At 46.8% G+C, this 461,373-nt stretch carries 388 protein-coding genes, 3 tRNA genes and 4 pseudogenes (2 of these 395 only partly in view); 184 read left to right on the forward strand and 211 right to left on the reverse strand.

Annotated elements, in window-relative coordinates; genetic code table 11:
* On the reverse strand, positions 1-721 hold the 5' portion of the coding sequence (gene uvrA / locus DN599_RS01035; RefSeq protein WP_110455805.1) for an excinuclease ABC subunit UvrA. It extends 2,105 nt beyond the left edge of the window; only the first 721 of its 2,826 coding nucleotides appear in the window; the start codon lies at positions 719-721; its stop codon lies beyond the left edge, outside the window.
* Positions 722-948: 227 nt separating this feature from the next.
* Between uvrA and DN599_RS01040 the strand changes: the two genes are divergently transcribed.
* From DN599_RS01040 to DN599_RS01065, 6 genes are all read left to right on the forward strand, one after another.
* The gene (locus DN599_RS01040; RefSeq protein WP_110455806.1) at positions 949-2,316 is read left to right on the forward strand and encodes an MFS transporter; all 1,368 of its coding nucleotides are present in this window, start codon (positions 949-951) and stop codon (positions 2,314-2,316) included.
* A 77-nt stretch (positions 2,317-2,393) separates the two neighbouring features.
* A complete protein-coding gene (locus DN599_RS01045) occupies positions 2,394-3,074 on the forward strand; it encodes a single-stranded DNA-binding protein (protein ID WP_110455807.1) in 681 nt (226 codons plus the stop codon).
* Between the two features lie 309 nt (positions 3,075-3,383).
* Positions 3,384-3,782, forward strand: coding sequence for a curli production assembly/transport protein CsgE (locus DN599_RS01050; protein ID WP_162599159.1), 399 nt, complete (start codon positions 3,384-3,386; stop codon positions 3,780-3,782).
* A gap of 11 nt (positions 3,783-3,793) precedes the next feature.
* On the forward strand, positions 3,794-4,180 hold the full coding sequence (locus DN599_RS01055; RefSeq protein ID WP_110455809.1) for a curli assembly protein CsgF: 387 nt from the start codon (positions 3,794-3,796) through the stop codon (positions 4,178-4,180).
* On the forward strand, positions 4,181-4,981 hold the full coding sequence (locus DN599_RS01060; RefSeq protein ID WP_110455810.1) for a CsgG/HfaB family protein: 801 nt from the start codon (positions 4,181-4,183) through the stop codon (positions 4,979-4,981).
* Positions 4,982-5,269: 288 nt separating this feature from the next.
* The gene (locus DN599_RS01065; protein WP_110455811.1) at positions 5,270-5,935 is read left to right on the forward strand and encodes a response regulator transcription factor; all 666 of its coding nucleotides are present in this window, start codon (positions 5,270-5,272) and stop codon (positions 5,933-5,935) included.
* Between the two features lie 130 nt (positions 5,936-6,065).
* Here the strand turns inward: DN599_RS01065 and DN599_RS01070 are convergent, their stop codons facing one another.
* Both DN599_RS01070 and DN599_RS01075 read right to left on the reverse strand, forming a co-directional pair.
* Entirely contained in the window at positions 6,066-7,562 is a 1,497-nt protein-coding gene (locus tag DN599_RS01070; RefSeq protein WP_110455812.1) for a curlin, read from the reverse strand.
* 19 nt (positions 7,563-7,581) lie between these two features.
* Positions 7,582-7,989: a curlin gene (locus tag DN599_RS01075; protein ID WP_110455813.1), complete on the reverse strand. Its 408-nt coding sequence runs from the start codon at positions 7,987-7,989 to the stop codon at positions 7,582-7,584.
* A 483-nt stretch (positions 7,990-8,472) separates the two neighbouring features.
* Here DN599_RS01075 and DN599_RS01080 point away from each other — a divergent pair, with 483 nt between their 5' ends.
* The 3 genes from DN599_RS01080 to DN599_RS01090 all read left to right on the forward strand — a co-directional run bounded on the left by DN599_RS01080 (position 8,473) and on the right by DN599_RS01090 (position 13,204).
* On the forward strand, positions 8,473-10,992 hold the full coding sequence (locus tag DN599_RS01080) for a S8 family serine peptidase (protein WP_110455814.1): 2,520 nt from the start codon (positions 8,473-8,475) through the stop codon (positions 10,990-10,992).
* Positions 10,993-11,473: 481 nt separating this feature from the next.
* Complete coding sequence (locus DN599_RS01085) at positions 11,474-12,502, forward strand: NAD(P)H-quinone oxidoreductase (protein ID WP_110455815.1); 1,029 nt, start codon at positions 11,474-11,476, stop codon at positions 12,500-12,502.
* 285 nt (positions 12,503-12,787) lie between these two features.
* Entirely contained in the window at positions 12,788-13,204 is a 417-nt protein-coding gene (locus tag DN599_RS01090; RefSeq protein ID WP_110455816.1) for a hypothetical protein, read from the forward strand.
* 406 nt (positions 13,205-13,610) lie between these two features.
* Here the strand turns inward: DN599_RS01090 and galK are convergent, their stop codons facing one another.
* From galK to cutA, 4 genes are all read right to left on the reverse strand, one after another.
* Positions 13,611-14,792: a galactokinase gene (galK, locus tag DN599_RS01095; protein ID WP_110455817.1), complete on the reverse strand. Its 1,182-nt coding sequence runs from the start codon at positions 14,790-14,792 to the stop codon at positions 13,611-13,613.
* 628 nt (positions 14,793-15,420) lie between these two features.
* Positions 15,421-17,049 (reverse strand): cation:proton antiporter family protein, encoded by a 1,629-nt coding sequence (locus DN599_RS01100; RefSeq protein ID WP_110455818.1) that lies wholly within the window; start codon positions 17,047-17,049, stop codon positions 15,421-15,423.
* Positions 17,050-17,249: 200 nt separating this feature from the next.
* Entirely contained in the window at positions 17,250-19,076 is a 1,827-nt protein-coding gene (locus DN599_RS01105) for a protein-disulfide reductase DsbD (RefSeq protein ID WP_110455819.1), read from the reverse strand.
* Entirely contained in the window at positions 19,073-19,396 is a 324-nt protein-coding gene (gene cutA, locus DN599_RS01110; RefSeq protein ID WP_110455820.1) for a divalent-cation tolerance protein CutA, read from the reverse strand. The genes DN599_RS01105 and cutA overlap by 4 nt, the downstream gene beginning before the upstream one ends.
* Before the next feature lie 282 nt (positions 19,397-19,678).
* On the opposite strand from cutA, the gene DN599_RS01115 reads away from it, so the two are divergent.
* Complete coding sequence (locus DN599_RS01115) at positions 19,679-20,260, forward strand: FxsA family protein (RefSeq protein ID WP_110455821.1); 582 nt, start codon at positions 19,679-19,681, stop codon at positions 20,258-20,260.
* Here DN599_RS01115 and DN599_RS01120 read toward each other — a convergent pair.
* Positions 20,257-22,086, reverse strand: coding sequence for a protein kinase domain-containing protein (locus tag DN599_RS01120; RefSeq protein ID WP_110455822.1), 1,830 nt, complete (start codon positions 22,084-22,086; stop codon positions 20,257-20,259). The genes DN599_RS01115 and DN599_RS01120 overlap by 4 nt on opposite strands.
* A gap of 216 nt (positions 22,087-22,302) precedes the next feature.
* On the opposite strand from DN599_RS01120, the gene DN599_RS01125 reads away from it, so the two are divergent.
* Both DN599_RS01125 and DN599_RS01130 read left to right on the forward strand, forming a co-directional pair.
* The gene (locus DN599_RS01125; RefSeq protein ID WP_110455823.1) at positions 22,303-22,647 is read left to right on the forward strand and encodes a hypothetical protein; all 345 of its coding nucleotides are present in this window, start codon (positions 22,303-22,305) and stop codon (positions 22,645-22,647) included.
* 97 nt (positions 22,648-22,744) lie between these two features.
* Positions 22,745-23,404, forward strand: a complete 660-nt coding sequence (locus DN599_RS01130; RefSeq protein ID WP_110455824.1) for a thiopurine S-methyltransferase — start codon at positions 22,745-22,747, stop codon at positions 23,402-23,404.
* A gap of 80 nt (positions 23,405-23,484) precedes the next feature.
* Here DN599_RS01130 and DN599_RS01135 read toward each other — a convergent pair whose 3' ends face one another.
* Positions 23,485-24,525, reverse strand: a complete 1,041-nt coding sequence (locus DN599_RS01135) for a porin (RefSeq protein ID WP_110455825.1) — start codon at positions 24,523-24,525, stop codon at positions 23,485-23,487.
* Between the two features lie 652 nt (positions 24,526-25,177).
* On the opposite strand from DN599_RS01135, the gene tcdA reads away from it, so the two are divergent.
* Both tcdA and DN599_RS01150 read left to right on the forward strand, forming a co-directional pair.
* The gene (gene tcdA, locus DN599_RS01140; protein WP_110455826.1) at positions 25,178-25,999 is read left to right on the forward strand and encodes a tRNA cyclic N6-threonylcarbamoyladenosine(37) synthase TcdA; all 822 of its coding nucleotides are present in this window, start codon (positions 25,178-25,180) and stop codon (positions 25,997-25,999) included.
* A gap of 454 nt (positions 26,000-26,453) precedes the next feature.
* Positions 26,454-27,065 (forward strand): superinfection exclusion B family protein, encoded by a 612-nt coding sequence (locus tag DN599_RS01150; protein WP_110455828.1) that lies wholly within the window; start codon positions 26,454-26,456, stop codon positions 27,063-27,065.
* A gap of 85 nt (positions 27,066-27,150) precedes the next feature.
* On the opposite strand, the gene DN599_RS01155 is transcribed toward DN599_RS01150, so the two are convergent.
* Positions 27,151-27,279, reverse strand: a complete 129-nt coding sequence (locus DN599_RS01155) for a DUF3149 domain-containing protein (RefSeq protein ID WP_110455829.1) — start codon at positions 27,277-27,279, stop codon at positions 27,151-27,153.
* Between the two features lie 315 nt (positions 27,280-27,594).
* Here DN599_RS01155 and DN599_RS01160 point away from each other — a divergent pair.
* Both DN599_RS01160 and DN599_RS01165 read left to right on the forward strand, forming a co-directional pair.
* Positions 27,595-27,679 (forward strand) — tRNA-Leu (locus DN599_RS01160).
* A gap of 66 nt (positions 27,680-27,745) precedes the next feature.
* Positions 27,746-27,832, forward strand: a tRNA-Leu gene (locus DN599_RS01165).
* Positions 27,833-27,968: 136 nt separating this feature from the next.
* On the opposite strand, the gene DN599_RS01170 is transcribed toward DN599_RS01165, so the two are convergent.
* From DN599_RS01170 to DN599_RS01210, 9 genes are all read right to left on the reverse strand, one after another.
* Complete coding sequence (locus DN599_RS01170; protein ID WP_110455830.1) at positions 27,969-29,063, reverse strand: site-2 protease family protein; 1,095 nt, start codon at positions 29,061-29,063, stop codon at positions 27,969-27,971.
* 113 nt (positions 29,064-29,176) lie between these two features.
* Positions 29,177-30,844, reverse strand: a complete 1,668-nt coding sequence (locus DN599_RS01175; RefSeq protein WP_110456748.1) for a DUF342 domain-containing protein — start codon at positions 30,842-30,844, stop codon at positions 29,177-29,179.
* A 288-nt stretch (positions 30,845-31,132) separates the two neighbouring features.
* A complete protein-coding gene (locus tag DN599_RS01180; RefSeq protein ID WP_110455831.1) occupies positions 31,133-32,158 on the reverse strand; it encodes a methyltransferase in 1,026 nt (341 codons plus the stop codon).
* A gap of 392 nt (positions 32,159-32,550) precedes the next feature.
* Positions 32,551-33,984 (reverse strand): alkaline phosphatase, encoded by a 1,434-nt coding sequence (locus DN599_RS01185; RefSeq protein WP_110455832.1) that lies wholly within the window; start codon positions 33,982-33,984, stop codon positions 32,551-32,553.
* 12 nt (positions 33,985-33,996) lie between these two features.
* Entirely contained in the window at positions 33,997-34,944 is a 948-nt protein-coding gene (gene gshB, locus DN599_RS01190) for a glutathione synthase (protein WP_110455833.1), read from the reverse strand.
* Between the two features lie 46 nt (positions 34,945-34,990).
* Complete coding sequence (gene rsmE / locus DN599_RS01195) at positions 34,991-35,722, reverse strand: 16S rRNA (uracil(1498)-N(3))-methyltransferase (RefSeq protein ID WP_110455834.1); 732 nt, start codon at positions 35,720-35,722, stop codon at positions 34,991-34,993.
* Between the two features lie 3 nt (positions 35,723-35,725).
* On the reverse strand, positions 35,726-36,472 hold the full coding sequence (locus DN599_RS01200) for an endonuclease (protein ID WP_162599160.1): 747 nt from the start codon (positions 36,470-36,472) through the stop codon (positions 35,726-35,728).
* 214 nt (positions 36,473-36,686) lie between these two features.
* Entirely contained in the window at positions 36,687-37,250 is a 564-nt protein-coding gene (locus DN599_RS01205; RefSeq protein WP_110455836.1) for a SprT family zinc-dependent metalloprotease, read from the reverse strand.
* Positions 37,251-37,305: 55 nt separating this feature from the next.
* The gene (locus DN599_RS01210) at positions 37,306-38,466 is read right to left on the reverse strand and encodes a pyroglutamyl-peptidase I (protein ID WP_110455837.1); all 1,161 of its coding nucleotides are present in this window, start codon (positions 38,464-38,466) and stop codon (positions 37,306-37,308) included.
* 408 nt (positions 38,467-38,874) lie between these two features.
* Between DN599_RS01210 and DN599_RS01215 the strand changes: the two genes are divergently transcribed.
* The 6 genes from DN599_RS01215 (at position 38,875) to DN599_RS01240 (ending at position 44,972) form a co-directional block, all read left to right on the forward strand.
* Complete coding sequence (locus DN599_RS01215) at positions 38,875-40,206, forward strand: sigma-54-dependent transcriptional regulator (RefSeq protein ID WP_110455838.1); 1,332 nt, start codon at positions 38,875-38,877, stop codon at positions 40,204-40,206.
* A 193-nt stretch (positions 40,207-40,399) separates the two neighbouring features.
* Positions 40,400-41,068: a hypothetical protein gene (locus DN599_RS01220; RefSeq protein ID WP_162599130.1), complete on the forward strand. Its 669-nt coding sequence runs from the start codon at positions 40,400-40,402 to the stop codon at positions 41,066-41,068.
* A gap of 23 nt (positions 41,069-41,091) precedes the next feature.
* Positions 41,092-42,156 (forward strand): hypothetical protein, encoded by a 1,065-nt coding sequence (locus DN599_RS01225; protein WP_110455840.1) that lies wholly within the window; start codon positions 41,092-41,094, stop codon positions 42,154-42,156.
* Positions 42,157-42,227: 71 nt separating this feature from the next.
* Positions 42,228-42,911 carry a C39 family peptidase gene (locus tag DN599_RS01230; RefSeq protein WP_110455841.1) on the forward strand — a complete coding sequence of 228 codons (684 nt, stop codon included), beginning with the start codon at positions 42,228-42,230 and terminating at the stop codon, positions 42,909-42,911.
* 10 nt (positions 42,912-42,921) lie between these two features.
* Complete coding sequence (locus DN599_RS01235) at positions 42,922-43,632, forward strand: hypothetical protein (RefSeq protein ID WP_110455842.1); 711 nt, start codon at positions 42,922-42,924, stop codon at positions 43,630-43,632.
* Between the two features lie 41 nt (positions 43,633-43,673).
* Positions 43,674-44,972: a cell envelope integrity protein TolA gene (locus DN599_RS01240; protein WP_110455843.1), complete on the forward strand. Its 1,299-nt coding sequence runs from the start codon at positions 43,674-43,676 to the stop codon at positions 44,970-44,972.
* 268 nt (positions 44,973-45,240) lie between these two features.
* Here DN599_RS01240 and DN599_RS01245 read toward each other — a convergent pair whose 3' ends face one another.
* Positions 45,241-46,152: a LysR family transcriptional regulator gene (locus DN599_RS01245; RefSeq protein WP_110455844.1), complete on the reverse strand. Its 912-nt coding sequence runs from the start codon at positions 46,150-46,152 to the stop codon at positions 45,241-45,243.
* 121 nt (positions 46,153-46,273) lie between these two features.
* Here DN599_RS01245 and DN599_RS01250 point away from each other — a divergent pair, with 121 nt between their 5' ends.
* Together DN599_RS01250 and DN599_RS01255 are read left to right on the forward strand one after the other, a co-directional pair.
* A complete protein-coding gene (locus DN599_RS01250) occupies positions 46,274-50,827 on the forward strand; it encodes an ATP-binding protein (RefSeq protein WP_110455845.1) in 4,554 nt (1,517 codons plus the stop codon).
* A 400-nt stretch (positions 50,828-51,227) separates the two neighbouring features.
* Positions 51,228-52,106, forward strand: a complete 879-nt coding sequence (locus tag DN599_RS01255; RefSeq protein ID WP_110455846.1) for a universal stress protein — start codon at positions 51,228-51,230, stop codon at positions 52,104-52,106.
* Between the two features lie 312 nt (positions 52,107-52,418).
* Here DN599_RS01255 and DN599_RS01260 read toward each other — a convergent pair whose 3' ends face one another.
* Complete coding sequence (locus DN599_RS01260) at positions 52,419-52,679, reverse strand: DUF5062 family protein (RefSeq protein WP_110455847.1); 261 nt, start codon at positions 52,677-52,679, stop codon at positions 52,419-52,421.
* A gap of 177 nt (positions 52,680-52,856) precedes the next feature.
* On the opposite strand from DN599_RS01260, the gene DN599_RS01265 reads away from it, so the two are divergent.
* Positions 52,857-53,258, forward strand: a complete 402-nt coding sequence (locus DN599_RS01265; RefSeq protein ID WP_110455848.1) for a VOC family protein — start codon at positions 52,857-52,859, stop codon at positions 53,256-53,258.
* A 455-nt stretch (positions 53,259-53,713) separates the two neighbouring features.
* Here DN599_RS01265 and DN599_RS01270 read toward each other — a convergent pair whose 3' ends face one another.
* The 4 genes from DN599_RS01270 to DN599_RS01285 all read right to left on the reverse strand — a co-directional run bounded on the left by DN599_RS01270 (position 53,714) and on the right by DN599_RS01285 (position 58,372).
* A complete protein-coding gene (locus DN599_RS01270; RefSeq protein ID WP_110455849.1) occupies positions 53,714-54,730 on the reverse strand; it encodes an IS110 family RNA-guided transposase in 1,017 nt (338 codons plus the stop codon).
* 530 nt (positions 54,731-55,260) lie between these two features.
* The gene (locus DN599_RS01275) at positions 55,261-55,977 is read right to left on the reverse strand and encodes an RNA pseudouridine synthase (RefSeq protein ID WP_110455850.1); all 717 of its coding nucleotides are present in this window, start codon (positions 55,975-55,977) and stop codon (positions 55,261-55,263) included.
* A gap of 111 nt (positions 55,978-56,088) precedes the next feature.
* Positions 56,089-56,790: a DUF998 domain-containing protein gene (locus DN599_RS01280; RefSeq protein ID WP_110456749.1), complete on the reverse strand. Its 702-nt coding sequence runs from the start codon at positions 56,788-56,790 to the stop codon at positions 56,089-56,091.
* Positions 56,791-57,022: 232 nt separating this feature from the next.
* Complete coding sequence (locus tag DN599_RS01285; RefSeq protein ID WP_110456750.1) at positions 57,023-58,372, reverse strand: Na+/H+ antiporter NhaC family protein; 1,350 nt, start codon at positions 58,370-58,372, stop codon at positions 57,023-57,025.
* A gap of 358 nt (positions 58,373-58,730) precedes the next feature.
* Between DN599_RS01285 and DN599_RS01290 the strand changes: the two genes are divergently transcribed.
* The gene (locus tag DN599_RS01290) at positions 58,731-59,255 is read left to right on the forward strand and encodes a DUF3087 family protein (RefSeq protein ID WP_110455851.1); all 525 of its coding nucleotides are present in this window, start codon (positions 58,731-58,733) and stop codon (positions 59,253-59,255) included.
* 146 nt (positions 59,256-59,401) lie between these two features.
* On the opposite strand, the gene DN599_RS01295 is transcribed toward DN599_RS01290, so the two are convergent.
* Complete coding sequence (locus tag DN599_RS01295) at positions 59,402-60,337, reverse strand: LysR family transcriptional regulator (protein ID WP_110455852.1); 936 nt, start codon at positions 60,335-60,337, stop codon at positions 59,402-59,404.
* A gap of 117 nt (positions 60,338-60,454) precedes the next feature.
* Between DN599_RS01295 and DN599_RS01300 the strand changes: the two genes are divergently transcribed.
* The 4 genes from DN599_RS01300 to DN599_RS01315 all read left to right on the forward strand — a co-directional run bounded on the left by DN599_RS01300 (position 60,455) and on the right by DN599_RS01315 (position 65,633).
* Positions 60,455-61,912 carry an NAD-dependent succinate-semialdehyde dehydrogenase gene (locus tag DN599_RS01300; protein WP_110455853.1) on the forward strand — a complete coding sequence of 486 codons (1,458 nt, stop codon included), beginning with the start codon at positions 60,455-60,457 and terminating at the stop codon, positions 61,910-61,912.
* 25 nt (positions 61,913-61,937) lie between these two features.
* Positions 61,938-63,218: a 4-aminobutyrate--2-oxoglutarate transaminase gene (gabT, locus tag DN599_RS01305; protein ID WP_110455854.1), complete on the forward strand. Its 1,281-nt coding sequence runs from the start codon at positions 61,938-61,940 to the stop codon at positions 63,216-63,218.
* 310 nt (positions 63,219-63,528) lie between these two features.
* Positions 63,529-64,308, forward strand: coding sequence for a prolipoprotein diacylglyceryl transferase (lgt, locus tag DN599_RS01310; protein ID WP_110456751.1), 780 nt, complete (start codon positions 63,529-63,531; stop codon positions 64,306-64,308).
* 134 nt (positions 64,309-64,442) lie between these two features.
* Complete coding sequence (locus DN599_RS01315; RefSeq protein WP_110455855.1) at positions 64,443-65,633, forward strand: potassium/proton antiporter; 1,191 nt, start codon at positions 64,443-64,445, stop codon at positions 65,631-65,633.
* Positions 65,634-66,018: 385 nt separating this feature from the next.
* Here DN599_RS01315 and DN599_RS01330 read toward each other — a convergent pair whose 3' ends face one another.
* From DN599_RS01330 to DN599_RS01345, 4 genes are all read right to left on the reverse strand, one after another.
* Complete coding sequence (locus DN599_RS01330; protein WP_110455857.1) at positions 66,019-66,735, reverse strand: oxidative stress defense protein; 717 nt, start codon at positions 66,733-66,735, stop codon at positions 66,019-66,021.
* 286 nt (positions 66,736-67,021) lie between these two features.
* The gene (locus DN599_RS01335) at positions 67,022-68,644 is read right to left on the reverse strand and encodes a PepSY-associated TM helix domain-containing protein (RefSeq protein WP_110455858.1); all 1,623 of its coding nucleotides are present in this window, start codon (positions 68,642-68,644) and stop codon (positions 67,022-67,024) included.
* On the reverse strand, positions 68,641-68,940 hold the full coding sequence (locus DN599_RS01340) for a hypothetical protein (RefSeq protein WP_110455859.1): 300 nt from the start codon (positions 68,938-68,940) through the stop codon (positions 68,641-68,643). Before DN599_RS01340 ends, DN599_RS01335 begins: the two co-directional genes overlap by 4 nt.
* A complete protein-coding gene (locus DN599_RS01345) occupies positions 68,937-69,203 on the reverse strand; it encodes a hypothetical protein (protein WP_162599131.1) in 267 nt (88 codons plus the stop codon). The genes DN599_RS01340 and DN599_RS01345 overlap by 4 nt, the downstream gene beginning before the upstream one ends.
* Positions 69,204-69,355: 152 nt before the next feature.
* Here DN599_RS01345 and DN599_RS01350 point away from each other — a divergent pair, with 152 nt between their 5' ends.
* A complete protein-coding gene (locus tag DN599_RS01350) occupies positions 69,356-71,413 on the forward strand; it encodes a TonB-dependent receptor (RefSeq protein WP_110455861.1) in 2,058 nt (685 codons plus the stop codon).
* A gap of 65 nt (positions 71,414-71,478) precedes the next feature.
* On the opposite strand, the gene rluF is transcribed toward DN599_RS01350, so the two are convergent.
* Positions 71,479-72,372 carry a 23S rRNA pseudouridine(2604) synthase RluF gene (gene rluF, locus DN599_RS01355; protein WP_204165082.1) on the reverse strand — a complete coding sequence of 298 codons (894 nt, stop codon included), beginning with the start codon at positions 72,370-72,372 and terminating at the stop codon, positions 71,479-71,481.
* 277 nt (positions 72,373-72,649) lie between these two features.
* Here rluF and DN599_RS01360 point away from each other — a divergent pair, with 277 nt between their 5' ends.
* Genes DN599_RS01360 through DN599_RS01370 form a run of 3 tightly spaced genes read left to right on the forward strand, consistent with a single transcriptional unit; the run spans position 72,650 to position 74,790 of the window.
* On the forward strand, positions 72,650-73,384 hold the full coding sequence (locus tag DN599_RS01360) for a basic amino acid ABC transporter substrate-binding protein (RefSeq protein WP_110455862.1): 735 nt from the start codon (positions 72,650-72,652) through the stop codon (positions 73,382-73,384).
* A gap of 7 nt (positions 73,385-73,391) precedes the next feature.
* Positions 73,392-74,072 (forward strand): amino acid ABC transporter permease, encoded by a 681-nt coding sequence (locus DN599_RS01365; protein WP_110455863.1) that lies wholly within the window; start codon positions 73,392-73,394, stop codon positions 74,070-74,072.
* Positions 74,065-74,790: an amino acid ABC transporter ATP-binding protein gene (locus tag DN599_RS01370; RefSeq protein ID WP_110455864.1), complete on the forward strand. Its 726-nt coding sequence runs from the start codon at positions 74,065-74,067 to the stop codon at positions 74,788-74,790. The genes DN599_RS01365 and DN599_RS01370 overlap by 8 nt, the downstream gene beginning before the upstream one ends.
* A gap of 137 nt (positions 74,791-74,927) precedes the next feature.
* Here DN599_RS01370 and DN599_RS01375 read toward each other — a convergent pair whose 3' ends face one another.
* From DN599_RS01375 to DN599_RS01400, 6 genes are all read right to left on the reverse strand, one after another.
* Positions 74,928-75,983, reverse strand: a complete 1,056-nt coding sequence (locus tag DN599_RS01375) for a LysR family transcriptional regulator (protein ID WP_110455865.1) — start codon at positions 75,981-75,983, stop codon at positions 74,928-74,930.
* Between the two features lie 332 nt (positions 75,984-76,315).
* On the reverse strand, positions 76,316-77,341 hold the full coding sequence (locus tag DN599_RS01380) for a murein transglycosylase domain-containing protein (protein WP_110455866.1): 1,026 nt from the start codon (positions 77,339-77,341) through the stop codon (positions 76,316-76,318).
* Positions 77,342-77,497: 156 nt separating this feature from the next.
* Positions 77,498-78,439: a cytochrome c nitrite reductase subunit NrfD gene (gene nrfD, locus DN599_RS01385; RefSeq protein WP_110455867.1), complete on the reverse strand. Its 942-nt coding sequence runs from the start codon at positions 78,437-78,439 to the stop codon at positions 77,498-77,500.
* Positions 78,436-79,125, reverse strand: coding sequence for a 4Fe-4S dicluster domain-containing protein (locus DN599_RS01390; RefSeq protein ID WP_110455868.1), 690 nt, complete (start codon positions 79,123-79,125; stop codon positions 78,436-78,438). Before DN599_RS01390 ends, nrfD begins: the two co-directional genes overlap by 4 nt.
* Before the next feature lie 10 nt (positions 79,126-79,135).
* Positions 79,136-79,624 (reverse strand): nitrite reductase, encoded by a 489-nt coding sequence (locus DN599_RS01395; protein WP_110455869.1) that lies wholly within the window; start codon positions 79,622-79,624, stop codon positions 79,136-79,138.
* 108 nt (positions 79,625-79,732) lie between these two features.
* Positions 79,733-80,242: a DUF2726 domain-containing protein gene (locus tag DN599_RS01400; protein WP_110455870.1), complete on the reverse strand. Its 510-nt coding sequence runs from the start codon at positions 80,240-80,242 to the stop codon at positions 79,733-79,735.
* A gap of 379 nt (positions 80,243-80,621) precedes the next feature.
* On the opposite strand from DN599_RS01400, the gene DN599_RS01405 reads away from it, so the two are divergent.
* Positions 80,622-81,599, forward strand: a complete 978-nt coding sequence (locus DN599_RS01405; protein WP_110455871.1) for a LysR family transcriptional regulator — start codon at positions 80,622-80,624, stop codon at positions 81,597-81,599.
* A gap of 10 nt (positions 81,600-81,609) precedes the next feature.
* On the opposite strand, the gene DN599_RS01410 is transcribed toward DN599_RS01405, so the two are convergent.
* Positions 81,610-82,644 (reverse strand): sensor domain-containing diguanylate cyclase, encoded by a 1,035-nt coding sequence (locus DN599_RS01410; protein WP_110455872.1) that lies wholly within the window; start codon positions 82,642-82,644, stop codon positions 81,610-81,612.
* A gap of 333 nt (positions 82,645-82,977) precedes the next feature.
* Positions 82,978-85,134, reverse strand: a complete 2,157-nt coding sequence (gene katG / locus DN599_RS01415) for a catalase/peroxidase HPI (RefSeq protein ID WP_110455873.1) — start codon at positions 85,132-85,134, stop codon at positions 82,978-82,980.
* 1,165 nt (positions 85,135-86,299) lie between these two features.
* On the opposite strand from katG, the gene DN599_RS01420 reads away from it, so the two are divergent.
* The 6 genes from DN599_RS01420 to DN599_RS01445 all read left to right on the forward strand — a co-directional run bounded on the left by DN599_RS01420 (position 86,300) and on the right by DN599_RS01445 (position 93,668).
* A complete protein-coding gene (locus DN599_RS01420) occupies positions 86,300-88,615 on the forward strand; it encodes a P-loop ATPase, Sll1717 family (protein ID WP_110455874.1) in 2,316 nt (771 codons plus the stop codon).
* A gap of 540 nt (positions 88,616-89,155) precedes the next feature.
* A complete protein-coding gene (gene mpl / locus DN599_RS01425; RefSeq protein ID WP_110455875.1) occupies positions 89,156-90,526 on the forward strand; it encodes a UDP-N-acetylmuramate:L-alanyl-gamma-D-glutamyl-meso-diaminopimelate ligase in 1,371 nt (456 codons plus the stop codon).
* Between the two features lie 126 nt (positions 90,527-90,652).
* Positions 90,653-91,312, forward strand: coding sequence for a flavin prenyltransferase UbiX (locus tag DN599_RS01430; protein WP_110455876.1), 660 nt, complete (start codon positions 90,653-90,655; stop codon positions 91,310-91,312).
* 18 nt (positions 91,313-91,330) lie between these two features.
* Entirely contained in the window at positions 91,331-91,861 is a 531-nt protein-coding gene (hpt, locus tag DN599_RS01435) for a hypoxanthine phosphoribosyltransferase (protein WP_110455877.1), read from the forward strand.
* A gap of 83 nt (positions 91,862-91,944) precedes the next feature.
* The gene (locus DN599_RS01440) at positions 91,945-92,883 is read left to right on the forward strand and encodes an ABC transporter ATP-binding protein (protein WP_110455878.1); all 939 of its coding nucleotides are present in this window, start codon (positions 91,945-91,947) and stop codon (positions 92,881-92,883) included.
* Positions 92,884-92,897: 14 nt separating this feature from the next.
* Positions 92,898-93,668: an ABC transporter permease gene (locus DN599_RS01445; RefSeq protein ID WP_110456753.1), complete on the forward strand. Its 771-nt coding sequence runs from the start codon at positions 92,898-92,900 to the stop codon at positions 93,666-93,668.
* 38 nt (positions 93,669-93,706) lie between these two features.
* On the opposite strand, the gene DN599_RS01450 is transcribed toward DN599_RS01445, so the two are convergent.
* The 11 genes from DN599_RS01450 to sfsA all read right to left on the reverse strand — a co-directional run bounded on the left by DN599_RS01450 (position 93,707) and on the right by sfsA (position 106,402).
* The gene (locus tag DN599_RS01450) at positions 93,707-94,033 is read right to left on the reverse strand and encodes a DUF4144 family protein (RefSeq protein ID WP_110455879.1); all 327 of its coding nucleotides are present in this window, start codon (positions 94,031-94,033) and stop codon (positions 93,707-93,709) included.
* A gap of 130 nt (positions 94,034-94,163) precedes the next feature.
* Positions 94,164-94,700, reverse strand: coding sequence for a DUF4124 domain-containing protein (locus tag DN599_RS01455; protein ID WP_110455880.1), 537 nt, complete (start codon positions 94,698-94,700; stop codon positions 94,164-94,166).
* A gap of 355 nt (positions 94,701-95,055) precedes the next feature.
* The gene (locus tag DN599_RS01460) at positions 95,056-97,860 is read right to left on the reverse strand and encodes an FAD-binding and (Fe-S)-binding domain-containing protein (RefSeq protein WP_110455881.1); all 2,805 of its coding nucleotides are present in this window, start codon (positions 97,858-97,860) and stop codon (positions 95,056-95,058) included.
* Between the two features lie 62 nt (positions 97,861-97,922).
* Positions 97,923-99,566: an L-lactate permease gene (locus DN599_RS01465; protein ID WP_110455882.1), complete on the reverse strand. Its 1,644-nt coding sequence runs from the start codon at positions 99,564-99,566 to the stop codon at positions 97,923-97,925.
* Positions 99,567-100,368: 802 nt separating this feature from the next.
* Entirely contained in the window at positions 100,369-101,217 is an 849-nt protein-coding gene (panC, locus tag DN599_RS01470) for a pantoate--beta-alanine ligase (protein WP_110455883.1), read from the reverse strand.
* Between the two features lie 31 nt (positions 101,218-101,248).
* Complete coding sequence (gene panB / locus DN599_RS01475) at positions 101,249-102,043, reverse strand: 3-methyl-2-oxobutanoate hydroxymethyltransferase (RefSeq protein ID WP_110455884.1); 795 nt, start codon at positions 102,041-102,043, stop codon at positions 101,249-101,251.
* A gap of 79 nt (positions 102,044-102,122) precedes the next feature.
* Positions 102,123-102,611: a 2-amino-4-hydroxy-6-hydroxymethyldihydropteridine diphosphokinase gene (folK, locus tag DN599_RS01480; protein WP_110455885.1), complete on the reverse strand. Its 489-nt coding sequence runs from the start codon at positions 102,609-102,611 to the stop codon at positions 102,123-102,125.
* Positions 102,611-104,014 (reverse strand): polynucleotide adenylyltransferase PcnB, encoded by a 1,404-nt coding sequence (pcnB, locus tag DN599_RS01485; RefSeq protein WP_162599132.1) that lies wholly within the window; start codon positions 104,012-104,014, stop codon positions 102,611-102,613. Before pcnB ends, folK (DN599_RS01480) begins: the two co-directional genes overlap by 1 nt.
* Before the next feature lie 105 nt (positions 104,015-104,119).
* Positions 104,120-105,013, reverse strand: coding sequence for a tRNA glutamyl-Q(34) synthetase GluQRS (gene gluQRS, locus DN599_RS01490; RefSeq protein WP_162599161.1), 894 nt, complete (start codon positions 105,011-105,013; stop codon positions 104,120-104,122).
* A gap of 78 nt (positions 105,014-105,091) precedes the next feature.
* Positions 105,092-105,535: an RNA polymerase-binding protein DksA gene (gene dksA, locus DN599_RS01495; protein ID WP_110455887.1), complete on the reverse strand. Its 444-nt coding sequence runs from the start codon at positions 105,533-105,535 to the stop codon at positions 105,092-105,094.
* Positions 105,536-105,697: 162 nt separating this feature from the next.
* Positions 105,698-106,402, reverse strand: coding sequence for a DNA/RNA nuclease SfsA (gene sfsA, locus DN599_RS01500; RefSeq protein WP_110455888.1), 705 nt, complete (start codon positions 106,400-106,402; stop codon positions 105,698-105,700).
* Between the two features lie 237 nt (positions 106,403-106,639).
* Here sfsA and pepB point away from each other — a divergent pair, with 237 nt between their 5' ends.
* Positions 106,640-107,917, forward strand: coding sequence for an aminopeptidase PepB (gene pepB / locus DN599_RS01510; RefSeq protein WP_110455890.1), 1,278 nt, complete (start codon positions 106,640-106,642; stop codon positions 107,915-107,917).
* Positions 107,918-107,977: 60 nt separating this feature from the next.
* Here the strand turns inward: pepB and thpR are convergent, their stop codons facing one another.
* Positions 107,978-108,517, reverse strand: a complete 540-nt coding sequence (gene thpR / locus DN599_RS01515; RefSeq protein ID WP_162599133.1) for an RNA 2',3'-cyclic phosphodiesterase — start codon at positions 108,515-108,517, stop codon at positions 107,978-107,980.
* Between the two features lie 332 nt (positions 108,518-108,849).
* On the opposite strand from thpR, the gene DN599_RS01520 reads away from it, so the two are divergent.
* Positions 108,850-111,060 (forward strand): putative bifunctional diguanylate cyclase/phosphodiesterase, encoded by a 2,211-nt coding sequence (locus DN599_RS01520; protein ID WP_110455892.1) that lies wholly within the window; start codon positions 108,850-108,852, stop codon positions 111,058-111,060.
* Between the two features lie 79 nt (positions 111,061-111,139).
* Positions 111,140-113,644: an ATP-dependent helicase HrpB gene (hrpB, locus tag DN599_RS01525; protein WP_110455893.1), complete on the forward strand. Its 2,505-nt coding sequence runs from the start codon at positions 111,140-111,142 to the stop codon at positions 113,642-113,644.
* A 20-nt stretch (positions 113,645-113,664) separates the two neighbouring features.
* On the opposite strand, the gene DN599_RS18795 is transcribed toward hrpB, so the two are convergent.
* Positions 113,665-113,823: a hypothetical protein gene (locus DN599_RS18795; RefSeq protein WP_239473198.1), complete on the reverse strand. Its 159-nt coding sequence runs from the start codon at positions 113,821-113,823 to the stop codon at positions 113,665-113,667.
* A gap of 1 nt (position 113,824) precedes the next feature.
* On the opposite strand from DN599_RS18795, the gene mrcB reads away from it, so the two are divergent.
* Entirely contained in the window at positions 113,825-116,047 is a 2,223-nt protein-coding gene (gene mrcB, locus DN599_RS01530; protein WP_239473199.1) for a penicillin-binding protein 1B, read from the forward strand.
* A gap of 86 nt (positions 116,048-116,133) precedes the next feature.
* On the opposite strand, the gene DN599_RS01535 is transcribed toward mrcB, so the two are convergent.
* Entirely contained in the window at positions 116,134-117,315 is a 1,182-nt protein-coding gene (locus DN599_RS01535; protein WP_239473200.1) for a flavohemoglobin expression-modulating QEGLA motif protein, read from the reverse strand.
* 306 nt (positions 117,316-117,621) lie between these two features.
* On the opposite strand from DN599_RS01535, the gene DN599_RS01540 reads away from it, so the two are divergent.
* The 5 genes from DN599_RS01540 (at position 117,622) to DN599_RS01560 (ending at position 126,021) form a co-directional block, all read left to right on the forward strand.
* The gene (locus DN599_RS01540; RefSeq protein WP_110455895.1) at positions 117,622-118,332 is read left to right on the forward strand and encodes a DUF3581 domain-containing protein; all 711 of its coding nucleotides are present in this window, start codon (positions 117,622-117,624) and stop codon (positions 118,330-118,332) included.
* A gap of 289 nt (positions 118,333-118,621) precedes the next feature.
* The gene (locus DN599_RS01545; protein WP_110455896.1) at positions 118,622-122,293 is read left to right on the forward strand and encodes an ATP-binding protein; all 3,672 of its coding nucleotides are present in this window, start codon (positions 118,622-118,624) and stop codon (positions 122,291-122,293) included.
* Positions 122,294-122,947: a hypothetical protein gene (locus DN599_RS01550; RefSeq protein WP_110455897.1), complete on the forward strand. Its 654-nt coding sequence runs from the start codon at positions 122,294-122,296 to the stop codon at positions 122,945-122,947.
* Between the two features lies 1 nt (position 122,948).
* On the forward strand, positions 122,949-124,169 hold the full coding sequence (locus DN599_RS01555) for a phosphoenolpyruvate carboxylase (RefSeq protein WP_110455898.1): 1,221 nt from the start codon (positions 122,949-122,951) through the stop codon (positions 124,167-124,169).
* Positions 124,170-124,752: 583 nt separating this feature from the next.
* Complete coding sequence (locus tag DN599_RS01560) at positions 124,753-126,021, forward strand: dicarboxylate/amino acid:cation symporter (protein ID WP_110455899.1); 1,269 nt, start codon at positions 124,753-124,755, stop codon at positions 126,019-126,021.
* A 64-nt stretch (positions 126,022-126,085) separates the two neighbouring features.
* Here the strand turns inward: DN599_RS01560 and DN599_RS01565 are convergent, their stop codons facing one another.
* Together DN599_RS01565 and DN599_RS01570 are read right to left on the reverse strand one after the other, a co-directional pair.
* Positions 126,086-127,465 carry a sigma-54-dependent transcriptional regulator gene (locus DN599_RS01565; RefSeq protein ID WP_110455900.1) on the reverse strand — a complete coding sequence of 460 codons (1,380 nt, stop codon included), beginning with the start codon at positions 127,463-127,465 and terminating at the stop codon, positions 126,086-126,088.
* A 4-nt stretch (positions 127,466-127,469) separates the two neighbouring features.
* Complete coding sequence (locus DN599_RS01570) at positions 127,470-129,437, reverse strand: ATP-binding protein (RefSeq protein WP_110455901.1); 1,968 nt, start codon at positions 129,435-129,437, stop codon at positions 127,470-127,472.
* Positions 129,438-129,835: 398 nt separating this feature from the next.
* Between DN599_RS01570 and DN599_RS01580 the strand changes: the two genes are divergently transcribed.
* The gene (locus DN599_RS01580) at positions 129,836-131,632 is read left to right on the forward strand and encodes a flavocytochrome c (protein ID WP_110455903.1); all 1,797 of its coding nucleotides are present in this window, start codon (positions 129,836-129,838) and stop codon (positions 131,630-131,632) included.
* A 444-nt stretch (positions 131,633-132,076) separates the two neighbouring features.
* On the opposite strand, the pseudogene DN599_RS01585 reads toward DN599_RS01580, so the two are convergent.
* Positions 132,077-132,656: pseudogene (locus DN599_RS01585) on the reverse strand (IS4 family transposase); the annotation flags it as partial.
* Between the two features lie 230 nt (positions 132,657-132,886).
* On the reverse strand, positions 132,887-133,837 hold the full coding sequence (locus tag DN599_RS01590; protein ID WP_110455904.1) for an IS30 family transposase: 951 nt from the start codon (positions 133,835-133,837) through the stop codon (positions 132,887-132,889).
* 145 nt (positions 133,838-133,982) lie between these two features.
* Between DN599_RS01590 and DN599_RS01595 the strand changes: the two genes are divergently transcribed.
* Both DN599_RS01595 and DN599_RS01600 read left to right on the forward strand, forming a co-directional pair.
* Positions 133,983-135,215, forward strand: coding sequence for a hypothetical protein (locus tag DN599_RS01595; RefSeq protein ID WP_110455905.1), 1,233 nt, complete (start codon positions 133,983-133,985; stop codon positions 135,213-135,215).
* Between the two features lie 106 nt (positions 135,216-135,321).
* Positions 135,322-136,293 (forward strand): transposase, encoded by a 972-nt coding sequence (locus DN599_RS01600; RefSeq protein WP_110455906.1) that lies wholly within the window; start codon positions 135,322-135,324, stop codon positions 136,291-136,293.
* Here DN599_RS01600 and DN599_RS01605 read toward each other — a convergent pair.
* Positions 136,290-136,676, reverse strand: a pseudogene (locus DN599_RS01605) (transposase); the annotation flags it as partial. The gene DN599_RS01600 and the pseudogene DN599_RS01605 sit on opposite strands and share 4 nt — an antisense overlap.
* A gap of 371 nt (positions 136,677-137,047) precedes the next feature.
* Between DN599_RS01605 and DN599_RS01615 the strand changes: the two are divergent.
* Both DN599_RS01615 and DN599_RS01620 read left to right on the forward strand, forming a co-directional pair.
* Complete coding sequence (locus DN599_RS01615) at positions 137,048-137,677, forward strand: LysE family translocator (protein ID WP_110455907.1); 630 nt, start codon at positions 137,048-137,050, stop codon at positions 137,675-137,677.
* Between the two features lie 113 nt (positions 137,678-137,790).
* A complete protein-coding gene (locus DN599_RS01620) occupies positions 137,791-138,153 on the forward strand; it encodes an SH3 domain-containing protein (protein ID WP_110455908.1) in 363 nt (120 codons plus the stop codon).
* Between the two features lie 240 nt (positions 138,154-138,393).
* On the opposite strand, the gene DN599_RS01625 is transcribed toward DN599_RS01620, so the two are convergent.
* Positions 138,394-139,821 carry a DEAD/DEAH box helicase gene (locus DN599_RS01625; RefSeq protein ID WP_110455909.1) on the reverse strand — a complete coding sequence of 476 codons (1,428 nt, stop codon included), beginning with the start codon at positions 139,819-139,821 and terminating at the stop codon, positions 138,394-138,396.
* A 556-nt stretch (positions 139,822-140,377) separates the two neighbouring features.
* Here DN599_RS01625 and DN599_RS01630 point away from each other — a divergent pair.
* The 3 genes from DN599_RS01630 to cydC all read left to right on the forward strand — a co-directional run bounded on the left by DN599_RS01630 (position 140,378) and on the right by cydC (position 144,486).
* Entirely contained in the window at positions 140,378-140,704 is a 327-nt protein-coding gene (locus DN599_RS01630) for a DUF3622 domain-containing protein (RefSeq protein ID WP_110455910.1), read from the forward strand.
* 186 nt (positions 140,705-140,890) lie between these two features.
* Entirely contained in the window at positions 140,891-142,684 is a 1,794-nt protein-coding gene (cydD, locus tag DN599_RS01635) for a heme ABC transporter permease/ATP-binding protein CydD (protein ID WP_110455911.1), read from the forward strand.
* A gap of 11 nt (positions 142,685-142,695) precedes the next feature.
* Positions 142,696-144,486 carry a heme ABC transporter ATP-binding protein/permease CydC gene (gene cydC, locus DN599_RS01640; RefSeq protein ID WP_110456756.1) on the forward strand — a complete coding sequence of 597 codons (1,791 nt, stop codon included), beginning with the start codon at positions 142,696-142,698 and terminating at the stop codon, positions 144,484-144,486.
* 166 nt (positions 144,487-144,652) lie between these two features.
* Here the strand turns inward: cydC and putA are convergent, their stop codons facing one another.
* The 4 genes from putA to DN599_RS01660 all read right to left on the reverse strand — a co-directional run bounded on the left by putA (position 144,653) and on the right by DN599_RS01660 (position 151,136).
* A complete protein-coding gene (gene putA, locus DN599_RS01645) occupies positions 144,653-147,832 on the reverse strand; it encodes a bifunctional proline dehydrogenase/L-glutamate gamma-semialdehyde dehydrogenase PutA (protein WP_110455912.1) in 3,180 nt (1,059 codons plus the stop codon).
* Between the two features lie 540 nt (positions 147,833-148,372).
* Positions 148,373-148,948 (reverse strand): TIGR04211 family SH3 domain-containing protein, encoded by a 576-nt coding sequence (locus DN599_RS01650; protein ID WP_239473201.1) that lies wholly within the window; start codon positions 148,946-148,948, stop codon positions 148,373-148,375.
* A 214-nt stretch (positions 148,949-149,162) separates the two neighbouring features.
* Entirely contained in the window at positions 149,163-150,431 is a 1,269-nt protein-coding gene (locus DN599_RS01655) for an inorganic phosphate transporter (RefSeq protein WP_110455914.1), read from the reverse strand.
* Between the two features lie 24 nt (positions 150,432-150,455).
* Complete coding sequence (locus DN599_RS01660; RefSeq protein ID WP_110455915.1) at positions 150,456-151,136, reverse strand: TIGR00153 family protein; 681 nt, start codon at positions 151,134-151,136, stop codon at positions 150,456-150,458.
* A 253-nt stretch (positions 151,137-151,389) separates the two neighbouring features.
* On the opposite strand from DN599_RS01660, the gene DN599_RS01665 reads away from it, so the two are divergent.
* Positions 151,390-152,874 (forward strand): CYTH domain-containing protein, encoded by a 1,485-nt coding sequence (locus DN599_RS01665; RefSeq protein WP_110455916.1) that lies wholly within the window; start codon positions 151,390-151,392, stop codon positions 152,872-152,874.
* 175 nt (positions 152,875-153,049) lie between these two features.
* Here the strand turns inward: DN599_RS01665 and DN599_RS01670 are convergent, their stop codons facing one another.
* From DN599_RS01670 to DN599_RS01705, 8 genes are all read right to left on the reverse strand, one after another.
* A complete protein-coding gene (locus tag DN599_RS01670; RefSeq protein WP_110455917.1) occupies positions 153,050-153,862 on the reverse strand; it encodes an ion transporter in 813 nt (270 codons plus the stop codon).
* Positions 153,863-153,929: 67 nt separating this feature from the next.
* Positions 153,930-154,262, reverse strand: coding sequence for a hypothetical protein (locus DN599_RS01675; protein WP_110455918.1), 333 nt, complete (start codon positions 154,260-154,262; stop codon positions 153,930-153,932).
* A gap of 66 nt (positions 154,263-154,328) precedes the next feature.
* Positions 154,329-154,973 (reverse strand): DUF4178 domain-containing protein, encoded by a 645-nt coding sequence (locus tag DN599_RS01680; protein WP_110455919.1) that lies wholly within the window; start codon positions 154,971-154,973, stop codon positions 154,329-154,331.
* A gap of 81 nt (positions 154,974-155,054) precedes the next feature.
* Complete coding sequence (locus DN599_RS01685) at positions 155,055-155,741, reverse strand: PspA/IM30 family protein (protein WP_110455920.1); 687 nt, start codon at positions 155,739-155,741, stop codon at positions 155,055-155,057.
* A gap of 82 nt (positions 155,742-155,823) precedes the next feature.
* Positions 155,824-156,237 carry a YjfI family protein gene (locus DN599_RS01690; RefSeq protein WP_110455921.1) on the reverse strand — a complete coding sequence of 138 codons (414 nt, stop codon included), beginning with the start codon at positions 156,235-156,237 and terminating at the stop codon, positions 155,824-155,826.
* A 77-nt stretch (positions 156,238-156,314) separates the two neighbouring features.
* The gene (locus tag DN599_RS01695) at positions 156,315-158,042 is read right to left on the reverse strand and encodes a polyamine aminopropyltransferase (RefSeq protein ID WP_110455922.1); all 1,728 of its coding nucleotides are present in this window, start codon (positions 158,040-158,042) and stop codon (positions 156,315-156,317) included.
* Positions 158,043-158,066: 24 nt separating this feature from the next.
* Positions 158,067-158,966 (reverse strand): DUF350 domain-containing protein, encoded by a 900-nt coding sequence (locus DN599_RS01700; RefSeq protein WP_110455923.1) that lies wholly within the window; start codon positions 158,964-158,966, stop codon positions 158,067-158,069.
* Positions 158,967-158,977: 11 nt separating this feature from the next.
* Positions 158,978-159,931: a hypothetical protein gene (locus DN599_RS01705; RefSeq protein ID WP_110455924.1), complete on the reverse strand. Its 954-nt coding sequence runs from the start codon at positions 159,929-159,931 to the stop codon at positions 158,978-158,980.
* A gap of 240 nt (positions 159,932-160,171) precedes the next feature.
* On the opposite strand from DN599_RS01705, the gene glnE reads away from it, so the two are divergent.
* Positions 160,172-163,042 (forward strand): bifunctional [glutamate--ammonia ligase]-adenylyl-L-tyrosine phosphorylase/[glutamate--ammonia-ligase] adenylyltransferase, encoded by a 2,871-nt coding sequence (gene glnE / locus DN599_RS01710; protein ID WP_110455925.1) that lies wholly within the window; start codon positions 160,172-160,174, stop codon positions 163,040-163,042.
* 139 nt (positions 163,043-163,181) lie between these two features.
* Positions 163,182-163,877: a substrate-binding periplasmic protein gene (locus DN599_RS01715; protein ID WP_239473202.1), complete on the forward strand. Its 696-nt coding sequence runs from the start codon at positions 163,182-163,184 to the stop codon at positions 163,875-163,877.
* A 1-nt stretch (position 163,878) separates the two neighbouring features.
* On the opposite strand, the gene DN599_RS01720 is transcribed toward DN599_RS01715, so the two are convergent.
* The 3 genes from DN599_RS01720 to DN599_RS01730 all read right to left on the reverse strand — a co-directional run bounded on the left by DN599_RS01720 (position 163,879) and on the right by DN599_RS01730 (position 167,015).
* Complete coding sequence (locus tag DN599_RS01720) at positions 163,879-164,667, reverse strand: ABC transporter permease (protein ID WP_110455927.1); 789 nt, start codon at positions 164,665-164,667, stop codon at positions 163,879-163,881.
* Positions 164,668-164,676: 9 nt separating this feature from the next.
* Complete coding sequence (gene zapE / locus DN599_RS01725) at positions 164,677-165,813, reverse strand: cell division protein ZapE (protein WP_110455928.1); 1,137 nt, start codon at positions 165,811-165,813, stop codon at positions 164,677-164,679.
* Positions 165,814-166,088: 275 nt separating this feature from the next.
* Positions 166,089-167,015, reverse strand: coding sequence for an LpxL/LpxP family Kdo(2)-lipid IV(A) lauroyl/palmitoleoyl acyltransferase (locus DN599_RS01730; protein WP_110455929.1), 927 nt, complete (start codon positions 167,013-167,015; stop codon positions 166,089-166,091).
* Positions 167,016-167,117: 102 nt separating this feature from the next.
* On the opposite strand from DN599_RS01730, the gene hldE reads away from it, so the two are divergent.
* Positions 167,118-168,548, forward strand: coding sequence for a bifunctional D-glycero-beta-D-manno-heptose-7-phosphate kinase/D-glycero-beta-D-manno-heptose 1-phosphate adenylyltransferase HldE (gene hldE, locus DN599_RS01735; RefSeq protein WP_110455930.1), 1,431 nt, complete (start codon positions 167,118-167,120; stop codon positions 168,546-168,548).
* On the forward strand, positions 168,545-169,378 hold the full coding sequence (locus DN599_RS01740; RefSeq protein WP_110455931.1) for a hypothetical protein: 834 nt from the start codon (positions 168,545-168,547) through the stop codon (positions 169,376-169,378). Before hldE ends, DN599_RS01740 begins: the two co-directional genes overlap by 4 nt.
* 81 nt (positions 169,379-169,459) lie before the next feature.
* Here DN599_RS01740 and DN599_RS01745 read toward each other — a convergent pair whose 3' ends face one another.
* The 4 genes from DN599_RS01745 to DN599_RS01760 form a co-directional block, all read right to left on the reverse strand.
* The gene (locus DN599_RS01745) at positions 169,460-169,753 is read right to left on the reverse strand and encodes a hypothetical protein (RefSeq protein WP_239473203.1); all 294 of its coding nucleotides are present in this window, start codon (positions 169,751-169,753) and stop codon (positions 169,460-169,462) included.
* A gap of 334 nt (positions 169,754-170,087) precedes the next feature.
* Complete coding sequence (locus DN599_RS01750) at positions 170,088-171,470, reverse strand: NAD(P)(+) transhydrogenase (Re/Si-specific) subunit beta (protein ID WP_110455933.1); 1,383 nt, start codon at positions 171,468-171,470, stop codon at positions 170,088-170,090.
* 6 nt (positions 171,471-171,476) lie between these two features.
* A complete protein-coding gene (locus tag DN599_RS01755) occupies positions 171,477-171,752 on the reverse strand; it encodes an NAD(P) transhydrogenase subunit alpha part 2 (RefSeq protein WP_110455934.1) in 276 nt (91 codons plus the stop codon).
* Entirely contained in the window at positions 171,752-172,924 is a 1,173-nt protein-coding gene (locus DN599_RS01760) for a Re/Si-specific NAD(P)(+) transhydrogenase subunit alpha (RefSeq protein WP_110455935.1), read from the reverse strand. The genes DN599_RS01755 and DN599_RS01760 overlap by 1 nt, the downstream gene beginning before the upstream one ends.
* Before the next feature lie 331 nt (positions 172,925-173,255).
* On the opposite strand from DN599_RS01760, the gene DN599_RS01765 reads away from it, so the two are divergent.
* From DN599_RS01765 to DN599_RS01785, 5 genes are all read left to right on the forward strand, one after another.
* A complete protein-coding gene (locus DN599_RS01765) occupies positions 173,256-175,040 on the forward strand; it encodes an assimilatory sulfite reductase (NADPH) flavoprotein subunit (protein ID WP_110455936.1) in 1,785 nt (594 codons plus the stop codon).
* An 86-nt stretch (positions 175,041-175,126) separates the two neighbouring features.
* Positions 175,127-176,824 (forward strand): assimilatory sulfite reductase (NADPH) hemoprotein subunit, encoded by a 1,698-nt coding sequence (gene cysI / locus DN599_RS01770; RefSeq protein WP_110456757.1) that lies wholly within the window; start codon positions 175,127-175,129, stop codon positions 176,822-176,824.
* On the forward strand, positions 176,817-177,569 hold the full coding sequence (locus tag DN599_RS01775; RefSeq protein ID WP_204165084.1) for a phosphoadenylyl-sulfate reductase: 753 nt from the start codon (positions 176,817-176,819) through the stop codon (positions 177,567-177,569). The genes cysI and DN599_RS01775 overlap by 8 nt, the downstream gene beginning before the upstream one ends.
* 607 nt (positions 177,570-178,176) lie before the next feature.
* Positions 178,177-179,892: a hypothetical protein gene (locus DN599_RS01780; protein ID WP_110455938.1), complete on the forward strand. Its 1,716-nt coding sequence runs from the start codon at positions 178,177-178,179 to the stop codon at positions 179,890-179,892.
* A 79-nt stretch (positions 179,893-179,971) separates the two neighbouring features.
* A complete protein-coding gene (locus DN599_RS01785; RefSeq protein WP_110455939.1) occupies positions 179,972-180,385 on the forward strand; it encodes a DUF3010 family protein in 414 nt (137 codons plus the stop codon).
* Between the two features lie 3 nt (positions 180,386-180,388).
* Here DN599_RS01785 and DN599_RS01790 read toward each other — a convergent pair whose 3' ends face one another.
* From DN599_RS01790 to DN599_RS01800, 3 genes are read right to left on the reverse strand one after another with little or no spacing between them, the layout of a single operon-like run.
* Positions 180,389-180,955: a peroxiredoxin family protein gene (locus DN599_RS01790; protein WP_110455940.1), complete on the reverse strand. Its 567-nt coding sequence runs from the start codon at positions 180,953-180,955 to the stop codon at positions 180,389-180,391.
* Positions 180,956-181,006: 51 nt separating this feature from the next.
* On the reverse strand, positions 181,007-182,587 hold the full coding sequence (locus tag DN599_RS01795; protein WP_162599134.1) for a hypothetical protein: 1,581 nt from the start codon (positions 182,585-182,587) through the stop codon (positions 181,007-181,009).
* A 42-nt stretch (positions 182,588-182,629) separates the two neighbouring features.
* On the reverse strand, positions 182,630-183,499 hold the full coding sequence (locus tag DN599_RS01800) for a phospholipase A (RefSeq protein ID WP_239473231.1): 870 nt from the start codon (positions 183,497-183,499) through the stop codon (positions 182,630-182,632).
* Positions 183,500-183,808: 309 nt separating this feature from the next.
* On the opposite strand from DN599_RS01800, the gene cobA reads away from it, so the two are divergent.
* Positions 183,809-184,615 (forward strand): uroporphyrinogen-III C-methyltransferase, encoded by an 807-nt coding sequence (gene cobA / locus DN599_RS01805; RefSeq protein WP_110455943.1) that lies wholly within the window; start codon positions 183,809-183,811, stop codon positions 184,613-184,615.
* On the opposite strand, the gene DN599_RS01810 is transcribed toward cobA, so the two are convergent.
* Positions 184,609-185,442, reverse strand: a complete 834-nt coding sequence (locus DN599_RS01810; RefSeq protein ID WP_110455944.1) for a TIGR03899 family protein — start codon at positions 185,440-185,442, stop codon at positions 184,609-184,611. The two genes, cobA and DN599_RS01810, sit on opposite strands and share 7 nt — an antisense overlap.
* 345 nt (positions 185,443-185,787) lie before the next feature.
* Between DN599_RS01810 and hemG the strand changes: the two genes are divergently transcribed.
* The 3 genes from hemG to aroG all read left to right on the forward strand — a co-directional run bounded on the left by hemG (position 185,788) and on the right by aroG (position 188,686).
* Positions 185,788-186,309: a menaquinone-dependent protoporphyrinogen IX dehydrogenase gene (gene hemG / locus DN599_RS01815; protein ID WP_110455945.1), complete on the forward strand. Its 522-nt coding sequence runs from the start codon at positions 185,788-185,790 to the stop codon at positions 186,307-186,309.
* 20 nt (positions 186,310-186,329) lie between these two features.
* A complete protein-coding gene (locus DN599_RS01820) occupies positions 186,330-186,857 on the forward strand; it encodes a cytochrome b/b6 domain-containing protein (RefSeq protein WP_110455946.1) in 528 nt (175 codons plus the stop codon).
* Between the two features lie 770 nt (positions 186,858-187,627).
* Entirely contained in the window at positions 187,628-188,686 is a 1,059-nt protein-coding gene (aroG, locus tag DN599_RS01830) for a 3-deoxy-7-phosphoheptulonate synthase AroG (RefSeq protein ID WP_110455947.1), read from the forward strand.
* Positions 188,687-188,737: 51 nt separating this feature from the next.
* Here the strand turns inward: aroG and DN599_RS18705 are convergent, their stop codons facing one another.
* Positions 188,738-188,914 carry a hypothetical protein gene (locus DN599_RS18705; RefSeq protein ID WP_110455948.1) on the reverse strand — a complete coding sequence of 59 codons (177 nt, stop codon included), beginning with the start codon at positions 188,912-188,914 and terminating at the stop codon, positions 188,738-188,740.
* 433 nt (positions 188,915-189,347) lie between these two features.
* On the opposite strand from DN599_RS18705, the gene DN599_RS01840 reads away from it, so the two are divergent.
* The 3 genes from DN599_RS01840 to DN599_RS01855 all read left to right on the forward strand — a co-directional run bounded on the left by DN599_RS01840 (position 189,348) and on the right by DN599_RS01855 (position 193,625).
* A complete protein-coding gene (locus tag DN599_RS01840) occupies positions 189,348-191,123 on the forward strand; it encodes an ABCB family ABC transporter ATP-binding protein/permease (RefSeq protein ID WP_110455949.1) in 1,776 nt (591 codons plus the stop codon).
* Positions 191,124-192,164: 1,041 nt separating this feature from the next.
* A complete protein-coding gene (locus DN599_RS01850) occupies positions 192,165-192,746 on the forward strand; it encodes a DUF5610 domain-containing protein (protein ID WP_110455951.1) in 582 nt (193 codons plus the stop codon).
* 138 nt (positions 192,747-192,884) lie between these two features.
* A complete protein-coding gene (locus DN599_RS01855) occupies positions 192,885-193,625 on the forward strand; it encodes a ferredoxin--NADP reductase (protein WP_110455952.1) in 741 nt (246 codons plus the stop codon).
* Positions 193,626-193,930: 305 nt separating this feature from the next.
* Here the strand turns inward: DN599_RS01855 and DN599_RS01860 are convergent, their stop codons facing one another.
* Entirely contained in the window at positions 193,931-194,389 is a 459-nt protein-coding gene (locus DN599_RS01860) for a hypothetical protein (protein ID WP_110455953.1), read from the reverse strand.
* Positions 194,390-194,585: 196 nt separating this feature from the next.
* Here DN599_RS01860 and DN599_RS01865 point away from each other — a divergent pair, with 196 nt between their 5' ends.
* The 4 genes from DN599_RS01865 (at position 194,586) to DN599_RS01880 (ending at position 199,540) form a co-directional block, all read left to right on the forward strand.
* Positions 194,586-195,593, forward strand: a complete 1,008-nt coding sequence (locus tag DN599_RS01865; RefSeq protein ID WP_110455954.1) for a Fe(3+) ABC transporter substrate-binding protein — start codon at positions 194,586-194,588, stop codon at positions 195,591-195,593.
* A 170-nt stretch (positions 195,594-195,763) separates the two neighbouring features.
* Positions 195,764-197,395: an ABC transporter permease gene (locus tag DN599_RS01870; RefSeq protein WP_110455955.1), complete on the forward strand. Its 1,632-nt coding sequence runs from the start codon at positions 195,764-195,766 to the stop codon at positions 197,393-197,395.
* Positions 197,396-198,436, forward strand: coding sequence for an ABC transporter ATP-binding protein (locus tag DN599_RS01875; RefSeq protein ID WP_110455956.1), 1,041 nt, complete (start codon positions 197,396-197,398; stop codon positions 198,434-198,436).
* A 156-nt stretch (positions 198,437-198,592) separates the two neighbouring features.
* On the forward strand, positions 198,593-199,540 hold the full coding sequence (locus DN599_RS01880; protein ID WP_110455957.1) for a Dyp-type peroxidase: 948 nt from the start codon (positions 198,593-198,595) through the stop codon (positions 199,538-199,540).
* Between the two features lie 428 nt (positions 199,541-199,968).
* On the opposite strand, the gene argR is transcribed toward DN599_RS01880, so the two are convergent.
* On the reverse strand, positions 199,969-200,439 hold the full coding sequence (gene argR, locus DN599_RS01885) for a transcriptional regulator ArgR (protein ID WP_110455958.1): 471 nt from the start codon (positions 200,437-200,439) through the stop codon (positions 199,969-199,971).
* Positions 200,440-200,817: 378 nt separating this feature from the next.
* Between argR and mdh the strand changes: the two genes are divergently transcribed.
* On the forward strand, positions 200,818-201,753 hold the full coding sequence (mdh, locus tag DN599_RS01890) for a malate dehydrogenase (RefSeq protein WP_110455959.1): 936 nt from the start codon (positions 200,818-200,820) through the stop codon (positions 201,751-201,753).
* An 80-nt stretch (positions 201,754-201,833) separates the two neighbouring features.
* Here mdh and ispB read toward each other — a convergent pair whose 3' ends face one another.
* Positions 201,834-202,805 (reverse strand): octaprenyl diphosphate synthase, encoded by a 972-nt coding sequence (ispB, locus tag DN599_RS01895; RefSeq protein WP_110455960.1) that lies wholly within the window; start codon positions 202,803-202,805, stop codon positions 201,834-201,836.
* 275 nt (positions 202,806-203,080) lie between these two features.
* On the opposite strand from ispB, the gene rplU reads away from it, so the two are divergent.
* From rplU to DN599_RS01930, 7 genes are all read left to right on the forward strand, one after another.
* Entirely contained in the window at positions 203,081-203,392 is a 312-nt protein-coding gene (rplU, locus tag DN599_RS01900) for a 50S ribosomal protein L21 (protein WP_033537952.1), read from the forward strand.
* A gap of 14 nt (positions 203,393-203,406) precedes the next feature.
* Complete coding sequence (rpmA, locus tag DN599_RS01905) at positions 203,407-203,661, forward strand: 50S ribosomal protein L27 (RefSeq protein WP_007650346.1); 255 nt, start codon at positions 203,407-203,409, stop codon at positions 203,659-203,661.
* Positions 203,662-203,881: 220 nt separating this feature from the next.
* Positions 203,882-205,051 (forward strand): Obg family GTPase CgtA, encoded by a 1,170-nt coding sequence (cgtA, locus tag DN599_RS01910; protein WP_110455961.1) that lies wholly within the window; start codon positions 203,882-203,884, stop codon positions 205,049-205,051.
* A gap of 35 nt (positions 205,052-205,086) precedes the next feature.
* The gene (locus DN599_RS01915) at positions 205,087-205,848 is read left to right on the forward strand and encodes a threonine/serine exporter family protein (RefSeq protein WP_110455962.1); all 762 of its coding nucleotides are present in this window, start codon (positions 205,087-205,089) and stop codon (positions 205,846-205,848) included.
* Positions 205,845-206,315: a threonine/serine exporter family protein gene (locus DN599_RS01920; RefSeq protein WP_110455963.1), complete on the forward strand. Its 471-nt coding sequence runs from the start codon at positions 205,845-205,847 to the stop codon at positions 206,313-206,315. The genes DN599_RS01915 and DN599_RS01920 overlap by 4 nt, the downstream gene beginning before the upstream one ends.
* 53 nt (positions 206,316-206,368) lie before the next feature.
* The gene (gene folA / locus DN599_RS01925) at positions 206,369-206,851 is read left to right on the forward strand and encodes a type 3 dihydrofolate reductase (RefSeq protein ID WP_110455964.1); all 483 of its coding nucleotides are present in this window, start codon (positions 206,369-206,371) and stop codon (positions 206,849-206,851) included.
* An 86-nt stretch (positions 206,852-206,937) separates the two neighbouring features.
* Complete coding sequence (locus DN599_RS01930; protein ID WP_110455965.1) at positions 206,938-207,324, forward strand: DUF3718 domain-containing protein; 387 nt, start codon at positions 206,938-206,940, stop codon at positions 207,322-207,324.
* A 207-nt stretch (positions 207,325-207,531) separates the two neighbouring features.
* On the opposite strand, the gene DN599_RS01935 is transcribed toward DN599_RS01930, so the two are convergent.
* The 7 genes from DN599_RS01935 to lptD all read right to left on the reverse strand — a co-directional run bounded on the left by DN599_RS01935 (position 207,532) and on the right by lptD (position 216,524).
* On the reverse strand, positions 207,532-209,562 hold the full coding sequence (locus DN599_RS01935; RefSeq protein ID WP_110455966.1) for a methyl-accepting chemotaxis protein: 2,031 nt from the start codon (positions 209,560-209,562) through the stop codon (positions 207,532-207,534).
* Positions 209,563-209,658: 96 nt separating this feature from the next.
* The gene (locus DN599_RS01940) at positions 209,659-210,483 is read right to left on the reverse strand and encodes a symmetrical bis(5'-nucleosyl)-tetraphosphatase (RefSeq protein ID WP_110455967.1); all 825 of its coding nucleotides are present in this window, start codon (positions 210,481-210,483) and stop codon (positions 209,659-209,661) included.
* A 44-nt stretch (positions 210,484-210,527) separates the two neighbouring features.
* Entirely contained in the window at positions 210,528-210,908 is a 381-nt protein-coding gene (gene apaG / locus DN599_RS01945) for a Co2+/Mg2+ efflux protein ApaG (protein WP_110455968.1), read from the reverse strand.
* Between the two features lie 54 nt (positions 210,909-210,962).
* Positions 210,963-211,772: a 16S rRNA (adenine(1518)-N(6)/adenine(1519)-N(6))-dimethyltransferase RsmA gene (rsmA, locus tag DN599_RS01950; protein WP_110455969.1), complete on the reverse strand. Its 810-nt coding sequence runs from the start codon at positions 211,770-211,772 to the stop codon at positions 210,963-210,965.
* Positions 211,772-212,773 carry a 4-hydroxythreonine-4-phosphate dehydrogenase PdxA gene (gene pdxA, locus DN599_RS01955; protein WP_110455970.1) on the reverse strand — a complete coding sequence of 334 codons (1,002 nt, stop codon included), beginning with the start codon at positions 212,771-212,773 and terminating at the stop codon, positions 211,772-211,774. Before pdxA ends, rsmA begins: the two co-directional genes overlap by 1 nt.
* A 5-nt stretch (positions 212,774-212,778) precedes the next feature.
* Positions 212,779-214,080 carry a peptidylprolyl isomerase SurA gene (gene surA, locus DN599_RS01960; protein ID WP_110455971.1) on the reverse strand — a complete coding sequence of 434 codons (1,302 nt, stop codon included), beginning with the start codon at positions 214,078-214,080 and terminating at the stop codon, positions 212,779-212,781.
* A gap of 125 nt (positions 214,081-214,205) precedes the next feature.
* On the reverse strand, positions 214,206-216,524 hold the full coding sequence (gene lptD / locus DN599_RS01965; RefSeq protein WP_110455972.1) for an LPS assembly protein LptD: 2,319 nt from the start codon (positions 216,522-216,524) through the stop codon (positions 214,206-214,208).
* Positions 216,525-216,680: 156 nt separating this feature from the next.
* Here lptD and DN599_RS01970 point away from each other — a divergent pair, with 156 nt between their 5' ends.
* The 5 genes from DN599_RS01970 to DN599_RS01990 all read left to right on the forward strand — a co-directional run bounded on the left by DN599_RS01970 (position 216,681) and on the right by DN599_RS01990 (position 220,944).
* Entirely contained in the window at positions 216,681-217,685 is a 1,005-nt protein-coding gene (locus DN599_RS01970; protein ID WP_110455973.1) for an aminoglycoside phosphotransferase family protein, read from the forward strand.
* The gene (gene murU / locus DN599_RS01975) at positions 217,682-218,389 is read left to right on the forward strand and encodes an N-acetylmuramate alpha-1-phosphate uridylyltransferase MurU (protein ID WP_110455974.1); all 708 of its coding nucleotides are present in this window, start codon (positions 217,682-217,684) and stop codon (positions 218,387-218,389) included. The genes DN599_RS01970 and murU overlap by 4 nt, the downstream gene beginning before the upstream one ends.
* An 8-nt stretch (positions 218,390-218,397) precedes the next feature.
* Positions 218,398-219,177, forward strand: coding sequence for a co-chaperone DjlA (djlA, locus tag DN599_RS01980; protein ID WP_110455975.1), 780 nt, complete (start codon positions 218,398-218,400; stop codon positions 219,175-219,177).
* 99 nt (positions 219,178-219,276) lie between these two features.
* Complete coding sequence (locus DN599_RS01985) at positions 219,277-219,945, forward strand: outer membrane beta-barrel protein (protein ID WP_110455976.1); 669 nt, start codon at positions 219,277-219,279, stop codon at positions 219,943-219,945.
* Between the two features lie 48 nt (positions 219,946-219,993).
* Positions 219,994-220,944, forward strand: a complete 951-nt coding sequence (locus tag DN599_RS01990) for a D-2-hydroxyacid dehydrogenase (RefSeq protein WP_110455977.1) — start codon at positions 219,994-219,996, stop codon at positions 220,942-220,944.
* A gap of 94 nt (positions 220,945-221,038) precedes the next feature.
* On the opposite strand, the gene purT is transcribed toward DN599_RS01990, so the two are convergent.
* A complete protein-coding gene (gene purT / locus DN599_RS01995; protein WP_110455978.1) occupies positions 221,039-222,217 on the reverse strand; it encodes a formate-dependent phosphoribosylglycinamide formyltransferase in 1,179 nt (392 codons plus the stop codon).
* A gap of 269 nt (positions 222,218-222,486) precedes the next feature.
* On the opposite strand from purT, the gene DN599_RS02000 reads away from it, so the two are divergent.
* The 4 genes and pseudogenes from DN599_RS02000 to DN599_RS19085 all read left to right on the forward strand — a co-directional run.
* Positions 222,487-222,882, forward strand: coding sequence for a DUF3302 domain-containing protein (locus DN599_RS02000; RefSeq protein ID WP_110455979.1), 396 nt, complete (start codon positions 222,487-222,489; stop codon positions 222,880-222,882).
* A gap of 1 nt (position 222,883) precedes the next feature.
* On the forward strand, positions 222,884-224,020 hold the full coding sequence (locus tag DN599_RS02005; protein WP_110455980.1) for an HlyD family secretion protein: 1,137 nt from the start codon (positions 222,884-222,886) through the stop codon (positions 224,018-224,020).
* Positions 224,021-224,585: 565 nt separating this feature from the next.
* Positions 224,586-225,371 (forward strand): annotated as a pseudogene (locus DN599_RS19080) (PAS domain-containing protein); the annotation flags it as partial.
* Between the two features lie 144 nt (positions 225,372-225,515).
* Positions 225,516-225,902, forward strand: a pseudogene (locus tag DN599_RS19085) (methyl-accepting chemotaxis protein); the annotation flags it as partial.
* Between the two features lie 28 nt (positions 225,903-225,930).
* Here DN599_RS19085 and DN599_RS02015 read toward each other — a convergent pair.
* Positions 225,931-226,476: a DUF4136 domain-containing protein gene (locus DN599_RS02015; protein WP_110455982.1), complete on the reverse strand. Its 546-nt coding sequence runs from the start codon at positions 226,474-226,476 to the stop codon at positions 225,931-225,933.
* Positions 226,477-226,703: 227 nt separating this feature from the next.
* Here DN599_RS02015 and DN599_RS02020 point away from each other — a divergent pair, with 227 nt between their 5' ends.
* Positions 226,704-226,973 carry a DUF1289 domain-containing protein gene (locus DN599_RS02020; RefSeq protein WP_110455983.1) on the forward strand — a complete coding sequence of 90 codons (270 nt, stop codon included), beginning with the start codon at positions 226,704-226,706 and terminating at the stop codon, positions 226,971-226,973.
* Positions 226,974-226,977: 4 nt separating this feature from the next.
* Here the strand turns inward: DN599_RS02020 and DN599_RS02025 are convergent, their stop codons facing one another.
* From DN599_RS02025 to DN599_RS02040, 4 genes are read right to left on the reverse strand one after another with little or no spacing between them, the layout of a single operon-like run.
* Positions 226,978-228,231, reverse strand: coding sequence for an ATP-binding protein (locus tag DN599_RS02025; protein ID WP_110455984.1), 1,254 nt, complete (start codon positions 228,229-228,231; stop codon positions 226,978-226,980).
* Between the two features lie 12 nt (positions 228,232-228,243).
* Positions 228,244-228,957 carry a response regulator gene (locus DN599_RS02030; RefSeq protein ID WP_110455985.1) on the reverse strand — a complete coding sequence of 238 codons (714 nt, stop codon included), beginning with the start codon at positions 228,955-228,957 and terminating at the stop codon, positions 228,244-228,246.
* Positions 228,957-229,367, reverse strand: a complete 411-nt coding sequence (locus DN599_RS02035) for a DUF3019 domain-containing protein (RefSeq protein ID WP_239473204.1) — start codon at positions 229,365-229,367, stop codon at positions 228,957-228,959. Before DN599_RS02035 ends, DN599_RS02030 begins: the two co-directional genes overlap by 1 nt.
* 5 nt (positions 229,368-229,372) lie before the next feature.
* Entirely contained in the window at positions 229,373-230,248 is an 876-nt protein-coding gene (locus DN599_RS02040) for a MipA/OmpV family protein (RefSeq protein WP_110455986.1), read from the reverse strand.
* A gap of 856 nt (positions 230,249-231,104) precedes the next feature.
* On the opposite strand from DN599_RS02040, the gene DN599_RS02045 reads away from it, so the two are divergent.
* Positions 231,105-231,671, forward strand: a complete 567-nt coding sequence (locus DN599_RS02045; RefSeq protein ID WP_110455987.1) for an acetate uptake transporter — start codon at positions 231,105-231,107, stop codon at positions 231,669-231,671.
* Between the two features lie 95 nt (positions 231,672-231,766).
* Here the strand turns inward: DN599_RS02045 and DN599_RS02050 are convergent, their stop codons facing one another.
* On the reverse strand, positions 231,767-232,435 hold the full coding sequence (locus DN599_RS02050) for a YiaD family glycine zipper/OmpA-like lipoprotein (protein ID WP_110455988.1): 669 nt from the start codon (positions 232,433-232,435) through the stop codon (positions 231,767-231,769).
* A 204-nt stretch (positions 232,436-232,639) separates the two neighbouring features.
* Positions 232,640-233,110: a YcxB family protein gene (locus tag DN599_RS02055; protein ID WP_110455989.1), complete on the reverse strand. Its 471-nt coding sequence runs from the start codon at positions 233,108-233,110 to the stop codon at positions 232,640-232,642.
* 119 nt (positions 233,111-233,229) lie between these two features.
* Between DN599_RS02055 and DN599_RS02060 the strand changes: the two genes are divergently transcribed.
* The 3 genes from DN599_RS02060 to DN599_RS02070 all read left to right on the forward strand — a co-directional run bounded on the left by DN599_RS02060 (position 233,230) and on the right by DN599_RS02070 (position 234,255).
* A complete protein-coding gene (locus DN599_RS02060; protein WP_110455990.1) occupies positions 233,230-233,526 on the forward strand; it encodes a TehB-like domain-containing protein in 297 nt (98 codons plus the stop codon).
* A gap of 193 nt (positions 233,527-233,719) precedes the next feature.
* Entirely contained in the window at positions 233,720-233,932 is a 213-nt protein-coding gene (locus DN599_RS02065; protein WP_110455991.1) for a hypothetical protein, read from the forward strand.
* A gap of 74 nt (positions 233,933-234,006) precedes the next feature.
* On the forward strand, positions 234,007-234,255 hold the full coding sequence (locus DN599_RS02070) for a hypothetical protein (protein WP_110455992.1): 249 nt from the start codon (positions 234,007-234,009) through the stop codon (positions 234,253-234,255).
* Positions 234,256-234,342: 87 nt separating this feature from the next.
* Here the strand turns inward: DN599_RS02070 and DN599_RS02075 are convergent, their stop codons facing one another.
* Both DN599_RS02075 and DN599_RS02080 read right to left on the reverse strand, forming a co-directional pair.
* Complete coding sequence (locus DN599_RS02075; protein WP_110455993.1) at positions 234,343-234,771, reverse strand: VOC family protein; 429 nt, start codon at positions 234,769-234,771, stop codon at positions 234,343-234,345.
* A gap of 29 nt (positions 234,772-234,800) precedes the next feature.
* Entirely contained in the window at positions 234,801-235,406 is a 606-nt protein-coding gene (locus tag DN599_RS02080; RefSeq protein ID WP_110455994.1) for an NAD(P)H-dependent oxidoreductase, read from the reverse strand.
* Between the two features lie 155 nt (positions 235,407-235,561).
* Here DN599_RS02080 and DN599_RS02085 point away from each other — a divergent pair, with 155 nt between their 5' ends.
* From DN599_RS02085 to DN599_RS02100, 4 genes are all read left to right on the forward strand, one after another.
* Entirely contained in the window at positions 235,562-236,206 is a 645-nt protein-coding gene (locus tag DN599_RS02085) for a helix-turn-helix transcriptional regulator (protein WP_110455995.1), read from the forward strand.
* The gene (locus DN599_RS02090) at positions 236,206-236,919 is read left to right on the forward strand and encodes a pseudouridine synthase (RefSeq protein ID WP_110455996.1); all 714 of its coding nucleotides are present in this window, start codon (positions 236,206-236,208) and stop codon (positions 236,917-236,919) included. Before DN599_RS02085 ends, DN599_RS02090 begins: the two co-directional genes overlap by 1 nt.
* A gap of 164 nt (positions 236,920-237,083) precedes the next feature.
* Positions 237,084-238,055 carry a LysR family transcriptional regulator gene (locus tag DN599_RS02095; RefSeq protein ID WP_110455997.1) on the forward strand — a complete coding sequence of 324 codons (972 nt, stop codon included), beginning with the start codon at positions 237,084-237,086 and terminating at the stop codon, positions 238,053-238,055.
* Positions 238,056-238,222: 167 nt separating this feature from the next.
* The gene (locus DN599_RS02100; RefSeq protein WP_110455998.1) at positions 238,223-240,523 is read left to right on the forward strand and encodes an OmcA/MtrC family decaheme c-type cytochrome; all 2,301 of its coding nucleotides are present in this window, start codon (positions 238,223-238,225) and stop codon (positions 240,521-240,523) included.
* Positions 240,524-241,266: 743 nt separating this feature from the next.
* On the opposite strand, the gene DN599_RS02110 is transcribed toward DN599_RS02100, so the two are convergent.
* Positions 241,267-242,802, reverse strand: a complete 1,536-nt coding sequence (locus DN599_RS02110) for an MFS transporter (protein ID WP_110456000.1) — start codon at positions 242,800-242,802, stop codon at positions 241,267-241,269.
* Positions 242,803-243,429: 627 nt separating this feature from the next.
* Between DN599_RS02110 and DN599_RS02115 the strand changes: the two genes are divergently transcribed.
* Positions 243,430-245,151, forward strand: coding sequence for a methyl-accepting chemotaxis protein (locus DN599_RS02115; protein WP_110456001.1), 1,722 nt, complete (start codon positions 243,430-243,432; stop codon positions 245,149-245,151).
* Positions 245,152-245,343: 192 nt separating this feature from the next.
* On the opposite strand, the gene DN599_RS02120 is transcribed toward DN599_RS02115, so the two are convergent.
* The 10 genes from DN599_RS02120 to pepA form a co-directional block, all read right to left on the reverse strand.
* Positions 245,344-248,244, reverse strand: a complete 2,901-nt coding sequence (locus DN599_RS02120; protein ID WP_110456002.1) for a valine--tRNA ligase — start codon at positions 248,242-248,244, stop codon at positions 245,344-245,346.
* 20 nt (positions 248,245-248,264) lie between these two features.
* Complete coding sequence (locus tag DN599_RS02125) at positions 248,265-248,747, reverse strand: DNA polymerase III subunit chi (RefSeq protein ID WP_110456003.1); 483 nt, start codon at positions 248,745-248,747, stop codon at positions 248,265-248,267.
* Between the two features lie 655 nt (positions 248,748-249,402).
* Positions 249,403-249,807: a hypothetical protein gene (locus tag DN599_RS02135; RefSeq protein ID WP_110456005.1), complete on the reverse strand. Its 405-nt coding sequence runs from the start codon at positions 249,805-249,807 to the stop codon at positions 249,403-249,405.
* Between the two features lies 1 nt (position 249,808).
* Positions 249,809-250,741 carry a ParA family protein gene (locus DN599_RS02140; RefSeq protein ID WP_110456006.1) on the reverse strand — a complete coding sequence of 311 codons (933 nt, stop codon included), beginning with the start codon at positions 250,739-250,741 and terminating at the stop codon, positions 249,809-249,811.
* A gap of 99 nt (positions 250,742-250,840) precedes the next feature.
* Complete coding sequence (locus tag DN599_RS02145) at positions 250,841-251,644, reverse strand: HNH endonuclease signature motif containing protein (protein ID WP_110456007.1); 804 nt, start codon at positions 251,642-251,644, stop codon at positions 250,841-250,843.
* A 277-nt stretch (positions 251,645-251,921) separates the two neighbouring features.
* A complete protein-coding gene (locus tag DN599_RS19040) occupies positions 251,922-252,047 on the reverse strand; it encodes a hypothetical protein (protein ID WP_275425997.1) in 126 nt (41 codons plus the stop codon).
* A 758-nt stretch (positions 252,048-252,805) separates the two neighbouring features.
* Positions 252,806-252,937, reverse strand: coding sequence for a hypothetical protein (locus tag DN599_RS19045; RefSeq protein ID WP_275425998.1), 132 nt, complete (start codon positions 252,935-252,937; stop codon positions 252,806-252,808).
* A 267-nt stretch (positions 252,938-253,204) separates the two neighbouring features.
* Positions 253,205-254,098: a tetratricopeptide repeat protein gene (locus DN599_RS02150; RefSeq protein ID WP_110456008.1), complete on the reverse strand. Its 894-nt coding sequence runs from the start codon at positions 254,096-254,098 to the stop codon at positions 253,205-253,207.
* Between the two features lie 955 nt (positions 254,099-255,053).
* Positions 255,054-255,818 carry an EAL domain-containing protein gene (locus DN599_RS02160; protein ID WP_420820851.1) on the reverse strand — a complete coding sequence of 255 codons (765 nt, stop codon included), beginning with the start codon at positions 255,816-255,818 and terminating at the stop codon, positions 255,054-255,056.
* Between the two features lie 188 nt (positions 255,819-256,006).
* Positions 256,007-257,515 carry a leucyl aminopeptidase gene (gene pepA, locus DN599_RS02165; RefSeq protein ID WP_110456010.1) on the reverse strand — a complete coding sequence of 503 codons (1,509 nt, stop codon included), beginning with the start codon at positions 257,513-257,515 and terminating at the stop codon, positions 256,007-256,009.
* A gap of 221 nt (positions 257,516-257,736) precedes the next feature.
* On the opposite strand from pepA, the gene lptF reads away from it, so the two are divergent.
* Together lptF and lptG are read left to right on the forward strand one after the other, a co-directional pair.
* Entirely contained in the window at positions 257,737-258,849 is a 1,113-nt protein-coding gene (gene lptF, locus DN599_RS02170) for an LPS export ABC transporter permease LptF (protein WP_110456011.1), read from the forward strand.
* Entirely contained in the window at positions 258,846-259,904 is a 1,059-nt protein-coding gene (lptG, locus tag DN599_RS02175) for an LPS export ABC transporter permease LptG (RefSeq protein ID WP_110456012.1), read from the forward strand. Before lptF ends, lptG begins: the two co-directional genes overlap by 4 nt.
* A gap of 149 nt (positions 259,905-260,053) precedes the next feature.
* On the opposite strand, the gene DN599_RS02180 is transcribed toward lptG, so the two are convergent.
* The 7 genes from DN599_RS02180 to DN599_RS02210 form a co-directional block, all read right to left on the reverse strand.
* A complete protein-coding gene (locus tag DN599_RS02180; RefSeq protein ID WP_110456013.1) occupies positions 260,054-260,563 on the reverse strand; it encodes an RDD family protein in 510 nt (169 codons plus the stop codon).
* Positions 260,564-260,619: 56 nt separating this feature from the next.
* On the reverse strand, positions 260,620-260,868 hold the full coding sequence (locus tag DN599_RS02185) for a DUF2960 domain-containing protein (protein WP_110456014.1): 249 nt from the start codon (positions 260,866-260,868) through the stop codon (positions 260,620-260,622).
* A 54-nt stretch (positions 260,869-260,922) separates the two neighbouring features.
* A complete protein-coding gene (locus DN599_RS02190; RefSeq protein WP_110456015.1) occupies positions 260,923-261,405 on the reverse strand; it encodes a GNAT family N-acetyltransferase in 483 nt (160 codons plus the stop codon).
* Positions 261,406-261,618: 213 nt separating this feature from the next.
* Positions 261,619-263,097: a carboxypeptidase M32 gene (locus DN599_RS02195; protein ID WP_110456016.1), complete on the reverse strand. Its 1,479-nt coding sequence runs from the start codon at positions 263,095-263,097 to the stop codon at positions 261,619-261,621.
* Positions 263,098-263,134: 37 nt separating this feature from the next.
* Positions 263,135-263,767 carry a DUF2913 family protein gene (locus tag DN599_RS02200; RefSeq protein ID WP_110456017.1) on the reverse strand — a complete coding sequence of 211 codons (633 nt, stop codon included), beginning with the start codon at positions 263,765-263,767 and terminating at the stop codon, positions 263,135-263,137.
* A 253-nt stretch (positions 263,768-264,020) separates the two neighbouring features.
* On the reverse strand, positions 264,021-265,319 hold the full coding sequence (locus DN599_RS02205; protein WP_110456018.1) for a DEAD/DEAH box helicase: 1,299 nt from the start codon (positions 265,317-265,319) through the stop codon (positions 264,021-264,023).
* A gap of 313 nt (positions 265,320-265,632) precedes the next feature.
* Positions 265,633-267,420 carry an aminopeptidase P family protein gene (locus DN599_RS02210; RefSeq protein WP_110456019.1) on the reverse strand — a complete coding sequence of 596 codons (1,788 nt, stop codon included), beginning with the start codon at positions 267,418-267,420 and terminating at the stop codon, positions 265,633-265,635.
* Between the two features lie 177 nt (positions 267,421-267,597).
* On the opposite strand from DN599_RS02210, the gene DN599_RS02215 reads away from it, so the two are divergent.
* Complete coding sequence (locus DN599_RS02215) at positions 267,598-268,785, forward strand: MFS transporter (protein ID WP_110456020.1); 1,188 nt, start codon at positions 267,598-267,600, stop codon at positions 268,783-268,785.
* A 269-nt stretch (positions 268,786-269,054) separates the two neighbouring features.
* Positions 269,055-270,278: a M24 family metallopeptidase gene (locus DN599_RS02220; RefSeq protein ID WP_110456021.1), complete on the forward strand. Its 1,224-nt coding sequence runs from the start codon at positions 269,055-269,057 to the stop codon at positions 270,276-270,278.
* A 330-nt stretch (positions 270,279-270,608) separates the two neighbouring features.
* Here DN599_RS02220 and DN599_RS02230 read toward each other — a convergent pair whose 3' ends face one another.
* The 3 genes from DN599_RS02230 to DN599_RS02240 all read right to left on the reverse strand — a co-directional run bounded on the left by DN599_RS02230 (position 270,609) and on the right by DN599_RS02240 (position 272,606).
* Positions 270,609-271,082 carry a BamJ family beta-barrel-assembly machinery protein gene (locus tag DN599_RS02230; protein ID WP_110456023.1) on the reverse strand — a complete coding sequence of 158 codons (474 nt, stop codon included), beginning with the start codon at positions 271,080-271,082 and terminating at the stop codon, positions 270,609-270,611.
* Between the two features lie 91 nt (positions 271,083-271,173).
* A complete protein-coding gene (locus DN599_RS02235; RefSeq protein WP_110456024.1) occupies positions 271,174-271,836 on the reverse strand; it encodes a cold shock and DUF1294 domain-containing protein in 663 nt (220 codons plus the stop codon).
* Between the two features lie 287 nt (positions 271,837-272,123).
* Positions 272,124-272,606 carry a hotdog fold domain-containing protein gene (locus DN599_RS02240; RefSeq protein WP_110456025.1) on the reverse strand — a complete coding sequence of 161 codons (483 nt, stop codon included), beginning with the start codon at positions 272,604-272,606 and terminating at the stop codon, positions 272,124-272,126.
* 211 nt (positions 272,607-272,817) lie between these two features.
* On the opposite strand from DN599_RS02240, the gene DN599_RS02245 reads away from it, so the two are divergent.
* Together DN599_RS02245 and DN599_RS02250 are read left to right on the forward strand one after the other, a co-directional pair.
* Positions 272,818-273,735: a polyprenyl-phosphate transporter gene (locus DN599_RS02245; protein WP_110456026.1), complete on the forward strand. Its 918-nt coding sequence runs from the start codon at positions 272,818-272,820 to the stop codon at positions 273,733-273,735.
* Between the two features lie 58 nt (positions 273,736-273,793).
* Complete coding sequence (locus DN599_RS02250) at positions 273,794-273,937, forward strand: hypothetical protein (RefSeq protein ID WP_162599135.1); 144 nt, start codon at positions 273,794-273,796, stop codon at positions 273,935-273,937.
* 67 nt (positions 273,938-274,004) lie between these two features.
* Here the strand turns inward: DN599_RS02250 and DN599_RS02255 are convergent, their stop codons facing one another.
* Positions 274,005-274,349: a DUF3634 family protein gene (locus DN599_RS02255; protein WP_110456028.1), complete on the reverse strand. Its 345-nt coding sequence runs from the start codon at positions 274,347-274,349 to the stop codon at positions 274,005-274,007.
* A gap of 262 nt (positions 274,350-274,611) precedes the next feature.
* Here DN599_RS02255 and DN599_RS18715 point away from each other — a divergent pair, with 262 nt between their 5' ends.
* On the forward strand, positions 274,612-274,788 hold the full coding sequence (locus tag DN599_RS18715; RefSeq protein ID WP_204165086.1) for a hypothetical protein: 177 nt from the start codon (positions 274,612-274,614) through the stop codon (positions 274,786-274,788).
* A 116-nt stretch (positions 274,789-274,904) separates the two neighbouring features.
* Here the strand turns inward: DN599_RS18715 and DN599_RS02260 are convergent, their stop codons facing one another.
* The 4 genes from DN599_RS02260 to aptA all read right to left on the reverse strand — a co-directional run bounded on the left by DN599_RS02260 (position 274,905) and on the right by aptA (position 279,061).
* Positions 274,905-275,627: a TorF family putative porin gene (locus DN599_RS02260; protein ID WP_110456029.1), complete on the reverse strand. Its 723-nt coding sequence runs from the start codon at positions 275,625-275,627 to the stop codon at positions 274,905-274,907.
* 122 nt (positions 275,628-275,749) lie between these two features.
* Positions 275,750-276,115, reverse strand: a complete 366-nt coding sequence (locus DN599_RS02265) for a cupin domain-containing protein (RefSeq protein ID WP_110456030.1) — start codon at positions 276,113-276,115, stop codon at positions 275,750-275,752.
* 70 nt (positions 276,116-276,185) lie between these two features.
* Entirely contained in the window at positions 276,186-277,676 is a 1,491-nt protein-coding gene (locus DN599_RS02270) for a CoA-acylating methylmalonate-semialdehyde dehydrogenase (protein ID WP_110456031.1), read from the reverse strand.
* Between the two features lie 56 nt (positions 277,677-277,732).
* Positions 277,733-279,061 carry an omega-aminotransferase AptA gene (gene aptA, locus DN599_RS02275; protein ID WP_110456032.1) on the reverse strand — a complete coding sequence of 443 codons (1,329 nt, stop codon included), beginning with the start codon at positions 279,059-279,061 and terminating at the stop codon, positions 277,733-277,735.
* A 250-nt stretch (positions 279,062-279,311) separates the two neighbouring features.
* Between aptA and DN599_RS02280 the strand changes: the two genes are divergently transcribed.
* Positions 279,312-280,808: an aldehyde dehydrogenase gene (locus DN599_RS02280; protein ID WP_110456033.1), complete on the forward strand. Its 1,497-nt coding sequence runs from the start codon at positions 279,312-279,314 to the stop codon at positions 280,806-280,808.
* A 270-nt stretch (positions 280,809-281,078) separates the two neighbouring features.
* The gene (locus DN599_RS02285) at positions 281,079-281,942 is read left to right on the forward strand and encodes a sulfurtransferase (protein ID WP_110456034.1); all 864 of its coding nucleotides are present in this window, start codon (positions 281,079-281,081) and stop codon (positions 281,940-281,942) included.
* Between the two features lie 144 nt (positions 281,943-282,086).
* Here DN599_RS02285 and DN599_RS02290 read toward each other — a convergent pair whose 3' ends face one another.
* Positions 282,087-283,394, reverse strand: coding sequence for an NAD(P)/FAD-dependent oxidoreductase (locus DN599_RS02290; RefSeq protein WP_110456035.1), 1,308 nt, complete (start codon positions 283,392-283,394; stop codon positions 282,087-282,089).
* 184 nt (positions 283,395-283,578) lie between these two features.
* On the opposite strand from DN599_RS02290, the gene DN599_RS02295 reads away from it, so the two are divergent.
* The 9 genes from DN599_RS02295 (at position 283,579) to DN599_RS02335 (ending at position 293,681) form a co-directional block, all read left to right on the forward strand.
* Positions 283,579-284,127, forward strand: a complete 549-nt coding sequence (locus tag DN599_RS02295; RefSeq protein WP_110456036.1) for a cupin domain-containing protein — start codon at positions 283,579-283,581, stop codon at positions 284,125-284,127.
* A gap of 386 nt (positions 284,128-284,513) precedes the next feature.
* Positions 284,514-285,275: a gamma-glutamyl-gamma-aminobutyrate hydrolase family protein gene (locus DN599_RS02300; RefSeq protein ID WP_110456037.1), complete on the forward strand. Its 762-nt coding sequence runs from the start codon at positions 284,514-284,516 to the stop codon at positions 285,273-285,275.
* Between the two features lie 5 nt (positions 285,276-285,280).
* Positions 285,281-286,630 (forward strand): glutamine synthetase family protein, encoded by a 1,350-nt coding sequence (locus DN599_RS02305; RefSeq protein ID WP_110456038.1) that lies wholly within the window; start codon positions 285,281-285,283, stop codon positions 286,628-286,630.
* Positions 286,631-286,921: 291 nt separating this feature from the next.
* Positions 286,922-288,022 (forward strand): polyamine ABC transporter substrate-binding protein, encoded by a 1,101-nt coding sequence (locus tag DN599_RS02310; protein ID WP_110456039.1) that lies wholly within the window; start codon positions 286,922-286,924, stop codon positions 288,020-288,022.
* A gap of 180 nt (positions 288,023-288,202) precedes the next feature.
* Positions 288,203-289,303 (forward strand): polyamine ABC transporter substrate-binding protein, encoded by a 1,101-nt coding sequence (locus tag DN599_RS02315; RefSeq protein ID WP_110456040.1) that lies wholly within the window; start codon positions 288,203-288,205, stop codon positions 289,301-289,303.
* 101 nt (positions 289,304-289,404) lie between these two features.
* On the forward strand, positions 289,405-290,541 hold the full coding sequence (gene potA / locus DN599_RS02320; protein WP_110456041.1) for a polyamine ABC transporter ATP-binding protein: 1,137 nt from the start codon (positions 289,405-289,407) through the stop codon (positions 290,539-290,541).
* Positions 290,538-291,464 (forward strand): ABC transporter permease subunit, encoded by a 927-nt coding sequence (locus DN599_RS02325; protein ID WP_110456760.1) that lies wholly within the window; start codon positions 290,538-290,540, stop codon positions 291,462-291,464. Before potA ends, DN599_RS02325 begins: the two co-directional genes overlap by 4 nt.
* A complete protein-coding gene (locus tag DN599_RS02330; protein ID WP_110456042.1) occupies positions 291,461-292,288 on the forward strand; it encodes an ABC transporter permease subunit in 828 nt (275 codons plus the stop codon). Before DN599_RS02325 ends, DN599_RS02330 begins: the two co-directional genes overlap by 4 nt.
* A gap of 106 nt (positions 292,289-292,394) precedes the next feature.
* Positions 292,395-293,681 (forward strand): NAD(P)/FAD-dependent oxidoreductase, encoded by a 1,287-nt coding sequence (locus DN599_RS02335; protein ID WP_110456043.1) that lies wholly within the window; start codon positions 292,395-292,397, stop codon positions 293,679-293,681.
* Between the two features lie 93 nt (positions 293,682-293,774).
* Here the strand turns inward: DN599_RS02335 and DN599_RS02340 are convergent, their stop codons facing one another.
* The gene (locus tag DN599_RS02340; protein WP_110456044.1) at positions 293,775-294,713 is read right to left on the reverse strand and encodes an SPFH domain-containing protein; all 939 of its coding nucleotides are present in this window, start codon (positions 294,711-294,713) and stop codon (positions 293,775-293,777) included.
* A gap of 255 nt (positions 294,714-294,968) precedes the next feature.
* Entirely contained in the window at positions 294,969-297,464 is a 2,496-nt protein-coding gene (locus DN599_RS02345) for a two-component system response regulator (RefSeq protein WP_110456045.1), read from the reverse strand.
* Positions 297,465-297,737: 273 nt separating this feature from the next.
* On the opposite strand from DN599_RS02345, the gene DN599_RS02350 reads away from it, so the two are divergent.
* The 9 genes from DN599_RS02350 (at position 297,738) to DN599_RS02405 (ending at position 309,439) form a co-directional block, all read left to right on the forward strand.
* The gene (locus tag DN599_RS02350; RefSeq protein WP_110456046.1) at positions 297,738-301,256 is read left to right on the forward strand and encodes an ATP-binding protein; all 3,519 of its coding nucleotides are present in this window, start codon (positions 297,738-297,740) and stop codon (positions 301,254-301,256) included.
* Positions 301,257-302,140: 884 nt separating this feature from the next.
* Entirely contained in the window at positions 302,141-303,442 is a 1,302-nt protein-coding gene (locus DN599_RS02365; RefSeq protein WP_110456761.1) for a tyrosine-type recombinase/integrase, read from the forward strand.
* 3 nt (positions 303,443-303,445) lie between these two features.
* A complete protein-coding gene (locus DN599_RS02370; protein WP_110456047.1) occupies positions 303,446-304,348 on the forward strand; it encodes a hypothetical protein in 903 nt (300 codons plus the stop codon).
* A 20-nt stretch (positions 304,349-304,368) separates the two neighbouring features.
* On the forward strand, positions 304,369-305,073 hold the full coding sequence (locus DN599_RS02375; protein WP_162599136.1) for a hypothetical protein: 705 nt from the start codon (positions 304,369-304,371) through the stop codon (positions 305,071-305,073).
* A gap of 390 nt (positions 305,074-305,463) precedes the next feature.
* Positions 305,464-305,853, forward strand: coding sequence for a hypothetical protein (locus DN599_RS02385; protein WP_110456050.1), 390 nt, complete (start codon positions 305,464-305,466; stop codon positions 305,851-305,853).
* Positions 305,843-306,763, forward strand: a complete 921-nt coding sequence (locus DN599_RS02390) for a primase-helicase zinc-binding domain-containing protein (RefSeq protein ID WP_110456051.1) — start codon at positions 305,843-305,845, stop codon at positions 306,761-306,763. The genes DN599_RS02385 and DN599_RS02390 overlap by 11 nt, the downstream gene beginning before the upstream one ends.
* Positions 306,763-308,187 (forward strand): DUF3987 domain-containing protein, encoded by a 1,425-nt coding sequence (locus DN599_RS02395; protein ID WP_110456052.1) that lies wholly within the window; start codon positions 306,763-306,765, stop codon positions 308,185-308,187. Before DN599_RS02390 ends, DN599_RS02395 begins: the two co-directional genes overlap by 1 nt.
* Positions 308,188-308,582: 395 nt before the next feature.
* The gene (locus DN599_RS02400) at positions 308,583-308,837 is read left to right on the forward strand and encodes a hypothetical protein (RefSeq protein WP_110456053.1); all 255 of its coding nucleotides are present in this window, start codon (positions 308,583-308,585) and stop codon (positions 308,835-308,837) included.
* 140 nt (positions 308,838-308,977) lie between these two features.
* Positions 308,978-309,439: an ankyrin repeat domain-containing protein gene (locus DN599_RS02405; RefSeq protein ID WP_110456054.1), complete on the forward strand. Its 462-nt coding sequence runs from the start codon at positions 308,978-308,980 to the stop codon at positions 309,437-309,439.
* Here the strand turns inward: DN599_RS02405 and DN599_RS18605 are convergent.
* The 6 genes from DN599_RS18605 to rpsU form a co-directional block, all read right to left on the reverse strand.
* On the reverse strand, positions 309,398-309,772 hold the full coding sequence (locus DN599_RS18605) for a hypothetical protein (RefSeq protein ID WP_162599137.1): 375 nt from the start codon (positions 309,770-309,772) through the stop codon (positions 309,398-309,400). The genes DN599_RS02405 and DN599_RS18605 overlap by 42 nt on opposite strands.
* A 173-nt stretch (positions 309,773-309,945) precedes the next feature.
* A tRNA-Ile gene (locus DN599_RS02410) sits at positions 309,946-310,022 on the reverse strand.
* Between the two features lie 196 nt (positions 310,023-310,218).
* On the reverse strand, positions 310,219-312,057 hold the full coding sequence (gene rpoD / locus DN599_RS02415; RefSeq protein WP_204165087.1) for an RNA polymerase sigma factor RpoD: 1,839 nt from the start codon (positions 312,055-312,057) through the stop codon (positions 310,219-310,221).
* 126 nt (positions 312,058-312,183) lie between these two features.
* Entirely contained in the window at positions 312,184-313,911 is a 1,728-nt protein-coding gene (gene dnaG / locus DN599_RS02420) for a DNA primase (RefSeq protein ID WP_110456056.1), read from the reverse strand.
* A 97-nt stretch (positions 313,912-314,008) separates the two neighbouring features.
* A complete protein-coding gene (locus DN599_RS02425) occupies positions 314,009-314,452 on the reverse strand; it encodes a GatB/YqeY domain-containing protein (RefSeq protein WP_110456057.1) in 444 nt (147 codons plus the stop codon).
* 6 nt (positions 314,453-314,458) lie between these two features.
* The gene (gene rpsU / locus DN599_RS02430; RefSeq protein WP_006080725.1) at positions 314,459-314,674 is read right to left on the reverse strand and encodes a 30S ribosomal protein S21; all 216 of its coding nucleotides are present in this window, start codon (positions 314,672-314,674) and stop codon (positions 314,459-314,461) included.
* Positions 314,675-314,998: 324 nt separating this feature from the next.
* Here rpsU and tsaD point away from each other — a divergent pair, with 324 nt between their 5' ends.
* Positions 314,999-316,012: a tRNA (adenosine(37)-N6)-threonylcarbamoyltransferase complex transferase subunit TsaD gene (gene tsaD / locus DN599_RS02435; protein ID WP_110456058.1), complete on the forward strand. Its 1,014-nt coding sequence runs from the start codon at positions 314,999-315,001 to the stop codon at positions 316,010-316,012.
* 43 nt (positions 316,013-316,055) lie between these two features.
* On the opposite strand, the gene plsY is transcribed toward tsaD, so the two are convergent.
* Complete coding sequence (gene plsY, locus DN599_RS02440; protein WP_110456059.1) at positions 316,056-316,667, reverse strand: glycerol-3-phosphate 1-O-acyltransferase PlsY; 612 nt, start codon at positions 316,665-316,667, stop codon at positions 316,056-316,058.
* Between the two features lie 296 nt (positions 316,668-316,963).
* On the opposite strand from plsY, the gene folB reads away from it, so the two are divergent.
* The 6 genes from folB to DN599_RS02470 all read left to right on the forward strand — a co-directional run bounded on the left by folB (position 316,964) and on the right by DN599_RS02470 (position 320,852).
* Positions 316,964-317,317 (forward strand): dihydroneopterin aldolase, encoded by a 354-nt coding sequence (gene folB, locus DN599_RS02445; RefSeq protein WP_110456060.1) that lies wholly within the window; start codon positions 316,964-316,966, stop codon positions 317,315-317,317.
* A gap of 4 nt (positions 317,318-317,321) precedes the next feature.
* Positions 317,322-317,813, forward strand: a complete 492-nt coding sequence (gene folK / locus DN599_RS02450; RefSeq protein WP_110456061.1) for a 2-amino-4-hydroxy-6-hydroxymethyldihydropteridine diphosphokinase — start codon at positions 317,322-317,324, stop codon at positions 317,811-317,813.
* 22 nt (positions 317,814-317,835) lie between these two features.
* Complete coding sequence (locus DN599_RS02455) at positions 317,836-318,636, forward strand: undecaprenyl-diphosphate phosphatase (protein WP_110456062.1); 801 nt, start codon at positions 317,836-317,838, stop codon at positions 318,634-318,636.
* Positions 318,637-318,671: 35 nt separating this feature from the next.
* A complete protein-coding gene (locus tag DN599_RS02460; protein ID WP_110456063.1) occupies positions 318,672-319,526 on the forward strand; it encodes a methyltransferase domain-containing protein in 855 nt (284 codons plus the stop codon).
* A gap of 99 nt (positions 319,527-319,625) precedes the next feature.
* Positions 319,626-320,567 carry a L,D-transpeptidase family protein gene (locus DN599_RS02465; RefSeq protein ID WP_110456064.1) on the forward strand — a complete coding sequence of 314 codons (942 nt, stop codon included), beginning with the start codon at positions 319,626-319,628 and terminating at the stop codon, positions 320,565-320,567.
* Between the two features lie 45 nt (positions 320,568-320,612).
* Positions 320,613-320,852, forward strand: a complete 240-nt coding sequence (locus DN599_RS02470) for a hypothetical protein (RefSeq protein ID WP_110456065.1) — start codon at positions 320,613-320,615, stop codon at positions 320,850-320,852.
* A gap of 482 nt (positions 320,853-321,334) precedes the next feature.
* Here DN599_RS02470 and DN599_RS02475 read toward each other — a convergent pair whose 3' ends face one another.
* Both DN599_RS02475 and DN599_RS02480 read right to left on the reverse strand, forming a co-directional pair.
* Positions 321,335-321,601, reverse strand: a complete 267-nt coding sequence (locus tag DN599_RS02475) for an Lpp/OprI family alanine-zipper lipoprotein (RefSeq protein WP_110456066.1) — start codon at positions 321,599-321,601, stop codon at positions 321,335-321,337.
* Between the two features lie 188 nt (positions 321,602-321,789).
* On the reverse strand, positions 321,790-323,049 hold the full coding sequence (locus tag DN599_RS02480; RefSeq protein ID WP_110456067.1) for a multifunctional CCA addition/repair protein: 1,260 nt from the start codon (positions 323,047-323,049) through the stop codon (positions 321,790-321,792).
* 166 nt (positions 323,050-323,215) lie between these two features.
* Here DN599_RS02480 and DN599_RS02485 point away from each other — a divergent pair, with 166 nt between their 5' ends.
* The gene (locus tag DN599_RS02485) at positions 323,216-324,931 is read left to right on the forward strand and encodes an ExeA family protein (RefSeq protein ID WP_110456068.1); all 1,716 of its coding nucleotides are present in this window, start codon (positions 323,216-323,218) and stop codon (positions 324,929-324,931) included.
* Positions 324,931-325,920, forward strand: a complete 990-nt coding sequence (locus DN599_RS02490; RefSeq protein WP_110456069.1) for a general secretion pathway protein GspB — start codon at positions 324,931-324,933, stop codon at positions 325,918-325,920. Before DN599_RS02485 ends, DN599_RS02490 begins: the two co-directional genes overlap by 1 nt.
* Positions 325,921-326,593: 673 nt before the next feature.
* Here the strand turns inward: DN599_RS02490 and nhaD are convergent.
* The 7 genes from nhaD to DN599_RS02530 form a co-directional block, all read right to left on the reverse strand.
* On the reverse strand, positions 326,594-327,841 hold the full coding sequence (nhaD, locus tag DN599_RS02495) for a sodium:proton antiporter NhaD (protein WP_110456070.1): 1,248 nt from the start codon (positions 327,839-327,841) through the stop codon (positions 326,594-326,596).
* Positions 327,842-328,260: 419 nt separating this feature from the next.
* The gene (gene hemL, locus DN599_RS02500; protein WP_110456762.1) at positions 328,261-329,547 is read right to left on the reverse strand and encodes a glutamate-1-semialdehyde 2,1-aminomutase; all 1,287 of its coding nucleotides are present in this window, start codon (positions 329,545-329,547) and stop codon (positions 328,261-328,263) included.
* A gap of 536 nt (positions 329,548-330,083) precedes the next feature.
* Positions 330,084-330,482 (reverse strand): c-type cytochrome, encoded by a 399-nt coding sequence (locus DN599_RS02510; protein WP_110456072.1) that lies wholly within the window; start codon positions 330,480-330,482, stop codon positions 330,084-330,086.
* The gene (locus tag DN599_RS02515) at positions 330,482-330,871 is read right to left on the reverse strand and encodes a cytochrome C (RefSeq protein WP_110456073.1); all 390 of its coding nucleotides are present in this window, start codon (positions 330,869-330,871) and stop codon (positions 330,482-330,484) included. Before DN599_RS02515 ends, DN599_RS02510 begins: the two co-directional genes overlap by 1 nt.
* Positions 330,871-332,097: a sulfite oxidase gene (locus DN599_RS02520; RefSeq protein ID WP_110456074.1), complete on the reverse strand. Its 1,227-nt coding sequence runs from the start codon at positions 332,095-332,097 to the stop codon at positions 330,871-330,873. Before DN599_RS02520 ends, DN599_RS02515 begins: the two co-directional genes overlap by 1 nt.
* A 6-nt stretch (positions 332,098-332,103) precedes the next feature.
* Positions 332,104-332,418 carry a c-type cytochrome gene (locus tag DN599_RS02525; protein ID WP_110456075.1) on the reverse strand — a complete coding sequence of 105 codons (315 nt, stop codon included), beginning with the start codon at positions 332,416-332,418 and terminating at the stop codon, positions 332,104-332,106.
* Positions 332,419-332,755: 337 nt separating this feature from the next.
* Complete coding sequence (locus tag DN599_RS02530; protein WP_110456076.1) at positions 332,756-334,474, reverse strand: chloride channel protein; 1,719 nt, start codon at positions 334,472-334,474, stop codon at positions 332,756-332,758.
* Positions 334,475-334,538: 64 nt separating this feature from the next.
* On the opposite strand from DN599_RS02530, the gene DN599_RS02535 reads away from it, so the two are divergent.
* A complete protein-coding gene (locus DN599_RS02535; RefSeq protein ID WP_110456077.1) occupies positions 334,539-335,372 on the forward strand; it encodes a DUF6776 family protein in 834 nt (277 codons plus the stop codon).
* A 115-nt stretch (positions 335,373-335,487) separates the two neighbouring features.
* Positions 335,488-335,838, forward strand: a complete 351-nt coding sequence (gene erpA, locus DN599_RS02540; RefSeq protein WP_110456078.1) for an iron-sulfur cluster insertion protein ErpA — start codon at positions 335,488-335,490, stop codon at positions 335,836-335,838.
* A 257-nt stretch (positions 335,839-336,095) separates the two neighbouring features.
* Here erpA and DN599_RS02550 read toward each other — a convergent pair whose 3' ends face one another.
* The 5 genes from DN599_RS02550 to DN599_RS02570 all read right to left on the reverse strand — a co-directional run bounded on the left by DN599_RS02550 (position 336,096) and on the right by DN599_RS02570 (position 343,919).
* On the reverse strand, positions 336,096-336,557 hold the full coding sequence (locus tag DN599_RS02550) for a hypothetical protein (protein WP_110456763.1): 462 nt from the start codon (positions 336,555-336,557) through the stop codon (positions 336,096-336,098).
* A 104-nt stretch (positions 336,558-336,661) separates the two neighbouring features.
* Entirely contained in the window at positions 336,662-337,033 is a 372-nt protein-coding gene (locus DN599_RS02555; protein ID WP_110456079.1) for a DUF2750 domain-containing protein, read from the reverse strand.
* Positions 337,034-337,184: 151 nt separating this feature from the next.
* Complete coding sequence (locus DN599_RS02560; RefSeq protein WP_420820852.1) at positions 337,185-338,549, reverse strand: alkaline phosphatase; 1,365 nt, start codon at positions 338,547-338,549, stop codon at positions 337,185-337,187.
* Between the two features lie 76 nt (positions 338,550-338,625).
* Positions 338,626-341,082 carry a S9 family peptidase gene (locus tag DN599_RS02565; RefSeq protein ID WP_110456080.1) on the reverse strand — a complete coding sequence of 819 codons (2,457 nt, stop codon included), beginning with the start codon at positions 341,080-341,082 and terminating at the stop codon, positions 338,626-338,628.
* A gap of 74 nt (positions 341,083-341,156) precedes the next feature.
* The gene (locus DN599_RS02570; protein ID WP_110456081.1) at positions 341,157-343,919 is read right to left on the reverse strand and encodes a TonB-dependent receptor plug domain-containing protein; all 2,763 of its coding nucleotides are present in this window, start codon (positions 343,917-343,919) and stop codon (positions 341,157-341,159) included.
* 378 nt (positions 343,920-344,297) lie between these two features.
* On the opposite strand from DN599_RS02570, the gene DN599_RS02575 reads away from it, so the two are divergent.
* The gene (locus DN599_RS02575; RefSeq protein WP_110456082.1) at positions 344,298-346,484 is read left to right on the forward strand and encodes a winged helix-turn-helix domain-containing protein; all 2,187 of its coding nucleotides are present in this window, start codon (positions 344,298-344,300) and stop codon (positions 346,482-346,484) included.
* 134 nt (positions 346,485-346,618) lie between these two features.
* On the opposite strand, the gene DN599_RS02580 is transcribed toward DN599_RS02575, so the two are convergent.
* Complete coding sequence (locus tag DN599_RS02580) at positions 346,619-347,731, reverse strand: anhydro-N-acetylmuramic acid kinase (RefSeq protein WP_110456083.1); 1,113 nt, start codon at positions 347,729-347,731, stop codon at positions 346,619-346,621.
* A 9-nt stretch (positions 347,732-347,740) separates the two neighbouring features.
* Positions 347,741-349,162 carry a peptidoglycan DD-metalloendopeptidase family protein gene (locus DN599_RS02585; RefSeq protein WP_110456084.1) on the reverse strand — a complete coding sequence of 474 codons (1,422 nt, stop codon included), beginning with the start codon at positions 349,160-349,162 and terminating at the stop codon, positions 347,741-347,743.
* Between the two features lie 127 nt (positions 349,163-349,289).
* On the opposite strand from DN599_RS02585, the gene tyrS reads away from it, so the two are divergent.
* Complete coding sequence (gene tyrS, locus DN599_RS02590; protein WP_110456085.1) at positions 349,290-350,486, forward strand: tyrosine--tRNA ligase; 1,197 nt, start codon at positions 349,290-349,292, stop codon at positions 350,484-350,486.
* A 567-nt stretch (positions 350,487-351,053) separates the two neighbouring features.
* Here the strand turns inward: tyrS and DN599_RS02600 are convergent.
* From DN599_RS02600 to DN599_RS02635, 8 genes are all read right to left on the reverse strand, one after another.
* Positions 351,054-351,533, reverse strand: a complete 480-nt coding sequence (locus DN599_RS02600) for a nuclear transport factor 2 family protein (RefSeq protein ID WP_110456087.1) — start codon at positions 351,531-351,533, stop codon at positions 351,054-351,056.
* On the reverse strand, positions 351,530-352,162 hold the full coding sequence (locus DN599_RS02605) for a trimeric intracellular cation channel family protein (protein WP_110456088.1): 633 nt from the start codon (positions 352,160-352,162) through the stop codon (positions 351,530-351,532). Before DN599_RS02605 ends, DN599_RS02600 begins: the two co-directional genes overlap by 4 nt.
* A gap of 13 nt (positions 352,163-352,175) precedes the next feature.
* Positions 352,176-352,565: a DUF2721 domain-containing protein gene (locus tag DN599_RS02610; protein WP_110456765.1), complete on the reverse strand. Its 390-nt coding sequence runs from the start codon at positions 352,563-352,565 to the stop codon at positions 352,176-352,178.
* 166 nt (positions 352,566-352,731) lie between these two features.
* Entirely contained in the window at positions 352,732-353,709 is a 978-nt protein-coding gene (locus DN599_RS02615; protein WP_110456089.1) for a cobalamin biosynthesis protein CobD/CbiB, read from the reverse strand.
* Between the two features lie 100 nt (positions 353,710-353,809).
* Complete coding sequence (locus DN599_RS02620; protein ID WP_110456090.1) at positions 353,810-354,502, reverse strand: 5'-methylthioadenosine/adenosylhomocysteine nucleosidase; 693 nt, start codon at positions 354,500-354,502, stop codon at positions 353,810-353,812.
* Between the two features lie 389 nt (positions 354,503-354,891).
* Positions 354,892-356,042, reverse strand: a protein-coding gene (locus tag DN599_RS02625; RefSeq protein WP_110456091.1) for an IS3 family transposase whose coding sequence is annotated in 2 segments (ribosomal slippage) — positions 354,892-355,805 and positions 355,805-356,042 — 1,152 coding nt in all. Because the reading frame shifts where the segments join, the coding sequence is not laid out codon by codon here.
* Between the two features lie 774 nt (positions 356,043-356,816).
* Complete coding sequence (locus DN599_RS02630) at positions 356,817-357,752, reverse strand: class I SAM-dependent methyltransferase (RefSeq protein WP_110456092.1); 936 nt, start codon at positions 357,750-357,752, stop codon at positions 356,817-356,819.
* A gap of 20 nt (positions 357,753-357,772) precedes the next feature.
* The gene (locus DN599_RS02635) at positions 357,773-358,858 is read right to left on the reverse strand and encodes an AI-2E family transporter (protein ID WP_110456093.1); all 1,086 of its coding nucleotides are present in this window, start codon (positions 358,856-358,858) and stop codon (positions 357,773-357,775) included.
* A gap of 494 nt (positions 358,859-359,352) precedes the next feature.
* Between DN599_RS02635 and DN599_RS02640 the strand changes: the two genes are divergently transcribed.
* Positions 359,353-360,273: a TIGR01777 family oxidoreductase gene (locus DN599_RS02640; RefSeq protein WP_110456766.1), complete on the forward strand. Its 921-nt coding sequence runs from the start codon at positions 359,353-359,355 to the stop codon at positions 360,271-360,273.
* Between the two features lie 145 nt (positions 360,274-360,418).
* On the opposite strand, the gene DN599_RS02650 is transcribed toward DN599_RS02640, so the two are convergent.
* Together DN599_RS02650 and DN599_RS02655 are read right to left on the reverse strand one after the other, a co-directional pair.
* A complete protein-coding gene (locus DN599_RS02650) occupies positions 360,419-362,869 on the reverse strand; it encodes an ABC transporter permease (RefSeq protein WP_110456095.1) in 2,451 nt (816 codons plus the stop codon).
* Positions 362,869-363,606 carry an ABC transporter ATP-binding protein gene (locus DN599_RS02655; protein ID WP_110456096.1) on the reverse strand — a complete coding sequence of 246 codons (738 nt, stop codon included), beginning with the start codon at positions 363,604-363,606 and terminating at the stop codon, positions 362,869-362,871. The genes DN599_RS02650 and DN599_RS02655 overlap by 1 nt, the downstream gene beginning before the upstream one ends.
* Positions 363,607-363,664: 58 nt before the next feature.
* On the opposite strand from DN599_RS02655, the gene DN599_RS02660 reads away from it, so the two are divergent.
* Positions 363,665-364,234 (forward strand): arylesterase, encoded by a 570-nt coding sequence (locus DN599_RS02660; RefSeq protein WP_110456767.1) that lies wholly within the window; start codon positions 363,665-363,667, stop codon positions 364,232-364,234.
* A gap of 354 nt (positions 364,235-364,588) precedes the next feature.
* Here the strand turns inward: DN599_RS02660 and sohB are convergent, their stop codons facing one another.
* On the reverse strand, positions 364,589-365,620 hold the full coding sequence (gene sohB / locus DN599_RS02665; protein WP_110456097.1) for a protease SohB: 1,032 nt from the start codon (positions 365,618-365,620) through the stop codon (positions 364,589-364,591).
* Positions 365,621-365,750: 130 nt separating this feature from the next.
* Positions 365,751-368,249, reverse strand: a complete 2,499-nt coding sequence (locus DN599_RS02670) for a VolA/Pla-1 family phospholipase (protein ID WP_110456098.1) — start codon at positions 368,247-368,249, stop codon at positions 365,751-365,753.
* A gap of 260 nt (positions 368,250-368,509) precedes the next feature.
* Here DN599_RS02670 and DN599_RS02675 point away from each other — a divergent pair, with 260 nt between their 5' ends.
* Positions 368,510-369,247: a YciK family oxidoreductase gene (locus tag DN599_RS02675; protein WP_110456099.1), complete on the forward strand. Its 738-nt coding sequence runs from the start codon at positions 368,510-368,512 to the stop codon at positions 369,245-369,247.
* 68 nt (positions 369,248-369,315) lie between these two features.
* Here DN599_RS02675 and fabB read toward each other — a convergent pair whose 3' ends face one another.
* Positions 369,316-370,527 carry a beta-ketoacyl-ACP synthase I gene (gene fabB / locus DN599_RS02680; RefSeq protein ID WP_110456100.1) on the reverse strand — a complete coding sequence of 404 codons (1,212 nt, stop codon included), beginning with the start codon at positions 370,525-370,527 and terminating at the stop codon, positions 369,316-369,318.
* 103 nt (positions 370,528-370,630) lie between these two features.
* On the opposite strand from fabB, the gene mnmC1 reads away from it, so the two are divergent.
* Entirely contained in the window at positions 370,631-372,637 is a 2,007-nt protein-coding gene (gene mnmC1, locus DN599_RS02685) for an FAD-dependent 5-carboxymethylaminomethyl-2-thiouridine(34) oxidoreductase MnmC1 (RefSeq protein ID WP_110456101.1), read from the forward strand.
* Between the two features lie 315 nt (positions 372,638-372,952).
* On the opposite strand, the gene DN599_RS02690 is transcribed toward mnmC1, so the two are convergent.
* From DN599_RS02690 to prmB, 6 genes are all read right to left on the reverse strand, one after another.
* Entirely contained in the window at positions 372,953-373,489 is a 537-nt protein-coding gene (locus DN599_RS02690) for an RNA methyltransferase (RefSeq protein ID WP_110456102.1), read from the reverse strand.
* 2 nt (positions 373,490-373,491) lie between these two features.
* Positions 373,492-373,773, reverse strand: coding sequence for a YfcL family protein (locus DN599_RS02695; protein ID WP_110456103.1), 282 nt, complete (start codon positions 373,771-373,773; stop codon positions 373,492-373,494).
* Between the two features lie 38 nt (positions 373,774-373,811).
* On the reverse strand, positions 373,812-374,942 hold the full coding sequence (locus DN599_RS02700; RefSeq protein ID WP_110456104.1) for an ATP-NAD kinase family protein: 1,131 nt from the start codon (positions 374,940-374,942) through the stop codon (positions 373,812-373,814).
* A gap of 51 nt (positions 374,943-374,993) precedes the next feature.
* The gene (locus DN599_RS02705; protein WP_110456105.1) at positions 374,994-376,169 is read right to left on the reverse strand and encodes an MFS transporter; all 1,176 of its coding nucleotides are present in this window, start codon (positions 376,167-376,169) and stop codon (positions 374,994-374,996) included.
* A gap of 88 nt (positions 376,170-376,257) precedes the next feature.
* The gene (gene aroC / locus DN599_RS02710) at positions 376,258-377,352 is read right to left on the reverse strand and encodes a chorismate synthase (RefSeq protein WP_110456106.1); all 1,095 of its coding nucleotides are present in this window, start codon (positions 377,350-377,352) and stop codon (positions 376,258-376,260) included.
* Positions 377,353-377,449: 97 nt separating this feature from the next.
* The gene (gene prmB / locus DN599_RS02715) at positions 377,450-378,394 is read right to left on the reverse strand and encodes a 50S ribosomal protein L3 N(5)-glutamine methyltransferase (RefSeq protein WP_110456107.1); all 945 of its coding nucleotides are present in this window, start codon (positions 378,392-378,394) and stop codon (positions 377,450-377,452) included.
* A gap of 79 nt (positions 378,395-378,473) precedes the next feature.
* On the opposite strand from prmB, the gene smrB reads away from it, so the two are divergent.
* Complete coding sequence (gene smrB, locus DN599_RS02720) at positions 378,474-379,001, forward strand: endonuclease SmrB (protein WP_110456108.1); 528 nt, start codon at positions 378,474-378,476, stop codon at positions 378,999-379,001.
* A gap of 170 nt (positions 379,002-379,171) precedes the next feature.
* Here the strand turns inward: smrB and sixA are convergent, their stop codons facing one another.
* A complete protein-coding gene (gene sixA / locus DN599_RS02725) occupies positions 379,172-379,642 on the reverse strand; it encodes a phosphohistidine phosphatase SixA (RefSeq protein WP_110456109.1) in 471 nt (156 codons plus the stop codon).
* A gap of 276 nt (positions 379,643-379,918) precedes the next feature.
* Between sixA and DN599_RS02730 the strand changes: the two genes are divergently transcribed.
* Both DN599_RS02730 and DN599_RS02735 read left to right on the forward strand, forming a co-directional pair.
* Complete coding sequence (locus DN599_RS02730; protein ID WP_110456768.1) at positions 379,919-382,651, forward strand: insulinase family protein; 2,733 nt, start codon at positions 379,919-379,921, stop codon at positions 382,649-382,651.
* 602 nt (positions 382,652-383,253) lie between these two features.
* A complete protein-coding gene (locus DN599_RS02735) occupies positions 383,254-387,558 on the forward strand; it encodes an EAL domain-containing protein (protein WP_239473208.1) in 4,305 nt (1,434 codons plus the stop codon).
* Between the two features lie 897 nt (positions 387,559-388,455).
* Here DN599_RS02735 and DN599_RS02750 read toward each other — a convergent pair.
* From DN599_RS02750 to fadI, 3 genes are all read right to left on the reverse strand, one after another.
* Positions 388,456-388,656 (reverse strand): hypothetical protein, encoded by a 201-nt coding sequence (locus DN599_RS02750; protein ID WP_110456112.1) that lies wholly within the window; start codon positions 388,654-388,656, stop codon positions 388,456-388,458.
* Between the two features lie 268 nt (positions 388,657-388,924).
* Positions 388,925-391,042 (reverse strand): fatty acid oxidation complex subunit alpha FadJ, encoded by a 2,118-nt coding sequence (fadJ, locus tag DN599_RS02755; protein WP_110456113.1) that lies wholly within the window; start codon positions 391,040-391,042, stop codon positions 388,925-388,927.
* Between the two features lie 4 nt (positions 391,043-391,046).
* Complete coding sequence (gene fadI, locus DN599_RS02760) at positions 391,047-392,357, reverse strand: acetyl-CoA C-acyltransferase FadI (protein ID WP_110456114.1); 1,311 nt, start codon at positions 392,355-392,357, stop codon at positions 391,047-391,049.
* Positions 392,358-392,758: 401 nt separating this feature from the next.
* Here fadI and DN599_RS02765 point away from each other — a divergent pair, with 401 nt between their 5' ends.
* From DN599_RS02765 to DN599_RS02840, 16 genes are all read left to right on the forward strand, one after another.
* A complete protein-coding gene (locus DN599_RS02765) occupies positions 392,759-393,715 on the forward strand; it encodes an AAA family ATPase (protein WP_110456115.1) in 957 nt (318 codons plus the stop codon).
* Positions 393,715-394,644 carry a DUF58 domain-containing protein gene (locus DN599_RS02770; RefSeq protein WP_110456116.1) on the forward strand — a complete coding sequence of 310 codons (930 nt, stop codon included), beginning with the start codon at positions 393,715-393,717 and terminating at the stop codon, positions 394,642-394,644. The genes DN599_RS02765 and DN599_RS02770 overlap by 1 nt, the downstream gene beginning before the upstream one ends.
* On the forward strand, positions 394,645-395,148 hold the full coding sequence (locus DN599_RS02775; RefSeq protein WP_110456117.1) for a DUF4381 domain-containing protein: 504 nt from the start codon (positions 394,645-394,647) through the stop codon (positions 395,146-395,148).
* Entirely contained in the window at positions 395,136-396,140 is a 1,005-nt protein-coding gene (locus tag DN599_RS02780; RefSeq protein WP_110456118.1) for a vWA domain-containing protein, read from the forward strand. Before DN599_RS02775 ends, DN599_RS02780 begins: the two co-directional genes overlap by 13 nt.
* Positions 396,137-398,089, forward strand: coding sequence for a vWA domain-containing protein (locus DN599_RS02785; RefSeq protein ID WP_110456119.1), 1,953 nt, complete (start codon positions 396,137-396,139; stop codon positions 398,087-398,089). The genes DN599_RS02780 and DN599_RS02785 overlap by 4 nt, the downstream gene beginning before the upstream one ends.
* On the forward strand, positions 398,083-399,705 hold the full coding sequence (locus tag DN599_RS02790; protein ID WP_110456120.1) for a BatD family protein: 1,623 nt from the start codon (positions 398,083-398,085) through the stop codon (positions 399,703-399,705). Before DN599_RS02785 ends, DN599_RS02790 begins: the two co-directional genes overlap by 7 nt.
* Before the next feature lie 100 nt (positions 399,706-399,805).
* Positions 399,806-400,369 carry a sigma-70 family RNA polymerase sigma factor gene (locus DN599_RS02795; protein ID WP_110456121.1) on the forward strand — a complete coding sequence of 188 codons (564 nt, stop codon included), beginning with the start codon at positions 399,806-399,808 and terminating at the stop codon, positions 400,367-400,369.
* Positions 400,362-401,066 (forward strand): DUF3379 domain-containing protein, encoded by a 705-nt coding sequence (locus DN599_RS02800; RefSeq protein ID WP_110456122.1) that lies wholly within the window; start codon positions 400,362-400,364, stop codon positions 401,064-401,066. Before DN599_RS02795 ends, DN599_RS02800 begins: the two co-directional genes overlap by 8 nt.
* Before the next feature lie 137 nt (positions 401,067-401,203).
* Complete coding sequence (gene putP, locus DN599_RS02805; RefSeq protein ID WP_110456123.1) at positions 401,204-402,655, forward strand: sodium/proline symporter PutP; 1,452 nt, start codon at positions 401,204-401,206, stop codon at positions 402,653-402,655.
* Between the two features lie 440 nt (positions 402,656-403,095).
* Positions 403,096-404,412, forward strand: coding sequence for an OmpP1/FadL family transporter (locus tag DN599_RS02810; RefSeq protein ID WP_110456124.1), 1,317 nt, complete (start codon positions 403,096-403,098; stop codon positions 404,410-404,412).
* Between the two features lie 314 nt (positions 404,413-404,726).
* A complete protein-coding gene (locus tag DN599_RS02815) occupies positions 404,727-405,437 on the forward strand; it encodes an SIMPL domain-containing protein (RefSeq protein ID WP_110456125.1) in 711 nt (236 codons plus the stop codon).
* A 210-nt stretch (positions 405,438-405,647) separates the two neighbouring features.
* Complete coding sequence (locus tag DN599_RS02820) at positions 405,648-406,664, forward strand: efflux RND transporter periplasmic adaptor subunit (protein WP_110456126.1); 1,017 nt, start codon at positions 405,648-405,650, stop codon at positions 406,662-406,664.
* A gap of 48 nt (positions 406,665-406,712) precedes the next feature.
* Positions 406,713-409,970, forward strand: coding sequence for an efflux RND transporter permease subunit (locus DN599_RS02825; RefSeq protein ID WP_110456127.1), 3,258 nt, complete (start codon positions 406,713-406,715; stop codon positions 409,968-409,970).
* A gap of 14 nt (positions 409,971-409,984) precedes the next feature.
* Complete coding sequence (locus DN599_RS02830; protein ID WP_110456128.1) at positions 409,985-410,206, forward strand: YgaP family membrane protein; 222 nt, start codon at positions 409,985-409,987, stop codon at positions 410,204-410,206.
* 54 nt (positions 410,207-410,260) lie between these two features.
* The gene (locus DN599_RS02835) at positions 410,261-410,614 is read left to right on the forward strand and encodes a rhodanese-like domain-containing protein (protein WP_110456770.1); all 354 of its coding nucleotides are present in this window, start codon (positions 410,261-410,263) and stop codon (positions 410,612-410,614) included.
* A 278-nt stretch (positions 410,615-410,892) separates the two neighbouring features.
* Complete coding sequence (locus tag DN599_RS02840; protein WP_110456129.1) at positions 410,893-411,240, forward strand: VF530 family protein; 348 nt, start codon at positions 410,893-410,895, stop codon at positions 411,238-411,240.
* Positions 411,241-411,526: 286 nt separating this feature from the next.
* On the opposite strand, the gene ribA is transcribed toward DN599_RS02840, so the two are convergent.
* The 6 genes from ribA to rssA all read right to left on the reverse strand — a co-directional run bounded on the left by ribA (position 411,527) and on the right by rssA (position 417,591).
* A complete protein-coding gene (gene ribA / locus DN599_RS02845; protein ID WP_110456130.1) occupies positions 411,527-412,165 on the reverse strand; it encodes a GTP cyclohydrolase II in 639 nt (212 codons plus the stop codon).
* Between the two features lie 246 nt (positions 412,166-412,411).
* Complete coding sequence (locus DN599_RS02850; protein ID WP_110456131.1) at positions 412,412-412,768, reverse strand: YibL family ribosome-associated protein; 357 nt, start codon at positions 412,766-412,768, stop codon at positions 412,412-412,414.
* Positions 412,769-412,854: 86 nt separating this feature from the next.
* Positions 412,855-413,322 (reverse strand): anaerobic ribonucleoside-triphosphate reductase-activating protein, encoded by a 468-nt coding sequence (gene nrdG / locus DN599_RS02855; RefSeq protein ID WP_110456132.1) that lies wholly within the window; start codon positions 413,320-413,322, stop codon positions 412,855-412,857.
* A gap of 63 nt (positions 413,323-413,385) precedes the next feature.
* Complete coding sequence (gene nrdD, locus DN599_RS02860) at positions 413,386-415,503, reverse strand: anaerobic ribonucleoside-triphosphate reductase (protein WP_110456133.1); 2,118 nt, start codon at positions 415,501-415,503, stop codon at positions 413,386-413,388.
* A 260-nt stretch (positions 415,504-415,763) separates the two neighbouring features.
* Positions 415,764-416,462, reverse strand: coding sequence for a hypothetical protein (locus DN599_RS02865; protein WP_110456134.1), 699 nt, complete (start codon positions 416,460-416,462; stop codon positions 415,764-415,766).
* Positions 416,463-416,631: 169 nt separating this feature from the next.
* Entirely contained in the window at positions 416,632-417,591 is a 960-nt protein-coding gene (gene rssA, locus DN599_RS02870; RefSeq protein ID WP_110456135.1) for a patatin-like phospholipase RssA, read from the reverse strand.
* 201 nt (positions 417,592-417,792) lie between these two features.
* Between rssA and DN599_RS02875 the strand changes: the two genes are divergently transcribed.
* The 3 genes from DN599_RS02875 to DN599_RS02885 all read left to right on the forward strand — a co-directional run bounded on the left by DN599_RS02875 (position 417,793) and on the right by DN599_RS02885 (position 420,342).
* The gene (locus tag DN599_RS02875; RefSeq protein ID WP_110456771.1) at positions 417,793-419,136 is read left to right on the forward strand and encodes a DEAD/DEAH box helicase; all 1,344 of its coding nucleotides are present in this window, start codon (positions 417,793-417,795) and stop codon (positions 419,134-419,136) included.
* A 178-nt stretch (positions 419,137-419,314) separates the two neighbouring features.
* Positions 419,315-419,755, forward strand: a complete 441-nt coding sequence (locus DN599_RS02880; RefSeq protein WP_110456136.1) for a DUF3010 family protein — start codon at positions 419,315-419,317, stop codon at positions 419,753-419,755.
* 80 nt (positions 419,756-419,835) lie between these two features.
* On the forward strand, positions 419,836-420,342 hold the full coding sequence (locus tag DN599_RS02885) for a M48 metallopeptidase family protein (RefSeq protein WP_110456137.1): 507 nt from the start codon (positions 419,836-419,838) through the stop codon (positions 420,340-420,342).
* Between the two features lie 71 nt (positions 420,343-420,413).
* Here DN599_RS02885 and DN599_RS02890 read toward each other — a convergent pair whose 3' ends face one another.
* The 11 genes from DN599_RS02890 to yceD all read right to left on the reverse strand — a co-directional run bounded on the left by DN599_RS02890 (position 420,414) and on the right by yceD (position 429,244).
* On the reverse strand, positions 420,414-421,700 hold the full coding sequence (locus DN599_RS02890) for a peptidoglycan DD-metalloendopeptidase family protein (protein ID WP_204165088.1): 1,287 nt from the start codon (positions 421,698-421,700) through the stop codon (positions 420,414-420,416).
* A gap of 183 nt (positions 421,701-421,883) precedes the next feature.
* Complete coding sequence (locus DN599_RS02895) at positions 421,884-422,363, reverse strand: acyl-CoA thioesterase (RefSeq protein ID WP_110456772.1); 480 nt, start codon at positions 422,361-422,363, stop codon at positions 421,884-421,886.
* Between the two features lie 89 nt (positions 422,364-422,452).
* On the reverse strand, positions 422,453-422,812 hold the full coding sequence (locus tag DN599_RS02900) for a hypothetical protein (RefSeq protein WP_110456139.1): 360 nt from the start codon (positions 422,810-422,812) through the stop codon (positions 422,453-422,455).
* A gap of 159 nt (positions 422,813-422,971) precedes the next feature.
* Positions 422,972-424,213: a beta-ketoacyl-ACP synthase II gene (gene fabF, locus DN599_RS02905; RefSeq protein ID WP_110456140.1), complete on the reverse strand. Its 1,242-nt coding sequence runs from the start codon at positions 424,211-424,213 to the stop codon at positions 422,972-422,974.
* Between the two features lie 185 nt (positions 424,214-424,398).
* Positions 424,399-424,632 (reverse strand): acyl carrier protein, encoded by a 234-nt coding sequence (gene acpP, locus DN599_RS02910; protein WP_011865403.1) that lies wholly within the window; start codon positions 424,630-424,632, stop codon positions 424,399-424,401.
* A gap of 159 nt (positions 424,633-424,791) precedes the next feature.
* On the reverse strand, positions 424,792-425,538 hold the full coding sequence (gene fabG, locus DN599_RS02915) for a 3-oxoacyl-ACP reductase FabG (RefSeq protein WP_110456141.1): 747 nt from the start codon (positions 425,536-425,538) through the stop codon (positions 424,792-424,794).
* An 11-nt stretch (positions 425,539-425,549) separates the two neighbouring features.
* Positions 425,550-426,476: an ACP S-malonyltransferase gene (gene fabD / locus DN599_RS02920; protein ID WP_110456142.1), complete on the reverse strand. Its 927-nt coding sequence runs from the start codon at positions 426,474-426,476 to the stop codon at positions 425,550-425,552.
* 42 nt (positions 426,477-426,518) lie between these two features.
* A complete protein-coding gene (locus DN599_RS02925) occupies positions 426,519-427,478 on the reverse strand; it encodes a beta-ketoacyl-ACP synthase III (RefSeq protein ID WP_110456143.1) in 960 nt (319 codons plus the stop codon).
* Between the two features lie 9 nt (positions 427,479-427,487).
* Complete coding sequence (gene plsX, locus DN599_RS02930) at positions 427,488-428,516, reverse strand: phosphate acyltransferase PlsX (protein ID WP_110456144.1); 1,029 nt, start codon at positions 428,514-428,516, stop codon at positions 427,488-427,490.
* A 15-nt stretch (positions 428,517-428,531) separates the two neighbouring features.
* Positions 428,532-428,702: a 50S ribosomal protein L32 gene (gene rpmF, locus DN599_RS02935; RefSeq protein ID WP_020913118.1), complete on the reverse strand. Its 171-nt coding sequence runs from the start codon at positions 428,700-428,702 to the stop codon at positions 428,532-428,534.
* 17 nt (positions 428,703-428,719) lie between these two features.
* Positions 428,720-429,244 carry a 23S rRNA accumulation protein YceD gene (gene yceD / locus DN599_RS02940; protein ID WP_110456145.1) on the reverse strand — a complete coding sequence of 175 codons (525 nt, stop codon included), beginning with the start codon at positions 429,242-429,244 and terminating at the stop codon, positions 428,720-428,722.
* A gap of 324 nt (positions 429,245-429,568) precedes the next feature.
* Between yceD and DN599_RS02945 the strand changes: the two genes are divergently transcribed.
* On the forward strand, positions 429,569-430,183 hold the full coding sequence (locus DN599_RS02945) for a Maf family protein (RefSeq protein WP_110456146.1): 615 nt from the start codon (positions 429,569-429,571) through the stop codon (positions 430,181-430,183).
* A 274-nt stretch (positions 430,184-430,457) separates the two neighbouring features.
* Here DN599_RS02945 and DN599_RS02950 read toward each other — a convergent pair whose 3' ends face one another.
* Positions 430,458-431,114, reverse strand: coding sequence for an HAD-IA family hydrolase (locus tag DN599_RS02950; RefSeq protein ID WP_110456147.1), 657 nt, complete (start codon positions 431,112-431,114; stop codon positions 430,458-430,460).
* The gene (rluC, locus tag DN599_RS02955; RefSeq protein ID WP_110456148.1) at positions 431,111-432,070 is read right to left on the reverse strand and encodes a 23S rRNA pseudouridine(955/2504/2580) synthase RluC; all 960 of its coding nucleotides are present in this window, start codon (positions 432,068-432,070) and stop codon (positions 431,111-431,113) included. The genes DN599_RS02950 and rluC overlap by 4 nt, the downstream gene beginning before the upstream one ends.
* 598 nt (positions 432,071-432,668) lie before the next feature.
* On the opposite strand from rluC, the gene rne reads away from it, so the two are divergent.
* Entirely contained in the window at positions 432,669-436,136 is a 3,468-nt protein-coding gene (rne, locus tag DN599_RS02960) for a ribonuclease E (RefSeq protein WP_110456149.1), read from the forward strand.
* 127 nt (positions 436,137-436,263) lie between these two features.
* Complete coding sequence (locus DN599_RS02965) at positions 436,264-437,823, forward strand: SulP family inorganic anion transporter (RefSeq protein WP_110456150.1); 1,560 nt, start codon at positions 436,264-436,266, stop codon at positions 437,821-437,823.
* A 130-nt stretch (positions 437,824-437,953) separates the two neighbouring features.
* On the opposite strand, the gene DN599_RS02970 is transcribed toward DN599_RS02965, so the two are convergent.
* Positions 437,954-438,862, reverse strand: a complete 909-nt coding sequence (locus DN599_RS02970) for a bifunctional methionine sulfoxide reductase B/A protein (protein WP_110456151.1) — start codon at positions 438,860-438,862, stop codon at positions 437,954-437,956.
* Positions 438,863-439,157: 295 nt separating this feature from the next.
* On the opposite strand from DN599_RS02970, the gene DN599_RS02975 reads away from it, so the two are divergent.
* The 3 genes from DN599_RS02975 to DN599_RS02985 all read left to right on the forward strand — a co-directional run bounded on the left by DN599_RS02975 (position 439,158) and on the right by DN599_RS02985 (position 443,459).
* Positions 439,158-439,997 (forward strand): isopenicillin N synthase family dioxygenase, encoded by an 840-nt coding sequence (locus tag DN599_RS02975; protein ID WP_110456152.1) that lies wholly within the window; start codon positions 439,158-439,160, stop codon positions 439,995-439,997.
* A gap of 105 nt (positions 439,998-440,102) precedes the next feature.
* A complete protein-coding gene (gene ylqF / locus DN599_RS02980) occupies positions 440,103-441,041 on the forward strand; it encodes a ribosome biogenesis GTPase YlqF (RefSeq protein WP_110456153.1) in 939 nt (312 codons plus the stop codon).
* 468 nt (positions 441,042-441,509) lie between these two features.
* The gene (locus tag DN599_RS02985; RefSeq protein WP_110456154.1) at positions 441,510-443,459 is read left to right on the forward strand and encodes a methyl-accepting chemotaxis protein; all 1,950 of its coding nucleotides are present in this window, start codon (positions 441,510-441,512) and stop codon (positions 443,457-443,459) included.
* A 189-nt stretch (positions 443,460-443,648) separates the two neighbouring features.
* On the opposite strand, the gene DN599_RS02990 is transcribed toward DN599_RS02985, so the two are convergent.
* Positions 443,649-444,527 (reverse strand): DNA ligase, encoded by an 879-nt coding sequence (locus DN599_RS02990; protein ID WP_110456155.1) that lies wholly within the window; start codon positions 444,525-444,527, stop codon positions 443,649-443,651.
* Between the two features lie 339 nt (positions 444,528-444,866).
* Between DN599_RS02990 and DN599_RS02995 the strand changes: the two genes are divergently transcribed.
* Positions 444,867-445,238 (forward strand): diacylglycerol kinase, encoded by a 372-nt coding sequence (locus DN599_RS02995; protein ID WP_110456156.1) that lies wholly within the window; start codon positions 444,867-444,869, stop codon positions 445,236-445,238.
* Between the two features lie 296 nt (positions 445,239-445,534).
* Positions 445,535-446,437 carry a DUF481 domain-containing protein gene (locus DN599_RS03000; RefSeq protein ID WP_110456773.1) on the forward strand — a complete coding sequence of 301 codons (903 nt, stop codon included), beginning with the start codon at positions 445,535-445,537 and terminating at the stop codon, positions 446,435-446,437.
* 113 nt (positions 446,438-446,550) lie between these two features.
* On the opposite strand, the gene DN599_RS03005 is transcribed toward DN599_RS03000, so the two are convergent.
* Positions 446,551-447,777: a nucleoside recognition domain-containing protein gene (locus DN599_RS03005; RefSeq protein ID WP_110456157.1), complete on the reverse strand. Its 1,227-nt coding sequence runs from the start codon at positions 447,775-447,777 to the stop codon at positions 446,551-446,553.
* An 87-nt stretch (positions 447,778-447,864) separates the two neighbouring features.
* On the opposite strand from DN599_RS03005, the gene rsmF reads away from it, so the two are divergent.
* On the forward strand, positions 447,865-449,313 hold the full coding sequence (rsmF, locus tag DN599_RS03010) for a 16S rRNA (cytosine(1407)-C(5))-methyltransferase RsmF (protein ID WP_110456158.1): 1,449 nt from the start codon (positions 447,865-447,867) through the stop codon (positions 449,311-449,313).
* Between the two features lie 443 nt (positions 449,314-449,756).
* Here the strand turns inward: rsmF and DN599_RS03015 are convergent, their stop codons facing one another.
* The 9 genes from DN599_RS03015 to apbC are packed head-to-tail and all read right to left on the reverse strand — an operon-like array spanning position 449,757 to position 456,681.
* Positions 449,757-450,548 (reverse strand): TatD family hydrolase, encoded by a 792-nt coding sequence (locus DN599_RS03015; protein WP_110456159.1) that lies wholly within the window; start codon positions 450,546-450,548, stop codon positions 449,757-449,759.
* A gap of 46 nt (positions 450,549-450,594) precedes the next feature.
* Entirely contained in the window at positions 450,595-450,921 is a 327-nt protein-coding gene (locus tag DN599_RS03020; RefSeq protein WP_110456160.1) for a PilZ domain-containing protein, read from the reverse strand.
* Positions 450,922-450,923: 2 nt separating this feature from the next.
* The gene (holB, locus tag DN599_RS03025; protein WP_110456161.1) at positions 450,924-451,844 is read right to left on the reverse strand and encodes a DNA polymerase III subunit delta'; all 921 of its coding nucleotides are present in this window, start codon (positions 451,842-451,844) and stop codon (positions 450,924-450,926) included.
* 2 nt (positions 451,845-451,846) lie between these two features.
* A complete protein-coding gene (gene tmk / locus DN599_RS03030; RefSeq protein ID WP_110456162.1) occupies positions 451,847-452,476 on the reverse strand; it encodes a dTMP kinase in 630 nt (209 codons plus the stop codon).
* Complete coding sequence (gene mltG, locus DN599_RS03035; RefSeq protein WP_110456163.1) at positions 452,473-453,480, reverse strand: endolytic transglycosylase MltG; 1,008 nt, start codon at positions 453,478-453,480, stop codon at positions 452,473-452,475. Before mltG ends, tmk begins: the two co-directional genes overlap by 4 nt.
* Positions 453,477-454,310, reverse strand: coding sequence for an aminodeoxychorismate lyase (gene pabC, locus DN599_RS03040; RefSeq protein ID WP_110456164.1), 834 nt, complete (start codon positions 454,308-454,310; stop codon positions 453,477-453,479). The genes mltG and pabC overlap by 4 nt, the downstream gene beginning before the upstream one ends.
* Complete coding sequence (gene dcd / locus DN599_RS03045; protein ID WP_110456165.1) at positions 454,310-454,894, reverse strand: dCTP deaminase; 585 nt, start codon at positions 454,892-454,894, stop codon at positions 454,310-454,312. Before dcd ends, pabC begins: the two co-directional genes overlap by 1 nt.
* A 27-nt stretch (positions 454,895-454,921) precedes the next feature.
* A complete protein-coding gene (gene udk, locus DN599_RS03050; RefSeq protein ID WP_110456166.1) occupies positions 454,922-455,557 on the reverse strand; it encodes a uridine kinase in 636 nt (211 codons plus the stop codon).
* Positions 455,558-455,568: 11 nt separating this feature from the next.
* The gene (apbC, locus tag DN599_RS03055) at positions 455,569-456,681 is read right to left on the reverse strand and encodes an iron-sulfur cluster carrier protein ApbC (protein ID WP_110456167.1); all 1,113 of its coding nucleotides are present in this window, start codon (positions 456,679-456,681) and stop codon (positions 455,569-455,571) included.
* A gap of 158 nt (positions 456,682-456,839) precedes the next feature.
* Here apbC and metG point away from each other — a divergent pair, with 158 nt between their 5' ends.
* The gene (gene metG / locus DN599_RS03060; RefSeq protein ID WP_110456168.1) at positions 456,840-458,861 is read left to right on the forward strand and encodes a methionine--tRNA ligase; all 2,022 of its coding nucleotides are present in this window, start codon (positions 456,840-456,842) and stop codon (positions 458,859-458,861) included.
* A 110-nt stretch (positions 458,862-458,971) separates the two neighbouring features.
* Here metG and DN599_RS03065 read toward each other — a convergent pair whose 3' ends face one another.
* Positions 458,972-459,724, reverse strand: a complete 753-nt coding sequence (locus DN599_RS03065; RefSeq protein WP_110456169.1) for a Nif3-like dinuclear metal center hexameric protein — start codon at positions 459,722-459,724, stop codon at positions 458,972-458,974.
* A 228-nt stretch (positions 459,725-459,952) separates the two neighbouring features.
* Here DN599_RS03065 and DN599_RS03070 point away from each other — a divergent pair, with 228 nt between their 5' ends.
* Positions 459,953-460,294, forward strand: a complete 342-nt coding sequence (locus DN599_RS03070; RefSeq protein ID WP_110456170.1) for a hypothetical protein — start codon at positions 459,953-459,955, stop codon at positions 460,292-460,294.
* Between the two features lie 84 nt (positions 460,295-460,378).
* Here DN599_RS03070 and DN599_RS03075 read toward each other — a convergent pair whose 3' ends face one another.
* A complete protein-coding gene (locus DN599_RS03075) occupies positions 460,379-460,870 on the reverse strand; it encodes an outer membrane lipoprotein (RefSeq protein WP_110456171.1) in 492 nt (163 codons plus the stop codon).
* Positions 460,871-460,922: 52 nt separating this feature from the next.
* On the opposite strand from DN599_RS03075, the gene aat reads away from it, so the two are divergent.
* A protein-coding gene (gene aat / locus DN599_RS03080) for a leucyl/phenylalanyl-tRNA--protein transferase (RefSeq protein ID WP_110456172.1) crosses the window boundary here: on the forward strand, positions 460,923-461,373 show its 5' portion. 260 nt of this gene lie beyond the right edge of the window; 451 of the gene's 711 nt are visible here — the first part of the coding sequence; its start codon is at positions 460,923-460,925; its stop codon lies beyond the right edge, outside the window.

Raw genomic sequence — 461,373 nt, forward strand, 5'->3', positions numbered from 1 at the left:
GGTCACCGTCCATAGGGGCGACAGTGGCGATACCGCCAGAAAGCTCAAGGGCTGTTTCAAATGACTCGGCTAAGCGTTGACCTATGTCGTCACGTACCTTAAAGCGATCAACCACCACTTCAATGGTGTGCTTAACGTGCAATTCAAGCGTTGGCGGATCGGACAGATCGCACACTTCACCATCGATACGGGCGCGAATAAACCCTTGTGCCGCTAGACTCTCGAGTAACTTTACGTGCTCACCCTTGCGATCGTTAATCACAGGTGCGAGCAGCATCAAGCGGCTGCCCTCTGGCATTTCTAATACTTTATCGACCATCTGGCTAACGGTTTGCGCCGCCAATGGCTGATTGTGGGTGGGGCATCTTGGCTCACCGACACGGGCAAACAGTAATCTTAGGTAATCGTAGATTTCGGTAATAGTGCCCACGGTTGAACGCGGGTTATGAGAGGTGGATTTTTGCTCGATAGAGATGGCCGGGCTTAGGCCTTCAATATGATCAACATCGGGCTTTTCCATCAAGCTTAAAAACTGACGAGCATACGCAGAGAGGGATTCGACGTAACGACGTTGTCCTTCTGCATACAGGGTATCGAAGGCTAATGATGATTTACCCGAGCCCGATAGGCCGGTGATGACGATCAGCTTGTCCCTTGGGATTGTCAGGTTGATGTTTTTTAGATTGTGGGTGCGGGCGCCACGAACTTCAATCTTGTCCATCTGTCTCTCTGATTGGCCGAATAAAAAAGAGACTGATTATCGCATAAAAATTGTCTCAGGTCATAGCCAGCTCACACAAAAGCGCTAGGGGAAATGTTGACGAGCAATTATAGCTTTGTGATTGAATAGCTACATATACATCGCATCTTATATTTTTCTTTTTGAGCTAAATCCACGCTTCGTGATAACATGCGCGACTTATTTTTGTATTCATATCAGGGCGAAAAATGGCCAATAATGGACTGTCTAAGACTGAGAAAAAAGTCGCATTTTCGTTAGCCAGTGTATTTGGTTTGCGCATGATGGGCTTGTTTATGATCATGCCTGTGTTTGCGCTTTATGGACAACACTTACAGGGCTTTTCGCCATTATGGGTGGGGATAGCCATAGGGGCATATGGTTTAACTCAGGCCGTGTTGCAGATCCCTATGGGGATCTTGTCAGACAAATATGGGCGTAAGCCAATTATTTTAATAGGCTTGTTGGTATTTGCTATCGGCAGCGTGGTTGCAGCCATGGCGGACTCTATTTATGGGGTGGTTGCCGGGCGCGCTATGCAGGGGATGGGCGCAATTGCTGCGGCGGTATTAGCCTTAGCTGCCGATTTAACACGCGATGAACAGCGCACTAAAGTGATGGCGATTATTGGTATGTGTATCGGTTTCTCTTTTGCGCTCTCCTTGCTGGTTGGCCCGATTGTCGCGCAGCACCTTGGATTATCGGGGTTGTTTGCCATGACAGCAGGTTTGGCGTTACTGGGCATGGTGATAGTGCAGCTATTAGTGCCCAATCCCATTAGCCAAGCGCCGAAAGGTGATACGGTTGCCGCGCCGGCCAAGCTTAAAGCCATGCTCAAAGACCCACAGCTGTTTAGGCTTGACGCTGGTATTTTTATTTTGCATTTGGTGTTAACCGCGGTGTTTGTCGCCTTACCGCTGGATTTAGTCGATGCGGGGTTAGTCAAAGAAAAGCATTGGATGCTCTATTTTCCTGCTTTTATCGGCGCGTTTTTCCTTATGGTGCCGCTGATCATCATCGGCGTTAAGAAGAAAAACACCAAGGCTACCTTTCAAATTGCCCTGTTAATCATGATGGCAGCACTTGCTTCCATGGCATTATTTGCTAATAGCTTAGTGGTGCTAAGCGCTGCGATCGTGCTGTTTTTTACTGGGTTTAACTATCTTGAAGCCTCACTGCCGAGCTTGATTGCTAAATTTTGCCCGGTAGGGGATAAAGGCTCAGCCATGGGCGTGTATTCGACCAGCCAATTTTTAGGGGCATTTTGTGGTGGTTTACTCGGCGGCGGCGCTTACCAGTGGGTCGGCGCGGCGGGGGTGTTTGCCGTAGCATTCGGCTTGATGTTTATTTGGCTACTATTAACCTTAGGCATGGAGAATCCCGTGCTGTTAAAGAGCTATACATTAGAAGCCGAAGTTGAAGGTAAAGAGCAGGCTAGATCCATGGCGACCGAGCTGTCACAGCTTCCAGGTGTCGTTGAAGCTATCGTGGTACTTGAGGAGAAAGTCGCTTATTTGAAAGTTGATGAGCATTTCGATTTGAGACAAGCGCGAGCTGTGTTAGGCTCTGTCAATTAACTGTTTGGGACTTGAGTAGACCTCACCCGTTAAGCAGTATTTATATTAGATTTGTAAGAATATCGCAGGAGATTTCAATGGCCAGTCGTGGTGTCAATAAGGTAATTTTGGTCGGTAACTTAGGGAAAGACCCTGAAGTACGCTACATGCCAAATGGCAATGCCGTAGCCAACTTTACAGTGGCGACCAGTGAGTCTTGGAAAGACCAGCAGGGTCAAGTGCAAGAGCGTACAGAATGGCACAACATCGTCATGTATCGCCGCTTAGCGGAGATCGCGGGCGAGTACCTAAAGAAAGGCTCTAAAGTTTACCTCGAAGGCAAACTGCAAACCAGCAAGTGGCAAGATCAGCAAACTGGCCAAGATCGTTACAAAACTGAAATTAATGCCAGTGAAATGCAGATGTTAGACAGCCGTGGTCAAGGTGGTCAGCAAGGCGGTATGGGGCAAAGTGCAGGTGGTTATGCGCCACAGCAAAACCAATATGCGCCGCAAGCTCAAGGTGCCCCGGCTGCTCGTCCAGCACCTCAGCAAGCTGCGCCGCAGCAACAAGGTTATGGAGCACCGCAACAAGCCGCTCCTCAGCAAGGTTACGGTGCGCCACAGCAGCAAACGGCTCCAGCAGCACCCGCTTATGCTCCTAAGCCTCAAGTGGCTCCGCAGCAGCAAGAGGCGCCACAGCAGCGTCCTGCGCCGCAGCCACAGCAAAACTTTACTCCGGATTTGGATGATGGTTGGGATGACGATATCCCGTTCTAGATCCCAGTAATTACAGTAATGTAAGATGCATCTAAACCCAGCCATTAGGCTGGGTTTTTTATTGCTTAAATTTTACGGCAGTTAGCCACAACCCTAGTCATTATCGGCTTTCCTGCATTACCCGAAAGTATTACTCCTTTATGCTAGATTTTTATCAGGTAGCCCTTTGGTAAGGTTTTTGGCTGCCAAAAAATGATAATTGCTGCTAGCGTAAGCCCCTTAAAACGTATTTGGCGTAGGTGTTGGGCATGTGCGCTGCTGTAGCCCTTAGCCAATGTCAAGTTGCGATGTTACAGGGGCGGTATGATGATGCGAACCAAGTTTTCGGCGCTACTACTATTAATATTGTGCTGTGTTACACCTATTCAGGCGCAAGACAATGATATAGAGATTAGTGGTTTAGTGATTGACCGTACGGTAACTCGTTTCGGGAAGGACTTTGTATTTTACTACGCCAGTTATTGGCGTGATCTGCCTTTCACTCAAGGGTTCAATGTCACCTTGTATGAAACGGTATTCCCTCAGGCTGGGACCTTACTTACGCTGGAAGTTAATGGCGTTACCATCTACAAAACCCATTTTGGTCGTAGAGCTAGCCCAATTAAAGAGCGGGCTGAGCAGGCCATTTTGTTGACAATCGATTATCTTGCGCAGGCAAGAGCAAATGCTATCACCGGTGAACTGGCTGATAAAAATCAAGGATATTAGGAATAATCATAATGAATAACAGGATGTTAATAGCTTCTATACTACTTTTATCTAGTTCGGTTTCGGCGACTGAACTGGTCTATACCCCGATTAATCCGAGTTTTGGCGGCTCGGCATTGAATGGCTCTTACCTGCTTAATAAAGCCAATGCACAAAATGATAATACGGCTGGCAGTAACGAAAAGGATTTTATCACGCGCTTTAAAGAATCATTGGAGCGTAATATTCTCAATACCATTACCCGTGGGGTTGCTAATGGTGATATCACCGATGGTACATACGATACTGGTGAGTTTAGGATTGAGGTGGCCTCAATCGGTGGGGGGGTGATGTTGACCATCACCAACTTAACGACAGGTGAGGTTACCGTGATTGAAATGCCAGTTTACGGGGGATAGATGATGAGACAAGTTAGTATCTTACTCTTGAGCTTAAGTCTATCGGCATGCAGTTTACTGCCCAAACCTGAGCTGAATATTACTGAAGCTGAAATTAATCCCATTAGCAGCACTATGCAGGAGTTAATCGCCAAACCAGGCCCTAAATACACTATTCCGGTAGCGGTTTACTCGTTTCGAGATCAGACGGGACAATATAAGCCACAGCAAAATGTCAGCTCATTCTCTACGGCGGTGACTCAGGGGGCCACTTCAATGTTGGTACAGACCTTGTTAGACTCTAAGTGGTTTATGCCTGTCGAGCGAGAGGGGTTACAGAACCTGTTAACCGAACGCAAAATCACTAAGAATCAAGCGCCCAAAGTGAGTAATGATGATGTGCCGCAATTGACCAATGCCCGGTTACTGTTAGAGGGGGGGATCATCAGTTACGAGACTAACATTAGTACCGGTGGCGCAGGGGTCGAATATTACGGTATTGGTGCCTCTGAAATGTACCGTGAAGATCAAGTGACTATTTATCTTCGAGCCGTCGATGTGCATACAGGAAAAGTGATGATGTCGGTGTCGACCACTAAGCGAGTGTTTTCGCAGGAGATGCGTGCAGGCTTGATGCGTTTTACCAGCTTAAATCGTTTGGCAGAGGCTGAGGTGGGTTTTACGACCAATGAACCTGTGCAGTTTTGTGTCTTACAAGCCATTGAGTTGGCAGTGTCAGAATTAGTCGACAAAGGGATTAAAATGGGCTACTGGAGTCCGTCGGAAGCATCAATAGCGGGTGTTAATCCGTTATCTTCTTGATTTTTTTTATTAAAATGGTGTGGCAAATACATATTGTTTGCCACACCATTGTTTATCATTTCACTTCAACTTAACTTCTTCTTTTATCTCTAATCTTATCTAATTGGGGCTTAGTTGAGTATCGCTATATCGTGTCAGGCAAGGTTAGATGTATCTGTGTTGCATGATTGTTAACCGTTGGTGTTTTCTGTATCGTTATGTATCATCTGTGGCGGTAGCTAATGTTAACTAGGGCATCAGCGAGCCGATAAGCCTTGTTAGGCAGTGTTAATTCAGGGAGAGAATTTAATGAGCAATATCGATGAACTTGTTTTTATTCATCAAGTAGCTGCACCGTGTCATTTAGCCGTTTTAGCCGAGTCTATCGGTATCAATACCCAAGTGATCAAAAAGCCTGCCGAATTGGTTGTAGCTCAAGATCGTCGCCGCTTGTTTTTGGTGTCACAAAAAGGGGCTGCACTTGACAGTAAAGGTATCCCCTTAATGGCCGCTCGGTTAATTTCTCAAGGCCCTGTGGCGTTATATCAAGTTGATCGGCAAACCTTAGATGCCAGATCGGCGCTGTTATTAGGCATTAAAGGTTTGCTGTTTGATGATCAAGGCATGGATCTATTATTAACGGGTTTAAACAAGATGATCGATAATGAACTTTGGTATGACAGAGTATTAATTAGTGAGGCGTTTAATCATCTAGTTAAGAAGCTAGATTCTCGTGATGAAATGCCTGCTGATACAGTATCTATGTTGCAAATGCTAACGGCGCGCGAGCGTATGATCATTCAGTTGGTGGCTAGTGGAGCGCGGAATAAAGAGATTGCTCATCAACTTTGCATTAGCGAACATACCGTTAAGGCTCATATCTCTTCTATTTTTAGAAAAACCCAGTCGCGCAATCGCGTAGAACTCTTGCGTTGGGCACAGAGTCATCAAGCACATTTTGAGTTTAGAACTTAGTCATTTTAACCCACAATAAATAACCCATTTTGGTTGCTAGGTATCTCTATTTATTGAGGTATAAAAAAGTATTCAGCGATAATAAAAAGGAGCCTAAAGGCTCCTTTTTAGGTTAGCCGATACAACTACTTTAGTTTTGTACGATAGTGGCTACGTTAAAGTCACCAATTTGGGTTGCGTTGATAACGTTATTCATACCCGTTTGTGAGCCTTCTACTAAGTTGTCATTACCGGTTTGTGCAATGGTGAGACTGTTTGCATCACCCGATACCTTGAAAGAACTCACCCCCTCGTTACCCCCAACCCAGTTACCGTTACCTGTTTGAGTGATTGAGGCAAAGTTTTCATCACCTGTGATGATCAAATCAACTAAGTTAAGTTCACCATCTTGCGACACAGTAACATCGGTATTTTCAAAACCCGCAACTGAAACAATAGCTTCATTAAATCCAATACCATCTTGATTCACATCGACTTCGTTATCATCACCAATGGTTTCTACGAAGGCGAAGTTGTCGTCACCTTCTTGAGACACTTCAATGTCGTTATCTTCGCCAGCAGCAAACGCATGGATTTGGTTGTTATTGCCTGTAGAAGAGAGATCAAAGTCGTTATCATCGCCAGCATAAGCACCAAAAGCGGCATAGTTGTTATCCCCTTTTTGGTCTAAATCAACGTCGTTACTGTCTGTCGTGATTTCAAATTCAGCTAAGTTGTTATCACCTTCTTGAATGATATCAATGCGGTTGTCACTGCCATCGATAACCGCGACATAGGAATCACCCACTGAGTTAGCAAAGCCTTCTTGGCGGACAGATACATTATTATCATCACCCGTGCTGAACTGCAGTACCACGTTGTTGAAAGCCCCGTTTTGGTCAAACTCGATGTCGTTGTCAGACCCTTCTAAGGCATAGATAAAGCCAGTGTTGAAGATACCTTCTTGAGTCATTTCAATGGTGTTATCATCGCCGTTGATACCACGAACACCGGCTAGGTTTAAATCACCATTTTGGGTCAGGCTTACATCATTGTTATTGCCGATATTAGGGCTGAAGTCGAGCGCGATCATCCCTGCTTGGTTTGAGCTACCGTTCTGAATGATGGTGCCATCGTTATCGTTACCTTGAACGCGAAATACGCTGAAGTTTTCGTCACCGTTTTGGCTCACATCTGTGCTGTTATTATCACCAATGAGCTCAATATTCGATTCGTTTAATGAGCCAGTTTGAGAGACTGTGGTCTGGTTATCATTTCCGGTGATTTCAATGGTACTTTGGTTCCAAAAAACCGACTGAGTCACACTGGCGTCGTTGCCATCGCCCTCTATAGTGATATCCGATACGTGCCAGTCATCGGTTTGCTCTGTCGCCACTGTGTTGTCATTACCACGGCTATCAATATAAGACTCGTGCCAATCACCGTTTTGGGTGACGCTGGCCGCTTGTGCTGCCCCTTCTTGATTGACATCGGCGATATTAAGATCACCCGTTTGCAGTACAATTGCGTCTTGTTCTACACCGTTTTGCTTGACGGTAGCTTCATTGCTAGTGCTTGCAAAAGCCTGAGTACTTAAGCTTGCGGTGATAGCTAATGCGATTAACGATTTTTTGATTTGCGGTGTCATGATTTGACGCTCCCTGTATTTAATATTGCGTTATTGTGATTGCTGCACCATCGGCAATCTGTTCAATTGAAAAATTAGCGCTTCCTAGCTGGTTGAGCTGTACTACATTCTCGTTACCAATTTGGGTGATGTTGGCTTGGTTATCGAATCCGGCCTGCAGAAGCTCTACCTCATTATCTTGACCGTATTGCATCACCTGAGCCTGATTACCGCTCCCCATCTGGAGTAGGTTGGTGATATTGCCTTCACCCGACTGATTTAGGTATGCATGGTTTAATACACCTAATTGGGTTAGCTTGATGGCATTTTCTCGTCCAGAGCTTTCAAGTAAAGTTTGCAGTGTTATTGGAAGGGCGTTTAGCCCACTATCAAGCTCAGTTGCTTGGCTAGCGACTGAGATCAATATGAGGGCAATCGTGGCTCCCATTCGGTTAACTACTGACACGTAACACTCCTTAAGCTTTCGATATAAGTAAAGAAAAGCAGCTTCTTTATTTACGTTCACTGATGAAATACATAGCTAGCTGCTAGCTAGGTATCCTATTCAGCGTTAGATAGTCAAGGTACAGGGCTGCCAGAGCGCTGCAATCAGAAAAAGGTCTACTTATTGTGGCAGGCTACAACGTCGATACCTTACCGTTTAATGATTTTTAGTTGTTGATATTTAAGGCTTAAAGGCTTTGTCGGCGTTAGGTTTACTTGGTAAGGCCTAGCCCATGTTACTAGTAGTTAAGGATTAAAGCGTCGCAAGCCTCTTTTCTAATCTTGGCTTATGTGGCAACAATCTCCGCGTTAACTCTCGCCGGCGATTCGCTGAGGATTAGGGTGTCAATTGATGACAACCTAACGGCTTGGTCGATGTATGGAGTACCGGTTCGTAAAATATAAAGGACTAATAGGAAATGTGTTTATGATAAACAAACTGACACCTTTAACAGCGGCTATTGCCGGTATTATCGCTGTTTCAGCCGCCCCAGCGCTTGCCAAAACGTCCACTCAGCATGAGTATGTAAAAGACTCGCTGTTAGTGGTTTATAAAGACAATGCCACGCCAAGTGAGCGTGCCTCGGCTCAGCATCTCGTTAATGCGACAATTCGTGATGCAAATGCTGACGGAGTGGATGACCGCTTCGCTAAATTACTCAATGGTAAGCTGGCTCGATTGTCATTACGTAAAGGCACAGATATCGATCAAGCGATTAAGCTTATTAGTCGCCATCCTGCAGTAAAGTACGCTGAGCCAAACTATGTTATTAAGGTAAGCGGTACGCCTGATGATCCTAATTTCTCATCGTTATGGGGGTTAAATAATACTGGGCAAGATGGCGGTACAGCCGATGCCGATATAGACGCTCCTGAGGCGTGGGATACCACCACAGGTGATAGTCATATCGTCATCGGCGTGATTGATAGTGGCGTAGATTATAACCACCCTGATCTGCAAGCGAATATGTGGGTTAACCCAGGGGAGATCGCCGGCAATGGTATCGATGATGATGGCAATGGCGTGATCGATGATATTTATGGTTACAGTGCTATCAATGACAATGGTGACCCTATGGACGGCAATGGTCACGGCACTCACGTTTCTGGCACTATCGGTGCCACAGGTAATAATGGCGTTGGTGTGGTCGGAGTTAACTGGGATGTCAGTATTATTGGTTGTCAGTTCCTCGATGCTGGCGGCTCTGGCTCTACCGCAGGTGCCATTGCTTGTATCGATTACATGACTGATTTAAAAATTAATCATGGGGTAAACATCAAAGCCACTAACAACTCTTGGGGCGGTGGTGCATTTAGTCAGGCATTGAAAGATGCGATTGATGCGGGTGGTGAAGCCGGTATTTTGTTTGTTGCCGCCTCGGGTAATGATGGCACAGATAATGATGCCGTACCTAGCTACCCAGCAAGTTACGAGTCGGATGTCGTCTTTGCCGTTGCCAACACTAACCGCGATGACAATATGTCGGGTACTTCCCAGTATGGGCTAACCAGTGTGGATATGGGCGCACCCGGCAGCTCAATCTTATCGACGGTTCCTGGCGGTGGCTATGCCTCTTATTCTGGTACTTCGATGGCATCTCCTCATGTTGCGGGGGCCGCGGCTCTGGTTTGGTCAATCAATCCCGATTTAACTCCCGTTGAGATGAAAGAGTTACTCATGATCTCTGGCGACGCTAATGCGGCGCTTACTGGTAAAACGGTGGCTGGTACTCGTCTAAATGTGGCTAATGCACTCGAACAAGCTAATCCTGAGCCGGGTTATCGCTTTACGGTAACCCCGATGACACAAAGGGTTGAGGCTGGCAGCGCGGTCAGTTATGACTTTAGTGTGGGTAGCGTAGCAGGTTGGGATGGTGAGGTCGCGCTGACCGTTGAAACGACACCTGCACTCAATGGCGTGTCACTTTCATCATCGACAGTAGGCGCTGGTGATGACTTTACCCTAAATGTCGGCACTGAAGCTGAAGCGGCGTGGGGAGATTATCAGATCACAGTGACCGGTGATGATGGGGCAACGGTGAAGTCAAAAGTGGTTTCATTGTCTGTCTATCCACAAGGGTTGAATGATATTCCTTATGACAATGAGGAGGTTACTGCGATTCCTGATGATAATTCTGAGGGGATCACCAGCATTATTCATGTTGCCGATCCTGTTTTTATATTTGGTTTAACAGCCGATGTGAATATTACGCATACCTGGATTGGCGATCTCGTGGTTAAGCTAACGTCTCCTGCTGGCACCGAAGTGGTGTTACATAACCGAGATGGCGGCGGTGCTGATGATATTGTTAAGTCATGGGTGCTAAGTGACTTCGATGGTGAAATGGCGACAGGCGATTGGACCTTATCGATTACCGATAATGTTAGCGGAGACACGGGAACCCTTAATAATTGGGGATTAGTGATCACTGCATTAGGTGACGCTGCACCAGCTGCTCCTGTAGCAAGCTTTGAGTATGCTATTGAAGGGCTCGATGTTAACTTTAGCAATACCAGTAGCGATATTAATGATGATATTGTGAGCTATCAATGGGACTTTGGTGACGGTGCTGGCTTGTCTAGCGAAGTTAACCCTATGTACAGCTATGCGGGTGCTGGTGTGTATACCGTTACACTAATGGTCACTGATAGCGAAGGCAGAACCGACACTTATTCAAACGATATCGAGTTATTTGAGCGTGCTGTTAGCGCAAGTGTGGTTCGAACTAAGCTTTCGCGTCGAGGCAGCGCCATGGTTGATCTCAACTGGGACGGTGCAATAGGCGAGTCTGTTGTTATCTACCGCAATGGCGAAGCGATCGCCACAACGGCTAACGATGGTAATTACCGTGACCGTTTTAGCACTGTGGAAGGCGAGGCATTTGGCTATGTTATCTGTGAAACCGATAGCAACTTGTGCTCTGATATTATTACGGTGCAGTTCTAGTTTATTGGTAACGCTAGTTCATTCACGATTGCCACTTTAGCGTTGTAACACTGAGTGTTAAAACGCTCCTTAAAGCAATAATGCTTATGATCTAAAATGCGCTTATTTAAAGCGGCCTACGGGCCGCTTTTTTATTGCTTCAGTGAGGAACGTTAAATAAGATCCGCCAGATAAATAATTAAAATGTATTAAAAATAAGATGATATAAAATTATTTCTCCCAGAGAACAGGCTAAATAAGGCTTGATGGTGTCAATAGTGTTATGTTTTTGAATGTAGAGGGTTGAATTGCCCATTACTGAGACACATTTTATTATCGCGCCGGTATGAACAGGCTTAACCTTAGGTTAAGGCGAGCAGATTTGCCTTATCGTTATGCACCTATCTCTATGCTGACGCTGAGCGATAAACAGCATTAAGTGTCAACCATAGCCATTGGTGACTTAGTGCTTGTCACCCACATTAATCGAAGAGAGTCATCTATGAATAAACGTAAGCTATCTTGCCTGCAGGCGCATGTTAGTCACCCTGGCGAGGCTGAGGTGATCTCTTTGACTCAGGGGGAGGTGGCGTTACCTGCACCCGATCAGGTATTGATTCAGGTGCACTATGCTGGGGTTAATGGCCCCGATATCGCTCAGCGTAAAGGGCTTTATCCTGCACCAGAGGGCGCTAGCCCAGTATTAGGCCTTGAAGTGTCGGGTACCATTGTCGCCCTCGGGGAGTCGGTAACGCAGTGGCGTATTGGCGATAAGGTTTGTGCCTTGGTGCCTGGTGGTGGTTATGGCGAACTGGTGGTGACTTGGGCTGCTCATTGCTTACCTATCCCTAACGGGCTTAATTTGGCACAAGCGGCGGCGCTGCCCGAGACATTTTTTACCGTGTGGGGGCATCTATTTATGCGCGGTGGTTTGCAAGCTGGAGAGACTGTGCTAATTCACGGTGGCTCGGGCGGTATAGGTTCAGCTGCGATAGCCCTAGCTAAGCAATTGGGTGCTAAGGTTATCGCCACCTCTTCAAGCCAGCAAAAGTGTCAGTATTGCCTCGATTTAGGCGCTGATCACGCGCTTAATTACCGAGATGACACATTACTCGAGCAGATTTTAGCTATTGCTCCTGATGGTGTCGATGTTGTGCTCGACATGGCCTCGGGCGATATGATTAATCTTAATTTGAAAGCGCTAAGGCTCGAGGGGCGTTTAGTCACCATAGCACTGTTACGCGGCGTAACGGCGAATGTCGATGTGTTTCGCTTAATGGCTAAGCGTATTACCTGGACAGGCGCCACACTTAGACCGCAATCGGTGGCGGCGAAGGCAAAAATAGCTGATGCATTGCGTGAGCAAGTGTGGCCCTTATTTGCTACTTCCTCAGCCCAGCCTCTGGTGCCTCAGCTGTTTGCCGAGTTTGCTTTTAGTGAGGTAGTTGCGGCGCACCGTTTGATGGAGTCTGGTCAACACACAGGTAAAATAGTGCTTAAGATGGCTGCGGCAGGTGAATTATCGGGTTAGCAGCGAAGCGGCGGCACGATAGAACTTGATGGTGCTTAGGCTTAGAAAAAACTTGAATAACTGATTTGATCGGCTAAATTCGATATTAGTATCGATAGAATGCACAATTTGATAGCAATTAGATGAAATAGATCGATTTGGCTATTGATTTCTGCCGATATTTATTAAGAATGTGCGCAAGCATCGCTGCAGAATATTTCTGTGTGGTGACAATGACTAAGCTAACGAAATTGTCAGCTTAATAACTTTATATTGGTATGTGTTGATTTAAGGGTATTAGCATATATGTATGACACTTCTACAGAATCTGTCTGGTATGGTGAGCTTCGTACTGCACGAGGTAACACCATTCTCATTCATGATAAAGAGTTCCCTGAAGCCTCAGCGGGACGCGTTTATCTTTACAACACGGCAAGAGATGCCGTGATTGAATATGCAGTTGATATCGTTAAGGTAAATCTGCATGACCTTACGGATGAGGAGATCAAAGCCGCGAAAGCTGAATATGATGCTAAATGGCAGGTTACCCGAGAGCAGTTTATGCGCCAGCATTCTGCCTGGGTTGAAGCTATTCATGCTAAGCCAGCGCCGGCCCCTAAGAAAGTGAAAATTGATGTCGATTCTGATGACGACGATGACGTTGAGCTGGAAGTCGATAGTCTCGATGATGATGGCTTCGACGATTGGTCGGATGACGATTAAAATTAAGTGTTAACTTGTATCAACCCGCTTGTCAGTTAGGTATAAGGTTTGATGTTCGTGTTTGTCATTTGGGTATGAGGTTCTAGCGTAACTAGGGCCTCTGCCTAAGATGCTTAGCCTCAACCTTTACTCCATCGAATGTTTGAACGCTATAATGTTTTAAATCTATGTTATACCAATTGATGTAAATATATGATCTAATTGGTGCTCCCTGCTGTGTGAGCAACGGCATTTGTTCCCGTTTACACTGTGGCTCCCTCTTTTTTAGCGCCGTCATAAACTTGTTTCGATTAAATCATTCGCAGCCACGTAACGGCAACAGGCCTTTAGCCCATATCCTCGTGTTTGTTACCGAGGAGGTCAAAGGGCAAGCATCGCTTAACCGTTAAGCGTGACTCATTGACGGTTAATAGAGTTCGTCATCGAGCCAGCTTTCGTCAACTCGACTTGCTCCGCCACTGGCCGAACAAAGATAAACAGTCGGCTCTATCCCAGTTTTCATTTGATATTGGGCTTCAATCGCCGCCACTACAGCGTCGGTCAGTTCATGGTCAACCAGTGCGACGACGCAACCACCAAATCCTTTACCCGTCATACGCACGCCACCTTGTTGGCCTACCACTTGAGCTATGATCTCAACTAAGGTATCGATTTCCGGCAAGCTTATCTCAAAATCATCACGCATCGATGCATGAGATTGCGCCATTAACTCACTTAAGCGGCCAATGTTACCGTCTTGCAATGCATGGGCGGCATTTTGAGTGCGCCGGTTTTCGCTGAGAACGTGGCGTGCGCGGCGATAAATAAGCTCGGGCAGCTGTGTGCGAGCGGCTTCTAAGGTCGTTAAATCTAAGTGACGTAGGCTGTCGATAGCAAAGTGATCTGCCACCTGTTGACACTGTTGACGACGTATCGCTTCTTGGGCCTCGACTTCACCGCGCGGTAGATTCGAGTTAACGATAATCAGGCTTAGGCTTTCGGGGATTGGCACGGGTTCACTGTCGAGATCTTCACAATCAATTAGTAATGCATGATCTTGTTGACCCATGGCGCTGATGATTTGATCCATAATGCCACAGGCATAACCCACATATTGGTTTTCACCACGCTGCGCCATTTGGGCTACGGCTAATGGAGATAAGCGTAGCTGACTGCAATCGTTGACGGCTGTTCCGAAAGCAATTTCTAATGCGGCTGAAGAGGATAGCCCTGCGCCTAGTGGCACGTTACCTACCACAGCTATGTCCATCCCCTTTGCTGGCAGGCCTGAGGCAGCCATGGCGGCGGTAAAGCCTTTGAGGTAGTTTATCCACCCATCCTCAGGGTCCATCTTGCCTTCTTGGCCAAAGTGCCAACTGTTAATTTTGCCTGGATAGGCATCCGACACCGCTCTAAAGCGATCGTCTTCACGCTTTTTTACTGCGATGATAGTGTGAAAATTGATTGCAGCAGGCAATACAAAACCGTCGTTGTAATCGGTATGTTCACCGATCAAATTGACACGCCCAGGGGCACGATAGAGATCGTCAGCATTGGTGCCAAAGGTTTGCACAAATAATTTATTGGCGCGTTGCGCGGGATTTGCCATGCTATCAAGCTTCTCAGAAAAAGGTGAGCACTCTCTGCACCGAGTATCGGTGACAGTATTTTCACGCCATTGTTGGAGCGTGATTCGTTCCTTGTCATTTTTATATCATGAGTTTACCGATTGTGTAACGCAGTTTTTGCTTATCGGCGAATATGATATCAATCTTAGTGCCTGTTGAGCTTATAAGGTTATTTTTGCAGCGAATTGTTGGGTGTTTATACAAGGCAGAAGCTTTGTGGTGTAGTTATTCTTCTACATAAAAAGCTGATAACGAAGTAGAAATACCCAACAAACGCTGCCCGAAGGGTTCGGCTAAAAACGTTTTACTCTTTGTTAAGTGCATTTTGCTTAAATGACTAGGCTGCAATTCATTCGCCTCGATTAACACGTTTTGATCTCGAACAACATTCAACCAACAAAGATCAACCGGCCCTAGGGTCTATGGGGGCGCAGTTGACAGCAATACGAGGGGGAAAGGCGTTGGGAGCGTTGTTGCCATGTCGAGATTCTGCAGGTGAGATGAGTTTTCCGCTTGGTTACTTAGTCATAAGCGGTGCGAGCAAAGGGGAAGCCGCTACCTGCTATCAAGGACATAGCAGGTAGCCAATATCAATAGATGCTCAGATGATTAGCTGGCGTTCGCTTGGGGCTCGATAACAATATCGGCTTCGTGTTGTTGACCGGACTTAAGTTCATGTACCACATGCTCAACAAAACCCGCACCAGCGGCTTCGTAGAGGTTAAATACGCTGTGAACACCCGCTTCTTTAAGGGATATTGCATCTTCACTGTATTGCACAATAGCACTTAGCTTGCCTTGATAATCGAGACGTTTAAGTTGCTCTACGGCAAACTCATTACCTGTATGGTGAGGCATCGCCAGCAGCACTAATTCTAGATTTGGTGCGCGGTCGAGCTTTTCCCAAAAGTCGGTATCAGATGCATCCCCCTGCACCACGTTTCGACCTTCTGCTCGATGAAAATCGACTAATTCCTGTTTATGTTCAATTCCTAATATTTCGCCTTCAAACTTATTGGCCAGTTCATCGTAGGCTCCAGAACCAATTCGGCCCATCCCTAAAATTAAAAAGCGTGGATTACCGACTCTAATGGGCCTGTCTTCAGGGTGCAGTGGATGGCGCTCTAACTTCTGTAGCCGACTTTGATACTTTTGGTATAAACGGCTGGAAGCTGCATTTAACGGGGCAGCAAAGAGAAAACTGAGACTTAACGCCACCGCTAAGATGACCATCCAATGGGCTGGTAACCAGCCTTTGCTGGTGGCCACCGCTGCTACAATGAGGCCAAATTCGCTGTAGTTACCTAGGTTAAATGAGGTCATCAATGAGGTGCGCGAGCGCAGCTTGAAGTAGGTCAGTAGGTAGAGGAATAGCACTATCTTAATTGGCACCACCAAGACTAACACGGCGGCAAGGCCAATATCGCTAAAGCTAGGTAAGCCATTTAGGCCGACAGTTAAGAAGAAGGCAACCAAAAATAGTTCTTTAAAATAAAATAGTGATTTAGCCAGCTCCGATGATTTAGCGTGTCCCGCCAATAATATACCTATGACCAAGGCGCCTAAATCCGGTTTTAAGCCAACTAACTCAAATAGGCCTGCGCCGACAACTAACGCCATTACTAAGCCGAACAGGACCAGTAACTCACCGTGGCCAACACGGTCAAATGCTTTATAAATAAGCGGTTTAGCAAGGGGGAGTAACAACAAGCCCAGAGCCCATATAGAGGGCATATCACCTTTAGATATAGTTAAAAATGCGACCGCAAAGATATCTTGCATGATCAGAATACCGATAGCGATTCGGCCATACAGGGATTGCATATCGCCTTTATCTTCAAGCACTTTGACGGCAAAAATCGTGCTGGAAAAGCTCAAGGCGAAGGCGAGAAGGGCTAATTGATCGAGTGCTAACCCGCTAAGTTGTTCTAGTCCTAACAGACCCAGCAGTTTCAGCAGGGGGACTAAAAATAGCATAGAGCCAATTAAATGTAGGCTAGATCCTGCCCAAACCTCGACTTTAAATAAGCTGCGCAGATCCAACTTTAATCCAATAGCAAACAGCAGCAGGGTGACACCTAAGTTGGCGAGCTGCTCCAGCAGGGGCAAGCTGGTTTCATCTAGGCCAAACAAAAACAACATAAAGCCAGCCACTAAATAGCCTATCAAGGGGGGTAATCCGATACGACTGACTAAGATGCCGCAAGTTAAGGTGATTATGAGTATGGCTGGTTCCATGTTGCTCCTTGGGGGGATGAGGTGTGTTCCATGACACTAAACAGCGCTTATAATATAAGATTTAGATTAACAATAAATAAAAAAATCACCGTACAGAACCATTTTTTATCTGCGGCAGTATCCCATTGATTGCGGTGTTAATAATAAACAAGCCTCCCGAGGGAGGCTTGTTAAAGCTAAATTAAATGAGCGGGTTATTGCTATTTTTTCTCTATGACGAGATCGAGATGGCTGGCAAATGCCGCTGGCTTCATAAAGCCAGTGACACGCAGTTCATCACGTAACTGCCCTTGAGCGTCAAACATCAATAGGCTAGGGAGTCCCAACACATCGTAATGCTCTAACAGCTCTACATCGAGTTGATCCATTTTGGTCACATCGGCTTGCAAAAATACCATCTGGGCTAGACGCTGTTGCACAGCTGAGTCTTTAAAGGTGATGTTTTCAAACTCTTTACAAGCCACACACCAATCGGCGTAGAGATCTAGCATCACAGGTTGACCTTGTGCACTGGCGGCCTCAATTTCCATTTGCAGGTCAGCCAGTGACTTAATGGTTTTGTGGGTCACCATGTGATCACTCGTTTGATTGCCGTTATGGGCTTGGAAACCCAGGCTGCTCATGACCGCTTGGAAGCCGTAAGAGAAGCTAGCTAACAGCATTAATAATAGTAAAACTGAACGTACGGTTTGCTTCCAGGTAAATTCAGTCTGTTTATTTTGGTGCATCAGGTAACCGACTAAACTCACGCCCCATAGTGCCCATAACAGGTCTGAGATGAGCCCGATCCAAATGCGGCCTAGCATCACGATGGATACGGCAATCAGCAGGAAGCCAAAGATGGTTTTTATCACATCCATCCATGCGCCGGCTCTTGGCAGGAGTTTGCCACCTGAGGAGCCAATGATAAGTAGTGGTAAGCCCATGCCCATGCTCAACACATATAGTGCCAAAAAGCCTTGCAGTAGATCGCCAGTCTGCGCCACATAAACCAAGGCACCAGAGAGTGGCGCAGTGGTACAAGGTGAGGCGACTAAACCAGAAAGCACGCCCATCAAGAACACGCCTGCCACATTGCCGCCTTTTTGGTTGTTGGAGAGGCGGTTCATTTTTTCTTGCCAGCTTGAGGGCAGTTTTAAGTCGTATAGACCAAACATGGATAAGCTGAGTACGAAAAACAAAATAGCCAATACAATCAATACCGCAGGGTGTTGCAGGGCTGCTTGATATTTCATTCCCGCCGAGGCGACCACGAGCCCAAGTAAGGAATAGGTGATTGCCATACCTTGTACGTAAACCATCGACAAGCTAAATGCTTTGGCCGTTGATAGCTTTTCACCTTGACCGACAATAATGCCCGACAAAATGGGGTACATGGGGAATACGCAAGGAGTTAATGCTAGACCTATGCCTAAGCCAAAAAAGATCACTAAGGTCCACAGTAAATTATCGCCTGATAACATCTGGCTTAGTGAATCTTGCTCGGTAATCGGGGCGCTAGATTCTGGCGGGTTATTGGCCGCTGCGTCTTCAATCGCGGTGTTATCGCTGACTGGTAGCACGCCGTCGTTAGCGGCAACTTCTGTGAGCTGTACGTTACGTTTGGTTGGCGGATAACAGAGTTTGCCTTCGGCGCAGCCCATAAAGGTCACGCTGAGCGTGCTATTGTTAGCAGCCTGTTTGATGGCCAGCGGAATTTCAACGTAAGTGTAATAGACTTGTTGTTCGCCGAAATACTCATCAGTATGGGCTTTGCCTGAGGGCAATTGTATTTCGCCGAGTGTGGCGCCGTCCGCTTCAAACTTAAGTTTGTCGCGATACATATAGTAGCCATCGGCTATTACCCAGCTGAGCTCAAGGTGTTGGTCTTGTTGTTTGAAATCAAAAACGAATGCCTCATCCACAGGCATTAGTTTGGGTTCATCCTTTAGGAAATCGAATTTGTTGGCGCCGAAAATGCCTTCACTTTGTACACCGGGGGCAAGCAGCAGAAATGACGCAAGAACAATAAACAGTATTTTCTTCATATTTGTGTAGTTTCTTTTATCCAATCTAAGTAAGCAGCAGAGCCATAAGCTATCTCGGTAGCGATAAGTTCTGGCACATCATAGGGATGTAAAGTTAATATCAGCTCAGCAACCTCATCATAGGCTTGACTGGGGCATTTTATTTGTAATGAGATCTCTTGCTCTTCGTACAGATTGCCTTGCCATAGGTAAACCGAGGTCACCGGCGCTGACAATTGCACACAAGCCGCGAGCCTCGCATCGACTAAGGCGCGAGCGATGGCGATAGCACTGTCTTGGTTTGGGCAAGTCGTCATGACTAATAAACAGGTATCATGCATGTTAGTATCGTCTTCTTAGGTTGTGATTTTGCGCTGTAGCCGTGGATGCTTGGTGTTATACCTAAATATTGCGACACATCGCAGCGAGCATGGCGTTACTCTCAATGGCGGATACTTTACGACTTTTACCGTCTGGTTGCATTAAACGACGGTTAAAATAGTGAGATTATCCAAGGTAATATGCTTAGGCCGAATGGCTAGGTTTTATTGCCCAGCTTGAAAGTAGACCCCTTCAGCCCCATTTAGTTTTCAATGAATTAAAAATTATTTAGTGAGGTCAGTGTGTTTTTTATTCTATTAGTGATCTTTGTACTGGTACCAGTCATTGAGTTAAACGTACTGATCCGTGTCGGTGAAGCCTTAGGCAGTTGGACTACGGTGGGATTAGTCTTACTGACTGCCGTAGTTGGGGTCTCTTTGGTGCGTAGTCAGGGGATCCATACCCTAATGCAGGTACAGCAAAAGCTGGCAAGAGGTGAGGCGCCAGGACAAGAAATCGTCGAGGGCATGATGTTGGCCATCGCCGGGTTGTTGCTGCTGATCCCAGGGTTTGTGACTGACTTTATCGGCTTACTATTACTGACCCCAATAACCCGTATTCCACTGGCGGCGTTATTGTATAAACGTATGCAATTAAAAGTGCTGCGCCAAGGCGGTTTTCACGCCAATTTTGGTCAAGGGCCTTTTAATCCTCACGACTCAGCAAGTGGGCGTTCGCCTTTTGGTCAGGATCCGTTTAAAGGCGATCAAGGCAATACCTTCGATGGTGATTATGAACACAAGCATGATGAGTCTGATACTCAACGTCTGGACGACAAGCAAGATAATGCCAAGAGTGACGATAAACAGCCGCCCAAACACTAATCTTTTGTGGGCAGTGCCTTAGGATTTTTAGGATAAAAGTGCGCGGGTTTGCTGTCGATATGGTTAAAACGGCGAGTATTTTTATAAGGCAGTTTCATAAAACCTGAGACCCCTTTGCCCTGAATTTTATCCACATGGCTTAAGATCCTGTCCAAACTGGCGCGAAATGCTGCTTGTTTCCTTGGGTTCAGCAAGCGTAAGTAGCTGTGAATTTTCATGTGGTGGGGAAGCACCTCAAAAATAATACAGCCAGTATGATGAATCTGATTTATCCAGCCCAGCTCAGTCATAATCGCTTTAGGGAGTTCGAGATTTTCATCGGGATCGCGGCCATCTTCAAAATAAGAGTGTAGCCGCGACTTATCTTCTAATGACGGCACATCGCCCACTTCAAAGGGGAGTTGTTGATCTGGGCTGAGCTTAAAGGGCTGGCTGGTATCGCTGCGTTCGAGATGCAATGTATCCCGAGCATTAAAGAAACAAGCCTTAAACACCCCAATGCGACGTATCCCTCGCGCTAAGGTCACCATATTATTCACGGCTAGTACCAACGCTGCTTTTTCATCGCGGTTATAGGTCGCGAGGTTAGAGTCGATATAAACGCCAGACTCTTGCCAATGAATTGCCAGCCCACCGACAATTGAATATTGCCCGACTCTGCCAACGGCGGCGATAAAGCCTTTCTCGGTATCCCCCATACCCGCCATAAAGTTGCGATAATATTTCTCAAGCTGTAGATCGTCCATCTTAGCGATGGGGTCGTCACTATTGTGCTCTTTAAGAAACGATTTACGCGAGCTGTAACTGACGGTTTCGACCTCCTTGCTGCGGGGCAGTGACCACACAGGTATGTCAGGTTTAAGGGGGGGGCGGGGTAACTCGGGTAGATGCAGCCGATGGCTATGAGCCATGCTTTTGAGAAAGTAGTCACCAGCTTGATTGCGGGTTTTGGGATCGTCACTGAGCATGCCATCTAAAGTACGGGCGAGTTCAATAGGCAAGCCGATACTGGTGGCTGGGATCACCTTGCTGCCAAAGCGGCTCGCTTGTCCAGAAGCCAAGGCGTATAAGGTTGCCGCAACCCCTTGTTCGTCAAACCTTGGGCTCGACAGTGCGCCATTGAGTTGCTCTTCCCCAATAAAATAGACATCCCCCATGCGGGCATTAGTATGTTGTTGATCGCTTGAGAGCAGATCCATCACATTGCCATTCACCGGGTTGCCTTGGCCATCACGCTGGGCAAAGACTGCCGAGCCCCAATCAATTAATGACAGCTGCTGGCTGTCAACATCGTAAACTAAGTTAGAGGGTTTAATATCACCATGGACGAGGGGCCGGCCGTGGTGCAGATACTGCACAATATTAGCGAGCTGCCGAGCAATGCTCATGATCATTGCCACAGGTAGCGCTCCTTTACGCAGGCAAAGCTTATCGAGATCTTCTCCAGGGGCCCTTGCCATCACCAAAATGCCCTGCTTACCGACACGCTCAAATTTAATCATAGGTGGCACATTGGGGTGGACCACCTGCGACAGCATAAAGGCCTCCTCTTCGAGGCGGTCTTGAATGTGTTGCGGCAGGGTCATACGGGAAAATTTAAATACGTGGGCATTGTGCTGGGCATCGACGCCAGCAAAAACAAAGCCGTAAGCGCCTTTTCCAACCAATTCTATCTCTCGATACCCTAGTTTGAGCAATTGCTGCTTACACAGGCGGATCCAGGCCTTATGTTTACGCGCATCATCCGCCTTAAGCAGATAGATAGATTGCTCTTCAGAGATATAGAAATGCTGTAACTGTGGCGTCGCTGCGCTGAGATTGGCCATGGTCGCTGTCGTTAATAATGAATATGGTTTTTATAACAAGAACAAAGGCAACTGCACAATAGCTAGATTTTTCATACTTGGGACTCCTAACTGATTTTTTTGCTGCCGATGTTGACCTACATCAATTATGAACCACAGCCATAAAGGTAACCTAAAGCTAATATAAATATTAACCGCTTAAGTTAATAGCAGATATCCGAACAATAGGAGGGTGTGATGTCACAACCCGATAAGGCCCTGTTAATAGAGTTATTAGAATATCCTAGAAAACGTATTGTGCAGTCGATGGAGTTAAAGTTTTGCCCCCATGCCGGTTTTTTTAACAGCACAGATCTGCAATGTATTCATTGTCACCAAGGGATGGAATGCACTTGGATGAACCATAATGATGAGTTGGTGGCCGTTGAGCAAAAATCGGTGCAGGAGTTAAGGCAGCAGTTGTTGATTGCGGTTGATTTTATCGATTCGAGTTTAACGCCACACCATTTGTCGCGGCGCAACTGTGAGTGTGAAAACTGCGTCTGGCTCAGACGGGTACAAAAGGTATTGAATATTGCCTGATTTCCGTACATTTAATTAAGCTTAGTTTTGCACCCGCTTGCACTTGGCAGTAAAGTACCCCGCAGATTATTTGTCAGGAGTCGCAGCGGAGCTAGATATGCAACCAAGTTTTTGGCACGAAAAGTGGGCATCGAAACAGATAGGCTTTCATTTAGGTGAGGTCAACCCATTATTGATTGAGCACTGGCCGCAGTTAAATGTGGCATCGGGGGCAAGTGTATTTGTGCCCATGTGTGGTAAGAGTTTAGATCTGTGTTATTTGGCCGAACAAGGGCTGGAAGTGGTTGCTTGCGAGCTCAATCAAGCTGCTGTTGAACAGTTTTTCACCGACAATGAGTTAAGTGTCGAGGTTCAATCCCTCGGGGAGCATACGCGTTATTGCACCGAACAGATTACCCTTTATCAAGGTGACTTATTTACCTTACCGACTCATCTGACAGCCCAGTGCACTGCCTTTTATGATAGAGCCGCGTTAATCGCGTGGCCCGAAGCGATGCGCCAGCAATATGTTAAGCAGCTAGCCAAGCTTGTAGCCCCCCAAAGTATTGGTTTACTCATTACCTTAGATTATCCTCAGGCCGCCCTTAATGGCCCACCGTTTGCGGTATCTGACGGTTGGGTGATGACTAACATGAGCGAATACTTCGAGATTGAACGCTTGCGCTGTGATGATGTGTTGGCTCAAAACCCACGCTTTGTTAGCAAGCAGGTGTCTTGGTTAACTGAATCTGTGTATCGCTTAGTGAGAAAGGGCTAGGTTATTATGTCCAATGGTAAGTAGCAAAAAGGCGACCCAAGGTCGCCTTTTTATCGAACTAGAGTCAGAGACTCAGCCGATTAGAAGTCGTAACGTACACCAACAGTGAACACGTTGTCATCAGCTAGATCTACTTTAGCTGCACCAACTTTGTGATCACCTTCATACATAGCATAGTGGCCATATACTAGTGTTGATTTAGCTACGCGGTAATCAGCACCGACAGTGATGTTTTGTACATTAATGTCAGTACCACGACCTTGGTCACCCACAGCATTTTTGTAATATTTACCAAAGCCCGCTTCATCTTTACCGTATTGAGCTTTTAGGTTAACGCCGTTTAGGTTGTAAGCTACGTTGACGAAGTAGGTGTTACCATCTACAGAGCTATCTGATGTTAGCTCTGTTTGTTGAAATAGGCCGCCAATTTTGAAGTCGCCAAGTTTTACTTGGGCTACACCACGGTACGCGTCGATTGACTCACCACCTGACTGAATACCCTTGTTATAAGCCGCTGCTACATAGTAGTTTTGTGCTTTGAACTTCTTGTCACCTAAAGTGGCGCTGATTGCGTATTGGTCATCAGCATTATCAACATTTGCTTGATTATTGTCAGTCATCAAGTAAGTAGCATTGATAGTCACTAAGTCAGCAATTTTGGGTGAGTAGTACCAGACACCGTCTGCAGAACGAGTCTGACCGCCAACTAAACGGTCGATATCGGCGTTGCTGTTACCAAACTGGTCAATGCTACCTTCTGATTGCTTAAATACAGTATCGTTGCGACCAACTAGAGCTGTACCAGCAACGGTTTTAAGGCCTAAGAAAGTGTTACGCGCCTTAAATACGTCACCTTTAGAAGAAGTGTTTTCTACTTGGAATTCCATTTGGTAAACAACGTCGAATCCCTCTGCAATCTTCTCGCTACCTTTCACTCCTAGGTTTGAAAAGTTGTTTTCTAGAATCGTGCCTTTTTTACTTTCTTGCGTGGTATAACCTTCGTCAGAATTGGTCACAGACAAGTCTAAACGACCATAAAAGTTAGGACCATCGGCTAGCGCACCGAATGAAGCCAAAGTAAGTACAGAGGCGATTGATGCAGAGATTAAAGATTTTTTCATGTGTTGTGCTCCCAAGAACTGAGTTCTGTTCCATTTTGTAATGTTTGTTAACATCGTTTCCACATTTTGTTACGAGCATCCCTACCCGAAACAAGATGGTCAGCAGTGTACCTTTTTATAATTTTAAAATTGTGGCTCAGATCAAATTTTTACCCATTGAGATAGGTTTTTAGCCAAGTTTTGCAAACAATTTGCTCACCTTGTGTAAAAAGTAATCGTCAGGCGTAAGCCGCAATTATTCTCCTGTTAACACACTCAAGCGACTCATTAACAAGGTTAATTGGGTATTGCTCAATAAGCAGGAGCTAACATTGTAGTTTGTTTACCGAGTAATGGCGCCCTAAGGTGTGATAATCCTGTTGTTCAGTTGTGCTTTGATCAACAAAGCTCGCTATATTACGCCGTGTTGAGCCGTGTTGAGCCGTGTTGAGCCGTGTTGAGCCGTGTTGTTAGGTAAAGTGGGGTGCCGACATGGGCTACGCGCTACGGTCGATGTCGAACGGGACAATGTTAATCGGAATCGCCTCATACCGTGTTCAGGTTATGATTCACTCTGAGTGTATTACAGGGTTTTATTTTCGCTTTGTGGGTGTTTAGGATAAAATCGACATGTCTTTAATCTCTATTTTTAATCTCTATTTTGGAGTACAGCTTGAGCTTGCCAACACTTACAGATGCTTACTTAAATCGATTCGCTGGTATTGGCCGTCTTTATGGCACTAAGGCGTTAACCTTGTTTGCGCAGTCACATGTCGCAGTGGTGGGAATTGGTGGCGTTGGCACGTGGGCGGCAGAGTCATTAGCACGTAGCGGCATAGGCGAAATTACCTTAATCGATCTCGATGATATCTGTGTGACAAATACCAATAGGCAGCTACATGCGCTTAAAGAGACCATAGGCGAGTCTAAAGTGGCTGTGATGGCAGAGCGTATTCGGCAGATAAACCCTGAATGTCGTGTTAATGAGGTAGAAGATTTCATTACTCTTAATAATCTTGCTGAGTATTTTAATGGTAAAAAAGCCGGCGGCTCGCTCGATTATGTTATCGATTGTATCGATGCGGTAAAACCTAAGGCGGCGCTTATTGCCTGGTGCAAGCGTCAAAAGTTACCCATAGTCACTGTGGGTGGGGCGGGGGGCCAAACGGATCCTACCCAGGTACAGGTAACTGATTTAGCAAAGACCTACCAAGATCCCTTGCTGGCCAAAGTCAGAAATATACTGCGCCGCGAATACCATTTTTCAAAAAATGTGCAGCGCCGCTTTAGTATTGAAGCCGTGTTCTCGACCGAGCAACTGGTTTATCCTCAAGGTGATGGTAGCGTTTGTAATACCAAGGCGACGGCCGAAGGCAGCATGCGTATGGACTGCGCCTCAGGTTTTGGGGCAGTGACTGTCGTGACTGGTACCTTTGGTTTTGTTGCCGTCAGTCGAGTGCTGAGCAAGCTTGCGGCTAAAGCTTATAACAAGTAAAGCGTACCTACGGGGTGATGTTCAGCAAACTGCTTAGCCGGTGATAATATTGTCAGTGAACGGATGTTACTGATGCTATCAGTATATTGACTGAGTGGGTGTTATAAGCGCCATGTGAATGGTGAATATTAATCGTATTTCATGGCGTCGCACTCGCCTATGGCGGTGAAGTGATTGCCGCAAAGGTTAAGGAGCCTATCACTAAGGTTGCTGCCCGAGTGACTTAAGGCGAATAACTCAAGAGCCATTTCGGCCGTCATAATAGGCCACGTAGCATATAGATAGTACAAGCCTATAAAGTAAAACCACCTATGGGGTTGAGTCATCTCGTGACGCAGTGGGTCTATTTTTAAGTCATGCAACTTTATTTTATTTTGGGCGTTATTCTGCCTATTTCTGGTATCTAATTTGCATTGTCTAAGCGACTGCAGATTTTTTGACACTGGATACTAAAATGGAAAAGTTGAATTTGACTCTTTTTAAGCATGCAACGCCACAGCAAGTGATGTTTAACTTAATCCTATGGCTAACATTAGTCAGTGCGGCCTTGATGTTTGCCCCTCTGTCGGTGATTAGTGCACTTAAGTTAGAGGGCGTGGTCAATGATAATGCGCACATTATTGGGTTAGTGCTGCTTCTTGGCGTGGCTTATCTGTTGATGAAGGTTGCCAACTATTTTATTGACGAGGCGATTACTCATCTCAAGGGGAAACGTACTGTTGAGGTGATCGAAAAGAAAGTGTTATTACTCGATCCGACTGAGCGAGCATTATTACGAGAGTTTTTCTTACAAGGTGAGACTATCTTGACCTTGCCCGAAAATGAAGCGGCAGTGAAAAGCTTACTCGAGAGCAATATTTTAGAATACTTAGGTAACCAAAAGCATTATGCGATTCAAGGGCCCACTGCCGATTATAAAATATCAATGGCCGCCAGAAGCCACCTTAACCGCCAAGTACTACGCTTGCCGCAAGGTGAGCCAAATCAAGAGCAGATCCAGTTGTTGATGAAAGCGAGACCACACTTTATTCACAGCATGGTGCCAAGTCGTAAACACGCAGCTTAAGTTATTGCGGTATAAAAAAAAGAGGGGGCTTGAGCCCCCTTTGCATTAGAAATGTGTATTAACACTGAGCCTTAAAAAGCCCTATCTATTCTGGTTTTGACTTCGATATAAACAGCCACATGATGTATGACATTATTCCAATGGTGGTAAAGATAACCAACATAGACATTAAACCAATGGGGTTGCCGAACATTAAATCTAACCAAAATGCCATTTGAGAAGTCCTCTTTCGCAGATGTTTATAAAGATGTCATGGCTAAATTAGCGCTATTAGATGTGATTTATGCTGATCTTGATCAATTAATGATGTCAAAGCATTTCTAATCTGCAATGATTTGGTTAAATCTGTGCTGGCGATCGCCTTATTTTGCCTCCAATCCCCCATTTAAGTTTCTGTTCACAAGCCATGCGGCTGAAATTTATCCACTCGACCATTAATCGTGTTCAAAAGACTTGCCATTGGCTAAAGCGAAGGTATAATTTGCTTCACTTGCTCAGCAGAGATGTTTTAGCAAGGTCTATTTGATAAGCCGGAGTGGTGGAATTGGTAGACACGACGGATTCAAAATCCGTTTCCTTCGGGAGTGACGGTTCAAGTCCGTCCTTCGGTACCATTATCAAATACTCTCATAGAGAGATAAGAAACCTGCTCTGTGGCAGGTTTTTTTGTCAATGACATTGCAGATGTGGTGGAATTGGTAGACACGCTAGCTTCAGGTGCTAGTGGCCTAACGGTCGTGCGAGTTCAAGTCTCGCCATCTGTACCAAATTGATCGATGAGAGACATTAGCCTGCTTGGTAGCAGGTTTTTTTATGCCTGCAATTTGAGCATGTCGATGTGAAACATAAGAAAGCAGGCTAGGCCCACCTTCTTATGTTGTTTAAGTTAGTACAGTCTAGGTATTAGCTTTGTAGTATCTTCAGTGGCAGACTGAGCATCTCGTCGCCGCTACCGGCAAAATACCAGATGATAGCCACTAACGCGCCCACGGTTAATAGATACCAAATCGCCGAGAAGAGTTGCCCATATCTGTCTAACGGCAGTAGGTGGCTCTGATGGCGTGTTTTCCATTCAAATACTATCTCCATGCTGCCAATTAACAGCAAGAAACCTAGCAGTGCTAAACCTAATGTGTAGCTAATAAACACGCCAATTGCGGCGCCAGCGATACAGGCCATCAGTCCCAGCGTGCTGTTCATCGAAAAGCTGATGCTTTTAAGAATATGACCGCCATCTAAGGGCAAAATAGGTAACAGGTTAAATAGGTTTAGTAGTGCATTAAAGGCCGCTAGTCCGGCAAAAAAGATATTGCCGGTGACCCAGTAAACCAATAAGGATGCCAGCGACATCAATAGGCCGAAGGTGGGCCCCATGATAGAAATCACCACATCTTGCCAACGAGTATTGATTTTTTCGTCACTAAGCGCCAAGCCGCCCATAAAAGGAATAAGGTAAATCCCTTTAGTTTTCATGCCAAAATATTGCATGGCGCGGATATGGCCATATTCATGAAACACTAAGCAGGCGATAAGCGCCATGGCAAATTGGAACGAAAATAGCCAAGAGTAGGCGGCCACACTGGCGCCAGCGAGTACCACTTTGATCACCTTGGCACTCTTAAATAATTTAAACCCCAATGAGCCTAAGCCAACCCAGCTAAATTGTGGTTTGGCTTTTATCGGTTGTGCCGGCGTTTGTTGTTCTATGTCTTTGCTGTTACGGCTGCCTTGAATGATGAGGTCATCGTCTTTTAACAGACTGTATTCTAGATGAAAAGGTTGCCATGTTAAGTCGATAGAAAGCGTGATGGTGATGCTTGGCTGGTCATCATCCGATGGACTTTTTAGTTCAAACTGATGCTGTTTTAAGCCTTCATTGTTGGCTGATGCTGGTAGTGCCGACACTAATTGTCCACCCCAATACAGTTGTTGCCAGCCTGCCATTGAGCCTTCTAATCTTAGTTCTTTACCCAAACACTCTATCTTAAGGAGTTCCACATTATATCTCAGTTGATTGGCATCATATGGGGCAAATTATGCCTGTAAACGCCTTAAAAATGAAACAGGCATAACATTAAGTTATACCTGTGAATGATGGGGCGTTGGGGCGCTTAATGGCGGTTATAGTCGAAGCTTATCTCTTGATTATGATTCGTGACAATACAGAAGCCGTGTTCGCGCTGAGTTCGCTGGTGGGCAGGACCTATGTGTAGTTCGACATTAGCAAAAATATGTTTACCAGCCTCGACCCGATATTGCCGATAGTAATCTTCTACTTCTTGCTCTAGTAAGTTGTATTCAACCTCCTCACGGGCGCATTCGGCGGCAATGCGACGCTTCTCTTCCAGCATCCCTTTGACTTGTTCAACCATCAATTCATCATCTTGCCAAGTTGCTTTCGGTGGCAACTTGTTTAGCCTCGACTCAATGTTGAGCCTAGCGACCACCATCTGTTTAATGCCGTGATCCAACTGTTTTAATGTTTCTTTCAGGTCACCTAAGTGCATAGCGCAATAGATTTCTGTTTTGGTGCCCGCAGTAGCGCCGATAATTACCGCCTTAATGCCTTTATTGGCTTTGGCTATGCCGCCGACTAAGTCGCCTCGACGGCCATTGGCGTCACTGACAGTGAGCCTTGATTGGGTTTCCGTATGACTATGCAGCAGTTGTTTGGTGATCAGGATATCTTTGTCGGCCGTTAAATTAGAATATTGCACAAATTGCGCCGAGATCTGCCCCTTAGCTTCTAAGGTGGTCGACAGTTGCTCATCCTTAAGCTGACGGCCGATCACCCCTTTGCTGACGGTGATATCCCCTTGGGCATTGAGATAGGCGGAGTCGACAAAGCCCATGACGGTTATATCGCCACTGCTTTTTACGACCATACCTTCATGGACGTCACCTGTGATTAAGATGCTGCCTTTAAAATCGACATTACCATAGCCTATATCGACATCTTTTATTTGCAAAACATCATCGACCTGCATGCCGTTACTGGTTTCGACTGGCTGGCCAGCCACGCTAGCGATGAGGGTATTACTATCATGTTTCAAGAAGCTAGTACCATTACCGGCAACCATTTTGATATCTTTACCCGCCGCAGGCTGTAGCTTATCGCCATTGACTTTGTAACCGGCAGAGCCGTTAGTTGCAGGTGTTTTAACCATTAACACGTCATTCGGTTTGACCATGATGACGGCACCGAGATTACGCATATCGACGGTGCCATCTTCGCGTTTTTGCGGTTGCAGTAAGCGCTCTCGGGCCAGAGGCACTTTACGCTCAATGCTGGCGTGGGTACCGTTAATTGCCGGCTTACCATTGGCAATCACTTCGGTGCACTGCTCACCTGGGCGTAGCTGGGCTAATTGCTGCAGTGCTGATTGGATTTTTAGCTTGCTTAACCCCATGCAGATGGCGTGTTTTTTTAATGCATTAAGAATATCGGGCAAGGTGATCTCCTTACCACCCCATGCTGCGGTGAGTGTCATGGCGGCACTCATCTTGTCGTCGGCGATCTTGAATTCAAGTTTACCATAACGGCGCTCGGCAATATTAAACCGTTGTGGCTTGTGGCCATCATCTTGACCGATAAGTTGGTTGACTTGTATGACCGCTTTGTCGATAACAGGTTTAAGTGGATATAGCTTGGTGAATTCACCTAGCGAAAGTAGCTGGTTAATCATTTCTACGGAAATGGGGCCATGGATAGCCGGGGTCACTTTGAGTTGAGCTAATGTACCATCACTACTTAGTTCGATTAGTTCAGGGGACAGCATAAGTGTTTCCACAAGTTGACTCTTATAATTAGTCTCTTGAGTATAACAGCATAAAGTTTAGCCGATGAAGCCTTTATTTACTAAGTATTGAGCTGGGTCGCGCTACATTAATCAAATTAAATCATTGGATTATTTAGTAATGCGGCACGATGGCTTTGGTGGAGGATTATGCTTTTCGGCGGTTAGTCGGGTGTGCTTTACAGTAACAGACACTAGGTTGTAGTAAAAAAAACAGGCGACGGTTGTCGCCTGGCTTGTTTATGTATTTACATCATTGCCGACAAGGGGTTAGCTGCGCTGCGAGTACACCTTGTACTTGTTGTTTTCTGCGCTGACATTGACGCCCTTAAAAGTGCTAGCAATAGCCTCGCTATAGGGCAGGTGGCGATTGGCCACGATATGCCATTGACCACCGCGGGTGAGTTTTTGGGCGCTATCTTGTACAAATTGCGTCGCGATATTCGTAGTGTGATGTAAGCCATCATGAAACGGGGGATTAGAGATAATCGCGTCAAATTGCCCCTGGGTTTGTGCTAAACCATCTGATGGATAGACTTTAGCTGTCATATTATTAGCTGCGAGTGTGAGCTCACATGAGGCCAGCGCCATGGCGTTAATATCGACACATTCCATAGTGATAGCGGGATCTGCCTTGAGTAAGGCGGCGCTAATCACACCTGCACCGCAGCCGAAATCGAGCACTCTACCCGAGAGTCTCGGCAGATGTTCAAGCAATAATTTCGTGCCGTCATCTAAGCGTTTTTCGCTAAATACCCCCACCAAGTTACAGATGGTTAATGCGCCTTGCGGAGTCTCGAGTGTATAGCGACTGACCCAATCATTGAGGTTCATTTTTGGTGCAACTTCTATTAGCTCGGCGCTAAATAACAAACAGTGACGAGCATTATCAAGTTTACTCGCGGCATCAAAGTAGTTTGGCAGCTGTTTTGTTAGTGAGCGCACTCCGCCTTTGTTTTCACCCACCACGAGCAGTTGACCACCCTGTTTAAGATGCAGGCCGGCCAAATTCAGCAGGTAAGGGGCTAAGCTTTTAGACTTGGGATAAAACAGCACCACACAATCGAAACGTTCATCATTAGCCATTTGATGGCCAAAATGCAGTTGCAACTTCGCTGATTCATAGGGTAATAGTTGTAAATGGTGATTGAAATCCAGTGCTAAGGTGCTGACCGTGTTCGCGACGCTCTGTAGCTCTTTTGCTAATAGGTCACCTTCAATGTTGAGCAGTAAAACATCTTTTGATTTAAGTAGATCACTGTTTCTTTCGATCAGTTTTGATGGATTAGATAGCACGAATAACCAATATCATAGGGAAAATTTGCTTTGATTATATCCCATGGGTAGAGATTATAAGTAATCATTTTATTCTGCTTTCGAGCTGATTTTTGTCTAACCTATTAATTATATAGAGTTAAGTCTATTTTAGTCTGGAGTAGCGACTTGTTAATGCTTGGCATCTTGCTGCTTCACCATCATCTATACCTTGTGCTTGGAGTATAAATTGAAGGTGGTGATTAATCGTCACTTGCTGATATCTGGCACATATTGCGTACGCACTTAACCATGCTGCACGCCAGCATTAGGCTGCCAATGCCAAGTTCAGCACTTAAGCCCTTATGTATTTCGCCAACTTAAGCCGTAAAGTTAAGCACATTAAGGGCTAATTGCGTTGTGGTAAGTGCTTGTTACTGGGTGAGCGTGGCATTCATGGCGCTAGGCTTTTGTGTTAATGATTGGCCTTTGGGCTCTTGGCTTACCCCTGTTATCTTTGTCGCTTTTGGAGCGTCTTGATTTTGGGATTGTTGGGCTGGCATCACCTTGGGTAATAGGCTGATTATTTTGTTGGCGATATCGGTATTATCTTGATAGCCAGAAAATAGGCTTGCCGCAGGGCCTGTGGCAAAGACTTGCACGTCCATGCCTGTATGACCATCGGTTGTCCAGCCAGTGTTAGAGCGGGTATCGATAAGGCGTTTAATGGCGTTATCGAGTACCTTGTGGCCTTGCATCCGAGCATTTGCCAGTTGGCGAGTCTCGGATTCATTCAGTGATAAACCCAAGCGACTTTCAACTACGGTGCGCCAGTCATCGGCGGCTATGGCCTCGGTGGCAATCGTCGTAGGGCTGGCACTTATATTACGTAATACTTGGCTGTCCCAGCGATAGTCACCATTAGCACCTATCGATAACCCTCCCGTATTGTGATCGGCCGTCACCACTAACAAGGTGTCCTTGTGGTTACGAATGTATTGCTCAACCACCTCTATGGCTCTGGCAAATTCATGCATCTCCGCCATTGCGCTAGCAATATCCTTGTTATGGCCGGCCCAGTCGATAAGGCTGCCCTCGACTAATAAGACAAAACCTTGCTGATTAGTTGAGAGTAATTCAAGGGCTTTACTTGTCATCAGGCTAAGACGATTGGCCTCAGGCTCATCAATCGCCCAGGGTAATTGCACATCGGCAAAGAGCCCAATGACCTTAGGTTGCGTTACCTGTGAGAGTTGGCTGAAATCGGCAAGATAATGATAGCCCTTAGCTTCAAACTCTTTAATGAGGGCGGCTGGAAAATACTTTTGCCCACCGCCAAGGAGGACATCTGCATCGGTATTGAGGTAGCTTTTGGCTAATGCTTGGTAGTTGCGGCGACTCTCGTTGTGGCTCAAAAAGGCGGCGGGGGTGGCGTGGTTGATTTGCGAGGTGACCGCCACGCCAGTACTCATATGGCGTTTTTTCGCCAGCTCCATGATGGTATCAATGGGTTGCTTATCGGTATCGACCGATATAGCGCCATTATAACTTTTGACCCCAGTCGCCAATGCGGTGGCCGCGGCGGCGGAATCGGTTACCACGCCGCTCACCGCTGCCGGATAAGTACTGGCACTGCCGATGGCGAGGCGATCGAACACAGTCTGCTCAACCTCTTGAGTGTTAGGATTATCCTGATAATAACGGTAGGCGCTGGTATAAGCAGGCCCCATCCCATCACCGATCATGATCACGATATTTTTAGGACGGCTAGGGGCCGCCTCTGGCGATAATGGATTGGCACTTATCATGCTGCTGTGCAGCAGCGCCGTAGCAAGTGAGCAGGTGGCTATAAGCGTTGATAACTTCATCATGGCTCCAGGTTATGACTTAATACGAGCTTCGATAGCGTCCATCAACATGCCGGTAATATCGACGTCATAGGCTGCCTGGATCTCTTTGATACAGGTTGGGCTGGTGACATTAATTTCAGTCAGTTTGTCGCCAATCACATCTAAACCGACGAAAATCAGTCCACGTTTTTTCAACTCAGGGCCAATCGCATTGGCAATGGCCCAATCGCTTTCTGACAAAGGCTGCGCCACACCTTTACCGCCAGCGGCTAAGTTACCACGGGTCTCACCCTTTTGTGGGATCCGCGCCAAGCTATAAGGTACAGGTTGGCCATCGACCACTAAGATCCGTTTGTCACCTGAGGTGATATCTGGGATAAAGGCTTGCGCCATGGCATATTGCTGACCATGGTTGGTGAGGGTTTCGATGATCACCCCAAGGTTAGGATCGTTTTGCTTCACGCGGAAAATCGAGCTGCCGCCCATACCATCCAATGGCTTTAAGATGATATCGCCCTTTTGTTGATAAAAAGCACGAATACGCGCAGCATCGCGCGTCACTATGGTTTCGGGAGTAAACTCGCTAAACCAAGCGGTAAACAGTTTTTCGTTGGCATCACGCAAGCTTTGCGGCTTGTTGACGATTAGCACACCTTGCTCTTCGGCGCGCTCCAGCATATAAGTGGCGTAGATGAACTCGGTATCAAACGGCGGATCTTTGCGCATTAAGATAACATCGAGCTCAGCCATCGGGGTGTCGACGGCGTCACCTAACTGATACCAGTTTTGCTCATCCTGCTGCACAGTTAATGGGCGCATGGTCGCCATGGCGACGCCATTGACCATGGCAAGATCATGCATCTCCATATAGAACAGCTGATAACCCCGAGATTGGGCCGCCATCAGCATGGCGAAACTAGAGTCTTTCTTGATGTTGATGTCGCTGATGGGGTCCATCACGATGCCAAGCTTAATCATCTCTCTTTCCTTATTCAATTGTGGCGCATTCGTTGTGGCGATTGGGTTAGCCCAAGTCGCCGAAATTAAGTTGTAGTGCACTTATGGCAGTTAAGGCTGCCGTTTCGGTGCGCAGTACCCTTGGGCCTAAGAGCACATCGGTAAAGTTGTCTTGTTCTGTCAGCGCAATCTCTTGCTCCGATAATCCACCTTCTGGGCCAATCAGTAGGCGTACACGCGTGGTATTAAGTGCTAAGCCTTTGATACCGTGTGAGGCTCTTGGATGTAAATTGAGCTTAATGGCGGTGCTGCTCTCATGGCTCCAGTCTACTAATGCCATGGCGGGTCGCACGACAGGGACCACACTGCGACCCGATTGTTCGCAAGCGCTAATCACAATTTTTTGCCATTGCTGAATCTTTTTCTCTAAGCGTTCGCCCGATAATTTAACTCCGCAACGCTCTGAAAATAGAGGTGTTATTGTATTCACGCCCAGTTCAACTGACTTTTGAATGGTAAAGTCCATTCTATCGCCGCGGGAGATCACTTGCCCAAGATGCAGGTGCAGTGGTGATTCATTGTCGTTAACCGTTTTAGTTAAGACCTTCACTTCGACATTTTTCTTACTGGCACTGACGATCTCGGCTACATAATTGTGACCATCACCATTGAACAGTTCAAGCTGTTCACCTGGGCCCATTCGCAGTACGCGGCCTACATGTCCAGCCGCTTCAGCATCGAGCATAACGCTAGAGGCTAGGTCTAAGGAGCCTGCTTGGTAAATTCTGGGTATTCTCATCTGCTACTCCGCAGTTTGCTGTATCTTGGCTTGTTGCTGACACTGGCTTTGCACAAATGGGTTATGGTTGCCCTGACGTGTGGCGATGGCGTTATCGCGTCGGCACTCAATAGTATCAACTGGATAGGTTTTATCCCATGCTTTAAACAGGTTTAGCTGACTTTTGGCAATCTGTAAGCCGTAAGTCTGCTGCATATAAAGGTAGGTACGCGCGATCTGTCCACGGGTATGGGGTGGTGGTTCCACTTTACGAGACTTGAAATCGACGACCATGGCACATTGACCATACTGCTCCGGTGTTGCGTTCCACTGGCTAAAGCGGTAGTTGCTGCGATCGCCATTGACTTCGCCGATAGCAGGCACCAAATTATGCAGGTCACTTTCCATTTTTTTAAACAGATTATCGCTCTTGCCGCAATGTTTACGGCCACCTTGTTGCCAACATTGGCGTTGATGACCAAACTCCCACGCGGGCACTATGTGCTCCCATTCAATTCTGCTGGCGCGTTTTTGTTGCTTACGCACCTGGTAACCACAGCGATTAAAGTCCGGTTGCCACAGCTTCCCCTTAATGGTGATATCGCAGCCGCAATAAAAACTGGTGGTGGTAAGGTCTTGACTGTAAATCGTGCGCGCAATTTTTTTGGCTTGGTTAAAACTGCTAGGGTGCGAGGCAAGGGTATTGGCCGACACCAGTGATAATACCAGCAACGCCACAGCCCTCAGCACCAAATGGTGCCGAGCATAAATATTTCTTAACACATCTAATCCCTAAAAAGATAACAAAGCTTGCCAGGCACAGTGGCGAGTGACGCGACAGGGCCATGGCAAGCTTAATGACAGCACTTCGGCTGTTTGGTGCCGATTTTACGGGATGGGGCGCAGCTTAAGCAAGCGGCGAGGAGAACCGACGTCGCTCGATGTTGCGTTGCTTTGTCGATAATCTTGGTCATCTCGTGCTCGACTAAGCCGAGGTGAGGGTCTGTTTACAGCGCCGGCAGCGATAACGAGTTTGCTCTCGTACCACTTTATTGTGACGGCGAATGCTCAACGAAACCGGGCCACAATCACAGCGATAAGCGAAGGTTTTTCCTTGTACTGAACGGGTATCTAAGCTGTGAGTTGTGCTGGGTGTCAGTTTAAACAGAGTTGTCATTAGGGTTTGCCACTCAATGCCATGGGGCTTGACGCGGCCATAAAGCTGGTGGGCGAGCAGATGACAGATCTCGTGGGGGACGACCTGAGTTAAAAATATCTCTGGGTTTTCTTCGAGTAAGACGGCATTAAACCTCAACTTATTGAGTTGTAAATGCGCTGTACCAGCACTTTTACCTCTGAGTTTAAAGTTAACTTCTGGGCGAGGAAAACGGCGCTGTAATTGATGCTCAGCATGTTGGTAACAAAGGTCAACTTGGGCCAGTATTTGTGCTTGGTTGTCTGTCTGTGGCAATTGTGTTGTTGCAGCAGGTGATAAGCAAGCCTTAAGCGTCATATCTTTCTTAATTAGTGTGTTAATGCGTTGATACATCTTAAATCTTATGTTTGCGCCCCAGTGTGGTTAGGGGCGCTGTTGGTTCTGGGGATTATAACCGAGTTGCTGCGGCTTCGACCATAGTGGTTATCTGATCGACAATCGCCATCTCAGTGACGGGATCGTGGCGACTGACCCGCGGGGTGTGAATATGGCCTACCTTAATGGCACTATTAAATTGCTGCCCTAACAGCACGGCACGGTAGGAGATCTCATTGGAGAGATAACCGCCGCCAGAGCCTTCAACCGAGGTTGCATTTTGCAACTCGAGTAATGAGTCGGCGCTAAAAGTTCCTTTTGTTAATGTGGTCACAGTTCGATTGTCATTGATTGGCCAGCGTCCTTCGATGTTTTGCATTGCGTCTACTGGCAATGAAAACTCCACAAATTCAGGGCCGTTTAAGGTGTTGCCCTCTAGTAATGGTGCTTTAGGTGCGGCTGGGGTCGCCCCCGTCATGATGTTGAGGTTGTCGGGAGCATCGGCACTGCGGTTACGGCCTGGGAAGCGTTCTAAATCGAAGTTATCTCGACCCATACTGACGGTAAAAATAGCATCGACGCGGTTATCGCGATAGATGGGGGTGAGAAGTGACTCAATGATCCCTTGGTCAAAGTCGGCAAATCTAACTGGTACCATAACTGTTTCAATTTGAGCTTGCTTGCCATTAACCGTGAAGTGGTAACCATCTAGAGCTAAAGCAGCTAAGCCTGAGGGGTTACTTTGGTCAATATCGCGATCGAGAAAGAAGGGATCGAAGCCCGTTAAGAGTATGCGAATTTGGTTATTAGGTTTGAAATTGATGTCGCTAAAGCCACGGGAGGATTTCTCTACAGCGTTAAGCAATATGTTGCGTTGCCAGGGGGCAATGTTAAATGCAGGTTGATGCTGTTTTAGTTGAGTTTTCATCGCTAGACGACTCCAATAGAGCGGCCTATCATCCTGACCGCCAGATTGTACGTCCCTGACCGCTTGTTGCCACAATCGCTCACCCTGACGAGCAACCATCTGGGTCATCACTAGTTCGTCAGACTGACGTAAGTATTTTTGCCGTAAGTCATCAATCATCGCCTGATATCGATTGACTACGTTTGGCATGGCCGCACTGGCCTTAGGTAAACGCGCCTCTTCAACGTCTGTTTTAGCTAATGTAGGTAAGGCGATAAGGTTTGTTGCAAGCAAGGTGAATAGCAGTGCCGAGCGCAGGTGAATCATTGCCGTATCCTTTCAAGGGTTATTTGTGCGGTAAATACACGCAATATCAGTTGCCTAAACTGCTATGACATGGTGCTATTTTGACCTCAGTATGCATCAGAATAACGACGATGGAAAGTTACCTAAGCTCAATGATGATAATACTAGGATGTCATGGTAACCATCGGGTGACTAACGATGTTTAAGGATAGGATGTTATGTATTTTTCATTATATTGAGTTAATAAAATTTATTTTATCTAAATAGTATTTTATTACTATACTTTCTTATTCTAAGTCATCTGTAAAGTTGAGGTCCTAATTTTAAATTTATATTGATATTTTAATTGTTTTTTTCAATTTTGTTTTCAATGGGTTCGTTAAATTTAGGAGTTGTCATGGTGTTGAGAAACAAGAATGGGAGCTTGATATGAGGAGTCTTAACGTTATTGGGCATGTTTATGATGATGGGTTGTGTAAAGGGTTAAAGACTCATGGTATTTGTACCGAATTTCATGATGTTGAGAATATGCAAAGTTTTAATTTTAATATAGATATATTACTACTGGATTTAAGAGGTGTGGATCAAACCGATTGGGCAGAGTTGATACTTAACCAGCTAAATAAAAATGCCTTAGTATTAATGTTGGTTGAAAATAAACAGTTACAATTCAATAGTATTCAAATGCTTATTTCAAAATATGCTTGGGATTATCATACGGCACCATTTGATGCCGATAGGTTAACACGCATATTAGGGCACGCATTAGGCTTGATTAGAATGCGCTTAAGGTGTGCAGCCCAAGCTGATAACTCCCAACATTTTCCCTCAAAAACTATCATGTGCTCTCGGGTGATGCAGGCCTTGAGTAAACAAATTTATCGCGCGGCACCAACCGATATCCCTATTCTTATTCGTGGAGAAAGTGGCACGGGTAAAGAGCTGATAGCTCGCGAAATACATCAAAAATCTCAACGTACATCAGGTGAATTTGTGGCGGTAAATTGCGGGTCATTGATTTCAGGTGTAGTGCAATCTGAATTATTCGGCCATGAAAAAGGGGCTTTTACTGGAGCCATAAACCGGCATAAAGGCAAAATAAGCCAAGCTCATGGCGGTACGTTATTTTTGGATGAAGTAGGTGATTTACCACTGGATCAACAGGTTAATCTGCTGCGTTTTTTACAAGAAGGTACTTTTGATGCAGTCGGTGGAAGTCAGCCGACCTCTGTTGATGTGCGTATTGTTGCCGCGACACATATCGATTTAGATGCAGCGATTAAACGCGGTGAGTTCCGCTTAGATCTGTTTTATCGTTTAAATGGCCTCACGCTTGAGTTGCCACCACTGCGTGACCGTAAGGAGGATATCATCTCCCTTGCTGAGCACTTTTGTCAGAAATATGCCTCAGAGTATGCTTTAGGGGGTTGTCATTTTAGCGAACAAGCTAAAGTCGCTATGTTAGAGCACCAGTGGACAGGTAATGTGCGTGAATTAATTAATCGTATTCGTCGTGCGGTACTACTATGCGAAACTGGTATTATACAAGCCTCTGATCTAGAACTTGAAAATTCAATTAATCAATCCTGTTTTGCTAGAGGCTTAAAGAAAATTAAAGATGAAGTAGAAAAAAATACCCTTATCCAAGTCATGGAAAAACATAGCGGAAAAATGGATGTTGTGGCAAATGATTTGCAAATATCAAGAGCAACATTATATCGCCTAATTGATAAGCATGACATTTATGCAATCGACTCTTAATTCTCAGTAGTGAGACGCTGACGTTAATCTTTAAAAATAATAAGATCAAGGTCTTATTATTTTTTTTGTCTTAAATTTGAGACGTTTTTTTTCATTAATAATATAAGGTGTTGATCTTTAACGTTTCATTTTTTGGCCTGTTGTTTGCTTCATTCATTAGACGACTACCACCAATCTTAATGAAGAGGGCTAAATGAGACTAAGTTACGGACAACCGTGTATATGTTTATTATTTAGCGCGATGGCTTGTACTGTTGCTGCCGATAGTAATAGCCCAGATATGGGAGAGTCCAACGTAGATGGCTCAAGTGTGACAAACCCGAGTGTTGGTACCCAGAGTTATCGCCTTAATTCGCTTAGTAATACCGCCATTATCGCGCCGCAGGCTTTTTTAAATGCTCAGGGGCGAGTAGCAATTAATCAATCAGCTGGCGATCAAAACTTACAAACCAATAGTCATGCGATCGGTGGGCAAGTCGTCATCCTCTCTAATCAGAAAAACCCTTACATAGCCGACAGTACTTACGGTGATGCTATCAATCAAACGTCAATCGAAGAGTTAGCGTTTGAAAATAGCCAAGGGCTGATCAGTATCAATCAGGTCAGTGGTCAAGGAAACATTCAAGCCAATCTTGGGGCCATAGCGCTTCAATCTGTTGTTGGTTTTGGTCTCGATGACAAGTCACTTGAAAGTGTGACCAGTCCCAGTGCTTTGCCTATTGGTCATCTTGATAATAATCAGTCTTTTATCGCGCCTGATAGTTTTGAAAATGTGCAAGGTATAGTGCAAATCAACCAAATTTCTGGCGATGGTAACACCGCCATAAATCAGTTCTCGCTGCAGTTACCAAGTGGGAATTAAATCATCCTAATGGAGAAATGGAAATGAAGAAATTAACTTTAGTAATGTGTATTAGTGCAGCAATTAGTGCCAATGCGTTTGCCAATGGTGAAACAGATTCAGATAGTTCTGTTGAGCTCAAAAAGGAAGTGAGTGTTACCAAGGATCTTGAGTATAAAGGTAAAGTCAAAATTTCAGGTGATATCGGGGTTAATGGCCTAGGTATGGCTGTGGTTGAGAACAATCAAGAAGTGGGCGCTAATATTGTCGGTAACTCTTACGTTGATAATGCGGCTTCAATTTCCGATGAGGCTTTTAGTAATGCCAGCGGTAATATTGGGGTAAACCAAGCGGCGGGCGACAATAATGTGCAAGGAAATTCTGCAGCACTCGCATCGATAGACGCCTCGTTTGCGTTTGGCTCTGGTGATGCTGAAATTTTCAGTAGCCAACGTGGTACATTCAATGGTACCGGGAATTATGCCTCCACCAATAGTGCCAGCATTAGTAGCTCAGCATTCAATGGGGCTTCGGGTAATATAGGTGTGAACATCGCATCAGGTGCTAACAATGTTCAAGCCAATAATATGGCTGCTTCAGCACATACGGGTAGCTTAGGTGAAGCGACGGTCTCAAATAACCAAGTTTCAGGTCATAATATCACCTTAAATGAAAGCGTTGTGCAGAATACAGCTGAATCTGTTGATGTGACGTTAACATTAGGTGCATCGGGTACTTATGCGGGAAGTTCGACTCAGAATGGTGGTTTTTATCCAGAAATTTGGCAGGATAATGGGGCTCATGATGATGGTGACAATTCCGTATTATGGGGTCATATGGATATGGACGGTGAAAACCCAGGTGGTGATACTCTCGATTTTGATGAATCAGGTACACTTGAGCTAGCTGGCACTGTGACTGGTTCAATGCCTTTCTTTATTGAAACCGTCACTCAAAAAACCACTAATACCGTTGCTATAGCGGGTGGTGCTTTCCAAAATGCGTCAGGTAATATTGGCGTAAATATGGCGTCTGGTACTGGCAACCTGCAGTCAAACAACCTGTCTCTTACAAGCATGACTGGAGGAGCTATCGTATCTGAACAATAATTGCTCAGTATTCTTTTAGTATCGCAGTGGCTCAAGATGCTTTGAGCTGCTGCATCACTAAGGACACCCAGATGAAGTATTTATTGTTATGCCTGTGTTTAGGCATTTATCAATATGCCATTGCAGCTGAAATAATGTTGACTGGCATGATCCCCGGCATGGGGAACTACACTAAAAATATCCAAAGTATCAGAGAGCGTAAGTTTGAATTTGTGGTGCCGCAAAGAACAGACTTTTCATGTGGTGCCGCCAGTTTAGCTAGCATTCTTAAGTATGGATATGGTCAAGATGAGATAAGCGAAGAGCATGTATTATTGGGTATGCTCGAGATTGCAGATATTGAATTAGTGCAAGAGCAAGGTTTTTCCTTGTTAGATATGAAACGTTACTTAGCAACGCAGAATATGCGTGGCCGAGGATATAGGGTGGGAGTTAAAGAGCTTCTACTGTTAAAAATTCCGGCGATAGTGCTGTTAAATGATGGTGGGTACAGTCATTTTGTTGTGATGAGACGGTTTACTGAAAATCAGGTTTTTCTTGGCGACCCTGCACTTGGAAATCGTATTCTAGAGTATGAAGAGTTTGCCAACAAATGGAACGGAATTGTCTTTGTCGTTATAGGTAATCAATACATTAAAGATAATCCGCTTATAACGCCTAGAAACAGATTAACGTATAACGTGCTAAGCCCATTGCAACCATTAACCGATGCTGAACTATTAGAGTTTGGTTTCCAATATGCAGATATGCTTTAAAGGAGGCAAAATGAAATTTTGCTTAGTAACAGGGGTTTTATTGGCCAATTCAGCTTTAGCATCCAATCTGCCATTAGATGCTTTTGATGCACAAGCGCCATTATCAGATCAGGAGTTGGCTCAGCAGAGGGGGAAATACACCCAAAATGGCCAAGACTTTTACTTTGGTTTATTGATGCAAACCCAATATCTCAATGCTCAGGGGCTCGCTCAGCAGGTGAGCATGCAAATTGAGATGTCGGCATCAAATGATCGTCCCGAACTTGTCATTACCATTGCTGATAAAGGGGCGCTAACGGATAACTCGCTGGGACTGTCCACCTCTGGACAGGCGAGTGGCTTGCAGCAACAAATTCAAATCACAGGTGATTTTAATAACGTAAACAATCAACTCGATATCACCCAGGGAGCATTAGCTCCACTGGCTAATGGTGTCGAAATCATATTAGGACAAACCTTAGTTAACAGTAGTGGTAATGTGCTCTATTCTGCTAAAAGCGGTGAATTGGGTTATCGGGTCGACTTACAATCAGCATCGTTTGCACAAGGAGTATTGTCTCAAGAGGGTAATGGTCAGTTGATGCAATCAATCAATATTATTGGTGGGTTTAATCAAATTACTAACAGTTCATTAATACGCTATCAAGGAATTGATATTGGAATAAAAGAGCGACAATTAATGGGCTTACAAGTACGCGACATCATGGGAATTGGTCTATAGTTTTCAGGCGAGTATATAAAGTTAATTAAGGATAACTATCAATGGATGTCAAATGGACTAAGGTTGCCCTGCTAGTATCGATTGCGTGTGTTAATTCCCCCTGTTTCGCGGCTGATAACGATCAAAATCAAGCTTCAATGACAGAAGCTGACGAGCTTCAATTGCTAAAAAAACAGCTCATCTTCCTTAATAAACAAGCACAGATGCAGCAGCAAGCCATTAATCAAATGGCGCAAAAAATCTTAGCGAAAGAAGCAACGCTTAATCAGTCTCAACGTAATACCACCGATGCGCAGGAGCAAGCAGCTCAAACGATCGAACGGCAACCGCAACAACCGCGTGCTCAAGAACCAGCGTCTTCAGCCCCGGTAGCACAAGTGAAAAAGGAACCGGAACGCTCTCGCAGTACAGATGATGTGTTGCAAGAGGCGCATAATGTGTTTGATCGTAAGTTAACTGTCGAATCCTCTATGACCTACAGCTATTATGGGCGTAAGGATTTGGTTTTACGAGGTTTTCTTGCATTAGATGCCATATTTTTAGGTAATTTAAACCTCGATAGAATACGCTCTAATACGGTCCAGCTTGACTTAACTACGCGCTATACTCTCAATGACCAATGGCAGTTCGAAATGGGTTTTCCTTATGTGTATCGCCTTAATAAATATGAGTCTGTAGGGGAGGGGAATTCGAGCCAACTATATGAGTCTGCCAAGGTTGAAGGTGGACAAATTGGAGATATGAGTTTAGCCGCTTACTATCGGGTAATGACCGAGGGTAATGGTTGGCCCGATTGGGTTTGGAACGTCAGGGTACGTTTGCCCACGGGGACAGATCCTTTTGGTATTGAGCTAGAATCGTCTGAGTCGGGTAATTTAACTTATCCTGTGGATATTGCGACGGGGGCTGGCGTGTTAGGGCTCTCAACCGGTTTTAGTTTGGCTAAAACCTATGATCCCGCGATTGTATTTTTTAATCTCAACTACGGCACCTTTATCCCTGAAGAGTATGGCGATCTATCTGGGTTACCTGGATTATCGCCCGGCGAGATCGATTTGGGGGATTACATTGATTACAGTTTGGGGCTTGCATTTGCGGTGTCAGAAAGAATGAGTATTGGCATGAGCTTTAACCAGAGGTTTTACGCTAAAACTCAGCAGCGTCCTAAAGGCAGTGATTGGCAAGATATCACTAGGACAGATACCAATACCGCATCGCTTGGCCTTGGCGCGACATTGGCGCTAACTGAGAACCTGTCTATGGTCACAAGCATTGGTGCTGGTTTAACCGAGGATTCACCCGATTATCAATTAAGTTTACGTTTCCCGTATCGTTTCTAGCAGTTGACAGTTTACAGAGGGGATCTTGCTTAAGATATGACGATGATAGCGCTATGGTCATTAATTTATGTGAAATTGAGTCAAGCGGCGGGCTAATCTTAGATGGCTAATACTAAAAAGTGTTAGCCATTTTATTTTAATTATTGCCGATTTTTTATTTTTTTATCAAGGCATCATATAGCAAGTAATACCATGCCATTTAAGGATTCGCGGCGGTTGAGAGAGCTTGGTGGTTCAGCCTAGTCACTATTGTGAATGATGAGCGCTGTTACATCATTAATGACTGCAGCGATTCATGACTGCTGAAGCGTTTAGTAAAAAAATCTAAGAACACGCTAATGTTCGTCGCCAGCTGACGCCTGCTCGAATACACCCCATATACTTTGAAAGGCTCGATGGGCCAGTCTTGCAGAAGTGGTACAAGGCTGCCGCTAGCTAACTCGGTTTTACACACAGAATTAGATAGCATGGCAATGCCAAAATCATCTAATACTAGTTGTTTCACCATGATGGCACTGTTTACTCTCACTTTTCGTTTAAAATTGACCATGGTTTTACGTTGGCCTTTTCCTAGCGGCCAAATCGGGGCTGAGCGCGAAGTACCAAGTAAAATACCGTGATGTTCGCTCAGTTCCTGTGGTGTAGCAGGGGTGCCTTTGGCTTTTAAATATGCTGGACTGGCCACTAATATGGGTTGACGTTCTAACAATAAACGCGCCACCAAGTCAGAGGATTGTAGCGGGCCATATTTGATGGCGATGTCATAACCTTCACCCACTAAACCAACATCATTATCGGTAAATTGGACGTCGAGTGCCACGTTAGGATATAAGCGCATAAAGCTACTGCATAGGTTAGCGATGAGCTCTTGGCTAAAGGATACCGGAATAGCCACACGTAATGAACCAGATACATCATTATGTGTATTTTCAATGGTGGCCTTGGCAGCTTCAACTTCATCGTTAATACTACTGCAATGTTGATAAAATAATGCACCCACTTGAGTCAGGCTTAAATTACGGGTATTACGCTGCAATAAACGTACGCCTAGCTGCTCTTCGAGTTGGGCGACTTTACGACTTATGGTGGATTTTGGCATGCCGATATCGCGAGCCGCCTGAGAGAAGCTTTTAGCCCTCACTACCGCTGCGAATAGCATCATACCGTTCAAATCTGGCATTATTTTATCACTGTCTCAAAAATGGAACATAGCGTCTAAGCCAGTTTAATAGCATTTGACCCTATAACAAAGCTATATTTATGGGCTAAAAATTTTAGAGGCTAAAGCAGAGGATCAATTGATGACCAGCACCAATCAGCCCACAAACACGACTCAGGTTCAAACTGCCGATCCGCTTTTTCTTCAAGCAGAGCATTTGGCACAAGATTTTTCTCTGTTTCCAAAACACAGTAAGCAGAGTCTGTCAGAGCAGATTAACGGTTTATTAAGTGAAGAGACGATTCAGTCTAATCTTAAGGAATTGGAACAGTTAGACGTAGACGGTTACGTTGCTAGAGTGATTCAACCCACCTTAGATAAAAACCGCCTTGGCGCTAAGCGCGTTATTGCCGATCTCAAGGGCAAGTTGATCACCGATAAACACTTAGGCCCATTTTACAGTGCTGAGGTTGAGCTCAATTTTGGCACTCGCACTCGCCGTATCGGTTTTATTGCTCAAGAGCGCACCACTAGTAATGGTGCGTGGATGCCTGAGCATCATATAGCGGCTTGTGCGGCCATTCGTCACTTTGCCGAATTGTCTATGCCTATCGTTTACCTTATTGACACCCCTGGTGCCGATGCCGGTGAAGTGGCGAACAGTCAAAACCAAGCACATACGATTTCTAAAGCCATTGCCGAGAGTGCCAACGTCGATGTTCCGACGGTCGGTATCGTGATTGGTGCTGGCTATTCTGGTGGTGCAATCCCCTTGGCCGCGGCCAACATTTTGTTGTCACTGCGTGATGGTATTTTTAACACCATTCAGCCTCAAGGTTTGCAAAGCATTGCGCGTAAGTACAACTTGTCATGGCAAGAGTGTGCTAAGTCGGTGGGCGTATCGCCAGAAGAGCTTTACACCTCGGGTTGTATTGATGGCATTATCGATTTTTCACCGTCAGATAAAGATGAGCGTCAGCATAATCTTCGCCGTGCGATCATTAGCAGTATAGAAGCGGTTGAGAATGCCGCGGTGCAGTTTGTGCGCGAGTCGAAAGATTTACGTGAGCATTATGACCGCAGCTTAAATCGTTTCCTGAGTCCGTCGAAGAACCTGTCAGCCTTAGAAGAGCAGGCAGGATTATCGGTTGCTGATAACCCAACGATGCACCTCAATTTATTCGGTAGTTCATACCGTTACCTGCGTTACTTAACCTTACGTAGTCGTATTCATTCGATTTCTCAAGAGCAGTATGGCCGCTTATCTAAGGTGAGCGTACCAGAGGGCGATCTGCTGGCGCGTATTCAGCAAGAGCAAGATAAGGTGTTCCAGTCTTGGCTATCTAGCCCAGATAAACTGGTTTACGATGAAGATCTTAATAAGTTATGGAGCAACTTTACCGCCAAGCGCGATGATGTGTCTACTGAACGAAACATGCTGACGCGGTTTATTTTAGGTGAGCCTAAAGAGAATTATAAGAAGGCGCGTAAGGCACTGTTATTTAATATCGGTTGGTCGCTATACCACCGTTGGAAAGGCAACGCCGAAAACAACTTCAAAGGCTTAATCCAATATCTAGAAAGCTTGCCTGATGAAGTGACACAAGCCGATTGGCCAGAGCTTAATCAGCTGACCGTTCTGGATGTGATCGTCCATGACGAACTGCGCGAAGATTTTATTTGGCAATGTTATAACATCTTAATTTTCAATGCGCTGTATGACAACGTGGTGGGTAACTTAGCCTCAATCGCGAAAGAAGCCATGATGACGAAGAGTTTATCGCGCGCCTCTGTCGACAACCTGCTACATGACTCAATCGATCGCGCTATCTCTAAACAAGATACTGCTAACGATAAGAACAAGTTCTATAAGTGGCTGAAGTATTTCATGTCGCAGTCAAACCGTGCCGATCTGCTGACTAAAACAGAGCAGTGGAAGAGCGTCGGTTTCCCGCAACTTAACGACAGTCTATTCGTTATCTTGACCTATTTCTTCGAGCGTCTACTGCCTGAGTATTTTGCCAGCGAAGAGAAGAGCAGCGACTACACTGGTGCCATCAACCCTGTGCGCATTGGTCGTCGTAAAGACTTCTGGAACCGCTTGACCATGGGTTATCAAGATCTGCTTATCCAGAAAGTGCTTCGCGATGAGAAGCGCAAGGGTAAGATGACTTGGGAAAATGTCATTGCTAAATTCTTCAGTGATTTTGATGAGCTAAACGGCGACAAAATGTCGGCTAACCTGCTTAATTTCCCAGGTTTCCGTTTATCGATTGAAGATGCACTCGATAAAGGCATTCGTCCATGCGGTTTGATCACGGGGACCGCCAATGTTGAGTACAAGGGGCAAACTATTCGTGCGGGTATCGCCGTATCCAATACCGCATTCCAAGCGGGTGCGTTCGATATGGCCAGCGCCGAGAAATTCAGTGCCTTGTTGATCGAATGTGCTAAACGCAGACTGCCGGTTATCTGTTTCATCAGTTCAGGTGGTATGCAGACCAAAGAAGGGGCGGCGGCGCTGTTCTCTATGGCGGTGGTGAACGACCGTATTACTCGTTTCATTCGTGATAACGAACTGCCAGTCTTGATGTTTGGTTTCGGGGACTGTACCGGTGGTGCTCAGGCCAGTTTTGTGACCCATCCTTTGGTGCAAACATATTACCTGTCGGGCACTAATATGCCGTTTGCAGGTCAGATGGTAGTGCCAGCATACTTGCCGTCCACCTCGACGCTGTCGAATTATCTGTCTAAGGTTCCGGGCGCAATGAACGCCTTGGTCACCAATCCATTTAGCGACACCATAGATGAGCAACTTAGCGGTATCGATCCATTAATGCCTAAGCCAACGGCTAAGATTGAAGATGTTATTGGCAATGCCATTTCAACCTTAGTGCCTGAAATGCAAGTGGCCGAGGATGAGATAGTACAAGATGATCCTCGTCAGTTGATGAAGCCTATTGAGAAAGTATTGGTTCATGCTCGTGGTTGTACTGCGGTTAAGCTAATCCGTAAGGCTCATGACAACAACATTAGCGTGGTATTAGTGGCGTCAGATCCCGATATGACCTCGGTACCAGCCGATATGCTTGATGAAAACGATAAGCTGGTCTGTATCGGTGGTAACACTTCTGATGAAAGTTATCTAAACGCATACTCAGTGCTGAAAGTTGCTGAATATGAGAAAGTTGATGCGCTGCACCCAGGTATTGGCTTCCTGTCTGAAAGCCCGCAATTTGCCGCATTATGTGTTAATAACGGTGTCAACTTCATTGGCCCTAGTGTGCATAGCATGACGACCATGGGTAACAAGTCGAATGCGATTAAAACCTCGCAAGCGCAAAATGTACCTGTGGTTCCAGGTAGTCACGGTATCTTGACCAACGCAGAGCAAGCGGTCAACGTGGCCAGCGAAATTGGCTATCCTGTGCTGCTTAAAGCGGTACAAGGTGGTGGCGGTAAGGGTATTCAAGTTGTTGAGCGCCCAGAAGATATGATCTCTCTATTCCAAAAGACCTCTACCGAAGCGGCGGCGGCATTTGGTAATGGTGACCTTTACCTAGAGAAATATGTTACCTCTTTACGCCATATTGAAGTGCAGCTACTGCGTGATCAGTTTGGTAACACTAAGGTACTGGGGTTACGTGACTGTTCGGTACAACGTAACAACCAGAAAGTGATTGAAGAGTCTGGTTCGACTATGTTGCCAGATGAGCTTAAGCAGAAGGTGATGGAATACACGCGCGCATTAGGCGACGCCACCGATTACATGGGTGCAGGTACGGTAGAATTTATCTACAACCTCGATACCAATGAAGTGTACTTCATGGAGATGAATACTCGTCTGCAAGTTGAGCATCCGGTTACTGAAGCAACCTCGGGTATTGATATCGTCAGCGCCGGTTTCGACATTGCCGCGGGTCGCTCTATTGAGCACCTTGAGCCACAAGAGATTGGCTATGCTATCGAAGTGCGTGTCACTGCCGAGAAAGCAGCATTAGACAGCAATGGTATACTGCAGTTATTACCGCATCCAGGGGTGATCACCGAATATGCGATGCCTGAGCGCGATGATATCGAAATCATCTCTATCGCCGGTGAAGGTAAAGAGGTATCACCATACTATGATAGCTTGATCGCCCAGATCATCTGCCGTGGTGAGTCGCGCGAAGATGTGATCAACAAGCTGCATGACTATCTTGCCAACGAAGTGGTTATTAAAGGTATTGCAACCAATATTCCGTTGCTCACGCGTATCTTAAAAGATGGTACCTTCAACGAAGGGGTGTATGACACTAACTATCTGCCACGCTTCATGGCTGAGCTGGATATTCCTGAGCTGATTGCCGAAATGGAAGCTGCAGCGGAAACTGTGGGTGTCGATACCGAGTCGCTACGAGTCGGTGAGAGTAATGAGCTAAAAGTATTGGCACAAGGTGCGGGTATCTTCTATACCTCGCCAGCACCGGGTGAAGCGGACTTCGTCAAAGAGGGTGACATCGTTACTGTCGATCAGACGCTGGCGTTAACCGAAGCGATGAAAATGTTCTCACAGGTGACGCTTGCAGGCTTTAACCGCCAAGGCGCTGTGCTGTACCCTGAAGATAAGCAATATCGCATTGAGCGTATTCTTAACAGCAACGGTCAGCAGGTCTCACAAGGTGAACTACTGTTTGTGGTGTCACCCGTTAACTGATGCCACTGAGAGCCAGTTAAGCTAATAAAAATACCCATCGAATGATGGGTATTTTTTTATCTGTTGCTACCCATTTAGCGGGGGGAGTGCTAGAGACGCTTAGGTGTTCTTTTTAGGCAAGGTCACTGTGCCAGTTGAGCAAGCTCGGGCCGATTAAGCGTCCCGTTAGCATCTCGTCTATCACAGTGGATAGTGACCAGCGATGATGCCGTTTGCCCTTGCGTGCCATTACGGGGTATGCCTAAACAGAGTGCCAGAACAGAGTTATCTATGGCAATATTGGCCTCTTGCCACAATGGTGTATATGATAGTGAGCTTGGTTAATTTTATGACCAAGATCAAGGCGTAAGTCACAAACCGTGACTAAGCTCAACTTAAGGTTTAGCGGTAGGAGAAAACCATGGATAAGGTGTTTATCATTTCGCAAAAAAAGCAGCAACAAGCCGATGCAATTGCCACAGGAGTGGAGCTTGCTAGTGCCTTGGGTAAAACGGCCGAGGTGTTTGACTATAGTTATGAGTCTTTTAGTGGCAAAGAGTGTTATAGCCCTCGTCTTGCCGCTTCGGCGAAATTACAAATAATGAAGCAGCGTAACAGTGACATTGAAGCGCAGCTGCAATCACTTAAGATAGACGATGTTCCAGTCAACACTGTGTGGACTAAAGATCTATTCGAACATGCCTGTCATCATTCTATGCGCCATGGCTTTGATCTTATGATTAAAGCCGTTCAGGATGCCGACCACTACTTACCTGTGGACTGGCACCTGATCCGTAATGTAAAAATTCCGCTGATGCTATTGACCGATAATCCATTAAATCGCGCCAATAGCGTGCTGATGGCGGTGGATTTAGGCAGTGATAAACCGATAAAGCAGCAACTTAACCATAATGTGATTGCCTATGCTCGCCAACTTGCCAAGGCCACTGGGTGCGTATTACATCTGGCCTATGTGGTAAGAGTACCTAAGATCCTCAGGGATATGGATGTCATCAATCCCCGCACTCTGGTTAAAGAGGCTCATCAGCGTTATCAATCTCAGCTCGATGAGCTTGGCTTGCCGCAGGATAATATTCATATTTTAGCGGGTGAGCCGGATCTGTGTTTATATGAACTGGCCTGTCGTTTACGGGCTCGTTATGTGGTGCTTGGGGCTCGTCAGCGCCGTGGTTTGCTTGGCTGTGTTATTGGTAATACTGCCGAAGCCATGCTGAGCCGTATCCGTAGCAATGTGTTGGTGATCCCTGCCGACGATCAGCTAGTGACGCCATCGGTTTAACGCCTATCAGTGATAGTGTCTTCACGGTGGTTAATTATATTAGCCACCGCAATTAACAGACAAGGTTTCTTTCAAATGCTTAGCCGATGACTAATTATAGATTATAGGCGTCAATATGAATGCTGTTGGTCATCAGCATCCCTAATAATTATAAACAGTAAGCTATTTAATACAGTAAGTTACTTAATCAAGGCTGCAAGATCCCAATGGATCGCTAGCCAATACGTTGTCATGGTTGTAGCGTAATGAGTGGCGTGGCAAGGGGCAAAAGAGCATAGGCATCAGTCGAGTGACCAACGCCTATGGCTATGTTTAGTTAAGCAGCGGGTGATCTTCTGGCAGCTGTCGACTGATCCATAAGATCAATTTGTGCTTCATATTCGGCCCATCTTCTTTGTCTGTGGCCAAGGGCTGGATTAGTTTATCTTGCACTAACAGCCGGTAGATACATTCGACTTTATCTTTAGGAGAGATGCCTTTGCCGAAATCGGCAAATCCGCGTTTTTTTGCGTAACCTACACCAATATCCATGGCGAGTTTTAACAGTTGTGCGTCATGCTTACCTTGTTTCATAAAAGGCTCCATCAAAGCTGATAACCACAAGCTACCCTAAATCATATCAATAACAAAATAGCTAAGCCCCATTTTTGAATAACAGGGGCAATTTGTGTTTAAGTGGACAATCAACTGGTTACTCTTAGAGCAATCAGCGATAAATAACGGCACCATCATCATAGGAGGTCACAGCGTATGATAGAGGTTAAGGGAGTGGACCATGTGGTTTTTCGTACCACCAAGCTTGAGGCTATGCTGCATTTTTATACGCAGGTACTTGGCTGCCATCTGGAGCGGCAGCTAGCAGAAGAAGGCTTAACTCAACTGCGTGCAGGCACCGCCCTCATTGATATTGTCACTTGCGATAGTGAACTCGGCCGTCTCGGTGGCAAGGCACCGCAGCAAGATGGCCGTAATGTCGACCATGTATGCTTGCTCATCACCTCAATGGATGAGCAGGCATTACTGGGTTATCTCGCTGAGTTTGACATTACCACAGAGGGATTCGCCAAGCGTTATGGGGCCCAAGGTTTCGGGCGCTCGGTTTATATCAACGACCCAGAGGGGAATGTGATCGAGTTAAAGCTCTCGAATTAGTGCTATCCAAAGGGCAGCTTGTAGCATTTGATCTTCAATGGCCTGCCGCGGCTTTCCGGGCTGGCAATTCGGTGGGTCGCTGCAAGTATTTCCTTATACGCTCGACGGTGGCATCCATGCCACCAACCCCCACCGCCATACCTATACCGACTTATCACTCTCTTTGATTTAGCCGTAATTGGTATCCACAGAACCATTAAAAGCTAAATTATTTTTGGACAGAATGTATGGTACGCCCCGTTTTGCAAGTGATAAATCAAAAATAACGGAGTTGGTTTGCGCTAATGTATTCAGAGTCTGTTTGAGACTTGCATTAGTCCCAGCTCTACGATGAGATCCGCGCCAGATTGTCCTCAAAAGCGTGAAAGCATTCTATGTTGCTGTTCTGTCCATCAGGTCTTCAATCTGGTGGTCTAACCGTTTTGTCATCTTTATATATCATCTGCAAATCTGATTTAAACTCTTATTTCAAAAGCTTTATGAGTCACCATTACTGACCATGCTATCCGAGCCAATTTGTTTGCTAAAGCAACAAGGGCAACATTGAATGGTTTCCGTCGTTTCAGGTCAATAAGCCAAGAGCCAAAGTAACGTTCAGCCGTCCCATCTCTCCAGATAACAGCCCTAGCAGCATGGACGAATAGTTCTCTAAGCTCTTTGTTTCCTCGTTTCGATATTCCGAGCATTCTTGATTTGCCACCAGTAGAATATTGATATGGCGTTAAACCAATCCAAGCAGCAAAATTACGACCATTAGCAAAATCGGTAGGGTTCCCTACAGTTGACAAGCAACAAGAAGCTGTCATTGGCCCAATTCCTGGGACACTTTGTAAAAGAGTTAACAATTCATCGTCTTTCAGCAAGTTTTCTAATTTCTTTTCCTGCTCTTTAACCCATGTATTCAATTGATTGTAATGATCTAATTGTTCTCTAAGCTCCAAAATTAACATTGGTGGAACGGGTTCTTTATTATCGGCCAAATACTGAAATAGGTTCTTCATGTTGTGATGCCCTCTCGGAAAACTTATCCCAAACTCTAGAAGAATTGAACCAATCCTATTCATGCACGCTGTTCTTTCCTTGAGATAACCTGCTCTGATTTTTCGGACGACTGTACATACTTGAGCTAATTCACTTTTTGGAGAGACAAAACGCATATTTGGACGCATTGACGCTTCTGCAATTGCATCAGCGTCGATGAAGTCATTTTTGTTTGTTTTTACGTAAGGTTTAACATACTGAGCAGGAATCAATTTGACTTGATGTCCATAAGACTCACACCGCCTCGCCAGCCAATGAGCGCCACCACAAGCTTCCATCGCAACAATAACAGGTTCATGAACTGATAATAATTGAAGCAGCTTTTGTCTGTTAAGCTTCTTTCTGAAGACTTCTCTACCTGAGTAATCATGGCCGATAAGATGAAATGTGTTCTTTCCTAAATCGATACCGATAACGCGAATAGTAGTCATGATGGTCACCTTTATTTAACTGAACCTAACAATGTTAAGTTTAGCGTGTGGGTGGGGCGTACCATCTTATTAGTGTTCTGGCCTTCGAATGAAGGGGCTGGCATTTTTGGCTTGTAGCATTTAGTCGAGTTAGTTTTTATTTATTGATGGTAGCGTTAACCTTTATGGCAACCAATTGCCTGCAGCAGGCCTTTCGTGCAGGTATTTCGGTGGGTCGCTGCAAGTATATCCCTATACGCTCGACGGTGGCATCCATGCCACCAACCCCCACCGCCATACCTATACCGACTTATCTATCTCAGAGGAAATAACCCAGGGTAAGTGCGGTTTTAGCCTTTGAAATCATGGATGATTTCGCCGTTCCCACATGGATGTGCTGGAATAACGTCCATGTCTACAAGTCAGTTCGACAATCCCTGTTGCTCTTTAGTGAGCCCGAAGCTAGGCTTCACTCACTCCAACACCGAATACGCCAAACGCTACTCAAATAAAACTCAAAAATGCCAACTTTTTATTTCTAGGCCGAGCCCTTATGCAATACTGGCCTGCAATGCGGTTAGCTCATGATCTGTTAGTTGCCGCAATTGTCCAGGCGGTAAGTCACCAAGTGATAAAGACTCAATGGCCACACGCTCAAGGTCGACTACCCGATAACCCAATGCTTGACTCATACGGCGTATTTGGCGGTTTAACCCTTGGGTGAGCACTATTTCAAACTGACTGTCATCTAAACGCCGTACTTGGCAGGGCAAGGTGGTGAGGTTTTTATAGCTAACCCCAGCAGCCATCTGGGTAAGAAATAGCTCATCGAACGCTTTATTGAGTCGCACTCGATAACGTTTACGGTGGTGAAAATCGGGGTGCATTAAACGCTGTGTCAACTCCCCGTCGTTGGTCAAGAGTAATAAGCCGCGTGAGTCTTTATCCAGCCGCCCCACAGGGTAAAGGCGCGGCTGCTTGGGCAGTAGATGCCACAGGCTAGATGGGTCGTGGGGCAGCAGGCGGCAGTCGGTGCCGACCAGCTTGTTGAGCATCCAATATTGCTTGTGCTCCACAGCGGGCAAAGGTTTGCCTTGATAGCAAATGTGTTGCTGCGCCGCTTGGCCTTGCGGGGTGTCGATTAGGGTAACGCTGTCGATATGATTAGCTAGGCGGCCATCGATGCTGATTTGGCCATCACGGATAAGTCGGGTCGCACCGCGGCGAGAGCATAAACCGGTAAGGGCTATATATTGAGCTAAACGCATGACGGACTCTGATTAAATTAAAATAGGGATAGAAAAGCTTATTATAGTCAGATACTTCAATCGATTAACTGTTTAAATTATTTATCTAGTAACTTAATTGGTTGTGGGTGTTTACCAGGTGACAGCCAGCTTGGCCGATATCGAGTCGTAATAGCTTTTTCTCGCCAGCTTCTTGATACTGAGCGCCAGTATGATGCACCAGATGGTTACTAAATGGATTTGACACCACAGCAGATAGGTCAGTACACAGGGAACCTGTTCGCCATGGGGACAGGGATCAAAACTTAAACTATCCCAGTTGAGCATGAACGCGAGTACTGAGGCGCAGCATACGCCTAACAGGCTGACGATCATCAGTGGCGTTGGGCAGATATTTTTATGATTAATATGGCCTAACAAGCTAATACAATAGAGGCTTAGGGTGCTGATTAAAAAAGTGGTTGAAAATAATCTGTGCTCAAACAGGTAATTAATCGGGTAGATCCCCATGAGTATGATGCTAATGCCTACCGCGGATCCCACCAGGGCTATGGTGTGGCTAAATTGGTTCAAGTGCAACTGCTGTAAACCGTACATGGCCAGTAACATACAAATGCCGGTGAGGATCAGCCCCATGTTAAAAATGTATGCCAGTGGCGAGCGAATATAGTTGCCCAAATTGCTAGGGAGTTGGCTAAAAATCAAGTTGCCCATCAATTGGTATTGGGCGAGTAAGGTAATGGATATTCCTACAATGGCGACGACTGTGCCAGCTAAAATAGTAAAAATCACCATGCGGTGGAAATCGTAATTGATGGGGTTATATCTTGTCATAACATCGCCAGTTAGGATTGCGATAAATAAAAAGGAGTGCAGTAGTTGCACTCCCTTGATTCATTCGGCGATCAGTCATCACTGTCTCATATCGTTTATTTACAGATGCATCTAACGATAGGGTGAGTGGTCGCCTTATATTCCTAAGGTGGTAGTTTAAACCATAATTAACGCTTAATACACAACTGCAATTAATTCCTTAACAGTTGTTTCTCTATGTGTCTGCGCTGCATTAATGGCGCTTACGTAAAATCACAATTGCAATAGCAACCAGTGCTAATACCATGCAGTACCAAGCGTGGCTCACCGCTTCAATGGGGCTGATGGCAAAGATAGAGGCGATCAATAATGCCTGCGCGCCATATGGGAGCAGTCCCTGCACTATGCATGAAAAGATGTCTAAGATACTGGCCGCACGTTTAGGCGTAACTTGATGTTTCTCTGCTAAGTCTTTGGCGATATTACCCGTTACCACAATCGATACCGTGTTATTTGCCACACAGGTATTGGTCAGGGCAACCATGCCTGCAATACCCAGTTCAGAGGCACGCGTCGATGCTTCACCTTTATGTTTGGAAAAGCGGGCGATCAATTTTTCAATCTGTTTATTAACAAAAGCTAAGCCGCCTTGTTGCTGCATTAAGGCCGCGAGTCCACCGACTAACATAGATAGAATAAAGATCTCCTGCATGTTAGTGAAACCTGCGTAGATATCTTTACCAAAGATGATGAAGTCATAGTCACTGGTGAATAACCCGGTCGCACCAGCAAGCAATATGCCCACAGTCAGTACCACAAACACGTTAAGCCCTGAGACTGCCAAAACCAAAATGGTTAAATAGGGGATGACATTAATAAAATCAATTTCTTGTGGCGCAACATCCGCTTGACCTTGGCCTGCTAGGGTAAAGAAGATCATGGTGATGATGGCGGCCGGAATAGCAAAAATCAGGTTTTCTCTGAATTTGTCTTTCATGTGGCAGCCTTGGGTGCGAGTCGCCGCAATAGTGGTGTCAGAAATGATCGACAAGTTATCACCAAATAACGCGCCGGAGATCACCGACCCGGCCATCACCGCTAGCTCAATTTGGGCTTCGTTAGCCACGCCGAGCGCAATAGGTGCTACAGCGGCGATAGTGCCCATTGAGGTGCCCATGGCAGTAGCAATGAAGGCGGCGATGACAAAAAATCCCGGAAGCAACAGGTTAGAGGGGACTAACGACAGTCCTAAAGCGACGGTGGCATCAACGCCGCCTGTCGCTTTAGCGACCGAGGCAAATGCGCCAGCCAGTAAATAGATTAAGCACATGGCAATAATATTGGAATGGCCAATACCAGCGATAAAGGTTTCTATCCCTTGGTTGAGCTTCTGCTTAGAGATCAGTAGGGCCAAAATGATGGCGGGTAAAATGGCGATGACACTAGGAAGTTGATAAAAGGCAAAGTCTACTCCTTGGTTTTGAAAGTAGACGCCAGCGCCAATAAATAAGGCTAAAAATACCAGTAAGGGTATTAAGGCAATAAAAGAAGCCTGTGGCTCACTAGAAGCGGGGGCATGTTGCTCATGTGTCGGTGTTGTCAATGTGTTCTCTCTCACTGCTTAGCCTCGCTAGGCGAGTACGTGTCGTTAAAACAAGGTGCTGACCTAGGGTTCCCATGCCCTCCTTGCAGGAACCTATCGCCTCGATGCGATGTGGTCATCTCAATTAAGCAAGAGGATATGAGATTGAAAGACGTCTGTCAATTTAGACGTCTAGATGTTTTTACTGCTATTTGTTTTGTTTCTGTTAAATCTGTTATCACGTCATCGCATGCAATTCGACTCGACAAGGCAATGAGCGTAATTACACCTAGTTTAAATATAGTGGTGTAATGCCATTTTATGGGTAAGCCATGGTAATCTTACGCCTTATTTTTTGGGTTATTTACAGAGACGTCAGATGAAATTAATCGAAATAGACAAGATCACCTACCGTGAACATTTAAACCGCGTGATCATAGTGTTTATTGCTTGCCTTGCTTTCTTGTCGTTACTAATGGGCCAGCTGTTGATCAGGATATGGGGCCAAGTTGAAGTAGCGACTGGCGAATCGACGGGTAATTTTCATCTTAATTTTTTAGGCGTACTGTTAGCTTTTGCTTTATGTGGTGGGGTGTTATATCGACAGCGGCATCATGCCTATTTTAAAGAGATCTATTATGTGTCGCGTTTAAAAGCGCTGCATAATCGCATCTATCGAAAACTAAAAGCCATTAAACTTGCGGCACAGAACAACGATGTCAATGCGTTGATTATTTTGAGCTTCTATTACACTAGCTTAAAATTTGTTTACCTGTTAGATGACAACACCTTGACCCTAGGTGAGGTGGACGTTGAGCTAAACCGGATTAATCAGCAGATTGAGCGTTTAGGGCTAACGGTAGGCGCGCAAGATTTTAGCGCCGAGTTACTAACGCGCTTTTAGGGGGAACTCGTATAGCCCTATCTTGGGGGCAAGCTTTCAGTCTGCCGATGAGCCGGTGAATTTAGGGCCTAGGCATCCGAGCTGGTGATGAAAGGCAAACACTGGCGAGTGCTCTGCTGGCTGTTAAGTTAACGGCTTGATAGGACCTAACTGGGCATATCTAGGCCAAACACTTCATTAAACGCCGCCATCAACAGCTCGACTTTGGCGGTTTCTCGCGCCGAGTGCTTATACACCATCGACAAATTAAACGGATAACTGGCGGCATCGCCGTGAATTATCTTCATCTGACCCGCCTCTAGCTCTTGCTGGATATAGCTTAGCGGCAGGTATCCAATATAGCAGCCCGATAAAATTAAGGTTTTACGAGTATCAAACTGATACGCTTTTGCTGACAAATTTAAGCGTTTTAATTGCTCGCGCCCATCGGGATCGATATCGACGCCAGGGTGGATAGAGGCGGTTTTTGACAGCATTTCGGCGCTGATCTGGGCATCACTGAGCTCAAAGTAGGGGTGCTGAGCGCTGCAGCACAGATAGATAGGCTCGCTAAACAGTGTGCGGTAGTGCAATCCTTCAATCTGCTGATAGCTTGGCAGTAAGCCCACATGGGCCTTGTCTTGCAGTAACGATTTCTCGATATGGTGCAGCGCTTCACCGTCTAAAATCAGGTGTAGCTGGGGTTGGCGCGCATGGATGTAGGCCACCACCTGTGCCAGTTTCTGTTGCATGGTGTGATCTAACTGATCGGCACATAAGATCACCAACTCGCCGATCAGCTCCTCGCCTAGGTTATTCACAAACATAGAGAAATCATTGAGTGAGTCAAACAGTTCTATGCAGGCGTGATACACGGCTTGTCCCGCCTCGGTCAGGGCAAATCCGCCACGGCCTCGGCTGCACAATTTCAGTTTCATGCGGCTTTCAAGGTTGGACATATGCACGCTAATGGTCGAGCGGGTGACACCCAGTTCGGCTTCGGCTGCGGCAAAGCCGCCATTCTCCACTACGGTGCGAAAAATGCGCAGCAAGCGTAGGTCATATTCGGTGACAGCCTTAGGGATGATCGATTGCTTGCTCATAAGTTTTACCGTCATAAAACATTGTGTTGATTATTTTGTATTTAACCTGAGTTGCTTTTGCTATTCAATAGACAAATTTAGTGACTAAAAGCTCAGCCCTTTTGATTTGGAGTATTTATGCAGGGAATTAAAGATAGCCAGTTAATCAAGCTCGCCTCATATATCGACGGTAACTGGGTCGATAGCGCCGACCGTTTTGCGGTGGTCAATCCCGCCAATCAACAGGTGGTGGCCGAGGTGGCCAATGCTGGCTGTGATGAAACCCAAGCGGCGATAGTGGCCGCTAAAAAAGCCCTGCCAGCGTGGTCAAAAAAGAGCGCCAATGAGCGCGCCGCACTGATGCGTAAATGGTTTAACTTGATGATGCAACATCAAGATGATTTGGGCCGCATATTAACCCTAGAGCAGGGCAAGCCGCTGGCAGAAGCCAAGGGTGAAATTGCCTATGGCGCGGCCTTTATCGATTGGTTTGCCGAAGAGGGCAAGCGTGTCTATGGCGACACCATTCCGGCGCCAGCCAGTGACAAGCGTATTATTGTGATCAAGCAGCCAGTTGGTGTGGTGGCCTCGATTACCCCATGGAACTTCCCCAACGCGATGATCGCTCGTAAGGCCGCAGCGGCCTTAGCGGCAGGCTGTACTTTTGTGGCGCGCCCTTCGCCGTCGACTCCCTTGTCGGCACTCGCCATGGCTGAGCTGGCCGAGCGCGCCGGGATCCCAGCCGGGGTGTTTAATATTGTGGTGGGTGAAGACGCTGCGGGTATGGGCAAGGTGCTTACCCAGCATCCAGACGTGGCTAAGTTTACCTTTACCGGCTCCACTGCGGTGGGCAAAATTTTACTGGCCCAGTGCGCCACCAGTGTAAAAAAAGTGTCGATGGAGCTGGGTGGCAATGCGCCCTTTATCGTATTCGATGATGCCGATATCGACGCCGCAGTGCAGGGCGCTTTGGTGTCGAAATACCGCAACGCGGGTCAAACCTGTGTGTGTACCAACCGCATCTTAGTGCAAAGCAAGGTGGCCGCCGAGTTTACCGAGAAATTCAGCGCCGCCGTGGCGGGTTTGCAGGTTGGAGATGGCTTGAGCGAGGGGGTCACCGTTGGCCCGATGATCTCTAAAACCGCGGTCGACGATGTGCTAAAGCTGGTGGACGACACTGTGGCCAGTGGCGCGACAGTGATTGCTGGCGGTGGGCGCAGTGAGTTAGGCGAAAGCTTTCTTGCGCCTATGATAGTGACTGGCGTCACCAATGATATGGCGCTGGCACGTAATGAAATTTTTGGCCCTGTCACACCTATCATTAGTTTCGACGATGAAGCACAAGCCTTGGCGCTGGCTAACGATACCGAATATGGTTTAGCCGCTTATTTCTATGCCCGCGATATTGGCCGTATTTTCCGTGTTGCTGAGGGACTTGAATATGGCATGGTTGGCGTCAACGAAGGCATTATCTCTAATGCGGCTGCGCCTTTTGGCGGCGTAAAACAATCGGGTAATGGCCGTGAAGGGTCAAAATATGGACTCGATGATTATTTAGAAATTAAGTACCTGTGCCTTGGCGGACTGGATAAGTAACTCAATAAGATTAAAGGATTTCAAAATGAGCAACGCAGATTTACAAGCACGTAAAGTGAACGCCATCGCCCGAGGTCAGGGCAACGCCTATGCCGCCTATGTTGAACGTGCCAGCAATGCTGAGCTGTGGGATGTGGAAGGCAAACGTTATATCGATTTTGGCACAGGCATCGCGGTATGTAATACCGGCCACAGCCATCCAAAAATAGTCGAAGCCGTTAAGGCGCAGCTGGATAAATTTAGCCACACCTGCGTGATGGTTAATCCTTATGAATCGGCGGTTGAACTGGCCGAAAAGCTGACTGCTATCGCCCCGGGGCCGAGTGATAAGAAAGCGATTTTTGTGACCACTGGCGCCGAAGCCGTGGAAAACTGCGTCAAAATAGCCCGTGCGCACACGGGGCGTCGCGGCGTTATCGCCTTTAATGGTGGTTTTCATGGCCGTACCAATTTAACCATGGCGCTAACGGGTAAAATCAGCCCGTATAAGCATCAGTTTGGCCCCTTTGCCGGTGATATCTTCCACGCGCCTTATCCAATGGCGCTGCATGATGTGAGCGTGAAAGATTCACTTAAAGCGATTGAAAACCTGTTTAAGGTCGATATCGCCCCTTGCGATGTGGCAGCGATTATTGTTGAGCCAGTGCAGGGCGAAGGCGGCTTTTATATTGCGCCACCTGAATTTTTACAGGCATTGCGCGCGCTGTGTGATACACATGGCATTGTATTAATTGCCGATGAAATTCAAAGTGGTTTTGGCCGCACCGGTAAGATGTTTAGCTTCGAACATGCCCAGGTGGAGCCGGATCTTATCACCATGGCGAAAGGCATTGCCGGCGGTTTCCCACTGGCGGCCGTGGTGGGCAAGAGCGACATTATGGATGCGCCGCTTCCCGGTGGTCTTGGTGGTACTTATGGTGGCTCGCCCGTGGGCTGCGTGGCGGCGCTGGCTGTACTAGAGGTCATTGCCGAAGAAAACTTAGTTGAGCGTGCGGCGCAGATTGGCGCGACATTTAACGAGCATTTGACCGCGCTGCAACAGCGTTATCCGCAGCTGATTGGCGAGGTGCGCAATCAAGGCGCGATGATCGCCATGGAGCTGTTTGTCGATGGTGACAAAGACCAACCCAATACAGCACTTACCCAAGCCATTATCGCCAATGCCGCCGAACATGGCTTAGTGCTACTGGCCTGTGGTTTTTACGGTAACGTGATCCGTTTCTTGCCCGCATTAACCATTAGTGATGAGACGGTACAGGAAGGGCTGGAGAAATTTAATCAGCTGTTTGCTGCTGTGGCAAAATAATACCAGTCAAATAACCATGATTTTAATAGGCTTGTTTGCGGCGTAAATGGAGCATCATTAGCCAGTATTTTACCCTTCAAACGTTAGCCGAGAACGAATGCGATTGCGAGCACAGCAACGCATGGTATCAGGGGGTTAGTCGCACTCGTGACTAAGCCCTTTTTTATGCTGGTAAGACTCAGGTTATCTAGCTAATTTATCGCGATTAATCCATAGTATGAGCTTGAATAAGCGCGCCAAGCGCGTGAAAATGCCTACTGGCAGATTATTTAAGCGGGTCACTCGGCCTGCACCTTATGGAGTAAAGCGTTTGCAGCACATAGTTTGGAATATCGATCCTGTGATGATCTCGTTCATGGGACTTAAAATACATTGGTATGGCGTACTGTTTGCCTTGGCGATCGCCAGCGGTTTTCAGGTGATGAAGCGTATTTATGTACGTGAAAGTTTAGATGTAGAGTCGTTAGATAACCTACTGATTTATTGTGTGGTAGGCATCATTATCGGTGCGCGATTAGCCCATGTATTGTTTTATGATCCTGGCTATTATTTTGCCCATCCGTTGAAAATTTTAGCGATTTGGGAAGGTGGACTTGCCAGCCACGGCGGTGGAATAGGGGCCATATTAGCCCTGTATTATTATCATACTAAGACCAAATTACCCTTTCTGTTTTTACTCGATCGCTTGGCGATCGCCACCGCCATCTTTGGCTTTTTTGTGCGCATGGCCAATTTTGCCAATTCAGAGATCTTAGGTGTGGTGACAGATAAGCCTTGGGGGATCATTTTTGAGCGTATCGATCGCCTACCTCGCCATCCGGCTCAGTTATATGAGGCGTTGGCTTATTTAATTATCTTTATCAGCCTGTGGTTCATCTATCGCACTACGCAGATGAAGCAAAAACAAGGTGCGATTTTCGGTCTATTTTTAGTGTTGGTGTTCAGCGCGCGGTTTATCATCGAAGAGATCAAGGTAAAGCAGGCGGCCTACGCCCAAGATTGGGCCATTAGTGCTGGGCAGATGTTGAGCGTGCCTTTCTTAATCGTTGGGGTTGTCTTATTAGCGCGGCCTTATTTAACACGGCGTTAGGCTTAACCTATTAAGTCTGCATTACGTGTTTGGCTGGTGGAGGTTGGGCTCATCAGCCATATACAGTTATAGAATCGATGGCGCCCATGCGTCTTCTTAGGCTGAGTTCTTTAGCCGTCTAAAAAAGGATATCGATGTCTTACGAAATTATCTTACTGGGAATTGCGGCATTGATTGCCGTGGGTATTTTATTACATCATCCGTCTAAAACCTTTGGGCTGCCAAGCTTACTGATTTTTATGGGAGTAGGCTTAGCGCTGGGCAATGGCGAATTTAATTTTGTGTATGATAATTTGGCCGTCACTTCGATGGTGGGCGGGGTCGCCCTTAATGTGATCGTGTTTGTGGGCGGTATTAATACCTCCACCGAGAGCATTAAATTGGCTTACAAAGAGGGCGGTGTGTTGGCGACCTTTGGCGTGGTGCTGACAACACTCTTGTTGGCATTATTACTCTATCCGCTCACCAACTGGGGCCCGATTATTTGTCTGTTGTTTGCGGCGATGGTGTCATCTACCGACGCGGCCGCGGTGTTTTCAATTCTTGAGGCGAAAAAACTCAAATTAAAGCAGCAGACCGATCGTATTTTGGAGTTTGAATCGGCCACCAACGATCCTGTCGCGCTGGTGATGGTGATGATTTTAACCGGTATCGCCCTCGCGCCCAATGAAGCAATATCGGCATGGGAGATAGGCCAAACTTTAGTGCTGCAAATTCTGTTTGGTATCTTAATTGCTTTCGTGGTGGCTAAGCTGGGCGTATGGGCGCTTAATCATATTCAGTTGCAAGAGTATGGTCTGATCCCTGTGTTCGTATTAGCATGCTTTGTGCTTGCGGCCTACGGCAGTGAACTCGCGGGCGGCAATATTTTGATTGCTTCTTACGTTGCGGGGGTCGTGTTAGGCAATGGAATCAAGCGTGGCGGCGAGGTGACGCGCCACTTCTTTAATAGCATGTCGTGGTTAGCTCAGTCATTGATGTTTATTGTCTTGGGGCTGCAGATGTTTCCCCAAACCTTGATGTCGGTGTTTACCCTGTCACTGCTGCCGGCAGTATTGCTGATGTTTGTGGCGCGGCCGTTAGCGGTGCAGCTGTGTTACTTGCCCTTTAGGCAGGCCAGTTGGCAAAAGCGGCTGTTTATCTCATCAATAGGCTTAAAGGGGGCTACTCCAATTGTATTTGCGTTAATTCCGGCGGCTGCAGGAGTCGATGGCGCCATCGAATTAGTGCATATCGTGTTCTTTATGGTGCTATTTTCTATTGTCATTCAAGGGGCGGCTATTGAGCCGCTAGCCAAAAAGCTTCAATTGAATCAAGATGACTAAGTTGTTGAAATAGATTGTTAAAAGTCGATGTTGCTGAGTTTATCAATGAGATCTAGCTTGCCGCCCTATCTGATATGCAGTATCTATATCTGATGAGGCGGCCTATCTAAGGCCTGTTGATCTTTCAAGGTTATTTTTGCAGCGAATGATTGAGTATTGATACAAGGCAGAAGCTTTGTGGTGTAGTAATTCTATATAACAAGCTGAGAACGCAGTAGAAATACTCAACAAACGCTGCCCGAAGGGTTCGGCTAAAAACGTTTTACTCTTTGTTAAGTGCATTTTGCTTAGATGACTAGGCTGCAATCCACTCGCCTCAATTAACACGTTTTTGTCTCGAACAAGATTCAACCCGCAAAGATCAACAGGCCCTCGTTAACCGTACTTATTTCAAGCGATAGATCACTTCGACTCGGTCACTCACCGTGGTTTGCGCCTGCTGATAACTCTCGGCAACATTGCCTTTTGGTGCGGCGTCCATGCGATACATCACCGGCTGTACCTGACGCTGATCGTAATAACGGATCTGCCATACTCTATCTACCTCTGTACCAAATTCGGCGGCTAAGGCCTTGGCTTTTTGCTGGGCATCGGCGATCGCCTGTTTGCGTGCCTGTGCGATTAATTCGTCGGTTTTACTCGAGGTAAAGCTAATATTGTTAACTCGATTAATCCCCTGTTCAAGCGCCGTATCTAATATTTTATTTAGTTGTTTCAGCTCCACTACTGTGACGGTCACTTGACGACTGGCACGATAACCCACTTCGGTTGTGGTGCGAGTGTCACTGTTGTATTGCTGTTTGGCTTGCAGTGAAAGGTTGGCGCTGTGGATCTGGTCGCGTTCGACGCCTGCTTCGGCTAAACGGGCTAAAAAGTCTGCGACCGCCTTATCGGAATTAGCCTTAGCGTCTGCCGGAGTCTTAGCCTCGCTGACCACTTCGACATTAATTTCCGCCATATCGGCCTTAACCATCACCTGGCTGGTGCCGACGGTTTCAATATGGGGAAAATTGAGTTCATTGGCTTCAGCCTTTGTGGCTGCGATAGCCAGGGTGCTGCTCAACAAACTTGCCGTTAATGTTGCTAATATGGTTTTTTTCATTGTTTACTCCGAAATAAGGATGTTAGTCATTGATTGAGCCTAGAGATTGTCAATCCTATGCTTATAAACGGCCGAGTTTGCTAAAAGGGTTAAGTGTGGTGAATTTTTTATTTAACCTGAATATAGGTTGTTTAGTGTGCCGAACATATTGCCCCACTTAAATGAAGTTTAAAAGACTGAGCACAGGCAGTTGCGTTAGGGGAGCCAGCCGCAGTCACTTTGAGTGACTGCGCTGGTTTTATGTCAGCTATGAGTTTAATTTTAGCGGTTGTTATTGGCTTAAGGCTTAAGCCGTCTCGGCCTTTAAAGGCGATATACTTTGAACAGTTTCGGCTTTGGTGGCTATTGCCCAAATGCTATTTGGCTCCCCCCGATGTGCTCTTAAGTATGTTTTTCGGCTGGCAATATAAAACAGCAATGCAAATATTGTTGCCACAATTTCAACCGATGCCCCATAAAGTCCCCCTAGGGACCACGTCTCAAATAATTGCGGAGAAGCCAGTGCTAGGGATGTCAGCGGGATCAGTAAACAGGTGGCCGCTAAGCTCCGTAATAAGTGAATCGCCGCAATTGCCGCTCCGCGCCATAAAGCGTAGCCAATAGCGCCAAAGAAGCTAAGGTAATAGCAGTAGAGATAAGAGTAGTTGGTTTGAAGCTCAAATATATAGAGCCATTTCGTGGCGAGTATCGCGACGCAAACGCCTAATATCGAACCCAAGCAGACACCTACAGTTAACGCGGCCATCAGGTAACTTGAGCGAGTCTGTTGTCCCTGTTTTTGTCGGCGCTTTTCGAGCCACAATAAATTGCCGCTATAGAACAAAAAGGCACCTAGCAACCCCATAGCGAAATAAAGCCAACGGCCAAAGTAACCGGCATAGTTACCAAAGTGTAGACCGAAAAAGCTATTAACGATGGCGGTATAGATACCAGCCTCGTCGTTGGCAATGGTGTTGAAAGCGATTTTTTGGGTATAAGGATTCATATAGATGTAATCGCTATAGCCGCCGCGCATGATGGTATTATCGCTAACCAGTTTTACCGCAAGGCTTGGGTTGCTGCTGTCCAGCCTAGAGAACGCCATGGAGCTTATGCGGTAGCCCTCGCTCATGGCATTGATTCTCTCTAGATAACTGGTGACGGGTGGCAGATCGGCAACCGAGTAGCTGATATTGGACTGGGGTCTGGGGGAGAACATCGGCTTATCGCCATAGACCAGACTTAACCCGCCGTAGAGTACATCGTGAAAGGCAAATATGACGACACTCCAAGCAATAATGATGTGAAAGGGGAGGCTAAAGATCCCCACTAGGTTATGGCTATCGAGCCAAAAGCGATTAGCTCCTTTATTTTTACGCAGCGCAAACAGGGTCTTCATCATTGTGGGCAGTAAAAAAATCACCCCTGAGACGAGCGCCAAGAAATAGAGTAGCGATGCGATACCCAGTACTAATACCCCTAATCTTTCATGGCCGATCTTACCCGGTATCCCTGCGGTGCGGTGTAGTTGATCGATGAGCCTGCCCAGTTTATTGCTCGAACTGGCCACTGTGGTCAATTGATTATCGTCATTGAGGCTCGCCTGAGTCAGGCTATCGTCGAGTCTTAGGCCGCGTCCACCGCCCTTTTCGTACCAGGCCATGGGAGACTTATCTTGATCGAAACTAATGATAAAACCTTGTTTGGCTTTATCGTGGTTTGCCATCGCTTGTTTGACTAAATCATCAAGCTGTGAAGTGTCTACTTGGGGTAAATGATGGCTAGGTGGTGTTGCCCATTGAGTAATCTGGGGCTTAAACATGGTCAATGACCCGGCATAAAATCCGATGAACAGAAATAAGCCGGCGATGATGCCTGTCCACGTATGGATAGACTGATATGTGCGTAGGATATCGGAACGAATTTTCACAGCGACCACCTCAAAACGGCGAATAAAAGCAGGCTTGCTAGGTTTGCTACGCCTAAATAAAACAGCGCATTACGTGCAGTTTTGAACATAAAACTCAAGCTGAAAATGCACAGCCACAATAGGCAAACCAGCCACATATTAAATTGCACTTTGGTCGGCGCATCTATACCTCCGGGGCCAAACCAGGCGAATAAACCTATGATGCCGTAAGCCAAGCTGAATCCTAACAGGCTAGCGATCAGCGTTTTTTGCCACCATTGCGGTTGGATCTTATTGACAGGAGATAACACTTTCATGAAGAGCGCTCTTTTTTGCGGATTAAGGTGATAAATGGAATGCAGGCACATAGGCTAATGGCGGTAAATAACCAAGTGAATATAGCTGCGGTCGTGGTTAACAATTGTAACCAGCTGAGCAATGCTGCCAGCAGTAAACTCCATCCCATCAGGGCTGCCGGAGTTGGTAGAGGTTGACGCAGTACCCGCTGGTGTTTGCGGGTTAAGTAGATAAGGGCCGTACCTATAAAACTCAGTACTAGAGCCATCAACTGAAACATCACGGTATTCATTCCTTGTTACGTTAGTTATTCAAGCTGACAAATATAGTAATGTAAATGATATTGATTCTCAATTGTATTTAATCTTTGGTTAACGTAAATTATTGGCCTGTTAATTTACGTCTCACCTTTCTTGCCTTAACCAGAGGGTTTATATGAACAATAAGGCGCTTCAAAAAAAACTCCCCACCCTGACTTTGCTCTGTTCGCCGTTATTATTGACCACCTATGCGATAGCAGACGATGCTCCCGTGAAGCCGATGGAGGTGATCACTGTGCACGGGGAAAAAATGGAACGTAGTCTTAAAGACACGACGTCATCAGTATCTGTGATTGATAAAGAGATCTTAGATAGTGGCCAGTATCAATCGATTTCAAATTTGCTCGCCGAGGTCCCAAATGTGGTGGCCTTGAGTGGCTCAGTTCCCGATATTCGAGGTGTGACGGGTAATGGCGCCGCAGGAGGGTTTAACTCCTTTTCTGGTGGTGCTAATGCTAGGGTCTCAACCTTAATTGATGGAGTGGCCGAACCCTTTATCGCCGATTTAACTGGAGATACAGGCCTTTGGGATATTCAGCAAGTTGAAGTATTTAGAGGCCCTCAATCTACGTTAAATGGACGCAATAGCATTGGTGGTACCGTCTTTATTAAGACTTTAGATCCGACATTTGATTGGAATGGTGCGGCTCGCATTGGTTATCGTAATCAAGATAATTACCTCGACAGTGCGGTGATGCTATCTGGGCCGATTTTAGATGACCAACTGGCATTTCGCGTAAGTGGTCAAAATGTCACCGGCGATAGCTTTGTAGAAGAACATATCTATGCAAGTAATCCCGATAGCTTTGACCAAAATGAACTGACGACCAATCGTTGGCGAGCAAAATTACTCTGGCAACCTGCAGGGTTAACAGATTTAACAGTGCTTTACGGTTACTCCTACAATCATGAGAAGGGCAATACCGGGCGCAAATTTTTTTCCGGTGATGATCCATGGGCCTTTAAGTCGATCATGCACAGATATATGGATACCGAGTCCCATACTCATTCGGTTAAATTTGATTATCAACTTAGTGAGAGTCAAAGTGTCGATCTGTTATTGGCCTATATGGATTACCAATGGGGATTTAACTCCTACGAACCTAAAATCACCAGCCAGCAGTATGTTGCCATGGATGATACAAGCTACACCTTAGACGGAAAATACAGTTTTGGGTTAGATGACCCAAGCCTTAATGGCTTTGTTGGTTTGTCTCTTCATAAACGTAACCAAGATTTCGCTAGCGTTGGAAGCTATCCCTATCAAGGTGATGACACCAGTGAGTCTGAATCTGTGTACGCAGAGCTTTATTATCAGTTGAGCCAACATCTAGGGCTGACCCTCGGTGGCAGAGTCATGCATGAGGAGCAAACGCGTAATTTCGCCGTGTTATCAACTGGCGAAGAGTTCAATGAGCAGTTAAACAAGAATAATACCGTGACCTTACCTAAATTCGTCTTACAGTATTTTGTCGATGACTCGACCACCTTATCGATCAGTGCGCGTCAAGGTTACAACTCTGGTGGCGGTGCGCTCTCAGCCGATAATGAGTATTACTATTATGACGAAGAGTCGGTTAATACCTATGAGATCAGCTCACGCAGTCATTTCTTTAATGGCAATATCAACTTGAATGTCAATTTGTTCTATAACGATTTTGAGGGTTATCAAGCATCGAATAGCCAACGTAGGATCACCAATATTGATAAGGCGGAGACTATGGGGCTCGAGGTCGAATTGACCGCGATGTTAACTGATAATTTGCAGTTAACCAGTGGCTTTGGTTTGTTAGAAAGTGAGATTAAATCGGCCGATCAGGCCTATGGTGACATCATAGGTAATGAGCTTAATTCCGCGCCTAATGTTACCGCGAATGTAGGTTTAAAGTACTGGCTAAATGATGAGTTAACCTTAGGCGTATCTGGGCATTATGTCGGTGAATACTTTGGTGATATCAATAATAGCGAGGAACGAGTCGCGGGTGACTATGTGATCACACGTTTTAACCTCGATTATCAAAATGAAAACTGGCGTATTAGTGGTTTCGTCAACAACCTATTCGATGAGCAAGCCGTGACGGTCAGGCAACCTCCTAGACGCAATTATACTGATGGTTATGTGGCAATCGTTGATCCAAGAAACATTGGCGTATCGGTCGCGTATAACTTTTAGTGCAGGTAGGCTAATCGATAATGCAACGGGTTAATCGACTCGTTGCATTATTTTTATATTGAGCGCTAACGCTTAGGGCGTCTAGAGTGGGATGGCTTACCTTTATTCGCGCCAGCAGGTTTTTTCTTTTTACCATGATGTTGCATAAAGTGCTCGGGGCCTTCAATCTTATCCCGTAGCGATTTATTGGGTTTCTTGGCAGGCTTTTTTACCGCTTTTTTGGGGCTTTTCTTATCTTCAGATGAAGAGTGTTCGATAAGCTTAAACAGGGTTGAAAGTTCCTCCTCATCTAAGTCACGCCACTCTCCTAAAGGTAATCCTTTTAAGGAGACATTCATTATGCTTTGGCGTTCAAGCTTGGTCACTTCAAAATTGAAATACTCACACATTCTGCGGATTTGGCGGTTAAGGCCTTGTACCAGTACGATTTTAAACACGAAAGTAGAGAGCTGCTCTACCTTACACTTCTTGGTAATAACCCCAAGCATGGGCACGCCAGCGCGCATGCCTGTTAAAAACGCCTCAGTGATCGGCTTGTTCACTGTCACCACATACTCTTTGTCGTGATTGTTGCCAGCACGCAAAATTTTATTGACCAAGTCGCCATTATTGGTGAGGAATATCAGCCCTTGAGAGTCTTTATCTAAGCGGCCAATGGGAAACACTCGTTCGCTATGATTGACGAAGTCGACGATGTTATCGCGCTCGGCATTTTCGGTGGTGCTGACGATGCCGACAGGCTTATTTAAGGCGATAAATACCAAGTCGTCGGCGTCTCTTGGCTCAATATCGCGGCCATTCACTTTCACCTTATCGCCAAATGAGACCTGGTCGCCTATTTGAGCACGTTTACCATTAATAAAAACATTACCTTGCTCGATAAAACGATCGGCTTCTCGGCGAGAACAAATACCACTTTCACTGATGTACTTGTTAAGACGGATCCCAGCTTCGCTCACAATGGCTTCCTTTGAAAAGAGGAGCGCTTTCGCGTTCCGAATAATGGGCGCCAATTGCAGGGCGCAGTAGGTGTAAATGCTATCACATTCACTGTCATTGGGTGGCACAAAATGGTGTTTGCTCACGCTATCTATCAGTCATCTGACGGGAAGAGGACCACATCTATAACTTGAAAGTGAATTAAAAATCGAATAAACAGCATATTTATTGACACGAAAAGGGCGGGTGCTTATAGTCTGTGGCTGTTGGGGTATTTATAGAAAAAGAGAGTTTACAATGAACAAATCCGTGTTATTAGGCAGTTTTAGCTTGGTTGTAGCCTTGTTGTTAACTGGATGTGGTAAAAGTGATGATGTACTCGTGGTTGGAACCAATGCAGCCTTCCCACCTTTTGAATATGTCGGTGGTATTAGTGGCGATGAAATCAAAGGTTTCGATATAGATTTAGCGCGTCAGATAGCTAAAGACGCCGGCAAGACCTTAAAGGTCGAAAATATGAAGTTTGATTCGCTCATCGTGGCATTAAACTCAGGTAAAATTGATTTTATCGCCTCGGGGATGACCATCACCCCCGAACGCCAAAAAAGCGTTGATTTTTCGGCGCCATACTATGAAGCAACCCAAGTGGTGTTAGTGAATAAAAATGATGAAGCTATTCACGGCCTTGATGACCTTAAAGGCAAGCATTTTGCGGTGCAGTTAGGGTCAACGGCCGACATCATGGCAAAGCAATATACCCAAGAGGTAACCGCCTTTAATACCGGTTTTGAAGCTATTAAAGAGCTGAAAAATGGCAAGGTGGATTTGGTGCTATTTGATAGTGAGCCTGCGGCTAACTACCTAGCTAAAAATCCAGAGTTGAAACTTATCAGCCTCGACTTCGAGCCTGAGTTTTATGGGTTTGCTGTGAGCAAGAGCCAGCCTGAGCTACTTAAGAGTATCAATACGACCTTGGCCAATATGAGGGTCAGTGGCCAGTATGATGCACTGATCGCCCAACATATGAAGTGAGCAATCCATGATAGATGCAATTAACACTTCGCTGTTCACCCCGATAGGTGACGACGGCTTAATAGGTATCTTGCTGATTTTAAATGGTCTCAAGGTCACTTTGATGGTCACCTTTTTCGCCATGATCTTAGGGGCGATATTAGGCATTACCACCACCATGATGAAGATGTCATCTAAGTGGTATCTACGTTGGCCTGCCGACTTATATGTAGGTGTGATCCGCGGTACACCAGTGGTTGTGCAGTTAGTGATCCTTTACTTTATCGTATTATCCTCTTTAGATGTCGACAAGGTAACCGCGGCCATTATTGCCTTTGGCCTTAACAGCGGCGCCTATATCTCTGAAATTATTCGCGCCGGTATCGAAGCGGTGGATAAAGGGCAAACCGAGGCGGCGCGGTCATTAGGTTTGTCTCCAGGGATGACCATGAAAGAGGTGATCATGCCGCAGGCGGTAAAGAAGATTTTACCCGCCCTTGGCAACGAGTTTATCGTGCTACTGAAAGAGACTGCGGTCATAGGCTTTATTGGTGGCGTCGATTTGATGCGCGCCGGCGAAATCATTCGTAGCCGTACCTTTGAGGACAGTGTGCCGCTATTTACCTGTGCAATCATCTACCTGCTACTGACGTACAGCTTCACCTTTATGCTGTCAAAACTGGAAAAGAGGCTAAAGCAAAGTGATTAAGATAACCAATTTACATAAGAGCTTCGGTGATAATCAGGTGCTCAAGGGGATTAGTCAGCATATTGCCCGCGGTGAAGTGGTGAGCGTAATTGGCCCAAGTGGTAGCGGTAAGAGTACCTTTTTACGCTGTATCAACTTGCTAGAACAGCCGACCGAAGGTGATATTGTTATCGATGGTCAGTCGATCACGGCTAAAGGCGCCTGCATCGATAAGCTGCGTCAAAAAGTGGGGATGGTGTTTCAAAACTTTAATCTGTTTCCTCATAAAACCGTGATGCAAAATATTACCTTAGCCCCAGTAAAGCTTGGCTTGATGAGCCAAGTTGAGGCCGACCGTCAGGCGGTGGAGTTGCTGGCACAAGTGGGTTTGCAAGATAAAGCCAATGCTTATCCTGCCAGCTTATCGGGTGGACAAAAGCAGCGGGTGGCCATTGCTCGTGCCTTGGCGATGCAGCCTGAATTAATGCTATTTGATGAGCCTACCTCGGCGCTCGACCCTGAAATGGTTGGCGACGTACTCGATGTGATGAAGTCCTTGGCGTTAGCGGGCATGACCATGGTGATTGTCACCCATGAAATGGGCTTTGCGCGAGATGTGTCCGACAGAGTGATTTTTATGGATGGGGGCTATGTGGTGGAAGATAGCTCACCGCAAGCGCTGTTTAGCGCCCCTAAAGAGGTGCGTACTCAGGCATTTTTAAGCAAGGTATTACGCTAGTCGGTTAGTCTATATTGATATTATGCCCCTAATTATCTATCGATAAAAAGGCTCTATTCTTGAGCAAATTAACAAGGCAAGCTTGCGAGCTTGCCTTGCTATTGATTGCATTTTACGCGGCGCCCAGCGCCTTGAGTTTAAAGCGGTTTGCCGTTTGAGCCGCCAGTCGCATCACGAGAGTCGCTATTACAACCACAACCTTCGCCGCACACAGGTTTAAGCTTGGTGTAGTTAAGTGATGGTGTTTTGCCATGATAGCGTGCTTGCATGTCGTGCAACTTGTCGGTCAGCATGGTTTTTAAACAGTTAGCCAGAGGTTCAATCACCCCCTGATGACAATGCAGATAATAGCTGTCACAGGGCAGACCGCTGGTGGCAAGCCACTGCTCGGAGACATCGATAAACCCCACATCGCTGCGGTGCTCAAAGTAGGGCAGTGACATCACAGATGACAGCAAGCAAATATCATCGCTTCTACTGGTATGGTCGACCAACATACGCAAACTAGGGCTTCGAAGCACAATATTAAGATCGATATTATGGGCCTGGGCATACTGCTCTATGCCGTGTAATTGCTGCTCATGTAGGTTGGTGTTGACTAAGGTGATGTTGTAGTTAAATAGATCGACCAGAGGTTGTGTCGAGCTCAAGATCGGATGGCCGCTTCTAGCCACCATAAAAAAATGATCAATATCACCCAATTTAATGTTATTCACCATGGGATGATGGATAGGTTCGGTGGAGATGGTGCAATCAACTTTACCCTGACACAAGCGCTGGCTGATGTTTTCTGACCATGGCATCACATTGATATTGACCCCGCCTTCAATACAGTGGCAGGTGTGTTTCAGGTTATTCATCACCATTAATGACCACTGTTCGTATGTGGCAATCGTCAACTGAAATGGCTCTAAGGTTTTGCCTATGGTGATGGCGATAATTTTGTCGTATTGCTCAAGAATGGTCTGCACCATGGGGTAGAGGCGTAGCGCAATATGATTGGGCTCAAAGCCATATTGCTGGCGGATAAATAGCTCATTTTCTAATACCTCACGCAGGCACATCAATGAGCGGCTGACCTTAGATTGAGTAGTCAGTAGTTTTTCAGCAACCGCGATGCCATTTCTAAGTTCAACCAAGCCGACAAATACCTGTAAGGTAAAGTAATCTAAGCGGCTGATTTTTTTGTACATAGCCTGGCTCCTTGCGTTGTCAGTGGCTGGGGATGGTGATGGGCCACCGATAAGGTTCACTGTTCACTTAGGATGGGCAGTAGACGTATATGACGGATACACTCACAGGGCGTTAGCCTGTGTTAGTTTGTCGTACTCATCGATTATTCGCCCTAGCACTGTGACTCATCAGTAGGGGCGTATAGCCGTGGTGGTGTTTATCAATGGGTAAGGCTGGGCACCATCCTTTGTTGAGTGGTTATAGCACCACTAATAGAATAAAACTGCATGGGTGGTCACATTTTGAGCGCTGCAACTAGCCTGTTAGCTAAGGATATGATTGCTTATGTCTTCTAAAGGTATTTATGGCGTTTGCTAGTGACTTTTTTTAGGTAGTTACGGCTTTCTTGTCGAATATGGCGCTGAGTTAAAAACCAATAAAATTCGCTGCGAGTCATGTTATTGATGCGGACTAGGGCTTGGCGACGATCGCCACGGGGATTAAGGCTCTTCCATAAATTACCTGTGCCACCGTTATAACTGGATATCACCGCGTATTCGCGCTTTTGTGGATCGTCAATGCCCTTAAGGTAACGGCTAGAGAGCAGGTGTAAATAACCGGTCGCGACCTCAATATTTTTTTGTGGATGGTATAAATAGGCCGCTGACGGCGTATGGGCATAGCCTTTAATTAAATTAAAATAATCCCGCCCAGCGGTGTTGGCCTTTATCTGCATTAACCCTAGTGCATTAGAGCGTGATTTGGCTAAGGGATTAAAGGCGCTTTCGGTCTCCATGATCGCCATGATCAAATCAGGTTTAACCCCGTAGGTACGTGCCGACTGGCGCACAAACTCAATATACTTGTTGCCGGCAATTTGGGTGTGATTGTTGACCATGCGAATTGCCACTCGAAAACGGGCCGCTGGGGTGGCACTTTGCTGATTAAGGTTTTGATTGATAAGGTAGTCGGCAAAGCGCGCCGCCCGCCAATGAAACTCGATGGGGTGGCCATCTTGATCGTGTACCTGCCCCCAAAAAAAGGGCTTCTGTTTACCATTGATGAGGCCAAAATCGTGGGCGGTTTTGGCATCGATCACTTCGGGATCGATCTGAGTCAGCAGCACTTGGATCACCGCTTGTTTGAGCGAAGCTTTATTCACACTTTCAACCACAATCAGCCCGCGTTCGAAATCGACATAGGTGTGCTCTTGCTCGGCCTGATTAAGCACTAATACCGAGGGCGCTAAGCTGGGAGCGTTATGTTGATACTCGCGCAGTAACGCGGCAACATCGTCCTCATATTGGCTCAGATCTAGGCTTAATGCATTGCAGCAATACAGCAAAAAAAAGCCAGCAATAGTATGATATTTATTCATTTATCAACGCATTAAGCATAGGTGTTATTCGTAAGCAGTATACGTGCTCGGCGTGCTGGGGTTCAATGCTTGTTTGGTAAAGATGAGCGCCAGTACGCAGCTGTTCATGGGGCGTACTGGCGAGATAAGGCCTATGCCAAGTGCTGATGGTATCACCTAGGCGATGGTCATCTGCCCGGTATAGAGGATAAAGTTACGCAGTAAAAATACCCCGATCAGGCTAAAGCTAGCCGTGACCGCGACATAGGTAAATTTACGGTCGGCCGATACCTTCATCCATAAATTAAAGGCCAGTGGCAAGGTTAAACCGATACCGATAACACCGCCCCAAAATACCCAGCCCCAGAACCCGTAACCGATAGCGTTCAGGGCCGCCACTTGGCTTTGTCCACCCGATAAAATCAACCCGACAAAGAAGGTAAATAATAGGCCCATTTCCACCAAGATCAGCGGGATCTCAATACCATGAATAAAGCGCACCTCAACCCCATTAGGGTTACCGCGCAGTAACACACCGCCCAATAAGGTTGCCGCTGCACCAGAGGAGAGCCCCGAGATTAAAAACAGTAAGGGTAATACCGGATTATTCAGGAGTGGAAAGCCAATCAGCGCCGACAACAAAAAGCCGGTATAGGCGCCCAAGGAAATCGATAATATTACTAAGATACCTGTGATGGCGGCCTCTTTGGCCACTAGCCATCGAAGTCCGCGCTGCAGCCACATCCACTTGTCGCCTAATAACTGCAAGATCCCTTTGTTAAAGATGCAGGCAATCCAAGCAAATAACGCCACCTGATAAGCCATGAGAACCAGCACCCCCATCGACATCACAGAGGTGATATTGTAAAACACCAAAATCTTCCAAAAATCCAGTGGCTTGGTTAAATCGATAACCAAGATCCCTAAACCGCCAAATAGGGCTAAGGGAGCGATGATCGCCGCCGCTTGCACAAAGGGTGAATGATAGGCTTCGCCTGCTAACTTAACATGTTTGAGCATGATGGCAAAAAACACTGCGCCAGCAGACAAGCCCGCTAAAAACAGATAGATGGCAATAGGCCAATGCCATACCAGGCCTTCAAAATGAAAAGCACTCATAGCATTATCTCCCCATCGATGGTTTGGATATGGAACAGCTTAGGCCGCGTACCTAAGTCCACTTTGGCACGGTAGGTGGGCTTACTTTTAAGTAGGTGGACTAAGGCAGAATCGGCATCTTTAAGGTTGCCAAAGGTCAATGCCTTGGTTGGACACGCGAGCACGCAGGCTGGCTGTAACCCTTGCTTTAACTGAGTTTGCTGGCAAAAATCACACTTGTCGGCGGTGCGAGTCTCTGGGTTAATAAAGCGTACTTGATAAGGGCAAGCAGCAATGCAGTATTGGCAACCGAAGCAGCGCTCTTCATGTACTGCGACTATACCCGTGTCTTTGTCAATATAAGCGGCGCCTGTGGGGCAAACCCTGACGCAAGGCGCGGCCTCACAATGTTGGCAAGAGACTCGGCTAAAGCGGTAGCTCTGGTTGGGATACTCGCCAAAGGGCCCGCGGCGCTCAATCTTGACCCGAGTTACCCCCTCGGGCACCTGATTGACCTCGCGGCAGGCTTCAACGCAGGCATTACAGCCGATGCAGGCATTTTCGTCGTGTACCATGGCGTACTTAATGTCAGCCTCTGAGCTCGTGTCACTGTGCTCTGCTAACGGAGACTGGGTGATGCCATATACAGAGGCCCCTGCCAGCAGCGCCCCACATCCTTTAAGAAACTGGCGTTTTGAATGTAGCATAACAGGCCTCCTATGGATTGACCTTATGGCAGGTAACACATAACTGGCAATGTTGCTGACGGCTTAACGACAACATAGGGTCGGATTCTGGATGAAGTTGGTGGCATTGAGCGCAGCCGACGCGCACGGCATGGACGTTGTGAGTCCAGTCGGCGTCGGCCAAGGTTTCATTATCATGACAGGTAAGACACACGGCCGCTTGCTGCTGGGCAGGCAAAGGGCTGTCGATGCCAAACTGGTTGAGGGAAGCCCCTTTTTTGGGGTGGTTGCCCTTTTCGCCGTGGCAGTCTTGGCAGACGATGGCTAAGCCTGGGTTGCCATGTAAGCCGAGCATCTGACCATTACGTTTGTGGCATTTAAGGCAGGTATCGCTGCTGGCGCTTGTATTGGTTATTGCCGTGACTTCGGCGGCAATACTAATGACAGGTTGGGTACAGTAAATTAATGCGGCGGCACTAAACGTGAGCAGTATTGAGATGTAACGGCTGATGTGGCACATACCGTATCCTTACACCTTAGGGTGAGCATGACCTCGGGCGGAGGTGAGAGCGCCAAGGTATTGGGTTGACGCTCGGTTGGGCAATGACAGCGAGATTAATGTTAATCATTAGGCGGCGAGTGCATTGCGTAGCAGCATCTCATCACACTGCTTATGTTTATCTAACTTGATAAATTGCACCCCAATGTAATCTAAACATTTTTCGATAAACTTAACCTGCTCAGGTGAGCTGCGATCAGTGTCGCTCACCACCAGTTTAACTGCCGAAGACTCATTGTCGACGACCACATAATCTAGGTGGCAATGTTCCATGAAGTCTTGTACCTCTTCGTGGTTTTTAATCGAATCATCAATATCAACCACGTTAACCAGAGACGCCCCGTACAGCACATCGTAGCGATTGCTCGCGATCGATTTTAAGCTTTTTAGAAACTGCATTGACTCTTGATCAAGCAGATGAGGCTTGATGCTTACGGCCGCATCAACCATCTGTACATCAGTTGATCTAAAGAACTTAATGCACGTCATTACGAAGGTCACGATAACGAGAGGCACAATAATAAATAAAACAAAGTACATAAAAGCATAACTTAAAATAACGGTAGCGGTGGCGTTCATGATAAACCTCCAAGGGGACTTAGCTTTTTCTCTCTATTTTATTATTGCTTCATGTGTGATATTTACAATAATTATTGAAATCAAATTATTAAAAGTTAGCGCATGATCTGATAGTTGATTTCTATAATTTCAACTTGTAGATTATCGTGAGGTGGATATGCCAATCTCAATTAATAAATATCTAATTATTTGCGGCATATCTATTTTAGTTGTTTAAAGTTGGCGTTTTTACTCTTCATGTATAAATATATGAATTTTAAAGTTATACGCTGCGCATAATTTAATTTATGCATGAGTTGTCAATAATGTTATTGTCGGATTTCGCTTATTAACTATACTTTGATCTGGTGTATTTTAAATCGGTAGAGGTATTTTTAAAATGAAAAATATAACTCTAGATAGTTTAGATATGCTCAGTGCTAATATACTAGTTAATTTGTATGAAAAGCATTCTGCCTCGTCAGTGGCCATCGATATGAATATACCTGCCCCTAAGGTAAGTCGTTGTTTACAGCATGCGCGGATGATGTTTAATGATCCGCTGTTTATTAGAAAAAAACATGGCCTCGAACCCAACGAATTTACCCGCCAGTTATACCCAATTGTGAAGGAGTTAGTGCAGTGCTCAGAGCACCTTTATCAATTAAATCATATTAATGCTGCCGAATCACATGCGGCGATGGTGATCTATGTCAGCGATCTCTTGATCGCCCATTTTCCCCAGCAATTGAGCGCGGCCATAAACGAGGCGCACCTGCCGATAAGTTTTGAGCTGCGTAGCGGCTCACAAGCGGTATTAGATGACATCGCCAATGGCCTTATCGATATGGCGGTAGTGAGTGAGTCTAATCCGAGCGCGCTGCAACAAGATCAACGCCTTAGTGTTATGCCATTGAAAACGTTATCACACCTCTATCTGTTGTGCGGCCTAGAACACCCAATATTGCAGCAGGAGATAAGCTTAGCCAATATGGCGAACTATCCTTATTTAAGTGCATTTAATCAACTTGATAAGGCTGCACTGGATCCTTTTGAGGCCTATTGCCGCCAGCAAAAATGCGCTTGTCATCTTGCGCCACGCGACAATATGCAAACCAGCCTTGGGTTTCATGATCTTTACCGCTATTTGGCCGACAATCACACTCTCAGCATAGTGCCTTACAGCAAGGTGTATGAACAAAGTTATCTACTACCCGGTTTGCATGTGTGCTGTTTATCGACCATAGACACTGCACTACTGTATGCGGATCATCCTCTGCCACGGCTCTATCTTGTCAGTGCCAAACGCCATCCTAGTGCGCATTTCGATTGGCTTAAACAAACTGTGGTTGCCCTGATTAAGCAAGAGGTGCACTAAGTGAGCGGGATCAATTGGTCAGTTGTTCGCTGGTGGCGGGGGCTGTAGGTTTACTGCGCCAAAAACGGTAGGCGTGCTTGCCCTGCTTTTTGACTTGGTACATGGCAGTATCAGCATACTCACAGCAGGTGATGAAGGTGTCGGTGTGATTAAAGCGGTAAATGCCGATACTTAACCCCAGAGAGACCAATTGCCCCTCGAGTTCTAGCGGTTGTCGGTAAACATTGAGTATCTTTTGAGCGAACTGGTGTAATAGCGCTTCATCTATGGCTGGGAGCAGGACAACAAACTCATCGCCGCCAAGCCGAGCGCAATGCGCCGACTGGCCATTTAGGCCGCTATGACTTAGATTGGTTAAGGTATTTGCCACATGGATTAAAAGTAGATCGCCCAATTTATGGCCTAAGCCATCGTTGATCCCTTTAAAATCATCAAGATCGATAAAAAATAAGGCCCCGCCACTGCTGGTCTGTGCTTGATGTTCTTCGAAGGTTTGGGTAATGGCTTTGCGGTTACTGAGGTGGGTGAGCGGATCGCTTAAGGCCAGTTGGGCTAACTCAAGTTCGTAACGCTTTTCTTGAGTGATATCGATATGAGTCCCCATTATTCGCAGCGGAGTGCCATCGGCACAGCGTTCTATGATGCGGCCACGATCGGACACCCAAGAGACTGAGCCATCTTTGTGGATCATACGGTGCACCGCTTGATACTCATCGGTTAGGCCATTGACGTGATCTTCAAATGCCTTAATCACCCACTCTTTATCATCTGGATGTAAGTTTTGTTTCCAGCTACTGATATGTGCTGCCAGCTCTTCGCGGCTAAAACCCAACAACTCGCCCCAAGGTCGATTGAAGATGGTTAAATTACCACTGGGAATATGCTGCTCCCAAAGGCATAAACCGGTGCCATCGAGGGCGGCACACAATTTCTCTTCGGCGCGAGCATTAAGCAGGGTGAGCTTAGCATTTTCTCGCTCGAGCGCGGCGTTACGCTGTTTAAGCGCCGCGAGTTCGGCTTGCACCCGTTGTAGTTCAGCATCCATTGAGAATTGAGTTCCATGAGTCGGTAGCAAGAGGATTGGCAATAATATACTGCGAATTGTGCTTGAGATCAGTAACCCTGATTGATAGTTGTGTATTTATGGCTTAAGAATGCACTTATTGTCGAGAGCAGGCTTTATATACTCAGACTTATGACTTAGTAGGCTATGATAGATGTCACGGCGCAAGGCTAGGGTAAGCGCAGCAATCACGAGGCTAGTGACAGGGAAAAGCAATGAATGATGCCTAGGCATCACTCATCACAAATTATGGCTCAGTTGAAATGAGTATTAGCACATAGTGAGAGTCGCTGATGTGCTAATACGGGTTTGCGGCTAGGCTAAATCGAAGCGATCGGCATTCATCACCTTAGTCCATGCGGCAACAAAGTCTTTGACAAACTTCTCTTGGTTGTCATCTTGCGCGTACACTTCTGCGTACGAACGAAGAATCGAATTAGAGCCAAACACCAGATCCACTCTCGTAGCGGTCCACTTTAGCGTATCGGTGGCCCGATCGCGGAGCTCATATAGGTTTTCACCGGCAGGCTTCCATGCATAATTCATATCCGTCAGATTGACGAAGAAGTCATTGGTTAGCGCACCTTCACGATCGGTAAATACCCCATGTTGGGTGCCGTTATAGTTAGTGCCAATAACCCGCATCCCACCAAGTAATACGGTCATTTCTGGCGCCGTTAACCCCATCAATTGGCTACGGTCAAGCAGTAACTCTTCTGCGCTGACGCTATAATCTCGTTTAAGCCAGTTACGGAAACCATCATGAATGGGTTCTAACACATCGAAAGAGTCAACGTCTGTCATAGCGGCACTGGCATCACCACGCCCCGGAGCGAACGGCACGCTAATTTCAACATTCGCCGCTTTGGCTGCCTGTTCAATGCCTAAGTTACCCGCTAACACTATGACATCGGCGACACTTGCTCCGCTACTGCTTGCAATACCTTCGAGTACACCAAGCACTTTGGCTAAACGTGTCGGTTCATTACCTTGCCAATCTTTTTGCGGCGCTAATCGGATCCGTGCACCATTGGCACCCCCACGCTTGTCTGAGCCGCGGAAAGTGCGGGCACTGTCCCATGCGGTCGTCACCATTTCACTGACGGTTAAACCACTTGCTGCGATCTTAGCTTTAACGGCGTTAATATCATAGTCAGTCTTACCAGCAGGAATAGGGTCTTGCCAAATCAGCTCTTCTTTCGGTACGTCGGGGCCGAAATAGCGTGCTTTTGGCCCTAAGTCACGGTGGGTCAGTTTAAACCAGGCGCGAGCAAATACTTTGGAGAAATAGTCTTGATCTTTATGGAATTTCTCAGCGATTTTGCGATACTCAGGGTCCATTTTCATGGCCATGTCAGCATCGGTCATTATGGGGTTGTAACGCTTAGATGAGCCTTCAACGTCAAGGGGCTTATCTTCCTCCTTAATGTTAATGGGCTCCCACTGCCAAGCACCCGCGGGGCTCTTTTTAAGCTCCCACTCATAGTTAAGTAACAGCTTGAAATAGCCGTTGTCCCACTGTGTAGGATGAGTTGTCCATGCGCCTTCAATACCGCTCGATACTGTATCACGGCCAATGCCACGCTTAGTTTTATTTAACCAGCCAAGGCCTTGGTCTTCGACTTCAGCCCCTTCTGGCTCAGCCTCAAGCAGCTCTACATCGCCATTACCATGGCACTTGCCTACAGTGTGTCCCCCGGCGGTAAGGGCCACGGTTTCTTCATCGTTCATGGCCATGCGTTCAAAGGTGACGCGCACATCATGAGCCGTTTTCAGAGGATCTGGCTTACCGTCGACCCCTTCAGGATTAACATAGATAAGCCCCATCATGACGGCTGCCAAGGGGTTTTCTAAATCACGTTCACCCGAGTAACGGCTGCCTTCACTGCCACTAGGCGCCAGCCACTCTTTTTCTGCTCCCCAATAGGTGTCTTTTTCGGGATGCCAGATATCTTCTCGTCCAAAGGCGAAACCATAGGTTTTCAAGCCCATGGACTCATAAGCTATGGTGCCTGCATAGGCAATTAAATCGGCCCAACTAAGCTGGTTGCCATATTTCTTTTTGATTGGCCAAAGTAGGCGTCGTGCCTTGTCTAAGTTAACGTTATCCGGCCAAGAGTTAATGGGCGCGAAACGCTGATTACCTGTAGCGGCGCCACCTCGACCGTCGGCGATACGATAGGTACCAGCCGAATGCCAAGACATGCGGATCATCAGGCCGCCATAATGCCCCCAATCGGCGGGCCACCAGTCTTGGCTGTCGGTCATCAATGCATGCATATCTTTTTTGAGCTGAGCAACATCAAGACTCTTGAGGGTTTCTCGATAGTTGAAGTCCGCACCCATGGGGTTAGTCTTGCTATCATGTTGATGTAAAATATCGAGGTTTAATGATTTCGGCCACCACGAGGTATTGGACATACTGCTCTCAGTGGCGCCGCCATGCATCACTGGACATTTGTTATTAGACATTGGTCAATCTCCTATTCTCTTGTAAAAAGAAGTTGCTATCTAAACGCTATCAATAAGTACACTCCACACTATTGTTCATTTCAAACTAGATGTAAAACCGGTTACGGCGATTGTGGCGATAGGTTTTCTTAAGTGCGGTTTACCTAGAAGATTGCAGTCTTTCGACTGGGTTTTTGGGCGGGATTTGTGCAGTGTTGCGATTAAGAAAAGCTTTTCCAAACTTCGTTTGGGTTAACGTCATGGCATTCCACACCAGTGCAAGAGTGGGGGGATCAACAGTAATCCTCCTATTGCATCTCCCCATGCCGCCCCAGATGAAGTTGTACTTCCTCATGCTTATGGATAAATAGCTAACACTTCCGATGGTACATCCATTCTTTTTAAGGGAAAGCCGAAAGCTAGCCGGGTATCCAAGCCCAGACTTACGCTATTTATTCCAACGCCTTTCGGCAACTTCGATGGGGAATTTTGTAGCCACAACACGAGTTTGGTGATATCAAAATTTAATATGGATTTATTGTTGATGTGGTTATGCGGTCTTACGACCGAGGTAAGTCGTGGGTTTCCCACCCACACCCGGGCAAGGAGGACTGCTCGTCCTCGCCCTCCTTGCATCCACCCTGACGCCCCAGACGAAGTTAACTGCGTTGATTAGGAGCCTCACTCGATAGAGTTAATTATCTATCGCCTCATATTCGCCATCCTTGGCTCACCTAAGGCTATCTCGGCATCCCTGCCTCGCTCACGATATTTAACTCATCTCACCTCGGCGACTTCGATGGGGTCTATCTAGCCACAACCCGAGTTTGGTCGTAGCAAGTTAAAGTTTACCCTAGCGAACACTTAATTTAGTAGCTAATTAAGTAATTGTTACAATTGAGTTTATACAACCAAAGTCTGCATAAAAAATGCTCGACACGTATGTTTCGGATATGTATGTTAATTAAATCTAAAATGTAAAAGGGGAGGTGGTTCTCAGCACGCTTTACCTCGCGCTTAGGCCACGCTAACATCACGGAAGACGTATCATATTTAAGTTGCTAACTTATATAGAAAATTTCTAGATGCATGCATCCCAAGCCTAAAGTTATTAGACCGTTAAACATATGAAATAGGTGAACTTGGGTAAGCCTATTTATTTCCATTTATGTGCAGGGAGAGTGTCATGGAAAGTGAGCAAAAAGGGTTTTATGCTTATGCATCATTGCCTGCTGAAATTGGGCAAACTATTGAAAAGGCAGTACAAAGTACATCATTAAGAGTTAAAACTTGGAAAGCTTTAAATATACCTGGTCATTTTATTTCTGAACAAGTTCTAGAAGGTATAGATCTTTGTGATTTTTTAGTTGCTGATATATCGGTGTTAAACTTTAATGTTACTTATGAAATTGGATATGCAATAGGCTGCGGTAAGCGATTGCTGTTAACAAAGAATAAAAGCATTATAGAAGGTAGCCCTACTATTAGGGAGGTTGGGATTTTTGATACGTTAGGATATCAAGAATATCAGAATTCATATGAATTAAGTGAGTTTATTAGTTCAGCAAGTCTTTGTAACTCATTAAATATACCTAATAAAATAAATATAAAGTCACCAGTATATTTGTTGGAAGGATTACATAAGACAGATTGGGCTTCCCGTATAGTTTCTAGAATAAAAAAAGCTCGTTATTTGTTTCGTTCTTTTGATCCAAATGAACAACCAAGGTTGTCCGCAAATGACGCAATAGAACAAGTATCTCAATCTCATGGCGTAGTTGTTCCACTTTTATCAAGTAGTGCAGTAGGTGCTGAAATTCATAATATGCGAGGGGCTTTTATTGCTGGTTTAGCTGATGGAATGCGAAAAGCGTTGTGTATCCTTCAGCATCAAAATGATCCCGTCCCGTTAGATTATCGTGATTTCGTAAATACGTCATACCATCCTGATGATGTAAATGAACATATTGCTGAATTTGCTGCAAAGGTTGCTGAGCAGTTTCAAAAAGATACAAAATTTATAACTAATAGTGAGGATACATTTTTACAGTCTGTTGATTTAGGAGCAACTTCTGCAGAAAATGAGATGAGAACTCTAGAGAGTTATTATTTGAAAACAGATCAATTCCTTAAGTCCCTTAGAGGTGAAGCGAATATAGTGGTTGGTCGAAAGGGGGCTGGTAAGTCTGCAATATTTTTGCAAGTAAGAGATAGAGAGAGAAATAAAAAAGGCAATATAGTCTTAGATTTGAAACCTGATGGTTATAAGTTAATTAAATTTAAAGAAATAATATTATCATTTTTAGAGGAAGGAACATTTCAGCATACAATTATGGCTTTCTGGGAATATGTTTTACTCTTGGAAATATGTTACAAGATTCTTGAGAAAGATAGAGATCAACATAAGCATGACCATACATTGTATGAACCTTATCGTGCATTAGCCGACTTATATCATGCTGATGGCTATGAAACTGAAGGTGATTTTTCAGAAAGGATGAGTTCTTTAATGGAAAAGATTTCGACAGAGTACCGATCGAAACATGGTGATGATACCAACGTTAGGCTGTCTACTTCGAAATTGACTGAAATGTTATATTGTCATGATGTAAGAGATCTATCTAGGCAAGTCATTGATTATATGGCGCAGAAAGAAATTTGTTGGCTTTTATTTGATAATATTGATAAAGGTTGGCCGACATCAGGCCTTAAGAAAGAAGATTTACTAATTATTAGAGCGCTTATTGATGCAACAAAAAAAATAGAAAGGCAGTTTAGTAAATCAAACGTAGTTGTAAATACGATAGTTTTTTTGAGGAACGATGTGTACGAGCTATTAGTCAAAGAAACATCTGACCGGGGTAAGGAGGCAAGTGTTTTGCTTGATTGGACTGACCCAGATTTATTGAGAGAGCTAATCAGGTTGAGGATCGTTTCAAATGACATTACTGGAGACGATTCATTTTCGTCATTGTGGCCAAAAGTTTGCGTAAGTCATTATGTTGGTGAGGACAGCTCTCAATATCTCATTGATAGATCATTGATGAGGCCTAGATTTTTGTTGAATCTGATTAGTCAATGTAAGAGTTTTGCTATTAACCTGAACCATGATCGAATATTAGAAGAGGACATCAATAAAGGGTTGACTGCTTACTCTACAGATTTACTTGCTGATATAGGTTATGAAATAAATGATGTTGAAAATAATGGTGATGATATTCTTTATGCATTTATTGGAAGTGAACCGCTAGTTAGTAAAATTGATGTTTTCATGGTGTTAGCTGATTTTGGTGTAGATGAACAATATTGTGAAAGGATTTTTGAACTTTTATTATGGTATGGCTTTTTAGGGTTGATTATTGAGAGTGAACCTAAATATATTTATGATTTTAATTATAGTATGAAACTAATGGCTGGGATAATAAAAAAGAAAGGAAATATACTTTATCAGATAAACCCTGCTTTTTGGCCAGCTTTAATGATAAACGAAAACGATAAATAACCACTCAGATTTAAGTGGAATATTTTATTAAAGTTGTGGTCAGAAGCTACAATTTGTCCCCATCGAAGTTGCTGAAGAGGGATGGGGTTAATGACGTGAGCGAGGCATGGATGCCGAGGTAGCCTCAGGTGAGCCATGGATGGCGAATGTGAGGCGTTAGTCATTTACCGCAATCACTCACAGGCACCTACTTAATGCAGTTAACTTCGTCTGGGGCGCTGAGGGATTTCCAAAAGGGGAACAAGCGCTTTTCCCCTTTTGGTCGGGTGTGGGTTGAAGACCCACGACTTTGATCCAAACGGAGTTTGGAAAACTCAATTCAGGCCGAAAGGCCATACCTAATCAGGTGTGGAACGGAATCCCACGACTTTCTTCGGCCGTAAGGCCGCACTCTCGGCGCTAGCCATTCAAACGGAGTTTGAAAAACATTCCTAGCGGCTCCAGCCACGACTCAAATAGTTATTTAAACCATTGTTAACTGACAATGGTATCCCAAATCGTTAGAATACCAGCTGATTATTCCTCATCAGAGCCAACCCCATGCATGTACACATCTTAGGCATTTGCGGCACCTTTATGGGTGGCCTCGCACTCCTTGCCAGAGCCAATGGCCATAAGGTTACCGGCAGCGATGCCAACGTCTATCCGCCTATGAGCACTCAGCTCGAAGAGCAGGGCATTGAACTTATCCAAGGTTTTGATCCTAGTCAGCTTGGGCACAGTGAAGATGATGCACCCGATATCGTGGTGATTGGCAATGCCATGAGCCGGGGCAATCCGTGTGTGGAGGCGGTGCTTAATCGCGGTTTGAAATACACCTCGGGGCCGCAGTTTTTAGCCGAACATATTTTGCCGGGGCGTTGGGTATTGGCGGTATCGGGCACCCATGGTAAAACCTCGACCGCTAGTATGCTGGCGTGGATCTTACAAGAGTGTGGCTACGAGCCGGGCTTCTTAATTGGCGGCGTGCCGCAAAACTTTGGTGTATCGGCGCGCTTGGGTGGTTCGCCCTTTTTTGTGGTCGAAGCCGATGAATATGACAGCGCCTTTTTCGATAAGCGCTCTAAGTTTGTCCATTACCAACCGCGCACCTTAGTGATCAACAACCTTGAATTTGATCACGCCGATATTTTTGATGACTTACAAGCGATCCAGCGTCAGTTTAATCACGTAATACGTACCGTGCCGGGTCAAGGCAAAATCATTTGGCCAAGCGACAGCGCTGCGGTGCGCGAAGTTATCGATATGGGCTGCTGGAGTGAGCAGGAAACCTATAGTGTTAATTCGGTCGATACGGGTTGGCATACCGAGCTGCAACGTGATGATGGTCACCGATTCGAGCTGTTTTTCGAGGGAGAGTCGCAAGGCATCTTAGATTGGCAATTGATTGGGCAGCATAATGTTGAAAACGCCACCATGGCGATTGCGGCAGCGCGCCATGTAGGCGTAAAACCTCAAGCGGCTATCGAGGCGCTTGAAAAGTTTGCTCCGCCTAAGCGCCGTATGGAGCTGATTGGCACTGTTAATGACATAGACATATTTGATGATTTTGCCCATCACCCAACGGCGATTGCCACTACCTTGCAAGGTTGTCGGGCGAAAGTGGGCGAGGGACGTATCTTAGTGGTGTTAGAGCCGCGCTCGAACACCATGAAACGCGGCGTGCATAAAGACACCTTGGCGACGTCGATGGCGCTGGCCGATGCGGCATTTTTGTATCAGGCTGATAATATCGATTGGGATGTGGAGGCGGCGATGGCTAAGGCGGCATTGCCTGTGGCTATATTGTATCAAATAGAGGATGTGGTCGAGGCGGTGGCGAGTGAAGCCAAACCCGGTGACACCATTATTGTGATGAGCAACGGCGGCTTCGGCGGCCTGCATGGCAAGTTGCTCGACAGATTAAGTTAACTAAGGGCTGAGTGTTAAGCGGCAATTATTGAGTGGCGAGTTTTGAGTTTACAGTTCACTTATCACTTATTGCTCAGGGCATTCCAACTTACCACTATTTCAGTTACAGCAGCTAAAGAGAGTGTGATGAATTATCCAAGAAAGGCCAAGGCGATCAGTTTAGCGTGGACAGGCGCCTCGGGTGCGCCCTATGGGCTTAAGTTACTCGAATGTTTGCTGGTGGCCGACTACCAAGTGTTTTTGATGATCTCCAGTGCGGCGCGGGTGGTGCTGGCGACCGAACATGGCTTGCAGCTCAGTGCCAATGGCGATAAAGCCAAGGCGCAGTTGCTGGCGTTGTTTGCGGAAAATGGCGTTGATATTCATGGTGAACTGCATGTGCTGGGCAAAGAGGAGTGGTTTTCACCGCCGGCATCTGGCTCGGCTGCGCCTAAGCAGATGGTGATCTGCCCTTGCAGTACGGGCACTTTAGCGGCCGTGGCGACGGGGATGAGCAACAGTTTGCTCGAACGCGCCGCCGATGTGGTGATAAAAGAGCGTGGTCAGTTGATCTTAGTGCCAAGGGAAACTCCTTTTAGCAGCATACACTTAGAGCATATGTTATCGCTGTCTAAGCTGGGGGCGACCATCATGCCAGCGGCGCCGGGTTTTTATCATGATCCCAAATCGGTACAAGATCTGGTAGACTTCATGGTCGCCCGGATCTTAGACCATCTGGGCGTAGACCACGCGTTAACTAAGCGTTGGGGCTATGATAAGCACAGTGCCAGCAATAGCGACAATTAAGACAATTTTGAGAGTAGTATGAAACACACCACCGAAGTGATGATCTCGGCTGATGAGATTGAGCAACAACTGGATATCCTTGCAGACCAAATTAATGCCCATTACGCCGATAGCGAGCGTCTATTAATGGTGGGTTTGCTAAAAGGGTCTGTGGTCTTTATGGCGGATCTGTGTCGCCGTATTAAGGGTCATGTGGAGATCGATTTTATGTCGGTATCTAGCTATGGTAATGCCATGACCAGTTCACGGGATGTGAAGATCCTTAAAGATGTGCAGTCGGATATCGAAGGTCGCGATGTATTGATCGTCGAAGATCTTATCGACTCAGGTAACACCTTAAATAAGGTACGCGAATTGTTACTGCTGCGCGCACCCAAGAGCCTGGCGCTTTGTACGCTGCTGGATAAGCCAGAGCGCCGCGAAGTGCAAGTGCCGGTCGACTTTATCGGCTTTACCATTCCTGATGAGTTTATTGTCGGCTATGGTATCGATTACGCCGAGCAATATCGTAATCTGCCTTATATTGCGAAAGTGGTGCCGCTCGATTAATAGAGCGAACGATACGATTGAAAACTCCTGCCCAGTGCGGGAGTTTTTGTTTGGTGTTTAATGCAACATTACGGAAGTTACTCATGACCGATGAGCCATATGCGTTAGTTATCGACTCGCTGAGAAAAACCTACAAGGGCGGCGTCGAAGCAGTAAAAGGGATAAGCCTTAAGGTGAAGGCGGGGGACTTTTTTGCGCTACTGGGTCCCAACGGGGCGGGTAAGTCGACTACCATAGGTATTATCTGTTCTTTAGTGCAAAAAAGCTCGGGTAAGGTAAAGGTGTTTGAGCACGATATCGATACTCAGCTTGAATTAGCCAAGATGTCGATAGGCTTAGTGCCTCAGGAGTTTAACTTTAACCAGTTTGAAACCGTGCAGCAGATTGTGATCAATCAGGCCGGTTATTTTGGCGTATCACGTGAAGTGGCACTCGAGCGTGCCAAGAAGTACCTAGATCAGTTGGATCTGTGGGAAAAGCGCAACAGCCCAGCGCGCGCCTTGTCGGGTGGCATGAAGCGCCGCTTGATGATTGCTCGCGCCCTAATGCATGAGCCTAACTTGTTGATCCTCGATGAGCCGACCGCTGGGGTCGATATTGAGCTACGTCGCTCGATGTGGACTTTTTTGACTGAGCTTAATCAGCAAGGCGTGACCATTATTTTAACCACGCATTACCTTGAAGAGGCGGAAATGCTGTGCCGCAATATCGGCATTATCGACAAAGGGGTGTTGGTGGAGTGCACTAGCATGAAGTCCTTGCTGAGCCGCTTAAACATGGAAACCTTTGTGTTTGATCTGCGCGACAACCTCGACACCTTGCCGCAGCTTGACAGCATCAATTGTCGCTTAGTCGACCCGCATACCCTAGAGGTGGACGTGGAGAAGGCGCATAGCATCAATAGCGTATTTGCACAATTGAGCGCGCAGCAGATCGAAGTGTTGTCGATGCGTAATAAGGCCAATCGCTTAGAGGAGTTATTTGTGGAGTTGGTTGAACAAGGTAAAGGAGCGGCAAAATGAGTGCAGGATTAAGCATGAAACAGGTCTACTTTACCGCCTTTAAGAGTATCTTGATTAAAGAGATCACCCGTTTTACTCGCATCTGGGTACAAACCTTAGTGCCGCCAGCGATCTCTATGACTTTGTATTTCCTTATTTTTGGTAACTTAGTCGGCAAGCGTATTGGTGAGATGGGCGGTGTCTCTTATATGGAGTTTATCGCGCCAGGGCTGATCATGATGTCGGTTATCACAGCATCTTATTCTAATGTGGCCTCATCGTTTTTTAGCGCTAAATTTCAGCGTAACCTCGAAGAGTTGATAGTGGCTCCCGTGCCCCATTATGTGATGATTGCCGGTTACGTTGGCGGCGGCGTGGTGCGCGGTTTATGCGTGGGCACGATTGTCACCTTAGTGGCGATGTTCTTTGTCGACATTAGCCTGCACCATGCTGGGCTGGTGGCGGTGACTGTGTTGCTAACGGCCATCTTGTTCGCGCTAGGTGGGCTGATAAACGCGGTCTTTGCTAAGACCTACGATGACATTAGCATAGTGCCCACGTTTGTGCTGACGCCGCTGACCTATCTGGGCGGCGTGTTTTACTCTCTGACCTTGCTTCCTGACTTTTGGCAGGGGGTGTCGCAGCTCAACCCTGTAGTCTATATGATCAACGTCTTCCGCTATGGTTTCTTGGGTTATGCCGATATTAGCATTCCCCTGTCGATTGCGATTATGGTGGGGTTCTGTAGTGCCCTATGGGCGGTTGCTTACTACCTGATCAGCCGTGGTATTGGCTTAAGAAGCTAATGCATCAAATAGCAGTGCCTTGGTGAGTTGCCGAGGCACTAGCGCTCTTCTAAATACTTCAGTATCTCAAACACACGGCTAATATTATTTGCCCCCAGCTTGGCGGTGCAGCAGTGACCATTTTGGCTGGCATGCAAGCGCACCCAGTCGATAATGCTGGCTAAGCTGTGGGGCGCACTCAAATGAAATTCCCCCGCGGCCGTTAAGGGCTGTACTTGCCAGCGATAACTCTGGCCTTGGCTGTCGATAATCACCACCGACCTTGTGTCGAGCAAGGGCAGCTCATCTTGCCATTGCTCTATATCTTCAATCAGTTGTAGTTGGTTATCGTCTGGGTGTTTAACCAGTATGGGCCAATGGAGCATGGTTTACCTTTTAATGCCGAGATGGTTGAGTGTCGCTTGCATGAATCTTGTTTCTGGCTAGATTATGCCATAGCCAGCAGGAGGAGCGCAGTAATGAGCATAACATCTGTGTTGGCTTAGTATCTATTGGTTAGGGCAAGGAGCTCGCGGCCGCTTGGGACGAACTCTGCTCGGCCGATTCGGCTTCAATCTGGGTTTGGTGCTGGGTTAATAATTTGATTGAGGCTAAATTTATGTTAATCAATCCATCGAAATGGTTATTCATCTCTTGCAGCTGGGCTACAAACTCCGGGTCGTCCTTAGCCTGTTTTTGCCAGTAACGTTTACGGTCGATTTTCTGTCGCTCGCTGGCGCGCAAAATATCGTAATAGCTGTTTTCCTGTTTAAGACGGTAGAGCTCACTGTCGATAAGTTGTAATAGTTTTTCTTTTGAAATCGAGCTTTGATTGAGTAATGCTTGTAACGGATCTCGGGCATTCTCGTTTGCTTCTGAGCTGGTTTCTGTGGTGATGCCAAGTTGGTAGGTGACTTGGTGTTGATTAAAATCTTTGGGGCAGGAGATTTGGCTGAAGACGATTTTATCACCTTTGACGCATTTATAAATACTGGTGGCGTGTGCAGGCAGAGCCAGAGCCAGTGATACTGCAACAAATAACAATTTTTCCATTTGGCGATACGTCCTCTATCTGCCACCGATAAAATGTGGGGTGCTGAGGCGTCTAATACCAGTACCTAGCGCTGCAGCCTAAGGATTTACTGGCTCAATCAGCCTTTTTCAAACAGCGTCACATGTCCATTTAAGCAATTTACCCCCCATACTATGGCGTAAGTTCTCGCTGAAAACTAGTGTTTCATCTGTTAATGGTGTGTAAATTGACCGTTTGGGCGAAAATCAACCATCTTGGGGGAAGTGATATCTAGGTTGGCGTGGCGATATAAAAAACCGCGATGTAAAAGGCTTACATCGCGGAGTTTGCTTGGGTGTGGTTATTTAAAACCTAAATTATTTTAAGTTGTTATGATTAACGGCTGCACTCTTCTAGCAGATAGGCTAGATGACGATATGAGATCCCGCTGTGATGTGACAGACCCACTTCACACATACGGTTGGCGTAATAGCCCTCGTTAATATCGATAGGGATGAGCTTTTTGATGTTGCGCAGCGCACTGGCGTTCATCTCTGGCTTATACAAGCCTTTCTCGCCTGCGTAACCACAGCACTCGATCCCTTCGGGTAGCTTAACGCCCATGCTGCAGGCGTCGGCCAACGCCTGCATCTTAGGTTCAAGCTTCATCTTACGGGCGCTACAACCAAAGTGCAGGGCGATGTTGACCTTTTTGGTGAAGGTCAGCTTAGGTAAGATCTTGTCGTGCATAAATTCGACTAAGTCGGTGATCTCAACCTTAGGGTTACCCGTTAGGGTACGGTAAGTACAAGAGAGTGCGTCGACGACCACGGGCACTTTGCCATTATCGCTCAGGGCGCTTAGCGCATCGATCAGCTCATCGCGTTTCGCATCGGCGTTTTTAAAGTCCCCTTTCGACTCCCACATCTGGCCGCAGCACAGATGACGGGTGTTGTCTGGGGTCACCACGTTATAGCCCGCGCGCTCAAGCAGAGTTACCACCACATCGGGTAGGGTGCGATTGTCAGGGTCGAGCGGTGTTGGGCCAAAGGTGCGACCGCCACAAGCAGGGAAGTAGACGATGGTTTCTTTATCTGGCGATGCCGGCGATGGCGTAGGCAGATTAGCGCCCTTGGCAAAGTCTGGATTCCAGTATGGCACCTCTTTAGACACCATGCGGCCCATTTTCATCAACCCATTGGTGATGTTATCACCGGTGACCTTATGGATGATATTGAGCACATTGAAGCCTGTGCTGATCACTTGGTTTACCGCGCCAAAATGTTTGGCTTGGAAATCCAGTACCTTCTGCTCTGTGGTGGTGATATAAGGCGTACGTAGTTTACGTACCAGATTGCCCATACTGTTATCAACAGGGCAGGAGATGGTACAGAGTTGACAGGCGGCGCAGGTATCAATGACATCATATTTGGCCGCTGCGCGCATCTCTTCTGCCGCCTGCTTATCGCCAGATTGTTCGAGGCGAGCAATTTCACGCAAGGTGGCGATACGTTGACGCGGGGTGAAGTTAAGCGCCGAAGTGGGGCAGGTCTTCTCACAGAAACCACACTCGATACACTTATCGACAAAGTCATCGACCACGGGGCAGGGCTTGATGTTTTTAACGTGCACATTGGCATCATCGTTAAGGATCACACCTGGGTTAAGTAGTCCTTGTGGATCGAAAATTTGCTTGATGCGCTTCATCAAGGTGTAAGCATCGGCGCCCCATTCCATTTCAACAAAGGGTGCAACGGCACGCCCCGTCCCATGCTCGGCTTTCATTGAGCCATCGTATTTATCGATAACCATCTCGGCCACATCTTGCATAAAGGCGTGGAAGCGGTTGATATCCTCTTGTGAGGCGAAGGTTGGCGTAATAATGAAGTGGAAGTTACCCGCTAACGCGTGACCATAGATCACCCCTTCTGGGTAACCATGCTTGCCAAACAGTTCGGTGAGATCCTTGGCAACGTTGGCGAGGTGTTCTACTTCAACCGCGATATCTTCGATGATAACCGAGGTGCCTTTTGGACGTTCGCCACCAATGATTGGGAACAAACCGGAACGCATCGCCCAATATTTGCCAAATACAGCAGGATCATCGGTGAAGGTGATTGGGCGCTCGGTTTCAATGTGCGACAGTTTATTCACCACATCTTTGGTGTAGCTTTCAAGGGTCTCTTTATCGTTCGAACGGCACTCGATAAGCAAAATAGCGGCATTTTCTGGTAAGTCGCTTAGCCATTCGGGCATACCGGCTTTACCTGTCACCGCTTGAATGGATGCCCAGTCTAATAGTTCTGCCGCGGCGACACTTTGACCATTGATCGGTGGGATCGCACTTGCAGCATCTTCCATATTGAAAAATACCGCCATCGCAGAGGCTTTAAATTTAGCCTCGTCAACTGTGTTATAGGTGACCTCTTCAACGAATGCGAGCGTCCCTTCAGAGCCGACAATCAAGTGATTGATCAGATCGAATGGATCACTAAAGTCGACTAAGGCATTGATACTGTAGCCGGTGGTGTTTTTGATTGAGAATTTTTTACGAATACGATTCGCGAGCACTTCGTTGCTGCGGGTCATGATGCCAAGTTCAACGAGCGAGTCGAGCAGCGCTTTATTGTTTTCACTAAAGGCAGCCTTAGACTTTTCACAACCGGTATCGAGCTCTGAGCCATCGGCAAACAGTAACTTGGCTGATGCAATCGTTTGATAACTGTTTTGCGCCGTACCACAACACATGCCCGAGGCATTGTTCGCCACGATACCACCAATTTTACAAGATGCCAGTGTCGCAGGATCCGGACCTATTTTCTTGCTAAATGGCTTCAGCGCCAAGTTGGCATCGGCGCCTACCACGGCCACCCCTAGAGAGACCTGTGTACTGTCGGCACTGACTTCAATTTTACGAAAGCCATCATGGCCCAAGATAAGTAAAATACCTTCGCCAATGGCTTGGCCCGAAAGGCTGGTACCGGCGGCGCGGAAGGTGACTGGGGCTTGGTGCTGGCGCGCGACCTCTAGGGTGAACTTGGCATCTGCTAACGTTTCGGCGTGGACGACCACTTCTGGCACGATCCGGAAATAGCTGGCATCGGTTGACCACGCAAAGCGACGTACCGCATCATCAGTGACCGCATCTTGACCCAGCTTAGCTCTTAAATCTGCGACGACGGCTGAATAATTAATCGACATAACATTACTCTTTTTATCGGGGTTAAAGGCGCTTATCACGCCCTTAGCCCGTGTATCGGAGGTTAGAAACCGCCCCAAAGGGTGGCGATAGTTCCGGCAATTAAGGCATAGCCTAGCGCCACAGGCATGGTCTTGCGAATAATCTCAGACTCTCGTCCGGCCATGCCAACAACGGTTGCCGCCGCGACCACGTTCATCACACACATCATGTTACCCGCGTTTGCACCTATGCCCTGAAGGGCTAGTACCATGGCATGGTTCATACCTATGTTGTCGGCCACGCTGTACTGTAGGCCTGAGAACATCATGTTAGAGAAGGTGGCAGAACCAGACAGGAAGGCACCGAAGATCCCCACGATAGGCGACATCCAAGCCCATACCGCGCCCATAGAGCCTGCTAGCATATCGGCCAGGGCCACAGGCATAGATTGCAGACCTGAGTCGTTAGCGCCAGAGTTAAGGAAGATTTTTACCATAGGCACCGAGGCACCGAGTGAAATGATGGTCGGCAACATCGAGCGGCACGACACTGTGACCGATTGTTTGATAGCCGATGGCTTCATCTTAAACAGCACGAAGCCTAGCAGGCACACTAAGATAAAAAATGCGCCAGGGGCATATAAGGTCGCAAAGCCCGCTTTCAGCTCGGTGCCCATCAAACCTGTCCAACTGATGTTAAAGCTTGTTAGCCAAGTTTTAATTGGCGCCACGGTGCGCGATAGCACCAGTAGCGCCGCCATAATAATATAAGGAGTCCATGCAGCGACTTGTGAAAAATGTGCCTTAGTTTCAACCTTGTTGATGTCTAGGTCGTCATTTTCAGCAAAATCATTCCAAGGGGTTTTAGGCAGTAGGTAACCTTTACGAGCGACAGGAATAACCAAAGCCATACCGACAAGCGCACCGATAACAGAAGGGAACTCTGGGCCTGCGAAGAAGTTTATTAACCACGCTGGGATGGTGAAAGCTAGGCCCGCAAAGAGGGCAAACTTCCACACCGCTAAGCCCTCTTTAAATGATTTGTTACGACCGAAGAAGCCCGTCAACACGCTCACCATGACCAGAGGGATCAGGGTTCCTGTGATGAGATCGATAGTGATCATATGCATGGCGATAAACTGGGCATAGTCAGCGAAGTGACCACCGTGTTCGGCTATCTGCTCGGCAGCCATGCTGACGCCGCCTGACATTAAGCCCTGTTCCATACCAAATAGTACTGGTAAGCCAATAGCACCAAAGGACACACTGGTCGAGTCTGCAATTAGCGCAACAACTGCCGAAGCAATCGGTGGCACACCCAGTAATACCAGCAGCGGTGCTCCGATAGCGGCTGGTGTACCGAAACCAGCTGAGCCTTCGATAAATGAGCCAAATAGCCAGCAGATGATGATCACCTGTACTCGCGCATCGCCGCTAATGTTGGTAAAACCGGCGCGAATGGTATCCATAGCGCCGGAATATTTTAAGGTATTAAGTAGGAACACGGCACCAAAAATAATGCTTAAGGGGGTCAATGCCGATAACAAGCCTTCGACAATCGATGCACCGAGAACAGTGGTGTCCATCTGCCAGATAAAGACGGCGGCTAAACCTGTCATCACCATGGAGATTGGCATGGCGCGTGAAGCTGGCATTCGAAGGAGTACCAAAAATAGCATAACGCTTATCACTGGCGTTAAACTGGCGAGTAGTTGAAGTAGGGTCATGATTGCCTCTTACTGTCGTAACTGTGTTATTGCTAACTATTATATTAGAGCTGACTTCTATGGGTGCAGCGCTGCCTTGTGGGGTGATCAGTGAGTTGAGTTCACTCGATTAGCCTTAGGTGCGTACTAAACGCTAATTCAACAAAAGCCAATATGATCTAGATCATCATGTGACGATTACTTAAGTTTAGGTTAGATGGCTGTGAGCCACCTCGTTCGCAGCTAAATTAGAGCGTGATTAATATCACACTTAATGATGGCCTGTTGATAACAAATTAGTGTGCTAGGATGTTTTGTTAGTCGAAAATAGTGTTTTGGATGGTTTTTTAAGCGAAAAACACCCTGTAAATGCAAATGTATGATCTGATAATTTCATTTTTGGGATTTGCGGAGAATAAAACGACATAAGCGCTGTGTGATGTAGGTCACGCTGCGTCTTGTCTGTTGTAGTTTGTTTTGCTGTTGTTGAATTTAATTTAATTTGACTTCAAGGTGTTAGTCTATAAAGGTCGAGCGGCAGGTGGCGATAACTCAATGGCAGTCCCCTAAGCAAAACCTTGGCGGTAGTGATGAAATTTGCGCAATCAGGTTATTTAATTTCTTACATCAGTTAGCCATCATCACCTCTGCATCGATGAAGGATGGTGCAGTAGTGCATAAAAATATCGCTAGACGATGCACCAAGTATTCAGTCTGGCGGTTGGTTATATGTTTTAGGGTAAGGTTGCAGCGTTAGGGGAAGACGATATCGCCTTCCCCTAAATGTTTGCCGAGTGCTTACATATAAGAGTGCTTTCGTCTATTAGTTGCGGGTAAAACAGAGATTGTCGATAAGACGAGTGCTGCCCATATATGCCGCGGCTAAGATCACCAACTGCTTATCGTCAGCGCCAATAGGATGTAAGTTGGCCGCATTACGTACGCTTAAGTAATCTAGCTTAAAACCAGCTTGACTCAGTTGCTGAACCGCCTCGCTCACTGCCGGCTCTACATCTTGCCCTTGGGATATGGCCTCAGCCATGGCGTCCATTGTCTGTTTTAACGTGGCGGCTTGTTGTTTTTGTTCATCGCTCAAATAGCCATTGCGTGAGCTCATGGCCAATCCCGATGGTTCTCGTATGGTGTCGATACCGACGATCTCAATGGGCAGGGACAGATCTTCAACCATGGTTTTTATCACCATCAACTGTTGAAAGTCTTTATTGCCAAAGACGGCGATATCGGGCTGAACGATATTAAACAGCTTGCACACTATGGTGGCGACGCCGCGAAAATGGCCGGGACGACTGGCACCACAGAGTTCATCAGAGATCTTGGGGACTTCGACAAAGGTTTGCAATTCCATCCCCTTGGGATAGATGATGGCAGGTGTGGGGGTAAACAGCAGTTCGGCGCCAGCCTCTACTAAGGCAGCCTGATCGGCGGCCAAGGTGCGAGGATACGCATCGAGATCTTCATTTTGGCCAAATTGCAGCGGGTTAACGAAGATAGAGACCACGACATGGTCGGCGCGCTGAGCGGCTTCCTTTACTAAGGTCATATGACCTAAGTGCAAATTGCCCATGGTAGGCACAAAGGCCACGGTTTCGCCTTGGCGTTTCCAAAGACGAACTTGCTCTCTGACTTGAGCGATATCTTGGGTGGTAAACATCTAACGACTACCTGTATTAATGCCTTTAGGGTTAGCTAAAGGTATGTTCGCTGCTAGGGAAAGTGCCGTTCGCCACTTCGTCGATATAGGCGCGAATGGCGCTACGAATTTCGCCCGTTTGTGCCAAATAGTTCTTCGAAAAGCGTGGAATATAGCCGCTGGAGATCCCCAGCACATCGTGCATCACCAATATTTGGCCATCGGTGTCAGCGCCTGCACCAATACCGATGACGGGAATGGTCAGTGCTTCGGTAATGGTTTTCGCCAACGCGACAGGAATACATTCTAATACCAGTAGTTGGGCGCCTGCCGCTTGTAATGCTTTGGCTTCATCTAAGATGCGCTGGGCGTTACTGGCATCGCGTCCTTGTACCTTAAAGCCGCCAAAGACGTGCACCGACTGTGGTGTAAGGCCTAGGTGAGCACAAACAGGAATGCCGCGCTCGGTGAGCTTAGTCACGGTTTCTAGCAGCCAATGGCCACCCTCAACCTTGACCATATTGGCACCGGCCTGCATCAGCGTCGTGGCGTTTATCATGGCTTGTTCTGGAGTGGCATAACTCATAAAAGGCATGTCGGCGATTAATAACGCGCGCTTAATACCGCGGCGCACACAGCGTGTGTGGTAGGCAATATCATCGACACTCACGGGCAGGGTATCATCATGGCCTTGCAACACCATTCCCATGGAGTCACCTACCAGTAATACATCTACCCCCTCACTGTCGAAAGCCGCTGCAAAGCTGGCATCGTAGGCGGTTAATGCGGTGAATTTTTTTCCTTCTTGCTTAAATTTAAGCAAGGTAGCGCTCGTTATCTTGGACATAATGATGGTCTTAAATCTAATGAATAAAAGGATTCAATATCCGCAGTAGTGTGCTTTATATGCTAACTGTGGCTTAAGTTCAATGATCCGGGCTGAGTTGTTGCACTTCAGCTAAGAGGGTGTCGTCAATTAAGCTGGCCACGGCGGTGCCGCAAGGCAACACCAACTCAGGCGCAAGATCGTGTAACGGGACTAACACAAAGCTGCGTTGTTTCATGCCATAGTGGGGCACCGTCAGTCGTGGTAGGTCAATCTGTTGTGCGCCATAGAGCAACAGATCTAAGTCTAAGGTGCGTGCGCCCCAGCGGATATGACGTACTCGCCCCTGTTGCTGTTCGATAGCCTGCAAGGCATCGAGAAGCGCGATAGGGTCAAGAGAGGTGTTGAAGCACGCCACGGCGTTAAGGTAATCGGGCTGGGGGACATCACCCATGGCGGCACTTGCGTAATAGGGCGAAACAGCCACTCGACCGTCACTTGCTAGTGCCTTAAGGGCGATGCAAGCTTGGTCAAGTTGAGCTTTAGGGGACGCTAAGTTGGCCCCCAAGGCGATATAAACGCGAGTCATTATTCTGCTGGTTTAACCGGTTTTTTTGGGCTGCGGCGACGACGATTAGTGTTGCGATTCTTGCTGCCTTTGTGGGTGCTACGCGCAATCACACTGCGTTGTTCTTCGCTGCCTTCAACAAAGCTTTTCCACCAGGCTGCCGATTTGGCGATGCTGCCACCTTCGGCCTCGGCGCGCAGCAGCAGTAAGTCGTAAGCGGCGCGAAACTTAGGGTGTTCGATAAACTTAAAGGCGCGAGTGCCTTGATTACGATCGAAACGCAGTTGCAGCTGCCAAATGTCTTTCGCAGGGGTACTAAAACGGCGCGGAATACTAATGGTCCGACATTGCTGCTCCATCACATCGCCCATGGCGGCATAAAAGGCATCATAGGTGGTGAGACCGCTCTCTAAGGCGATATCATCGGCGCGCTGACTCAGCGGGTACCAAAGCATGGCCGCGTAGAAGAAAGCTGGTGTCACCGACTTATCGGCGTTGACCCTGTCATCTGTGTTACGCATGATGGCTTCAATCATCTTAGTGGCAGGCCCTTGTGGGTCCTCTACTAGAATGTTTTCCACTAAGGGGAATAATGGCTCAAATAAGCCAAAGTCGCGCATCATGTGATAGTTATCTTGGGCGTGGCCGTGGAAAAAGAGTTTCAGCACTTCTTCATACATGCGCGCCGCTGGAATATCTTTTAGTAGTGGGGCCAACTCATAGATAGGGTCGGCAGCAGCGCTGTCGATAGTCATCCCCAGTTTGGTGGCAAAACGCACGGCGCGCAGCATGCGCACCGGATCTTCACGGTAACGTTTTTGCGGATCGCCAATCAGGCGTAGGGTGCGCGATTGCAAGTCTTGCAAGCCGCCGCCATAACTGTGAATAGAGAAGTCACTGATATCGTAATAAAGTGCATTGACGGTAAAGTCACGGCGCTCGGCGTCTTCATCTATGCTGCCATAGACGTTATCACGCAACAGACGCCCTTCGGCATTGGTTTTGGAGATCTGTTCGGCGCTGTCGACATGGTGACCACGTAAGGTGGCGACTTCGATAACATCGCGGCCAAACACGATATGGGCTAGACGGAATCTGCGGCCGACTAAGCGGCAGTTACGAAACAGCTTTTTAATCTCTTCAGGGGTAGCATTGGTCACGACATCAAAGTCTTTCGGCTCTAGGCCTAATAAAATGTCGCGCACGCCGCCGCCCACCAAGTAGGCCTTAAAGCCTGCCTTGTGCAGTCGGTAGAGTACCTTTATAGCGTTTTCGCTAATCTGCTTGCGAGAGATGGCGTGATGTTTTCTCGCAACGATCTCTAAGCTTAGTCCCGCTTGTGTGGTTTCTGTGGTGTTTTGATTGTCGTCAAAAAGCTGTTTACAGAATTGACTAATACGGCGAAAAATAGGACACCTCAACATGCATCTGGATATCAGGGTTAAAATAAGGCCGCTATCATAACTTAATTATGGCTCAAAGAGTATACCCACGGCGTTTGCGGCGTATCACAGGTGTGATGTCGCGCGTCAGGTTTGCTCACTCTGATTGCTAGGCAGCAAAATCTCGGTTTGTTTAGGGATCCGCGAGATATCGAATTGACTCACCGCTTGGGTGAGCATCTTATCCACATCGTCCACATCACATTGCGCTTGGCCTAAAAACGCCAGCGCCGCATTGATACTGGCCTGAGGCGCACGGGTGTCGATAGCGGGGGCATGGTTTTGCTTTGATAGTTTTCGCCCCGGTTCGGCGCAGGCCAGCGGCAGATGCAGCCAGTGGGGTGTGGGGTGATCTAATAAGGTGTACAGAGTGCTTTGGCGCGCACTAGAGGTTAACAGATCGCTGCCGCGAACCACCTCGGTAACGCCTTGTAAGGCATCGTCCATCACCACGGCTAATTGATAGGCCATCAGGCCATCGCGGCGTTTAATAATAAAGTCTTCGCTAGCAAAGTCGGCGTCGATATGGATATCGCCCAGCAGTTGATCATAAAACTGCGTCACGGGATGAGTATTACAAATACGGATAGCGCCTTGGCGATGGCGCGGTGTGCGCTGGGCACAACGGCCATCATAGGCTGCACCCATGGCCTGAATTTGCTTGCGGGTACATTGACAGTAATAGGCCTTGTTGTGGCTTAGCAGTTGCTGTAACTGCTCCTCATAGGCGTCCAGTCGTGAACTTTGATACAGCACGTTGCCATCCCAATGCAAGCCGTAAGCTTCAAGGGTGCGTAAGATCTGTTGGCTCGCGCCAGGCACTTCTCGTGGGGGATCGATATCTTCTATGCGCACCAACCACTGACCCTGCTGAGCACGAGCACGCAAATAACTGCCAAGAGCGGCAATGAGCGAGCCAAAATGGAGTGGGCCTGAGGGAGAGGGCGCGAATCGGCCTATGTAGGTGTTAAGATGCACTATGCAGCCTTTGCACTGAATCAATTTAACTTAAGAAAGAGACAAAAAAGCGGGGATAATCCCCGCTCATCTTAAGTCAGATTAACCTGCCATCTGCTTTTCTTTGATCTCGGCGAGCGTCTTACAGTCGATGCATTGATCGGCTGTTGGACGGGCTTCGAGTCGGCGGATACCGATTTCGATACCGCAAGAGTCACAGAAACCGAAATCATCTTCTTCGATTTTTTGTAACGTCTTTTCAATCTTCTTAATCAGCTTACGCTCTCTATCACGTGCACGAAGTTCTAAGCTGAACTCTTCTTCCTGAGCTGCACGGTCGACAGGATCTGGGAAGTTAGCAGCTTCGTCTTGCATATGAGTCAGGGTACGATCCACTTCTTCACGAAGTTGGCCACGCCACGCATCGAGAATTTTTTTGAAGTGATTCAGTTGAGCGTCATTCATGTACTCCTCACCGGGTTTCTCCTGGTAAGGATCGACTCCTGCGATAGCGAGTACGCCAAGTTTTTTAGTGCCTTCAGGCATAACGCATCTCCTGTTAATCATTTGCGTTGTAGGGCGGCTGTTATTTAAAGGCCGATATCTATATCAGAAACCTATTTGCCACGCAAATTTTTTTGTGCTGTAAAGTTTGATATTTTGCGACTATGTCCTCTATTTGCTTTTTATTCAACTTTTAACGGTGATTTATAGGCTAACAGGGCAGGATTTAGCCAAGTGCAGTCCTTCGGTGGACATCTCGGTGCAGTAAGCCAAGATTTCCACACCGGCTTGATGAGCCTGAAAGAGCAGCTGGGCGTAATCGGGGTCGATATGCTGGGCCGCGCTGACCCTGTCAATGCCGCTGTGCTGCACCACAAACAGCAGTATGGCGCGATGACCTAAATGGACCATCTCGATTAGCTCGCGCAGGTGCTTTTGGCCACGGGTACTAACGGCGTCAGGAAAATAACCCTGTTGCTGCTCTAATAAAGTACAACTTTTGACTTCTATATAGCAGCGACCTAAGCGGGCGTCCTCAAGTAGCAGGTCGATGCGGCTGTTTTCATTGCCATATTTGACTTCACGGCGCAACTGGCTATAGCCCTGCAGTTCAGTGATGACTCCGTCAGCTATCGCCTCGGCGGCCAGCGCATTGGCGCGACCAGTATTAATACCAATAAGGTGGCCAGTATCGGTTTGCGCCAACTCCCAAGTATTTGGGTATTTACGTTTAGGGTTATCTGAGGTGGAAAACCACACCTTCTCACCGGGAAACAGACAGTTGCGCATCGAGCCTGTGTTAGGGCAATGGATAGTGATCTGCGAGCCATCGCACAGCTCGATGTCAGCCAAGAAGCGTTTATAACGTTTGATTAAGGTGCCCTGTTGAAGCGGGGGGCTAAAAAGCATGATCTGACCTATCCATTAAGCATCGGGGCGCAAAGTCTATCAAAGCAGGCCGATGACGACTATGGCTGTGATTTGTATCGAGGCTTGGCATTAACATCAGAAACGTCAGAATTTGCAGAATTGGTAAAGGCAGATATCGGTATTAGAAACCCGATGCCGTTTATGGTTATACTGGGCGAAATGACGGCAGAGCACATAACATGCTGTCGATAAACCCAGTCGTAACAAGGAATAATAATGAGCGATACGATGAAGATCTACCTGACTAACGATGCCCCCGCAGCCCATTGGGGCAGCGCCGATGTCACTTTTACCCAAGGGCAAGGCCATATCCATCTGCAGGCGGGCGATCAGCTGCGCCAAGTACAACAAGCCGCCCGTAAATTACGTGGCCAAGGGTTAGCGGCGGTGCAGTTGTGTGGTAACGACTGGGATCTCAATAGTCAGTGGGCGTTCGCGCAAGGGTTTGCTACCGCCAAAGGGGCGGGAGAGATCCTTTGGAGTGGTGATGCAGGCATGCAAGCGGCGCTTAATGCTCGCCTCGATAGCGCTAACTTTGCTCGTCAGTTGATTAATGACACTCCCGAAAACTTGGCACCAGTGACGTTAGCAACCGAAGCGGCAAAATGGTTAACCCAAATAGGTGGTGATAAGGTGAGTTACCGTATCATCGAAGGTGAAGCGTTATTGCAACACAAGTGGATTGGTATTCACGCCGTGGGCCGGGGCAGTGAGCGTCCGCCTGCTTTGCTTGAGCTAGATTTTAATCCGTTAGATGCCGATGCGCCTGTGTCGGCGGCCTTAGTGGGTAAAGGGATCACCTTCGATTCGGGCGGCTACAGCATTAAAGCCTCAGAGGGGATGCTGGGGATGAAGTGCGATATGGGCGGCGCGGCCACGGTTACGGCAGCATTGGGGCTGGCGATTAAATCTGGGCTGAATAAGCGGGTGAAATTGTTTCTCTGCTGCGCCGAGAATTTGATCAGCGGACACGCCTACAAACTAGGTGATATTTTGACGTATAAAAATGGCGTCTCGGTGGAAGTGGTCAATACCGATGCCGAGGGTCGTTTGGTGCTGGCCGATGGCTTGCAAGCGGCCAGCGAAACTGGCGCGCCATTGATTATCGATGCGGCTACGCTTACTGGCGCGGCGGTAATGGCGGTTGGCACCAACTATAATGCGATTTTCTCCCCCAATAGTGACCTGTTGGCACAGACGCAAACTAAAGCATCGATAGTTGCAGAGCGAGTGTGGCCACTACCGTTAGATCCGTGGCATAAAGAGATGTGTCCATCTGCCTATGCCGATACTGCTAACAGCCGTCCTATGAAAGGGGGAGGCGCTGGCGGCGCATCCAATGCGGCGGGTTTCTTGTGGCGATTTGTATCGCCAGAGGCCAAATGGTTGCATGTGGATTTGGCTGCAGCCTTTGCCGATAGCGCTAATGACCTATGGGCGGCGGGCGCGACGACTCACGGCATGCTCACCATTGCAGCGTTATTAGAAGATTAATGTTCTGACTTGCTGATGAAATAACAACGCGCCCCATGGGCGCGTTTTTGTGCGCGTTTGTCATCGTTGGGGCTTAGGAGTCACTAACGGCCATGAGTGCATTATGGGGTAGTGCACGCCGGTGTTATCGCTCACCGACTGGAACAGATGCAGGGTGTTGGTATTAAGTGTGATGGGCTCGACGGCCAGCGGGGTAAATTGTTTGGCTTTGCGAAACAAGGTGATGTGCGGCATAAAGGGATGCCGTTGCTGATGCAGGCCCAGGTTTGCGGCCACTTGCTGACAACGGTGTTGCAATGCTACTAGGTGAGGATCATCAAACCGACCCACTAAGCACAGGGCTTTAGCCTTAGGCCATAAGATGAGTTCATTCAGGCAAACGCTAAATGAGCTAAGCTTACGCTGTGCGCTTAACTGATTGAGCTCATCGATTAACTGTGTGGTGGCCGTGGGGGATACTTGGCCGAGAAACGCCAGCGTCATATGCAAGTTGGCGCGTGGCACGGCTTGGCCATCGGTCGGTAGTGTTTGCTGCAGCGATGTTAATTGCAGTATGTGCTCTGGGGTGGGGCTCACGCCCAGAAACAGTCTTTTGTGCATATTTTTATTCCCCGTTTGACTTTGCGCTGAGCACTGGTTTGAGCTGTGCTTTAACTGTGCTTTAACCATTGACGATCTGTTAACGCCAATGGAATACTGAACTTGAGTGTACTTAGACTTTATGGGTAGTGTTATTGTTCTTTTTTAAGTTTATGATTTTTATTCTTAATGCAGTGTTCTGTTTTTTGTGATGCAGATATACAAAACAACGATTTGAATGAGCTCGCCGACAAGGCTTTATGATACGGTACGCAACCCATTGTCGCGACTCTGAGAGTGTTGATGTTCATAATATGTGTATTCAATAAGCGGTCATAAGGAAGCGACTAGACATGTTACAGAGTAAACTTAAGCTTAGTCTGCCACCACAAGAACAAGAGTTGCAGCAGGTTGCCACTGCGTTGTCGGGTTATGATCTGGTCGACGAGTTAGATGCTGCATTGTTGGGCATAGCTCGGTTCACCGGCTGCAATGGCTTGTTTTTGCTGCGCCTAACCCCAGCTCGTTTGAGCGTGCAGATTGAGGCGATGTATCAAGATGATGGCACGCTATTTAGTCAGCGCGATGCGCAAAAATTATTAAACCGGGTGGCTAATCGCCGCCGCTTACACTCCTATGCGTCATTATCTCATCCTACCATTATCCAAGATGTAGCCAACGTGATTGAAGAGGGTGATAGCCTACAGTCTGTGGTATCACGTCTTCGCAGTGTGCTGCTGATCCCGGTACTGGGCAATCGGTATATTTTTGGGGCTTATCGCTATCACTACGATGGTCAATGGCGTGAGTCGAGCCTTAACGCGCTCACTATGGCGGGCAATATGCTAGGTTATGCCAAAGAGGCGTGTCGTTTACAACAAGCGGTAAAAAGCACTGAGTTACAAAGTATTGAGCATTTGTATCGTATGCCGATCTGCTGCGTGCATATTGGTAGTGATAACCGAGTGATCCGTTATAATCACTGCGCCGCCACCTCGTTTAAGGTAGAGATGCTGCAACAGGTCGCCAGCTTAGTGCAACCTCAAGAGGTCAGCCAATGTTATGCCACCATGGCGTTGGTGCGCGATGGCTTATTAACTCAGGCCAGCTGTGAGCTACAGATGAAGAGCAATCTAAGTCAGGACAGGGCGCGAGTGACTTTTCTCTCCTTATCGGCAGAGGATGGCACCTTGTTGATGATGGTTGAGCCCATTGAAGCGTCGCAGACATTAGCCCCGCAGCAAGATGCCACATTCAACTTTGATGGGTTGACCGGCTTACCCAATCGCGCCTATTTTGAAACCCTCTATATTGACTCTGAGCCTTGCGCAGCTAAACGCAGTACCTTTGTGGCCTTTATCAATCTCGATCGTTTTCAGGTGGTCAATAATGTCAGTGGCAACCAGGCTGGCGATAGGCTGCTATGCGAGGTGTCATCAAGGCTTACCCACCTGGTGCGCAGAGGCGATGTGGTCGCACGGCTCAGTGGTGATGAGTTTGGCATCTTTATGCCCAATATCGATCGCAACATTGCCGAGCAAGTCGCTGAGCGGATCTGTCAGGCATTAAACCAACATGAGTTTACTTGGGAAGGGCGCAAACACAGCGTCAGTGTCAGTATCGGCTTGGCGCAGAGCCAAGATCCCCAAGCCAACATTTCTGATTTACTTCGCAGTGCCAATGCGGCATGCCGGGTTGTGAAAGAGAGTGGCCGTAACGGGTGGTATGTGTATGCCAGCGATGATCCTATGGTGGAGCGACTCAATATCGACATGAGCGCCTCGGTCGATATTATTGGCGCGCTGGCCAACGACAGATTTGAGCTATATTACCAACCCATTGAGATGCTACAGGCAAACAATAGCGGTTTACATTTTGAAATATTGCTGCGCATGCGCTGTGAAAACTGTGAGCTGATGTCGCCGGCTATCTTTTTACCCGCCGCCGAACGATTTAGCCTCGCCGCCAAAGTTGACCGCTGGGTGATCGACAATGTGCTGCGCTGGGGAGCGAGCCATTTAGCCTTATGGCAAGGGTTATCTATGGTATCGGTTAACCTGTCGGCGCTCTCCATTGGCGATCGCGAGTTTATGCATTGGCTAGAGATGCGCTTGTTAGCCGAGCCAGAATTAGCGCGCAAACTCTGTTTTGAAATTACAGAAACCGCCGCGGTAAAGCAGCTCGATTTAGCCACCGAATTGATTAATCTACTCAAACCCATGGGCTGTAAATTGGCACTGGATGATTTCGGCTCAGGTTTCTCTAGTTTCGCCTACCTCAAATTACTCGATGTTGATTACGTTAAAATTGACGGCCAGTTTGTCCGTAATCTGTGTCAGGATAAAGCCGACCAAGCCATTGTGGCCGCTATTTGCCAACTGGGGCGCGACATGCAGTTTGAAGTGATCGCCGAATTTGTCGAGTCCATCGAGATTGGTAAGCATTTAGCCAAGCTTGGGGTCGACTATGGTCAAGGTTATGCTATTGGCAAGCCAGTACCGCTAGCCAAACTGAGCTCGAGTGATGGTCTAGGCTGGCATCAGCAACTCAATGCTAGTGGTTAACTTAGGCTAGCAGGTGCATTTTGTTTTTCGGCCCATAACGGGTACACTTGCCGCAGTTTTTGCCGACAGATAGCCCCTTGTGAACTCACTACCCATTCAACATCTTTTCCCTGCCTTGCAAAGCGCATTGGCCAGCTCATCGCAGCTGATTTTACAAGCGCCAACAGGCGCGGGTAAGTCGACAGCCTTGCCGTTGGCGCTGCTCGATTGGCCGCAAATTAGCGGTAAGATATTGATGTTAGAGCCAAGACGGATGGCGGCGCGTAATGTGGCCTATTTTATTGCTAAGCAGCGCGGCGAAACTATAGGTAACACCGTTGGCTTTCGGGTGCGCGGCGAATCTAAGGTGAGCGCTAATACTCGGCTTGAGGTGGTGACCGAGGGGGTGCTCACGCGCATGATCCAGCAGGATCCTGAGCTGAGCGGCTATGAACTGATTATTTTTGATGAGATCCATGAGCGACACCTCACCACAGATTTAGGCTTAGCCTTGGCGTTAGAGTTACAATCCTCGTTTCGTGACGATCTTAAGATCATGGCAATGTCGGCCACCTTAGCGGGCCTGCCATTGCATGGCTTAATGCCCAATGCGGTGACGCTCGAAAGTGAAGGGCGCAGTCACCCTGTGAGCATCGAATACCGCGCGGTGGGGGCTCAGCAAGAGTGGTTGGTGCATATGGCCCAAGTGATAGTGACCGCCTTGCAGCAACACCCACAAGGATCGCTGCTGGCATTTTTACCCGGCCAAGGTGAAATTAATCGCTTAGCCCAGCAGCTGTCGACCCGCCTCGATCCTAAGGAGTATCATATCGCGCCGCTCTACGGCAGTTTGCCTGCAGCGCAGCAAGATAGTGCTATCGCTCCGGCCACGGATGGGCGGCGTAAAGTGGTGCTGTCGACCAATGTGGCCGAATCGAGTTTAACTATCGAGGGCATCACCTTGGTGGTGGACAGCGGTTATAAACGCCAAGCCAGTTTTAATCCTAAGACTGGCGTGACTCGGCTGTCATTAAAGCGGATCAGCCAGTCGTCATCGGCCCAGCGCGCCGGTCGTGCTGGGCGCTTGTGCCCCGGTCATTGTATTCGGCTATGGGGCCAAGAGGAGCAAGGGCGCTTGCTGCAAGCCGATGAACCTGAAATCGTACTCGGCGATTTAACCTCCATGGTGCTTGACGGCGCCTATTGGGGGGTGAGTGCGTTAACGCAATTGCCATTACTCAGCCCGCCATCGGCTGCCAATGAAGCGGTCGCTTGGTCGCTATTAACACAACTGCAGCTGGTGGATGAAAAACGTAAAATCACCGCTCATGGCCGCGCCGCGTATCAGTTAGGTTGCCATCCGCGTTTGGCGCATATGCTGTTAACGGCGCAGCAGTGGCAGCAGGCCGATAGCAGTACACCTTTGCTGGCCTTAGCGGCAGTGCTGGCGGGCGTGATTGAGTCACGCGGCCGCGCTCGTCGCGGCGCCGATATCAGTGGCTATCTGGGCGATGCGCGTCATGGCGAGAGTGCGCAGTTAGCCCGCAGTTATTTGGCACGTATTGATGGGCAAGGGCGGGGTCAAGGCGATCTCGCTCAGGCCATCAGCCTGGCTCATCCCGATGATATTAGCGTGTTGCTGGCCTTGGCGTTTCCAGACCGAATCGCCAAAGCCAGAGGCGTAAGCGGCTATCAATTAGCCGCAGGCGTGGGGGTGACGCTCAATACTGATGACAGCCTCAGTGGTGCGCCTTGGCTGGTGGTGGCCGATTTTCAAGAGTCACAAGGCCAAAGTAGTGGCCGGGTATATCTGGCCAGTCGGCTCGATCCTGCCTGCTTTAACGACAGCCTAAAGTCGCTGGTCACAGAGCATATTGATTGTGGCTGGGATGATAACCAAGCGCGCTTTTACGCGCTACGCCAGCGCCGAGTTGGAGCGATAGTGATAGATCAACAGCCGATAGCGCAGTTGGACGCGGCACAGATTAAACAGGCCATTTATGGTTTAATCCGCGCCAAAGGGCTAGCAGTGCTTAATTTGGATGACAAAGTCACTCAGCTGCGTCAGCGGGTGGCCTTGGCACGCCAGTATCAGCTTGCTGGCGACTGGCCCGCGATGGATGATGAGGCATTGTTAGCCGACTTGCCCACTTGGCTGGGACCTTATCTGGATAATGTGCGTCGCTTGACGCAGCTGCAAGCGCTCGACTTTTATAGCCTGTTGCATAACCTCTTACCTTGGGAGCTGCAGCAAACCTTGGCGCAGCACTTACCGACACACTGGCCCATGGCGACGGGAACCCGTGCCAATATAGAATATGAGCCGTCGGGGCGCGCGCTACTGAGCGTACGTCTACAAGAGGCGCTAGGCATGGCGCAAAGCCCGACTTTGGCGCAAGGTAAATTGGTGGTGACCATGGCGTTGTTATCACCTGCTCAGCGGCCGTTGGCGCTGACTGCCGATTTAGCCAATTTTTGGGCTGGCCCCTATCTTGAGGTGAAAAAAGAGATGAAGGGGCGTTACCCTAAGCACCTGTGGCCTGACGATCCGGCCAATACGGTGCCGACCAAATTCACCAAGAAAAAAACATTAAGTAACGGTTAATGACCCACCGTTAGCTATTTTTATGGGATTAAGATGACAAGCAAAGAGACACCCAAGAAACCGCGCGCCGCAAAGCCTGCTCGATCTTCGACCAAGGCGAGCCCCAAAACTAAGGCGCGCAGTACGTCAAAGTCAGCCCCGCGCACCACGTCCGGTTGGGGACGAAAAATCTGGTCCATCGTGTGGAAGCTATCCTTGGCACTGCTGGCGGCGTTGATTATTTACAGTATCTATTTAGATCAAATTATCGCGCGTAAATTTGAAGGGCAAAAATGGCATCTGCCAGCGCAGGTGTTTAGTCGCTCTATGGCGATCTACCCTGGGGCGGCGGTGAGCCATAGTCAATTGATCGCCGAGCTCAAGTTACTCGGTTACCGCAAGGTGGCTAATCCGCGTCAGGTGGGGGAGTTTTCCGCCTCTAGCACCCGGGTCGATCTGTGGCGCCGGCCTTTTCTGCATCCACAAGGCTCGCAGGCCGAGCTGCGAGTGATGATTACGTTTGATAGCCTAGGGGTCGAATCGGTCGCGCGTCAAAGCGATAATCGTCAACTGGCGGTGTTCCACCTTGAACCTGTGTTACTGGACAGAATGATCGCCGGAGACGGCGAAGATCGCCTCTTTGTTGATGCGCAGCAGATGCCTAAGGCGATTGTCGATGCGTTAATTTTGGTGGAAGATCGCAGTTTTTATGAGCACCACGGCGTGAATCCCTTTGCGATTGTACGTGCCGCATTAGTTAACCTGAGCGCGGGACGCACGGTACAAGGCGGCTCGACCTTAACCCAGCAGCTGGCGAAAAACTTCTTTCTTTCAAGTGAGCGCTCAATTGTGCGTAAGCTGCGCGAGGCGTTAATGGCGATCATTATCGACTTTCGGTATGACAAGGATGAGATCTTAGAAGCCTACCTCAACGAAGTGTATATGGGGCAAGATAAGGCCCGAGCCGTGCATGGCATGGGGCTGGCGTCGCAGTTCTATTTTGGTCGGCCCATCGCCGAGCTGACCCTGCCGCAGCAAGCCTTTTTAGTGGCAGTGATCAAAGGGCCATCTTATTACAATCCGTGGCGCTACCCTGAGCGGGCGCAAGCTAGGCGCGATCTGGTGCTGCGACTGTTGATGGAGGCGCAGCAGTTGTCTGTAGCGCAATATAAGGTTGCGGTAGACTCGCCGCTGGGATTACGCCAGTTTGATAAATCGGTGCAGCAAAAGTTACCGGCATTTTTTGCCGTGGTGCGCCATGAGTTGAGCGAGCGTTATGGCGATGCTCTGTTGCAGCAATCGGGCATTAAGGTGTACACCACGTTAGATCCTATGGCGCAAGAAGCCGCCGAAACGGCGGTGAAGTCGACCATGAAGCAGTTGGCTAAGCGCGACAAAGCCTTGCAAGTGGGCATGGTGGTCACCGATAAGTATTCGGCAGGTATTGCCGCAATGGTAGGTGATAAAGTGCCAAGTTATTATGGTTTTAACCGTGCGGTAGAGATACGTCGCCCCATAGGCTCATTGATCAAACCTTTTGTGTACGCTACCGCCTTGACTCAAGCTGATAAGTACACGTTGGCGACGCCGTTAAAAGATGAGCCGATCACCCTAACAAACCAGCATGGCCAAACCTGGTCACCGCAAAACGTCGATAAACAGTTTTCGGGTCAGGTGCCTTTGTTAACAGCCTTTAAAAAGTCGATGAATGTGTCCACGGTTAACTTGGGCATGGCTATCGGTACCGATGCGGTGGCTACCACCTTAGATAAGGCGGGCTGGCCAGATAAAATATCTGAGTATCCCTCAATGTTATTGGGGGCGGTCAATGGCTCGCCCTTGATGGTGGCACAGGTGTATCAAACCTTGGCCGATAATGGTCGTTACCGTCAGCTTAGTGCGGTGACCCATGTGCTGGATATGGACAATCAAGCCTTAGCGGGCAGCCCCATTAAGACCCATCAAGCTATCCCGGTGGCCAGCGATTTCTTAGTGCAGTACGCCATGACACAAGTGACGCAGTCGGGGACGGCAAGCCGTTTAGGCCGCGCCTTTCCTGGGGTGACGCTGGCGGGTAAAACCGGCACCAGCAATGATTCACGCGACTCTTGGTTTGCCGGTTTCGATGAGCGAAATGTCGCTTCAGTGTGGGTCGGCCGTGACGATAATGGTAAAACCGGACTCTATGGCAGCAGCGGCGCTATGGCGGTGTATCAGGAGTTCTTACGCCAGCGTGCGCCCATCAGTTTAAGGCGCACCCCAGTTGAGGGCGTGGTGCAAGGTTATTTCGATCGTGATACCGGGGTGGCGCAAGAGGCCGATTGCGACAATGTGATGGCCTTACCTGCGCTGCGTGAGAGTTATCGCCCTGTGCGTAACTGTGGTCAGCCCTTGTCTTGGTGGCAAAAATTGACCGGCAGTTAGGGTTACAGCTTGTATAGATGATAAAAAAAGGAGGACTCGCGTCCTCCTTTTTTTATGGGCTTTAGTTGCATGGCACGCGGCAAATGTTAGCGAATGGCGTGGGTGATAAAGGTATTCACTGCGCTGTTTGCCACTGGTTTTTTATAGGCGGGGGTAATGTACTTCGGCGCAGATAAAATGCCTTTTGCGATTAAGCGCGACAACATGGGCAGATAAGCCAATGAGGTTTTGCCCATCAACAGGTGATTAAACAGCGGTTCATTTTCATAGGCGTTTAAGATCATGCTAAAGCCTTTGAGATAGAGGTGATCTTTGGTATAGCCACCGCCTCGATATACCCGTGCGGTAATGGTGTAAGCCAAGTTGGGCTCGACGCCATAATTTTCTTTAAGCATTAAGAAGGTGGTGCGAAAGTTTTTATCTTCGATCATCGAGCGCACCGCAATCACTCTGAGCGCCAAGGTTTTTAAGCGCTTAACACTAAGATTGCCCGACAGGTATTCGCTTAAAATCGCCAAGCCTTCCTGAGTCATGGTATTGAGTGGACAGCCCAGCGACAAAATTTTCAGCGGCTGATGTTTACCATTGAGGGAGGTGACTAAATGTACCCCTAGCTCATGATGCGCCAAGGCTAGCGCATCGGTTTTACTCAGGCGGGCATGGCTGTTAATACGCACTGTGGTGCCAGACACTAAGGCGTTGGCCACCATGGTCTCGTCAAACTGCAACTGCCATTGGTAGTCTTCTTGCTGCGCCATCTGCTGCAACAACTCGCCTATTGCCTGCGCGTCGAGCTGGGGCTCATCGCCATCCTGTTGGAGATCGGGCAGGTGCAAAATGAACTGGGCATTGCGCAGATCTTTCTCGCTAGGCTCGCCATAGTAACGCAGCGAGTCATACAAAAACTCACTGCTGCCGATAGATTTAAACTGATCGATTTTATCCACATATGAGTCAACAATGTCCAGATACAAGGTGTAGATATCGGGATCATCTAGCGTCTCGAGCGGCAGATTAAACAGATCGCGTTTGAGCTTAAACGGGTCGATTGAGGTGTCGGCGTAGATAAAGCGAGGCTCAATGGAGAAGTGGTTATCAAAGAAGGCCTGTTTTTGTTGCAGGTAGTTAAGCGGCTTAACAGCTTCTAAAATATCAATATCTTTAACAAGCTGATGCAACTGAGTGTCGATAGCCGACAGGGTAGACGCCACATTAGACATAGAATGTTCAATCTCATAAAGAGGGTGATAGATGCCGATAATCGACATCGCCTAGACCTATTATGCAGGCCAAGAGGGCCCTATTGCCGTGCAAAATCTGTCTGTCGCTAAAGCTAACTCAGCTTAGCCATTTTAGCTACCAAATCATGCTAGCTGACCCAAAATGATCGCGAAAGGGATAGCGTAACACCTATTATTTATACCAATTGATTTATACCAATTGATTTGTACTAATTGATTTGTACTAATTGATTTGTACTAATCACTGTCCCCAAGTCATCGGGTGAGTGTTTTTTGTAAACAGGTATATACTAGCGCACCCAATTTTGGATAACCCTGATTGAACGAGCCCATATGTTTCTAAGCCCTTATTTTAAAAAAGAACAGCAAAGTGTTTCAGTATCGGCCCAGCAAGCCAGTGATTTTGCCAAAGAGGTCGCACAAGACTTTAACCCCATCCATGATGTGGCAGCCAAACGTTTTTGCGTGCCTGGCGATCTCTTGTTTGCCTTAGTACTTGGTCAATATGGCTTGAGCCAAAAGATGCGTTTTCAGTTTGAAGGCATGGTGGGCGATGGGGTGTCCTTGGTGTTTCCACCTCAGGTGGGTGAGCGTTTTGCCATTTGTGACCATAAAGATAAACAATATCTAAGTGTCGAGCGTAGCGGCGACAGCACCTTGTGTGATGTGCAAATCGAATCTTTTATTCGCAGCTATGTGGCCTTCTCAGGGCTTAACTTTACCCACGTATTAGTGCCGTTAATGCGCGAGCAAGGGGTGATGATCAATCCCGCTCGTCCATTAGTGATCTACGAGAGCATGGCTTTCGACTTAATCACATTGGACTTTAACCATATTGAACTGTCTCTGGTGGAACAAACCTTAGTGATAGACGGTAAGCGCGGCGATGTCACCCTTAAATTTGAGCTGCGCTGTGGTGATAAGTTAGTGGGCACCGGCGTTAAAACCCTAGTACTGAGCGGCCTGCGCGCTATTGAAGAGCAAGATATGGACGCCATGGTGGCGCGTTATGAAGCGCGGCGCATCGATTACCAAGGTGCCTAACGGCCAAGTGACTCGCTATATATTAAGGGCTCGCCAAGTGCGAGCTTTTTTGTGGGCGCGGTTAAGTCGTCTCACTGTATCTTATTGACGCATTATTAAGCTGATTTTGCGATGTAAGCGTGCTTTTTAAACGTCCAAAAGCGCCTCGGGCGCCGCTCGATTGCCAAGCCTGTCGCTTTGATTTACTTTAGTGACCATTAGATTGTTGCTGCCTGCCGTTACGCCTTGGCGTGGGGAGGTTTTTATGCGCGCTATGACCGCCCTAGCGCCGTTTGCATTAAGGAAAAAGATGCCTAGTTTGAATCGAATAGTGCTGATAAACACGCACCTACCTGGCGTTGTTGAACTCGCCCTCGACGGACACACCAATATTTGTGGGACCAACGCCTCGGGTAAAACCACCTTGCAGCGGTTGGTGCCAGTATTTTATGGCGAATATCCGAGCCGAGTCGTGCCCTCAACCCGTGATAGTTTCGAGCGTTGGTATCTGCCGCACGATTCCAGTTACATCATTTATGAATATGTGCGTGACGATGGCCTTTATAGCCAAGCGGTGCTGGCATCGGCGGGCGATGGCAAAGGGGTTAATTACCGTTTTATCGCCAAAGCATTTGAACTGGCAGACTATGTGAAGTCTCAGCAAGGTGACTCGATTTTGTGCCATAACATGGCAGAGCTGGGCCGCGAGATGAAACGCAGCGGCGTGTCGGTGAGTAATTTACTCAATACCCGAGAATATCGCGCCATCATACAAAACGATCGCACCTTATTGAGCACGGGCAGTAACCGCAGTGAGCTGCGCGCCTATGCGCGGCAGTTTTCCTTATGCCAGCAGGAACACTCGCTGCGCCATATCGAAAAACTGGCCAAAGCGGTGCACTCGAAAGAAGGCAAGATGGAGACCATCAAATCGATGATCGCCGCCATCTTAGAGGAAGATGGGGTCAATCCGCCCAGCTCACGCCTCAATCCACAGCGTGTGGAAGCCTGGATCCGTGAAAGCCAGTTGATCCAAGGATTCGAGCAGATCCGCCCCGAGTACGACAAGCTCGAACAGGAATTTAATCAGTTACTCAGCGCCGAGCAGCGCCTGAGCGGCCTGAAGCGTGGTTACAGTAAAGATGAAACCGCCGAGGTTGAGCGCCAAGAGCTTAATCAGCAACGCTCCAAGGCGTTAGGTGAGCAGCTGCGCCAACTCGACGAGGAGTGGCGCGAGCAGCGCGATGAGCTCAATCAAGACTTGTCTGCCGCCAAGGGCGATGTGACTAAGTTTGAAGCCGATCTAGACGCAATCGAAGATCAGCACGGCGCGTTTCTCGATGCCGATATTGAGCAGGCTAAATTGGATCTCGACCAGCTACCAAGCTGGCGCGCCAGTTTAGATAACTTAACCGAGCGCCATAAGCTGCAAACCGAAAAACACCAAGATGTCGAGGCGGCATACAATGCGCGTCGCAGTAAAATTGGTGACAACCTTAACCGCGAATTAGAGCAGCTCGATAAAGAGCAAGATAAGCATCGCGAAGCCCGCGACAAGCAGCAAGAGCAGGGCCGTAACGAGTTAGCGGCGCTAGAGCAACAATGGCGCGAGCAGCTGGAAGCGGGGCGGGCGAAACACAGCGAACAAGCCTATCAGTTAAAGCTCTCGGCCGCCGAGTTGACCATGCAGGTTAACAATGTCACCTACAGCGAAGCGGAAAAGCTCAGCTTGGCCGTGTTCGATGAGCGGATCGCTCAAGCTGACGAAGAACAAGAGGTGTGCAATGCCAAGGTCGAACGTCTAAGCAGCCATGAGCGCAAGCTTCGAGCCAAACGCGATCACGCCAACGAAGCCCTGCGCCAAGCGGGACTGAGGGTCATTGAGCGTCAAACTGCCCTCGACGAGTTGCACCATGTGCTGTTTCCCCAATCTCACACCCTGCTTGAATACCTGCGCAAAGAGGTCAGCGGGTGGGAAGCCAATATTGGTAAGCTGATTAATCCTGAGTTACTGCATCGCAGCGACTTACACCCAACCATAACCGAGCCGCAAGAGAGCTTTTGTGGTATCGCTCTAGATCTTAAAGCCATTGATATCCCTGATTATGCCGCGTCAGAGCAGGAGCTGCGTAGCCGTTACAGTGAGGCCGAAGAGGCCTTGGCGGCGGCCAAGGCGCTGCAAACCGAGGCCGAAGCGCATCTGGTGGCGTGCAACGCCGAACTCGATGAGCTCAACCGTGAGCTGACCTTTGCCAAGACCGCCTATAAGAATAGCCGTGACGATCTACGTCGCCTGTTTGATGATAAACGCAGCGAACAAGAGAAAATCAATCAAGCGTTGAGCGGCCGTAAAGCCGAGGCACAAAAACGCCTTAGCCGTATCGACAGCGAGATTAAGCAGCTTAATGCCCAGCATCAAGAGTGGATAGCGGCGCAAAAAGAGCTAGAGCTCGAAGCCCGCATGGAGAAAAACGCCTACTGGCAAGAGGTGGTCGGGGTTCTGGACAACCAGTTAGCCCAAGTGAAAAACAATATCGTCCAGCGCCGTCAAGACGCCAAAGCAGAGCAAAAAGCCTGTGAGCAGTGGTACAAAGATGAGCTTAAATCTCGCGGCGTCGATGAAGGCAAAATTGTTAAGCTCAAGCAGGAGATACGTCAGCTTGAAAGTGACATCAGCAAAGCCGAACAGCGCCGCAGTGAAGTGCTGCGTTTCGATGACTGGTACCAGCACACCTGGTTGTCACGCAAACCTAAGCTGCAAACTGAGCTGAGTAAGGTCAAGATGGCGGTCGCTGAGCTAGAGCAGCAGTTGACCCGCAAAGCCAACGAGATCAAGCAGCGACGTCAGGAGCTCGACAGCCAGCGTAAGCAATCGGATGCGATTCAAGTGGAAGCGTCTGAAAACCTCACTAAATTGCGCAGCGTGATGCGTAAACTGGCCGAGCTAAAATTGCCCGCAAGCAATGATGAACTGCAAGGCAGCTTGGCTGAGCGCCTGCGTCAAGGTGAAGATCAGTTACTGCGCCGCGATCAACTGCTGGGATCGGTGAAGCAATATATTGAACATTTTGATTCGGTGATCGCCAGTAAGTCCGGGTCGAGCCTGTCGGAGATCTGGGATCGTGCGCGCGAAGAGTCGAGCTTTATTAACGATAAAGGCATTCGCCTACTCGATTATCGTAAGCTCGTGCCACAACTTGAGCAGCTGCTCAATGTGATGGTGCCCCAAGCCGTGATGGGCCTGCGTGAGCAAGGGCGTAACTTTGGTATCGATTTGACCGCCTTTTACGATGTGTTAGCCGATATCGACCGCCGTATTGCCTCGCAAAGTGCGCGTATTACCCGCGAAGTGGGTGAAGAGCTGTTCCTCGATGGGGTGAGCGAGTCGGCGGTACGTATCCGCTCGCGCATCAGCGAACTGGAGTTTTGGCCAGAGCTTGAGGTGTTTGTTAAGGCGTTCCGTCAATGGAAAGCCGACGGCTTTGCCGAATTGCCCGACGAGCACTACACCAACAGCATGCGCCGCGCCTTAGACATTATTGGCCGCGCGGCATTAACGGGTGGCATCGCCAAGTTATTAGAGATTGAGCTGCGCCTAAAAGAGGGTAACAGCGACCTCATCATCCGCACCGATAGACAGCTTAATGAGTCGTCGAGCCATGGTATGGCCTACCTGATTTTATGTAAGTTCTTGCTGGCTTTTACCCGCTTACTGCGTGGCCGTGCCGATGTGACCATTCATTGGCCTATCGATGAGTTAGGCACCTTACACCACGGTAACGTGAAAAAGATTTTTGATGCCTGTGAAAACAACAATATCAGCGTGTTAGGGGCATTCCCTAACCCTGAGTCAGAGGTGCTAAATCTGTTTGTTAACCGCTATATCATCAATAAACAGACCAAGAAATTACAGGTCGTGAAGCCGCAATTAAATCCGATTGCCGACAAGTTAAGCCAGCGTTTTGCCAAGGAGACGGGATAAATGAGTACTAGCACACAAACCGTATTAGTCGGCCAAGGCGCATTGATTGAAAGTTTGCTGCGCGGTGAATTTATCTGCCGCACCAGTAACGAAGAAGCGTGGCGTGCGTTAAAGTCATCGACAACCCGCGACAGTGTCGAGCAGTACCTTAACCGCATTAACCGTACAGTGGCATCGGCCGGTGAAGGCGAGGTGTTTTTTTGTGGTTACTTGCAGCTCGGTGACACTGAGCGCAAGGTGATATCGTCTCAGTTTCGCGATATCTGTAATGCATTGATCCCTTTGGTCGAATGGCTGGTGCTGGTGCAAGAAGCCAGTGGTCAAGATGCGCCGCTTTGCGAAGGGGCGGCGGTGCGCTTAAGCGAACTGCAGATGCGCATCGAAGATACCCCCGCGTTTCGTGAGCAGCTGGCTAAGATCAGCCATTACCGTTTATTTGGCTCTAGCAGTACTCAGGTGGATGCACAAATTAAGTTGGTGTTTAAACGCTTGGTGGAGCTGGGGTATCTGCTGCGTCCTAACGTGGAAAAGCAGATCTACATCGCCACGGGTAAACTCGATTACCTCTATGAAGTGATTCGTTTTATCGACGAGACTGAAGGCTTAAGCCTTGAAGCTCAGGCCGAAACCGCCACCCAAAGGGACTTGATCTGATATGAGTAGTAACTTACACCAATCCGGGGTAACGCTACTTAAGCTACTGGGGCGGCATAGCGAACTTATCATGGATGTGTATCTATCGGGCTCAGTGGCCGAAGGGGGCGATAACGCGGCAGCAATCGATAAGCTACGTAAAGCCGAGATCCTGTGGCGACCAGAACCCGGGCAAGATTTACGCCTCAAACGGTCGGTGCGCGCGCTATTAGAAGAGACCTTAAGTGATGAGCGTAATCGGCAAATCGATGCCAATGTCGGCTCGGGTCTTGCCACCATCAAAACCTTGGCGAGCCACTATAAAGAGGCGCGCCATGCGGTAGATTACAGCGCCAGCGAAGCCTATTTAGCCGATCTGAGTGAGCACGTTTACAGCTTTGCTGAAGGGCTGCGTTATTCGATACGGGTATTGTGGAGCCGGATTAATAATGAGTTTGGTTATGTCGGCACCATCAATGCCAAAATTCGCGAAAACGAATTGGCCCAAAGCCAAGTCAGTGAGCTGCTCAATGGCTTAGAGATGTTCCAATTTAGCGAGCTTGGCGAGCTGGCCGGTGATATTCGTGAGCTGCGTAAATTGCTGGTCACCACCTTGCAAGAAGCCTTGAGTGATTGTACCCAAGAACTCAGTGTGGTGCAGGGACGGTTATTGGAGTTGCTTGGACGTTTTAGGCAGATCCAAGGGCGAACACGCTTACTTAAGGGCTGGTTGTTATACACAGATCAACATCCCGATTATCAGGTGGCAGATCATGTCAGCCACAAGCAGTTGCCAGTTCTGTTTAATCGCGCCGAGGCACTCTTAGCCCCTGCGGCGGTTGATGTGAGTAACACAGGCTATGAGGCTGAGCTGTTACAGCTGGTGGCGCAAGTGAAAGCCATTAGCCGTGTCGAGCGTGACACCTTAGTGCGCGAACATGATGTGGCGTTTGCCTTGGTCGATGCTGAAGATTTTGAAATTGCCGATAACCCCCTCAAGTTGGCGGTCGATGATTATTTTTGTGCGGTGATCGACTCAGGCTTAAGGCAATCGGCATTGCAATACCATCAACAGCAAACGCTGGAGTGGGATCCTGAGAGCTGGTTGTATCAGGTGATCTGCGGTTACGAAGGATTGCCAGAAGAGCACAGACGCTATTTTGAATTAGAGCCCATTGGTGAGCCGCACCCCACTTACAGTGGTAACTTTATTATTCGCGATGTGGAGCTTTGGTTGGCCTAGCCTGCTGAGGATAACGCCTTGGGTCTAAGCCGCTATTGATCAAAAAAGTTATAACCTTTAAATAAAGCAATCGTTCTTAAAACCATTAAATCAAGTGTTTACACTTTGATTTAATGGTTTTTTTATTGCTTATTTTCAGCACTGGCCGGCGCTTTTTTCAGCGACGTTGGCTAGTGTATTTCACTAGTGACGCTTAGTCAGTAGTGGTTTGGTTTGCTTGGTGTTGATTTTGTAGATATATACACCTTTTTGGTTTTATTTTTTAGTGGTAAAAACTGGTGTTGCCAGTTGTAAATTAACTGGTTAGGTTTGTTTTTATGGGTCAATGTAAAAGTTTGGTGTTACGGGTGTCTGTGCGATGTCTCTATATCTACTTGTTAATATTGGGCTAATTTCTTACATTTTTCATTGTTATCTGCTTGTTGTTTTTGAGGTTTTTTTCAAAGGCCATTGAAAAGCTTGCCAGCATGATCCACTATCTCTGCATCAGCAGGGGGAGTACCCGCCTCACATCTTAATCTCTATCGATGAGATACACAGATAAAAGCGTGCAGCAGATACGCTAAATTTAATAGGCAAACAGATGACAAAATCACTTTCTACCCGCATCTTTATCGGGCTCTTTTCGGGTGTCATGCTCGGCACTATTTTGCAATACGGTTTGGCTGATGCCAGCGAGTTAACTGCATGGGTGGTCAAAATCGCTAGCGGTGTGGGTACCATGTTTGTCAATATGATCATGTTGATGGTTGTGCCCTTGGTGTTTGTCAGCATTGTTTGTGGTGTACTGGAGCTAGACGACCTGAAGAGCTTTGGCCGCCTCGGTGGTAAAACCTTTGGGTTTTATATTATTAATACGCTGCTCGCCATCTCTACTGCACTGGCGGTGGCCTTGATTGTTGAGCCCGGTGTCGGTATCGATATGGCCTCAGGTTCTGACGTTGTGATAGCCACCACTGAGCTACCTAACTTGATGCAACTGATTGTCGATATCGTCCCCAGTAATCCCGTTAGCGCGTTTTCCTCAGGCAATATGCTTCAGGTGATCTTTATGGCGCTATTGGTCGGTGGGGTGATTAAGTCGATGGACGATGCCGTTCCCTTGTTAAACCAAGGGTTTCAAGAGGGCAACAAGCTAATGATGAAGCTGATTAGCGTCGTGATGCAGCTAGCGCCTTATGGGGTGTTTGCCTTAATGCTGAAGTTAGGCGCCACGTTAGAGGCCAGCTTATTTGTCAGTGTGATGGAATATATGCTGGTGATCATTACCTTGTTGTTGGTGTGGATTTTTATCATCTACCCCATCGCCGTCAGTCTGTTTACCTCGGTGTCGGCCAAGGCGTTTCGGGCTAAGACACAAGAGCAAATCTTGTTTTCCTTATCTACCGCAAGCTCCAATGCCACCATTCCGGTGACCATGCGCACCTTAACAGAAAAGCTGGGGGTTAAGCCCGCAGTCGCAGGTTTTGGCGTGCCACTAGGGGCGACCATGAATATGACCGGTGTGTCGATTTATGTCACCATCGCGATTTTCTTTGTCGCCAATGCCTTTGGCGCTCCCATCATGATGGAGCAGTTGCCATCATTGTTATTCAGCATCTTTTTGTTATCGGTCGGCGCTGGTGGGGTACCTGGTGGTGGCATGGTGATGATTGGCGTGTTGATCCATCAGATGGGATTACCACTCGAAGCCTTTGTGATTGTGGCGGCGCTAGACAGGGTGATCGACATGGTGTTGACCTCTTGCAATGTAGTGGGGGATGCGGCGGTGTTAACCATAGTCGATGCCAGCGAAAAGGCTTATGACATCGAGACTATTAAGGTACCAGAGGCGCAGCTCAAGCCTGCTTAAGTCTGTCCGCTTAAGTCACGTATATATGCATGAGTGGCGCCAAGCCACTCATGCTGCGTGGCAATTAATGGCCTTTTAAGCGCCGACTCAGGGCGCTTTGGCTAATGCCCAGTAACTGCGCCGCCGCGGTTTGATTATTGGCGGTGCGGCTCATGGCTTCATCAATTAACGCCTGATTCATCTGGGCTAAACTAGGCAACACCTTAGGAAAAACCAGCGTATCTAATGGCGCTTGTGTCAGCGATTTATGCTCGTTAATCGCCTCCATAAAGGGGGAGATATTTAGCGCGACACCATCACTGCGGCTGACCGCATCAAATACCATCCCCTTAAGTTCATGCAAATTACCCGGAAAGTTGTAACTCGCCAGTTTAGCGGCCAAGTCGGCCGGTTGTTGTGGTGCGGGCAACGCCATCTCGCTGGCCGCCTGAGCGATGAAGTGATTGATCAGCATCGAAATATCCAGCGGCCTGTTGGCCAGTGGTGGCAGCTTGATTTTATGGGCACGTAAACGATACAGCAGATCGCTACGAAATTGCCCCGCTTGGTGTAATTTCAGTAAATCATCTTGAGTCGAGGCGACAAATTTGCATCGCACCGGATAGGCACTGTCGCTGCCCAGTGGATAATATTGCCTGGTTTCGAGCAGATCCAATAAGGTGATTTGTGCCGCCAGTGGTAGGGCGCCCACCTCATTAAGATAGAGTACACCATCGCCCACTTGATGCAGCAAACCGGCCACGGCATCGACTTGGCCATCGCTATAGTGGTGTAGATGACCACACATCTTTTGGGCGAACACCTCGCTGCTGATCCCCGCCAGATTAATGGTTAAAAATGGCGCTTGTGGGCTGTAGAGGCTGTGGCAGGCGCGGGCAAATTCACACTTGCCGGTACCACTTTGACCAAAGATAAGTAAAGGCTCAGGACTAAAAGCGACCGCTTCTAAATAGCGAAATTGATCGAGCATCTGCGGCTCGCAGGTCAAAATATTATTAAACGCCTGTGGATTGTCTAAGGTGCGACTTAAGAAACGCTCCTTAATGTGCTGGTAATTACGCTCCAGCCCCACCACTTCTAGCGCGCGGCGTACCGATTGAGCCAACTCTTCCACCTTATCGGTTTTGATAAAGTAATCGTAAGCGCCATTTTTAATGCAGCGCACTGCGGTATCGACCTCATTGACGCCGGTGACGATGATCACCCGGGTGTTAGGAAACTCGCTGCGGATCATCGCCAGCAGCGTTTCGCCACAATCGAAAGGCATGGTTAAGTCCAGTAGGACTAAGGCGTAATCGCCCACCTGTAGGCGATTGATCACCTGACGACTATCGACGCAGGTGTCGATTTCAGCTTCGGGCACTAAGCGGTTAAGGGTGACGGCTAAGGTGCGTAGCCATGAGGCTTCATCGTCGACTAAGAGTATGTTTCTGGCCAATTTCATGGGGTTAATCCTGTTGTACTAACGCAAACGTTAAGCGGATGCTTGTGCCTTGGTCGACACTCGATTGGATCTGCATTTGAGCATGATGTTGTTTGATTATCTTGCTGCTGACCGACAAGCCCAGGCCGCAACCGCCGTTATTTCTGCGCGTGGTAAAGAAAGGTTCTGTGATGCGTTTTAAGGTGGCGCGGTCCATGCCGCAGCCGTTATCGCTCACGGTGAGCAGCACTTGGTCTGCATCAACCTCGGTGGTGATGCAGATAGCGCCAGTGTAAGGGTCGCAGGCGTGACAGGCATTTTGAATAAGGTTAATCAACACTTGGTGTAGCTGCTGGGCATCGCCGTTAATGAGTGGATCTGCTGGGCAAAGGTTGGTGGTGATTTGATAACTCTTACATTGGTTATTGGTTAAGCGCAGCGCGACTTGCACCACATCGTTAAGGGCGATAGGCAGATGTGCTTGGGCTAAGTTGGGCAGAGCGTAGCATTTAAGATCGTTAACAATACGGCTGATGCGCGTGGCGGCCTCTTCAACCGTTTGACAGCTTTGGCCCATCTCGGCCATGGCATCGTGTGGTGCCAGTCCGGCAATGCGCCAAAATGGGTTGTGCTTTTGGTAGTGGGTTGCAGCAGGTGTTAGATCCTTGATTGCCGCGCTCAGCAGTGAAATGGCATGCACAATCAGCCCTGTGGGATTATTGATTTCGTGGGCAATGCCGGCCGAAAGCTCACCTAGGGAGGCTAGGCGGCTGGCCTCTTCGTTGGCCTGGCGCAACCTATGTTGCTCGGTGGACTCTTCGAGCAATATCACCACCTGATCGCTGGCGATCGGGTGGATCTGCAGTTGCCAAAATTCTTGCTGGTACTGCATGTCAGCCGTTTGTGACCGCTGCTGGGTCAGCACGGTATTGATCGCCTGTTTAAGGTCAAAGGGTTGGCCGTCGAGGTAATGAAATTGCTGATTAACGAGCAGCTCAATATTATTATCGTTACTCCACAGGCGCTTAAGGTGCTTATCTATGATGGTGACGCCATGGGGAATGCCATCGAGCACCGACTGAAACTGAGTCGAAATAACCGATATCTCCGCTTCGGCGCGCCGGCGCTGTTCTAACTCTTCTTTAAGCGCCCTTTTTTGGCGGCGTAGGCTCGCGCTGATAAATCCGGTGTAAATCATTCCGATAGCGGACATAAGCGCCACTAAAATGGCCAGTGAAAACATGCGTTTTTGGGTCGAGGTTAAATCGACCTTTTCCCGCCCGGTGCCAAACCATTTGTTGACTAATTTGTCATATTCTCCCGAGAGTTTAAGCTGACGCACTGCGTCATTAATCTGCTGCATTAATACGGTTTTTTTGCCGTTGCTGACAAAGTTAAAGGCGCCATAGATCAGCGCATCGCTGGAGCTTCTCACCGATGGGTAAAAGGGCAGCAGTCGCCGGGCGACAAAGTTTTCGGCTAACACCACATCAACCTGATCATCCATCAGTTGTTGAAAACCGGTTTCGTATAGATCGACATCGATACGCTCAAACCGTTGCAGATGATCTGACAGATACACATCGACAAAAGCACCTTTTTTAATGGCCACTCGCTTACCAGCGAGATCGCTCCAACTATTGATAAGTGCTTTGCCTTGTAGGGTATAAGCCTTGGCGTGGGTGGAATAGATGGGGTCCGATTGATTTAGCTCACGGCTAAAGTTCACCGGGCTGACCACGGCTATCACATCGATATCACTATCTGGGTTGTGCACATCTGCAACCAGCTGCTGAAAGCTCTTACGCCGCACTATGATGCGTTTGCCCGTCAGTTGGCCAATTCTGTCCATGAGCTCAAGGTTAAAACCTTGGTCAACGCCATTGTTACGCCATTCTAAAGGGGCGGTATTGGAGTGTACGCCAAACACTATGCTCTCTTGGGAGAGCACTGGCAGCGAGGCGCAAATAAGGCAAAGTAGTATTAGTCTCATGGGCTTGAGTGTAGAGAATAATGGCTTAAGAAACTGTGCTGCACTGCGCGAATTAGCAATCGGTGAAGTATTGAATGAGGCTGCATTAATGGCCTGTACTGGTGGCTATCGCCTGAGTGATCTGGCTCTGCATGAGTTATGCAAAATTGCATATCCCACTTGCAGGTTATGCAACTTTGCATAGTGTGGCCTAGCGGTTGTGATTAAGGCAGCATTTCTCACTAACGCTGGGGGTATTGGCCTTGCTGTAGTTGGGTTTATAGACAAAGATTAACTCGAGCAATATAAATGTCGGCCGCTGTGCAATGTGAGTGGGCGTCACTTGAATCATTATAATAATGAAAAGTTTCTAGACTTATAGCGTCATCGCCGTTGAGTGTGGAAAGGAGAGTATAAAGATGAAAAAATTACAACTTGCAGTCTGTTTAGCCACGATTATGGGCACCACAGGACTCATGGGCAATGCAATTGCCGCAGATAATCTAGCTGAATTTCACGCTCAAAACCAAGAGTGTGATAGCTGCCATACTCCAGATGGTGAGCTTTCAAATGATAGCTTAACCTATGAAAACCAACAGTGTGTCGCGTGTCACGGCACCATGGCTGAAGTCGCTGAAACCACTAAGCACGAGCATTATAATGCTCACGACTCTCATTTCCCTGGCGATGTTGCTTGTACCTCTTGTCACAGCGCGCACGAAAAATCTATGGTCTATTGTGACTCTTGCCACAGCTTCGATTTTGACATGCCATATGCGGAAAAATGGCAACGTAATGAACCGACGATTGCCGAACTCGCTAAAGATAAATCTGAGCGTCAAGCGGCACTTGCTAGCGCACCTCGCGATACCGTTGATGTAGTGGTTGTGGGTACTGGTGGTGCAGGCTTCTCTGCTGCCGTATCGGCTCACGACAATGGCGCTAAAGTCATCCTTATCGAGAAAGAGCCTGTTATCGGTGGTAATGCGAAATTGGCCGCCGGTGGTATGAATGCAGCGTGGACCGATCAACAAAAGGCTAAAAATATTACCGATAGCCCAGAGATGATGTACAAAGACACCATGAAAGGCGGTCGTGATATTAACGATCCTGCGCTGGTAAAAATCTTAAGTTCACACTCTAAAGGATCTGTGGATTGGATGACCGCCATGGGCGCCGATTTAAACGATGTTGGCCGCATGGGCGGCGCATCGGCTAACCGTTCACATCGCCCAACTGGCGGTGCTGGTGTAGGTGCTCATGTAGTACAAGTGCTTTATGATAATGCCGTTGAACGTAATATCGATTTACGTATGAACACCCGTGGTATCGAAATACTTAAAGATGATAGCGGTAAAGTGAAAGGTATCCTAGTTAAGGGGATGTACAAGGGTTACTACTGGGTGAAAGCCGATGCAGTGATTTTAGCAACCGGTGGTTTTGCTAAAAATAACGAGCGCGTATCTAAGCTCGATGCTAAGTTGAAAGGCTTTATTTCGACTAACCAACCAGGCGCTACTGGTGACGGTATCGATGTGGCGGGTAATGCTGGCGCGGCGATGAAAGATCTCGAATATATCCAAGCCCACCCAACATTGTCTGTTAAAGGCGGCGTGATGGTGACCGAAGCGGTACGTGGTAATGGCGCTATCTTAGTTAACCGTGAAGGTAAGCGTTTCGTCAACGAAATCACTACTCGTGATAAAGCATCTGCCGCGATTTTGGAGCAAACAGGTAAATCTGCGTTCTTAGTTTTCGATGATTCAGTCCGTAAGTCATTGGCGAAAATTGATAAGTACATTGGTTTAGGTGTCGCACCAACATCTGACAGCTTAGTTAAGCTAGGCGATATGGATGGGGTTGGCATCGACGGTAAAGCCTTGGCCGAAACCGTTGCTCGCTATAACAGCTTTGTCACTAGCGGCAAAGATGCTGATTTCGAACGTCCAAACCTGCCTCGTGCGCTGAATGAAGGCAACTACTACGCTATTGAAGTCACTCCAGGTGTTCACCACACCATGGGCGGCGTGATGATTGATACGAAAGCGGAAGTGATGAATGCTAAGCAGCAAGTGATCCCTGGCCTATACGGTGCGGGTGAAGTGACTGGCGGCGTACATGGTGCTAACCGTTTAGGTGGCAACGCCATCTCAGACATCATCACCTTTGGTCGTCTAGCAGGTGAAGAAGCTGCTAAATATTCAAAGAAAAACTAATATTAAACATTATCTAATAATTAGTAACGTCGTTCCAGTTTGACCTAAAGGTGGTATGGATATCACCGCTAGAAGCCACAGCCCTCCCGCTGTGGCTTTTTTATATCCATTCTTACCGGAGAAGGGCTGCTCAAGATGGGGGTTCCACCAAAGTTTGGTGGCCTTGGAATGAAGGTATGGCATTTTTTAGTTTGCTTGAGTAGCGGTTGACTGCATTTTTATTTATTGAAAGCGTTTGAAGGTCGAACCTTCACTGTTATTAATCGCCTGTCTGGCGGGGAATGTGCAAGCGCGCTTTTGGCTCACCGCAAGCACGTCCGTGTGGGCTCTGCGAAATCATCCATGATTTCGAAGGCCAAAAGCACGCTTACACCCATCTCTAACTCCTCTTCGATTTAACTTCATTTGATACGACTCGTGAGTTAAAGGTTAAAGTATTTTTGTGCCAACATGCTGATAACTGACGTCACCACGAACACGCCCTAACCAAAACCAGCCGTGACTTGCTACTTGAGCAAACCAAGTATTGCGATAGCCAGCATCGGTGACGATTAGCGGACAGCAGCTATTCGGAAGCACCGTTGCCAACTCAGTCAGAAAAACATTGTGGCTGCGAGGTGCGTTGTAATCTTTGAATTCAAAAGTACGCTTATAAAGGGTCACGCTGCGCCCTTGAACACTGATGGAGGCGCGCAATGTCATTAAGCGGAGTTGTTCTCTTACATCGGCCCAATCGACAAGCACGATAGGCATTGGGTTAGCACCGCAAAGATGCATTGCATGCCAGCGATATATCGCCATTCGGTCATTATTGAGGTGGTGATTACCGAGCAAGCGGTCAATGCGTTTGATACTGTGCTTAGGCGCCACATTACCAGAGATATTACGGCCTAGCTGGGTCAAAGAGAGTTGATCACCATCTAGTAATGATTTAGTGGCAACCATAAGAGAATTAAGACGTTTTTTGTGGATGGAAGAGCATTGATTGCTAAGTAGAGTCATGTAGTATTGTAATGTCACGCATGGTGTTGTTCTAGTTTGTTTTTGGCGAAATTGATTAGATCAAACAGCACCATGCGTGTCTACTAATTGATTATAAAAGAAATTATCTGGGGATTCCCTAGTAACTAAACAACTTGGATGTAGCTAGGGTCTAGTCCAACAAGTGATTTACGCCCTGCAAACTATGTTACACATAAATACTAAGACCTTAGCTAACCGCGAATTCAACTCCGAAGTGCACCACTCGCTAAATTAGGCTGCCTTGCGTAATTCATTGAATACCGCAACAGGTTGCCTGAAGCCGAGGCACTTTCTCGGTCTGGCATTTAATGCCCGTTCAATCTCACTAATTTGCCTATCTGTTACCGTCCGCAAATCGGTGCCTTTCCGTATGTATTGCCGCAGCAAACCGTTGAAGTTTTCATTCAGTCCGCGTTCCCAGGACGAATAAGGGTTAGCGAAGTAGACATCCGTTTTAAGCTTTTCTGCGACCTGTTCGTGGTCACAGAACTCGCTGCCGTTGTCCGCTGTGATAGTTCGGACACAACCTCGATATTTCCACAGCATGCCAACCATTGCCCGGGCCACATCGGCTGCGCTTTTCGCTGGCACTTTGCGTATCAGGTACAGCTTACTTTTCCGCTCAACNAGGCTGACAATCGCGCCCGTACCTTGCTTGCCCAGAACCGTGTCAGCTTCCCAGTCTCCGAACCGCTTTTTCTTGTTCACGATAGCGGGACGATGCTCTATGCCAACGCGATTCGGGATAATCACACGTTTCGCGCGATTACCTTTACGGTATCTTCGGTGACTCTGGCGTAGCTGTTTGTACAACTTGCCGCCGCATAATTTATCACGCTGGACATAGCCATAAATCCACTCATGACTGACGTTATATCCGATGATTTTACCGACACCGGCTATTTGTTCTGGACTCCACTTCTCATTGAGACCGAACTCAACAAAGGTGATGGTCAGTTCAGATACTCTAGACTTCGCGGACTGACTACGGCGTTTTAATGCCTTCACCTGAGCGACTTCCGGCAAGTAATGGTTATCCCGAATTCGATTGCGATTTACTTCCCGGCTGATTGTGCTGTGACTTACTTTCAGACGTTTTCCTATCTCCCGATAACTGAAACCTTCGCGTAAATAGGCCTCAATCTGGTATCGTTGTCCCTCGATCAACTGCTTGTAATTCATGGTAACTACTCATGTTTGTTTGGCGACTACAGAGTATCACCAACAGGCAGTTGATCTCTCCTCACCGTTTAACCATGAGTGGTGCACTTATTATCTGAATTCGGGACTACTTAAGCATAATGGAACACACTTAAAAGGAATTACCGTGATAAAATCTCTATTACTAATTTTCATTCTATTCACCACCTATTGTTCAGCTAATACTGATACTGAATTATTTTTATTGGAAGCTGTTAAAGTTGGCGAAAAAGTTCAAGAAATATCCCAGGGAACAAGTCTAGTTGAAAAACTTCCGCTTATTGAAGCTTTATCGAAAGAATACAAGGTTGATTCTGTTGCATTTGATATTTTAATGCAGGAACTTAGCGTTTATTATTCGTTTGCTGGTCAATACAAGGAAGTACTTATCTCTAACGATAGAAGCTCAAATGAGAACACTTACACTTTGGATGATTTAACACAATTTGAAGTTAAAGGTGCAATTCATCAAATTCTGAAAAAAGCTGAAACCCATCAAATAGTAATGATTAATGAAGCCCACGATAGAAGTCAACACAGAGTATTAACTTACCGATTACTTGATGGTTTATGGAAACAAGGCTTTCGTTATATTGCTGCTGAATCACTTAACAATAATGCATCGAAGCAAATTAAAAATGGTTATATTACTAGCAAAGCTGGCTACTATACACAAGAACCTATATTTGCAAATTTAATACTCAAAGCAAAAGAAATGGGTTTCGAAATAATATCTTATGATAATTACAAGCCGAGAAATTCAAATACAATTGAAGAACGTGAAACTAATGCTGCACTATCCATTAAAGAAAAGATTTTCGATAAAAACCCCAAAGCTAAAGTTCTTATTCATGTCGGGTATGCACACATAAGTGAAGATAAGTGGTTGGCAAGTAAATTAAAAACAATTATAGGACTTGAAACTCTTACTGTTGATCAAACAACGCGTATAGAACAAAGCAATGAATTATATGAGCATCCAACTTACACTATGGCAGCCAAAAACAGGAAAATAAAAACCCCTTTTATTTTTTATAATAATGAAAAAATTTGGAGTTCAAATCCTAATAAATGGGATATTTCAGTTTTTTGGCCGAGAACAACCTATCAACAAGGTCGTCCTAGTTGGGCAGCTTTGGGGCGTTCACAACATAACGTTACTCCCAGCGACTGCAAGGATAATTTTCCATGTATGTTTGAAGTTTTTAAATTTAATCATGCAGATGAAGTGCCAATTGACAGAATAATTGTTTCATCTTCAAAAGATAAGAAATCAGTGTTTTTGTCGAAAGGTGATAACATCATCGTAATTACTGGAAGCGACGGAAAGCTGATAACTAAAACTACAATATCTGGCTGATTTTTCGGCATCTAATCGTTAGCTGTTGACTAGGACACCCATCGTTAATGGCGCAGAAGTTAACCTCCGGCTATGCTTTGATTGAGCATTGAACAAGGAGGTTTTTATGCCACGCCCTCGCAGAACTCAAATAAGTATCGAAGACACAGCCTATTATCATTGTTGTAGCCGCGTCGTTCGCCGTGCGTTCTTATGCGGAGAAGACCAATACACGGGTAAAAACTATGACCATCGCCGTGGCTGGGTTGAAGCCCAAATACTCAAGCTGTCAGAAGTGTTTGCCATTGATGTAGCGGCCTATTGTGTCATGAGNAATCATCTTCACCTAGTGCTTCATATCGATATCGAGACGGCTAATAACTGGTCAGATAGGCAAGTGGTTGAACAGTGGCATAAGTTGTTTACTGGTAATGACCTAACTCAACGCTTTGCCAAAGGTGAGCTAATTGAAGTGCATTACGTTAGCCAGTTAAAACACCTTATTGCCACATATCGTTCAAGGCTCAGTGATATCAGTTGGTTTATGCGCTGCCTCAATGAGCCCATCGCTAGGCAAGCCAACATGGAGGATAACTGCACAGGGCATTTTTGGGAGGGTCGCTTTAAAAGCCAGGCCTTACTTGATGAAGCGGCACTGTTAGCTTGTATGGCGTATGTTGAGTTAAACCCTGTTAGAGCTAAGATGGCCAGTACTCCAGAGAACAGTGACTACACCAGTATCCAATTACGTGTTAATGCTGCACTGAAAGGTGAGCAGCCTAAGCATCTTTTGGCGTTTATTGGCAATGAGCGAGCACAACAACCGAAAGGCATAGCGTTCAGCTTTAAAGATTACCTTGAGTTGGTGGATGAAACCGGAAGAGTTATCCGAGAAGATAAACGAGGCGCTATGTCTAAAAGTGCAGAAAATATCTTACAAAGGCTTAATCTCCCCGTCGAAAACTGGCTAAAATTAACGACTGATTTTGGCAAACTTTTTAGAGGGCCCGTTGGTTCATTGCAAGAGCTTGATGACTATTATACTCACCTAGAAAAACGACGAAGAGGGTGTAACAGATTCTGTGTAACTGCAATTTAGTTAATATGCTTCACAATTCTGTCTTCGAACTCAATAATAAATCGGCTCATCGCAGTACGCCAGTTTCGAATGGGCATAGTCCATTTTTTACTGGCTTCTTTTATGGCAAGGTAAATCATTTTCTTGGCCGAGTCATCATTAGGAAACACCTTACGTTTTTTCAGCGCTCTCCTAATCACGCTATTTAATGATTCAATGGCATTGGTAGTGTAGATAGCCTTACTAATGTCCTGAGGGTAGTTGAAGAACGTATTTAAGTTATGCCAATGGTTGTGCCATGACTTGCTGATTTGAGGGTATTGGTCATCCCAGGTATTACTGAAATGCTCGAGTTCGAGTAACGCTTCCTCCTCCGTAGCTGATTGGTAGATACTTTTAAGGTCAGCATGGTAAGCCCCTAGAACAGTAGACACTTCATAGAGTTATAATGAACCAAAAATATGAGGTGTTACATGCGCGTAGCCGCGTCCTTATTCCGAGTGTTGAACAAGCCCAAGCTTGCTGGAAGTGATACCTTATATAGTAAATAGCGGCGCGAGAGTTCATGCTGGTTGAGGTCGGGATCTTAAATGACACTTTAGGCTAGCCGAACCTCAACTCGTCGTGGAATACTTGAAAGCTAACCATGCCAAAATGCCTAGAACAGCTTTTCGTTATGCGTTAGAGTGCCTAGATAAGCAGGCCCAGCGAGTGCTGATGTCACTGTGAAAATTGGCTTAGCAAGGCGTTAAATTGACATAGGAATGTTATTGTAATGGAAGTGAATACACTGGTGCTGTTTGTCATTGCAGCGCTCTCTATTAATCTGATCCCTGGCCCTGATGTTATCTACATTGTAACAAACACAATGAAAGGAAAAATGCATTCGGGTATTAAAGCTTCGTTGGGGTTGGGCGTAGGTTATTTGCTCCACACGTTAGCCGCGATTTTAGGGCTTTCTGCGTTAATTTTGAGTTCAGCATTTTTGTTTGCGGTAATAAAGTATTTAGGTGCTATCTACTTGCTTTATCTCGGTGTTCAATCGCTTATTCATTGTTATAAAAATGAATCTAAACTTTGCGTTGAACAAACGAATAGCAAGCAGAGTCATGTTTTCAAGCAGGGTGTGATCGTTAGCGTATTAAACCCTAAGGTTGCGATGTTCTTTCTTGCTTTTTTACCGCAGTTTATTGATCCTACCTCACCCAACGCCACGAGTGAATTGCTCACTTTAGGCTTATTATTTAGTGTGTTGGCAACATGCTGTAATCTGTTTTATGCCTGTTTAGGCGGTATATTGTTGAGTAGCTCAACATCACAAAAATACTCAAGAGTGCTTGAGGGAGTATCTGGAACCATCTTAATTGGTTTAAGTGTCAAGATAGCCTTAAGCGATAATAAATAGTCGATTTCGCAATGATTTTAAATGGTGCGACAGCAATTGGCTAGGCTTCGCGCCTATCATGTTAGCCAACCTTTTTTGTCCGCCTAAGCGGGATGATTATCTTGGAGAAATCGATGGAAGTTATAGTCGTTGAACAACATGTTTCTGAATACCCCAACCCTATCTATTTGAAACAAGGGGATAGAGTAAGTCTTGGCCATATGGATGATGAATTCCCTAATTGGATGCTGGTAACCACAAGTTCGGGTGTGCAAGGGTGGGCGCCGATTCAATATATTGAACCGTCGGATTGTGGCGCGTTTGGTCATTTGCTCAATGATTATGACGCATTGGAACTTAATACCGTGTTAGGTGAAAAACTGTCAGTACTTTTTGAGCTTAATTGTTGGTATCGAGTCTCAAGGGCCACTGGCGAGATAGGGTGGGTTCCTGTACAAACAGTACAAGGCACAGAGCAAGTTGAACAGGAAGAATAAACCGTTGCTTTGCAGTGCTGTCATATTATTTTGCCTATTTGATCTCGTCACGCTTGCTCATTCATTATCCATATCACGATTACTTTCCTTAAATGATAGCGAGATATCGATGTTACTTTGTTGAGGGGGGAGCGGGGGAGAGGCGTGAGCTGATATGCAGCGAATTAATGCTGGTGATGCAGATAAAAAATGGCCAGTATTGCTACTGACCATAGTGTGGTTATGACTTATCGATAAGCGTTACTTAGCGGGTTGCGCTGCACTTGGGCGACGCGTACGGCGACGACTCGGGGCGTTGCCGTCTCTGTGCTCGCTCTTACCTTGGTATGGGCTCTTGTTGTGGCTTTCGGTGCTTGGTTTATCGGCACTGCCACTGCGACGCTTACTTTGGCCGTCACGGTTGCCTTGCGGCTTATCGTCATTGCGGTTGTGACCGCCGCTATTACGCGCTGGGCGATTGCCGCTGGGCTTAGCATTACGTGGGCCACGGTTTTGTCCATGACGCTTAGGTGTTAAGTCTGTTTCAGGGAGCTTATGAGTCGACTCAAAGCCTGCCACTTCGGTGCGTGGCAGGGTTTTACCTATTAAGCGCTCGATATCGGCAAGTAATTTGCTCTCTTCACTACTCACCAGTGAAATCGCTTTACCTGCGGCGCCGGCGCGACCAGTGCGGCCGATACGATGTACGTAATCCTCTGGCACGTTCGGCAAGTCAAAGTTGACCACTTGTGGTAGTTGATCGATATCGAGGCCACGAGCGGCAATATCGGTCGCAACCAATACGCGGACTTCACCACTTTTAAAGTTAGCCAGCGCCTTGGTGCGCGCGCCTTGACTCTTATTACCATGAATGGCCGCAGCAGTGATGCCTTTGGCATCTAAGCTCTTAGCGAGGCGGTTAGCTCCATGCTTGGTGCGGCTAAAGACCAATACTTGTTGCCAATCGTGTTGCTTGATTAATTGCACCAGTGCAGCCGATTTTTGCGTCTTGTCTACTGGGCAAATTAACTGCTCTACCGTATTGGCTGTGGTGTTACGCGGCGTTACCGAGATCTCGACCGGATTGTTAACCAAGCCTTTGGCTAGGGTGCGGATCTCATCGGAGAAGGTGGCCGAAAACATCAGATTTTGACGCTTGGCGGGGAGTACGGCCAAGATTTTTTTGATGTCGTGGATAAAGCCCATATCCAGCATGCGGTCGGCTTCATCGAGCACTAGCACTTCTAGCTGACTAAAGCTAACGGCGCGTTGGTTATAGAGGTCGAGTAAACGCCCTGGGGTGGCCACTAAAATATCGACGCCACGATTAATTTGGCTGATTTGCGGGCCGATGCCGACGCCGCCAAATACTACGGCGCTACGCAGGGGTAAATATTTGCCGTAAGTGGTGACGCTTTCTGCTATCTGTGCAGCCAGCTCCCGAGTTGGGGTTAACACCAGTGCGCGCACTTGTTTGGCGCGAGCACGTTCTCCTTTGCTTAGCAATTCGAGCAGTGGCAGGGTAAAGCCTGCGGTTTTGCCCGTGCCGGTTTGTGCCGCCGCCATTACATCCTTACCTTCTAACACGGCTGGAATTGCCTGGGCTTGAATTGGAGAGGGTGTTTCATAACCTTTATTGGCTACAGCTTTTAAGATAGGGGCGGATAAACCTAGGGAGGTAAAACTCATAGATGGGTCTCTTGGGGCTGCATGGGCAGCAAAATTCAGGTGCCAGGTACGCTGGCGGGCGTGCATCTTACAGGATTTACTGAAAAATCGCTAATTATTCGCTAAAACATGGCGAGTAAATGTGTAGGCATGGGAGCCATGGGCTATCAATGGCTGGGTGGAAGTATAGCGTTTAAGTGGTACGTAAGACACCTTGTGTGGTTAAGGGGGGATTAAGGCACCTGTAATATCGAACGTCGGCTGTAGATGACTAGGCCGTTAGGCGATATATTTAGCTGGGCTTAGCGTCGCTAAAAACGAGGGTGAATATGTCATTAAGCTCAATTTTAATAATGGCTTATACTTTAACGCACCTGATGTCAGCGCTTTTTTGGTTATTAAAATTGACCCCTTATTTAAATTGATTAGTATTATTCACTCGCCCATGATTGAGTTTTGTGCAAAGGAGACTACAATAGCCGCCTTTCGGGCAAAACCCATCGCGGGCCTCGCCCAACCGGTGGTAGATATTTAGACACTCGAAGATCTATGCCTTTACTTATGTTAGGACTGAATCATGTTAAAAGATAAAAAGTATGCCCTTCGTGTTGTTGAAACCGAAAAAGGCTGGAGTGCACAAGTCACTCGTCGTATGACTGCGCGTAAAACCGTGGTTTCTAAGTCAAAAGCTGGCTTTGCAACCGAAGCGGAAGCGACAGAGTGGGGCAATGGCGCCCTGCAACAGATCGTTGAAAACCTAATGGTACGCAATCAGCGCCGCGCTAAGCAGCGTGAAGAGCGTACAGAAGCGTTAGCGGCAAAAGAAGCGGCAGCGCAAGAGTGGCGTGACGCGCACCCAGATGCCGATGAAGATGACGACGAGATCTATATTAAGCAAGATTAAACCTTGTTGTTATTGATGAATCGCCCAAAAAGCCAGCCAAAAGTGCTGGCTTTTTTGATCTAGCTCAATTTTTGTGAAGCGCCTAACAATTACGCACGTCGCTGTTTATTAAGCCCCCATTGCCTGCGATACTTCACGGATTGGCAATATACGCCGTTACCCTCGCCTCAATGTCGTCGGAGCCCCATGGACAAAAGCTTAGAAAAAGTGCTTTCCCGTTGGTTGAAACAGCAAAAATCAGCCTGTGGCATCTACCTTAACCTCACTGTGTTGTTTGGTGTATTGACGGGCTTAGCCTTAGTGGCACAAGCCTATCTGCTGGCCACCATGTTACATGGCATGATCATCGAATCGCAGCCCAAAACCGATTTCATCAACCATTTTTATCTCCTCATCGGCATCATAGCGCTTAGGGCATTATTGGCCTATGGCCGCGAGCGCATTAGCTTTAAAGCGGGCTGTTTGCTGCGTGGGCAGATCCGTAAAGCGGTGCTGGATAAGTTAACCCAACTGGGGCCCGTGTTTATAAAAGGTAAGCCGGCGGGTAGCTGGGCCAGCATTGTATTGGAGCAGGTTGAAGATCTGCATGACTTTTACGCCAAATACCTGCCACAGATGCTGCTGGCGGGCTTTATTCCGCTGACCATTTTAGCGGTGGTGTTTCCGATAAACTGGGCCGCGGGCATCATCTTGCTGGCAACGGCCCCGTTAATTCCGCTATTTATGATCTTAGTGGGCATGGGCGCTGCCGATGCCAACCGTAAAAACTTCACCGCCTTGTCGCGTTTAAGTGGCCACTTTATGGACCGCCTTAAAGGCATGAGTACCATTAAGCTGTTCTATCGCGGCGATCGTGAGATCAAAGCGATTGAAACCGCCTCTGAAGAGTTTCGCAGTCGCACTATGGCGGTGCTGCGCATGGCCTTTTTAAGCTCCGCCGTGCTGGAGTTTTTCGCTGCTGTGTCGATTGCGGTATTGGCGGTGTATTTTGGTTTTAGCTTTCTTGACCATCTCGATTTTGGGCATTATGGCGCTGGCCTCACCCTGTTTACCGGTTTATTTGTGCTGATCTTGGCCCCCGAGTTTTATCAACCGCTGCGGGACATGGGCACGCATTATCATGCTAAGGCGCAGGCCATCGGCGCGGCAGAAGCGTTAATGGCCTTGCTTAATCATCCCGAGAGTGGCTGTGGCGATAACAATAGTGGCGGCAATCAGGGGGCGCCGTTTGCCTCTAATCAGCCGCTGAGTCTGGTGCTGCAAGATGTGACCGTGCGTAGCCTCGATGGCCAAGCGTTGGCCGGACCGCTGAGTGTGACGTTATTGGCTGGGCAACGTATGGCGTTGGTGGGGCCTAGCGGGGCAGGAAAAAGCAGTTTACTCAATATGTTGCTCGGCTTTTTACCCTATGAAGGGTCGGTGTTGGTCAATGGCATCGAGCTGAATACACTCGACAGAGTCAGCTATCGCCGCCATTTGGCATGGCTGGGGCAAGAGCCGCAGCTGTTTCATGGCACGGTGCGCGATAACGTGGCGATGAGTAATATCGAGATGAGCGACGCCAGCGTACTGGCGCTTTTGGAAAAGGCGCAGGTGAGAGAGTTTGTCGACGCGCAGCCGCTCGGGTTAGCCCATCCCATAGGGGAGCAAAGTGCCGGGGTGTCGGTGGGGCAAGCTCAACGCTTGTGCCTTGCTCGTGCGCTGGGGCAAGAGGCGCAGCTTTTGTTACTTGATGAGCCTACTGCCAGCTTAGACAGCCACAGTGAGCAAGCGGTATTAGCGGCACTGGATGAGGCGATGGCAGGCGCGAGCGCCTTGATGGTGACTCATCGTCTAGATTCTCTGCAGCAGATGGACAAGATAGTGGTGTTAGACAAGGGACGCATTGTGCAGCAGGGCGATTATCAGACCTTGGTGAGCCAGCAGGGGCTATTTCGGGAGCTGTGCCATGAGCAGGCTTTAAGCGAGGCATTGTCATGAAACGTAAAGGAATAAGCCAACTGTTGCCGTTTTTAAGGCTGTTTAAACGCCAATGGCTGATGATGGGCGTTGGACTGTTGTTAAGTATCACCACCTTGATGGCTGGCATTGGCTTGTTATCGCTGTCGGGCTGGTTTCTCTCGGCCACGGCGGTTGCAGGACTCACGGTGGCGACCGCGCAGGCGTTTAACTATTTTTCCCCCGCAGGTGGCGTGCGCTTTTTATCCATCGCCCGTACCGCCAGTCGCTACGGTGAGCGCCTTGCCACCCATGAGGCCACCTTTAAATTATTGACCGAGCTTAGGTGCTGGGCATGGCGCAAGTTGATGCCGCTGAGCGCGAGCGATCTTCAGGCGGTGCGCGGTGGCGATCTGCTGAATCGTTTAGTGTCAGACATCGATACGCTGGATCATCTCTATTTACGCTTAATCACTCCCATGACCGCTTCGCTGTTGATGATCGGTGCCCTATACCTGTTTTTGGGCTGGTTTGATGCCACCTTAGCGTTAACCCTGTGCGGCGTGTTATTGGCCTTATGGTGTTTATTGCCGTTGATCTTTTATGCATTAGGCCATCGCCCAGGCATCGCCCAGCTTGAGGCAAAACGCGACTTTAGAGTATTAATGCTCGAATATGTGCAGGGACAGGCCGAGTTAACCCTATTTGGCGCGCTACCACGGTTTCGCGCCGAGCTTGATAGGGCGCAGACAAAGTTGTTTGTCAGCCAAGCGGCGATGGCCAATGTCACTGCGCTGAGCCAAGCGGCGTTGGTCTTGTGTCATGGGCTGGCCGTGGTACTGCTGCTATATATGGCGGCCGATGGGGTGGGTGAACATCTGCCGCCGGGGCCCATGCTGGCGTTGGTGGTGTTTATGACACTGGCTTGTATCGAGATGTTGATGCCGCTAGCGGGAGCGTTTCAGCACCTGTCTGCGTGTGTGATGGCCGCCGAGCGAGTCAATGAGGTGGCGCTGCAATCGCCTAGCATCATCTTTAATGAGCAGGCAGAGCATAGAGTCAGCCACGGCGCGTTATGCTTGCAGCAGGTCGATTTTGCCTATACGGCAGATAGGCCCGTGCTCAAAGGGGTCGATTTAACCCTGCAGGCTGGTGACAAGGTGGCGCTGCTTGGGCAAACTGGTTGTGGCAAGTCGAGTTTGTTGTCATTAATCACTCGTCAGTGGCAGCCGCAAGCGGGCAGTATCATGCTCGATGGGGTGCCTATTTCAGCCTACAGCGAAAAACACCTGCGCCAAGGCATGACAGTGGTGAGCCAGCGTATCTACCTGTTTGCCGGAACCCTGCGCGATAACTTAACCTTAGCCCAGCTCGATACGCAAACGGAGATCCAGACACAAGGCTTAAGTCGTGCAGCCCGGCAGGAGGCGCAGGCGGCCAATGATAAGCTGCTCGTTGAGGTGCTCAATAAAGTGGGCTTAAGTACTTTAACTCAAGGTGATAAGCCACTGGATACTTGGATTGGTGAAGGTGGGCGACAGTTGTCGGGAGGGGAGCAGCGCCGTATTGGGGTTGCCAGAGCGCTATTGCGTGATGCGCCGTTATTGCTGCTCGATGAGCCTACCGAAGGGTTAGATCAACGCACCGAACGTGAGATCTTGGCGCTGTTATTTGAATTTGCTCAAGATAAAACCTTGTTGATGATAAGCCACCGCCTAACTGCAATGGCGCAGATGGACTGTATTCATCTGATGGAAAATGGGGTGATCCGTCAAAGTGGTAGCCATCAAATGCTGCTGCAACAGGATGAATACTATGCCAGCTTACAACGGCGCTTAGTGTAAATTAGGCTTGCTTAAGCCGGCGATGGGCCGTTAAGCAGACAGTAAAAAGCCAGTTGCATTGCAACTGGCTTTTTATTTATCTACTTTTTATTTATCGTCGCCGACACCTTAGGATATCGGCTTACTTGTTATTTGCCTACTTACGCTATGGGATGCGCTAATGGCATTAGTCATCACTATCGCCCAGAGATAATAGGGTCGCATTGCCACCGATGGCGGTGATGTTATTGGTGCGGATCTTTTCGGTCACAAAACGGGTTAAGTAGTGTGGACCACCGGCTTTAGGGCCTGTGCCCGACAGGCCTTGTCCGCCGAAAGGCTGCACGCCAACGACAGCGCCAATTTGGTTGCGATTGATATAGACATTACCCACATTAACCTTGTCGGCTAAGGCGAGGGCATGGCTTTCGTTACGGCTATGGATCCCTAGGGTAAGACCAAATCCGGTTGAATTGATCTCATCAATAACCTTAGGTAAATCAGCAGCCTTGTAGCGGGTCACATGCAGGATAGGCCCAAAGTGCTCTTTTTCTAACACTTTAATCGAGTCTATTTCTACCGCAATCGGCGCCACAAAGTGGCCATTTTCGGTGCCAGCTGGTAACTCAAGTTGGTTAATCAAACGGCCTACTTGCTTGATGTGATCGATATGGGCATTAAGGTTGGCCTTGGCGGTCGCATCGATCACCGGCCCGACATCTGTCTTCACCGAGTTGGGATCGCCAATGGTTAACTCATTCATCGCCCCTTTGAGCACATCAATAACGCGATCGGCGATATCTTCTTGTAAAAACAGCACTCGCAGCGCCGAGCAGCGTTGTCCTGCACTGGTAAAGGAAGATGACACCACATCATTAACCACTTGCTCCGGCTGCGAGGTTGAGTCCACTACCATGGCATTTTGGCCACCAGTTTCGGCGATTAGCGGAATGATAGCCCCTTCGCGCTGGGCTAAGGTTAGGTTGATGCGCTTGGCCGTGACGGTTGAACCAGTGAAGCAGACGCCCCCTATGCGCTCATCGGCGGTGATGGTCGCCCCAACGCTAGCACCCGTGCCAGGCAGGAACTGTAGCACCTCTTTGGGGATCCCCGCTTGATGAGCCAGTTGCACCGCGCGGTAGCCGATAATTGAGGTTTGTTCGGCAGGCTTAGCCACCACAGTGTTACCCGCAGCAAGCGCGGCGGCAACTTGACCTAAGAAGATGGCTAGCGGGAAGTTCCAAGGGCTGATACACACAAAGACGCCGCGACCTTGCAAGAACAGCTCATTGAGCTCACCCGTTGGGCCGGGAAGCAGTTCAGGCTTGGCCATCATCTTCTTGGCTTGCACCGCGTAGTAGCGACAGAAATCGACCGCTTCGCGCACTTCATCGATACCGTCTTGAATACTCTTACCCGCTTCACGGGTACATAAGACAATCAACTCTTCGCGGTGTTCTTCTAATAGATCCGCTAGCTTTTGTAGCGCGTTGGCGCGCACTTCAACGGGCGTTGCACACCATGAGCCAAAGGCGCCATGGGCACTGGCGAGCGCATGTTCTATGGCGTGGCTGTCGGCAAAGGCGACGCTACCGACCACCTGAGTGGTGTCATAGGGGCTGAGCACTTCTATGGTGTCACCCGTTAGGGTGTCGCCATTGACCAGTGGGCCCGCGCTCCAGCGCGTGTCTTTAAAGGTGTCTAGCGCCGCGAAAAACGGCTCAGATTCCGAGATGATATTCATATTGAGTCCCTTAGAGTTTTTACGTTCGGCGCCAAAAATATCGGCTGGCTGAACAATTTTATTATTGGCTAGGGTGTTGTAGCTTTGTAGGGTCGTCAAAGGATGGACAACCAAAGAGTCGATGGGGGTTTTAGGGTCTACCAGTTTATGCACAAACGAGGTATTGGCGCCATTTTCTAGCAGTCGACGCACCAAGTAAGGCAGCAGATCTTTGTGGGCACCAACGGGCGCATAGATACGCACTGTGCTCACGCCAGCTTCGGCCAGCAAGGTGTCATACAACTCTTCGCCCATGCCGTGCAGACGTTGAAACTCATACTGGCGATCGCCCGCCATATCGGCAATGGCCGCGACGGTTTGCGCATTGTGGCTGGCAAACTGCGGATAGATGGCGCCGCGAGTGGCATCAGACAACAGGTAGCGGGCGCAGGCAAGGTAAGAGACATCGGTACCTGCCTTACGGGTGTAGAGCGGGTAACCGCCTTCACCAGCCATTTGTGCCCATTTTAGCTCGCTGTCCCAGTAAGCCCCTTTCACTAAACGGAGCGGGATCTCATCGCCTTGCTCTTTCGATAGGCGTGTTAGCCAGCACAATACCGGCAGGGCGCGTTTAGAGTAGGCTTGCACGACTATGCCTAACAGGCCCCAGCCTTTGGCGGCGTCTGAGTTATACAGCTTTTGGAATAGCTTGAGCGACAGTTCTAAGCGATCGGCTTCTTCGGCATCGATAGAGACGCCAATATTGAGGGCGCGCGCTTGCTTGATTAATTTGATAACTGTGTCGTATAGCTCGGTGAGCGTGCGGTCTTCGTTAGCGACTTCATAGCGAGGATGCAGCGCTGACAACTTAATCGAGATGGTTGGGCGCGGCGCTTGGCTTTCATCGTACTCTTGCTCGCCCAAGGCGGCGATAGCACTGGAATAATCGTCGAAGTATTTTTGCGCATCTTTCATGGTGAGCGCCGCTTCGCCGAGCATGTCGTAGCTGTGGGTATATCCTAGCTTACGCTTATCGACACTGTTTTTTAGGGCTTCTTTAACGGTGCGCCCCAATACAAATTGCTTGCCCATGATCTTCATCGCTGCCAGCATGGCTTGGCGGATCACAGGTTCGCCTAGGCGGTTAACTAAACGGTTGAGTAGGCTACTGGGCTTACCATCAATCTCTTTATCTAGGTTGACAATTTTACCGGTTAGCATCAATCCCCATGTCGAGGCATTGACTAAGGTGGAGCCACTCTTATTGAGGTGTTCGTCCCATTTGGCCCCTGAGAGCTTGTCTTCAATCAGTGCATCGGCGGTCTCGGCATCGGGTATGCGTAGCAAGGCCTCGGCTAGGCACATCAAGATAATGCCTTCTTGAGTTTCTAAGCTATATTGCTGCAAGAAGGCATCGATACCGACCATCAGGCCTTTTTTATCGTATTGACGTACCTTGCTGACTAAATCGTGCGCACGTTGGGTGACTCGCTGGATCTCTGCTTCACTCGAAGGCACCAATTGGATCAGCTCTGAGAGGTATTGTTCTTCATCGACAATATAGTTGTGGGTGATCGCTTCAAAAAGCTCATCTAGGGTAGCTGAGTCATAACGACCAGTCAGAACTTCACTTGCTTTGAACATAGTAGTAACTTCCACCTGGACCTACATTAGGGACAGTTTTGGCTTGAACAAAAGGTCAGTTTAAAAGGCGTTTAGTATTATTTTTGTATACAACCTGGCGCCTTAGCGCGCCGATTATACATTCAAAATGTGACGAGGAACACCATTGTGAAAACTTATGTGATCCTTGTTTGAAATGATGTGAATGTAAGGTGTCATATGCCCGCTTTATAAAGGGTAAGGCTCGTAGCTGATAATTGCATGGTGTTTGAAATTGACTGTAAATAACCTGTTAAACCAGGTCGGTTTTGCCAAGAAGCAGCTAATCTCTACACAGCCTTTAACCATGCGTCCGCTGCAATATCTGTTTGCTCGTTTTAGCGCAGTTTGGTTGGCATAGCCTATGGAGTGCATTTATCAGATCAGGGTTGAGCATCGATTGGCCGAGCGGGTTCATGGGGTTGATATGGCAGTAAAACGATTGAGTCCGGCTATCAATAAAGCGTGATGCATAAAAAAGCCAGCACCTTGAGTGCTGGCTTGTATGCTAAGCGGTCGTTATTACCAGCGATTTTTTTGGCGACGACGGGGTCTTGGTAGGTAAGCGATGATCACCCCAAGAATTAAACCGATACCCGCAATCATACCGCCTTGCTTGAGTTGCTCGAAACGCTCGTTATTTTGAATCTTTGCTAGCTCACGTGTGGCGCTATCGCGCTCGCTGCTGGCTTCGGCGAGCGCCTGCTCACTGGTGGCAAGTTGAGAGCGAAGTTGACGGATAAGCTGAGTACTATTACTGCTTTCATTGGTCAAGGTATCGAGCTCGGACTGTACCTGTGCCAGCTTGGCTTCCACCTCGGGTAGCTGCACGCGAAAGCTCTTGCTGCTGGTGACAAGATTAGCATCGACCCAGCCTTCACGGCCTTTGTGGTCGATAATTTTAACATAGTCTCCTTGGGTCTCACCTAGGTAAGTGATGGCTTGTCCTGCCTCGACGCTACCTAAAATACGGAACTGAGTACCCGGCCCGCCATGAAGGAAGGTGTAGACATTATCCGAAATATAACGGGTCTGCTCAGCTGCCAAAAGAGTGGTTGACAGCAACATCAATGCAACGATAGATAGGAGTCTTAACACTTTGAGTTCTCTTCAACGAAATATTGCCACATGCTAGGGATTTAACGGCCTTTTTGCAAGGGGTAGCATGGCTGATATTTTATCAAATGATGATAGAGATCAGCGATAAGCTATCGTTATGGGCCGTGTCAATAGCCTATCTTGTTCTGTCGCGCCCATAAAAAAGGAAGCCATTTGGCTTCCTTTTAATGCTTCTACTTATACTATCAAGCGATTAGTTGAAAATACCCTTAATGGTAAAGAAGAAGATGATCGATAGGCCAGCACCTGCAGGTAAAGTGACCACCCAAGATACCACTATGTTACGTACCACGCCGATATTGATAGCGGCAATACCACGCGCCATGCCGACGCCTAATACCGCACCCACCAAGGTTTGTGTGGTAGAGATAGGTAAGCCGGTACCCGAGGCGATAACCACGGTAGAAGCGGCTGCTAGCTCGGCGGCAAAGCCACGGCTTGGGGTAAGATGAGTAATATTTTTACCTATGGTTTGCATGACGCGCTTACCAAAGATAGCCAGACCCATCACAATACCCACAGCGCCTAAAGGCAGGATCCACCATACCAATGGAGCTTTGCTGCTGATCTCGCCGCCACTATTAACGACAGAAACAACGGCTGCCAGTGGGCCAATGGCGTTAGCAACGTCATTAGAGCCGTGCGCAAATGCCATACAACATGCGGTAACCACCATCAAGATGGCGAACACTTTCTCAACGTTACCAAACTGGGTTTGACGATCGGCTTTTTCGCTCATCTTGAGGCGTTTAATCGCAACCATACCGCCAAGTCCAACAAGGATGGCAATGCCTATGGCTAATACATAGGACTCAAGATCGGTAAAGTGTAAACCAACGTGTTTTAGCCCTTTCTTGATGGTCACAAGTGACATTACAAAACCAGCTAACCCCATGTAGAACGGCACATAGCGTTTAGCATTTTCAAGTGGATTTTCGGTGTTGAAAATCAGCTTCTGTACGCTTTGGAATATCATGAAGGCAATAAAGCCCGAAATGGCTGGCGTGACTACCCATGAGCCAACAATGCCAAACACTTTGCCCCAAGCCACTGAGTCAGCACCCACTCCGACCGAGGCAAAACCAACAATCGCGCCCACAATGGAGTGAGTCGTCGATACTGGCCATCCTAATGCAGAGGCGACTACTAACCAGATACCTGCGGCTAATAGCGCCGCAATCATGCCGTAAACCAATAACTCTGGTGAGTCGACAAAATACGCTGAATCGATGATCCCTTTTCGAATCGTGCTGGTAACTTCACCGCCGGCAAGATAAGCGCCAGCGAATTCGAAGATCATCGCAATAATGATCGCTTGTTTAATGGTGATCGCGTTTGAACCTACAGAGGTTCCCATTGCATTGGCGACATCGTTTGCGCCGATACCCCACGCCATTAAAAATCCAAATGCGGCCGCAATAGCAATAAGCCATGGGCCGTTGGTGACTAATACATCAACCATGTTGATACCTTGATAACTTGTTTTTTAGACGCGAGCTAACATTAGCTCTAAGCGAGAACCGACGCGCTCAGCAAGATCTGCTAAGTCACCAACCCACTCAATTATCTTATAAAGGAACATCACATCGATAGGATTTAGCTCGTTTTCAATGCTAAATAACTGGCGACGGATTTTGATTTGTAGATCATCGGTGTCCTCTTCAATTTGGTCGAGTTCACTGATCATCTTAGCGACAAGATCGACTTCACGCCCACGAAAACCTGTTTCTAGTAGGTCGTCGAGTTCGTTAATGGCTTCCTTAGCCTGCACAACAGCATCAATGCAGCGTTGTAAATAGGCGGTGAAGGGTTCTTGTATAGCTGCGGGGACAAGTAGTTGACGGCCAATGACGCGGCCTGAAATGTCTTTCGCCTTATTAGCGATCTTATCTTGCTGGGTAAGTAGCTCCAGTAAGTCGGTTCGTTCAACTGGCATAAACAGGCCACCAGGAAGAGTCAGACGGATCTCTCTTTTAAGATCATCCGCTTCACGCTCCGCTTGGCTAATTTGCTTACGAAGTTGAACTGCTTTGTCCCAGTCACCTGCGACAGTTGCTTCAAAAAATGGTACAAGTATCGACGCACAGTAGTGCACTTTATCGATATGTTCTTGTAACGGTTTGATTGGCGATTTTGCAAACACGCCCAAAATAGAGTTTACTGGCATTGCCGTGTACCTATTTAGGTTATTCCACTGTTGGAAAATGCGGGCGCATGTTAACCCAAGCGTCCACGTATTGAAACTGTGTTTTTATATAAAAACTGACAGTTTTTATTCTAACGAGTTATATAGAAACTGCAAAGCGTAATCCTAAAGTGCTTTTGTGACAGCAATATTACATTATGACGTTTTCATTAAATAATAATGAAAGCTGCATTACAGAATCGAATTTATTAATCAAAAAGTGAGCAATTGGCGAATGGCAGCCGAAATAGAACTTAAACTGTTTTTCCCGAAAAGTGCACGAGAAGCCTTGATATCACTGCTAAACAGTTTACCTCATAGTGAGTCAAAAGGCGTAAAACATCTCAGTAATAGTTATTTTGATACCCCAGACTTACAGCTGCGGCAATGGGACATGGGGCTGCGTATTCGCGGTTGCGATGGCCATTATGAGCAGACCATCAAGACCGCGGGCAGTGTCGAAGGCGGAGTGCATTCCCGTCCCGAATACAATATTGATATCGATCAACCTAAGGTCGATTTATCACGCTTTCCGTCTAAAATTTGGCCGCTAGGTGCTGACATAGATAAAGTGCAGCGCCGATTAACTTCGTTATTTGATACCGATTTTAGCCGGATGATTTGGCATATTTATCTACAAGATAGCTTAGTCGAGGTGGCTTTAGATATCGGCACCGTTTGTGCCAATGGTGTCAGCGAACCTATATGTGAAATTGAGTTTGAGCTGCTTGCTGGCCAAACGCAGGCGTTATTGATACTGGGCGAGCAAGTGACCAAGCAGATCCCCGCGCGTTTGGGGCGAGCCAGCAAGGCGCAGCGAGGCTATTGCTTGGCCGCCATGGCAAGCCCACCACCACTTGAACCACTCGATGTTATCGCGTTAGGTGATAATGCGACGCCAAAACAGGCATTATTAACTGTGCTTAGTATCGGACTGGAGCGTTGGCAATTGCTCGAAGCCTTGGTGTTAGAGTCCAGCGAGAGTGTTGAGCAGTCAGAGCTGGCATATCGGCTGCGCGCTTGTATCAGGCTGCTGCGCTCTACTTTGATGCAATTTGGTCTGTTAGATGAGTCCTTATTACAGGCTTTTTCGCGCCTAGAGCAACATCTGGCCCCGGTTGATATTAGTTTGGGTTACCGCACCCTATTAACTCACAGGGCCACTTTATTAACGACCCTGCCGCAAGTGGAGGCGATTGAGCCGTTAATCACTAAGGCTTTAGCTGCACAGGATTTACCTTGCGTGATGCAAATCATGTTGGCTGATAACGCCTATGGTCACTTGCAGCTCAAGTTGGTTAACTTGTTATTTGCCTGTCGAGAGGGCTTATTGCCACTTAATCTCTCGTCTGAGCTGGTGCAATTTGCCAATAACCAGTTAGAAGATTCATGGCGGCAAATGTGTACTATGATGTCAGCCGAGCGCACATGGAACTGTGATGACTTGCTTTCGCTGGGTAAGGCGTTAGAGGAGAGTCACTTAGTGGGTATCGCGTATGGTGACTTGTATCGCGTCAAACTAAGATCGCTATTTTGCGCCCCTTGGAATGACTTAGCACAAGGGGTTCGCACCTTATATGCTTATCAATGTTTAGCCAAGCTGGCGACAGCGCAAGGGATTGCGCTTCAACCTTGGCTCGATTCTCAGCAACAGAGTTTATTGGTCGCGATGGAGCATTCGCGCCGCTCGGCGCTGAAGGCCACGCCTTTCTGGCGTTAAATTAGCGCTTAAGGCTCGGTGCCTTTTTCACGGCATCGAGCCGAAGTTAGCTCAAATAGGGGGGAAGCTTTATGGTTTAGCCCTGATATGCCTTAGTGCTAACACGACTTAGTTTTGAAGCGTAACTCATTTCTCGGCGTGAACAGTCAATGACGGTGTTATGGGCGGGATTAACTTACTCGAGCGATTTACCTTGTTTGAGTTGTTGTTTGAGTTGTTGTTTTAGTTCTGTAACTTCTTGCAGTAATGTGGCTTGGTTTTGCTCCATCCGGTGCAGGGCATGTTGAAGATCGCTACGAATTTCTTCGCTCTGAGTATCTAATTTTTCTGACTCATCGGGAGCGATAAAAATCGAGGCCATATAGCCCGATATCACCCCGAAAAAGCTCACACCACACACTATGACTATGCCGCCGATAACATGGCCAATGGTGGTGACCGGGTAATGGTCGCCATAACCTACGGTGGAAATGGTTACCAGCGCCCACCAAATCGCCTCTTCAGCGGTATGGATATTCGACCCAGGTTCGCCACTTTCTACAATTAATATTAATACTGAGGCAAAGGTAAGCAAGGTGACCAAAGCCACGAGTAAGCTTGCCAGCGTGGCCTGTCGTCGCTGCTTCATCATAGGCACAATGATTGAGCGGGTCATTCTGAGTAGACGAATCACCCGTAAGATTTGGAATAACCTTGCCATGCGCAGAGGCTCAATCGCCGGAATGCTAGCAACAAGATCGATCCAATTGTGTCTGATATAGTGACGTTTATCGTCGGCGCGAAACAGATTGATGAAGAAATAACTGATAAATATGGTGCAGATACTGGCATCGACAAATAATAAAAGCCGGCGGGTTTCGGTGTCGAGCTTGGCAAAGGTGAGCATCAATACCACGACAACTGAAATCAATGATAACGCCATCATGGCTAGCTGAAACGGTGATGGGGCCTGCTCCATTGGCGGCAACCAACGTTTTTTCTCTGCCATAAAATGGCTCCCTAAACGGGACGCGGGTTAATCCCGCGCCCCTTTATTTTGTATTTGAGCCACAATCTTATTCGTTTTCTCCAACAAAATGAACCAAGTCGTCCAATACCCGGCGTTTTATTTCCAGCTGTTCGCTGGGGGGCACGTTATATTTTTGCGCCAATAATTGGTAATCATCTAGGCTGAGGGATACCGTTAGCCTTGGGCGTTTGGGACGCTTAGTCACAGATAGCCCTAAGATAGAGCGAATCTGATCCGAGGGGCTGACCCCAGCATCCAGCGCCGCTTTTCGAATGGAGTATTGAAACTTTTCATCAAGGTCGAATGCGACTTGCGTGGCCTTGGCGGCCTTTTGATTTTGTAACCACTGCTCCGGGAGCGGTTGTTTAACTTTACTCATTTCTGGTTACCTCAGCTTGATGCGGTAAGCCGCTTAGGGTTAATTGGATCACCGCGACAATCCCTATCACTTTCCTGGCCAGTACTCGCGAATGTCACTCAGTGGGCGATACAGGGTCAGCATGACGTCGGTATCGCCGCCTTCATAGACCTCCACTTCAATGCCATAACGTTCGTCATCGTCAAGCAGTTGATACAGTTCAAACGGTTCACCACTGTTAGTGCCTTCATCTTGAGGGGGGGTCATACCGCGATAATCTTGGCGATGGAAATAACCAAATTGAGCAAAGTTAATCTGATGATATTGGCTGCCTAACCAAGCGCTAAGCGATTCAGGAACTGTGGGCAATATAGTCAGACTTGCCTGAACATCTTCTTCAAAAATATCGCTAAATTGGTCAAGGTCGACAATCTGTTCGACTTGGCTGCGGGTAATTTTTAGGGCGAAACACAGATGGGTTTCATCATCTTCATCGAGCGATAAAAATAGGGTGTCATTGCCATGACCTTTTAACACCCACTCGGTCGATTGTCGACGTTCAAATTCATAGGTGTTGACCGCTTCGACCCGCAGTTGTTGGCCGCGTAGCTGCTCGGGTAGCGCGAAGCTATCATCGAGGGTGATCATGTCGCCAATTTGGAGCTGATTGGGGTGGCTTAGTTGACGTGGCGGTGGGGCTTTTTTACCAAAAAGCCCTTTTAAGAATCCCATGTGATACTCCTAGCACTAACGTAAATGGCTCAAAGCACCTCGAGGGAAAACCTTGAGGTGCTTTGAGCAAAGTAACATCGATTACTTGCGGGCTTTGAGGCGTTCGAGCACCGCATTGGCATTGGATTTTTGTTCGCCAATGCCTGCTTCGGCTAACTTTGATTGCAGCGACTTATCACTGTTCTCTTCGGCTAAGGTTTCCGAGGCCTTTAAGCGATCGTCAAACTGTTGTTGACGTGCTTTGATGCGCTCTAGTGAATCTTTAGCGTTCAGCAGTTTTGAGTTGCTGCTGGCAAATGAATCAGTAATGGTTGCCGTGGCTTTTTGCACGCTCTCAGTGGTTTTAACCATGCTCAGTTGGCGCTGATAATCTGCCAGCTGACGTTCGGTTTTACGCACCAACTCTTTGAGTCGAATCGCATGAGCGCTAAAGCTGTCGTTAGCCGATTGCTGCTCGGCAAGCTCTTGGTCTAGTTGGGCTATTTTCTCTGCCACTTCTAGCGCCAAGGTTTCATTGCCTTTTTCTAATGCCTGAGTGGCATAGCCTTCATGCTCGGCGATGGCACGTTTTAGGCGGTCGATTTCACGGCTGGCCTGCATCTCTTTAGCCATCACGTCGGTTAGCTCACGCTTGGCCTTGGTGAGGTGCTTTTCAGCATCGCGGATCTCTTGTTCAAAAATACGCGTGGAGTTGGCATCAACAATACTTTGGCCTACTTCGGTCGCGCCGCCGCGAAACGCGGTTAAAATCTTATTTAGAATACCCATAATGAGACTCCTCTACAGTATAACCGTGCGCTAAAAACCGGATGTCTCGCCCACAGTTACCATAATTTAATTTGGTCTGAATCTAGTTTAAGAACTCGCTGAGTTCATCGATCACTTCTAAGCAGTTATCTGACAGTACCGATAACTCCTGTTCAATCTCTTTCATGCTCGAATTGACCGACAGTGCCCCGTACACCACATATTTGTCGTCAATTTTGGCAAAAGAGGACAGTGGCATTGGAATATTAAGCTCTAGCATGGTTTCGAACATCTGACTGCGACGCTCAGGTTTTACTTCATCTTCGCCCCACAGGTAGCTGATGCATAACACCTGATTCTCCGTGACTGATACAAATAACGGTATCTCTTCACGTCCAACAATATTGACTTGTAACACCTCGACATCACCGTCAATGGGATAGCAATCGAACTGAAAGCCTGTGTGGCTATTGTCGCCAAGATCATTGAGGTGGTTGGCAATTTGGTGAATGTTCATAGTTGTCCTCTTTGACATATTATGTCTGCGGTTAAAGATAGCACTGAGACATAATATGTCAAGTGCTATTTTACGATTCAAAATAGGGTTAGATTTTCATTTTCAGACCAAGCTTGTTGATGATACTGATACAGTTGCATTGAGCCAATATCATTCACTTTTACCTCATCGGCGTATTGATAGTAGTTGCCCGGAAACTCGAATGCCCCCTTGATCAGCCCAGGCGTTAACCAATCTTCGGCTATCGATAACTGGGTCAGGGGTTGCAAGCGCTCACGTGGCGCTTTGCCCGCTAAGGTGGCGATACTCCAGCCCCACTCGCCAAAACTGGGCACATTATGATGATATTGCTGCATATTAAACCCAGCACTGGCGAGGGTCTTACCCACGGAGATGAAGGCCTTTGGCGCATGGTAGGGTGAGGTCGACTGCACCGTAATCGCGCCGTCAGCGCTTAGTAGCTCTTTGAGTTTAAGGTAAAACATGTCGGAGTAGAGTTTATTCAGATCCGGGTGACTGGGATCGGGCAGGTCGACAATAATGGCATCAAATTTATCGCCGCGGCGGATCAGTTTATCGGCGCCATTAAAAGCGTCATCGAAGACAAGCTCTACTCGTTTATCGTTAAGCGCATCATCATTGAGCTTAAGCAGGGCGTGACGCAGGCGCGTCGGCATGGTGTCATCGGGGTTTTTAAATAATGCCACTAAGTCCGCATCCAGATCCATAAGCGTCACCTGCTGCGGCTGCCACTTGAGGACTTGGCGCAAGCCTAAGCCATCGCCGCCGCCAATGATCAGTACCTTATCATGGCGCGCACTGGCTTCGAGGGTTGGATGGACTAAAAACGCATGGTAGATATGCTCATCCTGGCTAGAAAACTGCAACCGACCATTGATGTAGAGCGAATACACCGCAGGCAGATTGTTTCCGCGTAAGCGTTCGGTGAAGGTAAGCTGTTGGAAGCGGGTCGCCTTGGCATAGATCACTTTATCTTTGTAGAGCAAATTATTAAATTGTTGCTCCCACTGCGGACCATGGCTGGCGAGCAGGACCAACAAGCCGCTAGCGATTATATGGCCTGCGAGCAGTAATTTGGCGTGAGCGATATTATCCCAAAAGCGCCAAATAAAGATGAAGCCAGCGAGCAGGTTAAAGCTGGCGGTTAACGCTGCCGCGAGTTGAATATCGATGGCTAACATCAATGTTACCCAAATCGCCGCGCCAACCCCGGCGCCAATATAGTCGGCGCCATAAATGGTGCCTGCATTGTGTAGCAAATGGGCTTCACACAGGGACTGCCTGACTCTGGCGATCAGCGGGATCTCCATGCCGATCATCAAGCCCAGCAACACTCCCCAAAAATAGGGTAGGTACTCGCTTAATTTTTGCAGGCTGCCGATAAAGCCGCCTTGAGGCAGTTGATCGGGCGGCAGGCCGATAGTGTTAGCAATCAACATTGGCAGCTGCTGACCAAAGCCGATGACGGCGGCGGTGATTAAAATTGCCAAGGCGCCGCACAGAGCGACGCTGAGTTCTAAAATGGCAAAGCCAGTATAAGCGCAGCGAATTTTTCGCGCCGCAAAGGCGCCAATGCCCATGGAGACAATCATCAAGCCAATCATGGTGTAGATGGCGGCTTCTAATGCGCCGAGCACTCGCCCGGCATAGTGAGACAATAAATATTCGTAAATCAGACCGCAGCCAGCTAGCACGGCCATGATACCCAGTAACAGTAGATCGTCAAACCAGGTGAGTTTTTTGGCGCCAACCGAGGTTGGCGCAGTCGTGGGAGAAGAGTGCATTACATCCTTGCTGGTGCGATTAGGTTACACCATCAAACTGGTTAAAATAAGGGCGATAGCCACGCTAATGGCCAATTCAACGGTGGCGATCCCCACATTGTGTTGCAGCTCTACCTCTTCGGCCAAATTGATGTTAGCTAAGACTAACTTTTTCACCAAGGCTTGCAGCAAAGAGAGCGCCAGCAGCATGATCACCGAAAATACCAACCAGCCAATAATATTGTTGATATAGGCATCGGGGATAAAAATAATAAAGTGGCTGGCGGCATTAAAGCTCAGCGCCATCGCTAACATATAGCCGCTATGGCGAATGGCTAATGCAGTTTGGCCTTGGGCTAAAGCTTGTTGCATTGAGGCTTCTTGGTGGCGTTTAGCATAGCCTTTTTCACGGATGCGGGTGAGTAACACCAACATGAGTTGTGAAATGGCAAATGCACTAAAGATGGCGATAAAGGTATCTAAGGTCAGATCTTCAGCCCAAATCAGTACCGCGCGAATAATAATGGCTGTAGCGATGGCAGCGGTGGCATCGACAATTGCCACCGAAATATTGCCCTTAATGATGAGGGCATTTTTATCAATCTCGTTAAGGGCGATCTTATCGTGTAAAAAGCGCCCCAGTTTGATTAGCATTAAGCCGAAGATACCGTAGGCGCTCATGCCGATAGCTTCGACCCAGTATGACTCGGCCGCCTCGCCTGTGATGGCGCCTGTTAGCACTATGCCTAAGCCTGCCACTGCGCCAGCAGTGCTAATGCCAAAGGCAAAATTATCGCGCTCAGACAGTTCATGGGTGCTGTTCACCTTAACGGTCCAGCCCTGTAGGTAGCGCATCGCCGTGAGGAGGATAATGGCGATAGCAAGATCGATCCCTAAAATGATGGCCAGTTCGGTGGTGATGCCGAAGTGTTGCAATATTGTCATCTTAATTTCCTTTATTTGCCCCGACGGACACCGCGTGTCGTGCGACTGCCTGAATTTCTAAAGTTGCTGTTTTTGGAGTAGTTAGAGCGAAATTTACTGCCACTGCTGCGCCCAGCTGTGCTGGCTTTAGGTGCACTGGCGCTTTGGCGTGACAAGCTGGTAGAGCCTGCTCGCGGCTTGGCATAGGGGCTGTCGAACTTTTTCCCCTGGGCATTAAACTGCTTCTTAGTTCGCTCAAAGGTTTGATTTTGCGCCTGAGCTTGTTTCGGTGACGTGTAACGGTAGCGGCCTACATCATTGTAATAGCTGTAGTTACGACGGCTCGACCAGCGGTCGTAATACACTGGGCCGCGTACCAGATTAGAGAACATGGCATACATGCCATACCAGGCCCAAAACGACATACCATCGGAGCCCGTTTGCCAATTACCATAGGCGGGGTTACCAACTAACTGACTGCCCGCGCCAAAATCTTCGGCGCCATTAGCCAGCACAGCGGCTTCACGGCTGATGGCGTTGACCCGCGCCAAGGCGCCATCTGACATGTCGGCGACCACGTTAACTGGATCCGATAACATATCGTTAAATAGGCTGGGGTCGGCGGCTTGATAGAGGTTTTCTGCTTCGCTGAGTTGTTGATCCAGATCGACAAAGTTATTGCCATCACCAAGCTCGTTAAGGCGTCGTTGCAGCGAGGTATACATAGGCCCGGCTGACGTTGCATCTTTAGCTAACTCACGCAGTAGTGGAGCGAGATCGGTTTTTTGTCCTTCAAGTACCTCAACATACTGCCTGAGCAGGTTAGCATTTCGGATCTCACCTTTGTCGAGCATCTGACCAAGGTTAATAATGCGCTCTTGGGCGAGCTGTTGAAATTTTGCGATTTTTTCTGGCCTGTCATCACCACAGCCTGTTAAGGCCAGTAGTAAGGTCAGGGTGAGAATACGCATTAGCATTACTGCCATGTTTTCTCCATAAACATAAGGTTAGATTGCAACGGATAAAGGGTGAACCGTTGATCACTTCTTTGCATAATATAGCGACTAGTTGGGTTATAGTAACCCTTAAACGCGATCAATTTCGTCTCCTGTGGCCCTTTTATCACGGCGCAGGGCTCGATAAGCCATATCGCACAAATTAACGCATATCTATATCATTCAAGACATATTATGTCGAATGTTTAAATGTTAGGGATTGTTTAGGCTATGGAAAATATCACGCATCACCCGTTACCCGCAGTGGTTAAGCAGGTTGCAGACTCGCAATGGCAACGCCTGACTGACGTTTGGCCTGATATGTCTGAGCAGTTAGGCGTGGAGCAAGAGGCGCAATTACGCCAGATGCTCGGTTTAAGTGACTTTGTCGCCGAGCAGCTATGCCGTCACCCTAACTGGATAATGTCGTTATTTGAAGGTCAATTAGCAAGTCTAGACCGTGCCGATTTCAGCAACGAGTTAAACTCCTTGTTGGCGGGTGCCAGCGATGAAGAGCAGGTCAAAGCCATATTGCGCCGCTATCGCAATCGGCAAATGGTGCGTTTGGCCTGGCGTGACTTTCAAGGCTATGCCTCACTCAATGAAGCCCTATTGGATTTATCGGCGCTAGCCGAAGCTCTCATTATTGCGGCGCGCGATTGGCTTTATCAGCAAATGTGCACGCAACATGGTACGCCATGCGATAGCGAAGGGGTTGCGCAGCCCTTGATGATTTTGGGCATGGGAAAGCTGGGGGGACGTGAGCTTAATTTCTCCTCCGATATCGATCTGATCTTCACCTTTCCCGAACATGGAGAAACCCGTGGTGGTCGGCGCGCCTTAGACAATCAACAATTCTTTATTCGTATGGGCCAGCACTTAGTGAATTTACTTCACCAAGTGACGGTCGATGGCTTTGTTTATCGGGTCGATATGCGCCTGCGCCCTTATGGTGAGAGCGGTCCCTTGGTGGTCAGTTTTAGCGGCTTAGAAGATTATTACCAAGAGCAGGGCCGAGACTGGGAGCGTTACGCCATGGTTAAAGCGCGTGCGCTGGGGCCATGGAACGCGTTTTCTGATGAGCTACATGACATGTTACGCCCGTTTGTTTATCGCCGCTATTTAGATTTCTCGGCCATCGAGTCACTGCGTAAGATGAAGCAGTTGATCAGCCAAGAGGTGCGCCGCCGTAAGTTGACCGATAATATCAAGCTGGGCGCAGGTGGGATCCGCGAAGTGGAATTTGTGGTGCAAAGCTTTCAATTGATCCGCGGTGGCCGTGAGCCCGCATTGCGCCAGCAAAGTCTGTTTGCCGCCATCGATACCCTTTACAGCCTAGGCCAACTTGAATATTTGGCGGTCGATGAGCTTAAAAACAGCTATCAACTGCTAAGGCGTGTCGAAAACTTATTACAAGCCATTGGCGATCATCAAACTCAGACCTTACCTAGCAGCGAACTCGATTGGCAGCGTCTCTGTTTTGCCATGGGCATGGCTGATGAGGCCGAGCTTCGCAGCCATATCGATACGGCGATGAGTAAAATTCACCGTTATTTTAACGACACCGTCGGTGGGCAGGATACCGAAGAGATCTGCGAGCTGTGGACGCAACCGTTATGGAATGTGCAAGACGATGACGATGCACACAGTCTGATGGAAGAGCAAAGCATTGCCGATCGCGCTTTATGGCCAGCATTAAAAAGTTGGCGCGAGACAGTCGCCAAGCGCACCATAGGCCCACGCGGACGAGATACATTAGACAAATTAATGCCTCTGCTGTTGCAGGAATTCACCCATCTTGCGGCGCCCTCGAAGGCCTTTACACCTGTCTCTAAGGTACTGGATCAAATTTTGACTCGCACCACCTATTTAGAGCTGTTGTTTGAAAATCCCGGCGCGCGCCAGCAATTGGTAAGCCTGTGTTTGGCCAGCCCATGGATTGCCCAGCAGTTAGCTAAATTTCCCATGTTGCTTGATGAGCTTATCGATCCATCGCAGCTGTATGACACCACATCGCTCGACGATTACCCCAGTGAATTACGCCAATATTTACTGCGGGTTCCCGAAGACGATATGGAGCAGCAAATGGAAGCCTTGCGGCAGTTTAAATTGTCGCAGCAATTAAAAATTGCCGCCGCCGATGTCACCGGTGTACTGCCTGTGATGCAGGTGAGCGATCATCTCACATTTTTGGCCGAGGCGATCATCGAGCAGGTGATTCAGCAGGCATGGCAACAAGTGGTGGCGCGCCATGGGGTGCCGCCCCACCTACAAGGCGAGCAGATGGGTTTTGCCGTGATAGGTTATGGTAAAGCGGGTGGCATAGAACTTGGTTATGGTTCAGATCTCGATTTAGTGTTTTTGCATGACTATAGCCGTGAAAAATACCCACAGAGTAGCCAAACCAATGGTGATCGCCCTGTGGATATCGGCCACTTTTACTTAAAGCTGGCCCAGCGTGTGCTACATCTGTTTTCGACTCGAACCACCTCGGGTGAACTATACGAAGTGGATATGCGCCTGCGTCCCTCGGGAGCATCGGGTTTACTGGTGAGTGAAATTGAGTATTTTGGCCGTTATCAACAAGAGGAAGCTTGGACCTGGGAGCATCAAGCCTTAGTCCGTGCGCGATTCTTGTTTGGTGATAATGCCTTAGCTGTGCGTTTTAGTGAGTTGCGCCGCGACGTACTGGCCATGGCTCGCGACCATATTCAGCTGGCGAAAGAGGTGCGTGAAATGCGCCAGAAAATGCGCAACCATCTGCTGAAGGTCGAACCGGGTTATTTCGATTTAAAACAGAGCCCCGGCGGCATTGCCGATATTGAGTTTATCGCCCAATATCTGGTCTTAGCGCATACCCATACCCATCCAGAGTTAGCGACCTGGTCTGATAATGTCCGTATATTTGAGACGTTATCGGAACTTGAGCTGTTGCCGCATCTTAGTGCACAGCATTTAACTCAGGCCTATTGTTATCTTCGAGATGAGAGTCATCACCTAACACTGCAACAGCAGAGCGGCAAGCTCCCTATTGAATTGGTCGAGTCGCATACACAAGGTGTGGTCGATATTTATCAGCAGATCTTGGGGGGTGATGAATAATAGGTTGCTTTTTTCTCAGTCTGCTACACTGAAATTTACCATTATCTAGCGGTATCTCTATGTGACCAGATTGCGCTTTGCGACTCTATTTACGGTTTGTTTATATTCTTGTATTGGGACAGTTACTTTCGCTAATAACTTGTCCCATCTCACTTATTTTACCGAATCTTATCCCCCTTATAACTATCGTGATAATTATCAACTGACAGGGATCGCTGTCGATCTGCTCGATGCCGCCGTGTCTAAATTTGAGACTGAATTTGACCCTAGCCAGATCCAGCTCGTGCCGTGGGCTCGAGGTTATAAACTGACAAAAATAGGCAAAGATACCGTGTTGTTTTCTATGACACGTACGGCTTATCGTGAGTCCACATTTGAGTGGGTCGGGCCTATTTCGGCTACTAGGATCGTGTTATTTGCGTCAAAGTCTAGGCAGCTGAAAATAACGCAACAGAGCCAGCTTAAGCAATATAATATCGGTGTTATTCGAGATGATATTGGCGAGCAATCACTGTTGGCCCTTGGCGTGAATAAAGACCAGATCCACAGGGCACATAACGCGCGTTACTTAGTACAAATGCTTGAGTTAAAACGGATCGATTTATGGGCATATGATGAGTTAGTCGGTCGTTGGTTAATCAAAAATTCTGGCTTAAATGCCGATGATTTTGAGGTGGTTTATACCCTCAAAGATAGTCAGCTTTATTATGCCTTTAGTAAGGATAGTGACCCAGAATTGCGCCAAAAGCTGCAGCAAGGTATAGATCAGGTGAAAAGCACTGTGCAAGCCAATGGATTAACCGAATATGAAAACATAGTCAGTAAATACCGTTAGTTTAGTTGGTCTTATTTATCAGTAGCTTGCCACTTGGATTAAGGGCTACTCGCACTGAGAGTAGTAAGCTGGTTGTAACACATACACTGAGTACGACAAAGATAGCCAACAAGATAATCAGTTGATATTTAACCGCTAGCATGGGATCGCTACCGCCGAGAATTTGCCCTGTCATCATGCCGGGAAGTGTCACTAGTCCGGTTGTGGCCATAGACGCTAAAATTGGTGCAAGTGATTGTTTTAGTGCAGATTGCACAAAGGGCATTGACGCTTGTTTCGGCCGTGCCCCTAGGGCTAGGCGACCCTCATATTCACTGCGATTTTCCGCTAGGGCACTGAATAGACGCTGCAGGGCAACAATATTGCCGCTGAGGCTATTGCCTAACAACATGCCCGCCAGTGGGATTAAATATTGGGCGCTATAGCTGGGCGTAGGCTGCAGTAACCCAAGTAGTAAAATGGCCAGCACAGGCAGTAACGACAGGGTTATACTGGTCAATATGGGCAAAAACAGCAGCCGTTTAGGCAATTTGGCCCCGCTTAGAATCGCGCTGGCGCCAATCAATATCATGGTGGCTAACCACGTCAAGTTAAGCCAGACGCTATTAAGATCGAATAAAAATTGTAAGTAGATACCGACCAACAAAAGCTGCAACGTCATGCGCAGTACCGCAATACCGATATCTCGGCCGATCCCCAGCTGTAGCCAATGACTAATGGCCACAGGAATGCTGAGCAGCAACATAAACAGTGCTAAATCTAACCAAGTGATATCAATGGTGGCTTGCATATCGCGTCTCTAGTGATCGCTATTATCGGCAGCGGTAAGTGTAGCGGTTAAATATTGTCGCGATTGCATTTCAATCAACCGACTCCGGGTACGCTGAAACTCAAAGGCCAATGCCCCAGGGGTATAAAGCTGCTCCAGTGGCAGAGCGGCATGTAAATACAGTTGTACTTGTTGATCGTAAAGCTCATCGACCAGAGCGATAAAGCGCCGCGCAGGATCGTCATTGGCGGCGTAGTGTAACTGCCGCTCGCCAGCTTGAGTGGCCAGAGCGCCATCTTCGGTGCCCCGGGCGCGAATCCATGAGCGCGGCGTTCCGCCCAGCGGCGGAATGTCGCTGAGTAAAATAGTGCGATAACAACTGGCTAGCTCAATATAGTCCAGTTGAGATCGCGGCCCATCACAGAGGGCATCGAAGCTTAGCCAAACTGTGCTGCGGGTGCGTTTTATCACGGGGATCTGTCGACCTAAAATCTCGAGAGGCTGGGTTTGTACCTCAGAGTCATCACACAGTTGTTGAAACAGTTGTTCAAACCGAGCTGCATGGTCGTAAAAGTAGGTTTGTTGATAAGTTAATTGCCGCAAACGATGATCGAGCGGGCCGTTAAGATGGAACGCTTGAGTATGCTCATTGAGCAGGTCGATGGTAGGTAAAAAACGGTCGCGAGCTAAACCGTTTTCATACAGCTTGTCGATGGGCGTATTGGAGGTCGCAACCAGCACGATACCGCGGCGAAATAAGGCCTCAAACAGCTTGCCTAAAATCATCGCATCGCCAATATCGGCAACAAAAAACTCATCGAAACAGATAACCTTGCACTGCTTAGCGAGGCGCTGGGCAATCCGCTCTAACGGGTTTTGCTGGCCATGCTCTACTCGCATCTCTTGATGAATACGCGCCATAAAACGATGAAAGTGCAGCCTAAGTGGCACCTTAGTGGGTAGGCTCTGGCAAAAGAGATCCATCAACATGGTCTTACCGCGGCCGACACTTCCCCATAGATAGAGGCCTTTAATGTGCGGCGTTTGGCTGTGGAGTTGTTGATACACGCGCTCTAACTGCTCGATGGCGGCTCGCTGGTGGGGATCATCGACAAAATGGGCTTCATTTTGTAATTGGGCGAATCGTTGGCGTGGAGAGAGTGACATAAACGCTGTGGGTTATTGACCAATAGCATCAGTATATCAGCATATTATGACAATAATCGAATGGGGCCCGTTTAGCATGTTTGCCTGTAAGTGAGATAAATTGTCTTAGATGGTTCGCTGTTTTGAGTGACCACAACATGGGTTATCGACCAGAGTAAAAGGGCCGCCGGGAGGCGCTGAGTGTGCAGCTCTTTGCGATGCAAAGTGATTATGGGAGGTGACTTGCAGCGGGTAGCAATCAAAACGCCAGCGCAGTGCTGGCGTTATGATCAAGCTTATTGATACAGCGACGGATCGTCTTGATTAGGGCGAGTCTTAAAGCGGCGATGTAACCACATATATTGGGCGCGATTTCGATTGATGATCGACTCGATGATCTGATTACCGCGAATGGCATCCTCGACTTCATTGGCACCGGGAAAATTATCCAGCGGCGCTTGGACTTCAATGGTATAGCCTTTATCGTCGCTGTTGCGTTCGACCACAAAAGGCAAGACTTTAGCTTTACCCAGCTTAGCCAAGGTGGTTGCGCCTGTGATGGTGGCGGCATCGGGCACATTAAAGAAAGGGATAAAGACCGCGCTTGAACGGCCAAAGTCTTGATCCGCCGTGTACCAGATGACATCGGGTGCTCTGAGGCTGCGCACCATTTGACGTAAGTCTCGTTTAGGCACTAAGCCTTTGTTGGAGCGTAACCGACCATTGACCTGAAGGTATTCCATTAATGGGTTGTTATGTGGGCGATACACACCAATGCCGGGTTGAAACTGACCAAAGATACGCGCACCCATCTCTAGGGGGAGGCAATGCACGGCGAATAAGATCACGCCTTGGCCGTTAGCAAGAGTTTGCTCGACATGCTCTTGGCCTTTAATCGTCATGTGGCGTTGCACTTTGGCATCAGACCACCACCATGCGTTGGCGATATCAAAGATGGCTTTGCCTGTCTCTTCAAAATTCCGATTGAGTAAGTGTGCTTGCTCTTGCGCCGGCATATCAGGAAAGCACAGCTCTATATTGCGTTTGGCGGTATGCACTCGGCTGCCGGCCACTTTTTTGGCGAAGCGTCCGAGCATTTTACCCAGCCACATCTGCATCGGTAGGGGTAACAACTGAGTGAGCCGCATCAAGCCAACACCCAGCCAGAGAAGCCAATATTTAGGATGACAAAATGTTACGGAGAATTCTGCTTTTTCGACCACGAGTCACTCAAATGTATTAACCAAAATTACTGCATATTCTAACTCAAATATTAGGTAAAATTAGGTATAATCATGGATTAATTTTTAAAAGATAAGCCCAATATGAAGATTTCTCTGCCAGCATTTGAAAAAGCTAAAGTTCTTGTGGTCGGTGATGTGATGTTAGACAGATACTGGACCGGACCGACTGGGCGCATCTCTCCTGAGGCACCGGTACCTGTGGTGCGAGTCAACCAGGTCGAAGATAGACCGGGCGGCGCAGCTAACGTGGCTCTGAATATTGCAGCCCTGGGCGGCAATGTTCGCCTAGCGGGCATTGTCGGCGAAGATGAAACCGCCGCTGCGCTTACCCAAGGTGTGCAGGCCCTAGGCGTTGAGCCTAAATGGTTCAGAGTAGCTGAGAAGCCGACAATCACTAAGCTCAGAATTTTGTCACGTAATCAGCAGTTGTTACGTTTAGATTTTGAAGAGCCTTATCTGCCAGCACACAGCCAAGCGCTGTTAAATAGTGCCGAGAGCGAATTTACTGATGTGTCTGTTGTGGTGCTGTCTGATTACGCTAAGGGCGCATTAGATAAGCCGCAAGAGTTTATTGCCAGAGCGAAAGCTAAGGGCATTAAAGTCTTGGTCGATCCTAAAGGCAGTGACTTTTCTCGTTATCGCGGCGCAACGTTATTAACGCCCAATATGCTGGAGTTTGAACAAGTCGTGGGAACCGTGCGTGATGAAGCCGATCTGGTTGAGAAGGCGCAGGCGTTGCTAAAAGAGCATGATTTAGAAGCCATGTTAGTGACGCGTTCAGAAAAAGGCATGACTCTTATCACCGCTAACGCACCTGAGCTACACATTCCGACCGTGGCCCGTGAAGTGTACGATGTGACTGGGGCTGGCGATACGGTTATTTCGGCGCTTGCTACCGCCTTGGCCGCGGGGAGCGATCTGCCACAAGCGTGTGCTATTGCCAATACGGCTGCGGGGATTGTTGTCGGTAAGCGAGGCACCTCGACGGTTAGCCGTATCGAATTGATCGCCGCCTTAAACTTAAGCCATGGCGAGAGCGGTTTTGGCGTGATAAGCGAAGATCAGTTAGTTTATGCGCTAGAAGAGGCTAAGCTGCGCGGCGAGCGCGTGGTGATGACCAATGGTTGTTTTGATATTTTGCATGCGGGCCATGTGAGCTATTTGCAGCAAGCCAAAGCCTTAGGCGATCGCTTGATTGTGGCGGTTAATGATGATGAGTCAGTAAAACGTCTCAAAGGCGATGGTCGTCCGGTCAATCAACTGGAGCGCCGCATGGCGGTGCTTGCTGGACTTGCGTCGGTCGACTGGGTGGTGTCATTTAGTGAAGATACACCGCAACGCATTATTGCCCGCCTGCTGCCCAATATGTTGGTGAAAGGTGGCGACTATCAGGTTGAGGATATCGCAGGGGGTAAAGAGGTGATTGCCGCCGGTGGCAGCGTTGAAGTGCTAGGCTTTGAAGATGGGGTATCTACTACGGCGATAATACAAAATATCATGGCGAAACAGTGATCTCTGAGGCGCTATTGCTAGCCAGCGCTTGGCTGTGGGTTCCTATGTCCCATGGGCAAGCATTGGTCTGTCATACGCCTGAGCTCGTTCAATGTTTAGCCCAGTTACCCCGCGATGCGCGTCAGCAATTGCCTCCAAAGCGTGAGCTTCTTAAAGAGCTGGGCCACCGTGGCGCCATGGCAAAACCTATCGACCACCCCGCGATAACCGGGGTGGTGTTGCTTAACCCTGATAATATACCTCGGTTATCGTCGGCACGTTGGAGCGGCAAGTTGTATAGCTTAGCCCTTGATAATGCCGTGCAGATGACGCTCTGGCATGAGTTGGGGCATTTGGCCGTGACCTCTTCTGCGTCAGCATTGTTAACTCAGTATCCGCTATCGGGTTATCAACATGAGTGGCTGGCCGATACCTACCTCGTATGGTCGCTGGCACAGCAAGGACAAGGCCGTCACTTAGCTTGGCAGCAATACCATAAGCGTAATCTTGCGGTGTTTGATAATGTGATTGCTCTCTCTCACTGGTCTGCACCTATGCTGGTTCAGTTGCTGCATAGTTATAGCTGGCAGGAGCTGGGGCAGTTTGAGGATTTTGATCACTTAATTGATGAGATTTATCCGACGTTACAACAATATCAGATAGATGAATTAAATGAGTTTGCTAGCTTATTGCATTATCTTTTTGGTCAAGGCGTTAACCATAGGTTACCGCACTATATGTTTTGGCGCCGGGCACAAATGGCCGATGTGATTCGACCGACATTGGAACACCTTATGGGGAAAGCGCAGGCGCTAGCGTGGTTAGATGAGCAGACGATGAGTGGTGATTAAACCTCATTGACACACCGAGAGGCTCAATAGTTAACCGCGAGTCTTAACGCCTAGGTGTTGATGGTGTTGTCCTGCTTTTTTCTATAGCTGTTGCCGTGGTGGGCGACGTTCGCGTAGTACTACATTAGGATTAAAGTCGATGTCACCCTCATCGTTAATAGTCACCAGTTGTTCTTCCTGCTTGACTATAGCGGTGGAGGTGTGTGGCGTGCGCCTAACAAATAGCAGTTGGTAGCCCAGTTTGGCTAAAGTGTAAAACGCAAACCGCTGCGCGTTAGTGAGTCTATCCCAGTGTTCACCTGATTTAGCTTGAGTGACGCGCCTATCTTCAAAAGATAATAACGGATGATTGTTGAGCGTGCTTCCTTGCATCATAATCTCCTTTTCTAAGCATTAAAATATGCGTTACATGATGAATATATAATCAGAACACAATAACTTAAGCAAGTTATACGCTCAGTTTGTTACATTTAGTCAATGTTAAGGTCGGTATTATTGAGCTTAGTGTTGATATTGTCAGATGCCTAAAATAATAAATAATCGATTAACGCAGCTGTCGGCTTGGCCCTAAAGTGCACTGTAGGTAATGGGAAGCTTTCTTGAGAGCAGAGTGAGCATAAAAAAAGACCGCCCAGCGGTCTTTTTGTTAATGAATGTCCTTGTCGAACGCTATTGGGTTAATCCCTATTGGGGTTAACCCATACCGATATTAATCAGCTTCTTTCAAACTTTGGGTTAAGTCGACAATGGCTTTCTTACCATCACCAAATAACATCAAGGTATTATCTTTTGCAAACAGCGGATTGGGTAAGCCTGCAAATCCTGGACTGAGAGAGCGTTTCACCACTACCACAGTGCGTGCCTTATCGACATTTAATATAGGCATGCCGTAAATTGGGCTGCCTTTATCTTCGCGCGCCATAGGGTTGGTTACATCGTTTGCGCCAATCACAATCGCCACATCAGTCTGCTCAAACTGAGGGTTAATCTCATCCATTTCAATCAACTGCTCATAAGGCACTTCGGCTTCAGCTAGGAGTACGTTCATATGCCCTGGCATACGGCCCGCGACCGGATGAATCGCGTAGAGCACTTGAACGCCGCGAGCTTCTAGCACTGAGGCGAGTTCGCGTACTGCGTGTTGCGCCTGCGCCATCGCTAAACCATAACCCGGTACAATCACCACGCGCTCGGCAGTTTCTAGCAGCATCGCCACTTCTTCTGGTGAAGAGGAGGTTACCTTGCCAGCATAAACTTCGTCGGCATCGATGGTTTCGCCGCCCTCGGCCATCACACCAAATAACACGTTAAACAGTGAACGGTTCATCGCTTTACACATGATCTGGGTCAAGATGATGCCAGAGGCTCCAACCAGTGAACCCGACACAATCAATACCGTGTTACCCGTGATAAAGCCGGTTGTCGCCGCCGCAATACCCGAGTAAGAGTTCAGCAAGGCGATTACCACTGGCATATCGGCGCCGCCAATAGGCACGACCAAGAACAAGCCCAATAATACGGACACCGCTACGAGCGCATAAATAAGCATAGTGTTGCTTGGGTCAAGCACTATAGCGACCGATAAACCGATTGCAGCGATCAATAAAGCGGCATTAATCACTTTATTGCCAGGCACTTTAATTGGGTTACCTGAGATCAACTCTTGTAACTTAGCAAAAGCAACGAACGAGCCCGACAAGGTAACCGAACCTATGAGTACCGTTAGGGCAATTGAGATCAGCGCCACGATATGGGTGGCCGAGTCAGGGTCAAGGAAGCTGGCTAATGCGATAAATAGCGATGCGCCGCCGCCAAAACCGTTAAGCATTGCGACCATTTGTGGCATGGCGGTGACTTGGATTTTGGTGGCCATCAAGGCCCCAATGGTCCCGCCTAATAGCACACCGGCAATGATCCACTCATAGCTTAAAATGCTTTGATCGAATAAGGTCACGACCACGGCGATAAACATACCTAAGGCCGACAACTGATTACCACGTACCGCAGTACGTGGTTTAGTTAACCCTTTAATGCCCAAAATAAACAGACTCGCGGCCACGAGGTAGGCGAGATAAATAATCGTCATACTCATGTTGGCTTATTTCCTTTTAAACATGGCAAGCATGCGATTGGTAACCATATAGCCACCGACCACATTAATCGTGGCAAGTACCACAGCGATAAATCCTAATACGTTAACCCAGACACCCGCGCCAGAACCGGCCGATAGCAATGCGCCTACCAGTGAGATACCCGAAATGGCATTAGAGCCAGACATTAACGGGGTATGCAGGGTTGGTGGGACTTTAGTGATCAGTTCCACCCCAAGAAAAACGGCCACCACGAATAGGGTGAGTAGTAATAAAATATCCATTATTGAGCCTCCTCTGGCGCAGCAATGTCGGGCATGCCCAATAGCGAGCGGATCCGGGCGTTAACCACGTCTCCTTGATGCACGACGACAGTATCGCGCACGATTTCATCATCAAAATCTAAATGAAGTTGGCCGTCATTATCGACGAGCAATTTCAATAGGTTTTCGATGTTGGTGCCATACATTTGGCTGGCGTGGGTTGCGGCTGTACCTGGTACATTCGAAGGACCCAAGATCGTGACGCCATTATGCACAACGGTTTCATCGAGGCGGGTCAGCTCACAGTTGCCGCCAGTTTCGGCAGCCAAATCGACAATGATGGTGCCAGGTTTCATCCCCTCGACCATGGCTGTAGTGATAAGCACTGGCGCCTTGCGACCAGGAATGGCAGCAGTGGTGATAACAATATCTTGTTGTGCTAGCACATTGGTCATGGCTTGCTGTTGGCGCTTAATAAAGTCATCACTTTGTTCGGTGGCATAACCGCCTTTGGTCTCGGTGTTTTCAGTTTCCAGATCCAGCTCGACAGGCTTGGCACCGACAGATAGAATTTGTTCACGTGCGGCGGGGCGAATATCGTAAGCTTCCACCACGGCGCCAAGGCGTTTAGCGGTCGCACATGCCTGTAGGCCAGCTACACCAACGCCCATGATAAAGGCGCGGGCCGGTTTTAAGGTGCCTGCAGCCGTCATCATCATAGGGAACATACGCGGGGCTTTATGGGCGGCCAGTAGTACCGCTTTGTAGCCAGCGATCGTCGCCATTGACGATAGAATATCCATGCTTTGGGCGCGCGTGATGCGTGGTACCAGCTCAAGGGCGATAGCTGTGGTGCCCGTTGCGGCCAGCGCCGTGGCGTTGTCTGGGTGAGCTAGGGGATCCATCATGCCGATAAACAGTTGGTTAGCTTTAGCCAGCGTTTTGATTTCATCAAATTGGCTGCCTTTGCAGTTAACCACAGTGATGATGTCAGCCTGCTCAAACACTTGTTCGCGGGGGGTGATAATAGCTCCGGCTTCCTGATATTGTTGATCGCTAAAACCTGCGCTTTCGCCAGCGCCGCTTTCGACAAGGATTTGGAGGTTTTTTTTGATTAACCGAGTCACGTTTGCCGGAATCAACGCAACGCGTTTTTCATCGGCTTGGCTCTCTTTTAGTAGACCTAGTTTCACTGAGAAACCTCTTAGTTAGGGACAGACGTCGTTATTAAAGTTGACTCATTATTGTGGCGTGTCTAAAAGCATACACAAGCGCGAATTTTTCATATTTGGCTTTTTAACACTGGTCAGAGCAAAAAATTTGCGCTAGACCACAATTTCTTATTTTAAATTCTGTGCTTAACTACCCATTTTTTACAGTTTTGATTTGCCACCCTCACTTTTGTAGCTCAATTAATGCACTTTGCATATTCCAAAAAGATATTAAAAATCATATTTTATTCTTTTTTGCTTTTCAAGTAAGGCTCTAAGCTAGGTCTATTACACTGATATAGGGCCGTCCTTCATGCTGTTAAAAGCGCTTTCATCACAGGCTTCGCCACTGTCTCAAGGACAGGTCGATAAGCTAAAACAACTCACGAGTGAACTTACTGCGGTGCAACTGGCATGGGTCGGCGGCTATCTGTCGGCGACTGCCGAAGCGGCAGGCGATAACGTCAGTGCGGCTAGCGCACCAGAGCAAACCATAACCCTTCTCTATGGTAGTCAAACTGGCAATGGTCGAGGCATTGCGACCGACTTGGCTGCAAAAGCCCAAGCACAAGGCTATGCCGTTAACCTCGTTTCTATGGCCGACTACAAGGTGCGCCAGTTGAAACAAGAGACCTTACTACTTGCCGTGGTCAGTACCCATGGTGAAGGCGAGGCCCCTGATGATGCCATTGAGCTACATCAGTTTTTGGCATCGAAACGTGCGCCACGTTTAGAGCAGCTTAATTATGCTGTTTTAGCGCTCGGTGACTCGAGTTACGAGTTTTTCTGCCAAACCGGTAAAGACTTTGAGCAGCGCCTAGCCGCGTTAGGTGCCAAATCGATTGTGCCGCTAACTGAGTGTGATGTTGATTATGATGTGGCTGCGAGCCAATGGCAGCAGCAGGTGTTGACTGCCGTTAAGCCGTTAATCTCGGCGTCTAGCGCGAACGTGGTCTCAATAGACGGTGTCAGCAGCGCCACTGTAGCAACTTACACTAAGCAAAAACCCTATAGCGCCGAGGTGCTAGTGAGCCAAAAATTGACCGGGCGTGATTCAGACAGAGATGTGCGCCATGTTGAGATTGATCTCGCTGACTCTGGGCTCAGTTATCAAGTGGGTGATGCACTAGGGGTATGGTTTAGTAATTCAGATGCCTTGGTTAATGAGATTTTGAGTGCCTTGTCCCTCGATGGCACAGCGCAGGTGACGCTTGCAGATCAAAGTTTATCGCTTTTTGAGGCGCTTAAAGATAAGCGCGAATTAACCCAGCTTTACCCTGGACTGGTGCAAAGCTGGGCACAACTAAGCGGTGATGAAGCATTACTGGTAATTAGCGAAGACCGAGAGTTGACGCGTCAGTTTTTGCTTCATCATCAACTTGCCGATCTGGTTGCTCTGTATCCGGTTGATATTACCGCTTTCCAGTTGGTCGAGTTATTGCGCCCAATCACGCCGCGCCTCTATTCGATAGCATCGAGCCAAGCCGAGGTGGGCGATGAAGTCCATTTGACTGTGGCATTGGTTGCGGATGAGCGTGAAGGTGTTGCCCGTTTTGGCGGCGCGTCACACTTTTTAGCGACCGCAGCAGAGGGTGCAGCAGTTAAGGTCTATGTTGAGCCGAACAACCACTTTCGTTTGCCTGACAATCCAGAAACGCCTGTGATTATGATAGGTCCTGGCACCGGTGTGGCCCCTTTCAGGGCCTTTATGCAGGAGCGTGCCGTACAAGGTGCGGCAGGAGAAAGTTGGTTATTTTTTGGTAATCCGCACTTTGAGCAAGATTTCCTGTATCAAACTGAGTGGCAGCAATATCTTAAACAAGGCACATTAACCCGCTTTGATTCCGCTTTCTCGCGAGATCAGGCGCACAAGGTTTATGTGCAGCATCGCATTGCTGAGCGCGGCGAGGCCTTGTGGCAGTGGTTAGAAAAGGGGGCCCATCTCTACGTGTGTGGCGATGCCGAGCGAATGGCTAAAGATGTGCATCAAGCTCTGCTTGATGTGGTGCAGCAATATGGCGGAAAAGATGAAGAGACGGCCACAGCATATTTAGAGCAACTTCGCCGTGATAAACGTTATCAAAAAGATGTTTATTAACCCTATGTCTTGATACCCGTAGATTTGACTAAACAGATTAACGAACAGTGGTCATGCTGCTGTTCGAAAAGGATGAGGCACTAGCCATGAACGAACAAAAATTATCAGTAAATGAACACCTAAAGACCGACAGTAACTATTTGCGCGGCACTATCGAAGAGGGGCTAGATACCTCATTGACTGGCTCGTTCAGCGAAGGCGACCAGCAGCTGATCAAGTTTCATGGTTTTTATCAGCAAGATGATCGTGATCAACGCAATGAGCGTAAAGCGCAAAAGCTAGAACCCCTTTATAGCTTTATGTTGCGTGCTCGAGTGGCGGGTGGGGTGTGTACGCCGAAGCAATGGTTGGGAGTCGATAAAATTGCCGCAAACCTCACCAGCTCAAATAGCATTCGTCTTACGACACGTCAGACGTTTCAGTATCACGGTATTCCAAAGCGTAATCTGAAAACGTTGATCCAGGATCTCGACAAAGAGGCGCTAGATTCAATCGCAGCCTGTGGTGACGTCAACCGTAATGTGATGTGTAATCCCAACCCGGTGGAGTCTAAGCTGCATCAGCAAGCCTTTTATTGGGCCAAGCAGTTGTCGGATAACTACTTGCCGCGTACTAAAGCTTACGCCGAGATCTGGTTAGGTGATGATAAGGTGGCCGTCAGTGAGGGCGATGAAGTAGAGCCAGTGTATGGCAAAACGTACCTACCGCGTAAATTTAAGATGGCGGTAGCGGTACCGCCTGATAATGATGTCGATGTCTACACCAACGACCTTGGCTTTATCGCCGTAGCTGAAGCGGGTGAGTTAATTGGTTTTAATATGGTGGCAGGCGGCGGTATGGGATCAACCCATGGCGAGGTTGCCACCTTCCCGCGTCTGGGTGATGATTTTGGCTTTATTAAAGCGGAAGATTGCCTTAAGTTTGCCGAAGCGGTACTTAAAGTGCAGCGTGACTGGGGCAATCGCTCCGATCGTAAACAGTCACGCCTTAAATACACCATCGTAAAGCATGGATTTGATGCCTTTAAAGCTGAAGTTGAAAAGCGTGCTGGCATTAAGTTTGAGCCTAAACGTGATGTAGTGATCGGCGATCGCGGCGATCGTTATGGTTGGATAAAAGGCGTTGATGACCAATGGCATTTGACCCTATTTATCGAAGGCGGTCGGATTAAAGATCTACCGGATCAGCCGTTGCAAACTGGACTGCGTGAAATTGCCTTGGTACACAAAGGGGATTTTCGTATGACCTCTAATCAGAACATCATCATCGCGGGGGTTGCCGAGGTTGATAAAGCACAGATTGAAGCGATTGCGCGCCGTCACGGTTTGATGGGCAGATTGATCAGCGAAACCCGTGGTCATTCCATTGCCTGCGTAGCGCTGCCGACTTGTGCATTAGCGATGGCAGAAGCGGAGCGTTACTTTCCTGATTTCTTGACCAAAGTCGAGGCGCTGCAGGAAAAGCATGGTTTTCTCGATCAAGGTATTGTTATTCGTATGACGGGGTGTCCTAATGGCTGTGCTCGTCCCTTTGCGGCTGAAATTGGCTTGGTAGGTAAAGCCCCTGGGCGTTATAACCTCTATCTTGGTGCCAGCTTTGAAGGTACGCGTTTGAATAAGCTTTACCGAGAAAATATTCAAGAGGCGGAGATTTTAGCCGAACTCGATGCCCTGTTTGCTCGCTATGTCAATGAGCGTGAAACGGAAGAAACCTTTGGTAATTTCACTGTGCGTGTCGGCATAGTGAAAGCGGTATTAGATGCCGCCCGGGATTTTCATGGATAAATTAATGATATCGCCAAACCAGTTACAGGCGCTGCTTGGTGCACCTAAAGTAGAGCAACAAGGTGAATTAGCAAAGATAAATGACTATCTTGCGACACTGACAGCGGCCGAACGTGTCCTGTGGGGACTAGCTTATTTACCTAGTGAGCATGGTTTGTCATCCAGTTTTGGCATTCAGGCGGCAGTGATGTTGCATCTGGTCAGTCAGGCTCAGAGTGATATTACGGTGATCTTAACCGATACAGGTTACCTGTTTCCTGAAACTTATCAGTTTATTGACCAATTGACCGAGAGCTTGCAATTGAACCTGAAAGTATACCGAGCGCCAATGAGCGCCGCTTGGCAAGAGGCCAAATTTGGCAAATTGTGGGAGCAGGGGCTCGATGGTCTAGAGCAGTATAATCGCATCAATAAAGTACTTCCGATGCAAAATGCCCTACAAGAGCTTAATATTGGCACTTGGTTTGCAGGGTTAAGACGCAGTCAAGCCAGCACACGCGAAGTTTTGCCTATTTTAGCGATTCATGGCGAACGTTATAAATTACTGCCCATAGTCGATTGGAGTAATAAAGATGTACATCAATATTTGACTGCACATCAATTACCCTATCATCCGTTGTGGGAACAAGGTTATGTCTCTGTGGGTGATACTCATTCTACCCAACCCTTAACATTGGGAATGACAGAAGAGGAGACGCGTTTTAATGGCTTGAAGCGTGAATGTGGGCTGCACTATGAGATTTAAGGTTTGTTGGGGAGGCGCTGGTGGCGCTTTTTAATCGCAACGTTGTCACTATCGTTATGATAGATAAGCTAATAAGACGTTAGTCTTAATACTATATTATGCTTTGCGCACTTTTTTTGCACATAGTTATGCACAGGCTGGTTATTTGCTCTATAGTTGTAAGTTCCCGTAGATGGTTTTGATATGTTGTTCGGTTTTTGTGTGCATCTTATCCCGCTGGGATAGCGTAACTTTTACTTCCTTTATGAAGGTTACAGCAGGCATGGCAGCATTATCGACGCCAGCGAAAGCTTGATTGGTTTGCTAGCGCTAACTAATTATCGTAGTGGCCCTGGATAGTCCGGCGTGACTATCCAGGTGTCTGAACTCGCCAAGCCTAGCTATCTCCTTATCTTATTTCCCCACCGGTTTTTACCTGAGCCCAGTTTATTACTGTGATTATGCCACTCGATTAAGCTAAATCGTTTACGTTATCTATTTACCTATAGATAGTTATTTCCCTTTTTATTCATCCATATAGTATTATTTGTGCCATTAATTTTTTATGCGTAGGCTAAAGCGACTTCAACGCCTTAGCAGATTATTGATATTTAAAGGGAGTTAGTTAATGAAAAAGGCATTAGTGGCGGCAACTGTGATCGCTATCGGAGCAGGCGCTTACTGGGTTTCGCAGCAAAAGGAGCAGCCAAATAATGCGATGTTGGCCTATATTCCAGCAGACACACCTCTATTCTCCGCTCAGTTTAGTCCGTTTCCTATCAAAGATTACATAGACAGTATTCCAGCATCGCAAAAGCAATATCCTGAAGAGCTACGCGAGTTGATGCGTGAAGAAGGTGATCCGCGCGCTAAGTTCTTCCTCGGATTATTTAATCGCTATATGGGGAGTATTAAAGATGGGCAGACCTTCATTGATACCTTTGGTTTACCGCAAAATATCACCAGCTATTTTTATACCTTAGGTGCGATCCCTGTACTTAAGCTTGACGTCGCTAAACCTGAGGCGATTTGGGCGTTGTTAGATAGTCTCGAGGCTGAAAGTGGGTTAGTTCATGAAATGCGCTCCTTGGGTAATGTCAATTACCGCGCCTATTCATTGATGGATAAAGATGAAACAGAGCGGGTTGATCTGGTCGTCGCTATCGATAATGGGCTGCTAACCATGACGTTATCGACCAGCTTTAATGAGCCGACTTTACTGGAAACTGCTCTGGGTATTAAGGCGGTGACAAACCCCATTGGCGACACCCATATTATTGAAGAGACTATCGCTAAACACGGGTTTTTAAAGGATGGCTTGAGCTATATCAATCATCAGGAGTTGGTGAAGGGCATTACCACTCGTGACGGCAATCAATTGGCTAAGCAGTTAACTCGTCTCTTTGCCATGGCTAATGAAGATCCCTTTATCGAATTGCGCTCACAAGTATGCCGCGATGAGTTTAATGGTATCGCCAACAACTGGCCCAGAACCGTAATGGGATACACAAATTTTGAGTTAACTAAGCAGCAGACCACCATGGGGCTCAGCACGGTTATTGAAAGTAATAATCAGGTGATCATGGGCGCTGTTCAACAGATACGTGGCTTTTTACCTGCTTATACGCAAGATATTTCAAGCAGTGTATTTTCTGTTGGTTTAGGTATCGATGTGGATCAGTTTGTACCAGCAATAACAAAAGTGTGGGACGATCTGCTTACGCCATCGTATCAGTGTGAACCGCTGCGCCAAATGCAAGCTGAGATGGAAGGTCAAAGTCCGGCGATGTTAGGTATGTTTGCTGGTATGGCTAATGGAGTTAAAGGGGTATCGGTGTCGCTTATTAACTATGAGCTAAATGAAGTGGCGGCGGATGTAGAGATTAAAACCTTGGATGCAATCGTGACGCTGTCGGCAGAGGATCCCGCCACCTTGTTCAATATGGTGAAGCCATTTGCACCAGAATTAGCCAATATTCAACTTCCTAAAGATGGTAGCCCTGTTGATTTAAGCAGTGCCCTGCAATTACCGGCTTATTATGGCTTTACCGCTAATATGGCGCTTAAAGGTAATCATTTGGCTGTCTACAGTGGTGATAAGGCCCAACAAGTTGCTGATGGCTTAGTGAATGAGACGTTATCAAGCAATGGTTTGCTGACGTTATCGGCCGATTACAGCAAGCTGTTTACGCCTATGATGACGCTGATGGAGATGAGTGGTGAGCCAATTCCTGAAGAGTTAGCTGGTCTTAAAGATTACAATATGAAGATAAAGGTGGATTTTGATGTCAATGCTAACGGCATAGCGATTAACACATTTATGCAGACAGCAAGCGACAAATAAGCCATTAATCGATTTGAGCCCCACCACTATGGTGAGCCACAGTGGTGGGGCTTTTTAGTTTTTACAGCAGGTGGGTCTTATGGTGATAACAGGTGTGTTTTTAAAGGGGAATGAAGCCCGTTTAGTGAGTGTTGAGGGTACCCGTGAAAGCCATAGGGTGCTGGCAAGTAAAATCAATAAACTGACTATTCCGAAGGCTCCCACTACAGAGGATATTAAGCTGTTTTGCGCCGCTTTTGAGAGCTATTGTCAGCAACATAATGTGGCGCAGTTAGTGCTTAATCGCCGCGCCACAACCGGGCAAGGTGCCGGTGGAGCAGGCACTTTTATCCTTGAGGGAGTGTTATTGACTATCGCTAATGTGCCGTTGAGCCTGGTGCATCCAGCGACGCTTAAAGCTACCGATAAGCGAACTGGTGAGTTGAAGGCAGATAAGCCTAAAACAGTTGATTTAGGCAAGGCCTACGACCTTGCCTTCGAAGGGTTAAGTTAAGGCTTAACTGCGTTTCTCTACGCCTAGCTCAGCTAAGGTGGCGGCGATATCTTCGGCTGCGGTGGCAGGGTTGATATCGTCATCAATTTTTAAGATGGTTCCATCTTTTCCGATATAAAAAGTTACTCGGCTGGCGACTCGCACTAAATTAAGCACATCAAAAGCTTTAGCCGTGGCTTTTGTCGGGTCGCTTAACATAGGAAAGTCGGCTTTTTGTTCTTCGGCAAACTTTTGGTTATCTTCAAGATCATCGACACTCGCCATCATATAAACGGCATTATACTCCCGAATAAGGTGGCCTTTTTGCACCAGTGATTTGCACTCTAACGTACAGCCATGAGTATTAGCCATAGGGTACCAAGCCAGAACTAAGGTTTGTTTGCCCAGGTAATCTTGTAGTTGGTAGAAATGGCCATCGGTTGCTTGCAATCTAAAGTCTGGCGCCTTATCGCCTACTTTTAAATCGGTTGCATGGGCAAAGTTAACGCAGGTTAGGCCGAGGATCAGAACGCTTGTGAGCCTCTTAATGTGGGCCCATCGGCTCGATAGGGGGTTGATTAATGTCTTCATGTTATTGATCCTTTTATGTGGACTTTGAGTGATTGCTAGAGGGCTTCCTGGTCATTCTGAAGAGTCTTTACTGGCGTGTAAATGGATGAGCGAGATGATTGAATTACGCCATAAAAAGTCGTCTATATTGGTTAAAATATCAGGATAGGTTGCTAGCCCTGATAACCTTTGGCCGAACATATCATAAATGACACTGCTGCTAATGCTCACCTTAATATTGCTGTTGGGCAATGTGATGAGGTAATACCTATCGAAGCTACCGCGAGTCGGCTTACCGATTAAGAGGGTACTTGACCATTGCTGGGCAAAGTGGGCTATCCACTGGCATTGCTGGCGACAGTCGGGACCAATGAGTAACACAAGCTGCCCTAGTTGACTGGTTGCAGATGTTAATCCTGTTGGCCAAGCGGGCTTATATTGAGGCATTGGCTGTGAATATGTTTGATAGGGGGACAATGTAGACTCAGTGACACTTGGCTTAGTGAGTGTGGCGGGCGAAAACATCGCTCGGCCGATTGCTAATTTAGCTTCACTGTGGGGCCATTTTCGTGCATGCCATTGACTAAAGCGAGCATCAAACTGAGTATGGATCTGTTGACTGGCTCGGGTTAGTTGCAGTTGTTCATCATGGGAGAGGTTATCATAGGCAATAAATTGCAATGGCGACAGATAGTCGCTGCGCTGATTCGGCGCTCGTCTATATCGGGCAATGGCGTAAAGTGCTGAAGTGGCATTTACACTAGGCGCTAGGCTTTGGTCGCGGTAGTGTTGTGCCAGCCAAGTTAACAGCTGATCGCCATGGCCATAGGCGTTACGCAAATCAATAATGGTCAGCGGCGTTAATAACGACTGACTCAGCGCTTTTTGTAACTGACTATTTTGGGGGAGCTTACTTAAGTCATGTAGGCTAAATTGGCCGCGCACAGCATCAAAATAGCTCTCCGATTTAGGCAAAGGCGCTAGCGCAGTTTGTGCGGCATATTGCAATGAGACATTAAGCTGACGGATATGTTGTTGCAGATCTCTTAAGGTGATACGCACATGGTCGCTAGGCATGATGCCTATCTCTTTTCTCAGTAGCGAAATATGGTGTAGTAGTTTGGCTTGCTGATCGGGTTGTGACTGCTGTGATGGTGCTAAAAACAGTTGCCAAGCATCGATCCATCGGGCTATGGGGACGCCATCAATATGAGTAATAAAGGGATGCTCGTTATCGATTGGCGTACTGTCGTTATTAAGCACTTGCCAACCATTTTCATTGTATTGAAGGTGAATGGGCAGCTTAGCGGCGCTATCAACATCCGATATGTCACTGGCGATATCATCTAAAGGTGCTAAGACCTTATGCAGCTGCATAGCAAAATCAGTGCGCTTAACGGGTAATGCACTTAGCTCGGCCAGCCGTTGAGCTCGCTCGCTTATGAGTGCTAGTCGCTGCGGTGCGATAGCGGCAAATGAGGAGTGCTCTACCAGTTGTTGCTGTAGAAATTGCAAGTCGTCGCGGATCTCTTGGCTCGTTAATAGGGCCTTAGGCGGCTCGCTGCGCAGCGCGATCGCCGTTAGCTGCAAACAGCTGATTAGCATGATTAATCCAAAGCCATTGATGATGGATTGATGACCGAATTTCATCATGCTGCTTGTTTGTCCTCTCGTGCTGAGCCAATGCTTTGACGTTTATAAGATGTCGTTTATGGAAAAACCTATCCCAATTCTATTGGTGTGTGAGTTGTAGTCTAACAGACTCTCGCCATAGCCATTAAAATACTGCGCATAAAACCTTAAGTTGCCTATGATGGGGTAACTCCAGGTGAGCTCTACCGCACCATAATTAGGTTTATCTAAGTTGTTTCGTAGCAGCATGGTGAATCGATGTTTATCTAGGCCATATACTGCTTGTAATTCAAAATTACCCATGTAATCAGTAATATCAGGGTTGTCATCTCCCCTTGCCGACGTCGGCGTCTCTTTGGCATCTTCTGGAATACGCCACCACACCTTGGCGCTCAATGCAAAAGGGCCACTATCGAATACCATGGTGCCATAAATACGGTTCCAACTTCGGGAGAGATCACCTGTTTGACCATTGGATTGATGCACCGCGCCGATACCCCATAGTGAGTTAGTTAGCGGGCCAATTTGCCAATCGTTATTGAATAGCATGAATATTTCCGGTTCATGATTAGTTTCGCGAAACGGGGATGAGATCTCTTTATTGTAGACCTGCCAATAGGATTGATTGGTGTAGGCAAAGTACAAGTGACCATTGTCGCCAAATACGTTATACATCAACGGAAACTTGAAGCTAATTTGAAATTTAGCTTCCATTTTATCTATGTCGGCTTCAGTGTTTTCTATCTCTTCTCTGAAAGGGTCGATGTTAGGGCTGGTGTTATAGGTAAAAGGTAAGATGTAGTTGACTTTGTGTGGGGTGATAACAAAGGGAAAGTCTGCGGTGGCCAACTCCACTTTTATCCTTTCATCGACTAACGATTCGCTTTTTTTCGTTGAGGATGTTTCTACCTGCTCAGCGCCAAAGGCTGGCATAGCCAACGTAAGTAGTCCAAGCAGAGGCATCCAATAACGATACTGAGCTATTTTCATCCAAGCGTTCCTTTTAGCATATGAGTTAATGTAGCTATAACAGTAAAAGCTAGATCTGTTTTAACATTTGAGTCGCCATACTGCATCTTTTATCTGCTCCGCGCCGATTTCAACAGCTTATTCGCCTTGGTTATGCCTCTTCTTTGACGCGCCACTAATAACTAAATGGAATAGAATCTAATTATTATATATTTTTTAAGTAATAAAAATGGCGCTATATTAAGCTGACTATATATTGGCAGAGATGCGGACATGGAACTAATTACTTTACCTAGGCAGCAGGAGCGCGGCAAAGTGTGGCTGGTTGGTGCTGGCCCTGGAGATGTTGAGCTACTGACGCTCAAGGCTTTTCGCATCTTAAAACAAGCCGATGTGGTGCTTTATGATGCTTTGGTGAGTGAAGATATTATGGCCTTAGTGCCGATAGCTGCCGAGAAAATTGCCGTAGGTAAACGTGCAGGAAAACATAGCGCCGCTCAAGATGAGATCAATCAACTGCTAGTCACTAAGGCATACACCCGCAAAAATGTGGTGCGCCTCAAAGGAGGAGATCCATTTATCTTTGGCCGCGGTGGTGAAGAGCTAGAAACCTTGGTTGAAGCCGGCGTTGCCTTTGAAGTGATCCCCGGCATAACGGCGGCGAGCGGCACATCTGCCTATGCAGGCATTCCATTGACTCACAGAGATCATGCTCAAGGCGTGACCTTTATTACTGGGCATTGCAAATTGGCGAGTCGCCCGCTCGACTGGCAAAGTTATGCCAACAGTCAAAACACCCTAGTGATCTATATGGGCATTCTAAATGCGCAGACGATAAAGCAAGGGCTTATTGAAGCTGGACGGGCACCAGCGACACCAGTTGCGATCGTATCTAAAGCGACGACCCATGAGCAGCGAAGCTTTATCGGGACCTTGGATGAGCTGGATCAATTAGCTGCATCGCCACAATTACGTATGCCAGCGCTGATGATTATTGGTGAAGTGGTTGGATTAGCTCAAAACCTTAATTGGTTTAATCCTCAATCGGCAAATTGCAATGTGGCGCAAACGGGTCAATAATCAATTTTAAAATCTTTACTAAACAAGGCGTTTAGCGCTTTAACATACTCTTCATCTGGCTTAGGGCGCACCAATTGGGCAAGTTCATCCCCCGTAGGAGTTAAGCGATAGTAGTTAAATTGCAGGTTTCCATGTTTAGGGGTGAGTGTCATACACTTACCCGATAATGTCAGGCTGATGGCGGTTTTAGAGTTGAGCACTCCGGTTTCAAACTCGCTTTTATGCAGTAATCCGGCATCCACCAAGGTTAAGATGGCAGAGTAGGGTAAGCCAAATTGTGACAGGGCAATATGGGTATTATCTGACTTGCGAAACAGCTGTCCAATCCCACCAGAATGGCGATACCCCATGAGTAACTTCAGCTTAGATTCATTATTAATGGTCACGCTCATGCCTAAGGCTTTTTCAAAGATCTGCGCCTCTTTGTGCGTCAGCTGTTTGAGGGTCGATAGGCTGCGTAAGCTAAAGCGGCCGGGATTGGTGAGCTCATTGGCTAAAATACGTCCCCATAAGGTTTGCATGTTACGGTTATGGATCTGCTCTGCTAACTGAAAAAATTGATGTATCCAGTCGGGGTCTAAGTCAGCGCCAATCACATCTGACGGCGTTTGTGCGAGCGCAATGGTATAGATAGTTTCTAGATTACTTTGGTATTGGTTGACCAACAGAGTCTGCCGTTGCTGGGCGCGCGCCGTTATTGATGCCATGGAAGGGCGATAACCTTCCTCACCGCTCAAGCCTAAATAGCGGCCAAGTGATAAGGCCTTTTTGCGAGCAGAAACATCAAACTGATTGTGTTGTGAAGCACTAGCACCCTTTTCTGTCATGGTTAAATATGTAATTGTGTGATGAAGTTATAAGCAGTTTATCGCACTATTATTAGCCTTGCCTTGCTTAATTTCATCTTATTTATTGCTGATGTAAGTCAGTTGTTCTTGGTTGGAGTTTTAGGACTTAAGCTGCGGATTATCCATGGCTAGGTGTGAGCGCGAGCTTGTTATTGAGCTCTGGGATGAGTGCCGTTACCCTTAAGGAGTAATGGTTGTATTTGTGATGCAGGTAAACTTAGCCGATGTTTTGCTGCTAACCCTCGTGATCTGTTTCAATAAAATATTGCCACAAATCGCTTATGATGATTTTATTGGTTGATATTAATAAAGTTAGAGGTATCAGTGAGTAAAATATTAATTATCTATTCTAGCGTGCATGGACAAACACGTAAGGTCACTGAGCATCTCAAGCAACATCTTGAATCTTTTGGCGATCAGGTTACCTGTACCAGTATTGATGCTGTACCAGCACTTGAAGCTTTTGATAAAGTGGTATTGGGTGCCAGTATTCGTCACGGTAAACATCATCCTGCAGTCTATCACTTCATCAGCCAAAATATGCAGGCCTTAAATGACAAGGTCAGCAGTTTTTTTTCGGTCAGTCTAGTGGCCAGAAAACCGGCTAAAAATACCCCAGAAACCAACCCTTATATGCAGGCTTTTTTAGCTAAAACGTCTTGGAAACCTAAGTTACTGGCAGTATTTGGGGGGAATCTAGATTATCAAGGCTACAACGCTCTCGACAGAAATATTATTCGCTTCATCATGTGGATCACTAAAGGGCCGACGGCGCCAGACACTCGAGTGGAATATACCGATTGGGATAAGGTGAGCGAATATGCGAGTCAATTACATCAATTGTAAGCGTGGCTTAAGGCTAGGAGATGACTGATATGCTCCGTAAACTGATCAATAAAATCATAGAGTACCAACATCTGCTGTTGATTTTGTTATCGCTATTTTTAATCCTCACCAGCAGTTGGATTGTTATGGGGCGTAGCATCAGGCCGAACGCTTCAGTGTGGGACTATTTGCATGTTTATTTGGGCATGGTTGTTGCTGGTTTGTCTGTACCGATGTTGCTGGCTAATGTTGCTAAGGGTAAGTGGCGTCAGTTTTTTCCTTGGCTTATGGGGGATTTTACTCAACTGAGTCGTGATATTTGCGGCCTAAAGCGCGGCAACATTCCTGCGGCAGGAGGGCGAGGCCTCTTTAGTGTCATTGAGGGGATTGGCCTGATATTGCTGTTGTTAGTTTCGTTTACTGGGGTGATGTGGTTTGTGACGCAAGGCAGCAGTGAAGCGTTAAATTGGCGCAGTTATCATCAGAGTAGTGCCCATGGATTTATAGGGTTTATGTTAGTGCACAGTGTTTGCGCTGCGGCGCATCTTATTGACTTGGTTCGTAACTAATCCAAGTAACCGCCTGTTTGTGATAGTTTCATCACGTCATCGTGAGTTAATTGGCATGAATAAGAGTCTGCGTTTATTAACTATGCTCTTTGTTAACCTGAATTGGAAAGTCTGTTTGCCGCTAGTTTCAATTAAGCCATGGGCTCTAGGCGTTAGCATGGCGCGTTGCTGCGTGACTTCTGTTTAGCGAGTAAGCAGCCTATTGGATTAATGAAAACTCTAGGGCCTGTTGATCTTTGCTGGTTGAATTTTGTTCGAGACAAAAACGTTTTAATCGAGGCGAGTGGATTGCAACCTAGTCATCTAAGCAAAATTCACTTAACAAAGAGTAAAACGTTTTTAGCCGAACCCTTCGGGCGGCGTTTGTTGGGTGTTTTTACTGCGTTCTCAGCTTTTTATGTAGAATAACTACACTACAAAGCTTCTGCCTTGTATAAATACCCAGTAACTCGCTGCAAAAACAACCTTGAAAGATCAACAGGCCCTAGATAATTAAAATTCTAGATGAAGTGAGGTTTGCAGTTACTTGAAGCTAATTTTTGCTGTCATATAAAATCTTACTGGAGCTTTTGGTGGCGTAAAGGCCTTATTAGGGTCGATGAAATTTTAAATTCACTTTTACCAACTTACTGATAAAAATGTTATTTATCATCTTTAATTGTATTACAGCTCTGTTTAGTTGCAATACTCGATAATACTGGATAGATTTAAACAAGTAGCGCAAAAGAGAGACCTGTTTTTAATCGTTAGCCGGAGTGTAAATATATACCATGTATTATCAAAATGACGACGTTCGTATAAATAAAATCAAAGAGTTATTACCTCCAGTCGCGATTCTTGAGCGATTTCCGGCTACTGAAAATGCATCTGCTACCGTTTTTAATGCACGTGAGAGTATTCATCAGATATTAAAGCAGCAAGATGATCGCCTCTTGGTGGTGGTCGGTCCGTGTTCTATTCACGATCCTGTAGCGGCGCTAGAATACGCACAAGGGTTGGTGAAGGTGCGGGAGCAATATAAAGATCAACTTGAGATTGTCATGCGGGTCTACTTTGAAAAGCCACGCACCACTGTGGGTTGGAAAGGGCTAATCAATGACCCTGATATGGATAATAGCTTTAAATTAAATGATGGTTTGCGCACTGCGCGTAAGTTGTTACTGGATTTAAACGATATGGGAGTGCCGACTGCGGGTGAATTTTTAGATATGATCACACCGCAATATGTTGCCGATCTGATGTGCTGGGGGGCAATAGGTGCCCGCACGACTGAGTCTCAGGTTCACCGTGAATTAGCGTCGGGCTTATCTTGCCCTGTGGGATTTAAAAATGGAACCGATGGCACCATTAAAGTGGCGATCGATGCTATTGGCGCCGCCAGTGCCCCACACCACTTCTTGTCGGTGACTAAATATGGCCATTCTGCCATTGTGTCGACTAAAGGTAATCCAGATTGTCATATCATTCTGCGTGGCGGCAAAGAGCCCAATTACAGTGCAGAGCACGTTAAAGCGATTAAAGAGCAACTGCTTAAGGCGAAGTTGCCTGCCAATATCATGGTGGACTTTAGCCATGCTAATAGCAGCAAACAGTTTAAACGTCAGTTACTGGTGGCTGAAGATATTGCAGGACAGATAAGTGCGGGTGAGCGAGCCATTTTTGGCGTGATGGTCGAGAGTCACCTCGTCGAAGGGCGGCAAGATCACGTGGAGGGGCAAGCTTTACGTTACGGGCAAAGCATTACCGATGCGTGTTTGGGCTGGCAAGACACGGAAACATTACTGGGCTTGCTGAACCAAAGTATTATACGTCGTCGCGAAACAGTTTAAGTAATGCGAAGAGGGAGCCAATGGCTTCCTCTTGCACTAATGTAAATGCGATTAACGATGTTGTTGAGCAATCAGGTATTCGTTAGCCTTGGCTAAGCTGCCAAAAGAGGAGATTAAATTACTCTGACCTTTTTGTTGAATTTCGGGGTTATTCGACTCTGTCATCATCCATACCCAAGTTTGTATTAACGGTAATGGTGGGTATTGCGCGTCAGATGATTGTGGCATATCGGCTTCCTTAACATTTTGCGGGTTATTCCCGATGCTCTATACAATACGATTGAGCGACTTTTACGTGATGCCAAGATTATCAAAAATTGCAAGATCTGATAACCCCTTGAGGTTATGTGTCTATTGGCTATTAATGACACATCACTCGGCAAAACGTTAACCTAATTCTAATACTTTTTAATCGTTATTTACCACAAAAGTAACACTAAAGTCCATCGACCGATTGGTTTAGCGATTGTTTGATATGCAGGCAGGAGAATTCCTTGTGGGTCATTTCTCGTTGGGTATGTTAAGTGATCTTATCTTATCTATAGGTGGTGAGTACGTTCTAACCGTGGGCAATAGCAAACGCTAAACGAGATTTACAACCTTAAGCCAATCTGTTTTACCCATTGGCCATTGATGTTTTTTATTATAATACGGAGCCGCTATGCGCCCCACGCTCTATTTTGATGGACCTATAGATAAATTAAATTGGCATGTGTTGAAGCTGCTTTGGCCCTATTTGTTGGAGTTTAAAGGGCGGGTGATACTGGCTTTGCTATGCTTGGTTATCGCTAAATTGGCCAGTGTTGGTTTACCCTTTGTGCTCAAAGAGATTGTCGATACTTTAGATAAAGCATCGACAGAGCAAATTATTAGCGTGCCCATAGCCTTAGTCGTCGCCTATGGCGGAATGCGGCTGTTAAATACCGTCATTTCTGAGGTGCGCGATACCTTATTTGGTCGAGTGACAGAGCGAGCGATTCGGCGTCTTGGCTTATCGGTATTTCAACATCTACATCGGCTGGATCTAGCCTTTCATTTAGAGCGCCGCACCGGCGGTCTGTCTCGTGATATTGAACGTGGTACCAGCGGCGTCAGCTTCTTGATGCGTTTTATGGTGTTTAATATTGTCCCCACCATGTTAGAAATCGCCTTGGTGGTGGGAATTTTGTTTTATAACTACGGCTGGCTGTTTGCGCTGATCACCTTAGGCGCTGTGGTGGCTTATATTCTATTTTCAGTGATAGCGACCGAGTGGCGCACCGGTTTCGTTCGTGAAGCTGCCTTGGCCGATTCACAATCGAATACCCGCGCTATCGACAGTTTATTGAATTATGAAACCGTTAAGTATTTCAATAATGAAGAATATGAGGCGCAAAAGTACGATCAAGCATTACAACGCTGGGAGCGAGCAAAGCGCAGTAATCGCTTATCATTGTTTGCCCTTAATGCTGGGCAAGCATTGATTATTTCGCTCGCGATGACCTTGATGCTAGCGTTAGCTGCGCAGCAGGTTAGCGCAGCGATAATGACTATAGGTGATTTTGTGTTGATTAACGCCTTTATGATGCAGCTGTTTATGCCGTTGAACTTCTTAGGTTTTGTCTATCGGGAGATCCGCGGCGCCCTAGCCAATATTGAGCGCATGTTCTCTTTATTAGACCGAGTCCCCATGATTGAAGATAAGCCCAGTGCCACCAGTCCTTCACTGACACAAGGTAGTCTACGTTTTGAACATATCAGTTTTAGTTATGATGGCCGCAAGATCCTTGATGATGTGAGTTTCGAATTACCCGCAGGTAAAAAAGTGGCTATTGTAGGCGACAGTGGCGCGGGCAAATCTACCATAGTTAAACTGCTATTTCGTTTTTATGAGGCACAGTCTGGGCACATTTATATTGACGATGAGGATATTACACAACTGAGTCAACATGCTCTGCGACAAGCAATAGCCATAGTGCCGCAAGATACTGTGCTATTTAATGATTCACTACTGGAAAATATTCGTTATGGCTCACCCAATGCCACTGATGAACAGGTGCAGGGGGCGATTAGGATGGCTCACTTAGCCGGATTCATTGCGCAGCTTAGTGACGGCTGGCATACCAAAGTGGGTGAGCGCGGCCTAAAACTCTCAGGCGGTGAAAAGCAGCGAGTCGCTATTGCTCGAGCCATTTTAAAAGGATCGCCCTTATTAGTATTTGATGAAGCCACATCATCGCTGGACAGTCATTCGGAGCAAGCTATTTTGACTGCACTAAAAGAGATGGAAAAAGGCCACAGCAGTTTGGTGATCGCCCATCGTCTATCGACCGTGGTAGATGCTGATCAAATTATAGTGCTTAGCCAAGGCAAGATAGTGGAGCGAGGTGATCATCATAGCTTGTTAAAAGCCAAGGGCTTGTACCATAAATTATGGACGGTACAGCACCAGTATTAATTACTAGTCGATTGAGATTATTGGTGAGTTAATTAATAGGTCAGCTTATCTCATTCGGTTGCGATAAGCTGGACTTACTATTTCGGTTGATATCTCTGCAAGTGGTGGGCTTAATTGCTCCACTGTCAGATTTTTACAAGAAACCAAGAAAACCAATGCGGCTGGTCAACCACAGAGATGAGCCTAAGTAAAGACATATGGTGGCTTGTAGGGTAACCATAATCAAGGAAGCACTGCGGTAGTGGCGGCATACCATAGTGGTGGTTTATTGTTACAATTAATGATTGTCGCTAAAGAGACAAGGATTAGGCTGTTTTTGAGGTATTAATAGGTCTCCAACCATCACAAAGTAGACTGAGTTTTGTATTCCCCGCATTGTAGGGCGTAAGTCGTATGATCTCTCCCCCCTTGAAACAGATAGTCTCACCTTCGATGATGGTTAACCGATCACAGTTTTGACAGCTGACCGAGAGAGGTTTACTTTTCCCACCCGCTCCAAAAAACGAATCACTCACCAGATGTTCTCCTTGTATTGACTTTATGCTAGCTGTGCCGCTATTCCATACATCGCTAATGTAGTCAAGTGTAGCGTATAAAGCTAGTGCTATCGAGAGTCATGCAAACAACTGTAGATTAATAACTCTCTAAAACGCTTTTTTTTGACTTGCTGTTTTCCACTTTGGTTTAAACCAGAATCGTACACAATCGTTGTTTCGACGAGTCTGATGATAACGGTTTTAATATTTTGACTATTGCTGCGGCCCAGCTATGGGCAGAAACACCAGGTTATGATGAATATACTGCACAAGAGTTGTTTTGCCATAGTAGCGCTATGTCACAATATAGTCGCGACATAGTAATCTAATTGAGGATAAAACTCGATCTAATTAGCACTTTTTACTTAAAATGTATCACCTTGATACACTTTTAGGTGTCATATAGTAAAGGTGGATAGAGCTAGGGATAAAAGCTAAAGTTGTTCGAAAAATGGTCGATAGTAGACGTTAGACCAAAGAGTCATTATCGCTTAGAGAGGCAGTTATGCAGATTAATAATCATGGCACCGCCGTGTCAGAAACGGCACGTAATAAATCAGAAACCAATACGAATCACGGCCAGCAGGTGGCGGATGTGGCTAACACTAACACCGCCCAGGCAACCAGCAAACAGCTAATGAATACTGCCATTTTGTCGGCGCAACAAGCAGTGAATCTCAGTTCGGCTAATGAACCTATGCGGTTACTCTATAAGGCGGCAATAGCCTCAATAAATGAGCATCTAGCCCCCAGCATGGGGCAACATGCGATTGAAACGGCAGTCGAGCAGGGCGTTGATACCTCAGCTGAAGCGACAGCTGAGCGCATTGTTAGCTTTGCTACGCAGTTTTTTAGCGTACATCAAGAGCAAAACAGTAATATGACCTTTGACGAACAGCTTAGCTCATTTATGGAGATTATTGGCGGCGCGATTGATCAGGGGTTTGATGAAGCTAAAGATATTCTATCTGGTTTAAAAGTCCTTGAAGGGGATATTGCCGATGGTGTGGAGCAAACCTACTCTTTGGTGCAGCAAGGATTACAAGCATTTCGTGATAGTTTTAACCCAGAAGTTGAGTCTATATAAGGGGTTGCAATTTAATCCTGTCGTGGCTTATTAAGGGGCAAACGAGTTACGCGGCATAGGATGTTACCTTGACTCTACTCTCAATAACCTCAATGATGGTGTTTATCGACCTTGATTTAACTCTCAAAGGGGATGCTAATGTGGCAACAGGCACACGTGGTAGAGCGTATAGATTGGAACGAACGATTATTTACGTTGAAGCTGTCTGCTGATATTGGTGATTTTATTGCTGGGCAGTTTATTAAGCTCTCACAAGTTATCAATGATAAAAGAGTGGCTCGAGCTTATTCATTGGTTAATGCCCCTTCGAGTCAGTATCTAGAAATATTGGCGGTAAGCGTAGAAGAGGGCAAGTTATCTCCGCAATTACAGACGTTAAATGTTGGCGACAGCATCGATATTTCCACTAAAGCGACAGGCTTTATGACATTAGATGAACTGCCCGCTCAAGGCCAACATTTATGGCTGTTTGCTACAGGTACGGCTGTAGGACCTTTTATTTCTATGATGCGAACCAATCAACCTTGGTTACGTTTTAATAAGGTGATTTTGGTTTATGGGGTTAGGCAGGCGAACGACTTAGCTTATTACCCAGAGTTACAGCAGCTTAAGTTAACCTATCCGCAACAGTTTGAACTTGTCACCTCTGTAACTCGTGAAAAAGGCGTTGGCACCATAGATAGCCGTATACCCGATGCAGTGGCTGCAGGCGTTATTGAGGCGCAAGTTGGACTTAAATTAACCCCAAAAGATGCTCAAGTGATGATTTGTGGTCACCCTGAGATGATTAAAAGCCTGACTCAACAGCTTAAAGAGCGTGGTTTAGCCACTAATTTACGCCGAGCGCCTGGTCAAATCACGGTTGAAAAATACTGGTAACAAGGCTTTGATGGCAACTGCCTTGAGGGCCATCATTTAGTCGAATAAAGTGGAACCAGTAGATAACGTATCCTCGCTTTAAGGCGACTTGCATTAAGATTGATTGACCTAAAGAGCAATGACGGTTGCTGTAATGGTATCGTCCTTTCTTAACTGCGCAAGCTCTCCATTATTATATTAAGTATCTGTTTTAAATTGACTATATTTGGGTTTGTTGTGTTTTTTCTAAGTATTAATACTGTGGTTTATCGTGCCACTCAGTACGCTGCTTTACTCGTTGCAAGTAGGTCTACTGTACGCCAATATTATGGTTGGTCGGATTGGCGGCGGCCGTTATGCTTGAAGCTTCTTCGGTTTTGTTCACCAAAGGTTCCGTAAAGTTCATGAGTGACGCCAAATTGTAACCGCCGCTCCCCGTCGAATTTGCGTCTATCGGCATGATGAATATAACGACAACGGCACGGTGTTGTACTGCATCCTTTCAGCGGAAGCATAGGCGCTTGTGCGGAAAGATAACGTTTACCTTGCAGTGAGTGGGCGCTGGTACAATCCATTGCATCATTGACAATTTCGACACTATGAAATTTTGTATTCGTTGAGGAATATTGCTGCTCAGCAAGAGGCGGGTATTCACTAATAGGCTTAATTTTGGTTTTGCTGCGTGCTTTTTTTGTTATCTTTTTCCGCCCTATACCCAGTCTGTGTTTAAACAGATACAGCAGTAGCATGAGCGCCAAGAGCAACGCGATGATTTTGATTGGCATATATATTCTCTGTGATGTTATCGCTTGTCTGGTTTTACGCTTACTTGTTTAGTGTAGTCACTGCTATTAGCTAAGTGCAAAATTGTCGCTACAGATGATTTTTTTAATAATTCAACTTGCCGTTATGAGAGGTTTTGATTACCCTAGTCGCAATTGATAACCATTATCATTGTCGGTTTGTAACTGGAGAGTTGAAATGAACTTTACTAAAGGCGTTATTGCGCTAGGTTTGGCTTGCATGACATCAATGGCAAGTGCTGCTGATACGTTAACGATTTACTCATATCGACAAGCGTTTTTGATTGACCCTATTTTAACTGACTTTACCAAGGAGACGGGTATTGAGGTGAATGTGGTCTTTTCTAAAAATGGTATTGCCGAACGTATTGCTAGAGAAGGGCGCTTATCTCCAGTTGACTTAGTGCTGACGTCTGATTTTTCTCGCTTAATGGAATTGGCCGATAAAGATTTGGTTACCCCTGTGCAGAGCGAAGTACTTGAGGTTAATATCCCGCAATCAATGCGTTCACCCAGCGGTGAATGGTTTGCATTAACCCAGCGAGTAAGAAATATTTATTCTTCTAAAGAGCGCTTAGGGCCGTTAGATATTACTTATGAAGATCTTGCTGATCCTAAATATAAAGGCAAAATTTGTACTCGCAGTGGTAAGCATCCTTACAATATTGCCTTAGTTGCCTCTATGATAGCGCACCATGGTGAAGCCGAAACCAAAACATGGTTAAACGGTTTTAAAGCCAATTTGGCCCGTAAGCCGCAGGGTAATGATCGTGCTCAGGTACAAGCGGTTAAAGAGGGGCTATGTGATATCGCCATTGGTAACAGTTACTACTTAGGAAAAATGCTGAAAGATCCTAACCAAGTGGCTTGGGCTGAGGCGGTCAATATTAACTTCCCTAATCAAAGCAATCGCGGTGCGCATATTAATATCTCGGGTATGGCGTTGGCCAAGCATGCCCCCCACAAAGACAACGCAATTAAATTAATGGAATATTTGTCAGGTGATGCTGCGCAGCAATCTTATGCGCAAATCAATATGGAGTATCCGGTCAAGGTGGATGTTGCACCATCAGAGTTGGTGGCCTCTTGGGGAGAGTTTAAAGCCGATGCGTTACCCATTTTTAAATTGGCAGAGTATCATCAGGCAGCCGTAAAATTATTAGATGAAGTGAAGTTTGATCTGTAAAAAATAGTCAGCTTTACGCGCTATTGGTCTCGACATAGCCTTCTTATTAGAAGGCTATTTTGCTTTTTAGCCACAGGGCGCACACTTTTGTAAGTTATAATCGTTTTTATTTAAGCTTCGATTTAGGTTAATCCTTGATAATTATCTGATCAAGGCAAATGAGATAACGAATGATTTTAGGTTTTGCTCGACGTTGGTCACTGATCAGTTATTTGATAGCAGTTATCTTAACACTGCCATTGTTAGCCATTATTGTGCAGGCTGCTGTGCCCGGTGAGGCTATATTTGCTCATCTACTCGACACCGTATTACCCACATATATTTTCAATACGCTGGCCTTGATGCTGTGTGTCTGTATTGGTGCAGTGGTATTGGCACTGCCTGCGGCTTGGTGTATTGCCCGCTGTGACTTTCCTGGCCGCCAACTCTTCCAGTGGGCCTTGTTGTTACCCTTAGCCATGCCTGCTTATGTCGTGGCTTATGTATATACCGACTTGCTCGATTATGCTGGCCCGATTCAGCGGGGGATACGTGCTGTGTTTGGTTGGCAATCGCCCCAAGACTATTATTTCCCTGATGTGCGTACCTTGATGGGCGCTGCTGTCATGTTAGCCTTAGTGTTGTTTCCTTATATTTATTTGTTGGCTCGCACCGCATTTATGGAGCAATCCTCTAGCTTACAACATGCGGCTCGTGTGATGGGATGCTCCCCATGGCAAAGCTTTTGGCGCTTAAGTTTGCCCATGGCTAGGCCCGCATTAGCCGTCGGCGCTTCACTGGTCGCGATGGAAACGGCAGCTGACTTTGCTACCGTCAGTTACTTTTCGGTGCCGACACTGACTACAGCGGTATATGACACTTGGCTAGGTTATGGCAGTTTATCTGCTGCCGCTAAGTTGTCGGCGATTATGTTGTTGGTGATTTTTTGTATGATTGGCAGTGAGCGTTTTGCGCGCCGTAAGCAGAAGCTGTTTCAGAAACAGGCCGAGCTTAATGAGCGTGATCGCTATCCGTTATCAGCACCTAAGGCGTGGTTAGCAACGTTTTACTGTGCTGGCTTATTACTGCTGGCATTTCTCTTACCCTTTGGGGTACTTGTCAGTTATGCCTGGCAATATTTCGAGGTCAGTTGGAACCACGAGTTTCTACAATACAGTATTAATAGTCTCTATATCGCGTTGCTGGTGGCGTTACTCACAGCCGTGATTGCTATCGTGTTGATGTTTGTTAGGCGTTGTAGCCCACGTCGCAGCGACCTATTACCGTCACGTTTAGCGTCTACAGGATATGCGCTGCCCGGCACAGTGCTGGCGATCGGGATTTTAGTGCCGCTCACATATATGGATTTTACCATTAATGATATTTATGCCTACTTCGACAGGCAAGGACCTGGCTTAGTGTTAAGTGGCAGCATATTTGCTTTAATTTTTGCTTTTTCTATTCGATTTGTGGCCATTGCAATCGGTAGTGTGGAAAGCAGTTACAAGCGTATTAGTCCAACGCTGGATATGGCTTCGATCACCATGGGCTTAAGACCCAATGCTTTGTTGCGTAAGGTTCACTTGCCCTTGCTGAGAAAAGGCATTTTTGCCGGCGTATTGTTGGTGTTTATTGAGTGCATGAAAGAGCTACCTGCGGCGTTACTACTCAGGCCTGTAGGGTTTGAAAATCTTGCCACTTATGTGTTTCAGTTCGTTTCAGATGAACAGTTAGAGCATGGCGCTCTGGCGGCCATTGTGATCGTACTTGTGGGGTTCATTCCGCTGATCTATTTAAACCGTTCATTGGAGCATAATACTTAAATGTCGACACTCAAAATTGAAGATGTTCACAGTAATTACCAAGGCCTGGTAATTTTAAATGGCCTTAGTCTTAATATTCAGCGTGGAGAGATTGCGGCGCTATTAGGGCCTAGTGGCTGTGGTAAGACGACTCTGCTCAGGGCAATTGCGGGGTTGCAACCTATCTCTGCTGGCCGCATTAGCATCAATAAGCGGTTGTTGTCGGGAGATGAGCACTTTGTGCCGAGTGAGCAAAGAGAAGTGGGAATGATTTTCCAAGACTATGCATTGTTTCCCCATTTAACGGTGGCGGACAATATTTTATTTGGAGTCAAAGGCTTAACTAGTGCCGAACGGCAAGCCAGATTAACTGAAATGTTAGCTTTGGTGAAACTTGATGGCTTAGAGAAACGTTATCCACATGAGTTATCGGGCGGCCAGCAGCAGAGAGTATCGATTGCCCGCGCTCTGGCGTATGAGCCTGAGTTATTACTGCTTGATGAACCCTTTTCAAATATCGATGCCAAAGTGCGCAATGAAATGATGCTGGAGATCCGCAGCATTTTAAAACAACGCGATGTTAGTGCAATTTTTGTGACCCATAGCAAGGATGAAGCCTTTGTATTTGCAGATAAACTGGCGCTATTTAATCAAGGAGCGATAGTGCAATATGGCTGTGCTGAAGCCCTTTACAGTGCACCTGCCGATAAATACGTTGCTGAGTTTTTAGGTGAAGGAAATTATCTTGCCGCTCAAGTGGTAGATGGTTTTACTGTGTCTACTCCGCTGGGTATGATTGTTAGCACAGCACCTATGCTGTTTGATGTGGGGCACAAGGGGGAACTTTTGCTGAGGCCAGAGCAGATCGACATTCATGCCAACGGTCAGGGTGATGGATTGATTGTCGAGCGCCGTTTTTTAGGCAGTAATTGTTATTATCGAGTCTTGGTCGGTACACAAGGTTATGATGTTCGCAGTGCTAAAAACGATTTAGCCTTGGGTGAGCGAGTTCACCTAGCAGTGATCCCTCATTCGTTGGTCTTATTATCGCCTGCTGAGTAACATATTTGTAACTCGCGGTGGTTGTTATGATTAATAAACGTTAATCTAACCATTAATACGGTTTCTTTTTAACGGTTTGTGGCTTGTGTAGTACTATTTATCGCTAAAGTTTCGGACAATATAGCCGAAATTGAAACTGACAAAGGTAGGGTCTATATGGATAGTCAGGTTATGCCACGTGAACAGTTAGGTGTGTGTGCCGAAGGAAATTTGCATAGTGTATATTTGATGTTTAATGCCGAAGACGGTGTGGAATCACAATTACGCCCTTGTGTAGCCAATGTTGCGCAGTACATTTATGAATTATCGGATCAATATGCCGATAGTGCCTTTAATGGTTTTGTCGCGATTGGTGCTAATTACTGGGACAGCTTGTATCCCCTGTCTCGTCCAGCTCAATTGAAACCGTTTCCGGCGATGAATGCCGATAATCGAGATGCTCCTGCACATGAGTATGATCTCTTTATTCATCTGAGATGCGATCGTTATGACATCTTGCACTTGGTTGCTAATGAAGTGTGCCAAATGTTTGAAGGTTTAGTCGAGCTGGTTGATGAAGAGCGCGGTTTTCAGTTTATGGATGCGCGCGATCTCACCGGTTTTGTCGACGGTACTGAAAATCCTAAAGGACGTCATCGCCAAGAGGTCGCCTTAGTTGGCGATGAAGATGCAATCTTCCGTTCCGGTAGTTATGTTCATGTACAAAAATACGCGCACAATTTGAGCAAATGGAATCGACTTCCTCAGAAAAAACAAGAAGATATCATAGGTAGGACTAAAATCGATAATATCGAGTATGCCTCGCAGGATAAGCCTCTTACCAGCCACATTAAGCGGGTTAACCTAAAAGATAGCCAAGGACGTTCGATGGAGATCTTACGGCAGAGTATGCCTTATGGCTCAATGAAAGAGCAGGGGTTGATGTTTATCTCATTGTGCCGTAATTCAGAGCATTTTGAAAAGATGCTCCACAGCATGATCCACGGTGATGGAGCTGGTAATCATGATCACTTAATGCACTTTACTCAAGCGCTGACGGGATCGGCGTTTTTTGCTCCTTCGCTAGATTTTATGCAAAATGCAGCTGCCGAAAGCGACGAGTGAATAGCGGCAACCTATTGTCGTTGCGCCATTGATTAATCACAGTCGGCCAAGTCTTTGGACTCTTTTTTTTCCGCGTGGTCATTACACTGGCGTAAAATCAGTAGCCATCAAAAGCGGGCTGCAATAAAATTCGCCTGAATGGGCTTAACCAAGCCTTTTTGGCAGGCTGGTTAAGCGTCAAAAGCGATAAGATCTTGCATGCTAATTAAATGCCGATAAGTTTCTCTTATCGGCATTTTTATATGATTTTCAGTGACACAGGCTTTGATTGAGCATTAATGGCTAAATTGGAGCCATTTTTTTGGCATAAAAAAGACGCCATTGGCGCCTATTTTTAGTAAATCGTAATTAGTCTTGATCCAGAATTTGTCATTTAACCGCTACAATAGAGACTATCGATTCCTTGACCTAGTGTGCTATAAAACACTTTAATCGGTATAGTTAAATAATGACTTGATCGTGTTGAACGTTTTACCGACCTCTTGAATATTCGACGGGCAGATGAAAATCGTATCATCACCAGCAATGGTGCCCAATATTCCCTCTGGTTTACCTATAGAATCCAGCAGTCTAGCGATTAACTGTGCAGCTCCTGGGCTGGTTCTTACCACAATCATAGATTGATTATGGTCGACATCCAATACGAGGTTTTTCAATGGGCTGCCAGCCGTAGGCACACCTAGCTCTGCAGGGAGGCAGTAAACCATCTCTTGTTTAGCATTGCGTGTACGCACCGCACCAAACTTACTTAGCATGCGCGATACTTTTGATTGGTTAATATTGTTATAACCTTCGGCTTGAAGCGCATTGACGATTTCGCTCTGAGAGCCAAAGCGTTCCTCTTTTAAGATAGCCTTAAAGGTCTTGACGAGTTCTTCTTGGTTTTTATTGGCTTGCATGAATTTGGCATCTTGTATTCGTAAAATTGGCTCATTGTGAATAGCTATGCAAAGCAAGTCAAGTCTTACTCGAAGTGAATGAATAAACATTCATTCACTATTGTGGAAGATCGTGTAAATATCGAAACTACCGCTTACTTAGGTATCCTTTTCATTTGGCATGATTAATGATGAATGTAGCGGTTGTATCTAATCTAAGTGAGTTAAGCCAACCCCTCATCGACTAACCGTTAATACATGCACTTTTTGGGTTATTTATAAAATATCTTGCTACACGACTAAGGGATAATTGAATTATTGATGTGATTGCAGTAATGTTGCGCCATCTGTGAATTTAGATCTATGTCACATAATAACCAAGAATTAACGGAGATAACTATGAAAGTTGCTGTACTTGGTGCCGCTGGTGGTATTGGCCAGGCTCTTGCTCTACTACTTAAAACTCAATTGCCTGCCGGCTCTAAATTATCCCTTTACGATATCGCGCCAGTGACCCCTGGTGTTGCGGTTGACTTAAGCCACATCCCTACAGCGGTTGAAGTCAAAGGGTTCGCGGGCGAAGACCCAACACCAGCACTAGAAGGTGCTGATGTGGTGCTAATTTCTGCAGGTGTTGCGCGTAAGCCTGGTATGGATCGCTCAGATCTATTTAACATCAATGCGGGGATCGTTAGAAACCTCGTTGAAAAGTGTGCAGTAACTTGTCCTAAAGCGCTTATCGGTATTATTACTAACCCAGTTAACACGACTGTGGCTATTGCTGCTGAAGTATTAAAAACGGCAGGCGTATATGATAAGAATCGTTTGTTTGGTGTAACCACTCTTGATGTTATCCGCTCTGAAACCTTCGTGGCCGAAGCCAAAGGGTTAGATGTGGCTGATGTGAAAGTGAATGTTATTGGTGGCCACAGCGGTGTTACTATTCTTCCTCTGTTGTCTCAAGTTGAAGGCGTGACCTTTAGCGATGAAGAAGTGGCTGCTTTGACTACACGTATTCAAAACGCGGGTACCGAAGTGGTTGAAGCTAAAGCCGGTGGCGGTAGTGCAACACTTTCTATGGGGCAGGCGGCGTGTCGTTTTGGTCTTTCATTGGTTCGTGGTCTGCAAGGTGAAGCGAATGTTGTTGAATGTGCTTATGTTGATGGTGGCAGCGAGCATGCAGCGTTTTTCGCCCAACCAATTCTACTAGGTAAGAACGGCGTTGAGCAAGTGCTGGCTTACGGTGAAGTAAGTGAGTTTGAAGCTAATGCGCGTGATGCCATGCTAGATACCTTAAAAGCTGATATCAAGCTAGGTGTTGAGTTTGTTAAGTAAGTACTATTTGTTAAGTAAGTACTAAGTTGATAAAAAAATGGAGCCGTCAGGCTCCATTTTTTATTATCACTAAGGTCGTATTAGTGATTACGCGCTACGGCGATTTTAGCGAGCGATATTAGCGCTTGCTTGTAGTCACTCTCAGGGAGTATTTCTAAGGCGCTAATGGCCTTATCAGCTTCTTCTAGCGCTCTTTGTTCCGTATATTTGAGAGCACCACATTGGTTGAGCGCATTGAGAATCGTCTCAATATGACCTGAACCATCACCTTGCTCAATCGCTTGACGAATTAAAGCTCGCTCTTCGTCGGTACCATTCGCTATGGCATAGATAAGTGGTAACGTTGGCTTGCCTTCGGCCAAATCATCCCCAATATTCTTACCTAGCTCTTCAGTTTCGGCTGTGTAGTCTAATAAATCATCGGTGAGCTGGAATGCCGTGCCCAAAAATTTACCATAATCAGCTAATGCGGTTTGCACCTCAATACTGCTATCGGCTAATACCCCGGCTAAACGGGTCGCAGCTTCAAACAATTTAGCTGTTTTGCAGTAGATGACACGCATGTAGCTTTCTTCCGTGGTATCAGGGTCGTTACAGTTCATTAGCTGTAACACTTCGCCTTCGGCTAACACGTTGGTAGCATCGGCCAGCACTTCTAACACTTGCATGCTGCCTAGCTCGGTCATCATTTGAAACGAGCGAGTATATAAAAAATCGCCGACTAACACGCTCGCACTGTTGCCAAAAAGCGCATTAGCTGTCTCTCGACCACGCCTTAGCATTGACTCATCCACCACGTCATCATGCAGTAATGAAGCGGTATGAATAAATTCGACAATTGCCGCAAGCTTGATATGAGCTTTACCCTCATAGGCAATCGCGCGGGCGGCCAGAATGGACAGCAGCGGGCGCATTCTCTTGCCCCCGCCATTGATAATATAGAATCCAAGTTGGTTTATTAGGGCTACATCTGACTCCAACTGTTTATAGATCAGTTGGTCGACGGCTTTCATATCAGCATCAGCCAGCTGACGAATGGCGTTCAAATCCATATTAGGCTCTACTTCTAGTGGTATTTTGTAATTCAGGCAGCCCAAATTAAGGCAAAAATGTTATAGTATTGAGATTCTACCTAAAAATGTTGAATAAGACATTATTAGAAGACTAATGTGAGAGTAATTCCGATCTTTTTTTGATCAAAGTGAATTAGGGCTTGTCAGCCTAATCAACTTAGCGTAAACTCCGCGACCATTGTCATTAAAGCTTTTATAGCGCCCAGCCTAACATTAAAAGGTCTGCGTGCTTGAAATATCGGAGTAAAATAGCTATGTACGCTGTTTTTCAAAGTGGTGGTAAGCAGCACCGTGTTGCTGAAGGCCATACAGTTCGTCTAGAAAAATTAGAAGTCGCTACAGGCGAAACTATCGAATTTGACCAAGTTCTTTTGGTTGCTGATGGTGAAACTGTACACGTTGGTGCACCTTTAGTTGAAGGTGGTAAGGTTGTTGCTGAAGTTGTCAGCCATGGCCGTGGCGAAAAGGTAACTATCGTTAAGTTCCGTCGTCGTAAGCACCACGATAAGAAGATGGGCCACCGTCAGTGGTTCACCGAAGTTAAAATTACTGCTATCAACGCTTAATAGGAGTCTAACTCATGGCACATAAAAAAGCTGGCGGTTCTACTCGTAACGGCCGCGATTCAGAAAGTAAACGTCTTGGTGTTAAGCGTTTCGGTGGTGAATCAGTTCTTGCTGGTAACATCATTGTTCGTCAACGTGGTACTAAATTCCACGCAGGTGTTAACGTAGGTATTGGTCGTGACCATACTCTATTTGCACTAACTGATGGTAAAGTTAAGTTTGAAGTTAAAGGTCCTAATAACCGTAAGTTCATTAGCATCGAAGCTTAACTCTTAGTCCACCTAAGATAGTTTATAAAGCCCTGCCTCTGGTAGGGCTTTATTGTTTATAAATCTGGTGAAATGAGCCGGTTACGTTGCTCCAGCACCAGTAACACATTGCTGCTTCAAACCTGTGTATCTTGTTTGAAGTTCAATATAGAAATTGTTTTTTGGCGGTACGATTAGATTGGCAGTATAATCGGTCTATTGTGTGGTGCCTGGAGTTGGTATGAAGTTTGTCGATGAAGCTGTGATCAGAGTTGAAGCTGGTGATGGTGGTAGTGGTTGCGTTAGTTTTAGACGTGAAAAATATGTGCCTGATGGTGGCCCCGACGGTGGTGATGGTGGTGATGGTGGTAGTGTTTATCTGCAAGCAGATGAAAACCTTAATACCCTGATCGACTACCGTTTTGAGCGCTTTCATTTTGCCGAGCGCGGTAAAAATGGTCGCGGTCGTGATTGTACTGGCCACAGTGGTCAAGACCTTATCCTTAAGGTGCCTGTCGGGACGCGCGCCATTGATGAAGAGACCCAAGAGGCATTAGGTGATCTCAAGACCCATGGGCAAAAATTGCTGGTGGCAAAAGGGGGCTTCCATGGCCTAGGTAATACGCGTTTTAAGAGCAGTACTAACCGTGCGCCAAGACAGAAGACTCTTGGTACGCCAGGTGAAGTACGTAGCTTACGCCTAGAGCTGATGCTACTCGCCGATGTAGGCTTATTGGGTATGCCAAATGCGGGTAAATCAACCTTTATTCGTGCCGTGTCTCGTGCTAAGCCTAAAGTCGCTGATTATCCATTTACTACTTTAGTGCCTAACCTTGGTGTGGTGACACCACGTCATGGGCAAAGTTTTGTGATTGCTGATATCCCCGGCTTAATTGAGGGCGCTGCAGAAGGGGCCGGTTTGGGGATCCGCTTCTTGAAGCACCTTGAGCGTTGCCGAGTATTACTGCACATTTTGGATATTGATCCTATCGATGGCAGCGACCCTGTTGATTCAGCCCGTGCTATTGTCGCCGAGCTTGAAAAGCATTCTCCATTACTGGCGAGTAAGCCACGTTGGTTAGTGTTTAACAAGACTGATCTGCTTCTTGAAGAAGAAATTCAAGAGCGCGTAGAGCGAATTGTTAAAGAGTTAGATTGGAAAGGCGAAGTCTTTACTATCTCTGCGTATAACCGCGAAGGTACCCAAGAACTTAGCTTGAAGTTGATGGACTTTATTGCTGCGCTACCTGAAGAGGTTGAAGCGGATCCTGATGCTGAAGTTGAATTCAAGTGGGATAATTATCATCAACAGACTCAAGATGTTGTCAACGAAGATTATGATGGCGATGATTTGGATGATGATGACTTTGACGATGATGATTATGATGTTGAGATCATCTATCAAAGATAAGCTTAGCTTATTATTACTTTCATTCTGAGAACCACGTGTACGCAGATACTCAAAATGATATTACTCGGCAAGTTGTCCGGGTTGCCCAACTTTTGCTAGCCTATGGTGCTGAATCTGAACTCATTGAAGAGATCAGCCAGCGCCTTGGTTTGGCATTAGGTTTGGCCAGTGTTGAAATCTCTATCTCCTCTAATTCCCTCGTGCTAACCAGCTTAGTGCATGGAAGGTGTATTACCACCACGCGTCGAATTCGCGAACATGGCATTAATATGACCATTATCTGTGAACTACAGCGCATCTGTCTATTAACAGAGAAAGGCATATACGGCTTAAATGAAGTGCGTAAGCGCGTGTCTCGTATACGACCTAAAAGCTACCCTAAGCGCTATTTAATCCCCATGATTGGCTTATCCTGCGGTAGTTTTTGTCACCTATTTGGTGGCGATATGGTAGCGATAATCATCACTATATTGGCCGCTTCGCTGGGGATGTTTGTGCGCTTAGCCATTGCCAAGCGCCATTTCAATTTATTGGTGAACTTTGCCGTCACGGCTTTTGTGACAACCTTAGTGGCGCAAATGGGCTATCACTTTGATCTCACCAATACACCCAAGTTACCTATGGCTGCGAGTGTATTGATGTTGGTGCCGGGCTTTCCGATGATTAATGCGATTTCAGATATGGTTAAGGGACACCTTAACGTGGGGATCTCGCGTTGGGGCCACGCCACTTTACTGACGGTCTCCTCGGTGATTGGTATTACTATCGCGATGCAGTTAGGTGGGTTATTCCTGTGATAGAACTCTTACTCAAATTGGCAAACGATGCGTTATTTTCATCGATACCCGCGGTAGGATTTGCCATGGTATTTAATGTGCCTAAACGCTTTTTACCTTATTGTGCGTTAGCCGGCGCAACGGGCCACAGCGTCAGAACCTTGCTATTACATATTAACTTGCCTATTGAATGGGCCACGTTCGTGGCGGCTGCATTGGTCGGCGTATTGACGATTAGCTTTGCCAAACGTCATCTCGCACCGCCTTTAATGTATGCAGTAGCGGCTATCATACCTATGATCCCCGGGACTTATGCCTACAATACCGTCATTGCGTTAGTACAACTGTCTGCCCAGTCGCAGGTGAGCCCCGAACTGACTGCTGAAGTGATCAGCAATGGGTTAAAAACGGTATTTATATTGGGGGCGCTGTCGGTTGGCTTGGCGATGCCCAGTCTGCTCTATTTTCGCACTCGTCCTGTCATTTAACTCTGTTGATTTAATCTGTTCTAATTGAAGCGGCCTAGACCGTTGGAGCTACTATGAAAATTGCTATGATTGCCGCGATGGCCAATAACCGCGTCATTGGGAAAGATAATCAGATGCCATGGCATCTGCCTGAAGATCTGCGCCATTTTAAGGCTATGACCTTAGGTAAACCAGTGGTGATGGGGCGTAAGACCTACGAATCTATTGGTCGTCCGTTACCGGGGCGTCACAACATTGTCATTAGCCGTCAGGCCGGTCTCACCATAGAGGGGGTCACTTGTGTCACTTCATTTGAGACTGCGCTGCAAGCGGCTGGTGAGTGCGATGAGCTTGTTGTCATTGGTGGTGGTCAGTTGTATCAGGCGCTACTGCCTAGAGCCGATAAACTCTATTTGACTGAAATTAATCTTGATGTTGAAGGCGATACGTTTTTTCCTGATTGGAATGATGGGTCGTGGGAACGAGTGACCAATGAAGCGCATACGAATGAGAAAGGTTTAGAGTATTGCTTTATCAACTTGGTAAAAAAATGTTAAGTTGTGGGTGCTATCCTGAGTAGTCTTTAGCGTAATTGTTACCATTTATGCTATTGAAAAAATAATAAATATTATAGGAGTACCCAATGCGTCTGTTACCTACGACGATTGCTGTGATGTTAGTGGCCTCATCTTATGCTGTGCCAGTAAAAGCCAACGATCAACTTGTTGCAAACATTTGTAATTACGTGCACGCGGATGATAAAAACCGTTTACGTAAAAAGTTGAAAGAGACCCGTGTAAAACTGCGTAACGTCTATCAAGATATCTCTTGCGATGGCGATAGCTTGTTACGCTTTGCAATGAAAAGTGGTGCTAATGACGTAGGAGCATTCGTTGCGAAACGCCTTTCTACTACTGATTTAGCGGCTAAAGAGGCGGATGGACAAAATATCCTCGAATGGGCCGAAGCTAATGGTCATAGCGCGTTAGCGATGACCTCTGCAATTAAAGAGCGTCTTGCAGGAAGCTAGTCTTATACCTAATCTCTAGAGGATTAAGTGTTGAGCCATAAAAAACCGGACTAGATGTCCGGTTTTTTATGGGCTAATGCGCATATAACACTCAAAATCATAACGCGATTGCTGATTGATGAGCAGGGTAAGGCTTACCTTGGTTTTATTTACTCCTCAGTGAATCGCTACTCACTCTTCAGCGTGCAAGCATGCTGTTTGTACCTACTAGACTTTAAATTCGCCTACAGAGGCTTGTAGCTCTTCAGCTAATCGTGCCACCTGATGACTAGACTGCGCAGTTTGATCTGCACCGATAGCGGTTTCTTCTGAGATTGCGGCGATATGTTCAAGCTTCTCAGACACCTGTTGGCTAACGATGTTTTGTTCTTGCGCTGCATTAGCAATATGGGTGCCTGAATCGTGGGCACGATGTACCGCATTGTTAATGCTTTCGAGCGCTAGATTAGCTTGTTCAGTTTTCTCAACACAATGGCTGGCTTGCTCTCGTCCAAGCTCCATCACAGATACTGCTTGCTGCGCACCTTGCTGTAATACTTCAATCATCTGCTGGATTTCTTGAGTCGAGTCTTGTGTGCGCGAGGCTAGGCTGCGAACCTCATCGGCGACCACTGCAAAGCCTCGGCCCTGTTCGCCAGCTCGTGCGGCCTCGATAGCGGCGTTTAATGCCAGTAAGTTAGTTTGTTCTGCAATGCCACGGATCACATCTAATATCGAGCCAATCGCGGCGCTGTCCGAATGCAGTTTATTGATCACCTGCCCAGCTTTGGTCACTTCATCGGCCAAGGCTAAAATCGTACGCTTATTGTCATCGGCAATGGTGCGCATATGCTGAGCTTCTTCATCGGCATTTTTAATTTGACTAAGGGCCTCATCGGCACTGCTGGTGACTTGCATGGCACTAGAGCTTAACTGCGTCGTCGCGGTAGCGACCTGATCGACCTGATTTTTCTGCTCCTGAATACCAACAGTGGTTTGCGCTGTGATGGCCGATGTTTGCTCTGCAGCTGCAGCCAGCTGATTAGATCTATCCAAAATACCTTGAATAAGAGTACGTAAACTATCGACTAAGCGATTACAGTTGCGCGATAACTCGGAAAATTCATCATGGCCCGAATCATCCAATTTATGGGTGAGGTTACCCGACGCTAGTATATCGAGTGCATTATTGACCTCGCCCAATGAGCGCGTTAGTGGGCGGATCACCGCAATACTTACCATGATAGCGACAATAATCGCAATGATAACCAGTGCCATGGTGCTATAGCTGGCGCTATCGATATCACTTATTGCATTGTTGCTGATGGTTTGTGAGATGTTTTCAATCGACTTATTCAAGCTAATCATGCTTTTATTCACAGCATCGACGTCAGTTTCTACTTTACTTAATAGATCGGTCGCAGCCATGTCAAAGCCGAGTTGTTTTTCTTTTTGCATTTGGATGGCATTAGGGCCATCAAGCATAACAAGGACTTTTGCAGCCTCTTGGTTGATATTATCGAGCATCTGCTGATCGATAACGCCTTCCCAGTGTCGGCTCACATAGGCTAATTTGTTACTGGCATCGCTTAGAATATAACTTAACTCTTTGGTGATGGTGTCGTATTTAGATTTGTCTTTGGTATTAACCAGATCGTAGCTACTGGTGATGAGGTTACTAAAACTGTTATCTATATTGCTGGCGGTGGCGGCTATCTCGCGCTCGGTAGGATCTTCGCTGATTTCCAGATCGATAAGATCCAGCAGCAACGAGGCGGTATCGTCGGCTGCTATTTCAAGATCGTCGAGCTTAGCAAGTAAAGCCTCTTGAGTTTGTAGCGACTGTAAACGCGCTGAAATCATTTTTTGACTGTTATCTTCAAAAGCTTGATAGCTATTTTTAAGGGCTGAAATTTGCGTATCGAGTCCTTGTCCCTGTTGGTGTCCTTGAATAATGGTTTGTAAGTTACTTAGCTCGCTGATAAATGCTTTTGAGTCATCGGCAAACTTTGCTTGTATCTGTGGTAATTGTGCCGAGTGAGTACTGTGGTAAGCCACTAATAGTTGTTTTTCTTGCAGGGCAAGGCTTTGTGTAAGGTGGTTACTGCTTTCAAGTGCGGGAAGGCTTAGCTCTTGCAGTATTAATGTACTGCTCTTGATATTGTTATTGGTGATTAACGATGCAACGCTTAATGTGATTAGCAATAAAGTTACAACGCTGAATCCACCAATCACTCTTGTTGCGACGTTTAATTTCATAGGGGGCTCCATTTTTGTTGTTATATCCCTAATTGCCAATATATGCATAGGATGGGCAGGGGTTATTTTAGCTCTATCGGCTATTAATACCTTAGCTTAACCTTTTTCTAACCTTTTTTGTGTAATTTTTTGATTTGATTCTAAATGCCAGAGAGTCAAATATTGACCCCAGCAACAACCAGTGTCCAATGCCTTTAGTGCTGGATGAGCCACTTTCCCCATTAATGAGGCCCAGTGTCCAAAGACTAAAGTGTGGGTTTGTGCCGCTAAACTGGTTTGCTCAAACCACGGGATTAATCCTGAATGAGCGTCACTGTCAGGTGGTTGTTTACAGCCGAAGTCTAAACGACCGTCATGGTGTAAATAACGCATACGGGTTAGGGCGTTAATACAATAGATTTTTCGCTTAAGGGGGGGCATTGATAATGACCAAGTATCGACATCATTGGTGTACATTTTGGCGATAAGCTCAGTTAAATAATCGGGGCGTCGCAGAGCTTCATGTACACTATTGGCTTCTTGTATAACGGTTTCAACGTCCCACTGTGGCGGTACACCCGCATGGGTCATCAATAATTTGTGTGCGCTATGTTGCCTAACAAGTGGCTGTATTCTCAGCCAATCGATAAGTGTATTAATATCGCTGGCAGCCAGTAAAGCATCAAGTTTGTCATTGGGATTTGGGCGTTTTAGCTTACCATGTAAGGCCAATAAATGCAGATCGTGATTACCCAGAACAGGCTTAGCAGAACCCGCTAGCGACTTGATGTATCTTAATGTTTCTAGTGACTTATCGCCTCTAGCTACCATATCGCCAACGATCCAGAGCTCATCTTTTGAAGGGGTAAAATCGACCTTACTTAATATGGCCTGTAGCTCATCAAAACAGCCTTGTATATCGCCGATAAAATAGGTGGCCATCGATTACTCGTTCAGTCAAAAATGGATTGATTTAGCTAACAGGATCAATGGAGAAGCCCGGGTGCAGCTAAGCGAAAGGGGGCGATGAGGGCTTTAAACTCACGGCCATCTTTAGTGACCATCACATAATGACCTTCCATCACCGCGAAGGGGGTCTCACACACGGTACCACTGGTATATTGATAAGCGGTATTAGGCGCTATGGTTGGCGTCTCGCCGACCACGCCAGCTCCTTGAACTTCGCTGTAATGGCCATTGGCATCGGTAATACACCACATACGGCTAATAAGGGTGACGTCTTGATCCCCTAAATTGATAATGGTAATAGTATAGCTAAAGAGGTAACGGTCTTCTTCGGGGGATGACTGCTCTTCGATATATTCAGTTTTTACCTCAATTTTAATTGAGGATTCAAGTGGTTTCATTGAATGTCCTAAATGTAACAGAGAGAGCGGGGAATGACTCCCCCGCTAAGAGACCTAGCCGTTTCTCTTATCGGTGACTAAGTTGGCCATGGCTACATACTGTTCTACTGTTATCTGCTCTGGGCGTTTGGTCGCATCAATATTGAGCGAAGCAAAGTCTTCATCAGATAACATCTGTTTGAGATTATTACGTAGTGTTTTGCGGCGCATATTAAATGCGGTAGTACACAGGTGTCTTAATAAATCGACATCTTTACATGGCCAAGGCTTATTTTTATAAGGCACCAAGCGCACGACGGCTGAGTCAACTTTTGGCGGTGGGGTAAAACATCCTGGTGGTACTTCTAATACTGGCATCACTTGGCAAAAATATTGCGCCATCACTGTGAGGCGACCATAGGCCTTAGTGCCGGGTGAAGCCGACAAACGTAGCACCACTTCTTTTTGCAGCATGAAGTGCATGTTTTCAATATGCTCTGCAAACTCAAATAGATGAAACATTAATGGTGTAGAGATGTTGTAAGGCAAGTTGCCAAACACCTTCATCTGCTTGCCTTCTTCCACTAGCTGGTTAAAGTCAAACTTAAGCGCATCACCTTGGTGGATCTCGAGTTTATCTTTAAGAAATGGATGGGTTTTAAGGCGTTCCACCAAGTCTTTGTCTAGCTCAACTACAGTCAGCTTATCAATGCTTTCGGCAACAGGTTCTGTCAATGCCGCTAGGCCTGGACCAATTTCAACCATGACATGGTCATTGTCGGGGGCAATCGCGCCAACAATTCGATTGATCACATTGCTGTCGGTCAAAAAGTTTTGTCCGAAGCGTTTTCTTGCTGTGTGGCCTAAATGTACTTTATTACTCATTACTTCTCTTTTTGTGACTCGTTCGTAGTGGCTAATTCAATAGCCTTGTTTAATGCGCAGACAAAGCTACCTATTTCGGCTTCACCTGTGCCAGCAAGGGCTAATGCCGTGCCGTGATCGACTGAGGTGCGAATATAGGGCAAGCCTAAGGTGATATTAACCGCACTACCAAAGCCTCGTGACTTGAGCACTGGCAGGCCTTGGTCGTGATACATGGCCAAGACAACGTCGGCATCTTCTAAATATTTTGGTTGAAATAGGGTGTCAGCAGGCAAGGGACCGACCAGGCTCATACCTTGCTCACGCAGCTCCTCCAATGCAGGGCTGATAACATCTATCTCTTCTCGGCCTAAGTGGCCATCTTCTCCTGCATGCGGATTGAGTCCGCAGACATAAATTTTGGGGTTTTGTAAGCCAAATTTGTTCACCAAATCATGGTGTAAAATCTTGATGATTTGATGCAGGCGATCGCGAGTGATCGCTTTAGACACATATGCCAGTGGAATATGTGTGGTCACTAAGGCGACCTGTAACCCGGGCGCAGCCAACAGCATCACCACATCTTGGCAGTTTGCCTGATGGGCGAAAAATTCGGTGTGGCCACTAAATGGAATACCCGCTTGGTTGATAATCCCCTTATGCACAGGGCCTGTCACGACAGCATCAAATTCGCCGCTCATGTTCTTTTCGCCAGCGTAGCTTAAGGTTTCAATGACATAGCTACTGTTTTGTTCGTCAAGCTTGCCGCATACAGACTCGGTGACCAAGGGAAAAGGTACTATGGTCAATGTACCTGCTTCTTGAGGTTTAGGGGCTTGATTTGGTTGAAAAGGACGCAGTTGGATCGGCAAGCCAATTTTTTTGGCTCTGGCTTTTAATAACGCCGGATCGGCACAAACAACAAGCTCAGCGGGCCAAGTACGCTGAGCAAGTTGGATGACTAAGTCTGGTCCCACACCAGCCGGTTCGCCCGGCGTGATTGCGATACGTTTAATCGTCAATATGATTAACCTCGGTTAAAATCGGCATCAAATACTTCAATGTAAGCTTCAGCTCGCATCTCATCCAGCCAGTTTTGCAGTTCTTCATTAAACTTGCGGCGGAAAATCAGTTGATGGGCCCGATTAGTATTAAACTTGTCTGTCGCATCTGTTTTACGTTTCTCTTCAAGCTGTACTATATGCCAGCCATGACTGGAGCGGAATGGTTCGCTGATCTCGTTAACGTCTAGTGAGTTCAGGGTTTGTGCAAACGCAGGCACATAAACCGCAGGATTGGCCCACCCTAACTCACCCCCTTTGGCGGCAGAACCTGGGTCTTCACTGTATTGACGCGCTAAATCGGCAAAATCAACATCACCGGCACGCAGTTGCTGCACAAAGTTGTCGAGCATGGCTTTAGCGCGCTCTTCCGATAGGATTGGCGATGGTTTTATTAGTATATGGCGAGAGCGGACTTCATCGATCTCTTGGGTTTGTAGGCCGCGCGCGTCCATTACCTTGATAATATGGAAACCAGCACCGCTACGAACAGGGCCAATAATGTCATTAGTTTTAGCACCCGTGAGTAGTTCTGCAAATAGAGTTGGCATTTCATTGACGTTCATATAGTCCCAAATACCCCCTTCAAGGGCTTTAGGGCCAGCAGATGAAGCAATGGCTGTTTGCTTAAAGTCGGCGCCATCTTGCAGACGTTTCAATACGATATTAGCCCGCTTACTGGCACTGTCTAACTGTTCGCTGTTGGGGTTACTTGGCACTTCAATTAAGATGTGCCCAATTTGAAACTCCACCTCCTGCATGCCTTGTTCTTCAATCAACTTGACTAGGCTGTTGATCTCTTGTGGCGACACCTGAATACGGCGCTGAACTTGAATACGTTGAATTTCACCTAAAGTGATCTCTTCACGTAGTTGTTCACGATATTGCGCCCAGCTCAATCCGTCTGCAGCAATTTTAGCTTGCATGTCGGCTACGGTGATATTTTGCTCTTTAGCAATATTCTCAATGGTTTGATCTAACTGTAAGTCACCAATGTGTAGGCCAATACGGTCTGCCATCTGCAGCTGTAAGCGGGTCATGATCAGGCGTTCAATTACCTGAGTACGCAAGGCTTCGTCAGACGGTAACGCTTGGCCTGCGGCTTTAGCGTTGGCTTTAACTGTATTCAGCATGTTGGTGATTTCGCTTTCCAGCACAATCCCTTCGTTAATTTGTACCGTTACACGGTCTAAAGCCTGAACGGCCATAACGCTGTGGCTCATCGCCAATGTGAGTAACGCAATAATCAGTTGTTTACAGGGTCTCATCCACAAAAATCCTTGGCATATTGAGGTCGTTTGTCATTGTTGACCGACCACTTAATTCGATTATTCTGATTGGACTACAAGTCCGTATCTAGGTTCAGCAATAAGACTAACTAATTTATCTTATCCTAGTTTTTCAGGTAGAGCGGCTTACGATAATTAAACAGACCATCATCGAGCATATCTGCCACACCTAATGGGCCTGAGCCGCCTAAGCCTTTGATAACAAAGTTCAGATAGAAGCCATGCTCAAACAGCTCTCGGTCATCAAAGGTGGGTTCTAAATCATCGTCGTAGTTGGTCTTAATGCGATAATGATAACTTAAGCGCAGCGCCCAGCAACAAGATTCGTATTGGAATCCGGTATAGGTTTCGACACTTCGGCTTTCATTGAGGTCATAATACCAGTTGCCAACAATATACAAGTTGTCACTGATTGGCCATGCGCCACGCACACCTGTTTGTGACACATTAACCGATTCATTAGTGTTACTGTTAATTAAATCAGGTACATATCTGTAACTTAGTTGGAGCAGTTTATTGGTTTCTGGTCGAAAATCTAATGTGACTTCGCTCTTTTTATTGTAGCTATTTTTGGTGTCGTATTGAATCGCGCCGCTCATAAACCAATCATTGTATATTTGAGTATTTAACTCAGCCGCCAATACCGAGTTGGAGGTATTTTCTTGTTGAAAATATTGGTTTGGTTGTGATGCTTCGATGAGGCCGACTTTACTGTCTTCAAAGTAATAAATTTGGCCAATACTGAACTGGAAGGTTTCACGGTTATGCTCATCAAACAGGCGAGTGGTTAATCCCAGTGTCATTTGATTCGCATCGGCAATACGGTCGAGGCCTGAAAAACGGCGATCGCGAAACAGGCCATAGTAGTCATCTTGCAGTAATGAGGTATCGTAGATGCCGATTTGCGATTGATCTTCATAGCCGACATATAGGTATTGAAATTGGGGCTCTAAAGTTTGACGGTAATTGACATTAAAGTAGTCGGTATAACGCTCAAAATTAATCTGTCCGTGAATACGCACCTGGGGTAAGGTACGGCTTACTGTGCTGGCTAGCTCAGAGTTGGGTTTATTATCAGTGTCTTGCCAGTAGTTGGTCTGTAGCAGTTTAAGCTCGCTGGTTAATGAGCCCGCTGGGCCATGGATTGGCAAGGATATACTGGGTTCTAAGTGCAGTCTGTTGGCGCTATTGTACTGATTGTCTTTATGGCGGAAATTGCTTGCTTCGGCTAATAGATTGACATCTAAGCCACTCCACAACTCAGGACTGCGGTAATTTAGTCCCACTTGTGGCATCACTTGATACGGCGATTCATCTTCGCCTAATACCTTAATATCTTGTACTCTGGCAGTGATATCCCAGTTATTTTCAAAGTAGGCGATTTCGCCAATGCGTGACAATTGGTTATCGGTGGCACGCAAGACGTCCGATTTCAGATCGTTAAAGTAATTGTTGTCAGAGACATCGGTAAAATTGGCTAACACACGCCAATTATCATCAATCGCGCCTTTATGTTGCCAGTGATATAAGTAACGGTCAGAGCGATTTGTCAGCAAGTTGTCGTTGGCTAGATATTCAACATTTACACCGCCTTGCTGGGCTTCACCGGTCAAATAACGGAACTCCGTTTTTAAGAACAGGCCCCGCGCCGACATATAATGTGGTGTAAAGGTTAAATCGTATTCGGGCGCGATATTCCAATAATAAGGGGTAGCAAGTTCAACCCCGTTGGTTGTGCTGGTGCTAAATAACGGAAACAGAAAGCCTGATTTACGCTTTTCTGAGACAGGAATCGTCATGTAAGGCAGATAAAAAACCGGCACACCAGCAATTCTTAATTTGGCATCCCACAATTCTCCCCACTCTTCGGTGCTGTCGATTTTGATGGTTTCAGCCTCGAGCAACCAAGAGGTATCGCCCGGTGGACAAGTGGTGAAGTTGGTATTGGTCAGATGTAGGTTATTATCTTGAGTAATTTCTAGTTTTTCTGCATCGCCATGTATTTGCTGGCCATGTAACCAATATTGGGCGCCGCTTAACTCGGCACTATTGGTACGCATCTGCGCGCTCAATGAGTCGGCGGTGACGGTAAACATACTGTCTTGGAACACCAAGTTGCCATCGGCATCTAAGCGTTGATTGGCTTGATCTAACGTCGCGTTATCGGCAGCAATGTGTCGTCCACCTTGACTGAAAGTGACATCGCCCGTGAAAGTGGCCTTATCACCTAATTTAGCCTCTGTGGTGTCTGAAACGATTTGTATCTGTTGTAAATCAAGTGGCACATCAGCGCTATTGGCCGCTGGAATAGGCACAGGAGGTTCCACAAGACATTGTGTGTCGGCATCGACGGTGCGATCTAATTCGTCTGCTAAGACTAGGTGTGGAAGCAGTATTAAAGCCAATAAGTAACGGATATGCATCTTTTATCGTTTTTGTGATTTCTTAGTCTAGACAAATTATCGGAGAGAATAGTTGCATCTATCTGCGCAAGCAACCTAGCAAAAGAGATAGAATCATCTTAATTGCTGTTTCCATTTTGCTTTATAATAAAGCAATTTTTGCTTAAGAGCCATGAGGTGCCCTTGTCAGATCTAAGATTTATTGCCTTAAATGCGTGGATTGAACGCGTGCTGAGCGCTAATGCTACCATCAAACTCATCTCAGGTGATGCCAGTTTTCGTCGCTATTTTAGGGTAACTCTGGGACCTAAACGCTACATCGCCATGGACTCTCCTCCAGATTTAATTGCGGTGAGTCCGTTCATCGCATTAGCAAATGAATATCATCAACAGGGGATTAACGTCCCCCAAGTCATTGAAAAAAATATTGAACAAGGTTTTTTATTGCTCAGTGATTTGGGTGATACTCAGCTACTGAGTGTATTAACACCTGCCAATGTCAGCGATTATTATCAACAGGCATTATGTTTGCTCACCCCTATTCGTGTGGTCACCAGAGTCGATGGCGTCCCGCTACCTAGTTATGACGAGGCCTTCGTTTATCGAGAGTTAGATATTTTTTCTGATTGGTTAATCGGTCGCCACTTACAACTTAAGAGCAGTGCTGATACTCAGCAGATGCTAGCCGATACCTATCGGATACTGGCTGATAGTGCGTTAGTGCAGCCCCGCGCGGGAATGCACCGCGACTTTCATAGCCGTAATTTGATGTTGTGTGATAAGCAGTTAGCTGTGATTGATTTTCAAGATGCGGTAATAGGGCCTGTCACCTATGATGCGGTGTCGCTGCTTAGAGACTGTTATGTGCGCTGGCCAGACGAGGTGGTTGAAACCTTGATGCAGCAGCATTACCTGCAATTACTCTCTGACAATGTGCTGGGGCAGGATGTCACTTTGGCGCAATATCGGCAGTGGTTTGATTTAATGGGCATGCAGCGTCATCTTAAGGCCGCAGGTATCTTTTGTCGGTTAAATTACCGTGACGGTAAGCCCGGTTATATGCAAGATATAATGCTCACATTGCAATATGTTAGGGATATCGGCAAGCGCTACTTGGCATTACACCCCTTTATCAGCTGGTTAGATAATCAAGTGATCCCTAAGATGGAGCAGACCCTGTGAAGGCGATGATTTTAGCCGCAGGCCGTGGCGAGCGTTTACGACCGCTAACCGATAAGATACCCAAGCCGCTGGTTGAAGTGGCTGGTAAACCACTGATTGTCTACCACATTGAGCGTTTAGCCGCCCTTGGTGTCACCGATATAGTCATTAATCATGCTTGGCTGGGTGATAAGCTTATCCAGGCCTTGGGTGATGGTGGACGTTGGCAGGTGAAATTGCATTACAGCGGTGAAACCGAAGCATTAGAAACCGGTGGTGGGATTAAAAATGCCTTAGAGTTGCTCGGATCTGAGCCGTTTTTAGTGATCAACGGCGATGTGTTTATTGATGCTTTACCAACCATTGCCGCCCAGCCGCTCTCGTTAATGGCTATCAAGGCTGCAATGGGCGAGGCTCTGGCTTATTTGTGGTTAGTCGATAATCCGTTACAGCATCCAGAGGGGGATTTTGCCTTACTTGAGGGGCGACTGAGCGCTGCAGGCCCAAGTAAATTGACCTTTTCAGGTATGGGAATTTACCAGCCAGCGCTGTTTAATGGCACCACCAGTAAGCGGTTTGCACTGGCACCTCTCCTTAAAGATAAGATGGCGCAAGGATTAGTTGCCGGTGAACATTTTAACGGCTTTTGGTGCGATGTGGGTACGGTCGAGCGGTTAGCGGCGCTGAATACGCGCATGACAACACTAGATAAAAAACAAGATTAGGTTAATAGATGAAAATTTGGGGTAAGGTATTTGGTTTTGCGATCGGCTTTATGTTTGGTCGTATCTTTGGCGCAATTTTAGGATTATGGCTAGGCCATTTATACGACAAAAAGCGCGCCGAACTCAGTGGTATTATTGGCAAGGGCAGTAATCGCCAAACACTGTTTTTTAATACCACCTTTGCGGTGATGGGCCATGTTGCAAAGGCTTCTGGCCATGTCACCGAAACAGATATTCGCATCGCTAGCGCGCTCATGGATCAACTGCAGCTAAGTGGCCAGGCTCGGCGCGACGCACAGTCGGCTTTTAACCAAGGTAAAGCCAGCGACTTTGATCTCAATGCTTGCCTCAAAAGCTTTCGCTTATTGTCTATGGGACGTAAAGATCTGGTGCAGATGTTTTTGGAAATCCAGATCCAGACGGCCTTATCCGACGGAGAGCTCGATGCTAAAGAGCATGCCATCTTACTGTTGGTCGCCAAGGAGCTGGGTTACAGTCGATTGCAGCTCGATGAGTTACTTAAACGCTGGCAGGCGGAATTTAATTTTCACCGCAGTGGTGGCCAGCAACAGACATCGATTGCCGACGCCTACAGTGTGCTGGGGTTAACCGAAGCCGACTCAGATCAACAGGTGAAACGGGCCTATCGTAAGCTGATGAATGAACATCACCCAGACAAATTAGTCGCTAAAGGGTTACCTCCCGAGATGATGGAGCTGGCTAAGAAAAAAGCCCAAGATATTCAAGCGGCTTATGATAGAGTCAAACAAGATCGCGGTATGAGGTAGCGAGTAAAAAGCAGTTTGAAACCCAGTGCTCAGCCACCGCCAATGGGTGGCTGAGCTCACCAATGGATTAGCGCCATCATGGTGCGCAGGGAGATAAACATGAAAGCGATAACTACAACAAGTCGATATCAAGTCAGCTGTCTATTACCTTTGCTGCTATGCCTAACTGTCCCGTCAACCCCTGTGCTCGGTGCGCCTGTAGAGGCAGAACCCGGAATGTTTGTGGCACCATTTGGTGGCTACAGTTTTGCCGCCACAGAATTCGATGCCATCGAGCTTAATACCCAAACCCAAAGTGGGATTAATATCAGCGAGTCCGGCCACTACGGCATCATGGTCGGCATTCACACTCGTGACCCCGGCAATGTCTATTTGCTTTATAGCCATCAGGCCACAGAGCTTAATCGCCGCGGCAATGTTACCCCTAAGCAACTAACCACGTTGGATGTCGATTACCTGCACGTGGGCGGCTCGCTTTATTTTTCTCATGGTGTCTTACGCCCCTATATCACCACTAGTCTAGGGCTGACCCAAATGCGCCCCGATAACGATTATGGCAACGAAACGCGTTTTTCGATGGGGTTTGGTGCCGGGATTGAGTATCAAGTGAATCCGCGCCTCTCGCTGTTTACCGATGCACGGGCATTCGCCACCTTTGTGAGCAGTGACAATGCGCTATTTTGTGATGCTAGCCAGTGTATCTGGCAGATAAGTGCCGACATCATGTGGCAAGGGCAGGTCAATGCAGGGCTAAAGTTACGCTTTTAACGGGCGCAGAAACGATATCTCACTTAACGGATGATGAGAATAATAACGATGAAAATTGTAGTACTCGATGGCTATACCTTAAATCCGGGCGACCTGAGCTGGCACGGGTTTGAGTCGCTCGGTGACTTTCACTGCTTTGAGCGCACCGCAGCGCCATTAGTGTTAGAGCGTGCTCATGACGCCGATATTATATTAACCAACAAAACTGAGCTTAATGCCGATACCCTAGCCATGCTGCCCTGCGTGCGCTACATAGGTGTTTTAGCGACCGGCACGAATGTGGTTGACATTAACGCCGCAGCTGCGCGGGGGATAGTGGTTACAAATGTGCCAGGGTATGGTCCCGATGCCGTAGCGCAGATGGTTTTTGCCCACATATTGCATCACACCCAAAAGCTCGCCGAGCATCATCAGGCGGTCATCGCAGGTGGATGGAGTCAAAGTGCTGATTTTTGTTTTACCTTATCGCCGCTGCAATCGCTTAAAGGTAAAACCTTAGGATTAATCGGTTATGGCGTTATCGGCCGTCAGGTGGCCAGTATAGCGCGTGCATTTCAGATGCAGGTATTGGTCAGTACGCCGCAGCCAAAAACTGACTTACCTACAGGTGTCAGCTGGTGTGAGCTGAGCATGTTATACCAGCAAGCTGATATTATCTCTTTGCATTGTCCACTCACGCCTGAGACAGATAAGATGATCAATGCCGCCAGCCTTGCAAAGATGAAACCCAATGCGCTGCTGATCAATACCGCTCGTGGCGGCCTAGTCGACGAAGCTGCGTTAGCCCATACGTTGAATGAAGGGGCTATTCGCGCCGGTGTCGATGTGTTGTCCAGTGAGCCGCCAGCGGTCGATAACCCCTTGATCACGGCGAGCAATATCAGCATTAGTCCACATAATTCGTGGGCGACTCGTGAAGCGCGGCAAAATTTGATGGATATTGCACTGAGTAATTTAACCGGCTACCTGTCGGGTAAACCCATTAACCGTGTCAGTTAGTGTGAGATGTGAATTAAAAAAGGCGCTTGAGCGCCTTTTTTAATGTTTTACACCACCGCCTTTAGTTGCTGGCAATGGGCTAACTGGGGCATGATTACTCGAAGATAACCTCGACCTTAGCCGCAACCGTTAAGGCTTTTTCTATCGCATCGTCAATGGACTCACCACGGGCAAGGCCGACTCCGAGTCGACGGCGTCCGTCAATTTCAGGTTTGGCAAACAGACGCAGTTGAGTATTCGGCTCGGTTAAGGCCGCGGCCATATTGCGATAACGTAAGTTACTGGACTGGCCCTGAGCCAAGATCACCGCTGATGCAGATGGGCCATGCTGCGCAATATTGGCGATAGGTAAGCCTAAGATGGCGCGCACATGCAGCGCAAATTCTGACAGATCTTGGCTGATCAGGGTGACAAGTCCGGTATCGTGTGGGCGGGGAGATACTTCAGAAAAGAACACCTCATCGCCTTTAACAAACAGTTCGACACCAAACAGACCGTAACCGCCTAGGGCCTCTACCACTTTACGACCAATCTGTTGCGATTTAGCCAATACGTTGGCCGACATCGCTTGTGGTTGCCATGACTCGCGGTAATCGCCATCTTCTTGTCTATGGCCAATAGGATCGCAAAAATGGATGCCATTAATAGCGCTAATGGTCAGTAAGGTTATCTCATAATCAAATGGCACGAAGCCTTCAACAATGACACGACCGCCGCCCGCACGACCACCCTCTTGGGCGTATTGCCATGCAGGCAAGACTTGGGCGTCTTCACGGATCACGCTTTGCCCTTTACCTGATGAACTCATCACGGGCTTTACCACGCAGGGAAGGCCAATCGCTTTTACCGCCTGTTCAAATTCAGTTTGAGTGTCGCAAAAAAAGTAAGGCGAGGTGGGAATGGCCAAGGTTTCTGCGGCAAGGCGACGTATGCCTTCCCGATCCATGGTCAGTTGGGTGGCTTTGGCTGTCGGGATGACATTGAGCCCCTCGGCTTCCATATCGACCAAGGTTTGAGTGGCAATGGCTTCAATTTCTGGAATCACCAAGTGCGGTTGCTCTAATGTGATCACTTGGCGCAGAGCCTCGCCATCGAGCATGTTTATCACATGTGATCGGTGGGCGACTTGCATGGCTGGTGCATTGGGGTATCTGTCGACGCCAATGACTTCAACGCCTAAACGTTGCAGTTCGATTGCGACTTCTTTTCCTAGTTCGCCGCAGCCGAGCAGCATGGCGCGCAGCGCGCCTTTAGTGTGGGGAGTGCCTATCATGGTGTGGGTACCTTTTATTCATTTTGGCTAAGGGGATATACCAGTTTTTATTAGTATTTTTTAATATCTTACCTTTTTACAGCAAAGTTAAACGGTTTTCGAGTCATCGAGTGTACAAGCGATAGCTGTATCAAACTCTGCCGATATAAAAAGTGTGATGCAGCTGTAAGTTATTGCTATTCTTGTGTGTTATGAAAATGTTAACTGGGTGGTGTTGCCACCACTGTGTTTGCGAGATTAGCAGCGTAACAACAAATAAGGAGAGCGCCATGTTTTTGGATTACTTTGCGTTGGGGGTGATTATTTTTGTTGGTATATTTTTGTTTTATGGCGTCATTGTTATCCATGATATTCCTTATGAAATAGCTAAAAAACGCAATCATCCTCAGCAAGATGCATTGCATGTAGCAGGTTGGGTGAGTTTATTTACCTTACATGCCATTTGGCCTTTTTTATGGATATGGGCCACCTTATATCGAGAAGATAGAGGGTGGGGCTTTAATCAAGTGGTTGAGCGAGAATTACAGTTGGAAGAGGAAGTTAAGCAACTCAATCAGACTGTGGCGCAGTTAGAGCATCGAATGCAGGCGATGGAGGAGGCGAGGGTGGATGTACCAACACCTGCCAGTGTCATCCCCCCACCGTTGGATGAGAAGGAATCATAAGATGGATCTATTAATCGTATTGACTTATACAGCTTGCTGCATCGCCATATTTAAGATTTTCCATATTCCGTTAAATAAGTGGACTGTGCCGACTGCTGTGTTGGGCGGTGTTTTTATTGTTGGTGGACTGGTGCTGCTGATGAATTACAACCATCCCTATACGCCTTATGCTAAAGAGATGTTTGTGTCTGTGCCGATTAATCCTGCCGTTAGGGGCGTTGTTACCGAGGTGCATGTTGCACCTAATGTACCTCTAAAAAAAGGCGATGTGCTGTTTAAATTAGATCCCACTCCTTTTGAGGCCGTGGTGATGCAAAAGCGAGCGGCGCTAGCGGCTGCCGAGCTAGAGGTGCCACAGTTGGAAGCGGCTTGGCGTACCGCTAAAGCCAGTGTTGAGTTAGCATTAGCCGATAGAGACCGCACCAAGTCGGCCTTTGACCGTTACGATAAAGGCCAAAGACAAGCTGGTGTCGACTCTCCCTTTAGTGAGCTTGAACTTGATAATCGTCGGCAACGATACTTAGCGGCCGAAGCGCAATATACCGCAGCGAAATCGGAAGAGCTGCGGGTTCGTTTGGCTTATGAATCTAATGTTGATGGGGTTAACACTAAAGTGGCGGGGCTCCGCGCCGAATTAGATAAGGCGTTGTATGAGCTTGATCAAACTGTGGTTTATGCACCGTCTGACGGGATAGTGACTCAAATGGCCTTACGCCCTGGCATTGTTGCTGTACCTATGCCGCTGCGTTCAGTGATAAGCTTTATTCCTAATGAAGAGCGTTATATGGCAGGCGCATTTTGGCAGAACTCTCTATTGCGTCTCAAGGAGGGGGACACTGCTGAAGTGATCTTAGATGCAGCGCCCGGACAAGTATTTAGCGGCACTGTGGCTAAAATATTACCAGCGATGGCCGAAGGTGAGCTGCAATCGACGGGGAGTTTGATGCCTTCGCGTATGTTGACTTTGCCCGGGCGAGTGGTGGTGTTGATCAAAGTCGATAATAATCAGATTAGCCAATCTTTCCCCGCCGGCGTATCGGGGGAGATCGCCATCTATACCGAGCATTTTTCTCACGTCGCCGTTATGCGCAAGGTGCTGGTGAGAATGCAAGGTTGGTTAAATTACCTGTTTCATTAATCTCATTACGCTAGATGTTCATCATTGATGCTTAATGTTTACTATGCCTTGCCGATAACAGTGAGTGATTATTGGCAAGCTAGGCTTTTTCCACTCTGCGTAAATTCCTATCTGGCTATGCTATTTAGCTGTAATCGTATTGCATGACTCGATAGCGGATCATCAAGATACTTCACTATGACAGCTTTGTGTATTGGCCTTTGAGGCTAATGTTACAGGCGCTAATGATTAATATTGTGGTGCTGTTATATACCAAGGCGTTGGCATAACTCCTTGGTTTGTTTAGTGCGGCTTTCATCTGAGTAGTATTGCTCAAAACAAGTAAAATAGTTGCATGTCATTTGAACCTTTCTGCTGTGCGCTGCGTATCTGTGCTGTTAATTGTGAATGATGTCGTCAGTCTTAAGTCGTAGTGATATTGTTAGTGGCCACCTGCGCGGTTGCGATAAAATGTTTTAGTCTAAAAGTTGAATATGCCTGCGATTAGTTATCTTGAGTCGATACTGATGTGGGTATTTTTGGTTGTATGTAGGGGCAAGCCCCCCAGAAGTTAAGGTGTAGCCGTATGTTTGGTTTTGGTCGTGGTAAGTTGGCGTTGCAGCAGCAACAAGCGCAATATAATGCAGAGTTGCGCACTGACAATCACATTTTAAGTGCGATCCGTGGCAGCGTGCCTTACATTGAATTTTCTGTCGATGGAGAGGTGCTGACTGCCAATAAGCAGTTTTTAGCGGTTATCGGTTACTCACTTGAAGAGATCCAAGGACGGCATCATAGTATGATGTGTCAAAGTCAGTATGTTGCTGATCGCAGTTATAAACAGTTTTGGCGGGAACTGGGACAAGGTAAACTTAATCAAGGTACCTTTCAACGCATTTGCAAAGATGGTTCTATCATTTGGATTGAAGCCACCTATGTGCCGGTCAAAGACGAACAAGGCCGAGTAAGTAAGGTTGTCAAAATCGCTAGTGATGTGACCGAAGACCGCCTACAACTCGATCGTCAAGAAGCCATTTTTAATGCATTAAATAAATCCCTGGCGTTTATCGAGTTCACCCCTGATGGTGAAGTGATCGATGCCAATAGTAATTTCTGTAACACCATAGGTTACTCTCATCACGAGATAAAAGGCCTACATCATCGGCTTTTTTGTACCGATAATTTTTTACGTGAACAGCCCGATTTTTGGGCGCTGTTGGCTAAAGGCCGGTTTCAATCTGGCTTGTTTGAACGTATTACTAAGCAGGGTAATACCGTGTGGCTAGAAGCTACCTATAATCCGATCGTTGACGAAGCGGGTAATGTGGTGCGAGTGGTTAAATTTGCCAGCGATGTGACGCCGCGTATTGAGCACCAACAAGCAGTGCAAAACGCCTCCCAACTGGCTCGTCAAAGCGCGGTGGAGACGGTCGATATTGCTCAAAATGGCGCAAATATGCTCGATTCAGCCTCCGAAGTAGCTAATGATATCGATGCATCGGTGACGGAAGCGGCGGCCTTAATGGAGCAATTAGCACTGCAATCACAACAAATTACCAATATCGTGAGCACTATAGCTAAGGTTGCCGATCAGACCAATTTACTGGCACTTAATGCTGCAATTGAAGCGGCCAGAGCCGGCGAGTATGGCCGTGGTTTTGCAGTTGTGGCCGATGAGGTCAGAACCTTGGCGGCCAATACCTCCCGAGCCACGCATGATATCGAACAGATAGTCAAACGTAATAGTGAGTTAACCAAGGTCTCTGAAGCGGGGATGTTAGCCATTCAAGCCAAGGTATCTCAGTGTAATCAACAGCTGCAATTAACCCAGTCTTTAATTAGCGACATTCGCAAAGGAGCGCAAAACGTTGCCGATACGGTTAATGGGCTGGTGAGCGACTAGCGGTGACCCATGTGTTTAAGCCGCAGGGTTACTTTAATGACTCTTGCGGCGGGAATTGGGCTAATATTTTAGCCACAGTTTGCTGTGTTAGCTGGGCTTTATCTTCCCCGCCGGTATCAAAACTAAAATTGTCGCTTCCGCGCCAAATCAGTTGTTGTGTCTTAATATCAATTATATCAATCTGAATTGTTTGTAATTTAGCCGAGTCATTACCAATAGGCACACCCACGCTTGTACCTATGCCCACTCCTCCAGAACTGCCCCAGCTGCCAGTACCCAGCCCAATAGATAGCCCCGACTTTTTAGGCTTATCGGTAATATTAAAGGTGTAATTGACCTTAAATTGAGCCGTGTCATCGGCTTGTTTAAACCCTTGCGTCAGCAGAGATGATTGAATCGCATCGGCAATTCGTTGGGCGCTTAGGGGATCGCTATTGCTCGCAGTGGTGATGCCAGAAAAGGTGTGTAGCTGACTAAAATCATAACCTGTGTCGTAATCTTGATTTGGTTTACTGCTGCAGGCTAGTAACACTAGGCTGCAAAACAGTAGGCTTGCCAGTCGTGTCGATATCATTACTTATTCTCCCTTGCGGATATTTCTATTGCTCAAGGTTAACACAGCTGCGTAAAAATCAAGCGATTAACCTTGATAGCATCGCAGCGTATCGCGAGCTTTAATTTATTCTTGCATGGCTTAATATTAGCCAGTTTGAATCATATAGGTTATGTTTTATTAACACTTGTCGCTGGTGATACTCAGTCACACTGGCCGTGACAGCACACAACCGAAAAGGAGGGTAAGTGGAACAATTAGAGTTTTTTGCGATACCTAGCCCTTGTATTGGCGTGTGCCAGACGGATGCGAAAGGCTACTGTAAAGGTTGTTTACGTAACCGAGATGAGCGTTTCAATTGGCTCAATTTTTCAGATGCGCAAAAATATGATGTGATCCGCCTGTGTAAACAGCGTAAACGCCGGCGATTATTGGCGTTACACAAAGCCAAAAAGAGTGAAATATTGCAAGCGAGATTAGCACAAACTGCCCGTTTAGATTTTGATGAGCAAGCTTAATGGCTTACCAAAAGAGGGTAAATTGTGTCTCGCCCGGTTTGCTGGTAAGTGTCACTTCACCTTGGTGCCACTGCATGATGCGTTTGATGATGGCGAGCCCCAAACCGTGTCCTTGGCTATCTTGTGCTGTGACTTGGCTGCGGTAAAAGGGTTCAAATATTTTACTCTGCTCTTCTGGTGCAATCCCCTCGCCATCGTCTGTAACACAGATACTGACCCCTTTGTTAAGAAAGCTGAGTTCGACCCTGATCTGCTGCTTGGCGAACCGCTGTGCATTAACCAGTAAGTTTTGCAGGGCGCGATCGATAAGCGCAGGATCGGCGCTCACTGGGCGCTCATCTCCCGTGATAGTAAAATGGATAGGTATGGGGCTGAGGGGGTGTAAACGTTCAATCGTTTGCCGTACAACCAATGGGAGATCGCACTGGGTCTGAGGCTGCGTATGTCGCCTAGTTTCCAAACTGGCGTAGGTCAACAATTCTTGTAACAGGTTTTCCATCTCTTCGACATCTTGCTGCATCTCGGCTAAAAAGGCTGCTCGTCGCTCGATATCGGTGTCAGGGTGACAATACTGAGGCATCAAGGCGAGTGCGAATTTAAATCGTGCTAGCGGCGTTCTAATTTCATGGGATACCGCATTGGACAAGTGGCGTTGGTTCTCTATTAGTGCACTAATATGTTTAGCCATCTCATTAAAGGTATGGGCTAATGGCAAGACTTTTGAGTGGGGAGGTAGCTGGATTTGGGTGTCCCACTTGGCCTGGCCAAAGGCTTTAGTTGCCAGCCTTAATGTTTGTAGATCCCGCGACAGTGGCCACACCCACAGTAATACCACTAAGGCTAATGATAGATAAAATAACAGCGTAAATAACCTTCTGAGTTGCTCATTTGGGGCCAACTCTATGGGGCCTGCCATTAATATCTGCTGTTCATCTAACTTGATAAAATGCAGTTCATGCTGGTCATTCTGGGCCGTCACCAACACTTTATCTGTGCTGAGTTGGTCGCTATCAATTAAGGCGATTTGTTTGGAATCTAATAATTGCAGTGGATAGAGACGGTTGTTGCCTATCTGGGCCAGCAGTTTTGCTCGCTCATTTTTTGGGTGAGTGGCCAGTAGTTTCGCCAACGCGACCAGCGGTGCGTTAGTGGCACCGCTGTCTTCGACATTATTCTGCCAAATACTGTCCAGCGTCCAGCCAATACCCAGCACGCTGATGCTGAGTATCAAGTAGAGGCTAATAAACAGTCGTTTCAAAAGTTATTTCGCTTAATTGTTCCATGCCTCGGGGGCAAATAGGTAGCCTTGGCCCCACACGGTTTTAATTCTAAATGGGGTATCAATATTGTCACCTAGCTTTTTACGCAAACGTGAGATGCGAACATCAATCTTTCTGTCTTTACCATCGAAGTCAATATTGAGTAGGTATTGGTAGATATACTGACGGCTCAGCACTTGGCCTCCTTGTGAGGCCAGTAACCATAATAACTCAAACTCATGGCTGGTTAGGTCGACTTGTTTCTCTCCTAGGCGGATGGTTTGTGTGTGGGGATCAATGCTGAGGCGCCCATAAGTTAAACAATGTGATTCGGCCTGCATAGGTTTCGCTTTGCGGCGCAGCAGATTATTGATTCTGGCAATTAATAATGCGGGGTCGACGGGTTTGACGACATAATCATCGGCTCCAAGGTCGAGACCTTTGATTTGATCTTCATTGGAGCCCATCGCACTCATCAGTAAGATGGGGCCCGCAAAATAGTCGGGTAGCTTTTCGCACAAGGTGAGCCCGTCCATGCCGGGTAACATGATATCGAGCAAGATAATATCGGGCTTGTAATTAAGCAGTCGAGTGAGCACGGTATCACCACGACGTTCGACTTCAACATGCATTCCATGGGACTTTAAGTAATCCACGATGAGGTTTGCTAGACGGATATCGTCTTCGACAAGCAGGACTCTATGGGTCGCTTGAGCTTCTGACATTAAAATAGACTCCAAGGGTTACGAAAACGGCGACGAGCTTGAGGCTCCGCTGTTGGGGTAATGTTTAATTGCGCACCGGCTAAGGTTTGGTGCGTCAGTTTATTGATCAATATAAATTGAATATCTTCTTGGGTAGAGACCTTTAGCGACAGGGCTTTGATGTCTGCTGAGTCTGCACACCATTTAGGTAAGGCTTGATAATTGGATAAAATACATACTACTTGCGGTATGGTGGTATGCCAACTCAATAGCAACTCGATATCACAGTTCTGCTCTTCACTAGCGGTAATGCAAAATTGCGGCGACACCGATAAGGTCGCAGTCGCTTCACCGTCGATAGCAAGGGCCGAATTTGCACAGAAGATGCAGAGCAAAGTGGCTGGTAAAAGCGAGTTAATAAACGAATACACTTGTCCTAAAACCTGTAGGCTGCGCCAACAAAGAAGGTATTGCTGCTGTGCTTATTGACTAAGGGGCTGGCAACGATCTCATCGGCAAGGTCGGTATAGTGAGCAAGGAATAACAGTTCCCAGTGTTGATTAATGGCGTATTGGGTCGTCAAGGTTAAGCTTAAATTGGTTGCAGAACCTGGATTATAGGCTTGATTCCAATAATAATTTTCGCTACTTCTTACACCGTAATAGTAATTGACGATCTCTTGGCTCTTCCAATTGGCACTGGCGGCGAGCTCTAATTTCCACTGTGAAAATGCAAAGCGATACATCCATTTTAGCTGGGCTTCCATACCTGAGTGGACATCAAGTAGGTCGTGGGCCAATGCGATATTAAAGATACCTGCACGCGTATAGAAAAAGGTTTCAACGCCACCCAGAACGGTAACTTTTCTATCTTCAAGTTCGTTAAAGTTTAATGCGTACAGATCATCCACATCCCAAAATGAACTCGAATTAGCCAGTTCTGTTGATACGCGACTGCCGCCAGCAACAAAAATGTTGGAGGGATCCCAGCGAGAGAAATAGGCGCTATCACTGCTAAAACTGGTGGTCATATTGACAGTGATATTTTCGCTCTCTAGCAGGCTATAGCCTAGATTACCGTTATCGAAAAACCACTGTTCACCGTAGTAAGCCAGGCTTGGGATGATATAAATGGGGATGTCATCAAACTGAGTGATGGGGTTAGATTTTACGCCATAGCCGACAGCAATACCTATATCCCAAAGCCCAATGGTAATACATTCACTGCCATCATCGCAGCTAACGGCCTCATCGGCATAAGTTGCAAATGATAATAGAGCAGCGGTGAGTAGCACTGTGATGATTTTGTTCATTATGACTATGAGGTGGCACATTTATTGAGTAATTAAATTTCTAGGCTACAGATTAACATTGAAGCCGTTTTTAAGCTGTTTTTTCAATGGGTGAGATACAAAGTGATACATTCGTGGTCGATGACGTTGTTAATGCTATAGTATTACTTTATCTGCTCACAACCCCCCCTTTATTAATGCAAACTATGGCGAAGTGAAGAGAATCATGGGTTCTCCTGCCATTGCCACAATATCAAGCTGCGCTTCTATCAATATCGCTGTTGGACACATCCAAGAGTTAGATGAATGTGCTGGCGATTTCACAGGCGTGACTTACTGGATGAGAAGGCATTCGATATCACCGCGGAATCATCAGATCATGAATACTGAATTTATTGCTGAGAGTCGCTATTGATGGGCATGGTGAGATGTTGCGCGCCATTTTAATCTGATCTAGATCAGCCCTACTGTTTTTTTAGCTTTTGCTGATTAAATTTGTGATCTGGCGCAGATGGCGCTGGTTATTGGGCGCTAGCACACAATAATTGTTGCTCTTGTCAGGTTTATGGAACGCAAAGGCTTGGTGTAATTCTGTTGTTTGTGATCTGGATCGCGCTTTTGCGTAATGTTGACGGTTAGGCGAGGTTATTGCCGCTGTTATATCTATGTTTATGATTTTATGAAGTTATATTTTTTATCAATGATACGCTGGCTATGATTTTCAGTATAAGCATTTGTATTTAAGTACTATTTCCCCTGTGTTACTTAGACGCGACGGTGTATTGCTGTCGCACCGCACCTGCTCTAGAATCCGCCGCTTGCTGCGCGACCTATAAGGGGCGCGTATTTCTGCATTGCAATTGATTAGGGGAATTTAATGTCTACCACCTTCGCAAATCCTGCGCCATTAGGCTTAATGGGATTTGGCATGACCACCATTTTACTCAATATCCATAACGCCGGATATTTTCCAATTGATGCCATGATCCTCGCGATGGGGATGTTTTATGGGGGGCTAGGACAGGTGATTGTGGGGATTATGTGTTTTGTCAGAGGAGATACCTTTGGCACCACAGCCTTTACCTCATATGGATTGTTTTGGCTGACCTTGGTAGGACTTATCATCTTGCCTAATGGTGGTATTGCAGCCAGTCCAGCGCACTTTATGGGCTGGTATTTGGCATTGTGGGGCACCTTTACTGCATTTATGTTTGTGGCATCGCTGCGCTACCCAAGGGCAAAGCAGTTTGTGTTTGGATCTTTGACGCTACTGTTCTTTTTACTGGCGGCACGCGATTTTACCGGCAGTGAGTTAATTGGCACTATCGCTGGGTTTGAGGGGATTATCTGTGGCGCCAGTGCCATCTATTTTGCCATGGCTCAGGTGATCAACGCCGAATATGGTCGCTCAGTCTTACCTGTAGGTGAAATCAAAAAAACGTAATCAGGTAGTGATGTTCAGGCTGCCAAGATTTGCAATCGACAGTGGTGCAAAATGGCAGCCTGAGCCGTTAAGCTGGGATTAAGGCGGCAATGGCCTTAATTGATTGGGCTTAGCACTATTTCCACGCGGCGATTTTGTGCTCGACCTTGCTGAGTATTGTTACTCGCGATGGGACGTGATTCGCCCATGCCTTGTGAGACGATGCGTCTAGGCGCGACATTTTGTGACATCAAGTAGTTGGCCACTTCACTGGCACGAACTTGTGATAGTCGTAAATTATAGGACTCACTACCAGTGCTATCGGTATAGCCAACAATATTCAGTCTGGTTTCATCATATTCTTTAGCCACTAACGCGACGCTGTTGAGCACCTGCTTAGCGCGAGCGCTGAGTTGACTCTGGTCAACACCAAAGGTCACTTCGTTAGGCATATTCAAAATAATATTATTGCCACTACGAGTTACACTTACCCCCGTCGATTGCAGTTGTTTACGCAGCTCGGCTTCTTGTACATCCATATAATAACCCACCCCACCACCGACTGCCGCGCCCGATGCAGCGCCAATCAAGGCACCTTTACCGCGATCGCTCTTGCTTGAGGAGGCCACGCCAATAGCAGCGCCAGCAATTGCGCCAATAATCGCCCCATTAGTGGCTTTGGCATTTTGTGATTCATTAGTGTAAGGATTGGTGGTTTGGCAGGCTGACAATAGTAGCGCCGAGCCAGCAACAAGCGCAGTTAACGCATGTTTTTTATGGTTCATTGTGACTCCAAAAGTGATCGACAACGCTCTGTTTGCCGAGATTAATGAATACTGTTTTTATCGTAATAAGTTAACCTGCCTAAGTGAATGTCTATTCCCTTATGCAGATGTCACTACGCATTTAGGGCTTAGTCATCATCCGTTTATTGGATTTGTACTCAGGTAGGGAGTTGGCTTTGTTAGCCTTTATGTGGCTAATAAGTCTTATATCTTAGCCCTGATAAAATCGCAGGCCTGTGTGCTTAAATGGCTTTTTGATACGTAGCTGGTGCCTTTGGCTAAGGTGATGAGGAAGCCTTTATCGGTTTCGTTAATGCGATACATCTCATCCCAAGCAATAAGCGAGTCGACACAGTAAGAGTGAGTGCTAATGCCACGCTCATCTATGGTCAGGGTGGTTTCATTACCAGCGGCTTTGCTCCACATCTGTCTCATCAGCCACCATGAACGTTTAAATTTAACGCTAAGTGCTTCTAGTACCCCAAGGCCGACAATAAACCATGACGCATAGCTATTGCTACCAGTAAGCAGTAGCGCCGTGCCAATGACAATAAAACCGATGGCTTTGTAATAGGTTTTTATCGATGTATCTTGCGTCACTGATTGGTCAAAGCATTCTGCATAATAGGCTTTATCAAGGGTAAATTGGGTGGTGTAGTGAAATGGGTCACTCATAGAGAATCTAAAGTCACTTAAAACGATTTCCCCTAGTGTAATGACAATAGAAATTTGTGCAACGATGTACTAGCTTTAGATCTGATTTATCAACAAACTTTAATATAAGGCGGTTGTTTATGTCGTGCGTACCAAAGGGTTATGTAAAGTGCAAAACAACAGCAGTGTTCGGTAAAGATAATATTCCAGCAATCTATGCCCAGCGTCACTTTACCCGTAGCGGTGTTTACGAGCAGATCCATGTGATAAGTGGTGAATTGATGTTTTATGGGTATAAGAACAAGCAGGGGGAGGCTGAACGAGAGGTGAGATTAAAAGCCAATGAAACGGCGATATCCCACCCTAAATATTGGCACAGTATCGTGCCGCTAACTGATGATATTCAGTTTGAAATTCATTTCTACATGAAAGCTTAAACCTTAGCCTTCTCATCTAAGTTATCGCGGTAGCCATCAAGGCTTAACTTATTCCTCAAACTCGCCTTTAAGTTATGAGAGGGTAGGCTTAGTGTTAACAATTATTAACGGGATTTATACGGTTTGGCTGGTTAGAGTGTTGGCTATTCACTCGTCAATTCATCCGATCAACCCAACTCGCTAAGGAAAGTCGATGACTGTTAATCAAGCTGATAAGCCAGAGACAATCACAAGCAAATCTGTTGTTCACGGAAAATTCTGCTTGATGGACATACTTGAAATGGAGACCTACTTTGCGCTGTTTCAATCGATGAGGCGCTCAAAAACGCTGACGACAATGGTTATCATAGGTAGTGTTTTAGCTGCTGTGTTTGTGCTGTTTTTATTTAAAATGGCAGGCCATTAGGCGTAGTACTTGGCAGAAATACTTTAAATTGGTCGTACCTTAGAAAAGCAAAAATGTACTGAAGGGAGGCTCTGATGGCTGCAGGCTTTGTTACCGAACTCGTTATCTGGTTTTTTTGGGAGTTATTGCTCTCCTTTGTGCTCTATACCTCAGGCGCGGTAGTGCTTGCGATAGTCTCATTTGGGCGTATCCAGAAACCGCTCTATTGGCCTGCGATGTTTCATCATCAAAAACGCCTCGCTAAAAATGACTTTTACATGGTCTATCTGAGTGGCTTTTTCTTCTATTTGGTGCTGTTTACCCTGCTGGTGTGGTTGGGTTAAGCAGCTAAATCGCCTGTTTTAACTGCTTAACTAAGATGCGGGGCTTATCAGGAATAATGGCTTAAATCATCGGCGCGACAATGATGCCTAACTGGCGTTCTCGTAATGATTGCGCTCACTTGGGTTATCACTTACATATTGGACAAACTCCACTTCAAATCCGTCAGGGTCAATAAAATAGACATTGCGGCGGTGTGGATTGCTCACGCCTTCTTTATCGACAGCAAACCCTGCGTGGCTTAAGCGGTCGATGATGCCATCAAGATCATGAGTGACAAAAGCAAAATGGGCGAGCCCCACTTGATGACCCGTCAAATCGCGATTTTCTGCTTCACCATCATCATTAAAGGCCAAGTATTGGTAGTCATCGCCAAAGTGGATCCAGTGGCGCGGCTTGCCATACCAAGTTGCTTCGCCACCACCGCGGATAGTCCAGTGAGGCAATGCCGCCTGATAGAAGGCTAGGCTGGTGTTGATATCTTTAACGACTAAATTCACATGCTCTAAATGGATCATTGTCAACTCCTTGTGTATATGACTTGAGGCTACATGCCGTAGCTGTATTCCTGCTGTTTGGGGTAAGCTTGATGCTGGTGGTTATGGCGTATGGTGGCTAATGCCAGAGCGTATTGATGCAGCATGTGCAGGCTGTAATCGACTCGCCCCCTCAGTTGTTGTTCTCGCGCATCTTGCGTACCTTGTTGCAGCACATTTTCACTGTTTCTAATGATGAGGTGATCGGGAATGGGCACCAGTTTGTTGTTCTTTAGTGCATTCATTTTGAGCTCGGCAATCGGGTAGGCACCACTAATACCGCTCGATACCGCCACTAATAGCACGGGTTTGTGTGCGGTGTCTTGACCATCACACAGCAGCAGAAAATTCTTTAATATGGGCGATGCCATGCCGCCCCATTCTGGCGTGATAAGCACTAAGGCATCGGCTTGTATGACCTGCTGGTTAATGCTGTGCCAGTCGCTATCGAGTAATGCAGGGCTCGCCCTGTCACCATCCCAAAAAGGTAGCTGATACTGACACAGTTCAACATGGTTAATGGACTGAAATTGAGGACTATGCTCTGCGATATATCGTGCGACATTGGCGCTCTGAGATGGGGTTCTTTGGCTGGCACTGACGATGAGGAGATTCATATTGTAAACCTTTTTGTTTATTTAATATTTTATAAGGTAATCGCTTTATTTAATTTTGTAAAGTATAAAGTAAATAAAAAAGTTTACTTATTGGTTGGCTAGACATGATTGATCGCAGATAATAGTCAGATAGCAGTCTGAGCCAGGAGCCGAGAGTGACCAAGAAAACCAGTGAAAAAATAGTCGATTATATTAAAGTGACTGGGCCGTGCACCGCCAAGGCCTTGGCTGAACAGTTTTCATTAACCACCATGGGGGTGCGCCAGCATCTGCAAGGGTTAGAAGAGACCGGGATGCTGACCTTTGACGATCGCAAGGCCAGCCGTGGTCGGCCGACACGCTATTGGTCTCTCACCAAAAAAAGCGACGCCTTATTCCCTGATAAACATGATGATTTAACTCTCCAACTGATTGAGTCGGTTAAGGTTGTTTTTGGTGATAGTGGACTAGAACAATTGATCAGCCATAGAGAAGAAGCCAGTAAAGTGCTCTATCAAAGTGCATTGGCGCATCATGCCAGTGTGCTCGATAAACTGCATGCACTTGCCAGACTAAGAACCGACGAGGGCTACGTTGCCACGGTTGAGCAGGAGGATAATCACTTTTGGTTGCTGGAAAATCATTGTCCTATTTGCGCCGCAGCCAGCAGTTGTGTCAATTTTTGCCGCTCAGAGTTACAGCTTTTTCAATGGTTATTTAAGGGGGTAGCGACAGTCAGCAGAGAGGAGCACATTATTGAGGGCGCGCGTCGCTGTGCCTATAAAGTGACACCTGTAACTGGTCTTGCTGGTGAGTCATAATGCAGTCTAAACGGGCAAGATTAGACAGGTTTATTAGCAGCCATACGCAGATACCGAAAAAGCAGATACGGCTAATATTGGCCCAAGGACGGGTGACGGTTGACGGCCAGTTAGCACGTGACATTGATTTAAGGGTCGACCAATTTAGTCATATCGTTTTTGACGGCCAAGTGCTGCAGCAGCGCCGCGCGCGTTACATCATGTTGCACAAGCCTGTGGGGGTGGTGTGCGCCACCAAAGATGAGCAGCACAAAACGGTCATCGACTTGCTCGATGGCACAGATAATAGCGATCTGCATATTGTGGGCAGGCTCGATCTCAATACCTCTGGTCTAGTGCTACTGACCAATGATGGCCAGTGGTCTAAACGCATTATGGCGCCAGACCATAAAGTGGCTAAAACCTATTTAGTGACCCTTAAAAACCCCTTGAGTCAGGAGTATATAGAGGCCTTTGCCCAAGGGTTTTATTTTGCATTTGAAGATATCACCACCTTGCCAGCTCAGTTAACCATAGTGAACGCTGCACAGGGGCATCAAGCATTAGTGACCTTGTATGAGGGGCGATATCACCAAATTAAGCGTATGTTTGGTCGTTTTCGCAATCCCGTCGTAGCACTGCACCGTTTATCGGTTGGCACCTTAGCGTTAGATGAATGCTTGCAACCAGGCCAGAACCGTGAGTTAACACCGCAAGAGGTGGCGACAATATAGTAGGGCGCTATCAACAGGTGACATGGCTGCTTTGCAAGATAAAGATCGATACCACAATTATCACAAAGGTTAATGTTTTGTTGCGAAAGATGTGATCCCCCGCTAGTGTGGTGATGAATCGTTGTGCTATAAACATGAGATGACCCACCTAGACAATAGCGCCGATGACCAGTCAAACCTTAAAAAAAATCAGTGAGCTCGATGTGTTCTGCTTGATGGTGTTTAAGGTGATCTTTCAAACCGGACACGCCAACGTCGCTGCCAAACAACTTAATGTATCAGCGCCTAAAATTAGCCGTTGTTTGAATATGTTACGTGCAACCTTTGATGATGAGTTGTTTTATCGGCGTCAACTGGGGTTAAAGCCCACTCCCATGGCGGAGTTTTTATACGAGCCTGTCTGTCAGTTTTGTGATGCGGTCTTAAAAATAGAGCAATCGGTGGCCGATCAAAGTTGTGAGCCAAGCCGAGATAGCCTCAAAGTGGCGGTGATCCCCAGTATTTTAGCCAGCTTATCGTTAGCTTTTTCACAAAGTGAGCATCAACAGTTAATGGGGCGATTACAGTTTGTGGCTTGGGACTGTGAATCGGCTGACTTAATCCATAATGGCGAGCTTGATATGGGCATCGCCTTTGCCGCCGATAGCGAGCATGCGCTCAGTATTGAGTCGGTTGGGGGGTTATCACGCCTGTGTGTTGCGGCTCAAGAGGGGCATGCTGTTTGGGAGGTAAGCTCACAACTTACTTTAGAGTTCATCTGCCAATATCCGTTTCTGTGCCTAAATGGCAAGGGCTTTAATGACAAAATCGATCCATTAGAAGTATTTGCCCGCCAAGCGGGGATCCCTCTCGATGGTATCGACAGAGTCAGCTGTCGAGATGAATGGTATAGCCACCTGCTGACCATGGGGTCTTTGTCATTCTTACCTTACTCTGAGGCGCAGATCTGCAGCGCCTTACCCGGTATCAAAGTGATACCGCTACCCAGTGAACAGGTGCAACGTTTGCATGGTGATAGCATGTCACCGCAATACCTGCTTATCGAAAATGCGCTGGAATATCGGCGCTACTCAATCGAGCAACGTGAGCTAATTATTCAATTACTCAAGCAATTACTTGCTAGTCATCCTGAGTGAAGTATCAGTTCTGCATATTGAAATTTACCGTTGTAGATTTCGAAATTTCCATTCATGAATCTATAAATTGCAGTCACAACTCGAGCACAATTTACTAACAATTTGGTTTCTCTCCCTTATATTTGGGTAACTGCAATAGCAGCAAATACCTAGAAAGGGATATGGCGATGAAAAAAAATAAAACAACATTATTAGCCGTGGCACTCATGTGTGCCATTGGTGTGAGTGCATGTAGCGATGGTGATGATGGTCAAGACGGTGCACCTGGCACCCCTGGTACGCCGGGAACACCTGGAACCCCAGGAACTCCAGCTGGGTCTGTTGTGAAGACGGTCAATTCAGCAGCAGACTTCATGCTAACCTTACAACCTGCCGATATCGTCGTTGTGGGCACAGAGGCTTTTAGCCTTAAATTCGATGTGACCGGCAAAAATGCAAAAGGAGAAGAGGTACCTTTTACTGGCTTAGACAAGATAGCCTTATATGTCACCAATGAAGTGGTCAACACTACCGATGTTGGCGCGCCCATGTTGTGGTCAAATAATGCATTAGTGAATGAGTTTGGCTCGAGTATGTACTGTACATTGACGGGGAAAGCCACGGCTCGTGGCGGCGCAGAAGTCGATGCGTGTACCTTAGTTGAAGATCCTGCCAACCCAGGTAGCTATACCGGTACTTGGACACACGATGGAAATGCTCCTGTTGTCTCTGCCGCAGGCGATCCTAATAGCCTGTTTAGGGTGATGATCCGTAGCTATGATGTGACTGACGCAAGCGGTGAGGATATCTCAGATAAGTTACTCTCGGCTCCGCTGGACTTCATTCCAGCCACGGGTGAGTTAGCCGTGTCGACCAAAGATGCGGTATCTAATGCCGCGTGTATTCAGTGTCACAGTGAGCTGAAAGGCTATGGTGACAGCGATATGCGCATTGCCAATATTGGTGCTCATCACAACTATCAAAAAGTTGAAAACTGTGTCGCGTGTCATAATCCTGCTTATGCCGCCGATCAAAACGATCCTGAAAAAGGTTATAACCCTAACTTCAATGCCATGATCCACACCATTCACGCGGGTGGCCACCTTGCAGATTGGGGCGTGTTAAAAGGGGATGCGTTAGATGAGTTTGGCGAGATCCACTTCCCTGCGGAGCTGAACGAATGTACCGCATGTCATGATAACGGTGAGCAGTGGAATGCTAATGTCTACCGTGAAGCGTGTGTGGGCTGTCACGTTACCGTTAACTTTGAAACCGGTGAAGGCCACTCTGAATATCAATTACCACAAGCAGATGATTCAGCCTGTATGACCTGCCATGTTGGTGGACTCAGCCCAGCAGTTGCCCATAAAGTGGGTGTTAGAGCCATAGCAACCGATTCTATTGAGATTGCAGTGAGTTCAGTTGCTTATACTGAAAGTGCAACGGCAGATCTTGATGAAATAGTTGTGACCTTTGATGTGACTGTCGATGGTACTCCTGTTGCCGATGGCTTCGAATTCACAAATTATACCAAGTATGATGAGATGAAGACGGGTTGGGTTGATGCCGATGGTACTTATTACACTAGTGGTTCGGTGTTCCTTAATGGCGTAGTCGCAGCCGGTGGTAAGCTGGTGGTGACTCAACAAGGAGAATTCAATCTCGATGGAAAGAGTATTGCCATTACGCCTCGTTTCTCTGTCTGTACTGATGCAAAAGGTAAGTTAGCGCCATGTGCAGATGCCTCTACCGCGATAGAGTACCTCGCTATTACTATGGAGCCCACCTACTGGAACCTTGCTAATGCCGACGGAAGTGGTGCAATACCTTCTCGTTTCGCCGTACCAGAGCGCGTGACTGCTGATGAAGCTAAATGTAATGCTTGTCACACATCTTTAGGTATTGCTAAGCATTACGGTAATGAACGCTTCGACCAGTGTGTAGGTTGTCACAATAGTACTTGGGGTGGTTCATATCACCCAATTGTCGAATATAAGAGTGATGAAGTGGATGCCGATGGTAAGCCAATCTTTAAGACTGTTGAGGGATTAAAATATAGTACTCGCGACCTGTTTGCTGTAGCACATAGATTCCATAGCGGTCTTTGGGATGACAACCGTGGCTTCCCCGCCATTCACTTAAACTCTGATTTGGAAACTATTGGTTACCCTGCTGTTGCCACTGAATGTACTGCTTGTCATAAAGATGGTGTTAGTTTATTTGCCGCCGATGGTGGGTTAGCTTCAGGTAAACGCGCAATTGCTGTTAATGCCGGTGCTACCGAGTTTATTAGCCCAACAGCTGAAGCATGTCGTACCTGTCATGCCCACTCTTCAGAAGCGGCTAAGGCTCACTTCAAGAGTAATGGTGCGACAGTGGATGGCTCACCCGATAATACGGCCAATCTTCCCGTTGAGTCTTGTGCAACTTGTCACGCTGAAGGTAAGACTTATGGTATTGATAAGGTTCATATGGGAGGCGCTCACTAACAGGTATGTGTACCCAAGATAGCCATAACAATAAATCTCGTTAAGTGGGCTCATCCCTGCTAATAGCTCACTGAGATAACGCAGTTTTTGGGGACCTACGCGGTCCCCCTTTTTTATGGCTCGTTTTTATAGCCGGTTTCTATGGTCGAGAGTGATTATTTAGCGTGCGGTAGTTTATGCCAATTCAATTGATTAAGTGAGCAGGTGCTCACCCATTGGTATTTCAATTAATCAGGCGACTTAAGTACTAATACCACCAAGGGGAGTTGCCGATAAAGTCGTAAATATCAGCCCGCGATTTAATTTTATACCCTAGGGGCTGTTGATCTTTTAAGGTTGTTTTTGCAGTGAATGGTTGGGTATTTATACAAGGCAGAAGCTTTGTGGTGTAGTTGTTCTACATAAAAAGCTGAGAACGCAGTAGAAATACCCAACAAACGCTGCCCGAAGGGGTCGGCTAAAAACGTTTTACTCTTTGTTAAGTGAATTTTGCTTAGATGACTAGGCTGCAATCCACTCGCCTCAATTAAAACGTTTTTGTCTCGAACAACATTCAACCCGCAAAGATCAACAGGCCCTTGGTATCATGGCAAAGAATATAGAGAGCCGCTGGGATACTTAGTGAGTAGGAGTGCTGACATCAGTCAGAATACATCGATGAGCTGTGGAGGTAAAAAGGGGCGAATACGGCCCCTTTTTATGCCAATCACAACCTGTAAATAATCAGGCGTGAAACACTTAAATTACTGACTTTGTTGTAATTTAAGTAGCCATTTACCGTAAAGGAAAATCCCCACAGCCGAAATGGTGCCGATTGCCGCGATGATATACCACGCCATACCGATATTGTGAGTGTTATACAGTAAGGTGGTGAGCGATTGCGCCGACTCGCCGGTATAGCTCACCAACGTGGTGAAGGCTTCACCCTGTGGGATCGCCGCCACATCACTCACACTCATGCCGCGCTCAGCTAATAGCTCTCTGGAGAAGATCTCTTTTGAGGCGTAAATTTCATATAATTTAGGGCCAAAATAGCCTTCCAATCCCCAGCCTATCCCTTGGGGGAGCATCACAAAGCCTAAATACATGGCCTTTTTACCTTCGGGGGCGATGTTGCCCATAAACTCGTTCTTTTTCGGGCTAATCATCATCTCACCGAAAGAAAACATGGCGATGGCCAGTACAATCATCCAGGCCGCATTGGTCGCACCAATAAATACAAAGGCTAAGATACTCAATAAGCAGCCACCTAACATGGCGGTGGTGATACGGTATTTAGCGGTCAGTGCTGCGACTAAGAAGCAACTGGTCATGATCATACCCGCGTTAAGGTTAAGCATGCCTTCTGGCATCACCTTGGTGCCGCTGTTATCGAGCCCGAGCCAGAACTGCAATATTCCGTTTGAGGTGCCCTCAGGGCCAAACAAACTGGTAACAATCACGCTAGTATCGACCCACTCGGCAATGTGGATAGGCAGCACATCAAATAACGAGTTAAACAGAAACCAGAAACCAGCAAACACCAACATATAGTAGATCACTACTGGTTTTTTAAGTTCATGCCAAGCGTCTTTCCATAGGGCTTGTTGCGTCACTTCACCATTTTTTATCTGAAGGTTACGCGCTAAACGCTCATCTTTCCCCGGCTCTTTATAGGCCAATAAAAAGAGAAAGTTGAGCGAAATAATCGCGGCGCAAGCATAAAACACATTGTCCCAAGAGAGCTGGCGCATATGCACGGCAACGAGGGGCCCTAAGAAACCACCGATGTTGACGACCTGATAAAAAATCCCCCACGCCATCGAGGTGTTTTGCCTCCCCGTCGATAGCACTAAGGTGCCTTGAATGCCGGGCTTAAAGATGCCGGTACCACCTGCTAATAACATGGCACCAAATAGGAACCCCCAGAAATTGGGGAATAAGGCCATCACTAAATAGCCGCCTATTTTGATTAGGGTGGAGGCGAAAATCGTTTCCTTATAACCGACGCGATCGGAAATGCCCCCGGTAAACACAGGAATAAAGGTTTGCATCAAGGCCCAAATAGAGATGATAACGCCATAGTCGTGCAAGCTAATGCCCAAACCGCCTTCAGACACCGGCGCTTTGGCATATAGGCCAGCACTGGCTTTGACGCCGTAGTAAGCGATACGCTCTACCAGCTCCATGCCGCCGACAATCCAAAAAATATAACTTAAGCTGGCAATGGAGGCCCACATACCCAGCTGTTTCACTTCACGCAGGTCATTATCTGCATAAGTATTGTTGGAATCGCTCATACCTTTCCTTCTTAATTCTTATCCCAGTCCCATTAATGGCGTGCTGTTGACTAATGGTTAAAATGAACGGCTGCGGTATTGTTATTTTCTCAATTAAAACAAAGCATTACCTTAACGTTTGCCGGCTCATTTTTTATCATCAGTAAAGCATGTGTTTATGTAATGTGATGGGCACTCTTTATTGTTGTTTTATACGCAACGATGTTGATATTGCGCTAATGGCTTGTGATGTCGTGGCACACTTTACCTAAATTTCGTCCTAAAAACCAAAGTGATTATCTTCAGGGGCGGGCTAGTTTAGGATTAGGGGCTCTGGTTCAGGGTTTGGTACCGGATTAGGATTAGGCTCAGGAGCCGGTGTGGTAGGTGGGGGCGTAGGCGGCGTGGTTGGCGGGATAATACCACCTGCGCCGGTGATATTTAGGGTTTTTATCCGTCATTAGTATTTCTTTGTAGGTATAAAACATTGTTTTTTATGATGATAATTGTTAATAATATTGGGGGGGGCTTGATGGCATTGCTCTCCTTCCAAGGGAGTAAATACCGCGTGTGGTATGCAGATAAGCCTGTACATACATCATCAGCTATCTGTCATTTTTGAATATGGGTGAGTCGAGGAAAATAGGTATGTCTAGGTTAAAAAATGAATCGTTGCAAGCCACTACACAGGCTACGCCATCTCAAGCTCATGGCTTTTTCGAACGTTTTAAATTGGTTCGCTTTCAATTAAAGCTTAATGTGTTTTTAGTCATCCTCTCTTTTTCTCTATTGGGTTATAAGGGGATAACCGGTATGCAAGATGCGGGCGACTCCATCAGCGACTTATACAGCCAAGGCATGCAGCACAGCATTCGCGCCGGTAAAATTTTAAATGCCTTAGAAGGGGCGCGCAGTGCCTTATTGCTAGGGTTTCAGCATGATCCTTCGAGTGAATTTGCTACCATGCACAATCATCCAGCGAGTCAGCATGTTGAAGATAGCCAAGCGATGCTGACACTGCTTGCGGATGTGGTCGATAATGAAATTTTAGCCTCAGATTTAGCTCCAAAAGAGCATGAGTTAGTACAGCAGCTGGCCACCTCGTTGGATAAAGTGACCAGAGCAGGCTTTAACCCCGCCATCGCCGCGCTCAGTCAAGGCGACTATACGCAATCGAATCATATATTACTCACCCAAATTAACCCCATGTTGAGCGAGATCACCCGCCAAGCGCAGGCTTTTTTAAACCTGCAAATTAATGAAGGCAAGCTCAGCTATGAAACATTTCAAGACAATATGGCACTGTATATTCTGTTAGTGGTGCTTTTTTCCAGTATCAGTATGTTAGTGATCGTATTCAGTGCCACGCTGATTATTCGCCGAGTAAATCAGTCGGTTGTGCAGCTTGAACAGACCGCCGATGATATTGCCAGTGGTGATTTAACCCAGCGTATCGCATTAGGGGGCGATGATGAGTTTGCCCATATAGCCAATTATGTCAATCGGATAACCGCTAGATTTCAGCAGGTGGTACAAAATGCCCATGGGTCGACAGCGCAACTGGCCAGCGCTGCAGAAGAAAACTCTGTGGTGGTGACTCAAGCCCAGCGTAGTGTGGTTGAACAGCAGCAACAAACCCAGCAGGTTGCCACCGCGATACATGAATTTACCGCGACAGTGCGTGAAGTGGCTAGCAGTGCAGCCTCGGCTGCCCATGCATCCGAAGCCGCCAATGAGGCGGCTCACCATGGTCAAACTGTGGTTAATGAGAGCATGGCGGTGATCCAAACCTTGGCCACCGAGCTTGAAGATGCCAGCAAGGCGATGACCCTGCTATCACAACATTCAAACGAGATAGGCAGCGTTATCGAAGTGATCCAAGCCATTTCTGAGCAAACTAATTTACTGGCACTCAATGCGGCGATTGAGGCGGCGCGAGCGGGTGAGCAGGGGCGTGGCTTTGCCGTGGTGGCCGATGAGGTGCGCTCGCTGGCTAAACGGACACAGGATTCAACCGAGGAGATCCAAAAGATGATCCAGCGTCTGCAGCAGGGGGCTAAAGACTCTATGGTGATGATGGAACGCGGCACCGAGCAGGTTAAATTAAGTGTCGATAAATCGCAGCTGGTGGGTAATGCGCTGCAGCAGATCATGCAAAGTATTGAGCAGATCAATGGCTTAAATGCGCAAATCGCTACCGCATCAGAAGAGCAGAGTGCGGTAACCGAAGAGATTAATATTAATATCACCAGCATCAGTGATATTGCAGAGCAGACCGCCGCAGGCGCCGAACAAAGCAATGCCGCGACCCAAGAGTTGGCAAAGCTGGCCGAGTCGACGGCGCAAGAGATTGCTTATTACAAGGTGTGAGCCTTTTTGGCTCAACCTCTAACGCCATAGCTTTAGACTTAAGCCATAAAGGCGTTAGCAATAAAAATGTCGACAATAAAAAAGGCAGTCTTATGACTGCCTTTCTTGTTAAGCGGTTATTGCTATCTATGTCTTCAAGTCTTCAAGTCTTCAGACCTTCCAGCCCTAAAACCTTGTAGCTCGCAAACGGGGTTAAGCTTCTAGCTTGGCAAGCTCTGCTTTTTGCTCGGTGAGCTTGTCCATATCACGTTGGTATTCTGCCTGCTTAGCGCGCTCTTTTTCAATCACGGCAGCAGGGGCTTTCGCCACGAAACCTGGGTTAGATAGCTTACCTTCGATACGCTTAAACTCGCCGGCTAGTTTCTCAAGCTGCTTGTCGATACGCGCCATCTCTGCCGCCACATCGATAAGACCCGCCATCGGGATCAGTAGCTCCATGTCACCAATCAACTGCGTGGTCGACATAGGCGCGGTGTCGTCGTCGCCAAGAATGGTCATGCTTTCAAGTTTAGCCAAGGTCTTAAAGAAGGCTTGGTTAGTCTCAATACGGGCCTTGTCGCGCTCGCTCACGCCACGCAGCAGTGCATTAAGCGGCTTGCTTGGGGCGATGTTTAGCTCAGCGCGGATGTTACGCACCGCAGTGATCACTTGCTTCACCCACTCAAGGTCTTCCATCGCAACTGCATCGACTTTGTCCGCCTGATACTCAGGGAACGGCGCGAGCATCAAGGTGTCGCCTTCAACGCCTGCCAGCGGTTTAACGCGCTGCCAAATCGTCTCAGTGAGGTATGGCATCATTGGGTGCATCAGGCGCTGCATCGCTTCAAGGATGGTCACCAAGGTGTGGCGAGTACCACGAAGCTGGGCGTCAGTGCCGCTTTGCATCACAGGCTTAGTGAGCTCTAAGTACCAGTCACAGAACTGGTTCCAAGTGAACTCATAGATGGTGTTGGCCGCTAGGTCGAAGCGGTAGCTTTCCATGTGCTCATCAAAGGTTTTCACGGTTTGGTTAAACAGACCGATAATCCAGCGATCGGCTAACGACAGCTCCATTTCGCCGCCATGTTGGCCACAATCTAATGGTTCGCCTACTGCATCATCTGCAGCATCATCGGCTTGTGCTTCGGTGTTCATTAACACGTAGCGTGATGCGTTCCAGATCTTGTTACAGAAGCTGCGGTAACCGTCGAGACGCTTCATGTCCCAGTTGATATCGCGGCCAGTGGAGGCCATTGATGCCAAGGTGAAACGCAGTGCATCTGTGCCGTGGGCTTCGATGCCGTCGCTGAACTCTTTGCGGGTGCTCTTTTCGATTTTCGCCGCCAACTGAGGCTGCATCATGTTGCCAGTGCGTTTTTCGACTAAGGCTTCAAGGTCGATACCGTCAATCATATCCAGAGGATCGAGCACGTTACCCTTAGACTTAGACATCTTGTTACCCGCTTCATCGCGGATAAGGCCAGTCACATAGACCGTCTTAAACGGCACTTGTGGTTTGCCATTTTCATCTTTAATGAAGTGCATGGTCATCATGATCATGCGCGCCACCCAGAAGAAGATGATGTCAAAACCTGTCACCAACACGTCGGTTGGGTGGAAGGTTTTAAGCGCCTTAGTATCTTCTGGCCAGCCTAAGGTTGAGAAGGTCCATAAGGCTGAGCTGAACCAAGTGTCCAGTACATCAGGGTCTTGGCGTAGCACTACGGTATCGGCTAAGCCGTGCTTAGCACGTACTTCGCTTTCATCGCGGCCAACGTACACTTTACCCGCTTCGTCATACCAAGCAGGAATACGGTGTCCCCACCATAGCTGGCGCGAGATACACCAATCTTGAATGTCACGCATCCAAGAGTTGTACATGTTCTCATACTGCTGTGGTACAAACTTGATATCACCGTTTTCAACCGCTTCCATGGCGGTTTTCGCCATTGGCGCTACGGCCACATACCATTGGTCTGTCAGTAGTGGCTCAATCACCACACCAGAGCGATCGCCATAAGGCACTTTTAATCCGTGTGGGTCAATTTTGCCCAGCAAGCCTAAGGTTTCAAACTCTTCAACAATGGCGCTACGGGCTTTAAAACGGTCAAGGCCGGCATAACGCTCTGGCAGAGCGTTGTCTAACTCGTTGTTGGCGGTGCCGTCGCTGTTAACCACTTCGGCCGTTGAGCGGATGGCCGCGTCCATGGTTAAGATGTTGAACATGGGTAGGTTGTGACGCTTACCGACTTCGTAGTCGTTAAAGTCATGGGCTGGGGTGATTTTTACACAACCGGTACCAAATTCCATGTCGACGTAATCGTCGGCAATGATCGGAATACGGCGGTTAACGATAGGCAGCAGGATAAACTTGCCAATCAGTGATTGATAACGCTCATCATCAGGGTGCACAGCAACGGCACTGTCACCTAACATGGTTTCAGGGCGCGTAGTGGCGACTTCAAGGTAGTCTTTACCGTCGGCGGTCAGTGCGCCATCGGCAAGCGGGTAGCGGAAATGCCACATGCTACCTTGCTTCTCTTTGTTCTCAACTTCGAGATCTGAGATCGCGGTGTGCAGCTTTGGATCCCAGTTAACCAGACGCTTACCACGGTAGATGAGCTCATCTTCATACAGACGAACAAACACCTCTTGTACCGCTTCAGACATCCCCTCGTCCATGGTGAAACGCTCACGATCCCAATCAACCGATGCGCCAAGACGACGTAGCTGTTTAGTGATGGTGCCGCCCGATTGGTTTTTCCAATCCCAGATACGCTCGATAAAGGCATCGCGACCTAAATCATGACGGCTCTTACCCTCTTCGGCTTCCACTTTGCGCTCAACCAGCATCTGGGTGGCAATACCGGCATGGTCGGTACCCACCTGCCAAAGGGTGTTTTTGCCCTTCATGCGCTGGTAACGGGTTAACGTATCCATGATGGTATCTTGGAAGGCATGGCCCATATGCAGACTGCCCGTCACGTTTGGTGGCGGGATCATGATGCAATAGTTGCCTTTTGACTCATCGCCGTGCGGCTTAAAGTAACCTTTCTCTTCCCAGTTCTGGTAGAGGCTTTGTTCGATTGACTGCGGGTTGTATGTCTTTTCCATAGGAGCGTGTGCTTCTCAAACTAATTAATTGGTTGTTGGGTCGTTAGGGGGATCCCTAACTGGCGATACTGACGATAACGATCGCGGGCGGTCGCTTTCATGGCTGCATCGTTAGCAACGAAGTCGATAATCTGGCCAAAGTTTACCGCAAATTGCGGCGCTTGGTCTGCAAGATTTATCAGAAGATGACGATTTTTATTAGGGCCGAGCTTATCAAAGCCAATTTCCACTGGCGCGCCGCCTGTTGGCCCTTCCCCTTTTAGGTTGTGGGGCACGAATGCTGTTGGCTCAAATTGCCATAAAATTTCGTCAATGGCATAGGCTTGCTGTTGGTCGTTGCAATGAATATACACCAATTGCTGGCGAGCAAACGCTTGCTGCGCAAGTTGACACGCCAAACGGTAAACATCATCGAGCGCCGATGTCACCGTAGCTGCTGCGGCAGCAGGTTGCCCAGCTTTAGGAAGTGTTTGCGGCATCAGGTAAAACAGGGCGTTTGGCATTATCTGGCTCTATGTTGGCTGAGTCTGACTTGATGATTGACGAAAGGGGAGATTTTACACTAAAAGTGAGTTGTTAAACCAGAGGGGGAGGGGATTTGTCGAATAACAAATTGGGTAATATTGTTGGTGGTAGCGTTTGGCCGCATTGGCATTTATTGGGGTGATTGAAGGTCGCACCTTCATGGTTATCAATCGCCTGTCCGGCGGGGAATGTGCAGATACTTCTGCTCCACGCCGTAAATCCGTCCGTGGAGGCTCGACGATGGCATCCCTGCCATCAACGTCCGCAGCCGCATCTACACTGGATTATTGCTCTCTTCGATTTGACCGTGTTTGGGTACATGAAGTATTTGATGTGGGGTTGGTAGGCCAAGGCCTTTTGGAATTGAATTTTGCCTGCTGAAGACCAATGCTTCATTATTTTGAATAGCTTGGCAGCAGGTGCAGTGTATGGATACACCAACTTTTTCGACATTTCCGTGTTAGAACTTTAATTCTCTGTATATATTCGTTCAGATTATTTTTTCTCCTAAGCATTTTACGCACTGTTAAGGAGTGAGCAACGCAATACCGATGCTATAGCAAATCACCTTAAACACTAAACGCAACACATAGTAAAAATGCCACGCGTTGCGAATCACTCCTAAACGGTTTGTTATATTTCTTTTCCTTGAATTGCACTTGACCTTAATTTAGCGCCAACAGTTGCATCCACAATGGTTTCTCTAATCTTCGATACTTTCTCACTTTTTAAGAAAGCAACATCAATGTATTTTGCGAATGAAATCAGGTCATTTTTTAGTTTTAAATGTTTTTCTATAACTTCAAGTCCTGCCTCTCTGCTTTTGACACTATCTAGCTCTTTAATAAGTAGATCATAATCAACTAACACAGACTCTTTTTTACTAACTACTTCTGGCTTCTGGCTAGCTTTTTTCACTAATCTTAAAGAAATCTCGAATTCACCAGACTCTAACTTTGTCAAATCTGATTCACTTAACTCATCAATTAATGACACCAAGGAAGATAAATAGTTTTTTACAATAATATTGTGCTTCATATTACAATCCTAGCTTATTTCTAAACTCACCAACAAGCTCTTCAATTTCACCAACAATATCAGAGTGCGTATTATTTGAGTATGAGTTGAGGACTACAGGCATACCATTTCGTGGAGCATCAGCAAAGATCGTCTTATTTTCCCGGAACACACTATCAAATACAGGAACACCTAATCGCTTCGTCTGAGAGATGTAATGTCGTTGGGCAGATATTGGTTTACCAGATGTAATTTGAATCATAGTGAAAATTACCCCCATAAACTCAGGAGATGCTTCGTTAAACTCATCATCTTTCTTAGCGTAGAAGTTAAAGTCATCTATTAGGGTCTCTACACTTGTTTTAAGGTAGTCTATACCTAGAGTAGAAAGGTAATCAGGCTTGGCTGGTACTAGTATTTTGTCGGAGGCAATTAAAGCATTCTTAGTAACAATATTAAAGTTAGGTGGACAATCAATGAGCACAACATCATAGTTCATTTCTTTAGCTAGCTTATTAAGCTCCTCTCTCAACTTACCATGAACCTTGAGGTATTTTTTCTGAGTTTGCGTTGGACTTGCACCGCCCAGCAATGTTGCAAGTTCAAGGTCAACGTTTATTAAGCCAAGGTGAGAAGAAATTATGTCTACACATCCACTTCTGCTTCTATTTTTTAGAAAATTGTTAACAACCTCTGGTCTTACCCTTAGGTCTGACAAAGGCATAGTAGGGTTTCCTTGGCTAATGCAATCAAACCAACTTTTAATTGTTCTATTTTCTTTTAAGTGCTTATCCCAGTAGTCTGGAGTAACGAAAGAAAATGTTAAGCTAGCCTGTGCATCCATATCTAGGATTAGTACACTCTTTCCTTCCCATGCCAACTCAGCAGCTAAGTTTGATGTCACTGTTGTTTTACCGACGCCGCCTTTGTAATTTATTATTGATACTATTTCCATATTATTTCTCTATTACTGATGATTGCTGATAAAATATAACGCCCGCAACACGGGCAAAATTGAAGCGCAGCGGAAATTTTGTCCCAGTGCCTGCGCTTGTTAAATTTTGTTACCTCGCCAGCGCTTTGGCCAGCCTCTCCAGTCAAATGAGTCGTCATAGTCGACCAGAGCCATGACCATATCCTCTACCATTTTCTCAAGATCACTCATTACACTACCACCAACTGTAACATTAACTATTGTTCCACCAGTTCCTGGTCCATGAGGCTCGGAAATAGTTCTATGCCACTGAAACCTTGAGGAAATAATCTCTGAAAAGTACTTTTGAGCTGACTGTTCACCGAATTGGGCTGGAGAGTAATAGTTTGATAGCGTGACTAACACACCGGTCAAACTATCAATATAATCATAGTTTGCTTGCACCATAGTTGCTGTTAGCCCAGTATCCCATTTAGGTTGTGCTTGAGATAACAGTGCTTGCTTAAATTCAGGCAAGGAGTTTATGTAATCCATTGGTGGATCTTTTAACTCAACAGGTAGATGTGGTCTAGAAACCTGTGTTTCAATCTGTTGGCTTATACTCACATCACCAACCTGCCTGCTTACAGCCCTTTCATCAGCTATTTTTCTTCTTTCCGAGACTCGCTCCATCCATTCGTCACGGTACTTTATAACTAGGGGGGCATTTAGTTTTCTACCAACCCCCCCCTTTAGCTGAGTGTCGTTATGGCATTCGAGACAAAGAAGGGATAGGTTTTCTAATTTATTATTACTAGGATCTTCATCAATGTGATGAATTTGAGTCGCCTTTCCCCTCTCCCTGCATACACAACAAGTTCTATCCGATGAAAACATTACCTCGGCAGAAAGATCACTAGGAATTGGCACTCGATTCTTGGTCATAGCTTCCCTGGAAATTATTAGTGAGACCTTGCAAGGTACGCTACCTTGTAAGGTAGGGCGCCAAGCATGAAATAAATGGGGGCAGAGAAAACTTTTGAGGGCGTCGGTTGGCGCATGGTGGTTGGCTTTTCCTTCCCTGAATGGCGTGGTCGATGTTTGAGTCGAGTTGGCCTAGCTCTGTCCTTGATTGGTGATACTTTAATCTATTCTGCTGGTTGTAATCAACATGTTATGCCACATTTCAGTATGCTTTTTTCCGTAAAAATAATAGCTTGTATCAAATATTAACAGATGAAGCTAAATCGAAGAGATGAAATGACCCAGTGTAGATGCGGCTGCGGACGTTGATGGCAGGGATGCTCTCTGACATCCCTGTCATCGCGGCATTTGTGAATCCATTCACTTCAGATTCCATCGTCGAGCCTCCACGGACGGCTCACAACGATATCCCTATCTAAAAGCCAGTTCGGCATCCCTGCCTCTCGTTCGTAGGCTCGAAGCTACGCTTCACTCACCGTGTAGCAGAAGTATCTGCACATATGCCCACGGCAGGTGATTGATAGCAGCGAAGGTTAACGCTTAATCAACCCTCACCGCAGGTGATAGATTGCCATGAAGGTACGACCTTCAAACAGATTCAATAAATAAGCACTCAGCTAAATGTTCGCTAGTACGTCACTCACCTTACCCAATGAAGCTACATCGAAGAGAGTTAATAACCCAGTGTAGATACGGCTGCGGACGTTGATGGCAGGGATGCCATCGTCGAGCCTCCACGGACGGATTTACGGCGTGAAGCAGAAGTATCTGCACATATGCCCACGGCAGGTGATTGATAGCAGCGAAGGTTAACGCTTAATCAACCCTCACCGCAGGTGATAGATTGCCATGAAAGTACAACCTTCAAACACATCCAATAAATACGAACTCAGCTAAATGTTAGCTAACACGTCACTCACCTTACCCAATGAAGCCAAATCGAAGAGACGAAATGACCCAGTGTAAACGCGGTTTTGGCCCTTGGCGACAGGATGTCGCCGTGGAGCCTCCATGGATGGAATCTCGGCGAGCCAAAAGAGTGTTTGCACATTCCTCGCCGGACAGGCGTTAAGTAGCAATGAAGTTACGACCTTCAAACACATCCAATAAACAAGAACTCAGCTAAATGTTCGCTAGTACGTCACTCACCTTACCCAATGAAGCTACATCGAAGAGAGTTAATAACCCAGTGTAGATGCGGCTGCGGACGTTGATGGCAGGGATGCCATCGTCGAGCCTCCACGGACGGCTCACAACGATATCCCTATCTAAAAGCCAGTTCGGCATCCCTGCCTCTCGTTCGTGGGCTCGAAGCTACGCTTCACTCACCGTGTAGCAGAAGTATCTGCACATATGCCCACGGCCGGTGATTGATAGCAGCGAAGGTTAACGCTTAATCAACCCTCACCGCAGGTGATTGATAGCAGCGAAGGTTAACGCTTAATCAACCCTCACCGCAGGTGATAGATTGCCATGAAGGTACGACCTTCAAACTCACACACCTGCCGAACAGGCGTTGTATTAACTCTCGGTCGATGAGATGAGAATATCGAACCTTGGGTTGTCTCTTAGGTTAGCAAAGTCGGCTTCATTGGCGGCTACCTCTCTAAAGGAGACACTGTTTTCAATGGCTTGCTGCAGATCCGACAAGGCGCGATCTTCCTGCCCTAGGCAGGCGAAGGCGCAGGCACGTTGATAGAGGGCATGGGCATTATTAGAGTCGACTTCGAGCACGCGATTACACAGGCTGAGCGCCCAGTTAAACTCGCGCATCTCCATGGCGGCATCGGCTTTGGAAGTCATGGCTTCGAGATCGCCCGGGCGAATGGTTAAGATCTCATTGTACACCGCGATTTTTTGCTCTGGGGTTTGCGCGCCTTGGGCGTGTAACCACAGCGTATGAATTTCATTAATAATTTCAATATCACGGTTGTTCTTGGTGATGATGCGGCTCTTACGTTTAAGCTCGTTTTCCAGTTCCTTAAATTTAGATTCATATTGTTCGGTAATATTATCGAGCTGGTCGGCTGCGAGTTTGGCGGTATTCATTTTTATCTCGCGCAGTGATTGCCAGCCGATAAAGGCGATAAGCGAGGCGACGCCAGCGATAATATAAAAGAAGTAGGTTACGGTCACGTTGGCATAGTTAAGCGACTTGTCGGCAACCGACAGTTCGCGGTCGGTAATGCTCACTATCATGCGACGCTCAAGGTCTTGTTGCTCGCTTCTTAATAGCTTGAGTTCATCGAGAATATAGCGCTCAACCAGAGGCCTATCGAGAATATCGGTTTGGGAGTGAGTCAAAGGGGCCGTTGATGTAGGAGTGTCTACCGTTTCATCATTGTTGGCGGCATTAACCGGTATCGCAAATGTCATGAAAAGCAGTGTGAATAAGGGGAGTAACAGACGTGACATAGGTGATTCCTTTGAGCAAATATAAAGAGGTAGCATCAAACAAGGTTTGAGCGCATCACACCCTAACAATTTCCACAGTCAGATGCCAACCCAATGGCAACAAAGATATCCGTTTAGCTCACATTTATGCGGCGATGCAGTAGATAAAAAAGGGCAGCCCTTACAGGCTGCCTAAATGCAGAGATAATAAACAGATGATAAATATCGACACATTAAACCGTATTGGGTGTATCACCTCCTTTGGGGGCCGAGCTGAAGATATCAGCTGAGCCCTGTTATTGTGTCTGCTACCCGTTGGCCACAAGACAATGACCCTTAGAGGCATTGACTCTAGGTATAGCGGCAAACGTTGTCTCTCATGGAACTCAACCAATACGGGATTCGGCGATGAAAGCGTAAGCGGCAAGGAGTGCATGAGTGGCGTTATTATGAGGCTAGCTTTTTTGACGTATATTGAACTTAATCACACTGTTTTGGCCGCTGAGAAATCAAAAAATATCAATCAAAATATCAGCAATACGCTTGGCTGTTTATCGCGCAATTTAATAAATACTTGGTGTATATCACTGTTGATTTCGCTGGCTGTTAGTGGCTTGTTTCGCCCCTTGAAATGTTATGAAACCTAAAGCAGAGATATCGAGGGCATATCAGGATTATTCAGTTGTAAAAAAGTGGCTCGATAGTAAAACAGGGGGCGTTAATGGTGGTGAGCGTGCTTTAACTCGTGTTTTACCTTGCGTGTGGCTTACTGTGGTTATGGCTTTTGGGGCGCAGGCAAACGGTTGATTGGTGAGTTGATGGCTCGCTTATGAGAGTAAGCTGAATAGGGTTATGGTGGCGCAAAGGCGCGACTTCATGCCGCGCGATAGCAGACTCACTCATACAGTCCTAACGTTGAGGCCTAACGATGAGGAAGCCTTGGCTGCTCTCTTAATCTTAGATGGCGATTGAGGCGTTAAAATTGTGAAAAGTCGACGTGTGGCAGGTGCTCAAATCCCGGTTTGGCAAACAGGTAACCCTGCATCAGGTCAATACCAATATCACGCAGCCAAACCATCTCTTCGACAGTTTCTATGCCTTCGGCTAGGCAGGTGATGTTGAGCTCGTTAAACATATTAAGGGTATGTTTTACAATCGCTTGGCGCGCAATGTCTTGGTCGATATTGCGGATAAGATCCATGTCGAGCTTAATTATATTAGTCTGAAAATTGGCTAATAACCCCAGTCCAGCATACCCGGCACCAAAGTCATCGATTGCTGTGATAAATCCCAGCGAGCGGTAGTATTCGACTATGCGCCGAACGTGATCGCCATCTTCGATTTTTTCCACTTCGGTAAATTCAAACATGATTTTATCGGTGGGAAAGCCATACTCTTTGGCGGCGGCAAGAGTAGTGCGAATACAGCGTTCGGGCTGATAAATTGCATTGGGTAAAAAATTGATGCTCAGCATGCTATCAAGCTCAAGCTTGGATGCTAATGCAATGGCCTTCACGCGACACGCTTGATCGAAGGCATAACGATTATTTTCAGTGATTTGGGAGATAATGGAAAAGGCCGATTCATTATTTAGGCCCCGCACTAAGGCTTCATAGCCAAATATCTGCTGTTGCTTAATATTAATAATGGGCTGAAAGGCCATGGTAAAATCAAAGCATAACTGGGTGTTGTTGGCACAATTGCGACAAGAAAATGTGTCGAGATTAAAGTCTGCATTCAAAATGGTATCTTCCACCAAGCATCCCTTGTCAGGTCTATTTGTTGTTAAGGTTAGTCGCTTTACTGTACATCTACAAGTGGTTGGAAATGACAATAGATTTTGGTGACTGTTTTGCTATCTTAGCATACAAAAAAGTGAAGCTGAGTGCTTCACTTTTGTCTGTGATGATGACCCTGTTACGATGTCAATTACTCGCCTTGTTCAACACCGGCACGATTGATCAAAAATTGGGTGAGCAAAGGAACAGGGCGACCCGTTGAGCCTTTATTCGCGCCACTGTTCCAAGCTGTGCCTGCAACGTCGATGTGGGCCCAATTGTACTTTTTGGTAAAGCGCGACAGGAAGCACGCGGCGGTGATAGCACCTGCTGGGCGGCCACCTAAGTTGGTCATATCGGCAAAAGGGCTTTCAAGGTGTTCTTGATACTCATCCCACAGTGGTAAGCGCCATGCGCGGTCACCACTTTGCTCACCTGCATTAAGCAGCTCGTGCGCCAATGGATTATGTGACGAGAACAATCCAGAGGCATGTTTACCCAGAGCGATCACGCAGGCGCCTGTTAGGGTCGCGGTATCGATCACCAGCTCTGGGTCGAAACGCTCAACGTAAGTCAGCACATCGCACAATACCAGTCGACCTTCGGCATCGGTATTGAGTACTTCAACGGTTTGCCCCGACATAGTAGTAAGAATATCGCCCGGACGGTAAGCATTGCTCGACGGCATGTTTTCGCAGCCCGCTAAGATGCCGACCACATTGATGGGGAGTTTAAGCTCACACAGAGCTTTCATTGCGCCAATCACACCGGCGGCGCCACCCATGTCGTATTTCATTTCGTCCATGGCTTCGCCAGGTTTGAGAGAAATACCGCCAGAATCAAACGTAAGGCCTTTACCTATCAGCACGATAGGTTTTTCTGTGCTGTCAACCGACCCTTGATATTGCATCACCGTCATCACAGATTCGTTGGCACTGCCACGGCCAACAGCCAGGTATGAGTTCATGCCTAGCTTGGCCATTTGCTCTTCACCTATGGTGCTGACACTTAAGGTGTCGTGGTGCTCGGCAATTTGACGTGCCTGTGAGGCAAGGTACGCGGGATTACAGATGTTGGGTGGCATATTGGCCACGTCGCGGCACAGGTGCATACCCGAAGAGACAGCCATGCCGTGTTCGATAGCACGTTCACCTAAGGTGAGCTCGCGGCGTGTCGGCACATTAAAGACCAATTTACGTAGCGGACGACGGGTTTCGCCTTTGCGAGTCTTGAGTGCATCGAAGCAATATAGGCTGTTTTGAGTGGTTTCGACCGCTTCACGGACTTTCCAGTAGGTATCGCGCCCTTTAACATGTAGCTCTGTTAAAAAGCATACCGCTTCCATCGAACCCGTTTCATTTAAGGTGTTAATGGTTTTGGTGATGATCTGCTTGTATTGGCGCTCATCGAGCTCGCGCTCTTTGCCACAACCCACCAATAGTACGCGCTCACTTAGCACGTTAGGTACATGATGCAACAATAGCATCTGTCCTGGTTTACCTTCTAAATCGCCACGGCGTAAAAGGTTACTAATATAGCCTTCACTGATTTTGTCGAGTTGCTCAGCAATACCAGATAGGCGTCTAGGTTCATAGACACCAACGACAATACAGGCTGACCGTTGTTTTTCTGGGCTGCCGCTCTTAACGCTAAACTCCATGAGCTCTCCTAGATTCTTAAAGACAAATTTTAATATTTATTAGATAATGTCTGCTTATGTCCAAATCGGTTCTAAAAAATGGTACACCACTGTTAATTTTATGGGTGTTCTTTTGCCATGTTTAGTTAAGGTTTGGTCACAAAACTACCAAAAGTAGACAGTCTACATGAAAAGTGGGCTGACACCAGCATAAATATAAGTTTAGGGACTGGATCCTGCCTGTGATTGTATTTAGATACTTGATTCGAGAAGTTTTAAAAGCGCAAATGGCGGTACTGCTAGTGTTGTTAGCTATTTTTGTTAGCCAACACTTTGTTCGCGTACTTGCCGATGCATCCGAAGGAGAGTTCCCAGCTTCCTTGGTCATGACCCTGCTTGGCCTTAATCTGCCTTATCTTGCCGTGCTGGTGGTGCCCTTAAGTCTGTTTCTTGGTATTTTGGTCGCGCATGGGCGGATGTACGCTGAAAGTGAAATGGTGGTGTTGCACGGGGTGGGGGTAAGCGAGTGGTATATCACTCGGGTTACCTTGTTGTTGGCATTAGCCAATATGCTATTTACGGGCATATTATCGATTTACGTGACGCCTTGGGCAGAAGAGGCGCAAAACCGCGTGTTAGAACATGCCCAGTCAGAAGCGGGTCTTGCGGCAATCACTCAGGGGCGCTTTCAAACCAGTCCTAATGGTCGGGCGGTTTTGTTCGTTGAACGTATTGGCCGAGACAATCAATTAGATAAAGTATTTGTGGCTCAATTGCCTGATCCAGAAGATGACTCTGGGCAGTCCAACATCGTCGTTGCCCAAGGCGGTAGCGTGGTAGAGGATGAAACTGGGGCACAAAGACTTAAGTTAAACGATGGCACTCAGTACCAAAATACCCCCAATCAGCTCGATTATCAGTTGGTTGAATTTACCGGGTACGAGATGCAGATTAAAGAGCAAGAGGTGGATCAGCGTAGGCGTAAGTTATCGGCTTTACCTATCGATCAGCTAATGGCAACCGAAGGGCCTGGCGCCGTCGCCGAGTTTCATTGGCGTTTAGCCATTCCGTTGGCGATCCCCTTTATGACCTTAATTGCGGTGCCCATGGCACGGGTAAATGTGCGTCAAGGTAAGTTTGCCAAGATGTTCCCGGCTATTTTGCTTTACTTAGGCTATTTTGGTTTGATGATTGCCGGACGTAAGGCATTAGAAGATGAGGTTATTCCAGCTTATTTAGGCATGTGGTGGATCCATGCCTCGGCGCTCTTCTTAGGCATACTGTTGCTGGGTAAGGAGCGACCATTTGGGGCCAAACTTGCCGGTCTTCTTAAAGGTAAGAAGGTGGGCGCATGAGAATTTTAGATTTCTATATCGCCCGCACGTTGATCACAACCTCGGCATTGTGCTTGCTGGTGCTTACCGGTTTATCGGGCATTATTAAGTGGGTCGATCAACTGCGTGTTGTGGGGCGCGGCAGTTATTCCATGGTGGATGCCGGCATTTACGTGCTGTTTTTGATCCCTCGTGATATTGAGATGTTTTTCCCGATGGCGGTGCTACTCGGGGCATTGATAGGCATGGGCATGCTGGCCTCTAATTCTGAATTAGTGGTGATGCAATCAGCAGGATTATCGCGATTTCAAATTACCTTATCGGCGATGAAAACTGCGGTGCCACTGATGCTAATTGTGATGGCATTGGGGGAATGGGGCGCACCAGTTGCCGAGCGTCATGCTAAAGAGCTGCAAGCGGTTAAGATTTCTGGCGGCAGTTTGTTTAAATCGAGCCGCGGGATCTGGGCCAAAGATGGCGATCTGTTTGTTAATATCGGCGAAATACAAAGTATTGATAGTTTGCGTAATATCGTGCTGTATGAGTTTGATGCCGAGCTACACCTAATACGCACTATTGCGGCGCAGCGTGGAGTCTATTCGGGCGACCATTGGCGCCTTTTAGATGTGCGCCAAACGACGCTTAATCAAGATCGAGTCACTTCTACCAATTTAACCCTTTATCGCTGGGAGTCTACGCTCACGCCAGATAAGCTTAGTGTGGTGTCGGTGAAACCCGAAGGGTTGTCTATCGAAGGTTTGGTGGATTATCTGGACTACTTAAAGATCAACAACCAAGACTCCGGCCGTTATGAACTGGCGTTATGGCGCAAAGTGATGCAGCCGGTGACGGTTGCTGTGATGATGTTGGTGGCGCTATCATTTGTGTTTGGGCCGCTACGCACTGTGACTATGGGCGCTAGGGTATTGCTAGGCGTGATTGCCGGTTTTAGTTTTTATATCTGTAATGAGATATTTGGCCCCATGACCTTAGTGTATGGTTTACCGCCTATCCTTGGAGCCATTACGCCGCCGCTGATCTTCAGTAGCTTGGCAATTTACTACATTCGTAAATAGCCTTGAGGCTAGTTTGAAGGCAGGGAAGCTATTAGTGCTTCAAGGCTGAAAGGCTTTAAAGCTGTTGTTAGAAACTTAAAAGCTAGTGCTCTGTAGCTAGCACAAAAAAGGACCATTAAATGGTCCTTTTTTGACGCTGGCGTTTAGGGTTAGACCCCACGCCAATTACGCAGTTGGTTGGCTTCTTTAGACAGTACTACCACCTCTGAGCGGGTCATCATATCTTGCAGCGCGAGCTTGTCGCCATTGATTAAAATCCACAAATTACCTATGCCGAGCAGTGACCAGACTAAACGCGCCGCCGCGGTGATCATACTCAAGCTTTGGCCGTTAGGGTGCTGGATCTTAAGACGCCAAGCGCGCATGCCAAGGGTTTGGCCGCCATAACTCCAAAATAGGATATAAAACAGACCGACACATAAGGCGATCCACAGCTGATATAGTCCCTTGTAAAGCGGTGTGCCATTGAGCAGATCTGAGACATGTTCAAAGCCATTCATCGCCAAGAGTCCCGACGAGCTTAATGCGGTAAAGACGCCAAAGCCGATGGCGCCTGCGATCATATATACCGCCACGGCCAGTAATAAGTCATAAACGATGGCCCCGAGGCGGCGAAAAAATCCCGCTCGAGGAAAGTTAGCGTGTTCACTATTGGACATTAGAGTTCCTACATTTACAGGTTAACTAGGGCTGTTATGCTGCAATGAAAGTCGGATTATTCGACTTCATCGCGAATAAAGTGAATCTTGGTAAAGCCAAAGCGCTCAAACTCTTTTAAGCGATAATCTTTTACGGCTTGTGAACCTTTAGAGGTCATCGCCACTTGGGCTTCCATCGCATGATAACGGGTTAAATCGACGCCTTCGGCGGCGGCTACCGCTTCATACATGTCGTTGTACTTGTCGTAAACGAAGTTGATCTCTTTGTACTGCTTGTTAAAGGTGTAACCGACTCTACGGGCCATATTGCTCTCTTAAATATGTAATTAACTAATTTTTCATCGACTTACAGACCCAGCTCAGGCTAATGGATACACCATATAGCAGGCATCAGCTGGGTAGCCGTCGAGGGATTTGTCGATTATACGCGATTTAAAGCCTAATCGTTGCCAATATGTGTGGGCACCGCCCACAGCCACCAAAGAGATACTGGTCACATTGTGCTGTTTGGCATTATCGATTAAGCGCTTAAACACCTGCTCACCCGCCCCTAAGCCTCTGGCCTTGGATGATAAGGCGATGTCATGCAGATACAGGGTATCGCAGTGGCTAGGTTGGCTTACTACCTGCTCTAATGTTGGCGGCTGATCCAATTGCCAAGGATGGGCGAGGCAATAGCCAATCAATTGCCCGTTACGCTCGATGGCGTAGCAAGAGTCTGGTGACAGTTGTACCTTACTGTGTAGCGCCTGTTGTGATTCGGGTTCGATATTGGGGTAGCACTCATCTTGGATCTGCAATATCGCGGGCCAGTCAGCGGTGTGAATAGGACGGATAATCATGGCGGTGTGCTCTATGAATGGGTATCTTTTAATGGATTATTGCTAACGATGGTCTCACAGCTGGCTAGGCTAATCAATTTGGGCATTACCCGCCCCATGATGGCAAGTATAAGGTGATCACGGGGCGGTTTATCTGGATGCCATTACTCTAGGCAAATCACCTTAGGCAAACAAGCTTAGGCAAACAAGCTTAGGTAAATTACGCTGTGCACATTAGAGATAGCGAGTCATTAAATGCTGCTTAAAGTGCGCAGGGTTTAGTGTCTCGCCAGTAGCGGCGATGACTAACTCATCGGTTGTCAGTAATGCGCCCTTTGACCAAATGTTGTCCTGTAACCATTGGGTCACTAATGTCAGCTCGCCCGCGGCAATTAATGCATCGATACTGCCAATTTGGTTTTGCATGCTGGCGCTAAACTGGGCTGCATACATGGCGCCTAAGCTATAGCTTGGGAAGTAACCCAGTTCACCCACTGGCCAGTGAATATCTTGCATACAGCCGTTGCGGTAATCCCCTTGGGTGGATAGGCCTAAGAGTGATTGCATCGATGCGTCCCAAAATTCGGGCAGATCGGCTACCGTTAAACGCCCCTCAATCAGGCCTTTTTCCACCTCATAGCGCAACATGATATGGCAGGGATAAGTGACCTCATCGGCATCGACGCGAATGCGCCCCGGTGAGACTCGAGTGAGCCAATGTTGTAGCTCAAGTTCACTGATCTGGCAGCCTAAATGGTGATTAATGCGTTGCTGTAATAGCGGCAATATGCCCGTGCCGCGCGCCATCTGCATCTCAAAAAATAGACTTTGGCTTTCATGTATCGCCATGGAGCGTGCATTACCTGCGGGCTGGCCGCGCCACTCAAGGGGTAAGCCTTGCTCGTATCTGGCGTGGCCTGTTTCATGGATAGTGCTAAAGAGTGCAGTTAAAAAGTCATGCTTATCGTAGCGGGTAGTGATGCGCACATCGCCCGGAACCCCGCCTGAAAAGGGGTGGCTGCTGGTATCGAGTCGGCCCTGCTTAAAGTCAAACCCCAGTAAGGTCATCACATCTAGATTGAGCGCTTTTTGCTGGGCGATTGTCGCGTGCGGCAGCGCCTTGGTTGGCCACGCTTGCTGCTTGGCCTGTACCTGCTGGATGAGCGAGGGTAGCCAGGTTTTGAGGTCGCCAAACACGCGATCAATTTGCGCCATAGTGGTACCGGGCTCAAATTTATTCAGCAGTGCATCGTAGGGGGCAAGCTGCTGCGCCTCACCTAAGATCTGCGCCTCTTCTCGCACCAAGGCGATAACGGCTTCTAAATTTGGTTTGAACCCTTGCCAGTCGTTTTGTTGTCGCTGGGCGCGCCAGGCATGTTCACAAGCATAGGTTAATTGCGTTTTCGTCTGTACCAACTTGCCCGGCAGTGCGGTCGCTTGCAGCTGCTGATAGCGCATTTCACGCAGGTTAGCCTGTTGCGCGGCAGATAAAGGCTCGTCGGCCGCGTGGGCCAAGTGTTCCGCTAGGCTGGGGGCGGTTTTTAATGCATGAATGTGCAAGGCTAATTGCGCCATCGCTTCACCCCGCGCCTGACTGCCGCCCGCTGGCATCATGGTGGCTTGATCCCAGTCACCAAGGGCTTGTAAGTGCTCAAAATGATAGATGGTTTTAAACTGCTGGCACAGGGCATGGTAGTGTGATCTTGATGTCATGGGCTGTCTCGTTAGCTGGCTATCGGGGTTATTTGAGTTATTTGACGAGCAGGGCAAGCGCCGGCTGTCGATTATTAGGATAGAGCTTATAGGCCTTATGATGCTTAATTAAGCTGGCTTTTTTATTACCAGCGCTGAGCAACAATTGATGCTCGGCGGCTAGCTTAGCTAGCGTTTGTTCATCACTGCGCACATAAAGGGTAATAGGTTGTAGTAATTTACCCTCGGCAATATGTTGCTCATATTGCTCCACAGAGATGATTAAGCTGTTGCGGCCATCGCTGTAGAGCTTGAGTTTGCCACTGACTTCGCAATCCACAATCACTAACCAGTCATCCTCGTTGAGAGAGTCGAGCATAGTTTGCAGCGATGCCCCAATGGTGTGGTTGTCCATCGCTGCGCGGTATTGCTGGTCGATACGAGCCAGTAACCCCGGCAGATTAGCTGCGGCGCCCATGCTACGTCCGTCGCGGATCCAGTGATTTAGATCGTCAGCCACCAGTTTTGAAAAACGGCGCTCCTTTAGCGACTGCGCCATCCAACTGCAGATAAAGTGACTCTCGGCCGCGGCGGTCTTAAGGGCGTTGGGGCTGTCGGCGCGTGCTGCCAACGCGGCCAGTCCTGCTTGCGCTAATTCAACGAGGGCTTGATTATAGGTTTGCTCTGTCATGGTTTCTCCGAGCACAAAAAAATCGGGCAATTTGCCCGCAGAGTATACCTTAAGCTGTGGCTAACTCCCTATAGGTATGCCGCAGTGAGCAAAGGAGAGTAAGCAGCCTTGCGTTAAGGCTTGTTCGCAATAGAGAACGGTGCACATCTTCGCAGGAGCCCATGGTTGCGATGCATCATTAAGCGCAGCGCACAAAAAAGGCACTGTTAAGTGCCTTAATTGTTTGGTCAATAATTTTGTGACCGTACGTCGATTATTTTTGCTTCTTAATTTTAGCGTTAGAAGAGTTCTTCAACTTGACTCGGCGAGCCCCTAAATTTTTCTCGGCGACAACTTGGGCACCGACATTGTCGCTGCGTTGTTGTTTCTTGGCGAAACTGCGACGCTTCTGCAGCTGTTTAATCAGCAGCTCACGACTGCCCACTTCGTAGCCCGGAATAGTGATGCGGCGGATCTTAGTGCCGATCAACTTTTCGATATCGGCTAAGGTGCGCTCCTCTTCACGGCTTACCAAAGAGATGGCGACGCCGCTACGACCGGCACGGCCTGTACGGCCAATACGATGCACATAGTCTTCGGCGAGGAAGGGCAGATCATAGTTAACCACATATTCCAGCGCTGGGATGTCTAAGCCACGAGCGGCCACTTCGGTCGCAACCAATGCACGTACCTTGCCCTCTTTAAATTCGCGCAGCGCACGACGGCGATTGCCTTGGGCTTTTTCGCTGTGGACCACGGCCGCAGGAATGCCGTCAAGGTTAAGCTCTTTCACTAAGGTGTCGGCCGCTTCACGGGTGGCGGTAAACACTAACACCTGTTGCCAGTTTTTCTTACCGATAAGCTCAGACAGTAACTCACGCTTGCGGCGTTGCTCTACCGGATAAACCACTTGGCTGACGGTTACCGCTGTGGTGTTTTGTTTGTCCACGCTGATAAGCTTTGGTTTAACCAACATTTCGTTAGCCAGTTGCTTAACGGCATTAGAGAAGGTCGCCGAGAACAACAGGTTTTGACGCTTGCTGTTTACTGCTTGTAAGATTTTTTGAATGTCGCTGATAAAGCCCATATCCAACATACGGTCGGCTTCATCGAGTACCAAAAATTCCACATTCGACAGGCTCAAGTTACAGGCTTGGATATGCTCGAGTAAGCGCCCGGGCGTGGCGACAATAATGTCGGCCCCTTTTTTCAGCTTTTGCGCTTGGGTATCCATCTTGACGCCGCCATAAATGGTCAGCACAGAGATAGGCAGATAGCGGCTGTACTCTTTGATATTGTCAGCCACTTGAGCCGCGAGCTCTCGGGTGGGCGCTAAAATTAAGGCGCGGGTGTTTGAGCGTTGGGTTTCGCTTGGCTTATCAACCATCTTTTGCAGTATCGGCAACGCGAAGGCCGCCGTTTTACCGGTACCCGTTTGCGCGCTGGCAAGTACATCTTGACCACGGCGAATAGCCGGAATCGCTTGCTGCTGAATAGGCGTCATTTTTTGATAGCCACAATCGGAGATAGCACGCACAATCTCTGGAGCAAAACTAAAAGATTCAAATCTCATTGGGGTATCCTGTTTTTACCTATTCAACATATCGACAATATAACAATTTAGTTTGGTCTGTTTAATCAGTAGAGAACGCATCGCTAGATTAATGACCGACGCCAAATGGCGGCCGCGGAGTATAGCAAAATTTTTGGTTAAAACCTGCACTTTTATTGTATTGGAGCAAGTGCGTTTAATAAAGTTCGAGCCTTGGATGTAATGCGAGGTAAGCCTTGAGTGAGTTTTTATCAGTAGAAATAAAAACAGCACCTAGATTCGGTGCCGTTTATCGATATTTTTTACAGAAAAGTGGTCATCACTTTAACGTAGCTTAAATCGCTTCGGTTGCTTGTAATAGCCAAGCTAGCGCGTCACCTTGCATCAATGGCGATAAGGTGTCACGCACTCGTTGATGGTAATCATTAAGCCAAGTGAGCTCCTGAGTTGTCAGCAACGGGCGCTCAACTAGGCGCGTATCAATGGGGATTAAGGTGAGCGCATCAAACTCATACATCTCTCTTTCAGCCCCAGCCAATGCTGGGCATGGACGAATGGCGACTAAGTTTTCGATGCGAATACCAAACGCATCGGCGCGGTAATATCCCGGCTCATTGGACAGTACCATGCCGGGTAATAAAGCCACATTGTTGCTGTTTTTGCCTATTCGCTGTGGCCCCTCGTGCACACTTAAGAAGTGGCCGACACCATGGCCGGTGCCATGATCATAATCGAAGCCGTGCTGCCAGAGGTATTGGCGCGCAAAGCCATCGAGCTGTTGCCCAGTGGTGCCTTTAGGGAAGCGCGCTTGATCGAGTGCGATATGTCCTTTAAGCACTAAGGTGAACATTTTACGCTGCTCATCGGTGACATCACCGATGGCGATAGTACGAGTCACATCTGTGGTGCCATCGAGGTATTGCGCGCCAGAGTCGACCAGATAGAGGCTGTTCATGGTCATCATTGCGGGCGTGCCATTGTTATGGTTGTAATGGCACATGGCCGCATTCGCGCCTGCGGCCGAAATGGTATCGAAACTCGGCTCGCGATAGCGCGGGTCGGTTAGGCGAAAGCTTTCCAATTTATCGGCCAGTTGGCCTTCATCATAGAGACGTTTGGCGGCCACTTCCTTGTCTAACCACGCTAAAAATTGGCTGACGGCCACACCATCACGGATATGGCTGGCGGTCATGCCGGCTAATTCTGCTGGATTTTTCTGCGCCTTAGGTAAGGCGACTGGATCGTTACCGGCGATAAGTTTAGCGCCATGTTGCTTGGCAACCAGTTGCATCCAAGCGTTGGTGTTGTTGGGGTCAGCCAATAGCTTAACACCATTAAGTTGGCTCAACGCCGTCTCTAATTCGCTTTCAGCGTTAAAGCTGACGCCTGCGCCTACGTGTTCGCTGATGCCCGCGGGCAGTTTATTGATGTCGGTAAACAACATCATATCGCCATTGGCATGCAGCAAAGCGGTGCCTAGAACCACAGGTAGACGCGGCACATCGCGGCCACGAATATTCAGCAACCAGCAAAATGAGTCCAGTGCGGCGATAAGCGCCGCATCGGCGCCGGCTTGTTTAATCAATTGGCCAATGTGGGTGCGTTTATCGTGGCTGCTGGCTCCGGCGCTTTGTTGATCAAATAAAATGATCTCATGGGTCGATGCCGCAGGGCGATGATGCCAATGCTTGTCGATAGGGTTGTCGCTGACACAGACCAGCTCAATGCCTGCGCGTTCGAGCTGGGTCTTGGCATCTTGATACCAACTCAGTGAATGCAAGCGAGCATCGACGCCGACCTTAGAACCACTCGGCAGCTGTGTTATTAACCAGGGGATCTGCGGCGTGTCGGTGAGGCTTTGATATTGAAACAGCGTCTCATCGACTTGTTGCTTAACTTGCACTGTGTAACGGCCATCGACAAAGATGGCGGCGTGCTCTTTTAGCACGATAGCCATACCAGCAGAGCCGGTGAAATGGGTTAACCAGTGTAAACGTTCGTTGCGTTCTGGCACATATTCGCCGAGGTATTCATCGGCTCGAGGGACGATAAAAGCATCGATATTAGCGGTTGTCATCTCGGCGCGCACGGCGCTAAGGCGTTCTGCAATCGGTTGGGTCATTACGGCTCCTGTTATTACCACAATCCTGTGGCGTCGGGCTTTAAGTGCAAGGATTATCGCAGTTGCTGGCGTGGGTTGGAAGTGCCGTTAAGGATTTGTACTAGATTGCAACGGCCATACTGGTTTATCTTGTATTGATAATAATGACAATAAGATAACTGAGCAGGAAGTAAGCTAATGCCAAGAAATGTATGGGTATTAACCCTAGCGCAGGCGTTCGCCATGAGCGCCACGCCGATGATGATGTTGCTAGGGGGCTTAATTGGTGTCGAGTTGGCCCCAAGCGCCGCATTAGCGACGCTCCCCATCGCCATGATGGTGATAGGCGTAGCGTTATCTGTGATCCCGGTGAGCCGCTTGATGCGCCGTTTTGGGCGTAAAACAGTGTTTATTTCTGGGGCATTGTTAGGCGCCTGCGCCGGTGTCGTTGCAACGATTGCCACACAGTTGCATTGGTTTGGCTTATTCTGTGTGAGCGGTTTTATGCTGGGCGCTGCCGGGGCCGTGGTGCAGCAGTATCGATTTGCGGCGATGGAGTCGGTGGCGGCCATTGATGGGGCTAAAGCCGCATCGCGGGTATTGGTCGGCGGGCTGGTGGCGGCGTTTTTTGGCCCCGAATTAGCAGTATTAGGATCTGAACTGATAAGCCAGCCTTATGTGGGCGCTTTTATCTTTTTAACCTTAGTGTGCCTAATCGCTGCGGTGATATTAAGCTTTTATGAAAACGTCGATGAGCCTATGGGGCGTCAGGTGGTTAAGCGCGGCGACGGTCGAGACTTAAAGCAGATCTTGTTGCAACCCCAGATTTGGACCGCCATCGGTGCGGCCACCATAGGTTATGGCATGATGAGTTTTATCATGACCGCGACACCACTGCATATGCACCATGTTGAGCACCATTCGTTAGCCGATACTAAATGGGTTATTCAAAGTCACATCATTGCGATGTATTTCCCCTCGTTATTCAGTGGTTATTTAATGTCAAAATTTGGTCCCAAGCCTATGATGCTGGTGGGGCTTGCCGCTTATGGGATCACCATTGTGGTGGCCTTGTTGGGGCATGATCTGCTCAATTATTGGGTAGCCTTGGTGTTACTCGGGGTAGGTTGGAACTTTCTCTTTGTTGGCGGTACGGTATTGCTACCGCAGTTTTATCATAGTGATGAGCGTTTTAAGGTGCAGTCATTTAACGATGCCTTTGTCTTTAGCGCCCAAGCGGTGGCGTCACTCAGCGCTGGCTGGGTGTTACATAATATGGGCTGGGAAGTGATGCTTGTGACCTGCATTCCGCTGATCGCCATGCATTTGTTGTTGATGGCGTGGGGGCGAATAACGGTAAGCAAAGAGCAAAAGCTTGAATCATAGCTTGAGTCTTAACGCGCTTATCGTGTTAATCGCAAGTGTTAAGCCACAGTCGTTATTATAGGGACTGCGGCTTTTTATCTAACCTAGGTTAACAATGGGCCACTCTTTTATTGCTTATTGCGGTAAGTGGGTCAACGGCGGGGCGCGGTTTGCCATTTAATCGCGGCCAAATTTTTGTATACTTTATGCCAAATAATTATCCCTTCATTTAATCAGATGAGTGGTGCTAACCGGTCTCAGGATAGCGCCGATGCATCAAAGGTAGTGTAATGACAATAACGACGACAAACGGTATAGGTGGTTCAACGCCAGCACAGGAGTTAGCCAAGCTTGTTGATATGACTCAAGGGGTTGAAGCAATAGGCCACGCTGAATATCAGGCGAGAATTGCCAAGGCGCAAGCATTAATGCAAGCGCAGGGGATAGATGCCATCTACCTTAATGCGGGGACTAATCTGTATTATTTTACCGGCACGCGCTGGTATGCCAGCGAGCGTATGGTGGGGGCCATCTTACCGGCTAACGGTGCGCTGCAATATATCGCGCCGGCATTTGAATTATCGACCTTACTCGGCTTTATGGTGATTGAAGGTGAGGTCAATACTTGGCATGAAGATGAGAGCCCTTATGCCTTGTGCGCTAAGGTGTTAGCGCAGATGGGCGTGGCGCAAGGTAAGGTAGGTATCGATGAGTCGGCGGCCTTTTTTATCTTTGACGGTATACGTCAAGTGGCGCCGCATCTTGAGTATGTCAATGCCAAAACCATTACCGCGGATTGTCGCATGATCAAATCGGCTCAGGAGTTAGCCCTGCTGCAACGGGCTAAAGAGATGACCTTAGCGGTGCACCAAGCGGCGGCGCGTATCTTATATGAAGGGATCACGGTAGCCGAGGTAGAAGCCTTTATCAACGACGCACATAAGGCGGTCGGCATTGCTGCTGGCTCTTATTTTTGTATTGTACTTTTTGGTGAAGACACCGCTTACCCCCATGGGGTGAAATCGCCTAAGGCGTTAGCATTAAATGACACTGTGCTTATCGATACTGGTTGCCAGTTACATGGGTATAATTCAGACATTACTCGCACCTATGTGTTTGGCACGCCAAGTGCGCGCCAGCGACAGTTATGGCAGTTAGAGCAAGAGGCTCAGCTTGCGGCATTTGATGCGGCTCAAATTGGTGCAACCTGTGCAAGTGTCGATCGCGCCGCGCGTGATGTGCTGGAGGCCGCAGGTTTTGGCCCAGGATATGACGTGCCAGGATTGCCTCATCGTACGGGTCACGGTGTTGGACTCGATATCCATGAGTGGCCCTATTTGGTATTAAACGATCACACACCACTGGCGGCCGGAATGTGCTTTAGTAATGAGCCTATGCTGTGTGTGCCGGGTGAGTTTGGTGTGCGGCATGAAGATCACTTTTACATGACAGAGCAGGGCCCGGTATGGTTTACCGAGCCTGCTCACTCAATCGATAACCCATTTGGGTACTAGGGCCTGTTGATCTTTTAAGGTTGTTTTTGCAGCGAATTGCTGGGTATTTATACAAGGCAGAAGCTTTGTGGTGTAGTTGTTCTACATAAAAAGCTGAGAACGCAGTAGAAATACCCAACAAACACTGCCCGAAGGGGTCGGCTAAAAACGTTTTACTCTTTGTTAAGTGAATTTTGCTTAGATGACTAGGCTGCAATCCACTCGCCTGAATTAAAACGTTTTTGTCTCGAACAAAATTCAACCAGCAAAGATCAACAGGCCCTAATGATTAATGCATAAAAAAACGCGCCTTGGGGCGCGTTTTTTGTTGAGCGAGCGACATTCTTGCTGCTAGTTGTCGATACTGATGAGTTCAACATCAAAAATTAGCACCGAGCCGCCTACAATTTTACCCGTTGAGCGGTTGCCATAGGCGAGTGTGCTTGGGATAAAGAAACGATACTTATCGCCAACACTCATCAATTGTACTCCTTCGGTCCACCCTTTAATCACCCGATTAAGCGGGAAAGCGATGGGCTCACCGCGCTCAACTGAGCTGTCAAAGACAGTGCCGTCGATTAAGGTGCCATGGTAATGCACCGTCACGGTATCGCTGGCTTTGGGATGGGCGTTACCCTCTCCTTTAGCCAGTACCTGATATTGCAGGCCTGATAAGGTCTCAACCACACCCGGTTGGTTTTTATTGTCGGCTAAAAATTGCCGGCCAATTTCGATATTTTCTTTGGCCGCTTTTTGGTTGTTCATACTGGTGTAGAAATAGAACAGCACACCTGCGATAACGACAACCGCTAATAATACTCTCATAGTCAATGCTTCTAGTGAACCCTGGCGCCATGATAACCAATCTCTTGGGCTAAATATAGTTATCTCATTGGGGTAAGCTATTGAAAAAGGGTTACCTTAGCCATTGCTTGAGCATGGCTTGGCCGTTATCTGTTACCAGCCAGATGAGCAAGGTGCTGTTTAATAGCACCATTAACCATAAGCCAAGGCGAAAGGTGACTTTTTTAGATTTGTGCCTCAATGAATGTTGTCCGAGCAGTGCTCCAGGCCAGCCGCCAATGAGTGATAAGAGCTGTAAACTATTTTCTTTGATGCGCCACTGACCAGTTTGCGCCGCCTGTTTATCTTGGGCGTAAGCAAGGTAGGTGATTAAGCTGGCAAGGAGATAATAGAGTATTAAGCCTATGGGTAAGCGTTGCATTAGGCTGGCAAGGAAGAGGCCGATAAACAAGGCGCTGATCAGCAGTAACCTAACCCCAAGTTGGCCGCTAACGCCTGAGTTTGCCTTGCGCTTATGGTGTTTGGCTTTGGTGTTAACCTTGCCTCTGCGCTGATACACGGGCGCGCCCTTATCATTGACGATGAGAGCGCAGCTGCGCCCCTGCTTGTCTTTTGATGTCTGGTAATGCAGCTTTACACCGAGTTTGGGCGCTGTTGTCTGCGGCCCTAAGCTACTGATATGTACAAACAGTCGTTCGCTGCCATTGTCAGGTTGAATAAAGCCATAACCCTTGTCGTTATTCCAATTAACGAGTGTGCCTGTTAGTGGTTTCAATGGGGATACCTACATCCTGTATGGGGAGATGGGGCTATGAGTGCTCAAGGTGTATCAGCTCAATAATGAATATCTGGTTAATCCTTGGGAGCAGAGCAATCAGTCGCCTGTATATGGGTTAATCTACTGATAGCGTGCGATTATATCGCGATAACCAACCCGTCGCCATGGTCAGGGTTGGCATCTCTAGTGAGGGCCGCGGGCGCGTGCGCAAGGTGAGTCGTTAGATTATCTGGCCTTGTGGTGATTAATGCGCACCGTGACATAATTACTTTTTTAACAACAGCTTAAGCTGATGATTTGGCTGGTTTGGCCGAGATCCACAGTTTGATATGCCCTTTAACAACGACAACATCATGTTGATCATAAGCGGTTACGGGCACTAATAGATCGCCCTCTACCCATTGCTCGGGTTGTACCACAGCTTCGCAGCGGATATCACTGCCCGCCTTTGCGGTATAGTCGACACTCATCCCCTTGGGGATCCACCTTAAGTGCGCCGGAATAGAGGCCTCTGCCATCACACCCATGGCCATTTCTAAGCCATTACAGATAGCGATAACATGCACGGTCTGAATATGATTGTGCACCGCCTTACGTTTTTTGATCAGGCATTGGCAGTAATTGGGGCGTAACTCGGTGATCAACGGGCGTATCGTGCCAAAATAGGGGGCCATGCGCGCCACCATGATGGAGAAAATCTTATTGCCAAGGGGAAGTTTGGTCAGTCTGTGGTAGAGGCGCATAACTTTGGTGGGTTTCTGTTTCATTATGAGTGTCTATGATGATATTTATCTGGTCTGATGAGTGACTAGATTAGCCTAATCACAATTAGTTAACAATAGGGGCACTGTAGCGCGCGACAGTGACGACAGAGATGAATGAAGCAAAGTTCATTTCCACTTGCATCGAGAGCATGGGTATAATCCCCTCATTAGAGGCTCAGAGCCTAAGCGATAATCATTAACATAAGGATTTTGAGTGAAATACCTGCTGACTTATTTAAAGGGCATGGCGATGGGCGCCGCCGATGTGGTGCCGGGCGTTTCGGGTGGCACGATTGCATTTATTACCGGGATTTTAGACACCTTACTAGAGAGTATCCGTCGCATTAACCCTAATCTGATTAAGTTAGTTCGTCAGCAGGGAATTAAGGCCGCATTTGACCATATCAATGGCCCATTTTTACTAGCGGTGTTTGGTGGTATTTTGACCAGCATCTTCACCTTGGCTAAATTGATCACCTATCTTTTGGTGGCTCATCCAATTCCTGTGTGGTCATTTTTCTTTGGTCTGATCATTATCTCTGTGGTGCATATGTTAAAGCAGGTGCAAGGCTTTAGTCTGGTGCGTTTAGCCTTGTTTGCGATTGGCGCTGTATTTGCGTGGGGCATCACCATGCTCAACCCTATCGTGATGGAGATGACCTACTTAAATATCTTTATTGGTGGTTGTATTGCGATTTGTGCCATGCTTTTACCGGGGATCTCCGGCAGCTTTATTTTGCTCTTACTGGGCCTGTATACCTCGGTGCTGAGCGCGGCAAAAAATATCGATGTGGCAGTGTTGGCGACTTTTGCGGCGGGCTGTATTGTTGGTTTGCTGTCATTTAGTCATCTCTTATCGGCATTACTGCGCAAGTATCATGACGCCACATTGATTTTTTTGACCGGTTTGATGCTGGGCACCTTAGGTAAAATTTGGCCATGGAAACAAGTACTGACGTGGCGCACTAACTCCCATGGTGAGCAAGTTCCACTGTTAGAACAAAACCTATCCCCTATGCAGTTTGAGGTCATTACCGGCCAACCGTCACAGTTAATTTGGGCGCTTGTCGCCATGTGCGCAGGGATCGCTTTGGTCTGGGCGCTAGAGTACTTTGCTGGACGGAAACGTTGAGATGAAACATCAGCCATTAACCACTGTAATCTTAATGTTGCTCTCGGTAGGACTACTTATGTTAACTGCTTGCATAAGCCCTATCAATGTTGAAGTTGAACAGGATGCTAATGACGGGCCTGTCGAGATACAGGATCCTATGGCGACAGATAATCAGCGGATCATCGATGAGGCGCGTCGTGATGGTCGGCTGTACCAATAATAGGCTTTCCCCCCTAACTAGCCCTAACGCTCAAGGTTAACTTGAGCATTAGGCAAGCCTTGCTTGATTAACCTGCTTGGCGTGATTTGTCGATGGTTTTTTTATCATAGTATTCGAATGGAAATACATTGCGAATACGCTGGGTAATGCTATCGCCCACATTGGCTGAGACATGCAAGCGAACCTCGCCGGCTTTTTCTGCACGCACCACACAGGTGAGTTTTTCTGCCTTGGCGATCGCCTTACATTCACGCAGAAACTTTTCGGGGATTTTGCCTTTGTGTTCGGTCATGCGTCCCTGTTTAAAATGCATCTCAAACAGAGTAAGTCCTTTCTTACCACTAAAAATAAGCTTATATATCAATATTAAACCGACAAGAATAAAGATAACTTTGAGTACTGTCGCTGTCATGCTAGCTCCTTTTTGCACTTTTTAATCAAGATACTCCCGCTGGCGGCTTTTTCATAGCGCTGCAGATCAACTTTTTAAAAGATGACTATACTTATTTTTGACCTGCTGGCACCAGTGGCTTTTAGTGGCCAACACCAATAGGTTAAGACGTCACTAAGGCCGGTACCTGAGAGGTCTGTACTACAATGTTATCGCATCTGTAGTGGTGTTAGCTAAATGGGTGATCATCAGGGATCGATTTATATCAGTTAAGGATGACATTATGCAGCTTTCTAATGCACGCCGCTGGGCGCGTTTATGTGAACAACAAGCTGAATTGGTTGAGCGTTTATCTACGACTTTTCCAGAGCGAAAACAAAATCATGAGCAACTAGGGCAGGAGTGGCGCTTACTGGCCGATAAGATCCGTAATGGTGAAAGCCCTAAATTAACCGACTAGTGTCGGCTTATGTTAAATGCGTTACAGGTAAATGTATTGAGTGATAGTTAAAAACCGCCAAATGGCGGTTTTTTGATGGGCAATGAGTGCTCTGCACTTCATATCAGGTTAAGTGCTTAAAAAGCGTAACTTGCCGAGACTAAGAAAGTGCTGTCATTACGGAAGCTGCCTTCATCAAATTGGTACTCGCTATCGATATCGTTATCTAACCAAGCGGCAGATAAGCCGATGCCAGCAAGCTCTGTTGAGACACCAATTGAGTAGTCGACATATTTACCCATATCATCATCAGGGGCATCGCCAAAGTTGTAGCCTACATGCAGGTCTAGGCTCCAGTTGTCGGCAAATTCCCAACCGTAGTTTAGCTCAGTGTAGTGATAATCTAAGTCGCTCCCACCATAGTCATTAGTATACCAATAGGCTGCATGGAAGTTGGCAAAATAGAAGCCGACAGCGCCTTCAAGGTAATCTTGCGAGACATCATCACCTGGGTAGGTGTAGTAAAGCAAAGTTACGTCATATTCGACTTCTTCACCAATGGCTCCCGCGTAGCCTGCATAGAGATCGACCTCTATGTCGGCACCATTACCATCTTCTGGATCATCAAAGTCGACATTACTGCCCCAAGCGCCAACGAAGAAGCCACTGTCCATGCTGTAATCGATACTAGCTTGTATGGCAAAATCGCCAGCCGATTGTGACACGCCACGAAAGCGGTAGTCGTTAGTGACACTGACTTCGCCAGATACTTCAGCTTGCGCTAATGGTGAGAGTAAGGTTGCGGCTAAGGTCAAACCTGCCACTTGGGCAATCCGTTTCTTATTAAATTTTTTATGCACGGTAATATCTCCATTTCACTTTGTTGACATCGGTATTATTAAACGAGTAAAAATACCAAATTTAGCCAAACAACAGCTGCAATTGCTGAGACAGCATGGCGATTACTCACAATCGAACTCAGTTACTTCGGTTCAAAGATGACGTAAATTTTTCTACATTGTTCAATTACTTTCCACACTCCGGCGAAGCCTGCTGGGATCACAAAGCGATCGCCTTTTGTCACGGTAATGCTATTGCCTAAGCTGTCGGTGATCTGGCTGCTTCCCGCTAAAATTTCGCAATATTCGTGCTCAGTGTAATTGACCTTCCAGCTGCCTTTTTCGCCTTGCCATACACCAGTGTGAAACTGATCGCATGGGCTGGAATAATGGTTTTCGAGCTGTTGTTTTGGGTCACCAGAGATCACTTTCTCTTTGGCCACCTCATAGTGCTCAATCTTTGCAGTATGCTGAGCTAAGTTAACGATGGCATCGACTTGTGTTGTCATTACATCTCCAATGGTTAAACATATACAGGTGCAGTGAGAACTTCACCTGTTTTTTAATCGTTTTATAGGTTTATTTCATTGTCGGCATAACAAACTCAGCCTGCGCCTCTTTCGGTTTAGGCCAGCGAGCGGTGATCGCTTTGCGCTTGGTGTAAAAACGTACGCCATCGGGGCCATGCATGTGCAGTGGTCCAAATAAAGAACGCTTCCAGCCGCCAAAACTGTGGAACGCCATTGGCACAGGGATAGGCACATTGACACCGACCATTCCCACTTGAACGTGATGACAGAAGTGGCGCGCCGCTTCGCCGCTTTGGGTAAAGATGGCGGTGCCGTTACCAAATTCATGCTCGTTGATCAGCTGAAGGGCTTGGGCATAATCTTTAACGCGTACAATTGCCAGTACTGGGCCAAAGATCTCCTCTTTATATATGGTCATTTCTGGTGTGACGTGGTCAAACAGGCAGCCTCCAAGGAAATAACCCTGCTGGTGATCGGCAACGCTCAATTGACGGCCATCGGCAAGCAGTGTCGCGCCTTCGGCCACGCCGATATCAACATAACTGCGAACCTTGTCAAGATGCTGCGCCGACACGAGCGGCCCCATATCCATATCCGTTTCTAGGCCATTACCCACTCGTAACGCCTTAATTTGCGGTAGCAGTTTGTCGACTAATGCATCACCGGCATCACCTACAGCGAGTACCACCGAAATGGCCATGCAGCGCTCTCCTGCAGACCCGTAAGCCGCGCCCATCAATGCGCTTACGGCTTGGTCAAGATCGGCGTCTGGCATCAGTAACATGTGATTTTTAGCGCCGCCTAATGCTTGGACGCGCTTGCCATGTTTCGAGGCGGTTTCATAGATGTATTGCGCTATAGGGGTCGAGCCTACAAAACTCACTGCCTGAACATCTTGGTGGGTTAACAGGGTATCGACCGCCTCTTTATCGCCATTGACGACATTAAATACGCCATCAGGTAAACCCGCTTCGCTAAGCAGTTCGGCCATGCGCATCACTGAGCTAGGATCTTTTTCTGACGGCTTCATGATAAAGGTGTTACCTGCGGCGATGGCGATAGGGAACATCCACATGGGCACCATAACAGGGAAGTTAAAGGGCGCAATACCGGCCACCACACCTAAGGATTGATTCAATGTCCATGCATCGACGCCACCACCCACTTGCTCGGTATGCTCGCCTTTTAAAAGGTGGGGGATACCACAGGCAAATTCGACCACTTCCAAACCACGGATGATTTCGCCCCTGGCGTCATCGAGTACTTTGCCGTGTTCGCGGGTGATCATCGCCGCGAGTTCATCCATGTTGGCTTCGACTAAGGCTTTAAACTTAAATAAGATGCGTGAGCGATTCAGCGGCGTCATCTGTGACCAAGGGCCATGGGCTTTCTTCGCCAGCTCAATGGCGCCGGCCACTTCTGCAGCGCTGGCTAAAGAGACACTGGCTCTTTGTTCGCCGGTGGCGGGTTCAAATACGGCGCTTGAACGCTCACTCTGGTTGCTGTGCTGTCCGTTGATGTAATGGTTTATCTGTTGCATAACACTGGTATTCCTAAAAATGGTATATAAAGATGGATTCGATGGACGCTGGCCGACTAGCCCACCGCAGTGATGGCATCACTGAGCGTATTGACCATGTGGTCTATTTGCTGTTTATCGACAATCAGTGGCGGTGATAGGGCGATGATATCGCCGGTCGCTCTGACTAAGGTGCCGTTATTAAAGCAGGTCTCAAAAATGCCAAAGCCGCGTTTGCCTATGCCTTTTTCGCTTGGGCTAAATTGCAGGCCTGCGACTAGGCCGGTATTACGAATGTCGATAAGGTTGGGCAGCCCTTTTAAGCTATGCACCGCCTGTTCAAAATAATCTTCAAGTGAGCGCGAGCGGGCAAAGAGTTGCTCTTCTTGATAAATATCGAGCGTGGCTAATGCTGCTGCCGCGGCCACTGGATGGCCTGAATAGGTGTAGCCATGGAACAGCTCAATGGCGCCTTCGGGGGCATCCATGCTGGCATCATAAATCGCATCATCAATCAGCACTGCGCCCATGGGAATGGTGCCATTATTGAGTGCTTTTGCCGTGGTGATCATGTCGGGTTTGACATCCCAGCGCTGGCTCGCAAATGCATCACCTACGCGGCCAAAACCTGTGATCACTTCATCAAAAATTAATAAGATGCCATGCTTTTTAGTGATTTCACGTAGCCGCTTAAGGTAACCCTGTGGCGGTAAAATCACCCCAGCAGAGCCTGACATAGGCTCGACAATCACAGCCGCGATATTTTCAGCACCATGCAAGGCAACCAATTGCTCTAGCACATCGGCTTTTTCTGCTCCGGTTTCGGGTAGCCCTTTGCAAAAGGCATTGGTGTTGATGTCTAAGGTGTGAGGCAGGTGATCGACCCCTTGGAGTAACTGCTGGCTAAAGGTGCGGCGGTTACCGCCGATGCCGCCGACCGAAATCCCACCAAAGCCGACGCCATGGTAGCCCAACTCACGTCCGATAAAGCGGGTGCGAGTGGCTTCACCTCGGGCGCGATGATAATTGAGGGCAATCTTCAATGCCGTATCGACTGACTCAGAACCTGAGTTAGTAAAGAACACTTTATTGATGCCAGCGGGCGCGATGTCGGCAAGGCGCTCGGCTAGTTGGAATGCCAGAGGATGGCCCATCTGAAACGAGGGGGCGTAATCCATTTCGTGGATCTGTTTACTCACCGCCTCAGAAATGGCCTTGCGGCCATGTCCTGCGTTGCAACACCACAGGCCTGCAGTACCATCGAGCACTGCACGGCCGTGCACATCGGTGTAATACATACCTTCTGCTTGAGCGAGTAGTCGCGGGCTCTGTTTAAACTGTCTGTTAGCGGTAAATGGCATCCAATAGTGGTCGAGTGTTTGCCCTGTCTTATTATCGTGTTCCATATCATCTACCTTGATTCGGTTTATTTGTTGTTTTTTTGAGTGGTCGATATTTGCTATGCTATGTCAGAAATAATGAACATGAAAGTGATTTGTGCGTTATTTGTAGCAAAAAATATCTTTTTGTAAAAAATATTGAAATTTTATTAACGAAAGGCGTAATCTAGGCAGCCAGACGCGTAGCTATTTTTAATAGCGCGCTGCAAGTTGATTGCAAACGTTATGATGATTTATCACCCGCTAAGAGGTCAGAATGAGTACTCCCCAAAGTCGAGAACAGTGGCAGCAGATGGCAGATTCGCTATCAATTAATGGTCAGGCATTTATCAATGGCGAATATTGCGCTGCGGTGTCTGGTGAGACATTTGATTGTATTAGCCCTATTGATGGCAAGGTGTTGGCGCAAGTGGCCTGTTGCGATCTTGCCGATGCCGATATTGCCGTGGCAAGTAGTAGAGCCGTGTTTGAACGCGGTGATTGGTCACAGATGGCGCCCGTTAAACGTAAGCAGGTAATGATTCGTTTTGCCTCACTGCTTGAGCAACATCAAGATGAATTAGCCTTATTAGAAACCTTAGATATGGGGAAGCCTATTCGCTATTCCACCTGCGTGGATGTTGCTGGTGCTGCTAGAGCGCTGCGATGGTCGGGAGAGGCGGTTGATAAAATTTACGATGAAATTGCGCCAACGGCTCATAACGAAATAGGCATGATCACCCGCGAAGCCGTGGGCGTTGTCGCGGCCATTGTGCCGTGGAATTTTCCGTTGTTAATGGCCTGCTGGAAACTCGGCCCTGCGCTGGCAACCGGTAACAGTGTGGTATTAAAACCATCAGAAAAATCGCCGTTAACCGCTATTCGTGTGGCACAGCTAGCCATCGAGGCCGGGATCCCTAAGGGGGTGCTCAATGTGTTACCAGGGTTCGGGCACACTGTGGGTAAGGCATTAGCCTTGCATATGGATGTTGATACCTTAGTGTTTACAGGCTCAACTAAAATAGCTAAGCAATTAATGATTTATGCTGGCGAGTCTAATATGAAGCGAGTCTGGTTAGAGGCGGGGGGCAAGAGTCCCAATATCGTCTTTAACGATGCGCCTAATTTGCAAGAAGCGGCCATTGCCGCAGCATCGGCCATTGCATTTAATCAGGGTGAGGTGTGCACCGCTGGCTCTCGTTTGCTGGTGGAAGCTGGGGTTAAGGATGAGTTGATAGGCTTGATCGCCGCCGAGATGCAAGCATGGCAACCGGGTCATCCTCTCGATCCTGACACCACTTGTGGCGCGGTTGTTGACCAGCAGCAGCTCGATAACGTATTGGCCTATATCCGCTCAGGTGTTGCCGAGGGGGCAAGCTTAGTGCAAGGCGGCGAGCAGGTGATGGCTGAGTCGGGTGGTGTGTATGTGGCTCCAACCATCTTTGCCAATGTGAACAATCAGATGACCATCGCTAAAGAGGAGATCTTTGGTCCTGTGTTGTCTGTGATAAGTTTTGAGGGCATGGATGACGCCATTCGTATCGCCAATGACACTATCTATGGACTGGCTGCTGGCGTATGGACGAGCGATATCAGCAAGGCGCATAAAACTGCCAAGGCACTGCGCAGTGGCATGGTTTGGATTAACCATTACGATGGCGGTGATATGACGGCGCCATTTGGTGGCTATAAACAGTCGGGCAATGGTCGTGACAAGTCGCTGCATGCCTTTGATAAATACACTGAAATCAAGGCCACTTGGATTGCGCTTTAAGTCAAAGGCCTTAAAGTAGCACCGCCTGTCGCCCAGTTACTCGCTAAGCGTTGCTGGCGATAACCCCGTAACCGCACGCTATCATTATGCATAGTGTGCGGTTTTTTATGGGGAGCATTTACATCCCACTAGGCAGGGGCGCAGATTGTATAGCTACAGTTGATACCGAGATTGTTATCGGTATTTTTTTGCTTGTACCGAGCTAGGTTATTCGTATATGTTGCCAAACAATCATGATTTTTCAATTGGCACAGCCAGTTTGGAGTCACAATGCAATACCCTTTAGTTAGCACTGCATGGCTTGAAGCCAATCTATTTGAAGCAGATGTCATTATTCTCGACGCCAGTATGGATAACGTCATAGGCAAGACGCCTATTGTTTATGATAAATTTATCGCCATACCTAGGGCGCAGAAAATCGATTTAGAAACAGTTTTTTGCGATACCAGCGCTACACAAGTGCATGCCATGCCTAGTGTCGAACAGTTTAATCAAGGTATTGGCAATTTCGGTATCGACAGTGATAGCACTGTGGTTATTTATGATAATCAAGGTATTTATTCATCACCACGTGCCTGGTGGATGTTTAAAGTGATGGGGTTTGAGCGTGTGTTTGTGCTCGATGGTGGCTTATCGCAGTGGCTGCTTGAGGGGCGCACCACGGCCGATCAGTATCTCCAACACCAGCGTCAAGGTCACTTCAAGGGCCAATATCAAGCGGGCTTAGTATGCGATATGGCATATGTATTGGCGCGATTTGATGCCGACGATGCACACGTGTTTGATGCCCGCGCCGCCTCGCGTTTTAATGGTGAAGTGGCAGAACCTCGCCCCAATGTGCGCCGTGGTCATATTCCAGGTTCGATTAATCTGCCGTTTAGCGAGGTGCTTGATGGGCATAAATTACAAGCAACGCCAGTGTTACAAGCGTTATTTGCTCAACAGGACGGTGGTGATAATATCGAGCGGATATTTACTTGTGGCTCAGGCATTACAGCTTGTATATTGATTTTGGCCGCTGTGGCATCGGGCTGCAGTAAAACGCTGCTTTATGATGGATCTTGGAGCGAATGGGGCCGTCATCATCACTTGCCCATTAGCCCCTGTGAACCTGGTGTTTCACCCGATGCTTAACCGCTTCTCTTATTAATTGAAGTCGTCGTTAAGCCGTCGCAATAAGAGTCGTAAACCTCAATTTAACAATCATAAAAAAGGAGCTCATAGCTCCTTTTGGCGATTGTATTAAATTGCATTTCAGCTAGCGAAAATCGTTATCGATTAAAACAGATCTTTAAATCTATGGTAGAGCATACCGGCTGCCAGCATGGGCGATCTAAAGGTCGGCCCACCAGGAAAAGTCATATGCTGCACCTTATCAAAAATATCAAAGCGCTCAGCCTGAGCCGTCAGTGCTTCACTGATGAGCTTGGCCGCCATATGGGTGGCGTTAACCCCATGGCCCGCATAGGCTTGCGCATAGAGAATATTGGGACAGTCGGGTAGGCGTCCTATTTGCGGTAAACGATTAGCGCCAATGCCTATCATCCCTCCCCATTCGTAGTCAATTTTGACCCCTTTTAACTGCGGAAAGACCTTTTCTAAGTTGGGGCGCAGTGCGGCATTGATGTCTTTAGGATCTTTACCCGAATAGGTGCACAGGCCGCCAAATAGTAAGCGATTATCTTGTGATAAATGAAAGTAATCTAAGTCGATACGCAGATCGGCAAAGGCCATATTTTTGGGGATTATCTCGTCACACTGGGCCTGAGTCAGGGGCTCTGTCGCCAGCAAGTAACTGCCTGCAGGTAGTACTTTACCGCCGACATAACTTTCGAGTTCATGGCCAATATAGGCATTGCCTGCCAGCACCACATATTGGCAATCCACTTGTCCCTGCTCGGTGATGACGGTCGGGCGTTGGCCCTTGATAATTTTTGTGGCGGCGCTGTATTCAAACATCTGCACCCCTAAAGCACGAGCCACCCGAGCTTCGCCTAACGCAAGATTGAGTGGATGCAGGTGGCCACTGTTCATGTCAACCAATGCGCCGCTATAACAGTCGGAGCCAATCACCTCTTTGATTTGGTGCTTGTGTAGCAAGGTAAATCCTTCACCGCGCCCTTGAGCAACCATCTCTTGGTAATCCGCTTCAAGCTCTGTCATATGACGAGGTTTGATGGCGAGATCGCAGTAACCCATCTGTAGGTTACAGTCGATATTATGTTGTTTAATACGGTTTTTGACTATGTCGACGGCTTCAAACCCCATCTCATGGATCGCCTGTACCCCCTCGGCTCCTATCTCATTGCGAAACTGCTCCACATTATGGCCTATGCCGCGAATAAGCTCACCGCCATTTCGCCCCGATGCCCCCCATCCAATGCGTTTGGCTTCAAGCAAGGCCACGCTAAAGCCCTTTTGAGCCAGCTCAATAGCAGTGTTGATACCGCTAAAGCCACCGCCGATAATGCAGACATCTACTTTGATGTGTTCGGTCAGTTTAGGTTGTGGCTCTAATGCGTTAGCCGTGGCGAAGTAGTAGGACTGGGGGTAATGATCACTGTGGATAGGCGGCTTACTGGGCATTTTGGCTCCTAAATCGGGTTTTATTGTTGTTATTCGACTTAATCTACCCGACGAGTAGTGTACTTTTAGCCTTCGGGTTAGTTATAATTCACACTTGTTGATTATATTTAACATGCTTTTTTGTTTGATACAAACTAGTATGACAAATTGTTTTGCCGCCAATCGGCTGGATAGGAGATGTTTTTTGGATATAGGTGCAAATCTCAAAGCTGTTCGGAAAATGAAGGGGTTATCCCAACGAGAGTTGGCCAAACGCGCAGGCGTAACCAATAGCACTATCTCTATGATAGAAAAGAACAGTGTGAGTCCTTCGGTCAGTTCATTAAAGAAAGTATTATCTGGGCTGCCTATGTCATTGGTGGACTTTTTTTCTATCGAAACAAGCCAGCCGAGTGAACAAAAGGTGGTTTATCGCGCAGGCGAACTGTTGGACATTGGTGATGGTAACCTCGATTACAAATTGATTGGTCGGGATTATCCTAACCGCGCCATGTCAGTGATGAATGAAGTATACCCCCCTGGCGCCGATACCGGTGAAGAGATGCTGCAACACGAAGGTGAAGAGGCTGCTATGGTGATTGAGGGGCAAATTGAGGTCACCGTTGGCGATGAAGTGTTTGTTCTCTGCGCTGGTGATAGTTACTACTTTAACAGTGAATTACCCCATAGATTTCGCAATCCATTTGATGTGTCATGTCGTATCGTGAGCGCAACTACCCCCGCAAATTTTTAGGCCAATATACCCTATGAGCGTTACTTTATATTGTCAGTAACGCCATTTTCCTTTTTGTATCAGCCCATTTTTCGCTTTATGTGTAAATAATTTTGCCCACTTACTATGAGGGTGGGGGCGGCATTATAGAATGGTAAACGATGCCTGATACTATGGTTTGCTTCGAACCATTAGCCGCTGCAGCTGCGTTAAACAATCTGTTTAGCGATCGTTTTGTTGTTTTGATTCGGTTTTAATAGTTTTGTTGCTCGAGTGTTTGTTTTTTGTATGCAACACCTGTTGCCTCGTGTTATTTTTCAGTGTAGTGTGTGAAAAAATGAACATAAAGTTAGTCTTTGCTCATTATTAACAACTATAAGAAAAATAACTACATCAACAGGTGATCTATGTCTGAGGAAGGACTTGCTGTTATTGGCGTGACAGCTTGTAATCAACAACTAGGCCTACATCCGTTTAATATTGTAGGCGACAAATATCTACTAAGTATTGCCGACGCAACCAGTGCTTGGCCACTGGTTATCCCATCTTTAGGTCACTGCCCCGCGGCGGCGATCCTGCCTCGTCTAGATGGCATTCTTTTTACCGGGTCCCCCTCAAATATTGAGCCTCATCATTACGAGGGGGCACCAAGTGCCCCTGATACATTACATGATCCTAAACGCGATGCGACCACATTGCCTTTGTTAAAGGCGGCGATAGCAGCTGGAGTGCCCGTGCTGGCTATCTGCCGAGGATTTCAAGAAATGAATGTGGTTTATGGTGGCTCATTGCATCAAGAATTATATCAAGTGGGTGGTTATATTGAACACCGCGAAGATAAAACCGCATCAGTAGAGGTTCAGTATGGGATATCGCATCCGATCCAGATTGAACCCGGAGGACTGCTCCACGAGGCATGGGGCCGCAATTTAGCAGAGGTTAACTCTGTACATACTCAAGGTGTCGACCGCTTGGGCATTGGATTGCGGCCAGAAGCTTACGCTCCCGATGGATTAGTCGAGGCGTTTTCCGTCAAAGATGCGAAAAATTTTGCGCTAGGTGTGCAGTTTCATCCGGAATGGAAGGTATTAGACAATCCTTTTTATCGCGCAATTTTTACCGCCTTTAATAAAGCCTGCCAACAAAGAGCAGCGCAACGAACGAGATAATAAAAATGAAAAAGTTAATCAGCTATTTAAAAGAAAATAAAATTACAGAAGTTGAATGTGTTATCAGTGATATGACGGGGATTGCCCGTGGCAAGATAGCCCCAGTAGCCAAGTTTATTGACGAAAAAGGCATGCGTCTGCCTGAGAGCGTATTATTGCAAACGGTGACGGGTGACTATGTCGACGATGAAATTTACGACTCTTTACTCGACAAAGCCGATATTGATTTTGTTTGTGTCCCCGATGATAAAGCCATCTTTATGTTGCCTTGGTGTGTAGAGGCCACCGCGCAAGTGATCCACGATACCTATGACAAAATGGGCAACCCGATAGAATTGTCACCGCGTAACCTGCTTAAAAAAGTATTAAAGCTTTATGAAGATAAAGGCTGGAAACCCGTTGTCGCGCCGGAGATGGAATTTTATCTTACCAAGCCCAACGAAGATCCTGATATCCCATTGAGCCCACCTATTGGTCGAAGTGGACGCCGTGAGTCTGGTCGTCAGTCGTTTTCAATCGATGCCGCTAATGAATACGATCCACTGTTTGAAGATATGTATGACTGGTGTGAAGCGCAAGGCTTAGATATCGATACCCTGATCCATGAAGAGGGCACAGCCCAAATGGAGATTAACTTCAGTCACGGTGATGCGTTATCACTGGCAGATCAAGTGTTTGTGTTTAAGCGTACGTTACGTGAAGCTGCACTGAAGCATAACGTGTGTGCCACCTTTATGGCGAAGCCGGTTACCGATGAACCAGGCAGTGCGATGCATATTCATCAAAGTGTGGTCGATGTTAAGACAGGTAAAAACATTTTTACCAACGAAGATGGCACCAAGAGCGCTAAATTTTTAAGTTATATCGGTGGCTTACAAAAATATATTCCAGAGCTGTTACCTTTGATGGCGCCCAATGTGAACTCGTTTAGACGCTTCCTGCCGGGGACATCGGCCCCCGTTAATTTGGAGTGGGGTGATGAAAACCGCACCTGTGGTCTACGTATTCCTGAGTCATCGCCACAAAACCGTCGTATCGAAAACCGCATAGCCGGCGCCGATGCTAACAGCTATTTGGCCATCGCAGCGACACTACTGTGTGGTTTTATGGGTATGGTTGAAGATGTGAAACCATCGACGCCAGTGCAAGGGCGCGCTAACGAGAATCGACTCGGTAATAGTTTGCCGTTAACACTGGAAGAGGCCTTAGCAGTAATGTCTGAAAGCCTAGCGGTGCGTGAATATTTAGGTGAGGCATTCACCAATGGCTATATTGCGGTCAAGCAAGCGGATTTGGAAAACTACCGCCGCGTGATCAGCTCTTGGGAGCGTGAGTTCCTGTTACTTACAGTATAACTAATAGTGTCATGGGCGCCTCCCGTTGTCCATAAGCAAACCCAGACGCAACTCTAACCTATGGCGCTTTTAACGCAAAAATAATCGCGCCGTAGCGCCTTAATCTAGGAGAGGATACAAAGAGGGCTGAAACAGTTCGATGCGGATGTAAGCTGTAGCATTGTAGATAATAACCACGCCAAGGTTGCCATTGTGCGGCCTTGGTCCATAACGATAAAGGTTACAAGCAAATTGGCTATCACTATGACAAACAGTCTTACCCGTGAAAGCGGCGTAGCAAGGGAGAAAACGATGACATTATTGAAGCGGGTAACCGCATCTTGTTTGATCGCATTATCGGCATTGGCCAGCGGTGCGGTCTACAGTGAAGAAGTGTTGAAAGTGTATAATTGGAACGATTATATCGCCAAAGATACCTTGGATAACTTCTACAAAGAAACGGGTGTCCGGGTGATTTATGATGTGTTCGATAGCAACGAAATGGTCGAAGCCAAGTTGTTATCGGGCCATTCAGGCTACGATATTGTGGTGCCATCGAATGACTTTCTCGCCAAACAGATTAAGGTCGGTGCCTTTGCCCCACTGGATAAAAGTAAGCTAACCAATTTAGGTAATCTTAACGCCGATTTGATGACACAGCTTGAAAAAGCCGATCCACAGAACCGTTATTCGGTGCCGTACCTCTGGGGAACCACAGGCATTGGTTATAATGTCGATAAAGTCAAAGCGGTATTAGGCGACGATGCGCCGGTGGATTCCTTAGCACTCATTTTCGATCCTCAATATGCGCAAAAGATTGCTAGCTGTGGCTTGTCTATGATGGATTCTGCCGACGAAATGATGTCGCAAGCTTTATCTTACTTGGGGCGCGATCCTAACAGTACCGATCCTGATGATTATCAGGCTGCCGGTGAAGCCATTGAGCGGGTGCGTCCTTACGTTACCTATTTTCATTCATCGCGCTATATCACCGATTTAGCCAATGGCGATACCTGTGTGGCATTTGGTTTTTCTGGCGATGTATTTCAAGCTGCGGCGCGCGCCGAAGAGGCAGGCAATGGTCAAGAGGTTGAATATGCCATAGCCAAAGAGGGCGCCTATTTGTGGTTTGATATGTTGGCGATCCCTGCCGATGCAGAGAACAAGCATAATGCGCATCTGTTTATCAACTATCTGCTGCGTCCAGATGTGATAGCTGAGATCTCTAATTATGTGGCTTACGCTAATCCAAATGATCCGGCGCAAGCCTTGGTCGATGAGGCGATCCGTAATAATCCGGGGATCTATCCTAGCGACGCGGTGCTGAAAAACTTGTATATACGTGAGGTTCGCCCTCTGCGTGTTCAGCGGGCTATGACGAGAGCCTGGACGAAAGCTAAATCTGGTCTCTAATTCATCTAGTAGGTTGATAAATATATTAATTTATTAGATTTTGTAAAGTGTGAAGCAATCTACCGATGCGTTTAACTGGCTGTAGCATTGGATAATTATAACAACGAAAGCCGTCATTCTCGGCCATGCAACGGCAGTAAGTCTTGATGACATTACTGGCAAGCTAAATAAGGAGATAGCATGAATCTTTTAAAGAAAATGTCTACGGTAGCCGTCGTCACGGCTGGTGTGTTTGCCTGTTCGATGGCTAATGCAGAAGAAGTAGTACATGTGTATAACTGGTCTGATTATATCGCCGAAGATACTCTGGCTAATTTTGAAAAAGAGACGGGTATTAGAGTGGTATACGATGTCTTTGACAGTAATGAGGTGGTTGAAGCTAAACTGCTATCGGGTCGTTCAGGCTATGATTTAGTCGTGCCATCGAATAACTTTCTTGCTAAACAAATTAATGCGGGTGCGTTTCAAAAGCTCGATAAAAGCCAGCTGAGTAACTATAACAACCTCAAGCCTGAATTGATGAAGCAACTTGAAGCGGCCGATCCGCGTAATGAGTATTCGGTTCCCTATTTATGGGGCACCACAGGCATTGGTTATAATGTTGCGAAGGTGAAGGAAGTCCTAGGGGAAGACGCACCCGTTGACTCACTCGAGCTGCTATTTAATCCAAAGTATGCTGAAAAAGTGTCTAAATGTGGTATGTCTTTCCTCGACTCTGCCGATGAGATGCTGCCGATGGCGCTTGTGTACCTTGGTCTAGATCCTAACAGTACCAATAGCGATGATTATGTCAAAGCGGGTGAAGTATTGTCGAAAGTACGTCCTTACGTGACCTATTTCCATTCATCACGTTACATTACCGATTTAGCTAATGGCGATATCTGTGTTGCCTTTGGTTATTCTGGCGATGTGTTTCAAGCTGCAGCGCGTGCCGAGGAAGCTGAAAATGGCCAAGAGATTGGTTATGCCATTCCTAAAGAAGGGGCAAACTTGTGGTTTGATATGCTAGCTATCCCGGCAGACGCCAAGAATGCCAAAAATGCGCATACCTTTATTAACTACCTGCTACGCCCTGAGGTTATCGCGCCTATCACGAACTACGTAGCTTACGCTAATCCTAATGTGCCAGCGCAAGAGTTTGTCGACGAAGATATTTTAAACGATCCGGCTATCTACCCAACGCCTGAAGTACTTGAGCGTTTATATGTTGCCGATGTGCGTCCAATGAAAGCACAGCGCGCTATGACTCGCGTGTGGACTAAGGTCAAATCGGGCATGTGATCCACTCAATAAGGGCGAGCCAATAGGTTTGCCCTTTTTATTCACTTTTCATTTTTAGTGTTGCAGTAAGTGCCAGTAAGGCACTGTCGTGGAGAAGTACTATGACCAACAATTCGGGCGTCACCAATAAACCGACAACAAAGACGCAAGGAGAAGTATTGCTGAAGATCGATAGGGTCAGCAAATTATTTGACGACGTTCGCGCAGTGGACGATGTGTCATTGAGTATTAATCGAGGAGAGATTTTTGCCCTATTAGGGGGATCTGGTTCAGGCAAGTCAACATTGCTGCGCATATTAGCCGGTTTTGAAAAACCCTCTGAAGGCCGTATTTATCTTGACGGTGAAGATATTACCGATATGCCGCCCTACGAGCGTCCTATCAATATGATGTTTCAATCTTATGCGTTATTTCCGCATATGACGGTGGCGCAAAATATCGCCTTTGGTTTAAAGCAAGACAAAATGTCTAAAGCCGAAATTGATACTCGTGTGCAAGAGATGTTGAAACTGGTGCATATGGAAGCTTACGCTAAACGTAAGCCTAACCAACTTTCTGGTGGTCAGCGTCAGCGTGTCGCACTCGCTCGCTCGCTTGCTAAGCGGCCTAAATTGCTGCTGCTCGATGAGCCCATGGGCGCACTGGATAAAAAGCTACGTACCCAGATGCAGCTCGAGGTGGTCGATATTCTTGAGGCGGTCGGTGTGACCTGTGTGATGGTAACCCATGATCAAGAAGAAGCCATGACCATGGCAGAGCGTATCTCCATTATGAGCGATGGCTGGATAGTGCAGACGGGCTCACCAATCGATATCTATGAAAGTCCTGCTAACCGTATGGTGGCTGAGTTCATTGGCTCGGTTAACTTATTTGAAGGCGATATTGTCGAAGATGAGGTTGACCATGTAATTATCCAATCCCCCAATATAGACCAGCCATTCTACGTAGGTTACGGGGTATCGACTAGCGTAGACACCACGCAAGTATGGTTAGCGATTAGACCGGAAAAAACGCAGATCAGCCGAGAGCAACCCCATGGACAATATAATTGGTGTGCAGGTGTCGTGGAAGATATCGCTTACCTTGGTGGCATTTCGGTTTACTACATTCGCTTAAGCAGTGGCCAACTGGTTCAGTCGGTGATGACCAACAGCGATCGCCGCTCTGATTCCCCCACCTGGGAGGAGAAGGTGTTTATCGGATGGGAGGCCACCAGTGGAGTGGTATTAAGATCATGAGTGGGGTCGCGATAAAGCGAAAAAAATCGCTAAGAGAACGATTTTTTAAAGGGCAACATTTGACCATAGGCGTGCCTTACCTGTGGTTATTGATGTTCTTTGCCTTGCCATTTGCGATTGTATTGAAGATCAGTCTATCGTCGCCAGCGATCGCGATCCCGCCTTACGATGCACTGTTTCAATATGCCGATGAGTCGCTACAGATCTTACTTAATCTGGGCAATTACATCTTGGTGTTTGAAGACTCCCTGTATGTGAATGCCTATTTAGGGTCATTGAAAATGGCCTGTATCACTACGATTGGGTGTCTGCTGGTGGGGTATCCGATGGCATATGCCATTGCCAGAGCGCCGAAGCAACATCAAACCGTGTTGATTTTACTGGTGATGTTGCCCTCATGGACCTCATTCTTGATCCGCGTTTATGCCTGGATGGGCATATTAAGTAATAACGGTGTGATCAATAATGTGTTGATGTGGTTGGGGGTTATTTCAGACCCAATTCAAATGCTTAACACCAACTTTGCGGTTTATATCGGTATTATTTACACCTATCTGCCGTTTATGATTTTACCTCTGTATGCCAACTTATCTCAGCTAGATGGCAGTTTACTCGAAGCGGCGGCCGATTTAGGGTCGCGCAGCTTAAATACCTTCTGGAAGATCACTTTGCCTCTATCTAAGGGCGGGGTGATTGCAGGCTCCATGTTGGTCTTTATCCCTGTGGTGGGCGAGTTTGTTATTCCTGAGCTATTGGGAGGCCCAGATTCTCTGATGATAGGTAAGGTGTTATGGCAGGAGTTCTTTAATAACCGTGATTGGCCTGTAGCCTCATCGCTTGCGATTGTGATGCTGGCGCTATTGATCATTCCTATCACGTTGTTTCACCGTTATCAGTCAAGAAGCATGGAGAAAAAGATATGAGTAACAGACTAAAAAAACTCAGCTTTTCTACCGTTATGCTGTGGGCTGGGATGATATTTCTCTACGCGCCTATGTTTATCTTGGTGTTCTACTCATTTAACGAGTCGAAATTGGTGACGGTATGGGGCGGCTTTTCGGCTAAGTGGTATGGCGAGTTGTTTCGCGATGAGCAAATTTTAGATGCGGTTGCCACCAGTTTAAAAGTGGCTTTCTTCGCCTCAACTATGGCGGTGATCTTGGGCACCATGGCCGCGTTTGTGATGACACGCTTTGCTCGCTCATGGGGCAGGTTAACCTTGTCGAACATGATCACGGCGCCTCTGGTTATGCCTGAAGTGATCACGGGGTTGTCATTATTGTTGTTGTTTGTCCATATGGCAGATCTGTTTGGTTGGCCTGCTGAGCGCGGTATGTTGACGGTATGGATTGCCCACTCTACCTTCTGCGCCGCTTATGTTGCTGTGGTGGTGTCGTCGCGCTTACGTGAGTTAGATATGTCGATAGAGGAGGCGGCGCAAGATTTAGGCGCGACTCCGCTCAAGACCTTTTTCTATATCACGGTGCCGATGATTTCACCTGCCTTAATCGCCGGTTGGTTGTTGTCATTTAGCTTATCGCTCGATGATCTCGTGATCGCCAGCTTTGCCTCTGGTCCAGGTGCGACCACGCTGCCTATGGTAGTGTTCTCGTCGGTAAGGATGGGGGTCTCACCTAAAATCAATGCGCTAGCAACCTTGATCATTTTACTGGTGTCACTGATAGCCTTTATCTCATGGTATATGGCGCGCCGCGCCGATAAGCGCAGCCGGATGGCCAGCGAATAACACTGATAGCATCGCAAAATAATGGCAAGCTACAGCAGTAAGGCTGCTGTAGCTTGTTAATACAACAGCATAATTATTATAACGATAACAATTCAGGGTGGTTGATATGAACTGTACACCTCATGCAAATTCCTATTATGCCGCGTCTGCAAATAACAAGCAGTTACGCGAAAAACTGGCCGATAATATTGAGACTGATGTCTGTATTATTGGCGCAGGTTATACCGGTTTATCTTCGGCGATTCATCTATTAGAAGCAGGTTTTAAAGTCACTGTGTTAGAGGCCGCCCGTGTGGGTTTTGGTGCTTCTGGCCGTAATGGTGGTCAAATCGTCAATAGTTTTAGCCGTGATATCGATATGATTGAAAAAACGGTTGGTGTGGACAAGGCTAAATTATTTGGTGAGATGGCGTTCGAGGGTGGACGCATTATTAAAAATTTGGTCGCGAAATATAATATTCAATGTGATTTAAAAGACGGTGGGGTGTTTGCTGCGCTCAATAAAAAGCAGATGAGGCATTTAGAATCACAAAAAGCCTTATGGGAGCGCCATGGTCACCTTGGGCACCTTGAATTACTCGATGAATCGGGAATCCGTGGGGTTGTCGATTCTGAGCGATACATCGGCGGCCTGCTCGACAAGAGTGGTGGCCACATTCATCCGCTTAACTTAGCGTTAGGCGAAGCCGATGCGGTGGAGTCCCTTGGTGGGCAAATTTTTGAAGATTCGGCTGTCATTAAAGTCGATGAAGGGGATAGCCCTGTTGTGCGCACTAAGGATGGCTCGGTTAAATGTAAGTTTGTGATTGTGGCGGGTAATGCTTACCTCAATGGTTTAATACCAGAGCTACAAGCTAAATCTATGCCTTGTGGCACTCAGGTTATCACCACTGAACCCTTAGGGGCTGAGTTGGCGCAGTCGTTATTACCGCAAGATTACTGCGTCGAAGATTGTAATTATCTGCTCGATTACTTTCGCTTATCGGGGGATAAACGTCTTATTTACGGCGGTGGCGTGGTGTATGGCGCGCGGGATCCCGCCGATATTGAAGCAATTATTCGCCCCAAGATGCTCGAGACCTTTCCCCAGCTTAAAGACGTTAAGATAGAATTTGCCTGGACGGGGAATTTTCTTTTGACTCTGTCTCGTCTGCCACAAGTGGGGCGCATCGGCAGTAATATTTATTATTCGCAAGGCTGTAGCGGCCATGGTGTGACTTACACTCATTTGGCTGGGCAAATTTTGGCTGAGACAATTAATGGGCAAGCTAAACGTTTTGATGCCTTTGCCAGCTTACCCCATTATCCGTTCCCTGGTGGGCATCTGTTGCAGGTGCCATTTTCAGCGCTCGGCGCTTGGTATTACACCATGCGTGATAAGCTTGGCATATAAATTAGTGTGGGAGCGGTAATCGATGAAATAAGCGTGTAGCCCCTATAAAAAAGCCCGAGAATCTCGGGCTTTTTAGTGTATGAAAGTGGGCGGTTATCGCTTGTTATTCATGTTCCATAACACGCTTTGATCGCTGCCCATTATCGTGGTGGGCATTTGACCATTCCATTGCTGGGCACGCACATAATCAACCAAGGTTTGTGACTCACGTAGCGCGGCTGCTTTCTTCTGAATCGCTTCAGCTTCCGCTAGACCTTTTAAGCGAATGGCTTCCGCTTCTGCTATGGCTTCAGTTTTAATGGCGTAGGCTTTACCGTCTGCAGTGGCTTTAGCCGCATCACGCATTGCGTTGGCGGTATTAACTTCACGCTGCGCTTCTAGGTTTTGTCGCTCTAAACGATGCATCTCTGCGGCGGCCAAGTTTTTTTCGGTTTGTTTAGTTTCGATTGATTGTATGTACTTTTGTGGTAGCCCAAGGTTTTCTAACTGGGCAGAGTCTAACTTGACCGGATACTGCTTCATCTCTTCAATTAACACATCTTCTATCTGGGCAATCACCCGACCACGGTTTTGGATGATCTCTTCGGCTTTATAGCGTGCTAAGGCATCTTTTGTTGCCGAGCGTAACTTAGGATCAAGAATACGTGACTCAAATTGACTCAGGCCGCCATAGCTTTTAAATAGTTCGAAAGCTTGATCGCGGTTAATGGTCCAGTTAATGGAGACTTCCGCGGTAACTGGCATCTGTTCATGAGTTGAGGCGTTGAGTTTTTCGACGTTTTTACGGGTACGAATTTCCAGAACCTCAACCTTATCGACAAAAGGGATTTTAATATGTAATCCTGGGTTAACCTGTTCGGTCGCTTCGCCAAAGCGTTTGATGATACCCACATGACCTTCATCCACGGTATACATGGTTTGTGCCACAAACATGATGATGACCACTATGGCGATAATGAAACTTATAGCGCCTCGTCCTTTGGTTTTTATGTTGGTAAAGTCAGCTATATCAATGGTTTTATTTGTGGTCATTATCTCTCCTTGTGACGCTGTATATTAAGCAAGCTCATACTTGAGGCTTATTGATTAGAGTCAGATTATTGTGACCTGACTTTAGGAGACAAAATAATACGTTAATATTTATGCTCGTCAAGTTGAGTAAATGTTGCTATTTTTTTGGCGGAATCTAACTCTAACCATAGAGGGCTAGAGTCTATTTTAATATTGCTATGCTGAGCCATTATTCAAAGTCAATCTCTGCTGATTAACAATATAGCGATGTCATTATCAATGGCCTGTGTTGTCTATTTCTTGTTTGTTGCCTGTGACGGCTTGTTGTCTTAACAGTTGTTCAAACTCATCTAACGGCAAGGGTTTACTAAACAAGTAGCCTTGGCCAAGTTCACACTGTAATGACTTTAATTTTTCCAGTTGATCATCATCCTCTATTCCTTCTGCCACAAGCTTAAGCTTGAGCGATTTAGCTAGATGAATGACGGCGCGCACTATATCTAGGCTCTGTTCATCGCAAAGCATATCTTTGACAAAAGATTGATCAATTTTTAAGGTATTGACAGGAAAGAACTTTAAATAAGACAGGCTAGAATATCCAGTACCAAAATCATCAATGGCAATGGTGAGGCCGAGTGCTGAGAGTGTGTTAAGAATGGTCAACGCTTCATCGAAATCATGCATTAATGCACTCTCTGTCACTTCCAGTTCGAGTAGGTCGCTTCTCAGTTGACTCAACTCTAAAATATTGGCGACAGAAGCGCAAAGATGGGGGTTGGTAAATTGCTTGGCCGCAATATTAACGGCAATCTGTAATTCGTAGCCATCTTCATACCACTGTTTAGCGGCAATACAGCTTTTAGTCAGGATCTGCTCACCTAATTCATGGATAAGGCCGGTTTCTTCGGCTAGGGGAATAAAGTCTAGCGGTGAAATAACTTTCCCTGTGGGTGAGGTTAACCTTGCGAGGGCCTCGGCGCCCACAATCTTGAGCGTTTTTAAATCGACTTTCGCCTGATAGTAAACATTAATCGCATCGGTATCGATTGCAATGCGCAGCAAGGTGATCAGTTCATGACGCTTAAATAACTGACGCTCCAAGTCTTCTGAAAAATAGCAAAAACGGTTACGGCCTAAGTCTTTTGCTCTATACATAGCCGCATCGGCATGGGTGATTAGCTCTTCAGCTCTGATGGCATCTGTTGGGTAAAGACTGATACCAATACTCACTGAAAGAGGATACTCCTTGCCTTGGATCCTAAAAGGCGTATTTATACGAGTAACGATATCTTCGGCTATAGAATCCACCTGCCCAGTAGAATCTATTGCCGGAAGTAAGAGCACAAATTCATCACCACCAATGCGGGCTAAGGTGGTGTTAGGTGCGACCAGTAACTGTAAACGTTTGGCCACTTGCTTAATAATGAGATCGCCATATGAATGGCCTAATGAATCATTGAGGTATTTAAAATGGTCAATGTCAATTAACAATAGCGCCACCTGTTGTTGGTTAGCCTGAGCAACTGTACAAGCATGGGTAACGCGATCGTGTAGGAGAATACGATTTGGTAAGTCGGTTAACTGGTCATGGTTGGCTAAATGGCTCATCTTTATCGCCATTGCTACGGTTTCGCTAATATCATGAAAGACAATAATCGCACCAGTAATATTACCCTCATCATCTTTTATCGGAGCGGCTGAATCTTCGATTCGATATGTGGTCCCATCTTGACTATTGAGTTGGCAATTGAGAGCCATGGCGACAGTGCGCTGTTCTTTAAGGGCTATAGAAATAGGGTTTTGTCCTCGATACTGAGTGGTAGCGTCACAGATATCCATTACCTCATCAATATGCAGTCCGATAGCATCGCGCATAACCCAGCCAGTCAGTCGTTCGGCAATCGGATTCATAAAGGTAATTTTTGCTTCATTGTCAGTGGCAATCACGGCATCACCAATGGAATTAAGCATAATTTTAAGCCGAGAGTTTTCGATACCCAGCTGCTTTTTAGCTTGTCTTATTGAACTAATATCGGTCAATGTCAGCAGCATACCATTGAGTTGATCTTGCCCGCCTCTTTTGGTCATATTTGCTTGTATATACTGGATATCATTTTGGCTGTTCTCTAGAGCAACTTCAAAATCATCTTCGGTTTCTGCAGAGGCAATTCGGTGTACTATTTCTTGGTAGATGTTATCGGGCAATAGGGCTGAAGCATGTCGAGATATTGCTTTGTCTATGGGGAGATTAAACCACTTCCCATCATCATCGTTACAATATTGTAGATATAAGTCTGAGTTCCAATAGGTGACATGGACAGGTATTTGTTGGAGTAATGCTTGAACATCTTGCTTGGCTTCAATGAGCGCTTTCTCTTGCTGCTTGAGGAGTAAATGGTTTTTAACTCTGAGCCGGCATAATATCATGTCGATAGGTTTACTAATAAAATCGATACCGCCCGATTCGAGTGATTTATACTCAAAAGTACTTTCTTGGTGGGCGGTGATAAAGATGATTGAGATCTGGCATGTCTTGGGATTATTTTTCAGTCGACTACAGATTTCGAAGCCATCCATTTGGGGCATTTCTATATCGAGTAAAATAATTGAGGGCTGGTAAGCTTCAGCTTTGATTAAGGCATCGTTACCACCAGTGCTGCAAATAATATCAGCCAAGTCGTTAAGCGACTGTTCTAGCATGTGTAAGTTGAGTTGCTCATCATCAACAATCAATATTTTTTGACGATAATTAACTCCATTACCGAATAACATAGTAGAAGTCCTTTTCTAATTGAGACACCACTTATTAGTCTCTCCTACTATACTGGGTATCAGTAGGCCAGTGGTCGTTGTATATCTAATAGCTAGTGTGCCGCTACCTGCTAGTCAAATACAGTGATTTCAGTGATATTAGCTAATATTAGTAAATAAAACGAGAGTATGCTTCAGTAACTAGGCTGAAATTGATTGTTATCTACTAACTTAACTAATGGAGATCTAATAGCGTAATTTTTAAGGACGAGATTTTTAAAAGGAATTAACACTATGAAACACAACATTATTACGCTATCAAATCTATGGGCTAAGCTAAATACATCTTTGCTCATGCTCTGCTTGGTAGTGGTTTTTGTCGTGTCACTCGCCATTATTTTTACGTTTGAATTTCAACTTAAAAATCGAGTTATCGATGATTTACAGTTAACCCTAGGTGATATCAGTACTCGGGTGGATAAGCAGGTGCAAGATCACTTAAGTAAACATCTCAATGACCTACGTTTTTTACATGCTACCCCCCCCGTCGAAGGCTTGTCTCGTGCTGAAAGTCATCAAGGTGTTGATCCGCTGGATGGCACCACTTACAAGCAGTGGCGTGAGCGACTTGAAACCATTTTTATGGCATTTTTACGCAATAATATTGAATATGATCAGCTGAGGATCATTGGTACTGATGGCATAGAATTAGTGCGTGTCGATAAGCGTGATGGTGTCGTACAAGTGGTAAGTGATATCAATTTACAAAATAAACGTAATCGAGATTATTACCAAGCGAGTATGCAGCTGATTGACGGTGAGATCTATACTTCCCCAATTTCACTAAATAGAGAGTTTGATAAGATTGAATACCCTTATCGACCCATGCTGCGAATGGCTATACCGATTCATGATGATTTTGGTCAACGCTTTGGTTTTTTGGTTGCTAACGTAAATGCTAATCAATTATTACATTCGATAGAAGCAATGACCCCGCCGCCGAATCAACTTATTTTAATCGATTCAGGAGGGTATTTCTTACTTCATCCTGATAATGAAATGCGCTTTAGCCGTGACTTAGACCAGGACAAAACATGGGGTAATCGCTATGACGTTGGCGCTAATGTGGCGCGAAATTTTTCAATGGTTACCGATAAGCTTGATGCTAATGAAGTGTATTATGCATTGACTCGACCTATCATCATTTCTAATGACCCGCTAGATGGGCTGTTACAGTTGATATTGCTGACGCCTAAGACTCATGCCGACAAGATGAGTATGGGTAGACGCATAAGTGTTTATACTTACATGCTAGCGTTAGGGGCTTTGTTTGTCTTTGTGGTGGTAATGCTTAATCGCAGCGCTAAGAATAATCAGAATTTAGCTAAGGCGAGAGCGCAATCAGCGGCAATCATTAACGGCTCTAAAGATGCCATTATAGGGTTTTCCAACGAGGGTAAAATAACCAACTGGAATCGTGCGGCACAGTCACTATTTGGTTATGACTACCTTTATGTTATGGACCGTCAACTTGATGAGTTACCGCAACTTTCTGCTATCGAATTGCCTAAATTAGTCGCGCAATTAAATGATACTAACAAATTAATCTCACATGAGACTCAGTTACAAAAAGCAGATGATACTCAGGTGGAGTTGTCGATATCGGTATCGGTGATTTTAGGTGAGCATAATGAGATAAGCGGCGTAGCAATAGTGATTAAAGATATCACTATTGAAAAGCTGGCCGCACAAAAAATATTGCAAGCTAATGCTGAATTAGAAGAAAAAGTCGCGGTTCGCACTGCAGAGCTGGAGCAAGCGAGCCATGTGAAGAGCGGGTTTATTTCTAATATTAGCCATGAGATGCGTACGCCGTTAAACGGTATTGTGGGTACGTTAAACTTGGTCCGAAAAGAGCCCCTTTCTGATAAGCAGCGCCGCTATTTGGACATGGCCGAGGTCAGTGTCAATGCACTTTCTGTTTTAATCAATGATGTGCTTGATCTGTCTAAAATTGAAGCAGGAAAATTAGATCTCGACTTTAAATCATTCAACCCATTAAATCTGGTTGAAAGTATTTGCAGTAGTATGGCGGTTAAGGCCCAAGAAAAAGGCCTTGAATTTATTATTGATGTGGTCGATTTAAGGGTACAAAGTATCATTAGCGACCCTCATCGGGTATCACAAATCTTAACTAATTTAATTAATAATGCGGTCAAATTTACCGATAGTGGATTTATCAAGGTTACGTTAAAAACTGAACTGTTAGCTGATGAGACATTAACGCTGACGTGTGCGGTGACGGATACCGGTATGGGGGTTTCTGAAGAATATAAAGATAAGCTTTTTAATGCCTTTTCTCAAGAAACCACCAGCATCGCGGCCCAATACGGCGGTACTGGCTTAGGGTTATCAATCTGTCAGCAGCTGAGTGAATTATTAAATGGCAGTATGAGCTTCGAGTCCACTAAGGGGCTGGGGAGTACATTTTCTTTGACTATGTGTTTGGCTCGCCATGATTATAAGTTGATGGCTAACAAGACTAAGCTAGAGGGAGCCGCATGTGCGATTCTAGTGACTCATCCTGAACAACATCTGTGCATTGAACGCTCTCTTTTATGCCTTGATGGGCGAATTGTTTCAGCGCAGCCACTCGTTGAGTGGTTGTGTACTAGTCGTGCATCGTTACCAACAAACTTACCTAAGTTTATCGTGATTGAGCAACAGCATGAGTTACTATTCGAACTCGATGCTCGTTGGACAGCGTTGAGCGCTCAGTGCAATCACCTCCCCAAGATATTAGTATTTCAACAAAGTAGCGACATAGTGTCTGGTAGGTCACTGAATAATATTGAGGCTGCCTATTTAAATAATCCATTACTGATGTCTGAGCTACAGCAGAGAATGGTTGGCAGTAGCATCGATTTAACTAAATCAGCCTTAACTACACATGTGACATCGAGTTTACAGTTAATGTCGAGTGATATTAATTGTGTCAAAGATGCTCGAGTATTGATCGTTGATGACAATGATATCAATATTGAGGTGGCTATTGGCATATTGTCGAGTTTACCCATTCATTTCGTTCAAGCATCAAATGGGGATGAGGCCATACAGCGGCTGCTAGATTCTGGGGATCAACCTATCCATAGCATATTGATGGATTGCCAGATGCCAATACTCAATGGTTATGATTGCACTAAACGTATTCGTCAAGGCGAGGCTGGCGAGGCTTATATTAATGTTCCGATAGTCGCTATGACTGCCAGCGCTATGATGGGAGAGCGAGAGAAATGCATCGATGCGGGTATGAACGATTATGTGACTAAGCCGATTGCAGCAGAGCGTTTAATCGAGGCGGTATTAAGTGCTATTTTATCGTCATATCAAGCGACGGCCATCTCAGCGGGTGAGCATGAGTCCGTTGCTCTAGGGTGGGATAAGGCTATTGCAATAGCCCGTCTGATGGACAATAACGCTTTATTTTGTGATATCTGCACTATGTATTGTCAAACTACTCCTAAACAACTTGCTGATTTAGCGAGTGCGATTAAATGTAGTCAATTTGAGGTTGCCCGACAACTGAGCCATTCACTCAAAGGGTTATCCAGCAGTATTGGAGCGAGTGAATTGCAAATGCAGTTTCATAGCTTAGAGATGGCGGCACAGACACAAGATAGGAGTAAGATGGTACTGCAACTGGGGCAGATTGAACCTCGTTATCGGCAGCTGCTTATTGCTATACAAGATTATCTGGCTGCCAACGACATATCAAGCGAGGACGTTCTGTCTACTACCTCTGCGCGAGCTTAAACATTAGATTGTGGTGTGGAGCATAATTATCAACAGAAAAGGCAAGAGCGTAAATTTGCTTATATTTAGGCTAACTTGTTAAAAAGTTAGCCTAAATATAAGGTTTAACGCCCTTGTCTTCGCAGCCTGCCTTTTGCTTATCAATGATAAGGTCACCCTCTACTGTCATACCAATTGAGCCAACGATAAATGAGTGGTTCAACTGACTGACAACACGATTTGTTAGTCCCACTGCATATTTTCTTGTTTAATCGCTCTATCCATTGCCATTTTAACATTATGAATACTAAACGGAAAAACACAGGGCATTTATCTTCACCTATTACATGTTTGCCTTTGACAAGATTACCAGAGTTTAAATCGAAATTTTTGCTACTGCCGACGGCCATAATAGGCAACTCTGATTGTGTAATCAGAAGTGGTTAAAATGGCTAAAGGCGCTATTGATAGGCCCCTTTTTGCATCCAGCCATTTTCTGGGTAATGATTTTTTAGTGATGGATATAGTGAATTTGCTATTGATTTGGTGAGAGGCTTTAATACAAAAAATAATCTATATATTTGATATACAATCAGAGGTATTTTAATTTGGTCAAAGGCTTACAGCCTCTAGTTCTAGCAGATATGAAAAAGCCGCTTGAATTTCTTCAAGCGGCTTTTTCATAAATTGGTGGCCCCTCACAGACTTGAACTGTGGACCTGACGATTATGAGTCCTGATTTTAGCGAGTTTTAATGAGACAATAAAATAATCTAATGAGACAAAAAACACATTACAAACAGTGATTTGCATCTTAATGTGTTGTCTTGTAGTGTAACCTAATATCCCGTTGAGTTACGACACTACAGCACCCACTACAGCACCCAATTATGGGGGATGATGCAAATGGCAGGTTCAACCCTTACCGATCGTGAAATCAAAGGCGCTAAGCCCAAAGCAAACAAATACGAGCTAACCGACTCAACTCGAGAGCGCGGCGCTGGCCGTTTAGTGGTTCGGGTATCGACTACAGGCGCTAAAGAGTTTGCGTTTAAATATCTGTTTGAAGGCAAGCGGCAATACATTTCACTTGGACGCTATCCGTCCCTTTCACTGGTTGATGCAAGGGATCTTATCTTGCCGTTGGCGGGTATGGTGAAAAATGGCATCGACCCCAAGGCTGAAATTGAAAAAGAGCAGCGAGCCAAACAAGCACAAACCGAAGCAGAGGCTAAAAAGGGCAGTCTAGGCCAACTCTTTACAGGCTATACCGAAAAAATGGCCGCTGATGGTAAGCGAACCCATAAAATGGTGATGGCCTCACTCGAAAAAGAGGTTTACCCAAGCATTCCACCAGCGACCAAAGCTAAGGACGTTACGGTTAACGATATCAAGCTAGTGCTGGGCAAGATGATCCGCAGGGGCGCAGTGACTCAAAGCAATCGCGTTAGGTCATACATTATGGCGGCCTTTAACTATGGACTAAAGCACGACAACGATCCCGCCCATATTGGCAGTAATGTACTTTTTGGCCTGCAATTTAACCCAGTAGCCGCTATCCCTAAACAAACCGCCGCCGAAGTGGTGGGGGAGAACTATCTTACCTTTGATGAAACCCGCGCGTTATTGGCCGAACTTGAAACCAGAGAAGGCTTTAGGATGGGGTTTCACATTGCTAAATTAATTCAGCTTTGTTTATTCACTGGAGGGCAGCGGCCCTATGAGTTGGCCGCCAGTCGTTGGGATGCTATTAACTGGCAAGAGGGCACGTTAGAAATTATTGCCGATGTATCTAAGAATAAGCGGCCTCATCTTTTGCCGCTCACCGATACCGCGTTGCAAATATTGGAGCAGTTACACGCCGAACGTATCCCGCAAAACCCGTTTATCTTCCCGCACCGTTTCCGCCTTGATCAACATATCCGCCTTGACTCACTCACCCAAGGCATTTTGCGTTATCGAGAAGCGAAACCCGATGCCAAGGTATTTGTCGCGCGAGACTTGCGCCGTACCTGTAAAACCTTAATGGGGGCGCTGGGCATATCAAAAGATATACGCGATAGATTACAAAACCATGCGCTAAATGACGTATCAAGTAAGCATTACGACAGGTACAGCTATTTGCCCGAGAAGCGCCACGCCCTTGAAGCATGGGAAGCAAAGTTAAACGAAGTAGCACAAGAGAATGTAATTAGGCTGAGGGGATAAGCAATGGCTAATAAAGCTAGTCATGTAGATGCGGCTGAAATCGAATGTATTGCGCTGTTTAATAGTATTGCTGATTGCCAATTTCCAGCCCTTAATCGGCCCAGTTTTTATGCTTGGCGATCTGCAAGGATAAGTGATCCTAAACAAGCTGCACTATCAGATATTATTGATAGAGGTATTTTACCTGCAATAAAAGTCATGTTACGGGTTGATTCTGTACTTCTCCCTTCAGTTCTCCGTGATGCGCATCTTATAGCTCAATTGCTCATTGATAAACCTTATCTTATTGGTCTTGCAAGAGAAAACCGCGAACGCCGTAAGCTTAAACAACAGATTGAGGCTTTCTCTAAAGAACTAATCACCGAGAAAGTAGGCTATATTTTAAATGAAAAAGAATATGAACGTTATTTAGCATTATTTAGTTACACTAAAAATGATGATGACCAATTTCCTGTATGGGTAGCAGGAATGTTGATTGATATGCATAACTGGATTTTTAGTTGCTTTGTTGATGGGCATTCATTATCTAAATTAGATCAGGATTTTAATGGGGCTATTAGTAATGTTTATCTTCAACTTGGAGATCTACTCCTGTTTGAACAGCGAGAAGAGATATTTAGGAAAAAAAATCTTGAAGATTCAACTCAGGCTGGGCGCAATAGTAAACGTAAATCTAAAATGCCGACGTTGATAAAAGATTTAGAATCAATTTTGAATGAAGAAATAAAAATAGGATCTAAGTTTAAATTTGATGAGATTATTGGGAAGTTAAAGAGGATTTATCCAATAGATCATGATAATTACTATGAAATTTGTGAAGACTCTATTGAAAATATGGAAGGGTTTATGTTGATTAAGTCTTTAAAGTCAAGGGTTAGCGACATTAGAAATAGATTGATGAAATGAATTTTTACTGGAGAATTGTTATGTTAGCGAATGTGAGTCAATTAATCGCTTTAGTTATTTTTTCAATTTTTATAACTGGTTGTGAAAAAGAGTCAACTCTTGTTCCATTGACAGATACAGAGCTATTAGCTCTCAGCTTATTGCAAGTAGAACAAGATCAATTCATTTTCAGAAATGAAAATTACGATGCTGAATTATTAAGGTTGTCTAAATTAAATTTTAATTATGGTGAGAAATTTCTGGAGGTTTCACATAGGTTGGAAAAAATAAATAAATTTGATGATGGTAAGTTTAGGTTGTGTGATTTTTGGAGTATAAAAAACACAGGTTCAGAACTGGTTGAACAATATGAAGTTAATTATTTCTATTATGATGATAATGGGAGATTATTAGGCAAGTGGGATAGCTCTCTTATTTATGCTAATGACACGTTGAGTGATAGTGATGCAACAAATCTAATTTATGCATTGGCAGGTAAGCAGTATCCTCTAAAAGCTAATGAGATTCGTCGCTATGATAAAAATAAAAATTGTCATAAGGAGTCATTTGCGGGGTGGGATGTGAAAAATGTAACTATAAAAGTTACTAATTTAAAGCTAAGAGCTGCTGTTGATCAGATGGACCAATTAGCACACATGAAGTGGATGCTTGAAAGTGGTTACTTAGAACTTAATGCTAGAGCAAAAGAAAATAAACAATTGTTGGAGAAAACGACAACAAACTAGAGGCTGTTCATAATTCTGTTTCTAAGGTTAATTAACCTTTCGTAGCATTTACAAAGCTAAGAAAAGCGGTCAGGAGATTTTTACATCTGACAGTAATCTGTTAATTTTTAAGTAGCAAAATACTCACCCCCCCTTATCTGTAAAACCATACCTGACAATTGTCATATCTATACAACAAACGAGGCTTTTAGATATGACAAACCATCTTCAGACACTACTATCAATTAAAATGATCTGCGAGTTAATTAACAGAGACAGGCGCACCCTTTGGGTTTGGGTGAGGGATGGGCGTTTTCCTCAGCCATTAAAACATAATGGCAGAACATTAGGGTGGACTGTGAAGCAATATGATGATTGGCTAGAAAGTCTATCCGCAGGGGGGATTCAATCATGAGCCATCTCTCCCCCGAGCAAAGTAAAGAAAAAGGCTGCGCCCAATCCTGCAAGATCCGCGCAGCCTCTTTTAACCACGCTATAGCAAATAACAATGGCTTGCCAGACTATAAAACAATCTCAGGTTACAAGCTACCCGAGAAAGTGAGCAGCGTGGCGAGAGGTTACATTGAACGCCAAATGCTAAGAATGGTGTATCAACACCCTTACATTAATACCCATCAAATACAGGAGGCGTTAAACATTAGTAACGCCGCGCAGCATTCTAAGAGTCTAAATGAAAGACTCATGCTGCTGGGGTATCGCATCGCCAAGTACTCGCTAAGAGGTCATAGACGTGTGTGGCAATGGGTATTACAGCAAGAGGTGATAAAAAATGAGCCGTAATACTATCACTTCTTTAATGGCAGTCGCCAATGGGCGTTGGCTTTCAATTCTTAATGGTTTAGGGCTAAGTATTTGTGGCCATAAACACCAGTCTTGCCCTGTTTGCGGGGGCAAAGACCGCTTTCGTTTTGACGATAAAGACGGGCGTGGTACATGGTTTTGCAACCAGTGTGAGCCTAACTGCGGCGATGGTTTGGCATTGGTGAGCCATGCCTTTGGTGTTAAACCCTATCAGGCGGCCTGTATGGTCGCCCCCCTTGTGGGGCTTGATATGGGGCAAACCATCGATGAAACCAAGTTAGCGCAACAACAGCAACGCGCGGAAGCACAGCAAAGGCAACAGCAGCAACAAGTACTAATAAAACAACAACAGGCAGCAAAGCTAGCTAGTGACATTGCACGTAAATACTGCCAAATAGCCATGCCAGATAACGGGTATCTACAGACAAAAAACGTCAAGCCGTTTGGCAGTTTACAGCTAAAACAAACCGTGAAAGTGAACGGTAAACCCTTGGATGCGGGAACGCTGGTTATCCCAGTTTTTACCCTGATAGGTTTAAGTAGCTTGCAATTTATTACCGCCGATGGCCGTAAAACATTCCTTGCTGGAGGACAAATTAAGGGAGGCATGTTTCCGCTCTGTGACCGAGTAATAGCTGATGGCGTTATTTACATTGGCGAAGGCTTTGCAACTTGCGCCGCCGTTGCTGAGGATAGACCCCTTAGTCATGTTATTTGTGCATTTAATGCGGGGGGGTTAGTCGGGGTAGCACTGGCGGTGAGGCGTTCACGGCCTCATGCAGAGATCATTATCCTTGCAGATAATGACCGTAGCGGAGCAGGCGAGCATTACGCCAAAATGGCCGCCATAGCTGCTAATGGCAGTTACATTATGCCGAGGGCCTGCTAATGAATGATCATGTAAAAAGCATTGATTTTGCGGATACCCAAGGGCGAAATCAGCTCGACAGCTTAACCCCTATAAGGCCGTTTGCTGGTGGAAGTCATGACCGAAACATGCCTAAAGCTCCGCTATTGGACTTGGCTGCAATTGCTAATAACTATGCGCTGGTTAAATTCGGAGCTGAAATTGCGAGGTTTTATCAGTTCCCGCCTAACACAGCAATTTTATCGGTACTGGGCATATTTTCAGGCTATGCAGGGCTGAAATACTGTGTGCAATATCCTAATGGGACAAGACTCCCTATCGGGCTTTATGTGGTGGGAGAGCAGCCACCCGCAGCGGCAAAAAGTTCGGTATTGAGGGCGGCTACAACGCCTTGTCTTAAAGCCATCCAAGACTTGAATCAAAAACGCAGAGAAGTCGCAACGGATGACGAGCCCGCAAAAGTACTCAGGATCTTAGGTTCTAATACGACCCCTGAGGCACTAGAGGCTGATTTTACCAAAGTAAATGATGGCTATTTCTCACTGGCGAGTGCAGAACAAGGGCTTAGTGATGTGTTGCTAGGGCTAACCAGTGACCGCAAAGCAGATAATGACCTGTTACTGAAAGGCTTTAACGGCGAATGGCACAGTTCTAGTCGTATAACGCGCCAAGGCTATCAGGGCTTTGTACATGGTGCGGTAACACTATTGGCGCAGCCAAACAGTATAGATACCATTCTTGCCAAGAGTAACGGCACAGGCATAGCCGAGCGTTTCTTAATGGTGAGCGAGCCTACATTATTAGGTAAAAGAAAGTTTGGGCAAGGAAGGCCCGCCCCCATGAATGGCAACTTACGCAATGATTTTGATAAGGCTGTCACTGATATTGCGAGTTGGCTATTAGATACAAATCATCTGCCAGCAATTGATAATTTAGTTAGTTTGGAGATAGAGCCCAAAGGCTGGCAAGCAATAGCAGATAAGCAACAGGAAATTGAACCTCTGTTAGCGGATGGGGCGTTTTATTCTCATGGTATTTTGCGTGGTATCTTCGGCAAAATTGATATTCAGATCATGAAAATAGCGACAACATTACACGTTGCTGATGTTCTAATGGCTGGTGGCTCTGTGGGAGGGTTTATTCCCTATGCGACAGTGAAAGTCGCTATCAATGTGGCTGAGGCGTTAGCAACCAATGTTAGGTACATCCTAGAAGCTAAAGGGGTAATTGGTAAAACCGCAGAGTGTGAAACGATCTTAAAAATGTTTGAAAATGGTGGCGTAAAGACTGAACGGGAAATTATCCAAAGTCGCAGCAGGGTTGCACCTTTCAAGGCAATGACAGGCAACAAATCAGACGCGATAAGGAAAGCGTTAAATGAATGTATTGAGCGGGGAGATCTTATCCTGCAAGCAGGTGTAACACCGCGTTATCGTTTGACTTAGTCCTTTGAATGCTGAAATGCCCCCAGCAATGGGGGTTGTATCTGTTGTAAGACTGACAAAAATACCAGAAACAAGCAAAACTATTATTTATCAATGGTTAAGTGTAGTTTTCGTGCTTTTGTTGTGGTGTTGTAGATGTCATGCAATATCAGCCTACTCGTTAGTATTGATAAATGCCTACAACATCCACAACATTACAACTGTCATTATAAAGTTCTTTAGTAACAGATATTTAATTGTCATATGAGATTACAACTACTACAACTCGTCATTGCCGATAAGTCAGACACCATAAAAGCAAAGGCTAGTAAAACGCCTCAAGCTAGACAGTTTTAAAACCAGTACGCGCGGGCATGGTAAAATAGACACTTATCGGACATCACAAGGGGCGCGTTATGTACCCGTCTAAATTCGACAGTTCAACACTCATAGCAACGGCTGAGTATTTGGCAGTTGATAGGCCTTTCCCTAGCTTTCAGCGTCTAGCAAATGCGTTAGGCGTGACCAGAGCAACTATCTACAACTGGCGAGCGACCAAGCCAGATTTTGAAACCCTGTGCCAACATATTCTGTTAAAGCAGGCGCTATGGAACAGTGCGATCACACAAGCAGAATTTGACCACGCTGTTTTGGCCTTATACCAAAGTTGACATGGTTTTCCCCCTGTCACTAGGCGCGGAAAAATGGCTTGTTTTAAGGCTTTCTTATGTTCGTAGCCTGATAGCAAAAGTGTTGAATCATTTAAGTACTAGTGCTCTATTGTGTTTACGAAAACAAAACGGAGAAGTATATGATCGGATTCAGTCGCTTTTTAGCTTGGGTTTATTTGGTAAGTAGCATCGTTGTAGCCGTAGTGGTCATAACTAATTACGGCAGGCCTCAAGAGGTTGGTGTGGGGATTGGCATTGGATTATTGGTGCAAGGGCTAACTATTTTTTGTCTTTTGATGCTGGTGGCTAAAATAGCTGAGAACACTCAGCAGGCTCAAGTAGAAGTTAATGAATCAGTGGAGAGAGTCATAGAACCTAAGGAAGCTGAGCCAATTCAAAAAGATTCAATTGATGTTCCTGTTGGACAATTGCATCAAGCAGTTTGGCAAGGTAATTACATATTGGCGAAAAAGTTAATCCAACTTGGAGCAGACATTCAGGCTAAACGCGAATTCGATGGAAAAACACCAATGGAGTTGGCTGTTGAAAGAGGAGATCAGTTAGTTATCAAGTTGCTGGTTAGTTATGGTGCTAAGGCGTAAAGTTTTTAGATGCTCATTTCGAGCTAAATCCATTTTTTCAATTAGTTCAGTTTGCAATACTTCTCCAGTCTTAACATTAAATAAGATTGGAGATAGGGAGCATGAGCAGCCTTCTACATTTTCAGAATGTGTATAGAAGTCCCTTACCTCATTAGTCGAATAGATGCGCCCATGCCTTTCAACATGAGAAACTTTTGAGGAGGGGCTTAACGCACTCCACCACAAAACGCCCATTTTCCAGTCTGAATCGTCATAAACAGTGGTATTCATTGAGTCTGTGCTATCTAAAGTCGCTAATCTCATTTTTAAAAGCTGATTGTCATTTTGCTTCATATTAGAACCCCATCATATTTGATAAATAAAGTAGTTTGTATGAAGAATTAAAGCGAGCCTATCAAGACATTTTCTAATGCGACTTGGAACACTACAGCACCCATTACAGCACCCAATGTGTTCAGATAAGAAAAAGGCGTAGTAGGTACTAACCTGCTACGCCTTATCTGAATTGGTGGCCCCTCACAGACTTGAACTGTGGACCTGACGATTATGAGTCGTATGCTCTAACCAACTGAGCTAAGGGGCCGACTTAAGATGGTCGTCACCATCGAAAGCGCTGAGAAGTATACGAGGTTTAATTGCCGTTGTCACCCCAGAATATGGTCCAAATCCCAAGTTTGAATTCAATTGGTTATCTGTTAATCAATCTGATGCTAATCTCCATTGAAAACAAAAAGCCCAGCAAGATGCTGGGCTTTTTGGGGTCGTTAAAATCAGTATGACTACTCGTCGAGAAATGACTTTAAGATCTCTGAGCGAGAAGGGTGACGTAGCTTGCGCAACGCTTTGGCTTCAATCTGACGAATACGCTCACGTGTTACGTCAAATTGCTTGCCCACTTCCTCAAGAGTGTGGTCGGTATTCATATCGATACCGAAACGCATACGCAGTACTTTGGCTTCGCGGGCGGTAAGGCCGGCTAACACTTCGTGAGTAGCGTTTCTTAAGCTTTCGCCAGTCGCCGAATCCAATGGCAGCTCGAGGGTAGTATCCTCGATAAAATCACCTAAGTGCGAATCTTCATCATCACCAATAGGGGTTTCCATTGAGATTGGCTCTTTAGCAATCTTAAGTACCTTACGGATCTTATCTTCAGGCATTAACATGCGCTCGGCCAACTCTTCTGGTGAAGGTTCGCGCCCCATCTCTTGTAGCATTTGACGAGAGATACGGTTGAGTTTGTTAATGGTTTCAATCATATGCACTGGAATACGGATCGTTCTTGCTTGGTCAGCAATAGAGCGAGTGATCGCTTGACGGATCCACCATGTTGCATAAGTTGAGAACTTATAGCCACGACGATATTCAAACTTATCAACGGCTTTCATCAAACCTATGTTACCTTCTTGGATCAGATCCAAGAATTGTAAACCACGGTTAGTGTACTTTTTCGCGATAGAGATAACCAAACGTAGGTTGGCTTCAACCATCTCTTTTTTCGCCCGGCGAGCCTTAGCTTCACCGATTGACATACGACGGTTAATATCTTTGATCGCGGCAATTGCTAGGCCGGTTTCATTTTCAATCGCATCAAGCTTAGCGCGGCAACGTCGTACATCGTCGGCAACCATAGCTAAACCTTCTGAATAAGGTTTCTTAGCGGCGATCTCATCGTTAAACCAGTCGATGCTACTTTCGTTAGAAGTATATACTTTAACGAAGTTTTTCTTTGGCATCTTGGCTTGTTCAACACACAACTTCATGATTAGGCGTTCTTGAACACGCACTTTGTCCATCATTTCACGCATGCTTTTAACAAGGCGATCGAACTGTTTTGGAACTAGGCGGAACTCTTTAAAGATTTCGCCAATTTCAAATAACGCCTTGGTCGATTCTGGATGCTCACGGCCTTTTTCGGTAATGATTTTTAATGCGCGTTCATGGGCTTCGCGAAGTTGAGTGAAACGCTCGCGCGCTTCTTCAGGATCTGGCCCTTTCGGGGTATCATCCTCTTCATCTTCACTATCCTCATCATCGTCGTCATCTTCGTCATCGAGTTCGTCATCTGAGAGTTCCGAGCCAATGTGTGTTGCTGTTGGGGCAACATCTTCAGCATTGGGGTCCACAAATCCAGAGATTATGTCTGATAGTCTGACTTCTTCAGCTTCATAGCGGTCGTATTGCTCAAGGATCATGGCGATCGCTTTAGGATACTCAGCTACAGAGGCTTGAACGGTATTGATGCCTTCTTCAATACGCTTAGCGATAACAATCTCGCCTTCGCGGGTCAGAAGTTCTACCGTGCCCATTTCACGCATGTACATGCGCACAGGGTCTGTCGTACGTCCGAGTTCAGCCTCTACCGTAGCCAGTGCTGCGGCAGCTTCTTCGGCAGCATCCTCATCGGTGCTGTCTTCAGACATCATGATCTCATCGGCATCCGGCGCCTGCTCGTAGACGCGAATACCCATGTCATTAATCATCTGGATAATATCTTCGATCTGGTCAGAATCGACCATATCTGCAGGTAAGTGATCGTTCACTTCTGCATAGGTTAAATAACCTTGCTCTTTACCTTTGGCAAGCAACAATTTAAGTTGCGACTGCGGAGTATGCTCCATAGATATCATCCAAGTTGGGTAACTGTTACAACGACGGACAAACGAGTGCCGCGCAAATCGTCAATTATAGCCTTGTGTGTAGCGCTGTGCTAGCCCAAGTCATTACTTTAAGACAAATTTTGCCTTTTAAGCCTGACCCTGTATCACAGCAATGAGCTTTTTTAATTGCATCCGCTCTTCTTTAGTATGGTGCTGTTTTAAGCTCAATTCCTGATATCGTTGTTCAATGTATTGATTGTTTAACCATATCAGGGCTTTTTTGAACTCTTGCTGCAAATTTTCATCCGCCACTTGATGTTCCCATTGGGTCAATTTTTTCAGGGTGCCTAATTGGTCATCACCTCTGAATTGTTCAAGTAGTTGTGCGCTGTTTATCTTGTTGGCTCGAGTTCGGTCTAATAAGAGGGTCAGCAAATCGATGCCGGCCATCTTGATATGTTTTAGCGCTGGTTGCTCTGGTAATCCGTTACCTAAGCTGGGATCTTGTACTAACAGTGCGATGGCTAGTCGCAATGGTGTTCCACGTCCCTTGAGCGCTTTATTGTGCAGCGTTTGACTCTGTTTGGTTGCTTTAAAACCGAGTTTTCGTTGCAGCTCTTCCGCACTGTTCATGCCGAGCTTATAGGCTAGATTTTCTAGTAATAAACTTTGCAGAACAGTATCTTGTACTTTTTCTATCAGCATCATGGCTTGTTTTGCCAAGGTGCCTTTATCTGTGCCATAGCGGCTGGCTAAGGTATCGAATAAAAATTCGGGTAATAGTTTAGCCTCAGTAACTAATTGTTCAAATGCCGGCTTGCCAATTTGTCTGACCATAGAATCAGGGTCTTCGCCTTGAGGCAAGAACATAAACTTGACCTGATCGCCAGGTTTTAACAGCGGTAGCGCCGTTTCTAATGCGCGCCAGGCAGCTTCGATACCCGCTTTATCGCCGTCATAACAGCAAACGACTTCCTTAGCACTACGTAACAGTAACTGAAATTGCTCTGCCGTTGTTGATGTACCGAGCGATGCTACGGCGTAATCCACATCAAACTGAGCCAATGCCACCACGTCCATGTAGCCCTCAACGATTAATATCTGCTGCGGGTCTCTGTGACGTTGCTTTAGCTCATATAAGCCGTATAGCTCATACCCTTTATGAAATATGGGCGTTTCTGGCGAATTCAAGTACTTTGGCGTGCCATCACCGAGGACACGTCCACCAAAGCCGATAACTCTGCCACGTCTATCACGGATCGGAAACATCAGTCTGTCACGGAACCTGTCGTAACGTTTGCCATTATCGTTTTCGATCACCATTCCAGCGGTGAGCAGTTTATCTTGTGAATCTTGGTTGTGCCGATAACGACTGAGTAACCCATCCCAGCCGTCGGGCGCAAAGCCAATATTGAAGTGGTTAATCACTTCATCAGACAAACCTCGATGGCTTAAATAATCGAGCACTTTTTGTTTATCTGGGTGTTGTCTCAATTGGCTTTGAAAAAACAGGCTGGCCTCATCCAATAACTGGTAGAGGTCGCGACTCAAGCCTTCATCACGGCGTTTACCCGTGCCTTGTTCTCTGGGAACTTCTAAGCCTAATTGGCCTGCAAGTTCTTCTATCGCATCGACAAAGTCTAATCTGTCATATTCCATGACAAAGTCGATAGCATTGCCATGAGCACCGCAGCCAAAACAGTGGTAAAACTGTTTGTCTCTGCTAACAGTAAAGGACGGGGATTTTTCGCTATGAAACGGGCAACAGGCAGAATGATTTTTCCCCGCCTTTTTCAGGGGGACTTTAGCATCGATAAGGTCGACTATATCGGTGCGAGCTACAAGCTCATTGATAAAATCACGAGGTATCGCCATTGGTATATAAATGCCGCCTTTTCGCGAAAAAAAACTGAAAGAGTACAAACAAACAAGCCGTGCTTTAGCACGGCTCATTCATACATTGAACACTAAGTTACTGAAGCTTAGCCTTAATCATGGCGCCAATAGCCGCCATGTCAGCTCGTCCTTGTACCTTAGGTTTCAACGCTCCCATTACTTTGCCCATATCCGCCATGGATGATGCACCGACCTCTTGGACCGTTGCATCTACTAGCTTAGCGACCTCTTCTTGTGAAAGAGGTTTCGGCAGGAAAGTTTCAAGTACTTGAATCTCACTTGCTTCAGCATCGGCTAGTTCGTCGCGACCCGCTGCGCTATATTGCGCAATAGAATCACGACGCTGTTTAACCATTTTGGTTAAGACAGCTATGGCTTGATCATCATTCAGAGATTCGCGGGTATCCACTTCAATCTGTTTGATGGCTGCCAGTGCCATACGAATAGTTCCCAAGCGCACCTTATCTTTGGCGCGCATGGCATCTTTCATTTGGTCTTTTAGCTGATCAATTAGGCTCATAAGAGATTAGTATAAACGTACGCGACGCGCATTTTCACGAGAAAGCTTCTTAGCAAGACGCTTAACTGCTGCGGCTTTAGCACGTTTACGTGCAGTAGTTGGCTTCTCGTAAAATTCACGAGCACGAACGTCGGCTAAGATACCAGCTTTTTCACAAGAGCGCTTGAAACGACGTAAAGCTACGTCAAATGGTTCATTTTCACGTACTTTAATAATTGGCATACGCCATCACCCCTTAGGTGTAGGTTGTATTGAGTTAATTAATTAACTCAAGTTAATTTAAAAATGGTGCGGAATTCTATACCGACTACCAATAGTTTGTAAACCCCTTTGTAGCGATCCTATGTGCGATCTTTACTCGGTGTTTAGATCAAGTTTAGCACTGGACGCTGGACTTGGTGAGTCCTGAGCCCTGATATAGCGTGATAATCGACCATTATAACGCCGTCGCGGCAAAGGGGGAAGAGGGAGGCTATTTATCGATTGGTATAATTGCCACAGAGCAGGTAAAATTGGCCGCCACTTCATTTAGGTAGACAGGAAACGATGCGAGTTATAGGTATAGAGACATCTTGTGATGAAACCGGTATTGCCGTTTATGACGACGAGAAAGGGCTTTTATCTCATACACTTTACAGTCAGGTTAAGTTACACGCCGATTATGGTGGGGTGGTTCCTGAGCTGGCCTCGCGCGATCATGTCCGTAAAATAGTGCCGTTGATAAAGCAAGCATTAGCCGATGCTAACTGCACCCAAGATGATATTGACGGTATTGCTTACACTAAAGGCCCGGGTTTAGTCGGTGCCTTACTCGTCGGTGCTTGTGTTGGCCGAGCGTTGGCCTTTGCTTGGGGGAAACCCGCTGTGGGCGTTCATCATATGGAAGGGCATTTACTCGCGCCTATGCTCGAAGATAATGTGCCTGAATTTCCCTTTTTGGCCTTGTTGGTCTCAGGGGGCCATTCAATGATGGTCGCGGTTGAAGGCATAGGTCGTTACCAGGTGCTGGGCGAATCGGTTGATGATGCTGCCGGTGAGGCGTTTGATAAAACCGCCAAGCTGATGGGCTTAGATTACCCCGGAGGCCCAAGATTGGCAAAATTGGCCGCTCAAGGACTGCCTAATTGTTATCGTTTTCCACGCCCTATGACAGATCGTCCAGGGCTTGATTTTAGTTTTTCAGGGCTGAAAACTTTTGCCGCCAATACGATTGCCGCCGAGCCTGATGATGAGCAGACTCGCGCGAATATTGCCCGCGCATTTGAAGAGGCTGTGGTTGATACCTTAGCCATCAAGTGTAAGCGCGCGCTTAAGCAAACTGGGTATAACCGCTTAGTGATAGCCGGAGGTGTGAGTGCCAATAGCCGCTTAAGGGCATCATTAGCACAAATGATGCAAGATCTTGGTGGGCAAGTTTATTATCCACGTGGTGAATTCTGTACCGATAATGGTGCGATGATCGCCTATGCGGGTATGCAGCGTTTAAAAGCTGGCCAGATAGAAGATTTAGCTGTTAAAGGTATGCCACGCTGGCCGTTAGATTCATTACCGCCAGTCTAGTTGTGCCGTTAGCCTGTGAATAGCCCAGTACAAAGTAGCCCTTTTACTGGGCTTTTTCTTTCTTTTTACGCGACACTTTCGATTCTTCTCCCTTTAACAGGCGAGCGATATTTTCTCGATGGCGGATCACGATTAACATGGACAACATGGCTACGGGGATGGTGAAGCGGTCGTCGAAATACCAAGTATACAGAGGTGCTAAAAAAGCGGTCATAATGGCCGCTAAGGATGAATAACGGCAGATAATGACTAAGATTATCCATGTCACCATTAAAGCCAGTGATAGGTCAGCACCGATAGGGGCCATGGCGCCAAAGGCGGTGGCAACCCCTTTTCCACCTTTAAACTTAAAAAAGATAGGGAAGATATGTCCTAGGCAGGCGCTGATAGCGATAATGCCTAAGGGGACTGCATCGACACCAAGGCGAAAAGCAATGTAAGTAGGAATGGCGCCTTTAAGCATATCGAAGAGCAATACCGTGGCTGCGGCGCTCGCGCCACCAATGCGCAAGACATTGGTCGCGCCAGGGTTACCAGAACCTTCGTTACGGGGGTCGGGTAACCCTCGAAGACGACACACTAGCACTGCACTGGAGATTGAACCGGCCAAGTAGGCGATCAAAATCATCGCTAGGGTCAACAGCGTTAAGCTCAAATTGGTTTCCTTATCCTTCTTAAGGTATTATCGCGACCTAGCATCGAGGCCTCTCATTAACCTTATATTTTACGCACTGGTTGATAGAGCGGTTGTAATGAGCAGCGGGGCGATGTCATCCGTTCTCATAGACCCTGTTTCGATGCCATTACAGCAGCTTATCCTACTTGGGTTTTTAGCTGTACGAAAGGGGTAAACACAGTTATCTGTGCAATTTTGTCATTATATCAAGGTTGGACTCATTAGCTTATTAGACCTCTTTTTGCCAACACTTAATTTGCCTAGCGGGAGGCATTATGGACAAGGTGCTTATTTCACAACTGAAAGTGGAAACAGTGATAGGGATTTATGAGTGGGAAAAGCAGATCCATCAGCAGTTGTTAATCGATCTGGAAATGGCATGGGATAATGGCCCGGCCGCCGACAGCGACGATTACCAATATGCGTTGTGCTATGAAACGGTTTCTAATCGTTTAGTTGAGCTTATTACCGAAAAACCAATTGAACTCATCGAAACCGTTGCCGAAATGTGCGCTAAGTGCGTGATGACGGAGTTTGATGTGCCTTGGGTAAAAGTGAAAGTGATGAAGCCCGGTGCCGTCCCTTCAGCATCCGCTGTCGGCGTAGAAATACAACGAGGTCATCTATAATACTATGGCGCGTATTTTTATTAGTATTGGCAGTAATATTGATGCCGAGCATTATTTTAATGTGGCCCTTAAGGCGTTAACAGATCACTTTTCAAACCTGTGCCTATCGTCGGTATTTGAAAGCGAAGCGGTGGGATTTAAGGGCAGTAATTTTCTCAATATGGTGGTGGCTGGCGACACGCCATTATCTGTAGCGCAAGTGGTTGCGCTGTTTAAACGCATAGAACAAGATAATGGCCGCAGTTTAGGGGCCAAAAAATACAGTCCACGGACCTTAGATCTTGACCTGTTACTGTATGACGACTGGGTGGGTCAAATCCCGGTAGAACTGCCTCGGGCAGAGATCACCACCAATGCTTTTGTACTGTGGCCATTAGCCGAGATCGCGCCGACCTTACTGCATCCCGTCGAGCAACAAACCTACCAAACCTTGTGGGATAACTTTGATAAGTCGCAGCAAAAGCTGTGGCCGATTGAATTTCATTGGTGTTACTAACAATCCATCATAAAGGATAAATATGGATACGTTTCAGGTAATTGTATTGGCACTTATCCAGGGCCTTACGGAGTTTTTACCTATTTCTAGCTCGGCGCATTTAATTCTGCCCGCCCAGCTTTTAGGCTGGCAAGATCAAGGATTAACCTTCGATGTTGCGGTGAATACCGGCTCATTGTTGGCTGTGGTTATCTATTTTCGCCGTGAGTTGTGGTCGATGTTTACCGCTTGGACGGGCAGCATCGCTAGCGGCCAGCAAGATGAGCAAAGCAAACTCGCATGGTGGATTATTTTAGCCACCATTCCCGCGGTGATTGTGGGCTTTACTGCCAAAGGGTTTATCGCCACCCATCTGCGCAATATTGAAGTTATTGCCTTTACCACCATAGTATTTGGTTTGCTACTTTGGTGGGCGGACCGCATGACGCGAGAAGGGTTTAGTGAGTTTCAGGTCGGGTGGAAGAAAGCCCTAGTGATAGGTATCGCCCAAGCGATGGCGTTGATCCCGGGGACGTCGCGTTCTGGTGCCACCATCACCGCCGCCTTGATGTTAGGCTTGAGCCGCGAAGCGGCTGCACGCTTTTCATTTTTAATGTCGGTACCAGTCAGTTTAGGGGCCGCTATTTTAGTGGTTAAAGATCTCATTGAAAGTGGTGAGGCGCTAGACTATCAAGCCTTGGGCTTAGGTACCGTGCTCTCTTTTGTGGCGGCATACCTTTGTATTCATTATTTTCTTAAAATTATTAGCCGCATGGGTATGACACCCTTTGTTATTTATCGCCTAGCGTTAGGTGCAGTGTTGTGTGTGGTGATTTTCGCTTAACGTTTTTATTTACCATGAATTATTAAAGAGATCCCATGAACAGCCATTATTTATGTCCCGTTTGCCAAGCTCAGATGTCGATCCATGAGGCTTCACAAGGGCTACATTGCCCAAAGAAGCATCATTTGGATAAAAATGAGCAGGGGTATTGGGTTTTCAGCCAAGCTAAAAAGCCGCACATGGACTCTCGTCAGGTGATGCGCGCTAAGCGTTTCTTGCTTGAGTCTGGCGTGTTTACTCCGCTGCTAGATGCATTAAAACAGCAGCTGACTTTCGCATTGGCAGAATATGTGACAGACCAAAATGTTGCGGTTAACCACTTAGATTTTGACTGTGGTGACGGCTTTTACTTGCGATCCCTGACCGATACCCTGCAAGGCGTGACAACAAACAGCAGTCAAACAGGCATAGGTGAGGCGGAAAATGCCTTATTTGCGGCGGTTAAAAGTCACCCAGAGGCAACCTACATCGTCAGCCAGTTAAAGCAGCTTCCCTTTGTGGATGAGTGCTTCGATATTGTGACACTTATCGATAAGCCACTTAAAGGCAAAGAGTTGTTACGTGTGCTTAAGCCTAACGGTTTGTTTGTACAGGTTTCACCCGGCCCGCGCCATCTGTGGCAAATTAAGCAGTATCTCTATAAGGATTTAGCCGAAAAACCTGCCGTTCCCACTTTAGCGAAAGGGCTTGAGCTTATCCATCAACAGCGAGTGAGTTTTACGCTTAATGTTACCCCTGATGAGGCGGTGACCCTATTGGAGATGACGCCCTATGCTTGGCGAGCGGCCGATAAGGTGAAGCGGCAGATGTCAACTGGGGACTTTAGCCAACTTGAAGTTGATTTTTACCTTACCCTGAGTCGTAAACAAATGATTGAAAAGGTTAATTAGCCTTATCTAACATTGAGCACTAGAAAATAGGCTTGGCTCAAGGTACCCTTTAACTCATTAAGGTTAGGCCATTAACACCCAAATTAGGAAGTAAAATCGATGATGCGTAAAATGCTGTTGGTCATCTTGTGGTTATTGCCGTGCTATACACTTGCTAATGTGTATTCTTTACCAACCAATGGTGGACGCCTGATTGGTGAGTTACAGACGCATGTGGTTCAGCAGGGAGAGTTTTTTAAGACTATTGCCGCTCAATATAATGTCGGTATTTTAGAGTTAATGGAAACCAACCCTGGGATCGATCCTTTTTTGCCCACGCCTGGCACGGAATTGACCATACCGACACTGATGTTGCTGCCAGATGTTCCGCGTCAAGGTATTGTGATTAATTTGCCAGAACTGCGTCTCTATTATTTCCCCGAAAATGGCCGTGAAGTCCATGTATTTCCGGTCGGTATTGGCCGTGTGGGGCGTGAAACGCCAGAGATGGTGACTAAAATTAAGTCGCGTATTCCTAACCCAAGTTGGACACCGCCGGCCAGTATTCGCGCCGACCATTTACGCGAACGTGGCGAAGTGTTACCGCGCGTGGTGCCAGCCGGGCCCGATAACCCCTTAGGCCAATATGCAATGCAACTCTCTTATGGCGATGGTAGTTATCTGATCCACGGTACCAATAAAGATTTTGGTATCGGTATGCGCGTCAGTGCTGGTTGTATAAGGCTTAACCCCAACGATATTGAGTGGTTATTTAATCAGTCAAAGTATGGCGATAACGTACGAGTGATAAATCAAGCGGTGAAAATATCGGCTGAGCCAGATGGCAGGCATATTATTGAGGTGCATTCGCCATTATCTGAGTCGGAAGATGAGACCAGCAATAAGGTGATCACCTTAAACAGTCAAATGGTACAGTTCATCAGCCAAGATAAGGTCGATAGGGCTAAAGCCAACGATGCCATACTGACTCAAAATGGTATTCCAGTGCTCATCACTCGTGATGACGTAAACAGCTCAGACTTGAGCTGGTCAGGGAATTAATATATAGGTACAGGCCTTGGCAGTTGCTTTGCACTGACTTTAACTGTGGCTCTTGAACATCTGGCAACTCCCAAGATAGCCGGCGCATTAACCGCATTTATACAGGGGGTTGGTTTTATCATCACGGCTGTCATTCCTTATGTTGCTGGAATACTTCGCCAATCGACCGGTAGTTTTCAGGTTGCTTGGTTGATGGTGATCTTCGCTCTGCTGTTGATGCTTATTATCACATCGAGATTTTCCCCAGCAGGCTACGCCAAGGCGATGGAGCCCTATAATGCTTAATGAGGTTCTATTTTGTGCTCGAGTATGGCTGAACTAGGGCTTCAACAATCGTTGGAATTACCGTCACCCCTATGGATGCCTTGGTACAAATTGAGGCCGTTGTTGTTAATGGAGAAGGTACGCCGCCATCAACATAGCGTGGATGTTATTGTCGTTGAGCCACTCTTCAATAACGGTAAGTGAAGTTTGGCTTACATAACATATGACATTTATGGTCGAGGTGAGGGTTTGAAAGGACGCTAGATGCTAACTTTGTATTAGAATCTGCAGGGAGTTTAGTTGTATTAACCGCAAGGTATAGAGGCGCTGGGCGAGTAATGATTGTTATGACTAACGGCTTTGATTCGCTTTGGCTGTGAGAGTCTGGATAACGCCAAAAATTAAGGCTTGGTCTGGTGTGTGTCACGATAAGTGGCACATTTATTCACCATTAACCAAGCCTTGAAAGTTCACTTAAAAAATAAGCTTAACTTTGAGACAAATTACTTCTTGTAAGAAGAAGCGATGTTGTCGATACGGCTGTTAGCACGCTTAGCTTCAGCTTGTGCGTCCATAGCTGCTGCTTTTGCATCTTTAACGTCTGCAGAAAGAGCGCCTTGCTCAGACTTAAGAGAGCTCACTTCAGCAGATAGTTGATCAACCTTGTTGCCTAGGTTTGCAACGCTTTCTTCTAGAGCAGTAGTGTTTGCACAACCACCAAGAAGGGCCGTCATTGCTACGCCAGCAAGCATAAGTACTTTTTTGTTCATGGGAAATCCCTTTAGAGTGTGTTGGATTTAAGTGGAGCAGTTGAAACTCAACTGCAACCAGTTAATTATGTCATAGCTATATTATTTTGCTATGAATTTTCGTGTTTACCTTGCAATACAATATCTCACGAGTTACCAAAAGCAAGACTCTGTGGATAATTTCTGTCAATTTTGATCCTTGATCACCATCAATCAATCTTATGTGAGTGCTCGGTATCCTTTTTGGGATGTTTAACTTTATACTTTGTAATAATTTCAATGCGCTGGCGCTGTAGTTCGGTTTTGATGTCGGCCCCAGTAAAACCTGCATTGATAATGGGTTTTATAGCAACGTTTTGTGCCGCCTCAAAGCAGTCTAGTAAGTATTGAGCCTGCGGGTAGTCGTGCTCTTCAAATCCGCTACGGCCTTTCATGTCGGCCTCACAGGCAATCAACAGTTGAGATAACCGCTGTGGCTTGCGCCAGAGATCGGCTTTGTCGAATATTTTGACTATAGTTTGCGGCTTTAGCTCAAAAGCTTGATGTACATTTTGATGTTGATCGCTCACCAGTAAAGCCAGATCGCGATATTCATTAGGCACCCTAATGCGTGTGCACAGCGCCCTGATCGGCGTCAATCCTTTTTGTCCATGGCCGTGATGCTTCGGCAGTAGTTCTGGCGGCGTAAGGGCTTTGCCTAAGTCGTGTACTAGGGCGGCGAAGCGGATAGCGGGTTCTGGTGATAACTTTGCGGCTTGTTCGAGTACCATCATGGTGTGCACGCCAGTATCGATCTCAGGGTGCCACTTCACTGGTTGGGGGACACCAAATAGAGCATCAATTTCGGGGAATAAAATAGGTAGCGCAGCGCACTGGCGCAATACTTCAAAAAACACTTGCGGGGCATCGGTTGCCAGTGCCTTGTCTAATTCTAAAAATACCCGTTCTGGGGTTAATGTGTCGAGTTCGCCGCTGCGACTGATCTGCTGCATCAGCGCCATGGTTTCTGGCGCAACACTAAAGCCTAAATGGTGAAAACGGGCGGCGAAACGGGCCACTCGTAACACACGCAGTGGGTCTTCGACAAAGGCCGCCGACACATGGCGCAGTAAACGCAGTTCTATGTCGCGTTGGCCGCCATAAGGGTCGACGAGGGTACCATCTTCATCTTGTGCGATAGCATTAATGGTTAAGTCGCGGCGCAGCAGATCTTCTTCCAGGGTGACATCGGGGGCGGCGTAACAACTAAAGCCACCGTAGCCAGCGCCCGTTTTACGTTCGGTGCGCGCTAAGGCATATTCTTGTTGGGTTTTGGGGTGCAGAAATACCGGGAAATCTTTACCCACTTGATTGTAACCTTGAGCCAGCATCTGCTCTGGCGTCGCACCGACCACCATGTAATCACGATCTTTGATGGGCAGTTGCAGTAATTGGTCACGGACGGCGCCGCCTACGAGATAAATTTTCACCAGTTAGAGTCTCTTTGATTACTTTGCCTCTAGCTTATCATGCTAACGAGGCGTGATTGTACTGTTTGCAATGCGGCGGCACGCAAATATTTTAGGCTAATTTTTGACAATGGATCGGCTAAAGATTAGTTTGGAGTGTCAATTATTTTTTGGGACTACAGCCTGCATGTACAAAGCGTTTTATGGACTTAACGATAACCCATTTTCTATTGCACCCAACCCGCATTATCTGTTTCTAAGTGACCGTCATCGTGAGGCATTGGCGCATTTGACCTACGGCCTAGGTGAGACGGGGGGCTTTGTACTGCTTACGGGCGAAGTTGGCACAGGAAAAACTACGGTATCACGTACCTTGCTCAATCAGTTACCGGACAATACCGACACCGCCTTTATTCTTAATCCTTCGCTAACCGAGTTAGAGTTGTTAGCCACCTTGTGCGATGCATTGAATATCGAATATGGCCCCGAGCCGAGTCTTAAGCAGCTTACCGATAAAATAAGCCAGTTTTTATTGGCGAACCATGAACGCGGACGTCATACCGTGATGATCATTGATGAAGCGCAGCATCTGCGCGCCGAAGTCCTTGAGCAGCTGCGTCTGTTAACCAATCTCGAAACTGACACTAAAAAACTGTTACAAGTCATTTTGATTGGTCAGCCAGAGCTACAACAATTGCTTAAACGCCAAGAGTTACGTCAATTGGCCCAGCGCATCACCGCCCGTTATCACTTATTGCCTTTGACTCAGCAAGAAATTGCTCTGTACGTGCAGCACAGATTGCAGGTAGCGGGGCGGCATGAGCCTTTGTTTCATCGCAGAGCAATCAAAGCCTTGCATCAATACAGTGGCGGTATTCCGCGGTTGATTAATCTGTTGTGTGAGCGCGCCTTGATGGCAGGTTACGCGCAATCTAAGGTGCCGATTGATGCCAACATGGTGCGCACTGCGGCAACGGAAGTGCTCGGCGAAGAGGTTAAGTCGCGATCGCTTTTTTGGCCTACGGCAGCGGCGGCCGCCGTGGTATTCACCTTTGCGGGGGCATTTTATCTGTTTAACCACACTGATGAGCGTGGCGTGCTTAATCTGGTCGCAGAGCCGAGTACCAATTCCAGTGCAGTACTAAGTTCAGGCGCGGGCGCTTCATCGAGTCAGATGCCTAATCAAGTGGCGCAGCGCGAGCGCTCAGGCGATTGGGGGGCGATTCCTCAACCGTCAGATGACCTTGATAGCATGAGCGCGCCTAAGTCAGCGCAACTGAGCGCCAGTCAACAGATTTTGCGTCAAGCTATAGAGCAGAGCCGCAACATAGATAGCGCCTACGCCAGTATTTTAGGCTTGTGGGGCAAGTCGCCCTATATCGGCTTAACGGCTTGTCAGTCGGCGCAGCAACAAGGGCTCGATTGTTTTCAGCAACAAGGTAACTGGTTTTCGCTGCTACGGTTAAACTACCCTGCGGTGGTGTATCTGCAAGATGAAAATCAGCAACCATTTTATGGCACTGTGGTGTCGCGCCAAGGTGAGCAACTGTTGTTGCAACTGGGCGAGCAGCAATTGTGGGTCGACAGAGCTTGGTTTACTCGCCATTTCAGTGGCACCTTCGAAATTTTATGGCAGGCGCCCAGTTACCAGCCTAAAGAGATAGGTCGCGGCGCGCCAATTGCGCAGGTGCAATGGCTTGAAAATGCGCTGGCACATATCCAACAAAAATCTCCGCGTTTAGTTAACCAATTTGACGATGAGTTAGAGCAGGCGCTGCGGGCGTTTCAACGCCAGCATGGTTTACGGGCCGATGCCATTGCCGGCAGCCAAACCTTAGTGCAGCTTAATCTTTACTTGAGTGACCAAGGGCCGCGGCTGCAAGAAAGTGGGGGGCGCTACTGATGTCTATTTTACTCGATGCCGTGATGCGGGCGAAACAGCAAGAGCAGCCTCTGGATGCAATTATTACCCCGCGTGCTCAATATCAGGCGATGAACCGTACTCGTCACCTTGGATTGAAGTGGGCGCTGTTTGCCACTCTGCTGGGGCTAGCAGTATTGGCGGCATGGTTGCTTAGTAGTGCCAGCCCGCTACGCCAAAGTGCCTTTAAGGCGCCATTACCGGAGCGCTCAGTGACACGACAGCCTGATGGGCTAGCGTCAATGTCGCCCCCTAAGGTCAGTCGCAGCCCACAAGCCGATGTGTCCGTCGGTACTCAGCCGGCGAGCCCAAATGTGCAGTTGGCGGGAAAAGTCGCATTGCCTGTACCCATAGCACGGCCTATGGACTATCAAGCGCAGCCAGTACCTATCAGTGAGCGACCTAATTTGGCGCAGGGATCGCGCACCATCGCCATGGCAACCGAAGTGACAGATTACGATGCACATGAGCCCATTATTTTAGGCGCGAATAGCAATCAACGTGGTCAAGACTTGCTTAATTCGCTGCAGGCACAAGTCGATGAAGCCGCTAAAGATGTGGGCTTTAGCAACGCAACCAACGCACAGGCGCGCAATGCAACAGTGAGTCAAAGTGAGCCGCCAAGCGATAATTTACTCGCGGCCTTTGAGGCGGCATTAAAAGCGGTAGAGATAGATAAGGCGGTGGCAACGCCAGTGACCGAGCCTAAGCTTGATCCTATTCCTGAGCCTAGCGCCGATACACTACCTAAATATGGGCAGTTACCGGCAGGTGTGCAGCTACAGGTCCCTGAGTTTACAATTTTGGCCCATGTTTATGCCAGTAGCCCTGATAACCGCTGGCTTAATGTCGATGGCGCCGAATTACAGCAAGGAGATATGATTGGCGGCGTATTACGCATTGTCGAGATAAGACCTCGCGATGTGGTGCTTGAAGTGGCTGGCACCGAGTTTAAAGTCCCCGCCATTTGATTGTTCTGTTCTTAATTGATCTGTTCTTATTCATAAAAAAGCGCATAAAAAAGGCCATGTCTTCTGATACAGAAGGCATGGCCTTTTTATTACTGACTCATGGTTTTTTGACCGTTGACTCAACCCGACTTACTTAATGGCTATCGCTTAAGTATCACAGGTGCCGCTTAGGTCTGTGGTCAGAGCCTTATAGGTTGCCGAGCTTGAGCGCTTGTCCTCTGCCTTTGACATGATTTATTCGGCTGCAACCGCAACACTCCCTGGCTTAGCGAGCTGGTGGATGGTTTTAGGCTTCCTTAGACAAAGGCATAGTGAGATTCGCTTATGGTAAATTTTTGGCAGTATATGCTTTTGGTCGCACTAACCCAATCCCTTCAGTTGACTCTATGCTGGGGACTATTCATCGAGAGGCAGTTTGGGTCTCATGCCGTGATAACCATCAACTAAGTTGGTGCTGTTTATCTTAAAATTGCGCTGGCTTGCAATGAAGTGGCTTTTAATAAAGCGGGTAGGTCATCGCTGATGACTTTTAATCTAGGTGGTTTTTAATCAAGATGACTGGTAGTAAAGCGGGTTTGTAATAGAAGGCGACGGATAACGATAGGCTGAGTTAAATAAAAATGCGATGAGCAGGCTCATCGCATTTTTAAGTGGTAAGGATAGCTTGGGCGCTTTAGCCAAAAAACTCGTAGGCTAGGAATAAGGTTAAGCCGTAACCGCAGGTATAACACAGCATGAGTGCAGGGACATATTTTAAATAGGCCACAAAGGTCAGCTCTTTGACCTTGCTCATGGCGATGATGCCCGCCGCGCTACCAATGACCAGTAATGAGCCGCCAACCCCAACAGAATAGGTGAGGCCTAACCATTCGGGGGTGGTCAGCACGGGCTCGGCTTTCAGTAATGCGGCCGTTAACGGCACGTTATCGAGCAGCGCAGAGCCTATACCTGTGACAAAGTTAGAGATATTGGGATCAAATTTGGCATACACCTCGGTGAGTAGATGCAAGGTGCCAATCTCTTTAAGCATGCCCACCAATAATAATATGCCGAGGAAAAACAGTAGGGTATCGAATTCGACCTGACGAATATATTCGAGGATCTGTAACTCCTCTTTATTACTGCGTGAGGTGGTGCCCACTAAAAACATCACTGACAAACCCGACAGGAAAGTCAATACCGGCGGAATACCAAACAAGATATTCAGCACCATGGTTAATATGATGGTGATGAGAAAAATAACAGCGATCAGCACATCAATGTAGCTGTACTGACGTTTTATCGGTGTGGTGCTCACGCGGCCTTCGGCTTTAAGCGAGAACAACACTGCCAGTAACATGACACTCACCGCGGCAGGGATAAACAGCACCAGTAGCTGTGAGATATGCACATGGCCCGCGAGGAAGATCATCAAGGTGGTGACATCGCCTGTGATTAATGCGACACCGCCTGAGTTGACTGCAAAGATGATCAATACCGACATGCGGCGTTTCATCTGGCTTTCAAGTTGAAAGGTGGTTAATAATCCGAGTGAAACCAAGGTGGCGGTGACGTTATCACAAATGGCCGACAACACCAGCGAGAACAAGGCCACTAAGATCATCAGCATGCGCACCGATACCTGCTGTGGAAATAACTTTTGTACTAAGACTTGGATCATGCCTTTGGCATTGAGATAAGCCACAAAGGTCATCGTCGACATGAGGAACAGCCATAAGGTGGCGATTTCTAATAGGTTGTGATTAAGCTCTTGGGCAATTAAGCGCTGGTGGTCGACATCGTTTGCGGCAACAAACAGAGTTATCCAGGCTATACAGCCAAAAAACAGGGTGGTTTTGGCTTTGTTAAGATGGGTGACCTCTTCAAAAATGATACTTAATAGCGCTAGCACAGCAAGGGTTATCAGGAAAATGTCGAGCATACATTGGTCCTACAGCCGACTTAAGTCCGCACCTCAACGGGGTGAGAATGCAGATTTAAAATCAAGGTTATATTAAGGTTGTTGTGGTAGCTGGCGATCTGACCATAGGAAAGTGGAATAGGCAAGTGTTACCTCAGTCTAATTTTGCAGTAAAACTGTGATGAGCCTTGGGTTTTTCGGGGTGGGTTGTGTAGGTTCTGCTAATATTGCTGCTTTTGGTAGATGATTTAACTATTTTTTAGCCGTTGAACATCCGTTAGCATTAGCTTCTGCTTTATTATGGGATTACTCATTTTATGTGACTTTATCGGCTTAGCGTGGCTGGCACATTATGGCAACGGGGAGATACATAAAAAGAGGACACTAGGTCCTCTTTTTATGTTATGCGTGCGCGTTATCGCTACTGCTTAACGCTGGGGCTATTTAGCCATTTTGGCAAACACGCGATCGGCAGCGGCAAGCGTTGCTTCAATCTCTTTGTCGCCATGAGCCATAGACAAAAAGCCTGCTTCATAGGCGCTTGGCGCTAGATATACACCTTCATCTAACATGCCATGGTAAAACTCTGGGAAGGCCTTAGCATCACACTGAGTGACTTGATCGAAACGTGTGACTTTCTCTTCGTCAGTGAAGAACAAGCCAAACATACCGCCAACATAGTTGATACTCAGTGGAATACCATGTTTGTTGGCCGCTGCTTTAAAGCCTTCGGCAACACGTTTTGTTTTATCGGCAAGCGCTTCATAAAGACCCTCTTCACAAAGTGCTTCCATCTGCGCAAGACCCGCTGACATGGCAATAGGGTTACCAGACAGGGTACCGGCTTGATAAACAGGGCCCGTTGGTGCGATAAACTGCATCACATCTTTACGGCCACCGAAAGCGCCTACAGGCATGCCGCCGCCAATCACTTTACCTAAGGTGGTGAGATCAGGCGTGATCCCGTAGTGGCCTTGAGCACCGCTTTTCGATACACGGAAACCTGTCATGACTTCGTCGATGATCAGTAGCGCACCGTATTGGTCACACAGGGCACGAAGACCCTCAAGGAAACCAGGGATTGGCGGAATGCAGTTCATGTTGCCTGCTACTGGCTCAAGAATGATGCACGAGATCTCTTCTGGATACTGTTCAAACAGCGTTTTAACCGATTCAAGTTCGTTATAAACGGCGGTTAAGGTGTGCTTAGCAAAGTCTTCAGGGATACCCGGTGAGCTTGGCTGACCCAGCGTCAGAGCGCCAGACCCCGCTTTAACCAATAGGCAGTCCGCGTGGCCGTGATAGCAGCCTTCAAACTTCATGATCTTATCGCGGTTGGTAAAGCCACGTGCCAGACGAATGGCGCTCATAGTCGCTTCAGTTCCTGAGCTCACCATACGGACTTGTTCCATAGATGGCACCATCTCGATCACTTTTTCAGCCATGCGCACTTCAAGTTCAGTCGGTGCACCAAATGACAAGCCATTTTCCACCGCGGCCAATACCGCGGCCCGAATTTTTGGATGGTTGTGACCTAAAATCATCGGTCCCCAAGAGCCAACATAATCGATATAGGCTTTGCCATCGGCATCATAAATATAAGCACCGTCCGCTTTTTCGATAAACAGTGGCGAACCACCGACACCGTTAAAGGCACGTACTGGCGAGTTAACGCCACCAGGAATGGTTTTTTTAGCCTGTTCAAATAGGGTTTCAGAGCGGGTCATGCTAGATCCTTTAAAGTCAGTTGCCAGATTAAAAATCGGCTTTGTGAATATCAAGTAACGGCTCATTAGGGTTGCTCAACTTGTGCCACAACCCCTTAATATCACTGCAAATAGTGCCATGGCGATTGTTCGACCCTTATCTGCCTATTTTTCTCGCGTTCGTGACAGCGGGGCATAAGCACAGTGTTTGCAATGCTGTGTATCAATTTTGTGGGTTAAGTGCAACTTAACAGCGCTTGGTTAGCGTTTTACTGTGAGGCAAAACCGAGCGCTTGAATATGAGCCGCTAGAGTATATCAGCCCATACTAAATTGTCTTCAAGTTGATCTGTTATTGTGACCGTATGCTCAGCATTTTCAATGTCATCGATCACAGAGTCGGCGATTACTCGCGCTCGGGCAAGCTGGCCGGTTTTTGTTAACGTTAGACTTTGGAACTTGTTAGGGGAGGACTCAAAACAATGGGCGGGCCTTGATGGCGTCGCCCAGATATGCATTCATCGATAAGGCTCGCAGCGCTGCGAGCCTTATATAATTTTAGCGCAGTGTAAGTGTTGGTTGCTGCGAGTAGTACAGCGCCACATCTTTCATCTGCTGTTCTGACAGCATGGCAGCTTGCCCTTGCATAATCGGGTTGCTGCGCTCGCCGTGCTTAAACGCCACCAGTTGTTTAAACAGGTAAGCGGCTTTTTGCCCTTCTAGCATGGGGTAGCTTGGCATCAGCTTAAGCATAGTCGCGCCATGGCAAGCGATACAGCGAGTCGAGGCTAGCTGTTTTCCCTGCTCAACATCGGCCGAATATGCCAAGGTACTAGGGCTTATCTTTAGCCCCATATTTTCGATCGTTTGGTTGAACTCTCGGCGCTCATTGCCGCTGACAATAGCGGCAAATAGCAGTGCAGCGATGAGGCCAAGGCTCACAAATAAACGTTTCATCAGTGGTCTCCTTTAGCCGTTGGCATGGGGGGCATCAGCTCAGGATCTAACGGTTTACGCCTAAAGATCTGCATGTCGATACCAGTCTCGTTATAGTAAGTCGACAGGTAATCGAGCACAGGATCCCAGGTGTCTGACAGATCCCATAACCCTTGAGTGTCTATCATCCACTCAATGGTCTCGCGCCACACGGCTCTGCTACCGGGATTTTGCGGGATAATATGACTGGTGTGACAGGCGTTACACTGATCCCTTACCATCTCCCAACCCGGAGCCATGATTAATCCTGTTTCGGTATCCACCGGATAAGTGGCCACCTTTGGCGAGTCAGCCGCAAGTGCAGGCGCATTTGCCAATATTAGTGCTGCCGCAACTAAGTGTTTTCTCATTACCCCACCCTTAACGCAATGCGGTGGCAACCGTTAAACAGATAACCTTTGGGGTTCCACTGGGGTTGTACCATAGGCTGGCTATCACCTTGGCTATCGGTAGCACGCGCCCAAATTTCGTAGTAACCAGTTTGTGGCAGTTTGAGTGTGATGGCCCATTGTTGCCATGCTGTTGGGTTAGCGGGTTTGGTGAGTGACGCGCTTTGCCAAGTGGTACCATAGTCATAGCTGACCTCCACTTTGGTCACTTCACGCACGCCAGCCCAAGCATGACCCCGTACTTCAATGCTGTCACCTAGTGCCACTTCGCCACCAGTTTGTGGTGAGGTGATTAAGGACTTAACAATCATCTCTTCGATGATCTTAAAGTCTTTGTTGTCGACCTTTTCACCTGGGGCAACCGGATTTTTTGGCACCTGGTAGGCGGGAGCCGCCATCTTTTTACCATCGTGCACGCGATCGCGTACACCAATGCCGGTAGCACATTTTTGTGATACCGAGCCTGGGCGGCCACCAAAGACAATACGCAGCGGGTAACCGTGCATGTAAGGGATATCTTCCCCGTTCATGGCCCACGCGATAAGGGCGTTTTCATTCATGGCTGCTTCAATCGGTACGCCACGAGAAATAGCCGCACCTTTGCCACTAATGTGTTTGTCGGCGCCATAGTGTGCCGTGTACACAGCATCACTTTTTACGCCACAATCGGCTAGTACGTCTTTGACTAAAACCCCTGTCCACTCAGCGCAAAAGACGGCCGAGTTGCTCCACTGGTTACCTTTGGCGTTAGGATAGAAGTTGACTCGACTATTACCACCGCATTCGAGCACCAGTTGTTGAGTATGAGTCTTAAACTTCTTTTTCAACTCGGCGATGGTGTAGGTTTTAGGCGTTTCGATTGATTCGCCATCAACGGTAAATTCCCAAGTGTCGGGATTTATATTCTCGAAGTCGGGCATCTGGCCATTCCAGCGAATAAAGGCGACATCCGATGGCGTTGTGGCTGGGTCAAGCAGATGTTCAGGTGGAAAGGCATTAAGCGGGCTGCTATTGAGTACCTTAAAGTGTTCAGGTAGGTGGTCGACTTTACTCCACTTCACCGCAGACACATCCATGGCTGCCATGCCTGCTGGACGGTTTTGCGCAAATACCCAATTGACTGGCAACATGGCCGTTACTGAAGTGGCTACCGCCCCTTTAAGAAAATTACGTCTATCGATTGCCATGGTGATTTAATCCTTACCTTTAAAAAAATAGTGCGCCATCTGCTGCATCTGTTCAGTGGTTAATAACTTGGCGACTTTGCTCATGGTTTTGTCTTGGCGTTGGCCGTTTTTAAATGCGGTTAATTGCTCAACCATATATTGACTGTTTTGCTGAGCAAGATTGGGAATGCTGGGAAACGGATTATGACCAGTCTGTCCATGACATGCTTTACACATGTTGAGCAGTTTCTCATCCGATGCTGCAAAGCTGTTGGTGCACAGGCTTATACTTGCCAATGTGACTAAAGCAATAAGCCAGCGGCTGTTACGTTGTCGCTGCATGTTATTTAGTACTCATAGTTATATTTAGTCGTAACCGTCAGTGAGTCATTGGCGTCAATCGAGCTGCCTATCGAATGCGCATAAAAAAAACATCACTAAATTCACGTTAATACGCGCAAGTGTTACCGGGGTCACAAAATTAAGGCTAAATGAGAGCAATAGCATGTAAAAAGTTATGAAAAGTTATAAAATTACTTACTAATCAGTTGGTTAGTTATTTGTGGTTTGGGTGAGCTAGGGGATAGGTTGTCATTACACCAACAAAGGTATGCTGAAAAAGTGAGCGTTAGCGGTTTGTCGCATTAGCGCAAGCTTCATACGGCTGAGCTCGTTAGCATTAAATTTGACCAGAATTGATCTGTTTCTGTAACGCCGACCAGCCGATCACGCCAACGATATTATCGGCCTCACCTTGATAGACGAATACCTCGCCGCGACGTTCGATGGCTAAAATTTCGTAGACCTCTTTTAAAGTACTGCTATCGGCAACGCCTTGTATCGGGTGGCGGCTTAAGGTGCTTTTGCTGTCGTCATGCTGCAGCTCTAATTGCAACATCTCTATTTCGCCTTGGTGGTTACGCATTAATACTGAGCGTCCTTCAGCGCGTTTTAGCACTTCAAGCAGCAATTCATCGTTGTCTTTAACAATAACAAAGCGCTTATCCATGATGGCGCGCACACCGGTTTTTTGCAGTCCCAGTTTGACCGGTGCAATTTTGTAGTCCAGCCCCATCAGCTCCATCTGTTTATAAAACAGCGACTGAGTATTAAAGGCTTGGTGGGCAATTAAGAAGGCAGGGATGGTGACAAACATCGAGGGCAAGATGATGGCGGCGTTATGGGTGAGTTCCAGCAATGCGACCAAGGCGGCCAGCGGCGCACTGAGGCACACGCCCATCATGGCTGTCATGCCTATGATGGTGTACAGGCCAATATAGGGGCTAATGCCGGGGAAAAACTGCGCGCTGATGATGGCTAAAATAGCGCCAATTAAGGCGCCTATCCCAAATAAAGGGCCGATAATCCCACCTGGGATCCCAAGGCCTATGGCGGCAATGGTGGCGATAATCTTGCCTATCAGCAAGCCCACTAATATCCACAGGCTGGGGTGTTCACTAATGGCGTAACTTATTGCCAGCTCACCACTGCCCAAGGCTTGGGGTAATAATAGCCCAATAGCGCAGGTGACTAAGCCTGCCAGCATGAGCCTCGCAAACAGCGGCCATTGTTGGCCTTTAGCGGTCACCATTAGCAGGCTGTGATTAAACAGGGCGGCGATGCAGCCGAGCGTTAGGCCACACAGGGCTAAGATAGGGTATTGTGACAAGGGGATTTGGTCGATGCCTATCTGTTCATATTCATGAATGTTACCAAATACCAGCTGGCTACTGAGTGCACCGCAAATGGCTGAGAGCATAATGGGAAAAAAGTAATGCACCTTGTATTCCCTAAGTATCACCTCAAAGACAAAGATCACCGCGGCCAGTGGCGCATTAAAGGTTGCGGCGATGCCTGCGGCAATTCCGCTGGCGCACATAATGCGTACACTGTTGTCCGGTAGCTGGAACTTTTCAGCCATAACACTGGCACTGACAGCTCCTAAGTGGATGGCAGGGCCTTCGCGGCCCACAGAAAAGTTGCTGGCAAGGGCAAATAAGGCTTGGAAGAATTGCCCCGGTGCCGATTGTAAGGGAATTTTGCCGTAGTGCAGTTTCATGCGGTGCATGACATAGGCGATACCCATGCGTTTGTAACGTTTAGAGCCCAATAGCGCCACGAGCCAGATCAACAATCCACCAAAAAGCGGTAATAGCACTCGCCAGTCGCTAAAGTTGTCAGTAAAATCCCATGCTTGGGTGTGGGTAAAGGTATTTAACCACTGCAGTAATAGCCTAAATAATATAATGACCCCAGAAGCGACCAAGGCAAATGCGAGTGCCAAGCCGCACAATTGCACACTGATCTGGGCTTGTGACAATTTATCTTTAAGTGCTGTATTAAGGTAATGTCGGCATTGAGTAATAAGGCGATTAACGAGTTGCTGCACAGAAACCATGGTGGTAAACCTTTACCGTACTGAAAGCGTGAGTGTCGATTTTTTTATAAGGGGTTAATGTTTAATGTCAAATTATCATCGTTGGATCGATCGCTTGCAAGTGATGGAGCGAAAAATTCGACCTTCGAGCGTTTATCTTTTCTTTTTGATCTTAGTGGCATTTTTTACCGGTGTATTGACCTGGGATCTCTGGTCATCGCAACATCAAATCCAGTCAGCTCAGCCGAAAAATAGCACCGAATTAAACCAAGCGTTAACGCAGCAAGCCGAGATGTTAGCTTCGCGAAATTTGGAATTGGCGTTAGCCCAAGAAGCCAATGACAATATGCAAAAGATGTTTTTAACTCAACATCAAAAACAGAAAGAGCTCGAACGTGAGCTGGCATTTTATCGCAGCATTATGGCGCCAGAAAATCAAGCAGACGGTGTCGCAATTCATGACTTAGGCCTAAGCCCTGGCTTATTGCCTAACCAGTTTAGGGTTAAATTGGTATTAACCCAACTTCAAAAACGTAAGCAAGCATTGAAAGGTAAGGCCGAGCTCACGTTTATCGGCCTACAGGATGACAAAGTGGTGAGCCTGCCGTTATCGTCGCTCACTGATGATAAGCTTAACTTCAGCTTTCGTTATTTTCAGATTTTAGCAACCGTGGTGCAATTCCCTGAAGGCTTCGTACTTTCTCAGGTCGAAGCTAAAGTCACTGTGCCAGCCAGTCGCTGGAGTAAAGGCGACAGTGCCGAGTTGGTGTTTGCCGCCACGGATCTGTTACAAGTGGAGTCGACGGCAGATAGCGCCGATGAGAGGGTCATTAAAGAAGATGAAGCTCATGAAGAGGCGCCACAGCTTGAGGATGAACCCCAAAATGGCAATGAGGCCATTGACCCTGTCATTCAATAAGAGTGTGCGTGCTAACACAAAAATAAACTGATTTTATCTGAGCCAAGACTATTACTTGAACAAATTGGTCAGGTATTGGATAATTCGCTCAGCAAACCGATGTATAGAGGTAGTAATGACTGAACAAGTTGAAGATACAATGCCAATCCGTTTTACCGACGCGGCAGCTTCAAAGGTAAAAACCTTGTTGGATGAAGAGCAAAATGATGCACTTAAGTTGCGTGTGTACGTGACTGGCGGCGGTTGTTCAGGTTTCCAGTACGGTTTTACGTTCGATGAAAAAGTCAACGAAGGTGACTTTACCATCGAGAAACAAGGGGTTCAGTTAGTAGTTGACCCTATGAGCTTGCAATATCTTATGGGTGGCGAAGTGGACTATACTTCGGGACTCGAAGGCTCGCGCTTTTTTGTGAAAAACCCTAATGCCACCACCACCTGTGGCTGTGGTGCTAGCTTCTCGGTATAACCTAGTTGCTTGACCACCTATGGTGAGTCTGTCGCATAAAAAAGCCAGCATTGCTGGCTTTTTTGTGTCTGGAACACTTATGCCAATTTACCAGAGACGGTAAAAATTGGCGTTGTGTCTGCGCTAATCCAGCCTGAATGTCTTAACGTCACAAAGCACAAAGCACAAAGCACAAAGCACAAAGCACAAAGCACAAAGCACAAAGCACAAAGCCTAAATCACGCGTGATAGCACCTGACTCTATGTAGCGATAAAGGTTAACGCATGATGTTCATGTTATTTTTGACATGACAATAGGCTGACACTTGGGCGGTAAATGCTATCCACACTTGCAATATTGCTAATAAAATCAGCGCGCCAAACACCAGATAATCGGGGATTTTGCCTTGCCATTCGCCTAACTGAAAGGTCGATGGGCCTGTAAGCAAATTATCTGGGTCATATAGCAACACTGGTAAAATACTAACCAATCCCAGTTGCACGACAGTGTAACCGCGCAGTAGATACAATCCCGCGCGCTGGCGGCCCAGTACGGCGATCACCATCAGCAGTGTCAACAAGCAAAATAACTCCCCTTGTTTGGCCACAAGACCACTAATCGATGCGATGCTTAAGAAGAGTAACAAGCCAATTAAACGTTTGGGTAGCCGCGCTTTGACTGGCGTAGAGCTGGTTTGCTGCGGCTGATGGGGGTCATGTAACTGTGAGGGTGGTTGCACGAGTGAGGCTCCGACATCTAAGGACAAGATAAGCGCCTTAGTCTGGCTAAAGCGCTGTTGAGCGACTGGCTGATTGCGCGGTGGCGAGCCAGTGATAGTCGAGCTTAGTGGCTCTGCTTAGGCGTTAAGCGCTGCTCTAGTTCATAAGGCGGGATCACCACGCCTAGATCTTCTTGCACTGGGAATACGGCAACAAACAGATCATCATCTTGCATACCTGGCACCCAACGTTCTAGCCATTCATCAAGGGCAATGGCTAAAGGAGTACAATCAGCCCAATCATCTACGGCCCACATGGCTGCTGACTCTTCGCAAGGCCACATTGGGATGCAATCTTCATCATCAGTGGTGAGCATGACGCAGCCATCGGCGTCTTGCAATGTCCATAGGGTTTTGTGGGCCTTGGCTTGTTCGACAAGGTAGTCGTAACGCGCTTCTGGCGTCATCTTGCTGGCATCTTTTGCACTTTTGCTCATGGTGTTCTCTTTCATCTTAATGGGCTAAACCGATTGGCGGCAATGATAACATTTGTTACGCCGCAGTATAGAGGATTTTGTTGCGAGGTGAGGCGGGGAGTCAGCCGGCCGCAATACATTGGCGGCCAGCATCTTTACCCAAGGAGCAGGTTTAGTGAATTAAGTCGATCAATTTTTTGGCGATTTGGGTATTGTCTTGGTGACCATTAAATTGCGCTGCACCTTGGCCATAAGCAAAGACTTGTACGTCGACGGCGTCGTGGCCTCCGGTTGTCCAGCCGGTAGAGGTCAGGGTGTCAATTTGTTGCTTTAATAGCCTAGTGGCTTCTTTTACCCCATTATCTTGTGCTAATGCCGTTTGCAGCTGCTGGCGATACTCATTGCGTTGCTCGGCATCGATAGGTAAGCCTAAGTGTGTTTGCCAGAAATCGTAAAAGGCCTGCTCACTTGCCAAATGTGCTGGCGATTCGTAGAGCCACTTGGCTAAGGTGCTGGGCATCTGCTTGACGCTATGCAGCAGTTGACCACGCCATTGGTAGATCCCATCTGCGCCGAGGCTAAGGCCGCCGGTCGAGTGATCCGCTGTCATCACCAATAAGGTGTTGGGATGCTGGTCGATATAGTCGACGATCCGTTGGATCGTGGCGGCTAAATCGGTCATTTCTGCCATAGCGCAGGCAATATCATTGCTGTGGCCACACCAATCGATTTGGCTGGCTTCTATCATCATCACAAAACCTTTGGGATTAGCTGGCAGCAATGTGAGCGCATGCTCGGTCATTTGGCTTAAGCGCAATGGGGCTGGGCTGCCCAAGGCTGGCGCTAACCCTTTGGGGGCAAATAGTCCCAAGGCGGGTAGGCGTTCGAGTTGGCTCAGCGCATTGAAGTCGTCTTGATATTGATAACCTAAGGCGCGCAGTTCGGCGACTAAATCTCTATCTTCACGTACGAAATACTGTTGGCCGCCACCCAACATCAGGTCAGCAACTGGCTTGTTGTCGATGAGATTGCTGAGGAAATCATCGGCTATCTCATTGTAGTTTCTACGATGTTCATTGTGGGCCAAAAAGCTTGCTGGGGTGGCGTGGTTAATCTGTGAGGTTACCACCACGGCGGTAGTGCGCTGCTTAGCTTTGGCGTATTCGAGCAAGGTCGGTAAGACTTGTTTGTCGCTATTAACGGCAATGGCGCCGTTATAACTTTTATGGCTGGTGGCTAGCGCGGTTGCTGCCGCCGCCGAGTCGGTGACATAGGTGTCATCATCGGGATAGGTGCTCGCCATGCCCACTAACAGCTTATCAAAAATGGTCGGTTCAACCACCTTTGTGCTGGGATCATCATTGAAGTAGCGATAGGCGCTGGTGTAGGCGGGGCCCATACCGTCGCCTATGATGTAGATGATATTGGTCGGCGCTGCCGCTACTGCGCAAGGTAGGGTTGTGATTAAGGTGGCGAGCATCGCGCTAAGCTTACTTGAGCGAGTCGAGCGACTGAGGGCCGCAGCCAGACGTACCATAGTGGCAAAGCATGACTCTAATATAAGTTTTGATGCCAGTTCTGATGTCGATTGCAATGTGGATTGTGTCATTATATTACTCCAACGACTCGATAGATTCAGGGGCTTCAGTGCTATGGGCCTTGTCGATGCCAGCGTTAATGGGCTTAACGTACTGCTCTAGCCATTGCTGCTGCTCCCAAAGCATGTGTTGTAACGATTCTTTGGCTGCATAGCTGTGGCTTTCATAGGGCAGCATCACCAATTTTGCCGTGCCCCCTAGGCCGCGGATCGCGTTAAACAGTCGTGATGATTGCATCGGGTAAGTGCCTGAGTTGGCATCCATCTCGCCATGGATAAGCAGTAGTGGCTCATCGATTTTATCGGCATGGGTAAAGGGCGACATCTGCTGGTAGAGATCGGGGGCTTCCCAGTAGTTACGCTTCTCATATTGGAAGCCAAAAGGGGTTAAAGAGCGGTTATAAGCGCCGCTTCTGGCGATACCGGCTTTAAATAGATCCGAGTGAGCCAAGAGGTTAGCGACCATAAACGCGCCATAGGAGTGACCGCCGATGGCGACTCTGTCTGGGTCGGCAACCCCCATGCCACTTAAGATATCAATGGCCGCTTTGGCATTCGCCACCAGTTGGGAGCGAAAACTGTCATTGGGCTGAACATGACCTTGACCGACAATCGGCATAGCCACTTTATCGAACACGGCAAAACCTTGGGCGACAAATGGTAGTGGCCCTTTGGCGCTGATCCCTTGGTATTGATGCACTGAATAGTTCACTTGAGCGGCGACTTTCGCATCTTTATACTCGCGCGGATAGGCCCACATTAGCAGGGGCAGTGGCCCTTGTGATTTATCGTATCCGGCAGGTAAGTAGAGCATGCCTGAGAGGGGTAAGCCATCGGCACGCTGATAGTTAACCAGTTGGCGAGTCATGCCTTTGTAGGCCGCCAGCTCATTATCGGCCTGATAAAGCAGTTGCTCGCTGCCTGTGTGTGGCTCAATTAACACTAAATGTGGTGGGGTTATAGAGTCTTCACGCTTAATGATTAATTTAAGTGGTGACAAACTGATGACATATTTGACCTGCTCAAGTTTATCGTTCGCGCTTTGCCAGATAATCTTAGCTTCTTTGGTGTCGAGGTGAGTTTGCTTAAGGAAAGGGCGGTAGCCCTTGGCCGATGCACCAATGCCATAATGACTGAATTTACCTTGGGTTATATCCACAAGGGCAGGCACTTGTTGCCTGTCGCGATAGAGCTTACCGGGGGCTTTATAGGTGTCGCGTTGGGCCTTTTGGTACCAGAGGTTAGCGGGCTTAGCGTTGTCTGTACCCAGTAAGCTTACATCCAAAATGCTGACGCGTTCCTGCTTCTTGTTGGCATTGTTTTCAGTGACAAACAGTTGGCCTTGTTCAGCCCAATCAAGGTCGTTAATGCGCCATGGCATTTGCAATAAAGTCTGGGGGACTTGAGTAAATGGCGCAGGCCAGTTGAGCACTTCATCACGCAGCGCTGCAGGTTGTTCACCATCGCCGTTATCCAGTGGCAGGACAAAAACCAAGGTGTCGGGTTGATCGGGTCGCCAGTGAATAAGGCGCGGGCCACCGCTGACCGAGTCGGCGCCAGCAGCGCGAAACTCGCCACTGTCGATATGACCTAAGGTTTTGATATGTTGACCATCACGGCCAAATAGCTCAACCTGCTGGGCAAAGTCATAGTATTTAACGATGTAGGAATAGGGCGCGTGTATCTGTTTTACGATCAGGTACTGATCGTTTGGTGATAGGGCAAAGTGACTGTTAATCTGCGGTTGGCCGACATTGGTGCGTTGACCATCGAGGGTAATGATCGCCAATTGGCTGGTGGTTAACTGCTTAAATGCCTGCTCATCTTGCTGATTTTGAATTAAATCTTGATAAGTACGCCTTGGTGCTTTTTCGCCCAAGGCATGGCTAATGTTAGGGCCTATATCAGCGAGGGGAGCTTGCTTATCTTGTGGCACTGCGAAGGTGGTGACAATGGCCTTGCTGTCATGTTGCCATTGGTATTTGGCGCCAAATACTGCATTGAGCGGGCTGGCGTTGAGGCGGCGGGTTTGACCGCTAGCCAGTTGATATAGGTAGAGATCAACGGCGCGAGGCGTAATGGCAATGTAGCTTAGGTATTGACTGTCGGGCGAAAACTGTACGTTAGCAATGTTAGCGCCTTGCTGCTGTATGGTGAGGCGTTGATTGTTATCAAGATTAATTAACGTAATGAACTGGTAGCGTTTTTTCGGTCGGCTTTGGGCTAAGTTGTCTGGCGAAATTCGTAGGCCGGCCAATTTTTTTTCGCTCTGGGCCAACTCATGAATACTGGGATGGGTCTGAGGATGCAATAGCGCTATATGGCGTGCATCGCGTGCCAGTCGTGTATCGACCATTTTGGTTTGTTCGAGCACCTGTTGCAGTGGCGCCGAAGGCCGCTGATAGTCGCTAGCCGTGGCGTGGAGGCTGGACAACAAGATCAGGGCAGCCATTAAGTATTTTAAAGTGTGCATTAGTTATCCTGACTTAAATGCATGACGGATGAAAAAGCGCCCATTTGGGCGCTTTTTATGACTTATTCAAAAGCTTAAAACTTTTGTGAATAACCTAAGAATAAGGTGCGACCCACGATAGAGTAGCTGCTGTTGCCTTCTTCGAAGAAGGGCCAATCGTTATGATTGTCGCTGCGTACATCAAACAGCGGTGGCATTTCATCGGTGAGGTTTTTCACCCCAGCAGTAAACTTACCATTCCACGGCGCGTTGTAACCTAGGGTTAAGTTGATCACCTGATAAGCATCGAGTGTATCGGGATAATCATCTTGTTCATAGCTATCGCCATTGGCATCAATAAGATCAAAGGTATCGGTACCCGTGGCTTCCCCTGTGTAGTAGTAGGCTAAGGTTGCGCTAACATCTTGATAGTTCCAAGTTAGGCTAGCATTACCTTTCCATTTAGGCACAAAGTTAGTGTCGGTTTCTTCTTCAACCTCACTGTCGACGTTCTCTTGGTACTCTTTGTTAAGCAGGTAAGAGGCGGCCAGTTTCAGTTTAAAGTCGCCTGCTGCGGTTTCAGCAAAACGATAGTTAAAGCTGGCATCGATACCCTGTGAAGCTTCATAAGCACTGTTAATCGGGCCTTTACGCATACACGCTAAGTTGCTGATCCCATCATCATCGAGCTCGTTGAGGTAGCCGACTACATCCATCTGATCACAGCTCGTGTAGTTGCCCGTTTGGTCATAGCTTGGATCATCGAGCATCTCACGAGTAGAGATGGTTTTTACCGCTCCTTCCAGTTCAATGTTCCACCAATCTAATGAAATATCAGCGTTCTCACTCAGGTTGGCAACAACCCCAATGTTCCAGAAATCACCCTTTTCTTCAGTTAGGTTCAGGTTGCCTGAGCTAAAACCATCGTAGCTATCTTCATAGATCTCATTGGGTATGGTGGGATGTGGGTAATCTGTGCTGCCAAAGCTGCGAGTTAGGCCAGCATACAAGCGATGCATATCGGGGGCTCGGAAGCTTTTACCTATGTTGGCACGCACCATTACTTCATCGATAGGGCGATACATAATACCTAGTTGCGGTGTGGTAGCGCCGCCCACGTTTGAATCGTCTAAATAGCGGTCATAACGCAGTGCCGCAGACAAATCTAATGATTTTACCCCAGTCATGTTAGCCAACACCGGGATCTGTACTTCACCTGCGATGGCAACGCGATCGCGATCGCCTTCACCACCCGTACCCCCCATGCCGATAAAGCCGCCGCTCTTAGTGACTTCATCTAGGGTATCTTCATAGCTTTCACGCGCCCATTCGGCTGTGGTGGCAAAGCCAACGCTGCCTGCGGGTAATTCCATGAGGTCGCCAGTAAATACCGCTTGGAACTGATGCATGCTCGAGGTGGAGTCTTTGGTTGAGGCGCCAATCAAGGCTTCAATTTGGGTATCGGTAAGCTTATTGTTTGGATACCATTTAGTCGGATCTGTGTTGTTAGGATCGAAGGTGATGATATCGAGTAGTCCATCGGCACTCACCATATGATTATTTTGTTTCTCATAACGGTTAAAGCCACTCGACCAAGAGAGATCCAGTTCATAATCGCCTATTACGCCGCTGGCACCCAATGAAAACGCTAGCTTGGTATTTTGGGTGTCATAGATACGATCGCCTGGGAATTCTTCCATACGACGACGCAGCTGGAACTTGTTGTCGTTAGCAAATTCACCAGAATCATAGCTCAGCGCGCCAGTGGCTTGATCTTCATAGATGTAGGTGCCAAAGCCTTTCTCATCTTTGTACTTCTGCGCCTCTTTATATGAGGCGTTGATCATGCCGTACAGCTGCCACGCATCATTAAGATCGTAAGTGCTGTTAACGACTAGGTTGATTCTGTCATAGGCCGATTGCAGGCCACGGTCGGCATATTTGTCATAGTAGCAATCGTAAGTTCCCACTGGGGTATAAATGCCTTTGTCACCGAACAGGTCGGTACATTGCGCCTGATCCAGTGGGCTATATTTGTCACTGGTATAGACCTTGTCATAGTCGCGGATCCACGAGGCCCAGCTAGAGGCTGCTGCATCACCATAAGGACCTGCGCCCCAACGTATATTGCCATCTTCATCTTCATAGTAAGCAGGGTTGAATAAGCTGTCGCGCTGCGAGGTTTTAATCGCTTCAACTTTCTTGTATTCGAACATGATTAAGGTTTGGCTATTTTCGGTATTAATACCCTGCAGGTATGACAGATCAAGTTGCTCGCCACCACCTTGGGTTGGTGAGTTGTACTTAACCGCCGCCTTAGCGCCATCATATTCTTTCTTTAAGATAATATTAACCACACCGCCGACGGCGTCTGAGCCGTAAATGGCCGATGCCCCGCCGGTGAGAATTTCGATACGCTCTACTGCTGCGGTAGGGATATCAGAGGTATCAACGAAGTTACTTGAACCGCCAGCAGCACTGGGGAATGACGCTTGACGACGACCATTGATCAACACCAGTGTTCTATTGGCGCCCATACCGCGTAGGTTGACAGAGCTTGCGCTGTCGGTAAAACCGTCGCTTTCGCCATTAAGTGAGCCGCCGGTATTGGCGACGGATGATTGCAGCACTTCTGCAATAGACGTTAAGCCACTGTTAGCGATATCGTCGGCAGAGATCACTGTCACTGGTGCTACACCTTCAAAGTCTGCACGTTTAATACGTGAACCCGTGACTTCGATTTTTTCTATTTTTGCTTCATTGTTATCGGTGTCGCTTTGTGCCGCTATCAGTGTGGTGGGTGCAAAGGCCAGTGCCAGCGCTATGCTTATGGCTGAATGCTTAAGTTGGGGTTTCATCTAATATGATCCTTATTATTATCGTTAACTATCTTTTTTATCTGCAAACCTAAAGAGCTTTACTGGCTGCTCCGTGTGATGTGCGGAGAGCGCAAATGACGGTGTTGTTTAACCATCAAGATAGCTTGCTGTTTACTGCGCCTAGTTGTAATTAACTTGTTACTCTCTCACAATGCCTAGCGTGTCGTTTATAGGTTGTTTATATCTCTATTTAAAGTCTATTGTGTTTTTAAACATGAGCTTATGTATCTATTATTGTCTATTTTTAATTGTGTTGTTTTAGCGTTAATATGACAGTTGGTGTTACACTGGCTCTACCTTCTGATGACTTTAATGGGTCATATTTTTATTAATTGCTAACAAAAAATGGGGATTTAGGTGGCTGTAGTAAAAGAATTGGGGTTTAAATTGGGTAGGTGTGAGGTGTCTCCATTGGGGCACAGTTTAGTGTTTTCCCCTGAAACGCCTGGACAAGATGCGATGCAGGTTTCTTTGCAGCCTAAGTTTATCGATGTGCTGTGTTACCTTGCTCAGCATTATCCTAACGTGGTGACTCGTGAAGCGTTAATCGATGCTATTTGGGATGGTAATCGTTATGTGGGGGCAAAAGCGCTGACCAATGCCATATGGCACCTGCGTAAACAGTTAAGCCCGGTAGCAAACGGGCAAGAGATCATTGAAACGGTAAGAAAGTCGGGTTATCGACTGCTTATCGCACCAGAATTTAATCCTGAAGACGTAGCCGATAAACCCGATCTATTACAACAGACGCAGGAACAAGTGACGAGACTCAAGCGAGGGTATCGTCAAGGCCTGTTGGCCGCTGCGGTCCTAGTACTATTGCTGACAGGTTTTACGACTTGGCACCTGTATCATGATGAGGCGCATTTTATCCCCACTACCAAAAAACAATTAACCACGGCCACAGATGCCGAATTGTTTCCTAACGTGTCGCCCGATGGGCGTTGGTTGGTGTATGGCAGCCGGGGTAATGACCAAAGCTACAGTTTGTATCTGAAAGATCTTAATGCCTTAAGCGATACCCCTAAGCGACTGACCTCGGTTAATTCGGCTGAGATCCGCGCGGTATGGAGCCCTGATGGTAATACGCTCTATTATCCGTCACAGCACATTACAACTCGCCAGTGTCATATTATGCAGTTAACCATAGAGAGCGGCGAGGTGACGCCGTTGGCACCTTGTAACTCGTTTAATACCGCGTTAGATCTCGCGCCCGATGGGGATCAATTAGCTTATATTTGGCTAGCGGAAGGTGATGAGTCATCAGGTATCTATACCTTGGCGCTTGAGTCATTAGGCTCACAGCCTCAAAGGTTGTCGTGTCAACAAGATTGCTTGCATCGCGACAGGGATCTTGCGTATAGCCCCGATGGGCGCTGGATGGCGATAGCGCGTCGTTTTGGTAATATTTCGGAAGATATTTTTTTACGCGATTTAAGCTCGCAGCAGGAGCTACGTTTAACCACTGGGTTGGAAGATATCCGTGGTTTAAGCTGGCACCATGATAGTGAGCGATTAGTCTTTAGCACCGAAAACTCTGGCGTGCGCAATGGTTATATCGTCGATATTGACGATAAGCAGATCCAACCTTTAGATGTGGAAGGGATGAGTTATCCCCGCTTTATCCCTGAGCGCAGTGAGTTAGTATACGCTAACTATATTCGTGATCATCAGATCTCACTGCTAGCGTTAGAGCAATCGATCCCCACCACGCCGTTTTCGTTATTAAATGTGGAATACAGCTACCGTAATCCAAGTTATTCCGCCAGTCGTCAACGTATTGCCTATGTGTCAAATCAAACCGGTTTTAATGAGGTGTGGAGCGTCAATACACAAGGTGGCGATATTCGTCAGCATACACAATTGAAACGGCGCGTGGCTTATCCCAGTTGGTCTCACGATGGCAGTAAAATCGCATTTTTAGCGCCTGATGATAAAAATGAAGGTAATAAAATCCATGTGCTCAATCTCGACACTGGCTCTATAGCCATTTTGGCGACGCCCTATTTAGATCACAATCGTCCCAGTTGGGGCTGGGATAATGAAACTGTATTTGCGAATACCCTCGATGGCATTACCGAGTTTTACCTCGATAATCGCCCGCCCAAGGTGTTAAGTTCGCTTAATATGCGCCTTGGTCAGTCTATTACTGCAGATAAGTTAGTCTTCACTCGCCTTGATAAAGCGGGTTTATGGGCCTTAGCACTTGAGGAGGCCGAGGCGCCATTATCTGATGAACCGCGGCGAAGTTCTACGACGAGTAAGCTTGAGCTGCTACTGGGTGGCGACAAGTTTAATGAAGGCTACAACTGGGTCGCAACAGAGAAAGGCGTCTATTATCGAGCTAACCATAGCGACCATCAGTTAGTTAATTTTTGGCGATTTAATACCAATTTGGTTACGCCCATTATTAAGCTTCCCCCCACGGTTATCCCGCGTGCGGGCTCGATGGCTTATATTGCTGATTCGCATAGCTTACTGCTGACCCAGTCGCAAAACTCGAAACGCGACGTGATTAAGTTGCAGCATAGATTATTGCTATAGCGATAGAGATCTGCGGCAAGATTTACGGCCATCAGTGATTGATGGCCGTGAACATTTTGGGGGGGTAAGGGCTAGTCGGCCAGAACGCAAATCGTGTTAATCGACAGTGGTCTACTCGCAATGATTAATCGACGTTAGGCGGCAGGAAACAAGCCACCAAGCACGGCTAAGCGTGAAGCGCCGGTCACGGCTGGCAGGTTGCCCGGTAGGCTATCATGATAGCGCTTAGCCAGCCAAGCAAAGGCGATCCCCTCAACCCATTGCGGGTCTATGCCCAGCGCTGCTGTGGTATCGATGTGATAATGGGGCAGCAACTTGGCCAGACGGCGCAGTAGCTCTTGGTTAAATGCACCGCCACCGCAAACAAACAGCTCGGCCTTGTCAGCCAGTTTAAGGCAATCGTTGGCAATGCTGTGGCAGGTTAAGTCCAATAAGGTTGATTGAATATCGGCTTCATCTAAATAGCCAAAGTCCGCGGTTTGCTGCTCTAACCACGCTTGGTTGAAAAGCTCGCGTCCTGTGCTCTTAGGTGCGCTTAAAGAGAAATACGCATGGGACAACATCTGGTTGAGTAATTTTACATCTGTCTTGCCGCTGGCAGCCCATTGGCCGTCGTCGTCATAAGGCTCATCTTTGATCTGCTTTATCCAAGTGTCTATTAGGGTATTACCTGGGCCGTTATCAAAGCCGATCACCGCGCTGGCATCACCGGGTAGATAAGTGATGTTAGAGATGCCACCGATATTTAATATGATGCGCTTGCTGCCCGTTTGAGCAAAGCTTTGCTGATGAAAGGCGGGCACCAGTGGCGCCCCTTGGCCACCTAAGGCGATATCTTTGCGTCTAAAGTCGGCGATAACGTCGATGTCGGTGAGGGCGGCGATGGTATTTGGGTCGCCTATCTGCAAGGTAAAGCCCATCTCAAGGTTCGGCATATGGCGCACGGTTTGGCCGTGGCTGCCTATGGCTTTGATATGTGCCTTATCGATATTCGCTTTGCTTACCAGCGCATTAACGGCCTTGGCAAACAGTTGTCCCACACTTCTGTCGAGCGTGCCTAAATAATTGATTTCATCATGACTGCCAGACTGGCAAAGTCGCTGTAATCCACTCAACAGATGGCTGGGCAGTGGCTCGGTATGGGTGTCGATAAGCGTGAGCTTATCGCCCTCAAATTTGACTAATACGGCATCGACACCGTCCATGCTGGTGCCTGACATTAGGCCGATATAGTACTGAATGCTCATCTGTTTACCTTACTGTGCGGCAAGCTGAATATCGTTATTTTGCTTCAGTTTTGCCATCATCTGTTGACTAACGGCTAAGAATTGTTGCTTCTCTTTGCTGTCGATAGGCATCGACTGCGGTAGCTTAACCGTGCGCGGATTACGGTGTACGCCATTGACGATAAATTCATAATGCAAATGGGCGCCTGTGACCCGACCGGTAGAGCCGAGCGTGCCGATGATTTGCCCTTGTTTTACCGTTTGGCCTTGCTTGACTTTACGCTTAGTGAGATGCAGATATTTAGTCGTGTAGGTTTCATTGTGTTTAATAAACACATAGTTGCCATTGTACTGGTTGTAACCTGACTTTATCACGCGCCCCTTGCCCGCGGCTTTAATCGGTGTACCTACAGCGGCGACATAATCCACGCCACGATGAGCTCTTACTTGGCCTGTGACCGGGTGTAATCGGCGTGGATTGAAGCTTGAACTGACATATTTAAAGTCTACTGGTGAGCGCAAGAAGGCTTTACGCATGCTGCGCCCTTCCGCCGAATAGTAGTTGCCATCTTTATAGCGCACCGCGGTGTAGGTATCGCCTTGGTTTACAAACTCGGCAGCTAAAATATTGCCATTTTGCAGGAACTGGCCATCGGCAAACTCCTCTTCAAATAAGATGGCAAACTTGTCGCCTTGACGCAGGTCGAGCGCAAAGTCGACGTCCCAACCAAAAATGGTAGCCAACTGCATAATTTGGTTCGGGGTTAATCCCGCGGTCACCCCAGCATTCCAAAAGTTACTGTTAATGGTAGCGCTGGCAAATTTAGTCCGTTGTTCTACCTGTTTAGTGATCACCTCTTCACTATAACCGTCTGTCTGCTTGTTAATGACTAAGGTGGAGATGGGATCAAGGTGATAACGTAACTGGCTGAGCTCGCCGCTGCTATTTTTGACAATGGCTATCTCTTCACCGGGTAATATTTTAAGTAGATTCTTTTTAGCTTTAGGCAGTTGGGTGATTTCATATACATCACGGGGGGTGAGATCGGCACGTTTAAAAAGTTTGGCTAAGGTATCACCACTGCGTACGGTAAAGCGCTCTGTGTATTGCTCACTGGCAGAGGGGGGCGTTGCATTTGTTACCGCTGTCTCGTGTTCAGATGTTTGGTGTAACTGGCTTATTTCGTTTGCTATATCGTCTGCGCTGGGGGCTTCTGGAGTTCTAAAGGCGAGTGGTACAGGATAGGCTTTGGCATTGCCATTAGGATTAATATCGCGCTGTGGGTTAGCGTCATCGCCTAAGGTGCCAGAGCGCGCGCTATTGGTGGCGCGCGAAGCTTGTGCATCGTCGGTAGGTAACAGTAACACCGTTAGGGTGACGACCATGAGTATGCCCAACAAAATTTGATGTGGCTTGGGTAGTAATTTTAAGAGTGTAATGACCTTTCCCATTGACTCCGATACCAATTTTCAAAACTTAAGCGATTCCTAGTAGTGTACACCCTTTCATTTGTGCTGGCTAACAAGTAACATGAGTCTCCCGTAATTTATCTATAGGCTCTTAGGAGTAGCTGCCAAAATGGCTGATTTAGACCAAGCATTAGCAGAAATACAACGTGGTACCGATGAGATCCTTCTCGAAGCGGATTTACTGGAAAAACTGAAAGAGGGGCGTCCGCTGCGCATTAAGTTGGGAGCCGATCCTACCGCACCAGATATCCATCTTGGCCATACCGTTATCTTAAATAAGATGAGAACTTTCCAAGACTTAGGTCACGAAGTAATCTTCTTAATTGGTGATTTCACTGGCATGGTTGGCGACCCAAGTGGTAAAAATAGCACTCGTCCTCCGTTGACGCGCGAGCAGGTATTGGCTAATGCCGAGACCTATAAGCAGCAAGTGTTTAAGATCCTCGATCCCGCTAAGACCCGTATCGAATTTAACTCAAGCTGGCTTGAAGATTTGGGGGCGGCAGGCATGATCCGCCTGGCATCACAGCAGACCGTTGCCCGCATGATGGAACGTGATGATTTTAAAAAGCGCTATGCATCGGGTCAGTCTATTGCCATCCACGAATTTATGTATCCTCTGCTACAAGGTTATGATTCAGTTGAGCTTAAGGCTGACGTAGAGCTAGGTGGTACCGACCAGAAGTTTAACCTGCTTATGGGGCGTGAGTTACAAAAAGCGGCAGGGCAGAAGCCGCAAACCGTGATCATGATGCCACTGCTTGAAGGCCTCGATGGCGTGAAGAAGATGTCTAAATCGGCGCATAACTATATTGGTGTTAGCGAGCCAGCTGGTGAGATGTTCGGTAAAATCATGTCTATTTCAGATGATTTGATGTGGCGCTACTTCGAACTGCTCTCTTTCCGTCCGCTAGGCGAGATTGAGCAGCTTAAAGCCGATGTTGCTCAGGGGACTAACCCAAGAGATGTGAAAATTGTCTTGGCTAAAGAGATCATCGCCCGTTTCCATGATGAAGCCGCAGCAGAAGCGGCTCATCAAGAGTTTATCAACCGTTTCCAAAAAGGGGCGCTGCCTGAGGATATCGAAGAGGTTGAACTTGTTGCGGGCGAGGGCATTGCCATTGCCAATGTGCTCAAAGAAGCAGGCTTGGTTGGCTCGACGTCTGATGCCATGCGAATGATTAAGCAAGGCGCGGCAAAGATTGATGGCGTTAAGATTGAAGATACCCGTCTGCAGCTGAGTGCTGGCACCTCGGGTGTGTTCCAAGTGGGTAAGCGTAAGTTTGCCAAGATTACGTTAGTCTAAGCTATAACGCTGATTGACTCACTTGCTATAGTAAAAAAGCCTGCAACTGCAGGCTTTTTTGTGTCTGGAACACTTATGCCAAAAGCCAAGGAGGGATACTTTTGGTATTTGTGTCTGGAGCATTGATGCCAAAAGCCAAGGAGGGATACTTTTGGTATTTGTGTCTGGAACACTTATGCCAAAAGCCAGGGAGGGATACTTTTGGTATTTGTGTCTGGAGCATTGATGCCAAAAGCCAGGGAGGGATACTTTTGGTATTTGTGTCTGGAACACTTATGCCAAAAGCCAAGGAGGGATACTTTTGGTATTTGTGTCTGGAACACTTATGCCAATGGTCAAATGGTATTAACAGACGGCTCTAAATTGCGGGCTGATATTGATGACCTCATGTGCAGATACCATTTCGGGCCGCCACGAGGGCATCCTCGCCTGCTTAACGAAAACGTCCATGTTTTCGATACCCTAGGTTATATCAGCACCTAAGGCGTAGTCTCTTAACTGTATATAAACGGGGGACAATCTAATTACTGACTCAATCTAATGGGGATTACGCCAAACTCCCCAACGTCACTGGGTGGCGAGTTGATCTTGCATCGTCTGATAGTCCATCAAATCTTCGTGGGCGGTCACCCTATGATTGGTTACATCCAGCTTTACTGTGGTCACTCCGGGGATGGCCAGCTCAATCACCTTACCCGGTTTACCAAATAAACTGCCCGGGCCGCGGTAATGGTAGTTGCCAATCATCACCACCAAGGAGCCTGCGTTATACATGTGCTCAATATTAAAGTCATACTCTAATACACCACGGTGAGCGCGTTCGAAAAATTCTAAGATATCGCGTCTGCCTTGGTATTTTTTACTGGCAGTGCGATCGAAAAATACGCTGTCACGATTATAAAAGGTGCTCAGCGTACGGTAATCATGGTCAGTCAGCGCTTGAATATATTTAACCGCCATCTGTTGCTCGACCGGCATATCGCCAGGCTTGGCCTGAGTGATGAGTGGCATTAACACCAAGATGCTAGTTAAAAAATATTTGATCATTGTTTGGTATTCTTTAAATCAAAAGCGGGAAGTTTTAAGTGCCATTTAATCGCGGCTAAGCGAATCAATAGCGCGCTTATCATGGCAAAACCAAAGGCGGCTTTATTGGCTGCCCTTAACTGTAGTGCTACCGTGTAGCCAATTCCACCACATATGGAGGCGGTGGCATAAATTTCGGTGCGTAAAATCATCGGCACTTGGCGGCAGAGCACGTCTCGAATAATGCCGCCTCCCACGCCAGTTATCAAGCCCATGACGACGGCAATCATGCCGCTTAAGCCCAAATTAAGGGCTTTCTCGGCGCCAATCACAGTAAACAGCGCTAAGCCAAAGCCAAAGCCAAAGGCGACGGGGAAGGTGTATTGAGGGACTTTTTTCGGTTTACGGATAAAAACTATGGTTAACAATATGGTGGCGAGGATCACTATGATGTAATTAGGGTCGCGGATCCCAAATACCGGGGTGGTGCCCAGCAAAGTATCGCGGATACTGCCTCCGCCAATGGCGGTCACCGATGCCAGTACAATCACCCCAAAGGGATCCATGCGATGGCAGCCAGCGGCTAGCGCGCCAGAGTGGGCCAATACCGCCGTGTCGCAAAGGTCAAAAAAGTAGACCCACTCTTTCATCGAGCTGACTCTTTCATTGATCTAACTCTTTAAGGTGGAAGTTGAGTGCGTCGACGGAAATACGGATCTCAATAACTGACAATACCAGCGAATACAACAGCAATAACAAGCTAGTACCAAAGATAACCGAGCCGGTTTTATTGAATCCAATATAGATAAAAATCATACACAATACGCACAGGGCAAAGCTCAATACCCCCGCCTCTTGCATGCGACGAATGATCACTATGCGCTGGCGTAAGTTTTTTAGTTGGCCACTGTGCACAGGTTTACCTTGGCTGCTGAGATTGCGGATCAGAGCTGCCAGTGAAAAAAAGCGATTAGTGTAGGCCAGCAACAACAAGGAGATGGCCGGAAACAGTAATGCAGGCGTAGTCAAATAAACGTGTAGATGATTAAACAAGGTGATGATGCCCAACGATTAATAAGCGTGCCACAATGGCGTGATTCTAATCTATTGGCGTGTGCTGAGTCCAACATTAGTGACAACTTAAACTAATGGTTTATAACGATAGTTCGGCTTGTTTAGCCTCCAATGAGTGGCCATTTAAGTGCTGCACTCAAGCCTGTTACAGATAGCGTAGCGCGGTCCAAATAAGCGGAACTAACATTAATGACACTATCCACAGAGTATTGGTGCTACTTACTAAGCGCAGCGCGCGTGGCAACACGCTAGCATCGGGTTTATGTGGTGGGCCGACTTTGTCCAGCGGCACTTTGACGCCGCCAAATTTAACCGGCCCGCCAAGCTCTACATCGAGTACCTGTGCGGCGATATTATATGTCGACAGGTGATGATTAATCGCATAAAGGCTTCTGCGCGGAGTGAGCATCGCTTTGAGAGCTTTGGGGCCACCTTGGATTGCCAAGGTAAAGTTCCATAGCATACTGGGCACGTAATAGAGCACATAACAGAGGTAATAAGCGGGCTTACCAAAGTGGCGATAATGCGGATTGATGGCGGGCCAGCACAGTTGCAACTGTTTCAGCATGCGCGCGCCAAGCACCAAGGGAGCGCCGCCAACAATAAAAAATACCATAGTGGCGACTGTGCCATATATCGGTGTGGTCAGCAGTTTTTCGGTAATGGCTTTGCTTAAGCCCACCTCAGATAAGCCCTGTGTGTCGCGACTGAGCCAACCTTTAATTAATGCGCGGGTTCGTGGTTTATCGGCGTGTTGTAAGGTTTGCGACGCCTCTTCTGCTACCTTATAAAACTGCTCATCAGATAAACATAAGTACAAGACTAGAAACTCAAAAAACCAAGGATAAGCAGCCAGTTGCAGTAAGAAACTGATAATAAGCCAAAAGGGAACTAACAATAACGCTATCGACAGTAAGCCTGCCGTCACTTGCTGGGAAGAGGAACGCTCGGGATGATTTACCTTATCAGACAGCCGCAGCGCCAGTTGGCTATAGAGATAAAATGGCTGCATGGCTCTGGGCAAGGGAGCTAGCTTTGCCAGTAATATTGACACCAATAAAATAGCCGCCCCTTGGTAGAAGGGACTGTCTTGCATAAACTGTTGTGAAAAGTGTGGCAGCATGGCGAAATCCAGTTGGATGCTAAGCGCTACTTTATCTCGGCTACAGCGCCCGTCAATATAAACCCTGCGCCCTCATCAAGTCAGGCGCAGGCGTTCATGCTTACAGCTGTTGCAGCAAGGCTATGACCATTAATGCTGAGTGGTGGCCCGCTTTGACGATATAGCTGTCAAAATCCACTGGCGAGTCATTATTGGCATTATCTGACAATGAGCGGATCACCACAAACGGCACGCCAAATTGATGACATACCTGTGCAATTGCCGCCCCTTCCATTTCACAGGCCGCCATCGTTGGGAAGTTAGCTAGCATCATTTTGGTGCGAAGCGGATCGCAGATAAAGCTATCGCCCGTACAAATTAATCCTTCAATCGCTTTCACTTCGCCTAAGCTAGCAACGGCTTTTTTAGCGGCGTTGACCAAGGTCGCGTCGGGAATAAAGGCGGCTGGTTGCTGCGCCATTTGACCAATCTCATACCCAAATGCGGTGACATCCACGTCATGGTGGCGCACCTCTGATGAGATAACGATATCGCCAATGGCGAGGCTATCGACAAAGCCGCCAGCCGAACCTGTGTTAATCACATAATCGGGCGCATACTTTTCAATCAGCAAGGTGGTCGCCACGCTGGCGGTCACTTTACCTATGCCAGAGCGAGTCACCACCACCTCTTTGCCTGCCAGCTGCCCGGCAACAAATTCGATACCTGCGATGGTGTGTGACTCAGGGTTCGTCATAGAGGAAATAAGGTGAGCAACTTCTGGCTCCATGGCGCCGATAATACCAATTTTCATTGAATGACCTTTAGTGATGTATTGATGTTCATGAGGCGCTGTCATGTTTTATCTGCGCCGCGCTTAATGGGCGCTAATATAGCAAACAAGTGGTTCTGTGGCGAGATCGCTTGCCGTAATGACGGCTAAGCTCATCTATTGCAAGAATGATTGCTTGCCGCATGCCTTTCGTGCAGGTACTTCCTCGGCACCGCTGTAAACCCATCCTTGGGCGCTCTGCGATTTCATCCTTGAAATCGAAGGCCTCAGCCGCACCTACACCCGAGTTCTTAATCTCTTCGATTTGACCTTACTAGTGTCACTCGGACAATCAAAAGTTAAATTGTTTTTGGACAAAAGTATCTTGACCTTCGAATGAAGGTGTTAGCATTTGGTAAGCCCCTAATATCTTAGACACTTAACTGTTTCTCAAAGTACTGCTTTTCGAACTGCACAGGAGACAGTCCATTATTACTACCATGACGACGCACTGGATTATAGAAATATTCGATATAGTTAAATATTTCTGAGCGAGCTTCATCTCTGTTTTTATAGATTTTTCTCTTAACTCTATCTTTCTTCAGCAACGAGAAAAAGCTTTCCGCGACGGCATTATCATGACAGTTTCCTCGTCGACTCATACTGGCTTCTAAATTGTGCTCTTTTAAGAAGCTACGCCAATCAGAGCAGGTATATTGCACTCCCTGGTCGGAATGTATCAGCACTTTAGATTTCGGTGAACGTCGCCAGATGGCCATTAATAGTGCATCAATTACCAAGTCAGCTTTAGGTGTATTCTTCATCGTCCAACCCACGACTTGACGAGAAAAAAGGTCAATAACAACGGTTAAATATAACCAGCCCTCATGCGTACGGATATAGGTAAAGTCGGTCACCCAAACCTTGTTGGGTTCTGCGACATCAAAGCCACGATTTAACGTATTTGGTGCCGTGTGGCTAATATTCCCACCTCCAAAGCTTGGATTGCGTTTGTAACCTCGAATGGCCTTTATTTGGGCTTCCTTCATTATTCGATAAACACGATTTTTCCCGACGCTTTCGCCATCGTCTTTTAAATCTAAAGTCAGGTTTCGATAACCGTAGACACAACCGCTCTCTAGCCAAAATTGCTTAATTTTGCCCAGAAGTCGCTTATCTTCAATGGTACGCTTACTACTGGGCTGCTTTAGCCAAGCATAAAAACCACTACGATGAACATTGAGCACTCGGCACAGTACGGCTATGGGATATTGGTCGAGTCGAGACTTTATGAACGTGTACTTTTCTTTGACTCGCTTGCAAAGTACACGGCGGCCTCCTTTAGTATATTTCGCTCTTCCGTGACTCGCCGAAGCTCTGCTTTCAGTTTACGAATTTCGTCTTGCTGATTATCGATAGTGATGTGTTGCTTCTCTGGTTTATCGAACTTGTTAATCCAGTTGTGCAAGCTTTTAGTTGTGATACCTAACCTTTCTGCCACATCAGCGATTTTATAACCACGTTCAGTGACTTGTTTGACGGCTTCAATTTTGAACTCATCAGGATAACGTTTTCCGCGCATGTAACACCTCATATTTTTGGTTCATTATAACTCTATGAAGTGTCTATTGTTCTAGGGGCTTACCAATGCCTTGATGTTTGAGACGGTGCATTTCTAGTTTTTGATTTATTAACCGTATTAGATTTCGACGTCCCTGATATCCATAAGTACCCAATATAGATAGCAATCGCTCCTAAAAAATATTCCATTATCTTTCCTTATGCGTAAAAGGGAGAGCCATCAAGTTGAATTCCTCATTATTTTAATTACTTATACGTGTTTAACCAGTAGCTACACTGGAAGAATATACTCTTAGTGAAATATAAGGCAAACACTTCAAGTGAAAAACGCTAGGGTAAAACGAGCTAAATGAAAGGAGATCGTGGGTGTGAAGTAACAGAGTATTTATATAAAGGGTTAAAACAGCTTATGACTAAATTTATCGCAGCGGAGTCCCATATAATTATGGTAAATAGTATACACACTTTTCAGCATACTATCGTATGTACTATTTAAAGTTAGCCTTAGTTATTGTAAGTAATGGTTAAATTATTGCATTAACCTATATCGTATCTACTTAGTATATTTTAAGGGGTTATACCGCACAGATGTACAGGACCAACTATTTAATGAAATATCAGCACTAAAAACGCACTGCTTATGATGCTAACGTGCAGCCCCATGTGTCATATAGCTCATCGGTGCTGCTGGAGTATTTAATCTGTTAAACAACAGAGCAATAAGCGAAGCAAGGCTGCGGCGTAATGCCGCAGCCTTCAATGAAGATGATATAAATTATACCGTTACGGTAGAATCCATATCTCTTTTATGCTGATAGCGCAGTACCTTAAGGGCTTTATTGGGATCTTTATCGCAATACACTTCAGGGTTAGCCAACTGTTCAATAAAGATTAAATCAGGACTATGCTCTGCCACCTGCTGCATCAAAAAGTCGATATCCAGTTCAGGTGCATTGAGACACAGTAAAATGTCCCCCTGTTCGGCCAAGAGACTTGGAAGGCGCCGTAATAATCTGGCGTAATCTTTTGTTGCTACGAAACTACCACGCTGATTACTCGGCGGATCGGCAATAATAAGATCATAAGGCCCAAATTTGGTTAGCTTACCCCATGACTTAAAAATATCATGGCCTAAAAATCGAGCGCCATGAGCCAAGCCATTGTGCAGATGGTTTTGCTTACCAATACTCAGCGCCCCCTTACTCATGTCAATATTGACGACTTCATCGGCACCACCTTGCAGTGCCATAACAGAAAAGCCACAAGTATAAGCGAATAAGTTCAATACCTTGCACTGCTTAGCATGTTGTTTAACCCATGCCCTACCCGCTCGCATATCGAGAAATAAGCCATGATTTTGCCCTCTTAACAAATGCACCTGAAATTGCGCACCGTTTTCCGTGACATAATGGGGTTCGGGTACTGCACCTTGAAGCAGTTGGGTTTCTGTCTGGCCACCACAGCGATGTTGAAATACCAAGTTAAGGGGGTCTTGCCCTTTAAGTTGCAGCCAACGCTGAGTGATTGCCGTTGTTAATACATTAATTTCATCCTCATCAACAGCCTTAAAGCTGGTCAAAAGTAATACCGGAGGAAACCAATCTAAACATAGGTGCTCACACCCTGCGAACATACCACCACGACCATGAAAAAGGCGCTCAGCATCATCACCTAAAGTAACGTGTTGCAATGCTTGTACAAATAATTGCATTAAAATTTATAACCCTATAATTAAGCCTGACTTTCGCTGTCAGTCACTGTTTCATCTGTGGCGACACCAGCCACTTCATCAACCTTATCGGCCAACAATATGGCTAACCAGCCACCACTCTTACTCGACTCGAGTGCAATCTTAACAATCATAGTCAGGGGCACAGATAACAACATGCCAACCGAACCTAATAACCATCCCCAAAAAATTAATGATAGAAATACCACCAAGGTCGACAATCCGAGTCCACGCCCCATATATTTAGGTTCCACCACATTGCCCATCACCATATTGGTCCCTAAATAGAGCAGTGCGGTTCCACCAGCCGCGGCGGGGCCTATTTGAATAAATGCCAGTAATACTGCAGGGATCGCCGCGATGATCGAGCCAATATTTGGAATATAGTTAAACAAGAATGCGACAACGGCCCACAGCAGCGCATAATCAACGCCCATCACAGCCAAGCCTATTCCGACTATGGCACCAGTGCCGAGGCTAACCAAAGTTTTAATCACCATATATTGATTAACAGAGTGCAGAAATTTATCGATCTGCTTTAAGCGCATGTCAGGATCATCTAAAGCAAAGTGTAACTTTTTAGGTAAGTTTTCCGCTTCGGACAACATAAAGACGACGGTTAAGATGATTAAAAACAGGTTAGCCATCACCCCACCGACGCTAGACAACATATTGGTCGTCATCGACAACGCCACACCCGGATCAAAGTAAGCCAAAATTTGTTCACGTGACAAGTCGATATTAAAGGTGTGTAATTTAGTCAATATCCAAGCGAATTGTTCAACTAACTGATCGCGATATTGGGGTAATTGACGTGAAAATTCGTTAATAGAACTCCCCACTAATGAGGTCATCCAAAGCCCCATCAGCACGATAAAAATCATCATAAAGAAAACCGCAATCGGCCTCGGGATCTTAAATCGAGTCATACCATTAATGGCAGGATTACAGATAGCCGCAATAAAAGCCGATAATACAAAAGGCACGACAATCGGACTTGCCGCCTTCATTCCAGCTAATATCACCACAATAAAAGCCATAATGGCAAAGCCCTTAAATGCAACACCTTGGTTTTCAAATCGAGCCATCTACATAATATCCTTATGAATAAACTATAAAATAATCGTGTGATACGTGTGGGATACCACTACATGGTAATGGGTTACCTAACGCTATCGTCACTCATCCACTGACTCCACTCATCTTAAACCACATGTTCAAACCTTGATTTTACCGTGATGGAGTAAATTATCGCATGATTATCAAAAAAATCATCGCTTTGGTTGCCACTATCACCATAGCAGAAACAGCCTTGTATCGCTTAATAAGACAAGGATACAGGCTGAATCAGCCTTAACATATAATCATCCGAATGCAGAGCTCAATCAGACTCACAGACCAGGTCCTCTTCTGATTAACCCAACCGTACGAATAAGCAGCAGGTTTTTCTAATCAAGTGCCAAGCTCTACCATCTATTTGTTATCTGCCAAGATGAGAGTCGATTAAATATTAACAATATAATGATCCTAACTAGGATAGTTAGTGTATATTTTTGATAACGTAGAAAAAAGTGGAGCGACTATGAAAATACTCATCACTGGAGGCACAGGCTTTATCGGGCGGCAGCTGGTTAACGCATTAAGTGCCGATAATGACATCACCATATTGACTCGCTCCGCGGGGAAGGCCCATCTCGAACTGGGGCGTCAGCACCGGCTCTTAGGTAATCTCAGTGCATTATCTTCGCTAGATGGATTCGATGCTGTGATTAACCTTGCGGGAGAGCCTATTGCCGACAAGCGTTGGACCTTAGAGCAAAAACAAAAAATTTGTCACAGCCGCTGGGATATCACCGCAAGGCTGAGCCAACTGTTTAACGCCAGCCAACATCCACCGTCAGTTTTTATTAGTGGCTCGGCTATTGGTATCTATGGCAATCACGATGACCACACCTTAATTGATGAAAGTTTTGATTTAACTCAGCATAATGATGCCAGCCATACGGATTTTGCTCATCGGGTTTGCACTCGCTGGGAAGCACTGGCACTTGAGGCGGCCAACAGCACGCGCGTGTGTATTGTTCGTATTGGTTTAGTGCTTGGCCTTAACGGCGGCGCACTAAAAAAGATGTTACTGCCTTTTAAAATGGGCGGGGGAGGCATTATCGGCTCAGGCAAACAAGGCATGAGCTGGATACATCAAGCCGATTTAGTGGGACTCATCCTTTTCTTACTTCATAATGATAAGTGCAGTGGCATTTTTAACGGCACCGCACCCAACCCGGTCAGTAATAAAGACTTTACCAAAGCGCTTGGCAAAGCACTGCATAGACCGACCTTTTTACCTATGCCAGCGATGGCGCTGAATATCGCCTTAGGTGAGTTATCACAGCTGTTACTTGAGGGGCAATATGTTTACCCTAACCGTGCATTAGAAGCAGGTTATCAGTTTACATACCCACAACTGTCAGAGGCATTAGCGGCATTAATGCAAAATCAATAAGGATTGGGTGAAGCCAGTAAACATAGATGTGTAACTCATGTTTGCTGCTAAACTCGTCTTTTCATCGCGCAAAATGACATAGTGCAAGCCATCGCGATTAATCAAGAGGCCGGCCCCTTTATGGGTCACTGGCCTCTGTTGTTTATTAAGCTTTAAGTAACTCACCACACGACTTTTGCAGTAACTGCCGGCAACGCCATGTGCCGAGCAGAGCCACAATAACGGCGCCAGACAGTGGCGCTAATATCCACCAATCCCAATGCATATACACAACGAGCTCAAACACTTGGGTCTTTAACAGATACAAGGTGAATTCGGCCACAACCACAGCCATCACCCCAGCTATTAGCCCTAATAAGGCAAATTCAAGTGCGGTCGCCATGCGCAATAACCAGCCCGATGCGCCAAACGTCCTTAATACGGCGAGTTCGCGTTGGCGCGTTGCCATGCCCGCTTCCGTTTGTGCCACCATCACTAAACTGCTCGCAAGTAACACCAGTACCAGCACTAAGGTCAGCGATAACGACACTTGGTCGATGATCTCACGCAACTGCTTAACCATGGCGCCCACATCAATAATCGACACGGTTGGAAAGCGTTTAATCAACTCAAGCACCAGATGTTTTTGGTTGTCTTCAAGATAAAAGCTAGCCATGGAGGTATATGCAAAGGGCGCTAACGCCTCTTGGGTAAAAATCATAAAAAAGTTGGGTTGTAGGGTTTCCCAGTGCACCGCACGTATACTGGCAATGTTCACCGTGAGCCTTTGATTGTCTATTTCAAAAGTTAATGCATCGCCTAAATCAACGCCCAAACGTTCTGCGACGCCTGATTCAATTGATACCTCATCACTGGCTTGATTAAATGTGCCCGATAATAGATCGTTATTTGGGGGTAAATTGTCACGCCAGGTCAGATTGAGCTCTCTTGAAATCCCCACTCTACCCTCATTACCCGCATCGGCTTGATCCGATGAAATCAAGTCTTCGCCATTGATCTGCACCAAACGTCCACGGATCACAGGATAAATATCGGTGGCCTTAATCGCATTTAGGCTAAAGTAGTCATTAAGGGGTTGCTGTTCATCGGGAGCGATATTGACTAAAAAGTAATTAGGTGACCCCTCCGGCAGTTGCTTTTGCCACTCATCGAGCAGGTCTTGGCGCAACGCAATTATCGTTAACAAGAGTACTAATGCACTACTAAATCCCACCAATTGTACCGCATTTTGCTTCGCTCGACGGCGCAGACCTGCTAGTGCCAATTGCATCGGATTAGTGGTTTTCATGCCGACGCTATGACCTGCACTGATAAGCACAAAACCAAATAGGCTCAACAGTATTCCTAACAACAATACACCGGCAACAACCGTCATGGTCAGGGCGAGACTTTGCGAATACAGATAACCTAACAAAGCCATGGCACCGACACTCAAAAGCAGGTGTAGCCACATACCAAACTGCACGCCTTCAAGTTGTCGCTGTAACACCCTCAATGGCGGTATGGATAACAAACGCATCAACGGATAAGCCGAAAACATAAACGCCGAAATGAGTCCAGTCGCCACACCCAATAACAGTGGCCGAGCCAATGGCGCATCATATTCGGCAATAGCTTGGGGTAAATAAGCGGTTAACATCGCATCAAGTGCGAGTCCACCGAGTAGCCCTAAAATAATGCCAAGACTGGTGACAAGTAAGAGATGAACACCAAATAGCACTCGAATTTGCAGACTCGATGCGCCGAAGGTTTTCAGCATGGCGACGACGTCAAAATGGCGCTGACAATAGCGCTGAGCCGCGATACCAATAGCGGCGCAGGCCAGTGCGATACCCAGTAAACTGGCCAAAAGCAAAAATCGCTCGGCCCGCTTCACCGCACTGGCAATGGGAGAATCGCCCGATTGCACATCGACCCAACGCTGGCTGTTATTAAGCAGTGGTTTAACGGCCTCTTCGAACACGGCAAGCTTATCGGCATCGCCCGCAAACTGATGAATATAACTGACTCGACTGCCCGGTTGAATCACCCCGGTTTTCACCACGTCGTCAAGACGCATCAATACCACAGGTGACGAAGCAAAAGGGTTGAAACCAGCATCAGGTAAACGCGCAATCTCGGCGCCAAGGCGAAATTCCGCATTACCAATCTCAAGTGAGCTGGGGGAATTTAATATGCCACCCAGACGCGTCTCATACCATAAGGTGTCGGCTGGCGGTAAGGTATGGGTCACGCCATCGACTAACTCAATTTGGCCTTTTAATGGGTATTTAGAGTCTACCGCACGGACGGTTACCAGCTGAAAATTGTCGTTAGCATACACCATAGAATTGAACTGCATGCTCTGAGCATGCGCGAGCCCTAAGTTGCTCGCTATGGTTAAAATCTCACTGTCGATGGGCGTTGGCGAATTGATAATACGGTCGGCGGCAATAAATTTAGACGCCTGCCCATTGATGGCAATTTGTAATCGCTCGCTTACCCTTGCAAGCCCTGTCACCGATAATACGGCCAGAGTAATGGCTAAGATAATCAGCAGGAGTTGGCCCTGAAACAGCTCGCGCTTAAATAACTTCCATGCAATGCGCATCTCCATTAACTTGCCTCCATCGATGCCAATTTACCTGACTCATGGGGATCGGATTGCAGCGTGTCATCTGGCTCAGTTAACAGCCCTGCTTGCATAATAAATTGACGCTCACAGCGATTAGCCAACTGCAGATCATGGGTAACCAATATCAAGGTCGTATCACTATCACGGTTGAGTTCGAATAACATATCCGCGACCTTGTCGCTGTTAGCCCCATCGAGATTCCCCGTAGGCTCATCGGCAAACAGCACCTTAGGCTCGCAGATAAATGCCCGCGCAATCGCGACACGTTGCTGCTCTCCCCCCGATAATTGGTTAGGAAAATGGGTTAAACGATGACTTAAACCAACGCGATCGAGCATAGCTTCGGCTTTTTCACGGGCACACTCAACTCCCGATAACTCGGCAGGCAACATCACATTTTCTAATGCGTTAAGAGTATCCACTAGCATAAATGATTGAAAGATAAAGCTAACCTTTTCCTTCCTCAGTCTCGCCTTACCTTCTTCATCAAGGCCATGCAGTGCCTCACCATCGAGGAATATCTCTCCAGACGTTGGTGAGTCCAATGCCGCCAGTAACCCAAGCAAGGTCGATTTACCCGATCCTGAGGGGCCAAGGATCGCCACACTTTCGCCTAACTTGACATCCATGTTGATGCCGTTGAGGATAGTAAGCTCTCCCTCTTGGGTAGCCACTGACTTAATGAGATTATTTACCGTGATAGCGCTATTATCTGACATAAAATCCTTATTCATCCTTCGCTTAAATGTTGTGTTGCGACTGCTTGGTCTCGGTCTGATGCTCAATATGCTTCCAGTCCATGCTAACCCAATCTTGATACTAGGTGATAGCCTAAGCGCAAGTTATGGCATGGAACAAGACCAGGGCTGGGTTCATCTGTTACAACAAAAAATGCCAGATACAACCATAGTCAATGGCTCTGTCAGCGGAGAAACCTCCGCTGGTGGCCTTCGTCGACTACCGGGACTGCTTAAGTCGGTTCAACCCAAATTGGTGCTTATCGAACTTGGTGGTAACGACGGTCTGCGCGGTTTTTCACCCAAGCAGCTAAAAACCAATCTTGCCGAAATGATCCGCCTGAGTAAACAAGCAGGCGCTAAAGTCCTGTTAAGTGAAGTCATGGTACCACCTAACTATGGGCCACGTTATGCCCAAATATTTACTCAAGTTTATCAAGACTTAGCTAAAGAGCATCAAGTGACTTTAATGCCCTTTTTTATGACAGATATTGCCATACACCCCGACCTCATGCAGGCCGATGGTATCCATCCTAACCAAGCTGCTCAAGCTCAGATAGCCGATTTTGTTCAGCCTTGGCTCTTAGATACGCAGCCTACGCCGCTTTAGGATCAATCATTTCACTGTGGCTTGCATTGGCATTAAAGACTACGCCTTAAAGAACCAAGCCACAGCTTTGTAGTCAATAAAATCTGCTGTTGCCATTAAAGAGCACGGAACACTATGTGTGAGTGGATAGCTATAAGCCATTAAAATACAGCAACTTATTTGTCGCATGGATATCCTCCCAAACAACAAACTCTCTCTACTGCCTATTTTAACGTTAAATGCTTTAGCACAAGGCAATGATGATTAAGCTCGGTATAAGCCAAAGGCTATAACGCGTTTTAGGTCAAACAGGACATTAAGACAATAAAAAACCCGCTAAAAAGCGGGTTTAAACATTGACCTATACACTAGCGATTAACTCATAGGTTGGTTTTTTTCAGCCATACGATTAAAAACAGCATTCACACAAAGCGATGCTGCATGAGCAATTTTATCTGCCAGCTTTTTCTTCAATCGATAACGCACTTTAATCACGGTTTTATCTTTAGCCAGATCCATAATCACATCATCGCTAGTGGATAACGCATCGATGAGTCCTAATGCAATGGCTTGCTGGCCATACCAATGCTCACCCGTTGCCACCTTATCAAGATCTAACTGGGGTCGATATTTGGCGATAAAATCTTTAAATAATACATGAGTTTCTTCTAACTCTTGTTGAAACTTTTCACGGCCTTCGTCAGTGTTTTCACCAAAAAGGGTCAAAGTTCGTTTAAAGTCGCCCGCAGTGTGTTGCTCATAATCGATATCGTGCTTTTTCAGTAATCGATTAAAATTAGGGATCTGAGCCACCACACCAATGGAGCCCACAATCGCAAACGGAGCCGCGTAAATCTTATCGGCAACGCACGCCATCATGTAGCCACCACTCGCGGCCACTTTATCCACACAGATAGTAAGAGGGATATTTGCACTGCGCAATCGATCAAGCTGACTCGATGCCAAACCGTAACCGTGGACCATACCGCCACCACTTTCAACGTTCACCACCACCTCATCGCCCGCTTCGGCGATGGTTAAAATAGCACTAATCTCCTCACGTAGTGATGCAACTTCACTGGCATCAAGGCTGCCTTTAAAGTCGATAACAAAGACTTTAGGTTCTACAGGGGTATCCTGGTGGCTTTTCTCCGCCTTCTCTTTTGCTTTCTCTTGCGCCTTACATTGCTTCTCGTAAGCCTTAAACTGCTTCTTTGACAACAACTCTTCTTTTAAATCGTGTTTTAACGACTGTAACTCTTCAGACAAATTAGTGAGGTTTAACTCCCCTTTATCCGCTTTCTGTTTAATCGCAGACGCCAATATCACTACCACTACCGCAATAATGGCAATAACTATGGTTACTGCCTTGGCAAGGAATAATCCATACTCGTACAAAAATTCCAAAATCAACTCCGTTTAAGGCTCTGTCGCTACACTAAAAATGTGGCGGTTATTCTATCAGTACTACTTTGAATAACAAATGCAGTAATAAAAAAACCCAGCATTTGCTGGGTTTTTTTCAATTATCTAACGGCTATTGGGCGATGCCCACACAAGGCTGGACTACAGACGAATCTCTGATCGAGACAGTAGCCTGCTGTTTACCCGCAGTTAATGCAAAGGTGGCCACTTGTTGCTGCATTTCTGCCGTCGCAGCAGCCGCTTTACCATCTGTGACACCTGGGATCTCACTTGGGCTGACGATAGAGCTATGATGACCTTTACTAAAGCGCACCGCGCCTGAGCCTTGAATCGTGCTATCGACGCATTCAAGACCTAGGTTGGCAATCAACGGCTCTGTACCTGATACAGGGAAGTTCTCAACTGCGTTAGGCAACACCTGATCCGGTAAATTGCTCTCATCCCCCGTCACTTCAATCAAATGGACAGGTAAACCACTCGCCTTTAGCGCAGCGGCGTGGTTAATGGGATCGGCGCCATCAACTACGGTTTGCACCGCAAAGGCAAATGTCGGTATAAATTGACCATACACGGTTTTGACCAAAGCCAGATATTCATCGCTACCTGGCTCATAACCAGCGGTATTAGCCGCATCGACTAACGCTTGGAATGTCTCATTGGCAGTAATGTTCGCAAACAGCACAGGACCAAAAGTCGCTGAACCAATGAAAGTTCCGGCAAATCCCCCCGAAGGCGCAACTAGCGAAACGGCATTGAGTTTATGTACATAGCTTAAATCCATGCCATTAGGATGAGTCAAGCCCGAACTGGCATAAGTGGCAAAGTCAGTTCCCACTATGGCACCTAAACTCAGGCCTTGGGCACTAATTTGCGTAATATCAAACATCTGTGGTGCCTGAGCAGCGGCAAGCCCACCCGCTAAACCAGTAAGCGCGGCGCGCAATCCTAAATGGTCAACAGTTGCTTGTCTGAAATTATCACGTACCGATAAGGTACTGTTGATATTGATAAAGACCAGTGGATCACCTTTGGCAAAAGCATCAGGTGTACCAACGACGGCGCCAAAAGAGGGATCAGTGGCTGACACCTCATAGGTACCATCACCATTGGCATCAAATGACCGTGCACCATGTAGCGGCATATCGATGGCTATAGTCGCAACTCCCATGGCAGCATAACTCCCGGCATAGGCAAGTGACATCTCTTTACCACCACCTAAACCATGCATAGCGATCGTTGTCGGCCAACCAGCAGTCGGCGCAGTAAAAGTCTGCCCTTGATCGGCATAAAACGCAGCCAATCGATCTGCATTTGGCATAGAGATCAACACGGGGACCGTTTCACGGCCTGTCGGCGCTGGAATGGGGTTAAACTTAGTCAAATGCTTGGCTTTATCGGCAGCCGTACCATCATCGAGCAGCCACGTTTTGCCTGCAAGCAACGCTGGATTACCTAACGCTTGGCTCGGATCGATACCCTGTGCTACCGCTTGCGCGCCAAAGTTTTGTTGGCTCATGGTGCCAGATTGAAGCGCTAACAGCACAGAGACTGGGCTGTCACCAACGGCTTTCCAATAACCATCAATCCCATTACAGAACGCCGAATTACAACTACCGTAAGTCGGTAATGACAACTCGGCAACATACACATCCGCCAGACTCGACGCCACATAAGCCAGACCGTCAGCAGGCGTTAAGCCTGCTGCTTGGGCAACTGTTAATCCTAGCGGGTGTGGCTTGGGGACAGTAATGGAGGGCGCATAAGGCGAGCCTTCTTGTAGCATCAATAACTTGGTCGTCTCATAAACATCACTGATCGCTTGTGTAGTAAACAAAGCTGAGTAACTGATACTCGAAGAGTCAACACCATGGGCCGCTGCAATGCCTTTTTCGTAACTATTGACTAAACCTTGCAACATTAACTGCTCAGGCGTCTCTAAGGGCTTAGTTTCAATATCGAGCTTTAATAAGCCATAAGTCGAAGACGGCGCAAGCGCACGACCCTCTGAATCTTGAATAAGATTAGTCGTAGCATAAATATAAGATTGGTTTGCTTTAAGTGGTTTAAGCGGAATAACCGCAATGGTGCTACCCGATGTGGTCGTCACAAAATCAACACCAAATTGCAGCTCATCACCCACTTTACAGGCAGATGCTGATGCCGCAGCTTGGCATTCTGGATCGTTTGAGAGTGGTCCTCCGACCGTCGCTTCAAACAATCGCACCGCGCCTGGCTGAGCAACAGAGGCGGCATCTAAAGTCAGTGCCGCGCCATCATTATTAGTTGCCAGAGCAACATTAATCGAAATTGGCGATGTGGTAGACCACCCATCTAATGCGCCAATGGCGATGGTGGCATCGGTATAATCACCATTAGCCTCACTTGGAGCATCGGGATCTGAACTTTTAGGAATAGTGATAGTACCATCAAGTGTGCCGCTAAAAAGCAAATCGTTAGGTAATGGCACAGCACCATTAGCCGGATCAAATACTATCGTGGATTGAGGTGTCAACGGTTCGGTCTTATCAGCCAGTTGATCAACACTATCTTCGCTACAACCTGTCATTCCTAACGCGGATGCTATTGCGACACCCAAAAAGAGTCTTTTCATCTTTTTTCCCCAAATCTTGTTGTAATAATTTTGTTTTCCCCAAAAATTGGTCACAATAGTCTTCCTTGCGTGACCCCTAGGACTTTTTAAGTCCCTATCTCAGCTCAAGTTAACGTAAAATTATTGAGTTAGCTACATCTTTGTCACATTTAAAGCCGGGATAAAAGGTCACAACTTAATCGTTTGTTTTAAACAAGCGTTTTTGACTGTAATAAATCATAGAAATGGCGGGTAATTCCGCTAATAGGAAAAATTAACTCATGTTGGAATATCAGGCAGCAAAAGATTTACTTAAAGATAAAACCATTTTGGTTACTGGTGCAGGTGATGGCATTGGACGCGCAGCTGCACTGGCATACGCTGAGCATGGTGCCACGGTGATCTTATTAGGCAAAACGGTCAAAAAACTTGAAGCCGTGTATGATCAAATTGAACAAGCTGGTTACCCAAAACCTGCAATTGTGCCATTAGATTTGAAAGGCGCCACCGAACAGAACTATATCGATATGGCCGAAACCATCGAACAGCAATTCGGTCACCTAGATGGTTTACTACACAACGCCAGCTTATTAGGTGTATTAGGCCCGTTTGAGCATATCTCACTCGATTCGGTAAGAGATGTACTACAAGTCAATGTGGTCGCCGAGATCATGATGACCAAGGCGTTATTACCCGTGATGAAAAAAGCGCCATCGGCATCTCTCATCTTTACTTCAAGTAGTGTTGGCCGTCAGGGACGTGCATTTTGGGGCGAATATGCTATCTCAAAATTCGCCACCGAAGGCATGATGCAATCCATTGCCCATGAATACCAAGGCACTTCACTGCGCGCCAATAGCATCAACCCAGGGGCGACTCGCACAGGTATGCGCGCCAACGCTTACCCAGCAGAAAACCCACAAACGTTGAAAACCCCAGAAGAGATCATGCCAACCTACTTATACTTAATGGGTGATGACTCTAGTGACATCACAGGCCAACAATTTAACGCTCAGTAGCCTGATTGAAGTATAAAAAAGGGAAGCTTACGCTTCCCTTTTCTGTGCATAAACTATAAAAAAATGCTCTATTTATATTTACGCATCACTAAAGTGGCATTGGTGCCACCAAATCCAAAGCTATTACTCATAATGGTATTTAGCTCTGCTTCACGATATTTAGTCACTATCGGCATATCTTTCGCTTTTTCATCGACGTTGTCGATATTGATGCTCGGCGCGATAAAGCCGCTTTCCATCATAATAAGGCTGTAGATCGCTTCATGAACACCAGCGGCTCCGAGAGCATGGCCCGTCAGTGACTTAGTAGAAGCTATCGGTGGAAGCTTATCACCAAAGGTTTCGGCTAATGCTTCTAGCTCACGCATGTCACCTACTGGCGTCGATGTTCCATGGGTATTGATGTAATCGATAGGAGTATCGACATCAGCAAGTGCCATTTTCATACAACGCACTGCGCCTTCGCCTGATGGCGCAACCATGTCATAACCATCTGATGATGCGCCATAACCCACCACTTCGGCATAAATTTTTGCACCGCGCGCCAGCGCATGCTCAAGCTCTTCAACGACCACGATTCCACCGCCACCAGAGATAACAAAACCATCACGGTCAGCATCATAAGTGCGAGAGGCTTTTTCTGGGCAGTCGTTATACTTAGTCGATAGTGCGCCCATGGCGTCAAAGCCCATAGTCAAAGTCCAATCAACCTCTTCAGCACCACCAGCAAACACCATATCTTGTTTGCCCATCTGAATAAGCTCAACCGCATGTCCAATACAGTGCGCACTGGTAGCGCAAGCCGAGCTAATTGAATAGTTCATGCCTTTAATTTTGAATGGAGTTGCAAGGCAAGCGCTAGCCGTACTCGACATAATACGTGGCACAATATAGGGGCCAACACGCTTAACGCCTTTTTCACGCAGGATATCAGCAGCTTGCACCTGATTGGCCGATGATGCGCCGCCCGTACCAGCGATAATACCAACGCGATGATGTGAGTATTGCTCTTCTGTTAGCCCTGCATCATTAATCGCTTGCTCCATGGCAATGTACGCATAAGCTGCGGCATCGCCCATGAAACGCAGTGCTTTACGATCAATATGTTCTTTCGGGTCTAACTTAATGTCGCCCCAAACATGGCTACGAAGCTTCATTTCTTCAAACTGATCTGAATGGGTGATTCCACTGCGACCTGCTTTGAGTGACTCGGTGACTTCTTGCTTGTTATTACCAATACTTGAAACTATGCCAAGTCCGGTGATCACGACTCTTTTCATTATTTACTGTCCATTCCGTACGTTTAGTACCAATTTTGCTGGGCCAATAGTAGCGCTTTTAACGCAATTAAGTGGTCAGCTTTCCATAAAGGCAGGTAAAATAATGCCTAATATCATCGTCAGAGTAAAATCATTGGCTAACGAACCTGAAAATAAAACCCCAATTTGTGTAAATAAAAGTGTCATTGAATCAATTGTGGCACGTCTTTACCGTACAACACGCCTGCCTATGATGCTAGGTATCATAGGCCCAGGGCTTGAGTGTGTCATCAAACAGTTGTTTAGCCATATCGCCCATACACCTCTACAAAGCCCATTGAGGTTGCACTACTTTATTGCACAGGCGAATGATTTAAGCTCGCTATCGCAGCTATGCCAACCATTTGATGCCATTGTACAGCAGCTTGATGACATCGGCATGTCAGCAGTGGCTGGGTGTCATCGGGTTATTGGCTTCGATGGTGCCTTATCGATAGATGTGCATATTGGCCAAACCATACAAGCATTAAAACAACTCACCAATGCTGAGCAAACCTTTGGCGCTTGGATGTTCAGTAACACCCAAGCCCCTAAATTAGATCACCCGTTAGCATGGCAACTCGCAAGATTATCCGATGATGATGCAAGCGTGATACTGGCGGCCTCGCCTAATGGATCACTCTGTGCCTCGATGCAACAACAGCTGAGTAACGTCACCCAGCTTTGTGGCTTTCGTTTATTACAGTGGCCGTTAGAACCGCTCAGTGAAATGACGCTCCTTAGCCATCCCGATCCGGTCAGTCTCGATATTGCTAAAAAAGAGCGCGCCGCATTACGTTACCAGCAGCAACAAACCTTTGCCTATAATCCACTCAAAAGTGCCACAGAGGGTAATACCGCCATTATCGGCGGTGGGGTGGCCAGTGGCTGTTTGGCCTTATCACTTGCCGAGCGCGGCCAGGCACTGACGCTGTTTTGCATGGATAACGCCCCAGGCCAACAGGCCTCTGGTAATAAACAGGGGGCTATTTATCCGCTACTGACGCCTGAAGATGGCCCCTTGAGCCAGTTTTTTCTGCAAGGATATCTGTTTAGTCGGCAGCGGATTAATACTCTGGTTAAGCAAGGGTATAACATTAATCATGATTTTTGTGGTGTCTTACAAACAGGCCATGATGCTCGCAGTGCCAAGCGCTTGCATAAAATCATCACCGCCAGAGCCTGGGCCGACGCCATCGCCAAGCCTCTGACTGGCGCCCAAGCCAGTGCTATCGCAGGGATAGAGATAGGCATAGACGCTATCTATTACCCCTTGGGGGGCTGGGTTAATCCGCAGCAGCTTACCACCGCCGCCATAGAACAAGCCACAACACTGAGTGATGTGACGTGCCACTTTAATACCCAAGTGACCGCCATTGAGCGGCGTAATGAACAGTGGTACATCAACGCACAAGTGGGTAATAAGCAACAAGCGTTTGGGCCATTTGCCAACCTGGTTCTGGCCAATGGTCGCCACTTAACCGATTTCTCACAAACCGCACAACTGCCGATCAGCGGCTTTAGGGGGCAAGTCAGCCATATTCCATCACGCTTTGCGCTTAAAAAGCTCACTACGGTATTGTGCTCTCACGGCTACCTAACGCCTGCCCATGACGAACTGCATTGCACTGGGGCTAGCTATATTAAAGATCCCGACAACCTAGATTACAGTGCAACCGAACAGCTGGATAACTTAGATAAAATACGCACCAGCTACCAAGCAGACTGGACTCAAGATGTCGATATTAGCGGCCATAGCGCCCGCGTGGGCGTGCGTATGGTGACCCGAGATCACGCCCCTATGATGGGCTGCGCGCCAGATTATGATGCCATCATCGACACCTACCAAACCCAGCAGCACACCAAATCGAGTGCGCAGTATTGGCAACATACCCAGGCACCGATCCACGATGGACTCTTTATATTAGGGGGGTTGGGTTCGCGCGGTCTGACCTCGGGCCCATTAGCGGCAGAGCTGCTAGCGGCGCAAATGTGCGGCGAATTGATCCCGATCACGACACCCATTTTAGGCTTGTTGAACCCTAACCGTATGTGGATGAGAAAATTAATCAAGGGCAAAGCTCTGATGTGAAATCAGGTTACTTAATGTAAGTAAATAAAGTAAGAATGGTGGTGACGGGGTAAGCAGCTGATATTATTGGATATATTTTTGGTGAATAGTAACAGCAATGGATTACGTAAGGCTAAATAAGCTTGCTATGCAACATGGCTAACATAAAACAGATAGGGCCTAAGTTAACAATTAAGGTGAACGATTAAGCGTGTGCAAAAAGTTAAATCACCCAAACGCTATGTTACCCTTTGCCTATCAACTTCTAACGCAGCAACCTCTTGCCCTATGCCGACTAGCGTTGGTCATAGGGCGAAGGTTGAGAATGAGCTTAGCTTATAACGTGGCGCTGGTTGTCACTTTGACGCGATTATTGGTATCGCGACTTTGACGGATCAACTCATCGCTGCCAGTGGGCTCACCTTTAGCTAACCTGTCGTATAACAGCACATTGACTGACGATGCTAAGTTCATACACCCCACAGTGGGCATATAAACTACCGCATCGGCGCGATCAATCAAATACTGATCAATCGTGCCATCTTCGGGGCCAAACAGATAGATGGCCTTATCAGGGTGCTGAAATTCAGGCAGCGGAATAGCCCCTTCGACTAAATCAACGCAGATCACTTGTGTATCGGCATCAAGCCCCTCAAGCAGACATTCGACACCCGTTAAGGGGATCGTTAATCCCGCCCCTTTGGTATCGGTATTGTATTGCTCACCACGATGCTTGGCTGCTAGTGCATAACGTTTACCCGTATAAGTGACGGCATCGGCGCGGTAACAGCCTGCAGCGCGCATAACGCCACCCACATTAGTGGGGCTTTTAGGATTAACTAACCCTATCGTCACAAACGAATCGCATGGCATGATTACTGGGCTTCCAAGGTGGCAATTTTTTCGCTTAATTCATTCCAAGCACCTTGCACTAATAAAAAGTCGGCTGGCGCGAGCTCCGTTTTAGCGGTTTCCAAACAAACCTGCATCTTGTCATCTAGTGCTTGATGGTCTTGCTCTGCTTGAGCTTCTAACTGCGACAACACCACGGCAAAATGGCCTTGTAAATAACCACTGGCAAACAATTGATCGTCATCGCCCTGCGCTACTTTTGTTGCAATCCATTGATCTAATGCTTGTTCGTACTGCTCTAACATGGTTTCTCCAATCAATTAACAGCGTATTGCCGCTTAACTTATCTTGAGACAAGATCAGGGTTAGCCACCTGATACATGACATAATCACGGTATCCCGTGACGACTTTATAATAGCCGCACAATTCAGCGTCGAGTTCTGGGTCGCCACTATCCACAATTAAGGGGCGTCCTTCAAGTGCTTTTAGTTTAGTTTTTGTGGCTAAGATAATAATATTCTCTTTACCAACGGCGCGGATAAGCCGACTCGACAACTGTTGGTTGCCTCGGCCTAAAATATGGCCTTGTCCACCAATAAGGGTGATCACCAATTTACATTGCCTATCTTGGGTCAATTCAAGCAGCTCGTTGGCGGTTAAATCGCTACCAACCAACTGACGGTGCGCGATCACATCGACCCCAAGCAGCGTATTCGCTAAGCCCAGCTCTTGCATAACCGCAGCCACAGTGCTGCCAGAGCCCATGATAAAAAGCTCATCTTCCATCTGATCTATCACTTGGGCAGCAATATCACCAAGCACTAACTCATCAACCTCTCTACCGCCCATTTTTACGGCTTGGATATAGCGTGGCTCGGCTGGAACCAACATCTCACCAAAGCGGCGCGCCTTTACCGTCCCCTGCCGAAAAGCCACTTCGTCAATATCCATCACATCACCCGTCATTAAGCTGACCAACTCACCATCTAATAACAACTTGATCACCATGCCAGAAGCGTGGGGAGTAATACCATAAACGCCCGAGTGTATTTTGACCCCTGCAGGTACGCCGAGCACTGGCAAGGTCTCATCAACCACGGCAAAGATATCCCGAGCGGTACCATCGCCACCCGCAAACAGCAGCAGATCGACCCCAGAGGCTTGTATGGCTCTGACCGCATCTTGGGTATCTCGCGCCTCTGTCTCTACTGCGCTGTGATATGCCACTTGATGGTTAAAGCCCAATTGCAGCGCAACCTCTTCGCCCATAGCACCAGAGGCGGTGATCAGCTCCACTTTATCTCGATAAGGTAAAATCACCTCTAATGCTTGAGCCAGACGCAAATGCGCTTTAGGCTCAGCGCCGCGAGCCATCGCCTCAGCCGCCACGCCATCACTGCCCTTTAAGGCAACACTGCCCCCAAGTCCAGCCAGAGGGTTAATGATAACCCCCAAGCGAAATGTGTTACTCATCAAACACTTCTCCCTGTTTTATACTTTGCACTAATTTGATTGGCTTTCGCCTTAGGCGTTCGCAGTCTTCGGGTTACTCGAATTAAGATTAGGAATACATAATACCGCTAACATAGATAAGCCAGCGCACGCGGCGGCAACCGCCCAACTGAGCCACGCTTGCGAACCATCACCCCAAATAAAGCCACATAACCAGGTGCCCAATGCGCCGCCCACTCCAAAGCTAAGGCTGGCATACAGTGCTTGGCCCTTACTGCGATGACGAATATCAAATTTTTGGTGCACAAACTGAATCGACGCCGCGTGCACTAAGCCAAAGGTAAAGGCATGCAAAAGTTGGCTCACGCCAAGCCAGAACATATTGCCAACACAAAAAGCCATCAATAACCAACGCACAGCACTAAAGCCAACACTGACCACCAATAATGTCTTCACCCCGTAACGCCCCATGAGTCGCGGCGCAAACATAAACATCACAATTTCAGCCAGCACTCCCAGCGCAACATACACGCCAGCGGTGGATTCGCTATAACCGACCTGCTTGAGATACAGCACAAAAAAGCCATAAAAAGGCCCGGCGCTCATTTGCAGTAACAGTGCCGACACCAAAAACCAAAAAATGCCCTTATCGATTTTAAGGGGTTCAACCGAGGTCAGTTTGTCCACCATCACTCGAGTGTTAGGCAGTGACAATGAACAACCCAGCAGACATAAAAACAAGCCCAGCCCGACAAAAGGAAGAATTTCGGTGCCAAAATAGCTGATACCAAAACCCACACTGACCACGAACACCAGATAACCAACACTGCCAAAACTGCGGATTTTACCGTATTTACTGGTGTTTTCGCCCAAGGTTTCTAGCGTGATCACTTCTAACTGCGCCAAAATAGCATTCCAGAAGAAGGTGTAAATACTGAGACTAATAGCAAGGTAGACAAAATCACCGTGGTAGAAAAAGCTTAAAAACGCCACCGCCGAGCAGCCAGCGCCGAGCTTAACCAGTTGACCGCGCATGCCGGTTTTATCGGCGACCATGGCCCATACATTGGGGGCGATAATTCGAGTGGCCATTAGAATCGCCAATAAGAAGCCAATTTCTTGCGCCTCAAAGCCTCGATGTTCGAAAAATACGCCAAGATAAGGGACTAATACCCCGAGAATTGCGAAGAAGAAAAAATAACAAGCGCTGATCCAGCGCAAGGAGTGAAAAGTATCTGCTTGTTGCATGTGTTAGGCTCAATCAACTCATTAATTATCTGATGTACAACAAAAGAAGGCACATACTATGTGCCCTCTTTTACGTCACTGATTGAGATTATCTCATCCCAATAACCGGGGTTTCGCTGTGTACATCGGCATTTTGTGCACGGTGACGTAACAGGTGATCCATAAGAACAATGGCCAACATCGCTTCGGCAATGGGCACGGCGCGGATCCCGACGCACGGGTCGTGTCGTCCTTTGGTCACCACCTCAGACTCTTCACCTTGGACCGTCATGCTCTCGCCCGGCACACTGATGCTGGAGGTGGGCTTCATGGCAATATGGGCCACTATCGGCTGACCTGAGGAGATCCCCCCCAAGATGCCGCCGGCATGATTAGATGCAAAACCTTGAGGTGACATTAAGTCACGATGCTCGGAGCCTTTTTGGTTAACCACCTCAAATCCATCGCCAATCTCGACGCCTTTTACCGCGTTGATCCCCATTAACGCATGCGCAATATCGGCATCGAGCCTATCAAATACAGGCTCACCTAATCCCACCGGCACATTAGTTGCCACCACAGACACCTTAGCCCCAATCGAATCACCACTCTTTTTCAAGTCGCGCATGTAATCATCAAGGGCGACTAACTTATCGGCATCAGGAAAGAAAAACGCATTTTGCTCGACCTGAGCTAAATCGACTTTGTCAGCCTCAATCGGCCCTAACGCACTGAGATAACCGTGAATGTCGATACCATGCACTTGCTTTAAATACTTTTTAGCAACGGCGCCAGCAGCAACACGCATGGCCGTTTCACGTGCCGATGAACGTCCCCCACCGCGGTAATCCCGCAGGCCATATTTTTGCTGATAGGTATAATCGGCATGTCCTGGACGAAACTGATCTTTAATGTTGGAGTAATCTTGACTGCGTTGGTCGGTATTTTGAATCACTAAACCGATCGAGGTGCCTGTGGTTTTCCCTTCAAACACCCCTGAGAGAATTTGCACTTCGTCGGCTTCACGTCGTGCAGTGGTATAGCGAGATGTTCCGGGGCGGCGACGGTCAAGATCCTGTTGCATATCGGCCTCATTGAGCATCAATCCCGGAGGGCATCCGTCAATAATACACCCCAAAGCCTTACCATGGCTTTCACCAAATGTAGTCACTACAAAATTTTGACCAATACTGTTTCCCGACATCTGCTTTATGCACCTCAATGTTGTTAGACGTTTTCAAGCCTAGCCTAATGGTTAATTACCCACTAGGCTGACTTATCCCTAAACCCACAAATGGTTATTATTCACTATCTTTGTAGATGGCGAACAGTGATTCATTTTCAACTAGCTGATCATGAGTCAAAACAAATACCCCATCACCGCCGTTTTCAAAGTTCACCCAGGTAAACGGGACTTCGGGGAATTGCTCGATAAGGTGCACCATAGAATTACCGACTTCAACCACTAACAGGCCATCTTCAGTGAGGTAGTCTAGAGCATTGGCTAGAATACGCTTGGTTAAATCTAGGCCATCTCGCCCCGACGCTAACCCTAGCTCTGGCTCATGATGGTATTCATCTGGCATATCACCAATATCTTCAGCGTCGACATAAGGCGGATTAGAGACGATTAGGTCATATTGTGGCCCTTTAGGAATAGCACTAAAGAGATCCGATTCGATAGGAAAGACTCTATCCATCACGCCTAAGGTTTCAATGTTAATCTGTGCCACTTCTAATGCATCGGCGCTGATATCCAGTGCATCCACTTCGGCGTCTTCAAACTCATAAGCACAAGCGATGGCAATACAAGCACTACCGGTACATAGGTCAAGAATACGGTTAACCGGTTTGTTATAGAGCCAAGGGCTAAAGCGGTTCGCTATCATCTCGGCAATTGGCGAGCGCGGCACTAATACCCGCTCATCGACATAAAACTCAAGCCCTGCGAAATAGGCTTTATTGGTCAGGTAAGGAACAGGTAAACGTTCACGCACGCGACGTATGATCAGCTCAACAATTTTATGCTTTTCACTGCTGGTCAAATTAGAGTGAATGACCTGTTGGCCTATCTCTTCAGGAAGGTGTAGTGCATGAAACACTAATGCAATGGCTTCATCCCATGCGTTGTCGGTCCCGTGACCATAATAGATGTTAGCATCATTAAATCGGCTCACAGCCCAACGTAACATGTCACCTATGGTGCGTAATTCGGTTACCGCTTCATCAACAAAAATCTTATCCAAAACATACTCCAGCTAGATAGTTCGATATCATTGTAACTGAACTCTATTCATATGGCATCGGATTCAATAAAATAGCCCCATGAATAAAGAAAAAGATGAAGGTCTGGCGCTTTTTTCGGCCCTGACCCAAGGCATAAAGCCGCTTAAACAAGATAAGCGTCATTTTTCGACGCCACAAAAAACCAAGCGGGAAGTGGAAACCAAAACCACAGAACTGCATGCCGACAGCTATTTTTCAGATACTTACCAACCATACTTGCCCACCGAGGGTGCAATGCGTTGGGCACGTGACGATGTCGACAGCTTTGAAATCAAGCGGCTACGCCGCGGTGATTACCAACCCGAACTGTTATTAGACCTCCATGGCATGCGCCAATCTGAGGCCAAATTAGAACTCGCTGCCCTGCTGCAAGCCTGCATAAAACAACATTGCGCATGCTGTTGTGTCATGCACGGCCATGGCACAGGCGTATTAAAACAAAATATTCCTATGTGGCTTGCCCAGCACCCGCATGTAAAGGCATTCCATAAGGCCCCTAAAGAGTGGGGCGGCGATGCTGCGCTGCTGGTGTTAGTCGATGTAGGCGAACGTCATGAGTGGGACTAGCCCACAAAAAAAGACGCTTTAAGCGTCTTTTTAAATGCCGAAATCTGTTTAATGCCGATAACGTTTAACGCAGGTAACTCTTAGTACAGATAACTTCTAGTATTCGATAATACTGATAAATCACCATAGAGACTTTATCATATTTTCCGCATTAGCCATTCATACCACGACTAACTCACAGTGTGAGGTGTATTTTGCCACGAGAGTGATGCCCTTTCGCCATGCTTATCTATCAAGGTGATCCCTGAAGTTGCAAATAACGGCGGCTCAATACCTGGCACTAATTCACTGACCATATAGCCAAGTAACGGCATGTGAGCAATCACTAGCACATTATCTGCCTTATATAATTCACCGTAAGCTAAAACAGTCTCGACCGCACGCTGCGGATCGGCTGATGGGGTTAAATCGTCCAGCACTTGCCAATGTCGAGGCTCAGGAAAGTGCTTACTCACTTCTTGCCAAGTTTGCTGAGCACGCAAATAGGGGCTAACCAAAACTAAATCAATATCAGTGACACGCCTCGCTAACCAATTGCTCATTAATTCGGTTTGGTGACGTCCAGTATCAGTCAATACCCGTTCCCGATCGGAATGTGCATTATACCCAGCGTCCCCATGTCGCATCAAAAAAAGCTGCATACTACTTCTCGCTACAATATATTTTTATTCTTCCTTGGCAATTGTAGCGCTAAAGTCAACCGTAACACACCTAAAGTCTGTTAATAATTAGTCGAATAGGCGATAAGGTATTTGCCAAAGTCGTTTTTCGAGACCACTATGTAGGCTTAATTGTTTTATTTACCCTTTAGCGAGCAACTTCTTTATTAGCGGGTTGCCATAACGGTTGGAGCCGCTCAATTGCCAACGTCAACTTGTATCACTCAAAGCCCCAATGATCATCGTCAGTATCGCTATATGCAACTTAGCAATCGATTAAGGGTACTTTTAGTAGAAGATTGGCAAACCAACCAAGCCGCAGCTTCTATGGCGGTAAATGTGGGTCACTTTGACGATCCTAGCGCCCGCCCAGGTATGGCACACTTCTTAGAACATATGCTCTTTCTGGGTACCGAAAAATACCCCGATTCGGGCGAGTATCATGCATTTATTAATCAACATGGTGGCAGTAACAATGCATGGACGGGGACAGAGCAAACCAACTTCTTTTTTTCAATCGATGCCGACGTTTTTGAGGAGTCACTCGATCGCTTTAGTCAATTTTTTATTGCACCTTGTTTTAATCTCGATTTGGTTGACCGTGAGCGACACGCCATTGAATCGGAATTTAGCCTAAAACTGAAAGACGATATTCGCCGTGTGTATCAAGTGCAAAAAGAAACGGTAAATCCAGCTCATCCATTTAGTAAATTTTCCGTGGGTAATTTACAAACCTTATCCGGCAGCCAACAAACATTACGCGACGAGTTAGTGGCATTTTATCAGCAGCACTACAGCGCAAATTTAATGACACTTTGTTTGGTAGCGCCCTTACCTATTGATACATTAGCCCAATTAGCCAAGTGCTATTTCTCATCCATTGTGAATAATGATTTGCATAAACACTATCCTGCCACGCCGCTCTACCAAGCAGCACAGTTAGGCCAACAGATAAACATAGTGCCACTTAAAGAGCAGCGCAGAGTCGCAATTACCTTTCCGCTACCCGCCATTGACGGCTTCTATAAACGCAAGCCCCTCACTTTTATCAGCCATTTATTGGGTTACGAAGGTAAAGGCAGTTTACTCAGTTACTTAAAAAGTCAGGATTGGGCTGCAAATCTCTCGGCTGGCGGCGGCGTAAGTGGCTATAACTTTAAAGATTACAACATCAGTATTCAGTTAACCGATAAGGGACTTGCGCAACTCGATGATGTCATTCAAGCGACATTTGAATATTTAGCACTCATCAAAAATAGTGGCTTAGCCGCGTGGCGCTACCAAGAGCGGGCCAATCTATTAACCCTAGCGTTTAAGTACCAAGAACAGATAAAAGCACTCGACTTAGCGAGTCATCTCAGTATTAACATGCACCATTATGATGTGGAAGATATCGTTTATGGTGATTACCGCATGGATGGGCTCAATATCGCGGAAACCCAAGCCTTATTGGCATTAATGACACCAGATAATCTGCGCATTCAGCTGATCTCGCCAGAACTCGACACCAACAGACAAGCGGCGTGGTATCACTCCCCTTATAAAATCAACCCCATTGATAAGGATCGTGTAACCCCATGGTACAACCCCACTATTCGTCAGGAGCTTAGTCTTCCAGAAGTTAACCCTTTTATTATTGCCGATTCAGTCGCAAGAAATGACAAAAGCCCGCACCATGTTCCTGTGATTGTCTGTCAAGAAAATGGCTACCGGATTTGGCATCGAAAAGACGATGAATTTAATGTACCGAAAGGACATATCTACCTATCCCTAGACTCACAACAAGCGACCGCCACTCCCCGTCATGCTGCGCTGACACGCTTATATGTCGAGATGTTGTTAGATTATTTGACAGAATACACTTACCCCGCCGAAGTGGCAGGACTCAGCTATAATATTTACCCCCATCAGGGCGGTATTACACTGCATTTAACCGGCTTTACCGGCAAACAAGAGGCTCTACTGGCGTTATTAATCAACAAAGCCAGAGAGCGTAATTTTACCCAAGAGCGTTTTAAACAAATTAAGAAGCAGATATTACGCAGCTGGTATAACCAAAGCCGTGCCAAACCTATCTCGCAATTATTTACCAGCTTAACGGTTACACTGCAACGACGCAGCTATGAGCCACTGCGCATGGCTGAAGAGTTAGAAAAACTCACCTTAGACGATCTGCACGAGCATATCAGCCGCTTCTATGAGAAGTTGCATTTGGAAGGGTTAGTCTATGGTGATTGGTTAACTAAAGAAGCTAAAGCCTTAGGTAAGCGACTCGAGCATATTTTGTCACTCGTCTCATCCCCTAGTGGCGAGTCTGAGCGCGAACTGATTAACCTTGAAAATATCGGCACCCTCATCAGAGAGGTACGCGTCGCACATCAAGATAGTAGTATCATCGTTTACTATCAATCGGCACAAGCATCGACGTTAAACATGGCATTATTTAGCTTGCTCAACCACACGATGTCGTCGACCTTTTTTCATGAACTGCGCACTAAACGTCAATTGGGTTACATGGTCGGTACTGGCTACTTACCACTCAATCGCTACCCTGGCATGATTTTCTATATTCAATCACCAACAACTGGGCCCCTGCAACTGCTGGAAGCGATTGATGAGTTTATCGCTGACTTTAATTATGCGGTGATGCAGATAACCAATATCCAGTGGGAACTCACCAAACAAGGCTTAATTAGCCAAATCATGGAACATGATCCCAACTTAAAAACCCGTGGCCAACGTTACTGGTCCAGTATTGGCAATAAAGATTATCAATTTAACCAACGAGAGCTCGTCGTAGAGCAAATAAAACAATTAACTCGTGCAGACTTAATCCAATTTATGATGCAAAAAATGCGCACTAAACATTGCGATCGTCTCGTATTATTTACCACGGGTGAGCAACATCAAAATCAGGAGCCACTCAACTCAGACAATATGATCACAGACCTGCGCTCATTTAAACAGCAAGCACCCAAATTTAGTTATTAACACCTGAACAATACACTAGGGCCTGTTGATCTTTGCTGGTTGAATGTTGTTCGAGACAAAAACGTTTTAATCGAGGCGAGTGGATTACAGCCTGGTCATCTAAGCAAAATTCACTTAACAAAGAGTAAAACGTTTTTTAGCCGACCCCTTCGGCAGCGTTTGTTGGGTATTTCTACGGCGTTCTCAGCTTTTTATGTAGAATAACTACACCACAAAGCTTCTGCCTTGTATAAATACCCAATAATTCACTGTAAAAACAACCTTGAAAGGTCAACAGGCCCTAGGGCAACTCCTTATTTTGAACCGAGCTTGGCATCAGTTCAGCATGATGCAAGCAAACCATATGCCGAAAACACAAGGCAAACCTTTGATACAAAAAGGATTAATATGGAAGGTATGTAAAAATCATCAAGAAAACTGATTAATCCATCCATTATTTACCGTCTTATCTTTACACCATGAAACAGCTCATCTAACACATAGTGTACTTATTCGATGGCGCAAGGCATTAAAAGCAAATGAAAATAACAATGATTAACATACAACAAAATTCAGTGTTCTTTTGACAAATCATTCACTTTCTGGAAAAGTAGGTTAACTACATGCTGCCTAAGCACTACTGGCTAATAATCAAACTAATAATTATGCCTAATCCCTTGAAAAATTTATTACTAATTCTTTTTTTTACACTATCTTTTTCTGGTTTATCCCTCGCCAGCGAAGCGATCAATCCTACTGTTTTACTCAAAAGTAAAACTTACACAGTTCAAGACGGCTTATCGCAAAGTACTGTGACATCAATAATAGAAGATAAAAATGGATATATTTGGGTAGGGACGCTAAACGGACTTAATAGATTTGATGGCAAAGAATTCAAGCACTACTTTGCAGATAAAGAGTCAGGGTTGCCGAGTTCTTTCATAAGAAGTTTGGCTATAACAAATAATGGTACTCTACTTGTTGGCACCGATAGAGGCTTAGCTAAATATCAACCAAATAGTGATACTTTTAAGAAACTAACTCTATCTAAAAAAAATAATCTCCCTATCTGGTCTCTAAATAAATTTAAAGAAAAAATATTAGTAGGTACAGAGAAAAGTGTGTTCATTATGGATAGTGATGAACACATACGTGAATTACACACAGGGAACCACAATGGAATAAAAAAAATAGTTTCATTCAATGGAAACCTAATAATAAAAACATATCTCGGAGAATTATTTAATATATTGACAAAAACAACATTGATGCAGAATGTTCTCGATGTTGAAACTATAAATAACAAACTAACAGTCTTTACTAAAAATGGAGTTTTCATTTTAGATAACGAAGATGTAAAAAAAGTAAGCAGCAATATATATAACAATATTCACAAGAGTGGTGAGGTCACATTACAGTTTAACAACGGGGTTATATCTAAAAGACAGAGTGACGAAACCACTCTTATCGGAAAAGTAACAATTGAAAAGACCAACGTTTTATACAAAGGTAAAAAAACTATATTTTTAGCACCGGAAAACATGGGCTTAATATTAATACCAGAACAACTAAATCTCGTATCATCAATAAACATACCAACAGTTAACACATGGTCCATATCAAGCGATGGTCAATCTAAAATAGCAGTTAGTAATGACTCAAAAAAAATATCAATATATGATACTGCTTTCAAAAAGATTTTCGATTTAGACAGCCAACCTTCAGGTCCTAAATCAACACTTATCAATGCTGACAAACTATATATTGGTTCTAACGATGGACTTTTCTCATATGATTTATTGACAAATGAAACTATAAAGATAAGTAGTAAATCTTTTTTTATTATAAAATTAAGTAATAACAAAGAAGATTTATTGGCAGGTACGATTGATGGTGAATTATTAACTTACAACTTAAAAAACAAATCCACCTCCTCATTGAAGATAGATAAGGAGAAACCAATATTTGATATAGTCAATATTGAAAGTGATATATATATAGCGACACAAGGAGGCTTATTTAAAGCCTCTAAAAATCAAGTAAAAAAACTATATTCAGACAGTTTTGTAGCAAGCCTAGCTCCTGCAAAAAATGGAGTATACTTTGGGACAGACAAATCTCTATTGAAATACAAAGATAATAACAACTCCATAACTGAAGAATACAAAAACAACAAACCTATATTTTCAATAACTATAATAGACGACCTTATTATTTCCACATCAATAAAAGAAGTTGTTATTAAAGACTTAGAATCAGGAAAAAACACTATATTAACAGGTGATTTTGGTGTGCAAGATGAATACAATGCTCAATCGAAAACAATAATAGGGACTACTCTTTACTTAGGCGGGACTGAAGGCGTTAGCGCTATTTCAACAGAAAAGATATATCATGCTATTAATAACTCAACACTTCCTAAAGCTAATCTAGAAAAATTGTTAATTTTCAACATCCCAGAAAAAAACAATGGTCTAATATTATCAAAACCTTTATCGCTAACTGAATCAATAACACTAAAGTATTCAGACTATCCTTTTACATTTACTTTTAATAATCCTGGGAACCCATTTAACAATACTGAATATATATATCAAATGAGTGGTTTATCAGACACTTGGATTGAATCAAAAGGCATAAACTCAGCGACATATACTAATCTATCATCAGGTGAATACACTTTTAATGTAAGGGCCATTGATTCGCTCACGAATCAATTAGGACCAATTAAATCAATAGATGTTGAAATAACGCCACCTTGGTGGCTATCATTTCAAGCTAAGTTCGTTTATTTCTCCACCTTTTTAATCATTAGTGGTCTTATTACCAAAGCAGTACTCAAAAAACGAGAAATACAACGCCAAATAGCTAAATCCGAAGAGCGCTTAAAATTATCACTCTGGGGAAGTGGCGATGAGATGTGGGACTGGGATATAGAAACGGGACAAATTTATCGCTCAAATATCTGGGGATCATTAGAGTTTCCCCGCGACGGCCAGCGCTCTGGAGAGCATGGACAAGAAAGCAATATTCACCCTATGGATCAAGAGCGTGTCAATACCGCACTGAACAAACACTTCTATGGTGAAACCGATCATTTCGAAGCAGCCTATCGCGTGAAAGGCAAAGATGAACAATGGGTATGGATTTTAGATAGAGCAAAAATCGTCGAGCGCGATGAAAATGATAAAGCACTGCGCATGACTGGCACTATCAAAAACATCAGTAATTTCAAGCAGGCAGAAGAGCAATTAAGGTTATTTGAACGTGCAATTGAGAATATCTCTGAAGGCATGTTTATTTTAGACAATGAATTTAAGTTTGTTGAGGTCAACGAAGCTTGTTGTGATTTATGTGAAAGAAGCCGCACTGACTTTATCGGCTCACTATTTAAGTTCGATCTCTATCCAGAAAGTTACTCTCAACAGATCCGTTTAATATTACAACAACAAGGCAGTTGGAGTAATGAAGTCGAATCGCCTAAGGGGATTAATAACAGCTTTTTGATGGAACTCACGGTCGATGCCATTTACGATGAGCAAGGAGTGCTCTCTCATTATGTTGGTGTATTTTCTGATATTTCACGCCGTAAACAACAAGAAGAAGAGCTGAGAAAGCTCACCAACAACGATTTATTAACCAATCTCCCCAATCGCTCGAGTTTAATGGTGACATTAGGAAATCTAGTCAAAAAGGATACCCATCATACTTTAATGATCCTCGACCTAGATAACTTCAAAAAAATTAATGATTCATTAGGACATCAAGTTGGCGATGAACTACTGATTAAAGTAGCCCATAGAATAGAAGCAACCGTACCAAGCCATACTAGTATCTATCGGTTAGGAGGTGATGAATTTGCCATCCTTATCGATAATAATCCTGATATTGGATCAAGTGCAATTATTGCAAATAATGTGGTAGACGCGTTTTCTAATCCTTTCGAGCTCACCAGAGACAGAGTTGTCGTTGGAGTCAGTATTGGTATTGTGCTGTATCCTGAAGATGATCAAAATGAACAAGCATTACTGCGAAAAGCCGATATCGCTATGTACCATGCTAAATCAGCTGGCGGTAATCGTTACCAATTTTATTCAGAATCGCTCAATCGCAATGCTATTCGCCAGCTGGAAGTTGAAAATCTGATAAGACAAGGGCTGAAAGATGATCTATTTGTGGTTTATTATCAGCCAAAAGTCGATCTCAAGTCGGGTAAAATGGCGGGAATGGAAGCGCTCGTTCGCTTAAATCACCCAACCCTAGGTTTAATTCCGCCCAACGAATTTATACCATTAGCTGAAGAAAATGGGCTTATAGTAGAAATTGGTGAAGTGGTAATGCGTAAAGCCTGCTTCGCGGCACAAAATTGGCGTAATCAAGGATTGTTTAATGGCCGTGTGGCCGTCAATTTATCATCGCTACAATTTGCACTACCCGATCTACAGCAACGTATAGAGTCAATTTTACGTCTCACTCAACTGCCCGCAAATAATCTCGAACTTGAAATTACCGAAGGAACCGTCATAAAACAGCCGGAAAAAGCCATAAAAGTGATGATGCAATTATCAAAAATGGGCGTCAGCCTAGCATTAGATGACTTTGGCACCGGGTATTCCTCACTCTCCTACCTTAAACGCTTTCCAATCAATACTCTAAAAATAGATAAGGCGTTTGTAGATGATATCGATAAATCTGATAGGGACTTAAAAATGGTCGACTCAATTATCACTATCGCCCACAACATGGGATTATCTGTCGTAGGCGAAGGCGTTGAAGACGCATCACAACTTAGTATATTAAAAGCCCTTAAATGCGAGGAGATACAAGGTTTTATATTCAGCAAGGCAGTTAATGAACATGACTTTAGTGAGCTTTTACAGCGAGAAAACTTACAACCTCATTCAATAGATAACATTAAAAAAGCATAGAACAATTTATAGCTTTAGTTATCGCTATAGCTTTACTTTAAACCCAAACAAATACACATAAAAACAACAAAGATCGCACGAAACAGTGCAAACTTAAAACATGGCATAACACCTGCAATACACCTCTCAGACGTCAACAATTTGTTGGCAATAATAAAATGATAAACTCTGAGAGAATGAACACTATGATTACTTCAATTGTTACTGCCATCGCCCTTGCTCTTTCTGTAAATGCAACTGATAACAATTCACTTACAAATATTGACATTAACAACTTAAAAAATTCAGTAGCAACTGCTGGCATCCCGAACATTCGTTTTAAGCCTGTTGAAACCGCTGGCATTCCTAACATTCGCTTTAAACCTGTTGAAACCGCTGGCATTCCTAACATTCGCTTTAAGCCTGTTGAAACCGCTGGCATTCCTAACATTCGCTTTAAGCCTGTTGAACTCACTGGCATTCCTAACATTCGCTTTAAGCCCGTTGAAACCGCTGGCATTCCTAACATTCGTTTTAAGCCTGTTGAAACTGCTGGCATTCCTAACATTCGTTTTAAGCCTGTTGAAACNGCTGGCATTCCTAACATTCGTTTTAAGCCTGTTGAAACCGCTGGTATTCCTAACATTCGCTTCATCAACTCTGCAACGGCTTAAGTTTAAAGGAGAATCATTATGTTGAAATCAATAAAGAAAGCTCTTGGACTTAACAACAAACCCGAACGGAAAAAAGTCAAACTACCACCAGGTCTGGATCGTCTAGAAGTAATCCCAGCTAAGGGATGGTGGAATTAATTCGCATCTTCAAGCAAGGGCTCACCAAATACAATCACAAAAAAAGGAGCATTTATGCTCCTTTTTCGTGATAGTAGTAATAACCGAGTGACTAAAGCGCTAAGCATTACAGGCGGATAATTGCAGCACCTTTACCTTGAGCACGCTTGATAGCTAAACGCTTATGAGTTGCTAACAAGGGGTAACCAGCCGGACCAATAAGCAAACCTAATAAGGCCCAACGTTTAACCCCAAGCCCAGCGCGAAACGCCATATTGCCCATGACCACACTACTAAATGTGAGAATACTACCTACCAATACAATCACTTAAACCCTCAACTGTTAACTTATTGACCCGCTACTGCTCATCACTTGTGTCATGACACATTTAGCTATGTTTGCCCCAACGACTTTGCCAAGCATATTTACCAGCAGGCATGATAACGAAACCAAATTGACAAGTGAATAAAAAATAGGCAATCATTTTCCTTAAGCCAAAAAAAACGCGGCATAATGTTGCCGCGTTGTTAACAATAACCCATCATTTTACATTAAGGTTTGTATGGTTACTTTCAATTATTAACAAGCTCACTTATTAATGAAATTGTGCACCTGAGGTCGCCATGTCCACCAGTGTATCGCAGGGTTTAAATCGTTCACCATGGACATTGGCATAACGGTTCAATTGCTCTACTAATTTATCTGCCCCTAAGGTATCGATGTAGCGGAAAGGCCCACCTAAAAACGGCGGGAAACCTATCCCAAATATTGCACCGATATCACCATCACGTGCTGAAGCAATAATTCCCTCTTCTAAACAGCGCACCGCTTCATTGAGCATCTGCACAACACAACGTTGTGCCAATTCAGTGGCATCTGTACTGGCAGATGGACTTAACCCCAACAGGGTATATACCGTCTCATCGACCTGTTTCTTTTTCGATTTAGACCCGTATTGATAGAAACCTTTGCCATTTTTACGACCCTTACGCTCGTCAGAGAGCAACTTATCAAAGGCTGCTGGCGCCTTAAAACGCTCGCCAAGTTCTTTCTCTAAAATAGGCGAAATCTTAGCCCCAACATCAATGCCAACTTCATCGAGCAACGTCATGGGTCCAACCGGAAAACCAAACTTGACTAAGGCTTTATCTAGATGATCAACGCTTTGCCCTTCCAACAATAAGTTTGCAGCTTCATTCATGTACAAGGCTAAAATACGGTTGACATAAAAACCAGCGCCGTCTTGCACGACAATCGGTGTCTTACCTTGCTTACGTGCAAAGGCCACTGTGGTAGCAATCGTTTGCGCCGAGGTTTTTTCATGGGCTATCACCTCGACAAGAGGCATCTTTTCGACTGGCGAGAAATAGTGTAAACCAATCACATTTTCAGGACGCTCTGCCGCCTCTGCAATTTGCGAGATAGGCAATGACGAGGTATTTGAGGCAAAAATGGTCTCTTCGCCACATTCACGCTCAATATCTTTAACCATCTGATGTTTTAAGGCTAAATCTTCAAATACCGCTTCAACAACGATATCTGCATCTTTAACGCCTGTATACTCAGTGGTCGTGGTCATCAGAGACATAATATTATCACGCACGGCTGGCGTCATATGACGCCGCTTAACCCCTTTATCCAGTAGCTTGTAGGCATAGGATAATGCGTTGCTTAATCCAGTTTCATTGATATCTTTGACCCGCACCGGAATTTTAGCTTTAGTCGTGGTCACTGACGCAATGCCACCGCCCATTAAGCCGCCGCCCAAAATCACCGCTTTATGAACGGGTTTAGGTTGCACGTCACCTGCACCCGACTCTTTTTTCATCTCTGTGGTGGCAAAGAAAATACTTCTTAACGCTGCCGACTCGGCCGACACCACTAAGTCACCAAAATGACTCGCTTCGACATCAAGGCCTACGACCATGCTTTTGGTCATGCCTTGACGTACGCAATCGATGATTTTAGCGGGTGCTGGATAGTTACCTTGAGTCTTTTTATTCACTTGCTTTAACGCTTGATCGAACACAATATTGCGCCCAACAGGCGTGCCTTCTAGCAGACGATTGACCAGCGACACTTTACCTTTAGGCGCTATTTTTTTGCCCGTGAGCGCCATCTCTATGGCCGTTTGCAACAAAATGGACTCTGGTACCACATCGTTCACTAAGCCCATTTTCAAGGCTTGTTTAGGGCGAATTTGCTTCCCCGTCAACATCATATCCAACGCGGTAGTGATCCCCACCAAACGCGGTAATCGCTGGGTACCGCCGCCGCCGGGTAATAAGCCTAACTGTACTTCAGGCAGTCCCATCATGGTTTTATTACTGTCACTGCACACACGCTGATGACAGGCCAATGCCAACTCTAATCCACCACCTAAGCAGGCACCATGAATGGCGGCAACCACGGGAATATTTAGCGACTCTAGAGCCTGAAACACCTCATGACCCTGTTTGGACAGCTGTCTTGCATCTTCGGCGGTTTGACACGCAGCCAACATAGAAATATCTGCACCAGCCACAAATGAATCTTTTTTACCCGATACCAAGACGATGCCACGGATCTGTGGGTCCGCTTTTATCTCGGCCAACATTTCACAGATCTCTGGGCCAAATTCGGCGCGCAGGGTATTCATTGTTTCACCAGGCACATCCATTGTCAGAACGGCAATGCCATTTTCCAGACGGTTTAAACTAAAACTCTTTTCCATGAGATCACTCCACTTCTACAATCATTGCTGCACCAAGACCACCCGCGGCGCAGGCCGTGGCAAGGCCCGTGCCCCCACCGCGTCGTTTCAATTCACGGCACACTTGAGTGATCAAACGCGTACCTGTGGCGGCAAAAGGATGACCATAAGCCAGCGAACCACCCAGCACATTAAATTTACTCATATCAATTTCACCGATGGCGCGATCACGACCAAGCTTTTCTGCGGCAAATTTCTTCGACGCGAACATCTGCATATTAGCCAGGGTTTGCGCCGCAAATGCTTCGTGCATCTCGATAAGGGTTAAATCTTCCAGCTCCATTCCCGCTCGCTTAAGGGCTAACGGCGTAGCGTATGATGGGCCCATCAACATATCTTGCCACACATCAATGGCGGTAAAAGCGTAGCTCTTGATATAGCCAATAGGTTGATAACCTAAGGCTTTAGCACGACTTTCGCTCATCAACAACACCGCCGAAGCACCGTCGGTTAATGGCGTACTATTAGCAGCGGTGACTGTGCCATGTTTACGATCAAACGCGGGGCGCAGTTTGGCATAAGACTCTAGAGATGAATTTTGACGAATATTATTATCCCGATCGATAAAGGACTTATAAGGCGGCACATGGGCTGTCATCACTTCATCGCGTAAGTTACCTGAATCCCATGTTTCTGTCGCCAAGGTGTGCGAGCGATGGGCAAGCGCATCTTGATCGGCGCGGCTAATATTATAGGTTTTAGCCATCTGCTCTGCCGTTTGCCCCATTGACAAGCCGGTTGAGTATTCGGCGACCGCAGGCGGGACGGGTAATAAATCTTTTAAACCAAGGCGTCTAAAGATAGCCAGCTTTTGGCTAAAAGTACGGGCTTTATTCAAATCCACTAGCGCATGAGCCAGTTTTTTTGACACACCTATGGGTAATACTGAAGAGGAGTCGGCGCCACCAGCAATGCCGATGTCGATATTGCCCGTCATGATAGATTCAGCCACATTCACGGTCGACTGGAAACTGGTCGCACATGCTCGCGTCACGCTGTAAGCATCGGTCGCTACGCTCATGCCTGTGCCAAGCACAATTTCACGAGCAATATTGGGCGCTGCAGGCATCTGCACCACTTGCCCATAAACCAGTTGCTCAATCTCCTTAGGGTCCAGCTCTGAACGGGCAAGCAGTTCGTTAACCACCATTTTGCCCATATCCAACGCCGATACACCATGAAACGCGCTCGCTTGCTTAGCAAACGGGGTTCTAAGCCCCATCACAATCGCAATACGATCGCCCTTTGCATTCCTAACTTGCTGTAGATGACTCATTTTTTGCCCTCGTGTCACGCCTATTCGAATAAATTCTCATGGCGCAATTATTATTGTTCCCTTACCCACAGATTCAGCTCATTAACCCAAGCAATCAAACAGGTCAGACCATGAAAGTGTGATCTGATTCTAACTTCTTATTCCAAAGTTTTAAACACTTGTTTGGTTTATAGACAGTGAAATTGAAAAAATTCTGTGTTAACAATGTTTAATAAACTAATTACTCTGAGTGATTAGTGTAATTTCCACCACAAGCATGCTAACTTATTTTGTTTCTATGCAATTGCAATGGACAGCTCGAGGCCAATTGGTCCTGTATTTAGACTAGCCAAAACTGGTCTGAATTTTTTACCATATGCGCTGTCTATAGCTCACACAAATTAATATAACTGAGTAGCATCATGCCTTTAAGTCGATTTCATGCATTACGCGAATACCTAGACAATGTCATTCTAGGTCAGCCTGTTCTTACCGAAAATTTACTGATCGCATTAATTGCCGATGGACACCTATTAGTCGAAGGACCACCAGGTTTAGCCAAAACCCGCGCGGTGAAAGCGCTCAGTGATGGCGTTGAAGGCGATTTCCATCGCATTCAATTCACCCCAGATCTGTTACCAGCCGATCTGACCGGCACTGATATCTACCGCGCCCAAACGGGCACCTTCGAATTTGAAGCAGGCCCCATCTTTCATAACCTGATTTTGGCCGATGAGATCAACCGCGCCCCCGCCAAAGTTCAATCGGCGCTTCTCGAAGCCATGGCAGAAGGCCAAGTGACCGTTGGCAAACACAGTTATCCTTTACCTAAGTTATTTTTAGTGATGGCCACGCAAAATCCGCTCGAAAATGAAGGCACTTATCCTCTGCCCGAAGCGCAACTCGACCGGTTTCTAATGCACCTTAACTTAGATTACCCGAGCGCAGAAACTGAATTTAAAATCATGCGCTTATCACGTAGTGAAGCCCTAACTCACGATGCGCCCAGTGTCAGCCCAATTGCGCAAGCAGATATTTTTGCCGCCCGTGAAGCCGCACTTGGCCTCTACCTTGCTGAGCCGTTAGAGCAATACATAGTCAATATCGTGATGGCAACTAGGCAGCCGCAGCAATACAGCGACACTCTTGCCAGCTGGCTAGAATACGGCGTGAGCCCACGTGCCACTATTGCTATCGAGCGCTGTGCGCGTGCCCGCGCCTGGTTAATGGAGCGCGACTTTGTCTCTCCTGAAGATATACAAGCCGTGGTGCCCAACGTATTACGCCATCGATTGCTACTCAGTTATCAGGCTCAGGCGGAGGGCGTCAGCAGCGATCAGGTGATCAACCACATTCTTAGCCAAGTCGCGGTGCCTTAATGTCAGTCAGTGAATTACCGCTATTTGCCGATGGCGTATCACTCAATCAAAAAGAGCTACTTGCATGCCAGAATATTGCCCGCGCTCTGCCTGAAACGCCAAGCAAAGCTCGCGCGGCTCTCGCAGGCCACCGCGCGAGCAACATCAGAGGCCGAGGCATGGAGTTTGCCGAAGTACGACACTACCAAAGTGGTGACGATGTGCGCACCATAGATTGGCGCGTGACCGCTCGCACAGGTAAAGCCCATACTAAATTATTTGTTGAAGAACGCGAGCGGCCAGTGCTGCTGCTACTGGATTTAAGCCATAGCCTCTACTTTGGCTCAAGCCTAATGCTACAAGCAGTGCAAGCCGCTCATGTGGCTGCGACTTTAGGCTGGCGCGCCGTGGGCCATGGCGATCGACTCGGTGCGCTCATAGCCTGTGAGCAACAACATATCGAGCTCAAACCCCGTAGTCGTCAAAGTGCCATGCTGCCATTGATCTCGGCGATGCAAACGGTTCATCAAACGCAGCTTGACGGTATGGGATCTCACGTCAGCGAACCTGAGCATATCTACCGCGCCTGCCTGCGTTTACGCCGCATAGCCAAGCCCGGCTCACTGATTTGGATCATCAGTGATGGCAGCCATTTCACGCCGCAGTGCCTGCAGCCATTAACTGAGTTATCTCGCCACTGCGATATAGGCGCCTTACTGATCACCGATCCCCTCAGACAAGGAGAGCTGCCTTTACCTGCTCAGTTTCAGCTGCCAGTCAAAGACGGCGCGCAAGAATTAGTGCTCAATCGAGCCAGTTATAACGGTTGGCTAACCCGCCAACACGCCCAGCAACAAGGTTTTATCGATATGATGCGCCAACTTAACGCGCGTTTACGTACAATCAGCGCAGCACAACCATTGAATCAACAGATTGGAGCCTTAAGATAGATGCAAACGGCCAACAATCCAGCCCTTGCTGCCATGAAAGACATTCAACTGCCCGAGCCTATCCATGCCTGGCCACCCGCTTACGGTTATTGGCTGGTACTGGCCGCATGCCTTACTATTTTGGCTGTCTGCCTATGGTGGTTCATCAAGCAATATCGACATCGCGCCGCGAAACGTGAAGCATTAAAGCAATTAGGCCATCTGGCGCTCAACCACCCACAATTTGCTATTGAAGTTAACACCATACTCAAACGCAGCGCCATGAGCTACCTGCCCCGTGAACAGGTGGCATCACTTGAAGGTGAAGCCTGGTTACTGTGGCTACAGCAGCAGGTCACTCACATAGACGATAACTTGCCGCTGTTATTAGCTAAACGCTACCAGTCCAAGGCACTCACTCCCACTCAAGCTGAGCAATTGCGCCTAGCTGCCATAGGCTGGCTTAAGCAGGCACTGCCACTCAAGCACCGCGCATCGAGTAAGGAGGCAGCATGTTCACATTAGCCTGGCCTTGGCTATTACTGTTACTGCCATTACCCTTGATGTTTAAAGGCTCTGGCGCCCAACAGCATCAAACGGGTGGCCATTTACACCTACCCGGTGTTGCCGATGTCGGTGCGCAGGTTAGCCAGCAGCGGCCACAGCGTCGGCGCTTACCCTATTGGCTCATTTGGTCACTGTTGGTGCTAAGCGCCGCGCGGCCATTGTGGATTGGCGATGCTATCGAGCTACCCAGCAAAGGGCGCGACTTGATGTTAGCCATTGATTTATCTGGCAGTATGCAGATTGAAGATATGGTCGTCGAAGGTAAAACGGTGGATCGTTTTACCTTAGTGCAAGCGGTTATGAGTGATTTTATCCAACGCCGTAAAGGTGACAAATTGGGCCTCATTTTGTTTGCCGACCATGCATACTTGCAAGCGCCGCTGACACAAGATCGCCGCTCTATCGCCCAGTTTTTAGCCGAAGCTCAGATAGGCCTGGTGGGAAAACAAACAGCCATTGGTGAAGCCATCGCCCTGGCGGTTAAACGCTTCGACCAACAGCAACAAAGTAACCGGGTGCTGATCCTCCTCACCGACGGCTCGAATAACTCGGGCAATATTAGCCCAGATCAAGCCGCCGCCATTGCCGCCAAACGCGGCGTGACCATCTATACCATTGGGGTCGGGGCCGAGATAATGGAGCGGCGTACCCTATTTGGTAACGAGCGCGTTAACCCGTCGATGGATCTTGATGAAGCCCAATTGACAGCGCTGGCCAGCGCCACAAACGGACGTTACTTTCGCGCCCGCAATGCCACCGAACTGGAACAAATTTATCAAATGATCGATAAGTTAGAACCGACCAACAGCGATCAACTCACCTATCGTCCTCAATCAGAGCTGTTTTATTATCCGTTAAGCGCTGCCTTACTTATCAGTGTTCTGCTGATATTGTGGCAGTTGCCGTTATTTCAGTCGCTGCCATGGTTAAGATCACGGGGAGCCTTATGATCCATTTTTTACGTCCCGAATGGCTATTGGCCCTATTCCCCTTGGCACTATTATTGTGGTTTGCCCGTCGTAGCCAATACCAGGTATCAAGCTGGAATCGCTACATCGCGCCTCATTTGGCCAAGGTACTGGTATCTAGCCAAACAAAGTCAGGTAAACGCCATCTGCATGTGATTGGTTTTAGCTGGTGTATCGCGGTACTCGCGTTGTCAGGTCCTGCTTTTACCAAGCAAACCCTACCGGTATTTGAAACCAACCAAGGACGCGTGATAGTGATGGATATGTCACTGTCAATGTACGCCACCGACTTGGTGCCTAACCGCTTAACTCAAGCTAAATTTAAAGCCAACGATCTTATTAGCAGTCTCAGCGAAGGTGAAACAGGCTTAATTGCCTATGCTGGTGATGCCTTTACCATTAGCCCACTGACCCGAGACAGGGCGACCCTGTTGAATCTATTACCCACCCTATCGCCAGAGATCATGCCAGTCCCGGGGTCTAATTTGCCTGCGGCTTTAACCCAAGCAACCACTTTGCTTAAGCAAGGAGGACATCTGCGCGGCGATATCATATTACTCACCGATGGGGTAGCTGTAGAGCAAATTAATCAAGCCAAAGCGCATTTACAAGGCAGCCAATATCGGCTCTCAGTGCTTGCCTTTGGCAGCCCACAAGGCGCCGCAATTCGTTTACCTGACGGACAATTAATGCGCGATCGCAGCGACCAAGTAGTGGTAGCCAAAACCGATTATCAACATTTAAGTGAATTAGCCAGCGCCAATGGCGGCAAGGTATTTACTTATCGCGCCGATGGCAGCGATCTCAGCGCGTTAAACCTATGGTTAGCCCAGAGCACAGCAACTAAAGCCAGCGACTTAGAAGGTGAACTGTGGCTCGATGCTGGCCCATATATCGCTTTATTATTGTTATTGCCAGCACTATTAAGCTTTCGACACGCCATTGCAGCACTTAGCTGCATCATCTTGTTCAGCCAACCTACGCCCGCCTTCGCCAACAGTTGGCTACACCCTTGGCAGACAGACAACCAACGTGCAATGCAAGCCTATGAAAACCAAGATTATCAGCAAGCGGCAAGCTTGTTTTCCGATCCTAATTGGCAAGCGGCCGCCCGGTATCGCGAAGGCGATTACCAACAAGCCCTTAAGCTGTTTGAGCAAGACACAACTGCAACAGGCTTTTATAATCAAGGTAATAGCTTGATGCAGCTGCAAGATTATCCGGCTGCTATTGAGCGCTATCAACAGGCGCTAGCTCAAGATAACGACTTTAGTGATGCGCAGCATAATTTAGCCTTGGCCCAACAACTGCTGGCGCAGCAACAAACTGATAGTGAGCAGCAAAGTCAGAGCGAACAAAATCAAGACACGCAACAGCAAGCAGAGTCTGACAACAATCAGCAGCAAGCCGATGGCGAGTCAGGCGATAAACAACCAGATGAGCCAGACAACAATCAGCAGCAAGGCAATGACAAGTCAGGCGATAAACAGAGCGCAAGTGAACAAAGCCAGCCGCCATCGGCTCAACAGCCCAGCGAGCCATCATCACAGCCGGATAATACGCCCTCCACTGGCGATGATGAACCAAATAACGAGGCGCCAATGAGCGCTCAAGCACCCAAGCCTGGTGAGAATGATGAGCAGGCTCAGCCTGATCAAGCACAAGCGCGCAGCGATACCAGCGCTAACGAAAACGACAGTTCCAATGCAGCTGAAGCGCTAAATGAAGACTCAAATAAAGACCCTAATGATCATACGCAGGCCCAAGCTGTTAGTCAGTCACCTCCGCCCGAGGAGCTGCCAGCCGACATGCAACGCGCACTGAGCGGCGTCTTAGACGATCCGCAGGTTCTGCTGCGTAATAAGATGCTATTAGAGTATGAAAAACGCCGCCGTCAGGGCACTACATCAAAGGAAAGTGAACAGTGGTAAATCGATATTTTTTAACTTTCGCCTTATTGGCTCTGACTCTCGTTCAGCCAGCTTTTGCCTTAACTCAACTTGAGACCTCGGTTGACAGAAATCCTGCTATCGAGGGCGAATACTTAGTACTGACGATTAAGGCCGACGATGATATCAGTAACGGCAGATTAGACACCTCTGCGCTATTAAAAGACTTTATCGTGGGGCGCACCAGCGTCAATCGCAGCACCCAAATAGTCAATTTTGATGCACGTAAAGAGACGCGCTGGCAAGTGTTATTGGCCCCCAAACGCACAGGGCAGCTGATCATTCCCGCGCTCACCATCGACAATGTCAGCTCCTCGCCCATCACGCTGACGGTCACGGCGCCTGGCAGTCAACCTGCGCAGATGAAAAACCTATTTATCCGCAGCTCGCTCTCCACCGAGCAGGCTTATGTCGGTCAGCTAGTTACCTACAAGGTAAAACTCTATCTGGCCGTTGAGCTACAACGTGGCGTATTGAGCGCTCCCAATGTGGAGGGGGCGCAACTCAAGCAGTTAGGCGAAGACAGTGATAGCAGCGAAATTGTCGATGGGCGGCGCTATCGTGTCATCGAGCGCAGCTACAGCATTGTGGCCGATAAACCCGGCACCTTACACTTATCGGGTGCGACTTTTTCTGGTGATGTATTAATTGAAGCCTCGCGGCGTGGTGGCATGTTCTCATTTAATGAAAGCCGCCCCATGCAAGCCCAAGCGGCGCCGAGTGAAATCACGATTTTGCCCATTCCTAGCCAATATCACGGCCAATGGTTAGTGAGCGATCTGGTGGTACTTAAAGAAGATTGGACTGATATCGATACCATAGAGGTCGGCACGCCCATCACCCGCAATATTACCCTGCTGGCCTCTAATACCGAGCAAACCAGCCTGCCAGCATTAACCATTGGGCTACCCGATGGCTTTAAAATGTATCCCGAAAAGCCCAAACGAGAAACCTTTGTGCGCGACAAACAGGTGGTGTCACAGCTAACACAAACGGCGGCGATAGTACCGACTCAAGCAGGCAACTACACCTTACCCGAGATCCGCGTGCCTTGGTTTAATTACCTCACTCAAACCCAAGAGTTTGCCACCTTACCGGCTCGCACAGTCAACGTGATAGCCGCCAGTGCCAACCCGGTAGCGCTCAACCCAAGCGCTGCCACAGTGCAACCCAGCGCTGGCTTTTGGCCTTATCTGAGCGCATTGTTGGCAATACTGTGGCTACTGACTCTGCTGCTGTGGGCTAAGGCGCGTGGTAAAACGGTGGGCAAAAGCATCTCGCCCACGACATCAGCACCTCAACGGACGACAACGGGCTTAAACGCGCTGCACCAAGCCTGTCAAACGGGTCATGCTGGGCACATTATCTTGGCCTTACAACAGTATTTTAGCCAGCAACAAGGTATGCCCATGTCCTTAAGTGACATAGCGGCACTCAGCCCTGCACTTAAATATAATATCGATAATATTCAACGCCACGCATACAGCCCTGCAGCACAACCCATAGACACTGCAGCGCTACTTGATGCCGTCAAACAAGTTACAACGGCAATGCAAACGCAACCACCCAGCGCCTTGTCATCGTTAAATCCGAGCTAAGTTACTTGCTTTACCCAAACCAACAGGAATAAGGTTATTCCTGTTGGTTAAGCACCATATCAATAACGTGAACACCACGTATGCATCATAGCGAGTAAAAATGTTTAGCTTTAAGCGAAAGAAAGTGCCGAGTCCCTCGGTCAATAATGACATGCTAAGTAAACAACGACGATACGATAGCCTTGTCAGGGCACTTCATAGCGATCTTTACCGTTACGCCTATTGGCTTTGCGGCGATAAACATATCGCAGAAGATATCACCCAAGAGACCTTTTTAAGGGCTTGGCGCTCACTCGAATCCCTTAAGGATGATAAAGCCGCGAAAGCTTGGTTAATTACCATTTTACGTAGAGAAAATGCCCGAAGGTTTGAACGCAAACAGTTTGACTACTCTGATGTCGAACAATCTGAATTGGCCGACAAAGTGTCGCTGTCAACTGAAGACAATATGGAGCAACATCTGCTACGACGGCAAATCGCTCGTCTTGAAGTCGAATACCGAGAACCATTAATCCTGCAGGTTATCGGTGGTTTTACCGGCGATGAGATTGCCAACATATTAGACCTTAACCGCAATACCGTTATGACGCGCCTCTTCAGGGCTCGCAACCAATTAAAAGATATGCTCGATGATACGCAAACAAGGGGGCACTCCAATGGATGAGTTGAAATTCCGCCGCGAGGCCTATGAAAATCCGCAGCGTCGTGATGCCGACTTCATCGCAGCCATGGGAGAGTCGAGCCAACGCACTCAGTTTGTCAATGACTTAAAGCGCTTTGACAACCAAATTGAAGCGGCACTTAATATCGATGTCCCCACTGGCTTAGAAGCAAAACTGCTATTAAATCAACAGTTACATCAACACCAAGTACGTCGCCGCAAAATGGGCTTCACCTTGGCCATGGTCGCTTCGGTGGCTTTTGTCGCAGGCATCAGTTTTAGCCTGTTTAGGCTGGGGCCGGTCGATTTGGGTGAACATGCCCTAGCCCATGTTGCTCACGAGACCGTTGCGATGCAAAGCAGTCTCGATATCAGCTATAACACCATAAATAGTCAGTTAGCGTCACTGGGAAATTTTGCTAATGCGCGTTTTACAGAGCAGCCAGGGCGAGTGTTTTTCAGTACCTATTGCGACTTTCAAGGGGTGAGAAGTTTGCATTTAGTGATGCAAGGTGAGCAAGGCAAAGTCACCTTATTTATTGTGCCCATTGAAGAGCGCATGATCTTAGAACAAGCCTTTGCCGATAACCGTTATCAAGGGGAAGGCTTTACAGCAGACAACGCCTACATGTTATTAGTTGCCGAACACCACTCCGATATCGACAACATTAAAAACGAAATTCAGCAAACTTTCATCTAAAATGATTACAACCTATGGCGAGTTTTACTTGCCATAGGTTAGATCTTCATCACATTAGCCGCCTTTATTGAGCTGCAGAGCCAACATCTGCTAGCATAGCGACCTCTCAAAAAACATAACTATAAAATGGCACAAGCATGACTATTGAATTACCCATATTAATCACTTTTTTTGGCTATCTTGCCTTAATGATGGGGATAGGCCTATGGGCCTATAAAGCCACGGATTCGGTTGATGACTATATTTTAGGGGGCCGCTCTATGGGCCCTGCGGTTACCGCATTGAGCGTTGGCGCATCTGACATGTCGGGTTGGCTACTATTAGGCTTACCGGGCGCTGTCTATCTCGGTGGATTAGGAGAAGCTTGGATCGGTATTGGCCTAGTTTTTGGTGCATGGCTTAACTGGTTGTTTGTTGCCAAGCGCCTACGCATCTATACCCAATTTACCGATAACGCGCTAACGCTACCTGACTTTTTTGAAAAACGTTTCGACGATAAACATGGCGTGTTAAGGCTGGTCTCTGCGGTCACCATTTTGGTGTTTTTCACCTTTTATGCCTCCTCTGGTATGGTCGGTGGCGCCATACTGTTTGAGAAAGTCTTTGGTCTAGATTACACCTTAGCCCTTGTGATAGGTTCAGCTATTATTGTGGCTTACACCTTTGTCGGGGGCTTTTTTGCAGTAAGTTGGACCGACTTTTTTCAGGGCTGTTTAATGCTTATCGCCTTATTGTTCGTCCCTGTGGCCATTTTCAATCAACCCGAAACCCAAAATGGATTACACCAGCTCGATCCCGCCATGCTATCAATGATAAACCCTGACGCTACAGTGTTTGGCATAGTGTCATTATTGGCTTGGGGACTGGGTTATTTTGGTCAACCCCATATTTTGTCACGCTTTATGGCCATCGCCAGCCCAGATGACATTGCAGTCTCCCGTCGTATCGCCATGAGTTGGATGGTTGTTGCCTTATTTGGCGCACTCGCCACAGGACTCGCAGGCTCGCTCTATTTTGCCGATGCGCCATTGGCAAACCCAGAGACAGTATTTATCCATTTAGCGCATGCCGCCTTTAACCCCTGGATTGGCGGATTGCTGATCGCCGCCATTTTATCGGCCATTATGAGTACTATCGACTCGCAGCTACTGGTGTGTTCGAGTGTGGTCACTGAAGACTTTTATAAAAAATGGCTGCGCCCAGAGGCGAGTAGCAAAGAGTTGATGCTAGTCGGCCGCATTGGAGTGCTCGCTATCGCGCTTATTTCAGGCATTATCGCCCTTAACCCAGAAAGCAGTGTTTTAGGCCTCGTCAGTTATGCATGGGCCGGATTCGGCGCCGCATTTGGCCCTGTGGTGTTACTGGCACTCTTTTGGAAACACTACAGCCGTAATGGTGCCATTGCCACCATTTTAGTGGGCGCGTTAACCGTGGTGTTGTGGAAACAAGTCAGTGGTGGAATATTCGAATTGTATGAGATTTTACCTGGATTTTTGTTCGCCACCCTTGCTGGCATAGTCGTGAGCTTACTGTTTAAACCCACTGAAGAGATCACTGAGCAGTTTGAGCAATTTAGTTACAAGCTATGATGCGATGACAACCAGGCCTTGTCGCAATAAATCGTCGATGCCAGTCAAAGTTAAATGCAGTTTAAATCGACTATCGACGGTTAACGACTCAGTCAAATGACTGAGTGATACCCAAAAAGCGTACACATGTACGCTTTTTTTATTCCTGTCAATTTTTACAAAAAATGTCTTCATTACAATCTGTTAACTTGTTAGTTAAACATGCTAGAACTCATGAATCACGTCATATCTAGTGTCACAAGCTAATTTCAGTCGCCGTGCAATTTTTTTAATCATGCAAGTATTTTTATTCACAAAAAAACAACATAAAACTCGATCTGGTCGGAGTTGTTGGCGCATCGCCCCCCCCCCTACTATGCACCCGACTAACAAAAGGATCTCGAGAGATTGCTCAGCCAACTCACTAATAACACGAGACCGATAATAATGAGAATTGATTTATGAAGCCTTTTAACAAGACAATATTAGCCGTTGCTGTTACGCTCGCGAGCTCACAAACGATGGCAGCCGGATTTCTGCTTAACGCACAATCAGCCACCGGTGTGGGCCGAGCCTTTGCCGGTGATGCCGTTATTGCCGATAATGCATCGGTACTCGCACGTAACCCAGCAGCGATGGCGCTGTTTGACAAAAAACAACTATCAATGGGATTGAACTACGCCGATGTTGAAGTGACTGTTAGCGATGTCTATATCGACTCTCAGTTAGGCGAAATCCATTACGGTGGTGTCGATGATGCCGCCGATGCCAAAATCATCCCTAACTTTTACTACGTTAGCCCGGTAAACGATAAATTCGCCTACGGGGTGGCGCTGTTCAGTAACTTCGGTACAGGTACCGATACCACAGACTTATCGACTCAACTCGTGGGTGGTACGCTACCCGCACCGCTCGATCTATTAGGCAAGACTGAAGTCACCACGCTTAACTTCAACCTAAGTGCATCATATCGTTTTAATGACCATTTTAGTGTCGGTGCAGGCCTTGATATGATCTACGGCGAAGGCACGCTCACTCGTGGCGGTACAGTGCCCACGCAAGCTGGTAGCATTGAGCAAGAGCTAGTTGATGTCGATGCCGATGGCGTGGCGTTTGGTGGCATTATCGGCGCTGTGTATGAAATCAATGCCGATCACCGTTTTGGCATGAGTTACCGCTTTAGCCCAGACTTTAAAGCCTCAGGTGATATTAATATCTACAACCCTCAAGCACAGGCAGCTGTAGCCTTTGATGAGATCAATATTCCCCTGCCCGATATTTTCCAAGTAGCTGGTTTTCATCAGTTAACCGATAAATTTGCGCTGCACTATACTGCGCAGTTAACCACTTGGGGTGATTTCCACGAGTTAACGGTAAACGATGGCACTTTAGGGCCAGTATCTGTTGGCTCGAGCAGCTTAAAAACCTACGCATGGGATGACTCGTGGTTGTTCAGTGTCGGTGGTACTTATAGTCTAAACAACACATGGACCCTGCGCGCCGGCTTTATGGCTGATGAGGGCGTTGTGGGTGAGCTGAGTTCAATCTCTATCCCAGACTCTGATCGCAAATGGTATACCGCAGGCGCGACCTACGCCTTATCGACCAACACCAGCATCGATTTTGGTATCGCCGTGGTGCGTGGTGAAGATGTTCACTTAATTGAAAACAGCTCAGTCACGGGCGGCTTACCTATTGGGCCAAACACTGGTTTGGTCAATGCCACGACGCGTTCAAATGCAACCTATTATTCAATGCAGTACAACTACACGTTTTAAGTACAAGCCTGTTGAAATTGTACTGAGCGATAACTGCAATAAAAAACCGCACATCTGTGCGGTTTTTTTATATTGCAGCCCCCCTTTTTGATTCAAATAAAACAAAATAGAATATGTAATCAAATATTTAAATAAATAATTTTATCAGACAACCTTGATAATCAAAGCCATTACAAGCCTAATCTCATAAGAATCAGGGTTGGCAAATAAACAGGCTGCCCCATCACAAGACAAGCCTAAAAAAATAGGCTAGATAAAAAACCTTAACAAGCATATGCTTTATAAAGCACAACAAGCAATTAGGACGCTTTTTTATGCAAAAATCACTCTCCACTGTACTACTGGGCGCGTTTATCTGTATTGGTCTCTATCTGCTGGGCAGCCAAGTGGGTAATAGCCTCATCACTATGCGCGCCATGGAGCGCACCGTCACCGTAAAAGGCTTGGCTGAATTGGAAGTCAATGCAGATACTGCCATTTGGCCCATCCGCTTCACAGAGGTGGATAACGACTTAAATAATCTCTACCTCAATGTGCAAAGCAAAACCGATAAAGTGGTTGCCTTCCTAATAAAACAGGGTTTTAGCAGTGATGAGGTGTCGATCTCACTGCCTTCGATTCAAGACAGACAAGCGCAAGGCTATGTCGACCCTAATGTGCGTTATCGCTACGCCGCACAAGTGACTATCTCCCTTTACACTCAGCGCGTTGAATTATTACTGCGCATACAAAGCAATCTATTGGAATTAGCCAAAGAAGGTATTGCCATATCGAGCCAAGATTATGATAGCCGCACCGAATTTATTTTTACTCAGTTAAACGACATTAAACCGCAAATGGTGCAATCTGCCACAGAGAATGCGCGCCAGACAGCAGAAAAATTTGCCATCGATTCGGCCTCAAAACTGGGCAAAATCAAACAGGCTTCTCAAGGGCAATTCACTATTTCCGATCGCGATAGCAATACACCCAGCATCAAAAAAGTAAGAGTGGTCTCGACACTGACCTATTACCTTAATGATTAATCGCACAAACAGAATCTCGAACAGTAGCACTGACCTAACTGGTGTAAATGCAATATGAAATACCATAAGTCCTTACATGAGGTCGTCAAATGTCTTAGATGAAGCGTAACGCTATCGCATAACTTCATCGCATTTTTCTAATAAAAGATTGCACAAGCTTGAAAAGTTCATTAGAATTTTCTTATGAAACTTTTGGAGGTCGTTAGTCTCATGCGTATTCAACATCTATTATCAATCACATTGCTGCCATTACTGCTTAATGTTGCAGCGTCAGCTAATACCTTACAGACGCTAACCGTCACCGCAAAAGCGCACCCCCAATGGGTCACCTTAGATGCGCAGCTTGAAGCGGTAAAATCTGCCACCGTATCGGCGCAAACCTCAGGCAGGATAATTAAGCTGTATTACGATGTGAATGACATTGTCCCCCAAGGCGCGCCGTTACTCGAGATCACCAGTAAGTCTCAAGGTGCAGAGCTCGCCGCAGCCGAAGCCGAGTACGCCCGAGCCCGCGCACAAAATGAAGAAGCGCAAAAACAACGTCACCGCTTTGAAGAGCTGTTTCCACAAGGCGCCATTTCACAAGGACAGATGGATCAAGCCATTGCCACCGCCCGCTCCACCGCGCAAGCCGTGAGCGCCGCCAAAGCGCGGATCGTGCAAGCCAATGAGTCATTGCAATATACCGTGGTCAGCGCCCCTTTTGCCGGCGTGTTGACTCAGCGTTATGTTGAAGAGGGTGAAACGGTCGCCCCGGGACAAGCGTTACTCAGTGGGTTTTCAACCGAGCATATGCGCGCCGTGACCCATGTACCACTGCGTTATATCGACGCCCTGCGCAATCAATCGAGCGTTGAACTACAACTTAGCGACGGCCAAAAAGTGAGATCACAACAGTTAACCATCTTCTCCTTTGCCGATCCTTTGAGCCATAGCTATAAAACGCGCATTGATTTACCTAAAGGCATGAGTAACTTAATGCCGGGCATGTGGGTTAAAGCCAAGTTTATTGCAGGCCAGCGCAGCACTATTACCATTCCTCAATCGGCCATTATTTATCAAAATGAGATGAGTGCAGTCTACCTTGAGCAACAAGGGACATTCCAACTCACCCAAGTGCGCCTAGGCGCGCAACGAGATGATCAATTTGAAGTGCTTGCAGGCTTAACCGCAGGCGATGTCATCGCGACTGACGCTTATCAAGTCCGACTTAATCTAGCCCAATAATATGAGCGCTGTAATGGACTTGGCCGTTTAATAGGAATCGTAAATAAGATGAAGCCGTCACATAATCAAGATAGCGACAAGCAACAAAACCAGCCCTATTCACTGGGTTTTTCCGGGCGAGTGGCCGCACTATTTCAACTCAGCGCCATCACACCGCTATTGGCATTGCTCGGCATTTTACTGGGGCTATTCGCGGTACTCGTCACCCCTAAAGAGGAAGAGCCACAGATAGATGTGACCTTTGCCGATGTCTATATTCCTTTTCCTGGCGCAACTCCGAGTGAAGTCGAACAATTAGTCACCCTGCCAATGGAGCAGGTACTGTCGCAGATCAAAGGGATAGATACCCTGTATTCGTTTTCACAACCTGATGGCGCCTTACTGATCGCCATTTTTGAAGTGGGTATTCCCCGCAACGAGGCGATTGTAAAGCTGTACAATCAGGTTTACTCCAATATGGATAAAGTGGCCACTCAAGCCGGAGTCGGCGAGCCCCAGATCAAGCCACGTGGTATCGATGATGTGCCCATTGTCAGCCTGACCCTCTGGTCAAAGTCGACCTTAACCTCGGCCGAACAGTTAACTCAAGTGGCTAAGGGGCTCGAAACTGAGCTAAAACGCATTCCAGGTACCCGCGAAATTTACACTGTTGGTAGCCATAATGTGAGCCTTAATGTACGTATCGATCCGGCAAAAATGAGCTTTTACGGCTTAACCTATGACGCGATCAGCCATAGCCTTGCCAGCAATAACCATGTATCCATGCCGGTATCACTGATTCAAGATAACCAAGAAATTAAGATTCAAACCGGGCAGTTTTTACAATCCCAACAAGAAGTTGAGCAACTGGTTGTCGCCGTCTATCAAGATGAGTCCGGCCGCAGTGTGCCTGTGTATCTCGCCGACATAGCCGATATTAGCCTTAGCAGCGATATCCCGACCCAAAATGCGTGGCACAGCGACAAGCAGGGCACCTACCCTGCGGTAACGATTGCGATTGGCAAACAACCTGGCGAAAACGCGGTTGATATTGCCAATGAGATCTTGGCTCGCGTCGATGCGGTCAACAACGTGTTAATTCCTGCCGACGTAGAGGTGACGGTATCGCGTAACTACGGTAAGACCGCCGGAGATAAAGCCAACACCTTAATCTTAAAATTGGTGTTTGCCACCTCGGCTGTGGTGGTATTGGTATTTCTTGCCATGGGGTTACGCGAAGCCATCGTGGTCGGTATTGCCATTATTATTACCTTGGCCATCACCCTCTTTGCCTCTTGGGCATGGGGTTTCACCTTAAACCGAATCTCATTGTTTGCACTTATTTTTTCAATAGGGATTTTAGTGGATGATGCCATAGTCGTGGTAGAAAATATCCACCGTCATATGGCGCTGGGGCAACGGGAATTTACCCAATTAATTCCGATTGCCGTGGATGAGGTCGGTGGCCCTACGATATTGGCCACCTTCACCGTCATTGCCGCCCTAATGCCGATGGCTTTTGTGTCTGGGCTCATGGGTCCTTACATGAGCCCAATCCCCATTAATGCCAGTATGGGGATGTTAATCTCACTGGCGATCGCCTTTATTGTTACCCCGTGGCTGGCCACTAAACTGTTAAATAAATCTCACAAACACCAGGAGAGCAGCAACACCTCCAGCAGCAATCGTATGGTGGCGATCTTTACGGCGCTCATATCACCCTTTGTGCACGGTAAACAAGCGGGTAAAGCTCGTCTGGGTCTGGCTGCTGGGATTGTGGTGCTCATTGCCATTGCTATCTCTATGCCTGTGACTCAACTGGTGGTACTCAAAATGCTGCCTTTTGATAATAAATCAGAATTTCAAGTGATGCTTGATATGCCCGAAGGCACGCCGGTGGAACAAACTCAGCGCGTACTTAAAGCCTTAGGACAGCAGCTTAACCAAGTGGCCGAGGTCGAGAATTACCAGCTATATGCAGGCACCAATGCACCGATGAACTTTAACGGCTTAGTGCGCCATTACTTTTTACGCCAAACACAGGAGCTTGGCGATATTCAGGTCAATTTAGTCGATAAATCTGAGCGCGATCGTGACAGTCACAGCATCGCCGTAGCGGTGCGCGAATCACTGCAAGCTACTGCGGCGCACTATAATGCCAATGTGAAGGTGGTTGAAGTCCCTCCTGGCCCACCGGTATGGTCACCCATTCTGGCCGAGGTGTATGGGCCAAACGAAGCGCTCAGAGAAACCGCCGCCCTGCAGCTGCAAGCGTTATTTCATCAAACTCCAGATGTGGTCGATATCGATATCTATCTGCCTGCGATGCAACAAAAATGGCAGGTGTCCATCGATCGCGCTAAGGCCAGTTTATTAGGCGTGCCTTACAGCAATATCGTTGATCTGGTGACCACCTCCATTGGCGGCAAGCAGGTGAGCTACTTACATAAACCCAATCAAACCACACCTGTGCCAATTAAATTGCAGCTTGAGGAAGCTGCCAAGATGGATCTTGAGCAGGTACTAAACCTCAGACTCACCACTCAAAGCGGTGACTCAGTGCCGGTGTCTGAATTGGTGCGCATTAATAAAGGCAGCATAGATGCGCCCATTATTCATAAAAACATGATCCCCATGATCATGGTGGTTGCCGATATGGCTGGGCCGCTAGACAGCCCGCTATACGGTATGTTTGAGATGGCCGCCGACATAGATAGCGAGACAGGCTTGGGCTTTGAGCAGCATTATGTCAACCAACCCTCAGGCTTAGACACCATTGCTGTATTGTGGGATGGCGAGTGGAAAATTACTTACGAAACCTTCCGAGACATGGGGATCGCCTATGCAGTGGGCATGATTGCGATTTACCTCTTAGTAGTGGGTCAATTTCGCTCCTACTCGGTTCCGCTGATCATTATGGCTCCCATTCCGCTTACCATCATAGGAGTGATGCCGGGTCATGCCCTGCTCGGAGCTCAATTTACCGCCACCTCAATGATCGGCATGATCGCCCTTGCCGGGATTATTGTGCGTAACTCAATATTACTGGTCGATTTTATTAACCAGGAGACAGAGTCGGGCGTACCCTTTGAACAGGCGGTTATTCACTCTGGTGCCGTCCGAGCAAAGCCCATTATGTTGACAGGCCTTGCGGCCATGATTGGTGCCTTATTCATTCTGGACGATCCCATTTTTAATGGATTAGCCATCAGTTTGATCTTCGGCATCTTAGTCTCAACCTTGCTTACCTTGGTTGTGATCCCTGTGCTCTATTACACAGTGATGCGCCACCGCATACCACAAAAAACGGCAAATACTGCCGCTTAATTAAGGAGTTAATTATGTCTATCGAACGTAGTATTTTCGCTTTTGCTGGCTTTATGGTGTTACTGTCTCTCGCGTTGACTGCATTAGTACATCATAATTTTATCTGGCTTACCGCCTTTGTTGGCGCTAATCTATTACAAAGCGCTTTTACTGGGTTTTGCCCTGCAGCCATGATAATGAAAAAACTGGGTGTAAAGAGTGAAGCCGAGCTCGAACGCGCTAAATCACAAAGTTAATACCAAGGAGTTTACGTGGGACAAGCCACTACATTACTTAGCCGATACGGCACAATGATTGCGCTCTTTTTTGTAGCCGCTATCGGCTTATCGTCACCGAGCATCGCGGCTGAACAAGACATTGAAACCACCGCATGGCAGATGATAGATAACGGCGCCATGATAGTCGATGTGCGTACCCCTGAAGAGTTTGCCCAAGGGCATTTAGCCAATGCGATTAACATCCCATTTGAAAATATTGCCGCAGAATTTGCTAAACGTAATATAGATAAAGCGACCAATGTAGTGCTGTATTGCCGTAGTGGACGTCGCAGTGATATTGCCCAAATGAGTTTAATTGAGCAAGGTTATACCAATACTTATAATGGTGGAGGCTACCAGACTCTGAGCCAGCAGCAGCCCAAATAAGCTGCATGCCCTGTTTAAATCAATAATAAAGGCACCTTAGGTGCCTTTATTATGAAACTTGACGCCCCCCCCCCTTTTAACTTCACATCCTTTAAGCTGAATTGATTGGTTATCAGCACAAAACGCCAAGCATGCGTCAGTGCGAACATGCAAGAAGGCAATCTACTACCGATAAATCCAATAACGCTAAAACGGGAAGTTGGAGCCAGTGCTTTTTATCAACCCACCCCCATATAAACTGATATAATCAGCCTAATTTACCTGGACAATCGCACAATATGACTCAAGCAAATAATCCTCTGCACGGCATTAAACTCGAAACACTGCTCACCGATTTAGTCGACCATTATGGGTGGGAAGAACTAGGCGCACGGATCGACATTCGTTGTTTTAATCACGACCCTAGTATTAAATCTAGCCTTAAGTTTTTACGTAAAACGCCTTGGGCCAGAGAAAAAGTAGAATACCTTTACCTCAAAATGAATAAGCTACCACTGCCTAAGCCGAAAGCGGACAGTGAGGGGGGCACATCAACTCGAATGACAAGCCCTACGAGCGGTAACAAGAGCGCAGCTAAGGACGCCAATTCTGGTAGTACTAACGTACATATCTGGGGAAAGCGTTAAGCTGGCATATTAGCCGGCTGTAGCGCCGTCATCCTCAGCTTATCGCATAAGATGACCCGCTCAAATAGCCTGGTTGCGACTCGCATAGATAGGCACTAAAGCCAAAAGTGCTATGAAAGCACGACACCACAACTATCATTTTGAGGTTGCAGGTTTTTGCAGGTTTTTGCAGGTTTTTGCAGGTTTTTGCAGGCAGAGAGTAAAGAAGCTAAGCGCGGTAAACAAGGACACTGCCGCAATCGCCGCAGTGTCTTGATAGCGTTAACACACTAAAAAAGTACGAACGTTACTCAGCCTTAGGGGGCTTAACGACGTTTGCTTCTTCAGTAAAATGATACTCAGACATCATATGTCCCAGCTCTGTTGACTTGGTTTTTAAATACGCTTCATTGTAGCGATTTTTACCCACTTGTAGCGGAACACGTTCAACCACATCAATGCCGAGCTCTTTCATTGCTTTGACTTTACGAGGGTTATTGGTCATCAACTTAACTTGATGTACGCCAATTTTCTCCATCATCGGCTTGATCATGTCATATTTGCGCATGTCGGCTTCAAAACCGAGTCGCTCATTTGCTTCGACCGTGTTAGCGCCTTGATCTTGTAGTTCATAGGCACGGATTTTATTGAGTAAGCCTATGCCTCGCCCCTCTTGGCGAAGGTATAAAATAAACCCTTGTCCTGCCTCGGCAATATTTTGCATCGCCGTCTGTAGTTGAAAACCACAATCGCAACGCAAACTAAACAGTGCATCGCCAGTTAAACATTCTGAATGAATACGCCCAAGTATGGGGCTATTGGCATCGAGTTGACCAAAAGTGAGTGCGACATGTTCTTTGCCAGTGTCTGTGTCTTCAAAACCATGCATGGCGAATACGCCCCAAGGCGTTGGTAATTTTGAAGTGGCGACATACTTAATTGACATGAAATAACCTTTATTACTCGCTCTGTCCGAGTCAAAAAAAGAGGTAGAAAATAACTAAGGCTAGGATGCGGCCTTACTGTCAGACTGAGCATTTTATGTGTTTTTGCCTTACAGTGAAATAGCCGAATAATTGAATCGGTTATTACTTCACTCGCAGCGTATTAAAGAGCGCTAAGCATACGCCGAGCGCACGATAAACGATATGATATCGCTCACGTACGCTAATCAAATGTCGGCAATGGAGGATTAAAACGCTTTAGGGGCAAAGCCTGTGACTTGGGTTAAGCCCATTTCACGTCCTAATGCAGTCATCGGATGCACAACCACTAATCCTTTGACTGATTTCTTTAATTTGCCCATATCGGCTTGTTCCGCTTTAGTCAGTGTGCGACTAAAAGGCAGTGACTTTACATCGGTGCCTTTTTTGTTCAACAAGCGTGTCTGTTGGTTTTTAACATGGGCAATCTGTTTCGTTACAGCATTGATCTCTTGCTTAAACTGCAAAATCACCGCGTGATCACCGCGTTTTTCTGCCGCATCTAATTTACGACGACATTTGTCGAGTCGGTCATTAAGTTGCTGTAACTCTTGCTTTAAATTCATTAACTTGCCTTAAAGTAAATCGATAATACTCGGCCAATCAAGCAAGATTGCTGACTGCGCCTATCTGTTTGGCCGACATTATATCACTATTGCTTGAAATGGTGGATCACCTGATTGCTACTGCCACGAAATCTTAAGCTTGGATCGGCAAGCGATTGTTCAAATTTGCCATCTACCAGCACATCCACATAATGCAGTACCTGGCGCTGGACTGTCGATAATTCATCTAAGCGATAACCGCTCCACAGCCAAATATCCTTATCTGGACACTCATGCTTAACACGTTTTACTAACGCAAGTATCTGGGCCACATTGTGCGGATAAAGCGGATCGCCGCCCGATAACGATAACCCCCGGCGCACGATACGTGTATCTTGCAGATCCGTAATGATCTGCTCAACCATGGCGGCATCGAATAGATGACCCGCTGCCGGGTTCCAAGTCGACTGATTATAACAGCCGCGGCATTGATGCTCGCAACCAGACACAAACAGGGTCGCTCGCGTACCAGGACCATTGACCACATCGACTGGAAAGTATTGCTGGTAATTCATCTAAGCCTCGAGCTTATTAACACTTAGGCGCGCATCAGCGCGCCAACCGTTACCACTTAACGCCTACAGGTGTTTTACCCGGCGCTTAACCTCTTCTTGCTTACCATAGTTAAATGGCCGCGCATCTGGGCTGCCTAAATAACCGCACACTCGACGCGTCACTGAGACTCGACTGGGCTCATGATTACCGCATTTAGGACAGGTAAAGCCCTTACTGGTACAGCTAAATTCACCGGTAAAGCCACAGTCATAACACTCGTCAATTGGCGTATTTGTGCCGTAATAAGGCACGCGGCTATAACTGTAATCCCACACGTTTTCGAGCGCTTCAATATTATGCTGCATATTGGGGTATTCACCGTAGCAGATAAATCCACCGTTGGTCAGTGCTGGATAAGGCATCTCAAAATCCAGCTTATCGTAAGGGTTGACCTTTTTTTCCACATCTAAGTGGAAACTGTTGGTGTAGTAACCTCTGTCGGTCACGCCATCAATCACCCCAAAAGCCTTAGTGTCGAGTTTACAAAAACGGCTACAAAGGTTTTCACTCGGTGTGCTGTATAAGCTAAAGGCATAACCGGACTCGTCACGCCAGCGCACTGTTGCCGCTTTAAGATGTTCAATAATGGCAATCGCTTTGGCGCGTAACTGCTCACTGTCAAACAGGTGAATTTGATTGCCATAAAGCGCATTAACGGTTTCATGTAGTCCTATATAACCTAACGAAATTGATGCGCGGCCATTTTTGAAAATCTGACTAATATCATCATCGGCGCGCAAACGTACACCACACGCCCCTTCCATGTACAAAATCGGGGCAACGCGTGCTTTCACTCCTTCTAGACGTTCGATACGTGTATCTAATGCGCGTCTGGCAATGGCTAAACGTTGATCTAAAATGGCAAAGAAACGCGCTTCATCACCATTGGCTTCTAAGGCGACTCGCGGCAAGTTTAAGCTCACCACACCTAGGTTATTACGCCCATCATGGACCAGTTCACCCTCTTCTTCGTAGGTACCTAAAAAGCTACGACAGCCCATTGGCGTCTTAAATGAGCCAGTGACTTTTTCCACTTGCTCATAGTTTAAAATATCTGGATACATACGCATGGTGGCACATTTTAACGCTAACTGCTTGATATCGTAGTTACAATCGCCACTCTTATGGTTTATACCATCTCGAATCGCAAACACCAATTTAGGGAACACTGCCGTTTTGCGATTTTTACCCAACCCAGCCATCCGCACTTTCATCATTGAGGATTGGATTAATCGCGACTCCCACGAGGTGCCTAAACCAAAGCCAAAGGTCACAAATGGTGTTTGTCCATTAGCAGTATGTAAGGTGTTGACCTCATACTCCAATGACTGGAACGCATCGTGACACTCTTTTTCGGTCTGCGCGGTGGCAAAGGCTTTGGCATCTGTAATGCCCCACTTTAAGGCCACTTGATAGTGTTTGTCATAGCTTTTAGCCACAAATGGTGCTAACACTTCATCGATGCGGTTAATGGTAGTGCCGCCATAAATATGGCTTGCTACCTGAGCAATAATTTGTGCCGTCACTGCCGTGGCCGTGGAGATCGATTTTGGGGTTTCAATTTCGGCATTGCCCATCTTAAAACCATGAGTCAGCATACCGGCTAAATCAATTAGCATGCAGTTAAACATCGGGAAAAAAGGTGCGTAATCCAAATCGTGATAATGGATCTCACCCGCTTCATGGGCCGACACCACATCTTTGGGTAAAATATGGCGAGTCGCATAATGCTTGGCCACGATACCGGCGAGCAGATCGCGCTGGGTGGGGATCACCTTTGAGTCTTTATTGGCATTTTCGTTAAGCAAAGCTGCATTACTTTGTTCAACCAGACCACGAATATCACGATTAAGTCGGCTGCTTTGCTCTCGATGAATATCTCTATCATGACGATATTCGATATACACGCGTGCTAAGGCCTTATAGGGTCCTTCCATTAGTTGATTTTCGACTGCATTTTGCAGGTCGTGGATATCCACTTCGGCCATATCGGCCATGACGAGACTCACTTGTCGCGCTACTTGAGTCGCATAGGTAACATCATCAATACCTGCTGAGTTTGCAGCGGCAACTACAGCGTCTCTGATCCTTGTTTCGTCAAAAGGCGTGCGGTAACCATCCCGCTTAATAACTACTGGCATTGTTTAATATCTCCTCAAGTAACGTTCAAAATGACACCATATATAGTGCCAATAAAACGTTTAAGCACAATATGTAGCGTATTAGGCTACAAAGTCACTCGAAGTACCTTGATCCAGATCATGGTTTTACCGATGGTATTTAGCGACAAAAGATTACTGCCAACTAGGCCACTTATCTCAAAAAGTGACCTTGACCGAACATCGAAACAAGGCTAGATAATGTAAAAAGTCGGGACAAGCTGTGAGTAAGTGTTAGTAAATTACGTAAGTCGCTTAGATAGCGCTAAATAACTGTTTAACTGGCCGCTCGATTGTTGTGAATTTCCCATAGAAGCGGCCAATTGCATGGTCGATTTCAACCCCTGCCATTGCTCTTTGTCCATTGCGGGCATATTAGTGTCGGCGTTGATCAACACAGTTAACTGAGCCGAAACCCGGGCGGCGGTTTGGCTGTATAACGCACCATCTATACCGTCCATGTTATTAAGCACGGTTTTGGCATCATCGAGCATTTTATGTAGCGCCTGATCGGGCTCCGATTGCGTTAATCCCTCTTGCTTACTGTCAATAAAGTTCAGCAGTGATTGCGGCGCATCATTGGGCTCTGGGATCTCAAATCCTGCTGAGCTTAAGCGGTTTAGTTGGCTATCTGACAGGATACCATCTTGATGTAACCGCTGTATAAGCTTAGGAATATCATTAATACTAAACGCACCAGCACTGAAGAAGTCGTCTGCCATCGCCTCAATTTTTTGGGCTCGCTGCGCCCGAGGCGATAATGACACCTCTTCTTGGGCGATCGCGCTACCGTTTGTTTGCGCCGGACGAGTTCGCTCGCCTAAGCTTACCGTGTCGGCCGGTGCATTCGCGCCTTGAGTTTGATGCTTAAGCACGCCACCATAGGCGTCGGTTACCTGTTGAGAATTAGAGGTTGTTGGAAGCTGACTGATTGGATTCATTGTCAAAATGTCGACGACTGCTAAACGATATCATGTTAAAGCAAAAACTAGGCCGCTTTTAAAAACAGGTTTAGGGACTCGATCAACTTAGCGTCTCATCGAATCCTTCATCGCGGCATACTAACTCAGTCAAGCCCCTCACATTATCTGACAACGCTAATCCTAATCATTAGCGACCGGGGGTTTCTGGGTATTCTTCGAGCACAGTGGTGATAATATGAGCCACTTTTTTAACCGCTTGCTCACCCGCCTCTATCGCTTCGTTCGCGCGATGAAACTCCATGGTGCCGATATCGGCAACATTAGGGGTGATCAACAGATCGGGAGGATCCCCCATTAAACGTACCCGTTTATGGCGTTGCTCTAAAATATCCATCGACTGTGACATCACCGCCAACATCCCCGGCTGATTACGATTACCAAGAGAGAACTTATCGGTTAATCCCGACACATAATCTCGGCCTCGCGCCAGTAGATCCATGAAGCCAACATCTTGACCTTGAGTCTTGATCTCCTCTGCAGTCGGCACCGACACTTGCGCACTGGATGACAACGACACAGGCAGTTGTTCTAGGCGTGTCTTGCGATGACCGTAAAGATCGACGGCGATAACCACATCAACCCCCATAGCTCGGCTCACCGATATCGGCACAGGGTTAACAACTGCGCCGTCAACTAACCAACGGTCGCCAATACGCGCCGGAGGCAAAATGCCTGGCATGGAGCACGACGCGCGCACCGCATGACGTAAGTTACCACGTTGAAACCAGATCTCTTGCCCGCTATACAGGTCAGTTGCCACTGCAGCAAAGGGACGCTTCATCTGTTCAATGTCGAGCACGCCAATGTGTTGCTGCATCACATCAAACACCTTTTCACCGCCAATTAAACCACCTTTCCCCCAACTTAAATCCATTAAGCCAAGAACATCCCAACTCGAAAAGCCACTCACCCATTGCTGCAGTTCACTGAGGTTATCTTGGGCATAGGCAGCACCGACCACTGAGCCAATAGAGCACCCCGCCACTTTGTCTGGTTTAATCCCCATTTTAGCTAATTCGTTGAGCACCCCAATATGCGCCCAGCCTTTAGCTGCGCCGCTGCCTAACGCGATACCGATAGTCGCCATCTATTATCTCCCTTACTCATCACTGCCCAGTATCAATTAAAGGCATAACCCTTATCTGCCATCATAGGCTAAAGCATGACGCGCGAAAATGGCTTATTTTAGCTTGATTGCGATATCCGTTATCCACGACTGCTAATCCTAATGGCTGAAAGCACCAAGTCGATGTATAATGCGCTCTTATTGATATTTTGGAGCACACCCTTGCAATTTTCAGATTTTTCACTCGATAAACGCCTACTAACCAGCCTAGAACATATGGGCATCGACAAGCCGACCGAGATCCAAGAGCAATCGATACCTGTAGGCCTATCGGGAAAGGATCTAATGGCATCGTCTAAAACCGGCTCGGGTAAGACCTTGGCGTTTTTACTGCCTGCTATGCAGCGTATTATCTCGACCAAGGCATTGAGTAAACGCGATCCTCGCGTACTCATTTTATTGCCAACTCGAGAGCTGGCAACGCAGGTATACAGCCAGTTACGACTGCTGGTCGCCAATACGCAATACAAGGCGCTTAAAATTCTTGGTGGCGAAAATTTTAATGACCAAGCGAAAGCCCTCGCCAGAGACCCACATATTGTGGTGGCGACACCTGGTCGCCTGGCCGACCATCTTAAACAGCGTCACCTGCACCTTAACGGGCTTGAATTACTTATCCTTGACGAAGCCGACCGTATGCTCGACTTAGGCTTTGCCGAGCAGCTACGCGCTATTAACCAAGCGGCCGATCATAAACGTCGTCAAACCTTGATGTTCTCTGCGACGCTAGATCATGGTGAAATTAACGAGATAGCGGATGAGCTGCTAAAAGAGCCCGTGCATGTGTCGATTGGGGCTTCAAACGTTGAAAACCAAGATATTACCCAAAAAGTCTATCTGTGCGATAACTTAGGTCACAAAGAAAAGCTGTTACTGACGCTACTGAAGCAAGAACAACATAAGCAAGTGATCATCTTTACTGCCACCCGCAGTGATACCGACCGTCTAGCCACAAAACTGGCCGATGAAGGCTTTACCACCGCCTCACTGAGCGGCGAGCTAAAGCAGTCAGCCCGTAATCAGATAATGGATCAATTTAGCCGAGGTCAACAACAGATCTTGGTCACCACAGATGTGGCTTCACGCGGCTTAGACTTACTCAACGTCTCTTTGGTGATTAACTTCGATATGCCCAAGTTAGCCGAAGAGTACATTCACCGCATTGGCCGTACTGCCCGTGCAGGTGCTAAAGGTGATGCTATATCACTCGTGGGGCCAAAAGATTGGGATAACTTCAAACAAGTGCAGCTATTTTTACGCCGCACATTTGAGCTAAGCGAAATAGCAGGATTAAAACCCAAGTTTAGCGGCCTCAAAGCCAAACCTAAAGGTAAGCCCGCCACCGCTAAAAAAGCAGCGCAAAACAAGACTAGACCCGCTAAGCCTAAATCGACCACTAAGACCAAAGATAACCGCGATAAACGCTTTATCACAGGTGTCGATATTGGCGATGCGCCTATGCTGCGCAAACCTAAGTCTACCTTGCAAGACACCCCTGAAGAATAACCGTACTTTGTAAAATGAGCGGCCAACCCGCCGCTCAACGCTTTGGGATCCCTTGCATAACGGCTAGGATTTACAGCAAAAGATGATTTTTATGGCGTAATTTGTTTTAGCAACTGCTGCTCATTATGCCAATTAAGGTTACAATAACCCCCATTACAGTTTTATTATTAGGTTTATCATGAGAGTTTGTGGCGTTGAGTTAAAAGGTGGCGAAGCCATCATCAGTTTATTAAGTTATGAAGGTGAAACCTTTAACGTGCCAGAATGCCGTTCTCGTTCATTAACGGTATCAAATTCGGCTAAAACAGAATCGATTAAAGAGTTTCATTTTGCCTTTTGTAAATTGATGGAAGACTACAAAGTCGATGAAGTGGTTTTAATCGAGCGTGAGCAAAAAGGTAAGCTTGCTGGCAGTGCCACCAGTTTTAAGATGGAAGCGGCCATCCAGTTGTGCGGCTTACCAGTACACCTGATCTCACCAGTGACCATCAAAGAGCAACTCAAGCGCAACCCGCCTATGGTGGATTTTGATGGGCTCGACCTTAAGCGTTTCCAAAAGAATGCCTTTGAAGTGGCTTACGCTTATCATAACCAACGTATCTTTGCCAAACCTGAATAATTGCCGCCATCGCGCAAGCTTTATTCATCAAAGCACGCCGGGCACCCTAGCCCGGCCGATATGAGTTCGACTAAGATCACATGACCCATCTTCATTACCTACAAGGTTACCGCCCCGAGATAATTACTCAGGTCGAGGCACTTATTGCACAAAATCGACTCAAGAACGTCCTGCAACAGCGTTATCCCGACATTCACGATATCCGCAGCGACAAAGCCCTGTACGATTACACTATCGCGCTTAAAAACCGTTATCTCAAAAAGTCGCAACCACTCAATAAGGTGCTCTACGATGACAAGATCACCTTAAAGAAGCAGGCCTTGGGTTTACACAGTTATATCGCTAAAAATCATGGCGGCAAAACCAAGACCAAAAATGAGATCCGCATCTCCTCTAAGTTACGTTATGTCCCCGAGCCCTTGCTACGCATGGTGGTGGTACATGAATTGGCGCACTTAAAGGAGAAAGATCATAACAAGGCATTTTATCAACTCTGCTGCCATATGGAAAATGATTACCACCAGTTAGAGTTTGATTTACGTTTGTGGCTTACCATGCTCGAATTAGAGTCCAACGTAACGACATAAAAAAGCCGCTATCTTAGCGGCTTTTTTATAACGAGATGTGTTGGGTTAAACAACTAACGCGCTTGGGAACACTAGCTTTGTCCCATGATCATTTTGCGCACCTTCACTAACTGCGCAAACTCATTCATCTGTTTATTGGACAATTTACTCGCCATGGGAATATCCGCTTTCATCGGATCGACTGGGCGACCATTAACGTGAAACTCATAATGCAGATGTGGACCAGTTATCCGTCCGGTTTTACCTGATAACGCAATTACCTGACCCCGAGAAACTCGCTGACCTTTATGCACTAATGCTTTGGACAAATGCAGATAACGGGTGCGGTATTTGTTACCATGCTCAATCACCACATACTTACCTGCATAGCGATGATCTGTCACCAACGACACGATACCATCACCGGGTGCCACGATTTTGGTGCCCACTGGTGTGGCAAAATCGGTACCATTATGCGGTGCAGTGCGCCCCGTCACTGGATGGTGGCGGTGACGGTTAAATCGAGAGCTGATGCGATAATTTTTTTCTAACGGTATCCGTTGAAATGCTCTGGCTAAGCTGCGGCCTTGTTCATCATAAAAGTTACCATCACTGTTTTGATAAGCATTAATACTGTTGCGACCACGCTGAATGTTCACCCCTAAGATGTCACGATTCCCCGTGACTTCACCGTCAATATACTGCTCGCTCATTAATACAGAAAAGGTATCACCGGCACGCAAATCACGAGCAAAATTGAGTTTTTCTTTTAGTAATGATTCGATACGTTGAATGTCAGCAGCATTAAGCCCCACGCGCTGCGCCGACAGATAAAATGAACCTTGAATATCACCGGCCAGTGAGCGATTTTGCCAAATGCCATCGATATTGATCTCTTCGACATTAAAACCGCCTTCCTCGTAACGGCTGAAAACCACTTGACGAGCAGCATTAAAATACAGTTCTAGTTGCGTTAATTGACCACTGTCATCGAGCCAAAAACGAATAATATTACCCGGTTTTAATGTATCTAAAGCCAGAATATTGAGATCGGCTTCGAGTACCTTATACATGGTTTGATGATCGACATTGGCATCTAAAAACAAGCCGCTTAGGGTATCACCACTGACGATAGTTTTGACGTAGTCAGGACGAGTAGCGACGCCTGACTCTGCCATCATCTGCTCTGCTGGTAACACGAATGACTCGATATCAAGCGCGACAGGGATCCGCTGGGGTAACATTTGTTGCTGACTCGGCCATAAAAGCGCGATGCCAACTAGACCACAAGAGGCCATTAATAGCTTCTTATGGGGCGACGGCAAGGCGAATAAACGTGCTAGAGACATATTGACCAAAGAAAATTTATTTGTTCGCAACCTATGCCTCTACTTTTATTATGGTTGTTTCAATTGACAGTATTTATCGCTGGATGCGAAAACCGAGGTCAAGTTATATCAAAACTTTCGCCAGATACAAATAGATCTAGAGAATAAATTAAGCTAATAAAATGCCATATGCTCTGACTGGCATTAGCCCATTAAAACCTTTATTTAAATAAATTAAGGTTTTAGGTGCGCTGCCATCTCTGCCCCAATTTTTTTACGCATATCCATTAATCGAATAGCAGACTCACGCATCTCTTTATCACTGTCTGTTTGAGGTATCCATTCAGGCACCTCTGTCGGCTGGCCTTCATCATCAACTGCAACCATGATCACCACGCAATGGGTCGTCAAATGACGTTCGGCATGCTTAGGGTCACCCGCTTTTACATCAATCCCTAAATGCATGGACGTACGTCCGGTATAAACCACTTTGGCGCTAACTTCGACAATATTACCCACATGGATAGGTTTGACAAAGCGGATGCCGCCAGCATAAACGGTAATGCAATATTTACCACTCCATCCAGCTGCACATGCATAAGCCGCTAAATCGATCCATTTCATCACGGCGCCACCGTGAACTTTCCCGCCAAAATTGACATCGGCCGGCTCGGCTAAAAATCGTAGTGTGATGTTTCTTTCTGTTCCAGCCATGTAATTGAACTCTGTATGATTCACTTGGCTAAAGTGTACTGTAAATAGCGTAAATCGAATATCTAAGATTAACGATTTACGCTGTAATGTTAACCAAACATCATCACTAACACGCATGAAAAGACAATTAACGGTAATGCAAGGCGAAATAACCACAATTGAATCGAGGCGCTAATAAAGCGTTCAAGTTTTAATATTGGATAAGCTAACAAGCCCCCCATAAACAGCAACAATACCTCAACACCTGCAAGCGTGTTGGTATCACCACCGGCATAAATCGCTGTGACTAACAGCGCAAACCAGACAGACGCAAACGCCGTCGCGGCACAGACAAAGGTCTTCATTCCTATACTGAGTTTTATTGCGCTTTCGCCACGGATCATAGTACTTAAATTCGCAGTCAAAGCCCCCACTAACGGCATTAAAGGCACAACGAATAAATTTAGCACGATAGGTTCCTAATCATAGCAGTAACATAAATAGAGCCGAATTATCTGCTGATATCGACAACTTGCCAATAGAGATGAATTAAGCTTAATCCACCTGCCATCTAGTGTTGATCACCCATAAAAAAAGCACCCTAAGGTGCTTTAATAAAACAAGATGGTTTATTCACCACGTTTAAACAATAACGAGCCGTTGGTGCCACCAAATCCAAATGAGTTACAAAGTGCATACTCAAACTGATGTTGGCGGGCTTTATGGGCAACGAAGTCCAAATCGCATCCCTCATCAGGATTATCCAAGTTAAGGGTTGGTGGCACTATCTGATCTCGTAGGGCCAACAAGGTAATAATCGCCTCAACCGCACCAGCAGCCCCTAAAAGATGGCCTGTCATCGACTTAGTTGAACTCACTAATAGCTCATAAGCATGCTGCTCAAATACTGATTTAACCGCTGCGACTTCGGCTTTATCACCAGCTGGGGTCGACGTACCATGAGCATTAATATAACCCACTTGCGCCTTATCAATACCGGCATCATTGATCGCGTTAACCATAGCTGCAGCAGCGCCTGCGCCATCGGCTGGCGGCGAAGTCATATGAAAGGCGTCGCCGCTCATACCGAAACCGACCAGTTCACCGTAGATAGTGGCACCGCGCGCTTTAGCTCGCTCATATTCCTCTAACACCATCACACCAGCACCATCACCGATGACAAAACCATCACGATCTTTGTCCCATGGACGACTAGCCGCTGTTGGATCATCATTTCGAGTCGAAAGTGCTTTAGCTGAAGCAAAACCGCCGACCGCTAACGGACAAGTTACATCTTCTGCCCCGCCAGCAACCATCACATCAGCATCGCCATAGGCAATGGTGCGGGCTGCAAAACCAATATTGTGTACACCTGTAGTGCAAGCGGTGGTTACCGCAAAATTAGGGCCTGTCATGCCATATTTTATCGACAGGTGACCAGCTATCATATTGATAATGGTGCTAGGAACGAAAAAGGGTGAAATCTTGCGGGGGCCACCTTTTAATAGCGCTGAGTGACCCGCCTCGATCAGTGGCATGCCGCCCATGCCTGCACCTATCGCGGTACCCACTCGGGTTGGATCTTCTTGCTCCATATTTAATCCAGCATCTTCTATGGCTTGGATACCTGCAGCCATGCCATACTGAATAAACAGATCCATCTTACGCGCTTCTTTTTTGGGCAGATATTGCTCAACATCAAAATCTTTTACCGACCCACTAAAGCGGGTGGAAAATTCAGATGCATCAAATTTTGTGATTGGCGCGATACCGCTCTGTCCTGCAATTAATGCTTTCCAGGACGTCTCTACGGTATTGCCTACAGGAGTGACGAGACCAAGACCTGTTACGACTACACGACGTTTAGACACGTTTTCACCTTTTGACTAAAGTAATGACGATATGCCTCAAGAGGCAATGAAATGATTGGGCTTACTAATCTTATAGCACATTAAGGGGCGAGAGTTGCCTCTGCACACGGACGGTGCTGAGCATGTTCATAAGCCGAAAACAAAAACAGGCGGCATAAATGCCGCCTGTTTTCTAGAATTCAGTATTACTGATTCTTAGAAACGTAATCGATCGCTGCTTGAACAGTGGTGATCTTTTCAGCTTCTTCATCAGGGATCTCAGTGTCAAACTCTTCTTCTAGAGCCATTACCAACTCAACGGTGTCCAGAGAATCTGCACCTAGGTCGTCAACGAAAGATGCTGCTGGTTTAACGTCTTCTTCTTTAACGCCCAGTTGCTCGATAATGATTTTCTTTACACGTTCTTCGATGTTGCTCATTAGTTTCTTTCCTATTCAAATTACGCACTTGCGTAAGATTGCGAGTAGTTTATTCAATTTGGCACACAATGCAAGCTTAACTTTTGTGGTCTAACCACGAAACCTACGCAAATTTACGCCCAAATTCAATCAAAATCAGCCAGTTGTTTTAACTGACGATTACACCATGTACATGCCGCCGTTCACATGCAGAGTTTCCCCTGTAATGTAAGCAGCTGAATCCGAGGCTAAAAATAGTACGGCATTCGCAATTTCTTGCGGTTGACCTAATCTTTCCATCGGAACTTGCGACATGATACCTTTTTGCTGCTCTTCAGTCAGCTCATCTGTCATATCAGTCTGAATAAATCCAGGTGCTATAGCATTCACTGTTATTTGACGAGATGCAACCTCTCTGGCCAGAGATTTTGTAAATCCGATCAATCCTGCTTTAGCCGCGCAGTAGTTAGTTTGACCTGCATTGCCCATTGTACCGACAACTGAGCCAATGTTAATAATACGACCCTGACGTTTTTTCATCATAGAACGCATCACTTGCTTAGAGGTGCGATAAACAGATGTCAGATTGGTATCGATAATATCGAGCCACTCATCTTCTTTCATGCGCATTAACAAGTTATCACGTGTGATACCTGCGTTATTGACAAGAATATCAACATCGCCAGCTTTTTCTTTGATCGAGGTAAACAATTGGGCCACTGACTCACTGTCGGTCACATTTAATACTAAGCCAAACCCCTTGTCCCCAAGATAATCTTGGATAGCTGCCGCACCGCGCTCACTGGTAGCGGTACCAATAACGGTGGCACCAGCCTGCACTAACGTTTCAGCCACTGCGCGGCCAATACCTCGGCTAGCTCCTGTGACCAAGGCAACCTTGCCTGTTAAATCAATAGTAAAACTCATTAATAACTCCTTTATTCACTCAGTGCTGCAACTGTGACAGGGTCGTTTGCCACTTGAGCACTTAGTGATCGATTAATTCTTTTCGCAAGACCGGTTAATACTTTACCTGGCCCCACTTCAACCAACTGTGTTACGCCATCTGCTGCCATAGCATCTACCGTTTCAGACCATCTTACTGGGCAATAAAGCTGACGCACTAAGGCATCTTTTATGGCGTCAGCCGCTTGTGGCGCAGCGACATCAACATTATTGATAACATCAATGACAGGTATGTTAAATTCAATGGCAGCTAAGGCTTCAGCTAATTTGTCCGCTGCGGGCTTCATTAACTCGCAATGCGAAGGCACGCTCACAGGCAGTGCCACTGCCATTTTAGCACCAGCCGCTTTACATGCTGCTGCGGCACGTTCTACCGCGGACTTTTCACCCGCAATAACCACTTGGCCAGGACTATTATAGTTAACGGGGCTAACAACGGCGCCTTGTGCGGCTTCATCACAAGCCGTTTGGATCGCCTCATTATCTAAACCTATAATGGCATACATAGCACCGGTCCCAGCTGGAACGGCTTGTTGCATCAACTGTCCACGAAGTTCAACCAGTTTTACCGCATCGGTAAAACTCATCACACCAGCGCAGACTAAAGCTGAATATTCACCTAGGCTGTGACCAGCAAGTATGGCAGGCTTAGGTGCATTGGTTGATGCAATCACACGCCAAATGGCAACACTTGCTGTTAGCAATGCTGGCTGGGTTTTATCGGTTTGATTAAGGGTTTCATCGGGTCCCTCTTGAACAAGTTGCCATAAGTCATAGCCTAATACCTGGCTCGCTTCAGCAAAAGTTTGTCCGATAACATCATGCTCAGCGGCTAAATCGGCCAGCATTCCTACGGCCTGAGAACCTTGCCCAGGAAAAACATAAGCAATCTTTTCCATTTTATATACCTTTACTCAATCTATATCTTGTCAACAACAATACTAAAAGCGCACTAGCGCACTGCCCCAAGCAAATCCGGCACCAAAGGCTTCTAGCAACAATAGCTGACCACGTTGAATGCGACCATCACGCACCGCTTCATCCAGTGCAATTGGCACGGAAGCGGCTGAGGTGTTGCCATGTTTTGCTAAAGTTAACACCACTTTATCTAAACTCATATCGAGCTTTTTAGCGGTCGCTTTTATAATGCGGAAATTAGCTTGATGAGGAACTAACCAGTCGATATCAGCTTTATCAATTTGATTAATACGTAATGTTTCGGTGACTACGTGCGACAACTGCGTGACGGCAACTTTAAAGACATCATTGCCTTTCATCGTCATGTAACCTAACGCTTCAGAACTTTCACCCGCTCGTGGTGGGAATGAACATTTGAGCAGGTCACCCTGACGACCATCGGCATAGATGTGAGTCGATAAGATACCCGGTGTATCAGAGGCACCTATCACAGCCGCGCCAGCACCATCACCAAATAAAATAATCGTTGAGCGATCTTCAGGTTGGCACAGACGTGATAATACATCAGCACCAATGACTAACACTTTTTTAGCCGCACCAGTTTTAACAAACTGATCTGCAACCGATAAAGCGTAGACAAAACCTGAACAAGCGGCAGCGACATCAAATGCGGGAATGGTGTGAACACCGAGTAAAGCCTGTATCTCACATGCAGCGGCAGGAAAAGCATTACTGGCACTGGTGGTGCCGCACACTATCATGTCTAACTCACTTGCTGCTATACCTGCCATTTCAAGCGCTTTAACTGCCGCTTGATAACCCATGGTCGATACAGATTCATCTTTGGCCGCTATTCTGCGCTCTGAGATACCGGTACGTTCAACAATCCACTGGTCACTGGTTTCCACCATTTTTTCCAGATCGTGATTACTACGGACTTGCGCTGGCAAATAACTACCAGTTCCGAGAATTTTTGTATGCATAAGGAGATATCAGTTATTTATGTCTAAAAGGATCGACTCAAGACGTTCTTCAATCATCTTGGGGAGTCGACGTTGCGCTTCGGTTACAGCCAAACTAATTGCTTGCAAATAGGCAGACTCATCCGCGCTTCCATGACTTTTTACTACAATTCCGCGCAATCCTATCAGACTTGCCCCGTTATAGTGGTCGGGGTTCATCTGATTTAAAACACTATTGATGCGCGGAGCGATTAACTTGGCCATTAACCGAACAAAAAAGCCTTGAGTTAATCCTTTCTTTAACTGATGCACGAGGAGCCTTGCAATGCCCTCGGAGGTTTTAAGCGTGATATTACCGACAAACCCATCACAGACGATGACATCAACATTACCTAAATAGATATCATCACCTTCAATAAAGCCGGTGTAATTAATTTGTGGACTCTGTTGCAATAACTGCCCAGCTTGCTGAACTTGATCGTTACCCTTTATCTCTTCAATACCGACATTGAGCAAAGCCACTTTAGGTGAAGGGTTCTTATCGACCGCTTCACATAATACCGACCCCATCACCGCGAATTGAAATAAGGTTTCCGAGCAACATGACACATTTGCCCCTAAGTCGAGTAAGTAAACCGGTTTTTGATTTACCGCAGGCAGACAACTGACTAGAGCAGGCCTGTCTATGCCGGGTAAGGTTTTCAGTAATACTTTAGAAATTGCCATTAACGCACCGGTATTCCCGGCGCTGATACAGGCTTGTGCCTTGTTATCACGAACTAATTCAATGGCGAGGCGCATTGAACTTTGCTTACAATTACGCAAAGCATGCACTGGGCGATCACACATTTTCACCACTTCAGTGGTATGAATAATTTCAATTCGTGACAGTAACGACGATTCACATTGGCGTAATAGAGGCTCTATTTGCGATCTATCGCCAACCATAATGACATTTAGGAAGGGGTATAAACGAAGTGCCTGCAGGGTTGCAGGCACTGTGATGCAGGGGCCAAAATCGCCCCCCATCGCATCTAACGCAAGCGTCAGATCAGTCATATAATTATCAACAAATTACTTGTTGATAACCTTTTGACCGCGGTAGAAACCGTCTGCTGTCACATTGTGACGACGGTGTAGTTCACCACTCGTAGCGTCCACTGACAATTGAGCAGTGCTCAATGAATCGTGTGAACGGCGCATACCGCGCTTTGAACGAGATTTTTTATTCTGTTGTACAGCCATTTGACCTGTCTCCTAGATTACTTGCTCTTCAGTTTTTCTAACACTGCAAACGGATTTGGACGCTCCAGTTGAGCGGGTTCAATCTCGCCTACTACTATATCTTGATCGCCCAAGCTGCAACTTCCGTCAACATGCATAGGGATCAGAGGCATAGCTACGATCAATTCATCTTCAATCAATTGATGCAGACGAACTTCACCTATCTCATTGCACTCAATAGGGTCATACGCATCCGGGAGCTCATCGATTTCTGCCTCAGACCCACAAGGGCTAAAACAAAAGTCGACCGTAACCTCTGTGGTAAATAGTGTCATGCAACGTTGACAATTCAGAGTGAGCTCCGTCACAGCCTTCCCTTTCAGGTAGACTATCCCCTGTATATCTACGCCACATTCAAGCGACACTGCCACATCGGAACAGTCGCCGGCACATAATTCATTTAACCGTTTTAACTGCACACCAGGAATCATGCCTTCATAAGAAAGCTTGCTTGCCGCCGCGCGGTTTGGATCAATTGAAACCGGTATCTTTACTGTTTGCATAAGGCGCGCATATTATAGTTTGAATTACTCTTAGTCAAAGGAAAATTCACTACCTTTACCATTCAAGGTAGTTATTCTTAAAAACTCATGAATAAATCAAAAATTATTGGAGGCAAAATTCTACCCAAGCGCTCAGTGATACTCAAGCCCCGCGCGCTTAAAATAGAAGCATTCATTCACTAATTTTAGTCGAATACTAACAGATTTTAGTTGGTGGTCGCATAGTATGACACAATCAGACATTAACTGATGTGCCAACCAGCCATTGTTAGTAAGATTGTATGCCATTATCTTATCTTGAAATAGTTTAACTAAGGCCCATTAATGACACCGCTCATTGTTTTAGCATCAACCTCTAGCTACCGTAAATCATTGCTGGAAAAATTATGTATTACTTTTGATACTTGCGCGCCCGAAGTGGACGAAACCCCAAACATCAATGAAACGGCTCCTGATTTGGTGACGCGCCTAGCAATCGCCAAGGCAAAGGCTGGGGCCAAAGGTCAGTCTTCCGGACTCATTATTGGCTCAGATCAGGTTGCAGTGGTTAATGGACAAATCGTGGGTAAACCATTAACCCAAGAAAACGCAGTAACACAACTGATGAACGTCTCAGGCAAAAGCGTTACCTTTTATACTGCTATTGCGCTCTACAATGTGGTTACTGACAGTATCGAAGTACGATGCGAGCCCTTTATTGTCCACTTTAGAGTGCTGACAGAAGCGCAGATACGCTATTACATAGCAAAAGAACAGCCGCTTAATTGCGCCGGCAGCTTTAAATGCGAGGGTTTTGGTATCGCCCTATTTACTCGCCTTGAAGGACGCGATCCCAATACTTTAGTGGGGCTACCGCTTATCGCACTCACCGAGATGCTGCTCAATCAAGGGGTCGATATCCTAACGCCGCCTGCTGACGCTAGGTTGATCTCCGGTTAAACAAGCCAAATAAGTGATTAAGTATGGTTGTACAAGCTAAGCTCAATATCGCATTAAACACATTGTTAAATACTCAAAGTATCCTTGATATCGCAGAGGCAATGAATGGCTTTAGCCCCCCAGTAAACGGCCAGCAATACAAATTAAGAAATCGTAAAATTCCTGAGTAAAAACGACTCATCAACGCCAATTTACGCCTTTAGCTTAATATCAGCAGAATGATCACGACTGTGGCTATGTATCAGGCGTCAGTGCAACAATTTAGCAGGAGTAATTAACGCTGAGCAGTGATCGCAATATATAGATCAGGGGTTGATGAGACAACAGCAACAGGTAAGGCCGCACTTAATCGCTCTGCACTATGGGCACCATAGCTCACACCAATGGCATCCATTCCTGCATTACGGGCCATATTGAGATCATGAATTGAATCACCAATCATCACCGCCTTTTCTGGTGCCACCGTCAATTGTTGTAATAATTGCTGCAACATTTGTGGGTGCGGTTTACTGTGGGCTTCATCGGCGCAGCGACTCGCAACAAAGTGCTGGGTAAATCCGGTCTCATGCAACACTCGGTTTAATCCAGCTCGGGCTTTGCCAGTTGCTACAGCCAACTGGTGACCCGATGCCTTTAAGGATAACAGTAACTCTTCTGCCCCATCGAAGACAGGGCTTGGTGTTTGGTTGAGCTGCAAATATTGTTCACGATAAACATTAATCATGTTCTGACGAGTCTGATGAGAGGCGCTCGGATACAACACATTTAATGCTTCATCCATGGACAAACCGATAATATCGCGCACGGCCGTCTCAGTAGGCACCAATAAGTTCAACTCTTTTGCCGTTTGTTGCATACATGCCACAATTTTACCGACCGAGTCCATTAGCGTACCGTCCCAGTCGAATATGACTAATTCGTATCGTTTCATACTTTTTCCAATTTCGATAATAGCTGTTCTAACGCCTTATCTAATGGCGCCTTGACCTGCATAACCTCTTCCGTACTCGGATGAATAAATTTCAGCTGCGCTGCATGCAAAAATAAACGATTAAGCCCTAATGCTCGCATCGAATCATCAAAATTCTGCTCACTGTACTTGTCGTCACACGCTATGGGATGGCCTGCATATTGGCAATGCACTCGAATTTGATGAGTTCGACCAGTAACTGGGCTTGCCTGCACTAGCGTCGCCCCTTTATAACGCTGCTTTATTTTAAAGCGCGTCTCAGAGGCTTTTCCCTCTTGATTAACCCGTACAATCCGCTCACCCGATTTTAGAGTCAGTTTTAATAGTGGCGCATTCACGACTTTATCATGGCTCTGCCACTCCCCCCGCACTAGTGCGTAGTAATCTTTCTGCATTTTTTTATAACGTAATTGATCATGCAGATGTTTAAGCGCACTGCGCTTCTTGGCGATCAGTAGAACGCCCGAGGTGTCTTTATCTAATCGGTGCACTAATTCAAGAAATTTTTGTTGTGGCCTAAGTGAGCGCATCGCTTCAATAACACCAAAATCGACGCCACTCCCCCCATGAACCGCAATGCCCGCAGGCTTATTAAGCACAATAAGCCAGTTGTCTTCGAATACGATACGCGCTTCAAGTTGCGAAACCTTGGTTAACTTAGCGCTCGGCGCGGGCTTGTCATCACTGGCCGATACCCGAACAGGCGGGATACGAACAATATCGCCATCTTGTAATTTATACTCAGGTTTAATCCGTTTCTTGTTTACCCGCACTTCACCTTTACGCACGATACGATAGATCATGCTCTTAGGAACGCCCTTGAGTTTAGTCACAAGAAAATTGTCGATTCGTTGACCTAAATGATCTTCATCTATAGTAACCAATTCGACTTTATTTAGAGGTTGTTGATTATTCATACTACGCCTTGCTCTCGTTCAAGCCGCTTATTGTACACAACTAACAACTTTTATGCCTTTCCATTTGCTGAATTTCTGGTTTGTTGCTATATTTGCCACGCCAATGGGGTTAAATGATGAATAAAGTGTTCACGCTTCCCCCAAAGCATGCGCTAAAAGCGGAGAGTAAAAAACATTACTACTGAGTAGCAAATCATTGATTTACAAGTCGTTGCATCAAAAATAAACCGAGAAAACGCGTTTGAACGACTAAACCCAGTATCTATGCCACATTTCAAAGAGGTTTCTCCAGCAAATAGCGCTCCAAATTCGAAGTTTAATTCTAACTCGTCATCAGACTGACGCTTATCGATTTTGGCATTACAGGAAAGTACATAGAATTTATGGGGTTGGTTGACGTTTTACAACGAATTCCTTGTTTTTAGTAATATTAAAAAATAAGCCATAAATAGGTTGCGACACGCAGTGATTGCGTTTTACAGACAATGCGCACCTTAGCCCAGAACCAAGCCGCGAGGCTTCACTCATCAAATCTGGGCCCGTAATGCATCGAAATTTGCGAGTCTGATGACCCTATTTTAAGAAGAAATACGTCATCATGAAACGGATGTTAATTAATGCAACTCAATCTGAAGAGTTGCGCGTTGCCCTCGTTGATGGGCAACAACTGTATGACCTAGATATCGAAAGCCCAGGTCACGAACAGAAAAAAGCCAATATTTACAAAGGTAAAATTACCCGCGTAGAACCCTCTCTAGAAGCCGCGTTTGTAGACTATGGCGCCGACCGCCATGGCTTCTTGCCATTGAAAGAAATTGCGCGCGAATACTTTCCTAACGGTTACTCGTTCCAAGGCCGCCCTAACATCAAAGAAGTGGTGAAAGAAGGTCAAGAAGTCATTGTTCAAATAGATAAAGAAGAGCGCGGCAATAAAGGCGCAGCATTAACGACCTTTATCAGCTTGGCCGGCTCTTATTTGGTACTGATGCCAAACAATCCTCGCGCTGGGGGTATTTCTCGTCGTATCGAAGGTGATGAGCGTACCGAACTAAAAGCGGCGATGTCTGAGCTTGAAGTGCCACAAGGCATGGGGCTTATTGTCCGTACCGCCGGTGTAGGTAAAGATGCCGCGGAATTAAAGTGGGACTTAAAAGTCTTGCAGCACCACTGGACCGCTATTGAAGAAGCAGCTAAAACACGTCCAGCGCCATTTCTTATTCACCAAGAAAGTAACGTTATCGTGCGTGCTATCCGCGATTACTTACGCCGTGATGTAGGCGAAGTCCTTATCGACCATCCGCGTATTTATGAGCAAGCTAAACAGCATGTTGCACTCGTTCGCCCTGACTTTGTCGACCGCATTAAGCACTATGATGCCGAAGTACCACTGTTTACTCACTTCCAGATTGAAACCCAAATCGAATCGGCTTTCCAGCGTGAAGTGCGTCTGCCATCTGGTGGGTCAATTGTTATCGACCCGACCGAAGCATTAACGTCAATCGATATTAACTCTGCCCGTGCCACCAAAGGCGGTGATATTGAAGAGACAGCTCTGAACACCAACCTTGAAGCCGCCGACGAAATTGCACGCCAATTACGTTTACGTGACCTAGGTGGTTTGGTGGTGATTGATTTCATCGATATGACCCCAGTCAGACATCAACGTGAAGTTGAAAACAGAATGCGCGATGCCGTTCACCACGACAGAGCGCGCGTACAACTAGGGCGTATTTCGCGTTTTGGTTTGATGGAAATGTCACGTCAACGCTTGCGTCCATCACTGGAAGAGTCTGCTGCCCACTTGTGCCCACGTTGTCATGGTCAAGGTACGATTCGCGGTACCGAATCATTAGCGCTGTCCATTTTGCGCCTAATGGAAGAAGAAGCGATCAAAGAGAACACCTCGCAAATTGAAGCCGTGGTACCTGTGGATGTTGCTGCATTTCTACTCAATGAAAAACGCAAGGCGATCCGCATCACCGAGCAGCGTCACAACGTCGAAGTCTATGTGATCCCAGATCCCAACATGACCACACCCGATTATCGTGTTTCACGTCACCGTAAAGATGACCAAATTAGCGAATCAAGCTACAAGCTACTTGAAAAGCAAGAGTCTAAACTTTATGAGCCACGTAAACTTGAACGTGCCGCTTCACCAGAGCCAGCATTAAAAGGCTACGCAGCGCCAACACAAGAGCCAAAGTCTGAGACTCCTGCTCAGAAGCCTGTACAAAAAGCCGCTGACGTTAAGCAGCCTGGCTTATTGTCAAAGCTACTTACTGCTGTGAGTAATCTCTTTAGCGCCAGTGAGCCAAGCAAAGAAGAGACTGAAAGCAAATCTCAGCCTCGTCGTAATACACAAAGCCGTAGTAATGGTCGTCGCAACACCCGTCGTAACGATACTCGTAAAAATCGTGATGACAGCGACAACAAAGAGACTGATAACAAGCGCACCCGCTCGCCTAAGGCTGATGCAAGTGATGCTCGCCCAACTAAAGCGCGTAATGACAACAAGCGTGTTAAACGTGACGATACCAAAACACGCAGCCCACAAAAGGCCGCTGAAGAGGTTAGCACAGAGCAAGAGCAGCAACCTAAACAGGAAGCCGCAAGAGAGCGTCGTCAACGTCGTAACATGCGTCGTAAAGTCCGTGTTCAGACCGAACAGCAACAAGCTGATGAAGCAGCGTTAGCATTGCAAGCACAAACTCAAGATGTCGAGGTTGAGCCAAAGTCTGATACCAAACAAGCTGATGTAGCAACGCCACAAGATGAGCAAAATGCCCGTCCAAAGCGTCAACCTCGTAAAGCTAAGCCAAAGCAAAATAAAGCGGCAGATAACGCAGCAAATGCTTCGGAGTCTAGCGCTGTTGAATCAAAAGCTGTTGATACTGATGCTGAATCCTTAAAAGCTATTGAACCAAAACCAGCGCAAAACGCTGACTCGGCTAACGAGACGCAATCTACGCAAGAGCAGGCTCAGAGTGATAATGAAACAGCAATTCAAGCTCAAGCGAATAATGATGACAACTCAGCCGACAACAATGACGCAGACGCCGATAACAAACGTGAGCCACGTGATGGTCAACGTCGCAGTCGTCGTAGTCCTCGTCACCTGAGAGCTGCAGGCCAACGTCGTCGTCGTGACGAAGATGGCGACCAAGAAAGCCGCTCAGACAATGGCCAGCCAGCGTTCATCCCCAATGATGTTGAAACCGCGCCAATCCTTGATAATGATGTGGCTCAGTCTGGCACCACTAACCCGGTGAACAACATCGAGCCTGTGCCGCAAACCTCTGGTGAAACGGCTGCGTCAGATGAAGCACCAGCGAAAGTCACGGTTAACGCAGAAACTACCGAAGTCAAAACGACAGAAGCTAACGCATCAACTGATACTGTAGCTCAAGAGACTCAGGCTGTAGTTACCGCGACAGATGGTTCAGAGAACCGTGACGCAAAAGCAGACAAAAAGGCCTCTAAGCCTAAAGGCCGTGCCACTTCATCATCAAGTGCATCAAGCGCATCAAGCGCATCAAGCACTTCAGCCAAAACCACTGGCGACAGTGTCAAGGCTGATGATGTAGCTGATAATGTTAAAGCTGATAAAGCTGAGGTTGTACCGGCGGCTAACGCGCAAGCAGCGACCCAAGAGGATATCGCTAAACCTATTGAAGCCACGGTAGAACCAGTAACTACAGTAGAGCCAGTAGCAAACGTTGAAGTGTCTGCAGATGTGGATACCGCTACGGATTCGACTCAAGCTTCGCCTAAGTCGGTTTCTGCGCCTATGGCCAAGCCAGCTAAGATTGAAGCAACGGCAGTATCTACTCAACCTAAAACGTCGGCACCTGCAGTGGCAGTGTCGGTAGCAAAGGCTAAAACGGCAGCTAAACCCACCAGCCGTTTTGGTACTATGGTCAGTTCGAGCATGACTAAGCCAACGATAGAGGCTCGTCCCAATGTTGACATCCCCACTGGGCGTCAATATGAGGCGTCAACAAAAGAAGCAACGACTGAGCCGACAACTCGTGGTAATAGTGCCAATTCGGAGATGGCTCGTCCTTAAGGGATAGCCATTATTGAACTCAAAAAGCCATGCTGAGCAGCATGGCTTTTTATTTTACTGTGGTCAAAATTTTGCTAGTATGCGCGACCCATTCCACTTCAACCTATCATTTAATATCAGAGGCTAAATGTTCGATCTTATTCGCCACAAAACCGCTAGCCATAGAGCCGATTTACTTTCGGGGTTAACCGTTGCGTTAGCCTTGGTACCAGAAGCTGTCGCCTTTGCATTCGTTGCTGGCGTAGAGCCCATGGTTGGTCTTTATGCAGCCTTTATCATGGGACTGGTCACCGCATTGATTGGTGGACGCCCAGGAATGATTTCAGGTGCAACTGGCGCCATGGCCGTCGTCATGGTGGCACTGGTAGCCGAACACGGTATTCAGTACCTATTTGCAGCCGTCGTACTCGCTGGACTTATCCAGATTAGCTGTGGCCTGCTCAAATTAGGCAAGTTTATTCGCATCGTGCCTTACCCTGTAATGATTGGTTTCGTCAACGGCCTTGCGATTGTGATTTTTCTGGCACAGCTTGGTCAATTCAAAGCCCCCGATGCTAATGGAGTACTGACTTGGTTACCGCAAGATCAACTCATGCTGATGTTAGGGTTAGTAGCATTAACAATGGCGATTATTCAGTTTTTGCCTAAGCTGACAAATGCTATCCCCTCTTCTCTGGCGGCTATCCTCACGGTAACGGCCTTGGTAGTCTATTTCGATCTTGATACCCGCAACGTATTAGACTTCTTAAAGTCTATGAGTGGTGATGACAATGCCACCATAGCAGGCTCGCTGCCAACATTTGCCATCCCTGAAGTGGCCTTTAACTTAGAAACCTTATACATTATTTTGCCCTACTCCTTTATTCTTGCTGCAGTCGGCTTAATCGAGTCACTATTAACCCTCACAGTGATCGACGAAATGACTGGCACTCGTGGCAAAGGTAACAAAGAGTGTATTGGTCAAGGCATTGGTAATATGACCAGCGGCTTCTTTGGTGCCATGGGTGGTTGTGCCATGATTGGTCAATCGATGATTAATATCAACTCTGGCGGGCGTGGACGTCTCTCGGGGATCACGGCTGCTGTAGCACTCCTGGCCTTTATCTTATTTGGCTCATCTTTAATCGAAATGATCCCTCTGGCGGCGCTAGTTGGTGTGATGTTTATGGTTGTTCTCGGTACGTTTGAATGGGCCAGCTTTAAGGTAATGCGTAAAGTGCCTAAGCACGATGCTTTCGTGATCATCTTAGTTACCGTTGTCACCGTGTTTACCGATCTTGCGTTTGCAGTATTTGTGGGCGTGATTGTGTCCGCCTTGGTATTTGCTTGGGAACATGCAAAGCACATCAACGTGGATGTGAGCCAAGATGCTAACGGCTGGAAAGTGTACAAGCTCAATGGTCCGCTCTTCTTTGGTTCGGTGGCTCACTTCTTAGAACTGTTTGATGCTAAATCTGATCCACAAGATGTTATCGTTGACTTCCAAAACTCACGGGTGTGCGATCACTCCGCGTTAGGTGCAATCGACACTTTAGCCGAACGTTACGTGAGCAGTGGTAAAAAACTGCATTTACGTCACTTAAGCCAAGATTGTAAGCAATTGCTGCACAAAGCAGGCGATCTGGTTGAGGTTAACTTTATCGAAGATCCGCACTACAAGATTGCCGATGATAAACTCGACTCATAGGCAGCCCTCCCCATAGGCGCTCATGATATTAATTTGTGAGTTAAGTATTAAAAAGGCGCATCTGCGCCTTTTTTATTGCTTGTCTATTATGAGTAGTTAAGAGCGACTCATAGTAGCTACCTTTTCGTGGCTAACTTTGCTTAATTTTATCGGCAAAGCGCGTCTTAAACTTATCCACCTTAGGTTTAACCACCAACTGGCAATAAGGTTGCTCACCATTGTTGGCAAAATAATCCTTATGGTAAGCTTCCGCCGGATAAAAATGTTGAAACGCCACTAATTCGGTCACTATCGGCGCATCAAATAGCTGGGCTTCAGTAAGCTTGGCTATCAGGGCTGATGCGGTATTTATTTGTGCTTCATCATGGGCAAAAATGACCGAACGATACTGTGTCCCAACATCATTGCCCTGACGATTTAACGTGGTGGGGTCGTGACTATTAAAAAATACATCGAGTAATTCAGCAAAGCTAATTTGCTCTGCATCAAACTCAATATGCACTACCTCTGCATGGCCAGTCGTCCCAGTGCACACTTGTTTATAATTGGCGCTGGTTTCATCACCACCGCTATAGCCAGATTGTACCGATGTCACCCCATCAAGCTGAGCAAAAATGGCCTCTAAACACCAAAAGCAACCACCACCTAGGGTAGCCCATTGATGCTTGTTAGTAACAGGCGTTGCAATTGCCGGTTTAAACACCATAGATGCCGAATTAACACAATGGCGGGTATTTTTCTCCGTTAAATATTCGCCTTCAAATACATGGCCCAAGTGCGCGCCACACTGCTGACAGACTATTTCGGTACGCTGACCGTCGGCATCGGCTAAACGTTTAATAGCACCTGGGATCTCATCATCAAACGCAGGCCAACCACAATGGGCATTAAATTTATGCTCACTGCGATATAAAGGCGCATCACACCGCTTACAATGATAAACGCCTAAGGCATCATGATGGTTATATTCACCACTAAAAGGCTGCTCAGTGCCCTTGCCTTCGATAACATACTGCTCGAACTCGGTTAATTCACGCATAGATAACTACTCTCTATTGATTCTCTTTTTACGGCTAAATGGCGCCACCAAGATGCCGATACACTAACACACGGTAACAGATTAAAGACCGACTGATTGAGTCTGATATTACACTATAGGCTAGGATCCTTCAGTGTTAATACTATCAGTTAACCACCCAAATAAAGGCCAGTGATCATTACGAAGCACACGGGTTATAGGGACAATATTAAGGTGATATGCATCACACTTAATTTGCCCAACAGCAGCGACAACGGTAAACTCTCGCCGGGGTTTACTAACAAGAAAACAAAATATGAAATTAGAAACAATCGATTATCAAGCACCCGATAGCGCTGCGCGTTTTGTCCAATCGCTGCGCGATACCGGCTTTGGCGTATTATCCAACCACACTATCGACAAAACACTGGTTGAAACCATCTATAGTCAGTGGCAAGCCTTCTTTAACAGTGATGAAAAACAGGACTTCCTGTTTAAAGCAGAAACCCATGACGGCTTCTTCCCTGCCAGCATCTCTGAAACCGCTAAGGGTCATAGCGTTAAAGACATCAAAGAGTATTACCATGTTTACCCTTGGGGACGCATTCCTGACTCGCTTAGAGACAATATTCTCGCCTATTATCAACAAGCCAATAGCCTAGCAGCCGAGTTACTCAGTTGGGTAGAAGCGCACACACCAGCAGAAGTGGCGATAAACTACTCTATTGCACTGCCTAAGATGATAGAAGATAGCCATAAAACACTACTGCGGATTTTGCATTATCCACCGATGTCAGGCGATGAAGAGATGGGCGCGATACGAGCTGCAGCGCATGAAGATATTAACTTATTGACTGTGTTACCCGCCGCCAGTGAGCCCGGTTTACAAGTACAAACCAAAACAGGTGAATGGTTAGATGTCCCCAGTGACTTTGGCAACATCATCATCAATATTGGCGATATGCTACAAGAAGCCTCAGGCGGTTACTTCCCCTCGACAACTCATCGAGTGATTAACCCAGAAGGGATGGATCGTAATCGCTCGCGTATCTCGCTCCCCTTGTTCTTACACCCTAAACCTGAAGTGGTACTCTCTGACCGTTACACTGCAGAGAGTTATCTAATGGAGCGTCTACGCGAACTCGGCGTTATCTAGTCACCTCAGCCTATAAAAGTGTCTATTGACGCTTTTTATTTGTGATTTTTATACCATATCAAGGTAAAATTACGCTCAACATCTGTTAGTAAGTAGAGTATAAACATGGCAATTCAGTGGTATCCCGGTCACATGCACAAGGCACGTAAAGAGATTGAAGAGGTCATGCCTCAGATCGATCTCGTGATCGAGGTGCTCGATGCTCGCATCCCCTTTAGCAGTGAAAACCCCATGGTAAAAACACTGCGCGGTGATAAGCCATGCATAAAATTACTCAATAAATCCGATCTCGCCGATCCTGCTACCACACAGTTATGGATCGAACACTTAGAGCAGGAACAAGGCGTGAAAGCCATGGCGATCACCACCTTACAAGCCGCACAAGTACGCAAAGTTCCTGATCTGTGCCGTAAGCTGGTACCCAGTCGAGATACCACAGAAAAAGATATTCGCACCATGATCATGGGTATTCCTAACGTAGGGAAATCTACTATTATCAATATTTTGGCTGGTAGAGTCATAGCTAAAACCGGTAATGAACCCGCAGTGACTAAAAGACAGCAACGCATCAATCTTAAAAACGGTATTGTGCTGTCTGACACACCCGGTATTTTATGGCCAAAAGTGGACAATGAAGCCAGCAGCTACCGCTTAGCCGTAACCGGTGCGATTAAAGATACTGCGATGGAATATGAAGATGTCGCTATGTTCGCCGCTGAGTATTTTTTAACGGCTTACCCTGAGGCTATAGCTGAACGCTATAAACTAAAAGCGCTCCCTAAAGATGATATCGGCCTGCTGGAAGCCATTGGCCGTAAACGCGGCGCACTCAGACCTGGCGGACGTATCGATCTGCATAAAGCCTCTGAACTACTATTACATGAATTTCGCTCAGGCAAGATAGGCCAATTATCACTAGAAACCCCCGCGATGGCTGAAGCAGAAAAGGCAGAAGTCGCCCGCATATTGGCCGAAAAAGAGGCGCTAAAACAGCAAAAGCTGGAAGCTGAACGACTCAAGCGTTCAGGCATTCGCCATAGCTAACCGCTAAGCGCTCAATGCGGATATAACGACCCGCATTGAGGTATTTTTATCACAAATACCTGATATCAATAATATTTATTATCTGACACACCATGCTGGTTAAATAGCAATCAAACCATTAAATAGAGTTTGTCACATCATTATTGTGTTCATTTATCCAACAAACACATGTTCCCATAACTTTTTTGTGGATTAGTATCACAATTTAAAAATTAAGCCACTCTCAGCAGTTATCGCTTTTCGACCAACCAAACAGATTAAAATTTAGCCTAATCATTCAAATAAGCCTCATTTAGAGTCTTAAATCAAACGAGGTTATCACTCAACATCCCAATAATCGTATCTTATGCGCAACAGATACAAACAAAGCAAAACAGCCGTATCAGAATGTAAAATATTGATAATAAATACAAAATAATTTATAACACACATCACATTTATTGATATGCTTAATAGCTGGATGTGGTGATGTTTAAAAATTTACGGTTAGCAGTAAAAATAGGTGCGAGTTTCTTTATTGTACTATCGTTACTATCGTTAGTACTTATAGTTGGAATCGTCTCGCTCAATAAAGCCAACGACGGGATCAGCAGTTACCAAGATTTAAGCCAAGATACTAACATCGTCAGTGATCTACAAACCACCATGCTAATGGTGAGAATGAACGTTAAAGATTACCTCATCACCCACAGCCAGAAAGACCTCACCGAATACCAAGAATACTTAGATAAACTTAGTCAATTACTCGTAACGGCTAAAGCCGAAATCCAAGAACCTCAACGCGCCAATTACATCGCCAATATCGACGCAGAACTCCAAACCTACCAACATACCTTTACCGAAGTGGTTAATTTAATATCAAAGCGAGATCAGATTTTAGCAAAAGAGATTTTACCACCAGGCGAAACCATGCGCCTAATGATTGAGCAAATCATTGAATCTGCCTATGTTAATAATGAAGCCGACGTGGTTTTTTACGCCGCGCAAACGCAAAAGTCACTCTTGTTCGGGCGTTTATTTTCCTCTAAATTTTTAGACTCGAATAATGAAGCTGACTATAAGGCAGCCCTTGATAAAATGGGGAAAAATTTAAACGAAAACATTGCAGCACTTAAACTCTATGTACATCAACCCCAGCAGCAAGCAAAGCTGACAGCATTCACTCAAGCTCAGCTCTCTTATCTCGATGGCTTAAAGCAAATCCATCAGCTGATTGACACCCGAAATGATTTAATCAGCAACACTCTTGATCGTATCGGACGTAGCGTGGCTAACAATGCCGAACGTACCAATAAATCAGTCATAACCGATATGGATCGCTTAGGTACCGAAGTAAAAAATAGCACCAGTAACAGTATTCGCCTCACCTTACTATTATCATTGGCAGCGGTCGTTTTAGGCAGTGTAGCGTCGTATGTGCTTACCATTTCGATAACCCGACCAATTAGCCAGGCCGTCGCCGCCGCGCGCCAATTAGCACAGGGAGATTTAACCATTGAAATCCAGAGTCGCAATAAAGATGAAACTGGCATATTGATAGACTCAATACAGGAAACGGCAAGTAACCTACGTAATATGGTGACCACAATCTCATCTGCCAGTATTGAATTAGCGACCGCCTCAGAAGAGCTGGCTGTCGTCACCGAACAATCGAGTCTTGGGGTGGTACAGCAACAGAGTGAAACCGACTCTGTCGCCACCGCCATGAATGAGATGACGACGACTGTAAATGATGTCGCCCAAAATGCTGCAAGAGCCGCTGATGCCGCTAATCGGGCCGATAGCCAAGCAAATATCAGTCGTGATGAAGTAGAGAAAACCATCATAGCTATCAGCGCCCTAGCTGATAGGGTTAATGAGTCATCTGAAAAACTGGGCGATGTTGTACTTGAAACCGCCAATATCGTAAAAATATTAGACGTCATCCGCGGCATCGCCGACCAAACCAACCTACTGGCACTTAATGCCGCAATTGAAGCCGCTCGCGCAGGAGAACAAGGTCGAGGGTTTGCAGTGGTTGCCGATGAAGTGCGAACGCTGGCGCAGCGCACACAGCTCTCAACACAAGAAATTCAAAATATCATTGAACAATTGCAAGCAGGCACCCAAAGCACCGTACTCGTGATGCAACAAGGTAAAGATCAAGCCGCACTCAGCGTGGAACAAGCCAACAAAACCGGCAATGCTTTAGCCGTCATCACCCAAGCGGTAAGAGTTATTAACGACATGAATATTCAGATCGCCAGTGCCTCAGAACAACAGACTTCGGTGGCAGATGAGATCAATCAAAATGTACTCAACGTTAAACGCATCGCCGAAGAAAATGCCGTATCGGCCAATCAGACTAAAGGGTCAACCATAGAAATCGCTCAGCTATCTGAGCAGCTAAAGCTGATGGTGAATCAATTTAAGGTGTAAATCTAGCCATGTAAGCGCTAAGCGTAACCAATTTGCACGACACCTTTGGACCATTGTAATAATCGACACCGTATTTTAACGGTCTGCCACATTCCTGCAAACGTAAGGGGATGTGGCATTTTGATTAGGTGCTCTGGCTAATGTGATGCATTTCTCCATGTTCGCTTACTTCAATCTTGATTAAATAACCTATTGGTTAGACCTAACACGCATAAAGCTGGCAAATCGAGGCACGCCATTACTGGTTACACCATAATATTTATAAGTCACGATACTGCCCAATACGGGAGGATTTCGCCGCTCGGCATCGGTCAGGCCAGACCCCAATTTAAAGCGAATTCCGCTGGGTGTTTCGACTTCTAATGCCCCAAGCATCCCCAGATACTTACCTTTGCCTTGATGATAACCGACCACCTCAGCCTCTGCGTCTTCATAGCGTTTCAGTTTTACCAAATCCTGATTCCGACCTTGATGATAAAGAGCTGATTTTCGATGAAGCATTAAGCCTTCACCCCCCTCTTTTATCACCTGAGTCAGGTGAGCATCTAACGCCACGGCGTTAGTAAATTGCCGCTGCACTATAACGACTAAATATGGAGAAATATCGGTAAATTGTTTCTGTGCATAACCATAACGCATAGCAAATGGCTGTGCTAACTGTGGCACATCAAAGACCATAAACTTAACCTTGCGCCAGTCTGACTCATCGGGAGCACTTTGGCGAACTAGCGCTGAAATTTCATCGAAACGACCGTGTCCAATCCATAATTCACCGTCTAAGGGCTCATCAGGAAACCCGTCAGTAAACCACATGGGGAGGTCGATCGGCCGACCGCTACGACTATACATGGCACTGCCAGACCAAAACCCCCGAACGCCATCGAACTTTTCACTCACTAAGTACTCTGATATAGCAACTTGCGCCGTCATCGCTCCTGCATGCTGTAACTGCTGTGCAATGTTGGGTGGGGCTTGATGAGAGGTTGGATCAGCGTAAACGCTTGCTGCAAATAAGTTAGGCCCTAATAATAAGCCGCTTAAAATCAAACGATATAAAGAAAACACCATAAGCTCCTCCTTGAGCAGGGTGATGGTTCAATACTTAGAACAAATCACAATAAGTGTAGACTAATGGGGGTTAAGTTAAATGTTATCTACATAGCTAAATCTCTCGATAAGGTTTATATCAGCGCCTAAAATGTGTCTTAATGTAGTGATTTGAACACAAGGACTTTGGGTTAAGTCACTTTATTAGTGGCGTCTTAATTAACCATAAATTGAATTTTTAGCTGAATCTTATTTGCAATTCGTTATCTCAAATAATTGATGTTGCATAACATATGTCGCAATTAGCCCACCTTATACAAGCAGTACTGAGCCAAACTCAGTTTTTTACAATGGAATATTATGAAACCAGAAAATAATCACGGCATAAAACGTGTTTTTAGAGCTACGGGCTTTTCAATCCAAGGATTAAAACTTGCGTGGCGCTGTGAAGCGGCTTTCAGGCAGGAACTCGTGCTTGCACTATTTATGCTCCCAATTGCCACCTTCCTCGATGTATCGACAGTTGAACGCATCTTACTCATCATGACACTGTTTATAGTGTTAATTGTCGAGCTGTTAAACTCAGCCATTGAAGCTGTAGTCGACCGTATCGGCGATGAAATCCACCCCTTAAGCGGTCAAGCAAAAGATATAGCCTCTGCCGCAGTATTTCTCAGCCTATTATTGTGTGGCATTACTTGGATGATGATCATCTGGCCATTACTCTATTAATGAATAAAAACAAACCTGTAACTTAAAATTAATCATATCAAGGTTTGCTCTGCTCGCTATCTAATGAGCCCAGTTCAAGGAACAGCAAGGCTGACGCCCTTATTACAGTAGGTGGGTAAGCGCTTAGGGCGAGCATCCACGGTTACCTCAGATTGTAGAAAAAACAGCTGTTCTACACATTTTTTGATACAAATCATTTAACAAATACGGTAACCTGCTAAACTTGTTAGCACATATAAAAGGCTAACACAATACAATCAGTGACTTATAATAAGTATGATTTAACGGGGTATTTTTTGGCTTACAAACTCTTACCATTACTGACGTTGGCCGTTCTCAGCACCTCTGCTTTAGCGAGTGAAGGAGACTCCCAGGCCACAGTACCATCAAAAATGGAGCAGGATAAAACCGTGATCCGAATTGGTGGCTTTTATTCTAATTCCAATTCCACTATGGATGTCACTGATCCCCTATTAGGCAATAACTTTAAGCTTGATTTTGAAGAAGATCTTAATTTAGATGAGTCTCAGTTCCTGCCTTTTTTTGAAATACAGTATCATTTTAATGCCAAGCACCGCATTTACGCCGATTGGAAACAGTTACATCGTAATGCCGAAGTCAAAAAGCTGACCGTTCCGTTTCAAGTGACACTGGACGACCAAATTTATAATGTGCAAGCCGGTGCTAACCTAGAAACCACACTCAACATTGATATTGCACGGATCGGTTATGGCTATAACTTTTATCAAGGCAATAACTACAACTTTGGTCTCTCCCTTGGTGTTCATACCATGTTCATCAAAACTGCATTCAATGGTGATATTGGCGTCTGTCTTAAGGGCGATAGCGTACAACAATGCAGTGATGCCAATCCTCGCTACGTGGATGAAGAAGTAACCGCCCCATTGCCCGATATAGGTTTATATGCCGACTATGAGTTTATTCCAGGGTTTAAACTCAATGCTCACGCGCAATATTTTTATATCGAACTCGATGATATCAAAGGTAGCCTTGTGGATATTCGTGCCGGATTAGAAGCGAAGATCAGCGATAATTGGCACATGACAGCGGCATTTAATTACTATAAAGTCGATGTAGATTTCGACAGTAATGTGCCCCAATCAGATATCAAGGTCGCAAATTACAACCTTTATTACAGCTTTATCGGCCCCATGCTTTCAGTTAGCTACCATTTTTAACAACACATCAACTCGTCACTCAAGCACCACTGACTAAGGTCCGCCAATAGTACTAAGTAGCATCTCTAAGCTAGCTCATTGAACATTCGCTTACATCAATACCTAGCGAATGCTCAGCCATAAAAATGATAACAGACCCAAATCGCCGCACAGATCCCAGCAATATCGGCAGTCAAGCCACACACTAATGCATGACGTCCATTGCGAATACCGACAGCACCAAAATATACTGCTAATACATAGAAAGTGGTCTCTGTACTGCCTTGCAGAATCGCAGCAAGCCGCCCTGCAAAAGAGTCTACGCCATGGTGCTGCATGGTTTCTAACATCATAGCGCGTGCGCCCGACCCGCTAAAAGGTTTCATTATCGCCGTAGGTAAGGCCTCGATAAATCGAGTATCGCCATTAAATAGATTGACTAGGGCAGCAATCAGACTGAGTAAATAATCCAGCGCACCGGATGCTCTTAGTAAGGCAATCGCTAATAGCATGGCCAGAAGATAAGGAATAAGCTTTATCGATTGCTCAAACCCTTCCTTAGCACCGCTGACAAATTCATCATACACCGCGACCTTCCGCAGACCGGCAATGATAATAAAGCTGAAAATCAATAATAATAAGATGCCGTTGCCTAGCCCTGTCGACAGCTCACCAATCGCGGTGACACTTAAGCTACCAAGATAAAATATCAACGCTGAGATCATGGCGAAAAATAATGCACCGTAACCCAAAATCACACTGTTAAGTAACGAAATACGCTGAAAACAAGCCACCACTAATACCCCGACTAAGGTGGAGGCGCAGGTCGCTAATAGTATAGGTAAAAAGATATCGGCAGGAGCCGCCGCCCCTTGCTGCGCCCGATACAGAAAGACCGTTACTGGCACTAAGGTGACCGAGGAGGTATTAAGTACTAAAAACAGGATCTGAGCATTGGTCGCTACCGCTTTATCAGGATTAAGTGTTTGCAGATCTTGCATCGCTTTGAGACCCAATGGGGTCGCAGCGTTATCCAGCCCTAATACATTAGCAGTCAGGTTCATTGTCACGCTGCCGAAAGCCGGATGCCCCTTAGGCACCTCTGGCATTAAGCGGCGTAATAATGGCTCGAATAATGAGGAAAGCGCAGCCACAACCCCCGCTTTTTCTCCCACACGCATCAAACCCATCCAGAGTGATAACACCCCAATTAAACCTAATGCAATTTCCGCGGCCAATTTCGCACTGGCAAACAGCGCATCAACCGCATCTGATAACAGATGCCACTCCCCTTGAAATAACCCGATGATGATCGCCAGTAACGAGATAGCAAAGAAAACAAACCAGATGCGATTAAGCACAAAAACTCCTTTTTGACCTAGGTTTAACTAAGGCCTAACTAGCGATGTGATATACTGCCTGACAACAATATCTGCTTTTTCCTTCTTATGGTTCAACTAAATCAAAATTTTATCAATAGCATAGCTAAAGATATGCCCGAACATCTATCGATGGAAGATTTTATCGCCTACAGCGATAAGCCGTTAAGACCATCGATTCGGGTTAATACCTTAAAAATATCGGCGGGTCACTTTGTCGCCTTAATGCAGCCTAAAGGCTGGCAGTTTGAACCTATCCCTTGGTGTGATGCCGGCTTTTGGATCACCGTGAATGACGATGTGCAATTGGGCAATACCATCGAACATATTCAGGGGCTATTTTATATCCAAGAAGCCAGCTCTATGTTGCCTCCCCATGCGTTATTTCCAACGCCCATCGATGCACCGCAAGACTTAACCTTGTTGGATATGGCCTCAGCCCCAGGCTCTAAAACAACCCAGCTTGCCGCCATGATGCATAATCAAGGCCTACTGGTTGCCAATGAATACTCATCGAGCCGAGTAAAAGTACTGCACGCCAACGTATTACGCATGGGCGTAAAAAATACAGCCCTCACCCATTTTGATGCGCGGGTATTTGGCGAATACCTCTATGACACATTCGATGCCATTTTACTCGACGCGCCATGCAGCGGTGAAGGCACGGTCCGAAAAGATCCCGAGGCCTTAAAACATTGGGATTTTGCCGAGATTGAAGCCATCGCTAATACTCAGGTTGATCTAATCGAATCCGCTTTTCTGGCATTAAAAACTGGCGGGTCACTTGTCTATTCGACCTGTACACTCAATCGCACCGAAAATCAGCAGGTGTGTCTGCATCTGCAGCAGCGTTACCCAGACGCCGTGCAATTTGAGTCACTCGCCAACCTGTTTCCTGATGCGCATAAGGCGTGTACCGAAGAGGGGTTTTTACATGTTTGGCCACAGATTTATGACAGCGAAGGCTTCTTTATCGCCAAGATCACCAAAATTGCCGATATTGAACGCGCAGTAGAGCAGCCTAAAGCGCAAAAGAATTTTCCGTTTACGCAGGCCACTAATAAATCCCTTAAGGCCCTTGAAGATTACTTTCAATCGACGTTCGACATTAACCTGTCCGAACATGGCGTTGTGATGCAGCGTGACGATGAATATTGGTTATTCCCGCGCAATATCATGCCACTAATTGGCAAGATCCGTTTTCAACGCATCGGTTTAAAGTTGGCTGATACACTCAAAAAAGGCTTTAAGGTTCGTCATGAAGCCATAGTGGCATTAGCTGATGCCAGTAAGAGTATCGCCTTAGATGAAAGCCAAGCCAGCAGTTATCTTATGGGGCGAGACATTATGTTACCCACCAAAACCACACCACAAGGCGAGCAACTCGTCAGCTATCATCAGGCCAATTTAGGTCTCGTTAAACACCTTGGCACTAAATTGAAAAACAGCTTACCTCGGGACTTGGTCAAAGATAAAATTTCCCCATCATTAAGCACTTATCCGGCACCCAAAAGTTAATCATTAGGATGTAGGCTGGTGATGCCGACCACCGTGTAACATTTCTTTACAATTAAGGTAGCACTCAATGTAGACAAATTCGGCAGCATGCTCAACCTTGACTACACTAAAAGCCTGAGAAGTATTTAGAGACCCTCTCAAACAGTAGCGCACGGCTCTGCAAAGAGCCATTCCCCTAGACCCAGAACAATTGGAATAGTTTTGGGTCTTTTTTTATCTGTTATTTGATATAACCTGTGGTGATTATCATCAGCTCAACACCCATACTCCCAAACCAAAAGTGTTATGACACAATCACTAACACAACCCATCACAACCATAAGCCATAAGCCATAAGCCATAAGCCATAAGCCATAAGCCATAAGCCAGCACATTAAAACAAGGTAGTGAGAGGTTGTCTTAGGATTTTGGCTCCCAATTACGATTCAGTGTCGATATCAGTACTACTCGCGCTTAGCTAATTTGGCGGCATCTTTAAATAAATTGAAGAAGTTTGTCGTTGTATAATCGGCTAACGCCTCAAAAGACTCGCCTCGAAGTTCAGCCACAAATTCGGCCACATCACGAACATATGCGGGTTGATTTTCTTGCCCACGATGTGGCACTGGTGCCAAATAAGGGGCATCGGTCTCAACTAATAAACGATCTTTAGGGACTTTACGAATAACCGTCCGTAAATCACCGGCATTTTTAAACGTCACTATGCCGGATACAGAAATATAAAAGCCTAAATCGATGGCCGCCTTGGCCATCTCCCAATTTTCAGTAAAACAATGTAATACCCCACCGACCTTATCGGCATGGCCTGCTTTCAGTAAGGCGATAGTATCTTCTCTGGCATCGCGAGTATGCACAATCAGCGGTTTATCCACTTCAACCGCCAGCGCAATTTGTTGTTCAAAGCATGATAACTGCAGCGCTTTCGTGTCATCGGCGTAAAAATAATCTAGCCCTGTTTCACCAATCGCTACCACCTTGGGATCCTTAATATATTCATAAAGCTGAGCAGTATCCAATCCCTCTTTTACATCTAAAGGGTGCACTCCAGCAGACAAGAATATTTGCTCAAAATCGGCCATTTTGGCTTGCATCTGGGTGAAGCCTTGTTGGCGCACATTGACACACAAAAAGTATTCAACACCACGCGCTTTAGCCTGGGCAATAATATGTTGCAAAGAGGCTTGATCGGGAGCAGCCTTGAGGCGATCGAGATGACAGTGAGAATCGATGAGCACGCTTATAATCCAAGTAAACAACAAAAAGGACGCAAAGGATACCGAGCTACATGGTGCAGGTCAAATCACTCGAGGAGAGTTCTCGGGCAAGTAGGTTCTCAATATGGTGCTTATGGGTCGAGGCATCTGAGATGATTTTAACCCCAATACCTGCAGGCCTTCCGCCAGAAGCTCCTAGAGGGTTAATCCACACCACAAGACCTTGAAACTCCATCTTAGTCGTCGACCCTGGAAGTTGGTAAACAATGGATAACTCTTGCCCTAAATAGTGGCTCTCTGTCGTGGCGACAAACAAGCCAGCCGGCTGAATAAACGGCATGTAAGCTCGGTACAATTGGTGTAAAGTATCAAAATTAACCACGAGGTCGACCATAATTATTGCTCTTGTGTTAGTGATTGATACTCTAAAATAAACGATTGAAAAATTGCCATAACATTCACATTGGGCATCATGTTAAGTTCATGATACCTAGCCATCACCTGAGCCGCTAAACGGGTTATTTTAACGTTTACTAGCGCATCTGCATTTTTCTGTTTAACCAACTTTTGTCTTAAGACTAGATATAAAACCTTAAGCGCATCAGAAACTTGCTTTTGTTCTATATGAGTAAAATTAGCACACAGGTGGCCGGACGACAAACTTTGAATCCAGTCTTTGCGCAGTTGTAGTAATTCGGCATACCGTTGCGATTGTAATGCTGCTAGCAACTCTATCGGTCCGCCCATAACAGGCAAGCACCAGCTGACATCACCGCTCAGTTCATAGTGCTCGGATAACCAGGCTTGAACCTCTTGTGCAACCGGCAGCTTAAAATGCAAGCGCTGACAACGACTACTAATGGTCGCCATTAAACGGCTCGGCGTATCACTTTGCAATAACAGTAGGGTTTGTTGACCAGGCTCTTCGAGTGTCTTTAATAGTGCATTGGCGGCAGCAACATTAAGGCGCTCGCAATTTTTAATCACGGCAACACGTTTACCGCCCTGCTGTGCGGTTGATGTCAGGCGTTGACATAAGTCCCTTATCTGATCCACCTTAATCTGGTTGCCATCTGCTTCTACTTGGTAAAAATCAGGATGAGTTCCTGCGAGCGTCAATTGGCAAGGCTTACAATGACCGCACGGTCCCTGTGAGCTCGGATGCTGACACAAAGCTGTGTACGCTAACGCTTGGGCTAACTCGACGCCCCCGTATCCTTGATGCATCCCCACTAAATAAGCATGACCTTGCAAACCCGTCGTTAATTGCTGACTAAACTGGGCAATCACTGGCGTGAGCCAAGGAATGTTGACCATCATTACCAACCTTGCTGCTGCAGCACAGCCACAATATCGCTATGAACCTTTGCCATGGGTTGACTGGCATCGACAATCACAATGGCATCATCTTGCTCGGCGAGCGATAAATAGGTATTTCTGGCGCGCTCAAAAAAGCTCACTGCTTGCTGCTCTATTCTGTCCAACGCACCACGGTCTGCCGCACGCTGTAATCCCTGCACAGGATCGATATCCAGATAAATGGTCAAGTCAGGTTTAAAGCCCTTTAAGGTGGCTTCACTTACCGATGAGACTAACGGCATTAATCCTCGCCCACCGCCTTGATACGCTAAAGAGGACAGATTATGCCTGTCGCCCAGTACCCACTGACCATTGGCTAAAGCAGGCTTGATGACATTAGCTACCAGCTGGGCCCTTGCGGCGTAAATCAATAAACACTCGGCCTCATCGCATAAGGGATCGCTGGGATCCGCCACTTTCACTAAATCGCGGATTCGCTCAGCCAGCGGCGTGCCGCCGGGCTCACGAGTACAGACTGGAGTGGCTCCGGTATGCTGGGCAATAAAGTCTCTGACTAAAGCGATAGCACTCGACTTACCGGCTCCCTCTAATCCTTCAATAACAATAAATTTCGCATGGGTATTGTTCATCGATTTCTCTGGTATTTATCTACGGCCCGATTATGTTCGGCTAATGTTTTAGAAAAGATATGGCTGCCATCGTTTTTCGACACAAAGTAGAGGTAATCTACATCAGCTGGATGAGCGGCGGCGTAAAGCGACGCCCCACTTGGCGCCGCGATGGGCGTTGGGGTTAAGCCATTAATTCGGTACGTGTTATACGGCGTTCGTTCACGTAAGTCTTTGCGAGTAATATTGCCATTAAACCTGTCGCCCATGCCGTAAATCACTGTAGGGTCGGTTTGTAATCGCATATTTTTACGCAATCGATTAGTAAAGACGGCCGATATCCAAGTGCGTTCACTGGCTTTGCCGGTCTCTTTTTCAATAATCGACGCTAAGATCAATAACTCATAAGGCGACGTTAACGGGATCCGAGTATCTCTTCCTTGCCATGCCTGTTGTAACTCCTGCTGCATTTTAAGGTAGCTCTGTTCAACAATCACCTGTATGTCATCGCCAGCAACATAGTGGTAGGTATCGGGATAAAATTTCCCCTCGGGTTGACCCGACATATCGCCATGCTCAATCAACACCTGATTAAATACCCCGTCTTGCCACTGTATTTTGGGTAATTGCATCAAAATTGCGCGCCATTCTTTTATGGTGAGCCCCTCGATGAGAGTGACACTAAAGACCTTTTCGCGCCCTTGGGTTAGTTTTTCCAGCAGGCTAATGACATTATCCTGCGGAGTGAGCTCATACAAGCCTGCACGGATCTGAGTTAAATCAGGGCGAACCTTAGCCAATACCCTAAGCTTCCAACTGTCTTGTATGACGCCGCGCTGCTCTAAGACTTGTGCCAATTGGATAAATGACGTGCCTCGCTTTAGGTCCAATTCTTGAGCGGATGTCAGCGTTAGCGGCGTTTGACTGTAACTCATCAACGACTGGTAACCCCAATAGAGGCCAACCGATGCTAAGGTAAGTAACGCAAAGAGTGCAATCATCACTCTACTAATGAGTTTTTTCATAATGATAATGTGAGGGCTTGGTTTATTTGAAGGGGCAATCCACTGGGGGCAAAGCGGCACTGATCGATACGATTGACTCCAACCACACCAAACAGGCTATTGGACAGTAATACATGATCAAACTGACTTAATTCACTCGGAATAACAGGCCTAATCGCAACATTAAACCCCGCCTCAATAAACCAGTAAATGAGCTGTTCTCGCATCACACCAGCGACACCCGCTAGGTGCATGCTTGGCGTAACCACCTGTTTATCTTTAATTAAAAACAGATTCGCCATAGAAGATTCAATCACCTGCTCTTGAGTATCAAGCACCAACCAATCATCAAAGCCCTTGTCTAACACTTGGGCTTTAATCAAGACTTGCTCTAAACGATTAAGGTGCTTCATTCCCGCTAAGCGAGTTTGCCCGCCTAGGCGTATCGGGCTGGTCTGCAGCGCAATGCCGTTCATCTGCCAGTGACGATAGTGGCTTGGCATCGGATGCACCGACACCACTTCGGTGACCGACACATGTTCAGGTAACTGATAACCTCGTCCACCAACGCCGCGGCTGAGTAAAAGTTTAATGCAAAAATCGCTACCTAAATCTTGCTGTTGCTCTATCGCAATTGAATTTAATAAACCAATAAGTTGCGCAGACGCTTGCCAAGGCATGCCAAGGCGTTGACTAGTTTGTACTGCGCGGCCTAGGTGCGCATCTAAAAACAGCACCCGTCCTTTTGAGCAGCGCATCGTAGCAAAAAGGCCATCACCATAGGCGAGGCCTCTATCAACAGCAGATACAGTATCTTGGCGAACGCCATTGACCCATAATAATGCAGACATTATTGATCCTGACTGATCCGGCTAGCGACGGTCTCTTGCTGATCTCGGTACTTAGCACTGGCCCGCTTATTATAAGGCCGTGCCACAGGTGAGCTAAGCCGCTCAAAGTTCAACGCGCCAATAGTCATCATTGGCCGCAACGCTAAAGGTAATTTTCCACTGTTGTAAAACTCAAGCACTATCTTACCTTGCCAACCAGGATCGATACGATGCGCAGTCACGTGCACCATTAATCCCAATCGCGCTAACGAAGAGCGACCATCCAACCAACCAACAATATCAGACGGCAAGGTGACGGTTTCATGAGTGATAGCTAATGCCAGTTCTCCCGGGTGAAGGAAAAATGCGCCGCCCTCTGGGATCACAATTTTATCGCTCATCACGCTATCGAGCGCCGCCTGCATTTCGACACTTGGGCCACTAAGGTCAATAAAAGGAGCGGTATGATCTTGAAATACGCGAAACTGATCACCAAGCTTAACATCAACACTCACACCACTAATGGCATCGGCTGTGGGACGCGGCTCAATCACAATTGAGCCATCATTTAAGCAAGCTTCAATCTCTAAATCCGTCAAACGCATTTCAACGTCACTCCTAAATTCATCTTATTATTTTACTAACAGGTGTTGGATTCTGGTTTTCAATATATCGGTGGCGATACGATTTTTACCGCCTCGAGGCACAATAATATCAGCGTATTGCTTCGACGGATCAATAAATTGCAAAAACATCGGCCTAACCGTTTGAGTGTATTGTTGCATCACAGATTCCATCGTGCGCCCCCGCTCTGCAACATCACGGCTTAAACGGCGCATGAAGCAGATATCGAGCGGGGTATCCATAAACACACTGGCATCCATTTTTTCACGCAATGCGGGATCGGTTAACAGCAATATACCTTCAAGAATGATCACCTTTTTAGGCGTCATGGTAGTGGTTTCAGCCATGCGCGTGTGTTCGGTATAACTGTATTTTGGAATATCAACCGCTTGACCATTTTTAAGCGCTTCAAGGTGTTCACACAATAAAGGGTGATCGAGCGCCTTGGGGTGGTCATAATTAGTTAATATTCGCTGATCCATCGACAGGTGACTTTGGTCTTTGTAATAGGCATCTTCAGCTATCACACCTATCTGATCTGTGCCTAAATCACGGCATAGCTCTTCATAAATGGTCTTAGCGATTAGGCTTTTACCCGACGCTGACGCACCAGCGATACCAATAATGACACATTGCGAATTCATGCTTTTAAACCTTACTCATCATCTGAAATTGAAATTGAAACAACACTTTGCGTTTGGGTTAACGCAAGCTGCGCGCCCACTTTACGGGCAATCGCTAGGTACAGCTGCGCCACGGGTCCTTCACTATCGGCCACCACTGTTGGCACACCATTATCAACATCTTCACGAATATTGAGTTTAAGCGGTAACTGGCCCAGCAATGGTACATTGTAACGCTGCGCCATTTTAGCGCCGCCATCTTGCCCAAAAGGATGCTCTTTATGACCACACTCACTGCACAAATGAAAGCTCATGTTCTCCACAATACCCAATACTGGAATATTGACCTTTTGGAACATGCTGACGCCTTTTTTCGCATCGGCAAGCGCAATATCTTGTGGCGTTGTCACGATAACCGCGCCGCTTACCGGTACTTTTTGCGACAATGTCAATTGAATATCACCAGTGCCTGGTGGCATATCAATCACCAGATAATCAAGCTCTGGCCATAAGGTTTCATTGAGCAGCTGGGCTAATGCGCCAGCAGCCATAGGCCCACGCCACACTGCAGCTTCATCGCCGCCTAACATAAACCCTATTGATTGAGCTGCGATGCCATGGGCGCTCGCTGCCGTCATCATCTTGCCATCGGGTGAAACCGGCTTAAAATCGGGCACCCCCAGCATAATGGGGATGGATGGGCCATAAATATCGGCATCGAGAATACCGACTTTGGCGCCTTCGGCAGCAAGTGCCAATGCGAGGTTAACGGCCGTAGTTGATTTACCCACGCCGCCTTTACCTGAGGCAACGGCAATGACTTGCTTAACGTTTGGCAATGGCGCTACTGCACCAGATGCAATCGTTGCAGGTTGGAAATCGATTTCACATTCTACCTCATCGATGGCATCGAGTACCGCCAGCTTATTGGTAATAGCCATGACCGTATCGCGATACTGACTCTGACACGGATAGGGGTAACACAAGCCCAACAGCAGGCGTTTACCTTCAATATCGAGTTTGGTCACACACCCTGCGGTGACTAAACCTTGCTGTAAATTGGGATCTTGATATGCATCTAAAATGGCCAATACTGGCGCGAGAAGATCATCGCTAAGATGATAATGATGAGAAGCTGAAGACAAAACGACTACCCCTTAAAATTAATTTGGCTAAGTGTACCAGAAAATTTGACAATATTCGGATAGATTTAGCTCAGTTAAAGCAGCTTTTGGTGAAACTTAGGTGATGATCGGTTAGTATCTATGCCATTCTTTTGGGCACTTACTGATTTTGAGACAAGATGGCAACTTCACAACGTAAAATTCTCGTGACCAGCGCACTTCCGTACGCTAACGGACCTATTCATTTAGGCCACATGCTGGAATATATTCAAACCGATATTTGGGCACGCTTCCAAAAGCTGCGTGGTCACGAATGTCACTATATTTGTGCCGATGATGCCCACGGCACTCCGATTATGTTGAAGGCGCAACAGTTAGGGTTAGCCCCTGAAGAGATGATTGCTCAGGTACAAAAAGAACATGAGCAAGATTTTGCCGACTTTAATATCGCATTTGATAATTTTCACAACACTCATAGCGATGAAAACCGTGCGTTAGCCAGCGACATTTACCTTAAACTGCGCGATGGTGGTTACATCAAGTCTCGCACTATTTCGCAGCTTTTCGATCCTGAAAAATCGATGTTCCTGCCCGACCGTTTTGTAAAAGGCACTTGCCCTAAATGTAAGTCTGCCGATCAATACGGTGATAACTGCGACAGCTGTGGTGCCACCTATAGTCCGACCGATTTAATCGACCCTAAATCGGCAGTATCGGGTGCGACCCCAGTAATGAAAGACAGTGAGCACTTCTTTTTTGACCTGCCAGCCTTTGAAGAGATGTTAAAAGAGTGGACTCGCTCAGGTTCTCTACAACAAGAGATGGCCAACAAGCTTGGTGAATGGTTCGACCAAGGTCTGCAACAGTGGGATATCAGCCGTGATGCCCCCTACTTTGGTTTCGAGATCCCCGATGCGCCAGGTAAGTTTTTCTACGTGTGGCTAGATGCGCCTATCGGCTATATGGGTTCATTTAAAAACCTGTGTGACAAACGTGACGACCTTAACTTTGATGATTTCTGGGCTAAAGACTCTACCGCTGAGGTGTATCACTTTATCGGTAAAGATATTGTCTACTTCCACAGCCTATTTTGGCCAGCGATGTTAGAAGGTGCTGGTTACCGTAAACCCAACAGCGTCTATGCTCATGGTTATGTCACTGTCAATGGCGCCAAAATGTCTAAATCGAAGGGCACCTTTATTAAGGCACGTACCTATTTAGACAACTTGAACCCTGAATACCTACGTTATTACTATGCCGCTAAGCTCAGCAGCCGGATTGATGATTTAGACCTTAATCTAGAAGATTTCGCCCAGCGGGTGAACTCTGATCTCGTGGGTAAGTTAGTCAACTTGGCATCACGCACCGCAGGCTTCATTAGCAAACGTTTTGACGGCAAATTAGCCCAAGTGGAAGATCAATCACTCACTGAGCTCTTCTTGGCTAAGCAAGAAACCATTGCCCAGTTCTACGAAACCCGTGAATTTGGCAAAGCGATGCGCGAAATCATGGCGCTGGCAGACATCGCCAATGGCTATGTCGCCGATGCCGCCCCTTGGCAACTGATCAAGCAAGACGATAAACAGCAAGAAGCGCATCAGGTTTGTAGCAATGCATTGAACCTGTTCCGCATCCTAGTGACCTATCTAAAACCCGTGTTACCGCAACTGGCAAAAGATGTTGAGGGCTTCTTGCAACTCACGCTGACATGGAATGACCTAGGTCGTGACCTCTCTGGGCATGAAATTGCTCCGTTTAAGGCGCTAATGCAACGTGTTGAGATGAAAGATATCGAAGCGATTATCGCAGCATCGACCGAAAACTTGCAGGTGACTGAAGCGCCTAAGAGTCAGCTAGAGCTTGACCCGATTAGCGAAGAGATAAGCTTCGATGATTTTGCTAAGCTTGATTTGCGTATCGCCCGTATCGCTAAAGCGGAACATGTTCCCGAAGCCAACAAGTTACTCAAGCTGCAACTTGATTTGGGTGGCGAAACCAAGCAAGTGTTTGCCGGCATTAAATCAGCTTATGCCCCCGAAGATCTTGAAGGTAAACTGACCGTAATGGTGGCTAACCTAGCACCGCGTAAGATGCGCTTTGGGATGTCTGAAGGCATGGTGCTGGCAGCAGGTCCAGGTAAAAAAGATTTATGGATTTTAGAGCCTCACGAAGGCGCACAACCTGGCATGCGAGTGAAGTAAATCCACTGTCTATCCTAACGATACTCAGAACACATGATAAAAAGGCCGCTAAGCGGCCTTTTTTGTGGCAGAAACTCTTACACCAATCATCACTTGCAGCAGGAGTAAAACTACACTGGATTGGCGATATCCACAAAATGGTGGGTAAGCTCAAATTCACTGGCCAAGTGCTCGCCCAAGGCTTTAATACCAAAGCGTTCAGTGGCATGATGGCCCGCGGCAAAATAGTGGATCCCGAGTTCTTGCGCGCTATGATACGTACGCTCAGACACTTCGCCGCTAATAAAGGCATCCATTCCCTGCTCTGCGGCAATATCGATATAATCCTGAGCACCACCACTGCACCACGCCACCTGATGAATGGCTTTATCCTCACCCCCAAAATGTAAGGGTTCACGCTGTAATACACCGTCAAGCAAAGCAGAAAAGTCATTAGCCGACATTGGCTTATCCAAACGCCCCTGCCAGACTAAACCTTGGGCAACGCCTTCAATTGGCTCAGCATCGACAATGCCCAGCGCTCTGCCTAATTCGGCGTTATTTCCCAACATGGGATGACCATCAAGCGGTAAGTGATATCCATACAAATTGATATCATTTTTTATCAATGCCTCAATGCGTCGATATTTCATGCCCGTTATCACCTCGCTCTCGCCTTTCCAGAAAAAGCCGTGGTGAACCAATATAGCATCGGCATTAAGTTCAATCGCGCGATCGATCAAGGCTTGGCACGCCGTTACGCCAGTCACTATGATGTTGATCTGCGCCTTACCTTCTACCTGTAAGCCATTTGGCGCATAATCTTTATAATTGGATACCTGCAAAAATTCATTAAGGTATCGCGTCAGTTCTAAGCGCGTCATTCAAACTCCTCATCAATTGAATATATGGATAGTCAAAGTCTGGTGAGCCCACGATTTGGGCATTCAACTTAGCAGATTTCGCCTGCAATTATTGCGCTTAGTTTAGCCATATCTGCGCCGTAGTTCATAGAAATCGGCCGAATCTTGGTGAAAATTGGACTTTTTAACCGTTTAAACGATAAAATTACCGCAAACCTTCAATTACACATTAAAAAATAGGTTAAGACTATGTCAAAGTTGACTAAAGAAGAGGTGATTAGCGCGCTGGAATCTGCGCTAAGCAAAACGCAAGGTCATGCAGTTTCTATTGAGCAAAAAGGAAGCTGGTATAAGATCGATGGCGGAAAATCTCTTCGTTTTAGCGAGCTTGAAGCAATGCTAGCTGAGCAAGGCGACAACGCTCAAGTACAAGCAGCTGTAAAAAAAGAAAACAATAAAACCGTTACCAAAAAGACAGCGCCAGCTAAAACAGCAAACGCAGCGTCTAACAGCGAAGTCAATGGTATGACGCCGAAAGCACTATGGCGTGCTAAGTTAGCCGGTAAAGGCCAATTGCCACGCGGGTTTTAGTTGTTTATCGCGACCAGCAACTCGCCATCATAAACACAAAAAAGGAGCCTTGAGCTCCTTTTTTGTTATCAAGCTTTAACCAACTTACTGGGCAATATCGACTCTCACGCCGCCCTGTAAATAGACAACGCGCACTTCATCATCGACGTTAAACACCATACCGGGATCAAAATCTTGCAACACCATCACCTGCTCGCCATCTTCAAAGGTGATCATCAACTCAACCAATTTAAATTGCTGGTATTCATCACGCTGATAACGATTACCGACTCCGGCACCAATTAACGCCCCAAGCACAGTGGCAACGTCTTGGCCCGAACCACCACCAAACTGATGTCCAATTACGCCACCCAGCAAGGCCCCACCAAAGGTCTTCCACCCTCGATTGCTGTCACTAATCAACTCGGTTTGCGTGATGTTACGCACCGATGCGACATGGCCATAAACCACTTTCTCTACTGGCACCGCTTGATTGCGTTCGTAGCCGGCATTGGCGCAAGGCGATAGCACAACAGGAGACAAAGTGAACAAGGCTAAACAAACTATACGAAAGAAGCTCAACTGAGGTTTCAACATAACTGTTTTTCCGCTAACTTATAGAGAGACGCTTACTTAATTTTACTCAATTGTGAACTCACTGTCCTATTTAAATCATGAACTCGTCAAGTTCCCCTCGCCAGAGCTCGCATTGACTGACCCTAATGGCCTATTAGCCATAGGTGGCGATCTGCAGCCACAGCGATTACTCAATGCCTATTATGAAGGGATTTTTCCTTGGTTTAACGAAAATGATCCTATTTTATGGTGGTCACCCGATCCTCGCGCAGTCTTTGTCCCCGGCAGCATGAAAGTCAACCGACGCTTAATTCGTGACATCAAAAAGCGTGACTGGCAGTTCAGCGTCAACCTCGCGTTTAAGCAAGTGATCCATTATTGCGCTCAAACCCGAATGGAAAATGAAGGCACCTGGATCACTGCAGACATAGAGCAGGCCTATACTCGCTTACATACTCAAGGTAAAGCTCATTCAATTGAGGTCTGGGATAAAGGTTGCTTGATCGGCGGCTTGTATGGCTTGG

This window comes from Shewanella algidipiscicola, from assembly GCF_900380485.1.
GTDB classification, from domain to species: domain Bacteria; phylum Pseudomonadota; class Gammaproteobacteria; order Enterobacterales; family Shewanellaceae; genus Shewanella; species Shewanella algidipiscicola.

Bases quoted from the DNA above. Each gene is read 5' to 3' on its own strand.
- DN599_RS02660 (WP_110456767.1), top strand. From the start codon at position 363,665: ATGCTCAATATGCTTCCAGTCCATGCTAACCCAATCTTGATACTAGGT.
- DN599_RS01675 (WP_110455918.1), bottom strand. From the start codon at position 154,262: ATGAGTAAAGTTAAACAACCGCTCCCGGAGCAGTGGTTACAAAATCAA.
- DN599_RS01545 (WP_110455896.1), top strand. From the start codon at position 118,622: ATGCCTAGTTTGAATCGAATAGTGCTGATAAACACGCACCTACCTGGC.
- DN599_RS01875 (WP_110455956.1), top strand. From the start codon at position 197,396: ATGTCGACACTCAAAATTGAAGATGTTCACAGTAATTACCAAGGCCTG.
- hemL (WP_110456762.1), bottom strand. From the start codon at position 329,547: ATGACCCGCTCTGAAACCCTATTTGAACAGGCTAAAAAAACCATTCCT.
- DN599_RS01270 (WP_110455849.1), bottom strand. From the start codon at position 54,730: ATGACTACTATTCGCGTTATCGGTATCGATTTAGGAAAGAACACATTT.
- DN599_RS02635 (WP_110456093.1), bottom strand. From the start codon at position 358,858: ATGGCTCGATTTGAAAACCAAGGTGTTGCATTTAAGGGCTTTGCCATT.
- DN599_RS01820 (WP_110455946.1), top strand. From the start codon at position 186,330: ATGACTGATATGCTCCGTAAACTGATCAATAAAATCATAGAGTACCAA.
- nrfD (WP_110455867.1), bottom strand. From the start codon at position 78,439: ATGAGTGCTTTTCATTTTGAAGGCCTGGTATGGCATTGGCCTATTGCC.
- DN599_RS02135 (WP_110456005.1), bottom strand. From the start codon at position 249,807: ATGAAGCACAATATTATTGTAAAAAACTATTTATCTTCCTTGGTGTCA.
- DN599_RS02315 (WP_110456040.1), top strand. From the start codon at position 288,203: ATGAATCTTTTAAAGAAAATGTCTACGGTAGCCGTCGTCACGGCTGGT.
- DN599_RS01260 (WP_110455847.1), bottom strand. From the start codon at position 52,679: ATGAAACAAGGTAAGCATGACGCACAACTGTTAAAACTCGCCATGGAT.
- DN599_RS02950 (WP_110456147.1), bottom strand. From the start codon at position 431,114: ATGAAACGATACGAATTAGTCATATTCGACTGGGACGGTACGCTAATG.
- DN599_RS02030 (WP_110455985.1), bottom strand. From the start codon at position 228,957: ATGTCAGAAGCTCAAGCGACCCATAGAGTCCTGCTTGTCGAAGACGAT.
- DN599_RS02200 (WP_110456017.1), bottom strand. From the start codon at position 263,767: ATGACAGAGCAAACCTATAATCAAGCCCTCGTTGAATTAGCGCAAGCA.
- DN599_RS01985 (WP_110455976.1), top strand. From the start codon at position 219,277: ATGAAAGCGATAACTACAACAAGTCGATATCAAGTCAGCTGTCTATTA.
- DN599_RS01860 (WP_110455953.1), bottom strand. From the start codon at position 194,389: ATGCCAATCAAAATCATCGCGTTGCTCTTGGCGCTCATGCTACTGCTG.
- DN599_RS01420 (WP_110455874.1), top strand. From the start codon at position 86,300: ATGGAAAGTGAGCAAAAAGGGTTTTATGCTTATGCATCATTGCCTGCT.
- DN599_RS02565 (WP_110456080.1), bottom strand. From the start codon at position 341,082: ATGCACACTTTAAAATACTTAATGGCTGCCCTGATCTTGTTGTCCAGC.
- DN599_RS02990 (WP_110456155.1), bottom strand. From the start codon at position 444,527: ATGGTGTTTTCTTTATATCGTTTGATTTTAAGCGGCTTATTATTAGGG.
- DN599_RS02560 (WP_420820852.1), bottom strand. From the start codon at position 338,549: ATGGTACGTCTGGCTGCGGCCCTCAGTCGCTCGACTCGCTCAAGTAAG.
- DN599_RS01880 (WP_110455957.1), top strand. From the start codon at position 198,593: ATGGATAGTCAGGTTATGCCACGTGAACAGTTAGGTGTGTGTGCCGAA.
- cgtA (WP_110455961.1), top strand. From the start codon at position 203,882: ATGAAGTTTGTCGATGAAGCTGTGATCAGAGTTGAAGCTGGTGATGGT.
- dcd (WP_110456165.1), bottom strand. From the start codon at position 454,894: ATGCGTTTGACGGATTTAGAGATTGAAGCTTGCTTAAATGATGGCTCA.
- DN599_RS02510 (WP_110456072.1), bottom strand. From the start codon at position 330,482: ATGAAACGTTTATTTGTGAGCCTTGGCCTCATCGCTGCACTGCTATTT.
- DN599_RS01765 (WP_110455936.1), top strand. From the start codon at position 173,256: ATGCTGTTAAAAGCGCTTTCATCACAGGCTTCGCCACTGTCTCAAGGA.
- tsaD (WP_110456058.1), top strand. From the start codon at position 314,999: ATGCGAGTTATAGGTATAGAGACATCTTGTGATGAAACCGGTATTGCC.
- DN599_RS02825 (WP_110456127.1), top strand. From the start codon at position 406,713: ATGAAGCCGTCACATAATCAAGATAGCGACAAGCAACAAAACCAGCCC.
- DN599_RS01775 (WP_204165084.1), top strand. From the start codon at position 176,817: ATGGATAAATTAATGATATCGCCAAACCAGTTACAGGCGCTGCTTGGT.
- DN599_RS01070 (WP_110455812.1), bottom strand. From the start codon at position 7,562: ATGACACCGCAAATCAAAAAATCGTTAATCGCATTAGCTATCACCGCA.
- DN599_RS01175 (WP_110456748.1), bottom strand. From the start codon at position 30,844: ATGCTGTCCCCTGAACTAATCGAACTAAGTAGTGATGGTACATTAGCT.
- aptA (WP_110456032.1), bottom strand. From the start codon at position 279,061: ATGGAACACGATAATAAGACAGGGCAAACACTCGACCACTATTGGATG.
- DN599_RS02640 (WP_110456766.1), top strand. From the start codon at position 359,353: ATGAAAATACTCATCACTGGAGGCACAGGCTTTATCGGGCGGCAGCTG.
- DN599_RS01230 (WP_110455841.1), top strand. From the start codon at position 42,228: ATGAAGTATTTATTGTTATGCCTGTGTTTAGGCATTTATCAATATGCC.
- DN599_RS01630 (WP_110455910.1), top strand. From the start codon at position 140,378: ATGTTAAAAGATAAAAAGTATGCCCTTCGTGTTGTTGAAACCGAAAAA.
- DN599_RS01295 (WP_110455852.1), bottom strand. From the start codon at position 60,337: ATGAGCAAGCAATCGATCATCCCTAAGGCTGTCACCGAATATGACCTA.
- DN599_RS03075 (WP_110456171.1), bottom strand. From the start codon at position 460,870: ATGTTGAAACCTCAGTTGAGCTTCTTTCGTATAGTTTGTTTAGCCTTG.
- acpP (WP_011865403.1), bottom strand. From the start codon at position 424,632: ATGAGCAACATCGAAGAACGTGTAAAGAAAATCATTATCGAGCAACTG.
- DN599_RS01680 (WP_110455919.1), bottom strand. From the start codon at position 154,973: ATGGGATTCTTAAAAGGGCTTTTTGGTAAAAAAGCCCCACCGCCACGT.
- DN599_RS02525 (WP_110456075.1), bottom strand. From the start codon at position 332,418: ATGCAGCGACAACGTAACAGCCGCTGGCTTATTGCTTTAGTCACATTG.
- ylqF (WP_110456153.1), top strand. From the start codon at position 440,103: ATGGCAATTCAGTGGTATCCCGGTCACATGCACAAGGCACGTAAAGAG.
- DN599_RS01700 (WP_110455923.1), bottom strand. From the start codon at position 158,966: ATGACAATATTGCAACACTTCGGCATCACCACCGAACTGGCCATCATT.
- DN599_RS02070 (WP_110455992.1), top strand. From the start codon at position 234,007: ATGGCTGCAGGCTTTGTTACCGAACTCGTTATCTGGTTTTTTTGGGAG.
- DN599_RS01665 (WP_110455916.1), top strand. From the start codon at position 151,390: ATGGCAGCCGAAATAGAACTTAAACTGTTTTTCCCGAAAAGTGCACGA.
- rpsU (WP_006080725.1), bottom strand. From the start codon at position 314,674: ATGCCAATTATTAAAGTACGTGAAAATGAACCATTTGACGTAGCTTTA.
- DN599_RS02965 (WP_110456150.1), top strand. From the start codon at position 436,264: ATGTTCGATCTTATTCGCCACAAAACCGCTAGCCATAGAGCCGATTTA.
- DN599_RS01535 (WP_239473200.1), bottom strand. From the start codon at position 117,315: ATGTCGATTATCGGCATCTATCACCCTCTTTATGAGATTGAACATTCT.
- DN599_RS02365 (WP_110456761.1), top strand. From the start codon at position 302,141: ATGGCAGGTTCAACCCTTACCGATCGTGAAATCAAAGGCGCTAAGCCC.
- DN599_RS02425 (WP_110456057.1), bottom strand. From the start codon at position 314,452: ATGAGCCTAATTGATCAGCTAAAAGACCAAATGAAAGATGCCATGCGC.
- DN599_RS02995 (WP_110456156.1), top strand. From the start codon at position 444,867: ATGAAACCAGAAAATAATCACGGCATAAAACGTGTTTTTAGAGCTACG.
- DN599_RS01540 (WP_110455895.1), top strand. From the start codon at position 117,622: ATGTTTCTAAGCCCTTATTTTAAAAAAGAACAGCAAAGTGTTTCAGTA.
- DN599_RS02375 (WP_162599136.1), top strand. From the start codon at position 304,369: ATGTTAGCGAATGTGAGTCAATTAATCGCTTTAGTTATTTTTTCAATT.
- DN599_RS02515 (WP_110456073.1), bottom strand. From the start codon at position 330,871: ATGAGAAAACACTTAGTTGCGGCAGCACTAATATTGGCAAATGCGCCT.
- DN599_RS01440 (WP_110455878.1), top strand. From the start codon at position 91,945: ATGACCGATGAGCCATATGCGTTAGTTATCGACTCGCTGAGAAAAACC.
- DN599_RS01040 (WP_110455806.1), top strand. From the start codon at position 949: ATGGCCAATAATGGACTGTCTAAGACTGAGAAAAAAGTCGCATTTTCG.
- DN599_RS02195 (WP_110456016.1), bottom strand. From the start codon at position 263,097: ATGACATCAAGATCACACTACCATGCCCTGTGCCAGCAGTTTAAAACC.
- DN599_RS01220 (WP_162599130.1), top strand. From the start codon at position 40,400: ATGAGACTAAGTTACGGACAACCGTGTATATGTTTATTATTTAGCGCG.
- rsmF (WP_110456158.1), top strand. From the start codon at position 447,865: ATGGTTCAACTAAATCAAAATTTTATCAATAGCATAGCTAAAGATATG.
- DN599_RS02580 (WP_110456083.1), bottom strand. From the start codon at position 347,731: ATGAGCATTCAGTACTATATCGGCCTAATGTCAGGCACCAGCATGGAC.
- DN599_RS01465 (WP_110455882.1), bottom strand. From the start codon at position 99,566: ATGACCCTACTTCAACTACTCGCCAGTTTAACGCCAGTGATAAGCGTT.
- DN599_RS02650 (WP_110456095.1), bottom strand. From the start codon at position 362,869: ATGGAGATGCGCATTGCATGGAAGTTATTTAAGCGCGAGCTGTTTCAG.
- DN599_RS02345 (WP_110456045.1), bottom strand. From the start codon at position 297,464: ATGTTATTCGGTAATGGAGTTAATTATCGTCAAAAAATATTGATTGTT.
- rsmA (WP_110455969.1), bottom strand. From the start codon at position 211,772: ATGAGTAATAAAGTACATTTAGGCCACACAGCAAGAAAACGCTTCGGA.
- DN599_RS01290 (WP_110455851.1), top strand. From the start codon at position 58,731: ATGAAATTAATCGAAATAGACAAGATCACCTACCGTGAACATTTAAAC.
- DN599_RS02390 (WP_110456051.1), top strand. From the start codon at position 305,843: ATGAGCCGTAATACTATCACTTCTTTAATGGCAGTCGCCAATGGGCGT.
- DN599_RS02490 (WP_110456069.1), top strand. From the start codon at position 324,931: ATGTCTATTTTACTCGATGCCGTGATGCGGGCGAAACAGCAAGAGCAG.
- DN599_RS02250 (WP_162599135.1), top strand. From the start codon at position 273,794: ATGTTAACTGCTTGCATAAGCCCTATCAATGTTGAAGTTGAACAGGAT.
- tmk (WP_110456162.1), bottom strand. From the start codon at position 452,476: ATGAACAATACCCATGCGAAATTTATTGTTATTGAAGGATTAGAGGGA.
- DN599_RS01075 (WP_110455813.1), bottom strand. From the start codon at position 7,989: ATGGGAGCCACGATTGCCCTCATATTGATCTCAGTCGCTAGCCAAGCA.
- ispB (WP_110455960.1), bottom strand. From the start codon at position 202,805: ATGGATTTGAACGCCATTCGTCAGCTGGCTGATGCTGATATGAAAGCC.
- DN599_RS01580 (WP_110455903.1), top strand. From the start codon at position 129,836: ATGAAAAAATTACAACTTGCAGTCTGTTTAGCCACGATTATGGGCACC.
- glnE (WP_110455925.1), top strand. From the start codon at position 160,172: ATGGAAAATATCACGCATCACCCGTTACCCGCAGTGGTTAAGCAGGTT.
- DN599_RS02325 (WP_110456760.1), top strand. From the start codon at position 290,538: ATGAGTGGGGTCGCGATAAAGCGAAAAAAATCGCTAAGAGAACGATTT.
- rpoD (WP_204165087.1), bottom strand. From the start codon at position 312,057: ATGGAGCATACTCCGCAGTCGCAACTTAAATTGTTGCTTGCCAAAGGT.
- DN599_RS18795 (WP_239473198.1), bottom strand. From the start codon at position 113,823: ATGGACCAGATTTTTCGTCCCCAACCGGACGTGGTGCGCGGGGCTGAC.
- DN599_RS02770 (WP_110456116.1), top strand. From the start codon at position 393,715: ATGTCAGTCAGTGAATTACCGCTATTTGCCGATGGCGTATCACTCAAT.
- DN599_RS02835 (WP_110456770.1), top strand. From the start codon at position 410,261: ATGATTGCGCTCTTTTTTGTAGCCGCTATCGGCTTATCGTCACCGAGC.
- DN599_RS01300 (WP_110455853.1), top strand. From the start codon at position 60,455: ATGCAGGGAATTAAAGATAGCCAGTTAATCAAGCTCGCCTCATATATC.
- DN599_RS02530 (WP_110456076.1), bottom strand. From the start codon at position 334,474: ATGGTTTCTGTGCAGCAACTCGTTAATCGCCTTATTACTCAATGCCGA.
- DN599_RS02310 (WP_110456039.1), top strand. From the start codon at position 286,922: ATGACATTATTGAAGCGGGTAACCGCATCTTGTTTGATCGCATTATCG.
- folB (WP_110456060.1), top strand. From the start codon at position 316,964: ATGGACAAGGTGCTTATTTCACAACTGAAAGTGGAAACAGTGATAGGG.
- DN599_RS01055 (WP_110455809.1), top strand. From the start codon at position 3,794: ATGAATAACAGGATGTTAATAGCTTCTATACTACTTTTATCTAGTTCG.
- DN599_RS01840 (WP_110455949.1), top strand. From the start codon at position 189,348: ATGCGCCCCACGCTCTATTTTGATGGACCTATAGATAAATTAAATTGG.
- DN599_RS01050 (WP_162599159.1), top strand. From the start codon at position 3,384: ATGCGAACCAAGTTTTCGGCGCTACTACTATTAATATTGTGCTGTGTT.
- tyrS (WP_110456085.1), top strand. From the start codon at position 349,290: ATGGCTGATTTAGACCAAGCATTAGCAGAAATACAACGTGGTACCGAT.
- aroG (WP_110455947.1), top strand. From the start codon at position 187,628: ATGTATTATCAAAATGACGACGTTCGTATAAATAAAATCAAAGAGTTA.
- nrdG (WP_110456132.1), bottom strand. From the start codon at position 413,322: ATGAATTACCAGCAATACTTTCCAGTCGATGTGGTCAATGGTCCTGGT.
- dksA (WP_110455887.1), bottom strand. From the start codon at position 105,535: ATGCCTGAAGGCACTAAAAAACTTGGCGTACTCGCTATCGCAGGAGTC.
- DN599_RS02695 (WP_110456103.1), bottom strand. From the start codon at position 373,773: ATGTTAGAGCAGTACGAACAAGCATTAGATCAATGGATTGCAACAAAA.
- DN599_RS01625 (WP_110455909.1), bottom strand. From the start codon at position 139,821: ATGAGTTTTACCTCCCTAGGTTTATCCGCCCCTATCTTAAAAGCTGTA.
- DN599_RS02270 (WP_110456031.1), bottom strand. From the start codon at position 277,676: ATGCAACAGATAAACCATTACATCAACGGACAGCACAGCAACCAGAGT.
- DN599_RS02885 (WP_110456137.1), top strand. From the start codon at position 419,836: ATGACCCATCTTCATTACCTACAAGGTTACCGCCCCGAGATAATTACT.
- DN599_RS02615 (WP_110456089.1), bottom strand. From the start codon at position 353,709: ATGCTGCCACACTTTTCACAACAGTTTATGCAAGACAGTCCCTTCTAC.
- DN599_RS01565 (WP_110455900.1), bottom strand. From the start codon at position 127,465: ATGAAATTGGCCAGAAACATACTCTTAGTCGACGATGAAGCCTCATGG.
- DN599_RS02485 (WP_110456068.1), top strand. From the start codon at position 323,216: ATGTACAAAGCGTTTTATGGACTTAACGATAACCCATTTTCTATTGCA.
- DN599_RS02520 (WP_110456074.1), bottom strand. From the start codon at position 332,097: ATGGCAATCGATAGACGTAATTTTCTTAAAGGGGCGGTAGCCACTTCA.
- DN599_RS01340 (WP_110455859.1), bottom strand. From the start codon at position 68,940: ATGAAAGTGTTATCTCCTGTCAATAAGATCCAACCGCAATGGTGGCAA.
- DN599_RS02840 (WP_110456129.1), top strand. From the start codon at position 410,893: ATGACTCAAGCAAATAATCCTCTGCACGGCATTAAACTCGAAACACTG.
- galK (WP_110455817.1), bottom strand. From the start codon at position 14,792: ATGGCAAATCCCGCGCAACGCGCCAATAAATTATTTGTGCAAACCTTT.
- DN599_RS02970 (WP_110456151.1), bottom strand. From the start codon at position 438,862: ATGCGTGAATTAACCGAGTTCGAGCAGTATGTTATCGAAGGCAAGGGC.
- hldE (WP_110455930.1), top strand. From the start codon at position 167,118: ATGAAGATTTCTCTGCCAGCATTTGAAAAAGCTAAAGTTCTTGTGGTC.
- putA (WP_110455912.1), bottom strand. From the start codon at position 147,832: ATGTTCAAAGCAAGTGAAGTTCTGACTGGTCGTTATGACTCAGCTACC.
- DN599_RS01855 (WP_110455952.1), top strand. From the start codon at position 192,885: ATGTGGCAACAGGCACACGTGGTAGAGCGTATAGATTGGAACGAACGA.
- DN599_RS01560 (WP_110455899.1), top strand. From the start codon at position 124,753: ATGACAAAATCACTTTCTACCCGCATCTTTATCGGGCTCTTTTCGGGT.
- DN599_RS01655 (WP_110455914.1), bottom strand. From the start codon at position 150,431: ATGGTTGATGTATTAGTCACCAACGGCCCATGGCTTATTGCTATTGCG.
- DN599_RS01555 (WP_110455898.1), top strand. From the start codon at position 122,949: ATGAGTAGTAACTTACACCAATCCGGGGTAACGCTACTTAAGCTACTG.
- DN599_RS01060 (WP_110455810.1), top strand. From the start codon at position 4,181: ATGATGAGACAAGTTAGTATCTTACTCTTGAGCTTAAGTCTATCGGCA.
- DN599_RS01080 (WP_110455814.1), top strand. From the start codon at position 8,473: ATGATAAACAAACTGACACCTTTAACAGCGGCTATTGCCGGTATTATC.
- DN599_RS01570 (WP_110455901.1), bottom strand. From the start codon at position 129,437: ATGAGACTAATACTACTTTGCCTTATTTGCGCCTCGCTGCCAGTGCTC.
- DN599_RS18605 (WP_162599137.1), bottom strand. From the start codon at position 309,772: ATGAAGCAAAATGACAATCAGCTTTTAAAAATGAGATTAGCGACTTTA.
- DN599_RS01430 (WP_110455876.1), top strand. From the start codon at position 90,653: ATGAATTATCCAAGAAAGGCCAAGGCGATCAGTTTAGCGTGGACAGGC.
- DN599_RS02985 (WP_110456154.1), top strand. From the start codon at position 441,510: ATGTTTAAAAATTTACGGTTAGCAGTAAAAATAGGTGCGAGTTTCTTT.
- DN599_RS01390 (WP_110455868.1), bottom strand. From the start codon at position 79,125: ATGCTACATTCAAAACGCCAGTTTCTTAAAGGATGTGGGGCGCTGCTG.
- mdh (WP_110455959.1), top strand. From the start codon at position 200,818: ATGAAAGTTGCTGTACTTGGTGCCGCTGGTGGTATTGGCCAGGCTCTT.
- DN599_RS01745 (WP_239473203.1), bottom strand. From the start codon at position 169,753: ATGATGCAAGGAAGCACGCTCAACAATCATCCGTTATTATCTTTTGAA.
- DN599_RS02675 (WP_110456099.1), top strand. From the start codon at position 368,510: ATGTTGGAATATCAGGCAGCAAAAGATTTACTTAAAGATAAAACCATT.
- DN599_RS02880 (WP_110456136.1), top strand. From the start codon at position 419,315: ATGAGAGTTTGTGGCGTTGAGTTAAAAGGTGGCGAAGCCATCATCAGT.
- nhaD (WP_110456070.1), bottom strand. From the start codon at position 327,841: ATGCTCGACATTTTCCTGATAACCCTTGCTGTGCTAGCGCTATTAAGT.
- DN599_RS02475 (WP_110456066.1), bottom strand. From the start codon at position 321,601: ATGAACAAAAAAGTACTTATGCTTGCTGGCGTAGCAATGACGGCCCTT.
- DN599_RS02305 (WP_110456038.1), top strand. From the start codon at position 285,281: ATGAAAAAGTTAATCAGCTATTTAAAAGAAAATAAAATTACAGAAGTT.
- DN599_RS02140 (WP_110456006.1), bottom strand. From the start codon at position 250,741: ATGGAAATAGTATCAATAATAAATTACAAAGGCGGCGTCGGTAAAACA.
- DN599_RS02535 (WP_110456077.1), top strand. From the start codon at position 334,539: ATGTCAAATTATCATCGTTGGATCGATCGCTTGCAAGTGATGGAGCGA.
- rluC (WP_110456148.1), bottom strand. From the start codon at position 432,070: ATGAATAATCAACAACCTCTAAATAAAGTCGAATTGGTTACTATAGAT.
- DN599_RS01405 (WP_110455871.1), top strand. From the start codon at position 80,622: ATGAAAAATATAACTCTAGATAGTTTAGATATGCTCAGTGCTAATATA.
- DN599_RS02330 (WP_110456042.1), top strand. From the start codon at position 291,461: ATGAGTAACAGACTAAAAAAACTCAGCTTTTCTACCGTTATGCTGTGG.
- DN599_RS01235 (WP_110455842.1), top strand. From the start codon at position 42,922: ATGAAATTTTGCTTAGTAACAGGGGTTTTATTGGCCAATTCAGCTTTA.
- rne (WP_110456149.1), top strand. From the start codon at position 432,669: ATGAAACGGATGTTAATTAATGCAACTCAATCTGAAGAGTTGCGCGTT.
- gabT (WP_110455854.1), top strand. From the start codon at position 61,938: ATGAGCAACGCAGATTTACAAGCACGTAAAGTGAACGCCATCGCCCGA.
- DN599_RS02395 (WP_110456052.1), top strand. From the start codon at position 306,763: ATGAATGATCATGTAAAAAGCATTGATTTTGCGGATACCCAAGGGCGA.
- DN599_RS01810 (WP_110455944.1), bottom strand. From the start codon at position 185,442: ATGACAGAAAAGGGTGCTAGTGCTTCACAACACAATCAGTTTGATGTT.
- DN599_RS01870 (WP_110455955.1), top strand. From the start codon at position 195,764: ATGATTTTAGGTTTTGCTCGACGTTGGTCACTGATCAGTTATTTGATA.
- folK (WP_110456061.1), top strand. From the start codon at position 317,322: ATGGCGCGTATTTTTATTAGTATTGGCAGTAATATTGATGCCGAGCAT.
- DN599_RS02895 (WP_110456772.1), bottom strand. From the start codon at position 422,363: ATGGCTGGAACAGAAAGAAACATCACACTACGATTTTTAGCCGAGCCG.
- DN599_RS01375 (WP_110455865.1), bottom strand. From the start codon at position 75,983: ATGTACAAAAAAATCAGCCGCTTAGATTACTTTACCTTACAGGTATTT.
- fabD (WP_110456142.1), bottom strand. From the start codon at position 426,476: ATGGAAAAGATTGCTTATGTTTTTCCTGGGCAAGGTTCTCAGGCCGTA.
- surA (WP_110455971.1), bottom strand. From the start codon at position 214,080: ATGAGACCCTGTAAACAACTGATTATTGCGTTACTCACATTGGCGATG.
- mpl (WP_110455875.1), top strand. From the start codon at position 89,156: ATGCATGTACACATCTTAGGCATTTGCGGCACCTTTATGGGTGGCCTC.
- putP (WP_110456123.1), top strand. From the start codon at position 401,204: ATGACTATTGAATTACCCATATTAATCACTTTTTTTGGCTATCTTGCC.
- DN599_RS01750 (WP_110455933.1), bottom strand. From the start codon at position 171,470: ATGAGTATGACGATTATTTATCTCGCCTACCTCGTGGCCGCGAGTCTG.
- DN599_RS01660 (WP_110455915.1), bottom strand. From the start codon at position 151,136: ATGCCAGTAAACTCTATTTTGGGCGTGTTTGCAAAATCGCCAATCAAA.
- DN599_RS02220 (WP_110456021.1), top strand. From the start codon at position 269,055: ATGACAATAACGACGACAAACGGTATAGGTGGTTCAACGCCAGCACAG.
- DN599_RS01790 (WP_110455940.1), bottom strand. From the start codon at position 180,955: ATGAAGACATTAATCAACCCCCTATCGAGCCGATGGGCCCACATTAAG.
- DN599_RS02075 (WP_110455993.1), bottom strand. From the start codon at position 234,771: ATGATCCATTTAGAGCATGTGAATTTAGTCGTTAAAGATATCAACACC.
- DN599_RS02465 (WP_110456064.1), top strand. From the start codon at position 319,626: ATGATGCGTAAAATGCTGTTGGTCATCTTGTGGTTATTGCCGTGCTAT.
- DN599_RS02785 (WP_110456119.1), top strand. From the start codon at position 396,137: ATGATCCATTTTTTACGTCCCGAATGGCTATTGGCCCTATTCCCCTTG.
- pepA (WP_110456010.1), bottom strand. From the start codon at position 257,515: ATGGAGTTTAGCGTTAAGAGCGGCAGCCCAGAAAAACAACGGTCAGCC.
- sfsA (WP_110455888.1), bottom strand. From the start codon at position 106,402: ATGCTTTTTAGCCCCCCGCTTCAACAGGGCACCTTAATCAAACGTTAT.
- DN599_RS01315 (WP_110455855.1), top strand. From the start codon at position 64,443: ATGTCTTACGAAATTATCTTACTGGGAATTGCGGCATTGATTGCCGTG.
- DN599_RS02190 (WP_110456015.1), bottom strand. From the start codon at position 261,405: ATGATTATCCGTCCTATTCACACCGCTGACTGGCCCGCGATATTGCAG.
- cutA (WP_110455820.1), bottom strand. From the start codon at position 19,396: ATGCATGATACCTGTTTATTAGTCATGACGACTTGCCCAAACCAAGAC.
- DN599_RS02850 (WP_110456131.1), bottom strand. From the start codon at position 412,768: ATGAATTTAAAGCAAGAGTTACAGCAACTTAATGACCGACTCGACAAA.
- DN599_RS01520 (WP_110455892.1), top strand. From the start codon at position 108,850: ATGTTACAGAGTAAACTTAAGCTTAGTCTGCCACCACAAGAACAAGAG.
- DN599_RS01265 (WP_110455848.1), top strand. From the start codon at position 52,857: ATGATAGAGGTTAAGGGAGTGGACCATGTGGTTTTTCGTACCACCAAG.
- folA (WP_110455964.1), top strand. From the start codon at position 206,369: ATGAAAATTGCTATGATTGCCGCGATGGCCAATAACCGCGTCATTGGG.
- DN599_RS02800 (WP_110456122.1), top strand. From the start codon at position 400,362: ATGGATGAGTTGAAATTCCGCCGCGAGGCCTATGAAAATCCGCAGCGT.
- mnmC1 (WP_110456101.1), top strand. From the start codon at position 370,631: ATGCCTAATATCATCGTCAGAGTAAAATCATTGGCTAACGAACCTGAA.
- DN599_RS02180 (WP_110456013.1), bottom strand. From the start codon at position 260,563: ATGTCCAATAGTGAACACGCTAACTTTCCTCGAGCGGGATTTTTTCGC.
- DN599_RS01120 (WP_110455822.1), bottom strand. From the start codon at position 22,086: ATGGCCAATCTCAGCGCAGCGACGCCACAGTTACAGCATTTCTATATC.
- DN599_RS02830 (WP_110456128.1), top strand. From the start codon at position 409,985: ATGTCTATCGAACGTAGTATTTTCGCTTTTGCTGGCTTTATGGTGTTA.
- apaG (WP_110455968.1), bottom strand. From the start codon at position 210,908: ATGAAACCACTTGAATCCTCAATTAAAATTGAGGTAAAAACTGAATAT.
- DN599_RS02810 (WP_110456124.1), top strand. From the start codon at position 403,096: ATGAAGCCTTTTAACAAGACAATATTAGCCGTTGCTGTTACGCTCGCG.
- argR (WP_110455958.1), bottom strand. From the start codon at position 200,439: ATGCAAGCCAATAAAAACCAAGAAGAACTCGTCAAGACCTTTAAGGCT.
- katG (WP_110455873.1), bottom strand. From the start codon at position 85,134: ATGTCTAATAACAAATGTCCAGTGATGCATGGCGGCGCCACTGAGAGC.
- rplU (WP_033537952.1), top strand. From the start codon at position 203,081: ATGTACGCTGTTTTTCAAAGTGGTGGTAAGCAGCACCGTGTTGCTGAA.
- cobA (WP_110455943.1), top strand. From the start codon at position 183,809: ATGGAACTAATTACTTTACCTAGGCAGCAGGAGCGCGGCAAAGTGTGG.
- DN599_RS01705 (WP_110455924.1), bottom strand. From the start codon at position 159,931: ATGGCAGTAATGCTAATGCGTATTCTCACCCTGACCTTACTACTGGCC.
- DN599_RS02730 (WP_110456768.1), top strand. From the start codon at position 379,919: ATGCAACTTAGCAATCGATTAAGGGTACTTTTAGTAGAAGATTGGCAA.
- DN599_RS02400 (WP_110456053.1), top strand. From the start codon at position 308,583: ATGTACCCGTCTAAATTCGACAGTTCAACACTCATAGCAACGGCTGAG.
- DN599_RS02605 (WP_110456088.1), bottom strand. From the start codon at position 352,162: ATGAAAGAGTGGGTCTACTTTTTTGACCTTTGCGACACGGCGGTATTG.
- mltG (WP_110456163.1), bottom strand. From the start codon at position 453,480: ATGAAAAAACTCATTAGTAGAGTGATGATTGCACTCTTTGCGTTACTT.
- fabB (WP_110456100.1), bottom strand. From the start codon at position 370,527: ATGAAAAGAGTCGTGATCACCGGACTTGGCATAGTTTCAAGTATTGGT.
- DN599_RS01240 (WP_110455843.1), top strand. From the start codon at position 43,674: ATGGATGTCAAATGGACTAAGGTTGCCCTGCTAGTATCGATTGCGTGT.
- DN599_RS02095 (WP_110455997.1), top strand. From the start codon at position 237,084: ATGACCAGTCAAACCTTAAAAAAAATCAGTGAGCTCGATGTGTTCTGC.
- lptG (WP_110456012.1), top strand. From the start codon at position 258,846: ATGAGAATTTTAGATTTCTATATCGCCCGCACGTTGATCACAACCTCG.
- DN599_RS01245 (WP_110455844.1), bottom strand. From the start codon at position 46,152: ATGCCAGATTTGAACGGTATGATGCTATTCGCAGCGGTAGTGAGGGCT.
- lptD (WP_110455972.1), bottom strand. From the start codon at position 216,524: ATGCATATCCGTTACTTATTGGCTTTAATACTGCTTCCACACCTAGTC.
- DN599_RS02460 (WP_110456063.1), top strand. From the start codon at position 318,672: ATGAACAGCCATTATTTATGTCCCGTTTGCCAAGCTCAGATGTCGATC.
- DN599_RS02925 (WP_110456143.1), bottom strand. From the start codon at position 427,478: ATGCATACAAAAATTCTCGGAACTGGTAGTTATTTGCCAGCGCAAGTC.
- DN599_RS01045 (WP_110455807.1), top strand. From the start codon at position 2,394: ATGGCCAGTCGTGGTGTCAATAAGGTAATTTTGGTCGGTAACTTAGGG.
- DN599_RS01280 (WP_110456749.1), bottom strand. From the start codon at position 56,790: ATGACAAGATATAACCCCATCAATTACGATTTCCACCGCATGGTGATT.
- rsmE (WP_110455834.1), bottom strand. From the start codon at position 35,722: ATGAGAATACCCAGAATTTACCAAGCAGGCTCCTTAGACCTAGCCTCT.
- DN599_RS01185 (WP_110455832.1), bottom strand. From the start codon at position 33,984: ATGAAGTTATCAACGCTTATAGCCACCTGCTCACTTGCTACGGCGCTG.
- DN599_RS02735 (WP_239473208.1), top strand. From the start codon at position 383,254: ATGCTGCCTAAGCACTACTGGCTAATAATCAAACTAATAATTATGCCT.
- DN599_RS02060 (WP_110455990.1), top strand. From the start codon at position 233,230: ATGTCGTGCGTACCAAAGGGTTATGTAAAGTGCAAAACAACAGCAGTG.
- pcnB (WP_162599132.1), bottom strand. From the start codon at position 104,014: ATGTTGAGGTGTCCTATTTTTCGCCGTATTAGTCAATTCTGTAAACAG.
- DN599_RS02185 (WP_110456014.1), bottom strand. From the start codon at position 260,868: ATGGCCCGTAGAGTCGGTTACACCTTTAACAAGCAGTACAAAGAGATC.
- fadJ (WP_110456113.1), bottom strand. From the start codon at position 391,042: ATGGAAAAGAGTTTTAGTTTAAACCGTCTGGAAAATGGCATTGCCGTT.
- DN599_RS18705 (WP_110455948.1), bottom strand. From the start codon at position 188,914: ATGCCACAATCATCTGACGCGCAATACCCACCATTACCGTTAATACAA.
- DN599_RS02255 (WP_110456028.1), bottom strand. From the start codon at position 274,349: ATGACAGCGACAGTACTCAAAGTTATCTTTATTCTTGTCGGTTTAATA.
- DN599_RS02065 (WP_110455991.1), top strand. From the start codon at position 233,720: ATGACTGTTAATCAAGCTGATAAGCCAGAGACAATCACAAGCAAATCT.
- DN599_RS02815 (WP_110456125.1), top strand. From the start codon at position 404,727: ATGCAAAAATCACTCTCCACTGTACTACTGGGCGCGTTTATCTGTATT.
- DN599_RS02690 (WP_110456102.1), bottom strand. From the start codon at position 373,489: ATGCCATGCGATTCGTTTGTGACGATAGGGTTAGTTAATCCTAAAAGC.
- DN599_RS01935 (WP_110455966.1), bottom strand. From the start codon at position 209,562: ATGAAATTAAACGTCGCAACAAGAGTGATTGGTGGATTCAGCGTTGTA.
- pabC (WP_110456164.1), bottom strand. From the start codon at position 454,310: ATGTCTGCATTATTATGGGTCAATGGCGTTCGCCAAGATACTGTATCT.
- DN599_RS02125 (WP_110456003.1), bottom strand. From the start codon at position 248,747: ATGCCAAACGCCCTGTTTTACCTGATGCCGCAAACACTTCCTAAAGCT.
- pepB (WP_110455890.1), top strand. From the start codon at position 106,640: ATGAGCGATACGATGAAGATCTACCTGACTAACGATGCCCCCGCAGCC.
- DN599_RS02120 (WP_110456002.1), bottom strand. From the start codon at position 248,244: ATGGAAAAGACATACAACCCGCAGTCAATCGAACAAAGCCTCTACCAG.
- DN599_RS02205 (WP_110456018.1), bottom strand. From the start codon at position 265,319: ATGAGATTTGAATCTTTTAGTTTTGCTCCAGAGATTGTGCGTGCTATC.
- DN599_RS01450 (WP_110455879.1), bottom strand. From the start codon at position 94,033: ATGCTCCATTGGCCCATACTGGTTAAACACCCAGACGATAACCAACTA.
- DN599_RS02240 (WP_110456025.1), bottom strand. From the start codon at position 272,606: ATGAAACAGAAACCCACCAAAGTTATGCGCCTCTACCACAGACTGACC.
- DN599_RS02585 (WP_110456084.1), bottom strand. From the start codon at position 349,162: ATGGGAAAGGTCATTACACTCTTAAAATTACTACCCAAGCCACATCAA.
- DN599_RS01930 (WP_110455965.1), top strand. From the start codon at position 206,938: ATGCGTCTGTTACCTACGACGATTGCTGTGATGTTAGTGGCCTCATCT.
- DN599_RS02765 (WP_110456115.1), top strand. From the start codon at position 392,759: ATGCCTTTAAGTCGATTTCATGCATTACGCGAATACCTAGACAATGTC.
- DN599_RS01670 (WP_110455917.1), bottom strand. From the start codon at position 153,862: ATGGCAGAGAAAAAACGTTGGTTGCCGCCAATGGAGCAGGCCCCATCA.
- DN599_RS01330 (WP_110455857.1), bottom strand. From the start codon at position 66,735: ATGAAAAAAACCATATTAGCAACATTAACGGCAAGTTTGTTGAGCAGC.
- DN599_RS18715 (WP_204165086.1), top strand. From the start codon at position 274,612: ATGCAGCTTTCTAATGCACGCCGCTGGGCGCGTTTATGTGAACAACAA.
- DN599_RS02620 (WP_110456090.1), bottom strand. From the start codon at position 354,502: ATGAAAATTGGTATTATCGGCGCCATGGAGCCAGAAGTTGCTCACCTT.
- DN599_RS01105 (WP_110455819.1), bottom strand. From the start codon at position 19,076: ATGAAGAAAATACTGTTTATTGTTCTTGCGTCATTTCTGCTGCTTGCC.
- DN599_RS02975 (WP_110456152.1), top strand. From the start codon at position 439,158: ATGAAATTAGAAACAATCGATTATCAAGCACCCGATAGCGCTGCGCGT.
- DN599_RS01100 (WP_110455818.1), bottom strand. From the start codon at position 17,049: ATGGAACCAGCCATACTCATAATCACCTTAACTTGCGGCATCTTAGTC.
- DN599_RS01785 (WP_110455939.1), top strand. From the start codon at position 179,972: ATGGTGATAACAGGTGTGTTTTTAAAGGGGAATGAAGCCCGTTTAGTG.
- DN599_RS02455 (WP_110456062.1), top strand. From the start codon at position 317,836: ATGGATACGTTTCAGGTAATTGTATTGGCACTTATCCAGGGCCTTACG.
- DN599_RS02285 (WP_110456034.1), top strand. From the start codon at position 281,079: ATGCAATACCCTTTAGTTAGCACTGCATGGCTTGAAGCCAATCTATTT.
- DN599_RS02015 (WP_110455982.1), bottom strand. From the start codon at position 226,476: ATGATATCGACACGACTGGCAAGCCTACTGTTTTGCAGCCTAGTGTTA.
- DN599_RS02350 (WP_110456046.1), top strand. From the start codon at position 297,738: ATGAAACACAACATTATTACGCTATCAAATCTATGGGCTAAGCTAAAT.
- plsX (WP_110456144.1), bottom strand. From the start codon at position 428,516: ATGACTGATCTGACGCTTGCGTTAGATGCGATGGGGGGCGATTTTGGC.
- DN599_RS02570 (WP_110456081.1), bottom strand. From the start codon at position 343,919: ATGAAACCCCAACTTAAGCATTCAGCCATAAGCATAGCGCTGGCACTG.
- DN599_RS02655 (WP_110456096.1), bottom strand. From the start codon at position 363,606: ATGTCAGATAATAGCGCTATCACGGTAAATAATCTCATTAAGTCAGTG.
- DN599_RS01620 (WP_110455908.1), top strand. From the start codon at position 137,791: ATGGAAGTTATAGTCGTTGAACAACATGTTTCTGAATACCCCAACCCT.
- DN599_RS02290 (WP_110456035.1), bottom strand. From the start codon at position 283,394: ATGCCCAGTAAGCCGCCTATCCACAGTGATCATTACCCCCAGTCCTAC.
- DN599_RS01395 (WP_110455869.1), bottom strand. From the start codon at position 79,624: ATGTGCCACATCAGCCGTTACATCTCAATACTGCTCACGTTTAGTGCC.
- rssA (WP_110456135.1), bottom strand. From the start codon at position 417,591: ATGGCGACTATCGGTATCGCGTTAGGCAGCGGCGCAGCTAAAGGCTGG.
- DN599_RS02265 (WP_110456030.1), bottom strand. From the start codon at position 276,115: ATGACAACACAAGTCGATGCCATCGTTAACTTAGCTCAGCATACTGCA.
- DN599_RS01210 (WP_110455837.1), bottom strand. From the start codon at position 38,466: ATGATTCACCTGCGCTCGGCACTGCTATTCACCTTGCTTGCAACAAAC.
- DN599_RS02670 (WP_110456098.1), bottom strand. From the start codon at position 368,249: ATGAAAAGACTCTTTTTGGGTGTCGCAATAGCATCCGCGTTAGGAATG.
- DN599_RS01695 (WP_110455922.1), bottom strand. From the start codon at position 158,042: ATGCACTCTTCTCCCACGACTGCGCCAACCTCGGTTGGCGCCAAAAAA.
- aroC (WP_110456106.1), bottom strand. From the start codon at position 377,352: ATGTCGGGAAACAGTATTGGTCAAAATTTTGTAGTGACTACATTTGGT.
- sixA (WP_110456109.1), bottom strand. From the start codon at position 379,642: ATGCAGCTTTTTTTGATGCGACATGGGGACGCTGGGTATAATGCACAT.
- DN599_RS02090 (WP_110455996.1), top strand. From the start codon at position 236,206: ATGCAGTCTAAACGGGCAAGATTAGACAGGTTTATTAGCAGCCATACG.
- DN599_RS01135 (WP_110455825.1), bottom strand. From the start codon at position 24,525: ATGAAAAAATCTTTAATCTCTGCATCAATCGCCTCTGTACTTACTTTG.
- DN599_RS01690 (WP_110455921.1), bottom strand. From the start codon at position 156,237: ATGAACATTCACCAAATTGCCAACCACCTCAATGATCTTGGCGACAAT.
- DN599_RS01615 (WP_110455907.1), top strand. From the start codon at position 137,048: ATGGAAGTGAATACACTGGTGCTGTTTGTCATTGCAGCGCTCTCTATT.
- hpt (WP_110455877.1), top strand. From the start codon at position 91,331: ATGAAACACACCACCGAAGTGATGATCTCGGCTGATGAGATTGAGCAA.
- DN599_RS01380 (WP_110455866.1), bottom strand. From the start codon at position 77,341: ATGAATAAATATCATACTATTGCTGGCTTTTTTTTGCTGTATTGCTGC.
- DN599_RS02385 (WP_110456050.1), top strand. From the start codon at position 305,464: ATGAGCCATCTCTCCCCCGAGCAAAGTAAAGAAAAAGGCTGCGCCCAA.
- DN599_RS01410 (WP_110455872.1), bottom strand. From the start codon at position 82,644: ATGGATGCTGAACTACAACGGGTGCAAGCCGAACTCGCGGCGCTTAAA.
- purT (WP_110455978.1), bottom strand. From the start codon at position 222,217: ATGATAGGCACTCCCCACACTAAAGGCGCGCTGCGCGCCATGCTGCTC.
- DN599_RS01800 (WP_239473231.1), bottom strand. From the start codon at position 183,499: ATGCCAGCCTTTGGCGCTGAGCAGGTAGAAACATCCTCAACGAAAAAA.
- DN599_RS02795 (WP_110456121.1), top strand. From the start codon at position 399,806: ATGTTTAGCTTTAAGCGAAAGAAAGTGCCGAGTCCCTCGGTCAATAAT.
- DN599_RS03020 (WP_110456160.1), bottom strand. From the start codon at position 450,921: ATGGTCGACCTCGTGGTTAATTTTGATACTTTACACCAATTGTACCGA.
- DN599_RS01720 (WP_110455927.1), bottom strand. From the start codon at position 164,667: ATGCAAGCCACCATTGATATCACTTGGTTAGATTTAGCACTGTTTATG.
- DN599_RS02630 (WP_110456092.1), bottom strand. From the start codon at position 357,752: ATGCAATTATTTGTACAAGCATTGCAACACGTTACTTTAGGTGATGAT.
- potA (WP_110456041.1), top strand. From the start codon at position 289,405: ATGACCAACAATTCGGGCGTCACCAATAAACCGACAACAAAGACGCAA.
- DN599_RS02775 (WP_110456117.1), top strand. From the start codon at position 394,645: ATGCAAACGGCCAACAATCCAGCCCTTGCTGCCATGAAAGACATTCAA.
- DN599_RS01225 (WP_110455840.1), top strand. From the start codon at position 41,092: ATGAAGAAATTAACTTTAGTAATGTGTATTAGTGCAGCAATTAGTGCC.
- DN599_RS02150 (WP_110456008.1), bottom strand. From the start codon at position 254,098: ATGTCACGTCTGTTACTCCCCTTATTCACACTGCTTTTCATGACATTT.
- DN599_RS02215 (WP_110456020.1), top strand. From the start codon at position 267,598: ATGCCAAGAAATGTATGGGTATTAACCCTAGCGCAGGCGTTCGCCATG.
- cydD (WP_110455911.1), top strand. From the start codon at position 140,891: ATGGACAAAAGCTTAGAAAAAGTGCTTTCCCGTTGGTTGAAACAGCAA.
- rpmA (WP_007650346.1), top strand. From the start codon at position 203,407: ATGGCACATAAAAAAGCTGGCGGTTCTACTCGTAACGGCCGCGATTCA.
- DN599_RS01255 (WP_110455846.1), top strand. From the start codon at position 51,228: ATGGATAAGGTGTTTATCATTTCGCAAAAAAAGCAGCAACAAGCCGAT.
- DN599_RS01150 (WP_110455828.1), top strand. From the start codon at position 26,454: ATGGAAAAGTTGAATTTGACTCTTTTTAAGCATGCAACGCCACAGCAA.
- DN599_RS02280 (WP_110456033.1), top strand. From the start codon at position 279,312: ATGAGTACTCCCCAAAGTCGAGAACAGTGGCAGCAGATGGCAGATTCG.
- DN599_RS02820 (WP_110456126.1), top strand. From the start codon at position 405,648: ATGCGTATTCAACATCTATTATCAATCACATTGCTGCCATTACTGCTT.
- erpA (WP_110456078.1), top strand. From the start codon at position 335,488: ATGACTGAACAAGTTGAAGATACAATGCCAATCCGTTTTACCGACGCG.
- DN599_RS01365 (WP_110455863.1), top strand. From the start codon at position 73,392: ATGATAGATGCAATTAACACTTCGCTGTTCACCCCGATAGGTGACGAC.
- DN599_RS02210 (WP_110456019.1), bottom strand. From the start codon at position 267,420: ATGACCCAACCGATTGCAGAACGCCTTAGCGCCGTGCGCGCCGAGATG.
- DN599_RS01550 (WP_110455897.1), top strand. From the start codon at position 122,294: ATGAGTACTAGCACACAAACCGTATTAGTCGGCCAAGGCGCATTGATT.
- DN599_RS02405 (WP_110456054.1), top strand. From the start codon at position 308,978: ATGATCGGATTCAGTCGCTTTTTAGCTTGGGTTTATTTGGTAAGTAGC.
- DN599_RS01400 (WP_110455870.1), bottom strand. From the start codon at position 80,242: ATGAACGCCACCGCTACCGTTATTTTAAGTTATGCTTTTATGTACTTT.
- DN599_RS02370 (WP_110456047.1), top strand. From the start codon at position 303,446: ATGGCTAATAAAGCTAGTCATGTAGATGCGGCTGAAATCGAATGTATT.
- DN599_RS02230 (WP_110456023.1), bottom strand. From the start codon at position 271,082: ATGAGAGTATTATTAGCGGTTGTCGTTATCGCAGGTGTGCTGTTCTAT.
- panB (WP_110455884.1), bottom strand. From the start codon at position 102,043: ATGTCCAAGATAACGAGCGCTACCTTGCTTAAATTTAAGCAAGAAGGA.
- yceD (WP_110456145.1), bottom strand. From the start codon at position 429,244: ATGCAAACAGTAAAGATACCGGTTTCAATTGATCCAAACCGCGCGGCG.
- DN599_RS02340 (WP_110456044.1), bottom strand. From the start codon at position 294,713: ATGACCACAAATAAAACCATTGATATAGCTGACTTTACCAACATAAAA.
- cysI (WP_110456757.1), top strand. From the start codon at position 175,127: ATGAACGAACAAAAATTATCAGTAAATGAACACCTAAAGACCGACAGT.
- DN599_RS02110 (WP_110456000.1), bottom strand. From the start codon at position 242,802: ATGAGCGATTCCAACAATACTTATGCAGATAATGACCTGCGTGAAGTG.
- DN599_RS01130 (WP_110455824.1), top strand. From the start codon at position 22,745: ATGCAACCAAGTTTTTGGCACGAAAAGTGGGCATCGAAACAGATAGGC.
- DN599_RS02080 (WP_110455994.1), bottom strand. From the start codon at position 235,406: ATGAATCTCCTCATCGTCAGTGCCAGCCAAAGAACCCCATCTCAGAGC.
- metG (WP_110456168.1), top strand. From the start codon at position 456,840: ATGGCAACTTCACAACGTAAAATTCTCGTGACCAGCGCACTTCCGTAC.
- DN599_RS02705 (WP_110456105.1), bottom strand. From the start codon at position 376,169: ATGCAACAAGCAGATACTTTTCACTCCTTGCGCTGGATCAGCGCTTGT.
- DN599_RS01455 (WP_110455880.1), bottom strand. From the start codon at position 94,700: ATGGAAAAATTGTTATTTGTTGCAGTATCACTGGCTCTGGCTCTGCCT.
- smrB (WP_110456108.1), top strand. From the start codon at position 378,474: ATGAATAAAGAAAAAGATGAAGGTCTGGCGCTTTTTTCGGCCCTGACC.
- zapE (WP_110455928.1), bottom strand. From the start codon at position 165,813: ATGTCACTCTCTCCACGCCAACGATTCGCCCAATTACAAAATGAAGCC.
- DN599_RS02115 (WP_110456001.1), top strand. From the start codon at position 243,430: ATGTCTAGGTTAAAAAATGAATCGTTGCAAGCCACTACACAGGCTACG.
- DN599_RS02145 (WP_110456007.1), bottom strand. From the start codon at position 251,644: ATGACCAAGAATCGAGTGCCAATTCCTAGTGATCTTTCTGCCGAGGTA.
- DN599_RS01275 (WP_110455850.1), bottom strand. From the start codon at position 55,977: ATGCGTTTAGCTCAATATATAGCCCTTACCGGTTTATGCTCTCGCCGC.
- DN599_RS01125 (WP_110455823.1), top strand. From the start codon at position 22,303: ATGTCACAACCCGATAAGGCCCTGTTAATAGAGTTATTAGAATATCCT.
- DN599_RS01090 (WP_110455816.1), top strand. From the start codon at position 12,788: ATGTATGACACTTCTACAGAATCTGTCTGGTATGGTGAGCTTCGTACT.
- panC (WP_110455883.1), bottom strand. From the start codon at position 101,217: ATGTTTACCACCCAAGATATCGCTCAAGTCAGAGAGCAAGTTCGTCTT.
- rpmF (WP_020913118.1), bottom strand. From the start codon at position 428,702: ATGGCTGTACAACAGAATAAAAAATCTCGTTCAAAGCGCGGTATGCGC.
- DN599_RS02865 (WP_110456134.1), bottom strand. From the start codon at position 416,462: ATGAATCCAATCAGTCAGCTTCCAACAACCTCTAATTCTCAACAGGTA.
- DN599_RS02555 (WP_110456079.1), bottom strand. From the start codon at position 337,033: ATGAGCAAAAGTGCAAAAGATGCCAGCAAGATGACGCCAGAAGCGCGT.
- DN599_RS01755 (WP_110455934.1), bottom strand. From the start codon at position 171,752: ATGGATATTTTATTACTACTCACCCTATTCGTGGTGGCCGTTTTTCTT.
- DN599_RS01850 (WP_110455951.1), top strand. From the start codon at position 192,165: ATGCAGATTAATAATCATGGCACCGCCGTGTCAGAAACGGCACGTAAT.
- DN599_RS02300 (WP_110456037.1), top strand. From the start codon at position 284,514: ATGTCTGAGGAAGGACTTGCTGTTATTGGCGTGACAGCTTGTAATCAA.
- DN599_RS02040 (WP_110455986.1), bottom strand. From the start codon at position 230,248: ATGAACAAAATCATCACAGTGCTACTCACCGCTGCTCTATTATCATTT.
- DN599_RS01990 (WP_110455977.1), top strand. From the start codon at position 219,994: ATGAAAATTGTAGTACTCGATGGCTATACCTTAAATCCGGGCGACCTG.
- thpR (WP_162599133.1), bottom strand. From the start codon at position 108,517: ATGCACAAAAGACTGTTTCTGGGCGTGAGCCCCACCCCAGAGCACATA.
- DN599_RS02945 (WP_110456146.1), top strand. From the start codon at position 429,569: ATGACACCGCTCATTGTTTTAGCATCAACCTCTAGCTACCGTAAATCA.
- djlA (WP_110455975.1), top strand. From the start codon at position 218,398: ATGAAAATTTGGGGTAAGGTATTTGGTTTTGCGATCGGCTTTATGTTT.
- DN599_RS02005 (WP_110455980.1), top strand. From the start codon at position 222,884: ATGGATCTATTAATCGTATTGACTTATACAGCTTGCTGCATCGCCATA.
- DN599_RS02055 (WP_110455989.1), bottom strand. From the start codon at position 233,110: ATGAGTGACCCATTTCACTACACCACCCAATTTACCCTTGATAAAGCC.
- udk (WP_110456166.1), bottom strand. From the start codon at position 455,557: ATGAATTCGCAATGTGTCATTATTGGTATCGCTGGTGCGTCAGCGTCG.
- folK (WP_110455885.1), bottom strand. From the start codon at position 102,611: ATGACTCGCGTTTATATCGCCTTGGGGGCCAACTTAGCGTCCCCTAAA.
- fabG (WP_110456141.1), bottom strand. From the start codon at position 425,538: ATGAGTTTTACTATTGATTTAACAGGCAAGGTTGCCTTGGTCACAGGA.
- DN599_RS01350 (WP_110455861.1), top strand. From the start codon at position 69,356: ATGAACAATAAGGCGCTTCAAAAAAAACTCCCCACCCTGACTTTGCTC.
- DN599_RS03065 (WP_110456169.1), bottom strand. From the start codon at position 459,724: ATGACGCGCTTAGAACTGACGCGATACCTTAATGAATTTTTGCAGGTA.
- DN599_RS02600 (WP_110456087.1), bottom strand. From the start codon at position 351,533: ATGATCAAATATTTTTTAACTAGCATCTTGGTGTTAATGCCACTCATC.
- DN599_RS01155 (WP_110455829.1), bottom strand. From the start codon at position 27,279: ATGGCATTTTGGTTAGATTTAATGTTCGGCAACCCCATTGGTTTAATG.
- DN599_RS01250 (WP_110455845.1), top strand. From the start codon at position 46,274: ATGACCAGCACCAATCAGCCCACAAACACGACTCAGGTTCAAACTGCC.
- DN599_RS03070 (WP_110456170.1), top strand. From the start codon at position 459,953: ATGTCAAAGTTGACTAAAGAAGAGGTGATTAGCGCGCTGGAATCTGCG.
- DN599_RS01205 (WP_110455836.1), bottom strand. From the start codon at position 37,250: ATGTATCAACGCATTAACACACTAATTAAGAAAGATATGACGCTTAAG.
- DN599_RS01460 (WP_110455881.1), bottom strand. From the start codon at position 97,860: ATGTCGATTAATTATTCAGCCGTCGTCGCAGATTTAAGAGCTAAGCTG.
- DN599_RS01685 (WP_110455920.1), bottom strand. From the start codon at position 155,741: ATGGGTATTCTAAATAAGATTTTAACCGCGTTTCGCGGCGGCGCGACC.
- DN599_RS01445 (WP_110456753.1), top strand. From the start codon at position 92,898: ATGAAACAGGTCTACTTTACCGCCTTTAAGAGTATCTTGATTAAAGAG.
- DN599_RS02050 (WP_110455988.1), bottom strand. From the start codon at position 232,435: ATGAACCATAAAAAACATGCGTTAACTGCGCTTGTTGCTGGCTCGGCG.
- DN599_RS01865 (WP_110455954.1), top strand. From the start codon at position 194,586: ATGAACTTTACTAAAGGCGTTATTGCGCTAGGTTTGGCTTGCATGACA.
- DN599_RS02700 (WP_110456104.1), bottom strand. From the start codon at position 374,942: ATGAGTAACACATTTCGCTTGGGGGTTATCATTAACCCTCTGGCTGGA.
- DN599_RS01795 (WP_162599134.1), bottom strand. From the start codon at position 182,587: ATGATGAAATTCGGTCATCAATCCATCATCAATGGCTTTGGATTAATC.
- DN599_RS01780 (WP_110455938.1), top strand. From the start codon at position 178,177: ATGAAAAAGGCATTAGTGGCGGCAACTGTGATCGCTATCGGAGCAGGC.
- DN599_RS01360 (WP_110455862.1), top strand. From the start codon at position 72,650: ATGAACAAATCCGTGTTATTAGGCAGTTTTAGCTTGGTTGTAGCCTTG.
- DN599_RS01065 (WP_110455811.1), top strand. From the start codon at position 5,270: ATGAGCAATATCGATGAACTTGTTTTTATTCATCAAGTAGCTGCACCG.
- DN599_RS02045 (WP_110455987.1), top strand. From the start codon at position 231,105: ATGTCTACCACCTTCGCAAATCCTGCGCCATTAGGCTTAATGGGATTT.
- DN599_RS02335 (WP_110456043.1), top strand. From the start codon at position 292,395: ATGAACTGTACACCTCATGCAAATTCCTATTATGCCGCGTCTGCAAAT.
- gshB (WP_110455833.1), bottom strand. From the start codon at position 34,944: ATGATTAAGCTTGGCATCGTGATGGACCCCATCAGCGACATCAACATC.
- DN599_RS01085 (WP_110455815.1), top strand. From the start codon at position 11,474: ATGAATAAACGTAAGCTATCTTGCCTGCAGGCGCATGTTAGTCACCCT.
- DN599_RS01215 (WP_110455838.1), top strand. From the start codon at position 38,875: ATGAGGAGTCTTAACGTTATTGGGCATGTTTATGATGATGGGTTGTGT.
- DN599_RS02780 (WP_110456118.1), top strand. From the start codon at position 395,136: ATGTTCACATTAGCCTGGCCTTGGCTATTACTGTTACTGCCATTACCC.
- DN599_RS01940 (WP_110455967.1), bottom strand. From the start codon at position 210,483: ATGGCCACCTATTTTATCGGCGATATACAAGGCTGTTTTGATGAGCTA.
- DN599_RS02100 (WP_110455998.1), top strand. From the start codon at position 238,223: ATGAAAAAAAATAAAACAACATTATTAGCCGTGGCACTCATGTGTGCC.
- ribA (WP_110456130.1), bottom strand. From the start codon at position 412,165: ATGTCAATTAAGTATGTCGCCACTTCAAAATTACCAACGCCTTGGGGC.
- DN599_RS02000 (WP_110455979.1), top strand. From the start codon at position 222,487: ATGTTTTTGGATTACTTTGCGTTGGGGGTGATTATTTTTGTTGGTATA.
- dnaG (WP_110456056.1), bottom strand. From the start codon at position 313,911: ATGGCGATACCTCGTGATTTTATCAATGAGCTTGTAGCTCGCACCGAT.
- holB (WP_110456161.1), bottom strand. From the start codon at position 451,844: ATGGTCAACATTCCTTGGCTCACGCCAGTGATTGCCCAGTTTAGTCAG.
- nrdD (WP_110456133.1), bottom strand. From the start codon at position 415,503: ATGCCAGTAGTTATTAAGCGGGATGGTTACCGCACGCCTTTTGACGAA.
- fadI (WP_110456114.1), bottom strand. From the start codon at position 392,357: ATGAGTCATCTACAGCAAGTTAGGAATGCAAAGGGCGATCGTATTGCG.